This window comes from Enterobacter cloacae complex sp. R_G8, assembly GCF_024599795.1.
Lineage (GTDB): Bacteria > Pseudomonadota > Gammaproteobacteria > Enterobacterales > Enterobacteriaceae > Enterobacter > Enterobacter dissolvens.
The window spans coordinates 2750957-3207531 of the sequence record NZ_CP102246.1 but is presented as its reverse complement, the minus strand read 5'-3'; the positions used below and the strand labels follow the sequence as shown (position 1 = coordinate 3207531).

The window sequence follows — 456575 nt, the reverse complement described above, 5'->3', positions numbered from 1 at the left end:
ACCGCACGCCGCCGAAACCCCCATCGTCAGGGAATAGGCTCCGGTAAGTCGGGCAACCTGGCCGGGGAAATCACGTTTGATTAATCCAGGTAACAGCACATTCCCGAGCGCGATACCACAGCCGATCACCGCCGTGCCGGTAAACAGCATGGCTGCGGAGGGCAGGGAGCGCGCGACAATGCCGGCGCATATCAGCAGCAGGGCGATAAACAGGCTGCGCTCCATGCCGATACGCCGCGCTACGCCCGCGGCGAGCGGCGAGATAAGGGCAAACGCTAACAGCGGCAGGGTGGTTAATAGACCGGTCTGCGCAGTGGTTAATCCATATTCAAGGCGAATAGTGTCGAGCAGCGGCGCTGCTCCGGTAAAGGTGACGCGAAGCGTCGTGGCAATCATCAGGATGCCTGCGATCAGCAGCGCGCCGTTGCGAGTAGCAGTAGTCATTGTGTTCTCATACGTTCAGGCGAGCGCACACAATACCGATTTTCGTCGCGGTTGAAATCAGGCTAAAATGACAGTTTATCGCTAATATCGGACAACCTGATGAACGGTCTGGGACTGGACGGCTACGATCCCGATAGCCAATTCGATGCGGCGGTCGCCTTTCGCATCCGCGTGGTGGCGCAGGAACAACATATTCCGCGGCACCAGCACCGCAAAGGGCAGCTGATTCTGGCGCTGGGTGGCGCAATCACCTGTGAGGTAGAAAATGCCATGCTGATGGTACCGCCCCAGTATGCCGTGTGGATCCCTGGGCAGATGCCCCACAGCAACAAAGCGACGCCAGGTGCCCAGCTCTGTTTTTTGTTTATTGAACCTGGTGCCGTCAGTCTGCCAGACCGGTGCTGTACCCTGAAAATATCGCCGCTGGTGCGGGAGCTGATTCTGTCGCTGGCGGGGAAAACACGTGAGCAACTGCCGCTTGCCACTACCTCGCGTCTGGTTGATGTGCTGTTTGATGAACTGCCGCTCCAGCGTCAGGAGCATTTACAGCTGCCCGTTTCCCCTCATCCAAAAATTCGGTTGATGAGCGAAAAGATGGCGGAAGAGCCCGCCGCGTGGCAGACGCTGGCGCAATGGGCGCGCCACTTTGCCATGAGCGAGCGCAACCTGGCACGGCTGGTGGTCAAAGAGACGGGCTTAAGCTTTCGCCGCTGGCGTCATCAGCTGCAGTTGATTGTGGCGTTGCAGCTGCTGATTGGCGGGAAGTCAGTTCAGCAGGTGGCGCAGTCACTCGGTTATGACTCCACCACTGCCTTTATTACGATGTTTAAAAAGGGGCTGGGGCAAACGCCCGCACGCTATATTGCCAGTCTGACTACGACTTCCCAATAAACAGCGAAACCAGCCCGGCGGCAATCAACGGGCCCACCGGAACGCCGCGAAAGAGCGCCACGCCAAGCACCGTTCCCACCAGCAGACCAGCCACCAGCGAGGGCTGGCTGCTCATCAACGTGACGCCACGACCACCCAGCCATGACACGAAAATCCCCACCGCGATAGCCACCAGCGATTTCCAGTTCACAAACGAGTGCAGCAGCGTTGAAGCCGGAAGCGTGCCGCTGGCAATAGGGGCCATTACCCCAATGGTCAGAATGATTATCCCGATCGTGAGGCCTTGTTTTTCTATCCACGGGAAAAAAGTGTTTAACGGCGTTACGCGCACAATGATTAACACCAGAATCGAGATGGCGACGGTGGTGTTGTGGCTGATAAAGCCGAGTGCAGCGAGTGCCAGAAGAATGAGCAGAGTAGGATCAAACATGAGGAGTCCTTGCCAGAATAGTAAGCCTGCTTACTTTACGCGGAAAAACGGCTGACGACAGTGTTTTAAAAAAAATACGTGTCACTGTCATACCCGTGTCATTTGCAGGGGATAAAACGGCATCAGGCATCGCAAAGGGTTGCTAAGATGAACGATCACATGTTTGTTGAAACGCTGATTATCTCCTCATCGTTTTTCGCTATTGCCGTTATTCTGATCGCGTCGATTCTGTTTCTGGAAAAGAGAGGCTGACAGAGGCGTCAGCCATCACGCTCATGCCTTACGGAACGCCACCAGTTCGGGACGGGCAATGCGAAGGTAATCCTGGGTATCCATAATCACGGATTTTTCCAGCAGACCGGCGTTGAAGGCGATTTCGTCAAAACGCTCGAAGAGGAGCGGGTCGGCGACCAGGGTCAGATCGGGATGGAAGCTGAACGGCGGGATAGCGCCAAACACGCAGGCCGTCAGGTTATCGACTTCGGCCGGGCTGGCGAGAGAGGCTTTTAATCCGCCGAAATGGCTGGCAAGCTGGCTCAGGTCGGCCTGCTGGTCAGCGGCCAGGATCGCCAGAACGTGTTTTTTTACACCGTTTCCCTTCACTTTGCAGACCAGCGCTTTTGCGCCTTGCCCGAGATCGGTTCCACGGATTTCGCTCACCGCTTCACATTTCCCCACGGCCTCGTGCTCCATCACACGAAACCGCGCACCTTGCTGGGTTAACAGCGTAATGAGTTGCTGGTGGGTAGCCGTACCCTTAACATCATCAGACATAGTGAGTGTACCTGTTATCTGCCAATACGCAGTGTCCAACAGTAGCACAGATCCTTTCGCGAAGGGGATGAACGAAGGGGGAAGAAAACAGCCAGCGTGTCGCTGGCTGTGGGGTCAGGCGTTGCTGGTGGCCGATTGCTTGTGGAACAGTTCCCGGAACACCGGATAGATATCATCCTGGTCACGGATGTGCTGCATGGCGAAGTTATCGAACATCGATTGCAGATGTTCATATTCACGCCACAGCGTCTGGTGGGCACGACGCGTGATTTCGATATAGCTGTAGTAACGCACCACCGGCAGAATTTTTTTCGCCAGAATGTCGTGGCACAACGGCGAGTCATCCGCCCAGTTATCACCATCGGACGCCTGCGCGGCATAGATGTTCCACTGCGCCGGATCGTAACGCTCTTTCACTACCTCATCCATTAGCTTCAGGGCGCTCGACACGATGGTGCCACCGGTCTCCTGCGAGTAGAAGAACTCATGTTCATCCACCTCTTTCGCCTGGGTGTGGTGGCGAATGTAGACCACTTCCACGTTTTTGTATGTTCTGCTCAGGAACAGATAGAGCAGAATGTAAAAACGCTTCGCCATATCCTTAGTGGCCTGGTCCATTGAACCGGAGACGTCCATCAGACAGAACATGACAGCCTGGCTCGAAGGCTCCGGCCTTTTTTCGTAGTTTTTATAGCGCAGGTCGAAGGTATCGATAAACGGTACCCGCTCGATCTTCGCCCTCAGCTCAGCAATCTCTTTACGCAGGCGCTCCTCTTCCAGCAGTTGCGCCGGTTCGGTATTTTCCACGACCTTCAGGCTGCTCTCCAGCTCGCGCAGTTCACGCCGTTTACCTGCCGTCATGGCCGTGCGCCGCGCCAGCGAGTTTTGCAGCGAACGTACGACGCTGATATTGGCCGGTACGCCGTTCGCGGTATAGCCGGCGCGATGGGTTTTGTATTCGTTAAGCTGACGGTGCTGATTCTTTTTCAGATTAGGCAGCGCCAAATCTTCAAAGAGCAGGTCGAGATACTCATCTTTCGAGATCTGGAAGACGAACTCATCCTGACCTTCACCGTCCTGACTGGCCTGTCCCTGACCGCTTCCTGAACCGCCGCCACCCCCTTGTGGACGCTCGATTCTGTCGTTCTGAACGAAGTGGTCATTACCTGGGTGGACGCGATGGCGCAGCCCGCCACGCCCCTGATGAAACATCGGTTCGCTGATGTCATCGGTGGGGATGGAGACAGACTCGCCGCTGTCGACGTCGGTCACCGAGCGTTTGTTGATGGCCTCGGAGATCGACTGTTTAATTTGCGCTTTATAACGGCGCAAGAAGCGCTGGCGGTTCACCGTGCTCTTGTTTTTGCCGTTCAGACGCCGGTCAATAAACCAGGTCATATGCCCCCCGTACTGCATTTGCCAACTTGCATTTTGTTGGCCCGGTGAACGTTAAGCGACACCGGGCACTTGTTTTAAGACGATTTCCGTACGCGCAGATACCATTCGCACAGCAAACGAACCTGTTTGCGGGTATAGCCTTTTTCCATCATACGGTCGACAAAATCGTCGTGTTTCTTCTGCTCGTCAGTTGAGGTTTTGGTGTTAAACGAAATCACCGGTAACAGCTCTTCGGTATTGGAGAACATTTTCTTCTCGATGACAGTGCGCAGTTTCTCGTAGCTGGTCCAGTTCGGATTACGACCGTTGTTATGCGCTCTCGCACGCAGTACAAAGTTCACAATCTCATTACGGAAGTCTTTCGGGTTGCTGATCCCGGCAGGCTTCTCAATTTTTTCCAGCTCCGCATTCAGGGATTCACGGTCAAACAGCTGCCCGGTATCCGGGTCGCGGTACTCCTGATCCTGGATCCAGAAGTCAGCGTAGGTGACGTAACGGTCAAAGATGTTCTGGCCGTATTCTGAATAGGATTCCAGGTAGGCCGTCTGGATCTCTTTGCCAATGAACTCGGCATATTTCGGGATCAGATAACCTTTCAGGAACTCAAGATAACGTTCAGCCTGCTCCTGCGGGAACTGCTCGCGTTCGATCTGCTGCTCCAGCACGTAGAACAGATGAACCGGGTTGGCTGCCACTTCCGCATGGTCGAAGTTAAACACGCGGGAGAGGATCTTAAACGCGAAACGCGTGGACAGACCGTTCATGCCCTCGTCGACACCCGCGTAGTCACGGTACTCCTGATACGACTTCGCTTTCGGGTCGGTATCTTTGAGGCTCTCACCGTCATACACTCGCATTTTCGAGTAGATGCTGGAGTTTTCCGGCTCTTTCAGACGTGACAGAATGGAGAAGCGCGACAGCGTTTCCAGAGTGCCCGGCGCGCATGGCGCATGCACCAGCTCACTGTGGTTAAGCAGTTTTTCGTAAATTTTGATCTCTTCGGAGATCCGCAGGCAATAAGGCACTTTGACGATGTACACACGGTCAAGGAACGCCTCATTGTTTTTATTATTACGGAAGGAGACCCACTCGGATTCGTTTGAGTGCGCCAGGATGATGCCGTTGAACGGCAGGGCAGAGATGCCTTCCGTCCCGTTGTAGTTCCCTTCCTGGGTGGCCGTCAGCAGCGGATGCAGCACTTTAATAGGTGCTTTAAACATCTCGACGAACTCCATAATCCCCTGGTTTGCCCGGCACAGTGCACCGGAGTAGCCGTAGGCATCCGGGTCATTCTGGGCGTAGTTTTCCAGCTTACGGATATCGACTTTACCGACCAGTGCCGAGATGTCCTGGTTGTTCTCATCACCCGGTTCCGTTTTGGCAATAGCGATCTGTTCCAGTATGGATGGCCACACTTTCACAACACGGAATTTGGTAATGTCACCGCCAAACTCATGCAGGCGTTTCGCCGCCCATGGCGACATGATGGTGCCGAGATAACGACGCGGAATGCCATACTCTTTATCCAGAATTTGTGCATCTTCCTGCGGGTTAAACAGGCACAGCGGATGGTCGTTCACCGGGCTGCGTTCACCGTTGGCACTCAGTACATAGATAGGCACACGCTGCATCAGCGATTTCAGCCGTTCAGCCAGTGACGATTTACCGCCACCCACCGGGCCTAGTAAATAGAGGATCTGTTTCTTCTCTTCCAGACCCTGAGCAGCATGTTTCAGGTAGGAGACGATTTGCTCGATGGCATCTTCCATGCCATAGAACTCTTCAAACGCCGGGTATCGGGCGACCACCCGATTCGAAAAGAGACGGGAAAGCCGTGGTTCCTGGGCAGTATCAACCATGTTTGGCTCACCAATAGCCATCAATAGCCGTTCTGCCGCGTTGGCATAGGCACTGCGATCTTGCCGACAGATGGTAAGAAACTCCTGCAGTGTGAACTCTTCGTCCTTGGCAGCTTCATAGCGCTGGCGATAGTGATCGAATATATTCATGGCATGCCGTCCTTTCGTTTTTTAGCACAGGATAAGAGCCGTTCGTATGAGTAGTGGAGGCTCCCGGAAGAGAATCTCTCGCACCTCACTGCCAGAGCAGCAACCTGTGTGCCAGGTCAGACGCTAAGTACCGCGGGGCGTTCAGGAAAACTCTTCTTAAATTAAAGCGTAGATGGCATTTGCAAAACTTGCATGCTGATAAAATCTAATTTCAATGACATATCAATAACTCATCCAAAAATTTCCATTGTCGTTATAAGTCATAAGGGCATTTTTCACCCTGTGGTCACATAAATGAAAACGACCTGTCATCTGAAAAATGAAAAATAACGGGTTAATCAAACTGATTAGCAGGCAAAAAATTTGAGGAAGTACGGGTCTGGCGGTTACACTTCACCCGCTGATTATTTGACTACAGGAAAGAATGGATTGTGACCAAACTCAAACTTCTGGCATTGGGCGTACTCGCCGCGACCGCAGTTAGCACCGCACAGGCGGAAAGCCAGTGGACGGTTGGTGCGGGCGTGGGTGTCATTAACAGCCCGTACAAACAGTATGATCGTGATGTTTATCCCGTTCCGGTTGTCACCTATGAAGGCGATAACTTCTGGTTCCGCGGCCTGGGCGGCGGCTACTATCTGTGGAACGATACGGCAGATAAGCTCTCTATTATGGCTTACTACGATCCGACGCACTTCAAACCCGGTGATAGCGACAGCCACGCCCTGCGTCAGCTCGACAAGCGTAAGAGCACCATGATGGCGGGTCTCTCTTATGTGCATAACACCGAGTATGGTTTCCTGCGTACCGCGTTGGCGGGGGATACGCTGGATAACAGCAACGGCTTTATCTGGGATCTGGCCTGGCTCTATCGCTACACCAACGGTGCGTTAACGCTGACGCCAGGTATCGGTGTGCAATACAACAGTGAGAACTACAACGACTACTACTATGGCGTCTCTAAGAATGAGTCCCGTCGTAGCGGTCTGAAGAGCTACAGCGCCGATGATGGCTGGGATCCGTACCTGGAGCTGACCGCGAGCTACAACTTCCTCGGGGACTGGAACGTATACGGTACTGGCCGTTACGAGCGTCTGAGCGACGAAGTGAAAGACAGCCCGATGGTCGACAAGTCCTGGGCGGGCATTTTCTCTGTCGGTGTGACCTACAAGTTCTGATTGTGCATTAAATCAGTGCATTCTTTGCATTATAACGGGGCGCTTGCGCCCCGTTTGCATTGTTTTGGTGCAGTAAAACACAACACCGGGTCGAAGCCTTTAGCGCTTCACAATGCGAATAGTCTGCCCTAAGCGAGACGGTTTTTCTTCGCTGGCTTTTTGCGGTGTTGTTACACAGGCGGTCTCGACGCAGACAAACGTTTTGTAACCGTCGTCAGGCACGTCCGCCATGCTTACAGAGAGCGCCGGGCCAGGGTTCCAGCCCACCACGTTGCTGTGATGATGGTGAACCACTTCGATGCCACGGTTGAGGGCACTGTCGTGGATCACGTTGCACGCTTCCGGATGCAGGTATACGCGGTCGGTGCGGTCAGGGAAGGTCTGTACGCCGTCGCTGAGTTTCCCTTCTTTGGCGTTGTCCACTTTGTCGATATAGGTATCGCCAAGGCCGCTGACGTTAACGGCGCTGATGTCACCCACGTTGAAATAGGAGTGCAGGGCGGACGTGGTTTCAAACTCGCCGTGCGCTTCCAGCTCAATTTCGCAGGTTTTCCCCAGCTTAAAGCGGGCGTACAGAGTGAATTCGTGTGGCCACAGCGCTCGGGTCTCGTCATTGGCTTGCAGCTCAAAGGTCAGCACGGCACCGTTATCATCTTCGTTATGCGCTTTCAGGGTCCACTGCTGGTTGCGGGCAAAACCATGAGAAGGCAGACCCGGCTGCGCTGACGGGCCAAACCACGGCCAGCAGATCGGCACGCCGCCGCGGATCGCCGCCCCTTTTTTGAAAGAGGTCGCATCGCTCAGCCACAGCACTTCCGTTTCACCTTCCGGTTTCCAGGAGAGCAGGTGAGCGCCGTTCAGCGCAACGGAGGCCTTAACACGCGGGTGGTCAACGACGATAACATCAGCGCCATCAATCTGGCGACGGGAGAGCACAGGGGTAAGTTGTTCGACTACCGGAAGTGCAAAAATTTTATGAGTCATTAAGCAATCCTCTGTCTTAAAACAATAAAAAAGGCGACCGAAGTCGCCTTTTTGGATCAAGCACTCATTCCAGTTTATTTGGAGATGTGAGCGATCAGGTCCAGTACTTTGTTAGAGTAGCCGGTTTCGTTGTCGTACCAGGATACCAGTTTAACGAAGTTGTCGTTCAGTGCGATACCAGCTTTAGCATCGAACACGGAAGTGCATACTTCGCCGTTGAAATCGGTAGATACAACGTCGTCTTCGGTGTAACCCAGAACGCCTTTCATTGCGCCTTCGGAAGCAGCTTTGATTGCTTTCTTAATTTCTTCGTAAGAAGCAGCTTTTTCCAGACGAACGGTCAGGTCAACAACGGATACGTTAGGAGTTGGAACGCGGAACGCCATACCAGTCAGTTTGCCATTCAGTTCTGGCAGTACTTTACCTACAGCTTTAGCAGCACCGGTAGAGGATGGGATGATGTTCTGAGCCGCGCCACGGCCGCCACGCCAGTCTTTGTGAGACGGGCCGTCAACGGTTTTCTGAGTAGCGGTGGTCGCGTGAACGGTAGTCATCAGACCTTCGATGATGCCGAAGTTGTCGTTGATAACTTTAGCCAGCGGTGCCAGGCAGTTGGTGGTGCAGGATGCGTTAGAAACGATATCCTGGCCAGCGTAAGTTTCGAAGTTAGCACCACGAACGAACATTGGGGTGTTGTCTTTAGAAGGACCAGTCAGAACAACTTTTTTTGCACCCGCGGTGATGTGTTTACGCGCAGTTTCGTCGGTCAGGAAGATACCGGTTGCTTCAGCAACAACGTCAACACCGATTTCGTTCCATTTCAGGTTAGCTGGGTCTTTCTCAGCAGTAACGCGGATGGTTTTGCCATTAACAACCAGGTGGCCGTCTTTCACTTCAACGGTGCCGTCGAAACGACCGTGAGTTGAGTCGTACTTCAGCATGTACGCCATGTATTCAGCGTCCAGGAGATCGTTGATACCAACGATTTCGATGTCAGAACGTTTCTGAGCAGCACGGAAAACAATACGGCCGATACGGCCAAAACCGTTGATACCTACTTTGATAGTCATATATTCCACCAGCTATTTGTTAGTGAATAAAAGGTTGCCTGTAAAATTACAAAAACCTTACGCAGCGTCAAGCGGAATCGTGTCAATCATTGCGACAAATCAATCCTGTGACTAACGTTTGTGCGACTGACTCGCCTCACTTTCCCTTTGAGCTAGCAACCACATGGGGGCTGCGCCCGGAATTTTAAAGGCCTCGCAGGATAAATATGTGAACATGATCACAATTGCCTGACCGCCTTTTCGCGACACATAAGTTTAGAACAAAAGTGCACGCAAGGGTGTTAATGTTTTGTTAGAATCCGGGTTAAAAGATGTCTGTTTCTACAGCGAGATGTAAGCATATGTCGAACCAACGTAACCCTGACGATTTGAAAAAAAACCTCACAGAAATGCAATTTTACGTGACGCAGAATCACGGCACGGAGCCGCCATTCACCGGGCGTTTGCTGCATAACAAACGCGATGGCGTGTACCATTGCCTGGTCTGTGATGCCCCCCTGTTCAACTCACAAACGAAATACGATTCTGGCTGCGGCTGGCCGAGCTTTTACGAGCCGGTGAGCGATGACGCGATCCGCTACCTGACTGACTCCTCGCACGGGATGGTCCGTACCGAAATTCGCTGCGGCAACTGCGATGCGCACCTGGGGCATGTCTTCCCGGACGGCCCTCAGCCAACGGGCGAGCGTTTCTGCGTAAACTCAGCCTCTCTGAGCTTCAGCGACGATGAAAACGGCGACCAGATCAAAGGCTGAAAAAACGATTCAGCAAATTATTCCTTTGAAAGGGAGAGATCGTGAATATTGATGACATGATTAACGGTATGACGCCCGAGGTTTATCAGCGTCTGGTCACTGCCGTTGAGCTGGGGAAATGGCCTGATGGCGTTGCCTTAACTCCGGAGCAAAAAGAGAACAGCCTGCAGCTGGTGATGCTGTGGCAGGCGCGCAATAACACCGATGCGCAGCACATGACAATCGACACCAACGGCCAGATGGTGATGAAGAGCAAGCGTGAGCTGAAAGAAGAGTTTGGTATCACGCCCAAGCCGATTGCGACGATGAAAATGCAATAACGGTGCGGGTTGATGCCCGCACTCAACCCTCTCCCGGTGGGTTGAGGGATCCCCAGTAATTTTTTACCGAAAGCGACGAAAGTTGTTTCAGGAAAATGAATGATTTACAGCGACGCCCTGGTCCGGCTGTAAATCGCTGAGGCGTTTCCTGCAGGCCGGGGCGAGGCGCATGGATGCGCCGAGAGGGCGGCTTTACAGGGACGTTACCTCCGCCCGTCCCCGATAAGCCGGAAGGAATAAGCCGAAGGCACCGCGAAGCGGCGATTTACCGCCGGGAGCCTAGGTTGCCAGGGTGGTGGCGACTGAGCCACCCTGGCACGTTCACGGGTCATGTTGTTACAGAGCAGCAAGGAACGTAAAGTGAACGGAATGACCTCTACAGTCATATGTTCCCCCTCACCCCAGCCCTCTCCCTCAAGGGAGAGGGCGTCCTCCGTGCAGGCATGATTTTGTGGGGAACCCTCAGCCCGGTGGGAGAGGGTTTGATTGCCTCACTACTTGTGCGGGATCCCGAGCGACTCCGCCAGCTGCTTCGCTAACTGGTTGTTATCATCCGCCCCATACTCCCAGAACATTGCGCCTGCCAGACCTTTCTCTTTGATATAGTCCGCTTTGATTGCAACGGAACGCGGATTCTCATACGAGAGGGCAAACAGATCCTTCCCGTCGGCGCCCTTCACGGAAAGCCACGGCACTTTCGCCTGGTCGTCCCAGTGTTCGGTAAAGCGCTTTTGCGGGTCGTTAAGCAGCTTCTTCACAATATCGTTGTACTTCACGTAGGTATCTTTGGTCAGGTCATAACCGAGTGATTTGAACAAACCGATCTCCTGAGGGCCGAAGTAAGGCTGCGTAACCGGATTGTTTTGCGCATCGGGTTTGCTCCAGTCAATGCCCGGTTCCACAGCTCGTTTTGGCACGCGGCCATAGAAACCAATCCCGAGGTTCATCTGCTGTGGCTTCAGGCCAGCGGCCAGATAACTGTTCACCACAAAATCGACGCTGTATTTATCTGCGGCCGCCACGGTCGGCCAGGCGCTGGAGTCATGCAGGTTTGCGTTAAAATACTGAGTACCGTACGCCATGTCGTAGGTCATCAGGTTGATATAGTCGAGCAGGGGGGCGATGGCTTTCACATCGACCCAGCTTTTCGGACTTTCCGCATTGGCTCCAACCGCAATCGTGACCAGTTTTTTCTGCCCGAAAGCGGTGCGTAGCTCTTTCAACAGGGCAGTAAAATTATCCCGGTCAGCAGGTGTGCTTGCAACCAGTCCCCATGCGCCGTTTACCGGGTATTCCCAGTCAAGGTCGATCCCGTCCAGACCGTATTTCTCAACAATCTCCTGCGCCGAGCGGATAAACACCGCGCGGCTCTCTCTGGTGGCGGCTGCGCCTGAGAAGCCGCGGGCACCCCAGCCGCCGACGGAAAGCAGAACGTTTAAATTCGGGTTTTGTTTACGAAGCTGAGGGATAAGCGCCAGGTCGGACGCCACTTTCGGCGATAACCAGATCTGATGCCGCTTCGCCGGATCTTTCAGGGCGGCGTTGGTTTCGTCTTTTTCATCATTGTAGATAAGACCAAACGAATAGTTCAGGTGGGTGATCTGGCGGACATCAAGCGTATTGATATCGCCGCCGGGGCCGGCGGTCACATCTCCACCGCCGTTAAAGTAGCCCACGGACATCAGGGGGGCGGCATAAGCAACTGACGCGCAAAGCAGGGGTAATGCTGCCAGCAATGGCAAACGTTTCATACAAGTTCCTCTTTGACAGAATAAAAATAACCACGCCACAGAAAAAGCGTGGCGAAAAAAACAGCCTGAAAAGCATAGCATTGCCGCTTCGCTGGTGATGCGAGGGAGTTCACTTTATGGGGATCGGAGTGGAAATGCCGGGTGGCGGCTTCGCCTTACCCGGCATAAAAGACTATGCTTGCGTCTCCAGCCAGTCTGCCAGCGTATAGAGCGTTGCGCCTTCAGCGGCCATATCCATAAACGCCTGCGCGCTGTCCTGCGGTTGAATGTTCACCCCGCGACAGCCGTCGGTGATGACGCTGACCGTATAACCCAACTGGAGCGCGTCCAGCACGGTAAACTTCACGCAGTAGTCCGTTGCCAGACCAAGCACAATCAGCTCGGTGATTTCGTGGTGACGTAACCACGCGTCCAGCGCCGTTTTCTGGCGATGTCCGTTATCGAAAAAGGCGCTGTAGCTGTCAATAGCCGGGTTTTCGCCTTTATGAAACACCGCGTCGATGGCTTTCTGATTCAGCAGCGGATGCAGCGCGGCGCCTTCCGTTTGCTGCACGCAGTGATCGGGCCAGAAGGTTTGCGCCAGACCGTCGAGCTCACCCTGACTAAAGGGTTCAACGCCGTGCTGGCTGGCAAAACTGCCGTGATTCGCCGGGTGCCAGTCCTGGCTTGCGACAACCGCTTCACCGCGCGATTGACACCAGTCAATCAGGGTATTGGCCACGTCGACCGTGCTGTCACCTTCTGCGACGGCCAGTGCGCCGCCCGCGCAGAAATCATTTTGCAAATCGACCAGTAACAGGGCGCGTTGCTTCATGAGGCCTCCTTATTCGTCCGGGGTCAGTTCGCCGCGCAGGTTTTGCATCATGGCGCGGCGAATGGACTGGATGTCCAGATCCTGACTCAGTAAATAATGAAGTTTAGTCAGTGTGGCCTCGACGGTCATATCGAATCCGCTGATCACCCCCGCATGCGCCAGGGCATTACCGGTGGCATAGCCACCCATGTTGACCTTGCCGGACATACATTGCGTCAGGTTAACCACCACAATCCCGCGCTCGCTCGCTTCCTGCAGCTCTTTCAGGAATTCGCCGTTCTGCGGCGCGTTACCCACGCCGTAGGAGCGCAAAATCAGCGCTTTTACCGGCTGGCGCAGGAAGTTACGTACCACATCAGCAGAGATGCCCGGATAAATGGTTACCACACCGATCGGCTGCGGGGTGATCGGGTGAACGATCAGCTCGCCTGAGGTATTCGGCGCAGGCGGCGTGCCCAGACGACGAATATGAATACCCGCTTCCAGCAGTGGTTGCAGGTTTGGTGAGGCGAAGGCATCAAACCCATCGGCGTGCGCTTTGGTGGTACGGTTGCCACGATACAGACGGTTGTTGAAGAACAGCGAGACCTCGTTAATCGGATAGTTCGCCGCCACGTAGAGGGAGTTAAGCAGGTTAATCTGTCCATCCGAGCGCAGTTCCGCCAGCGGAATTTGCGAGCCGGTGACAATCACCGGTTTGCTCAGGTTTTCCAGCATGAAGGAGAGCGCCGAGGCGGTAAAGGCCATGGTGTCGGTACCATGCAGGATCACAAAGCCGTCGTACTGGTCGTAATGGGCTTTAATGTCATCCGCGATATGCTGCCAGTCTTCCGGCGTCATGTCGGAGGAGTCCATCAGCGGCTCGTACTCGTGGATGGTAAAGTCAGGCATTTCCGGGCGGTGGAATTCTGGCATCAGGGCAAGCTGACGTTGAAGATGGCCGGACACAGGAATATAGCCGTTTTCAGAGCGCTGCATCCCGATGGTACCGCCAGTGTAGGCTACATAAATCGATTTCTTCTGCATGGTAGTGATTTCTTGTTCTTCAAAAGAAAAAAATCCCCTCTTCAGCGGAAGAGGGGACGGGTTTTAACGTACGTTTGCGCAGGTCAGGCAAAACGCATAACGACTTTGTGGATCATTAAACGCCGCGAGCTTGTCGCCTTCCGCTTTCATCGCTTTCGCGGCCGTGGCGACAGGCGCTGGCAGATAAGCCTGCAGCGCGTCCGGCAGCATGGCGCGCACGGAGACGGACATGCTGTCCATGACCATATCGAAGAACGATGGCTCATCCTGATAGTATTCAACATGCCACTGTTTGAGCTTCGCCAGTTCGGCGGCTTTCTTCACCGCGTCATCAAAGTCACCCAGGCTGTCGACCAGGCCGTTGCTCTTCGCATCCTGCCCCGTCCAGACGTGGCCCTGAGCGATTTCGTCGATCTGCTGCGGCGTCTTCTTACGCGAGTCAGCGACCAGCGTGATAAAGCGCTTGTAGCCATTCTCAATGCTGAGCTGCATCATCTCGGACACTTCAGGTGGCAGGGATTTGGTTACCGACACATCCGCCAGCGGCGAAGTGGCAACGCCATCCGTATGCACCCCCAGATAGTCCAGGCTGTTCTCTACCGTGTTGATCACCCCGAAGATGCCAATTGACCCGGTCAGGGTGCTTGGGTTAGCGACGATGTAGTTAGCCGGGGTTGAGATCCAGTAACCGCCGGAAGCCGCCATGCCGCCCATGGAAACCACCACCGGTTTACCTGCTGCACGCGCTGCGGCCAGCTCGGCGCGGATCACTTCAGAGGCGCTGACGCTGCCCCCCGGGCTGTTCACGCGCAGCACAATCGCTTTCACTTTCGGGTCAAGACGCGCATCGCGGATCTGCGACGCGGTGGTATCACCGCCAACGTTCCCCGGCGTCTCCTGACCGTCCATGATTGCGCCATTGGCGAAGACGACGGCAACGCTGTCACCGCTCTCATCCGGTTTTTTCGCCGCGTAATCGTACATGCTGATCGCGCTGTAATTTTTATCCTCTTTGCTCCAGCCGAACTGTTTGCTCAGGGACTTTTCGATCTCCGCGCTGGTTCCCAGGGCATCGACCAGCTTGTTATCAAGCGCATATTTCGCGGTATCGCCGTCAACCTTGCGCAAGCCGTCCAGCACGCCCTGAGCACCAGGGAAGACCTGTGCAGGGGTAATCTGACGGTTACTGGCAACCGTGGTCAGGTAGTTCTGCCACAGTTCACCAATCCAGCGGCTGTCCGCTTCACGGGCGGCCGGGGACATGTCATCACGGATAAATGGCTCAACGGCAGATTTATACGTACCGACACGGAACACGTGGGTGGTGACCTTCAGCTTGTCGAGCAGAGATTTGTAGTAAAGCCCGTTCGTGGCAAAGCCGTGCAGGTCGACCGTACCCTGAGGTGAAAGCCAGATTTTATTGGCAAAGCTCGCCAGATAATATTGCCCCTGGCTGTAGCTGTCGCCTACCGCGATCACCGGTTTACCGCTGTCACGGAATTCGCGCAGCGCTTTGCCAATGTACTGCATGGAAGGCTGGTCGGCCCCGGCAAAATCTTTCAGATCCAGTACGATACCCGTAATGTTACGGTCATCTTTCGCCTGACGAATGGTATCGACGATATCGAACAGGGAGTTTTCCTGCAGACGGTCTGAGGTGGCGCCGAACAGCTGACGACCAATCACCCCCAGACGATTGCTGGTGGAGGGCTTATCGACAATCACGCCTGTGATATCGAGAAGCAGCGCCCCGCGCGTCGAATGTTGCGACTGGTTTGCGTTACTGATGTGCATCCAGATGCCCGCGCAAACCAGCACCAGGAGGATGAAAAAGAGGTTCATCACCAGGTTGCGGACGAAATTGAGCAGTCGCCACGTCCATTTAAAGAAACCGGCAAAGATTCGCCAAAGGGTTCGCATGTATTCTCCCTAACCAGAAAATGACTGTTTCCGTCGCCACTGGACGGTAATGTTGGGTTATCGTAATGACCCAACCGCCACTTGTCAGCAGGAATCGCCTGCCAGGCTGTAACAAAATCTGCCGTCGTGTTAATTTTGTGAGTAAATTTCAAGAAAGGAGTTAACCAATGGACGCACTTGAACTGCTTGTTAACCGCCGTAGCGCGTCACGTCTGGCGGATCCTGCGCCAGCGGGTGAGCAGCTGGAGAACATTCTGCGTGCCGGTATGCGTGCGCCGGATCATGGCACACTTCAGCCGTGGCACTTCTTTATTATTGAAGGTGAAGGCCGCGAGCGCTTCAGCCAGCTGCTGGAGCAGGGGGCGGTTGCCGCCGGTCAGGATGAGAAAGGGATCGATAAAGCCCGTAACGCGCCGTTCCGTGCACCGATGATCATCGCCGTCGTGGCGAAGTGTCAGGCGGAACATAAAGTGCCGGTATGGGAGCAGGAGATGTCGGCGGGATGCGCGGTGATGGCGATGCAGATGGCCGCTGTTGCACAAGGTTTCAACGGTATCTGGCGTACCGGGCCACTGACTGAAAGCCCAGCGGTGCGCGACGGACTCAACTGCGGCGAGCATGATAAAATCGTCGGTTTCCTCTATCTCGGCACCCCTCAGCTTAAAGCCTCCAGCACCATTAGCGTGCCGGACACTACGCCTTTCGTCAGCCGTTTCTGATAACGCGCGCTAAACTGTCTGGATTCTGAGCATCTGCCGCAGAATTCAGACAGTCATACTTACCTCTTTAAGGAATGAGCGCTACCATAGCGCGATTGCATTGACAGGAGATGTCCATGAGCGAGCAAACCATTCGTTTAACGCAATACAGCCACGGAGCCGGTTGCGGTTGTAAAATTTCCCCCAAAGTGCTGGAAACCATCCTGCACAGCGAGCAGGCGAAGTTTGTCGACCCGAACCTGCTTGTCGGCAACGAAACGCGTGACGATGCAGCGGTTTATGACTTGGGTAACGGCACCAGCATTATCAGTACCACTGACTTCTTTATGCCGATTGTCGATAACCCGTTCGATTTCGGGCGCATCGCGGCGACCAACGCCATCAGCGATATCTTCGCGATGGGCGGTAAACCGATTATGGCGATTGCGATTCTGGGCTGGCCGATCAACACCCTTGCGCCAGAAATAGCCCGCCAGGTGATTGAGGGCGGACGCTTTGCCTGCCAGCAGGCGGGGATCGCCCTGGCCGGTGGTCACTCTATTGATGCGCCGGAGCCGATCTTCGGTCTGGCGGTCACGGGCGTGGTGCCAACCGAGCGCGTCAAACGCAACAGCACTGCGCAGGCGGGTTGCAAGCTGTTCCTCACCAAGCCGCTGGGCATTGGCGTGCTGACCACCGCCGAGAAAAAATCCCTGCTGAAACCCGAGCATAAAGGTCTGGCAACGGAAGTGATGTGCCAGATGAACCTGGCCGGTGCCGCTTTCGCCAATATCGACGGCGTGAAGGCGATGACCGACGTCACCGGTTTTGGCCTGTTGGGGCATCTCTCTGAAGTGTGTCAGGGCGCGGGCGTGCAGGCGCAGGTCTGGTATCAGGACGTGCCGAAGCTGCCAGGCGTGGAAGCGTACATTGCCCAGGGCGCCGTGCCGGGCGGTACTCAGCGTAACTTTGCCAGCTATGGTCATCTGATGGGCGAAATGCCTGAAGAGTGGCGTAACCTGCTGTGCGATCCGCAAACCTCGGGTGGCCTGCTGCTGGCGGTCACGCCGGAGTCAGAAGCCGAGGTGCAGGCTACGGCCGCCGAGTTTGGTATTACCCTGACGGCGATCGGCGAGCTGGTGACCGCGCGCGGTGGCCGACCGATGATTGAGATCCGTTAATTCGATGCGGTTGTTTATTGCCGAAAAGCCGAGTCTGGCCCGTGCCATCGCCGATGTGCTGCCGAAGCCGCATCGCAAAGGCGACGGCTTTATTGAATGCGGTAACGGGCAGGTGGTCACCTGGTGCATTGGTCACCTGCTTGAGCAGGCACAGCCGGACGTCTACGACAGCCGCTATGCCCGCTGGAACCTCAACGATCTGCCGATTGTGCCGGAAAAATGGCGTCTGCAACCGCGCCCCTCCGTCACCAAACAGCTCAACGTCATTAAGCGCTTTTTGCATGAAGCGTCTGAAATTGTCCACGCCGGTGACCCGGACAGGGAAGGACAACTGCTGGTGGATGAAGTGCTGGACTATCTGGAGCTGGCGCCGGAAAAACGCCAGCAGGTGCAGCGCTGCCTGATTAACGACCTCAACCCGCAGGCGGTGGAGCGGGCGATTTCGCGCCTGCGCGCCAACAGCGAGTTTATCCCGCTGTGCGTGTCCGCGCTGGCCCGCGCGCGCGCAGACTGGCTGTACGGGATCAACATGACTCGCGCCTACACGATCCTTGGGCGGAATGCCGGCTATCAGGGGGTACTCTCCGTTGGCCGCGTGCAAACGCCGGTGCTGGGGCTGGTGGTGCGCCGCGATGAGGAAATTGAAAACTTCGTTGCCAAAGATTTCTTCGAAGTGAAAGCGCACATCGTTACCCCGAAAGAGGAGCGTTTTACCGCCGTCTGGCAGCCGAGTGATGCCTGCGAATCGTATCAGGATGAAGAAGGGCGTCTGCTGCACCGTCCGCTGGCGGAGCACGTGGTCAACCGGATCACCGGTCAACCTGCCATCGTCACCAGCTATAACGATAAACGGGAATCCGAACCCGCACCGCTGCCGTTTTCACTTTCTGCCCTGCAGATTGAGGCCGCGAAGCGCTTTGGCCTGAGCGCGCAGAACGTGCTGGATATCTGCCAGAAGCTCTACGAAACCCACAAGCTCATCACCTATCCGCGTTCAGACAGCCGCTACCTGCCTGAAGAACACTTTGCCGGACGTCACGCGGTGATGAACGCCATCAGCGTGCATGCGCCGGATCTGCTGCCGCAACCGGTCGTCAACCCGGATACCCATAACCGCTGCTGGGACGATAAAAAAGTCGATGCCCACCATGCGATCATCCCGACGGCGCGGGCCAGCAACGTCAACCTGACGGAGAACGAAGCGAAGGTTTATAACCTGATCGCGCGTCAGTATCTGATGCAGTTCTGCCCGGACGCGGTGTTCCGCAAGTGCGTCATTGAGCTGGAGATCGCCAAAGGCAAATTTATTGCCAAAGCACGTTTTCTGGCGGAAGCGGGCTGGCGCACGCTGCTTGGCAACAAAGAGCGTGACGAAGAGAACGACGGTACTCCGCTGCCGGTGGTGGCTAAAGACGACGAACTGCTGTGTGAGAAAGGGGAAGTGGTAGAGCGCCAGACGCAGCCACCACGTCATTTCACCGATGCGACGCTGCTCTCCGCCATGACCGGAATTGCCCGTTTTGTGCAGGACAAAGAGCTGAAAAAGATCCTGCGCGCCACTGACGGACTGGGAACCGAAGCAACCCGCGCGGGGATCATCGAGCTGCTGTTCAAACGCGGCTTCCTGGAGAAAAAAGGGCGCTATATTCACTCCACCGAGCCGGGCAGGGCATTAATCCACTCCCTGCCGGAGCTGGCTGCCAGGCCGGATATGACGGCGCACTGGGAATCGGTGCTGACGCAGATCAGCGAGAAACAGTGCCGCTATCAGGACTTTATGCAGCCGCTGGTGGGGACGCTGTATCAGCTGATCGATCAGGCGCGCAGCACGCCGGTGAAGCGGTTCAGAGGAATGGTGGCACCGGGTGGTGGTGCGAAGAAACCGTTTAAAAAGAAAAAGAGCGCGGCCTGACACCCCCTTTTTTTTCCCTCTCCCTGTGGGAGAGGGCCGGGGTGAGGGCACCCGGCCGCACGATAAACCTTAAATCACACCCTGCCCAATCATCGCGTCCGCCACCTTCACGAATCCGGCGATATTCGCACCACGCACGTAGTTGGTTTGCGAGGCCTCGCCGCCGTACTCTACACAGGCGTGGTGAATATCCAGCATGATGTGGTGCAGACGGGCATCCACTTTCTCTGCTTTCCAGCCCAGACGCGCGGCGTTTTGCGCCATCTCCAGACCGGACGTTGCCACGCCGCCGGCGTTGGCGGCTTTTCCCGGTGCAAACAGTACGCCCGCTTCCAGGAACAGATCGGTCGCCTCGATGGTAGTTGGCATATTCGCCCCTTCGGCTACCGCTTTTACGCCATTGCTGATTAAAGTACGGGCGGCTTCAACGTCCAGTTCGTTCTGGGTTGCACACGGCAGGGCGATATCCACCGGCACGCCCCACGGCTGTTTACCCTCAAGATAGGTCAGACCAAACTCGCGGGCATAATCGGCCACGCGGCCATCGCGGCTGGCTTTGATTTCACACAGACGCGCCAGTTTCTCAGCCGTGAAGCCGGCTTCATCCACGACGGTACCGCTGGAATCAGACGCGGTGACCACGCGGGCACCAAACTGCATTGCTTTTTCGATGGCATATTGCGCCACGTTACCGGAGCCGGAGACTGCAACGCGCATGCCTTCGAAGCCTAAGCCGTGGCGTTTCAGCATCGCTTCGGTGAAATAGACCAGACCGTAGCCGGTCGCTTCCGGGCGGATCAGGCTGCCGCCGAAGGAGAGTCCTTTGCCGGTAAAGACGCAGGCGCTGTTGTTTGAGAGCTTTTTCATCATTCCGGCCATAAAGCCCACTTCACGCCCGCCTACGCCGATATCACCGGCAGGGACGTCGGTATCCGGGCCAAGGTGGCGATAAAGCTCGGTGATCAGCGCCTGGCAGAAACGCATCACTTCGCCTTCGCTTTTGCCTTTCGGGTCAAAATCGCTGCCGCCTTTACCGCCGCCCATCGGCAGGGTAGTGAGCGCGTTTTTAAAGGTCTGCTCAAAGCCAAGGAATTTCAAAATCGACAGGTTCACTGAAGGATGGAAGCGCATCCCGCCCTTAAACGGCCCGATGGCCGAGTTAAACTGCACGCGCCACGCGCGGTTGACCTGCACCTGATTGCGGTCGTCCACCCACGCCACGCGGAACTGGATCACGCGCTCAGGCTCGACGAGGCGCTCAAGCAAAGACATCTGACGATAACGCGGGTTTTGTTCCAGGAAGGGCCACAGGGTGGTCATTACTTCACGTACGGCCTGCGCAAACTCGCTCTGATGCGGGTCGCGCTGCTGAACATGGGTGAGAAAACTTTCCAGAGTGCGTGTCTGATCCATAGATATAAGAACCTCTTATGATAATTTCCGTATGTGTCTTATACGATTTGTGTTGTTTTTTTGACTATACCACCCGTACCGCTTTGCGAAGCAAGCAGAAATTCATGTCGAAAGGGAAATTAATGACCTGTGCGGCGTCATAACCAAAAGCGATGACGAGATAAATTAAAGGTTCCGCGATGATTAACCGTTATAGTCATTATCAGGACACAACAGGAAGAGAAGTCTATGAACCGTTACGTGATGACCGCGTTATGTTTGATGCTGAGCGCAGGCGCGCAGGCTGACCGCATGCGTCCGGATGTGGAAGTGAACGTCCCGCCGGAGGTCTTTAGCTCCAGCGGCCAGAGAGCGCAGCCCTGTAACCAGTGCTGCATCTATCAGGATCAGAACTACTCAGAAGGGGCGGTAGTGAAAGCGGACGGCATCCTGCTGCAGTGCCAGCGCGATGAACGCACCATCAGCACGAACCCGCTGGTCTGGCGTCGCGTAAAAGAATAAAGGCTTCCAGCAGCGGAATATCCGCCGGGGCTAAGGGGTAGTCAAACGCCTCTTCAGGCGTACACCACACCAGGGCGCTGTGGTAGTGCGCCGTTAGCTCACCGCTGAAGTGGGGAACGTGCCAGGCGTGCAAATTGATAAGCCGCTGCGACACTTCCCGCTGGTGGCTTGCGACGTAGTGCGACGGATGCGCGTGGATCCCCAACTCCTCCTGCAACTCGCGGATCAGCGCCTCGGGCTGCGTTTCTCCGGCTTCCACCTTTCCACCGGCAAACTCCCACAGGCCCGGCTGATCGGCATGCATGGGGCGCTGCGCCAGTAAAATTTTATTGTCTTTTTCGATGATTGCCGCAACGACATCGAGTGTTTTCAGCATGGTCGTCAATACTTGTTAGCGAAAAACACCATATTATCGTGCCCTTTCCAGGAGTCCAGTCATCAGGAGAATCACGTGAAAGAGACATCGACCTGGGTTGCCCCGGTTGAATCCCTTCCCGCCAGCCTCAAACCGATTGCCGCCATGCAGAAAAAACACTTTGGCGCAGTGCTTAACCCCACGCGCTGGTGGGGACGCATGCCGCGCCTGTTCTGGCTGGTGGCGCTGTTTGTCGGGTTTCTGGAGCGACGCAACGCCCGCCTGACGCCGGTGCTGCGCTCGCTGCTGATGACGCGGGTATCGCAACTTTGTCACTGTGCGTTTTGTATTGATGCCAACAGTCTGCGTCTGGCCGAACGCGCGGGCGCGCTGGATAAAGTGCAGGCCGTGAGCCAGTGGCGTGACGCTGCGCTTTTTAATGAACAGGAGCGCGCGGCGCTGGCCTATGCGGAGGCCGTGACCGCCACGCCGCCGCAGGTGGATGAGGCGCTCAAATGCGAGCTCAAACGCCTTTTTACCGATGAGACGATTAGTGAAATGACGGCGCTGATTGCGTTTCAAAACCTTTCGGCCCGCTTTAATGCCGCCCTTGATATCCCGTCGCAGGGACTGTGCGACACGTTTAAAGGAAAGCCGCATGCTTGATCGACATATTCATCCCCGGGTAAAGCCCGCCCTTAACGGGCTGGCCTCCTGGCTGGATAAACCCGGCATCACGCCCGATGGCTTAACGTTGACCGGATTTGCCGCAGGCGTGCTGACGCTACCGTTTCTGGCGCTTGGCTGGTATCCGGCGGCCCTGGTCGCCATTGTGGTTAATCGCCTGCTCGATGGCCTGGACGGCGCACTGGCACGCCGCAGAGGGCTGACGGATGCGGGCGGGTTTCTGGATATCGCGCTCGATTTTTTGTTCTACGCGCTGGTGCCGTTTGGTTTTGCCCTCGCGGCTCCCGCTGAGAATGCGCTGGCCGCGGCCTGGCTACTGTTCGCCTTTATCGGAACCGGCAGCAGCTTTCTGGCCTTTGCTGCACTGGCGGCGAAACACAATATCGATAACCCCGGCTATGCGCACAAGTCGTTTTACTATATCGGCGGATTAACAGAAGGGACGGAGACCATCGTGTTGTTTGTGTTGTGCTGCCTGTTTCCGGCACACTTCACGCTTCTCGCGTGGGTATTTGGCGCGTTGTGCTGGCTGACCACCACAACGCGCATCTGGAGCGGGTATCTCACGCTACGCTCACTCACGCCCTAGCGCGAACTGTCGGGTCCGCGTTCGCCAGACGACACCGGGTTTTGCGGGTGGCTGCTCCATTCGTACCAGCCACCGTCATAGACGGCGACGTTTTTCCAGCCCATCGCCCGGGCATACATAAAGCCCTCAGAAGCTCGCCAGCCGGTACCGCAATAAAAGGCCACGTGCTGTTCCGGCAGGATGTTCCAGCTTTTCCACATGGCGGAGATGTCATCGGCGCTGCGCATAGTGCCGTCCGGGTTATGGAAATCTTCCATATGGGTGGCATCGCTTCCGGCATGACCCCAGCGGGCCCCGGCGATTTCACCTTTGGGTTTGATGTAACTGTAGCCGCTGGTTTCGCCAGTAAACTCCGGCCACGAGCGAATGCTGACCAGCGAGGCATCCTGGCGATGCAGCATCCCGCGCGCCTGCGCCATATCGACCATCAGCTGTGGCTGACCGGGGATCGGCGCGCCGAAATCGGGGGCGGGTTTGACATCAGCAGGCATCCCTCTTTCCACCGGCAGGTTGGCCTCTGACCACGCTTTCCAGCCACCATCAAGAATACGCACGTCCTTCACGCCCGCGTAGAGCATAATTTGTGCCACGCGGGCGGCGGCATAGACATCGCGACCATACAGAATGACGGTGGTATCGTGACGGATCCCGTGTTTTGCCAGCATCGCTTTCAGTTTGTCGTCAGAAACCTTATTCCACAGCGGCTCGCTTTCCACTTCATTGGTATCAATATAACCCGCGCCGGGAATGTGGTTCAGCAGATAGAACTTCGGCGCACCCCAGGCAGCTTCAATCACTTTCCAGTCACCGGCCGGGGCGGCTGCCACCGGTTTACCCTGCGAAAGCTGGTGGATCCACTGCGGATAAACGAGCTGTTCAAAGTGCGGCAGGCGCTGCAGACGATCGGGGGCCTGTAGGGCATCGCTGAGGAGTGAAATCCGGGTATAGCCGGATTTTCTGAGCCGGGCGCTCACCGCCTGGTTATCCGCGTCACTGCCGTAGAGGGCGAGGGGTGTTGTGGGGGTAAGCTGATGCTGTTTTGCCCAGCGGGCAATCTGGTCGTCGCTCATCGCGCTCAGCCAGGTGGCGGAGAGATTGATCGCGGCGGGCTCGTGCCCGGAGGGGCCGCTCAGCGTTTGCGGCCAGCCGTTATAAAACGCACTGGCACGGGTATCGATCGCCGCGCCGTGCTGTTCCTGGAGCTGAGCCAGTGTGAGCGAGTGTGGCATATCAGCGGCCATGCAAGAGAGTGAGGCGAGGCCGCAGAGCAGGGCCAGCGCGGTCAGTTGAGAAACACGTTTCATCGAATAACCTGACGTCAGTAAAAGAGGGGGGCATTGTCGTCTCTCCTGAAAGGTAAAACATTGCGTTAGCACATTATTGCCAGCGAGAAATCTCAATCACCTCACCACCCGGCGGAATATCTTCCTCGTCATGCGTGACCAGCACCACCGGGATATCACGTGCGCGCAGGGCATCAAACACCCATGTCCGAAAGGACGACCGCAGTAATTTATCCAGGCGGCTAAACGGTTCGTCCAGCAACAACGCCTGTGGTTCGGCAAGCAGAGCCCGCAGCAGGCTCACCCTGGCGCGCTCCCCGCCGGACAGCGTGGCCGGATCGCTGGCATAGTGGTGATTTAGCCCGGCTGAATCCAGGGCCTGTTGCACCCTTTCCCGGCGTGCGCGTCCGGTTATTCGCGCCGGTAACGCCAGCAGCAGATTTTGCCCGACGCTGTACTGGTCAAACAGCAGAGCGTCCTGAAAGAGAATCCCGATCCCGCGTTGCTCGACAGGCAGCCCGTCACAGCGGCGATCGTCAAGCCACAGCTCGCCCTGCGCCTGAAAGTCGTCAGACAGTGCCCCAACCATCCATGAGAACAGGGTCGATTTCCCGCTGCCGGACGGCCCCATCAGGGTGACGATTTCACCGCGAGGGACATAAAAGTTAACTTCACGGAACAGCGGTACAATGGTGAGATTGTTGACCTTCAGCATTAACGTAATCCTCGTCGGTAATGGCCTGCGAGCCGGGATAACAGTGCGGCAACGCCGAAGACGGCCCCTGTCACCAACAGCAGCCACAGCGCCCGGTTAGCCAGAATCGGGATGCTGCCGCCGCTGCTGAGCGCCACGGTTTCGGTGGTAAGGGTGCTGAAACGCCCCGCGCCGAGCCAGAGTGTTGGCATGTATTGCGCCATGCTGACCGAAAAGCCGGTTGCAAACGCCAGCAGCGCGGGGCGAAACAGCAGGGGACATTTGATCAGGCAGAAGACTTTTGTCCGCCGCCAGCCAAGCGTTCTGGCCGTGAGGAGAAGCCGCGGATCGATGCGCCGCCAGGCGGGTTGCAGTATCAGCAGCATCCACGGCAGCACCCACAGCAGATGGCTCCAGAGCACGGCGGCGTACTGCCCGTCGATATCCAGCCATAACGCCACCCTGTATTGCCCGGAAACCAGCGGCAGCGCAGGAAGGGCGAGCGGGAGCCAGACCCACAGCGCACCACGCCGCGGCCCCCATTCCAGCCAGAGCAGTATCATGATCAGGGCGATCAGGCTGGCGAGCAGGCCGAACGATAAACTGGCACGCACGGCGCTAACATCATCCCACTGGGCCAGCATCAGCAGCACTCCGGCGCAAAGGATGCCGCATGCGGGGAGGATTCCGCTGAGCATACGGGCGGGCGGCGCGAGGGGTAACGTGCGTCGCACCCCTGTCAGCGCAGGCAACGTGCGACGCCACGCTTTCCAGATACCGAACCCCAGCACCGAAAGCACGGCCAGCAGCGCGAGCATCAGCAGGCAGAGCAGCGTTCCTTTCGTTTGCTGCTGTACGTCGCCCTGCGTCAGCCACTGCCAGGCCAGTACCGCCAGGGTAGGAGGATTCCCTGGCCCCAGGATGATGGCGACATCCACAACAGCGAGGGACCAGGCGAGCACCGCCAGCATTGTGGCACCCAGCGCCGGGGCGATCTCCGGGATCACCAGCCAGCACAGCCGCTGGAGCCGCCCGTATCCCAGGGTCTGCAACACGACATTCTGGCGGGCCAGTCGGGTTTCAGGTAACACCGCGTATATCGCCCACAGCACGAAGGCGCTCTCCTTGACGGCGAGGGTCAGCCCTAACCCAATCCCGTAGCGATCCAACATCGGGGAGCAGCGCGTACAGAGCTGATAAAACAGACCGCCTTCGGCAAAGGTCAGCAACACGCTGGTGGCGAAGGCAACGTGGGGAACGGCCAGCAGCCACGGCAAACGGGTACACAGACGACGCCAGTGCTCGCCGGGCCAGAGCGTGGTGACGAAAATCAGGGCGATAAACAGGGCGCCGAGAGTGGCAATCAACGTGGATACCAGGGTGGCGGCAAGCGCCTGCGGGATCTGCGGATCATCAAACAGACGTTGCCAGTTTTCCGCCGACATGGCCGGGATCAGCAGCATGGCGCTGGCGGGAACAAGCGGCAGATACACTGCCACCATCGCCAGCCAGATGAGTGCGCTCAGCGGGTGCCGTAACGACGCAGCCATTCCTGCTCCAGCGCGTTAACCCAGGCAGCGTGCGGCTCCGCAAGCATCCGCGGAAGCCCTTGTGGCGTGTGGGCCTGAAGCTGTTTTGCTTCATCTGCGGGCAGCGTATTCGCCTGCAGTACGCTAGGATCGCCCCAGATAGCCGGGTCGGCTTTGCGGATCTGCGCCTGAGGTGAGAGCAGGAAATTGGCAACCACCTTCGCCCCCGCGCTGGCGCTGGCGTTCGCCGGGATGGCAACAAAATGAACGTTACCGATCATCCCGTTGCGAAAACCAAAGCTGTAGCTGTCGGATGGCAGTTCACCGCTGGCCACTTTTTGCAGTGCATGTGCCGGGTTAAAGGTTAGCGACAGGTCCAGGCTGCCGCGGGCAAGCAGGGTATCCATCCGCGCAGGAGAAGGCGGAAAATCTTTTCCTTCTCGCCACAGCAGCGGGTGGAGTCTGTCGAGATAGTTCCAGAGCGGCGCGGTAACCTGCGCAAAGGTGTCATCGGGCGCGCGTTTCAGCGCATCAGGCCGGGAAGTGAGCGTCAAAAGCAACTGCTCAAGAAACGCGGTGCCGGTGAAATCTGGCGGACGGGGATAGCTGATTTTACCCGGATGCTGCTGCGCCCAGGCCAGTAATGCCTGCGGATCTGACGGCGGAGTCGGCATGCTCGCTTTGCGGGCGATAAAGGTGAGCTGCGCGCCACCCCACGGAGATTCTGCGCCCTCGGTTGGCAGGGCGAAATCTTCCGTGACAGGTTTGTTTGTATCGACATAGCGCCAGTTAGGCAGCGTCTGCGCCCACCCGGTTTGCAGCAGGTTAGCCTCTTTCAGCGTGCGAAAATTTTCACCGTTAACCCACAATAGATCGACTGAACCGTGGGTCTTACGCCCTGCGGCGGCTTCTGTCTGGATCCGTTTTACCGCGTCCGCCGCATCGGCCAGATGGACAATGTTGAGGTTGATGGCGTAGTGCGTTTTCATCTCACCGCTGACCCAGTCGAGGTAGCGGTTCACCGCCTGATCGCCTCCCCAGGCGTTAAACCAGACGGTCTGGCCTTTGGCCTGTTGTTGGATAACGTGCCAGTTGTCGGCGGCACACAGAGGGGCGGTCAGCAGCAGACCGGTCAGAAACGCGCAAAAACGCACACGGCGCATAATGCCTCACTTTTTAAACGAAGAGGGGAGTCGGGAAAACAGCCATCGGCTCACCAGCGGTAATAACCCCAGTAGTGTAAAGGCTAACAGCATGCCCGGCGACAGAATATCGCGCAGCGAGGTGATTTTCCCCAGCTCGCGGCCGGCGTTGAGGAAGATAACCGTCGCGGGCAACATGGCGAGCTGGCTGACCCACCAGTACCGGCGCACCCCAATGCGGGTCAGCCCCATCAGCAGATTGACCAGAAAAAACGGGAACAACGGCATCATGCGCAGGGCGAAAAGATACCCTGCGCCGTCACGCGTCATCCCGGCGTTCACCGTTTTCATCTGTTGGGCAAACCGTCGCTGAACCCAGTCGCGCAGCAGATAACGGCTGGCGAGCATCGCGAGCGTGGCACCGAGCGTGGAGGCAAACGACACCAGCAGCGTCCCTTCCCACAGCGTAAACAGCGCGCCGCCCAGCAGGGTCAGTATCGCGGCACCGGGGATAGACAGGGCGGAAACCACCACATAGAGCGCAAAAAAGAACAGCGCACTTTGCAGGGGGGAGTCGTCGACAAAGGCGAGCAACGTCTGTTGATGCGTTTTGACGGTTTCAAGAGAGAGCGTGCCCGGAGGAAGAGTGAGCCACGTCAGCATAACGGCGCCCAGCAGGGCGCACAGTAAGACAATTTTTCGAATGTTCACACGGGGTTACAGCTTGAATTTCGCCCATACCGGCGCGTGGTCCGACGGTTTTTCCATGCTGCGGATATCGTAGTCGATCCCGGTTTCAATGCAGCGTTCTGCCAGCGGGGAGCTGGCCAGCAGCAGGTCTATGCGCAGCCCGCGGTTGTCGTCAAAGCCTTTTGAGCGGTAATCAAACCACGAGAAGCGATCCTGGGTGTCCGGGTTGGCCGTGCGGAAGGTATCCACCAGACCCCAGCTCAGCAGGCGATCCATCCACTCACGCTCTTCCGGCAGGAACGAACATTTACCGGTGCGCAACCAGCGTTTGCGGTTCTCTTCACCAATGCCGATATCCAGATCGGTCGGGCTAATATTCATGTCGCCCATGATCAGCACCGGATTCTCTTTTTTCAGTTCGGTGGTCAGGTAATCCTGCAGATCCTGATAAAACTTCGCTTTTGCCGGGAATTTGGTCTCATGGTCACGGCTCTCTCCCTGCGGGAAATAGCCGTTGATCACGGTAATGTTGCCGAGCGCTGAAGGAATTTCCGCCATGATGATCCGGCGCTGCGCTTCTTCGCCATCACCCGGGAAGCCGCGGCGGACGGAAACCGGCGTCTCTTTGGTCAGCAGGGCAACGCCGTAATGGCCTTTCTGCCCATGATAAAAAACGTTGTAACCGAGTTTCACCACCTCTTCGAGGGGGAACATATCGTCGTGAACTTTTGTCTCCTGCAGGCCGATCACATCAGGCTGATGTTGCTCAACAATCGCTTCAAGCTGGTGAGGGCGGGCACGCAGGCCGTTGATATTAAAAGAGACAAATTTCATAGTCGCTGCCAGTGCAAGGTGAATAGTGCATGGATGGTAGCAGAATTTGCGTCGCCTGTTATGGGGATTGACCAATAACTGCGACAGATAATGCCAACGGTGCAATATTTGCACCATTCTGACGCGCTTCGCCCCTTAAGAGGGCGTAAATGGACGATAAATTTCGCGAGGGATCACAATTCCAGAATTATATTTGGCCTCTGCATACTCTTTCTTATTTTCATGCGGCAAAGCGCCGCTTATCGTAAAAATATTCACTTTTTATGCAGTAATAGTGAATAACTCCATGTCGTAACCTATTGATATTCTGTTGCTCACTCCCGTTTATGCATTTTTATCGCTGGCTGGCACGAAGCGTGCAATCTACATTCACAGTGCAAACACCCAATTATTTAACATCTAAATAACTTTTTATTTACCGGATGAGGTCGCTATGTCTCTGTCAATTACGCGTGAAAATTTCGATGAATGGATGATGCCGGTTTACGCTCCGGCGGCTTTTATTCCGGTACGTGGGGAAGGCTCGCGCCTGTGGGATCAGCAGGGCAAAGAGTACATCGACTTTGCAGGGGGGATTGCGGTTAACGCGCTGGGCCATGCACACCCGGCGCTGCGCCAGGCGTTAAACGACCAGGCGGCAAAGTTCTGGCATACCGGTAATGGCTATACCAACGAACCGGCGCTGCGTCTGGCGAAAAAACTGATCGACGCGACCTTTGCGGAGAAAGTCTTTTTCTGTAACTCGGGCGCGGAGGCGAACGAAGCGGCGCTGAAGCTGGCACGCAAATATGCGCACGATAAATTCGGGGTGCATAAAAGCGGGATTGTGGCCTTTAAGAACGCGTTCCATGGCCGTACGCTCTTTACCGTCAGCGCAGGAGGCCAGCCGTCCTACTCGCAGGACTTTGCGCCGCTGCCGCCGGATATCCGCCACGGGATATATAACGATCTGCAGTCTGCCAGCGAGTTGATTAACGACACCACCTGCGCGGTGATCGTCGAGCCAATGCAGGGGGAAGGCGGTGTGCTGCCCGCCCAGAAAGCGTTCCTGCAGGGGCTGCGTGAACTGTGCGATCGTCATAACGCGGTACTGATTTTCGACGAAGTGCAGACCGGCGTAGGCCGTACCGGTGAGCTGTATGCGTATATGCACTACGGTGTGACGCCGGACGTTCTCTCAACGGCGAAAGCGCTGGGCGGCGGCTTCCCGATTGGCGCGATGCTGACCACCGATAAATTCGCCAGCGTTATGGTCGTGGGCACGCATGGCACCACCTATGGCGGTAATCCGCTGGCAACGGCCGTGGCCGGACAGGTTCTCGATATCATCAATACCCCGGAAGTGCTGAAGGGGGTTAAACAACGTCACGACTGGTTTGTGGAGCGTCTGAACGCCATTAACAGCAAGACCGGTCTGTTTAAAGAGATTCGCGGCCTGGGGCTGTTAATTGGCTGCGAACTGACGCCGGAGTTTGCCGGAAAAGCTAAACTTATTTCACAGGAAGCGGCGAAACAGGGCGTGATGGTGCTGATTGCCGGTGCCAACGTGGTGCGTTTTGCCCCTGCGCTGATTGTCAGCGAGGAAGAGGTGAGCACCGGTTTAGACCGTTTTGCGCTGGCCTGTGAACGTGTGAAATCCGGGGTGTCATCATGATGGTCATCCGTCCCGTTGAGCGCGGCGATCTCGCCGGGCTCATGCAGCTTGCCGGTAAGACGGGGGGCGGGCTGACCTCGCTTCCTGCCGATGAAAAAACGCTGTCGGCGCGCATTGAGCGCGCCCTGCAAACCTGGCAGGGGACGTTGCCAAAAAGCGAACAGGGCTATGTGTTCGTGCTGGAAGATACCGATACGGGGACCGTGGCCGGGATCTGCGCCATCGAAGTGGCCGTCGGCCTTAACGACCCATGGTACAACTACCGCGTGGGCACTATGGTTCATGCCTCGAAAGAGCTGAACGTCTACAACGCGCTGCCGACGCTGTTTCTCTGTAATGACCACACCGGTGCCAGCGAGCTTTGCACGCTGTTCCTTGACCCGGCGTGGCGTAAAGAGGGCAACGGGTATCTGCTCTCCAAATCGCGCTTTATGTTTATGGCCGCGTTCCGCGATCGTTTTAACGAAAAGGTGGTGGCCGAGATGCGCGGCGTGATCGACGACAAAGGTTACTCACCGTTCTGGGAGAGCCTGGGCGAACGCTTTTTCTCAATGGAGTTCAGCCGGGCAGACTATCTGTGCGGCACCGGGCAGAAAGCGTTTATCGCTGAGCTGATGCCGAAACACCCTATCTATACCCATTTCTTAACCCCGGAAGCACAGGCGGTGATTGGCGAAGTCCATCCGCAAACTGCGCCTGCCCGCGCGGTGCTGGAGAAAGAAGGCTTCCGCTACCGTAACTATGTCGACATCTTTGACGGCGGGCCGACGCTGGAGTGCGATATCGACCGCGTGCGCGCGATCCGTAAAAGCCGACTGGTTGACGTCTCTGAAGGTCAGCCCGCGCCGGGTGACTGGCCAGCGTGCCTGGTGGCGAACGAAAATTACACCAACTTCCGCGCCATGCTGGTGCGTACCAACCCGAAATGTGAACGTCTGGTGCTGACGGCGGCAGAACTGGATGCCCTGAAATGTAATGCCGGCGATACGGTTCGCCTGGTACGACTCTGCCCTGAGGAGAAAACAGCATGACTTTATGGATCAACGGTGACTGGGTAACGGGCGAAGGCGAACAGCGCGTGAAGACCAATCCGGTCGGCAACGAGGTGCTCTGGAAGGGTAATGATGCCAGCGCCGGGCAGGTCGAACAGGCGTGCAACGCCGCTCGCCGCGCGTTTCCGGCGTGGGCGAAACAGCCGTTCACCGTGCGCCAGGGAATTGTCGAAAAGTTTGCGTCTCTGCTGGAAGCGAACAAAACCGAGTTGACCCGCACGATCGCCCTGGAAACCAGCAAGCCACGCTGGGAAGCGGCGACCGAAGTGACGGCGATGATCAACAAAATCGCCATTTCGGTGAAGGCGTATCATACCCGTACCGGTGAGCAGCATACCGAAATGGCCGACGGCGCGGCCACGCTGCGCCATCGCCCCCACGGCGTGCTGGCGGTGTTTGGCCCCTACAACTTCCCGGGGCATCTGCCAAACGGGCATATTGTGCCCGCACTGCTGGCGGGAAATAGCGTCATTTTCAAACCGAGTGAATTAACGCCGCTGACCGGTGAGGTGGTGGTGAAGCTCTGGGAGCAGGCGGGTTTGCCGCCGGGCGTGCTGAACCTGGTGCAGGGCGGGCGTGAAACCGGCCAGGCGCTGAGCGCGCTGAGTGATATTGATGGCCTGCTGTTTACCGGCAGTGCCGGGACGGGCTATCAGCTGCATCGCCAGCTGGCCGGACAGCCGGAAAAAATTCTGGCGCTGGAGATGGGCGGAAACAACCCGCTTATTGTTGAAGATCCTGATGATATTGACGCGGCAGTCCACCTGACCATCCAGTCGGCTTTTATTACCGCCGGTCAGCGCTGCACCTGTGCGCGTCGTCTGCTGGTGAAGCGCGGGGCGCAGGGCGATGCGTTCCTCAGACGTCTGGTTGAGGTGAGCGCGCGTCTGGTGCCTGCGACGTGGGATGCCGACCCGCAGCCGTTTATCGGCGGGCTGATCTCCGAACAGGCGGCGCTAAACGTTCTGAAAGCCTGGCAGGACCATGTCTCACGCGGCGCGAAAACCTTGCTGGAGCCGAAGCAGGTTCAGCCGGGCACGTCGCTGCTGACGCCGGGCATTGTTGAGATGAGCGGGACGAGCAACGTGCCGGATGAAGAGGTCTTTGGGCCGCTGCTGTGCGTCTGGCGCTATGACGATTTTGACAGCGCCATTGCGATGGCCAACAACACCCGCTACGGCCTGTCGAGCGGTCTGATTTCGCCGCAGCGCGAGAAGTTTGATCAGCTGTTGCTCGAAGCGCGCGCCGGGATTGTTAACTGGAACAAACCGTTGACCGGAGCCGCGAGTACCGCCCCGTTTGGCGGCGTAGGCGCATCCGGCAACCATCGTGCCAGCGCCTGGTATGCAGCGGATTACTGTGCGTGGCCGATGGCGAGCCTGGAAACAGCTGCGCTGACGTTGCCGGACACGCTGAGTCCGGGTCTGGACTTTAGTCAGGGAGAACGCCATGAAAGCGCGTGAAGTGAATTTTGACGGACTGGTGGGGCTGACGCATCACTATGCCGGGCTCTCCTTTGGTAATGAAGCCTCGACGAAGCATCGTTTTCAGGTTTCCAACCCGAAACTGGCGGCAAAGCAGGGGCTGCTGAAAATGAAGGCGTTATCGGACGCGGGTTTTCCGCAGGCGGTGATCCCGCCGCAGGAGCGTCCAAACGTGGCGGTGTTACGCCAGCTTGGTTTTAGCGGTACGGATGAGCAGGTGGTCGAAAAAGCGGGAACGCAGACGCCACACCTGCTCTCGGCGGCGAGTTCTGCCTCCTCAATGTGGGTGGCCAACGCAGCGACCGTCGCACCCTCTGCCGATACGCTGGATGGCAAGGTCCATTTGACGGTGGCGAACCTGAATAACAAATTCCACCGCGCCACCGAAGCGGAGACCACGGAGCGCGTGCTGCGCGCCATATTCCATAATGACGCCCATTTTGCTGTCCATCCGGCTCTGCCGCAGGTGGCGATGTTTGGTGATGAAGGTGCTGCCAACCATAACCGCCTGGGCGGCGATTACGGCGAACCGGGGTTACAGCTGTTTATTTACGGGCGGGAAGAGGGCGGCCATTCTGCGCCCACCCGCTACCCGGCCCGACAGACGCTGGCGGCAAGCCAGGCCGTGGCGCGTCTGAATCAGGTCAATCCGTCACAGGTGATTTTTGCCCAGCAGAACCCGCATGTGATCGACCAGGGCGTGTTCCATAACGACGTGATTGCCGTCTCTAACCGGCAGGTTCTGTTCTGCCACGAGCAGGCGTTCGCCCATCAGGAGAAACTCCTCGCCACGCTGCATGAACGCGTGCCCGGCTTTATGCCGATTCAGGTACCGACCCAGGCGGTGAGCGTGCAGGATGCGGTTGAGACCTATCTCTTCAACAGCCAACTGTTGAGCCGGGACGATGGCAGCATGATGCTGGTGTTGCCGCAAGAGTCCAGGGATCACCAGGGCGTGTGGCGTTATCTGACGGAACTGGTGAAAGCCGATAACCCGATTGCGGAGCTGCGCGTCTTTGATCTGCGCGAGAGCATGGCGAACGGGGGCGGTCCGGCCTGTTTACGTCTGCGCGTGGTACTTACGCCCAATGAAATGCAGGCCGTTAACCCGGCAGTGATGATGAATGAGACGCTATTTAACACCCTGAACGACTGGGTGGACCGCTACTATCGCGACCGGTTAACGCAGGCCGATCTGGTTGACCCGCAGCTGCTGCGCGAAGGCCGCGAGGCGCTGGACGCGTTAACCTCAATCCTGCAGCTGGGCCCGGTTTACCCGTTCCAGCGCTAAAGGAGAGGCTATGGAGAATTTACTGGCGCTGACGCTGGCAGACGAAACGCCTGAGCAGAGTGAGGGGGACGGCCCCTCATTCCACTGGCAATGGCTGGGACGCGGCGTGCTTGAGCTGACGCCGACCACGAAGAGTGAACAGTCGCTTGTGCTTTCAACCGGCATTCACGGCAATGAAACGGCACCCGTGGAAATTGTCGACCTGCTGCTGCGCGCATTGTACCGCGGGGAGATTGCGCTGCACTGCCGCCTGCTGGTGGTCCTGGGAAACCCGCCTGCGCTGGCGCAAAACAAACGCTATCTGGTGAGCGATATTAACCGCATGTTCGGTGGCCGCTGGTCGCAATTCCCGCCGAGTGATGAAACGGCACGGGCTCAGTGGCTGGAGCAGATCGTCACTCACTTTTTCACCGACGCGGGACCATCGCGTTGGCATCTCGATCTGCATACGGCGATCCGTGCCTCGTATCACGTGCGCTTTGGCGTGCTGCCGCAGCGGAATCAGCCCTGGGATGAAGACTTTCTGCGCTGGCTGGGGGATGCGGGGCTGGAAGCGCTGGTCTTTCACCAGTCGCCGGGGGGCACCTTTACCCACTTCACCTGTGAACGCTTCGGTGCGCTGGCCTGCACGCTGGAGCTGGGAAAAGCGCTGCCGTTTGGGCAAAACGATCTCACGCGCTTTGCCCCGACGCATCTTGCGCTGCGGGCGCTGCTGGGCGGTACCGTGCCGGAGCATACCAGCCAGCCCGTCGAGCGTTATCGGGTAGTGCAGCAGATCACCCGCCGCAGCGAAGCTTTCCAGCTTCACATGGCGGCCCACACGCTCAATTTTACGCCGTTTCGCAAAGGGGTATTACTGGCGGAGGATGGTGACGAGCGCTATGAGGTGCAGAAAACAACCGAGTATGTGCTGTTCCCCAACCCGTCGGTGGCCTTTGGTCTGCGTGCCGGGCTGATGCTGGAAAAAGTATCCTGATCGTTTCCCCTCCTGTCTGCAGGAGGGGAAATTTAAAACTATTTTCTTAGCGATTAAGGCGATCGCATTTTCTTTGCGGAATATTCCTGGATTATTGCTTTATTATTAATCGGCAGTTAGTTATACTTCTGCACAATCTCTTGATAATCAGTCTATTGCATATTTTTGTTGCAACTCTCCACGCTTTATCCTTATTTCCTCCATATTTGGCGAAAATTTGTTTTTTACACTTTCATTGTTTTACCGTTGCTCTGACTAATTGACGATAAACCCCGTAAAGTTAATCTCGTCAACACGGCATAGCGCCGAAGAATAACTGAAAGTAAGGAAATAAATTATGCGTAAGTTTACTGCACTGTTTGTTGCTTCTACCCTGGCTCTGGGCGCTACCAGCATGGCGTTCGCCGCAGATACCGCAACCACGACTGCCGCGCCTGCTGAAGGCAAAATGATGATGCATCACAAAGGCAAGCCGGGTATGCACGAGATGATGATGTTCAAAGATCTGAACCTCACGGATGCACAGAAACAGCAGATCCGCGACATCATGAAAAGCCAGCGTGACCAGATGAAACGTCCTCCGCTGGAAGAGCGCCGCGCGATGCATGACATCATCGCCAGCGACAGCTTCGATAAGGCCAAAGCCGAAGCGCAGATCGACAAAATGGCTGAGCAGCATAAAGCACGCATGCTGGCTCATATGGAAACCCAGAACAAGATCTACAACATTCTGACGCCGGAACAGAAAAAACAATTTAATGCCAATTTTGAGAAGCGTCTGACAGAACGTCCGGCAATGGAAGGTAAAATGCCAGCACCAACCGAATAATCGGTTCACCCTCTTAAGACCGCCGGGATCCTGTCTACAAAAGCGCAAACGCTGTGGACAGGACCGGCGGTTTTTTCTTTCTTACCCTCTTGTCTGCCGCAACAGGCGCGGTATTCTCCTCACATCGCTTCAGAGAATTCATGACGTTAGATTTTTATCCACGTCCCGCTAAGGCCTGCCCACTCTGCTGCCGATAATACGTCTGTGACTATTCAACCATAACAAACAAGACAGCAACGATAGCGATATCCTTGCCCTGGCGCTCGTTGCGCCATTCAGGAGTGGTGATGGAGTTCTTTGATATCCGTAAGATGCCGGTCAGTCTCTGGCGTAATGGTGCTGGTGAGACGCGCGAAATTTGTTGTTTTCCTCCCGCGACGCGCGACTTTTTCTGGCGTGCCAGCATTGCGACCATCGCCAGTAATGGCGAGTTTTCCTCTTTTCCGGGTGTGGATCGGGTGATTACCTTGCTGGAAGGGGGAGAGGTGACGCTGGATGCCGGTCAGGCGTTTTGCCATACCCTGAAGCACCATCAGCCCTTTTGTTTTTCCGGCGATCAGCCCGTAAAAGCGCTGCTCACCGAAGGTCAGATGTCGATGGACTTCAACATCATGACCCGGCGGGATTGCTGCCAGGCGAAAGTGCGGGTGGCTGACCGTACCTTTACCACCTTTGGTTCACGCGGCGGTGTGGTATTCGTGTTAAGCGGTGCGTGGCAGTTGGGGGATAAATTGCTGACGGCCGATCAGGGCGCGAGCTGGGAGGAGGGAACCCATACCCTCCGTTTGCTGGAATCACAGGGCACGTTATTATTCAGCGAAATCAACTGGCTGCCTGGTCACTGAGCACAATAACGTCAAACTCGCCGGTCAGCACGGGCTTACAGAGAATTTTGTAGCCATCATGGTCGAAGCCGGCGGGTGTGCGTAACAGGGTGGCGGCCTCCTGCAGGTTATCGACCGCACCCAGCCAGAACCAGTTATGGACGATGTGGTACTGCGTCATCGTCTCTCCCACTTCTTTTAGCGCAACAGCGCCTTCCCATGGCCAGCAGTTCACGCTGATGGCCGCCAGCCCGCCAAGAAGCCGGGCGTGATGTTCCTCCAGGCTCTCTTTGCCGCAGCAGGCACCCGCACAGCGCTTGAGCGCAGAGCGGAAACAGGCGCGTCCACGGGTGGTGGCCTCCAGCCCCAGCAGGCTGTAGCAAAGCTGCTGCTCGTCCGCCAGCGTTTGCAGCGCCTGTAGCGCAGCACGTTTGTTGGCGAACAGGCCGTACAGATTCGGTGCATGGGAAAAATCGACGTCGCGCGCATAGACAACCTGCGGTTTGCCCGCGGTTATCTGCAGCGAGCAGAGCTGACGATTGCGGCGCAGACGCTTATTAAACAGCGGCTGTTGTTCTTTAATTAACCGGGCTTCCAGTAAGAGCGCCCCCATCTCTCCCGCGGTCGGATACCAGCTGATGCGTCGCGACTGACGGAGCATGGCGGCTTCGTCCGGCGTGCGCAGATGGGACAGCACCCGGCTGCGAATATTCACGCTCTTGCCGATATAGAGCGGCAGGGTGTCGCTTTCGCCATGAAAGATGTACACGCCTGGCTGTTTAGGCAATTCCTCAAGCCAGGGGCGGAGATGTTCGGGATATTCATAGATAGCCGCCGCTTCAAACTCAAGACGCGGGGCAGATTGACGCCTGCTCACATACCACTCCATATACTGTTCAGGTATACAGTGTAGCAGGTGTGGGGTGGTTAAAAAAGAGCCGGGTGGCCTGATGCCCTCACCCCAACCCTCTCCCACGGGAGAGGGCGCAAACATTAAAAACGGTAACCTGGGTTACCGTTTTACTTCTATTTCTTCCAGAAATCGTCAAACACGGTAATGGGTGGGCGGCGTTTGTGCTCGGTTTTCAGATACCAGCCTTCGATAATCTTCGCGATACTCTCGTCCAGTTTCTTGCCTTCCAGATAATCATCGATGTTGTCATAGGTCACACCGAGCGCCGCTTCATCCGGCAGGGAAGGGCGATCGTCTTCCAGATCCGCCGTTGGCGCTTTCTTGTATAAATGCTCCGGACAGCCCAGCGCAGCCAGCAGTTGTTTACCCTGACGCTTGTTCAAACGGAAGATAGGGTTAATGTCGGTGCCACCGTCGCCGTATTTGGTGAAGAAGCCGGTGATGGCTTCCGCCGCGTGATCGGTCCCGACAACCACGCCTTTGGTCATGCCGGCGATGCTGTACTGTGCTTTCATACGCTCGCGCGCTTTTTCATTGCCGCGCACAAAATCGCTCAGCTCAATGCCCGCTTCGCGCAGCGCCTGTTCGCTCGCCAGCACCGATCCTTTGATATTGACCGTCAGCACGCGGTCAGGCTGGATAAAGGCGATAGCATCCTGACAATCCTGTTCGTCCGCCTGCACGCCATACGGAAGACGTACGGCGATAAACTGCAGGGATTCATCCCCGGTCTCTTCGCGCAGCTCTGAGATTGCCATCTGGCAGAGTTTACCGGTCAGCGTTGAATCCTGGCCCCCGCTGATGCCCAGCACCAGAGATTTCAGGAAAGAGTTCGTTTTTAAGTACGATTTTAAAAAATCCACGCTGCGGCGGATCTCTTCATTAGCATCTACCGCAGGCTTCGCGCCCAGCGCCTGGATAATCTCGTGTTGCAGAGCCATCACGCCCTCCATATGCAGACCATAAACAGAATGTGTTAACTGTTAAAACTAACCCTTCAGGCGTAAAACGACAAGGATCACAGTTTCGAGTGCGCTATTTTGCGGCGTTTTAGCAGCTTATCGTTGTTTTATTAGAATTTTCCGAAATTCGTCTGGCGTAACTCGCAAAGTTGAACAATAGTACTTTTTATCCCATGCTTAGATAACACGCTGATAAACAAGAGGACGGAATATGAACAAGAACGTAGCAGGAATTCTTAGCGCAGCGGCGGTACTGACTATGCTGGCAGGGTGTACGGCGTACGATCGCACCAAAGATCAGTTTACACAGCCGGTAGTGAAAGATGTCAAAAAAGGCATGACGCGTTCGCAGGTGGCGGCGATTGCCGGTAAGCCTTCGTCAGAAGTGACGATGATCCACGCGCGTGGTACCTGCCAGACCTATATCCTGGGTCAACGTGATGGTAAGGCAGAAACCTACTTTGTTGCTCTGGATGACACCGGTCACGTGATCAATTCCGGTTACCAGACCTGTGCTGAATACGATACCGATCCGCAGGCACCTAAGGCGCAGTAACCCTGCTTGCCTGAGGATGTTAACAAGCCGGCCTTTAGGCCGGTTTTTTTATGCATACGTAAATCTTATTTCTTTGCGCGAATTATTTGCCTGAAATGTGAAGGTAGTCAACAAGCCAGGTCAATGAGAGACAATTTAGGCCTGTGCAGAATTATCCCCCCTCTGTACCATTACGTATACTCACTCCAACGATAAACAACAGTCAGCACATTACCTGTCAGCCAGGAGAGCGAGTCGAGTGATAGCGCGACGGCAGGTAGTCATACAAGAGGGAAATTATTATGGAAAAGAAACATATCTATCTGTTCTGCTCTGCGGGCATGTCAACGTCACTGCTGGTGTCAAAGATGCGTGCGCAGGCTGAAAAGTATGAAGTGCCTGTCGTGATAGAAGCGTTCCCGGAAACGCTGGCGGGCGAAAAAGGACAGACCGCGGATGTCGTTTTACTGGGACCGCAGATCGCGTACATGCTGCCAGAGATTCAACGTCTGTTACCGAATAAACCGGTCGAGGTTATCGACTCGGGACTGTATGGAAAGATTGATGGTTTAGGTGTACTGAAAGCTGCTGTGGCAGCCATTAAAAAAGCTGCTAATTAATTTTTATTTTTCCCGTCAAAGAGTTATTTCACACACAATACGCCGTGACCTGGGTTGCGGCATTTAAGGGTATTTTCCTATGAGTAAAGTCATCGCTTCACTTGAAAAGGTACTCCTTCCTTTTGCTGTTAAAATAGGAAAGCAGCCTCACGTTAATGCCATCAAAAACGGCTTTATTAAATTAATGCCGTTGACGCTGGCCGGGGCAATGTTCGTTTTAATTAACAACGTTTTTCTGAGCTTTGGTGAAGGTTCCTTTTTTTATTCATTAGGAATTCGGTTAGACGCTTCAACCATTGAAACCCTTAACGGTTTTAAAGCCATCGGCGGCAACGTATATAACGGTACGTTGGGTATTATGTCGCTGATGGCGCCTTTCTTTATTGGGATGGCATTAGCCGAAGAACGCAAGGTGGATCCGCTGGCCGCGGGGTTATTGTCCGTTGCCGCCTTTATGACCGTCACCCCTTACAGCGTGGGTGAAGCTTATGCGGTAGGCGCTAACTGGCTGGGTGGGGCAAACATTATTTCCGGTATTGTTATCGGTCTGGTGGTTGCCGAGATGTTCACCTTTATTATCCGTCGCAACTGGGTAATTCGCCTGCCGGATAGCGTACCGGCCTCCGTTTCCCGTTCATTTTCCGCGTTGATTCCAGGCTTCATTATTCTCTCCATCATGGGGATTATTGCCTGGGCGCTCTCTCACTGGGGCACAAACTTCCACCAGATCATCATGGACTCTATCTCTACGCCGCTGGCGTCGATGGGTGGCGTGGTCGGTTGGGCGTACGTGATTTTCACCTCCCTGCTGTGGTTCTTCGGCGTGCATGGTTCACTGGCACTGGCGGCGCTGGACAGCGGTATCATGACCCCATGGGCACTGGAAAACGTTGCACTTTATCAGCAGTACGGCTCCGTTGATGCGGCGCTGGCGGCAGGTAAAACCTTCCATGTGTGGGCGAAGCCGATGCTGGACTCTTATATCTTCCTGGGGGGTACCGGGGCGACGCTGGGTCTGATCATCGCGGTCTTTATTGTCTCTCGTCGCGCTGACCATCGTCAGGTTGCGAAGCTGGCGCTGCCGTCAGGCATCTTCCAGATTAACGAGCCGATTCTGTTTGGTCTGCCTATCATCATGAACCCGGTGATGTTCATTCCATTCGTCCTGATTCAGCCGCTGCTGGCGGGGATCACCCTGACGGCCTATTACCTGGGCATTATCCCGCCTGTGACCAACATTGCGCCGTGGACCATGCCGGCGGGTCTGGGAGCATTCTTCAATACCAACGGTAGCGTAGCCGCCTTCCTGCTGGCGATATTCAACCTCGGGATTGCAACACTGCTCTATATGCCATTCGTGGCGATAGCCAACAAAGCCGCGACCGTAATTGATGAAGAAGAGAGCGAAGAGGATATCGCCCTCGCACTGAAATTCTAAATATTGCCCGGCGCGGGGTCGCCCGCGCCAGCGAAAAGGAGCTTAAAGATGTTAGATTTGGATAGTATCGTAGCCGAAGACGCCGTAGAGAACGATCTGGAAGAAGTAGTGATGGGGCTTATCATCAACTCCGGGCAAGCACGTAGCCTGGCGTATGCCGCCCTGAAACAGGCCAAGCAGGGCGATTTCGCCGCCGCCAGGACCATGATGGATCAATCCCGCATCGCGCTGAATGAAGCGCACCTGGTGCAGACCAAGCTTATCGAAGGCGACCAGGGCGAAGGGAAGATGAAAGTCAGCCTGGTGCTGGTACATGCGCAGGATCACCTGATGACCTCGATGCTGGCGCGCGAACTGGTGGCAGAGTTAATTGAGCTTCACGAGAAGCTGCAGTAAGTCAGACTGAGTAGCAGGAGGTCAGCACGATGGAAATCAAAACCGCACTTGAACAGCAGCTGTTTAATGGCAAGAATTTTCACGTGGTTATTTACAACAAGACGGAGAGCGCCAGTGGTCTGCACCAGCATGACTACTACGAGTTCACGATTGTTCTGACCGGCCGCTATTACCAGGAGATTAACGGTAAGCGTGTCCTGCTGGAGCGCGGTGATTTTGTCTTCCTGCCGATGGGGTCTTACCACCAGAGTTTTTATGAATTTGGTGCCACCCGCATTCTTAACGTTGGCGTCAGCAGACGCTTCTTTGAGAAACACTATCTGCCGCTGGTGCCGTTCTGCTTTGTGGCATCACAGGTCTATCGCGTCAAAAACGAATTCATGACCTGGATAGAAACGGTGATTGCCTCGCTCAACTTCCGCGACAATGAGTTCGATGAGTTTATCGAAACCGTGACGTTCTACGTAATGAACCGTCTTCGCCATCACCGTGAAGAGCAGCAGGTGACCGATGATGTTCCGCAATGGCTTCGCAGTACCGTCGAGTTGATGCACGACAAAGGGCAGTTCAGCGAGAATGCTCTGGAAAATATGGTGTCACTGTCCGGAAAATCCCAGGAATACCTGACCCGGGCGACACAGCGTTATTATCGTAAAACGCCCGTGCAAATTATTAATGAAATCCGCATTAATTTTGCCAAAAAACAGCTGGAAATTACCAACTACTCTGTCACCGATATTGCTTATGAGTCCGGTTACAGTAGCCCCAGCCTGTTTATTAAAACCTTTAAGAAATTTACCTCATTCACACCAAACAGTTACCGGAAGAATTTGACGGTAATTAATTAGTGCCTGGCGAGTGTATTCGCCACGAATATTGACTTGATTGCTTGCCCAAATAGCGGGAAGAGTCCGCTATACCTTGCAGGCGATTAACCTGATACGCTAAGGGAGATGTTATGCAAAAGAAATTAAAAGTCGTGACCATTGGCGGCGGCAGCAGCTATACCCCGGAATTACTGGAAGGTTTCCTGAAACGTTATCATGAATTACCGGTCAGCGAATTATGGCTGGTGGATGTTGAGGAAGGTCAGGAAAAGCTGAATATTATTTTCGACCTGTGCCAGCGGATGGTAGAAAAAGCCGGTGTGCCATTAACCGTGCATAAGACGCTCGATCGCCGCCAGGCGTTGAAAGACGCTGACTTCGTCACCACCCAACTGCGCGTAGGCCAGCTCAAAGCGCGTGAACTGGACGAACGCATTCCGCTGAGCCACGGCTATCTGGGACAGGAAACCAACGGCGCGGGCGGCCTGTTTAAAGGTCTGCGCACCATCCCGGTCATTTTCGACATCATCAACGATGTGCAGGAGATCTGCCCGAACGCATGGGTGATTAACTTTACCAACCCGGCCGGGATGGTCACCGAGGCGGTCTATCGCCATACCAACTTCAAGCGTTTTATCGGCGTCTGCAATATTCCGATTGGCATGAAGATGTTTATCCGCGACGTGCTGGAGCTGACCGACAACGACGATCTCTCTATCGATCTGTTCGGTCTCAACCACATGGTGTTCATCAAAGATGTGATAGTCAACGGCCAGTCTCGCTTTGCTGAACTACTGGACGGCGTGGCCTCCGGTCGCCTGACCGCTGCATCGGTGAAAAATATCTTCGACCTGCCGTTCAGCGAAGGGCTCATCCGTTCCCTGAACCTGCTGCCATGCTCCTATCTGCTCTACTACTTCAAGCAGAAAGAGATGCTGGCTATCGAAATGGGTGAGTACTATAAAGGCGGCGCACGTGCACAGATAGTGCAGAAAGTTGAGAAGCAGCTGTTTGATTTGTATAAAGATCCGAATCTGAACGTGAAGCCGAAAGAGCTTGAACAGCGCGGTGGGGCGTACTATTCCGACGCGGCCTGCGAAGTGATTAACGCCATTTACAATGACAAGCAGGCTGAGCACTACGTCAATGTGCCGCACCACGGCCATATCGACAATATCCCGGCCGACTGGGCCGTAGAGATGACCTGTATCCTAGGCCGTGAGGGGGCAAAACCGCATCCGCGTATTACCCACTTTGATGACAACGTGATGGGGCTCATCCATACCATCAAAGGGTTTGAAGTGGCGGCCAGCAACGCTGCGCTGAGCGGTGAGTTGAATGACGTGCTGCTGGCGTTGAACCTCAGCCCGCTGGTCCATTCCGACCGCGATGCGGAAGTGTTGGCCAGCGAGATGATACTGGCGCATGAAAAATGGCTGCCAAACTTTGCTGCCACGATTGAGAAGCTCAAATTCCAACACCGTTAAGAGGATGTGCGATGGAAAACCTGCTGATCGTCAATGCTGATGATTTTGGCCTGTCAAAAGGGCAGAACTACGGCATTGTTGAAGCCTGTCGCCGGGGCGTGGTGACGTCGACCACTGCGCTGGTGAATGGAGAAGCGATAGAGCACGCGGCGCAGTTGAGCCGTGAAGCGCCTGAGCTGGGCGTGGGCATGCACTTTGTGCTGACGCTGGGGATGCCGCTTTCAGCGATGCCAGGCCTGACGCGCGACGGACAGCTGGGGAAATGGATTTGGGAACTGGCAGGACAGGACGCACTGCCGCTCGAAGAGATTGCCCGCGAGCTGGACTGTCAGTACAACCGTTTTGTTGACCTCTTTGGTCACGAACCTACGCATATCGACAGCCATCACCACGTGCATATGATCCCGGCGATTTTCCCTCTCGTCGCGGAATTTGCTCAGCGCAAAGGCGTGGCGATGCGCGTGGATCGCGACGTACGCGGATTGCCGGACGTTGCAGTGGCCACAACCGAGGGGTTCAGCAGTGCATTTTATGGTGATGAAATCGACGAAGCGCTGTTCCTGAAGGTGCTGGATGATTCCGCTGCCCGGGGAGAACGGTCACTGGAGGTGATGGCGCACCCGGCTTTCGTCGATAACATCGTGCGTAAGAGCGCCTACTGCTGGCCGCGCCTGGCGGAGCTGGAGGTGCTGACGTCGCCATCGCTGAAATACGCGATTGCCGAGCGCGGGTATCGGTTGGGGACATTCAGGGATCTGTGAAAAGTGCCGGGTGCGGCTTTGCCTTACCCGGCCTTTTTTTTACGCCGGTATCTGGTCAATTTTGCTGCTGCGCGACCAGACGCGGTGCGCGGCAAGCAGATCAAACAGCTTCGTCATAAACGCGTCGTCCACGTTATCGCCTTCCACAATCCCGTCTTCACCCTGGTCGGTCACATTCAGGCGTGCTTTAAACTGGCGCGCATCACCGGAAAGGGCGATCGGTTTCAGGTGCTTATAGGCTTCAAGCAGATAATAGACCGCGTCGCCGTTCGTCAGCAGGCTGGCAATATCGCCGCACGGCACAATCACCGCGTCCACGGTCAGGGATGGTGCGCCCGCAAAGGTGGCGGCGACCGGCAGCACCGACCCGTCATCGGCAGTCACTTCACCCATCCGGGAGTAGAGCAGTTTGGCGTGTACGCCTTTGGTTTTCAGCGCCTGCATGATCCCCAGTACGTCGCTGGCACGGGTTTTGTCGTTAAGCAGGATCGCCACCACCCGGCCTTTAATCGATCCTCCCGGCACCGCGTACAGGCTGAGCGACGGATCCTTCTTCACCCCGTTAACGTCTTTCGGCGGCGCAAGGTTGCGTTGCTCATCCGTCAGCGTAATGCCGAGGTTATCGGCCACGCTCTGGGCGAGCTGAATATCGATATGCGCCAGTTGATCGACCACGCGCTCGCGGATGTACGTCCGGACAACCTTGCTCAGTTCGAAGCTAAAGCCGCCGATAATATGCTGCTGCTCAATCGGTGTCTGGCTGTTCCAGAACAGGCGAGGGTGGGCATAATATTCACCAAACGATGGGCTGCGTTCGCGGATTTTATTGCCATCCACACGTTCCTGATACGACTCAAATCCGCCCCGTTTAGGGCCTGGAGGCGTTTCACGCGGCCAGTTATCGTTGATGGAGTTCGGCTCATAGTTGGCCGGGTTGGTATCGATATCCTGACGATGCATTCCGTCACGCTGGAAATTATGGTACGGGCAGGTAGGGCGGTTAATCGGGATTTCGTGGAAGTTCGGCCCGCCAAGTCGGCTAATCTGCGTATCGGTGTAGGAGAACAGTCGCCCCTGCAGCAGCGGATCGTTGGTGAAATCCAGGCCGGGGACGATATGACCGGGATGGAAAGCCGCCTGTTCGTTCTCGGCAAAGAAGTTGTCCGGGTTGCGGTTCAGCACCATTTTGCCCACCAGTTGAACCGGCACCAGCTCCTCAGGGATCAGTTTGGTCGGATCCAGCAGGTCAAAATCGAACTTAAATTCGTCCTCTTCCGGGATCAGCTGTAACCCCAGCTCATATTCCGGGAAGTCGCCCGCTTCAATGGATTCCCACAGCTCGCGGCGATGGAAGTCCGGATCGCGGCCGGTCAGCTTCTGGGCTTCATCCCACACCAGTGAGGCCTTTCCGGCGACCGGTTTCCAGTGGAAACGAACAAACGTCGCTTTGCCCTCGGCGTTGATCATCCGGAAGGTATGAATGCCAAACCCCTCCATGGTGCGATAGCTGCGTGGGATCCCGCGGTCAGACATCGCCCACATCACGTTGTGTAACGTCTCGGGTTGCAGGGAGACATAGTCCCAGAAGGTGTCATGCGCACTTTGTCCCTGCGGTATCGCCCAGTGGGGCTCCGGTTTTACCGCATGGACAAAGTCAGGAAATTTATGCGCATCCTGAATGAAAAAGACCGGCGTGTTATTACCCACGAGGTCGAAAATACCCTCTTCGGTATAAAACTTGGTGGCAAAGCCGCGGATATCTCGCACGGTATCCGCCGAGCCTGCGCCACCCTGCACGGTGGAGAAACGCACAAACACGGGGGTGATCTTGTCCGGGTCTGAAAGGAAGTCAGCTTTGGTGATTTCCTTCAGGCTCTTGTAGGGCTGGAAATAGCCGTGAGCGGCGGAACCGCGCGCGTGCACGATACGCTCCGGGATGCGCTCATGGTCAAAGTGGGTGATTTTTTCCCGCAGGATGAAATCTTCCAGCAGAGTCGGCCCGCGAGCACCCGCGCGCAGGGAGTTCTGATCGTCAGCGATGCGCACCCCCTGATTGGTGGTCAGCGCATAGCCTTCACCGCCTTTGCGGTGTGGCTCCAGTGATTTTAGCTTCTCATTGCCGGTGTCCGGCGATTTCATGCTACCGGGCGCGGTCGGCTGCTCGCCAGGGGCTGAGGGGCCCGGTGAAGGGCGATGAGAGCCATCTTCAGGCGCAAGGGAGTCCATACCCGGCTGTGATTCTTCAGTGCCATGAATGGGTGATTGATGTGTTTTATCTTTGTTCGACATTGCACGCTTCTCCTTTATTCATTCCTAAAAAACCCTGTTAACTATAGAACAATGTAAGGAAAGGGCAGGCGAACTCAGCTTTTTCAGACACCGCCTTAGCAAAAGGCGCTGTCAACCACACGCAAGGCGCGACGCATGGGGGCAGGATCGGCTATCATAGAAATTTCCTGCTTTAAGAATTTGCTTTAGTGAACCAGTCGCTTATGAAACCTCTTCGTCAACAAAACCGCCAGGTGATTAGCTACGTGCCCCGTGTCGAACCCGCTCCCCCCGATCATGCGCTGAAGGTGGAGGGGTATCGCGATGTCTGGCAGTTACGTGGAAAATACGTGGCTTTTGTGCTGATCGGCGAGCACTTCCGGCGTTCACCGGTATTTAATGTGCCGGAAGCGGCTCAGCGGTGGGCGGTACAAATTCGACAGGATGAAGAAGTTGAAGAATAACACGTATAAAAAAACCGCCTGATGGCGGTTTTTTTATTTGCTTAACGGTGCGCCAGCTCGGCGTCGTCTTCACTATCCAGAATGGCTTTGTCGGTCTGCTTCAGCCACTGGCTGGTCAGCGTACCGGCCGTCATAGAGCCGCTGACGTTCAGCGCGGTACGCCCCATGTCGATCAGCGGTTCAACGGAGATCAGCAGGGCAACCAGCGTCACTGGCAGACCCAGCGCAGGCAGAACAATCAGCGCGGCGAAGGTGGCACCACCGCCCACGCCCGCAACGCCTGCGGAGCTAATGGTGACAATACCGACCAGCGTAGCAATCCAGACCGGATCCAGCGGGTTGATCCCAACCGTTGGCGCAACCATCACGGCCAGCATCGCCGGGTAGAGACCCGCACACCCGTTCTGACCAATCGTGGCACCAAAGGAGGCCGAGAAGCTGGCGATAGATTCCGGTACACCCAGTCGACGGGTCTGCGCTTCGACGTTCAGCGGAATAGACGCGGCGCTGGAACGGCTGGTGAAGGCAAAGGTCAGCACCGGCCAGACTTTACGGAAGTATTTCAGCGGGCTTACGCCGTTCACACCGAGCAGGATGCCGTGTACGACAAACATAATGCCCAGACCCAGATAAGAGGCGACAACGAAGCTGCCCAGCTTAATGATGTCCTGCAGGTTAGAGCCAGCGACCACTTTGGTCATCAGTGCCAGAACACCGTAAGGGGTCAGCTGCATCACCAGACGAACCAGCTTCATCACCCAGCTTTGCAGGGTATCGATAGCGGTCAGCACGCGCTCGCCTTTTGGCGCATCGTCTTTCAGCAGCTTCAGTGCCGCCACGCCCAGGAAGGCAGCGAAAATCACCACGCTGATGATGGAAGTTGGGCTGGCGCCTGTCAGGTCAGCAAACGGGTTCTTCGGAATGAAGGAGAGCACCATCTGCGGCACCGTCAGGTCAGCGACTTTACCCACGTAGTTGGTCTGAATTGCGGTCAGACGCGCGGTTTCAGCAGTACCCTGAACCAGACCTTCGGCGGTCAGGCCGAACAGGTTGGTCACCAGCACACCCACCAGCGCAGCAATCAGGGTGGTAAACAGCAGCGTACCGATGGTCAGGAAGCTGATTTTACCCAACTGCGTAGCGTTATGCAGACGGGCAACAGCGCTCAGAATAGAGGCAAATACCAGCGGCATGACGATCATCTGCAGCAACTGGACATAGCCGTTACCGACAATATTGAACCACTGAATGGAGTCTTTCAGTATCGGGCTATCGGAGCCGTAGACGGCATGTAAGGCCAGGCCAAACACGACACCCATGACCAGACCCACCAGCACTTTCTTCGCCAGGCTCCACTGTTTGTGACGCGCCTGGGCGAGAAGCAATAGCAATATAACGAACACGACAATGTTCGCGATGAGTGGAAAATTCATCCCCGTTCTCCTGATTTATTATGTGGCCAGTTTTTACCGGTCCTGTTGGCGCAAGGTTAGCAGAAGTGTGATGTCGCGCTTATATCCAAATGGAATGGGTTATGACAAATGCGATAATTTTGCTGGTTTACTGTTCAATCTGGTGATGAATAAAGCGATTGAACTGAAATTGCAGCGAATTGATCATCTGAGATGACCAGCGCACTGCACTGTTTTCGGGCAAGGTCTGCGGCATCCAGACGGCATAGGCGAACAGAGCCATGCACAACACGCGCTCAAGCTGATTCCCTTTCTGGGGAACGAGAACAGGCAGGCGGAAACGCCAGCGGCAGGGCCACAGTAGCGGTACGCCAGCAGGCGTCAGCATATCGGCGAGAATATGGCTCAAATAGCCCAGCACCATGCCCTGTATGGCATCGGCGGGCACTATCCAGCTTTCTGGCACTTTTAAATAGAACAGCGTCAGCAGGGCAAACACGGCCAGCAGACTGTGGGTAAACCCGCGATGGCCAAAGGCACGGGCGATAGGTTTTGAGATCCACTTCAGGCGTTGCCCAAGAAAAGATTTTGGATGGTCGATGTCGGGCAACAGGCAGGTTAGCACGGCAGAAGGAACAATATGCCACCAGTCCCCCTGTGCAAGCACGGGGGTAAGCTCAGCGTTTTTGGCAAATACTGCGCACGCAATGGAAAAAAGCAGGTGGCCTTCCGCCGTCATGATAAAACCCAGGAAACTGTCAATTCATACAGTATAGGGTTTTTATACAGTAGGCGGAAGAGGTGACGGTGTAACTCTTTGTCACAAAGCGGGTCAACGCGCCAGCCAGCCTCCGTCGACGGCCAGAGTGTGGCCGTTTACGTAATCTGAGGCGGCAGAGGCCAGAAACACCACCGGGCCCTGCAGGTCTTTCGGCTCGCCCCAGCGCCCGGCAGGAATGCGGTCAAGGATTTCCTGGCTACGCTGCTCGTCATCACGCAGTTGCTGCGTATTGTTGGTCGCCATGTAACCCGGTGCGATAGCGTTGACGTTAATACCATGCGCCGCCCACTCGTTTGCCAGCAGACGGGTGATCCCCAGCACGCCACTTTTTGAGGCCGTATAAGAGGGCACGCGGATGCCGCCCTGGAAGGAGAGCATTGAGGCGATGTTGATAATTTTTCCACCCTGACCCTGAGCGATGAACTGCTTTGCCACGGCCTGTGAGAGGAAAAAGACGGATTTCAGATTGAGGTCGATCACCTCATCCCAGTCCTTTTCCGTGAACGCCAGCGCATCTTCCCGGCGAATCGTCCCGGCGTTATTCACCAGAATATCAACGCGCCCCATCTCAGCGACGGCACGCTCCACGACGCCCTGAAGGCTCTCCTGCTGGCCGAGGTCGGCCCGAATGGCCGTAAACCGTCTGCCGAGCGCCGTCACGCTGGTCGCCGTTTTCTCAGGCGCTTTACGATTTACACCCACGATATCGCATCCCGCCTGTGCCAGCGCGATGGCCATGCCTTGCCCCAGCCCCGTATCGCACCCGGTGACGATGGCCACTTTTCCAGAAAGAGTAAAGGTATCCAGTATCATACGCGCCTCAGAAGCAGAGTATTGTCGTTCTGACGCTAAGAATAGGAGGCGGCTGTGAGAAATGCAAATGAAATGAAACGATGTTTTATTTTATTTTCAGGCAGCATGAGCTGCCTGAAACGCAGTGCTTATTCGCCTCGCAAGTGCTCCACTGCCAGCTCAGCGAGTGAGTTCAGCTTGACGTCGGCAAGCGCAAAACGCGGATCGTGCCGGCCCTCTTCAGCAGGAACGACAATGGAACGCATCCGTGCAGCTTTCGAGGCCACCATGCCGTTGACAGAATCCTCCAGCGCAACGCAGGTCAGCGGATCGAGGCCGAGCTTAGCGGCACAGTCCATATACACCTGGGGATGGGGCTTGCTGTAAGGGAGCTTTTCCGCAGAGGCCAGCGCATCGAAGCTGTCACGCAGTTCGAACATGGTCAGCACTTTTTCCAGCATATGCAGCGGGGAGGCGGAGGCCAGACCTACTTTCAGCCCCTGTGCTTTACACAGAGCGACAGCTTCACGGACGCCCGGCAACAGCGGCCTGGACTCTTCCACCAGCGCAATGGCGCGGCTGATTATGCGGGCGGTGACTTCATCGCGATCCGGGCCAACCCATGGCTGGTGGGCATACCAAAGATCAACCACCATATCGATGCGCAAGCCCAGCGTATCCGGGAGCTCATGGCGGCGGCTGATATCGACGCCGAGGCTGGCCATGACGTCCAGCTCGGCGCGATCCCAGAGCGGTTCGGAATCGATCAGTAATCCATCCATGTCAAAAATAGCGGCAAGAATTTGGCGCGGTGTCGACATCACAACGTCTCCTTATCAAGGGTGTACGACAGACGATACGTGCTAAGTACAATCTGCAATTTAGCATATTGCTTTTAAAGATCGGGCGAAAATGATGGTCAGCAGGTAGACTTAGCGACAAATAACGCGTCTTTATGAAGGGGAACTGATGACGTATCAACAAGCTGGACGCATTGCTGTCTTAAAACGGGTTGCGGGCTGGGTGATTTTTATTCCAGCCGTCATTTCAACGCTGATTTCTGTGCTCAAATTTATGTACGATCACAGCGAAAAACAGCCGGGTATTAATGCGGTTATGCTTGATTTTGCGCATGTCATGATTGAGATGATGCGTTTTAACACGCCATTTTTGAATGTCTTCTGGTTCAACTCGCCCACGCCGGACTTTCACCAACAGCTCAATATCGGTTTCTGGATTATCTATGCGCTGATCTTTATCGCCATGGCGTTACAGGCCTCTGGGGCACGCATGAGCCGTCAGACGCGTTTTTTACGTGAAGGGGTGGAAGACCAGATGATTCTGGAACAGGCCAAAGGCCCGGAAGGGATGACCCGCGAACAGATCGAGTCCCGCATTGTGGTTCCGCGTCACTCCATTTTCTTGCAAATTTTCCCGCTCTATATCCTGCCTGTGATCATTATTGTGGCGGGCTACTTCTTCTTCTCACTGCTCGGTTTTTTGTAGTCTGAACAGGGTGGCCTGTGGCCACCCGTCCTGACTTCACGCGGCCAGCATGCGCTCAAGCGCCCGCTGCGCGTTCACCAGATGCTCGCCCCCAAACAGAATCGCGCGGTTCATCAGGGTATACAGCTGATACACCGGCTGACGGTCGAGGAAACCCTGCGGTAAGGGGGAAATGGACTGATAGCCATCATAAATTTGTGGCGGCTGCTCGGGGTGCAGGGGCAGCATGGCGAGATCGCACTCTCTGTCGCCCCAGTAGCAGGCCGGATCAAAGATATAGGGACCGTGAGGGCCCAGCGCGCAGTTATCGGACCACAAATCGCCGTGCAGCAGGGAAGGCTGAGGCTGATGAGAGGCCAGGCGCTGCTGGACATGTTCGACGATGGCATCGATGTTGCCAAATTCGAGGCCTTTCTCGGCGGCCAGTTCCAGTTGCCAGCCGATACGCTGCTCGGCAAAGAATGTCGACCATCGGCGTTGCCAGGCGTTCGGCTGCGGTGTGGTGGAAAGATCGTTATCAAAGTCGAGACCAAACTGCGGCTGGTCGCTCCATTGATGCAGGCGCGCTATCTGCTGCCCCAGAATGAAAGCATTGTGGGCGTCCAGAGGACGGGGAGGGAGATATTCCATCACCAGAAAGCTGTAGTCACGATCGCTGCCCACGGCCAGCACCTCAGGGACGGTGACCGTTTTGCTGCGTGACAACAGTTCCAGCTGATCGGCTTCGGCGGTAAAAATAGGGAGCAGTTCTCGCTCATCGCATTTTACGAAGAGATCGCGCCCTGAGTAGCGAATATGCCATGCGGCGTGGATCTCTCCGCCTGGCAGTTCGTTACGCAGTTCAATTTCACCTTCGCCCAGTTGTTCACGTAAAAGATGACTGATAGCCTGCCACATGATCTCTCTCCCATGTTGTCTGCCAGATCATAAAGTTAGCGCATAACTGCGGTAAAAAAATACGAACTAACGCACACCTGAGCGGTTTACCTTCATGCAGGGCACTTATTGTTCTTTTTTCTGCCAGGTTTCCCAGGTATCCACATCAATTTCGGCAGGCTTGTCGGTCACACTCTCAACCAGGCTTTCAGCCAGCGCGCGAACCTCCTCATCGCTGAGGGCGCTTATCAGGCCGAATGCCAGCGTGCCTAAATCATGAATATTGCCTTCTTCATCCGTCAGCGTGAGCAGGAAATTGGCCCGGGTAAAGGCGTTGTTAAGCTCGTTCAGCTCGGTCAGCGACGCTTCATGAAGGTTCACGGTAACGACGTAGCGGGTGATGTCACCACTGCTCATAATTCACCTCATTGTTATCATGAAAGTTTTCTTAGCATAGTCGATAGTGTGTGTTTGGCGACTTTGCACTGTATTTCCCCTTCAGCGCGAAGGGGAAACCGGGTTAATTTCGGGACAGGTAATCGACAATTTTTTGCGTATCGGCCAGCGAACACAGCCGCGTTCCCTGGTTGATGGTTGCCGCGCTACCTGCCGCCACGCCGTAGCGCGTCATCTCCAGCAGCGTCGCGCCCTGCGCCAGTTTCAGCGTCATTGCCCCAACCATGCTGTCGCCTGCGCCTACGGTGCTCTGGCTTTTCATCGGCGGCGGGACAACCTGCACTGACCCCGTTTCATCCACGGCCAGCGCCCCCTGTGGGCCAAGAGAGACCACCACGCGTCGGGCTTTACCCGTGCGCACCAGCTCCTGGGCCGCGCTGCGCACATCATCTGGCTGAGTAAGTTCGCGGTTAACCAGCGCGCTCAGCTCTTTCTGGTTTGGTTTGACCAGTTCAAGATTGCCGGGCTCTAACGCTGCCTGCAACGCCTCGCCGCTGCTGTCTACGATACAGCGGATGCCGCGCTGCTGTGCGGCGCGAATGAGTGCCGTCAGCTTCTCCGTACTGACACCGGGCGGCAGACTGCCGCTGATCACCAGCAGTGAACCGCTTTCAATGGTCAGCACTTTTTCTTCAAGCTGACGAAACTCATCGTCGCTCAGTCTGGCGCCTGGCATCACAAAGCGATATTGCTCCCCGCTGGACTCTACGTGCACGTGCAGGTTTTGTCGCGTCCAGTCTTTGGCCTCGACCGTCTCTACGGCGACCTGTTCATCGGCCAGCAGGGAAACCAGGTGCTCGCCGGTGGCACCCCCGGCGGGGAAAATCGCCGTGGCTTTTCCACCAAGATGAGTGATGGCGCGTGCCACGTTGATCCCACCGCCGCCCGGCTCAAACACCGGGGCACTGCAGCGGAGTTTACCTTCCGGGTAAATCTGCGGCGTCAGGGTGGCGGAATCGAGGGAAGGGGAGAGCGTCAGGGTGTAGATAGAAACCATCATTACCTCCTTTTAGCGTGGGTTCCTTTTAGTCTGGCACCATTTAGCAGGAAGGCAATGTAAATAACAGTATGATTTTCAATATGAATAATGACAAAGCGAAGGTTAGGCGATATATAAAATAAAACGCATTTTGGGATCGTTCTTATTCAAAAAATGAAATAAGAAAACATTGCTATGTTATTTGCGGCTTTTTATAATTTGTTACCTTTCTCTGGACGCCTTGTCATTGATCCTCAAGAAAGTTTCCGGGACCGTGTGGTCTCTTTTTTTGTTGTACGGACTCCTTAATAAAATGAAGCTTTTGAAGACAGTGCCCGCTGCACTGATGCTGGCGGGTGGCGTGTTTGCGGCTATGAACGCGACCGCCGATGATTCCGTTTTTACTGTCATGGACGATCCCACCGCGGCGAAAAAACCTTTCGAAGGTAACCTGAATGCTGGTTACCTGGCGCAATCCGGTAACACGAAAAGCTCCTCTCTGACGGCGGATAGCACGTTGACCTGGTACGGTAACACCACCGCCTGGTCTCTGTGGGGAAACGCCAGCAACACCTCCGCTAACGATGAACGCTCTTCCGAGAAATATGCGGTAGGCGGACGTAGCCGTTACAACATGACTGACTATGACTACTTGTTTGGCCAGGCAAGCTGGCTGACTGACCGTTACAACGGTTATCGTCAACGCGATGTCTTCACTGCCGGTTATGGTCGCCAGTTCCTGAATGGACCGGTTCACAGCTTCCGTTTTGAATTCGGTCCGGGTGTCCGTTATGACGAGTACACCGACGGCGATACCAAAACGCAACCGCTCGGCTACGCGTCTGGCACCTATGCCTGGCAGATGACCGACAACACCAAATTCACCCAGGGTGTTTCTGTGTTTGGTGCCGACGACACAACGCTGAACTCTGAGACAGCGCTGAACGTGGACATCAACGAACACTTTGGCCTGAAAGTGGCTTATAACGTGACCTGGAACTCGTCACCTCCAGAGACTGCGCCGGATCATACCGACCGCAGAACCACGGTTTCACTGGGCTATAAAATGTAATGCAGGCGGGCCGATTATTTCGGCCCGTTTTTTATTTTCAGAAACTGTGCTGTTTTATATTAAACGCCGTTTTAAAATAATTGGTCCTCTGAATTCTTCTTAATTTCTTCATAATTTATCCCGGCTACACCTCATTCGTTTATTTGACACAAATTGATCAATAACCGGGCGAGGCAAAAGTATGATCCAGAGTTATACTGAACACTCAGGCAGACATTTGCCTTGAGTCGTATTGCATGACTTCAGAAAGAGAATAATGGTTATGAAAAAAATCCAAAATGCTGCTGCAGCAATGGTGCTTTCCGCACTCTCCTTTGGTGTGTTTGCTGCGGATGACGTCAGCCAGGCCGGGATAACTCGCACCTCTGACGTTGAAGCCGGTTCAAACATCGCGCCAGGAGCACAGTCTACCGGCCAATCGATGAATGACGCGTTTGACGTGCATAAACTGGTTGCAGGTGAATGGTCCTGACAGGTTATTGTGTATGTCACTATTCCACCTGTATTTCGTATTGACGAAAAACAGGTGGAATATATTTATGTATAACGTGAAATTTCCGCTTAGCCCCAAATCATCGCCGCCCAACGCAATAGCAGCATTGCACCGCAGATGGCAATCAATACCAGCACCATTTTCCAGTGTTTTACGGCAAATCGTTTTGTTGGCATAACCTAATCCTTGTCTGTTGATTCCTTCAGTCTACCAAAATATGCGCTGCGCAGGACAGAAGGTTATGCCATATCACCGGTTGGGTCAGAACCAGTGAAATCTCTCGGCAAGAATCAACGCTAAACCGGCAGCAGAAAGTATATTCAATATCACAACGGTTCTACTGGATACGTTCATGTGATGCCTCATGGCTGTGTCAGGACCTGTTCAAGAATAGCTCAACAATCGGGTATTGCGAGCTCTGGCTGGCGAACACGCGTGAACGGATACATCAAACGTTCAAACTGGTCGCAGAGGGTGCATATGCCCTGTCATTAGTGTTACCATTAGAAAGCCTGCCGTAAACCGGCATTAGTCTGATTTTGGCAGGTGCAGGATGACGAGCCAATTTGACGATTGTTGGTCAGATGGTTTCGTAATCTATTGTTAAACAATGATTATTTTCTTTGTATATGCTCTTATGTGTGGGGCATCACTGCAAATAAGGATATAAAATGCCTGTAATTACTCTTCCTGATGGCAGCCAACGCCATTTCGACCATGCTGTTAGCCCAATGGATGTTGCCCTGGATATTGGTCCTGGACTCGCGAAAGCGACCATCGCTGGCCGTGTGAATGGTGAGCTGGTTGATGCATCCGATCTGATCGAAAACGATGCGCAACTCTCTATCATCACCGCGAAAGATGAAGAAGGTCTGGAGATCATTCGTCACTCCTGTGCGCACCTGTTAGGTCATGCCATCAAACAGCTGTGGCCAAACACCAAAATGGCGATCGGCCCGGTTATCGACAACGGTTTCTACTACGACGTTGACCTTGACCACACCCTGACCCAGGAAGATATCGACGCGCTCGAGAAACGTATGCATGAGCTCGCCGAAACCAACTATGACGTCATTAAGAAGAAAGTCAGCTGGCACGAAGCGCGTGAAACCTTCGTGAAGCGTGGCGAGAGCTATAAAGTCTCTATTCTTGATGAGAACATTTCTCATGATGACAAGCCTGGCTTGTACCATCACGAAGAATACATCGACATGTGCCGTGGACCGCACGTGCCGAACATGCGCTTCTGTCATCACTTCAAACTGATGAAAATTGCTGGCGCCTACTGGCGTGGCGATAGCAACAATAAGATGTTGCAGCGTATTTATGGTACCGCGTGGGCAGATAAAAAAGCCCTGAACGCCTACCTGCAGCGCCTGGAAGAGGCGGCTAAGCGTGACCACCGTAAAATCGGTAAACAGCTTGACCTGTACCACATGCAGGAAGAAGCGCCGGGTATGGTCTTCTGGCATAACGATGGCTGGACTATCTTCCGTGAGCTGGAAACGTTCGTGCGTTCCAAGCTGAAAGAGTACCAGTATCAGGAAGTGAAAGGCCCGTTCATGATGGACCGTGTGCTGTGGGAAAAAACCGGCCACTGGGACAACTACAAAGATGCGATGTTCACCACCTCGTCTGAGAACCGTGAATACTGCATCAAGCCAATGAACTGCCCGGGCCACGTTCAGATCTTCAACCAGGGTCTGAAATCCTACCGTGACCTGCCGCTGCGTATGGCGGAGTTCGGTAGCTGCCACCGTAACGAGCCATCAGGTGCGCTGCACGGTCTGATGCGTGTTCGTGGCTTTACGCAGGATGATGCGCATATCTTCTGTACAGAAGATCAGGTACGTGATGAAGTTAACGCCTGTATTCGTATGGTCTACGATATGTACAGCACTTTTGGCTTCGAGAAGATCGTGGTCAAACTCTCAACGCGTCCGGAAAAACGTATCGGTAGCGATGAGACCTGGGACCGTGCAGAAGCGGATCTCGCCGTGGCGCTGGAAGAGAACGGAATTCCGTTTGAATACCAGCTGGGTGAGGGCGCCTTCTACGGTCCGAAAATTGAATTTACCCTGTATGACTGCCTCGATCGCGCATGGCAGTGCGGCACAGTACAGCTGGACTTCTCCCTGCCTCAGCGTTTAAGCGCCTCTTATGTTGGCGAAGACAACGAGCGTCAGGTCCCTGTAATGATTCACCGTGCTATTCTCGGTTCTCTGGAACGCTTCATTGGCATCCTGACCGAAGAGTTCGCGGGCTTCTTCCCAACCTGGCTTGCGCCGGTGCAGGTGGTGGTCATGAACATTACCGATTCTCAGGCGGATTACGTTAAAGAATTGACGCAGAAACTACAAAATGCGGGCATTCGCGTAAAAGCAGACTTGAGAAATGAGAAGATTGGCTTTAAAATCCGCGAGCACACTTTACGTCGTGTCCCGTATATGTTGGTCTGTGGTGATAAAGAGGTGGAAGCAGGCAAAGTTGCCGTTCGCACCCGCCGTGGTAAAGACCTGGGCAGCCTGGACGTAAGTGAAGTGATTGAGAAGCTGCAACAAGAGATTCGCAGCCGCAGTCTTCAACAACTGGAGGAATAAGGTATTAAAGGCGGAAAACGAGTTCAAACGGCACGTCCGAATCGTATCAATGGCGAGATTCGCGCCCAGGAAGTTCGCTTAACAGGTCTGGAAGGCGAGCAGCTGGGGATTGTGAGTCTGAGAGAAGCAATCGAAAAAGCTGAAGAAGCTGGAGTAGATTTAGTTGAAATCAGCCCTAACGCCGAACCGCCAGTTTGTCGTATCATGGACTACGGCAAGTTCCTTTATGAAAAAAGTAAGTCTTCTAAGGAACAGAAGAAGAAGCAAAAAGTTATCCAGGTTAAGGAAATTAAATTCCGTCCTGGTACCGACGATGGCGATTATCAGGTAAAACTCCGCAGCCTGATTCGCTTTCTGGAAGATGGCGATAAGGCCAAGATCACACTGCGTTTCCGCGGTCGTGAAATGGCCCACCAACAGATTGGTATGGAAGTGCTTAACCGCGTCCGTGACGATCTGAGTGAACTGGCAGTAGTCGAATCCTTCCCTACGAAGATCGAAGGCCGCCAGATGATCATGGTGCTCGCTCCTAAGAAGAAACAGTAAGGCCTTCAAGCAGCAAAATCTGTGGAGCCTTCGGGCCTCATAGGTTTTGCTCGCCTATGTTTCGTTTATTTAACAATGCGAAGTGGAAGTTATTAAAATGCCAAAAATTAAGACCGTACGCGGTGCTGCTAAGCGCTTCAAAAAAACCGGTAAAGGTGGTTTTAAGCACAAGCACGCTAACCTGCGTCACATTCTGACTAAGAAAGCTACCAAGCGTAAACGTCACCTGCGTCCAAAAGCCATGGTTTCTAAAGGCGATCTGGGCCTGGTCATCGCGTGCCTGCCGTACGCATAAGTCGTTAACGTTTAACTTTTTTAACTTAGAATAGATACAGGAGAGCACACATGGCTCGCGTAAAACGTGGTGTAATTGCACGTGCACGTCACAAGAAAATTTTGAAACAAGCTAAAGGCTACTACGGTGCGCGTTCACGCGTATACCGCGTTGCCTTCCAGGCTGTTATCAAAGCAGGTCAGTACGCTTACCGTGACCGTCGTCAGCGTAAGCGTCAGTTCCGTCAACTGTGGATTGCGCGTATCAACGCAGCAGCACGTCAGAACGGTATTTCTTACAGCAAATTCATCAACGGCCTGAAAAAAGCCTCTGTTGAAATCGACCGTAAGATCCTGGCTGACATCGCAGTATTCGACAAAGTCGCGTTCACCGCGCTGGTCGAAAAAGCGAAAGCAGCACTGGCATAAGCCAGTTGAGAGAGGGGGCTTAGCTCCCTCTTTTCATATACCCGTCATACTTCAAGCTGTACCTGCGTTGGCTGCGTTCGTTCACCCCAGTCACTTACTGATGTAAGCTCCTGAGGATTCTCTCTCTTGCCGCCTTGTTACAACTCGAATTATTTAGGGTATAACCTTATCAGAAGATTGACTTTTATCCGTGCAGGCTTTTCAATAAGGTCTTAACGGTTTTTACCACACAAGGTAACGCAAGCATGAATGCTGCTATTTTCCGCTTCTTCTTTTACTTTAGCACCTGATTTCAGGAGGCTAGCGCGTGAAAGATGAAACGAAAAACAGCGCCAGATAAGCCTCCTGATGGAGGCTTTTTTTGTGCCTGAATTTAAGAGAATACGTCCACCAAATCGGTGTCTGCACCGACATAATGAGGAAAATCATGTCACATCTCGCAGAGCTGGTTGCCAGTGCAACAGCCGCCATTAATCAGGCCTCAGATGTTGCCGCGTTAGACAATGTCCGCGTCGAATATCTGGGTAAGAAAGGGCACCTGACCCTTCAAATGACTACCCTGCGTGAGTTGCCGCCGGAAGAGCGTCCGGCAGCGGGTGCGGTGATAAACGAAGCCAAAGAGCAGGTGCAACAGGCTCTGAACGCGCGTAAAGCGGCGCTGGAAAGTGCCGTGCTGAATGCGCGTCTGGCGGCAGAGACGATCGACGTGTCTTTGCCGGGGCGCCGTATCGAAAACGGTGGTCTGCATCCGGTGACCCGCACCATCGATCGCATTGAAAGTTTCTTCGGTGAGCTCGGCTTTACCGTGGCGACTGGCCCGGAAATCGAAGATGATTACCATAACTTCGACGCTCTGAACATTCCTGGCCATCATCCGGCACGTGCTGACCACGACACTTTCTGGTTCGACGCCACCCGTCTGCTGCGTACACAGACCTCCGGCGTACAGATCCGTACCATGAAGGAACAGGAACCCCCGATCCGTATCATTGCACCGGGCCGCGTGTACCGTAACGATTACGATCAGACCCACACCCCTATGTTCCACCAGATGGAAGGGCTGATCGTGGATAAAAACATCAGCTTCACCAACCTGAAGGGCACGCTGCACGACTTCCTGAACAACTTCTTTGAGGAAGATCTGCAGGTGCGTTTCCGTCCGTCCTATTTCCCGTTCACCGAACCGTCTGCAGAAGTGGATGTGATGGGCAAAAACGGCAAATGGCTGGAAGTGCTGGGCTGTGGCATGGTGCATCCTAACGTACTGCGCAACGTGGGTATCGACCCGGAAGTCTACTCCGGCTTTGCGTTCGGTATGGGCATGGAGCGTCTGACCATGCTGCGTTATGGCGTGACCGATTTGCGTGCATTCTTCGAAAACGATCTGCGTTTCCTCAAACAGTTTAAATAAGGGCAGGACAGAACAATGAAATTCAGTGAACTGTGGTTACGCGAATGGGTGAACACCACGCTGGACAGCGAAGCGCTTTCCAACCAGATCACCATGGCGGGTCTGGAAGTTGACGGTGTAGAGCCGGTTTCTGGTGCTTTCACTGGCGTGGTCGTGGGCGAAGTGGTGGAGTGCGGTCAGCACCCTAACGCTGACAAACTGCGCGTCACCAAAGTCAATGTGGGTGGCGATCGTCTGCTGGATATCGTCTGCGGCGCGCCAAACTGCCGTCAGGGCCTGAAAGTGGCTGTGGCGACTGTCGGCGCCGTGCTGCCGGGCGATTTCAAAATTAAAGCGGCCAAACTGCGCGGCGAGCCGTCTGAAGGCATGCTGTGCTCGTTCTCCGAGCTGGGTATTTCCGACGATCACAACGGCATTATTGAACTGCCGCTGGGTGCGCCAATCGGCACCGATATCCGCGAATACCTGAAGCTCGATGACAACACCATCGAAATCAGCGTGACGCCAAACCGTGCGGACTGCTTAGGCATTATCGGCGTGGCTCGCGATGTTGCGGTGCTGAACCAGACCGAACTGAACGCGCCGGAGATTGCGCCGGTTGCTGCCACCATCAGCGACGTGCTGCCTATTCAGGTAGATGCGCCTGAGGCCTGCCCACGCTACCTCGGTCGTGTGGTGAAAGGTATCAACGTCAAAGCGCCAACCCCGCTGTGGATGAAAGAAAAACTGCGTCGCTGCGGTATCCGTTCTATCGATGCGGTTGTTGACGTGACGAACTATGTTCTGCTGGAACTGGGCCAGCCAATGCACGCGTTCGATAAAGATCGTATCGACGGTGGGATCGTCGTGCGTATGGCGAAAGAGGGTGAAACCCTGGTTCTGCTGGACGGCAGCGAAGCAAAACTGAATGCCGACACGCTGGTGATTGCCGATCACGGTAAGGCGCTGGCGATGGGCGGTATCTTCGGTGGTGAGCACTCTGGCGTGAACGATGAAACGCAAAATGTTCTGCTGGAATGTGCCTTCTTCAGCCCGCTCTCTATTACCGGTCGCGCACGTCGTCATGGTCTGCACACCGATGCCTCTCACCGCTACGAGCGCGGCGTTGACCCGGCGCTGCAGTACAAAGCGATGGAACGTGCGACCCGTCTGCTGATCGACATCTGCGGCGGCGAAGCGGGCCCGGTTATTGATGTAACCAACGAAGACATGCTGCCGAAGCGCGCGACCATTAGCCTGCGTCGCAGCAAGCTGGATCGTCTGATTGGCCACCACGTTGCCGATGCACAGGTCACCGACATTCTGAAGCGTCTGGGTTGCGACGTGACGGAAGGGCAGGACGAGTGGAAAGCCGTTGCGCCGTCATGGCGTTTCGACATGGAGATTGAAGAAGATCTGGTGGAAGAAGTGGCCCGCGTCTACGGCTACAACAACATCCCTGACGAGCCGGTACAGGCCGGTCTGGTGATGGGCTCCCACCGTGAAGCCGATCTCTCCCTGAAGCGTGTGAAAACCATGCTGAACGATAAAGGCTACCAGGAAGTGATCACCTACAGCTTTGTCGATCCTAAGCTGCAGCAGCTGATCCATCCAGGCCAGGACGCGCTGATCCTGCCAAGTCCGATCTCCAGCGAAATGTCGGCAATGCGTCTGTCACTGTGGACGGGTCTGCTGGGTACCATCGTTTATAACCAGAATCGCCAGCAAAACCGTGTGCGAATTTTCGAAAGCGGTTTGCGCTTTGTGCCGGATAATCAGGCAAATTTAGGCATCCGTCAGGATCTCATGCTGGCTGGCGCCATCAGCGGTAATCGCTATGAAGAGCACTGGGACCTGGCAAAAGGCACGGTTGATTTCTACGATATGAAGGGCGATCTGGAAGCCATTCTCGATCTGACCGGTAAATTATCTGAAATTGAATTCCGTGCAGAAGCCATTCCGGCACTCCATCCGGGCCAAAGCGCGGCTATCTATTTAGCGGGCAAACGCATTGGTTTTATTGGCGTTGTTCATCCTGAGCTGGAACGTAAACTGGACCTGAACGGCCGTACCATCGTGTTCGAGCTGGAATGGAGCCCGGTTGCAGACCGCGTGATTCCACAGGCGCAGGACGTCTCTCGCTTCCCGGCAAACCGCCGTGATATCGCGGTTGTGGTCGCTGAAAACGTGCCTGCAGCAGATATTTTGGCCGAGTGTAAGAAAGTTGGCGTAAATCAGGTAGTTGGCGTAAACTTATTTGACGTGTACCGCGGCAAGGGCGTAGCAGAAGGTTTCAAGAGCCTCGCTATCAGCCTTATCCTTCAGGATACCAGCCGTACACTCGAAGAAGAGGAGATTGCCGCTACCGTCGCCAAATGTGTAGAGGCATTAAAAGAGCGATTCCAGGCATCATTGAGGGATTGAACCTATGGCGCTTACAAAAGCTGAAATGTCAGAATATCTGTTTGATAAGCTTGGGCTTAGCAAACGGGATGCCAAAGAGCTGGTAGAGCTGTTTTTCGAAGAGATCCGTCGTGCTCTGGAAAATGGTGAGCAGGTAAAACTCTCCGGCTTTGGCAATTTTGATTTGCGAGACAAAAACCAACGTCCGGGCCGTAACCCGAAGACGGGGGAAGATATTCCCATTACAGCCCGCCGCGTGGTGACCTTCAGACCCGGACAGAAGTTAAAAAGCCGTGTCGAAAACGCAACGCCCAAAACAGAGTAATATGAACTAACTAAAAAGGCCGCTCTCGCGGCCTTTTTTCTTTGCTCTCGCTGGCAAACCCGCCGTAAAATCAATTACATCTCACGCTAATAAAACCGTACTCATGCTTGATTTTGCCCATCGCCAACAGCGTTCCGATCGACGCCGCCTGCTTTTGCTGGTGCTGCTGCTTTTTGTTGCCGCCGGTTTCAGCCTCTGCGCCGGTGACCAGTGGCTGGGCCCGGAACGCTGGTTGGGTCCTGACGGACAGCTTTTCGTCTGGCAAATTCGTCTGCCGCGCACGCTGGCGGTGATCCTTGTCGGCGCCGCACTGGCGCTCTCGGGCACCATTATGCAGGCGTTATTTGAAAATCCCCTGGCGGAGCCTGGGCTGCTCGGCGTGTCAAATGGTGCCGGCGTGGGGCTGATTGCCGCGGTGATGCTCGGCGGTGGGGCGCTTTCGGCCTGGGGAGTCAGCCTTAGCGCCATCGTTGGCGCATTGCTGATCACCCTTATTCTCCTGCGCTTCGCTCGCCGCCATTTATCAACCAGCCGGCTGCTGCTGGCCGGTGTTGCGCTGGGGATCATCTGCAGTGCGTTGATGACCTGGGCGGTCTACTTCTCCACCTCGTTTGATCTGCGACAGCTGATGTACTGGATGATGGGCGGATTTGGTGGCGTAGACTGGCAACAGGGATGGCTGATGGTACTGCTGATCCCGGTCATTCTGTGGGCCAGCGTGCAGTCGCAGCCGCTGAATATCCTCGCGCTCGGTGAAACTTCAGCCCGCCAGCTCGGTATGCCAATTGGCGTCTGGCGTAATGCGCTGGTGATGGCCATCGGCTGGCTGGTCGGCGTAAGCGTGGCGCTGGCAGGGGCGATTGGCTTTATCGGGCTGATTATCCCGCACATGCTGCGTCTTTGTGGCATCACCGACCATCGGACCTTACTTCCCGCCTCGGCGGTGGCCGGGGCGGCAACGCTGCTGGTGGCGGATATCATCGCCAGGCTTGCCCTGACCGCCGCTGAGTTGCCCATCGGCGTGGTGACCGCCACGCTGGGCGCGCCGGTGTTTATCTGGCTACTATTAAAAGCTGGACGTTAAATCGACAACCTGAGGAAATGCTATGCAGTCTGATATTCTGAATACCGAAGTGACCACCATTGACGGGGACAAAACCACCCTGGAGCACTACAAAGGCAACGTGTTGCTCATCGTGAACGTGGCCTCCAAATGTGGTCTGACGCCGCAGTACGAGCAGCTGGAGAACATTCAGAAAGCCTGGGAAAAAGACGGCTTTACCGTGCTGGGCTTCCCGTGCAATCAGTTCCTGGGTCAGGAGCCGGGCAGCGAAGAGGAGATCAAAACGTTTTGCAGCACCACCTATGGTGTGACGTTCCCGATGTTCAGCAAAATTGATGTGAATGGCGAAAATCGTCATCCGCTGTATGCCAAACTGGTGGCCGCCGCGCCGACCGCCGTGGCACCGGAAGGCAGCGGCTTCTACGAGCGTATGGCCAGCAAAGGGCGCGCGCCGCTCTATCCGGACGACATTCTGTGGAATTTTGAAAAATTCCTGATTGGTCGTGACGGCCAGGTTGTTCAGCGTTTTTCTCCGGATATGACGCCTGAAGATCCTATCGTGATGGAGTCAATTAAGCTGGCGCTGGCGAAATAATGACATTGCTGATGCAGCTCACGGACGTTGCCGAGACGGGGCGTCTGGAGCCGGTGACGGCGGCCATCCGTGCAGGTGAAATCCTGCATCTGGTGGGGCCGAACGGGGCAGGGAAAAGTACGTTGCTGGCACGCATGGCGGGGCTGACCTTCGGGCCAGGCTCGATTACGTTGCTCGACAATCCTCTGAGCGACTGGTCGGCGGTCTCGCTGGCGCATCGGCGAAGCTACCTCGTTCAGCAGCAGCTCCCGCCGTTTGCGATGCCGGTCTGGCACTACCTGATGTTGCATCTGCACGATAAACAGCAGACGACGCTGCTCAGGGAGGTGGCGGCAGCGTTGGGGTTAGAGGACAAACTTTCCCGACATGCCAGCCAGCTTTCCGGTGGCGAGTGGCAGCGCGTCCGTCTGGCGGCGGTGATTCTTCAGATCCACCCGGCTGGCAATCCTCACGGGCGGCTGTTGCTGCTGGATGAGCCGATGAGCGGTCTGGACGTGGCGCAACAGGCCGCGCTGGACACGTTGCTCAGCGCGCTGTGTCGACAAGGCATTGCCGTGGTGATGAGCAGCCATGACCTGAACCATACGCTGCGCCATGCGCACAGCGTCTGGCTTCTGGCGCGCGGGAGGCTGATCGCCAGCGGCACGCGCGATAGCGTCCTTACGCCGCCAAATCTTGCTCGTGCCTACAATATGCCGTTCCGCAGACTGGATATCGAAGGACATAAGATGCTGATTTCTACCGCGCAGGAGTAACCGTTTCTTGCCTGTTAGCGCCATTGCACGCTAAATTACGAAAAGAATAAAAAAAGCAGAGGATTCGTCTGGACATGCGATTCTGGTTTCTCCTGGTGGCAGTGTTATTTCTTGCGGGATGCAGTAGCCATCGCGCACCGCCGCCTAACCCACGACTTTCAGATTCAATCACCGTGATTGCCAGCCTGAACGATCAGCTGAGCAACTGGCGCGGGACACCTTATCGCTACGGTGGCATGAGTCGCGGTGGGGTGGATTGCTCCGGCTTCGTGCTGATGACGTTTCGCGATAAGTTCGATTTACAGCTTCCTCGCGAAACGCGCAAACAGGCTGAAATCGGTACCGAAATTGATAAAGATGAGTTGTTACCTGGCGACCTGGTTTTTTTCAAAACCGGTTCGGGTGAAAGTGGTCTGCATGTAGGCATTTATGATACTGATAATCAGTTTATTCATGCGTCGACCAGTCGCGGGGTGATGCGTTCTTCCCTCGATAATGTTTACTGGCGTAAAAATTTCTGGCAGGCACGACGTATTTAGTCAGCCACCGACATCGCATTTCTGACGGCATGGCACTATTACACCATGCCGTTTTTTTGCAAATAAGATGATTAAAGTTAAATTTACGACAAATTACTTATGTCCTTATGTGTCTGTTTTATCTAAAACTGGCTATTACTCAGTAACCAGGATAAGATTATTTTAGATTCAGGGATAAATCTGAAAATTAATACGGATCTAATGAAATTAAACTTATTAAAATCAAGACAGTGGAATTGTGTCAGCAATTGCTCCAGGATGTCCTCTCTCATCTTTAATGCGGGGCGAGTGCAATGATTATTACGCTAGATAATGCCTACCAGTCTGAACTGTTGCTCCAGCCTGCCCGCAATAACGCAGGTGAGCTTAAAGGTTTAGAGGTAGTGGTTAACTTTACTGGCGTCGGCAGCGATGTACGGATCCCCACTGAACTCGTTATCCCGCGTCTGACAGCGGCAGAAGAGTTAGCGCTGTTTCACGAAAAACTGCAATTGCTTGATACCTGCAAACTGTTTTTTATTCAGCATCAGTTAATTGCATGGATCAATATTACACCTGTAATAGTTGAGTTTTTATTAACTAAAGGGAACGCTGTTTCAATACTTGAGCGTTATCCGTTTCTTGAGTTTACTGTTAATGAGAATTATCCAGGTTTAAATAACGGGAAAGACGATCTGGAACTGGCGAGAATGGCGATTCATTTTCCGTTGGTGCTGGCAAACTTTGGTGCCGGTGAAGCATCGCTTAAAGCCGTTTATGATGGTTTGTTTAAACGTGTCATTCTGGACAAAGGGTTTATCCAGCAGCACGCTTCTGCGCTTTCTTTTGAGCCATTTATGCGCGCAATCCTGTGGCAAATAACGCCTCACTGTCAGTCAGTGCTGGTCGCCGGTATCGACGATCATAGCCTGTTGCAACGCGTCTTATCCTTCAACTTTGGTGCCATGCAGGGGGCGCTGTGGCCTGCCGTCTCTGCCGGGCGCGTCACCACGCTGGTTCAGTGATAACCCTTTCTTTCGCCCGTGTTTAAGTCCGGGTAAACCCTCTACACTAAAAGCAGGAGGACTTATGACCCTGTCTTTTACTACGCACTGGCATGATGAGTTGCCGGGCTTTTATACCGCACTCAAACCAACACCATTACAACATTCCCGTCTTGTCTGGCATAACGATTCGCTGGCAGAAGACCTGGCTATCCCGCCGGAGATGTTCCAGCCCTCAGACGGCGCGGGCGTCTGGGGAGGGGAAACGCTTCTGGCCGGCATGCAGCCTCTCGCTCAGGTGTATAGCGGACACCAGTTTGGCGTCTGGGCAGGACAACTGGGGGACGGCCGCGGGATCCTGCTCGGGGAGCAACAACTCCCCGGCGGAGAGACGATGGACTGGCACCTGAAAGGGGCGGGCCTCACGCCCTATTCACGCATGGGCGACGGGCGTGCGGTGCTGCGTTCAACCATCCGCGAAAGTCTGGCGTCGGAAGCAATGCATGCGCTGGGGATCCCCACCACGCGCGCGCTGTCGATCGTGACCAGTGACACCCCGGTGGTCCGCGAAACCGTAGAGAAAGGGGCAATGCTGATGCGCATTGCACAAAGCCATCTGCGTTTCGGCCATTTTGAACACTTTTATTATCGTCGCGAGCCGGAGAAAGTGCGCCAGCTGGCGGATTACGCGATCCGACGGCACTGGCCACAATTACAGGACGAGGCCGATAAATATCACCTCTGGTTCCGGGATATTGTTGCCCGAACGGCCACAATGATTGCCCGCTGGCAAACCGTTGGGTTTGCCCATGGCGTGATGAACACCGATAACATGTCAATTCTGGGGCTGACCTTTGATTACGGTCCGTTTGGTTTTCTGGATGACTACCAGCCGGGGTATATCTGCAACCACTCGGACTATCAGGGACGCTACAGCTTTGACAATCAGCCGGCAGTGGGGCTGTGGAATCTGCAGCGTCTGGCGCAATCTCTGTCGCCGTTTATCGACGTTGATGCCCTGAATGATGCGCTCGACGGATACCAGGAGACATTGCTGCGCGAATACGGCGCGCTGATGCGCAACAAGTTGGGGCTGATGACGCAGGAGAAAGGCGATAACGCTATTCTGAATGGTTTGTTTGCGCTTATGGCGCGTGAGGGCAGCGATTATACCCGTACCTTCCGTATGCTCGGTCAGACGGAGCAGCACAGCGCCGCCTCGCCGTTGCGCGACGAATTTATCGACCGACAGGGGTTTGACGACTGGTTTGCCACCTACCGGGCGCGCCTGCAGCAAGAGCAGGTGGATGATGCGGCCCGGCAGACGCAGATGAACGCGGCGAACCCGGCGATGGTCTTGCGCAACTGGCTGGCGCAGCGGGCGATTGAACAGGCTGAACGAGGTGAGTATGACGAGTTGCACCGTCTGCACGTGGCATTGCGCACGCCGTTTGCCGACCGGGACGATGACTATGTCAGCCGTCCGCCAGACTGGGGCAAACGGCTGGAAGTCAGCTGCTCAAGCTAATGTTTTGGCCGGGAAGCACAGGCTTGCCCGGCCGATACGTCACTGGGCGACCCACCCGCCGTCCATATTCCACGCCGCGCCCCGCACGTGCACGGCGCTGTCGCTACATAAAAACAGCGCCAGTTCACCCAGCTGTTCCGGCGTCACAAATTCTCCTGAGGGCTGTTTCTCCGCAAGCAACTGCTCGCGCGCCCGATCCGCAGGCACACCTTCCGCGATACGTTTGTCGATCTGCTGCTGAACCAGCGGCGTAAGCACCCATCCCGGGCAGATGGCGTTAGCGGTAATACCGGTGCGGGCAGTCTCCAGCGCCAGGGATTTTGTAAAACCGACCACCCCATGCTTGGCGGCGACATAGGCAGACTTCTCTTTTGATGCCACCAGCCCATGCACGGAGGCGATATTAATGATGCGTCCCCAGTTTTTCTCCCGCATTGCAGGCAGCGCCAGTCGGCTGGTGTGAAACACCGACGAGAGGTTAATGGCAATAATGTCGTTCCATTTCTCCACCGGGAACGCCTCAACCGGGGCGACATGCTGTATCCCGGCATTATTGACAAGAATATCCACCCCGCCGAATTGCGTGTCGGCGTAGCGCATCATGGCTTCGATTTGCAGGACGTCACGCAGATCCGCATCGTGATAACCCGGCGTTTTCCCCAGCCGGGTAATCTCTTCTCTTGCCGCGTCACTGTCGCCAAAGCCGTTGAGGATCAGCTGCGCCCCGGCCTTCGCCAGTACGCGGGCGATGCCCAGACCAATACCGCTGGTCGAGCCGGTGACCAGCGCCGTTTTACCGTTCAGATTCATTTGATTCTCCTTACACAATGCCGGTGAGATAGAACACGGCAATGACAAAAAGCACCGCCAGACTTTTGATGATCGTGATGGCGAAAATACCGCCGTAGGCCTGACGATGGCTAAGACCGGTGATGGCCAGCAGGGTGATCACCGCGCCGTTATGGGGGAGCGTATCCATACCACCGCTGGCCATAGAAGCCACCCGGTGCAGGACCTCCAGCGGAATATTCGCGGCATGGGCGGCGGCGACAAAGCTGTCTGCCATGGCCGCCAGCGCAATGCTCATCCCACCTGAAGCCGAACCGGTGATCCCGGCGAGAACGGTCACGCTGATCGCTTCATTCAGTAACGGGTTCGGAATGGCCGCCAGCGCGTGGGATAAGACCAGAAAGCCGGGCAGGGCGGCGATAACGGCACCAAAACCATATTCCGAGGCGGTATTCATCGCCGCCAGGATCGCGCCGCTCACTGCCGTCCGGCTACCTTCCGCCAGACGCCCACGGATATTGCGAAAGCCAAAGATCAGCACCAGCACGATACCGGAAATCAGCGCGGCTTCCACGGCCCAGATGGCGGTGATCTTGCTGACCTCGGTCACAATCGGCTTTGCCAGCCCGGGCAGAGTCAGCTCGTGGCTGGTGCCATACCAGCCGGGGATCCAGCGGGTAAACAGCAGGTTGAGGATCCCCACCACCAGCAGAGGGGAGATCGCAATCAGCGGATGGGGAAGGTTAATGTTGTCCGGTGTTTCCGGTTCGTTTTTCAGATCCGTGCCGTAACCTTCGTTGTTATTCAGCGCTTTCCGCCGCTGACGCTCCAGCCAGAGCAGGCCAAAGCAGATAATAAACAGCGAACCAATCAGCCCCAGCCAGGGGGCAGCCCAGGCGTTTGTACCGAAGAAGCTGGTGGGGATAATATTCTGGATCTGCGGCGTGCCGGGCAGGGCATCCATGGTGAACGAGAACGCCCCCAGCGCCACGGTCGCCGGGATCAGCCGTTTGGGGATCCCGCTCTGGCGAAACAGTTCGGCGGCGAACGGATAAACGGCAAACGCCACCACGAAGAGCGACACGCCGCCGTAGGTTAACAGCGCGCAGACCAGCACAATCACCGGAATGGCGTGGCGGCGGCCAAGGATCTGAATCGCTGCGGCGACAATGGAGCGTGAGAAGCCGGAGAGTTCAATCAGCTTGCCAAACACGGCGCCCAGCAGGAACACCGGGAAGTAGAGCTTGACGAAGCCCACCATCTTTTCCATGAACAGGCCGGTAAACGTCGGGCCGACAGCGCCCGGGTCGGTCAACAGCACGGCACCCAGCGCCGCAATGGGCGCAAACAGAATAACGCTATATCCGCGATAGGCCGCCAGCATCAGCAGGGCCAGCGCCGCCAGGGCAATTAACACACTCATTGCGACTCCTTACTGTTGTTATATTCGGGTACTCACGAGAGGTTTAACGCTCGACGGTCAGCGCAATGCCTTGCCCGCCGCCTACGCACAGGGTGACGAGCCCTTTTTTGGCGTCACGGCGCTGCATCTCATGCAGCAGCGTCACAAGGATCCGACAGCCGGATGCACCAATCGGATGGCCCAGCGCGATAGCGCCACCGTTGACATTGACTTTGCGCGTATCCCAGCCGAGCAGTTTGCCGACCGCCAGCGCCTGCGCGGCAAAGGCTTCATTGGCTTCGATGAGATCCACCTCATCCAGCGTCCAGCCCGCCCGTGCCAGCGCAATCTGGCAGGCACTGACGGGACCGATGCCCATTACGGACGGGTCGACCCCGGTAACGGCGTAGCTCACGATCCGGCCCAGCACCGGTAGTCCGCTCGCCCGCGCTTTTTCTTCGCTCATCAGCAACACCGCGGCGGCGCCATCGTTCAGGGTGGAGGCATTCCCCGCGGTGACCGTGCCGTCCTCCTGGCGAAACGCGGGGCGCAGTTGCGCAAGCTGCTCTGCGGTGGTTCCTGGCCGGGGTTGTTCGTCATGACGAATCACCAATGGCGGCTTCTTGCCCTGTTTTACCGTTACCGGGGCAATCTCGGCCTCAAAGCGAGCAGATTCGATGGCAGACGCCGCCTTTTGCTGTGACCCGGCGGCGAAGGCATCCTGCTGCTCGCGTGAAATGCCGTACTGCCGGGCGACGTTTTCCGCGGTGATCCCCATGTGGTAATCGTTAAACGCATCCCACAGGCCGTCGACGATCATGCTGTCCTGCAGGCCCGTGTGGCCAAAACGCAGCCCGGAACGGGCGCCGTCCAGCAGGTAAGGGGCATTGCTCATGCTCTCCTGACCGCCCGCGATCACCACCTCTGCGTCGCCACAGCGGATAGCCTGTGCCGCAAGCTGTACCGCCTTCAGCCCCGCGCCGCAGACCAGATTGACCGTGGTGGCGGGGGTACTGACGGGCAGCCCGGCGGCGATAGCCGTCTGACGCGCCGGGTTTTGTCCGCAGCCTGCCGTCAGCACCTGCCCAAAAATCAGTTCGTCTGTGTCACCTGCCGAAAGCGAGCTCTCCTCAAGCAGGCGGCGCACCACGACCGCACCCAGCTCAACCGCGGAAAGGGTCGAGAGCGAGCCGCGAAAACTGCCAATCGGCGTTCGCGTTGCCCCGACTATCATGACGTTTTTCATGTTGAGTCCTCAGCTAAAGCGCATTTCGCGAACGTCGTCCGCCACAATGATTTTCCCGGCGGTTTTGTTGACGATGTCGTCAATGCTGACGCCGGGGGCGTATTCCCGCAGAATGAACGCACCGTCTTTAATTTCCAGCAGTGCCAGGTCGGTTAACACCCGGTGAATGCAGCCCACCCCGGTGAGCGGCAGCGTGCAGCGTGACAGCAGTTTTGACTCACCGCTTTTCGAAGCATGGGTCATCACGACGATGATGTTCTGCGCCCCGGCGACGAGATCCATGGCGCCGCCCATGCCTTTCACCATCTTTCCGGGGATCATCCACGAGGCGATGTTGCCTTCGACGTCCACCTCAAACGCCCCCAGCACCGTGAGGTCGACGTGACCGCCCCGGATCATGGCGAACGACTGGGCCGAGTCGAAAATGGCGGCACCGGTTCGCGCGGTAACGGTCTGCTTACCAGCGTTGATCATGTCGGCATCAAGACTCTGCGCATCGGGAAATTCCCCCATCCCCAGCAGTCCGTTTTCTGACTGGAGCATCACGTCCATGCCGTCCGGGATGTAGTTCGCCACCAGCGTCGGGATGCCGATCCCCAGGTTGACGTAGTAACCGTCGCGCAACTCGCGGGCGACGCGCATGGCCATCTGTTCGCGGGTTAACATGGTCAGACTCCCTCTGCGCGCAGCGTGCGCTGTTCAATGCGTTTCTCAAACTGGCCGACAATCAGCCTGTCGACGTAAATTCCCGGAGTGTGGATCGCGGACGGCGGCAGCTCACCCGGCGGGACAATCTCTTCCACCTCCACCACGGTTATCCGTCCTGCGGTGGCCATCAGCGGGTTGAAATTCTGCGCGGTATGGCGATAGATAACGTTGCCGTACCAGTCCGCTTTCCAGCCCTTGATAAGCGCAAAATCGCCGGTGATGGCCTCTTCAAGGATGTAGTGCTTACCGGCAAACTGACGTACCTCTTTCCCTGCGGCCACGGGCGTGCCATAGCCAGTAGCCGTGTAAAATGCCGGAATACCGGCCCCGCCCGCGCGCACCTTTTCGGCCAGCGTGCCCTGGGGCGTCAGCTCAATCTCCAGTTCTCCGCTCAGCACCTGCTGTTCGAACAGCGCGTTCTCGCCGACGTAAGACGCCACCACCTTCCGCACCTGGCGCGTCTCCAGCAGCAGCCCGAGCCCGAAACCATCCACGCCGCAGTTGTTCGAGACCACCGTCAGGCCCTGCACCTGACGGCGTTTGACTTCCGCAATCAGATTTTCAGGAATACCGCACAGGCCAAAGCCGCCCGCCAGCAATGTCATCCCGTCCGTCAGCCCCTCCAGCGCCTGCGCATAGCTGCCGACGCGCTTATCCAGTCCTGCCATAACCATCCCTCCTGTTGTCCGTGGCGGTATCATTGGGGGCGACGACTCTTTTGTTAATTTTGAATTTGTGACCCACTCATTTGGTTTTTTTATTAATTTCCTGTTAACTAAATTTTTTCAATTAGTTAACAGGATGAAAAATGAGAATGAGTGTCAAACAGTTACGCGCGTTTTTAGCGGTAGCTCACACTCTCAATTTTGCGCACGCCAGCGAACGGCTAAATCTTTCTCAGCCTGCCCTCAGCCTGACGATTAAAGGGCTGGAGGATGCGCTGGGAGGCCCGCTGCTGCAGCGAAGCACGCGTAAGGTCACCCTGACGCAGGAGGGCGAAACCTTTTTACCGATGGCGCGGCAGCTGCTGGCTGACTGGGATAACGTGGAAGAGGCAATGCACCAGTGCTTTACGCTGCAGCGCGGCAAAATCTCGGTCGCGGCCATGCCATCGTTTGCGGCCAACGTCCTGCCGGAGGTGCTGAAAGCGTTTCGCGATCGCCACGCCGGGATCAACGTCACCGTGCATGATGTCATCAACGAACAGGTGATTGAGATGGTGCGGGAAGGGCGGGTCGAGATGGGGATCGCCTTTGAACCGGCGCCGACGCATAACCTGCTGTTCACGCCGCTGGGCCTCGACCGGTTTGTCGCCATTGTGCCGAAAGCGTCCCCCCTTGCGGTGAAAAAACGCCTCTCCTGGAATGAACTGCTGACGCTGGATTTCATTACCCTGCAGCGCCCCTCGGCGGTGCGCCTGATGATGGAAGAGGAGCTGGCCCGTAGCGGCCGCAAGCTGGAGGTGGCGCTGGAGAGCCATCAGCTGGTGACGGTAGGGAGGATGGTCGCCAGCGGGCTGGGCGGCAGTGCCGTACCGGCGCTGTGCGAGGCGCAGATGACATCGCTGGGTGCGGTCTGCCTTCCGCTGGACAGCCCGCCGATAGAAAAGTGTATCGGGGTGATCCATCCGGGGCACACGCAGCTCTCAAAAGCGGCGCATGCCCTGCTGGAAACCCTGAAAGATTTTTATCAGCCCGATCAGGGGGCGAGAAATACCTGCGGCGCGGCTTGAGCCGGGTGTCGGCCAACGTGCACTTGCGCGCCGTACCAGCGCGTCAGCGTATCGGCCTGCAGAACCGCCTCCGGGGTCCCCTGAGCGACCATTTTGCCGTTATGTAACAGCAGGATCCGATCCGCCCACAGCGCCGCCAGATTGAGATCGTGCAGGACCACACAGACATGCAAATGCCCCCGACGGGTCAGGGAAGAGAGCAGGCGCAGCAGATGCTGCTGGTGGTAAAGATCCAGCGCGGACGTGGGTTCATCGAGAAACAGCCAGCCGCGCGGCGCACCGTCGCACCAGAGCTGTGCCAGCGCGCGGGCGAGCTGGACGCGTTGCTGCTCGCCGCCGGAGAGCGCCGCAAACTGCCTGCCCGCCAGCGGTAAACAGCCGGAGATGGCCATCACTTCCTCAATTACTGACGCCTCAGGGCGACGCGTCCACGGCGCACGCCCCATCCCGATCACCGCTTGCACCGGCCAGTCGAATCCGAGCTGCGTACTCTGGCGCATCACCGCCCGGTAGCGGGAGAGTCTGTCCGGCGGCCAGGCTGCAAGCGGCGTTCCCGCCAGACTGCACTGTCCACTTGCGGGTTTGAGATAGCCGGTAAGCAGGCGTAACAAGGTCGATTTCCCGGCACCGTTGGGGCCTATCAGCGCCACCAGTTCGCCCTGAGAGAGGGTCAGCGACACGTCGTCGATCAGCGTCCGTTGCCCGGCGTGAAAGACAATATTTTCCGCACAATAGCGTTCAGCCATGCGCACCTCCGCGACGAAAGATAAGCCACAGGAACCACGGCGCACCGAGAAGACTGGTCAATAAACCGACCGGCATTTCCGCCGGGGCGACCAGGGTACGCGCCAGCGTATCGGCCGCCAGCAACAGTAACGCACCGGCCAGCACCGAGCCGGGGATCACTGCCCGGTGGTCGGCCCCCAGCCACATGCGCACCAGGTGTGGCACCACAAGGCCAACAAAACTGATAACGCCGCTGACGGCCACCGCGGCGGCCACCAGCAGGGCGCTGCACAGCAGCAGGAGCCGCTGCACAACGGCCACCTCCACCCCGAGGTAGTGCGCCTCTTCTTCGCCAAGCTGCAGCAAATTAAGTGCGCCAGCCAGGCGCCAGATAACCAGCACGGTGGGAACCATCAGCGAGCAGACGGCCAGCAGCGTTGACCACTGGGCCTGGCCGAGGCTGCCCATGCCCCAGAGTGAGAGCTGGCGAAGCTGGGCATCATTGCTGAGCCATGACAGCACGCCGACGGCCGCCCCGCACAGGGCATTGATGGCAATCCCCACCAGCAGCAGGCGCGACAGGGAACTGTCACGCTGCCGGCTAAGCAGGAAAATGACGAAAGTCGCGGCCAGCGCGCCGAGAAACGCCGCCAGCATCGGGGCGTACAGCATCACCAGCGCGGGTAGGGAGAGCGGAATAACCACCCACAGCGCGACGGCGAGTGCTGCGCCGCTGCTGATCCCCAGCAGGCCCGGGTCGGCCAGCGGGTTACGAAACAGTCCCTGCATCACGCAGCCCGCCAGCGCCAGCGAACCGCCGATCGCCAGCGCCAGCAGCACGCGGGGCAGGCGGATCGTCAGCCAGATCTGACGCAGCGCGTCGTCGCTGCCGGTCCACAGCAGGCTGACCGGCAGGCGCAACGCGCCCACACCGCTGGCCGCCAGCGTCATGACGGCCAGCAGCGCGGCCAGCAAGCACAATGCCAGTACGGCGCGTCGGGACATCAGGGCAGTTGCTCCGCTTTACGGCGTAACTGCTGGATCGCCTGTGGCGTTCGCACGCTAAAGCCCAGCAGCGCCATATCGTCGATGGCCAGCATCTGCCGGTGACGTCCCGCCGGGGTTTGCGCCAGACCGGGCAGTTGCCATACCGCATCCGCCCCGCCCAGAGCGTTAACGCCGTCCTGCGAAATCACCACCAGGTCGGGCTGACTGGCGATAACCCCTTCCTGAGACAGCGGCTGATAGCGGGTGAAACCCTGCATCGCATTCTGCAGTCCCGCCGCACGGATCGCAGCATCCGCCGCGGTTTGTTGCCCGGCGGCCATCGCGGTCATCCCGCCGTGGTTGAGAATAAACAGCACCCGTTTATTGAGCGGTGACGCAGGAAGCGCCGACAGCGCCTGACGCAGCGTGTTGCGCAGGGTTTTCCCTTCGGCCTCGCGGTGTGTCGCTTCAGCGATAACCCGAACCTTTTCATCGATAACGCTCAGATCATTGCCTGCCGGAACGGTGATCACCCTGACGTGGCTCTGCGCTACCTGTTTTAACGCCAGAGACGGCTGTGCCTGCGCACTGGCCAGCACCAGCGTGGGGCGCATGGACAAAATGCCTTCGGCATTCAGCTGGCGCAAATAGCCCACGTCCGGCAGCGCGTTCGCCGCCTGTGGCCACTGGCTGGTGCTGTCGCGTGCCACCAGCGAAGACGCCGCGCCGAGTGCATAGACAATCTCGGTAACGTCGCCGCCGAGCGCGACGATTTTCGCCTGCGGCGCAGCAAATGCCAGCAGCGGCAGGGCGCTGATCAGGGCAAGCCATTTTTTCATGCGGCCAGCCCTTTTGCCGTTAAGGCGTCGATCTGGCTGCGCCACTGGCTCTGCTCGGGTTCGCCTTCGCTCCGCTGGCCGTACAGCTGGGCAATCTGCGTGCCGTCGGCGGCAAACAGCTCCAGGCTGGTGACATGTCCGTCAGCCGTCGGTTTGCGCGTGACCCAGGATTCGGCGATGGCGCCTTCCAGCAGATGCAGGGTGAAGGCCGGGTTGAAGATGTTCAGCCAGCCCTTCATGGGCATCAGCTTTTCCACCACGCCGGTGAAGATCTGCACGCAGCCGCGATTGCCGACGAAAATCATGATTTCGTTCCCGTCCTGGCGCGCCGTCTCCAGCAGTTGGGTCAGCGCGGTGTTGTCGACCCTGCAGGCCAGATCGTCACCCACCAGGCGAAACGCCTGCTGCCGGCTGAGGTTATGGCGCTTGAGCAGGCTGAAGAACTGATGCACGTCGGTCATGGCGCGCCACTCAGTGTCCACGAGCGAGGCGTCCGGGTTTTCAGCGTGAGCCGGGACATCGGCCGTTTTCAACGCCAGTGGCGGATTCCCGGCAAAGATAAAGCGGGTGAGCAGGTCGCCCCAGGCGGTGAGGTCGGTGTTATCCGTGGCGTAAACCTTCAGCAGGGCGTCGCCCTGGTGGTCGAAGAACTGAATGCTCTGTCGCTCGCCACGGGCGGTGGCCTCGCTGATGTGAAATACGCTCGCCCACTGGTTAAGGAACAGGCGCAGATCCAGCGCGCGCGGGTTGAGGATCAGCCCGGCGTGGCCGCTCAGGTGTTGATGGGTAAAGGCGCCGACCTGCTCGTGAACGGCGTAGTCGTTGCGGCAGATGCATTTGGTTTCGCCCACCGCTTCCAGCGCGGCCAGGATCTCGCGGACGTCACCGCGCAGGCGCCAGGCGTCATGACCCACACGGGCGAAGGTCAGCTCGGCTTCGCTGATGTTCATTAAACCTGCGATGTCGCGCGCGTACTTACCCGGATTGTCTTCTTTTAGCTCAAGCCAGCGTGTGTAGTGATTCATTGTCTTTTCCTCTCAAAGCATTGCCCCGGCCAGCCGGGGCGGGGATTACCACTGATAACTGACGAAAATCTTCCCGTTTCGGCCATCCTGCGGAATGCCCTGTGGCGACCAGTATTCTTTGTCGAAGGCGTTGCCCAGCACCAGCGTCGTGGTGACGCCTTTAAGCTGCGCCTGGCCGGTGTAGCTCACGTAGAAATCGTTGACCGCATAGCCGGGCTGCTCGCTGTAGCTGCTGCTGATGTGCGTTGAGCGATCGACAAAGGTGCCGATCCAGCCGACGGAGAAGCCGCTTTGTGCCAGCGGAACATCCAGCTTACTGGTGACGGTATCCGGGTTGATGCTGGAGATGTACTCGCCCGTGTCGGTATCTTTTCCGCGCGTGCGGTTATAGGCGAGGTCGAGGTTGAACAGGTCGGCGGAGTATTTTGCCATCACGTCCCAGCCCCAGATTTTGGCGTTCGGGACGTTATACGACATGGTGGTCGCCGCCGCAAAATTGACGGTGGTGGAGATGTAGTCTTTGGCGTTGGTATCGAAATAGCTGGCTTTAAACTCCAGCGCATCGTTGGCCAGCATCAGATCATCAAAGCGCAGACCAAAACCATACTCCTGCGTTTCGTTGGTTTCCGGGCGCAGATTCGGGTTTGGCACCCAGTAGTTGGTATAGAAGCGGCCGATGGAGAAGTGTTTGGCATCGTTGTACATTTCGCCCATGGTCGGTGCACGAAACGCCTGCGCGTAAGAGCCGAACAGCATCAGCCAGTCGGTCGGGCTGACGGTTAACCCGGCGCGGGAGGACCACTTATCGGCATCCACATCCTTGTAGCCGTCGCTGCTGCCGCGGTAGTTGTCATAGCGTGTGCCGCCCAGAAGGGTAACGGGCAGGTCACGCAGGGTGATTTCATCCTGCAGCCAGCCGGAGCTGAAATCGATTTGCGCCTGCGGGAAGCCCGTCGTTGCGCCGCCCGGGCGTTGCTCCTGACGATAATACTCACCGCCGTAGGTCAGCAGATGTGACGCAAAGGAATCGCTGAACAGACGGGTGCGGTTCTCCACTTTGCCACCTTTGGTGGTCTGTTTACGAAACTCACCGCTGCCGTCGATATTCTGGGCGTTGATGCGCGCTTCGGACCAGTAGATTTTCGCGTCGGCGTTCAGCCAGTCGTTACCCTGTGGAGCAAGGTGATAGCCGAGCTGTGCGTCACGCTGGATGGTGGAGCGGTCGGTCAGCGGGTTACTGCTGCTGTCTGCTGCACTGGTTTGCGGGTTTTTCGGCTCCTGTGCGGCGTTATTGTAATAGCGCAGGGAGCCGCTCAGGCTCTGGGCCGCGTCGATTTTCCAGCTGCCCTTCGCCAGCATGTTCTGAATGGATTCGTCGTTCGGGGCGGTTGTACCGTCACTCTGGCGCAGATCGCCGCGATCCCGGCTCGACCAGGAGACCAGCCCGTCCAGGGTATCGGTGCGGCCATAGGCGCTGGCCCCCATGCCGATGCTGTGATCGCCCGTCGCACCGGTAGCGAACACCCGGTAGCCGCTATTTTTACCCGGCTCCAGCAGATCTTTGGCATCGACGGTGTCATAGGCAATCACACCGCCCAGCGCGCCGCTGCCGTACAGCAGGGCCGACGGACCGCGCACCACTTCGATACGTTTAATCAGTGCTGGATCGAGGAAGGTGCTGTTCAGGTGGCCGGTGTCGGTGCCCTGGCGCACGCCGTCAACCAGTACCAGCACGCCGCGACGGTCATAACCGCGCAGGTTAACGTCCTGGCCGTTGGTACGTCCGGTGCCATCGAGCGTCAGGCCGGGGACGTTACGCAGCAGGTCCGCCGCCGAGCTGGCGGTCTGTTTATCCGGTGTGCTGGCGTCAATCACGCTTACCATCATGGGCGCTTCGAAGGCGCTACGGGCGTTACCCGTGGCGGTTACGGTCATTTCATCTGTGGTAGCAAACGCGACGCCCGGCAGGGTGCTGACAATCGCCAGCGCCAGCAGTGACGGACGTAAAGGCGCGGAAGGCAGATGTGGCATAGCAACTCTCCATTAAGAATTGAAAGCGCTGGCTGCCTGGGGGGTCACCTGGGTGGCTGGCGGAGTTTTTGTGTTGTTTATTTTGTGAGGATCAATTTTCCGGCATGGGTCTGACGCAACAGGTAGTACTGACCGTCATGCTCGATAATGACCCGTCCCTCGTCGCCCAGCAGGGTTTTGCTGTCAACGCGACGCCCGGCGGGGGCGGGTGCTGTGTCTGTTTTTGGCGGCGTTGCCGCAGTGTTATCCGTACGTGACATAATGTTTATAAATAACAATCAATGTAACAATGATAATCATTATCAATAAACTGCAAATTCGCGGCAAGCGTTTTTGTGAAAAAAGGGTGAGAGGATCAAATTTGTGCAATGAAACGCCCGGTGGCGGCTACGCCTTACCGGGCCTACAACGGCACGTATCGTAGGTCGGGTAAGCGCAGCGCCACCCGACAATAACATCAGAAGCGCGTATCTACCGCAGACGCCAGCTTTTCCAGCAACAGTTCGCTGTCTTCCCAGCTCAGGCACGGGTCGGTGATCGACTGGCCGTAAACCAGCGGCTGACCGGCCACGATCTTCTGCGTCCCTTCCTTGAGGAAACTTTCGGCCATAATGCCCGCAACGGCGCTTGAACCGCTGCGGATCTGCTGGCAGATCTCATCGCAGACATCCAGCTGGCGACGGTGCTGTTTCTGACAGTTACCGTGGCTGAAGTCCACCACCAGATGTTCCGGCAGATCGAACTCGGCCAGCGTTTCACAGGCCGCGGCAATATCCCCGGCGTGATAGTTCGGTTTCTTCCCGCCGCGCATAATGATATGCCCGTACGGGTTACCGCTGGTCTGGTAGATGGTCATCTGGCCGCTCTTATCCGGCGAGAGGAACATGTGGCTGGCACGCGCAGCGCGGATCGCATCGACCGCAATCCGGGTGTTGCCGTCGGTTCCGTTTTTAAACCCGACCGGGCAGGAGAGGGCAGAGGCCATTTCACGGTGGATCTGGCTTTCGGTGGTCCGTGCGCCAATCGCGCCCCAGCTGATCAGATCGGCGATAAACTGGCCGGTCACCATATCGAGGAACTCGGTTGCCGTGGGAACGCCCAGCTCGTTCACCTGCAGAAGCAGCTTACGCGCCAGCTCAATCCCGTGGTTAACGCGATAGCTGCCGTTGAGATCGGGGTCTGAAATTAATCCCTTCCAGCCCACCACGGTACGGGGTTTTTCAAAGTAGGTCCGCATCACGATCTCAAGGCGATGCTGGTGTTGTTCCCGCAGTCCCTGTAGCCGTTTTGCATAATCCATTGCCGCGTCCAGATCATGGATCGAGCACGGGCCAATCACCACCAGAAGACGTTTGTCTTCACCATTGAGGATTTTTTCTATACGTCGGCGCGAGGCCGTAACATGCTCCGCAACGCCTGCGGAAAGAGGATGCCGCTGTGCCAGTTCAGCCGGTGTGACCAGGCTGTCAATGCGCGCTGTGCGGAGTTCGTCGGTTTTATTCATGGAATGTCTCAGAAATTTTGTGCTTCATCGGCAGACTACCGGGAAGTGATGGGCATCACCTTAAACCAATCCCTGCTGATTTCAAGTTCGGGGCGGCTCCGCCCCGAGGATGTGGATGATGATACCCGAATCTGAGCTAATGTACTAGCATATTAGTACATGCGGCGATTGAGACCCATGATGTCGAGAATTTTGGTGGCGATCTCTTCGACCGAATAGTTGGTGCTGTTGAGCCATGGGATCTGGTTTTTGCGGTACAACGCTTCCACTTCGGAGACTTCCATTCGGCACTGGCGCATGGAGGCGTAGCGGCTGTTCTCGCGTCGCTCTTCGCGGATCGCCGCCAGCCGTTCCGGATTGATGGTCAGACCGAACAGCTTGTGCTGCAGCGGCTTCAGGGCAGCAGGCAGCACCAGATTATCCATATCATCGGCAATGAACGGGTAGTTAGCGGCACGAATACCAAACTGCATCGCCAGGTAGAGGCTGGTTGGGGTTTTACCGCAGCGCGAGACGCCCAGCAAAATGACCTGCGCCTGGTCGAGGTTACGCAGCGAGATCCCGTCGTCGTGCGCCAGGGTGTAGTCAATGGCGGCGATACGCGCATCGTATTTGGTCAGGTTGCCGGGGTTCAGCCCGTGGGTTCGGTGCGCGATGGGGGTCGGGTCGAGTTTCAGCTCGCTCTGCAGCGGGGCCACCAGCGCCTGAACGATATCCTGGCAAAACCCTTCACTCTGCAGAATGATGCTGCGAATTTCCGGGATCACAATGGAGTAGAAGACCAGCGGGCGCACGCCGGTCTGCTGGTAAATGGCGTCAATCTGATCCTTGACCGCCCGCGCGCGGCTCTCATTTTCCACAAACGGCAGCGTGATGCTGTTAATCGAAACGGGGAACTGCGACATCACCGCGTGCCCCAGCACCTCGGCGGTAATCGCCGTACCATCAGAAATATAAAAAACGTGGCGATCGACAGCATTATCCATTTTATCCACCCTGAATATCGGACCTAATTGTCTGAAAGCATAAATTAAAAAAGTTAATTGCACAGCAAAGAACTTGTCCTAATTATAAATGGAACGGTGTTTTTGATTTTCCTGAAAAGTGGATTTCATTTTTCAAATAGCGACTTCATTTTTGTGGTTTTTGGCTGAATATATAGGAATCATCGGGTTATCGGATGGTGGGAAAGTATCCGAAAAGTTGAAAATTTAAATTGCTTACACGATTCACCGTTTTTTTAGCGCTAATAATTATGCCAGTATAAATACGTAGTCAGGTGTTTCTTACTCCGATCAAATATCACAAAAGGATTGTTTCGATGTCCAACAATGGCTCGTCACCGCTGGTGCTTTGGTATAACCAACTCGGCATGAATGATGTAGACAGAGTTGGGGGCAAAAATGCCTCCCTGGGTGAAATGATTACAAATCTGTCCGGTATGGGTGTCTCCGTACCAAACGGGTTTGCCACAACCGCCGATGCGTTTAACCTGTTTTTAGACCAGAGCGGTGTAAACCAGCGCATTTACGACCTGCTGGATAAAACGGATATTGATGACGTTACCGAGCTTGCCAAAGCCGGGGCGCAGATCCGCCAGTGGATTATCGACACACCTTTCCAGCCGGAACTGGAAAAAGCCATTCACGACGCGTACAACCAGCTCTCCGCTGATGATGCGCAGGCCTCTTTCGCCGTGCGCTCCTCTGCAACCGCAGAAGACATGCCGGATGCTTCGTTCGCCGGGCAGCAGGAGACCTTCCTGAACGTCCAGGGGTACGATGCGGTGCTGGTGGCGGTGAAACACGTGTTCGCCTCCCTGTTTAACGATCGCGCCATCTCCTATCGCGTACACCAGGGCTATGACCATCGCGGCGTGGCGCTCTCCGCGGGCGTACAGCGTATGGTGCGTTCCGACGTGGGCTCTTCCGGCGTGATGTTCTCCATCGATACCGAATCCGGCTTCGACCAGGTGGTGTTCATCACCTCCGCGTGGGGTCTGGGTGAAATGGTGGTGCAGGGGGCCGTGAACCCTGACGAATTCTACGTCCACAAACCGACGCTTGCCGCTAACCGTCCGGCGGTGGTTCGCCGCACCATGGGCTCGAAAAAAATCCGCATGATCTATGCCCCGACCCAGGAGCATGGTAAGCAGGTGAAAATTGAAGATGTACCGCAGGAGCTGCGCGACCGCTTCTCCCTGACCGACGCCGAAGTGCAGGAGCTGGCGAAGCAGGCGGTGCAGATTGAAAAACACTACGGCCGTCCAATGGACATCGAGTGGGCCAAAGACGGGAACACCGGCAAGCTGTTCATCGTCCAGGCGCGTCCGGAAACCGTTCGCTCCCGTGGTCAGGTCATGGAGCGTTATACCCTTCACGCACAGGGCAAAGTCGTGGCGGAAGGCCGCGCGATTGGTCACCGCATTGGTGCCGGTCCGGTGAAAGTGATCCACGATATCAGCGAGATGAACCGCATTCAGCCGGGCGACGTGCTGGTAACCGACATGACCGACCCGGACTGGGAACCGATCATGAAGAAAGCCGCGGCTATCGTCACCAACCGTGGCGGCCGTACCTGTCACGCGGCGATCATCGCCCGCGAGCTGGGGATCCCGGCGGTTGTCGGCTGCGGTGACGCAACCGAACGCATGAAGGACGGGCAGAATGTGACCGTCTCCTGTGCCGAAGGGGATACCGGCTACGTGTATGCCGACATCCTCGACTTCAGCGTGAAAAGCTCCAGCGTCGATACCATGCCGGACCTGCCGCTGAAGATCATGATGAACGTCGGTAACCCGGACCGCGCGTTTGACTTCGCCTGCCTGCCGAACGAAGGCGTGGGCCTGGCGCGTCTGGAATTTATCATCAACCGTATGATTGGCGTTCACCCGCGCGCGCTGCTGGAGTTTGACGACCAGGACGCAAAGCTGCAGAACGAAATTCGCGAGATGATGAAAGGCTACGACTCGCCGAAAGAGTTCTACGTCGGCCGTCTGACCGAAGGGATCGCGACGCTCGGTGCGGCGTTTTATCCGAAGCGCGTGATTGTGCGTCTGTCGGACTTTAAGTCTAACGAATACGCCAACCTGGTGGGCGGTGAGCGTTACGAGCCGGAAGAAGAGAACCCGATGCTGGGCTTCCGTGGGGCCGGACGTTATGTCTCCGACAGCTTCCGCGACTGCTTCGCGCTGGAGTGTGAAGCGGTAAAACGCGTGCGCAACGACATGGGGCTGACCAACGTTGAGATCATGATCCCGTTTGTACGCACCGTGGATCAGGCGAAAGCGGTGGTGGATGAGCTGGCGCGCCAGGGTCTGAAGCGCGGCGAGAACGGGCTGAAGATCATCATGATGTGTGAGATCCCGTCCAACGCTCTGCTGGCAGAGCAATTCCTGGAGCACTTCGACGGCTTCTCTATCGGCTCTAACGACATGACGCAGCTGACGCTGGGTCTGGACCGTGACTCCGGCGTGGTCTCTGAGCTGTTCGATGAGCGCAACGAGGCGGTGAAAGCCCTGCTGTCGATGTCCATCCGTGCGGCGAAGAAACAGGGTAAATACGTCGGGATTTGTGGTCAGGGCCCATCTGACCATGAAGACTTCGCGGCCTGGCTGATGGAAGAGGGGATCGACAGTCTTTCCCTCAACCCGGATACCGTGGTGCAAACCTGGCTGAGTCTGGCTGAACTGAATAAGTAACGTCATCCGTATCTGAAAAGGCGAGGGAAATAATCCTCGCCTTTTTTATTTCCGCTTATATTTGCTCCCCATCACAAATAAAGTAAAAAACCAAATATCATAATTTGTCTGTTAGTTTAGACAATTGTTAGCGCGCAAAGCGTTGCTAATACTTGAGCCTTACCGCGCAAATCAACAGGATTTTGCGCAACTGGTTGAAATACGTTTTAACCTGATAAAAAGGCAAATAACAAATGACAATCTCCTCTGTACTGCGTACCAAAGATAAAATAGGTTATGGCTTAGGTGATATGGCCAGTGCGCTGGTCTGGCAAACAGCGACGTTATTTCTTGCTTATTTCTATACAGACGTTTTCGGTTTACCTGCGGCCATTATGGGCACCATGTTTTTAGTGGTGCGCGTGGTCGACGCCTTTATTGATCCCTGTATAGGCGCGCTGGTGGATCGCACCCAAACGCGTCACGGTCGTTTCCGTCCATGGCTGCTCTGGTTTGCCATTCCGTTTGGCGTAAGTTGCCTCATTACGTTCTACGTTCCCGACGTCGGGCCCACGGCGAAAATCGTGTATGCCTGCGTGACCTACGGGATTTTAAGCCTCATCTATTCCGCGATTAACGTCCCTTACTGCGCCATGCCGGGCGCACTGACGCTGGATCCGCGCGAGCGTCATTCGCTGCAGTCGTGGCGTTTTGGCCTGTCGTTTATCGGCGGGTTGATTGTGACGGTTATCGCGTTGCCGCTGGTCTCGCATCTAGGGCAGGGCAACGTACAGAAAGGCTATTTCTATGCCATGAGCCTGATGGGATTGCTGGGGATTATTTTATTCTTCTGCTGTTTCCTGATGACCCGCGAGCGCTATTCTCCGCGTAATGACACCTCTGGCTCCATGCTCACCGATTTAAAACTGCTGGCCGGGAACAGCCAGTGGCGAATTGTGTTCCTGTTTAATATTTTGCTGTTAACGGCCGTCGTGACGCGCGGTTCTGCCACGATGTATTACGTGAATTATGTGCTGTTGCGCCCGGAACTGGTCTTTGCCTTTATCGTCTCCGGGATGGTGGCCTCCTTAAGTGGCGCATTATTATCCGAACGGCTGCTGGGGAAATTTGACCGCGTGCGCGCCTATCAGTGGACCATTATTTCCTTCGTGATTTTCGGGGCGCTGATCTTCTTCCTGCCGCCTTCACAGGTCTGGCTGATTTTCGGCCTCAATATTGTCTTTAGCTTCATCCAGAACCTGACCACGCCGCTACAGTGGACCATGTTCTCCGATGTGGTCGACTACGAAGAGCACCGCAGCGGCCGTCGGCTTGATGGTCTGGTCTTCTCCACCGCGCTGTTTGCCATCAAGTTTGGTCTGGCGCTGGGCGGAGCGGTGGTGGGTTGGGTGCTCGGGATGGTGGATTACGCGCCAGGCCAGGCAACCCAGGCGCCGCACGTACTCACGACCATTAACGCACTGTTTACCCTTATTCCGTGCGTGCTGTTCCTCTGCATGGTCGCACTGCTTGCCATCTACAAACTCAACAGCCGGCTGGTGGATACCATCGCCCGCGAACTGGCCAGCAAGCGTGACGTGCGGCCAGAAGCAGGGCAACTCAGCCCGGCTGCCCCTTCCGCCCTACAGGAGTAAAACATGACTGCAATCTATAAGGACGCGGGACGTCCCGTGCACGAGCGCGTCGCCGACTTACTGGCACGCATGACCCCGGAAGAGAAATTTGCCCAGATGCACGCGTACTGGCTGATCCTCGATGAAAACGGCAACCACCGTGAACGCAGCGATTTGAGTGATGAATTCGCGGGGGTGAGTGAACAGGCCTCGCTCAGCGAACGACTGAAGCTGGGCGTCGGGCAGATCACCCGTCCGCTGGGCACCCATATCGTTGATGCGCAAACCGGCGTGCGCGCCGCCAACCGTCTGCAGCGCATGATGATGGAAGAGACGCGGCTTGGCATTCCGGCGCTGTTCCATGAGGAGTGTCTGGTGGGGTTGTTGTGCAAAGATGCGACGCTGTTCCCGTCCTCGCTGAACTACGGTTCAACCTGGGATCCGGCCCTGGTGCAGCAGGCAGCAGAGCAGATAGGTAAAGAAGCGCGCTCTGTGGGCTGTCAGCAGGGGCTGGCCCCGGTACTGGATGTCTCCCGCGATGTGCGCTGGGGGCGCACGGAAGAGACCTTTGGCGAAGATCCCTGGCTGGTGGGGGTGATGGCCACGGCCTACGTTAAAGGGCTGCAGGGCGATAAACGCGATCTGCTGGCCACGCTTAAGCACTATGTGGGCCACTCGTTCAGCGAGGGGGCGCGCAACCATGCCCCGGTTCATCTGGGCTTTAGCGAGCTGAATGATACCTTCCTGCTGCCATTTGAAATGGCAGTGAAGCTGGCCAATGCCGGGTCGGTGATGCCAGCCTACCACGATATCGACAATCAGCCGGGGCACAGCGACCACTTCCTGCTGACCACCGTCCTGCGCGAACAGTGGGGCTTTGACGGGATCGTTGTGGCGGACTATGGCGGCGTCAGCCTGCTGCATCAGCATCACGGGGTCTCGCATGATGCGACCGAATCCGCCGCACTGGCCTTTAACGCCGGGCTTGATGTTGAGCTGCCGAAAGATGACTGCGCCCGCCATCTGGCCGAGGCCGTCGGGCGTGGTCTGATCTCCATGGCAAAAGTGGACGAAATTGTAGGACGCGTGCTGACCGAAAAATTCCGTCTCGGCCTGTTTGAAAACCCGTATGCCGATGAACGCGGCATTGATTTGCAAAATGAGACCACCCGGCAGGTTGCACGTGAGGTGGCGACCCGCTCGCTGACGTTGCTGGAGAATAACGGCATTTTGCCTCTCGGCGGCAAACCCCGCGTGGCGGTGGTGGGACCCACGGCGGACGATCCGCTGGCGTTGCTCAGCGGCTACAGCTTCCCGGTGCATTTAATTATCAGCGATATGGTTGACGAAACCTCGCAGGTGACGACCCCGCGCGCGGCGCTGGAGCACTATCTGGGCGCGTCGAACGTGCGTTACGCCAAAGGGTGTCACATCATTGAAAAACGGATGGCGGGTGCGCCGGTCTTCCCGGGTGACAGCGGGGGCAAACCGATGCAGCAGTCGCCGGTGTCGCAAAGTACCGCGCTGATCCCCGAAGCCGTGAACGCCGCGCAGGAGAGCGACGTGGTGGTGGCCTGCGTCGGCGACCTCGCCGGTTTGTTCCAGAGCGGCACAGTAGGGGAAGGATCCGATACCGATTCCCTGAACCTGCCTGGCGTTCAGCAACAGTTGCTGGACGCCCTGGTCGCCACGGGCAAACCGGTGATTGTGGTGATGACCGGCGGGCGGCCGTACAACCTTCAGGGGCTGGAAGATAAGGTCGCGGCGCTGATGATGGCCTGGGCGCCTGGGCAGGAAGGGGGCTGGGCGATTGCCGATGTGTTAACCGGCCGCGCGGAGCCGCAGGGACGTCTGGTGGTGAGCGTGCCGAAAAGTGCGGGCGCCATGCCGTACTACTACAACCACAAGCTGAAAAGCGGCGGCACGCCATTCGCGTTCCACTTTGGCTCCCGCTATCCCTTTGGTTTTGGTCTTGGCTGGACGCAATTTAACTGGGGCGCAGCACGTCTCGCGCAAAACAGCGTACCGGTGGACGGCGAGGTGGTGCTGAGTATTGACGTCACCAACCGCGGTGAACGCAGCGGCAGCGAGGTGGTGCAGGTGTACGTCCGGGATCAGGTTGCCACGCAGGTGCGGCCGCTTCAGGAGCTGAAAGCGTTCCAGCGCGTGGCGCTCGCGCCGGGCGAAACGGCCACGCTCACCTTTACGCTGCCCGTGGAGATGTTCAACTTCACCCGTCGGGACGGCAAACGCATTGTTGAGCCGGGCGAGTTTGAGCTGCAGGTGGGGGCATCGTCGGCGGATATTCGCGACGTGGTGACGGTCAATGTGACGGGAGAGACGCGGGTGCTGCCTGCTGAATGGCGCATGCTAAGCACCTGTCAGGTTCAGCACGCGTAGTCAGGATAAAAAAAAGCCCATCGTGGGAGATGGGCAAAGACTACACACAGCAATTCGTTGTTTCACTCAGGGGATTTCCATGCTTATAAATCAAGGTGTTGATTTATAACCGTGAGCTAATAGTAGGCATGCCAGCCCTGAGCGTCGATCAGATTCGTCTCAATAGTTAAAGAGAAGTAAAGATTTCTTGAGGTGAATAGCGGACTTAGAGCAAAAAAGGCGGGTCGGACCAGTGTGTAGCGAATAAATAGTTTAGCAACGTTTAAGTATTGCAGGGGGGAATGTAGGCCGGGTAAGCGTCAGCGCCACCCGGCAACCCCTTTTACTGCGTGTTCTTCTCTTCCAGCTCTTCGAGTTCGCTCAAAATCACATCCGGGTCAGTTCCCGGCGGTGGTACTTCGTGTACCCAGGCGGAGAAGAGACGCCAGGTGACGGCAAGCAGCACCGGTCCAATAAACAGACCGATCATCCCAAAGGCGATTAACCCGCCAATGACGCCGGAGAGGATCAGGATCAGCGGCAGGTCCGCGCCCATGCGGATGAGGATGGGACGAATCACGTTATCCATGGTGCCGACCACACAGCTCCAGACCAGCAGAACAGTTCCCCACGTGGTATCCCCCGTCCAGTAAAGCCAGATGATGCTGGGGACCAGCACCAGCAACGGACCCAGTTGCGCAAGACAGGTCATCAGCATCACCACCGTAAAGACGGTGGCGTACGGCACGCCAGAAATGGCCAGGCCAATACCGCCCAGCACCGCCTGCACCAGCGCCGTGACGACCACGCCAAGCGCAACCGCCCGCACGGCCTGCGCCGCCAGCAGAACCGCAGCATCGCCGCGTTTGCCGGCCAGTCGGGTGGCGAAATGGCGAACGCCCAACGCTACCTGCTCACCGCGCCAGTAGAGCAGGGCGCTGAAGACCAGCATCAGCGCACAGTGCATCATAAAGCGGCCAATATGGGCCGCCTGACCCACAAACCAGGTGGTGGTGGTGCCAATATACGGACGTACTTTTGCCATCAGCGCGCTGCCGCCCATCTCCAGCAGGCTGTGCCAGCCGCTGTAAAGTTTGGCGCCTACCACCGGAATGCTGTTCAGCCAGGCGAGATCCGGTAGCGTTAAATCACCGCTGGTAACGGCGCGAATCACCGGGCCACTGGAATCGACAAGACTGTTCACCAGCAGCGCAATTGGAATAATAAACAGCAGGAACAGCAGCAGCGTCATGACCAGTACCGCCAGACCGCGGCGGCCAAACAGCAGTTTTTGCAAACGTAACAGCACCGGCCAGGTCGCCACGACCACCGTCGCGGCCCAGGCGAAGCCAAGTATGAAAGGTTGAACAATCCACAGACACGCAATAATCATGAGGGCCAGAAACAGCACCGACAGCATAATTTGCGCAACATCCCTGGGCTGGCGAAGATTGACCATAAATGAAACTTTCCTTAATAAACACCAGCGAGGCTGGCGGGAACGGATAACCGCGTCTCTCTAATCATTAATGATATCAGCGATTTTTGACAGGCGGATTTTGCCCGTAATTCAGCGAAGCACATAAGAAAAAAATGTGATAAAACTTTCCAGACACAACGCAAACGGTTTCATCCCACTCTAATTAGGGTCGACAGTCATGATCCCACAGATTTCTCAAGCACCTGGCGTCGTTCAGCTGGTGCTTAATTTTTTGCAGGCACTGGAGCAACAGGGTTTTACAGGTGATACCGCCACGAACTATGCCGACAGGCTGACGATGGCGACCGATAACAGTATTTACCAGCTTCTTCCCGATGCAGTCGTCTTTCCGCGCTCAACGGCCGATGTGGCGCTTATCGCCCGGCTGGCGACCCAGGAACGTTTTAGCGCTCTGGTGTTCACCCCGCGTGGCGGTGGCACCGGGACAAATGGCCAGGCGCTGAACCAGGGCATCATCATAGATATGTCGCGCTATATGAACCGCATCATCGAGATCAATCCTGAAGAGGGATGGGTGCGTGTCGAAGCGGGCGTCATCAAAGATCAGCTCAACCAGTATCTCAAACCTTACGGCTACTTCTTCGCGCCGGAGCTTTCCACCAGCAACCGGGCGACCATCGGCGGGATGATCAACACCGATGCCTCCGGGCAGGGCTCGCTGGTCTACGGAAAAACCTCCGATCACGTTCTGGGCGTACGCGCGGTGCTGCTGGGCGGCGATATCCTGGATACCCAGCCCATGCCGGTCGAGCTGGCGGAAACGCTGGGTAAAGAGAATACCGCAAGCGGGCGCATCTATCGCACCGTGCTGGAACGCTGTCGCGATAACCGCCAGCTGATCCTGGACAAATTCCCCAAACTGAACCGTTTCCTGACCGGTTACGACCTGCGGCATGTCTTTAACGACGAACTGACCCAGTTTGATTTGACCCGCGTGCTGACCGGCTCCGAAGGGACGCTGGCGTTTATTACCGAGGCGCGGCTGGATATCACCCGGTTGCCGAAGGTTCGCCGCCTGGTGAACGTCAAATATGACTCCTTTGATTCCGCGCTGCGTAATGCCCCGTTTATGGTTGAGGCGCAGGCGCTGTCGGTGGAGACCGTCGACTCGAAGGTGCTTAATCTGGCGCGGGAAGATATCGTCTGGCACTCCGTACGGGAGCTGATTACCGATGTGCCGGATAAAGAGATGCTCGGGCTTAACATTGTTGAATTTGCCGGAGACGATGCAGAGCTTATCGACAGCCAGGTGACCACGCTCTGTCAGCGGCTGGACGAACTGATTGCTCAGGGCGAAGGTGGCGTCATTGGCTGGCAGCTCTGTAACGATCTGGCCGGCATTGAGCGTATCTACGCGATGCGTAAAAAAGCGGTGGGGCTGCTCGGCAATGCCAAAGGTGCCGCTAAGCCGATTCCGTTTGCCGAAGATACCTGTGTCCCCCCTGAGCATCTGGCGGATTATATTGTTGAATTCCGTGCCCTGCTGGACAGTCATGGCCTGAGCTATGGCATGTTCGGCCATGTTGATGCCGGGGTGCTGCACGTGCGTCCGGCGCTGGACATGTGCGACCCGCAGCAGGAGATCCTGATGAAACAGATCTCCGATGAGGTGGTGGCGTTAACCGCGAAATATGGCGGCCTGCTGTGGGGTGAACACGGAAAAGGGTTCCGCGCCGAGTACAGTCCGGCGTTCTTCGGTGAACAGCTCTTCGGTGAGCTGCGCAAGGTCAAAGCGGCGTTTGACCCCAATAACCGTCTCAATCCGGGGAAAATTTGCCCCCCCGAAGGGATTGATGCGCCGATGCTGCAGGTGGATGCCGTCAAGCGCGGCACCTACGACAGACAAATCCCGATTGCCGTGCGCGCGTCCTGGCGCGGGGCGCTGGAGTGTAACGGCAACGGCCTGTGCTTTAACTTCGACGTGAAAAGCCCGATGTGCCCGTCGATGAAAATTACCAGCAACCGCATCCATTCGCCAAAAGGGCGGGCGACGCTGGTGCGGGAATGGCTGCGTCTGCTGGCCGACCGCGGGGTGGATCCCCTCAAGCTGGAGCAGGAGTTGCCGGAAAAACGGGCCAGCCTGCGATCCCTGATTGAGCGCACCCGCAACAGCTGGCATGCGAATAAGGGCGAGTATGATTTCTCCCATGAGGTGAAAGAGGCGATGTCCGGCTGCCTGGCCTGTAAAGCCTGTTCGACCCAGTGCCCGATTAAGATCGACGTGCCGGAGTTCCGTTCACGCTTCCTGCAGCTCTACCACACGCGCTATCTGCGCCCGATGCGCGACCATCTGGTGGCAACGGTGGAGAGCTATGCCCCGCTGATGGCGCGGGCGCCGAAGACCTTCAACTTCTTTATTAATCAGCCGCTGGTACGCAAGCTTTCCGAAAAACATATCGGGATGGTGGATCTGCCGCTGCTTTCGGTACCGTCGCTGCAGCGTCAGCTGGTGGGACACCGCTCGGCAAACATGACCCTGGAGCAGCTTGAGGCGCTAAGCCCTGAGCAAAAAGCGAAGGTGGTGCTGGTGGTGCAGGATCCCTTTACCAGCTACTACGATGCGCAGGTGGTGGCCGATTTCGTCCGCCTGGCGGAAAAGCTGGGATACCAGCCGGTAGTCCTGCCGTTCTCACCCAACGGTAAGGCGCAACACATTAAAGGCTTCCTCAACCGCTTCGCGAAAACGGCGCAAAAAACGTCTGATTTCCTCAACCGGGTCGCCGAGCTGGGGATGCCGATGGTGGGTGTCGATCCGGCACTGGTGCTCTGCTATCGCGATGAATACACGCAGACGCTGGGCGATAAACGCGGTGATTTCCACGTAATGCTGGTACATGAGTGGCTGCCGGCCGCCCTGGAGCAGACCACCGCCATGGAGGTCAGCGGTGAGTCGTGGTACCTGTTTGGCCACTGTACCGAGGTCACCGCGCTGCCAGGGGCACCTGCGCAATGGGCCTCTATCTTTGCCCGTTTCGGCGCGAAGCTTGAGAGCGTCAGCGTTGGCTGCTGCGGCATGGCGGGCACCTACGGGCATGAAGTCAAGAATCACGCCAACTCGCTCGGTATCTACGAGCTGTCGTGGCATCAGGCGATGCAGCGTTTGCCAAGAAACCGCTGCCTGGCAACAGGCTACTCCTGTCGAAGCCAGGTGAAACGGGTAGAGGGTAACGGCGTACGCCACCCATTACAGGCTTTACTGGAGATTATCGGATGATCTGGAAACGTGCCGTCACGCTACAGGCGTTAAACGCCATGGGCGAGGGGAATATGGTCGGGTTGCTGGATATCCGGTTCATCCGTATCGGCGAGGACGACCTGGAGGCCACCATGCCTGTCGATCATCGCACGCATCAGCCGTTTGGCCTGCTGCATGGCGGTGCGTCCGTGGTGCTGGCCGAAACGCTGGGCTCGGTGGCGGGCTATCTGTGTACCGAAGGGGAGCAAAAGGTGGTCGGTCTGGAGGTGAACGCCAACCATATTCGCTCGGTGCGTAGCGGACGCGTGCGCGGTATTTGCCGCGCGCTGCATGCCGGTAGCCGTCATCAGGTGTGGCAGATTGATATTCTTGATGAGCAGGATCGGCTGTGCTGCTCGTCGCGGCTGACGACAGCGGTGGTGTAAATTTTGTCGGTGTTTTTGCATTTGGTCAAAAACTAGCCAGGGCGTTGTGATATACTGGTCAGGATTTGTACATAAGCGAGGACATCATGGATACTGAAATAACCCCAACGCAACTGGCAATTGAATACTTACGTCGCGATAAGAGCAACCTTTCTCCGGCGCAGTACCTGAAAAAGCTGAAACAGCTTGAACTGGAGTTCACAGATTTGCTGGCGCTCTCTTCGAATGAACTGAAAGAAGAGATCTATTTTGCCTGGCGCTTGGGCGTTCACGTCCATTGAGAGAATAAAAAGGCCGCGAGTGCGGCCTTTTTTGTGTCTGCAATTCAGTAACGGGCGGGAAGTTTGTTGATTTTAATCAGCCTGCCGTCATCCATTTCGATAAACCCGCCGGTTTTTAAATCCGCCAGGATACGCATCACGCCGCTACGGGAAAGCTGGGTTTTGTCGCGAATGTAACGTTCAGCGGTGATCCCCTGGCGATAGGATTCATCTTCATTCATTAACAGCATCAGCTGCTGGCGGATCATCTCATAAGCCGTCGGCGCCCCCTTCGGCATGACGGTGTTATAGAGCCGGTTGTACATGAACATCAGATGGTTTGATAGCAGCCCCCACAACGCCTTCTCCTGGATAATGACGTTGAGCTGCTCTGTGGGCAGCGTACCGATCCTGCAGGGCGTCACTGTTTTCAGGTAGTCGTCAAAAAAGATGTTACTGATATTGGCCACGCCAAATAACGCCGGGCTTTTCGCCGTCGACAGCATCAGATTGTCGCTGCGTCGGTAAATGGCAACGGTCCCTTCCAGAATCAAATAACTCATTCCCCGGCCATTAACCACCAGATCCAGCTGCTCCCCGCGACCCGTGTTGCGAAGCGTAGAGTAGGGCTGTAAGTGCGTAATCAGCGCTTGCGCATAAGGAGAACCACGATGGGGTTTTTCTGTGGTGGACATAACCTGAACCTGAAAGAATCGTCTTTCTGATTATAGCCTTACTCGGCACCACCGACAGCACCAGGGTCAGTATTTCCGCGGCAAATGATGGACATCAAGCAGTACGCCGCGCTCCATCGTAATGTACTTTCCGGTGCGCAGTTCCGCCAGTATTCGCATAATTCCGCTGCGCGACAGCCAGGTGCGGCTTTGTATATACCCTGCCGCCGTCATGTTCAGCCGTATAGCTTCAGGCTCCTGCATCAGCTCAACCAGCTGAAAGCGAATAATGTCATAGGCTGACATCTGTGAGATCCGCGAGCAATGCTCGTAGACCCGAGAGGCGGTATAGATCAGCAGGTGCGCAAAGGGCTCCCATAAATTGTGTTGCGCAACCAGGCGATTAAACCGTTCCAGCGAAATACCCGCGACCTCGGAGGTTTCCAGCGCTCTGACGTACAGGTGCTCTGAGGAGAACTGGCTGCTCACGCCAAGAACAAACGGCGAGGATTCTGAATTTAATACGATGCCATCTCCCCGACGGTGCAACGCCACGCTGCCCTGCAGCAACAAAAAACATTGACGAATATCGTTATTGTAATAATGGATCACTTCCCCTCGCGACAGTATGCGTCTTTCTGCAGAGGGAAGAAGGTTATCGATTAATTTCTCGATGTGCTTATAGGGTTTAGCCGTAAGCACGGTGGCTTTTTCATTATCGAGACTGGGAGCCATTCGGGTGTTCATTAGATACCTCACTCACGGACGCGATCATTATTTGATCGATATAAAGAATTATCTTAAAAAACAGCGGGTCGTGGAATGTTTAACACGGGTCTAAAAATAGACCGCAGTAAATGACGAGCCTAATTATATGAATTGTAAGGGCGTAAATTACGGGTCTAAAAGTAGACCGGAAACATAATTGCTTAAGAAATTTCAAAACTGAAATGTATTTATTTTGTTAAAGAGAAGTCTACAGCTAGACCTCAAAATAGATTGTGTGTCGAAAAAGAGTTGTATAAATTTCGTTCATCGGCTGATGAGGCCTGAATTATGTAATCTGGATTTCAGTAATAAATAAAGTGATACAGGATTTAATGATGAACAATAAAATGATGATAACACTGCTGGCAGTCAGTTCTGCCCTGACAGCAACACACGCCTTCGCCGCTGCGGGTACCGTTAATTTTAACGGTAATATTCTGGATTCCGCCTGTGACGTTGATGTGGCTTCACAGAATCAGGTGGTGGTGTTGGGCGATTATTATAAGACCGAATTCCCGACCACCGGGGCCAGAACCGCAGCCACGCAATTTAATATCGTGTTGAAAAATTGCCCGGTGACGGTCACCAACGCGAAGGTTCGCTTTGATGGTACGCCGGATGCCACGAATTCCAGCCTGCTGGCGATTGATTCGTCTGCGGCGGGCGCGGCGACCGGTGTGGCGATTAACCTGATGAGTGCGGATAAGGCCGATCTGCCGCTCCATGGCAGCAACAGCTATAGCTATGCGCTGAGCAGCACCATGGATAATACGCTGAGTTTCTATGCGCAGTATATTTCCACCGCAGCGGCGGTCACCGCCGGTCCGGCGAATTCTGTCGCGAATTTCTCCGTGGTCTACAACTAATATTGTTGGCAGCAATCAGTAAGGGGCCAACCCGGCCCCGTTGTGGTATGAGGTTTTCATGCGTTTTATCAAAACAAAAGGACTGGCCCTGGCGCTGTCAGCATTGACGCTGACCACAGCTCACGCCGGGGTCATTATTGGCGGAACCCGAATCATTTTCGGTGGGGCTAAAAAAGAAGCGTCAATCAGCATAACTAATCCGGACAGTGCGCCTTATTTAATTCAGTCATGGATAGATATGCAGGAAGGGAACACAGCTAAAGCGCCTTTTATTATTACACCGCCATTATATCGGCTGGATGGAGGACAAAAAAATATTGAGCGGATCGTGATGACTGGTGCACTGCCTCAGGAGCAGGAAAGTTTATTTTGGCTGAATATCAAAGCGATCCCTTCGGCATCAAAGCAGACGAACGCCCTGCAAATAGCAGTAAAAACGCGCATCAAACTGATCTACCGGCCAGAAGGTTTGCGGGCGTCTACGCCAGAAGAACAGGCTAATAAATTAACCTGGCAACGAGCCGGGAATGAAATTCAGGTCAACAACCCCACGCAATATGTCGTCAATTTTAATGAAATTACGCTGGGGGGGAAAAAGCTGGACGATGTGACCTACGTGTTACCCGGTGCCTCAGCCCGGTTTGTATTACCCAACGAGGCAAGGGGAAATTCACTCACGTTTAAAATTATTAACGACTATGGCAGTCCCGGCGTATTACATCAAGCCAGTTTGTGAACCTTTCGCAAACGGCAACGCCTGCATTAACCCGGTAATTCGCAATGACGGTAAATAACACGATGAAACCCGCACGCCTGGCGATGTTTATCGCCTTAGCGTTTGGCGGATCCTCAACCTCGCTCTACGCCAGTGTTGCCTTTAACACCGAATTAATTGAGCTGGATAATCCAGGCATGGATAAAGCCGATTTGTCGGCCTTTGAATCAGGCTCGCAGGCACCGGGGATCTACCATGTCGATATTATTGTCGACGACGCGTTTCTGGAGACGGGGGATATTCAGTTTACCGCGAGCAAAGCCGACAACGGCGATGCGTCATTGCAACCTTGTCTGAGTCTTGCGCAATTAAAACGCTGGGGCGTGAAAACGGCACTATTTCCAGCGCTTGATGCAGAGAAGAGTGAATGCGTCAATCTTCAGGCTATTCCACAGGCCAGTGCGGATTTTCAGTTTGCTGCCCAGCGTCTGGTGTTGAGTATTCCGCAGGCCGCCATCGATCTGCCGGCAAGAGGCTATGTGCCGCCGGAGATGTGGGATGAAGGGATCACGGCAGCCATGCTCAATTACAGCCTGAGTGGGGCAAACAGCCGGGCGAGAGCGGGCGAGGGGGTCAGTAGCAACTCCCAGTATGCGAACCTGCGTCCAGGGGTCAATATCGGGCCGTGGCGTTTACGCAACTACACCACCTGGTCGCGGGATGCTGCCGGGAAAGATCAATGGGACACGGTCTACAGCTACCTGCAACGTGCCGTTATTCCCCTGAAAGCGCAGCTTACCCTCGGGGACAGCTCCGCCCCGGCGGATGTCTTTGACAGCGTGCCTTTTCGCGGGGTTCAGCTGGCGTCGGACGATGACATGCTGCCGGACTCCCTGAAAGGCTATGCTCCTGTGGTGCGAGGGATCGCGCGCACCAATGCGCAGGTCGTGATTCGCCAGAATGGCTATCAGATCTACCAAAGCTATGTGGCACCGGGCGCGTTTGAAATTACCGATATGTATCCCACCGGTGGCGCGGGCGATTTAGACGTGACCATCAAAGAGGCAGATGGCAGCGAGCAGCATTTCACGCTGCCGTATGCCTCGGTACCCGTGTTGCAGCGTGAAGGGCGACTGAAATATGCCCTCACCGGCGGACAGTATCGCGCCTATAACAGCAGCGTGGAGAAAACCCCGTTCGGGCACGTCAGCGGTATTTATGGGCTGCGGAATGGCATTACGCTATATGGCGGGGTGCAGGGTTCCGGCAAGTACCAGTCGTTCGCTGTCGGCACAGGTAAAAACATGGGGGATTTCGGGGCGCTCTCCGCCGATGTCACCCAGGCCTGGTCAACACTGGCCCATACCGCGAAAACGCAGGGGCAATCCTTGCGCGCACGCTACAGCAAGAACGTGCTGAATACCGGCACTGACTTTTCGATTGCAGGATACCGTTATTCAACACGCGGCTATTACGGGCTCCAGGACGTGCTGGACTCGTACGAAGACAGCAGTGCGCTTCAGAACAGACGACGTAACCGTGTGGAGCTGACGATGAGCCAGACGCTGGGTGATGAGCGGGGTGCGCTGACGCTCAGCGCCGCACGGGAAGATTACTGGAACACCGACAAATCAATGGCGTCATGGAGTGTCGGCTACAACAACGACTGGAACAACATCAGTTATGGCGTGACCTGGACATACAGCAAAAATGGCGGCCCGACCTCATCCGGCAGTGGAAGTACAAAGACCTATGACCACGACCAGTTGCTGGCGTTTACCGTCAGCGTGCCGCTGGATAAATTCCTGCCGCAGACGTGGGCCAACTATGGCCTGAATACCAGTAAGAACAATGGCACGACGCACAGTATCGGCATGAACGGGGTGGCTCTCAACAATAGCGCGCTGAACTGGAATATCCAGCAAGGTTACGGCACGGATGGCGTGGGATATACCGGCACGCTGAACGGTGACTACAAAGGCACGTATGGCGAGGTCACGGCGGGATATGGCTACGACAAAAATAGCGAACGCCTTAATTATGGTGTGCAGGGGGGGATCCTCGCCCATGCTGATGGCATAACGCTCTCTCAGCCGCTGGGAGAAACCAATGCGTTAATCAAAGCCCCTGGCGCTCATGGTGTGAATATTCGTAACCAGTCCGGCGTACGGACGGATTACCGGGGATATACGGTGGTGAATAACCTCTCCGTATACCGCAAAAACGATCTCGCTCTCGATCCTGAAAATATGCCTGATGATGTGGAGCTGGAGATCAACACGCGCACGGTCACACCTACACGTGGTGCGGTGGTGAAAGCCGATTACCTGTCCAAAGTCGGACGTCGGGTGCTGATGACGTTGACGACTCATGACCAGTTCGTGCCGTTTGGCGCGGTTGTTACCCTGGCGGATGATGACAAGAGCAGCTTTATCGTGGGCGATCGCGGCCAGGTCTATTTAACCGGCCTGCGCGACCAGGGCACGGTCCTGGCAACATGGGGACATCAACCTCATCAGCAGTGTCGGGCAGATTTTAGCCTGCCGGAAGGATCGCAATACGGCGGAATTACGGACATCAGCGTCTCGTGTCGCCAGGAGCATTAAGATGAAACGGATCAACATGTTATTACTGCTGTGCTGTCTTTGCGCATGGCATATCGCCCGGGCGGGAACCTGCACCACCATTACACCGCAGCTTTCGACATTATCGGTGGGGACAATCAATGTTCAGCGCGATGCGCCTGTTGGCACGGTGATTTTTTCTGGTGCGGGAACGTATACGGGATCCTATCTTAGCGGATGTACTAATCCGTTAATGCTGGGTTTTAGCATGCGATATAACAGTGCCACGCTGAGCAGCTACGGAAACCACGTTTACAACACTAATGTCAGCGGCGTAGGCATTCGATTCTCATCGAATGCCTACTTTGAAAACCCGAGCAATACGTTCTCATATAATGCGCAAACCTCATACGTGGACTGGTATGGTGGCCGGGTCGAACTGGTCGTCACCGGCCCGGTGTCGTCCGGTGCCTTAACGCCTGGTGCAATAGGTGTGGTAACGCTTCAGGGCAGCGACGGTATCTACCGCGACGGGCTGACCACGCAACTTACCGGCGGAACAATCAATGCGCTGGCATGCACGATCGCCACGCCACAGTTGACCTTCCCGATGGGGGATATTTCGGCCGCGGCATTTGGCAGCGTGGTGGGGACCACGCCAGCGGTTGCGCAGAATACGCAAAACCTGGGATTAAACTGCAGTGCCGGCACCAATATTACGGTTTCCCTGAGCGGAATACAGAATCCGGACAGTGCCAACACCAGCGTCATGGCATTAACCGGGCAGGGAAATAGCGGCACGGCAAAAGGCGTTGGCGTGCAATTTCTCTATAATGGCACGCCACTGGTCTTGAACAGTCGTCTTTTATTAAAACAGTCTGCAGGCGGGCAGGAGACGCTCCCGTTAACGGCACGCTATTACCAGATCTTAACGACCGTCGAATCCGGCTCGGCAAATGCCTCTGCCACGCTTAATTTGACCTACCAGTAACAGGTGACATGATGAAATTATCCTTAAGGAGAGGGATGCTCCTCCTTGCTATCAGCTGGAACGTCGTTGCGGCTGATAGCGTTAATCTGGGTGTGACGGGAAATATCATCGCCTCGCCCTGTGTATTTAATGGCGGGAGCGCAAACCTGGATATTAATCTTGGAAATATACAGGCGACTAATATGGCGACGCCGGGATCGACATCCGATCCGGTACCGTTTAATTTGCAATTTGCCCAGTGCCCGGCGGGGACCCGCAGCGTCACGGTCTCGTTTACCGGCACCCCCGATCCGGCGGCCGGTGCGGACTACTACCTGAACAGCGGCTCGGCGACAAACGTGGCGATAGCCATGCGTGAGGCCGCCACGGGTACGCTGAAGGGGACCGGGTCCAGCATAACGCAAAATATTACGCCGGACAGAACGGCGACCATGGCCATGCAGGCTTGGGTAAAATCTGTAACCGGTGGCGCGACGCCGGGCAGTGTCAGTGCAGTTGTTGTGATGACCATGCAATACAATTAAAAATCCCGCGCGTTAATAACGTTTATTGACTGACCCACATCGGTATTTGCTATGTTGAATATTCTGATTCAAGAGACAGACCAATTTTTTCACCATGGGCTGCAGTGTTTCTTTGTGGAATTCTTTTTACGTAATTTTAAGCAGGAGATTCATTTCGAGGCAGAGCTTAGCCGTGATAACGTCAGTGCCGCCGATATTATCGTTCTCTCATTTTGTATGGGGGAGGCGCTGGTCTGTTTTCCCGAATTACAGGCGCGCCAGAAAGGGATTGTGATCGGATTGGTGGAAGATGAATATCATTTTCCTGCCTTACCCTCCTGTTTTAACGATATTATTTTTATTTCGCGTCGCGCTTCGCTTGATCGGATAAACCAGGTGCTGTTCATCGCCTGGTACCGTGCAGAGCTCGCGGGGAACAGCTGGAAGCAAAAAAGCTGCGCAGAGTGTCAGCATAAAATATTATCACCCCAGCAAAAACGCATTATGGCCAATTTTTATCGGGGATTATCGGTAGTGCAGATCGCGCATGCGCTGAAGATCAGCGATAAAACCGTTTTTACGCAAAAGTATGTGATGATGCAGAAGTTTAATCTGAGAACTGATTTTGAACTGATTGCCCTTATTCGCCGAATGGTGCAGAGGAACAGTTATCCAAACCGGCTCGGTGACTATCTCGCATTCTCTTTGATACTCTAAATTACCTGAATTTGTGCGACGTTATGCACCTTTAGCATAACGCACGCGTCATGGTACTTTTTATGCTTTATATCATGACGCCTTGGCTATGCAAATTCATAAAACCATCAAACCGATTTTCGTCTGTAAGTTTCAGTGTGTTGGGCCAGAGTGCTTAATGTCATGCTGTCGTGGCTGGACAATCAATATTGACAAGAAAACTCACCAGAAATATGTCCTGTCCTCGCACGCAGACATTGCCGCCATTGCCAAAGAGAATCTTATCCTTCAGCGAAAGGGTAAAAATAACTATTCCAGAGTGAAGCTCAACGAAAAAGGGGACTGTCCTTTTGTCGATGAAAACAAGCTCTGCATGGTCCATCGCGATTTAGGTGAAGAGGCGCTTTCGCATACCTGTAGCACCTACCCCAGGGGTTCAACTCGCTACCAGGATGAGACCCGGCATACGATGACGCTCTCCTGCCCGGAAGTGGTCCGGCGGGTGTTGTTTGACCCGGATGCGATGCTGCTTCAGGAGCAGGATGAACTGGTGGCGGGCTATAAAACCAACCTGATTGGGCAGCGCCAGTCTGCCTCGCAGACGCAGCAGGTTATCCATCTTTTTGCCTGGAATTTAATCCAGTCACCATCGGGTAATATTGAAGAAAATTTGATGGCGCTGGCGCAGTTTATTCTTTGCCTCCAGCACGTTAACTTTGATCTACATAATAAATTTGCTGAAGTGGAAAATTTCTACGAAGCGCTTCTCAATGAACTGCAAAGCGGAACATCGCTGATGGATTCCGGTCATCTGGCGAAGTCAAACGCAATGAAATATCTGGCGTTGTCCGTCATGGGAACGTATGTTGCTAAAGATTCAGCTCGGGACAGTTTTATTCTTGAAGGGCATCAGCAAATTGCCGCATACCTGGATGTTGCCGGTATAAGCGACGCGGCGGAACTGGAGACAAAATTCGACGCGATTAATCAGCAGTGGCACAGATTGTGTGAGACTTCCTGTCTGTCAGAGCCTTACGTATTACGTAATTATCTGTTGTACAAACTGTACAGCAGCTATTTCCCCGGCAAAAATATGGCCACCATCATGCGTCAGTTTTATCGTATCGTGCTGGACTTTTTCTATATCAAATGCATCCTCAGCGTAAGATCGATGCAGGACGAAATCGACCAACAGGTGGTAATGAAAACCATCGCCAGCCTCTCCGAAAAGACCATGCACAATACCACCATTGATGCCCGCATGGACTTTGCGATTGATAAAATCAATGGCGGCGATGATTTATCCTGCCTGTTGTTGATCGGATAAATGCCCGGTATGTTGGCCGGGTAAGCGCAGCGCCACCCGGCATTTTCTCAGACGTTCACCGCACTGATCAGCCGAGACTTCATGGACTGGTACGCCGATGCCGCAAAATCCTCAGCCCAGCGCTGATCCTCAATGGCTTCCAACTGTACCGCGCAGTACTTCGTTTCCGGCGTTTTGGAGATGGGATCGAGGTTATCCTGCGTCAGTTCGTTGCAGGCACCAATCCACCACTGATAGGTCATATAAACGGCCCCGGCGTTGATGCGTTCGCTGAGGCTGGCGCGGGTGATCACTTTACCGCGACGCGAACGCACCCAGACCAGTTGCCCGTCTGTAATGCCGAGTTTGTCCGCATCCGCCGGGTTCACTTGTACCCGACCCGGCTCGTCGGCCAGGCTTTGCAGCGCGGCGCAGTTACCGGTCATGGAGCGGCAGGAGTAATGACCTACCTCGCGTACCGTGCACAGCACCAGAGGATAATCACCATCAGGTGTTTCGGCGGGCGCGCGCCAGGCGGCGGCAAACAGTTGACCCTTACCGGTGGGGGTGTCGAATTGGTTGCCTTTATAGAGGTACGGCGTGCCGGGGTGATCCAGCGTCGGACACGGCCACTGGACATGTCCCATTTCACCCATTTTTTCATACGTTACACCGTAGAACAGCGGGCATAGCTCGCGCATCTCATCCCAGATCTGCTGGTTGGTGTCGTAGTGCATTGGATAGCCCATTTCCGTCGCCAGCAGGCTGATGATCTCCCAGTCACGTTTCACGTTGCCGCTGGGCTCAATGGCTTTGCCAAAGCGCTGGAAGCCGCGATCGGCACAGGTAAAGACGCCGCCGTGCTCGCCCCAGGAGGTGGCGGGCAGCAGGACATCCGCCACTTCTGCCGTTTTGGTCATAAAGATGTCCTGAACCACCACAAAGTCGAGCGCTTCAAAGCCGCTGCGCACCAGACCGAGATCGGCCTCCGTCTGAAGCGGATCTTCCCCCATGATGTAATAAGCTTTGACCTTGCCTTCCAGGGCCAGATGCGGCACCTCGGTAATACGCGTGCCGACGCGATCGTCCATCGCCTTCACGTCAATTCCCCAGGCATCGGCAAACTTCTGCCTGACTGCCGGGTCCGTTACGTCCTGGTATCCCGGGAACATATTGGGCAGAACCCCCATGTCACAGGCACCCTGCACGTTATTCTGCCCGCGCACCGGCCCGACGCCGACGGCAGGGCGACCAAGGTTACCGGTCAGCAGCGCCAGGCTGGAAAGCCCTTTTACCACATCCACGGCCTGACCAAACTGCGTGACGCCCATTCCCCACATCACGGTGGCGGAGGGGGCCGCGGCGAAAGTGCGCATCGCCTGGCGGACATCGCGGGCGGGAATGCCGGTCAGATGTTCAACTTTCTCTGGCGCGTACGCTTTCACCGTCTGCCGGTAGGCCTCAAGCCCTTCCGTGAAGCGCGCGACGTAGTTTTTATCGTACAACTCCTCTTCCAGCAACACATAGCCAAAGGCGTTGACCAGCGCCATATTGCTGCCGTTTTTCAGCTGCAGGTGTTGATCGGCAATGCGTGCGGTTTCAATCCGACGCGGATCGCAGACGATAATTTTCGCGCCATTCTCGCGGGCTTTCAGCACCCGGCGGGCGACGATAGGGTGGGAGTCAGCGCAGTTGTAACCGAAAACCAGCAGGCATTTTGAGTTTTCAATATCGTTAATGGAATTGCTCATCGCGCCGTTGCCCAGTGTTTCCTGTAAGCCAGCAACAGAAGGGCCGTGACAGACGCGCGCGCAGCAGTCCACGTTGTTGGTATGGAGCACCGCGCGGGCAAATTTTTGCATCACATAGTTGGTTTCATTGCCTGTACCCCGGGATGAGCCGGTGGTCATGATCGACCGTGGGCCGAACTGCGCTTTAATGCTCTTAAGCTTGTTGGCGGTATAACGAATGGCCTCGTCCCAGGTGACAGGGGTGAAGGGTTCGCCTTTGTGATACCGGATCATCGGCTGCGTAAGGCGAGGGGTGAGCAAGCGAGTGTCGTTGAGGAAGTCCCAACCGTAAAACCCTTTCAGACATAATGTGCCCTGATTGGTCACGCCGTCTGCGGCTTCGGCACGGATGATACGGTTATTTTCAACAACGAGGTTTAATTTGCAGCCTGCACCACAGTAAGGGCAGACGCTGGCGATTTTTTTCATCAATAACAGACCTGTTAAGAAATGAAGCAAGATGACCGGATAGCCCGATCCCGTAAAGAGGGATAAGCAGGAAGCGTGCCATCTTTAGGAGGCGTGTATTACAGGGTGTTATCGGGGAGGAGGGGTGTCATCGTCAGGCTGTTCGACAGTTATGACGATGACACGTTAGCAGTCTTTAAAGATCGTCCATTGTGTAACCCACAACAATTTCAAGCGTTTTGCGTATGACGTCCGCCTGAACCACGTCGTTGGTCGCTTCCAGCGTTTGTATCAGCCAGAGAATGATCGCTTTGTTGGTAAGGTGACCTTCCGTGGCCAGGACACAACGTACTGCAGTAGAAAAAATCGCGGACTCTTCAGCAAAACGATCGCCAGCGTGGCGGAAATACTCCGACAGGGCGCTATCAAGAAAAGCCGAATGAAATTCGGGTTGCAGCTGAATATTCTGTCTCATTTGTTCTCACCGTAGCTGTTAAGTTGCAGTCAATGTATTTTTTTGGGGTCGGACGGTATTCCACTTCCAAATAACGGCACTACATTGTCTCTGTTATCATTGAGAGATCCCTCTCTGATTGGTCGTCCTTGCGCGGTTCTGCGACGTATAAAGGCGCTGCTTTTTGAGCCGATGTCGGCAATCACCCTCGCCAGTGTCTCCCGCCGCCGGGGATCCTTTTCACGAACTTGCATTTTACGCAGACGCTGTACCAGAGAATCGGTTGTTAACGGCCCCCGCTCTTTCAGAAGGGAAAGCACGGCTTCACCAATCAACTGGTCTGTCAGTCTTTCTGCGTCACTGCGATTCATCTCGTTACCGTTCGAAGAGCAGGCCAAGCAGCATGTGGTAATGCTGTTCCTCTTCCGGGCCTTCGGCCTTTTCGAGGCGGCTTAAGAGTTTGGTGCAGAGCGACTTGCGGTTAAGGTTTCGCCCGTCGCTAAGTATTTCCACAACCACCTCACCCAGCGTTTCCTGTTGCGTAGGGAGAGCAGCTTTTTCGAAGTATTGCGCAATGGCGGCGGCTGAATCGGCGACATAACCGTTCTGGTTCATGTTTCGCTCCTGTAAAATTTAGTAATCACTAACGTTACATTTAAGGTATACACAATTTCTAAATCTGTACATTAAAAATGTACAGATTTTTGATGTTTTTATGATATATCTTACAAAGTCTTTATATTTCAGTTCTTTGCGTATCGGTATTGTGACGGCATCGTGACAGGATATATTGTACAACTTATGATGTTGCGGTTAAGTTATACAACAGAAAAAAAACGGGGTCATACATTGCCTAAATCATTGAGATGTAAATTATTTGCCTGACAATTAATATGCTATAACAGAACTCTACCCACGTGTTTACGTGGCCAAACCCCTAACCCCCAGGAAAAGCATGCTGACAACCATCATATACCGCAGCCATATCTGCGATGACGTTCCGGTGAAAGCGCTGGAAAACATGGTCGCTGCTGCAAATAGTAAAAACCGACAATCCGATGTCACGGGGATCCTGCTGTTTAACGGCACGCATTTTTTCCAGTTACTCGAAGGGCCAGTAGACAACGTGACCGCCATTTATGAGCAGATCTGCCGCGACCCGCGTCATCACAATGTGGTGGAACTGATGCGCGATCACGGTCCTTCCCGACGGTTTGGCAACGTGGGTATGGAGCTCTTTGATTTACGTCAGTACGACAGGGACGATGTGCTCCAGCAGGTACTTGATAAGGGGACGACCCGGTACCAACTGACCTATAGCGATCGCCCTCTGCAATTCTTCCGCACGTTCGTCGAGGCGACAGAGAAAGCCAACTATTTTGAATTGCCGCCCGCCGATGCCTGGGATTTTATCCCCGAAGAGACGCCGTTATCCGCGCAACCGGCGGTGGTGGCAAAAGGGGCGGACTGCAGCTTTGCCTTTCAGCCGATCGTGGATCCGTTTATGCAGCAGGTGGTGTCCTGGGAGGCGTTGATCCGCACGCCATCGGGTGATTCACCACGGGCCTATTTTGCGGCGCTTCCGCGGGAAGCGGTGTACACGGCAGATTTGCAGAGCAAACAGGTTGCGCTGTCGATGGCCAGTGCACTGGGGTTACAGGACCAGACGCTGTCCATTAACCTGCTGCCCATGACGCTGGTCAATGTACCGGGTGCCGTCGATTTTCTGCTTACCGCCATTAATGCGAATGGCTTTGTGCCGGAGCAGATCGTGGTGGAGTTTACCGAGAGCGAAGCTATCTCCCGCTTCGATGAGTTTACCCATTCGGTACGACAGTTAAAAAGTGCAGGCATCAGCGTGACGATCGATCACTTTGGCGCCGGGTTTGCCGGGCTGCAGCTGCTGGCGCAGTTCCAGCCGGACAGAATTAAGATTAATCGCGATCTGGTTCTGGATGTGCATAAAAGCGGTCCGCGACAGGCCATCATTCAGGCGATCATCAAGTGCTGTTCCTCGCTGGAAATTCAGTTCTGCGCCGTGGGCGTGGAGAAGGCCGAGGAGTGGATGTGGCTGGAATCGGCAGGAATTTCCCAGTTTCAGGGGCATCTGTTTGCCAGCCCCCGACATGGCGGCATTCCGGCCATTGCGTGGCCCGAGAAAAATCCCGAATTGTGAGAAAGCTGTACATCGTGCGGCAGAGTTAACTGTACGTAAGGCAAAATTTAGACAACAATAGAGTAAACAGCGTGAGTGGTGAACAGGCCATTCACCTGTTGCAAACTGAGGTCTTCGTTATACAAATGGCTTGTACAATCTGATAAGGTTGCCGTGGTTAGGTATGGAAGTATTGAGCGTGAGGGAGTTAATGGCCTATTACAGTATCGGCGAAGTGGCCGAACGATGCGGTATCAACCCCGTTACGCTGCGTGCCTGGCAGCGCCGTTATGGTTTGTTGAAGCCGCAACGCAGCGAAGGGGGTCATCGTCAGTTCGACGATGAAGATATCCTGCGTATAGAAGAGATTAAGCGCCTGATGAAAACGGGCGTCTCGGTGGGTAAAGTCAAAGCCTTGCTGGAAAACAAGGAAGTGATGACCCAGGGTAACTGGGCCGCTTTCCAGGAAGAGATGATGACCGTTCTGCGTTATGCCAGCCCGGCAAAACTGCGCGCTAAAATAGGCGAGTTTCGCCGCGATCATGCGATGGATGCGCTGATTGATAACATCATTATCCCCGTACGACAGCGAATGAATCAGGATCAGAATACGGTGCGCCACATGGCGAGCCTGTTGGATGGCGTGCTGATTGAATTCGCCGTGGCAAGCCTGGCAGAATCGCGCAAAAAAGCCGGTAAAGATGCTTTGCTCGTTGGATGGGAATGTGACGACCGTACGCATCTGTGGCTTGAGGCCGCGCGCCTGACCAGCAAGGGCTGGCACATTGACGTGCTGGCGGAACCGATTGATTCACCGCGCCCGGAACTCTTCCCGGGGCAAAAAATCTTCGTCTGGACGGGGAAATCACTCACACCTCGTCAGCAGGAACAGCTCGATCACTGGCGTGAACAAGGTTTTGCTGTCTCATTTCATCTTTAATCATCAGAGGCCTTAAGGGCCTTTTTTTGTTTTTGTGGTTTTTCTGCGCAAAAGCTATCTCAAAAATAGGCATTTCCGATGCATATTTTATTTTTCCTCTCGCCCTCATAAGTCCCTCTAGGAAATGCATTATTAATCAATGCATTGAACAAATACATCCATCTCTACTGCATCCTTGTACAGGGTCTATGCTTAATAAAACCAGGCAAAAAGGGCTATTTAGCCGAAAGCCCCTGCTGACAGAGGGTTGAAGTGATAATCGTTATCACTAACATGGTGTTATGCACTGATGGCTTATCAGATGAGGTGGACCTATGGAACTGCATTCAGAAACCTTCAATCCTGCCGATTTCGCCTGGCGCGGCTTAACGCTGACGCCAGCGGCGGCGGCCCATATTCACGAGCTGGTGGCGAAAAAGCCCGAGATCCTCGGCGTGCGTTTAGGGGTCAAACAGACCGGCTGCGCTGGATTCGGTTACGTGCTCGACACTGTCACCGAACCTGAGAAGGATGACCTGGTATTTGAAACGGACGGCGCAAAATTGTATGTCGCGCTTCAGGCCATGCCGTTTATCGACGGCACCGAAGTGGACTACGTGCGTGAAGGCTTAAACCAGTTATTCAAATTTCATAACCCGAAAGCCCAGAACGAATGCGGCTGCGGCGAAAGCTTTGGGGTATAGGCGGTACTATGTCTCGTAATACTGAAGCAACGAGTGATGTAAATACCTGGAGCGGCGGGCACCTCAATTATAAAGAGGGCTTCTTCACGCAGCTGCAGACCGATGAACTGGCAAAGGGCATCAATGAAGATGTCGTGCGGGCGATTTCGGCCAAACGTAACGAGCCAGAGTGGATGCTGGCGTTCCGCCTGAGCGCTTATCGGGCCTGGCTGGAGATGGAAGAGCCGCACTGGCTGAAAGCGCACTACGACAAGCTGAATTATCAGGATTACAGCTACTACTCAGCCCCTTCCTGCGGCAGCTGTGACGACACCTGCGCCTCCCAGCCCGGTGCGGTACAGCAAACCGGGGCGGATAACAGCTTCCTGAGTAAAGAAGTGGAAGAGGCGTTTAACCAGCTTGGCGTGCCGGTTCGCGAGGGGAAAGAGGTGGCGGTGGATGCCATTTTTGACTCCGTCTCGGTGGCGACCACCTACCGTGAGAAGCTGGCGGAGCAGGGGATCATTTTCTGCTCCTTTGGCGAAGCAATTCATGAGCACCCGGAACTGGTGAAAAAGTACATTGGCACCGTGGTGCCGTCTAACGATAACTTCTTTGCGGCGCTCAACGCGGCGGTGGCCTCTGATGGCACCTTTATCTACGTGCCGAAAGGGGTACGTTGCCCGATGGAGTTGTCGACCTATTTCCGTATCAACGCGGAAAAAACCGGCCAGTTCGAACGCACCATTCTGGTGGCGGACGAAGGCAGTTACGTCAGCTACATCGAAGGGTGTTCCGCTCCGGTACGCGACAGCTACCAGCTCCATGCCGCGGTGGTGGAAGTCATCATCCACAAAGATGCTGAAGTGAAATACTCCACGGTGCAGAACTGGTTCCCGGGCGACGGTAACACTGGCGGTATCCTTAACTTCGTCACCAAGCGCGCGCTGTGCGAGGGTGAAAACAGCAAGATGTCCTGGACGCAGTCCGAGACCGGCTCTGCCATTACCTGGAAGTACCCGAGTTGCATCCTGCGCGGGGATAACTCCATCGGCGAGTTTTACTCTGTGGCCCTCACCAGCGGCCATCAGCAGGCGGATACCGGCACCAAAATGATCCACATTGGTAAAAACACCAAATCGACCATCATCTCAAAAGGTATTTCTGCCGGGCACAGCCAGAACAGCTACCGCGGGCTGGTGAAAATCATGCCGACGGCCACCAATGCGCGAAACTTTACCCAGTGCGATTCAATGCTGATTGGCGCGGACTGCGGCGCGCATACCTTCCCGTATGTGGAGTGTCGCAACAACAGCGCCCAGCTTGAACATGAGGCGACAACATCGCGTATTGGGGAAGATCAGCTCTTCTACTGCCTGCAGCGCGGGATCAGTGAAGAAGATGCCATCTCAATGATCGTAAACGGCTTCTGTAAGGATGTGTTCTCTGAACTGCCGCTGGAATTTGCCGTTGAAGCCCAGAAACTCCTCGCCATCAGTCTTGAACACAGCGTCGGTTAAGGAAAGCACATGTTAAGCATTAAAGATTTACAGGTTAGCGTGGAAGATAAAGCCATCCTGCGTGGCCTCAATTTTGACGTCAAGCCAGGAGAGGTTCACGCCATCATGGGGCCAAACGGCTCCGGGAAAAGTACGCTTTCAGCGACGCTGGCGGGACGCGAAGATTACGAAGTGACCCACGGCTCGGTGGAGTTTAACGGAAAAGATTTGCTGGAGATGTCGCCAGAAGATCGCGCCGGAGAGGGCATCTTTATGGCCTTCCAGTATCCGGTTGAAATTCCGGGCGTCAGTAATCAGTTCTTCCTGCAAACGGCGCTCAACGCGGTACGCAAATACCGTGGTCTGGAGGCGCTGGATCGCTTTGATTTCCAGGACCTGATGGAAGAGAAGATCAAACTGCTGAAAATGCCGGAAGACTTGCTCACCCGCTCGGTTAACGTCGGCTTCTCCGGCGGCGAGAAAAAGCGCAACGACATTCTGCAGATGGCAGTGCTTGAACCTGAGCTGTGCATTCTGGATGAGACCGATTCCGGTCTGGATATCGATGCCCTCAAGATTGTCGCCGACGGGGTAAATTCCCTGCGTGACGGCAAACGGTCATTCATTATCGTCACCCACTACCAGCGTATTCTTGACTACATCAAACCGGATTACGTCCACGTGCTTTACCAGGGGCGCATTGTGAAATCCGGTGATTTCACGCTGGTCAAACAACTGGAGGAGCAGGGTTATGGCTGGCTTACCGAACAGCAGTAATGCGCTCCAGCAGTGGCATCGCCTGTTTGAAGCTCAGGGGCAAACGCGTTCTGAGCAGGCACAACAGCACCTGCAACAGATGCTGCGCCTCGGTTTGCCCACGCGTAAACATGAGAACTGGAAATACACGCCGCTCGATGGCCTGATGAACGCTGAGTTCGTCTCGCGTCTGGCGGATATCAACCCGACGCAACGCGACGCACTGGCGCTGAATGTCGATGCCCTGCGCCTGGTGTTTGTCGACGGCCAGTTCCGTGCGGAGCTGAGCGACAGCACCGAAGATAGCGGTTATACGATAACCATTGATGATGAGCGTCAGAGTCTGACGGCGCCCGTGCAGCCAGAGGTCTTTCTGCATCTTACCGAGAGCCTGGCGCAGAGCGTGACGCAGATTCACGTGAAGCGAAACCAGCGCCCGGCAAAACCGCTGCTGCTGATGCACATCACCCAGGGCCTGGACGGCGACGAACTCAATACCGCGCATTATCGCCACCATCTGGCGCTGGCGGAGGGGGCGGAGGCCACGGTCATTGAACATTACGTCAGCCTCAACGACACCCGCCACTTTACCGGGGCGCGCCTGACGATGAACGTCGCCGCCAACGCTCAGTTGCACCATATCAAGCTGGCATTTGAGAATCCGCAGAGTCATCACTTTGCGCATAACGATATTCTGCTTGGGCAGGACGCAGCGGCATATAGCCACAGCTTCCTGCTGGGGGGCGCGGTACTGCGTCACAACACCAGCACGCAGCTCAACGGCGAGAACACCACGCTGCGCATCAACAGCCTGGCTATGCCGGTCAAATCGGAAGTGTGCGATACGCGTACCTGGCTTGAGCACAACAAAGGCTACTGCAACAGCCGCCAGCTGCACAAAACCATTGTCAGCGACAAAGGCCGCGCGGTGTTTAACGGTCTGATTAATGTGGCGCAACACGCCATTAAGACCGACGGGCAGATGACCAACAACAACCTGCTGCTGGGGCGTCTGGCGGAAGTGGACACCAAACCGCAGCTGGAGATCTATGCCGACGACGTCAAATGCAGCCACGGCGCCACGGTCGGGCGCATTGATGACGAACAGATGTTCTATCTGCGTTCACGCGGTATCGACCAGCAGGCGGCACAGAAGATGATTATCTACGCCTTTGCCGCAGAGCTGACGGAGGCGCTGGACGATGGCCTGTTAAAACAGCAGGTGCTGGCCCGTATTGGTCAGCGGCTGCCTGGAGGCGAAGCATGAGTTTTCCCGTAGAGAAAGTACGGGCCGATTTTCCGGTTCTGACCCGTGAAGTAAACGGACTGCCATTGGCCTATCTCGACAGCGCGGCCAGCGCGCAGAAGCCGAACCAGGTGGTGGATGCAGAGGCCGAATTCTACCGCCACGGTTACGCCGCCGTGCATCGCGGTATTCACACGCTGAGCGCAGAGGCGACCCAGCGAATGGAGAACGTCCGCACCCAGGTGGCCGCTTTTCTGAATGCGCGATCGCCGGAAGAGCTGGTGTTTGTGCGCGGCACGACGGAAGGGATCAACCTGGTTGCCAACAGCTGGGGCAATGCGCAGGTGCACGCGGGCGATAACATCATCATCACCGAGATGGAACACCACGCCAATATTGTGCCGTGGCAGATGCTCTGTGAGCGTGTTGGCGCCGAGCTACGGGTCATCCCGTTGCATCAGGACGGCACGCTTCAGCTTGAGCACCTTGATGCCCTGCTGGACGACCGCACGCGGCTGGTCGCGGTCACCCAGGTTTCTAACGTGCTGGGCACCGAAAACCCGGTGGCAGAGATCGTTGAAAAAGCGCACCAGGCGGGCGCGAAAGTCCTGATTGACGGCGCTCAGGCGGTTATGCACCACCCGGTGGATGTTCAGGCGCTGGACTGCGATTTTTACGTATTCTCCGGGCATAAGCTGTATGGGCCCACCGGGATCGGCGTGTTGTATGTGAAAGACGATATTCTGCAGGCCATGCCGCCGTGGGAAGGGGGCGGCTCGATGATCGCCACCGTCAGCCTGTCGGAAGGCACCACCTACGCGCGTGCGCCGTGGCGTTTTGAAGCCGGCACCCCAAACACCGGCGGGATTATCGGGCTGGGGGCGGCGGTTTCTTACGTCTCCGCGATTGGCCTTGACGCAATTCAGGAGTACGAACAGCTGCTGATGCATTATGCGCTGCAGGAGCTTGCCAGCGTACCGGATCTTACTCTGTACGGCCCGGCAGACCGGCAGGGCGTGATCGCGTTCAACCTGGGAAAACATCATGCCTATGACGTGGGGAGTTTCCTTGATAACTATGGCGTGGCAGTGCGCACCGGACACCACTGTGCCATGCCGCTGATGGCATTTTACCAGGTCCCGGCAATGTGCCGCGCGTCGCTGGTGATGTACAACACAACGGAAGAGGTCGACAGGCTGGTGGCGGGGCTAAAACGCATTCACCAGTTGCTGGGCTAACGGAGAGGCAAACGATGGCAGAATTGCCGGATAAAGATAAATTGCTGCGTAACTTCGGGCGTTGCGCGAACTGGGAAGAAAAGTATCTCTATATTATTGAGCTGGGGCAGCGTTTGCCGCCGCTCAGTGAAGAGGCGCATAACCCGGAGAATATTATTCAGGGCTGCCAGAGCCAGGTGTGGATCGTGATGGAGCAAAAGGGCGACGGTACGATTGAATTGCACGGCGACAGCGATGCCGCGATTGTGAAAGGGCTTATCGCCGTGGTCTTTATTCTGTACCACCAGATGTCTGCGCAGGATATTGTCGCCTTTGATGTGCGCCCGTGGTTTGAAAAAATGGCCCTGACCCAACACCTCACCCCGTCCCGCTCCCAGGGACTGGAAGCGATGATTCGCGCCATCCGCGCCAAAGCTGCAATCCTTAGCTAGACTTACAGGACAGCATTCATTCTGTTTCGCGAGGTGGTTCCCGCCTCGCTGGTTTTTCAGCTTTCTGGCGTTCTGTCAGTGAATAAGGAATCTCAGCATGAAGCGCGCGTCTCTAATAACACTCTTACTCCTTGGTTCGCTCGGCGCTCTTAATTCGGCCATGGCGATGGATTATCCGTTACCGCCCGCAGGCAGCCGTCTGATTGGGCAAAATCAAACTTACACAATACAGGAAGGGGACACTAAACTGCAGACCATCGCGCGTCGGTTTAATACTGCGGCGCAGTTGATCCTCGAGACCAATAATACCATTGCGCCGGTGAACCCCGCGCCGGGAACGGTTATTACCATCCCATCCCAGATGCTGCTTCCGGACACGCCACGCGAAGGTATTGTGGTGAACCTGGCCGAGCTACGGCTTTACTACTTCCCGCCGGGCGGCAATATTGTCCAGGTCTTCCCGCTGGGGATTGGACAGCTGGGGCTGGAAACGCCGGTCACGACCACCCGCGTGAGCCAGAAAATCCCTAATCCAACCTGGACCCCGACGCCGGGCATCCGGGCGCGTTCACTGGAGCAGGGCATTAAATTGCCGCCGGTAGTACCCGCCGGGCCAAATAACCCGCTGGGGCGCTTTGCACTGCGTTTAGGCGTGGGCAATGGGGAATATCTCATCCACGGCACCAGTGCGCCGGACAGCGTTGGCCTGCGGGTCAGCTCCGGCTGTATGCGCATGAATGCGCCGGATATTAAAGCCCTGTTCGAACAGGTGCGTGTCGGTACCCGGGTACAGATTATCAATGAGCCGGTGAAGTTCTCCGTTGAGCCGGACGGCAAACGCTACATTGAAGTGCATCGTCCGCTGGCACAGGTTGAGGGGGAAAACCCGCAGGTTACGCCGATTACCCATTCCGCTGATTTCGCCTCATTTGTTTCTCAGGCGGGGAGTGATAAAGCGCTTATTGATAAAGCCTTGTCGCGCCGGGCAGGGATCCCGGTTGCCGTGTCGGCCAGTAACGGCCCGTCAGCCAGCAACAGCGTGCAGTCCGTGCAGAACAGTCGGGTGTCTGCTGCGGTAATGGAAGATGACGGAGAGAAGGTGACGCAGTAGGGGTTTGACGCAGACAAAAAAAATGGCGCACAATGTGCGCCATTTTATTAACAGGTACTATTACTTACGGTATTTAGTAGCCTGGTTGTCCAGACGCTGGTTAGCGCGAGCTGCGTCGTCTTTAGCAGCCTGAACGTCGGAACGCATTGCGTTCACGTCGTTGCTCAGCTGGTCAACTTTAGCGTTCAGAGTCTGAACGTCAGAAGACAGCTGATCGATTTTAGCGTTGCTGGAGCAACCTGCCAGCAGAGTAGAACCCAGGATTACCGCGCCCAGTACCAGTTTAGTACGATTCATTATTAATACCCTCTAGATTGAGTTAATCTCCATGTAGCGTTACAAGTATTACACAAACTTTTTTGGGTTGAGAATATTTTTTTGATGGGAATACGCCTATTTTTGATCGTTCGCTCAAAGAAGCAACGAATTCGGCGTTTTTGTCGAAAAAGCTATGTTAAAAAAGGCATTTTTCATCGGATTCATCTTAGATAAATCGCGATTAAATAGAAAAACCCGATTTGCTTTTTGAATAGATTTGGCTAATACCACGAATAAAAAAAGCGCCCCGAAGGACGCTTTTTATCAAAAATTAATTTGTTTGTGCACTATTACAGCACGTGAACAGATGCGGTGTTGGTGGTGCCACTTGGTACCAGCGCACCCGATACCATTACCACAACGTCGCCTTTCTGTGCCAGGCCGCTTTCCAGAGCCAGCTCTTTACCCTGAATGTAGAAATCGTCGGTAGAGGCGATCTCTTTCACCAGGTGTGCTACAACACCTTTGCTCAGCACCAGCTGACGCGCAGTGGTTTCATTGGTGGTCAGCGCCAGGATAGTCGCATCCGGGAAGTATTTACGCACTGCACGAGCAGATTTACCGCCCTGGGTGGCAACCACGATCAGTGGCGCTTCCAGCTTCTCAGCCGTTTCTACCGCACCGCGGCATACCGCTTCAGTGATGCGCAGTTTGCGGCTGTCGTTGTTGAAGTCCAGACGGCTGGTCATCACGCGGTCAGTACGTTCGCAGATGGTGGCCATGATGGACACTGCTTCCAGCGGATATTTACCTTTCGCGGATTCGCCAGACAGCATGACAGCATCAGTACCGTCGAGGATGGCGTTCGCCACGTCGCCAGCTTCTGCGCGGGTTGGACGTGGGTTTTTGATCATGGAGTCCAGCATCTGGGTGGCAGTGATAACCACTTTACGCGCGCGAACACACTTCTCGATCATCATCTTCTGCGCGAAGATCACTTCTTCAACCGGGATTTCAACACCCAGGTCACCACGCGCAACCATGATGCCGTCAGACGCTTCGAGGATTTCGTCGAAGTTGTTCAGGCCTTCCTGGTTTTCGATTTTGGAGATGATCTGGATCTTCTCACCGCCGTGCGCTTTCAGGTGCTCACGGATTTCAACCACGTCGGAACGCTTACGGATGAAGGAGGCTGCAACGAAATCAACGCCTTGCTCGCAACCGAAGATCAGGTCTTGCTTGTCTTTTTCAGCCAGGGCTGGCAGCGCGATGGAAACGCCAGGCAGGTTAACGCCTTTGTTTTCACCCAGGTCGCCGTTGTTCAGCACTTTACAGATGACTTTGTTGCCTTCGATCGCGGTCACTTCCATCCCGATCAGACCATCGTCAACCAGCACGGTGTTACCCACGGACAGATCGCTGGTGAAGCCTTCATACGTCACCGCAACGATTTCGCTGTTACCGACCACAGACTTGTCAGTGGTGAAGGTGAAGGTCTGGCCCGCTTTCAGAGAGACGTCGTTACCGCCTTCCAGTTTGATGGTGCGGATTTCAGGACCTTTGGTATCCAGCAGGATGGCGGCTTTTTTACCAGTCTTGCTCATGACGTTGCGCAAGTTCTGGATACGCTGACCATGTTCAGCGTAGTCACCGTGAGAGAAGTTCAGACGCATAACGTTCATGCCGGCGTCCAGCATTTTGGTCAGCATCTCTTCAGATTCGGTTTTCGGGCCGATGGTACAAACAATTTTCGTCTTTTTCATGACAGTCTTAGTCTTTAAGTTGGGAAGGATATGGAAATCTCGCTCCGGGGGCGCACCGCCGCGGAGTCAAACCTGTGTTGCAAAAGAGTATATGACACGCACTAAGGATAGGAGACATCAAATGAGCGTGCAGAAGAAAGTGTGCCTGAGTGTCAGCCCAACGAAGGAGAGGAGAAGTTGTACGTTGTTTTTTGTATTCCAAGCGCTGAAACCATTCACCAGGGATTAGGCGCGCATTATACGCTGATTTTAGGATAAAAGGAAAATGAAAACAGCGTTTCAAAAATAATCTATGCAGTTTCACATAATATTGTTATCAAGGCGTTAAGGCATAATGACAACTTATGACGGCAGGCGAGTGACCTGCCGTATTTTGCTTAATTTTTCAGCGCCTGACTCAGGTCGGCAATCAGGTCTTTCGTATCTTCGATACCCACGGACAGGCGGATCAGTTGCGGCACAATGCCGTTGGCCAGACGCTGCTCAAGCGGGATCGAGGCGTGGGTCATGCTGTAAGGCTGACTCACCAGGCTTTCCACACCGCCGAGACTTTCTGCGAGGGTGAACAGCTTCAGCTTGCGGATCACCTCCGTCGCACGTTGCGCATCGCCTTTTACCACGACGGAAATCATCCCGCCCGGCAGCGCCATTTGCGTGCGGGCAAGCTGATATTGCGGGTGCGACTCCAGCCCCGGGTAGAACACGTTGTCAACCTGCGGCTGCTGCTCAAGCCATTGCGCAATCGCCAGCGCGTTGGTGCTGTGCTTTTCAACTCGCAGTGCCAGTGTCCGGATCCCGCGCAGCGTCAGGAAACTGCTGAACGGATCCAGGACGCCGCCGACGGCGTTTTGCAGATACCCCAACCGTTCCGCCAGCGCCGGGTTATCTCCCACGACCGCCAGACCAGCAACCACGTCGGAATGGCCGTTAAGGTATTTGGTGGCGGAATGCACCACGATATCGAAACCCGACTCCAGCGGACGGTGAATGACCGGTGAGGCGAAGGTGTTATCTGCCACGCTGATCACGTTATGACGGCGGGCAATGGCACCGATGGCCGCCAGATCGGCCAGTTTCAGCAGCGGGTTGGTCGGCGTCTCCACCCAGACCATGCGCGTTTCAGGTCGAATGGCGGCTTCCAGCGCGGCCAGATCGCCAGGCTTAACCCAGCTGACCTGCAGCCCGGTACTGCGCTTGCGTACGTTTTCAATCAGCCGGTATGTGCCGCCATACACATCATCTATGGCAACGATATGGCTGTCTTTGTCCAGCAGTTCCAGCACGGTGGAAATGGCGGCCAGGCCTGAGGCGAAAGCATAGCCGCGCGAGCCACCTTCCAGTTCGGCGATGGCGGTTTCCAGCGCATGGCGGGTGGGGTTGCCGCTGCGGGAATATTCGTAGCCGGTATGCTCCCCTGGTGACGGTTGCGCAAACGTCGAGGTGGCGTAAATGGGCGGCATGACCGCTCCGTGTTGATCGTTGAATTCACCGCTGTGTACGCTGAGCGTGGCCAGGTTTTTCATCATCTTTTCCTTTATTGTTGTAGACGGTTGCGCCAGGCGGTGAGGACATCGCTGCGCGTAATCAGACCCAGGAAACGGTCGTTGTCATTGATCACGGCCACCAGACCGCGATCAAAAATGGCGTTGAGGGCGCTTTCCGGTGCGTGCTTATCAAGAAACTCCACCTGTCGCGTCATCGCTGCCGTGACGGGAAGGGCAAAGCGATCCCCATCGCCGCCGATATGGCGCAGCAGATCCCACTCGTCGATAATCCCCACCACCTTGCCGTTATCCAGCACCGGCAGTTGCGAGATGTCATACAGACGCATTCGCGCCAGCACGGTGGAGAGCGTGTCATCCGGGGCGGCGGTGACGGTGGCCCCTTCATCATGGCGCAGCGCAATGTAGTCGGAGAGATCGCCTGCCTGCGGGCGGGACATCAGCCCCTGCTGGCGCATCCAGTCATCGTTGAACATCTTCGAGAGGTATTTGTTGCCACTGTCGCAGGCGAAGGTCACAACGCGTTTCGGCGTGGTCTGTGTCTGGCAATACTTCAGCGCGGCCGCCAGCAGGGTTCCGCTGGAGGAGCCTGCCAGGATACCTTCCGTTTTCAGCAGTTCACGCGCGGTGTTGAATGCTTCCTGGTCGGTAATGCGCCAGGCGCGCTCCACGCCTTCGATGTGAGCCAGCGGCGGAATAAAGTCTTCACCGATCCCTTCAACCAGCCATGAACCGGCATCGTGGTAGCGCCCGGTTTCGACCTGGTCTGCCAGTACGGAGCCGGCCGGGTCTGCCAGCACAAACTCCGTGTGCGGAGAGTGCTCGGCAAACCAGGCCTGAAGACCACCCAGCGTACCGCCGGAGCCCACGCCAACCACGATGGCGTCGATGTTGCCGTCGAGCTGTTCAAACAGTTCCGGCGCGGTGGTGGTGCGATGCGCCAGCGGGTTGGCTTCGTTATTGAACTGGTCGATATAAAACGCACCGGGCAGTTCATTAGCCAGACGCTGGGCGTAATCCTGATAATAGGCCGGATGACCTTTATTCACGTCCGAGCGCGTCAGTACCACCTGGGCACCCAGCGCACGCAGGTGGAAAATCTTCTCGCGGCTCATTTTGTCCGGCACCACCAGGATCAGCGAATAGCCTTTCTGGGCGGCAATCAGGGCCAGGCCGAGACCGGTATTGCCTGCCGTCGCCTCAATTATCGTGCCACCCGGCTGCAGCTTACCGGTACGCTCCGCTTCATTAATCATCGACAGCGCCACGCGGTCTTTAATGGATCCACCCGGATTCTGGTTCTCCAGTTTCAAAAACAGCGAGCAGGGACCGGTATCGAGTTTATGCAGCTGGATAAGCGGTGTACGGCCAATCAGTTCGGTGACGGAGTGATAAATCGTCATGGTTTTGTCCTTTCAGGAGAGCATGACGGGATGATAGGGCGATGAAATTTTCTCAAGAAAGAACGAATCTCTGCTTTTTAGAACAGAAAAGAATATAAATGATGTTTTTGGATGTCAGGACAGCAAGACGTAAAGTGCTCTGGATGTGAGGATGGCTATATCAACAGAAAATGCTGAAAAAATGACCGTTTTTCTCGTCTGGTGTCTGTCAGATATGCATCTGGCAGATAATCATTGCTGAAATTGGTCTAAACGGTTCCCACCCGCTCAATCTGCCGCTTATTTCTTCAGGTTATAACACATTCTTTTTTGTTCATTTAAAAGCTGATAACGGCTGTTTACTATCATTTTGGACATCCATACTGCTAAACCGCTATGCGCGGACGGATAATGAATAAGAATGATTGTTCTCAGTAATATTTCGAAGATTTTTGACAACGGAAAGGTGGCGCTCACGGCCGTTGATAACGTCAATTTGACGATCGAACAGGGGCAAATATACGGCATTATTGGTTACAGCGGCGCGGGGAAAAGTACCCTGATCCGCCTGTTGAATGGCCTGGAAAAACCGAGCAGCGGCAGCGTGACCATCAACGGGCAGGACATTTCTGCCGCAAAAGGGGAAGCACTGCGTCAGGCGCGGCTGAAGATCAGCATGGTGTTCCAGCATTTCAACTTGCTGTGGTCACGGACGGTAACGGAAAACATCGCCTTCTCAATGCAGATAGCCGGAGTGCCAAAAGCCAGGATTCAGGCTCGCGTGGCCGAGCTGGTGGAACTGGTCGGGCTGAAAGGCCGTGAAAATGCGTATCCGTCTCAGCTGAGCGGCGGGCAAAAGCAGCGTGTGGGCATTGCGCGTGCGCTGGCGAACAACCCGGACGTGCTGCTCTGTGACGAAGCCACCTCCGCACTCGATCCCCAGACGACCGATCAGATCCTCGATCTGCTGCTGGACATCAACCGTCGTTTCAAACTCACCATTGTGCTGATCACCCATGAAATGCACGTGGTGCGCAAAATCTGCGATCGCGTGGCGGTGATGGAGAGCGGCAAAGTGGTGGAAGAGGGCGATGTGCTGAGCGTCTTTACTCACCCTCAACAGCCGATCACCCGGCAGTTTGTCCGTCAGGTGAGCCAGTATGCCGAGGAAGAGACCTTCAATACCGAGCTGGCAGCCGACCTGGAAGGCACGGTCATCCGTCTGACCTTCACCGGACACAGCACGCACAAACCGATTGTGGGTGAACTGACGCTGCGCTACGGCCTGCCGTTTAACATTCTGCACGGAAAAATGACCCAGACGGCGCACGGCGTTTTTGGCCAGCTGTGGGTACACGTGGTGGCATCTGATGAACAACTGAACAATATCCTCGCAGACCTGAAGCACAGCGATATTGAAGGCGAGGTGATTAAACATGACTGATACCCTCTTTCCGCACCTGAAATGGGATCAACTCTGGGCGGCAACGCTCGAGACGCTGTACATGACTGCGCTTTCTGGCGTGGCAACCTTTGTACTGGGGATTGTGCTGGGTCTGGCGCTGTTTTTAACCGCGCGTGGCGGGTTGTTCCACAACCGTACGGTCTACAGCGTGATTTCGATTGTGGTGAACGTGTTTCGTTCTATCCCGTTCATCATTCTGATTGTCCTGCTGATCCCGTTCACCAAGACCATCGTCGGCACCATTCTGGGGGCCAACGCGGCACTGCCGGCGCTGATTGTGGGCGCGGCACCGTTCTACGCGCGTCTGGTAGAGATTGCCCTGCGTGAAGTGGACAAAGGGGTGATTGAAGCGACGCGCTCGATGGGCGCACGACTGAGCACCTTAGTTTTTCGGGTTTTACTGCCAGAATCATCACCTGCACTGGTGTCCGGTATTACGGTGACGCTGATTGCGCTGGTGAGCTACAGCGCAATGGCCGGGGTGATTGGCGCAGGCGGTTTGGGAAATCTGGCTTATCTGGAAGGATTCCAGCGCAACCATGGTGACGTCACGCTGGTGGCAACGGTGACCATTTTGATCATCGTTTTCATTATTCAATTCTGCGGCGACATCATCACTTCACTGTTAGATAAACGCTAATAAATACACACAGGAACCATCATCATGAAAAAGACACTGACACTGATCGCCGCTGCAACCCTGAGCGCCCTGAGCTTTGCCGCGTGGGCTGACACCCTGACCGTGGGCGCGTCCAATACGCCACACGCTGAAATTCTGGAGCAGGCGAAGCCGATTCTGGCAAAGCAAGGTATCGATCTGGAGATTAAACCTTTCCAGGACTACATTCTGCCCAACACCGCGCTGGCCGGTCATGACATTGACGCTAACTACTTCCAGCACATTCCTTACCTGAACAGCGTGCTGAAAGATCACGCGGGTGATAAGGATTATGATTTTGTCAGTGCCGGCGCGATCCATATTGAGCCAATTGGTATCTACTCTAAAAAATACAAGTCGCTGAAAGACCTGCCGGAAGGCGGCAAAATCATCATGCGTGATGCCGTGTCTGAAGAGGGGCGCATTCTCTCTATCTTCGAAAAAGAGGGGGTAATCAAGCTTAAGCCTGGCGTCGACAAAGTGACCGCGCGTATCAGCGACATCGTGGACAATCCGAAAAAGCTGCAGTTCACGCCTAACGTAGAAGCCTCTCTGCTGCCGCAGATGTACAACAACGATGAAGGGGCTGCGGTAGTGATCAACGCCAACTACGCGATTGATGCGGGTCTGGATCCGGTTCACGACCCGATTGCGGTTGAGAGCGGCGAAAACAACCCGTATGCCAACATCATTACTGTGCATCGTGGCGATGAGAAGAAAAAAGATATCGTCGCGCTGGTGAACGTGCTGCACTCGAAAGAGATTCAGGACTGGATCCGCACCAAGTATAAAGGCGCGGTGATCCCGGTAAATAACTAATCGGTTGATTTAACAGATGAAGCCCGGTGAGTCTCTCGCCGGGCTTCTTTTTTGTATCCGGGCGAGGGATCATTTAAGCTGACGCTTTTGGGCAATGGAGTGGATGACCGTGGGCAATGTGACCAAAGACGAAGCGCTGTACCAGGAGATGTGTCGGGTGGTAGGGAAGGTCGTTCTGGAGATGCGTGACTTAGGGCAGGAGCCGAAGCATATTGTGATTGCCGGGGTACTGCGTACGGCGCTGGCGAACCAGCGCGTAAAACGCAGCGAATTAACCACCCAGGCGATGGAAACGGTGGTTAAAGCGCTGGCCGGCTGATACGCCAGCGCTTTGCCAGCTGCTCAAGAGAACAGCAGAGCAGGTAATAAACGACACCGGTAAAGATAAAAATGGCCGCCGGGTAAATTTGCACCCGGTTGTTCACCTGTCCTGCCACCGTGGTCAGCTCAGGCACGTTCACAATAAAAGCCAGCGAGGTGTCCTTCAGCAGGCTGATAAAAATGCCCACCAGAGACGGCAGAATATTGCGCATTACCTGTGGCAACAGAATGTGCCACAGGGTTTGTTGCGTGCTGAACCCCTGCGTTAATGCCGCTTCGTACTGACCCGATGGCAGCGCATTAATGCCGGCCAGGACGGAGTGCATCACCGATGCGGCCGTAAACCACGCCAGCGCCAGCGTCACGGTGAGCGCGCCGGGGAGGTCGCCACCGGTGATAAGCGGCAACAGATACCACATCCAGAAAATCACAAAGATTAACGGGATCCCCCGGATAAGCTCAGCCCACAGAAACAGCGCCTTGCGTATCACCCCGGAATAGCGCCATGCCAGACAGGCAAGGGCCACCCCGCCCGGCAGCGCGAGGAGCGCCGCGCCTGCGGCCATCAATAAGGAGAGCAGGACCCCGCCGGGCTCACCGGCAGCGGCGCGTCCCCACAGCAGATAATCCAGGTTATCGGTAATGACATTAAGTCCGGCTATCATGTTTTTCACTCCCTGCGAGTATTGTCTGCTGGCGTTGATGTTTTGCGGCGGGACCGAGCCGCACCAGCACCACGCCCATCACCACTCCGGTGAACAGATAGAGCAGGGTGCCTACGGTAAACGCCTCCAGCGCGTGCGCGTTAAAGCTCTCAATCTGCCGGATCTGGCAGGTCAGTTCGGCAAAACCAATACCGCTGGCAAGCGAGGAGAGTTTCATCAGATTAAGGTACTGCCCCACAACGGGCTGCCAGGCGTTCGCCAGCCCCTGCGGCAGCAGGATGTAACGAAACAAACGCCACGCGGAGAATCCCTGGGAGAGCGCCGCCTCCCGTTGCCCGCCCGGAACTGAACGCAATCCGGACGCCACTTCTTCAATGAGAAAAGCCGAGGTAAACACGCCCAGCCCCCAGGCCGAGCATAAAAACTCGGGTGTGAACCACCAGACATCACCGGGAAGAATGGACCAGCGGTGATCTGCATTCACTGTATCCCGGAATGCCTGCGGCAGACCGTTCCAGGCGGCAAAATACCAGAACAGCAGCTGTACCAGCAGCGGGGTATTGCGAAAAAGCGACACCCAGCCATTGACCACCGCGTTGCCGGGGCGCCCACCGGAAAGACGCAGGAGCAGAAAAAGCAGCGCAAGCAGACTTGCCAGTATCGCCCCGGCGAGCGTCACCCACAGGGTGGTGAGATAACCGGAAATAATCCATTGCAGGGGCTGTCCGGTCAGCACCCCCTGCCAGTCGAGCGAGGGCATTACAACGGCTCCTGATGCAGCGGGTTCAACACCTTTTGCAGAAAACGCTGCGCACGCGGGTGCGACGGATGGCGGAAGAATTGTTCCGGCGGCGCGGTTTCCAGTATCTGTCCGCCATCGATAAAGACAATCCGGTCGGCAATGTCACGGGCAAACTGCATCTCGTGCGTGACCACAATCATGGTGATCCCGCTGTGAGCCAGCGATCTCATGACCAGTAACACTTCGCCAATCATTTCAGGGTCGAGCGCGGAGGTCGGCTCGTCGAAGAGAATAATTTGCGGCGATGAGGCCAGCGCACGGGCAATCGCCACCCGCTGCTGTTGGCCGCCGGAAAGTTCCGCAGGGAAATGGTGTGCCTTGTCCAGCATGCCTACGTTTTCCAGCAGCGTCAGGGCACGTTCTTGTGCGGGCAGGGGCTTCCAGCCGTGAACATGCTCCAGTGCCAGGGTGATATTCTGACTGGCGGTGAGATGGGCATAGAGATTAAATTGCTGGAACACAAACCCGACGCGGCTACGTAACTGGCGCAGCGCGGGGCCGGAAAGTCGCCCGGTGGGTTTGTTGTCGACCAGGATCTCACCGCCGCTTAACGTCTCAAGCTGGTTAATAAGGCGGATCAGCGTGGATTTACCCGAACCCGAAGGGCCGAGGATAGCCACCACTTCCCCAGGCGTAATGGTAAGGTTAATACCGTTTAAAACCGGATGGTTACCGTAATGTTTGTCGACGTTGCGAAACTCGACACTGGCCTGTTCCAGATGTGAAAAATCCGCGGAGCCTGCCGCGGAGTGTGAAAATAAACCTGAAAGCATCTTACTTAGCTTCTATTGTAAAGGCGCGCGGCTGTGGAGACGGGGTGTCTGGACCAAACCAGACATCGTAGATTTTTGCTGCCTGGCCGTTTTTCTCCAGGTTCACCAGTTCATCATTGACGGCTTTCAGCAGTGCCGCTTCACCTTTTTTGACCCCCACACCAATCTCTTCTTTGCTGAGCAGATCGGGCAGAATTTTGAAATTCGCTTTATCCGGGGCTTGCGCCAGCAGGCCGGCCAGAATGGTGCTGTCCTGGGTGATCGCCTGCACGTTGCCATTGCGAAGCGCCGTCAGCGCCAGCGGAATATCGTCGTAGGAGAGCACGCGGGATTGCGGGAACCGCTGGTGCAGGGCCTGTTCGCCCGTGGTGCCTTTTACCGCGCCAATGCGTGCATGGCTGTAGGCGTCCAGCTTATCGGCGGATTTAGCCGGGACCAGGAATTGCTGGCCGGTGACAAAATACGGTATAGAGAAATCAATCACCTGCGCCCGCTCCGGGGTGATGGTGATATCCGCCACAATTAAATCCGCTTTACCGGACTGGAGTAGGGGAATGCGGTTCGCCGGGTTAGTGGCCACCAGTTCCAGCTTCACGCCCAGCGATTTTGCCAACGCTCTGGCAAAGTCCACGTCGTAGCCCACGATGTCATGCGTTTTGGCATCGACGGAACCAAACGGTGGGTTGGCATCAAAGGTCGCCACTTTCACCACCCCTGCGGCTTTAATATCCGCCAGCTGATCTGCCTGAACCTGTGCAGAAAGCAGGCCACCTGTTGCCAGTAAACCCAGCGCAACGATCCGTTTTTTGAACCCTTTTCTGTTTGCTGCCATAGTCATACGTCATCCCGTCGTTTTTGTTTTGTCCCGTTACGCTCCCATAAGCGAAAGCTATCGCCAAATAAGAAATCGTTCTTTGCTATAAACAAAAAAGCATTAGTGAACAGTGTGTTACATGGTGGTGACACATTCTGGCGGCATTTGCAGATCCTGCATATCAACAGTGGATATTGGTATTTCACCTGTGCGGAGTTTGGGTGTTTAACTGAGGGCAGGTAAAGCGAGAGGAGTCTGACGATGAAAAAGTGGATAAGCACGTTACGGCGGTTTTTTGCGACCCGACCCGTGAATGCGGAGAACAGCGCGCAACGTGTTCTTGAGTCGATACTGCCTGTCGCCAGCCTGTATGGCGTGGACGTGGCCAACATTGACCCGGAGTGGTTCCATGATAAAACGTCACGCTGAACTGCGCCGCACGCGCGAAATGTACTGGAACGAGCTGTGCTAAATTTTGTTCTGACGCCGGTTAGCTGTTAAGGTCAACAGGATGTTGAGCCTGGTCAGTAAATGGAATGAAGAACCCTATTTTCAAACGTGGCATTGTTGTCTGGACGATAGTCTGCCTCATCAGCGGCGTGTTGCTCTACGCCGAACAGATTCGCCGTCAGTTCTGGGAACGAGACCGTGAGTTCTCGGCGTTGTTCTCCGAATTAAGCGCGGTCCTGACGCAAAATGAATCGGTTTTACCGCTCCTGAATGGCGATGAAGATATCGCCGCCCTGCGCAAAAAATTCCCCCATCTGCTCGCTCTGGAAAAAACGACGGGACGCCCACTGGATGCGGCGCGGGTGGAGCCTGCCCACGAGATGCAGTACTGGCTTTATAATCCCTGGCGTCAGATCCGCGTGCGGGTGGACCTCGGCCCGATTCTGAATGCACATCATCCCTTTACCCACCTTGGGATCCGCTTTATCCCGACCGGTGACGAACCGGCGTCTGAGGCATTCTGGCACTGGCAACGCACCTTCCCGCAGCATACTCAACCTTTTACGCTGGAAGCGGATTCTCGTCCGGACTGGTTCGGCGTCAACTGGTATTTTTATCCCATCCTGTTTATCGGCTGGGGGATAGTGATTGCGGTGGCGAGCGTGGTGCTCTGGCAGCGCAGGGCGCGTAAAGATGCTGAACAACGGGCGCGCTATTACCAGCACGCCAGACTCAACACCCTGGGGGAGATCACCGCCGGTATTGTGCATGAAATCAATCAGCCGCTAACCGCCGCGCAGACCTGGATCCAGGGGGCGCAGCGTCAGTTGCAGCCGGAAAATGGGCAGGCGGTGTCGCAGGCGCTGGCGGCTGCGCTGACGCAAATGCAGCGCATTAGCGCCTTGTTAACCCGATTTCGTGAACATGTCGTGCAGGAGAAAGTGACCCTGCGGGAAACCGACCTGGTGCAGTGCTGGCTGCAGGTGGTGAACTTACTTGAGCATGAGCGCAGGGCTGAACATATCTCGGTCAGCCATGCGTTTGCTCCCGGGGCCACCACCGTGCTGGCCGACCCTCTCTGGCTGGAGCAGGTGCTGCATAACCTGCTCAGCAATGCGATTCAGGCCCAACAGGCCAGTTCAGCTGGCTGGGTAAAGATAGAGAGTCAGAAAAACGAGAGGGGTATTCAGATAACCGTGACTGACGGCGGTCCTGGCTTTAGCCCGGAGGCGTTACAGAATGCCTTTATGCCATTTTACAGTGGCAGAGAGGTGGGCATTGGTCTGGGGATGACCCTAACGGAATCATTAATGACGCGTATGAATGGATCGATTACGCTGGATAATGCGCCGCAGGGCGGGGCACAGATCCGATTACAACTGGCGAACGGAAAGGAGGCGACGGTTGGATAACACAATCTGGCTGATAGACGATGATGAGTCTATAAGAGAGTCAATGGCGTTTTTGCTGTCGGGCATGGGCTGGCCGGTAAGAACGTTTGAAAGTGTTGATGCCTTTACCGCGGCCCATTCCCGGGAAACCGCGCTGGTAGGCTGTATGCTGCTGGATATGCGGATGCCAGGAAAAGGTGGGCTCACCTGGCTAGAGGAGGGCAAATGGCCCTGGCCTCTGTTGCCGGTGATTATCATGACCGGGCACGGTACCGTTGATGCCTGCCGTCGGGCATTTCGTAACGGCGTGTTTGAGTTTTTCACCAAGCCGCTGGATGCCGACAAGCTTATCGAAACGGTGGGTCTGGCCTTTGAGGAGAGTCAGCGTCGCTTTGCCGACTGGCAGGAAACCTCGCGGGCCAAAGCGCGTTTCGCGCAATTGACCGCGCGGGAACATGAAGTACTGGGGGAGTTGATGCAAGGGCTCAGTAACAAAGAGGTGGCTGCCCGGCTGAACCTCTCACCACGAACGGTTGAAGCGCACCGCGCGGCGGCATTTACCAAGCTTGGCGTCAGCAGCCTGGTCCAGGCAATACGCGAATACGATAAATTGCAATCCGTATAACTACCAGGTTGAGTGCGTATTCAACCGAATTATGTTTCATCGCACGTCGGGGTAATCTCTGCCATGTATCCCAACACGCGAGGAAGTGCGATGAAAAAATTAATGATGGTTGCGGCACTGGCCGCGGGTAGTGTAAGTCTGGCCGCTCAGGCTGATACGTTGAACCAAAAGAATCTCTCGCTGGCGCAGGCGAATGCGCTGGCAACGTCCGCTATTCAGGCGTGCACGGCAAAAAATTATCAGGTGACGGTCACCGTGGTTGACCGCGCGGGTGTGGTGAAAGCCGTACAACGGACCGACAATGCCGGTCCTCACACGGTAAAAGCCAGTGAAATGAAAGCCTGGACGGCGCTCAGCGCAAAAAATGCGTCAGGCAAAGTGATGGAAGCGGCGCAGAGCAATGCCGGCGCGCAAAACATGCGTGACATCCCTGGCTTCCTGCTGCTGGCGGGCGGCTTGCCGGTAAAAGAGGGCGATGAGGTGATCGGAGCGATTGGTATCGGCGGTGCGCCGGGCGGTCATCTTGATGAAGCCTGCGCGCAGGCAGCCATTGACGGGCTGAAAAAGTAACATAAAAAAAGCACCGGGTTAGCCGGTGCTTTTTCATCAGATTTTGCAGGCATCGCCGCAGTCGTCATCGGCGACAATCGCCTGGGCTTTTTTATCTGCGTCGTCCAGACGTTCCGCATTACGCTCTTCTGCTTCATCCAGTCCGTTAAAGACCAGGTTTTCGAGATCAATTTCCATGTGGCACCTGCTTTGTTCAGTTTTTTGATACTGGCACAGTATAGGGCAAAAAACGCCAGCAATGTACCTCGCAGCACATATGGATAATCCCTGCCATACTCTCTGCTTTATGGATGAGGAATGCCAATGATGACACTCTGCAAAACCTGCGGTACCGCGTATGACGCCGCGCCGCAAATATGCCCGATTTGCGAAGACGAGCGCCAGTATGTTCCACACAACGGCCAGGCGTGGACAGACTTTGCTACCGTGACATCCACGCACAGCAACAAATGGCAGCAGCTGGAGCCACAGCTGTTCAGTATCAAAACGGTGCCCGCCTTTGCGATCAACCAGCGCGCGCTGTTGTTGCGTACCCCGCACGGTAATATTCTCTGGGACTGTATTGCAAACCTCGACCTGGCAACCAAAACGCTTATCACCGCGCTCGGCGGCATCAGCGCGATTGCGATTTCGCACCCGCACTATTACACCACCATGCAGGTATGGGCTGCGGCATTTGATGCGCCGGTGTACCTGCACGCCAGCGACAGAGAGTGGGTCATGTGCAGCAGTCCGGCCCTTCGCTTCTGGGAAGGGGATGCGCTGGAACTTTTCCCGTCGGTCAGCTTGCTGCGTCTGGGCGGCCATTTTGCGGGCGGCACGGTGCTGCACTGGCAGGAGGGCGATGGTGTATTGCTGGTGGGGGATATTCTTCAGGTCACGCCCGGCAAGGACGCCGTGTCATTCATGTGGAGCTACCCGAATATGCTGCCGCTGCCTGCCCGTACCGTTGAGCGGGTCACCGGTCTGCTGGAGGGCAAAAAATTTGATCGCCTGTACGGCGCCTTTGAGGGACAAAACATCCCGGCGCACGCGGACGCGATTGTGCAGCGGTCGGGCCAGAAATATATTGCTTGTCTCAGGTAAAGCACGATGGGTAAACTTCACGAGTGTGATCCCGATCATACCTAAACGACAACAGATAAAAGAGAAATTGCTATGCAACATATCATTGAAGGTTTCCTCAACTTTCAAAAAGAGATTTTCCCGCAACGTAAAGAGCTCTTCCGTAGTTTAGCGTCCAGCCAGAATCCCAAAGCGCTGTTCATCTCATGCTCCGACAGCCGTCTGGTACCAGAACTGGTCACTCAGCAAGAGCCAGGACAGCTCTTTGTCATTCGAAATGCTGGCAACATTGTGCCACCGTTTGGACCAGAGCCGGGCGGTGTCTCCGCGACTATCGAATATGCCGTTGTGGCGCTGGGCGTGACGGATATCGTGATTTGCGGTCACTCCAACTGTGGGGCGATGAAGGCGATTGCGGATAACGCGAACCTCGAGCCGATGCCCGCTGTCTCCCACTGGCTGCGCTATTCTGATGCCGCTAAAGCCGTGGTTGAGAAGAAAAGCTGGGATAAGCCCATCGACAAAGTGAACGCGATGGTGCAGGAGAACGTGTTTGCGCAGCTGAGCAACATCAAGACACATCCTTCCGTTGCTGTGGGCCTGCGCAATAACTCTCTTCGCCTGCACGGCTGGGTATATGACATTGAAAGCGGTGAGATCCGTGCGCTGGATAAAGCGACGAAAACGTTCGTCTCCCTGTCTGAAAACCCGGAAGTATTCTTCGAATAATCACGCTTTGCAGGGCATGGAGGCCCTGTCAGTAATCGAAATACGGTAATCTCCGGCGTAGTTCCAACGCGGGTTTTTCCGCCGCTTTCGCCATCGCCTCCGCAATCTCCGCACACTCCGCCAGTCCCTGAACGAAGGGATGGTCGTGCATCAGCCACGGTATCGCGCCAAACGCGATCCTCCCGCACACCGATTCAGGCGCTTTCAGGGTGTAATCCTCGCTAATATCGGGGATCTCGTCACCTGTCGCCTGCAGTTGTTGGCGCAGGGTGGGAAAAGGCAGATCTTTTGTTCTGAGGGGCTTTTGCCCGCGGGCATCGATAAACACGTCGAAGTGATAAGTGTTGTCTTCAGTCGCGATCGCCGTCTGCGCGCTACCGATATCCAGCGTGTAATCATCTCCTAACGCGGCAACGCTGATGATCCCGGCCTCGCGCAGTGCCAGCAGCCGGCGGATGGACTGCGGCGGAATGGCGGCATAGTTGTCGATAAACACCCGCGCCAGCCCCTGTTTGAAACGTTCCCTGTCCAGCTCATTAAGATGCGGCACGATCTCCTGAACTACCTCGTGCAAACGAAGTACGGTGTAGCGCCAGGGCACCGTTCGCCGTTCACGTTTGTTGCGTTCGACTTCATTCAAATTGGCTTCCGCCCAGCTAAACGGGCCGTGCTGCTTACGATCTTCAAACCAGGCCTCGCGAAGGGTGTCCGCATCCAGCATGCGCAGCCCGATTTTCTCGCACCATGTTGGATCGGCGAGTTCCAGCTCTTTCACCATCAGGGCGAAGATACGATCGAGCAGCCCGTCCGGTCCTTTGGCGATTTCGCTTTCAACGACAAATTCAGTCAATACCGACAGCGGCTCGTAAGGAATAGGGCAGTAAAAATCGGCCTCAGGCAGAATACCCGTCCGGGACATCAGGACTATTTTTAACGCCTCGCTGCCTTTATCCAGCATAAATTTGTCGTCAACAAACGCGCCATGCTGCATAACAACCGCCATCGCGGCGTCCAGCCCGCTTAAGGACGTCCCCATAATCCCCACCCGACAGGCGGGGATGTCGGCGTCCATCAAACCGGACCAGGGGCTCGGAAAGAAGGTGCGCGTAGCCTCGTCCTCTTCAGGCCAGACGTGGCCGGTGGCGATGACGGCAAGATCGAAGCGTTCAGGAAAGAGGCTGTCATTTACCGAAAGCGTGACGCCGTCTTTGTCGGTGGCGATATCCGTTACTTCGGCTGACTCATGGATGTCGACCTGAAATCCCAGCCTGCGGGCCTCTTTTACCACCGTGAGAAAGCTGTCGCGAAAATACTCCCCCAGCAGAATACGGGGCAGAAATTGCCGGTCGTGCAGTGAGGCTTTTTCGACGTGAAAACGGGCCAGATGGCTTTCACTCTGCTCTTTTAACCAGTCGAGGTAGGTCATAAAAACGGGCGGGATTTCAATACTGGCAATATTCGCCAGCATCAGACGCGAGTTTTCATCAACACGGTAGGGCATACCCACGCCTGCCTCATCGGCTTTTTCAAAGACGGAAACAGCCAGTGGTGTTTTATTTTTCAGTAGCGCGTAAAAGGTGTAAATCCCTGTGGGGCCGGAGCCGATAATGGCGATTTTTTTCATCGACACTGTTCCTGCTTTTTTTGTCATATGAAAAGCGTAGCAGGAGAAAACGTAAAAAATCAGGCGATTGGGATTATTCAGACTACGAGAAGAGGATTTGCACCATTTCAGGACTGAAATGGTGCGTCCGAGTGGACTCGAACCACCGACCCCCACCATGTCAAGGTGGTGCTCTAACCAACTGAGCTACGGACGCAGAATGGTGCGTTCAATTGGACTCGAACCAACGACCCCCACCATGTCAAGGTGGTGCTCTAACCAACTGAGCTATGAACGCAACGTGTTGTCGGTGACAACGGGGACGAATATTAGCGGCACAGCACCGCAGTGGCAAGAGGCAAAATGCATTTTTCTCTCTGATTTCACGCGATTGCTTCATTACCGCGCAAAGTGAAGAGAAAGTAGCCGCCAGCAGGCGGCTACTGCGTATTTAACGTGCGGCGCGTTGCAAAATTATCGTTGATGGCTGGCGCTGCAGGAAGCGCATGCGCAGCATCATCATGATGGCCGCAGAGGTCAGACCGATGATAAAGCCCATCCAGAATCCGGCAGGACCCATGCGATCAACCACCAGATCGGTGAGGGCGAGAATGTAACCACACGGCAGACCCAACACCCAGTAGGCGATGAAGGTGATAAAGAAAATGGAGCGGGTATCTTTATAACCACGCAGTACGCCGCTGCCAATCACCTGGATGGAGTCGGAGATCTGGTATACCGCCGCCAGCAGCATCAGATGCGATGCCAGCATCACCACTTCCGGGTTGTCATTGTAGAGCAGGGCAATTTGCTCACGCAGTGCGACGGTGAAAAGCGCGGTACAGACCGCCATACAAACCCCCACACCCAGCCCGGTACGCGCAGCCGTTTGTGCATCCAGGGTTGAGCCTTGCCCGAGACGGAAGCCGACGCGGATGGTGACCGCCGCCGCCAGCGACATTGGCAGGACGAACATCAGTGAGCTGAAGTTCAGCGCAATCTGGTGTCCGGCCACGTTCACAATGCCCAACGGGGAGACCAGCAGGGCGACAACGGCAAACAGGGTCACTTCAAAGAACAGTGCCAGTGCAATAGGCAGTCCCAGCTGTACCAGACGCATCATGATGTTCCAGTCCGGCGTGCTGAATGAACGCTCGTTACGGATATCACGCATGGAGCGGGCGCGTTTAACAAAGGCGAGCATACTGAAGAACATCACCCAGTACACCGCCGCCGTCGCCACGCCGCAGCCAACGCCGCCAAGCTCGGGCATGCCGAAGTGACCGTAGATAAAGACATAGTTCACCGGAATGTTGACCAGTAAACCGATAAAGCCCATGACCATCCCCGGCTTGGTTTTTGCCAGGCCTTCGCACTGGTTACGCGCCACCTGGAAAAAGAGGTAGCCCGGTGCCCCCCAGAGCAGGGCGCGCAGATATCCCACGGCCTTGTCAGCCAGAGCCGGGTCAATATTATGCATGGCGCGAATGATATGACCGGCGTTCCACAGCACCACCATAATCAGCAGTGAGACAAAACCCGCCAGCCAGAACCCCTGACGCACCTGATGAGCGATGCGCTCACGTCGACCGGAGCCATTTAGCTGAGCGATAACCGGCGTGAGTGCCAGCAGCAGGCCGTGACCGAAGAGAATGGCCGGAAGCCAGATAGAGGTTCCGATTGCCACGGCGGCCATATCGGTGGCGCTGTAGCCACCTGCCATTACCGTATCCACAAATCCCATTGCGGTCTGGGCCACCTGCGCGATGATCACCGGGATAGCCAGTGCCAATAATTGCCGCGCTTCATTCATGTACTTCTGCACGTGAACACCTTTGTATTGTTGTTATTTGAGAGACTAAAAAAGCCGCCATAACAGGCAGCAAGAAGAAAAAGCAGAGGGGGTGCCAGCTATTGTAGCGGGCTTTAACTAATTATCTAGTGAAAAAATCGCCAGAAAATGCGCTCCTCTGGCAACCTGTATTTCCAACTGTTATTGTGGTGGGATTAAACGGTGTCACCACCGTCCGGAAAAAACAGGAGTTGTAAGCATGTTTACTGGTATTGTGCAGGGCACCGCCAAAGTGGTGTCCATTGATGAAAAACCTAATTTCCGTACCCACGTTGTTGAGCTGCCGGAATATATGCTGGATGGCATCGAAACCGGTGCCTCGATTGCGCATAACGGTTGCTGCCTGACGGTGACCGAAATTAACGGCAATCAGATTAGCTTTGATTTGATGAAAGAGACGCTGCGTATCACCAATCTGGGCGAACTGGTGGTGGGCGATACCTTAAACGTAGAGCGTGCGGCGAAGTTCAGCGATGAAATTGGTGGTCATCTGATGTCGGGCCATATCATGACCACCGCCGAAGTGGCGAAAATTGTCACCTCTGAAAATAATCGTCAAATCTGGTTTAAAGTGCAGGATCCGGCATTGATGAAATACATCCTGTATAAAGGGTTTATTGGTATTGATGGGATTAGCCTGACGGTCGGAGAAGTGACGCCGACGCGTTTTTGCGTGCATTTAATTCCGGAAACGCTGCAGCGTACGACGCTGGGCGCGAAAAAACTGGGGCAGCGTGTGAATATTGAGATCGATCCGCAAACCCAGGCAGTCGTGGATACCGTGGAGCGCGTGCTGGCGGCAAAAGAGGCGGCCATAATAAAGGCCACGGAAGAAGAATAAAAAAATAACCCCGGCAATCCGGGGTTATTTTTTATCGCGGTACACGCAAACCGTGTTCAATCCCGCGACTAAAGACCACCTGCCAGAGCTGAATATCACGCGCCCGGAACGCACCGGCGCAGGCATTCAGATAATAGCTGAACATGCGTTTAAATCGTTCAGAATAGTTGTCTGCAATCTCAGGCCACGCTTGCTGGAAACGCTCATGCCAGGCCATCAGGGTCGTGTCGTAATCCGCGCCGAAGTTATGCCAGTCTTCCATGATGAAATGGCCTTCACTGGCGTTGGCAATCTGGCGGACTGAAGGCAAACAGCCATTCGGAAAGATGTATTTATTGATCCACGGGTCAACGTTATTGTCCGTGCGCTTAGAGCCTATGGTGTGCAGCAGGAAGATGCCGTCCGGTTTTAAATTACGATCCACCACCTCAAAATAGGTGTCGTAATTTTTCGGCCCGACGTGCTCAAACATGCCCACGGAAACAATGCGATCAAACTGTTCGTTGAGGTCGCGATAGTCCTGAAGACGGATATCGACGTCCAGACCCTGACAGCGTTCCCGGGCCATTTTTTGCTGCTCGGCTGAAATGGTGACGCCGACCACGCTGACGCCATAATGCTTCGCCATAAAATACGCCAGACCGCCCCAGCCACAGCCAATATCCAGAACGCGCATACCGGGCTGTAACTGTAGCTTCTCGCTAATCAGCCGCAGCTTATCCTGCTGGGCCGCTTCAAGGGTGGTCGCCTCTTTCCAGTAGGCGCAGGAGTATTGCATGAAGGGATCCAGCATGCGGCTGAACAAATCGTTACCGAGATCGTAGTGCTCTTTACCCACTATCCACGCCCGTTTTTTACTTTGCAGATTGAACAAACGGGCGGAAGCGACGCGCAACGTATCTTTGATATTGCGGGGGAGCTGGTTCTCCAGACCGGCGCGCAACACGCTGGCAAAGAAAATATCCAGCCGCTCGCAATCCCACCAGCCATCCATATAGCTTTCGCCCAGCCCTAACGATCCCTCGCGCAGCACGCGTTTAAAAAAATCGGGATGTTTGACCTGCGGATCGGAGGGTGAAGATCCGTTGATAGTGATGCCTGCACGACCTAACAGTTCACTGACGATCCGGGACCAGTTATCGTCCGGAACGCTGACTTCTTCTATACACGATGAACTCATAGCTTCTCCATCACCTTACTGTGATCAGAACCTTCAAACAGCGTAGACGCTTTTTATGGTTTGTGAGAAATCTCACGGTAAATACCGCGAGGCTAGTATCCGACGTAGAACAGAGGAAGGGAGATATCCCTTGCCGAAATGCCTTCCATGGTAAAACGGGAGCACTCCGGCTCCCGTTAACACTTAATATTTATCGTATTTAATCGAACCAAATTTAGTATAGGCCTCAAAATTTGGTGATTCAATAGAAAATTCTTAGCAACCTAATCACTGAAATGTCACATATTTTCCGCAGTGACTACGCATGCGACGTTTCCGGCTGCGTGGGGCTATCAAGCTCACGTTGTGCGGCTGATTGCACGCGATATCCCATCACGGCCAGCACAACAGTCGCCAGCATCACGCTGGTGGTGGTCAACAGCGGCGTGGCAATCAGCGCTGAAACCACCAGGCTTGCCAGGAAGCACAGACCCAGCTGCAGGGTATTTTGCAGGGCAGCGGCACGACCTGTCGCCTGCGGGAAAGGACGTAACGCCTGTGCCACCACGATAGGGTAAATGGCGCCGTTAGCCACTGCCATCACGCAGAACGGAATCAATATCTCTACCAGGCCGACGCCCGGAATAAAACCGACAGCCCAGGTGGCGATCACACTCAGAGCAAAGAGCACCAGCAGCCATGGCAGCATCTGCTGGCCTTCCCATTTCTGCAGTGCCGCACGGCAGCCGTATCCGCCCAGCAGGAAGGCGATGGTCTGCGGGACATAGCTCAGGCCAATGGCGGCCGGGCTGTATCCCATATCGTGCAGAATAAACGGCGAGCCAGTGAGCCAGGCGAAGAAGCTCGCCGAGCAGGCGGCATAGACCAGGACATTACCACGATACGCTTTGGCGCTCAGCAGGGAGAGGAACGTGATCGGTTTGGCGTCGGCATGCGCCTCTTTTTTATGCGCGGGCTTGAGGGCAAACGCCGGCAGCATCAGTACCAGCGTGATGGCAAACAGCGTGGCGAAGATAGCCTGCCACTCGAAATGCACCAGGATCCAGCTGCCCAGCAGGGGAGCGAGGGCAGGTGAAAGCCCTACCAGGGGCATAATGGTGGCGAAAATGCGGTTGGTGCGGTTGGCCGGGTAGTAGTCGGTAACAAGGGCCTGCCAGGTCACCGCTGCCGCACAGACGCCGACGGCTTGCACAAAGCGCAGCACCAGCAGCCAGGTCGCATCGCGTACCCATAACATTCCCAGACAGCCGACGGCAAAAATGCCCAGGCCCAGTAACAGCACCGGTTTACGCCCAAAGCGATCGGAGAGCGGGCCCCAGAGCAACTGTGCAATGGCAAAGCCCGCGAGGAACAAACTCAGGCTGGCGCTGATGGCCGCAGCAGGGGTTTGTAAATCTGCCTGCATCGCCGCAAACGCGGGCAGGTACATATCGGTGGCCAAAAAGCCCAGCACGCTCAAACCGCCGAGCCAGACTAAAAATCCATTCCTGGGTTGCATTGTTTTATTCTCCTTGAGGAGGCAGGTAGACACTGGCGCAGAGTGTAGGGAGTGCAAAGCGGGTTGTGAAACGCTAATATTTGGCTAGTGCATTCAAATTTTTTGCAGGCAGAAAATGTGGTCAGATTATTCTCTTGAAGTTGTCGATGCTGTCGCACGAAACGGCAGTTTCAGCGGTGCCGCACAGGAGCTACACCGCGTTCCCTCCGCGATAAGCTACACGGTACGTCAGCTCGAAGAGTGGCTGGCTGTGCCGCTGTTTGAACGACGTCATCGCGATGTGGAATTAACGCCGGCAGGGGCGTGGTTTTTGAAAGAAGGGCGTTCTGTTATCAAAAAAATGCAGATCACCCGTGAACAGTGTCAGCAGATCGCCAACGGCTGGCGCGGGCATCTCTCCATTGCCGTGGATAACATCGTCAAACCCGAGCGCACCCGGCAGATGATTGTGGATTTCTATCGTCATTTTTCAGACGTTGAACTTCGCGTCTCGCAGGAGGTGTTCAACGGCGTCTGGGACGCGCTGGCGGACGGCAGGGCAGAGATGGCGATTGGGGCGACCCAGGCGATCCCCGTCGGGGGACGCTATGCGTTTCGTGATATGGGCATGTTGAGCTGGAAATGTGTGGTGGCAAGCGATCATCCCCTGGCTGCCATGGAGGGGCCGCTGAGTGACGACACGCTGCGCAACTGGCCGTCGCTGGTGCTGGAAGATACCTCGCGCTCGTTGCCAAAACGTATTACCTGGCTTCTGGATAATCAGCGGCGGGTGGTGGCGCCGGACTGGGAGTCCTCCGCGACCTGCCTCAGTGCCGGGCTGTGTGTCGCGATGGTGCCCGTGCATTTCGCTAAGCCGAGAATCGATACCGGTGAATGGGTCGAACTGACGCTGGAGAATCCGTTCCCGGATGCAGCCTGCTGCCTGACGTGGCAACAAAATGACGTGTCGCCCGCCATGGCGTGGTTACTGGATTACCTGGGAGACAGCGAAACGCTTAACCGGGAATGGTTACGGGAGCCAGCGTAACTGGCTCCGTACAGTGATTAACGACGGTAGTCGCGGAACGGACCATCCGCAACGGAACGGCGTTCGATAAGACGCGGGTGGACTTCAATCGACTGCGACTCTTCACGTTTGTTGACGATCCTGTCCATCAGCATATTGAAGGCCGTTTCACCCAGGGAGTCTTTCGGCTGGTGAATGGTGGTCAGCGCTGGGGTAAAGAAGCGCGCGTTGCGCACGTTGTCATAGCCGATCACGGAAATATCCTGCGGCACGCGCAGGCCCAGCTCATCGGCCGCACACAGGGCCCCCATCGCCATGATATCCCCGCCGCAGAACACCGCCGTTGGACGATGCGGCTGGGAAACGATCTGCTGCATGGCGCGGTAGCCCGATTCCGGCTCAAAGTCGCCCTGCACGATCCAGTTTTCCGGCACGGTGATCAGCGCTTCTTCCATCGCCTTCATAAATCCGGCCAGACGGCCAGCACCGGTGTTGCGCTCAAGCGGCCCCGGGATCACGCCAATTTCACGGTGACCGCGTTCAATCAGATAGCGGCCCGCCATATAACCGCCTTCAAAGGCGTTATCGATGACGGAGTCGGTAAAGTCGGCGCGCGCTTCGCCCCAGTCCATCACCACCATTGGGATATGACGATACTCTTCCAGCATGGAAAGCACGGACTCCGGATACTCGGAGCACATCACCAGCAGGCCATCCACGCGTTTTTGCGCCATCATCGACAGATAGGCGCGCTGTTTTTCAATGTTGTTCCACGCGTTGCCGAGGATCAGGGTATAGCCTTTCTGGAAGCAGTTTTTCTCAACCGCTTCGATGATTTCGGCAAAATAGGCCGCTTCACTGCTGGTCGCCAGCAAACCAATAGATTTGGTGTGATTAACTTTAAGACTGCGCGCAACGGCACTCGGCGAGTAGTGCAGCTCTTTGATTGCCGCCCAGACGGCGTTGCGCGTCTCTTCCGCCACGAAGCGGGTTTTGTTAATTACATGTGATACGGTTGTAGTGGAAACGTTTGCGCGTTTTGCTACGTCTTTAATTGTTGCCATTAAATGTCACTCCAGACCATATCCTAAACTCCTGAAAACCTTGAAGGTAAACGTTTGCCTTCTCTCACCCTTATCACGCAATCTTGAATTGCGGCACGCCAGGAAAACGACACGGGACGTCAGGAGGGGGTCAATGGCCGGTACGCTAATAAATTTAGCGTGGAATTTTGTCCTATCTTGATGAAAAGGGGAAGAGCTAAAGTGGTTATCCGTTTAAATCCGGGAAGATTTTTGACGTAAATTGTGTAAAAATGAGCAAGCTCACTTTTCGTGGGGGGATTAAAAGGAGAAAAATTGATGAGTTCCGATCTGAAGTTTTCGCTGTTCACCACCATTATTGTGCTGGCGCTGATTGTTGCCGCGGGTCTGACGGCTGCACTGCACTGATTTACGCGGAGGGGGCGTTCGCTCTCTCCCGCTTCCCCTGATTGTTACATCTCCGGCAAAAATCTTTTGCCAATTTGTTAACTTCTCATTTTTTGTGATTAATGTCATGCTTTCGCCTTCTTTGTTCTGTGTCACGACCTGACACGGCATCCGGAGTTGACGCATGAAAATCAATTTTCCCCTGCTGGCCCTGGCGATTGGCGCTTTTGGGATTGGCACTACTGAATTCTCCCCTATGGGGCTCTTACCGGTTATCGCCCGCGGTGTGGACGTCTCTATCCCTGCAGCCGGGATGTTAATCAGCGCCTATGCCATTGGCGTAATGGTTGGTGCTCCGCTGATGACGCTGTTGCTTTCCCACCGCGCTCGCCGTAACGCGCTGATTTTCCTGATGGCTATCTTTACCCTCGGCAATGTGCTCTCCGCCATTTCGCCGGATTACACCACACTGATGCTGTCCCGCATTCTGACCAGCCTTAACCACGGTGCCTTCTTTGGGCTGGGGTCGGTGGTTGCCGCAAGCGTGGTGCCCAAACACAAGCAGGCGAGTGCCGTGGCAACCATGTTTATGGGCCTGACCATCGCCAACATTGGCGGTGTTCCTGCGGCGACCTGGCTGGGAGAGGTCATTGGCTGGCGTATGTCGTTCCTGGCAACCGCCGTACTGGGCGTTGTCGCGATGGTGGCGTTGTTCTTCTCCCTGCCGAAAGGCAGCGCTGGTGAGCGGCCTGAGGTACGTAAAGAGCTGTCGGTACTGATGCGCCCGCAGGTGCTCTCGGCGCTGCTTACTACCGTGCTGGGTGCCGGGGCGATGTTTACCCTTTACACCTATATTTCGCCGGTGCTGCATGACATCACTCACGCGACGCCGATCTTTATCACCGCGATGCTGGTGCTGATTGGCGTGGGCTTCTCGATTGGTAACTATCTGGGCGGGAAATTTGCTGACCGCTCCGTGAGCGGAACGCTGAAGGGTTTTCTGACCCTGCTGATTGTCATCATGGTTGCCATCCCGTGGCTGGCGCGTAATGAAGTTGGCGCGGCCATTGCGATGGTCGTCTGGGGGGCGGCCACCTTTGCCGTGGTTCCGCCGCTGCAGATGCGCGTAATGCGCGTCGCGCATGAGGCGCCGGGCCTCTCCTCGTCAGTGAATATTGGTGCGTTCAATCTGGGCAATGCGCTCGGTGCCGCAGCGGGTGGTGCTGTGATTTCGGGTGGTCTGGGATACAGCTTTGTGCCGGTGATGGGGGCCATTATTGCCGCGCTTGGCCTGCTGCTAGTGATGATGTCGGGTCGTAAACAGCCTGAAGCGGCCTGTGCTGCCGAATAAAAAAACGCAGAAGGGGAAACCCTTCTGCGTCTCTCTTACGCGGCGAAGTTCTTCGCCACAAAGTCCCAGTTAACCAGTGCCCAGAAGTGCTCCAGGTAGTTAGGACGCGCGTTACGGTAATCAATGTAGTACGCGTGTTCCCAGACATCCACGGTCATCAGCGGAGTCGCGCTGGTGGTCAGTGGTGTACCCGCGTTAGACGTGGAGACGATAGCCAGTTTGCCATCGGCCTCTTTTACCAGCCATGTCCAGCCAGAACCGAAGTTTTTGATTGCGGCATCGGTAAATTTCGCTTTGAACTCCGCAAAGCTGCCAAAGGCGGCGTTAATCGCAGCAGCCAGTTCACCGGTCGGCTCGCCGCCCGCATTTGGCGCCAGGCAGTGCCAGTAGAAAGTGTGGTTCCACACCTGAGCAGCGTTGTTGAATACGCCACCGTCTGAACTGCGGACGATCTCTTCCAGCGTTTTGCCTTCAAAATCGGTGCCCTTGATCAGGTTGTTGAGGTTGGTGACATAGGTCTGGTGATGTTTGCCGTAATGATATTCCAGGGTTTCCGCAGAAATGTGCGGTGCCAGGGCGTCTTTTGCATACGGTAGTGCAGGTAATTCGAACGACATTGCTTCTCTCCTTATTGTATTTTGCGTTGCCAATAACCACACAGACAACAAGGACAGGATAGCAAATTGAAAGGGTATGCAAAAGAGGAACTTACCCTGCCGTGGTGACGGCAGGGCAGGGTTTAGCGGATGGTTTTCGGTGTCATGACGCGGCGTGCGCCGACGTAGTGACGCACCCAGTAGTCTTCGCTAAGCGAGGTGATCTGAATGTCCTGACCGCTTCGTGGCGACTGAATAAACTTCCCATTGCCCACATACACGCCGACGTGATCAGCCGTACCGCGACCCTGGGTGCGGAAGAAGACCAGATCGCCATTTTGCAGCTCGCCACGGTTAACGGGGGCGGCGTCGCGCAGGTGGTACATTTCATTGGCGGTGCGCGGAATGCGGAATTTCACCAGATCTTTATAGGCGAAATACACCAGCCCGCTGCAGTCAAAACCGGTGCGGGGAGAAGTGCCACCCCAGCGATACGGTTTGCCAATTTGCCCCATAAGCTTATTCATCGCCGTTTTTTGCGCTTTCTGTACCCGAACCTTATGCGCGTCGGCAATTTTCGTCACTTTCGTGCAGTTGGCTTTATGCCCTTTGCGCGTGGTGCATTTTTCCGTTACGAGGTTGGCAGCAGTTTGTGAGGCTTTACGTTTCGATGCGAGGGCAGTGCGGGAAGATGTTGATTTCGATTTGCTGGAGGCGGTCTTTTTCGTTTGAGCAGTTGTTTTTTTCTTTTCGTTCTTACTGGTGGTCTTTTTTTTACGTTCTGTGGTTTTTGCCAGATGCGTTTTTTGCACAGCAGAGTGCCGCGCCTGTTGAGAGGCGTTTGCCGCTGGCGTGAAAGAGAGTGATGTAAACAGTAAAGCACAGAGCGTGATCGAGATTTTATTTATCCGCGCCACTGGGCAGTCCCCTGATTAATGCAGGTCATCAATAATACCCGCGTATGATTTACAAAGCCCGTCGATTCTAATCCATAAAAACCCGAGAAGTTAATAGCATTTTTCAATCTAAAAACCTGTTTCGTTAGCAAGTGCAAAAAAATTCATCGATTTGTCGCACAATTGTTCACGCCCTAAGCAAAACCCTGCCTGCCGCAGGGTTAAGCACCATTTACAATGCAACTTTTCCCCACTCGCGATAAAATAGCTATACGTGACAAAAATGTTATTTTCCGATGCCAGTCTGAACCGCTACAATGTCAGACTAATGCCGTAACAGAAGTTAAAGGAAGCAAGACATGAGCACCACTATTGAAAAAATCCAGCGCCAGATCGCTGAAAACCCGATTCTGCTGTATATGAAAGGTTCTCCGAAGCTGCCAAGCTGTGGCTTCTCCGCGCAAGCGGTTCAGGCGCTGTCTGCCTGTGGTGAACGTTTTGCTTACGTTGATATCCTGCAGAACCCGGACATCCGCGCTGAGCTGCCAAAATACGCTAACTGGCCGACGTTCCCGCAGCTGTGGGTCGACGGTGAACTGGTTGGCGGTTGCGATATCCTGATTGAAATGTATCAGCGCGGCGAACTGCAGCAGCTGATCAAAGAGACGGCGGCGAAGTACAAAACGGAAGAGCCTGACGCGGAGTAATTTTCTGCGCAAATAAAAAAGCGACCTTAAGAGGTCGCTTTTTTTTATTCTTCGCTGTCGCCCATCGGCAGCGGCCAGCCGCCCAGACGCTTCCAGCGGTTGACGATCTCACAGAACAATTCTGCGGTGCGCTCCGTGTCATACAGAGCGGAATGGGCCTGCGTGCCGTCAAACTCAATCCCGGCGGTGATACAGGCTTTTGATAACACCGTTTGTCCGAGCGCCAGGCCGCTCAGTGCGGCGGTATCAAAGGTCACAAACGGGTGGAAAGGGTTACGCTTAAGAGAGGCTCGCTCGGCGGCAGCCATGGTAAAGCTGTGATCGAACGTGGCGTTATGCGCCACCATAATGGCGCGGCTGCAGTTACTCTCTTTCATGCCTTTACGCACCATTTTAAAAATGGCGTGCAGCGCGTCATATTCACTTACCGCACCGCGCAGTGGGTTATGTGGGTCGATGCCATTAAATGCCAGCGCCTCTGGCTGCAGGTTTGCGCCTTCAAAGGGTTCAACGTGGAAATGCAGCGTGGTGTCCGGTGTAAGCCAGCCCTGTTCATCCATCTTCAGCGTGATGGCGGCAATTTCAAGCAGCGCATCGGTTTTAGCGTTAAATCCGGCTGTTTCGACATCAATGACAACAGGATAAAAACCACGAAAACGGTCGCACAGACCGGTAAGTTGAGCGTTATCGGACATCAGGGTCTCTTACAAGGGGAAAAAAGCAGAGCGCATTATGGCAAATTTTGGCGGGGGATGCAGTAAAACAACGGGCGCATAGTGCGCCCTGAAGGATCAGTTGCCCAGACCGCGACCGGCGTCTTTGGCTTCAATCAGCTCGATTTTATAACCGTCTGGATCTTCAACAAACGCAATCACGGTGGTGCCGCCTTTTACCGGGCCCGCTTCACGCGTGACGTTACCGCCGTTGCTGCGAATACGTTCACAGGCTTCTGCCGCGTTGTCCACTTCCAGCGCGATGTGGCCGTAGGCCGTGCCCAGCTCATAGCTGTCGACGCCCCAGTTATAAGTCAGCTCGATAACCGCTTCATCCGTTTCCGGGCCGTAACCCACGAACGCCAGCGAGTATTTGTATTCCGGGTTTTCGCTGGTGCGCAGCAGCTTCATACCCAGTACGTTAGTGTAGAAATCGATAGAACGTTGCAGATCGCCAACGCGCAGCATGGTGTGAAGTAGGCGCATAATTTCCTCATTAACCAATGGAGTAGAGTATCTTTTTGAACAGAAACGATGTTTTAGTATAGCGGCGAAAGGCCGCCGCTATCAATGCACAACGGAGAGATTACAGCGTAGGGTAGTCGGTATAGCCTTCCGCGCCGCCGCCGTAGAAGCTTTCCGGGCGCTGTGGGTTCAGCGCTGCTTTTTGCTGCAGACGGGCAACCAGGTCCGGGTTGGCAATGTAATCACGACCAAACGCCACGGCGTCGATTAACCCTTTATTAATCAGATCTTCGGCTTTCTCAGGCGTATAGGCCCCCGCACCGATGATCACCCCGTGGAAACGCGCGCGCACTTTCTGGCGGAAGGCCTCAGAGTAAGGCTGACCACCGGCCCAGTCCGGCTCGGACATGTGCAGATACGCGATACCGCGTTTCGCCAGCTCTTCAATCAGATACAGCGCGTCCGCTTCTTCGTTCGGACCGTTGTCGACGTTCTGGAACGTACCGATTGGGGAGACGCGAATACCAATACGATCCGGGCTCCACTCCTGACAAACGGCATCAACCACTTCCAGCACCAGACGGGCGCGGTTTTCGACGCTGCCGCCGTACTGGTCGGTGCGGTGGTTGGACGACGGTGAAAGGAACTGATGCAGCAGATAGCCGTGCGCGGAGTGCAGTTCAACCAGATCAAAACCGGCTTCGCGGGCGTTGGCCACGGCCTGACGGAAATCGTTCACGATACCCGGGATCTCATCCAGCTCAAGGGCGCGTGGCGTGGAGGTGTCGACGCGGATCGCGTGACCGTTTTCATCGCGCAGGGAAGTGCGGGTATTCGCATTCAGGGCCGACGCGGAAACCGGTGCCTGACCGCCAGGCTGAATGCTGCTGTGAGAGATACGACCGGTGTGCCACAGCTGAACCGCAATGCGACCCTCTTCGGCGTGAACACCGGCGGTGATTTTCTTCCACGCGGCGATCTGCTCCGGGCTGTGCAGGCCTGGTGCGCCGGCATATCCCTTCGCCTGTGCGGAAATCTGCGTGGCTTCAGTGATGATGAGGCCAGAGCTGGCGCGCTGACGATAGTATTCACCCATCAGTGGGGTTGGGATATCACCCGGCTCAATGCTGCGCAGACGGGTGAGTGGGGCCATAAACACGCGGTTTGGTGCGGTGACGGCGCCCACTTTCAGTGGGGTGAAAAGTTTTTCAGCTGACATAACGACTCCTGAGTAGACCAGTCGACTAGTAATTAAGTAAATAAAAACGCCTGCTACACGCCAGGCGCAGTAATGCTGCTATTAACATGTGCCAGTGCGCTTTCCAGCGGCACGGCACTGCGGGAAATTTTGGCCTGCAGGTTCGCCCCTAACCAGAGCGAATATAAGACCTGCGCCTGGGTTAACGCCTCACCGGAGAAGGCCAGCGTTTTTTCACGGCGGCCATTCTCAAGCGCCTGCGCCAGCAGAGCGATCACGCCGCTGGCACCTTTATCCATGGCCGCGCGCATATCTTCCGAGAGGTCGCACACTTCGGCAGAAAGTTTTACCGTCAGGCATCCGCTGATAATGCCCTGCTGACAGAACTGGTTCAGGGTTTCCTGATAGTAATTCAGAACACGATCCCGATAGTTACCTTCGCCACTGGCGAAATGGGTCGCCAGGCGCTGATGGTAGCTGGCATAGTGCCGCTCCAGCATCGCCACGCCAAACGCCTCTTTGGATCGGAAGTAGTGATAAAACGACCCCTTCGGCACTTCGGCGGTTTTAAGTAACTCGCTTAACCCCATACCGGTGAACCCGCGATGCATGCAAAGCCGCTCGCCGGTCGCCAGTAAATGTTCGCGTGTATCGTGTTCAGTATTTCTGCTCATGGTCGAACTCTAATAGACCGTTCGGTCTATTGCAAGTGAGTTTATTGACGGCAGACCTTCAGAATATCCAGTTGCTGCTGATAAACCGTTGATTTCACGTCCATCATACCCAGTACGGTAGAGAACAGGTTGTCCTGCGAAACCGCATTTTTTGCTGCGTAGTCGCGCAGGCACTGCGCGTTGATTCCAAAGTTTTTCGCATAGTCCGGTGATAACCAGAACATAAACGGAATGTGCGTTTGTTGCTCCGGCGCCAGCATGTACGGCGTGCCGTGCAGATAAATTCCGCTTTCGCCCAGCGATTCGCCGTGGTCGGAAAGGTAAATCAGCGCGGTGTTCATGTTGGCCTGGCGTGCTTTCAGCGCATCGATGGTTTTACTGACCATACTGTCGGTATACAGGATGGTGTTGTCGTAGGTGTTCATCAGCGCCTGGTGATCGCAATCCTGAATTTCGTTGGTATCGCAGGTCGGCGTGAACCTGCGGAAATTGTCCGGATAACGGTGATAGTAGGCCGGACCGTGGCTGCCCATCAGGTGGATCACCAGTACGGTGTCCTGTTTCAGGCCGTCCAGCACGTTGTCGAGACGGTAGAAGTTCACATCATCAATACAGGACTTGTCTTTGCAGAACTGATCCAGGTTCCACTGGGTCATATCGGTATGGGGTACGCGGTCGCAGGCACCTTTACAGCCGCCGTCATTGTCGCGCCACAGCAGGTTGATTCCCGCATGTTTGAGCACATCGAGCAAGCCTTCCTGGTGATGCGCCAGGTCAGCATCGTATTTGCTGCGCGTCATGCCGGAGAACATGCAGGGAACGGAAACGGCCGTTTCGGTACCGCATGACGTGGCCTGCGGGAAGTTGATGACATCCTGCTTTTTCAGTTCCGGGTTCGTTTCACGGCCATAACCATTCAGCGAGTAGTTCGCGGCACGTGAGGCCTCACCTACAACCAGCACCAGAACCGTTTTCTTGTTCTGACCTGCAATCAGTGGGCCCTTATGGGCATCTTCACCAATACGCACCAGCGTCTGGTCGCCTGCAAACCAGCGCATCTTGCTGTATTTCACCATGGCACTGACGTAGTTCGCCGGCGTCACCATCTTGACGATGCTTTTATTATTGCGAAACAGTGACGCGTAATCTTTGTAAAACACGGCGGCGACAAGGATGACCACCAGCAGGGCGCCAAGCATGGCGGCAACGCGCATCAGCAGGGCATACCACCACTTTCCGGTATGAATGCGCGTCATCGTTAACACCACGGAAGGCACCAGTCCCGCAATGACAATCCACAGAATCATCTGTGGCGTGACCAGCGCAGTCGCCTCCTGGGAGTTCGTTTCGAACACGTTAACAATCATGTTCTGATCGATAACCGCACCATAGGTGTACATAAAATAGGTGGCCGCGGCGCATCCGATAGTTAAGACGATCAGCAGCGGCTTACGGATAAAGGGGATATTGAGCAGGCTGAAGACAATCACCCAGCCGCAGAACAGCACCAGCGGCACGGACGCGGCAAAGAGAATATCGTGAAACCGCACCGGGGCAATAATGGCCCAGCTACGTTGAATAAACAGTGCGTTTAAGAGCGTGAAGAAAAGCGCACAACCCAGAGTGAATTTTATATCGTTACACTGTAACTTTTTCGTTAACCACATCGAAAACAAACCTGTCATCATATTGATGAGGCGAGTATAGAGAGGGAAGATTAGTGAAACCTTAATGCCACAAAACTGTGGTAAAGCCCTTGCACGTGGGGCGTTTAACGTCTTCACTGTAGGTGAGTGTCGGTATTCGGAGGTGAGCGTGGCAGAGCAGCTGGAGTTTTTCCCCATCCAGAGCCCGTGCCGGGGGATTTGTCAGGTGGATGAACGCGGGTATTGCCGTGGGTGTATGCGTACCCGCGACGAGCGGTTTAACTGGCAACATTTCAGCGACACGCAAAAGCAGGAGGTGCTTCGCCTCTGCCGCCAGCGGTTTCTGCGCAAAATACGTGCAAACAAGCCGGGTGAAACCGAAGAACCCCAGCAACCTTCACTGTTTTAACACGGTAATTGCGTATACTCATGACATCACTTCCTTGAGGAAAATGTTATGGTTCAGCGTATTACCCTTGCCCCCCAGGGGCCAGAATTCTCCCGCTTTGTGATGGGTTACTGGCGCCTGATGGACTGGAATATGTCCCCCCTGCAGCTGGCGAGCTTCATTGAGGAGCACCTCGATTTAGGGATCACCACCGTCGATCATGCTGACATTTATGGCGGCTATGCGTGTGAAGCCGCGTTCGGAGAAGCCCTCAAGCTGGTTCCGGCGCTGCGTGAGCGGATGGAAATTGTCACCAAATGCGGTATTGCCACGACGGCAAAACCTGAACATGCCCTTGGTCATTACATTACCGACAGCGCACACATCATCAAAAGCGCCGAGCAGTCGCTGGTGAACCTGGCGACGGATCATATCGACCTGCTGCTGATCCACCGTCCCGACCCGCTCATGGATGCCGATGAGGTTGCTGAAGCTTTCCTGGCGCTGCATCAAAGCGGCAAAGTGCGTCATTTTGGCGTCTCAAACTTTACCCCGGCGCAGTTTGCGCTGCTGCAGTCTCGTCTGCCCTTCACCCTGGCCACCAACCAGGTGGAAATCTCCCCGGTGCATCAGCCATTGTTGCTGGATGGTACGCTCGATCAGCTGCAACAGCTGCGTATCCGTCCTATGGCGTGGTCCTGCCTCGGTGGCGGTCGTCTGTTCAATGACGATGAATTCCAGCCGCTGCGCAATGAGCTGGAAACCATTGCCCGTGAACTGAACGCTGAGAACATCGAACAGGTGGTTTACGCGTGGATCCTGCGTCTGCCGTCGAAACCGCTACCGATTATTGGTTCCGGTAAAATTGAACGCGTGCGTTCTGCCCTGGCAGCGGAAGAGTTGCAGATGAGCCGACAGCAGTGGTTCCGCATCCGCAAAGCTGCGCTCGGTTACGACGTACCGTAAACCGGTAAAAAGTGACTTTCCGGTGAAATCTTTGCCCCTGGTATACACTTAAGAGGCAAAAAATAACCAGCGGAGGTCATATGAAGCGTTTTGCTCTGGCACTGGTCACGCTGGTTGTTTGCGCAGGGGCGCAGGCAGCCAGCGATGAAGTAGAAATGAATCTCGTCACCTCGCAGGGCGTAGGTCAGTCCATCGGCACAGTGAAAATTACTGAAACCGACAAAGGACTGGAATTTGCGCCCGATCTCAAAGCCCTGCCTCCCGGCGAACATGGTTTTCATGTTCATGCTAAGGGCAGTTGTCAGCCGGCGTTAAAAGAGGGTAAAGCCTCGGCAGCAGAGGCGGCAGGCGGCCACCTTGACCCACAACGTTCCGGTAAGCATGAAGGCCCGAACGGAATGGGCCATCTGGGCGATCTACCCGTGCTGGTGGTGAATAACGACGGTAAAGCCACGGATCCCGTGGTTGCGCCTCGCCTTAAAAAGCTGGATGAGGTGAAAGGCAAGGCGTTAATGATCCACGTCGGCGGCGACAATATGTCCGATCAGCCGAAACCGCTTGGTGGTGGTGGAGCACGCTATGCCTGCGGAGTGATCTGATCCCCAATCGTTCCCGGCGGTGGCGCTTGTTCCAGCTGTGACAGGGAACAGTGCAGCCGCCAGATTATCGACGCTAAATCACGCGCGGCGGGCTGATGGTGGTGTGCAAGGCTATCGCAGATCCGCTGCAGCTCAGTCAGCGTCGCTTCCAGAGGGCGTTGCTGAACACCACGTTCACTCATCACATCGCGAAGCAGGGAAATGCACACGTCACGCACCTGCGACAGCGGATCGGACCGTGTCTCCCATGCGCGAAGTTGCCAGACCACATGGGAACAGTTCAGCAGGACCACTCCCCAGCGCAGCAGCCAGCGGCGCGAAAGCGAGTCCTGGCTGTTGTTGAGCTGGCTGACATGGTGGTACACCAGCGATTCATACTCACTCTCGCGCAGATGCGGTTTACGGCTGAGCTGATCGACAAACCCCCGACGAAGCTCGCGGATATGGCGTCGGCTTTTGCGTGCGTCTGAGCCGGGGCGTAATACGGCAAAAGCCAGCCACGCCAGACCCACGCCAAGGATTTTTGCCAGATTATCATTGAGAAAATCGGCGTAATCATAAACCGGCGGGTTCGTTACCGAGATGAACGAGCCCATAAAGACAATCAGCTGACCCCAGAGACCCGCCAGTTTGGGCATTTGCAGCTTCAGAAGCTGCATAGTGGTTAACAGCGGAAACAGAAACAGCAGGAACTGCCACAGGTCGCTTATCTGCACCATGAGGCCGAACTTGACCACAAAGCTGAACAGCGATAGCAACACCAGCGTGCGCAGCAGTAGCGTAAGCGAGTTGAAGGGTGAGGCGGCAACGGAGTAGAGCACGCAACTGATGGCGGCAAGCGTGAGCGCGGCGGAGCCCGATTCCCACTGGGTGGTAATGCTCCATGCCCCCACCAGTGTCAGTGCGCAAAAGGTCCGAAAACCGCTCCACAACGCTTCCAGATAGTCGGTGTGCCGCGCCAGGGCCGGGCTACTGGGAACGGCGAATTCCGTTATCGGCGTGGCATTTTCGACGGCCTTGATCCAGCGACTGCTGCGCAGGTACAACCGGCAAAAGTAGTTCAGACGCTGCCAGAAGGCGCGATGGCGATAATCATACTCATCTTTGGGCGCGAGCGGGGCGATAATACGGGCCACGGTGTAAATGTCGGCATCCGGGCGGGCGAGGGTCGCGAGCAGCGTTTCAATGATGGCGCGGGTGTTTTCCGGTGGCGTTGACCAGTTGAGCAACATCCGGCGCAGGCTGGAGATCGCACTGGTCATCCGTAACTGCTGGTGGAGCAGATAGTTCAGCAGAGTGTTCTGTCGGCGAAAACGGTAGTGGCTCCAGAAGGCCTGAATGCGTAGCAGATTCATGGTCAGGATCTGACCAATCACCTTTTCATGCGCCAGGCGAATCTCATCGTTAGTATCCGGCTGCCAGAGCAGGCTCGCATGTTCCAGCAAGCGGGTATGCATGGTCTTCAGCGCTGTGATAAGCGCGGTGCCGTCAGAGGTACTGGGGAGGATCATCATCATGAACCCGCCGCTCAGAATACCGACAATGACTTCGCAGACGCGCGCCTGGGCGATGTCCCATAACTCGGTGGTGTCGAGAACGTTAACCACCGGAAAGGCAATAATCGCGGCGGTATAGCCCGCCAGCTGAAAGGCGTAGGCGACGTTATTGGTAAAGTGGGCGCAGGCCCAGGTGCAGCACCCCAGCCATGCCGCCATGCTCAGTAAAAAGAGCCACGGATCGTTGAGCGTATGGCCTGCAATGATCAGCGCCGCCGTGGCACCCAGCAGGCTGCCCGCGATGCGCCCGAGACTTTTACTGATCACGCCGCCAACGGTCGGGAAGCTCACGACCGCCGCGGAGGTCATTGCCCAGTAAGGTTCGTCAAGGTTCAGATAATAGGCAATGCTCAGCGCAAGGCACATGGCAATGCCGTTGCGCAGGGCGTAGCGCCACTGAGGGCGCGTTGCTTTCATCCACGGCAGGTTTCGCCAGGAGAAGGCATTCATCAGGGTGTTCCGATGGAGACAGTACAGGTTGTGCCGGAAACCAGCGTTAAGCCCTGCGGTAAGTGGTCAAATTCCACCCTAACTGGCACGCGCTGGGCCAGACGTACCCAGGGGACATTCGGTTTGATGTCGGCAACCAGGCCCGAATCGGTTTCAACGCTCTGATCGTAAATAGCACGGCCAATGCTGGATACGTGACCCTGTAACCTTTGCGAGCCACTATAAAGCGTTATCGTGGCAGGGGCACCTTCCCGAATATGGCGAAGTTTGGTCTCTTCAAAATAGCCCACCACGTAGAACGAGTGGCTGTCGACCAGCGCGAAAATCGGTTGGCCGGTGGTGGCATAATTACCCACGCGGGCAGAGAGGTTCGTCACCCACCCATCGACAGGGGCCTGTACCACGGTTTGCGTCAGTTCCCACTGCGCCTGTTTGAGCGTTGCCTCAGCCACATTGACGCTGGCCTGCATCGCCTTGACGTTGATGTTGGCGGTATCCAGGTCTTCGGCGGAGATATAGTTTTGTGATAAATGCCGACGACGCGTGGCTTCGTTGTTCGCTTTTGCCAGCTCAGTCTGGGCCTTAGCCAACTGTGCCTGGGCGTTAAGGATCGCAATATGATAGGGGGTATCGTCAATGCGGAATAAAACATCTCCCTTTTTAACGAACTGGTTATCCTTAACCAGAAGCGCCGTAATACTGCCCGATACCTGCGGGGTGATACTGACCTGCTCAGCGCGGACTTTGCCGTCACGTGTCCAGGGGGACTGCATATAATAATTCCACAACCACCATCCGGCCACCAGGGCCAGAGCCAGGACAAAAAGGGTGGAAAAGTACTTCAGCGTTTTCAGGGGCATAGTCACCACACAATCAATACGGCAAGACCAAGACACACGGAGAGGGCGAACAAAGAGAGATCCATCAACATGGGGTGCCAGATCTCACCAGAATACATCCAGTCGCGAAGCAGACGATGGGCGACAAGCCAGATCAGAAAGCCCACCAGAACGGCTTTAAACAGGGGAGGAAAGTAGACTGATGCACCGAAGATCAGGTCCTGAAGGGGCAGCCCCTCTGAGCGATGAAAAAACGTCACGAGCAGAGATCCTTTGCAGTGAACAGAATGCCGGGATGGCTTGTCTTAATGAGATGAAACATCACTTTTCAGTGTAAGTCATAGTTTTAAGTTTGATGAATGTCGTAATGCATTTGTTTTGGCAATACAAATGCTGCACACTATTCTAAAATCAGTATAATAACTTAGCAAGCTAATTATAAGGAGATGAAATTGGAATCGCCATTAGGTTCTGATCTGGCAAGGTTGGTACGCGTCTGGCGTGCTCTGATTGACCATCGCCTGAAACCTCTGGAATTGACACAGACGCATTGGGTCACGCTGCACAACATTCATCAGCTGCCGCCCGACCAGTCACAAATTCAACTGGCAAAAGCGATCGGTATTGAGCAGCCGTCGCTGGTGCGAACGCTTGATCAACTGGAAGAGAAGGGACTGATCTCCCGACAAACCTGTGCCAGCGACCGTCGCGCCAAGCGGATTAAACTCACCGAGAAAGCGGCTCCCATTATCACTGAAATGGAAGCGGTGATTACCAAAACGCGCGGCGAGATCCTGTCCGGTGTTTCACCTGCGGAGCTTGAAATGCTCATCAGTCTGATTGGACGCCTTGAGCAGAACATTCACGAGCTGCAGGCACGCGACGCCTGACCATATCAGGCCTTGCATTCGCAAGGCCTTTTATCCTCTGAACACGATAACCCGGTTGCGACCTGTCTCTTTCGCCTCGTACATCGCTTTGTCAGCATTTCCAACGCACTCTTCAGCGGTCACGTCTACTGACGTTGCCGTAAAGACGCCCATACTGATGGTTATCGGTTCCGGTAGCTGACCCTCGCTGCTGGTCTTATCAAAACTGCTCAAATTCAGCCTGATGCGTTCTGCAACCCGGTACGCTGCTTCCGAAGAGGTGTTGGTTAACATCAATACGAACTCCTCGCCGCCTATACGAGCAGCAATGTCCTGCGGTCGCACAGAGTCCATCAGCAGGTTCGCCACAAACTGCAGCACTTTGTCCCCCTGCAGGTGGCCGTAGCAGTCATTGATGCGTTTGAAACGATCGAGATCGCTGACGATAACCGAAACAGGGCGGCTGGCTTTGCTGGTACTCAGTGCCTGATTGAGCGCATCGTAAAAATAGCTGCGATTGTAGAGACGGGTCAGGGGATCGCGAATTGAGTTCTGATAAGACTGCTGATATTTCAGATGCGAGTCGCGATACAGCTGAAAGACGTCGTACAGCAGGACAAATATAATCAGTAACGTCGCCACGGTTTCAAATAAGCGCGCACGATACCAGGAGATATCCTCGGCATGTCCGCCCGCTAATAACATCGCCAGTGTCACGATATAACAGACGCATAAGAAATTACCGCCCACCCAGAAAAGATTGCGGACGCGGGTTATAAGCATTAGCGTTGCTAATGTCACTACCCAAAGAATAATTAAGACGATGTTAATCGCATGGCTCCAGAGAACCATAAATTGGTGGGTTTCATTATCCACCAGGTCCAGTGACAGCCACGGCGAATGGCTGGAATAGATCCATGCCAGCATGACCATGATAACCGTAAACAGAAACGTGGCGACAACAATGGAAATATGCGCCATGCGTGGAAGCGGATTATCCCTGACGATATAAAGTAAGGCCGACACGATCATCAGCACCGCCATTAACAGATGGCGGAACATAAAGAAAATCATCGCATCGTTATAGTCCACGACGTTGAACTGATAGAGATCAAGCCATGCCGGGAAGCTGGTGAGCGTTCCCACCATCAGCAGGGCCGAGCCGCCAAAGGCGAAAGCGATGGCAATCAGATACAGTCGCCTTCTGTCACACCAGTATTTCATCGCCATAAAACAGGCAATAAACAGATGGAATACCAGTAAAAAAATGGTAAGTGTAGGGAATAAAAGTGGTGAGAATGACGGCACCCATTCGACCAGTTTTAAAAACAGAAATTGTAATATTCCAATAACGACAATGCAGCCTAAACAGAACGGAATATAAGGTTTTTTCACGTATCGGGTAATCGCAAGCATAGGGTTTTTAATAAAATATAATAAATTGCAAAAAGAGAATTGAGATTAGTCTAACGGCAATGCGGGGGGAATACTTTGCGCAGGAACAAGATACGAGGAAGTTAATTATTGATAGCGTGAATGGGGTTTGTAAATATATTTATTTTAATGATGCTTTTTGTAAAAGGATGTGGCCTGAAAGCCACATCCTTTATGAATTAACGCGGAGAAACGGTAACCTGGCTACCGTTGCTTGCCAGCACGACGCGCTGACCAGCAGAGAAGCGGGTGCTGCCTTGTTTCTGTACAACCATGATGGTGCTGCCGTCGTCTTTACGGATTTCCAGCTCCACACCCTGGGTTTTGTTCATCGCACCCTGAACGCCCTGGCCTGCTACGCCACCTGCCACGGCACCTGCCGCAGTTGCCAGAGAACGGCCGGTACCACCGCCTACGGTGTTACCCAGGAAGCCACCCAGAACCGCGCCGCCAATGGCGCCCATGACGTTGTTTTCGTCGCCACCCTGAATCTGAACAGGACGTGCGTTAACAATAGTACCGTAAGTCACGTTCTGAACCTGTTTCGCTTCAGAAGCGCTATAAACGTCGCCAGAAAGTGAACTGTCATTCACACAGCCAGCCAGGGTTAAACCAATCAGCGAAACGCCCAGTACACGTAAAATCATTTGAATCTCCTGTTCACCAAAAACGCCCGATCCGGGCATCCGTTATGGCTAAATTATATGGCATAAAGAGCCATAGTTCATATCTTTGCACTAACAATCGGAAAATTGTACTTGAATTTGACTTAACGAGAGATAAACAGAATTCCGCCCTGTTACGTCTCTGAGAGTGTTAAAAAATATTATCGCCGGATGGCAAAGCGGTGCTGTTTATGGTTGAGTGGTTATCCTTAGCCCACGTAACGTAAGGAAAGCGCATGAAATCGGGTCGCTATATTGGTGTGATGTCAGGCACCAGTCTGGATGGGGTAGATGTCGTCCTGGCTGCTATCGATGAAAACATGGTGGCACAACAGGCAAGCCTGACCTGGCCTATCCCCATTTCGCTGAAAGAGGAGATCCTGAGCATCTGTCAGGGGCAACAGTTGACGCTTTCGCAGCTTGGACAGCTTGATGTCAGGCTGGGTGCGCTGTTTGCCGATGCGGTACTGGCGCTGATGCGTAAAGAGAATCTCCGGCCGCAGGATGTGGTCGCGATTGGGTGTCACGGGCAAACTGTCTGGCACGAACCCACTGGTGACGCGCCACATACCATGCAAATCGGCGATAACAATCAGATTGTAGCCAAAACGGGTGTGACGGTCGTGGGCGATTTTCGTCGTCGTGATATCGCGCTGGGTGGGCAGGGGGCGCCGCTGGTACCGGCCTTTCATCAGGCGTTGCTGGGGCATCCGACGGAGCGCCGTATGGTGCTTAACATTGGCGGTATTGCCAACCTGTCGATGCTGATCCCGGGCCAACCGGTACGGGGATATGATACCGGCCCGGGTAACATGCTGATGGATGCCTGGATCTGGCGTCAGTGCGGTAAACCGTATGATAAAGACGCCCAGTGGGCAAGCGAAGGCAAAGTGATTCTCCCGCTGCTGCAATCCATGCTAAGCGATCCCTGGTTTGCGTTACCGGCACCGAAAAGCACCGGGCGAGAGTATTTCAACTATGGCTGGCTTGAACGTCAGCTGGCGCAGTTCCCGGCGCTGGCACCGCAGGATATCCAGGCGACGCTGGCCGAACTCACGGCGGTCTCCATATCAGAACAGGTGCTTCTCAGCGGCGGTTGCGAACGTCTGCTGGTCTGCGGAGGCGGAAGCCGCAACCCGCTGGTGATGGCCCGCCTTGCCGGGTTGTTGCCTGGCACCGAAGTGACGACCACCGATGATGCCGGCATCAGCGGAGACGACATGGAAGCGCTGGCCTTCGCCTGGCTTGCCTGGCGTACCGTTGCCGGGCTGCCGGGTAATTTACCGTCAGTGACCGGCGCACGCGAGGCCAGTGTGCTCGGTGCGATTTTCCCGGCCAATCCGCGTCATAATCAGAGTTAACTGAAATTCAGCGCTGCGTATCGCCGTTAAAATGGCATGCAAACAGGGGGGCGGACATGCCCTCCAGGACCAGGATAGTCTTCGGAATACGCTCATGAAAAAACTTCTCCTTCTTGCTGTACCTGTCTTGCTGTCTGGGTGCAGCGTCTATAACCAGCTCGTTGAGCGCATGCAGACCGATACGCTGAAGTATCGCTGTGATGAAAAACCGCTGACCGTGAAGCTGAATAATCCTCGCCAGGAAGCCAGCTTTGTTTATGACAACAAATTGCTGACCCTGAAGCAGGGTATTTCGGCTTCCGGGGCGCGTTATACCGATGGCATTTATGTCTTCTGGTCAAAAGGCGACAGCGCAACCATCTACAAACGCGACCGCATCGTGCTGAACAATTGCCAGCTCGAAAATCCGAAGCGTTGAGATTTTCACAGGGGCGGCGCACAATAGCGCCACCCAATCTCAACGTCACCTAACGCCATGTCTGATAACGACGAACTGCAGCAAATTGCGCATCTGCGCCGTGAATACACCAAAGGCGGCTTGCGTCGCCAGGATCTTCCCGCTGAACCCCTGGTGCTTTTTGAACGCTGGCTCAAACAGGCCTGCGAAGCAAAACTGGCCGATCCAACGGCCATGGTTGTCGCCACGGTAGATGAAAACGGTCAGCCGTATCAACGCATCGTGCTGCTTAAGCATTATGACGAGAAAGGGCTGGTGTTCTACACCAACCTGGGCAGCCGCAAAGCGCACCACTTAGAAAACAATCCCCGTATCAGCCTTCTGTTTCCGTGGCATATGCTGGAACGCCAGGTGATGGTCACAGGCAAAGCGGAGCGCCTTTCCACACTGGAAGTGGTGAAGTACTTCCACAGCCGCCCGCGTGACAGCCAGATTGGTGCCTGGGTCTCAAAACAGTCCAGCCGAATTTCTGCCCGCGGCGTGCTGGAAAGCAAATTCCTTGAACTCAAGCAGAAGTTCCAGCAGGGCGAAATTCCACTGCCCAGTTTTTGGGGCGGTTTCCGCATTCCGATCGAGCAGATTGAGTTCTGGCAGGGGGGCGAGCATCGCCTGCACGACCGCTTTTTATACCAGCGCGACAACGGCGGCTGGAAAATCGACAGGCTGGCACCGTAATCCCCGAAATTTGTTGATTTAAGCGCTAGCGCACACCGCGCTTGCGCTTTATTCTATGGTCCTTTCGCATCAGGCGAAAAGTCGTGTACCGGCAAAGGTGCAGTCGTTTATACATGGAGAATTTGATGGCAAGCAGTAACTTGATTAAACAATTGCAAGAGCGGGGCCTCGTGGCCCAGGTGACGGACGAGGAAGCGTTAGCAGAGCGACTGGCGCAAGGCCCGATCGCGCTCTATTGCGGCTTCGATCCCACCGCTGACAGCTTGCATTTGGGGCATCTTGTTCCATTGTTATGCCTGAAACGCTTCCAGATGGCTGGGCATAAGCCTGTGGCCCTGGTGGGCGGCGCGACCGGTCTGATCGGCGACCCAAGCTTTAAAGCCGCTGAGCGTAAACTGAACACCGAAGACACCGTGCAGGAGTGGGTGGATAAGATCCGCAAACAGGTTGCACCGTTCCTCGACTTCAACTGTGGTGATAACGCCGCGATTGCCGCCAACAACTACGACTGGTTTGGCAGCATGAACGTGCTGACCTTCCTGCGTGATATCGGTAAGCACTTCTCTGTTAACCAGATGATTAACAAAGAAGCGGTGAAACAGCGCCTGAACCGTGACGATCAAGGTATCTCCTTTACTGAATTCTCTTATAACCTGCTGCAGGGTTATGACTTCGCCTGTCTGAATAAACTGCACGGCGTCTGCCTGCAGATTGGCGGTTCTGACCAGTGGGGTAACATCACCTCCGGTATCGATCTGACCCGTCGCCTGCATCAGAATCAGGTGTTTGGTCTGACCGTTCCGCTGATCACCAAAGCCGACGGGACTAAATTCGGTAAAACCGAAGGCGGTGCGGTATGGCTCGATCCGAAGAAAACCAGCCCGTACAAATTCTATCAGTTCTGGATCAACACCGCGGACGCCGATGTTTACCGCTTCCTGAAGTTCTTCACCTTTATGGACATTGAAACCATCAATGCCCTGGAAGAAGAAGACAAAAACAGCGGTAAAGCACCACGTGCACAGTATGTGCTCGCGGATGAAGTGACCAAACTGGTTCACGGCGAAGAAGGTCTGGCCGCGGCGAAACGCATTACCGCAAGCCTGTTCAACGGTACGCTGAGCGATCTGAGCGAAGCCGATTTCGAACAGCTGGCGCAGGATGGCGTGCCGATGGTGGAGATGGAGAAAGGTGCCGACCTGATGCAGGCGCTGGTGGACTCTGAGTTGCAGCCGTCTCGTGGCCAGGCACGTAAAACCATTGCGTCTAACGCTATCACCATTAACGGTGAAAAACAGGCTGACCCGGAATACACCTTCGCTGACAGCGATCGCCTGTATGGCCGCTATACGCTGCTGCGTCGCGGTAAGAAAAACTACTGTCTGGTCTGCTGGAAGTAAGTAAAAATCTCCAGGGGCGTGGGAAACCACGCCCTTTTTGTTTTTTCAGGGTTTGGTAAGCATAAAATGAAGAACATCCTCGCCATTCAGTCCCACGTTGTTTTTGGACATGCTGGCAATAGCGCGGCGGAATTCCCGATGCGCCGCCTCGGTGCCAACGTCTGGCCCCTCAATACCGTACAATTCTCAAACCATACACAATACGGCAAATGGACCGGCTGCGTGATGCCGCCCTCGCATCTCACGGAGATCGTGCAGGGCATTGCCGATATCGACCAGCTCAAACGCTGTGATGCCGTTCTGAGCGGTTACCTGGGTTCCGCAGAGCAGGGGGAGCATATTCTCGGCATCGTTCGCCAGGTGAAAGCGGCAAATCCATCCACAAAGTACTTCTGCGACCCGGTTATGGGGCATCCGGAGAAAGGCTGTATTGTGGCGCCTGGGGTGGCTGAATTCCATGTTCGCCATGCGTTGCCCGCCAGCGATATCATCGCGCCAAACCTGATCGAACTGGAGATCCTCTGCGAGCATCCGGTAAACAGTGTAGAAGAAGCTGTAAGCGCTTCTCGTGAACTGATAGCCCAGGGGCCTGAGATTGTGTTGGTGAAACATCTCGCACGCGCAGGGCTGAGCAGAGACCGTTTTGAGATGCTGCTGGTCACCAAAGACGATGCCTGGCACATCAGCCGTCCGCTGGTGGATTTTGGCCTGCGTCAGCCAGTGGGAGTGGGGGATGTGACCAGCGGACTGTTGCTGGTGAAATTGCTGCAGGGCGCGACGCTTCGCGAAGCGCTTGAGCATGTGACTGCGGCGGTTTACGAGATTATGGTTGCGACGAAAGAGATGCAGGAATATGAACTGCAGGTGGTCGCGGCACAGGATCGTATTGCGCAGCCAGAACACTATTTTAGTGCAACACAGCTCTAAACTATGCCGGGTGGCGCTGCGCTTACCCGGCCTACAAATCCCGTAGGCCCGTGCAAGCGAAGCGCCGCCGGGCGATAACGACCCGGTTAATTCAATCCTTCCGCTTTCAGCGCCGCGGCCACCGCAGGGCGCTCCGCCACGCGCGCCATATACGCTGCGATATGGTCTAACCCGTCCAGATTCAGCTTAATCGCACGTGCCCAGCGCAGCACGGTAAACAGATACGCATCGGCAATGGTAAACCGTGTCCCGCAGATAAACTGGTCGTCTTTCAACGATTCGTTGATGAACTGCAGCTTTTTCTCCAGCAGGGCGCGCACGGTCGGTTTGTACTCTTCCGGTGTATCCGGACGGAACAGCGGCGTGAACCCTTTGTGCAGTTCGGTAGCGATGTAGTTCAGCCACTCAAGCGTTTTATAGCGTGAAATCGTCCCTACCGGGGCCAGCAACTGACGATCGGGCACGTTGTCCGCCAGGTACTGCATAATCGCGACGCCTTCTGTCAGCAGGGTACCGTCATCCAGCAGCAGTGCCGGAACTTGTCCCTTCGGGTTAATGGCAAAAAAATCGTCGCCGTTTTCCAGACGTTTTTTCATCAGGTCAACGCCGTCCAGCGTGAAATCTTTGCCGCTCTCGCGCAGGGTTATATGGGAAGCAAGAGAGCACGCGCCCGGTTTGTAGAACAGTTTCATCGGTAACTCCTTTTTGCTGAGGTTTCAGCTATGTTAGTGCGCGATCAAACAAAAAAAAAGCCGCTAATACATTAGCGGCTCGTCGTTTCTCAATAACATTACGCGGTAGCGGTTTCGGTCGCCTTCGTCGTTTTGTCGTCGTCCTGAGTCATGCGGTTCAGCTTCGGTGCAGTCAGCAGCATCAGAGCCGCGATAACCGCCGTTGCGATACCAATCTGCAGGAAGACGCTGCCGTAAACATTCAGGGAGACCAGCGGATCGGTTACGTTCTCCGGAACCGCCATCAGGTTTGCGATCTTACCGGCGATGATGGCCGCACCGGCAGTGGTCAGGAACCAGCTCCCCATGATGAAGCCCATCAGACGCTGTGGCACCAGCTGTGCAACCATCGCCAGGCCCAGACCGGAGATCATCAGTTCACCGATGGACTGCAGCGCATAGCTCAGGATCAGCCAGTTAACGGAGACGATACCGGCGTCAGTCGCAAATTTGGTACCCAGCGGCAGCACCAGGAATGCACCTGAGCACAGCACCATACCGATAGCGAACTTGTGCGGCATTGGCAGACGGTCACCCATCTTGTTATAGATAGCCGCCAGAATAGGGCTGCCAATCATGATCCAGAACGGGTTCAGTGCCTGATACTGCTCCGGCTCGAACGCGATACCCAGGATGGAGTGCTCAACGTTACGAATAGCGAAGAAGTTCAGAGACGTTGGCATCTGGCTGTACAGTACGAAGAAGATAATCGCTTCCAGCATCAGGATGAATGCCACAATCATCTTACGACGGGCCGCACCCTGCATCGCGAAGGCTTCTTTAGCAAAGATAATCACGATACCCAGCGCAACCACGCCCAGAACGGCACGTGCAACACCCTGGTTATGCAGCAGCCAGGTGGCGATTGACGCGAGGATCACAACACCCACGATGGTGGCCAGCAGTTTGCCCATATGTACTGGTTCGAAATCCGGTTTTGAACCGTAGTCTTTAACCCAGCTACGGCAGAACAGGAAGTTCACAACGGTAATCAGCATACCGACAAAGCTCAGCGCAAATGCCACGCTCCAGCCGAACTTAGCCGCGAGCCATGGGGTCGCCAGCATAGAGAAGAATGAACCAATGTTGATGGACATGTAGTACATGGTGAATGCACCGTCCAGACGCGGGTCATCTTTGCTGTAGCAGGTAGAGAGCAGGGAAGATGGGTTCGCTTTGAATAATCCGTTACCAACGGCGATGGTCGCCATCCCCATATAGACCACAGTTGCGTCATGGCCTGACCAGGCAACCAGTCCATAGCCGATCGCCAGCACAATGGCGCCCAGCATGATGACACGTTTAGTACCAAGAACTTTATCACCGAGCCAGCCGCCGATAGCGACCAGACCGTAAACGAGGGCACTGAATGAAGAGAACAGCGTGATGGAATCTGCTTCGGACATACCCAGTTGCTTAACCAGGTAAACCGCCATGATCCCTTGCAGGCCGTAATAACCAAAACGCTCCCATAACTCGATAGAGAAGATGAGATAGAACGCTTTTGGCTGTTTAAAAGCGTTCAGACTCACGCTTTCTTCTGTTGGTTTATTGTTTGCAGTTGACACATATACCTCTTTTTTTACATCCCATATTAACGGGGGTGTTCATAGCGTGATGGCCGTAGTCCATCCGCCTTATAGTTATATTGGGAGGAGAAACGGCGGGTAATGTTCACTATCCTGACCCGTCTGGCAATACGTTTGTAATAATCTGTTACATATAACTGAGCCGCTATAATCCTCGGTTTATGCAAATGTTATTCAGCGTTAAATTTTATACGATGAGTATTGTTAGGTTTTTTGACTGCCATATGCCCTCTGCTCCCGCTATCAGGCGATATGTTCTGCTATTTGCCGCTAATTGCAGTCATATAGCCCATATTCTGAAAAATGGGTGGTTTTATCTGTGGTCCTTGAGGGGTTATATCTTGTCTGGCAAAGGGTTTGGGTTGGTTTTGACAACAAAAAATCAACATGAAGTTATCAGAGTGATCCCGATCACAGATGTATAGAAATTTTCGGTAGTGAAAAAAGTATTAACCTGTTTGAGCGTTAAATGACCGAATAATTGACAGGGTGAAAGCGCACCCGTACGGACAATTTGCGGTCAAAAGGAAGGTTTTTAGTTAAGCCCTCCTTTAGTAAGGTCTTGATGAGGCGAAAGGAAAAGCAGGAGAGGGCAATCAGGGATACACTTTTTCTTTATATTCGCAGAGATCTTCGATGATACAGGAGCCGCAGCGAGGCTTTCGGGCAATGCAGGTATAACGGCCGTGCAGGATCAACCAGTGATGGCAGTCGACCTTAAATTCGGCGGGAACCACTTTTAGCAGTTTCTCCTCCACCTGTTCGACATTTTTACCCGGCGCAAAGTTGGTCCGGTTAGAGACGCGGAAAATATGGGTATCCACGGCGATGGTAGGCCAGCCAAACGCGGTGTTAAGTACCACATTCGCTGTTTTGCGGCCTACGCCCGGCAACGCTTCCAGCGCCTCACGATCTTCCGGCACTTCGCCACCGTGACGCTCCAGCAAAATACGGCAGGTCTTTATCACATTCTCCGCTTTGCTGTTAAACAGGCCAATGGTTTTGATATAGGACTTCACCCCTTCCACACCCAGCTCCAGCATGGCTTTCGGGGTGTTGGCCACCGGATAGAGCAGGGCGGTGGCTTTATTCACGCTCACGTCGGTGGCCTGGGCTGAAAGCAGCACTGCGATCAGCAGCTCAAACGGTGAGTTAAAATTCAGCTCTGTTGTCGGATGAGGATTCTCGTCCCGCAGACGTGTCAGGATCGCAATGCGCTTGTCTTTATTCATGAGGCTTTCTCGGGTATCCCTTCCTGCACGCTACGCTCAGCCGCGCGGCGCTTACGTTTTTCATCAATCAGGTATTTTATCGCCAGCATCATGCCAAGGCCAATAAACGCGCCCGGCGGCAGCATAGCCAGCAGGAACGGCGTATCCGTATGGAACACCTCAATGCGCAAGACTTTGGCCCAGCTTCCCAACAGCGCGTCTGCGCCGTCAAAGAGCGTACCGTTGCCCAGGATCTCACGCAGTGAGCCCAGAACGAACATGGCGCCGGTGGCGCCCATCCCGATGGCGAAACCATCCAGCGCTGACATTGCCGGGCTGTTCTTCACGGCAAAGGCTTCTGCACGACCAACCACGATACAGTTGGTGACGATCAGCGGAATAAAGATCCCCAGTGACTGATACAGACCGAACGCGTAGGCGTTAATCAGCATCTGAACGACACTTACCACCGACGCGATGATCATCACGTAAATCGGAATACGGATTTCCGACGGCGTCCAGCGGCGCAGGGCGGAAATGGAGAGGTTGGTCAGGGTCAGTACCAGCGTGGTTGCCAGACCCAGACCCAGCGCGTTGGTGGCGGTGGATGTCACCGCCAGCAGCGGACACATCCCCAGCAGCTGAACCAGGGCGGAGTTGTTCTTCCACAGCCCCTGGACAATGACCTCTTTAACCTGGCTCATGATGACTCCTCACAGGCCGGAAGATTGTTGATCTGCGCAGGCAGCGTTTCTGCATACAGCCCGGCTCGTTTTACGGCATTCACGACGGCACGCGGGGTAATGGTGGCCCCGGTGAACTGGTCAAACTCGCCGCCATCTTTCTTCACGGCAAACGCCGGATCCGCTTCGCCGTGGATCACTTTACCGGCGAAGTGCAAAATCCAGTCGCTCAGGCGGGTTTCAATTTTATCCCCAAGGCCTGGTGTTTCATGGTGCTGAGTCACGCGGGTACCCAGTACGGTACCGGAAAAATCGGTACCCACCAGAAGCTGAATGGCACCGGAGTAACCATCAGGGGCCGTGGCTTCCATAACCGCGCCTACCGCTTTATCTCCTTTACGGGCGATAAAGAGACGATGCGGGCCTTTGCCCAGCTGCGGTGCCTGCACCACGAAGCAGCTTTTCTGCAGGTCATTATCGTAGAAATCAGGCGGGATCACCTGATCGAACAGCGCCTTTTGCTGCTTGGCGGCCTGTTCATCAATGGTCGTTTTGGTCAGTTCGTTCACCAGCGCCGTCAGCCCGGTCAGGACTGCGGCGAAAACAGCCAGCGTGACGCCGTGTTTTTGCATTGTTTTCAGCATCGCGAAATCCTTAACGATGGCCGTACACGCGCGGGCGCGTGTAGTAGTCAATGAGCGGTACGGTGATGTTGGCAAGCAGGACAGCGAATGCCACCCCGTCCGGGTAACCACCAAAACTGCGGATCAGCCACACCAGCAGACCGGCCAGCGCGCCAAAGATCAGGCGGCCACGGTTGGTGGTCGAGGCGGTCACCGGGTCGGTCAGAATAAAGAAGGCGCCCAGCATGGTCGCGCCAGAGAGCAGATGCATTTGCGGGCTGGCCAGGGACTCAGGAGAGAACAACCAGCCCAGCGTGGAGCAGACTGCCAGCGTGACAAGGAAGCTGACCGGAATATGCCAGCGGATCGCTTTCTGCTGCAGCAGGAACAGGCCGCCCAGCAGATACGCCAGATTAACCCACTGCCAGCCCGCACCCGCCAGCACGCCGCTGTAGATAGCCGACTTCATGATCTGCTCAACGCTGTGCCCGGCATGCAGGGCGGTTTTAAACGTGTCGAGCGGTGTGGCCTGGCTGATACCATCCACGCCCATACGCAACGTGTTCATATCGCCACCGGACGCCGTATGACCGGTAAAGATCACATGCAGGGCATCCATAAAACCAGACACGTTGGCGGCGATCTCATGCGGCGGCAGCCAACTGGTCATTTGCACCGGGAAGGAGATCAGCAGTACCACATAGCCGATCATCGCCGGATTAAACGGGTTATGGCCCAGTCCACCGTATAACTGTTTGGCAATAATCACCGCAAACACGGTACCGAGCACGACCATCCACCACGGTGCAAACGGTGGGATACTGATGGCCAGCAGCAGACCCGTCAGCAGGGCCGAGTTATCGCTGAGGATACGGGAGACGTGCATCTTACGCAGCTTCAGCACCAGCGCTTCTGCCGCTACGGCGCTGGCACAGCCCAGCACTAACTGGAACAGGGTTCCCCAGCCGAAAAACCAACACTGGACGGCAATGCCAGGCAACGCGGCCAGGCAGACCAGCATCATAATGCGCGACGTCTGGCGCTGGTTATGGGTGTAAGGGGAACTTGCGATTCTGAAAACCATTTAATCCTCGTTAACTGCTTGCTGTGCGGCTTTCTTCGCCTGAACGCGTGCAATCGCGGCGGCGACTGCGGCTTTGCGTGGATCGTCGTTTGCGGCCGGCTGCTGTTCTTCCTGCTGCGCCGCTTTACGGGCTTTAGCGCGGGCGATAGCCGCTTCGACTGCGGCTTTACGCGGGTCGACCGGTGCCTCTTCTGCGGCCGGTTGCGGCTGCTGGGCCGCTTTACGCGCTTTGGCTCGGGCTATTGCGGCTTCCACCGCCGCTTTACGCGGATCTACGGCCTCCTGCTCAACGACTACCTGCTGCTCTCCCGCTTTACGGGCCTTCGCGCGGGCAATGGCGGCTTCAACGGCCGCTTTACGCGGATCGACGTTGGCTTCCGGTTGCGCGGTCTGCGCTTTTTCTGCCTGACGTGCGCGGGCCGCGGCCTTACGTGCTTCACGGGCGGCAATGGCTTCGCTGTTATCCGGTTTCTCGCCAGCCGGGATCACGACAGGCTGCGCCGCCGTTGCTTTTTTCTCGCGAACGCGAGCCAGCGCCGCGTTAATGGCATCCTGATCTTTCTCGCCGGGCTGAACGGCAGCCTGCTTATGACGCTCCTGACGGGCCAGTTTTTCGCGCTCCAGTCGAGCCTGGCGCGCTTCAAAGCGGGCTTTCGCTTCGGCGGCGCGTTTTTCTTCCATCGAGATGGCATAAATTTCAGCCTTCTCCTGACGGAAGTATTGCACCAGCGGAATGTTGCTTGGGCAGACCCAGGCACAGGCGCCGCATTCGATGCAGTCGGCCAGGTTATGCGCTTGCGCTTTATCGTGCAGCTGGCCTTTGCTGTACCAGTACAACTGCTGCGGAAGCAGATCCGCCGGGCAGGCATCGGCACAGGCGCTGCAGCGGATGCAGCCTTTTTCTTCCTGCTCTTCACCCATTTCGGTCGCAGAGGGGGCGAGCAGACAGTTAGTGATTTTTACGACCGGGACGTCCAGCCACGGCAGGGTAAAGCCCATCAATGGGCCGCCCATGATCACCATCTGATCGCTGCCGGGACAGAATCCGGCCTGCTCCAGAAGATGACGAACCGGTGTACCCAGACGCGCCCAGACGTTGCCCGGACGAGAAACGGACTCACCCGTCAGCGTCACCACGCGTTCGGTCAGGGGTTCACCGTCAATCACCGCGCGTTTCACGGCGTAGGCGGTGCCTACGTTTTGCATCAACACGCCAATATCAGAAGAGCGGCCGCCGTGGGGAACCTGTTTCCCGGTGAGTATTTGCGTCAGCTGTTTCGCCCCGCCAGAAGGGTATTTGGTCGGAATGACGCGCAGACCAATATCGTGGCTACCGGCGAGCACCGCACGCAGCATGGAGATGGCCTGCGGTTTGTTGTCCTCAATACCAATCAGCACTTCGCGCGGTTGCAGCACATGGGCAAGAATACGGATCCCTTCCACCACCTGCGCGGCACAGTCCTGCATCAGGCGGTCATCGGCGGTGATGTAGGGTTCGCATTCGGCGGCGTTGATGATCAGCGTCTGAATTTTATCGCCGCCACCGCGCAGTTTGACGCCGGTCGGGAACCCTGCGCCACCCAGCCCGGCAACGCCGAACTGATGGATACGCTCGATGAGCGCTTCCCGGCTGTGAGCGCGGTAGTCACTCCAGCCATCGCGTTCGAACCAGCGGTCTTCGCCGTCGGCTTCAATAATGACGCTCAGCTCGGAGAGGGCTGACGGATGTGCCACGGTGTGAGGGGTAATCGCCACCACTTGACCGGATGTCGGAGCGTGGATCGGCAGCATACGTCCGCGACCAAAGGTCAATGGCTGGCCGCGAAGGACGGTATCGCCTTCTTTTACACACAGTTCGCCCTCAGCACCAATGTGCTGCTTCAGCGGCATAACGAAACGGGTCGCCAGCGGAATTTGACGCAGCGGCGTGCCGCTGGACTGGGTTTTCATCTCCGGCGGATGGATGCCGCCGTCAAAGTCCCAAATCTTCTCTTTTCTGAAAGCAGAAAATAACTTAAGCATGTTGTTCCACAGGAATGTTGCGAACCGGAATGGTTTGAAGGTCCCACTTCCAGCTTTCGGTAGTCGTTTCAACCGGGCGCAACTCGATACATTGCGTCGGGCAGGGCGCCACGCAGAGGTTACAGCCGGTGCACAGATCCGCCACGACGGTGTGCATGGCGCGGGTTGCGCCAACAATGGCATCGACAGGGCACGCCTGAATACATTTGGTGCAGCCAATGCAGTTCGCTTCGTCGATTACGGCAAGGGCACGCACGGGCTCCTGCACATCCGCATCGCCATCAACCGGCTGCGGATCAACGTTAAGCAGGGCCGCAATTTTCAGCATTACCGCTTCACCACCGGGCGCACAGCGGTTAATTTTCTCACCCTGAACACCCACGGCTTCTGCATAGGGGCGACAGCCAGGGTAACCGCACTGCCCACACTGGCTTTGCGGCAAAAGCTCATCAATTTTTTCAACAACAGGATCGTCCTCTACCGCGAAACGGCGGGAGGCGTAACCCAGAATAAGGCCAAACACCAACCCCAGCACGCTGATGGAGGCGATGGCTATCCAGATGGTATTCATTACAACTTCACCAGACCACTAAAGCCCATAAAGGCCAGAGACATTAAACCTGCGGTCACCAGCGCAATCGCGTTACCGCGGAATGGCGCAGGGATATCCGCTGCGGCGAGGCGCTCACGAATAGAGGCAAACAGCACCATCACCAGCGAGAAACCGACGGCGGCGGAAAAACCGTACAGCGCCGACTGCATGAAATTGTGCCCGAGATTAATGTTCAGAAGCGCCACGCCGAGAACGGCACAGTTGGTGGTGATCAATGGCAGGAAGATACCCAGCAGGCGATAGAGTGCCGGGCTGGTTTTGCGCACCACCATTTCGGTAAATTGCACCACAACGGCAATGACCAGAATAAAGGCCAGCGTACGGAGATAGACTAAACCCAGCGGGATGAGGATCCAGGTATCAATCAACCATGCGCAGATGGACGCCAGCGTCATGACGAAGGTTGTCGCCAGCCCCATGCCCATTGCCGTTTCCAGCTTTTTGGACACGCCCATAAACGGACACAGGCCAAGGAACTTCACCAGAACGAAGTTGTTAACCAGCACAGTGCCGACAAAGAGCAGTAAGTAATCGGTCATTATTCAGCCTGAAATAAAAAAGCCGCCTATTATCGGATAAACCACAACAGGCGACAACAGGTTAACTGTAAGGTTATTACGGGTTCACGAAGGTGTTCTTCACCCGCGTCGAACGCTTGAAATACGGCACCAGAAGCGCTGCAGCCAGTAACGGGAAAAGCAGCTGACGAACGGCCAGGGCATCCGAAACCGGTGAAAAAGCAAAGGCTTTCACCGCCAGCAGCACGGAAACCAGCAGCCAGATTATGTAGTGCTTCGGCACACTCTTGCGACGTTTAAAGAACGCAATGGTCAGCCACAGCGTGTAGTACCACATTGCGATCGCGAAGACGAACGACACGAACCACAGGGTAATATTCAGCATACTTTGCGACATCAGGGTCTGGATTGCATGAGGGGTAACCAGCGCGGTGGTATAAAGCAGCAGCGCAAGTGAGGCGCTTAATAATGCAACCAGCAGCCATGCCAGTGGGGCGATTAACCAGCCTCCAATTCTTTCTCCAGGCGTTGCGGTCATGAACTCTCCCATAAATCTGCGCGAAATGTTGTACAGCCAGTTTGCAGGGCGGAGAGTATATAACATTTCGCGCGGATGGCTACTTTCTTATAAAACGTAACGCCATACGGATTTGGGCACTTCGCCGACGTTAAACAAACGCCCGCCGGAAACCAGCTCCGCACGGCGATGGTCCGCAGCACGATACATATTGATGATGTCCTGATTATCCGACAGCGTGTAGTTCAGGTGGTCAAACAGTTTTTCCAGGCTCTCAAGGGAATTGATCTTACGAAATTTTAATAAATAGTCCTGAACTGTCATATTAATAAGTTTCCATATAAAAGTGAGTCATACCCGTAAAGGTAATTCGTTTGAATAATAAACGGATTAATAAAGACGTAAACTGCCCACTCAGGTAACGCGACTAAATTAGGAGTTTTCTTTGCTGAAAGATTCAGGCATCAGATGATGCCTGGAAGAGAAGGTTAACCGTGTTCACCAGGACTGGCAATACGTAACTGACATATTGTGTCACTCTTTATTGCCGTAACCGGTTACTTAGGTTGCGCGACAGTGACAGGCTCCGGCGGTTGGTAGTTATCGATATGGCTGGCAACGCCGAGCAAAATGACCGATACCCCAAGAACAATCCATCCCGCTAATTCAATGATTCGATTAATAATTGACGTCATAATTCGTGCTTGTAATTTATCCATAAATACCGGTTGCAAATGTTACAGCGACAGTTGGTTGACAGCAAGTGGTTTGGGAACGGTTCCCTTAAACGCAATCAGAGGGTTAAACCCATGTAACAAAAACAACCGGTGCAGGATGCTATTTTAAGTCATATGGCACATGCTTAATGTGTTATGAAGCCAGGTTAGCCAGTGTGAAATAAGAACATCACAGGAGAGGGCAGTATTATGAGTGATAGCATCCGTGTCGGACTTATTGGTTTCGGCTATGCGAGCAAAACATTCCATGCGCCGTTAATTGCCGGCACGCCTGGAATGGCGCTGGCGGCCGTTTCAAGCAGTGATGCGACTAAAGTACATGCCGACTGGCCTGGCGTGCCGGTTGTCTCTGAGCCTAAGCACCTTTTCAATGATCCGAATATTGATTTAATTGTGATCCCCACGCCGAACGACACGCATTTCCCGCTGGCGAAGGCTGCGCTGGAAGCCGGTAAGCACGTGGTGGTGGATAAACCCTTTACCGTGACGTTGTCTCAGGCACGCGAGCTGGACGCGCTGGCGAAAAGCCTTGGCAGACTGCTGTCGGTGTTTCATAACCGCCGCTGGGACAGCGATTTTCTGACGGTAAAAGCGCTGCTCAGCGAGGGAACGCTCGGGGAAATAACCTTTTTTGAATCGCACTTTGACCGTTTCCGGCCGCAGGTGCGAAACCGCTGGCGTGAACAGGCCGGGCCAGGCAGCGGCATCTGGTACGATTTAGCCCCGCATCTGCTCGACCAGGCCGTGAATCTGTTTGGCCTGCCGGTAAGCATGACGGTTGACCTGGCTCAGCTCAGACCCGGCGCACAAACAACCGATTATTTTCATGCCGTTCTGAGCTACCCGCAGCGCCGGATAGTGCTGCACGGAACGATGGTCGCGGCTGCGGAATCGGCCCGTTATATCCTTCACGGCACGCGCGGCAGTTACGTGAAGTTTGGTCTCGATCCGCAGGAAGAGCGTCTGAAAAACGGCGAGCGTCTGCCACAGGAAGACTGGGGATATGATATGCGCGACGGGGTGGTGACCAAAGTGGAGGGGGAGACGCTGGTGGAAGAAACCTTGCTGACGATCCCGGGGAACTACCCGGCATATTATGCGGCCGTGCGTGATGCGCTGAACGGCACGGGTGAAAACCCGGTACCAGCCAGCCAGGCGATTCAGATCATGGAGCTGATCGAACTGGGCATTGAATCTGCCAAACATCGCGCCACGCTCTGTCTGGCATAAGTTTAGTAGGCCGGGTCGGGCGTAGCCGCCACCCGGCAAAGGGGTTACGCGTTTGCCACCTTATCCCGAAGCGCCTGCTTCTCTTCCGGCGTGAGGAACGCCATCTCCAGCCCATTCATCTGCGCCTGTCGGATCTGCTCGCGGCTCAGGCCCGCCTGTGGTGCAGCGACCGTATACTCGTGGATTATGTCCACGCCCTGTACCGCCGGATCGTCCGTGTTCAGCGAGGCCAGCACGCCGTGTTCGAGGAAGGTTTTCAGCGGATGCTTATCCAGTGCGGACACGGTGCTGGTCTGAATATTTGACGTCAGACAGGATTCAATGCCGATACGTTGCTCAGCGAGGAAATCCATCAGGGCGCGATCTTCCACCGCTTTCACACCGTGGCCGATACGCTCGGCACCCAGTTCACGGATGGCCTGCCAGATGCTTTCCGGACCCGCCGCTTCACCCGCATGAACGGTAACATGCCAGCCAGCATCACGTGCGCGGTTGAAATGAGAGAGGAACAGGCTGCCCGGGAAGCCCAGTTCATCCCCGGCCAGGTCGACTGCGGTGATTGCGTCACGATGCGCCAGCAGCGCTTCCAGCTCCTGCAGACAGGCCGCTTCGCCGAAGGTACGGCTCATGATGCCAATCAGACGGGCCTGCACATCGAAGGTTTTACACCCTTCACGGACACCTTCAATCACAGCTTCAACCACGCCTGCAACCGGCAGACTGTGGGTCATCGCCATATAGCCTGGCGAGAAGCGCAGTTCGACATAATGCAGGCCATTACGGGCGGCATCTTCGATGTTCTCAAAGGCGACACGGCGACAGGCATCCAGCGTGGCCAGCATCTTTACACCCCAGTCGAGTTTGCTCAAAAAACTGACCAGGTCCGGTTCATTAGAGGTGACCTGAACGTGCGGGATCAGGGTTTCAAGCGATTGAGCAGGAAGCGTTAAATTATACTGGCGGCCAAGATCGAGGATGGTTTGGGCACGAATGTTACCGTCAAGGTGACGATGAATATCTGTTAAAGGCAGGCGTGTATCAATCATGGTCGCACTCTTTTCTGGTTAAAGTGCGCCACATTATAAAAACAAAACGAGGTAAAAAGCTATTTGCGCAAGGGAATATTCCGTTGCGCAAACAAACTACAGGAGCGTGTTGATACCCGCAATCAGCCGCTGGACCCCTTGTTCCAGCTTGCTGTGCGGGCAGCCAGCATTCAGGCGGATGAAACCATTGCCTTCGTTTCCGTAGGTATATCCCGGCATAATGGCGACTTTCTGTTGCTCAATCAGCACCTTTTGCAGGGCGCGATCGTCAATGTTTAGCGGGCGCAGGTCAATCCAGGCGAGATAGGTCGCCTCGGGAGGCGTCCAGTTGAGTGTCGGAAAAGCGCTGTTCATTTCACGTGCGATAAATTTCAGGTTCTCTTCCAGATACTCGCGCAGCGCGGCAAGCCATGGCTCACCCTGCTGATAGGCGGCAATATGGGCCGTCAGTGCCAGCACGGAGGGGGAGGAAAGACCATCACGGCCTTTTAGCGCGCCCAGATACGCATTGCGGCTCTCTTCATCGCCTATCAACCCATATGAGCCGGTAAGCGCCGGGATGTTAAAGCTCTTCGAGCCCGAGGTCAGAAGCGCCCATTTGCCGCGAGCCACCGTATTCCATGGCGTGTGGCGATGATCTCCCCAGACCATGTCCATATGAATTTCATCGCTGATCACCGCCACGTTATAACGCGCGCACAGCTCGGCCATGTGCGTCAGCTCCTCCCGCGTCCAGACCTTACCGGTCGGGTTTTGCGGGCTGCACAGCAGCAGTATTTTGTTTTCCGGTTTCGCCAGGGCGGCCTCAAGCGCGGCCATATTTCCCTGCCATCCCGTCGCCTGTTTTTCCATGGCAACCGGCACCACGTGACGCGCATTGCCTTCAATGGCTTTATAAAACGCGTCGTAAGCCGGGGTATGCACCACCACACCGTCTCCCGGCATCGACCACAGGCGAATCAGTTCAGAGACCATGTAGATAACGGAAGGGCCATAAACGACGGTTTCAGTATCAATCCGGCTGTTAAAACGTTGCCGGAACCAGTGCGACACTGCGGCCAGGAACTCATCGTTTTTCCAGCGGCTGTAGCCAAACACGCCATGATCAATACGTTGATGTAGTGCCTCGATAATGCAGGGGGCGGTGGCGAAATCCATATCCGAGATCGTAAAGGGCAGCAGGTCGGCGGTACCAAAACGGTCAGCAACATAATCCCACTGTGTACACCAGGTGCCGTGGCGATCGACAACGGTCGAGAAATCAAACATGACGTACGTCCTTAAAGTAAAACCCCCTCAGCGTGAGGGGGGAGGCATCAGGCTTCGACTGTGCGCATCAGGGTGGCCAGTTCATCTTTGACCGACTGCACCTGCGGGCCGATAACCACCTGCAAATTGTGTTGATTCAACTGTACCACGCCGATTGCCCGGTTGGCTTTCAGGGCGTTGGTATCCACTTTCGACATATCCGCCACCGACAGGCGCAGACGGGTAATGCAGTTATCCAGAGAGGTAATATTATCCGCACCGCCCAGCGCCGCCAGAATTGCGGGGGTGTTATAGCCCGACTTGCCCACGGTACCGGCAACCGCCTGTTCAACGCTGGTGGCGGTTTCGGCATCGCGGCCTGGCGTTTTCAGGTTAAAACGGGTGATGGCGAAGCGGAAGATCCCGTAGTACACCACGAACCAGATTGCCGCCACGACCGGCACCAGATACCACTTGGTGGACAAACCGTGCAGGATGCCGAACACCACGAAATCAATCACGTTGCCGTCAGTGTTGCCGATGGTGACGCCCAGCACCGCCATCACGGTAAAGCCCAGACCGGTCAGCACAGCGTGGATGAGATACAGCACGGGCGCGACAAACAGGAACAGGAATTCGATGGGCTCAGTCGTACCGCCGACCACGCAGGCGATCACCCCGGAAATCAGCAGTCCTTTGATTTTATGACGGTTTTCCGGGCGGGCGCAGTGGTACATCGCCAGCGCCGCGCCGGGCAGACCGCCGAGGAAGGCTGGCATTTTGCCCTGTGACAGGAAGCGGGTCGCACTCTCAGAGAAGCCATGAGTGGTTGGGCAGCTCAGCTGCGCCTGGAAGATGGTCAGCGCGCCGCTCACATCATGGCCACACACTTCCATGGTACCGCCTGCTTCGGTGAAGCGAATCAGCGCCACCAGAATATGCTGCAGGCCAAACGGCAGCAGCAGACGTTCGCCAGTACCGAAGATCATCGGGCCAAAATCGCCCGCGCCGTTAATGATACGGCCAATGCCGTTGATACCGAGCGCAAAGACCGGCCAGATCAGCGGGATGATCAAACCAAACAGCCCCATGACCACGAGGGTGATAATCGGCACAAAGCGGGTGCCGCCGAAAAATGCCAGTGCATCGGGGAGGCGGATATTGTGGAAACGCTCGTGCAGCATCCAGATAATGACCCCCGCGATCACCGCGCCGAGGATCCCGGTGTCGATGGACTGAATGCCAATCACGCTCTGAATGTTATTGGCTTTCAGCACCGCAGCATCGGTCGTGGGCAGAATACCTTTGGCGGTCAGCCAGAAGTTCACCGCGAGGTTCATCACCGCGTAGCCTACAAAACCGGCGAACGCCGCCACGCCTTTGTTCTCACGCGCCAGGCCCAGCGGGATGGCGATACAGAACATCACGGGCAGGAAACTGAAGGCAAAGGAGCCGACCTTACTCATCCAGATAAAGATCGCCTGCAGCACAGGGGTCCCGAGGAACGGGATCAGCGTGATGACGTCCTTACTGCTGAGCGAGCTGCCGATCCCGAGCATGATCCCGCAGAACGAGAGAAGCGCCACGGGCAGCATAAAGGTTTTACCCAGTTGCTGGAAAAACTCCCACAGCGATATTTTTTGTGCTGTTTTCGCCGTCATAAAACGACTCCTTTATGGTTAAAATCAGTTTGTCTGCTTCAATGCTGCGAGAAGATAAAACGTTTTATCAAACTTTAGTGCGCGCTAAATCACATTCCCAGGCTTTCACTGGTAGTATAAAGATAACGTATTGATAAAACGTTTTACCGAACTCATTATCAGGGAGTCACGCCAAGACATGGCTGTAGCGAAAAAGATCACCATCAACGATGTTGCCCTTGCGGCTGGCGTTTCCGTCAGCACCGTTTCACTGGTCCTTAGCGGGAAAGGACGCATCTCTCCTGCGACCGGTCAGCGTGTCAACGAGGCGGTTGAACAACTGGGTTTTGTGCGTAACCGCCAGGCATCGGCCCTGCGCGGCGGGCAAAGCGGGGTGATTGGCTTGATTGTTCGTGACCTGACGTCCCCCTTTTACGCCGAACTGACCGCCGGGTTAACCGAAGCGCTGGAGGCGCAGGGACGCATGGTGTTTCTGCTCCACGGTGGGCGCGAGGCGGACCAGCTTCTTTCCCGGCTCGACATGCTGCTCACCCAGGGCGTCGATGGGGTGATTGTTGCCGGAGCGTCGGGCGTCAGCAGTGAATTGTGCGAACGTGCGGCCGCAAAAGGTGTGCCGCTGGTCTTTGCGTCGCGTGCCAGTTATCTGGATGAAGCCGATACCCTGAGACCAGACAACATGCAGGCGGCACAAATGTTGACCGAACATCTTATTCGTCGCGGTCATCAGCGGATTGCCTGGCTCGGCGGTAAAAGCTCGTCGTTGACCCGCGCCGAACGGGTGGGCGGTTATTGCGCGACGCTGATCAAGTACGGTTTACCGTTCCACAGCGAGTGGGTGGTGGAGTGTGAATCCAGTCAGAAAAAAGCCGCAGAAGCGATCGGTGCGCTGCTACGCAGCAGTCCGACGATAAGCGCCGTGATTTGCTATAACGATGTGATTGCGATGGGGGCCTGGTTTGGTCTGATCCGCGCCGGCCGTCAGAGCGGCGAGGGCGGGGTTGAAACTTTCTTCGACCATCAGGTGGCGTTAGGGGCATTTGCCGACGTTGGCGAGAACGCGCTGGACGATCTGCCCATTGTCTGGGCCACGACCCCTGCGCGGGAGATGGGTTACACGCTGGCGGACAGGATCATGCAGCGCATTGAGAACGCCGAGGTGCAGGCCGGGCACCAGATTGTGGCGGCGCGGTTAGTGACGGTGAAATAATTTCAGGTCTGTTGCGTAAGCGGATTACGCAGCAGCTCGGCCTCCAGGGCTTCCACAAACTTTCGTACTTTTGCCGGGATCAGGCGCGAGGTTGGGTAAACCGCCCAGACTGCCAGCGATTCCGGCTGGGCATCCTCCAGGACGATGCGTACAAGTTTACCCTCTCTGAACGCCGGTTCGACGTACCAGCGAGACAAATTAGCGATGCCCATCCCGCCGAGGCAGGCTTCGAAAATGGCCTCAACAGAGTTCGCGGAGAATCGGCCCGTTACCCTCTGTTTGTAGCGCTGTTCACCCTGTTCGAATGACCAGTGAACCGTGTCAGATGTGGTCAGACAACTGTGTGCCGCCAGATCGTTAAACGATTTGGGATAACCGTTTATAGCCAGATACTCCGCGCTGGCGCAGAGGTCGCGAGGGTTATGGCACAGGCGATGGGCAACCAGCCGGTTATCGCGCAGCGGCGCAATGCGTAACGCCACGTCAATGCCTTTGCCGACAATATCAACCTGTTCGTCGGTCGCGAGTAAATCGACCTGCAGGGCGGGATGTTGCTGCATGAACCGGGTCAGCATGGGAGCCACGATCTTTCGGCCAAATCCCGCTGAGGCGGTAATGCGCAGGCGTCCTGAAAGGTGCGTCCCGTCGGGAAACAGGTCGGCAAGCGCGTTGCTTTTATCTTCCAGTAGCGCCTGCGCGTGAGGGAGAAAAATCTCCCCGTCGCTGGTGGGCGAGAGAGAACGCGTGGTCCGATGTACCAGCCGAACCCCCAGCTCCGCTTCGAGATGCGTCAGGGCGCGTGAAGCTGCCATCGCGCTCATCGAGAGCCGACGCGCGGCGCCGGCGAGGCTACCCGCCTTGACGGCTTCTACAAACACTTCAATATCTTCCAGTTTCATTATCTCGTTTTTCGTTATGCTGTCTTATCAAATTACATATCTACATTGTTTGTCGTTACGCTGCCATAGTCTCTTCATATCCTGATAAACATGAATATGGAATGAAGATGAAAAAGTTGAAAGCGGTGCTGGCGTTAAGCAGCCTGTTCTTTGCAGGCACAACGTGGGCCGATGTACCCGCGCAGATAAAACAGCAGGTTCCCGGCTATTATCGCGTGGCCGTAGGGGAGTACGAGGTGACGGCGCTGTTCGACGGCTATAACGACCTTTCGCCTACGCTGTTACAAGGCCTTTCACCCGACGCGGTTCGCAAGCTGCTGGCACAACAAAAAATCGATGCCGAACGCATGCCTACCGCCTTCAACGCCTTTCTGGTGAATACCGGTAAACACCTGGTCATGATTGACAGCGGGGGTGGCCACTGCGTGGCGGAAACGGCCGGCCAGCTCATCGGCAATATGAACGCATCTGGATATCGCCCTGAGCAGGTCGATACGATTTTCCTGACTCACCTTCATCTGGATCATGTGTGTGGCCTCAGCGATGCAGACGGGAACGCGTTGTTCCCCAATGCCACCGTTTATGTGCCGCAGGGGGAGGCCGATTACTGGCTCGATCCGGCTAAAGAAGCGAGCGCGCCAGCGAATGCGAAAGCGTATTTCGCTATCGCCAGGCGTGCGCTGGCATCGTATAAAGCCAGAGGACATCTCAAAACCTTTGTTCCGCCCGCTTCGCCCATTCCTGAAGTCCAGACGGCCTATGCCATTGGCCATACGCCCGGCAGCACCGTTTACCGTTTTGCTTCACAGGGAACGGCCATTAACTTCATTGGGGACCTGATCCATGTGCCTGCCGTCCAGTTCCCGCATCCTGACGTGTCTATTCGTTTCGACGTCGATTCGAAAAAAGCCATCTCATCCCGCGCGAAGGAATTTAACGCGCTGGCAAAAGACGGCGAGTGGATGGCTGCGGCGCATCTGCCTTTTCCCGGTATTGGGCATATCACCGCCTGGCAGCAGGGCTATCGCTGGAACCCGGTTAATTACGGTCCTTATCAACGTGCGGCTAACGTGCCTCTGCTGAAATAAGTGAGGATATTTGCATGAAAAGTTACGCTGTAACGGCAAACGGTATCCGTCAGTTTGTGGTCGAAGAGGGTGAAGGCGCGCCGGTTATCCTTCTGCATGGTTTTCCAGAAACAAACTACGCCTGGCGCCACCAGATACCGGTTTTATCACGCCACTATCGCGTGATTGCGCCCGATCTCCGCGGGTATGGGGAAACGGATAAACCCGCATCCGGTTATGATAAACGGAACATGGCGCGTGACATCCGTGAACTGATGCGCGTGCTGGGTCTGGAGAAAGTGGTGCTGGTGGGGCACGATCGCGGGGCGCGGGTGACGACCCGCTTTGCGAAAGATTATCCCGAGTTACTCGACCGCCTGGTGGTGATGGATAACGTGCCCACGCGCATTGTGGCGCGCGATCTGAATGCTTCGATTGCGCGTGCATACTGGTTCTTCCTGTTTCATCTGGTGCCCGACCTGCCGGAAGCCCTGATTGCGGGGCGAGAAGGCATATGGCTGCGCCACTTTTTCTCGGACTGGACCTACGACCCGTCTACCATCAGCGGCGAGGCGTTTGACACCTATGTACGCGCGTATCAGGCGCCGGGTGCCGTACGGGGCGCTATGGCTGACTATCGCGCCAACGCAGAGGATGTGGCACAGGATCTGGCAGACGCTGACGTGAAAATTACCTGCCCGGTGATGTCGCTGTGGGGCAATGATTTTCACGCAGTGGGTAAGCTCTTCGATATGCAAAGCGTCTGGGCCGAAATGGCGGATAACCTGCGGGCATATGGTATTGATGAGTGCGGCCATCTGCCGCAGGAGGAGCAGCCAGAGAAAGTGAACGCGCTGCTGCTGGATTTCCTGGGGGGGTGGAAAGGTTAACGGGCAATAAAAAACCCCTCATGCGAGGGGTTTTGTCGTTTACTGCTGCGGCGCCGCAGGTTCGGCTGGCGCTGCCGGTTCAGCCGGTTCCGGCATGCCCAGGGCAGGCATACCAAACATGCCGACAAAGTCCTCCAGTGGCATTTTGTCACCGTTGAGCGTCACCTGGCCGTTGGCATACTGCAGGCTGGTGGAAATCGTATTGTCGTCCACCTTCGTGATACGGAACATCTGGCCCATCGCCGCCAGGCCTTTCACCTGCTGGTTTGCCAGCTTGCCGGCATCGTCATCGCCGTACCCTTCAAGCTTCGCAATCTGAGTCATAAACTCGGTCGCCATATCCATTGGGATCGTCAGCTTGCTGTCCAGAGACTTCACGCTGCGATCCACTTCCTGGGCCAGCGTTTGCGGTTCGCCCGTTGCCGTTGCCGGATCTTTCAGGAACAGCGACAGGTTAAAGCTGGTTTCGCCTTTACTGTTTTTCCAGCTCAGCGGAGCGACGGTGATCACCGGTTCACCTTTGAGCAGGATAGGCAGGTTGTTGAACAGCACGGCCATCGCCTGCTGCTGATACACTTCCGGGTTCTGCTGCAGGGCGGCATCGGTCAGCAGCGCCTGGCTCTCTTTGCTGTATTTCTGGCTGAATTCATGCCATGCCTGACCGTCAATATTGCCGATCTTCAGCGAAAGCTTGCCGGTACCCAAATCCTGATTCTGCACTTTCAGGCTCTTCAGGGTGTAATCCAGCTGAGTGTTGATACTCTTACCGTCTTTGGAGACATCCGATTTACCATCAACGTCCATGCCTTCCAGCACGGCCATCTCTTTACCTTCAATCGCAATGGCAATCTTATCAATCGAGAGTTTCTGATCGCCGATACGCTCTTTGAAGTCGGTCATGCGGCTGTTGCCGTCCGCTTTCAAATTGTTGAAGGTAATCTGTACCTTCTGATCGTATTCGTTAACGGCGTTGACCAGACCGCTTTGCGCTTCCCCTGTCAGGGAGAGCACGTTCCCTTCGCGGTCAGCATCTACGGTGAAGTTGCCACCGCTGAAGGTGACTTTCTCGTTCTCTTTCTCGTAGTTCAGCGCCTTCAGCGCGATATTCGAGCTGGTGTCACCGGCATAGCTGATGCGGGTATCCACCGCGAAAGGTGATTCATTTTTTGCCAGATCGAACAGCGGTTTAGTTAAGTCGTTATTCACCAGCACGGTGTGAACGGACGCCATTGATGGGATCAGGTTAAAGGACTTCAGCTGCGCCAGCGGGAACGGTCCGTGACTCACCACCTCATCCAGCACCACCGTCTGGCCCGGCTTCAGCCAGCCATTTTCATTTCCGGCAACGGGCTTCACCACAAGCTGCATATGGCTGGTGAATACCCCGCGCTCATAATTCTGATAGCTCAGCTCTACACCCGCTTCCGGTGCGCCACGCTTAATTTGGCTGTTAGCCTGTGCCACCATCTCAGCCAGACGGCTCTCCAGCTGCTTCCCAGTAAACCAGGATGCTCCCGTCCAGACTACGCCTAACGCTACAATCACGCCTACCGCTACGACCGATTTTTTCATTGCGACTATCCCTAAAATGAAACCAGGCGGTAGAAACCGCCCGGAGATATAAAGCCTGCCACTAGCTTAGCAAGAGTTGTTAAAAAATTCAGTAGTGTCTATAGCTTATTAAATACGCGCGCCAGGCGACCGGTACCGCTTACGCTGACCGGGGACTCATTAGCAGGAACGAATGCTGACTCCCCGGGCTTAAGCACCAGACGCTGTTCGCCTTTATGCAGCGTCGCTTCGCCCTCAACGCAGAACAGGATCGCCGCGCTCTCCTGCGCGATGGTCGTTTCGGTCTGGCTGAGGTCGTGCAGGGAGAAAGCAAAATCGTCAACCGGAATAGGGAAGTCCAGCTCTGCGCCATTTTTGACGGGCTGAGTAAGCAGCTCGGCAGCCGGTTTCGCCACGAACTTCACGTTAGCCACCAGTTCAGGAATGTCGATATATTTCGGCGTCAGACCCGCGCGCAGCACGTTGTCGGAGTTGGCCATTACCTCCAGCGCCACACCCTGCAGGTAGGCGTGCGGGGTTTCCGCGAACAGGAACATGGCTTCGCCAGGGTTGAGCTTCACCACGTTCAGCAGCAGCGGGGAGAACAGGCCGCTGTCGTCCGGGTAAAACGCAGAAATCAGTCGGATGGTGTCCCATGGTTCGCCCTGCTGGTCGTTCAGCGCCGCTTTCAGCACCGCCAGGGCGTGGGATTTCTCGTCGCCCTGCATGTTGAGCAGGCTGGCGAACAGCTGGCTCAGGCTTTCCGCGTTCGGGGTTGCCAGGAAATGCGCGATAGCGTTATGCGCTCCTGCGACCGGCTGCAACAGCGAGATGATCTCGGAGAACTCGCGGAACGCGTTCATCGCCAGGAAAGGGGTCAGCGCAAAGACCAGCTCCGGCTTGTGGTTCGGATCTTTATAGTTACGCTCGGCGGCATCTAACGGGATACCGGCCGCATTCTCTTTTGCAAAGCCAATTTCAGAGGCTTTCTTGTTCGGGTGAACCTGGATGGAGAGAGGTTGATCGGCACACAGCACCTTAAACAGGAACGGCAGCTCGCCAAAACGGCTGGCCACGCTGTTGCCCAGCAGCGTGGCTTTATCGGCATCAATGACGTCGCGCAGCGCGCGCACCTGGCCGCTGGCATCTTCAACTTTTGAGCTGCTCTTCGGGTGGGCGCCCATCCACAGTTCTGCCATTGGCAGGTTGTCCGGGTTCGCGATACCGTAGAGTTCCGTTAACGCAGTTTTACTTCCCCAGGCGTAGTTTTGCACTGAGTTGATGAGTTTTTGCATTATCAAGCCCTGATTCAAATGTGGAATAAACTCCGGGTATTAAAGCAATAAACCACATGGAAGTAACCTGCGGATGTAAAAAGTCGTACTAGTCTCAGTTTTTGTTAAAAAATTGTGTAGGATAAGCTGACTCGCTTTTAAGCGGGCAGCGGAACATCTGCCCAAATAATCAGACTGAAGCAGTAAGTGAGAGAACAATGTCGAACAAACCCTTTCATTACCAGGATCCTTTCCCGCTCGGTAAGGATCAGACCGAATATTACCTGTTAACCCGCGATCACGTCTCTGTCTCTGAGTTTGAAGGGCAGGAGATCCTCAAAGTCGATCCGCAGGCGCTGACCTTACTGGCGCAGCACGCCTTCCACGACGCCTCGTTTATGCTTCGTCCTGCGCATCAGCAGCAGGTGGCCGATATCCTGAGCGACCCGGAGGCCAGCGAAAACGATAAGTATGTCGCGCTGCAGTTCCTGCGTAACTCCGATATCGCGGCAAAAGGCATTCTGCCGACCTGCCAGGACACCGGTACGGCCATCATCGTGGGTAAAAAAGGCCAGCGTGTCTGGACCGGTGGCGGCGATGAGGCCGCGCTGGCGCACGGTGTCTATAACACTTACACCGAAGACAACCTGCGCTACTCGCAAAACGCGGCGCTGGATATGTATAAAGAGGTCAACACCGGCACCAACCTGCCTGCGCAGATTGACCTCTACAGCGTGGACGGTGACGAGTACAAATTCCTCTGCATCGCCAAAGGCGGTGGTTCAGCCAACAAAACCTACCTCTACCAGGAAACGAAAGCGCTGCTCACACCGGGCAAGCTGAAGAACTATCTGGTGGAAAAAATGCGTACCCTGGGGACCGCAGCCTGCCCGCCATACCATATCGCCTTTGTCATCGGCGGCACGTCGGCGGAAAGCACCCTGAAAACCGTGAAGCTGGCATCGACCAAATACTACGATGCCCTGCCAACCGAAGGTAACGAACACGGCCAGGCGTTCCGTGATGTTCAGCTTGAGCAGGAGCTGCTGGAAGAAGCGCGTAATCTGGGGCTCGGCGCACAGTTCGGCGGTAAATACTTTGCTCACGACGTCCGTGTGATCCGTCTGCCGCGCCACGGCGCGTCCTGCCCGGTGGGTATGGGCGTTTCATGTTCGGCGGATCGTAACATCAAAGCGAAGATCAACCGTGAAGGCGTGTGGATCGAAAAACTGGAGAACAACCCGGGTAAATACATTCCGGAAGCGCTGCGTAAAGCCGGTGAAGGTGAAGCGGTTCGCGTTGACCTGAATCGTCCGATGAAAGAGATTCTGGCGCAGCTGTCTCAGTATCCGGTCTCGACGCGTCTCTCCCTGAACGGCACGATCATCGTCGGCCGGGACATCGCCCATGCGAAGCTGAAAGAGCGCCTGGACAACGGCGAAGGGTTGCCGCAGTACATCAAAGATCATCCGATCTACTACGCGGGCCCGGCGAAAACGCCAGAGGGTTATGCCTCCGGCTCCCTTGGCCCAACCACTGCAGGTCGCATGGACTCCTATGTTGACCAGCTCCAGGCCAACGGCGGCAGCATGATCATGCTGGCGAAGGGCAACCGTAGCCAGCAGGTGACGGACGCATGCCACAAGCATGGCGGGTTCTACCTGGGCAGTATCGGTGGCCCGGCGGCGGTGCTGGCGCAGGGCAGCATCAAGAGCCTGGAGTGTGTGGAATACCCGGAACTGGGTATGGAAGCGATCTGGAAAATTGAAGTGGAAGATTTCCCGGCGTTTATCCTGGTGGATGACAAAGGCAATGACTTCTTCAAGCAGATCCAGTCCTCTCAATGTTCGGCATGTGTGAAGTAAGCTAAAAAGCCGGGTGGCGGCTACGCCACCCGACACCAAAAAGAGCGCACAAAGCGCCATAACGTTTCTCAGAAGTCATCAATACTTATCTCTTAAGCATGTGAGCAATCCCATCTTTAATTATCAAGGAGAAAGTAATGACAACGCATCGCCGTGAGAAAGACTCGATGGGCGCGATCGACGTTCCGGCCGACAAACTCTGGGGGGCGCAAACCCAGCGCTCGCTTGAGCATTTCCGCATTTCAACTGAAAAAATGCCCGTCTCGCTGATTCAGGCGCTGGCGCTGACCAAACGTGCCGCCGCCAAAGTAAACCTGGATCTGGGCCTGCTGGCGGCTGACAAAGCCAACGCCATCATCAATGCCGCCGACGAAGTGCTGGCGGGCAAGCACCCCGATGAATTCCCCCTGGCCATCTGGCAGACCGGGTCCGGCACGCAGAGCAACATGAACATGAATGAAGTGCTGGCCAACCGCGCAAGCGAGCTGCTGGGCGGCGTGCGCGGTATGGAGCGTAAGGTTCACCCGAACGATGACGTGAACAAGAGCCAGAGCTCCAACGATGTCTTCCCGACGGCAATGCACGTGGCGGCGGTGATCGCCATCCGTGAACAGCTGATCCCGCAGCTAAACGTGCTTAAAACCACCCTCAACGAGAAAGCCCAGGCCTTCAGTGATATCGTCAAAATCGGGCGTACCCACCTGCAGGATGCCACGCCCCTGACCCTTGGGCAGGAGATATCCGGCTGGGTGGCGATGCTGGAACACAATCTCAAACACATTGAGCACAGCCTGCCGCATCTCTCTGAGCTGGCGCTGGGCGGTACGGCGGTGGGGACGGGGCTAAATACCCATCCGGAGTACGCGGTGCGCGTGGCGGAAGAGCTGGCCGCGATCACCGGGCAACCGTTTGTTACCGCGCCCAATAAGTTTGAAGCGCTGGCAACCTGTGATGCGCTGGTTCACACGCATGGTGCGCTGAAAGGGCTGGCGGCATCCCTGATGAAAATCGCCAACGATGTGCGCTGGCTGGCCTCTGGCCCGCGCTGCGGCATTGGTGAAATCAGCATCCCGGAAAATGAACCGGGTAGCTCCATTATGCCGGGCAAAGTGAACCCGACGCAGTGTGAAGCCATGACCATGCTCTGCTGTCAGGTGCTGGGAAATGACGTGGCCGTCAACATGGGCGGTGCGTCAGGCAATTTCGAGCTGAACGTCTATCGTCCGATGATTATCCACAATGTGCTTCAGTCTGTACGTCTGCTGGCGGACGGCATGGAGAGTTTCAACGCGCATTGCGCCTCCGGCATTGAGCCGAACCGCGAGCGAATCAGCCAGTTGCTCAATGAGTCGCTGATGCTGGTGACCGCTCTCAATACTCACATCGGCTACGACAAAGCCGCTGAGATCGCCAAAAAGGCGCATAAAGAGGGGCTGACGCTGAAAGCCTCTGCGCTGGCGCTCGGCTACCTCACGGAAGCCGAGTTTGATGCCTGGGTTCGCCCTGAAGCGATGGTCGGCAGCCTGAAATAGTCACGTCGCCACATACAGGTGCAGCCGGGGAATAATCAGCTGCAGCGGCTGCGCCTGAGGCTTATAGCGATGCTGAACGTTTTCCGCATCGTAATTCAGCAGTTCGCCAATGTCCGGTACCACGGCGCCCTGATCGGCATCATAGAGCGCAATCAGCGGCGTTGGGCAGGCGTACTGGATCTGCTTTTGCTGGCCTGAATACCAGACGCGGGCGATAGGCTGCACCTTTACCGGGCGTTTAATCTTCAGGCGCGTTTCAGCGGGCAATGACGCGATGCTGTGATACTCCTGCTCCAGGCGCTCAATCCACTGCTCGCGCGACCATGGAGCCACGGTGCGCGGCGCTCTCAGGCTTTTTTCCAGCTGCGCCAGGATCTCGTCCCGGGTAAAGTTTTTGATAATGTGCTTGTTGGCCCAGCCGAAGCGAAGCGTGGCGGGCTGACGCAGTACCGTCAGCGTACGGTAGGCATTCAGGGTGATTAAACCCGGAAGCTGGCGGTGCACCCACTCAAAGCGGGCGGCTGGTGCCAGGCCTGACTCTTCGGTAATGATCTTTTCAAATGCCGCTTTCAGGGTATTGATGTGCGTAATCTGGGTTTCCAGCGCCTCACGGGTTCCGGCATCCGTTTGCAGGCAGATCACCCCCGGCAGGCGAACGGCCGCCTTGCTGCTGCGGTTTTCTGACTGCTGCTGAATAAACAGGCGACGATAGTGCTGTAGCGCCAGATCCCGCGCGGATTGACCGATATGCTGTTTGACGTCGATGGTTTGCAGCGGATCGTGCTCTGCGCCTTTCGCCACCTCCGGAAGGGTAAAGACCCGTGCGGCCAACAGGCGGCAGGCCTGCAGGCGCTCGGTCAGCGTTAACAGCTCATGCTCCATCTCCCGAAAGGTGCTGTTCAGCCTTTCGATAAGATCGTATGTCGCCATGTGAATCCCCATTAGTTACAACATACTCATGGTATAGCACAGCACGCCGGGTCAGGCCAGCGTGCGGTTAAGGTCAGGCAGGAACAGGAAGGGCGATGTTATGGTATACCGGCCAGCTAAAGCAGAAGCATGCGCCACCAAGTTCACTCTCCCCGCAATGCACCGTGCCACTCATCGCCTGCGCGATGGAGTGGACAATCGCCAGCCCCAGACCACACCCTCCCGTCGCACGGTCGCGGCTTGGATCGAGACGCACAAACGGTTCGAACACGGTCTCACGCGCGTCCGGGGCGATGCCGGGGCCATCGTCTTCCACCGTCAGACGGGCCTGGTTTCCCTGCAAGTCCAGGCCGATCCGCAGCGTGCTTTCGCTATAGCGCATGGCGTTGTTCATCAGATTATCCAGCACTCGCTCCATCAGACGCATGTCCAGCGCGCCGTAATCTCCCGGCGTGACGCGCGTTAACAGGGTGCGTTGCGGATTGACGCTCTGGACGTCATCAATATGCGTTCGTAACCACGCGGGCAGGTCCGGCGTACTGAGGTGCAGTTCATTCTGCGGACGGTCAAGGCGGGCGTAGGTCAGCAGCTCCTCAATGAGCGCTTCTAGCTGGCCGATGTCGCGGTTTAACGCCTGCGACTCTGCCGCCGTGAGGTTTTCGCTCATCTCCAGGCGATAGCGCAGCCGCACCAGCGGTGTACGCAGTTCATGAGCAATCCCGTCGATCAGCTGTTTTTTACTGGCAATCAGGGCATTGATATTATCGGCCATCTGGTTAAACGCCACGCCCAGACGTTCAAAGCTGGACCCGCTGTCAAAGTGAATACGCTCGGTAAGATGCCCCTCGCCAAAGCGCTGCGCGGCGGATTCCAGTTTCAGCATGTCCTGCCAGTGCGGGCGCATCCAGATAAAGACCGGGAAGGCGAGCGAAATGGCGATAAAGGCCATCAGGGCCATATCCAGCAGGCGCATCTGGTGCAGATAATAGAGATAGGGGACCGGCCCCACGGCCAGCACATAATGGCTGCGTGGAATGCGCTGGATAAAGGTGTATTTCTCATCCAGTGCCACGATATCCCCGTCACGCAGGCGCTGCATGGCGGGCGGATCTAAATCGAAATCCTTCAGCGGCTCGATGCGCAGATCGAACGACAGGTTCAAATCCAGCTCTTTTAAGGTTCTCGCCCAGTCATGTGGTGGAATTTCACGCAGTTCGCTGCGCATCAGATAAAGTGAGCTTTTCATCAGATCATCCAGCGACTGTCTGCCCGCACGTTCGGCAGTGAACTTATAGACCAGCCCGACCAGCATGGTCATCACCAGGAAGCAGACAAACAGCAAAAGATAAAACTGCACAAAAAGCTTTTTCATGAAATCCCACCGAAAAAACGATACATGCAGAATATACATGAAAAATCGCCCGGTGTTTTCACGTCTGCCGCAGGTGACAAACGTAATATCATGGCTGTGCAGAAGTACGTTACATAGCGTGTGTGCTTCTTTTGACCTTGGCGATAAACGTTTCTGTTACAGCCAGGCCTTCTGCTATGTGCACATCAATCACGGCGCTGCCGAATTCGTTAATTAAATCCAACAATATTTCGTAAGACTGAATCAGTTCCAGAAGATCAAAGAGGGCTTTTTGGTCGGCACACGAAGGGGAGGCTTGGTTAAGCGTTGCCTGATTCACAATCCATTCAAGATTGGTTTTGATGGCTTCTACGTCATGGTAGCTATACATATGTCATAGGCTTAAATCCTCATTTCAAGATTTTATGGGAGAGAGGTAGCGAAAGCGTCGCGATAAAAACGTTTATGTGGCGGGCCCGGTGCGAGCTCAAGAAGGAATGCAGGAAAAGTAATTATGGATTAGTTCGCTGGCTTAGCAAGTTAATTGTTGCGCAAACGGAGACATTAATGCGCGAAAGGAAAGGCATCGTCATGTCATGCCTTCATTTCGCGCAGGTTATGCTATTTTGCCAACACGATCAGGTTTCCCAGGCGTGCGGGGCGAACAGATAACCCTTGTTACGCACGGTTTTAATGCGGTACGGCTCGGTGGCGTTGTCCTGCAGTTTTTTACGCAGTCGCGAAATAGCCACGTCAACGCTGCGGTCCATTCCATCGTAACTTACGCCGCGCAGGTTTTTCAGCAGCGCGTCACGGTCCATAATCTGTCCGGCATGGGTGGCCAGCTCCCAGAGCAGGTCAAAATCGGCGGTGGAGAGGGCGATAAGCTCACCGGAAAGCAGGACCTGACGGTTAATGGGATCGATGGATAACGTGCCAAACCGCATCGCTTTATGCGGCGTCAGGGACTGCGCCGGCGCGTCGCGTTCACTGCTGGCGTGCTGACGCAAATGCAGGCGCAGACGGGCAAGCAAAACGGCAGGCGGCGTGGTTTTAAGAATGTAGTCATTAGCCCCCATCTCCAGCGACAGGATATGGTTCATATCGCTGTCCAGTGAGGTCAGCAGCACGATAGGGCCATCCCACTGAGCGCGCAGATCGCGGCACAGCGTCATCCCGTCTTTGCCGGGCAACATAATATCCAGCAGCACCAGATCCGGGTTTTCACGCACCACGACCTCTTCGGCGCGATCGCCGCGAGGCTCAACAATGACGTCCATATCATGTTTACCCAGATAAGCGGCGATCAATTGCCCCACTTCGGGCTCATCTTCAACATAAACAATCTTATTCATACAACGTCTGTTATCGCGAAAAATGCCAACATACACCGCGTAACCTTAACCTTCCATTAATCTTTCATAATTAACGTCAGTTCCGTTATTCTGGCTCTTATTGTTACTTGATTGTTATAGGAAAAAGCATGGGGCTGGTGATTAAAGCCACGCTGGGTGCGCTGGTGGTGTTACTGATTGGCGTACTGGCGAAAACCAAAAACTACTACATTGCCGGGCTGATTCCCCTGTTCCCGACGTTTGCGCTCATTGCACACTACGTTGTTGCCTCGGAACGCGGCATTGAGGCGCTGCGCACGACCATTGTGTTTGGCATGTGGTCAATCATCCCTTACTTTCTCTACCTGTTATCCTTGTGGTATTTCACGGGCTTTCTGCGGCTTCCCCTGGCGCTGGGCGGGGCGGTGGTCTGCTGGGGGCTCAGCGCCTGGGTGCTGATTTTCTTCTGGAGCCGCTTCCACTAGCGCAGCGGTCGGCCGCCATCCACGGCAAAGGTTCTGCCGGTGACGTAACAGCTGGTGAGCAGATAATCGATTAGGTCGATCACCTCTTTCTCACCAGGGGCGATTTTCATCAGCGATTTATTCAGCGCCTGCTGACGATACTCGGCATCATCGCCTTCGTTGAATAAAATCATCGCCGGGGCGATGGCGTTCACCTTGACCTCTGGTGCCAGCTTGCGGGCAAAGGAGCGCGTCATATTATCCAGTGCGGCTTTACTCGCCGCGTAGGCGATATGCTTGTCGCTCCCGCGCTCCACCACATAATCGGTGAAATGAATAATATCACCCGCGGCATGGCCGTGGCCGCGCAGCAGATCCTGCAGGGCATGGTTAAGCAGGTAGGGGGCATTAACGTGGATCTGCAGCATACAGGCGAGTGTCTCGCTGAGCGACGTACCGGGTTTTTCAGCAAGCCATGCGCTGGCGTTATGGATAATGGCCCGCAGACCATGGGTAGTCGACTTGACCGTATCCGCAAAGGCAAGAATGCCCTCGTCGGTGGAGAAATCTGCCTGAATGCAGGTCGCACCCGCTTTCCGTAGCCCGTCTATCGAGGGGTATTCCGTGCGATAGCTGACGATAACCGGATGGCGAAGGTTGAGAAAGTGATGGGCGAGGGCGAGGCCGATACGACGGCCTCCACCGGTAATCAGTATTGGGCGTTGCTGCGCAGTTCCCATCGTATTCTCCTTTTCAGTTCAACAATGGGAAAGGCAGGGCTATCCCATTAACATCCAGGTTGCCGGTACGGCAGCAACCAGTAACAGCCCGATGAGGGCCATTTCACGGCGTTTGAGTGCGTTCTCCAGCTGATGAGTCCGTCGGGCATAGATAAACACCAGCAGGCCCGGTGCATACAGCACCACCGACAGCAGCAGGTGCATAGGCCCGGAAGCATACAACAACCACAGGCCGTAAATACAGGCGCCGATCCCCACCGCATAATGCGCGGGTCGGGTGGCGATTTTTAACAGATACGCACCCACTAAGAAATAGGGTACCAGAATCATCTCCGAGGCGATGGTCAACAGGGTGTTATAGTCCGAACCTGTGAGCCAGATCAGCACCAGACAGACCTGAACGCTGATATTCGTCAACCAGAGCGATGCTGACGGCGCACTGTTTTTATTCTGACGGGCAAACAGACGCGGGAACGCTTTGTGCGTAGCTGCCAGGAACGGCACTTCCGCCGCCATGATGGTCCAGCTCAGGTAAGCCCCGCAGACGGAGATAATCAGCCCCGCAGCAATCACCACGTCGCCCCAGCTACCGAGCATTTTCACCATCAATCCGGCCATGGACGGGTTACGCATTCCCGCCAGTTCCGGGCGAGCTACCACACCCAGCGAGAGCAGCGTCACCAGCAGATAGACACCCAGCGCTGCCAGCACTGCCAGCAGCGTGGCGCGCCCCACGTCGCGCTTATTGCGCGCGCGGGCAGAGACCACCACCGCACCTTCAACACCAATGAATACCCACAGGGTGATCAGCATGGTGTTTTTCACCTGCTCCCAGACGGGGACGCCCAGCGCGAGGCCGGTGAAATCGAGTTTAAACACATCCAGACGGAATGCCATAAACGCCAGCACGATAAACAGCCCGAGCGGAACCAGTTTGGCCAGCGTCGCCACCAGGTTAATGCTCGCCGCCGTCTGGACGCCGCGCAAAATGAGCCAGTGTACGACCCATAGCAGCACCGACGCACCGACAATCGACTGCCAGGTGTTGCCGTCACCAAAGAGACGCAGCTCTGGCGTATCGGTAAAGAAACTGAGCGCCGAGAAGACAATAACCAGATAGGAGACGTTAGCGATCACCGCACACAGCCAGTAACCCCACGCGGAACAGAAGCCAATCAGTTCCCCAAAACCGGCCCGCGCGTAGGTGAAAATACCGCCATCGAGATCGGGACGAATACGGGTCAGCAGCAGCATGGCGAAGGCCAGCAGCAAAATGCCAACGCCGGTAATCCCCCAACCAATCAGCAGTGCGGCAGGGCTTGCAACGGCCGCCATATTCTGCGGTAAACTGAATACCCCCGCACCCAGCATTGAGCTTAAAACGAGTGCAGTTAAAGCACTCAGGCCAAGTTTCTTTTCCATTGGCTTCCTGTTATGAAAGGTCCAAATCCAGAATAATTATTTCGCACAGGCGCATAAAAATGGTGGATCACACTAAGGCGCGGGATTTTACGGAGTGTCACGAACGCATGCAATGATGTGTAGCAGAAATTCAAAAAAAGTAACAAAAAAAGGCGGCATTACGCCGCCTTTGAGGAAGGGTTTTGTTACTTGTACAGATCGGCGCTGATGGTCATGTTGTTACCACGTTCCTGCCATTGGCGGGTGATGTGGTAGAACTTCGCCCCTTTCTTCGCCGCACGCTTCGCGACCTGATAAGAGACTTCCGTACCGTTGCCGTAGTTGCCGGTAAACTTGATGCTGTCGAACGGCACCATCTGCGCAGCGGTGGCGTTGTTCAGCTCTTCAACTTTGGTGCCGTCTGGCAGGGTAACGGAGTAACGGCCACCTTTCGTGGATTGCGTCTCAAAGAAACGGCCCACTTCAGCGCTTGGCGCTGCGGAGGTTGCTACGCCTGGAATTTCGACTTTCTTCGCTTCTTCGCCGCCTTTCGCTAATGCCGCGCGACCGGCTTCTGAATCAGCCGGGATGGCATCCGGGCTTTGCAGAACGCGTTTTTTCGCATCTTCTTTATAGATGAACGCGGTAATACGCTGGTTGCCACCCTGGTTAGCATCCACCTGACGCACGATGTAGAACGAGTAAGCCCCTTTCTGTTTCGCGGCTTTGGTGATGGCATCGTTCACTTCAGGCTGGCTGCGGTAGAAGCCCTGAACGGTAACGGTGTCATACGGTTCCAGCTCAATCGCCTGATCTTTAGGCAGTTCAACGACGCCGTTGATCACGCGGTTTTTCGGCGCGTCAGCTTTTGGCGCATTCTCTTTGTACAGCGCAATGGTCACGCGCTGGTTGCCGCTATTGCCTTGATCGGACTGGTCAAGCACGTAAAACGACGCTGCGCCGTTTTTATCAGCGGCTTTTGATGCGGCGGTAACAGCATCGCCAATAGAGTTGTAACGACCCACAATGACCGTCTGGTCAAAAGGTTTTAACGCTGCCGCTTGCTCCGGCGTTAACTCTGTCGCGGCATTCGCAGACAGGGCGGTCGCGGAAAGAAGTGCGGACGCCAGGAGTGTGTTCTTAAGCTTCATAAAAATAATCCTTCGCCTTGCGCAAACCATGTACTGGTATTGTTGTTAATTTGAGACGGTCCCGATTATGGCATTTAAAACCTGTCGCTGTCTGCGCCATTTTTCACAGCCTGTGCTCACAGGATGATCTGATTCGATAACATTTAGTGATATGTTGAAAAAACAGGCGTTTGACAAGCAAAAGTGATAAAGCTTATGACTTTTACAAGTTAATTTAATGTTAATAAGTTGATCTCTTATGGCGCTATATCATGTTTTTACCGCTTCGCTTGCGCGAATTATCGGTCCTGACAATGAATTTAAGGTAAATATCTCTGTCAGCGACGCGGATCACTTATTTTTCACAGATAAAGTAAGAAATAGTGTTTTCGGGCGGTAGATCGCGGGCGCTATTTTCAGTAGGTTATAGAAAGTTTGTTACTGTTTTATTTTCCGGGGTTAATCATCTTCTGCCGCTCTCACAATGGCGAAAATTGATACAACCTCGGGCATTTATCGACAAACCATCATCAAAAACCGATGGAAGGGAAAACTATGCGTATTGGGGTACCAAAAGAACGGTTTGCCAATGAAACCCGCGTAGCGGCAACACCAAAAACGGTGGAGCAACTGCTTAAACTGGGTTTTACCGTCGCCATTGAAAGCGGCGCGGGCAAACTGGCGAGTTTCGATGACGAGGCCTTTATTCAGGCTGGCGCGGACGTGGTGGACGGTGCTGAAGTCTGGCAGTCACCTGTTATTTTGAAGGTGAATGCGCCGGAAGAGAGTGAGATTGAACTGCTCAACCCTGGCACCACACTGGTGAGCTTCATCTGGCCTGCGCAAAACCCAGAGCTGATGGAGAAGCTGGCAGCGCGTGGCGTGACGGTAATGGCGATGGACTCCGTGCCGCGTATTTCGCGTGCGCAGTCTCTGGATGCACTGAGTTCAATGGCGAATATCGCGGGTTACCGTGCAATCGTTGAAGCCGCCCATGAATTCGGTCGTTTCTTTACCGGTCAGATCACCGCGGCAGGTAAAGTGCCACCGGCGAAAGTGATGGTGATTGGTGCAGGCGTGGCCGGCCTTGCGGCGATCGGTGCGGCAAACAGCCTGGGCGCTATCGTGCGCGCGTTTGACACCCGTCCGGAAGTGAAGGAGCAGGTTCAAAGTATGGGCGCCGAGTTCCTTGAACTGGACTTCAAGGAAGAAGCGGGCAGCGGTGATGGTTATGCGAAGGTCATGTCCGAAGCCTTTATCAAAGCGGAAATGGCACTCTTTGCCGCTCAGGCTAAAGAGGTGGACATTATTGTTACTACCGCGCTGATCCCGGGTAAACCGGCACCGAAGCTGATCACCCGTGAGATGGTCGACTCCATGAAGCCGGGCAGCGTGATTGTCGATCTGGCGGCGCAAAACGGCGGCAACTGTGAATATACCGTGCCGAATCAGATTTCCACCACTGCCAACGGTGTGAAGGTGATCGGCTACACCGACCTGCCAGGTCGCCTGCCAACGCAGTCTTCTCAGCTGTACGGCACTAACCTCGTTAACCTGCTGAAACTGCTCTGCAAAGAGAAAGACGGCAATATCACCGTTGATTTTGACGATGTGGTTGTGCGCGGCGTTACCGTAGTCCGCGAAGGTGAAATCACCTGGCCTGCGCCGCCGATTCAGGTTTCCGCCCAGCCTCAGGCTGCACCGAAAGCAGCGCCAGAGCCAACAGAGCCTGCTAAACCGGCTTCCCCGTGGCGTAAATACGCGCTCATGGCGCTGGCGATTATTCTGTTTGGCTGGCTGGCCGATGTCGCGCCAAAAGAGTTCCTCGGCCACTTTACCGTCTTCGCGCTCTCCTGCGTGGTGGGTTACTACGTGGTATGGAACGTCTCCCATGCGCTGCATACGCCATTGATGTCGGTCACCAACGCCATCTCCGGGATTATCGTGGTCGGGGCGTTACTGCAGATTGGCCACGGCGGCTGGATTAGCTTCCTGAGCTTTGTCGCGGTACTGATCGCCAGTATCAATATTTTCGGTGGTTTCACCGTGACTCAGCGCATGCTGAAAATGTTTCGTAAAGGCTAAGGGGTAGCATATGTCTGGAGGATTAGTGACAGCCGCATACATTGTTGCTGCAATCCTGTTTATTTTCAGTCTGGCGGGACTTTCCAAACACGAAACGTCTCAGCAGGGTAATAACTTTGGTATCGCCGGGATGGCGATTGCGCTGATTGCCACCATCTTCGGACCCGATACCGGCAACGTTGCCTGGATCCTGGTGGCGATGATCATCGGCGGGGCGATTGGTATTCGTCTGGCAAAACGCGTTGAGATGACCGAGATGCCGGAGCTGGTGGCGATCCTGCACAGCTTCGTGGGTCTGGCGGCGGTGCTGGTGGGCTTCAACAGCTATCTGTACCACGAACCAGGTATGGAGCCCATTCTGGTCAACATTCACCTGACCGAAGTGTTCCTGGGTATCTTCATCGGTGCAGTGACCTTCACCGGCTCGATTGTGGCGTTCGGCAAGCTGCGCGGGAAGATCTCCTCCAAGCCGCTGATGCTGCCAAATCGTCATAAGCTGAATCTGGCGGCGCTGGTGGTGTCGTTTGTGCTGCTGGTGGTCTTCGTGCGTACCGAAAGCGTCGGTCTGCAGGTACTGGCGTTACTGGTGATGACCATCATTGCCCTGGCGTTCGGCTGGCACCTGGTGGCGTCCATCGGTGGGGCAGATATGCCTGTTGTTGTGTCAATGCTCAACTCCTACTCCGGTTGGGCAGCCGCGGCGGCTGGCTTTATGCTGAGCAACGACCTGTTGATCGTCACCGGTGCGCTGGTGGGCTCTTCCGGTGCGATCCTGTCCTACATCATGTGTAAGGCGATGAACCGTTCGTTCATCAGCGTTATCGCTGGCGGTTTTGGCTCTGACGGTTCCTCTACCGGCGCTGACGAAGAAGTGGGTGAGCACCGTGAGATCAGCGCGGAAGATACGGCTGAGATGCTGAAAAACTCGCACTCGGTCATCATCACCCCAGGCTATGGCATGGCGGTGGCGCAGGCGCAGTATCCCGTAGCTGAAATCACCGAGAAGCTGCGCGCGCGCGGCATCAAGGTGCGCTTTGGCATCCACCCGGTGGCGGGGCGTCTGCCAGGCCACATGAACGTGCTGCTGGCGGAAGCGAAAGTGCCTTACGACATCGTGCTGGAGATGGACGAGATCAACGATGATTTCGCCGACACCGACACCGTCCTGGTTATCGGGGCTAACGACACCGTTAACCCGGCGGCACAGGATGACCCACGTAGTCCAATCGCCGGGATGCCGGTTCTGGAAGTGTGGAAGGCGCAGAACGTCATTGTCTTCAAACGCTCCATGAACACCGGCTATGCCGGGGTTCAGAACCCGCTGTTCTTCAAAGAGAACACCCACATGCTGTTTGGCGATGCCAAAGCCAGCGTGGATGCGATTCTGAAATCACTCTGAGGGTGTAAAGCCCGGTGGCGCAAGCTTACCGGGCCTACCCAACCCGTAGGCCGGGCAAGGCGACGCCGCCATCCGGCAAAAAAAAACCGCCGGTTCCCCGACGGTTTTTTTTCATCTTACGGGTTAATCGTCTTCCGGGTCATCCAGCTCAACCGGTGTCTGATACTCATCCGGCTTGATGACCAGCAGGTCGCAGCGCAGATGATCGATCACCTGTTCGGCGGTATTGCCCAGGAACGCGGCAGAAATACCGGTCCGGCCGATGGTGCCCAGCACCACAATCCCTGCCTGCAGATGTTCTGCTAAATCCGGGATCACCTCTTCAGGTAACCCTTTCTCGACATGTGTCATGTTCTCATCGATGCTGAACTTCTGGCGCAGCGCTTTCATGGCCAGCAGGTGCTGACCGCGGATAGCGTCGTTGTACACGCTTGGGTCGAATTCTGGCAGTTCGATGGCAATATTGATGGGGGTAACCGGGTAAGCTCCGACCAGATGCACCTCAGTGTGGTTAACCTGCTCAGCAAGCAGCAGCGTCTCTTTGACCAGCTTTTCATTCAGCGAATTGTGATAATCCTCTTCGCTTGCGAGGTTTACTGCCACGACGGCTTTGCCGCCTTCAGGCCACGGCTGATCTTTCACCATCCAGACCGGACACGGGCATTTACGCAGCAGGTGCCAGTCTGTCGGCGTGAAGATCACCGATTCCAGCTTGTCGTGCTGGTGCGCCATTTTCAGCAGCAGATCGTGCCCACCGGCGACCACCTCCTGGATGATCGCTTCGAAGGGGCGGTTATGCCAGACCACTTTAATATCGATAGGAATACCCGCTTCCAGGTAGTACTTGGCCTGTTCGCGGATCCACGCGGTACGTTGGCTGATCACTCCCTGACGCATAGCGGTACGCTCGTCAGGCGACAGAAGGGTGGTCATCTCATACGAGAAGTCATAGATCGGCAAAAACGCTTTGATTTTGCCACCAATCCGTTGATGTAAATACACAGCACGTCGTAATGCCGGCTGATCGTCCTGATTAGGATCGATAGCTACCAGCATGTTTTGATACTTTGCCATACAGGTCTCCTTACTACTGTCACCACAGTCTGTAATTAAAAGAGTAACCTATATATCCTGAATGAAACAGAGGTGGGGTTTTGCCAGATCAATAATTCATGAAAATTTATCAGAAGAACAGCACCGTCGTGGTCACCGCGATAAACGCGATCAGCAGCAGCACCATCACCACGATGGCAAACGTGGTCGAGTCCTGTACGTAGGTTTTTTCCTCTCCCTTCATCGGGCCGACAAGCATGATCCAGATGAAAATGAAGGTCACGGAGGCAATAACAACTGAAACGAAAAATAAACTTTCTCTCAATTTAACCTCAACGAGAACCTTTCAGCAGCGGGGGATGTCTGTCGCAGGGGCGGGAAGTGGTGTGCTTACCTGCCAGACCAATAAATCATAAAAATTTATCGGCCTGGCATCAATCATTCGTGGGCTTTATGCCACGTTGCGGGCATGGCCGGCAAGAACAGCCAGCGCTTCACCGTTTTCGATGGTGATGTATTTACCTTTAACGGCCAGCATGCCGCTTTTCTGGAAACGCCCCAGCAGACGGCTGATGGTTTCCACGGTCAGGCCCAGGTAGTTACCAATATCGCCACGGGTCATGGTGAGACGGAACTCACGCGGAGAGAAACCACGCTCTGCGAAGCGGCGGGATAGGTTGTAGATAAACGCGGCCAGGCGCTCTTCGGCGTTCTTTTTGGACAGCAGCAGGATCATGTCCTGATCGCCTTTGATCTCACCGCTCATCAGACGCATCATCTGCTGACGCAGATTCGGCATTTTACCTGACAGATCGTCCAGCGTTTCAAACGGGATTTCGCAGACCATTGAGGTTTCCAGCGCCTGAGCAAAGCTCGGGTGATGGCCCGTCCCGATGGCGTCAAAGCCGACCAGGTCACCCGCCAGATGGAAGCCGGTGATCTGCTCATCACCCTGTTCGGTGATGGTGTAGCTTTTGATGGTGCCAGAACGGATAGCATAGAGCGATTTCAGTTCGTCTCCGGCTTTAAACAGCGTCTGCCCTTTCTGAATAGGCTTTTTGCGCTCGATGATATTATCAAGCTGATCAAGTTCATGCTCATTCAGGGTAAACGGGATACAGAGCTGGCTGATGCTGCAATCCTGGCAATGGATAGCACAACCGCCAGACTGAATGCGTCGTATAATTCGCTTTTCCGGGATCATAGGTTTGCTCAAGCCTTAATTGATATTGGTCAATTTTAACATCTTTTTGGTAAGTACGTAAGCCTGGCAAACCATCAATAAGGACAAGAGACGGCAACGTGTTGCCATCTTCTTGAAATTCCACAGCTTGATTATGGATTTTTAGCCTAACCGGAAGAAAATTAAGCACAAAAAGCCTGGGAATTACAGCAAGAGATACCCCTCATGACGCAGTAACCACTCCTTGCGCTGTACGCCACCAGCATAGCCGGTCATGGTGCCGTTGCGGCCGATCACACGATGGCAGGGCACCACGATACTGACAGGATTAGAACCGTTCGCGGCACCCACCGCTCGCGCCGCGCCCGCGCGGCCTAACTGCTCTGCGAGCTGACCGTAGTGCATGACCTGGCCACACGGAATATCGCGTAGCGCCTGCCAGACTTCGCGCTGGAATGGCGTACCGGCCGTGGCGGTCGGCAGGTCATTGATGATGCTGAGATCGCCCTCGAAGTACGCCGCCAGCTTGTCGCTCAGTCCACCCGGGTTGTTGGCGCTGATTCGCTCAAACCCCTGGGCGCGGTAATGGATGTTGAGCAGCTCTTCCATACGGTTGCTGTGCTCTTCCCATTCCACGGCGCGCAGTTGGAACTGCTCGTCCGCGATAACCCACAATGGCCCAAGCGGCGTTGCAATTTTATCTTCGAGTAATCTCAGCATCGTCGTTCCTTTAATTCAGCCTCGGGTAGATCCCCGGTCCAATCGGCAGGCCGACAAGATACCACGCCACCAACATCACCAGCCATACCCCTAAAAAGATAAGCGGATAGGGTAAAACCAGCGAATAGTAGGTACCCAGCTTCGCCTCCGGTTTATAGCGCTGCAGGAAGCCCAAAAACAGCGGCACAAACGGCGAAACCGGCGCCAGCGGGATCACCGAGGAGTCGGCGATACGGAACAGGATCTGCGCAAAGGCCGGATGGAAACCCAGCATCATAAACATCGGTACGAAGATGGGCGCCAGAATCGACCAGATGGCGGATCCGCTGGCGATAAACATACACAGCAGTGACGACAACAGCGCCAGACCGACAAATGCCGGGACGCCGCTTAACCCGGCGGCTTCCAGCGCATCGGTCAGGCCAACGGCCATAAATTTGCCCATGTTGCTCCAGTTAAACATGGCGACGAACTGGGCCAGCGGGAAGACCATCACGATAAAGCCCGCCATCTCCTTCATCGGCTCAATCATCAACTGCGGCAGATCGGCCTGGCGGCGGATTTTGCCGGTGGCGATGCCATACGCGAGTGACACGACAAAGAAAAACAGAATGATCAGCGGCACAATGCCCTGAATAAACGGCGAGGGCAGGACGGTATGTTTCACCGGGTCGCGCAGGATACCGTTCTCCGGCACCACCATCAGCGCCACCATCGCGATAAATACCAGCGAGACTATCCCGGCGACGCGCAGGCCAATGCGTTGCTCTTTGCTCAGCGTTTCCAGCTTTTCGTCACTACGGCCTTCCCATTTCCCTAACCGCGGCTCGATGATCTTATCGGTAATCAGCCCGCCAACAAGCGTCAGGACGATCACCGAACTGGCCATAAAGTACCAGTTGTCGATCACGCTGACGTGCATGGTCGCATCGATTGTTTTCGCCGCCTCAGTGCTGATCCCCGAAAGCAGGACATCGGTGGTGACAATCAGCAGATTGGCAGTGAAACCGCATCCTACACCGGCAATGGCCGACAGCAGACCCGCCACGGGGTGACGCCCGACGGCGAGGAAGATCAGTGCCCCCATCGGCGGCATGATCACCAGCGCGGCATCGGAAGAGATGTGGCTGAAAAACGCGATAAACAGCACCATATAGCTGGCGTAGCGTGCGCTGACGTGAGAGGCCATTTTCACCATCAGCGCGGGGAGCAGGCCAACACGCTCAGCCAGACCGGCCCCCAGCACCAGCGCCAGAATGGCGCCCAGCGGCGCAAAACCGCTGAAGTTTTTAATCACATTCGGTAAAAACCAGTGCAACCCTTCAATGCTCAGCAGGTTCTTTACGCTTACCATGCTGCCATCGGCCGGGCTGCGCACGCTCACCCCTAAGGCGGACAGCACGGCTGTCGCCACCATCAAAACCACGATTAACCAGATAAAAAGCAGGAAAGGATGTGGCACTTTATTACCGATCCTTTCAACCCAGCCATAGAGCTTACCGGATGGGGAATGCGAAGGTATGGATGACATACTCATGGGCGTTCCTCGGGAATGTTGTGTTGTTGTGTTGTGTTTTTTTATTTTAAAGGTGACGGTGTCACGCCCTGTGGGATCGGACACACGTACGGTTTTTCTTGTACTTGTTGTTCAAACTCTTCACGGCATTTTTTCAGCAGCGCTGCATCCTGCAGCAGATTCAGCGCGGTGGCGCCCATCACTTTTCCGGCCAGCAGCATGCCTTTATGGGCAATGGACGTTCGCCCCTGCGCCACCAGTTGCCAGGTGTGCAGCGGCGTGCCGACGGTAAAGCAGGGGCTGAAACACTGGGCGACGGGCATCTTCCAGCTCACATCACCCACGTCCGTTGAGCCTGCCAGCACGTTGTCGGTGATGGCGTAAGGCGCGACCTCGTCCACCAGCAGGGTCTCCTGGTGGCGGCGGGCAAAGGCTTTACCTTCATCACCCCCGGTTGCGGCAATATTCTTCAGGCTGTTTTGCAGATCGTTTGGCGTCAGGGTGGTGCGGATCTCCCGGGCAAAGGCGCGTTCTTCCTCCGTCCAGGCTGGCGTACCGTAATGCTGCAGGGCGCGATACATCGCTGCTTCCAGCGTGCGGTTTGGCAGGTAGCTGGAGCAGGCTTTATCAAAGCGACACTCAACGGAGGTCTCGGTCATCAACGCCGCACCCTGAGCAATCTTCTCAATCCGCGCGTAGATTTGCTGCGCGTCGGCCATCTCCGGGGCGCGGATCAGGTACAGCACTTCGGCCTGCGCCTGTACCACGTTGGGGGAGATGCCGCCGGTATCGGTAATGGCGTAATGGACGCGCGCTTTCTCAATAATATGTTCGTTGAGGAAGTTCGTGCCGGTGGTCATCAGCGTCACTGCATCCAGCGCGCTGCGCCCCAGATGCGGAGAATTAGCCGCGTGCGCCGCCACGCCCTTAAAGCGCCAGGCGGCCTGGATATTGGCCAGAGTACTGACGTTAAACATGCCGGCAAACGCTTCCGGATGCCAGGTGACCGCGGCGTCAACGTCGTCAAACAGGCCCTCACGAACCATAAACGTTTTACCGGAGCCGCCTTCTTCGCCGGGACAGCCGTAAAAACGCACGGTTCCACGCCCGCCGTGCTGCTCCAGCCAGCTTTTCACCGCAACGGCACCCGCCAACGCCGCGGTGCCGAGCAGGTTATGCCCGCAGCCGTGGCCGTTAGCACCGGGCGTGGTGGCGTGTGCCGTCGCGCAGTGTGCCTGCTGGCTTAATCCGGCCAGGGCGTCATATTCGCCGAGCAGGGCAATTACCGGTGTACCGCTGCCGAAGCTGGCGATAAAGGCATTCGGAATGCCGCCGGCCTCACGGGTCAGGGTGAAGCCTTCCGCTTCCAGTGCGCTGGCCAGCCGCTCTGCGGACCAGAACTCTTCAAAGCGGGTTTCCGGATGATCCCAGATTTCGTCGGCAATGTCGGTGAACGTCCGACATCGCGTGTCGATTGCATCGGCAATAAAAGCGTAGTTCTCCTGCATTACACACCTCGCGTCCAGGGGAAATTCAGCGCAGTGCGCGCCAGCGTTTCGATAGCGACGGTCATGACGCGCTCATCAAAGTCGAATTTTTCATTGTGATGTCCGGCGCTCAAATCGGTGCCAAACACCATGTAGGAGGCCATGCCGCCGTTTTCCTGCACGCGAGCCATCATCAGCGTGGCGTCTTCGGAGCCGGCCGGGGCTTTGACCTTATCAATGGCCTGTTCCACACCGGGCACCTGGCTTGCCTGCTGGCGCAGATAATCCACCCAGGCAGGTGTCGGAGCGCTGGCGGTGGCAGCCCCCATCAGACGCATCTCAGCCGTCACGCCGTACAGCGCGGCGGCACCGGTAATGACGGATTGTGCGCGTTCGAACACATACTGATTGATCGCCTCGCTCTCGCCGCGGGTTTCGACCTTAAGCAGGGCATGGGCGGGCACCACGTTGCGCCCGCTGCCGGCCTGCATCACCCCTACGTTCACCCGGGAAGCCCCTTCGCTGTGTGGCGCAATGCTGTGCAGCGCGAGCGCGGCCTGGGCGGCGGCGAGCAGGGCGTTACGGCCTTCTTCCGGTTTACCGCCCGCGTGTGCGGCGACGCCGGTGAACGTCACGTCAAACTTGGTTGTCGCCATAAAGTTATCGCTGCCGCAGATCACCGTCCCGGCAGGCACCCCGGTACCAATGTGAATGGCGGTGAAATAGTCCACCCCGTCCAGTGCCCCGGCGGCCACCATGGCGCGTGCGCCGCGTGTGCCTTCTTCCGCTGGCTGGAAGATCAGTTTGATGGTGCCGTTCAGCTGCGCTTTGCTGCGCATGAGCACGTGCGCCAGCCCAAGGCCAATCGTGGTGTGGCCGTCGTGCGCACAGGCGTGCATCATGCCCGGATTGCAGGAGGCAAAGCCGTCGCGGAACGGGCGATGGCTGTCGTCAAGCGCTTCACCCAGGTCGAGGGCGTCCATGTCCACGCGAAACGCCAGCGTCGGGCCAGGACGGCCGGTATTCAGTGTGGCAATCAGGCCGGTGAAGCCGCCTTCAAACGGTGCGAGCCATTTTTCGGGCGCGCCCTGCGCCCGGGCGCGGGCAAATTCTCGCGTCAGGGTGGCGTTATCCGGCAACCCCATACGGCTTTCGGCATCCACCACGTCGCGGCCCATCGCCAGGTCATACCCCAGGTGGTCCAGGATTTCCGCGACCTTCGCGGCAGTCCGAAATTCCACCCAGCCGGATTCGGCAAAATGGTGAAAATCGCGACGCCATGCGCTCAGTTGCGGGGCTAAGGTCTGGATGTACTGCGCCAGTGAGTCCATATCTGTTCCTGTCATCATTAAAATATGTGAACTGCTTCACGCTGTGATAGTTTTTACTTATCACTAACCGATTTTTCACAGTTTTAACCGTTCAGGAATTACCCTCGCACATCCCTTTCCATTAAAGTAGATGACAGTTTCTTTACTCTGATAAACAACGGTTATCGGTCGGGCTATGTCATTTCAGATTAAATTTCATCAAATTCGGGCGTTCGTTGAAGTGGCGCGTCAGGGCAGCATTCGCGGCGCCAGCAGGACGTTGAATCTGTCGCAACCGGCGTTGACCAAATCGATCAAAGAGCTGGAAGAGGGTATGGCGGCGCAGCTCTTTGTACGCCGCAGTAAAGGCGTGGCGTTAACCGAGTGTGGTGAAGGCTTCTATCAGCGCGCCAGGCTGATTCTGGAAGAGCTGCGCGCGGCGCAGGATGACATTCGTCAGCGGCAGGGCGAGCTGGCCGGGCAGATCAATATCGGTATGGGGGCGAGTATTTCACGAAGCCTGATGCCCGCGGTGATCACCCGCTTTCATGCTCAGCATCCGCAGGTCAAGGTGCGGATTATGGAAGGGCAACTGGTATCGATGATCAATGAATTACGCCAGGGCGAACTGGATTTCACCATCAATACCTATTATCAGGGGCCTTACGATCATGAATTTACGTTTGAAAAGCTATTAGAAAAACCGTTTGCTGTATTTTGTCGGGAGGGGCATCCGGCGACGGGAGCAACCTCCATTAACGATCTGCTGCATTATAACTGGACCATGCCCACCCCGCGGGGAAGTTATTATAAGCAGTTAGAGGATGTATTTAGCCACCGCTCGCAAATACCCCGTATCGGCGTGGTCTGCGAAACCTTTTCGTCGTGTATTAGCCTTGTCGCACAAAGCGATTTTTTAAGCATATTGCCGCAGGAGTTGGGCTGTGACCCACTGTTGGCGGGGCGTCTGGTCATGCTGCCGGTTGTCGAATCACTTCCAAAAGCGGCTTATTATTTAATTCAGCGCCGGGATTCCCGTCAGACTCCGCTTACCGAATCGTTAATTACGCAATTCAGACGAGAGGCGCGGAAAATAACCGCGGCATGAAAAATCATTTATAAAAAAACAGAGTCTGTCCGACATCAGACAGACCCTACAGTACACACAGCAGTGCGTCCTTTCGCAGATCCTGGATGTTATATCCATGGGGCAGGTTAATGTAGTTATAACAGCTTTCTCTCAAAATGAAAGGCGGATGAGTGATTGATTTCATGAAATTTTAACGCAAATCGATGGTTTTATTTTTGCTGAAACTTAAGTTAAGTGGCAATTAAATTTATGCGGACATTGTTATCGCTTTTCATCAGGTTAATATCAGGCCCACCCTCAGCGGGATAGCGGTTGTTGAGGCCTGTTCCCCGCGAAGGTATAGTACAGACTCAGATGTAGCCGGAGGATTTCCATGAACCCTGACGACAAATCACTGTTTCTTGACGCCATGGAGGATGTCCAGCCCCTGAAGCGCTGCGCAGATATTCACTGGCAGCCGAGCCGCAATACGCGGGCGCGCCAGGAGATTGATGCCGAGCAGCTGGATAACTTCCTGACCCTGGGTTTTCTGGAACTTCTGCCCCTGGATGAGCCGCTGGCGTTCCAGCGTGAAGGGGTACAACAGGGCGTAATGGATAAGCTGCGTTCCGGGAAATACTCCCGCCAGGCCAGCCTGAACCTGTTACGTCAGCCCGCCGAGCGTTGCCGCCAGATGCTGTACGCCTTTATTCGCCAGGCCGGACGCGACGGATTACGTAATTTAATTATCATTCATGGAAAAGGGCGCGAACAGAATGCTCATCCCAACGTGGTGCGTAGCTATCTGGCGCGCTGGTTAACCGAGTTTGAGGAAGTGCAGGCCTTCTGCGTGGCGCTGCCGCATCACGGCGGCAGCGGGGCCTGTTATGTTTCACTGCGAAAATCCGACGACGCAAAACAGGAGAACTGGGAACGGCACGCCAAGCGCAGCCGTTAACGGGCCGTGGCGGGCGATATTCTCGCCCGCACAGCACTCAGAACGTTTCCCAGTTGCTGTCGGTGGCGGTGCTTGCCGTGGCCGGGCGCAACAGCTGCGGTGTTTTCACATTTGTTGGGCGGGGGGCAGCGGCCTGTTGTTTGCCGCTCAGACGAAACGCCGCCACCGCCTGGCGCAGCTGTTCGGACTGATCTTCCAGCGCCGCTGCCGCCGTGGCGGACTGCTGTACCAGCGCGGCGTTTTGCTGGGTGACGCTGTCCATCTGCGAAACGGCCAGACTCACCTGTTCAATACCGCGGCTCTGCTCATCAGACGCAGACGAAATCTCGCCCATAATATCGGTCACACGGGTCACTGCCGCCACAATTTCTTTCATCGTTGCACCGGCTTCGCTAACCTGTTCAGAGCCGGTATTCACGCGGCTGACAGAGTTCTCGATAAGGCCCTTGATCTCTTTTGCCGCCTGCGCGCTGCGGCTCGCGAGAGTACGCACTTCCCCGGCAACTACCGCAAAGCCACGACCTTGTTCCCCGGCGCGTGCGGCTTCTACCGCGGCGTTCAGCGCCAGAATGTTGGTCTGGAAGGCAATGCTGTCAATCACGCCGGTGATGTGGGCGATTTGCTGCGAACTGTCGGCAATTTCCGTCATTGTGCGGACAACGTTATCCACCACATGACCGCCGCGCGCCGCTGTTTCAGACGCGTTCTTCGCCAGCAGGGTCGCCTGACGGGCGTTGTCGGAGTTCTGTTTCACCGTTGCGGTCAGCTCTTCCATGCTGGCAGCGGTCTCTTCCAGCGAGGCGGCCTGTTCTTCCGTACGGGCGGAAAGATCGTTACTTCCGGCAGCAATTTCGCCTGCGCCGGTGTAGATGGAGTCGGTACTACCGCGTACGGCGCTGACCGTGGTGACCAGAGATTGTTGCATCTCATGCAGACCGGCCGCCAGCTGGCCCATCTCATTGCGGCCAGAGAGGGTGATATCCTGCGTCAGATCGCCTGCCGCAATGGTGCGAATATGGTTCATAATGGTTTTCAGCGGTTTTAACAGCAGGTGCTGTAAACCCTGCCAGATCACCACCAGCACGGCGATAACGGCCAGGAAAATTGCCGCCAGCGTCCACTGCATCTGGGTAAAGCTGCTCTGGTTCTCTTCGGTAGCGGCTTTCAGCAGGGTATTGTTCTCGGCACGCCAGCGGTTATAGACCGCTTCCATAGCGTCCTGCGCCTGCTGCGCATCCAGATCGCCATAGGCCTGGTAGTTGTCGGCACGCAGATACTCAATCGACAGACGCATCACTTCATGCATCTGGTTCCAGGATTTCAGCATCTCGTCGGTTAGCGCCGCATTCTGGCCGTTAACCTGCGGCAGGGCCTGCCACTGTTTGTTATAGGCTTCAGCTTTAGCCAGAGAGTCGCCCGCGGTGCCAAGCAGTTTGTTGATCGCCTCCAGGGACGCCGGATCGCGCTGATTTTTCAGGTAGCGGATCGCCACTCGCGTCACGGTGACGCGCGTTTTGATAAGGGTGTTAACGCTGTCGCTCAGGCTCTCCTGCTGGGCATTAAGCACCCCGGAGTTCTGGAAGTTATGGCGATCGTTGCTGACGGCAGAGTAGAACAACCCTCCCGTGACAACTTGCAGCAGGCAGAATATGGTGAGAGCAAAGATAATTCCGGTAATCACGTGCAGATTTTTCAGCATAGCGGTCGTCCGTAAGAAAGTGCAGGGGTACACAAATACTATCGTCGTAGGGAATTTAAACTTTAATTTAACTCGCGCTTAACTAAGGGTTCCCGACAGGAACCTGTTGTAAATCCGGATCATTTAGATGAGGAAGGTGAACATGAGCAGCATTGATAAAAGCGGGACATTCGCGCTCGGGACGCGAACGGTAAAACGACTGGGTTACGGCGCGATGCAGCTGGCCGGGCCGGGCGTTTTTGGCCCACCGAAGGACAAAAATGCCGCGCTGGAGGTGCTCCGGGAAGCCGTGGCGGCGGGCGTGAATCATATCGATACCAGCGATTTTTATGGTCCGCATGTGACTAACCAGCTGATCCGTGAGGCGCTGCATCCGTACCGGGACGATCTGACCCTCGTCACCAAAATCGGTGCGCGTCGCGACGATAAAGGTGCCTGGCTGCCGGCCTTTTCCGCACAGGAGCTGACCCGGGCGGTGCATGACAACCTGCGTAATCTGCAGCTGGATGTGCTGGACGTGGTTAACCTGCGGATTATGTTTAGCACACACGGACCGGCGGAAGGCTCGATCGCTGAACCGCTGTCCACTCTGGCCGAGCTACAGCAGCAAGGGCTGGTGCGACATATTGGTCTGAGCAATGTCACGGCCACGCAGGTTGCCGAGGCGCAGAAGATGGTACCCGTGGTGTGTGTGCAAAACATGTACAACATCGTGAACCGGAGTGACGATGCGCTGGTGGATTCGCTTGCGCAGCAGGGGATTGCCTATGTGCCATTCTTCCCGCTGGGCGGTTTTACGCCGCTGCAATCTTCCGGGCTGCAGGCGGTGGCGGACGACCTGGGGGCGACACCGATGCAGGTTGCGCTGGCCTGGCTGCTGCAACGTTCTCCAAACATTCTGCTGATCCCGGGAACCTCTTCCGTGGCGCATCTGCGGCAAAACCTCGCGGCAGGGGATCTGGTGTTACCGCCTGACGCACTGGCTACGCTGAATGCGCTGGTGTAATCACGCATAAAAAAGCCCGGAGGGATCCGGGCTTTGTTATTTAACGACTGGCAAATCGGAATAGCGCGTGGTGTAGCAGGGCGACAGCATATCCCGCTTCATCGCCCAGGATTTCACCGCCCCCTGGCCCGCAAACCACACAGACCCCCGGCCTGAACGGTTAAGGTGGTCGATAACCTGCATCAGGGCTGTGCTGTCTGGCCGCGGTGGGTGTTCATCGAACAGGCTAAGCTGTGCCACGCCCTGACTGAAAAAGTCACTGAGCATGACGCCTGCTTTCATATAGCGATGCCCCTCTTTCCAGATTCGGTTCAATGACTCGATAGCTACCCTGATAATATCCCGCGTATCGTTGGTGGGGATCGTCAGCTTGCCGGAGGCCTGGTTACCATAAAAAACCTCATCCTCTGCATGCGGGCTGGTGCGAATAAACACGCTGATATAGCAGCAAAACTGTTTCTCTTCGCGCAGCTTCTCGGCGGCGCGTTCCGCATAGGCGCAGATCGCCTGGTGCATATCGTCATACCGGGTGATACGGCTGCCGAAGGAGCGGCTGCAGATGATTTGTTGCTTTGTTGGCGAAAACTCTTCCAGCGCCAGACACGGTTCACCGCGTAACTCGCGGGCAGTTCTTTCCAGCACGACATTGAAGTGTTTACGGATCACCCAGCTTGAACATTCCGCCAGATGCAGGGCAGACTCGATCCCCATCAGATTCAGTTTTTTGCTGATCCTGCGCCCGACGCCCCACACTTCGCTGACCGGTACCAGTGACAGCAGTTTACGCTGACGATCGATATTCGATAAATCCACCACGCCGTTGGTTTTCTTCCAGGTTTTGGCGGCATGGTTAGCCAGCTTGGCTAAGGTTTTGGTGGGCGCAATGCCCACCCCGACCAGCAGTCCGGTCTCTTTGTACAGGCGCTGGCGGATTTCCTGCCCGAACGCCTCCAGACTCATGCAGTGGCTGATGCCCGTCAGATCCAGAAAGGCTTCATCAATCGAGTAGATCTCCACTCTCGGGGCCATCTCTTCAAGGATGGTCATCACCCGGCGGCTCATATCCGCATACAGCGCATAATTGGAGCTAAAGACGTGTACCTTCTGGCGTCTCAGCTCATCCTTCAGCTTGAAGTAGGGACCGGCCATGCCGATCCCCAATGCTTTTGCTTCTGCTGAACGTGAAATGATACACCCGTCGTTATTTGAAACGACCACCACGGGTTTCCCCTTAAGGTCGGGCCGAAACGCCGTCTCGCAGGAGGTGTAAAAACTGTTTACGTCAACGAGCGCGAACATGGCGGTTAGCTTTCAGGGTAAACGTCACAACGCCGAAGATCTCCAGCTCGTCTTCCGCGGCAAAAACGACCGGCGCGTAGTCAGGATTATGGGGGATGAGCTGAAGACGCGGATGCGTTTGCAGCTCCTTCACGGTAAATTCGCCCGCGACCGCCGCAATCACAATATCGCCATGAACGGCGGTTAACGAACGGTCAACCACCAGCAGGTCGCCATGGCTGATCCCTGCGCCAATCATCGAATCACCGCTCACCCTGACAAAATAGGTCGCGCTGGGGTGTTTGATCACCAGCTTGTTCAGGTCAAGGCTGTCCTCGACATAATCCTGAGCAGGGCTGGGGAAGCCACAGGGCACCCGCTCCATAAACAACGGAAGCAATAGCGTGGCATCAGGCCCCAAAGGAGAGATCAACTGCATAATGGTTAACTCATATTACTGTGTTTATATACAGTATTCATGATTAACCAGAACGATCAAGAGACGGGAGGGGAATTTTCCGGAACTCGTTGAAAGTCGAAAAATTTTAGTTCAACAAGGCGCGCTGGCGAGTATGCATCCAGGAATGTTTAATTTTTCTTAATTATTTCAGGCAGTAGCTGTTCTATGACCCCGACAACGCTTCTGACCCTGTGTGGAATAAAGCGAGCGTCCGGGTAAACCGCATAGAGAAAGCGGTCGGGTAACCGCCACGCGGGGAGTACCGGCACCAGCGTACCGGTTTGCAACGCCCGTGCCGCGAGCGGTAGCTGCATACCGCCAATACCCATGCCTGCCTCCAGCGCCTGTAACAGGGCGTCGCTGGTATTGGCCCGGAAAACGGTATTCACTGCAATATCAATCGTTTCGTCATCAGAAACCAGGCGAAGAGGTGCGTCCAGCGGGATACCGCTGAATCGCACGTGGGGAAGCGCCGCCAGCGCGTACACGGACTCTACCGGCGGGAATGACGGGGCAGCAAAGAGTGGCGTTTCAATGCGTGCCAGTACGCGTGCCGCGTGGGTTTGCGGAGGCTCTGCGCTCAGTCGTAGCGCCACATCCACTCCTTCGGTGACCAGATCGGCGATACGGTCATCAAGCGAAACCTGCAGATGTAATTCAGGATTCATGCGCTGTAGTGTCAGCAGGCGCGGCAACACGATCTGGCCCAGGCCACTCGGCAACTGCACATGTACGGCCCCCTGATATTGATGCTCAACCGGGTTCAGGCGTCGCTCTGCTTCCTGCATGGCCTCCAGCACAAGCTGCATATCCCGCCGGTAACGCTCACCCTGCGCGGTGAGCTTCATCCTGCGCGTTGTACGATGCAGCAATACCACACCGAGCTCTTCCTCAAGGGCGGCGATCTGCTGGCTGACGGCGGACTGCTTGATCCCGGCCAGGCGGGCGGCAGCGGAAAAGGAGCCGGCTTCGGCGACGCGCAGAAAGGTGGAAATGGCGTTGAGCTTATTATTCATTTCGTGATTCTGCTTATAAATGCCATCGGATTCGGGGGATATATCAGGAAAAAATAATAGATCACACTGTGTCTGTCACCCCTTTCGGAGAAACACCATGAATAAGACGCAGCAACACAGGGTCGCACTGGTCGCTGGCGCCAGCGGGATTGTTGGCAATCAGCTGGTCAAAACGCTTTTGCGCCATCAGTGGGAGGTTATTGGCCTGAGCCGCCAGGCGGTATCTCACCCTGACGGCATTGCGATGGTTAATGTCGATTTACTGGATGCGCAGGACAGCGCGCGGGCACTGTCAGCGCTCAGCGGGATCACTCATGTGTTTTACAGCGCCTGGGTCAACGCCGCGAACTGGACAGAGATGGTTGAACCGAACGTCACCATGCTGCGCCATCTGGTCAGTAATCTCGAAAACACGGCCCCTCTTGAGACGGTCAGCCTGATGCAGGGCTACAAAGTCTACGGCGCGCATCTTGGCCCGTTTAAAACCCCGGCACGTGAAAGCGATCCCGGCGTACCGGGGGCAGAGTTTAATGCGGCCCAGCTCAGGTGGCTTAGCGATTTTCAACGCGGAAAACAGTGGCACTGGAGCGCCATCAGACCGGGTGTGGTGGGTAGCACGGTGCCAGGCAACACCATGAATCTTGCCCTGAGCATCGCGCTGTACGCCTCATTGTGTAAGGCGCTGGATTTACCGCTGCGTTTTCCCGGCTCTGAACAGACCTGGCACAGCATTGTTGATCATACCGACGGCGAATTGCTGGCAGAGGCGACCATGTGGGCCGCCACGTCGCCGGCAGCAGAGAACCAGGCATTCAACGTGAATAACGGGGATATCTGGCGCTGGAGCGAGCTGTGGCCACGCATTGCACGCTGGTTTGAACTGGAGTCTGCCCCCCCGGTCCGGCTCTCATTTCAGCAGCTGTTTACGGACTACCGTGCGGTATGGCGCGAACTTGCCGCAGCTCGCGGGCTGGTGGAAAGCGAGATTTTGCAGCTGAACGACGGACAGTTTGCCGACTTCGTGTTTGGCTGGCATTACGACATGTTTGGTGATGGCAGCAAGCTGCGACGGGCGGGATTCACCGCCATGCGGGCCACCGACGAGATGTTTTTCAGCCTGTTCGCACAGCTCAGGGCGGCACGCATTATTCCCTGACAGGGGGCATGTTGTTCTCAGGAACGAACCCGTTATACTCGCTCATGACGGTGATCAACGGGATTGGTGAATATGCGGGAAGCAATCAGCGTTTTATTAATGGCTCTGCCGGTTATTGGGTTATGTCTGGTGATAAGGAATGGAGTGAGGTCATTTCGCCAGCCAAAACGCATCGTTTCAGATGCCCATGGTAAGAAGAAAATATCCACTAACCCGTGGTTTTTTGATTGTTTTTCCCGCAAGGTTTATTTTTATGATGAGCGCTATTTTTATGAAATTCAGAAGGATAGAACCACTCAGATTGAACTGGCCAGGATAGTAAACATTAAGCCGGGATCGACGATGGTTAATAATCGTCGGATCTGGTCAGTAATCTATGTTGAAAACGGAAGGGAAAAACAGGTGCAGTTTTACCCGAACGTAACGATGTTTAATCATAATTTCTCTGCTTTTTTGATAGCGGTAAAAAACGCCAATCCACACGCCGATATTAAAAATCTTTCCGTTTTCAATTTCTGAATGCCACCATGCGGTATGCAGAGACGATCAAGCCAGTCAGTAACCATTAACGCATCGACGCTCTGAACGCGGTACCCGCCAGCTCGTGACAAATCGCGCCGATCTGTTCCACAGCGTTGAGCAACTGGGGCGTGGGTTCATTCGCGCAATTTAAGCGCAGGAAGTTCATCAGCTCCGCCCCCGGGGAAAACAGCGGGCCAGGGCTGACGCCAATGCCCAGCGCCAGCGCGCGACGATGCACCTCCAGCGCATTGACCTGGTGTGGAAGTTCAACCCACAGCAAGAAACCGGCGGCGGGGGCGGTAATACGCGTACCCGGCGGGAAGCACGCCTCCACCCGCGCGGTAACGGCCTGTATCCCTTCGGCGATGCGAACTTTCAACCGTCGAAGATGGCGATCGTAGTCACCACTGGCGAGTATTTCGCTCGTCGCGGCTTCAATTAACGGTGCGCCTGCCCACTCCCCGGCCATGCGGGCCTGTAAGACCTGCGTGTGGTAACGTCCGGCGGCAATCCACCCGATACGCCAGCCTGGCGCAAGGGTTTTGGACAATGAGCTACAGTAGAGCACATTCCCGCTCTGGTCGAAGGCCTTGCAGGCCGGAGGCCGTTGGCCTTCACCCACCAGGTCCCCATAAACATCGTCCTCAATAAGAGGGATGCCCGCCTCTTCAAGCAGGGCAACCAGCTCCTGTTTACCAGCGACGGACATGCTGGCGCCGAGCGGATTTTGCACCGTGGGCGAGGCCAGCACAGCCGCGGGACGGTGACAGCGAATGGCCTCAGCCAGCGGTGCCAGTAACAGGCCTTCGACGGGATCGGTTGGGATCTGCAACGCCTTCAGACCTAAATCCTCCAGCAGCAGTAGCGTGCCGAAGTAAGCGGGGGACTCAATCGCCACCACATCACCCGGCTGGCACACGGCCCGCAAAGCCAGACGCAGCGCCTGCGTTGCACCCGCGGTGATGACCAGATCGACTGCACCAAAATGGGCTCCCCACTGTGCCGCGCGTGCGGCGACCCTGTTGCGCAGATCCACTCGCCCCGGCGGCAGGCTGTAGCTCTGACCGTGTGCTTCCAGACGACGGCTGGCCGCATGAAGCGCGCGATGCAACGTATCTCCCGGTAGCCAGGTGGGGTCGGGCAGTGCGGCCCCCAGTGGCACCAGGCGCGCTTCTGCGCGACTGAAAAGCGAGCGGGCGATGGCTGACATGGTCACCGGTACCGGGCCGGGAGGCGTGTGGGATGATGGCTCGTTCTGTGGCACGCGGGGCTGGTGGACGTAATAGCCCGAACGCGGACGGGCAACAATCAGGCCTTCGGCCTCGAGGCAACGAAGGGCTTCGAGGGCCGTCGGGAGGCTAACGTGCTCGCGCTCTGCCAGTTTACGCGCGGAGATCATCCGGTCACCGGGTCGCAATGCACCTGAAGCCAGGGTAAGGCGCAGCATCTCTGCAATCCGGCGGTAATGGGGGGACGGGACGGACATGGGATCTGTACAGTCTGATTTTCGATAAAACTGACTATACAGCCAATGCGGAGCGCCATCTATAGTGTCCGGCATGTTCAGGACAAGGAGGCACTATGCACAGCGACAACTTTGATATTTCTACCTATTTCAAACGCATAAACTATACCGGGCCAGCGGCGGCCGATACCGCCACCCTGCATGCGCTGATGCGTCATCAGCTCTTTGCGGTCCCTTTTGAAAATCTGGACGTACAGGCAGGCAAAATGGTCTCGCTGGTACCCGAAGAGATTGTCGATAAGATCCTGCATCAGGGGCGCGGCGGCTATTGCTACGAGGTCAACGGGCTGTTTGCCATGGCGCTGGCGGCGTTAGGCATTTCCTGGCGTTTTGTGGCGGCGCGCCCCATGTTCTACCCGGCACGTCGCCCAAAAACCCATATGGCGGTGGTGGCGGAGGTGGAGGGCCGTCAGTGGCTCTGCGACCTCGGGTTTGGCAGCTATGGCATCCGTGCGCCGATGGCCCTCGACATGCTTGATGTCGATATCGGACAAGATTTCGACACCTTCCGCCTTACCCGTCACGCAAGGGGCGAGTACCTGCTCCAGGCGAAGGTGGAGGGGGCGTGGGCTAATCAATACGGTTTTGATCTCTCTGTTCAGGAATGGGTTGATTTCATTCCGGCCAACTACCTGAATTCAACCCATCCTGACGCCATCTTTGTGCAGAAGCGAGTGGTCGTGCAGCATCACCCCGAAGGACGCCAGATCCTGCTGGGCAATATGCTGAAGACCATCACCGCAAATGGCACAAAGACACAGCAACTGGCGGAAGAGGATATTGCTGAGGTCCTGAGAACCCGTTTTGCGCTGACGGCCGCGTAACGGACCGGGGGGATCTCTTGCGCACAGACCGGGTCTATACGTTGCGCCGGTTGCGTAAAGCGTCCCCCCACTGTAATAACAGACTGAACGACGCGGGCAGTACCGTGAGTGTGACCAGCGTCGCGACCAGCAACCCCCCGATAATGGCATACGCCATCGGTCCCCAGAATACCTGGTGCGAGATGGGGATCATGCCCAGAATGGCGGCACAGGCGGTCAGACAGATAGGTCTGGCCCGGTGCTCTGCGGCTGCAATAATGGCGGCATCGTTCGTCATCCCCTGAGCCAGATTGCTGTCAGCTTCGCCGATCAGGATCACCGCGTTACGAATGATCATGCCCGCCAGCGCGATCACGCCCAGCAGGGCGACGAACCCCATCGGTGTTCCGCCCGGCAGCATCGCCAGAACGATGCCCGGTAAGCCAAACGGGGCCATGAACAGCGCCAGAAACATCCGTGAATAGCGTCGTAGCTGAAGCATCAGCAATAACAACATAATGACCAGCGTCACCGGAAGAACGGTAAAGACAGACCGGTTTCCTTTATCGGACTCCGCAACCGCGCCGCCTTCCTCAATACGGTAGCCCGCAGGCAATCGGGCACGCAGTTTATCCACCACCGGGCGCAGCGCGGCGGAGACGACCTCGGCTCTGAGCCCCGGCGTAAGGTCAGTTTGCACGGTGATAAACGGCAGGCGCTGACGACGCCAGACAACCGGATCGTCCACACCCCAGACCGGCGTTGCGACAGCACTGAGCGGAATTTTTTTGCCATCGTTCCCCTCAACGGTCAGCGACGACAGTGTGGCCAGATTAAGACGTTCACTGTCTCTGGCGCGGAGCACCACATCCACCAGCCGGTCATTATCGCGTATCGAGGTCACGACGCTGCCGGACCAGACCGTATTCAGCGTCCGGGCCAGACTTTCTGACGACACGCCCGCAGCCCGGGCCGCCGTCTGATTCACCGCAAGGGTAATTACTCTCTCCGGTTCACCGGCGGTCTGGTTGACTTCACGTGTGAGCGGTGACCGGCCAATCACGTCCGTCAGGTGATTCGCCAGCGCCCGAACCTTCACATAGTCCGGCCCGCTAACCCGGTATTTGATGGGCCAGCCGACCGGGGGCCCGAGCTCCAGGGGCGATACGCGCGTGATAATGTCGCTAAATTGCGTCGCCAGTATCTTGTTCAGCTGTGCGTGCAGACGGTCGCGGGCGGTGAGGCTTTTCGCGACCACCACCAACTGGGCACTGTTTTCATTCTCCAGCAGCACATCCATTGGCAGATAAAAACGGATGGCGCCCGATCCCACGTATGTTGAGTAATGATCGATATTGCTATTACCTGCCAGCGCCTTTTCCAGCTTTTCGGCCTCTCTTTGCGTTTCCGGCTGTGAGGCGTTGGCCGGAAGCGTCAGGCTCACCAGCAGCTCTGGTCTGTCGGACGCGGGGAAAAACTCGCCCTGCATAAACGTCGTCCCGTACAGGGACAAACCCAGTGCGGCAAGGGCGCAAAGCACGGTGGCGAGTCGGTGGCGCAAAACCTTGCGCAGCAGCCAGTGATAGCCGCGTGCGAGCCGCCCCGGGCCGGAGGTATGATGCCTGATGTTCTCCGGCAGCAGCCATGTTCCGGTCAGCGGTGAAAACAGGATCGCGACCACCCATGAACACAGCAGGGCAATCAGCACGACCGCAAACAGAGAAAAGCAGTATTCACCCGCGCTGGATGCCGCAAAGCCGACCGGAATAAATCCGGCGATCATCACCAGGGTGCCGGTGAGCATCGGGAATGCCGTCGTGGTGAATGCCCGGGTTGCCGCCTGCCGACGGGAATCGCCAGCCTCCAGACGAGAAACCATGGTTTCCACGGTGATCATGGCGTCATCCACCAGCAGACCCAGCGCAATAATCAGTGCCCCGAGCGAGATGCGCTGCAGGCCAATCCCGGCCAGCATCATTCCGGCGAAGGTCATGGCCAGAACCAGCGGGATTGCCGCAGCCACAACCAGCCCCGCCCGTAGCCCCAGAGAGACAAATGAAACGGCCAGGACGATCACCACCGCTTCAGTAAGAACCCTGATAAAACCCCTCACCGCGTCGCTGACCACCGCGGATTGATCGGCGACTTTCACCATCTCGATACCGTGCGGCAGCCCGGCGCTGAGGGCGGCCACTCGTTGATTCAATGCGGCGCCAAAACGCAGCATATTGCCTGTCGGCGCCATTGAAATCGCCAGCCCGATAGCCGGTTTTCCGTTGACGCGGAACGCCGGCGAGGGCGGCTCGGCGTTTTCCCGGGTGAGGGTGGCAATGTCGGTCAGGGGAAGATAACGATTGTTAATATGCAGCGTGACCGCGCGTAAACTCTCCTCTGAGGTGAGCGCACCGCTGACGCGGAGTGCGATGTTCTCCTGCCCCGTGCGCATGATGCCCGCCGGGACGACGGCATTCTGCGCCCTGAGCGCCTCTGCAACCTGCTGAATATCCAGACCCATCCCCGCCAGACGGGCCGGGGAAAAGGCCAGAACCATCTGTTCCTGCTGTTCACCCAGCAGGGTGGTTTTGCCTATATCCGGCAGGGACATCAGCTCCCGACGCAGTGTCTCCACCCGATCCCGAACCTCCCGCAGGGAATAGCCTTCGGGGATAAAGCCATAAATCGTGCCGAACGTGTCGTCAAATTCATCGTTGACGGCAGGGCCCTGAACACCTTCTGGCAGGGACGGGGCGATATCCTGCATTTTCTTCCGCACCTGGTACCAGATATCCGGCACCGTTTGCGGCGGCGTGTCATCGCGCAGATTGACATGTATAACGGTACGTCCAGCCCGGGTTTCGCTTTCGATATAATCAAGCCAGGGGACCTCCTGTAATTTTTTCTCAAGCGTATCCGTCAGCAGACGGGTCGTGTCCGCTTCCGATGCCCCCGGCCACTGCGCGGAGACCACGGCCGTTTTGATGGTAAACGCCGGATCTTCGTTGCGCGGCAGGCGCTCGTAACAGAACACGCCCATCGCCATGACTAACAGCATAAAGAAACTGACCATCTGCTGATTTTTAAGCGCCCAGGCGGAGAGGTTAACTGTCTCTTTTGTTCTTCTCATGTTCATGGCTGCTCCTCTCCGGCAATCACCGGTTCGCCTGAGCGTAATTTGCTCACGCCAGCCGTAATCACTCTGTCACCGGGCGCAAGACCGGAGGCGATGATGACGGAGGAGGCTGTGTAACGTGCCGGCACAACCACGCGCAGTTGCGCCTGAGATTGCTGGTTGATCACAAACACAGCGGGCCTGTCTGCGTAACGACTCAGTGCCGAGGCCGGAAGGACGTAACCGCACGCGGCACTGGAGGGCAGGGTTACGGTGACGCTGGCGCCCAGAGCCATGGCGGCGGGCGGGTTGTTCAGAGTGGCGCGGACACGCCAGGTACGGGTCAGGGGATCGGCCTGAGGCGTGATATCGCGTAACACCGCTGAAGCATTGACTGTCGGGTCGCTCAGCAAGGCGATGCGGAATTGAGCTTTATCCGGTGAGGGGATCTCATCGGGCGCGGCAACATCAAACACCACATCGCGGGCTTCACCGGTCGCCAGCGTCAGCACCGACTGGCCTGCGCTGACAATCTGGCCCGCAGAGGCGCTGACCGCGGTAATGATGCCCTCCTTCGGCGAGAGAAGGCGGGTCCAGCCCAGGCTTTCCCGGGCGTTGCGCAGTGCCGCCTCGCTACTTTTCAGACGCGCGCTGGCGACAAGCCAGTCTGCACGGGCAGTGTCGAGTTGCGTGCGGGCTATCGCGCCGGTGGGCATCAGCGTTTGCATTCTGTTGACGTTGAGCGCGGCAACCTGCGCTGAGGCTTTGGCACCCTCATAGTCAGCGGTGGCGGCGTCGAGCTGATTTTGTCCGGTGGTATTGTCGAGGGTCGCCAGCAGTTGCCCGGCGGTAACCCGATCGCCAATATCGACAACGCGCGTGAGGATCCTGCCCCCGACACGGAAACTCAGCGTCGTCTCATCATGGGCATGGATCTCACCGGTTCTTTCCAGTGCCGGCAGCGTTTTCGCTGAACCCACCACACTGTAGCGTACCGCCCGCACGGGGGGCGGCGTGTTTTCGTGTTTATCGCCGCAGCCGGTTAGCGGGAAAATAACCAGAGCAAGTATCACCAGGGGAATAAAGTGCAGCCAGGAAAGGGTGCGCGCCACGCTGTATACATGATGCAGACTGTGGCGGAGGGAGAGAATGAATTCGTCTGACATAACGCCGCTCCAGAAAAGGGATGGCGTTATTTAATCGGCTGTTCATCGAGAAAGATTCGATGTTGTGTCAAGGGTTTATCAAGAACGGGAATTTTCCTCGTCATAAGCGCGCCAGGGCAACTGGATGCGCACCACAAGTCCTCCGGTATCCGGCAATGACGCGTGAATACTTCCCCCATGCGCCTGGCAAATCGCCTGGGCAATAGATAAACCGAGGCCGCTGCCGCCGGAGTGGCGGGCGCGAGACTGTTCCTCGCGGCTAAATCGCTTAAACATGTCCGGTAAAAAGTGCTTTGATACACCCGGACCGTCATCGGCGAATTCGAGGGTGTAATGCCCCCTGGCATAATGCAGGGACACCTCCAGATGGCCTCCCTCGCGTCCGTAGCGGAGTGAATTTTCCATGAGGATCGTAAACACTTGTCCCATACGGAACGCATCGCCTCTGAAAGGGCAGGCGCGCGGGTTACGCAACGTTATCGTAAAATTATGCGCATCGGCCTGCGGGGTGATCCAGTCTGCCCGCTCCTGAATCAGCTCATCCAGACGCAATGGCCGTTCTTCAAGTACAAGATTCCCCGCATCAGCCAAAGAGAGAAGATGCAATTCATCGGTCAGCCGGTTGAGGTGCTGGAGCTGTTTCATCACCATCCCCAGTTGCTCCGGGCTGGCGTCAAACACACCGTCCATCATACCCTGCAGACGTCCAATGGCTGCCGTCAGGGGAGAGCGCAGCTCATGTGCCATGGCAACGTGCGAGGCGCGCAGCTCCTTTTCATAGCGAGCCAGTTGTCCGGTCATGGTATTAAAGTCAGCTGCAAAGCTGATCATTTCTGCAGGCGCATCTTTCACCAGCTCGGCCTGTCGGCCAAACTGTCCATCGGCCACATCTTTGGCCGCATCCCGAAGACAGCTGAACTGCAGCGCCAGAGGACGTGCGTGCTTAAGCCCCATCACCACGATGAAGGGGATCATCACCAGCACCAGCAGAGCCACGGTGACCCAGTCAGCCGAGGCGATGGACGGAGTGGAGTAACTGAGCCCCCACCAGCTGTCTACAATATCGTGAAAGCGGGCCGGGTTTGACTGCGGATTCTGGCTGAGCGTGAGAAACTCCTGCCGGACCGCTGCGGGCATTTTGCCCATTATCCAGTAGTTCTGCACGGCGTAGCGCAGCCACATGCAGGCTGCAATAACGATCACGCTGCCAATCGCCAGCGCCAGGATGCGCGCGCAAATCCAGCGCCAGAGGGAGGAATGACGGGTCTTTATCATGGCTGTCTGAACCTGTAACCCACGCCGCGAACGTTAACCAGCACGCCGGAAATACCCGCGGCTTCGAGTTTTTTACGCAGGTTATAAATATGGGTATCCACCACCCGCTCCAGGGCCTCGCTTTCCGGCAAACAGTGCTCCAGTAAATATTGACGGGAAAAAGGACGCGAAGGTGAACGCATTAGCGTGGTCAGTAGCGAGAATTCCGTTGGGGTCAGATCCAGTACCCGTGGCGTGTTGTCATCGTTGACGATACTCGCCACGATGGCCGTGACATCCACCTCCAGCGTCTGCCAGCGAAGGATCTCTTCTTCGCGCGTGTTTTTGTTACTCCGGCGCAGCACCGCCTGCACCCGTGCCACGACTTCACCTGGATGATAGGGTTTAACGACATAGTCATCAGCCCCGTATCTCAACGCGCCGATGCGATCGGGCGTATCGCCCATAGCCGTCACCATGATAACGGGCACGTCGCTTTTGCGACGCAGGCTGGCCAGCACCTCCGTTCCGTTGAGTCCAGGAAGCATGACATCCAGCAAGACAAGATCGGGTTTCCAGCGTTGCGCCATCTCCAGTCCGGCCAGCCCGTCCCCCGTGACGGTCACATCGTAATTTTCACGGCGTAAATAGGCTTCAAGTACGCCAGCCGCATCGGCATCATCTTCAATAATCAGCACTCTTCTGGACAACATCTGTTCACCTTGACCGTTTCTTAACACTATCCCGACTATTCATTGATTTAGCCAAATCATACTGCGCACAACGTAGAAGTGGAGACCAGTATGATAGCGAGAAAAAAAGCCCTGTATATGACCGTTCCGTTTCTGATGACGGCAGCATCCGGCGTACACGCCGATGAGGCACAAACGTCTTCCGACTATTTGACGATTGGGGCAGGAGGACGCTATGCGCCTCGTTATTCAGGCTCTGACAAGCAGGTATGGCAAGGGGTTCCTGTTTTACAGGGGCGCAAAGGCGCATTCTTTATTGATGCGCAGAAAGGCATTGGATATGACCTGCAAAATGACAGCGGCGTGTACCTTGAACATACGCTGGGTTACGACCTGGGGAGGGCGGACGAAAACGCCAGCTGGCGCGAGGGAGCGAATAATCTGAAAGGGATGGGGGAGATCGATACCAGCCTGAATACCGGGCTGGCAGTCGGCTGGCAAATCACTTCCTGGCTCAGCGTGGAAGGCAAAGCGACCCTGCCTGTAACGGACAGTCAGGGGGTAAACTACCAGGCCTCTGTCACGCTGATCCCTCTGCAAAACAGTCAGGACACGATTGTTTTTCAGTCTGCATCCCTGTTTGGCGACAGCCGTTACATGAATACCTGGTATGGCGTCAGTCAGCAGCAGAGTCTGCGCGCCGGCTATAGCCGTTATTCAGCGCCCGGTGGATTCTACGGTATAGACAACAGCCTGACATGGAGCCATCAGCTCGATGCCCACTGGGGCACGCTGCTGAGCGCTGACTACACCTGGCTTGGGGAGCATGCGAATAACAGCCCAATCGTATCGCGACGTCAGGAAGGCGCTGTCACCGCCGCCATCACCTGGACATTCTAGCGTGGAGCTGAAAGATGCGGTCTTCCTCGGCGTCGCCGGGGCAATGATAACGGCCATCTATGTCATTACCTGGTACGTCTATGTATACGGGTGAACAGAGCTGGCCGGAGGGGGAGAAGCGGCGAGACAAGAAAAAACCAGGAAGATTATTTCTTCTTGTTCATCATCGCTTTCAAATCAGCAAACGGATTAAAGGTGGCGACACCCATATCTTTTTGCGCGTCTTCTCCCGCGACAACGGTGGTGCCGTACTGGTCTGCTTCGGTGTACTTCGAGTGTTCATGATCGTGGCAAAACAGGCATAACAGCTCCCAGTTACTGCCATCTTCCGGGTTGTTAGTATGGTCGTGATCGATATGGTGGACCGTGAGTTCACGGAGGTTGGAATAGACAAATTCCCGTGAGCAGCGCCCACAGACCCATGGGTAAATTTTTAACGCTTTTTCACGATAGCCGCTTTCCAGCCGCGCGTAGTTTTTAGGGATCAGAGCCATTGCCGGTTTTACCTGCGAGGAAAAGAGTGAGCGAAATTATATCCCATTATGGAACGTCATGGCGATCTGCGCAGTTCAGTCAATTTATTTGAAGCATTCCGTTAAATAAACGGCATTTATTGTTGCCCGGTAATGCGTAAAGTAGAGGAAACGCATCACATTCTCAGGATTACCTGTTATGAAAAAGATCGGATTTTTATCATTTGGTCACTGGACGCCGTCGCCGCAGTCCGGTACCCGAACCGCAGCGGACACGCTGCTGCAGTCCATCGATCTGGCCGTAGCGGCTGAAGAGCTGGGCGCAGATGGCGCGTATTTCCGCGTACACCACTTTGCTCGCCAGCTGAGCTCGCCGTTCCCCTTGCTGGCGGCGATAGGCGCAAAAACCAAAACCATCGAAATCGGTACCGGCGTGATTGACATGCGGTATGAAAACCCGATGTACATGGCGGAGGACGCCGGGGCGGCGGATCTGATCTCCGGTGGGCGTTTGCAGCTGGGCATTAGCCGCGGCTCGCCGGAGCAGGTGATTGATGGCTGGCGTCACTTTGGCTATGTCCCGCAGGAAGGGGAAAACGAAGCGGATATGGCGCGTCGTCATACCGAGGTGCTGCTTGAGGTGCTGCGCGGAGAAGGGTTTGCGAAACCAAATCCGCAACCGATGTTCCCGAACCCGCCGGGTCTGCTGCGCCTGGAGCCACATTCTGAAGGTTTACGCGACCGCATCTGGTGGGGGGCGGGTTCAAATGCAACGGCGGTCTGGGCCGCAAAACTGGGCATGAACCTGCAAAGCTCAACGCTGAAAGACGATGAAACCGGTGAGCCGTTCCATATTCAGCAGGCAAAACAGATCCGCGCGTATCGTCAGGCCTGGGCAGAGGCGGGCCATACCCGTCAGCCGCGCGTGTCGGTTAGCCGCAGTATCTTCGCCCTGATGGACGATCGTGACCGGATGTATTTCGGGGCCAGCCGCAACGACAGCGATAGCGTGGGTTATCTGGATGAAAAAACGCGGGCGATTTTCGGACGCAGCTATGCGGCGGAGCCCGATAAGCTGGTTGAACAGCTGAAGCAGGATGAAGCGATCGCCGAAGCGGATACCCTGTTACTGACCGTGCCGAATCAGCTTGGCGTGGACTACAACGCGCATGTGATTGAGTCGATCCTCAAACATGTAGCGCCAGCGATGGGCTGGCGCGAATAGTTTAAGTAACGGGTTGCTCAGCCTCTGTGGCTCATATCGCTCAGCAGTACGGCGATACTTTGTCCGCCCGCCGTCTGCTCAAGCGCAATCTTGACGATGATGGTCAGCGGAACGGAGAGCAGCATGCCGACGGGGCCGAGCAGCCAACCCCAGAATATCAGGGATAAAAACACCACCAGCGTGGAAAGCCCGAGCCCGCGCCCCATCATGCGCGGCTCAAGAATATTTCCGAAGACCAGGTTAATCACCAGATAACCGGCCAGCAGAACCAGTGCATCATACAAGCCACTGAAAACCAGCACCTGAAGAATAGGCGGGATGGCCGCCAGCACGGAACCGATGTTGGGAATATAGTTGAGCGCAAAGGCGAGCAGCCCCCAGACGAAGGCAAACCGTACATCCAGCGCAACCAGCATCCCCCAGACAACAAACCCGGTGACGAGGCTGATCGCCGTTTTCAGCACCAGATAGCGGGAGACGCTGTCCAGCGCGCGCTGAATGGCTCCCATTCCTTCCACCGGCCGAACCATGATCTGCTGCAGTTTGGCAGGCAGTTGCGGCACCTCCAGCAGCATAAACACCACGGTTAAAAACAGCAGGAAAATAGAGGTCATGGCGTTAGAGAGTTGCGCCAGCAGGCTGGTGACCAGGGTCATGGCCGCGTTGGGATCGATATACTTCAGCAACTCCTCAACGGAGACCTCAATGCCCGCGCGCTGCAGCCAGGGCTCAATCTGCAACAGCGGTATCACCAGCGACGAGCGGTATTTCGGCAACGTGCGTGCCAGCTCATTGAGGGACGTGCCCAGATAAGCGACCAGCAGCACCATGGCGATAATGATGATGCTGATAAGCAGGGTGATCGCCAGCACGCGCGGTATGCGTAGCCGTACCATGCGCTGAACCAGCGGGTTAAGGATCACCGCAATAAACAGCGCCAGAATAAAAGGCACGATAATATCGGCGGCAAAACGAACGCCCGTCAGGATGATCACCAGCATGCCAAGCATGATGACAATCTTAAGGCCGTTCAGGGTAATGATGGGTTTAGCCATGGCGGTTCCTGAATATTTTTTATTAATGATAAATGCGAATGGCATTTAAATAAACTAACCAAAATCAAACGAGCTCAGTAAAGAATTGAAAAGACTTTGAGTAAAATCCTGACTTATGGTACAAATTCAGCGTGTTCAACTACCGAGGACAATTTTGATCCGCAAAGACGAGAAGCAACACCGCGGATAATTGTAATTTTATGGACAATTTGTTCAGGACGTATTCTTCAAACCACACTGCTGTATTTTCCACCTCTTTCTGCCTTCTGTCTGCTGAGCAACACTGGCGCAACGCGCTATAGTCACGTCTTCTGCCTGAGCTGGCGCTACGCGCTTAGCTATCTGATTTAATTTCTTTTTTTCTGGTTTGCTGTTCGCAGCGAGCCGCGATGGATTATATTCTCAAGCAGGAGAAAAACATGTTTTACTGGATTTTATTAGCCCTGGCTATTCTCGCTGAAATTACCGGCACGCTGTCTATGAAATGGGCAAGCGTCAGCGATGGCAACACCGGTTTTATTTTAATGCTGGTGATGATTTCACTTTCCTATATTTTCCTCTCGTTTGCGGTGAAGAAAATCGCGCTGGGGGTAGCCTATGCCCTCTGGGAAGGTATCGGTATTTTGTTGATTACGCTGTTCAGCGTTTTGTTATTTGACGAAACATTATCAACAATGAAAATTGCCGGATTGACGACGCTGGTTGTCGGGATTGTGCTGATTAAATCGGGTACACGTAAACCGACAAAACAGCAGAAGGAGCAGACCCATGCAACAGTTTGAATGGATCCACGCGGCCTGGCTGGGGTTCGCCATTGTTCTGGAAATTCTGGCGAACGTCTTTCTGAAATTCTCTGATGGTTTCCGCCGTAAAATTTACGGCCTGATGTCGATTGCTGCCGTACTGGGTGCGTTTAGCGCCCTGTCGCAGGCGGTAAAAGGTATCGATCTGTCAGTGGCGTACGCATTATGGGGCGGTTTTGGTATAGCCGCGACCCTGGCAGCAGGTTGGATACTCTTCGGCCAACGATTAAATAATAAAGGCTGGATCGGTCTGGCACTGCTGCTGGCCGGCATGATTATGATAAAACTCGCCTGATAAAATAGAGCCATCATCTTCAGGCGGCGAAATTCGCCGCCTGTATTACGCTTAGAAAAGCAAAACATGAAGAGGATGGCTGATGTATCGCACATTAAGCTGGCGCAATATTCCCACCGCGAGAACGTTGTTTGCCATGATCTTCATGGCGGGGATCGGCTTAATCATCTCCATCGTCGCGCTGCTCTACCTTTCCCTGCATCTTATCAGCACCAAAACCAACGAGATTGATGAACACCGCTCGGCGCTATCCGTAAAGGGGGCTATTCAGACCTCAGTCAACCGGGTCTCCTCGCTGGTCATTGATAACGCGGTCTGGGACGACGCGGTTCGTGAGGCCTACCGCCCAACGCTCAATACCGAATGGTTGTATAACACCTGGGGCGCCGGCTTTAAGATCGACAACCTTTATGATGGCACCTTCGTGCTGGATGAACACTTCAACGTTATCTGGGGCTCGTTTCAGAGCCAGCCCTTCACCGAGACGACGCTCGACTTTTTTGGCCAGGGCCTGAAAGCGCTGATTGACCAGCACCGGCGTGCGTTATCCAGCGATAAAAATATCTACGCCGGGATCACTCAGACACGCCACGGTGTGGCGTTTATCGGCATTGGGCTGATTCGCCCGATGGTCGGGCGATTACAGGTTCACGATGGCACGCGCCGCTATCTGGTGATTACTCGCCACCTTAACGGCAAAATATTATCCGATCTGGGAACGACCTTTCAGATTGATAACCTTAACTATAGCCCTGACAAAATCAGCGCTCTGAGCCTGCCGCTGCGCAGTTCAGCAGGAGAGTTACTGGGGTATATCAACTGGCAGGCACGCCTGCCGGGCGCGGAGGCTGCCCGGGCGGCCTCATCCGATATCACGCAGATTGTGGTGTTAGCGTCGGGGTTGATCCTGCTGTTCATTCTGGTGAGCAGCATCGGCCTGTACAAACTGGCCCGGGGTGAGAGCCAGGCGCGACTGGTGGCGAGAACGGACTGGTTAAGCCATTTGCCGAACCGACGCGCGTTAATCGAGGCGCTGGAACAGGTGAGTTTACGCGGTGATATTGATGTAAAAAGCGTGGTGTTTGTCGATCTGGATGGTTTTAAGGATGTGAACGATATCTACGGTCACGACGTGGGGGACGATTTGATCGTGGCGATTGCGAAGGCGCTGAGTGCCCGCGTTCCGCCAGGGGGAATGCTGGCGCGAATGGGTGGCGATGAATTTGCCATGACCGTGGGGGGCGACCATGCGGAAACCCTTGCCACCGCGTTTGCCAATGCCGTGCTGGACTTCCTCAACGCCCCCATACGGCTGGGCGATCGCACCATTCATATTGGTGCGAGCATCGGTATTGCCAGCGGCACCCTGATTGAATGCAGCAGTTCTGAACTGTTTCGCCGTGCGGATATCGCCATGTATCACGCCAAAGTGACCGGAAAAGGGCGTATTACCCACTACGACGCGGAGCTGAACAGTGCCCGTGAACGTCAACTGGCGATTGAAAATGAGATCCGTAACGGGCTGGAGCAGGACGAGTTTGAGGTCTGGTATCAGCCGATCATCGACGCGCGTAGCCAGAAAATGAGCGGTGTTGAAGCGCTGGTGCGCTGGCCGCGTCGTCCGGGCGGCGAGATTGGCCCGGACACTTTTATCTCCATCGCCGAGACCAGCGGCCTGATTTACAAACTGGGTCAGTTTGTTTTGCATCGGGCCTGTCGGGACATGGCGCCTTTCAGCGAGTTAAAACTCTCCGTTAACATCTCGCCCGCGCAGTTTCGCGATCCTGAATTCGAAGACAAGGTTGCCCAGGTGCTGGAGACCACCCGTTTCCCGGCCAATCGACTGCAGCTTGAGGTCACGGAAACCTATGTGCTGGAAAATCCGGAGCGCGCCCGCATGGCCATCGCCAACCTGAAAGCACTGGGAACGGCGGTAGCGCTGGATGACTTTGGCACAGGCTATTCGAGCATTGGCTATTTGCGGCGTTTTAATTTTGACACCATCAAGATCGACAAATCTCTTGCCGGGCTGGTGGATGACGATGAACAGGCCGCCGCACTGGTGAGTGGAACAGTGCGCATCGCCAATGCCCTGGGCATGGCAGTGGTCGCGGAAGGGGTGGAAAACGAAAAACAGATGAAATTGCTGCGGCTGGCTGGCTGCGATCAGTTGCAGGGCTTCTGGTTTAGCCAGCCAATGCCGATTGAGTCAATTGTGGCGTTACGTCAGGTCAAACAGTGCTGATTTACTGTTGCGCCAGCGCATCCAGCTTGTCACGAAAACCGGTCACAGAGAGAGCACGGTTATCTGCGCGCCATCGATCTTTGGCCGCCGGGGCCGAGCTCTGCACGCCAATCAGCTGCCAGCCGTTTTCCGTTTTCAACATCAGCGGTGAGCCGCTGTCGCCCGGTAACGTATCACACTGGTGCGAGAGCACGCTGTTTTGCGCCCAGCCGGTCACAATGCAGTCGGTATGGGTGTAGAGCGTATCCAGATGATCAACCGGGTAACCGGATTGCGTCACCTTGCGATCGACGGCTTTCAGCGCGGCGGTCAGTGCGGCTTTATCCCCGTCAAAGAGCGGGAGCGGGGTAATACCTGAAGGCGGGTAGCGCAAAATGATGAGACCGAAATCCCAGGAGGCCGCAGCGGGCGGGACTATCCAGCCGTCGCCGTCCGGTTTCAGGCGCTTACCCAGCGAAGGGTCAACCCGGCCTTCAATACCGTGAATTTCATAGCGCCACATCCCTTTCTGAGACACAAATCGCAGTACCACGGCTTTGTCGGGTTTGCCGTCCGGCGGCGTCAACAGGCAATGGCCTGCGGTCAGGGCAAGCTCAGGGGTAATCAACGTGGCGGTGCATAAGTTACCGCTGGCGGTTTCCAGTTGCCCGATGGCATCCCACGGGGCCTGGGTAGGATCGGCGACACGCGTACGATCATCATGACCGAAAAACAGCGTTTTAAGCTCTTTCGCGCTAATGGTGTCATCATCGCCATCATCCGCATGCGCGAATCCAGAAAAAAGAGCAAACGTTCCCAGTAATAACACAACAGATTTACGCATATCACACTCTGGTGGGGGTAATTATGATTATTAAAAGTGAACCCTATGAAAATACTATAGACGGGACAGCGCTAAAGTGGGAGTAAAATCAGCGTGCTACGATCAGGAAAGATAAAACTGGCTTGCGATGAGCGCGCATAAAATAAGCAGGATAAGGATCAACTCAAACCGATAGCGTCGCAGCATACGCCCTCCGGATAAAAAAACGGCGCTGTATTGAAAGGTTCAGCGCCGGTTTACCAACGTGCCCCGAAGGGCACGGTTTAGCTTGTACTCTTACGCAGCTGGCTGAGCAGCTGGTTTAGCAGCTTCGTGTTTTACTGCTTTTTTGTGATGCTTTTTAGCAGCCTGAGCTTTCTGCTCTACAGCGGGTTTCGTCGCTTTTTTGTGGTGCTTTTTCGCGGCCTGTGCTTTCTGCTCAACAGCCGGTTTAGCGGCGTCTTGTTTTACGGCTTTTTTATGGTGCTTTTTAGCCGCCTGCGCTTTTTGCTCTGCAGCAGGTTTAGCGGCTTTGTGATGTTTCTTGTGGTGTACCGCTTTTGCCGGAGCAGCGGTGGTGGTTGCAGCTGGTGCAGCGGCAGCTGGAGCAGTTGCAGTAGTCTCAGCAGCGAACGCAGCAGAAGACAGACCCATAGCAGCGGCAACAACCAGAGCTAATACTTTATTCATGTTCATACCCTCGAATTTGGTTTTTCATTTAACCCCACTGCGGGGCCGTTGAAATAACTATATCCCTGTAAATTCGGGGTTTCCGTGAGTGATTGGTATCGGCGTGTAACCGTTTGTACAACGCCGGGGGCGTTCCCCGGCGTGGGTCATTACAGGTAACGCGAGGTCAGGTGTTCACGGAAGTAGCGGATATTCAGATCTTCTCCCGTCGCCTGGGTGATCAGCTGTGACGTGGTAAACCGGCTGCCGTGTTGCCAGACGTTCTGGCGCAGCCAGTCAAACAGGGCCGACAGATCTCCCTCCGCGATAGACGCCTGCAGACCCGGCAGCGCCGTTTTCGCAGCGTGGAACAGCTGCGCAGCGTACATCGCCCCCAGCGTATAAGACGGGAAGTAACCGAATCCGCCGTCGGTCCAGTGGATATCCTGCATACAGCCGTTGCGGTAGTTGTCTTTGGTGGATAACCCGAGCCAGGCCTGCATTTTCTCATCCCACAGGGCCGGAATGTCGTCGACCTCGATATCGCCATTGATCAGCGCCCGCTCAATCTCATAGCGCAGCACCACGTGTGCCGGGTAGCTCACTTCGTCTGCATCGACGCGGATATAGCCCGGCTTCACGCGCTGGTTCCAGGCGATAAAGTTCTCTTCGCTAAACGCCGCCTGGCTACCAAAACGGGCATGAACGGCAGGGAGGAGATGTTTCAGGAACGCCTCGCTGCGGCCAAGCTGCATCTCAAAGAACAGACTCTGGGATTCGTGGATTGCCGTTGAACGTGCCAGGGCAACGGGCTGACCGGCCCACGCGCGCGGCAGGTTCTGTTCGTAGCGCGCGTGTCCGGTTTCGTGGATCACACCAAACAGGGCGCTGAGGAGTTCATCTTCGTCATAACGTGTGGTAATGCGCACATCTTCCGGCACGCCGCCGCAGAACGGGTGTGCGCTCACGTCCAGACGACCACCGTTAAAATCGAAGCCGAGCATCTTCATGGCTTCCAGCCCCAGCTCACGCTGCGTTGCCGTCGGGAAAGGTCCCTGCGGCGGGACGAACGACTGCTTTGCCTGTTTTTCGACCACATTTACCAGCAGATCCGGCAGCCACGACTTCATATCAGCAAAGAGCACGTCCAGGCGCGCGCTGGTCATGTCCGGCTCAAAAATATCGAGCAGCGCGTCGTAAGGTGAGCAACCTTTGGCATCCGCGCGCAGACGCGCCTCTTCGCGGCTCAGTTTGACCACCTCTTTCAGGTTGGCGGAAAAACCCTGCCAGTCGTTGGCCGGACGCTGGGTACGCCAGGCGTGTTCACACTTGCTGCCCGCCAGCGATTTGGCTTCCACCAGCGATTCCGGCAGCAGCGAGGCCTGTTGATATTGACGCGTCATTTCGCGCAGGTTGGCCTGTTCGACATCGTTCAGATCTTCATCTGCCGCCGCAGCCAGCAGGTCGCCCACTTTTTTGTCGGTGAGGATCTGGTGCTGCAGGACGCTCATCTCCGCCAGCGCTTCACCGCGCGCGGCGCTGCCGCCGGGCGGCATCATGGTGAACATGTCCCAGCTGGCGATGGAGGAGAGGTGCGAGAAGCGGGAGAGACGCTGGAAGGTTTTCACAAGTGACTGATAGGCGGATATTTTTTGCAATTCTTATTTCCTCTTGCCAGGGATGTGTTTCAGGGAGCATACAATGAAACAGACCAAATTCCCCAACATTTCCCACCCGGAGGAAATCTGTGCCGATCTCCTGCGTTGAAACCGTCGCCGGCATGCCGGCAGACGGTTTTCGGTGGGCGCTTAGGCCTTATCACGCATAACCTGCTGCAGGATCCCCAGCGCCTGGGTGAACTGGGCATCCGGAATGGTCAGCGGATAAAGGAAGCGGATCACGTTGCCATACTGGCCGCAGATCAATAACAGCAGGCCCTGGGCAAGTGCCTTTTGCTGGATCGCCTGCGCGATGGCGGCCGACGGTTGACGGCTCTCGGGATCAAAAAACTCCGCCGCAATCATCGATCCTCTTCCCCTTATCGCCACGAGCGCAGGGAAGGTGCCCTGAATCTCTTCCAGGGTGGCTTTCAGTCGATCGCCCAGATGCCGGGCGCGGGCGCACAGTGACTCGTTGTCGATAATATTCAGCACCGCGTGCGCGGCGGCCACCGCCAGCGGGTTGCCTGCATAGGTCCCCCCCAGACCGCCGGGCGCCGGCGCGTCCATGATTTCGGCGCGGCCCACCACGCCGGACAGCGGCATCCCGCCTGCCAGGCTTTTCGCCATCGTCATCAGGTCGGGCTTGTCCGCGTAGTGTTCCATGGCAAACAGTTTACCCGTACGGGCGAAGCCGCTCTGCACTTCGTCGGCAATCATCACGATCCCGTGTTCATCACAGATACGGCGGATGGCGGCCACCAGCTCTGGCGGGGCGACGTTGAACCCGCCTTCACCCTGGATGGGTTCAAAAATAATCGCCGCCACCTGTGTCGCCTCAATATCTGCTTTGAACAGGCGTTCTATCGCCGTGATGGCATCCTGCGTCGTAATGCCGTGCAGCTCCGAGGGATACGGCACGTGATACACCGACCCCGGGAAGGGGCCAAATCCCAGCTTATAAGGCGCGACCTTGCCGGTTAACGCCATGGTCATATAGGTTCGGCCGTGAAAGCCTCCTCCGAAGGCAATCACGCCCGGTCTGCCGGTGTGGGCCCGGGCGATTTTAATGGCATTTTCCACCGCTTCCGCGCCCGTTGTGAAGAATGCCGTTTTGGCCGGACTCTGCACCGGAGCCAGCTCGTTAAGTTTTTCGGCTAATGAAACGTAGCTTTCATACGGCACAATCTGGTAGGCCGTGTGGGTGAACTGGTGAAGCTGTTTTTCCACTGCAGCCACCAGTTCAGGATGACGATGGCCGGTATTCAGTACCGCGATCCCGGCGGCGAAATCAATATAGTCGTTGCCTTCCACGTCGGTAAGCGTGGCATTCTCCGCCGTGCGGGCAAAGAAATTACACATTACGCCTACACCGCGCGGGGTAGCAGAAAGTCTGCGCTGATGAAATTCCTGGTTACTCATGTCAGATACCCTTTTGTCGAAACGCTCATACGCCAAGACGATCGCGCAGGCTGTAATACGCCGCGCCCATCGCCGTGAATGGAATCCGCAGGCTGCGACCGCCCGGGAAGGGGTAGTGCGGGAGGTTGGCAAACGCATCAAAGCGCTCAGCGTCACCGCGCAACAGTTCCGAGATCAGCCGTCCGGCCAGGTGGGTGCAGGTCACGCCGTGGCCGCTGTAGCCCTGCATGTAATAGATGTTTTTATCCAGACGACCAAATTGCGGCATGCGGGACAGGGTCAGCAGGAAGTTGCCCGTCCAGCGGTAGTCGATTTTGACGCCTGCCAGCTGAGGGAAGGTTTTCAGCAGCTTTGGCATCACCAGGCGCTCGACATCGTCCGGATCGCGCGCGCCATAGACGACGCCACCGCCGTACAGCAGACGGTTGTCGGCGGTAAGACGGTAGTAATCCAGCAGGTAGTTACAATCTTCCACGCAGTAGTTATTGGGGATCAGCGTGCGGACGACCGCTTCCGGCAGCGGGGCGGTGGTCACGACCTGGGTGCCGCAGGGCATGCTGCGCTTTGCCAGGTCCGGTTCTATCTTATCGCCCAGGTAGGCATTCCCGGCGACGATCACGTAGCGGGCCGTCACCTGGCCATGCTGCGTGCTCACCACGGCCGGGCTGGTGTGCTGAATGGCGGTCACCGGGGACTGTTCATACACCCGCCCGCCGTTCAGGCGAATCGCGTCCGCTTCGCCGATCGCCAGGTTCAGTGGATGAATATGCCCCCCGCTGCGGTCCAGCAGCGCGCCGGTATAGCGTTCGCTGTCGACTTCCCGGCGGATGGCACTGGCGTCCAGCAACTCCAGTTGTGTGTTGCCGTAGCGTTCCCAGTTGGCTTTTTGCTCCTCCAGCGTCTCGAGTTGCTTATGGTTTAGCGCCACAAACAGCCCGCCGGGACGATAGTCGCACTGGATCTGATAGCGCTGGATACGCTCCCGGATGATCTCCCCGCCTTCAAACATCATGCTCCCGAGGACTCTGGCGGCATCGGGTCCGTAGTTTTTCTCAATCACGTCGATATCGCGGCTGTAGGAGTTAACCAGCTGGCCGCCGTTGCGTCCGCTGGCGCCAAAGCCGATGCGCGCCCCTTCAAGGAGCACCACGTCGTAGCCCATTTCGGCGAGATGCAGCGCGGAGGAGAGGCCGGTATAGCCGCCGCCCACCACGCACACGTCACAGCTGATCGACTCGTTAAGCGTCGGGAAAGGTTCGTAAGCGTTCGCGCTGGCCGCGTAGTAGCTGGTGGTATGTTCGGTCATGATTGAGACTCCAGGGCAATCCAGATGGTTTTCAGTTCGGTAAATTTTTCCAGCGCGTGCAGGGACTTATCGCGACCGTTGCCGCTCTGCTTATAGCCGCCAAAGGGTACGGTCATATCGCCGTCGTTATAGTTATTGACGAAGACCGAGCCTGCTTTCAGGCGGCGGCTCATGCGGTGCGCGCGGGAAAGATCGCGGGTCCATACCGCCGCGCCAAGCCCATATTCACTGTCGTTGGCCAGCGTTAAGGCTTCTTCTTCAGTTTTAAAACGGGTGACGACCAGCACCGGCCCGAAAATCTCTTCCCGGCACAGCGGGGAGGCAGGGTCGATGTCGACAAAAATGGTGGGACCGACTGCGGAAGGCCATGCTTGTTCCCGCCCGTCCAGCAGCAGCGTACCTTTTCGGGTTCCCTCGCGAATAAACGTGTGGACGGTATCGGCATGCGCAGCGTCGATGAGCATGCCCATCGTGCTGTCAGGGTCGAGCGGATCGCCCGGCTGCCAGTGACGGGCCTGCGCTTTCAGCTTTGCCAGGACGTCATCGGCGATGCTGTCTTCGAGCAGCAGGCGGGTTCCGGCGATACAGACTTGCCCCTGGTTATAAAAAATCCCGGCGGCGGTCGCGCTCACGGCTTTGTCCAGGTCCGGACAGTCGGCAAAGATAATGTTGGCGCTCTTGCCGCCTGCCTCCAGCCAGACGCGCTTCATGTTGCTTTCTCCCGCGTCCTTCAACAGCTGCTTGCCGGTACGGGTAGAGCCGGTAAACGTCAGCACTTCGACTTCAGGATGCAGTGCCAGCGCCTGGCCCGCTTCGTGTCCGTAACCGCTTATCACATTCAGCACGCCGTCCGGCAGGCCCGCCTCTTTCGCCAGCCCGGCCAGCCGCAGGGCGGTGAGCGGCGATTTCTCCGACGGTTTCAATACCACGCTGTTGCCCGCGATCAGTGCCGGGCCCAGCTTCCAGCAGGCCAGCAGCAGCGGGAAGTTCCAGGGAACGATGGCCGCGACCACCCCGATCGGCTCGCGCACGATCATCGCCAGTTCGCCCGGCCCCGTAGGCGCCACTTCGCCGTAGACTTTATCCGCCGCTTCGGCGTACCAGCGAATGGCGCGCGCCGCGCCGGGAATATCGTCGCGCAGGCTGTGGCGGATGGGTTTACCGGTGTCCAGTGTTTCCAGTAAGGCCAGCTCTTCGCTGTGGCGTTCCATTAAATCGGCGAGCTTATTGAGCACGGCCTTTCGCCGCGCCGGAGACGCCTGCGACCAGTCACCGCGCTCAAATACCTCACGCGCCGCCTGAACTGCACGGTCCACGTCCGCCTGCTTGCCCCGGGCCACGTTCGCCAGCGTCTGTTGGGTCGCGGGATTGACGGTTTCAAACGTGGTATTATCGGCGGCGTCACAATAGGCACCGTTAATAAATAACCGGGTCTCAATGGCGCTGTTTTTTGCTTTATCCTGCCAGTAAGTCAGGTGCTGAAAATGCATATTCACTCCTTTCTTTCGCAATCAGATAAATAAGGTCATGGCCGTTTCAGGCAATACGAAGCCGTGAGGCATCCCGGGAATTAACCCGTTGAATGCCGACATTGATCGTTTTTATTTGTCCCGGCGTAAGCGCACTTACGCCGGGACTGAGTGGTAATTAGAACGTGGTGGGGGTGTGGGCACTGATAATGCGGCAGATGCCTGCCGAGGTGTTGCTGAAGCTGTGCGGTATGCCGGTATTAATGGCATAGCTTTGCCCCGCAACCAGGTGATATGGCTGGCCATTAATGGTCAGCACTATTTCACCTTCCAGTATCGTACCGATCTCCTCACCCTGGTGTTTGATCCTCTCTCCGGTCGTGGTTCCTGGCTGGTAAGTTTCAAAAATCATCGCCAGCGTACGGTTCGGATTTCCGTTATGAACCAGCTTCATCGAAACCCCCTGACTGCCTATTTCGATAAGGTCTTCCTGATTAATAACCACCTGCGGTTCATCAGGTTTTTCCGGTTCCGAAAAGAATTCCGAGAGCGACAGCCCATAAACTTTCAGCAGCTTTTGCAGCGTACTGATGGCAGGACTGACTTTGTCCTGCTCAATGGTGCTGATGGCACTGTGTGTTAACCCAGACAGTTCGGCGGCACGCCGCTGCGAGAGACCCAATTGCTGGCGGATCTCAGACAGACGTTTCCCTGGCGCCAGTCCGTCATCGCTCATAGTTGCATTTCCTTTACGGTAGTGGTCAAAGCCGTTGCTTCTCGGCAATGTGGCTTTGACAGGCGGTGATAAAACCTTCAAACAACATGCGTGACAGGGCGTACTCGCTGCTGTTCCATTCGGGGTGCCATTGCACACCGAGGGCAAAAGGGTGGTCATGAACGCTGACCGCTTCGACCAGCCCGTCCGTCGAGCGGGCCTCCACGCGGAGCCGTGGTCCTAACGTTCGTGCACCTTGCCCGTGTAACGAGTTTACCCAAAATGTGTTACAGCCTGGTATTAATTGAGACAGCAGTCCTCCCTCCTGAACCTGAACTTCATGAGACGGGGCGTATTGTAGCTCAACCGGCAGTTCAGGATCTTCCCGGTGCTCAAGCAGGTCGTTCTGCTCGAACAGGCGGCGATACAGCGTCCCTCCCGTGGCAACAACCATTTCCTGCAGCCCCCGGCAGATGGCGAAAATGGGGATGCGCCTTTCGAGCGCGGCAGCAATCAGCGCCATACTCAGAAGATCTCGCCCGGGATCGGCGTCAGGCTCATCGCCGTTTTCACCATAAAGGTGCGGCTGCACGTTACTTGGGCTGCCCGGCAGGTAAATTCCGTCCAGGGTTGGCAGCAGAGCGGTAATAAGCTCTGGCTCTGCCAGCGCATGCGGTAAGGCAACAGGTAAGCCCCCCGCGTTAATAATGGCATTCAGGTACTTTTCTTGCAGGGTCTGGGTCTCATGACCCTTAAGCCTGTTTCTGCACATCACCACGCCAATAACTGGCTTGTTCATTATATTTTCCATGATCGCCCTCACAAAGTGGACTAAATTTAGGCCATTCTCGCCTATGAAACGGCCTTTTCGTTCAATATTTTCTCAATCTAGCAACGGGATCTGCCTTTTGCAAACTTAATTTAACATTTGACAAACATTTTGTTTGCATACAGATTCGATAGGGTGGACATTATATTTGACAGTCCAGAGCAGCGAACACAAATCCCAAAAACGGTGGTAAATCATGGAAACCAATATCGTAGAAGTTGAGAACTTTGTGCAGCACACGGATGAGAGGCGGGGCAGCGCCTTTACGCAGGAAGTGAAGCGCTATTTAGAAAAGTATCCTGACACCCAGTTTATTGATGTCCTCCTGACCGACCTGAACGGCTGTTTTCGCGGCAAACGCATCCCGGTTGCCGGACTGAGCAAACTTGAAAAAGGCTGCTATTTCCCGGCATCGGTTTTCGCCATGGATATTTTGGGGAACGTTGTGGAAGAGGCAGGGCTGGGCCAGGAGCTTGGCGAGCCGGACTGTATCTGCGTGCCGGTGCCGGGCACCCTGACACCGTCCGCCGCCGACCCGGAATACATTGGTCAGGTGCAGCTCACCATGGTCGATGAAGATGGCGCTCCCTTTGACGTTGAGCCGCGGAACGTACTCAACCGACTCTGGCAGCAACTGCGCCAGCGCGGCCTGTTCCCCGTGGTAGCGGTAGAGCTGGAGTTCTATTTACTTGACCGTAAACGCGATGCCGACGGCTATCTGCAGCCACCCTGCGCGCCGGGCACCGACGTGCGTAACACGCAGAGTCAGGTCTACTCGGTTGATAATCTCAACCACTTTGCTGACGTGCTGAATGACATTGACGAACTGGCGCAGTTGCAGTTGATCCCCGCCGACGGGGCAGTGGCTGAAGCCTCCCCGGGCCAGTTTGAGATCAACCTGCACCATACGGAAAACGTGCTGGATGCCTGCGATGATGCGCTGGCGCTAAAACGTCTCGTCAGGCAGATGGCGGAAAAACACAAGATGCACGCCACGTTTATGGCAAAGCCGTATGAAGAACATGCGGGCAGTGGAATGCATATCCACATCAGCATGCAAAACAACAGAGGCGAAAACGTGTTCGCAGACGCCAGCGGTGAGGATTCCGCGCTGCTGAAACGTGCGCTGGCCGGGATGATCGATCTGATGCCAGCGTCCATGGCGCTGCTGGCGCCGAACGTCAACTCCTACCGCCGTTTCCAGCCGGGAATGTACGTGCCGACCCAGGCGTCATGGGGACACAATAATCGCACGGTTGCCCTGCGTATCCCCTGCGGCGATCGCCATAACCATCGGGTCGAATACCGGGTGGCGGGAGCAGACGCGAATCCGTATCTGGTGATGGCGGCGATTTTTGCCGGCATTTTACATGGGCTGGATAACGATTTACCCCTGCAGGAAGAAGTGGAAGGCAATGGCCTGGAGCAGGACGGACTGCCGTTCCCGATTCGTCAGAGCGATGCGCTGTGGGAGTTTATGCAAAACGATCACCTTCGCGAGCGACTGGGCGAACGTTTCTGCCACGTCTACCACGCCTGCAAACATGATGAATTGCTGCAGTTCGAACGCCTGATTACCGAAACTGAAATTGAGTGGATGCTGAAAAACGCCTGATGACGTGCCCCGGTTAGGGGCCGCTTTGTTTCATCGCATACGTATCACCAAACGGCCTGCGCGGAGCCTGGCCGAACTGTTCGCTGGCATGCCAGCTATCTCCCGGGAGTCGCGTTATGGAGCGCAGGCGGCACAGGGATTTTCTTAACGACACTGTGTGACGAGGTAGGAAATGATGCAGATGTTCAACTATCCGCAGGGCGAAGGGGGCCAGTCAGGCGCCTGCTGTGAGTGCGAGCGAGAGACGCTGCGCTGGTACGATCGCGTATATTCTTTACAACTTCCCCCTTTGCTAAGCAGGTTTGCGTTAAGGTCAACGCGATTGCAAACCACGGTAAGCATGGGGGGGATGGTTTATGGCGACTAACACGTCTCTTGATTCGCCGGGCATGGCCGGAAGAACCCGGCTGCGCAGTTCCCTCAAGCTCTGGCAGGTGGTGATGATGGGGCTGGCTTACCTCACCCCCATGACCGTGTTTGATACCTTCGGCATTGTGTCCGGTATCAGCAATGGCCACGTGCCCGCCTCGTATCTCCTGGCGCTGGCGGGCGTCATGTTTACCGCCATCAGCTACGGCAAACTGGTACGACAGTTCCCGGAAGCGGGCTCTGCGTACACCTACACGCAGAAATCGATCGGACCCCATCTGGGGTTTATGGTCGGCTGGTCATCGCTGCTGGACTATCTCTTCCTGCCGATGATCAACGTGCTGCTGGCGAAGATCTACCTTTCCGCGTTGTTCCCGGAAGTCCCGCCGTGGGTCTGGGTAGTGGGGTTTGTGACCATCCTGACGCTGGCGAACCTGAAGAGCGTCAATTTGGTCGCCAACTTTAACACCCTGTTTGTGCTGGTACAGATCGCCATCATGGTGGTGTTTGTCATACTCGTGGTGCATGGTTTGCACAAGGGGGAGGGCGTTGGCACCGTCTGGTCGCTGCAGCCGTTTATCAGCGAGAACGCACATCTGATCCCGATTATTACCGGCGCGACTATCGTCTGCTTCTCTTTCCTCGGCTTTGACGCGGTCACCACGCTGTCGGAAGAGACGCCAAACGCGGCGCGGGTGATTCCCAAAGCCATTTTCCTGACCGCACTGTATGGCGGGCTGATATTCATTGTTGCCTCGTTTTTCATGCAGCTCTTCTTCCCGACGATCGCGCGCTTCAAGAACCCGGACGCCGCACTGCCGGAAATTGCGCTGTACGTGGGCGGCAAGCTCTTCCAGTCGGTGTTTCTGTGTACCACGTTTGTGAATACGCTCGCTTCAGGCCTGGCCTCACATGCCAGCGTCTCACGCTTATTGTATGTGATGGGGCGTGACAACGTCTTTCCGGAGCGGGTGTTTGGCTACGTGCATCCGAAATGGCGTACTCCGGCCCTGAACGTCATTATGGTAGGGATAGTGGCGCTGTCGGCCCTGTACTTTGACCTCGTGACCGCGACGGCGCTGATCAACTTTGGCGCGCTGGTGGCGTTTACGTTTGTTAATCTCTCGGTGTACAACCATTTCTGGCGGCGTAAGGGGCTGAACAAAACGTGGAAAGATCGGTTCCACTATCTCCTGCTGCCACTCATTGGTGCCGTCACGGTCGGCGTGCTGTGGATAAACCTCGAAGCGACATCCCTGACGCTTGGCCTCATCTGGGCGGCACTGGGGGTCCTTTACCTGACATGGCTGACGCGCCGTTTCCGCAAACCGCCTCCGCAGTTTGAAGCCGCTAAGATAGAGCAGGCCTGGGATTCCTGAATGTAAAAACGGCACCAGTACGCTGGTGCCGTTTATCTGGAGCGCTCGTCTGACCGGACATCAGCCCGCAGGCTTGTTATCTCAGACGTTTATGAAGACTGGCTCCCACCAGCAGCGCCCCACACAGCATCAGCGCGATAAACCCGCCCACGCCGTTCCAGCCGTAGTTGTGCCAGAACACACCGCCCAGTGTCCCGGCGAAGCTGGAGCCAAGATAATAGCTAAACAGATACAAAGAGGATGCCTGGCCTTTGGCACGACGGGCGCGCGGGCCAATCCAGCTGCTGGCGACGGAATGCGCGGCGAAGAAACCGGCAGAGAAGAGCAGCATGCCGGTGAAAATCAGCCACAGGGACGAGAAGAGCGTCAGCAACAGGCCGAGCAACATCACGGCGGTTGAGACCAGCATCACCGGCCCACGGCCATAGCGGGCGGTCATCGCCCCGGCTTTTGGCGAACTCCAGGTCCCGGTCAGATACGCCACGGAGAGCAGGCCGACTACCGCCTGGCTCAGATGCCACGGTGAGAGCATCAGACGATAGCCAATATAGTTAAACAGCGTGACGAATGACCCCATCAGCAGGAAGCCGGTCAGGAACAGTCGCGGCAGCCCTTTATCCCGCCAGTGCAGGCGGAAGTTGATAAACAGCGTTTTGGGACGCAGGGAAGTGGGGCGGAAATGACGTGATTCCGGCAGAATTTTCCAGAACATCAACGCAGAGGCCAGTGCAAAGCAGCCAATCACCGCCAGCGCGATGCGCCAGTTAAAGAAATCCGTAAACACGCCGCTCAGCAGGCGTCCGCTCATGCCGCCGATGGAGTTCCCGCTGATGTACAGCCCCATGGAGAACGCGACAAAGCTCGGGTGGATCTCTTCGCTGAGATAGGTCATCCCGACCGCCGCCACGCCGCTCAGGGATAACCCGATGAGCGCGCGCATCATCAGGATCCCGTGCCAGCTGGTCATCATGGTGGAGAGCAGCGTACAAACCGACGCCAGCATCAGCGCGGTCACCATCACCTGTTTACGCCCAATGGCATCGGAGAGGGGGCCGGTAAAGAGCAGGCCGACAGCTAGCATCCCGGTTGAAATAGAGAGTGAAATACTGCTGCTGGCCGGTGAGACGCCAAACTCATGTGACAGTACGGGAAGGATAGGCTGAACGCAGTAGAGCAGGGCAAAGGTTGCCAGACCGGCTGAGAACAGCGCCAGCGTGACGCGCATAAATTGGGAGGTACCACGTTTAATAAACTGCGCCGGCTGAGAGGCTGCGGGTAAATCATCGATATCGCGTGCCGGTTCGATATCAACGGTAGATGTACGACTCACACATGTTCCTTGCTTAAACATCCCCGTGGTTTCTGGTGACGGGTATGACCACCTCTTCAGGGTAGGAAAATGTAAATATTCTGTCTAATATATTAATAATCTCAAATGATACTTATAAAATATGAATATCGAACTGCGTCATTTACGCTACTTTGTCGCGGTGGCAGAAGAACTCCATTTTGGCCGCGCCGCCGCGCGCCTGAACATTTCGCAGCCGCCGCTCAGCCAGCAAATTCAGATCCTGGAGCAGCAGATTGGCGCGCGTCTTCTCGCCCGCACCAACCGTAGCGTGAGCCTGACGGCGGCAGGCAGACAGTTTCTGGCTGACAGCCGGCAAATTCTGAGCATGGTTGACGACGCCGCCGCCCGCGCAGAGCGGCTCTATCTGGGGGAGACCGGTGAATTGCGCATCGGGTTTACCTCGTCTGCCCCGTTTATCAGCGCCGTCTCGCAAACCCTGTCGTCGTTTCGCCGTGACTTCCCGGACGTGCATATTCAGACGCGCGAAATTAATACCCGGGAACAAATTGCTCCGCTAAATGAAGGGGCGCTGGATTTAGGGCTAATGCGCAACACCCAACTGCCGGACTCGCTGGCGTGGCAGGTGATCCTGCGTGAGCCGCTGATGGCAATGATCCCCCACGATCATCCTTTAGCCTTACAGCCTGCCGTCACGCTGGCAGAGCTGGCGAAAGAGCCGTTTGTCTTTTTCGACCCGCAGGTGGGGACCGGTCTGTATGACGATATTCTTGGCCTGATGCGCCGCTACGATCTCGCCCCGGTGATTACCCAGGAAGTGGGAGAGGCGATGACGATCATTGGTCTGGTCGCCGCCGGGCTGGGGGTCTCTATTCTCCCGGCCTCCTTTAAACGGGTACAATTGCGTGAAATGCGCTGGGTGCCGCTCGCCGAAGACGACGCGGTATCGGAGATGTGGCTGGTGTGGTCCCGGCATCATGAGCAGAGCCACGCGGCACAGCGTTTTAAAAAGCAGCTGATCACCGCCTCTGCCGGGCGCTATTTATAGGGAAAAATGGGCAAAAATGTGCAGTAAATCACATGGCTAAGTAAATATTTGACGACGGCCATGCAAGTGCTTCACCATAGCCCAAAGTTTATTTCGAAGCTCGAAAATAAGGGAGTACGAGGTGGTTGCTGATAGTCAGCCAGGGCATATCGATCAGATTAAGCAGACCAACGCTGGCGCCGTGTATCGCCTGATTGATCAGCTTGGTCCGGTTTCGCGTATCGATTTGTCGCGCCTGGCCCAACTGGCTCCCGCCAGTATTACCAAGATTGTTCGCGAAATGCTGGAAGCCCACCTGGTTCAGGAGACGGAGATTCAGGAGCCGGGTAGCCGGGGCCGTCCGGCGGTCGGTCTGGTGGTGGAGACGGAAGCGTGGCATTATCTGTCGCTGCGCATCAGCCGGGGTGAGATCTTTCTTGCGCTGCGCGATCTCAGCAGCAAGCTGGTGGTGGAAGACCGCCTGGAGCTGCCGCTTAACGCCGAACAACCGCTTCTCGACGCGATTGTCACGCATATCGATCACTTCTTTATTCGTCACCAGCAGAAGCTTGAACGCTTAACGGCCATTGCCATCACCATGCCGGGTATTATTGATACCGAAAATGGCATTGTGCACCGCATGCCGTTTTATGAAGACGTCAAAGAGATGCCGCTGGGTGAGGTCCTGGAAAACCATACCGGCGTGCCGGTCTACATTCAGCATGACATCAGCGCCTGGACCATGGCGGAGGCGCTGTTTGGCGCGTCACGCGGGGCGCGGGATGTCATTCAGGTGGTGATCGACCATAACGTCGGGGCGGGCGTCATCACCGACGGACGCCTGCTGCATGCGGGCAGCAGTAGCCTGGTGGAGATCGGCCACACGCAGGTCGATCCCTACGGGAAACGCTGCTACTGTGGCAACCACGGCTGTCTGGAGACCATTGCCAGTGTGGAAAGCGTGCTGGAGCTGGCGCAGGTGAGGCTCAGCCAGTCCATGAGCTCCTCGCTGCACGGGCAACCCCTGACGGTGGATTCCCTGTGCGCTGCGGCGCGGCAGGGCGATCTGCTGGCTAAGGACATCATTACCGGCGTAGGGAATAACGTCGGGCGCATTCTCGCCATTATGGTGAATCTGTTTAACCCGCAAAAAATCCTGATTGGCTCGCCGCTCAGCCAGGCGGCGGACATTCTCTTTCCGGCGATCTCGGCCTGCATTAATCAGCAGGCGCTTCCCGCCTACAGCAAAAACATTGTGGTGGAAAGCACGCAGTTTTCGAACCAGGGCACCATGGCCGGCGCCGCGCTGGTCAAAGATGCGATGTATAACGGTTCCTTACTGATCCGCCTGCTGCAGGGCTAACTCTTTTCCACAGATGTAAGAAAAATTGCGCTATCTCAAGCCGGGTAGCGCACGCTTCCCGTAGACTTCCCCCACTGAATTATTTACCTGGTTTATATTTTCGAAGCATACCCAAGAGGTGGAATGAGTCATGCTTAAGCGTTTCTTTGTTACTGGTACAGATACCTCTGTCGGCAAGACTGTTGTATCGCGCGCGTTGCTACAGGCGCTGGCAGCAAGCGGTAAACGTGTTGCCGGGTACAAACCGGTTGCAAAAGGCAGTAAAGAGACGCCTGAGGGGCTGCGCAATAAAGATGCCCTGGTTTTACAAAGCGTCTCATCCCTGGAGCTGCCTTATGACGCGGTCAATCCTATTGCCCTGAGCGAAGAGGAGAGCAGCGTGGCGCACAGCGGGCTGATCAATTACACCCTACTGTCGGATGGGCTGGCGAACCTGAGCGAGAAGGTTGATCACGTTGTGGTTGAAGGCACGGGCGGCTGGCGCAGCCTGATGAACGATTTGCGTCCGCTTTCCGAGTGGGTGGTGCAGGAACAACTGCCGGTGGTGATGGTGGTGGGCATTCAGGAAGGGTGTATCAACCACGCGCTGCTCACGGCGCAGGCGATCGCCAATGACGGCCTGCCATTAGTGGGCTGGGTGGCAAACCGCATCAATCCGGGCCTTGCGCACTATGCAGAAATCATCGACGTGCTGAGCAAAAAACTGCCCGGTCCGCTGGTGGGCGAGCTGCCTTATCTGCCGCGCGCCGAGCAGCGCGAACTAGCGCAGTACATCGATCTCTCTGCTCTCGGCAGTGTGCTGGCCGTAGATCGAGTCGTGGCGTAACGTTCGCGAGAGCACGGACGCAACAACGCAGGCAATCAGCAGGCCGGGCAGCAGAAAATACTGCCCGGTCATTTCGCACACCATCAGCGCCGACATAATAGGCGCATGTGTCGTGGCAGCGAGCAACGTCGCCATCCCCGCCAGTCCCAGCAAAATCGCCGTTTCAGAACCCGGCAGCCACAGCGCAAAAAGCTGCGCAAACAGCATTCCTGTCGCCAGCCCGACAAACAGGGTTGGCGTGAAGACCCCGCCTGGCGCACCCGAACCGCTGCTTGCCAGGACCGCCAGCAGCTTACAGATAAACACGCCCGCAATAACGGACAGCAGCGGCGGTGAGAGCAGAAAGGCCTGCACCACGCTATAGCCGTTGCCCCACACTTTGGGCGTCAGAAGCGACAGCAGCCCGACGATCAGCCCCCCGAGCGCCAGCTGCCACGGCGGTGAGAGTTTGAGACGCAGAAACAGCGCATGGCTAACCGTCATCAGCCACATCAGTAGCGGACCGCAGACGCCCGCCAGCAGACCGATTCCGACCATCAACCCATAATCACCCACTGTGAGCGTTTCGCTGAGATGCACATCATACAGCGTGGTGGCACCCGGACTTAACAGACGCGTCGTCAGCAGCGCCACCACGGCCGCAATCACCACCGGGCCAAGCGAGGCCAGCATCAGCGTGCCAAACAGAATTTCGGCAATAAACAGGCTTCCGGCTAACGGTGCGTGGTAGGCGCTGGCCATTCCCGCCGCCGCCCCGCAGGCGATCCATAATTTCCATTCGGACTTTGGCGTAAAGCGCTGCGCAAAAAAGGAGGCGGCGAGGGCAGCGAGGAGGATCATCGCCCCTTCACGCCCGATGGCGCTTCCGCTGGAAACCACCAGCAGAGACGCGAGAGATTTGACCAGGCTGGCACCGTAATCGAACTGCCCGTCACCCGTTTCCAGCGCTTCCATATAATCCGTTGGCGCATGCGGGCGTTGCGCCGTCAGTCGCTGCCATCCCCACAGCAACAATCCGGCTGCCAGGCCGCCAAGAGCAGGTGTGAGCATGCGACGCCAGGGGGACAACGCCGCCGCGGCGTTCACCAGACTGCCGCTGTCGTTACTGAGAAACAGCCACTCCAGCAGATACATGCTGTGGCGAAACACGGCAACGGCCAGCGCGGCCAGTACGCCCGTGACGGTGGCAATCAGAAGCCGGCGAAACATCGCGCGGATATCGGGGTAAGTATGAAGACGTTGCATGGGTCGCGAGTAAACGGGGTCGATGCAATATTGTGGCGGGAACTCAACCAGTATGCAAATGAGCTTTTATATGGTTTCTAAATATTTAAATTATTTATTTATGTTGATGATTTATTTAACTGTTAAATATTAACCAAAAGTGCTGAATAAATCTGATTAACTCGTATTCATAGTAAAATTGCTTTTTTTATTAACGAAAAGGAAAAGGGAATTCTTTATGAGTAATCAATTCACTAATTACCGGAGCGTAACGCGTGGGTTACCGTACCGATAATTTTGGCCGGGGACAGGCGCTTGAGAATGATAAAACGACCACCGGTGCCAGGTGTATTGCGTCTATTACGGACAGCACCGAATTTGGACGCAGAATTCTCAGGGTAGGTGATAAAACCACTCCCTGTCCTAAATGTGGCAGGAAGGGCGTGATTGTATCAGGTGAGGAACGGGTGACATTTCACGGCGTACCGGTCGCCGTTCACGGTTCAAAAGTACATTGTGATTGCCCACCAGGTTCAAATCGGGTAATTGCTCCCGCAGGTCAGTGGCTGGGACGTGGCCGAGACCCGGTTGATGTTGCCAGGGAAGAACACGCCGCCAGGCTGGCAGCAGAAAAGCAGGCTGAAGAAAACCGCAGAGAGGAGGAAAGGGAGCGCAACCGTGTATTTGCAAAATCCTGCCTGCGGGGGGATGGCTGCAATGATGCCGGTGACCAGCGCGAACCCCACACTAATTTTGCCGATATGGCATTTTTCCTGGCCATGCCGACCAGCGACCCGGCAACCGATTCAGACACCCCGCAGCACGCACAGACCGCCAGAAAGAAAAAGCCAGAGGATATCCCCAAACCGAAAAAGCGCAGCGCCCTTTATCGCTGGTGGAACGGCAATCATGAGGAAATGGATTATCAGGCCGCCGTTGCGGCTGCTGCTGCAGCTGCGCGGGTGCAGACGGCCACCGCAGGCGCAAACTTGCTGGAACTCATAAGCGGCAGGGCGCTGACCTATGGCACATGGGCAGTGCGTGGTGCCGTCGGACTGGGTGAGATAGCCACCGCGGGAGCGGGTGCTCCTGTGGCCGGGCTGCTGGTGGGAATGATGCCCGGCAGGCTGAACGACGGCGAACAGGATTTTATCGACCGTATGCGCCTCGCGCAGATGCGTGAAGCCCCAAGCCGTGTTCGCTATACGTGGGAGAACGACAGCAGGGGGAACCCGGTGCCGCGTGGCTGGCACACGCCGCCTGGCCGGGATAATGTGCGCGTCAGAAAAATGGAGTACGACAGCAGGGTGCAGGCGTATACCTTTACTACGGAAGAAGGACCGCGCATCACCATCGTGTGGACGCCTGACCGGACAGACGATAAAAAGCCGTGGAATACTGGCAACCAGGCGCGGCCGGTGCTGCTGAACCCGGTTGTTGTTGACCCGCTGCCCGTTAACACCGGCATAACGGCGACCACCAGCCCGGCACAGGAAGAAAAGCGTTTCGCGGATTACATTCTGATCCTGCCGTTCCCTGACCTGCCGCCGATTTATATCTACCTGAGCAAACCGCCGGTGGAGTTTCTGGAAGTCGAGCTATACAGTGACTTTAAACGCCGTTCGCGGCAGGGGATGTATGAGGCGGATCACATGCCGTCCAGAGCTGCTGTTGATGCATATCTGAGAGCTAATTATCCGTTGCTAGATGATAACGAGATACTTGCGCTGACTGATAAAGTTGCTGCCATCGTGATCCCGAAAGATATGCATCACAAAATAAGCGAGACATATGGTGGACGTAATACGCCTACACAAATCGATCTTGACTCCAGGAACCTCAGGGCAGCAGTGGATCGCAATCTGGATGCCATAAAACCGGCATTGAAAGATCATGGCGCGACCGAAATTCAGATCGAAGCAGCAAGGGTTAAAATGCATAAAATAAATAGTGAAGCGGGGCTGTACAAATGACGGTAAACGTTGAAGCGTTGATAAATAGTCTTGGTAAGTCTTATCAATATATGCTTGATAAGGATTTAATTCCGTATAAGTCTGCCCCGAAGGGATCTTCTGGAACACCGACCATCAACCTTGAAATGGCTCAGGAAGGGATTTTTCTTTCTTTCTGGCGAGAGGGGCGGATTTTGAAATCTGTCACACTCCGAATTCAGCACGAACCTGCGACCAGTTGGACATTTCCCAATAAACTACCTGCACCCTTGCAGGGGTCTATGTCACGCAAATGGGTTAATGAAAATCTTGGAGAGCCGCTACGAAGTGCACCGCCTTACACTGTAATGAATAGGGATTATGGTTGGACAGACCTTTATGAGGAAAAGGATCACGATATTCCTACGAGCATGCAGATTAACTATGACATGGCGGATAGCGTGAGGTCTATAACCTATATGCTAACGTCAGAACTTCGCTGGTAATGCTCTATACAAGCCCCGAAAGGGGCTTTTGTTATGCCCACTTCACCGCCAAAACTACAGGCAGAACCCGGTACCGCACGGCTGGCACACGCCACTCGGCCGGGACACTGTACGCGTAAGAAAAATCGAGTACGACAGCAGGGCGCAGGCGTACACGTTCACCACGGAGGAAGAACCGCGTATCACCATTGTGTGGACGCCTGACAGGACAAACGATAAAAAGCCGTGAAATACCGGCAACCAGGCGCGCCGGTACTGCCGAACCCGGTAATTGTTAACCCGCTGCCGGATGATACCGCCATAACGGCGACCACCAGCCCGGCACCGGAAGAAAAGAGTTTCGCGGATTACATTCTGATCCTGCCGTTCCCTGACCTGCCGCCGATTTATATTTATTTGAGGCACAATTTTGGGCAAGTCACGGGCAAAGGCAAGAAAGTCAGCGGCATATGGCTGTTTGGTGCCAATGTTGGGAACGGATCGCCAGTCCCAAGCCAGATCGCTGACAGGCTGCGTGGTCGGACGTTTGCGAACTGTGACCAATTTCGTAAGGCATTTTGGTTAGAAGTTTCAAAAGACCCAGAGCTATCAAAACAGTTTAGAGGTAGTAACCAAGTCAGATACGCAAAGGAAACTCTCCTTTCACTCGAGATGCGGAGTGTGTTGGTGGAAGGGAGCGCTCTGAAATCCATCACATTGATCCTATAAGTCGAGGTGGGGATGTCTACAACGTTGATAATATGGGCCTAATCACGCCCAAGAGACATATCGAGATTCATTACACATGGAAGAGTTAATAACATGACTGTTCAAAAAACATTGTCAGATTATACAGAGAACGAATTTTTAGATTTAGTTCGTAAAATTTTTAATGCAGAAGGTCCAACTGAAGAAGACGACAATCGCAGGGTCAGAGAATTCAGACGCCTTACCGAGCATCCATCAGGCTCAGATTTGATCTTCTATCCAGAGGATGAGAGAGAGGATAGCCCGGAAGGCATTGTCAAAGAGGTCAAGGAGTGGCGTAAAGCTAATGGTAAACCAGGCTTTAAAGAATCTTGAGCATAAGCCCCGAAAGGGGCTTTTCTGGTATAATTCTCAGCTCTCACTGTGAATATTCAGCGCCCGGCGCGTACGCCCGGAACTGAGGTATTCCGCAATATAGTCCTGCGAAATCTCACCGTTATAGCGACCCTCTTCATCCACAATCGGCATCCAGCTGGTGTTGCTTTCATACAGGCGAGAGAGCACCACGCGCAGGTTATCTTCCGCTTTGCCGGTCATGCGGAACGGATGCAGGATATCGGCACAGGTGCCGCTGGCGTTGCGCGCTTCCCGGCGTTTCACAAAGCCCAGCGGTTTACCATGTTCGTCCACCACGGTGATGGCGCGGATATCGTGATCATCCATGGTGGCAAAGGCCTCAGGAAGCGGGGTAGAGCCACGTACCGTGATAGTAGGCTGCTGGTCGGTGACGTCGCCCGCCGATACCAGCAGCAGGCGCTTCAGGGTGCGGTCCTGACCCACAAACGAGCCGACAAACTCGTTCGCAGGCTTCGCCAGCAGCTCGTCCGGGCTGGCGCACTGGACAATTTTCCCCTGACGGAAAACGGCGATACGGTCGCCCAGCTTCAGGGCTTCATCGATATCGTGGCTGACCAGCATCACGGTTTTCTTCAGCTTGCGCTGCATCTCCAGAAACTGGTTCTGGATCACTTCACGGTTGATGGGGTCCACCGCGCCGAAGGGCTCATCCATCAGCAGCACCGGCGGATCAGCCGCCAGCGCGCGGATCACGCCGATACGCTGCTGCTGGCCGCCGGACATCTCGCGCGGATAGCGGTTGAGAAACTTACGCGGATCCAGCGCCACCATGTCCATCAGCTCTTCGGCACGGGTTTTACACCGGGCTTTATCCCACCCCAGCATGCGCGGCACCACGGTAATGTTCTCTTCGATGGTCATGTTCGGGAACAGGCCAATCTGCTGGATCACATAGCCGATGTTGCGGCGCAGCGTCACCGTATCCATCCCGCTGGTGTCTTCACCGTTAATCAGGATCGTGCCGCTGCTCGGTGTAATCAGGCGGTTGATCATCTTCAGGGTGGTGGTTTTCCCGCAGCCGGACGGGCCGAGCAGGACGCACATTTCCCCTTCGGGCACGTTCAGGTTGACGTTGTCCACGGCCTTAACGGTCTGGCCGTGCTTCTGTGAAAAGTGTTTGCTGAGGTTTTCCAGTTTTATCATTATCGAATCCCCTTCGGAGTCAGTACCACCTGCAGACGGTGCAGCAGCCAGTCGAGCACAATCGCTAAAAGACAAATCATCAGCGCCCCCGCAATCAGCATGCGGATATCGCTCCCGCCAATACCGTTAAGCAGCAGCAGGCCCAGGCCGCCCGCGCCAATCACGGCGGCAATCGCCATTACGCCGATATTCATTACCACGGCGGTACGGATGCCACCGAAAATCACCGGCAGCGCCATGGGGATTTCAACCCAGCGCAGCCGCTGCCAGAAAGTCATGCCGATGCCGCGTCCGGCCTCACGCAGACCCGGTGGCAGGCTGTCCAGCGCGGTATGGGTGTTGCGTACAATCGGCAGCAGCGAGTAGAGAAACACCGCGGTAATGGCGGGCAGGGCGCCAATGCCCTGACCGATCAGCGAAAACAGCGGGATCATCAGGCCAAACAGGGCGATGGACGGAATGGTCAGCACGATGGTCGCAATCCCCAGCACCGGTGTCGCCAGCCATTTGTGACGGACAATTAAAATGCCGAGCGGAACGCCGATAATGATGGCCAGGCCCACCGCCAGCGCCACCAGCCACAGATGCTGCAGCGTCAGGGTTAACAGGTAATCCCAGTTATCCAGAATGTAGTGAATCGTCTCCATAGCGCCTCCTACAACAGCTTTTTGCTACGCAGGAAATCACGGGCGACCTGCTGCGGTGACTGATGATCGATATCCACCTTCTTGTTCAGCTCGGTGATAACGTCGTTGTTGAGCTGGGCGGAGAGGGTGTTTAGCGCCTCTTCCAGCCCCGGGTTCGCCTCCAGCGTGTCTTTACGTACCACCGGGGTGACGGCATAGCTCGGGAAGAAACCTTTATCATCTTCCAGCACTTTGAGGTCGAAACCTTTCACGCGGCCGTCGGTGGTGTAGATCAGCCCGGCATCAACAAAACCGTCGCGCACCGCGTTATACACCAGACCGGGATCCATCTGGCGGATCTGCGGACGGTCCAGCGCCATGTTGTAGGCCTTCTGCAGCGGCTTCATCCCATCGCTGCGCCCGGCAAACTCAAGATCCAGTCCCAGGAGCCAGTTCTTGTCCGGGTTGGTTTTACGGACCTGCTCAATCTTCGCCACCATCTCAGACATGGTGTTGATATGTTCCGCTTCAGCGCGTTTACGCTGCATGGCGAAGGCATAGGTGTTGTTCATATCGGCCGGTTTGAGCCAGACCAGACCGTGCTTCGCGTCCAGACGCTTAACCGTCTCGTAAGATTCCTGCGGCGACATGCGCTTGTTGATGTGATTAAAGATGATTAACGACGTACCGGTGTACTCCCAGGTCATATCAATCTGTTTGTTGATCATCGCGTTACGGGAGATAACGGTCGCAATATTGGTTTGCGGCTGCACCTGGAACCCTTTCTTTTGCAGGTACTGCACGGTCAGGGCCGAGAGAATATGCTGCTCGGTAAAACTTTTGGTCGCCAGAATCAGCGGGGCGGCTATCGCCTGGCTGGTGAAGAGCGCCGCGGCACACATCGCCGTCAGGCTGGATATCAGTCTCATGAAAGCTCCTTGTTATTGTTATCGAGCGAGATGGGGACTCATCACGCGACCCAGCGCAGCCAGCAGGGTGTCGAGGATCAGGGCAAACAGCGCGGTGGCCGCCGCGCCCAGGATCAGCGTCGGGAAGTCGTTCAGGTAGATGCCGGGGAAAATCAGCTCGCCGTAGCTGCTGGCGCCAATCAGGAAGGCCAGCGGAGCTGTACCCACATTAATGGCAGTGGCGATGCGGATGCCCGAGAGCATCACCGGCCAGGCGTTAGGTAACTCCACCTGGCGCAGACGCTGCCATTTGGTCATTCCAATCCCGTTCGCCGCTTCCAGTAATGACGACGGCACCGAGCACAGCCCGGCGTAGGTATTGCGCACAATCGGCAGCAGCGAGGCAAGAAACAGGGCGATGATGGCTGGCGTATCGCCAATGCCAATCACCACCATCGCCAGCGCCAGAACGGCCAGCGGCGGCAGGGTGTTGCCGACGTTGAAGATTTGCATCACGTATTCGGCTACCCCACGCGCCGCCGGGCGGCTGAGCAGGATACCCGCCGGAATGCCAACCAGCAGTGCGAAGAACATCGAGGAAAATACGAGGATTAAATGCTGTTGCCCGAGGTAGATCAGGTCAACCTGACGCGCCTTGATCGTCTCCAGCCCAATGCCCCAGGTGAGGAGGGCCAGAACCACGATTATGGCGCCGACAAACAGCAGCGAGCGTTTGAGTAATGGATGCATTGCGGTGTGTCTCCCTGTGCGCATGCGTTATCGCAACCAGCGGTTGCCTGTTGTTATGCCATGTTTCGGCAGGGGTAGTTGACCTATAGCAAGCGTTTGGGAAGGGTTCCAGCGAAGGGGGGAAATCAGTAACCCTATGAAATTAGTGACAACCTTGATTAAGCCTTATGAGGTAAGGGCTGGCTGAGTGAGGGCAGAATAGTCCTAAAGCGACGTTATGAAAGTGACGGTGTCACAACTGTCGCGACATTCTGCCCTCTGCGTTTTGACTATCGGCCGAGGGCTGCGCGAAATTTGCGCACGCGCACCGCGATGGTAATCATGGAACAAACGGATACCAGCGCCAGTATTACACCCAGCGCCAGCATGGCATTAAAGCCTATCCACCGGAACAGGAGTAACCCCGCGATACCGCCGGTAATAAACGAGAACAGGGTGGTTAAGTGGGTTTTAAGCTGGCTTTTCTGCGCCGCCGTGTCTTTGGAGTAGTCCCGGCGCAGCATCGCCACCACCACCGAGGCCAGCGATATCCCCGCGTCCGTCAGCGTGCCGGTGATGTGTGTCGATCTCACCCGGCCGCTGGAGAGCTGGGTGGAGGTGGAATTATGGATCCCCATCAGACCACAGAGAAAGATAATAATTGTGCGGTTGCTGGTGAGGGCATGGAAATACATTTCGTATACCGAAATACCGGTCAGTAATAACCCCTCGACAAACAGGATCTGGCAAAAAACCAGCCGGATATTATGGATAATGCCCCAGATAACAATAATGCGCGCAAGAATGGCACCGGTGACAAACGCCAGAATAATGGAGCCAAAGAAAATAATATCGTTCAGATCGGTGGAAGAGACTTCGCTGGATAATTGTGAGGTATTGCCGGTCATGTGAGAGGGGAAAAAGCCAAATGCCCCAAGGGCGATGGCGTTGAGCAAGCCAGCGGATGTCGCCAGCCAGAGGGCTAACCGGCGATCCTCCTGATGCGTTCGTTCTTTTTTGAGTTTAATCAGCAAGAATACCTCCGGGGTGAGCTTTGCCTGAAACGTCAGGCTAGCAAAGCGATACAACGGACAGTCCAGGATATGGCTTAATTATTATTCCCTCTGACGATATGCAGGGTTTTGTAATTAAATAAAATATCCTTGCTGAATATAGGGCCGTGGGGAATTCAGACCATGCCGTTATTTCCGTGTCGCAAAAATGCCGGGCGCTGATTAAGACGTTCAAACCAGGCATCAATGGCAGGCACAGCGGGTTTGTCAAAAGGCGTCATCTTCCAGCGGTTCACCGACAGCCCCAGCACCACATCTGCAAGCGTAAACGTTTCGCCCGCAGTAAAGGCGCCGGTGCGCTGCAACTGCTGCTCCAGAATGCCGATACAGTGGTTCCACTCTTTTATCCCGGCGGCAATCCGCGCGGGATCGTTATAGTCCGGGTTATTGCGCCCCAGCGCCGGAAAGACATAGCGCCAGGCGTTGTTGAATTCGGTTGCCTGCCAGTCCATCCAGCGCTCGACGTTAGCGCAGGTCTGCGGCTGCGACGGCAGCAGGTCATCGCGTCCGGCTTTGCGCACCAGATAGCGGCAGATTGAATTCGATTCCCACAGCACAAAATCGCCGTCGATCAGCACCGGCACCATGGCGTTGGGGTTCAGGGCGCGGAAGGCGTCCGTTTCCGTCGGGGCAAATCCGCTGCCGTAATCTTCCTGCTGGTACGCAATTCCGGCTTCTTCGCAGGTCCAGAGGACTTTACGGACGTTGATGGAGGTGGTTTTGCCAAGGATGTTAATCATGCTGTCGCGCCTCTTCACAGTGATTGTGGGTTCAAAAACAATACACCAGCGCCACAGAAAAGCGGCAATTAATCCTCTGCGGCGTTATCTGTTCAGACGTGCGAGCCGCCATGTCACCCCAGCCGCACTGAGAAGCAGCAGGCCGCTCATGAGAAAGGTGCTCTGCCAGCCCAAATAGTCAAACATCATGCCTCCGGTAGTTGATCCCAGCGCAATGGCCAGCTGGATCACCGCAACCATTAACCCACCGCCAGCCTCTGCATCTTCCGGAAGCGTACGGGCGATCCACGTCCACCACCCGGCAGGTGCCGCCGTCGCCAGCATTCCCCAGAGCCCTAACAGCGCGGCAACGGCCCATACGATGTGCCCGGTCAGAATCAACCCGCCCGCAATGGTGGCCATCAGCAGGGGAATGGCCATTAACGTCAGGTAAAATGACGCGTTGAGCGCCATGGCAATCACGAGCGTACCAACAAAACCTGAAACGCCGATGGTTAACAATATCAACGACAACCCGGAGTCGCTAACGTGGGTAACGGTTTCAAGGAACGGACGCACATAGGTAAATAACGCAAACTGACCCATAAAGAACAGGCCGCAGGCAAGCATGCCTGCAACAACGGCCGTCTGACGAAACAATCGAAAGACCGTCCCATGCGACGTTGCCCGGTCATTCCCCTTCATATCAGGCAGGCTATAGCATTGCCAAATGAACGCGACTATTGCCACGGGCACCAGACACAGGAAGGCGCCACGCCAGCCAATGGTCGCGCCGAGATAACTGCCAAGTGGGGCGGCAACCACCGTCGCCAGCGCGTTGCCCCCGTTGAAAATAGCCAGTGCGCGCGACACCTGATGTTGTGGCACCAGGCGAATAGCCGTTGCCGCAGACATGGACCAGAATCCGCCGATGGCAATACCGATCAGGGCGCGGCCGGTTATATAGACCGGATAGTTCGGTGCAAAGGCAATAATCGTTCCCGACAAGGCCATCAGTAGCGTCATTCCCAGCAGGAGATATTTTCTGTTCATGCTGCCAGCCAGTTGAGAAAGCGTCAGGCTGGTCAGGACGGCCAGTGCGCCGGAGACAGCAATCCCCTGGCCCGCCAGCCCCTCGGTGACATCTAAATCTCGGGCGAGCGGGGTAAGCAGGCTAACGGGCATAAATTCAGAGGCGATCAAAACAAATACGCACAGGGTCAGGGCAAAAATGCCGCCCCAGTACGTATGTTCACGGTTCGACTGCGTGGTTTGGCTTAGTGCGGACATAGTCAGATTTCATCAAGGCAAAGAAGAGGGCCACCCGTTTGGATCGGGTGGCGTATGCTCGTCATGCTTCAGGCCAATGCGTATGCGGCCTGCATGATCCTGGGCAGAACGGCTTATTTCAGGCTGGTTTTGAAGAATCGCTCAAACTGTGCAAACGGGATCTTACCTGCGGCGTTGTCGTAAAGATCGACATGGTTTGCGCCCGGGACAATAACCAGCTCTTTCTGTTTGCTGCCAACGGTTTTAAACGCGTCCTCGGCAAAATAGCGGGAGTGCGCTTTTTCACCCGTCACGATAAGCGTCGGGATGCTGATCTCCCCTGCGTAGCTTAACAGCGGCATGTTCATAAAAGACAACGGCATGGTAGCCGTCCATGCGCCGGTGGAGTTGACGGAGCGTGCATGGAATCCGCGCGGCATCCGGTAGTAGTCATAAAACTCCTTCAGAACCGGATTCGGGTTGGCGGGTAATGCTTCTGGCAGAATACGCTCAGCCGCCGTTACGTTGCCGTTTTCATCAACATAGATATCATGGCCGCCGTGCGCGAAGGTGCCGTTTTCGGCATCTTTCCAGCGCTGCTCGTTCAGATACTGCAGTACGGCACGACGATCGGCCGTGGAATAGCGATCTTTCCCGTCGCCAACGCCGTGGCCCATGGCACGGCTCATGTCATACATCACGCTGGTGGCGACTGCTTTTACGCGGGTATCCATTGCTGCCGCGTTCAGTGCCATGCCGCCCCAGCCACAAATACCCAGAATGCCGATACGGTTTCGATCAACCTCTTGCTGCAGGCCCAGGAAATCGACCGCAGCGCTGAAGTCTTCGGTGTTGATGTCCGGCGAGGCCACGTTGCGTGGCTGGCCGCCGCTTTCGCCAGTGTAAGACGGGTCGAACGCCAGCGTGACAAACCCTTGCTCGGCCATCGTCTGCGCATAGAGCCCGCTGGATTGCTCCTTGACCGCGCCAAACGGTCCGCTAACGGCAATCGCCGCCAGCTTGCGGTCCCCACGGTTTTTAGGCAGATAAAGATCTCCCACCAGGGTAATGCCGTATCGGTTCTGGAACGTCACCTTACGATGGTCAACCTTATCACTTTTGGCGAAGGTTTTATCCCAGGTGGTCACCATCGAAATGGGCGCGTTTGGGTTAGTCGTTTCTGCATAACTCATTGTTGTCACTCCACTTAAAGATGCACACAGCAGCATCGCCACTGACAGTTTTTGGGTGAATGTTTTCATTAGAGATCCCGTGCGTTGTTGTGATAAGGGGAGTATAGGGAGCAGAAATCGTGCTGATTAGAGGGTGAAAATTGCTAAGATTAATACCAATTTGTTATGAATCAGAGAGCAGGCGCGATGGCGAAACGGGAAAACTACAACGAGCTGTACTTGTTTATGCAGGTGGTACGCGAGGGAAGCTTCACGGCAGCCGCGCAGCGACTCGGACTGGCACAATCCGGGATCAGCCGCTCGGTACGTGAGCTGGAGGCGCGGTTGGGCGTTCAGCTTCTGGTGCGTACCACACGAAAATTGTCACTTACCCACGCCGGGGAGCAGCTTTATCAAACCACGGAGTCAGCATTCGATACGCTTGATACCGGGCTGGCCACCCTGGCCCATTACCGCCAGACGCCGTCCGGTACGGTGCGCATCAATGCCAGCCAGCACGCTATCGATAAATGCCTGCTGCCAAAGCTCGCCATCTTCAAGCAGCGTTACCCGGATATCCGCCTTGAACTGATGAATGAAAGCCGCTTCGTTGACATCATTGCCGAGCGGTTTGATGCGGGCGTCAGGCTGGGGCCTGAGGTCGGGCAGGGGATGATTGCGGTACGCATCACGCCTGACATGGAAATGGGCGTGGTTGCGGCACCAGAGCACTTCCGCCGCTATGGTTTTCCGCAAACACCTGAGGATTTGGTGAGGCACCCCTGCATTGCGTATCAGTTTGCCGACGGTAATCTTTATCACTGGGAACTGGTTCAGGACGGCAAGAAAATCTTTCACCGGCCAGAAGGACAATGGGCGCTATCGGACAGTTACATGGAAGCGGAAGCTGCCCGGCTGGGCCTGGGGCTAGCCTATATTCCGGTGGAGCTCGTGGCGGACGATCTGGAACGCGGAACGCTTATCCGGGTCTTGCAACGCTACAGCCTGCGGATGGACGGGTTGTTTCTCTATTATCCGCATCGCAATGTGTCGCCAGCCCTGAGAGCAGTGATCGATACGCTGAAAATGTAGGCTGGAAGACCAGCTTTCTGGAAGGAGCCTCGCAAACCTAAAAGTAACCCGGTGAAAATGAGGGTTAATGCTTTTATTCCGGTTATCGGGGTCGTAAAGTGACGGCGTTGCGGCACATCCGCAATCGGGTGTAGGAACCCGTATTCCATATAGCGATATTTAGTATGTCGTGGCAGCGTTTATCCCGTTACAATCTCGGTGGCGCTGGCGGAGCAGCCGTAAGGCTGGCCGTTTTCTATGTGGGCGGTATTCCTACCTCCGTCAGTGCTACCCCCGAGCGTAGGAACTCACAAGGTAGTGAATAAAATTACATGTAGAGGATGCCCTAATATGGCGACTATCCAGACCCTGATTTTCCCGCAATCTGACGAAAACATTATTCAGCAGCTTATTACCCGACCCCTTCCGGTTGACGCCGACCTCTTTGACGTGGCGGACAACTGCGCCGCGCTGGTGACCGTGCTGGTCGAAAGCGATGATAGCGTCATTAGCTCTGCACTCTGCGAGCGCCTGCTGCAAGCGCTTCATCGACTGCGTGAACTCTGCGATGCCGATCTCCCGCCGAACCTTATTGAACAATTGATTGTGGGAGAGAAAATGACCTCCTGCGTGCCGGACTGCTGGCACGACACGGCTACCCAGATTGACTATGCGCTGGCACTTACCCAGGCCGTTAAAGGGGGGACATTGCCCGCGAACGTTGCGAAAGAGCTTACGGGGCTGCTGCACGATATGATCTGGCTGCTGGCAGAGTTTGTGAAGGAGCCGCGAATTGTGGCGCACTGAGTGCGGGCAGGCTGGTTAGCTGCTTAGAGGGTGGTGTGAGAAAGGGGCTATGGTGAGCCCCTTTGAGGTTTTTGAGGGTTGTGTTGAGGTTGCTTTTGCGATTGGGGCTGGGAAATGGCTGCTATGAGCGAGAAGCGGACATTTACATATTTGTTCCTGTGGCCAAATTTAGTGCACTACTACAGTATCGATTGACACCTATCCTTTAAACTTGGTCGGCCTATGCATAAACAATCGATTTTTTTGAAGTCAAGGTTAGGGCAGCTCTTCCCGCTTAACCAATGGAACGCTGTAATCAGGTCGAATACTCTTTGAACCCGGCATAGCTCGCATCTCTTGCGGGAAATGCCAGATATTAAAATCCTTATTCGGGAATGTATCGTAATGGAAAAAATCCCAGCCAAGCAGAGCAGCCATACGTTCAAAGGCAAGCTCCTTAGCCACTGATAGTTCTAGCCGAGGATTAAGGTACTTCAAGTACCCAGAGTTCACAGCTCCGGTCAGAATGTCGACAACCTGTAATCCAAGATGATGCTTAGAGTCGTGCATCGTTACAGACTTAACCAGCTTCTTCATCCCTGCCCTGGCCAGCATATTGTTAGCAACAATACCTGTCACTTCATCGTTCTTTTTGTATTTATCAATCTTCTGGTCGATGATCACCTCAACGTCGCTCTTAATCTGCTTAGCAACGTTCTTAACAAGCATTGTGTACGTCTGGTAAAAAGCCAACTCCCTGTCCGTCTGCCAGTTGTTGTAAATGTTCTTAACTACAACAATTGAGTGGAAGCAACACGAGTTCTTGAGCACCATAGCCAGCAGCTCAATGCAGATGTTTGCCTGCCCTGCACTATTCTTAATCTTGGACCACTTCAACTCACCGACAATCTCGTACTTATCTTTTAATTTCTGGACGCGCTCATTGAAGATGTGCAACGTATCTTTACGCACACACAGCAAACCAATGCCATAACAGCGGTCACTCCCTGTCGTACCACTCTCATCACCAAAAGCCACGTATTCCATACAAATACCCGCATAAAATTGAATGGGTATTTTATGCTCAACCCAAGCGACAGACAATGTTTGTCGGCCTACTCAAGAGCTTTTAGGTATCTAGTGTATCCATATGCTTGCATAATCTACTCACGGCACTTGACGGGCAGGGCGAAGGTCTTATATGAGCGAAGAACGGGCATTGAAAATCGTTCTGCAGTAGCTGAAAAAATTCTAACGTAGCCATGTGTTAGTCGTCAGGGAGCCGTTCAACCTTAATGGGTGCCTTTTTATTTAATGATTTAAACTCAAATAGGTCAGATATACTGCTATCAGGCTTGCGACTGCCGCAATTGTTGCAACAATCATACTAATAAGCGGAATATATAAAGCTGAATATCTTATAAATTTATTTTTGGGTTCTAGATATTGAATAAAGTACATCTTTGCTTTAAGCCATCTGACTACCCATCTATCTTTAAATGTCTTTCTATAAAGAACACCTGAGTACCTTTGGTAGTGGATGAAGTTTTTAACACTTTTCTCAATACGTTTACTTGTGATATTTTTTGCATCATAAGTTTGGTAAAGAATAAGATAACTATGAACTGCGACAGAGTCTTCAGTTTTAGGAGGTTCAACAAGAATATGAATATGACCAACAGCACTATATGTAATGGATAACACCCCACCAGATTGCATATGGTGATTAAAAGTTATTTTATCTGTTTCTATGACCTGCCGCATATTTCCAGTAAGTTTAGAATTAAATTGCAAACTCAACGAATCAAAACCAAATCCATCTGGTTCATCTTGCTGGTCATAAACACTTACCTCTATACCATTTTTATTCAATTTTTCAGCTATACCTATAAGGCTAGCTTTGATAGATGGTTTGAAGTGCTTCCAATTGACTTTTGAAATTAATATCCTTAAAGCATCCCTTTCAAACTCTTTACTATATTGTTTTATCCATTTCATTTTATAAACCCTACAAGATATTTCCATTATGATAACCTTTGGAGTTAACAAAGGAAATAGCCTCATAAACCAATATAGCTTAAAGTAGTGTTTGTACTCTTGATAGTGGTACAGAACGATACAGATAATCCTTGACTGGCTCCCCGTTGATTAATACACCGTGATGTTAGCCATGTCCGCTGTTGGCACAAAGCGGACAAGTGCTTGACATAGCTGGTCCGTCAGGAGCTAAGATCAACCTTCACGCATGATAAAGCCGACATTGAGCGCATATGGCTTCATCCTCTAACCAGATTCACTCGGGTAAAATCGGATTCTGACAAGGCTTTTACTATTGCCCCTGATCATCCCGCACGTAAAATAATCAGACATTTATGGAAAGGGATGCATTATGGATATTGCGCTGCTAAACAGGGGCTGGAACAGAACATGGTCAGATACGATGGTGAATCTGGAACCCCGAAAGCTGGTCGAAACAGCAAATCGGTTGCCTGCATTTTATTTGCAAGATGGTCTGACGCGTATCAAGTTTGACGAGGAGATAAAACAGGTCGCAGAAAAAGAACAAGACGGATACGATGAGCCGTCCAAAACTAACCATGAAAATTGTAGGTTATGGACTTAAGGCCAAAGTTATTTTTGATCTGCTTTCCACTGAAGCATCCAACCATTAACCTCTGTATTTTCTCCAGAACCGCCAGGATTTGTAAGACAGGACTGGCGGCTGAATAAATACAACGATGATGATAGCGATGAGTATTGATATTCCACCACCCACAACGGTTTCTTTCGCAGCAAACAACATAAGAAGGATAAAAACCATCAGGCAAGATGATGTTATCCATAAAACAACCCTGAATCGATTAGCCAGATCCTGAATCGCTCCCCCTAATGTTCCACCATAGCTTTCAATGTTGTTCTTAATCTTCTGCAAGTCAGATCGCGTAAAGCCAGCGCTCAACAAAGCCTCTTCAGTAACATCCATATTGTCCTCTCAGCAAATCTTAACTGGCGATGCTGCCCGCAATCATACTGATGAACTGTGGTGCATTCCAGCCAGTATGAACGGTTTCTGTGATTCTGAAGCAAACCACCGTTTTCCGAAACGCCTTGCAAATTTTGCTGTGGATATCATTAACGCCCTGATCATCAGCCCTGTTTTGTAACGGATGAAGGTATTTCCCTTAAGCACTTAAACATGTTTCGCCGATTTAGCATCGTTTCCGATGCATGTTATTGGTTACACTGCGCGATCGTGGTTGAGGAAACGGGGCAGGCCACCATCAACATGCTTTACCGCAAAAACAAATGTCACGGCAAAGCAACAGGCATAATGACAGTCTCAGATTTAGACGACCTCTTTATGTCGTCAGCGAACGCGGACTGCCGAGATAAAGCCGCTGCTGTTTCCAGTATTCGATACCGCCTAAAATACTGTCCGCCCTGATCCAGGCTCTGGCAATCAGGATGTGTAAATGCGGTGCATTCAAAGCGCTAACCATCTGTGAGCTGTCGTTTAACAGTTGCACGATATACGTCACCGCATAGTCTCCTGAATCAACATATCCATCCCTTCGCTGTCTTTCCTTAAATACACTTTCGCTGCCCTTAGGCCAACGACGCCGCAGAGCGGAAAGGAGGGTATTGACGTAATTAATATTCGCCAGCACCAGGTCGGCAATGCGATCTTCTTCACGCGCAGTGCTGCGTTCAATCAGATAAAAACCTGGGATTGCAGGGCCGTAAGGGGTAAAAAAACTCGGTGGACTGCTCTCGCGATAGAGTAAATTCCAGACATCGCCAAAGGAAAAAGCCTCTTCATCGTAAAACAGCGTGCCCAGACGAATGGACTGCATTTGCATCCTTCCATGCAGATACAGCGGCAATTTATTGTTCTCAAGCTTCATGAAATACCGACGGAATACGCTACATCCCTTTTCGCCCAGACGTCGAAGCGGTTTACTTTGCCAGAGTCGCCATTGTTGCCTCCGCTCGTGGATATCAAGCAGGCAGGCAAACGCGTCTATTTGCTCATCAAATGAGAGTCTGCGTGAGCTTTTTAACCACCGCGCAAGATAAAAGAGAAGCGCTTTTACAGGTTTTCCTTCAGCACGGATCAGGGCGGTGCCGTTCACTTTTCTGTTTTTTTCGTGCGATGATTTTAGATAGTTTTGTAACCATAACGCCCCGGCAATAAACCCACGGGAGTAGTAAATCTCTGCTTCGAAAGGCACCAACATATCGTCGTCTTCCAGTTGGCGTTTCAAATAACGGAGCTGTTCCTCGGCTAGTTGGCCAAGACCGATAGAGCTGGCCAGACGAGTGCCGGTAAGGTACTTTTCTTTCTTGGTAGGGGAGTAATAATCTGCCAGGGCCGTACGCCACCAGTCGCCATTCTCTTCGGTATCTTTAACCGTTTTTCGAGGGATCCCCAGCAGGGATGACAGTAATGCTAACGTGGGTCCGTGCTGAATCTTCATACCGCCGAAAGCGCCTTGCCAGTAGACTCTCGGCTCGCGATTTTCATGTTCTTTGAGTCGCCAGAACTCTTCTTCAACGCTGGGGCGATGGTCAATCCAGACTAATCGCGTCGAGCGCTTCCCATTCCAGCGATCGCGGATCCAGTGATTAATGTCGAAATGGTCGGTACCACTGTAGCCTGCGACAACCATTAAATCGGCCTGATTTGTTACCTGTTCGAGAAGTTTTTTGAAGGCTTCGGGTAGCCCGTGCTCCAGGTCGGCAAGTGTTGCGCCAAGTCCTGAACAGCCGTGTTCAATTGTGCCGTGCACTTTGATGATACCCCAGTCTTCACCGTATTCCCGGTGCAGGATGTCCAGTGTTTTGGTCTCGGGGTCAATCACATGCACAGGGATCTGATGACAACCAGCCTGCTCGATACAGTCATCAAAATTAGGGGTAATACACCATCCACGGTGCTTAATCAGGTAATCGGCAATCAGGTAATGATTCGCATTTGGGGGACGTTGGGAAAAGATACGCAGCAGTTCCCGGGCGGCACCGCTACGCTCGACGCCTTCAATGGTTGAAGGTTCAAACGCTTTATCAAGAACATGCTCCAGACGTGGCAGGCTTCGCCCCATCCACTGCTCACATTGACCAAATACCGTTTTAATTTCGTCAGCCGCGTTGCTGTCAAGCAAGTGGTCAAGCAGGGCTTCCGTGAGTTCGTATCCTCCCGGGAGTCGCGAAGGGGAATCAATGGAGATCCCCGCGCCAACCATCAACACAACTTTGCCAGGACAGGGGCGTTCGGGAGTGAAACCCTTCCAGCCAAACCACCAGTCGTCCATCTCCATCGTTTTTCCTTCGTCCACGCAGAAATATTATTAATGCATTAATTTCTCAGGCAATTCAAATCGTCAGTCCGCAATGTCTGCCCAGCGGGCTAAGCAGGCATGCCTGGAGATTCATGTTAAATCTGATTAGAAAGGAGAATTGACTGGTAAATTTATACTGTACCTGATGCCGGAGTACCCTGATGAAAGACCAGTTTCCATTCACCATCATCATTACACTCCCAGCACGAGGAGCGAAGAGCGATTCGACTGCCATCGGGATTAAATGTCCTGTAATACAAGAGTGCAAATCGCTCGCTTTGACGGAATATCTCGAAGTCGCAACTCAAAATAACGGTGACATTTAATTCGCTGGTGAGAGACTCAATAGTTTCAGCGCGTTCAATCACCACGCCAGAACGGGTGATTTCTTTGAAGTCGGGGTGAAGAATATGCTCGAGCCATGCACGATCACTTCGCCTTGTGCCATGAAGGGAACATTCGAGCGATTTGAGCTTTTCCAGGAGTTTCATCGTTGCTCTCGTCACGTTGTTTATTTCACACTCATGACAATACCCGCGTTATGGCAAAAAGTCTGCCTCTGCTCCTGGTCAGGCAATCTGCGAAGGAAATAAAGACCAGAAACCATGCCACTATTTTTAGCTATCCCCCAAAACGCCCCACCGCAGTGCACACCCCCCAAACCCGCTCCCCAAAACAGTGAAACCCAACCCATAGCAATCCCCAACCCCCTAAAAAACAAAGCAAAACCATCCTGGCACACCCCTTGCTTTATTAACCGTGAAAGGGCAGCACACCACAATTTGAACAATAGCTGGCTAGGGTTCCGGTTCACCACGGTGAATGGCTGGTCCAAGAGCTGGCGACCTCTGAGAGGTTACACGGCGGGACAAAAGCCCGGGAGACAGCAGCACCAGACGGTGTCGCGCTGCCCCCTAATTTTGTGCCACTCAGAGGTCAAGCATGAAAAAAACGCCATTACTCCGCTCTCTTGTACTGTCGCTGGCAATGCTGGTCAGTCTCCCCACGTTCGCTGCTGTGAAAAAAGAGTTCAACGTCTGCTGGACCATCTACGCCGGGTGGATGCCCTGGGGCACCATCAGCAGTAGCAAAATCATCGATAAATGGGCCAGCAAATACGGCATCAAAATCAATGTCGTGCAGCTCAACGACTATATCGAATCCATCAACCAGTACACCGCAGGGCAGTTTGACGGCTGCACCATGACCAACATGGATGCGCTGACCATACCGGCCGCGGGCGGGGTGGACACCACGGCGCTGATCCTCGGTAGCTACTCGGAAGGTAACGATGGAGTAGTGATGAAAGGTAAGGGCAAAACCCTGAAAGATCTGAAAGGGATGAAGGTCTACCTGCCTGAGCTCTCTGTCTCTCACTATCTGCTGGTGCGCGGTCTGGAAAAAGCCGGGCTGGCGGAGAAAGACGTCACCGTGGTGAATACCTCGGACGCAGATATCGTCTCTGCGTTCGGGACCGCCAGCGTGCAGGCTGCGGTGGCGTGGAACCCGCAGCTTTCCGTCATCAAAGGCACGCCAAACACCACCGAAGTGTTCAGCTCCTCGCAGGTACCGGGTGAGCTTATCGACATGATGGTGGTCAACACCGGGACCCTGAAAGATAACCCGGCGTTGGGCAAAGCGCTCACTGGCGCATGGTACGAGATGATGGGGCTGATGAAAGCGCAGGATGCCAGCGCCCTGAATTCGATGGCCGCCGCCTCCGGGACCGATCTCGCCGGGTATCAGGCGCAGCTCAAAACCACCCATCTGTTCTATACCCCGCAGGATAACATGGCGTTTGTCACGTCACCGGATCTGGCGAAAACCATGCAGCGCGTGGCGTCGTTCTCCTTCGACAAAGGGTTGCTGGGCGAGGGCGCGCAGAGCGCCGATTTTATCGGTATGCGCTTCCCGGGCAATGTCACGGTGGGCGATGCCAGCAACGTGAAACTGCGCTTTGACGACAGCTTCGTGAAAATGGCCGCTGCCGGCACGCTGTGATAACCGACGGAGTCTCCATGCGACACATTAATCGCCATCCCACTCCCGGCATGCGGCTGATGCTCGTGATGCTGCCTTTTGTCCTGCTGCTGGCCGCCTACTTTTTTGGCTCGGCGGTCAGGCTGGAGGCCAACCCGCAGGACAAGCTGCTGCCCGGCCTGCAGCAAATGCTGGACGCGCTATCCCGGATGGCGTTGACCCCGGATAAACGCAGCGGTGAATACCTGTTCTGGGTCGATACCCTGGTGAGCCTCGCGCGTCTGCTAGCGGGGCTGGCGATCGCCTCGCTGATCGGCCTGTGCATTGGCGTTACCTCGGGCGTGTTTCCGCTGTGGCGTGCGTCGCTCTCGCCGCTGATGACGGTGCTGTCGATGATCCCGCCGCTGGCGATCCTCCCGGTGCTGTTTATCGTTTTCGGGCTGGATGAGCTGTCGAAGGTGATGCTGATTGTCATCGGCATCACCCCGATGCTGGCGCGCGATCTGGAGCACCGCGCCTGTGAAATCCCGCCGGAGATCCTCATCAAAGCGCAGACGCTGGGGGCCAGTAGCTGGACGCTGGTGCTGCGCGTGGTGCTTCCGCAGCTGCTCTCCAGGCTGCTGACTTCGCTGCGCCTGCTGCTCGGGTCGGCATGGCTGTTTCTTATCTCGGCGGAGGCTATCTCCTCTACCGCAGGGCTGGGATACCGCATTTTCCTCGTACGGCGCTACATGGCGATGGATGTGATTATCCCGTACGTCCTGTGGATCACCCTGCTGGCGTGGCTGATGGATCTCGCTCTGCGTCAGCTGCATAAAACCTGTTTTCCCTGGGCGGAAGGAGGGAAGGCATGAGCTTTATCAACATCAACAATATCTGGCAGGAGTACGGCGACCATGTGGTGCTGGAACGCCTGAACCTGCAGGTGAAAGAGGGCGAGTTCTGCTCAATGGTGGGGGCGTCCGGCTGCGGAAAATCCACCTTCCTGCGCCTGCTGCTTGGTCAGGAAGCACCCAGCCGGGGAGTGATCACCCTCGATGGCAAACCGCTGCGCGCCGAGCCGGACAGCAGCCGCGGCGTGGTGTTTCAGCGCTACTCCGTTTTCCCGCACCTCAGCGTGCTGGATAACGTCGCCATTGGTCTTGAACTGCCGCAATCGCCGCTGTTCGGGCGGCTGTTTGGGGCCAAAAAACGCGCCGTGCGTGAACGGTCGGCGGAGATGCTGGAAAAAGTCGGCCTCGGGCACGCGCTGGATAAATATCCCGCCCAGCTCTCCGGCGGCATGCAGCAGCGCCTGGCCATTGCTCAGGCATTCATCATGCAGCCGCGCGTGCTGCTGCTCGATGAGCCGTTTGGCGCGCTGGATCCGGGGATCCGCAAAGACATGCACGCCCTGTTGCTGCAGCTGTGGGGCGAAACCCGCATGACCGTCTTTATGGTCACCCACGATCTGTCTGAAGGCTTCAACCTCGGCACCCGGCTGCTGGTGTTCGACAAAGTGCGCCTCGACCCGCAGGCACCGAATGCCTACGGCGCGCGCATCACCTACGACATTCCGCTCAACGAGACGCGGCTCTCCGCCCTGAGCGGAACCACGCCCGACAACGTTTATGCCTTAAGGGGGTAACAGTGAATACCATGACGATTTTACGTGAAGAGACGCTTCCCGGCGGGGGACACCTCTCGTTTGTCCTCAAGCGCGGGCAGATCCTGCGCATGACAGATACCGAAGGTGGTGCCAACGTCAGCCTGCTGATGCTCAACCCGCACGAGAAAAGCGAGCGGCTGAACCTGCCCGACACGCTGAAAGGCCAGCACACCGCGCGCCTGACCGCCGGACACTGCTTTTACTCCGACATGGGCCGCGTGCTGGCGGGCATTACCGCCGACACCTGCGGCTGGCACGACCCGTTTGGTGGCGTGCTGAATGCCGCCGAAGTGGCGGAAAAATACGGTCAGGGGCGTTATCAGGAGCTGCGCAACGGTTTCTACCGTAACGGTACGGACAACCTGCTGGTGGAGATGGGCAAGTGGGATCTCAACCTGGAAGATCTGCTGATGGTGGTCAATTTCTTCAGCAAGGTCACCGTGGAGGACAACGGCCAGTTCCGCTTCCACAGCGGACATTCGCAGCCGGGCAGCTACGTTGAGCTGTTCGCGCCGATGGACACGCTGATTGTCATGACCGCGCTACCGCACCCGATGGATCCCTCCCGGGAGTACGCCCCGCGCCCGGTACAGCTGAGCTGGCGGCAGGCGGAGGATGAAGAGGGGGCGATTAACGCCCTCCTGACGCGCCCGGAAAACGAACGCGCCATCACTAACACTCAACGTTTCGCCCTGTAAGGAGCCGTGTATGACCGTTGCCAGCGAAAAACATCCCCAGAACGCCAGCTTCCGCTACGTTATCCCGGCGGGGGAACCGTATCTGTTTGAAGTGAAAAAAGGCCAGACGCTCCGCCTGCTCGACCTGGAGGGCAACCAGGCGGTGGACACCCTGTTTTACAATGCGGACAACCCGCGTGAGCGCTACGACGCACAGCGCACCCTGCGCCGCCAGAACAACGCGTATCTCACCCACGGCAGCGTGCTGTACTCCAACCTCGGTAACCCGCTGCTGACCATCGTGGCTGATACCTGCGGGCGTCACGATACCCTCGGTGGCGCCTGCGCGCAGGAGAGCAACACCGTGCGTTATGCTCTCGATAAACGCCATATGCACAGCTGCCGGGATAACTTTCTCTGCGCCTGCCTGCACGATGGCCGCCTGCAAAAGCGCGATATTGCCGCCAATATTAACTTCTTCATGAACGTGCCGGTGACTCCGCAGGGCGGGCTGACCTTTGAGGACGGTATCTCCGCGCCGGGGAAATATGTCGAGCTGCGCGCCGAGTGCAACGTCATCGTGCTGATCTCCAACTGTCCGCAGCTTAACAACCCGTGCAACGGCTGGAACCCGACGCCGGCGGAGGTGCTGGTATGGAACTGACGCCCACCCGCTGGCAGCGCCTGCGCCAGGCCATTTATCGCCTGTTTGCAGTCCGCGCCGGACGCATTCTGCCGTAACCGCTTTTTCCCCATGGACGACCATGGGTGAGCCGATTTTCGGCGGGACGACCCGCCACGATTGAGTCTGACCTATGTTGACGACACTCCTGATTGCAAATCGCGGGGCGATTGCCTGCCGCATTCTGCGCACCCTGCGCGCCATGAACATCCGCGGCGTGGCGGTCTATTCCGAAGCCGATCTCAGCAGCCTGCATATCCGGGAAGCGGATGAGGCGCTGAGCCTGGGCGAGGGCCCGGCGGCGAACACCTATCTGGTGAGCGAAAAGATCATTGCGGCCGCCAGAGCCAGCGGTGCGCAGGCCATTCATCCGGGCTACGGTTTTCTGTCGGAAAACGCCGCGTTCGCCGAAGCCTGCGAAGCCGCAGGCATTGCGTTTGTCGGCCCCACGCCGGAACAACTGCGCCTGTTTGGCCTGAAACATACCGCCCGCGCGCTGGCGAAAGCGCACGGCGTGCCGATGCTCGAAGGCACCGGACTGCTGGCTAACGTCGATGAGGCCGTTCACGCTGCGGCGGAAGTGGGCTACCCGGTAATGCTGAAAAGCACCGCGGGCGGCGGCGGGATCGGCATGCGCGTTTGTTACCACCCGGAAGAGCTGCGCGATGCCTTCGATGCCGTGGTGCGCCTGGGCAAGAATAACTTTAGCGACGCAGGCGTGTTTATCGAGAAATACATTGAGCGGGCGCGTCACCTGGAAGTTCAGCTGTTTGGTGACGGCAAAGGCGAGGTGATTGCCCTCGGCGTGCGCGACTGCTCGGTACAGCGGCGTAACCAGAAGGTGCTGGAAGAGACGCCCGCGCCTAACCTGCCGGACGGCATGGAGACCGCGCTGTGCGAGGCGGCGATCAAACTCGGCCAGGCGGTCAACTACCGCAGCGCGGGTACCGTGGAGTTTGTCTACGACAGCGACGCGGCCCGCTTTTATTTCCTTGAAGTGAACACCCGTCTGCAGGTAGAGCACGGCGTCACCGAGCAGGTGTGGGGTGTTGATCTGGTTCGCTGGATGATTGACCTGGCGGCCGGAACGCTGCCGCCGCTGGCGGAGCTGCGTGCCAGCCTGCAACAACAAGGATACGCCATCCAGGCGCGGGTCTACGCCGAAGATCCGGGCCGTCAGTTCCAGCCGTCGCCAGGGCTACTCACCGATGTGGTGTTCCCGGAAAACGACCGTCGCACATTGCGCATCGACAGCTGGGTGGAGTCCGGCTGCGACGTACCGCCGTTTTTTGATCCGATGCTGGCCAAAATCATCGCCTGGCAGCCCACACGCGAGGCGGCGATCCGCGTCCTGCACACCGCGCTGGGCGAGACGCGTCTCTACGGCGTGGAAACCAACCGCAGCTATTTGCAGCAGATTTTAACTTTCCCGCCGTTCGCCCGTGGCGAGCCGTGGACCCGCTGTTTAGAGACGCTGGAGTATCAGGCTTTCACCCTTGAGGTGCTCAGCGCCGGGACGCAAACCACGGTGCAGGATTATCCGGGGCGGACGGGCTACTGGGCCGTCGGGGTGCCGCCCTCCGGGCCGATGGACAGCCTGGCGCTGCGTCTCGGCAACCGCCTGCTGGGCAATGAGGAGGGGGCCGCCGCGCTGGAGATCACGCTCAGCGGCCCGACGCTGAAATTCAACTGCGACGCGCAGCTGGCGGTGACCGGCGCAACCATTGCGCTGACGCTGGACGGCGAGCCGCTGGCAAACAACCGCGTTTTCCGCGTCCGGGCGGGAAGTACGCTGCGTATGGGCGATATTCAGGGTGACGGCGTGCGCAGCTATCTCTGCCTGCGCGGCGGGTTTGAGGTACCGGACTATCTGGGCAGCAAAAGCACCTTTACCCTCGGCCAGTTTGGCGGTCACGCCGGAAGGGCACTGCGCACGGGTGACGTGCTGCATCTGTCCCCATTGACCGAACCTGTCGCGGACGGCGAGCTGCCGCAGGCCCTGCACACCAGCCTGGATGCGGTGCGCGAGTTGCGGGTGATTTACGGTCCGCATGGCGCGCCGGAGTATTTTACGCCGGGCTATATGGCGACCTTTTTTGCCACCGAGTGGGAGGTACATTTTAACTCCAGCCGCACGGGCGTGCGCCTGATTGGCCCGAAACCGGAATGGGTACGCGACAGCGGCGGCGAAGCGGGGCTGCACCCGTCGAACATTCACGACAACCCGTACGCCATTGGCGCGGTGGATTTCACCGGCGATATGCCGGTGATCCTCGGCCCCGACGGCCCAAGCCTGGGGGGATTTGTCTGCCCGGTCACCGTCATCGAGGCGGATCTCCACGCGGTTGGCCAGCTGAAAGCGGGCGATAAGGTGCGCTTTATGCCGGTGGACGTTTCCACCGCCCGACGGTTGGCGCAGGGGCAGGCGGCGCAAATCGCCAGCCTGACGGCGCAGGTCATGCCGTGGCAACCTGTCGGGCTGAGCTCGCCGGTGGTGCTGGAGGTGGGGGAGGACGATAAACGGCTGGTGGCGAGGTTATCCGGCGATACCCATCTGCTGCTGGAGATTGGCGAGCCCGAACTGGATCTGGTGTTGCGTTTTCGCGCCCACGCGCTGATGCAGGCGCTGGAAACTCGCGCCCTGACGGGGATTATCGACCTCACGCCGGGGATCCGCTCCCTGCAGGTTCACTATCAGCCGGAAACGCTGAGTCTGGAAGCGCTGCTGGAGACGGTGGCCGGGCTGTGGCGGGACGTATGCGGGCAGGCGTCGCTGGACGTGCCGTCGCGGGTGGTCTGGCTGCCGTTGTCCTGGGACGATCCGGCGTGCCAGAAGGCCATCGACAAATACATGACCACCGTGCGCCGGGATGCGCCATGGTGTCCGAGCAACCTGGAGTTTATCCGTCGTATCAACGATCTGGCGAATATCGACGAGGTCTATAAAACGGTGTTCGACGCCCGCTATCTGGTGATGGGGCTGGGGGATGTCTACCTGGGTGCGCCGGTTGCGACACCGCTCGATCCGCGTCATCGTCTGGTGACCACCAAATACAACCCGGCTCGCACCTGGACGGCGGAAAACTCGGTGGGCATTGGTGGGGCCTACCTCTGCGTCTACGGCATGGAGGGGCCGGGTGGCTATCAGTTTGTCGGACGGACGCTGCAGATGTGGAATCGCTATCACGCCGTGGAGGACTTTGACGGTAAGCCGTGGCTGCTGCGCTTCTTCGACCAGATCCGCTTTTATCCGGTCTCGGCGGAAGAGTTGCTCACCATCCGCCGGGATTTTCCGCTGGGACGTTATCCGCTGCGCATCGAACACACCACGCTGAAGCTGGCGGAGTATCAGCAATTCCTGGCCGACGAGGCGCCGGAGATTGAGGCGTTCCGCGCGCATCAGCAGGCCGCGTTTGACGCCGAGCGTGAGCGCTGGGCCGCCAACGGTCAGGCCCATTTTGACAGCAGCGAGGTGCTGGTAACAGATGGCGAAGACGCGCCGCTGGTACCCGGACAGGCCGGGATTGACAGCCCGGTATCAGGCAACCTGTGGCAGGTGAACGTTGAAGTCGGCAACACCGTGCGCGAAGGCGATGTGCTGGTGGTGCTGGAGTCCATGAAGATGGAGATCCCGCTGGTCGCAACCCAGGATGGGGTGGTCAGCCAGGTGCGCGTGCAGCCGGGTTCATCGGTGCGCGCGGGTCAGTGTGTGGTGGTCCTGGAGAAAACAGCATGAAGCACCTTTTTGATTTACGCCTTGATGTTCTGGCGCAGGCATACCGTTCCGGTCAGCTTAATCCGCGCGCGGTGCTTCTCGCCCTGCGCGAGCGCGCGCTGGCGCTGAACCCGGAATTTAACGCCTTTATTTATCTTCTCACGCCCGACGAGCTGGAGCCGTATCTGGCCGCGCTGGACGGCGTGGATCCGGCATCGTTGCCGCTCTATGGCGTGCCGTTTGCCATTAAGGACAATATCGATCTGGCGGGTATCGAGACCACCGCCGCCTGTCCGGCCTTTGCGTACCGGGCAGAGCAGGATGCGACAATAGTGTCGCAGCTGATTGCGCTGGGGGCGATACCGCTGGGGAAAACCAATCTCGATCAGTTCGCGACCGGCTTAAACGGCACGCGCTCACCGTATGGGGCGTGTCGCAACAGCGTTCATCCGGAGTATCCGTCCGGTGGCTCAAGCGCGGGATCGTCGCTGGCCGTGGCGCTGGGGCTGGCGAGCTTTGCCCTGGGCACCGATACCGCCGGGAGCGGGCGCGTACCGGCCTCTCTCAATAATCTGGTCGGGCTGAAGGCGACAAAAGGGCTGATCTCGACAGCGGGCGTGGTGCCCGCCTGCCGCACGCTGGACTGCGTAACGTTCTTCACCAGCACGGCAGCGGAGGCCAGCCAGCTGCTGGCGCTGACGGCGACGAAAGACGCGCGCGATGACTACAGCCGTACTAACCCGTCCTGGAACGGAGCGCAGGCATTTGGCGTACCGGCAGCCGGTTTTCGCTTTGGCGTGCCAGACACGCTGGCGTTTCTCGGCTGCGCAGAGAGCGAGGCGCTGTATCACACCGCAAAGGAGAGGCTGATCGCCCTGGGCGGCGAGCCGGTGACCATCGACTTTTCGCCGTTCCTGGCGGCAGCAAAACTGCTCTATGACGGCCCGTGGGTGGCCGAGCGCTACCACGTGGCGGGCGCGTTGATTGAGCAAAAGCCGGACGCGGTGCTGCCGGTGATCCGCAATGTTCTGCAAAAAGCACCTGCCATGAGTGCGGTAGCGGCGTTTGAAGCGCAGTACCAGCTTCAGCGCTATAAAAGCGAGTGCGATGCCATACTGGCAGGGCTTGAGTGCGTGTTAACCCCCACGTATCCGCGCCCGGTGAGTCTGGCCGAGCTGGCGGAGGAACCGGTCAAACGCAACTCTGAGCTTGGGCTTTACACCAACTTTATGAACCTGCTTGATTACGCTGCCGTGGCGGTCCCTGCAGGGTTTATGACCAACGGCTTGCCCTCTGGCATAACGCTGTTTGGCCGCGCGTTTACTGACCAGTATCTGCTCAGTCTGGCTGATGCGTTACAACGTCACCAAAAGTTAACCCTGCCCGGCGGGCGCGAGATGCAAGAGGATGCACCTGTTTCAACCGCCACCGATGACCGCCTGCACCTGGTGGTGTGCGGGGCGCATCTGGACGGGCTGGCGCTGAATCATCAGCTGCGCCAGCGCGGGGCGACGTATGTAGAAGCCACCATCAGCGCCCCGCATTATCGGCTCTTTGCCCTGGCAGACGGCAAGCGACCGGGCATGGTGCGGGCGACGGAACAGGGGGCAGCGATAGCCGTCGAAGTTTGGGCACTTCCGCACGGCGAAGTGGGATCGTTTCTGGCCGGGATCCCCGCACCGCTGGGGCTGGGAAAAGTCGAACTCCAGGACGGGCGCTGGCTGACCGGGTTTATCTGCGAGGAGGCCGGATTAGAGGGGGCACAGGAGATAACGCGATTCGGTGGCTGGCGAGCCTGGCTTGCTCAGCATCCGTGAGCAAGCCAGCGCGGTTAACGGTAGAGCGGTTTTTCCGCGACCGGGATCAGTAAGGTAGATTGCCAGTCCGCAAGCGTCAGCTGCGCGAGTTTCCCCAGCGCGGTATAGAACGGGTGCCCGGCGTTTTCAACAAACACGGAGAGAAAGCGGGTGCTCCACGGCAGCAGGTGCCATGCCAGAAGCTGGTCGCGTTCCGTCTCGCGTCCGTTCTCAGTGAGCCACGCGGCCAGCAGCAGCAGCGTACCGAAATGATCTTCCGGTTCGTTCTGCTGCATCTCAAAGGCAATCTGGTTTTCCCGCATCCACTGGCGCAGTGCGAGGGTTGAATCCCCAAACAGCACGGATTCACGATCCAGCCATACGGAACCCCACGGCGGTGCGGGCAGCGCATAGGGGCCAATAAACAGCCGTTGCCAGGCGTCGGTGACGGGCTCATCGGCAGGTACCGTAAAGGTGTCGGCGATGGGCTGCAGCACCGCCTGCGGCAGCGGCCAGTCCGCAACCCACTCGCCAGCGGTCAGGGCGTTGACCAGCGGCGCAACGTGCTCGCTGTCGGGTGAATAATAAAACAATGCGCCCAGTACCCGGGCGCTGAACGCGAACGCTTCACGCTGTGAGACATCTTTCATTACAACCTTCCTTTCTCGCGCGGGCGAACCCGCGCGCCTGTGTTAACCGGCAATTGCCATACCTACCGTCATGTGCAGACCATAGAACAGACCGCGGCCGATCAGTTCCCCCACGACAACCAGCACCAGCCCTGCAAAGAGCGCGAGGGCTTTCGGCTCCTGGCGCCGGATGAGCGGGCACAGCCAGCAGCCTAATCCGGCGGCGACCAGTATGATACGGCCAACTTGCCATGCGCCGTAGTCCGGCAGCAGGGCGCTGGCCTGTTGTACGGAGCTGTGTAGCGTCGCCAGTTCGTTACTCTGCAGCACAATCACCGCCACGCTCAGCAGCAGCGCCAGTACGCTCACCGATGCGGCAAACGAGCCTTTGAACGCGGTGCCAGCGGTGCGAAGCAGCAGGGTGGCAAACAGCGGGCCGCCCAGCACCATCGTCAGGAAAAAGGCCAGCGTGGTGTAGCCGGTGTACCAGGTCGGAACCGTATCGATCTGATACACGCGAGTCATGGCCCAGACAAACCCAATCCCCAGGATCTGGCTCACCACCATCCATACTTTACCCAACGCGGGCGGCATTTTACCGATAACCGACACCAGCCACCAGAAGCCACCGACGGCAAAGAAGACCGAGCCTGCCGCGATCTCGTTGCTGAGCGCCGACGCGCCAACACGGTTCAGGGAGTTAAACGCCCTCAGCGGGGAGCCCAGGTGCATCACCGATGCGATAAAGCCAACGCCCATGACCAGCCATAAAAAGAACATGCTGCGCACGATGCGGGTTCGGACCGCCTCGTCACTCTCCCTCATCCATGCCAGACCGCTGACGAGCAACGCCCCGGCCACGCACTGCCCAAAAACGGTGAAGATCACCAGCGGCCATTCATGCCATCCACTTCCCATCTCACACCTCCTTCGGGTTTGCCAGATAGCCAGTGGTATCTCCCGTCGGGCGGCTGTTGGCGTTAGGTTTAATCACAATGCTCGGCTTCGTGAAGTGCGCGGACGGCAGCGGCGCGACGGCCGCAAGCTGGCCGTGTTTTTTACGCAGCTCGTCAATCGGACCGAAGTCCAGCGCGCGCAGCGGACAGGACTCCACGCAAATCGGCTTTTTGCCGTCGGCGACGCGGTCGTGGCAGCCGTCGCACTTGGTCATGTGGCCTTTGGCGGCGTTGTACTGCGGCGCACCGTACGGACAGGCCATATGGCAGTAGCGACAGCCGATGCAGACATCTTCATCCACCACCACAAACCCGTCGTCGCGCTTGTGCATCGCCCCGCTCGGGCACACTTTGGTGCAGGCCGGATCTTCACAGTGGTTACAGGCAATCGACAGGTAATAGGCAAAGACGTTCTGATGCCAGACGCCGTTATCCTCCTGCCAGTCGCCGCCCGCGTATTCGTAGATCCGGCGGAAGCTGACGTCCGGGGTCAGGTCTTTGTAATCCTTGCAGGCCAGCTCGCAGGTTTTGCACCCGGTGCAACGGCTGGAATCAATAAAAAATCCATACTGGGTTGTCATCGGTTACTCCTTACGCCTTCTCGATCTGCACCAGATTGGTGTGCTGCGGGTTGCCTTTCGCCAGCGGTGACGGGCGATGGGTGGTCAACGTGTTGATGCATGAGCCATGGTCGATCCGATCGCCGTTCATGTTGGCGTCGTGCCAGGCCCCCTGGCCCATCGCGCTGACGCCGGGCATGATACGCGGGGTGACTTTCGCGGCAATGCGCACTTCGCCGCGGTCGTTAAACACGCGCACCATATCGCCGTTTTGAATACCGCGTTGTGCCGCATCAACCGGATTGAGCCACACCTCCTGACGACAGGCGGCTTTAAGCACATCCACGTTGCCGTAGCTGGAGTGGGTGCGCGCCTTGAAGTGGAAGCCAAACAGCTGCAGCGGGTAGGTTTTACGTTCCGGGGCATCCCAGCCGTCAAACGTTGAGGCGTACACCGGCAGCGGGCTGATGGTTTCATCTTTTTCCAGCTCCCAGGTGGCGGCAATCTCTGCCAGCTTGCTGGAGTAAATTTCAATCTTGCCTGACGGGGTTTTGAGCGGATGGGCATCCGGATCATCGCGGAATTTTTTATACGCCACGAAGTGTCCATTGGGATCTTTGCGCTTATAAATACCCATTTTTTTCAGTTCGTCATAGGACGGAAGCTGCGGATCTTTCTCCCGCATTTTGGCGTACAGATACTGCAGCCACTGCGCCTGTGTCCGGCCTTCGGTGAATTTCTGATAGATATCCGGCCCAAGGCGTTTCGCCACTTCGCTCATGATCCAGTAGATGGGCTTCCGCTCAAACTTCGGCGCGGTGACGGGCTGCAGGAAAATCAGATAGCCCATGTTGCCCGCATAATCGTTCGGAATGATGTCTTCCTGCTCGACGGTCATAAGGTCCGGCAGCAGGATGTCGGCGTATTTGGCCGAAGAGGTCATAAAGTTGTCGATCACCACGATGGTTTCGCACTGGCTTTCGTCCTGCAGGATATCGTGGGTTTTGTTGATGTCGGAGTGCTGGTTGATGATGGTGTTACCGGCATAGTTCCAGATGAACTTGATCGGCACATCCAGCTTATCCTTGCCGCGCACGCCGTCGCGCAGGGCGGTCATTTCCGGGCCGCGGGCGATGGCATCCGTCCAGCTAAAGCAGGAGATCTGCGTTTTTACCGGGTTTTCCGGCAGAGGCATTCGTTCGATGGTGATGGTATAGGTCGATTCGCGCGCGCCGCTGTTACCGCCGTTGATACCCACGTTGCCGGTTAAGATCGGCAGCATGGCGATGGCACGTGACGTCAGCTCACCGTTGGCCTGGCGCTGCGGTCCCCAGCCCTGGCAGATATAGGCGGGTTTTGTCGAGCCAATCTCGCGCGCCAGCTTGATGATGCGATCCGCCGGAATACCGGTGATGCGCGAGGCCCACTCCGGGGTTTTCGCCGTGTTGTCGTCACCCTGGCCGAGAATATACGCTTTGTAGTGCCCGTTAGCAGGTGCGCCTTCCGGCAACGTTTTTTCGTCATAGCCCACGCAGTATTTATCGAGGAACGGCTGGTCGACCAGGTTCTCGTTGATTAATACCCATGCAATTCCGGCTACCAGCGCGGCATCGGTACCCGGACGAATCGGGATCCATTCATCTTCACGTCCGGCAGCGGTGTCGGTATAACGCGGGTCGATGACTATCATCCGCGCATTAGAGCGTTCGCGCGCCTGTTCGAGATAGTAGGTGATCCCGCCGCCGCTCATACGCGTTTCCGCCGGATTATTGCCGAACATCACCACCAGTTTGCTGTTTTCGATGTCGGAGGTGCTGTTGCCATCGTTGCTGCCGTAGGTGTACGGCATCGCGCAGGAAATTTGCGCGGTACTGTAAGTGCCATAGTGGCTCAGGAAGCCGCCGTAACAGTTCATCAGGCGCGCCACCAGCGAGGCGTAAGGGGAAGAGCGGGTGATATTGCCGCCGACAATGCCGGAGGAGTAGTTAATGTACACCGCTTCGTTGCCGTATTTTTCGACCACGTTTTTCAGGCTGCGGGTCAGGGTATCCAGCGCTTCATCCCAGGTGATGCGCTCAAATTTACCTTCACCGCGTTTGCCCACGCGCTTCATCGGGTAGTTAAGGCGGTCAGGATGATTAATGCGACGGCGGATGGAGCGTCCGCGAAGACAGGCGCGCACCTGGTGATTGCCGTAGATATCCTCCCCGGTATTATCCGTTTCCACCCAGTAAACTTCATCGTCACGGACATGCAGACGCAGCGCGCAGCGACTGCCGCAGTTCACCGAGCAGGCTCCCCAGACCACTTTATCTTCAGCAGGCTGTACGGCGTTTTGCACCGCAGCAGCGGCGCTTTTCAATCCAAACGGCAACGAGATGCCACCGGCGGCAAGCGCCAGAGAACCCATCGCGGCAGATTTAACGAGCGTTCGACGGCTTATACCGTCGTGATGTTCGACATCGGACATGACTCACCCCATCATTTTATTTGTGTATTATTTTCACCCGTGATTACAACCGGGCTAATGATGGGGTGAGTGTTACTTATTTGGAGGTATTAAATATTAATCCTCATCAATTCAAGGGGGATTGGCGTCAGGAAAGGGGATAAAAATCACTGCGGTTCGCCTTGCGGACTCTCCTGGGTGCCAGACGCAGCCCCGCTGCCTGTGCGCGTGTACAAAATTTTGAAGGTGTCATTGGCACAATGCCCAACGACCTGCGCATCCGGCTGATCGGCCTGATCGTTGGGTACGATGTTCAGCGTAAAGCCAGATTCCGGTACGCCGTTGTTGATGATTTTCTGCTGAATGTCGCTTTTTACACGTTCGCAGGAATCCGGTGCCGCCAGCGCGGCGGTAGAGGCACTCATTAACAGCAGGGCGGTAATCCAGGGTAACCGTTTCATCTGTAGCTCCTTTTCTCTGTGTGTAGATTAATGTTAGCAGAGTTTATGTAAGTAATTGTTTTTGGTTGCACATTCTGAATTTTCTTATGATTTGTTTAAATTTATGCCTTCATTCCGATGGAAGAAAATAATATTCGTGCAACAAAAAAGGCGGCATTATCACCGCCCAATAATTATATTCCCTTTTTTAAAGCCCACAGATATATCAACAGGGCGTTAAAGAAAAACGAGAGGATAAACAGTGTTAGCGTATAGTTTTCATTCCACGTCAGTTCGGTAACAAAACCGAAATGACTTGTGTAGAGATGGTAAAGTTCAATGTCTGGAAGGAAATAGCACAACGCGGAATATATGACAAACAACATCATGGTTTCGACTATCCAGGTGAATGCTCTTTTTTTTGCGCTCATTAATATACCTGTATTGTACCAAGGGCTTTTAATTCAGAGGTGATCATCATCGCTCCCGAGGCTAACAAAGCATGCATTAAGATTGTGTAGTGCGCATGGTTTGGCAGTGTGATGCATCCGTTACTGATCCCAGACTGCCCAGCGGGGTGCAAGCGGAAAGAACCACGCTCTACGTTATCAATAAATGTAATGTCATCAATATGTTCATCGGCACGATAAAGAGCAAACCAAAAGTCACGGTTGGAGCCACTTTCAAGCTCTTTGATGGTGTCTTTCCAGCGTGCTTTTAATCCCCCTCGCGGCCGGGTAACGATGTAATACAACCCCGGTGGTAATGGACCGACTTTCGGAATCGCAACTGCGTCGGGATTATTTCTATTCGGTCCAGCATTTCCGGAATATGCAGGAAAAAATCCCAGACCTGGACAGCTTAATGTTGACAATTGTCCTCCATTTAAATGAAAAGTACATCGAATCATCTGTCTTTCCACTCATCTGAGAAAATAATGTTACCGTCACAGTGTCTCCATGTTATTTTTTCATAACGCAATGAGATGCTTTCGAGATGATTATGCTTTTCAGTAGCCGGGTTTTTTATGTCATGCATAAGAGGGCATATTGCGACAACTCTGACGTTTTCCAGTAACATGTTGAAGTATTCGACTTCCTGGCCAGCGTCGTTAATCTTGTACCATTTGAACTCCGCACTTTTAAACGTCTGACCCTTTGCTACGGCTTTATAGAGGTAAGGGCTTGAGCTGTCGAATTCCTTCTCAAAAACCAGAGCGCTATGCACGCGCGTGCCTGTTATCTTTCCCGTTAAGCTGTCGGTGGGTAGATGCAGTCCATGACCGAAGCCTAAAATTTCGATACTTCCTTCACGATCCTGTACATCTACAGCGCCCTTAATATCTGCTCCGCCATCGTCCTTTAGCCAAAGGTATGCAGGAATTGCCATTTTGAAACCCCATTCTCGTTGTTAAAAAGAAGGGTCAGTTAATATCCTGAATTACAATTGTAGTAGGCAAAAAATGTTATAGAAATTAGATATATTTCAGATAGTTATACATTTCTGACGTGCTATTGGAATTTGCTATAAGTCACCTCGCCGTCTGGTGTGAAACGAAGAAAAACGAATCACTATTCGTTAACTCTCTGTATTTGCTAATATGATTGGGAATAATCTCCCTGAATCGGTAAATGATGTGAAGAAATACGCAGCGATAACGCTACTGGCCGCGACACTGGTGGGGTGCGACAACAATTCCGCGCCGCTGTCGTTCACGCCTGAGATGGCGAGTTTTTCGAATGAGTTTGATTTTGACCCGCTGCGCGGCCCGGTCAAAGACTTTACCCAGACGCTGTTTAACGACAAGGGCGAGGTCTCCAAACGGGTGACCGGGACGATGTCGACAGAAGGGTGCTTTGATACGCTTGAGCTACACGATCTTGAAGCGAATACCGGCGTCGCGCTGGTGCTGGATGCCAACTACTACATCGATGCAGAAACCCAGCAGCGAAAAGTGAAACTGCAGGGCAAATGCCAGCTGGCGGAACTGCCGTCTGCCGGTGTGACGTGGGATACCGATGACAACGGATTTGTGGTCGCGGCGCACGGTAAAGAGATGGAAGTGAAGTATCGCTATGACGCAGATGGTTATCCGCTCGGCAAAACCACCGTTTCCGGGGGTCAGCACTTATCCGTACAGTCGACACCCTCGAAGGATCTGCGCAAAAGAATGGATTACTCGGCAGTGAGTTTACTGAATGACAAACCGCTGGGGAACGTGAAGCAGAGCTGCGATTACGACCGGCACAATAACCCGGTGAGCTGCGACCTGACGATCACCGACGACAGCGTGAAACCCGCGGTTGAGCGCAAGTACAGCATAAAAAACACCATTGAATACTACTGAGAGTAAAGCCGCGCAGGTTACTGCGCGGTAGGTTTCAGCAGGCTGGCACCAGACGGTTTGTGTCCGGCCAGATGCTGGTGCTGGAAAATGCACATGCGAATGGTGTTGCGGTATTCCCCGTTGATAAAGAACTCGTGGATCAGCTCGCCTTCCACCATAAAGCCCAGCTTACGGTAGATATGGATCGCTTTTTCGTTCTCTTTATCGACGATGAGATAGAGCTTGTACAGATTCAGCACGTTGAATCCGTAGTCCATCGCCAGCTTCGCCGCCCGTGAGGCCAGGCCTTTACCCTGATGCTCCGGGGAGATAATGATCTGGAATTCAGCCCGGCGATGCACGTGGTTGATCTCCACCAGTTCAACCAGCCCGGCCTTTTCGCCTTCACACTCCACCACAAAACGCCGTTCACTCTGATCGTGAATGTGTTTATCGTACAGATCGGACAGCTCGACAAACGCCTCGTACGGCTCTTCAAACCAGTAGCGCATCACGCTGGCGTTGTTGTCGAGCTGGTGGACGAAGCGCAAATCTTCGCGCTCCAGCGGCCGCAGTTTAACCTCAAGACCCGGCATTACGGTGCTACCGTACGACCCGTGCGACGATCCAGGCAACGCAGGGTGTTCGGCTCCCAGTAGGCATTAACGTTTGCGCTTTGCTGACACTTATCACGTGCGTCAAAGGCGACATCTTCTTTGTCCCACTCTTTCTCAGCACGCTTGTTCACCTTCTGACGAAGGCTGCGGGTGTCATTCCATTGTTCTTTGTCCATCGCGGCGTTCTGGCGGCTCTGCGCGCTATCGCCAGACTCAATAATGAGTTTGCTGGTTTCGGCGGTAGCCGTTGCAGCGAAGGCGAGCGTTGACAGCGCCAGTGCGGCGGTCAGACAAAGGCGTTTGCTTAATGTACTCATAGCGTTTCCTTTTTGAATCGGTGCAGATAATCACGTTACCCTGTTCAGATTCTACACCAAACAGAAATGACGGCATACCCGCGGCGCAGGTATGGAAAAGTAAACGGTATCATCAGGTATGATGGTTAAATAAATCCTCACCCGAAATGAAATATGATCAAAACAACGCTGCTATTTTTTGCCACCGCGCTCTGTGAAATTATCGGCTGCTTCCTTCCCTGGCTCTGGCTGAAGAAAGGGGCAACTGTACTCCTGCTGATCCCGGCGGGCGTTGCGCTGGCGCTGTTTGTCTGGCTGTTAACGCTTCATCCGGCGGCCAGCGGCCGCGTCTATGCCGCCTACGGTGGGGTTTATGTCTGTACCGCGTTGCTGTGGTTACGCGTGGTCGATGGGGTAAAACTCAGCGCCTACGACTGGGCCGGGGCCCTGATTGCCCTGTGCGGCATGCTGATTATCGTTGCTGGCTGGGGGCGCGCCTGAGCGCCCTGATTTTGTGATCGTCCGCGTATATTTTGATCGTTATACTTGTATGGTAGTAGCTCAGTTGCGTAAATTTCCCCCATCACAACATGCGATGGAAGGAAAGGAATTATGAAGATTGTCGGGGCTGAAGTATTTGTCACCTGCCCGGGGCGTAACTTTGTCACCCTTAAAATTACGACCGATGAAGGCATCGTCGGTCTTGGCGATGCCACGCTGAACGGACGCGAACTCTCCGTCGCCTCTTACCTGAAAGACCACCTCTGCCCGCAGCTGATTGGCCGCGATGCGCACCGCATCGAGGATATCTGGCAGTTCTTCTATAAAGGCGCCTACTGGCGTCGCGGCCCGGTCACCATGTCGGCAATCTCCGCCGTGGATATGGCGTTGTGGGATATCAAAGCCAAAGCCGCAAACATGCCGCTTTACCAGCTGCTGGGCGGTGCCTCCCGCGAAGGCGTGATGGTCTATTGCCACACCACCGGGCACACCATTGACGACGTGCTGGAAGATTACGCCCGTCATAAAGAGATGGGCTTCAAGGCGATCCGCGTCCAGTGCGGCGTGCCGGGAATGAAAACCACCTACGGCATGTCGAAGGGGAAAGGGCTGGCATATGAGCCTGCTACCAAAGGGGACTGGCCTGAAGAGCAGCTGTGGTCTACCGAGAAATACCTCGACTTCACGCCGAAGCTGTTCGACGCGGTGCGCAGTCAATTTGGCTTCAACGAACATCTGCTGCATGACATGCACCACCGCCTGACGCCGATTGAAGCGGCGCGTTTCGGTAAGAGCATCGAAGAATTCCGCATGTTCTGGATGGAAGATCCTACGCCTGCTGAAAACCAGGCGTGCTTCCGCCTGATCCGCCAGCACACCGTCACGCCGATTGCCGTGGGTGAAGTCTTTAACAGCATCTGGGATTGCAAGCAGCTGATTGAAGAGCAGCTTATCGACTACATTCGCGCCACCATTACCCATGCAGGCGGGATCACCGGCATGCGTCGTATTGCAGACTTTGCCTCGCTCTACCAGGTGCGGACCGGGTCACACGGCCCGTCCGATCTGTCGCCGATTTGCCATGCTGCCGCGCTGCACTTCGACCTGTGGGTGCCAAATTTCGGCGTGCAGGAATATATGGGCTATTCCGAACAGATGCTTGAAGTCTTCCCGCACAACTGGCGCTTCGACAACGGCTATATGCACCCGGGCGACAAGCCGGGTCTGGGGATTGAGTTCGACGAAAAGCTGGCCGCGAAATACCCGTACGATCCGGCCTACCTGCCTGTGGCTCGTCTGGAAGACGGCACGCTGTGGAACTGGTAAACGAGGAGCGAACGATGAAAAGCGTAGTGATCCAACAGCCCAACCAGCTGGTGATTGAAGAGCGTCCACTCCCGCAACCGGGGGCAGGGGAAGTGCGTGTCACCATTAAACTTGCCGGGATCTGCGGCTCCGACAGCCATATCTACCGCGGGCATAACCCCTTCGCGAAATATCCGCGCGTTATCGGGCACGAATTTTTTGGTGTGATTGACGCCACGGGCGAGGGCGTTGACCCCGGACGCCTGGGGCAGCGGGTTTCCGTTGATCCGGTGATCAGCTGTGGGCACTGCTATCCGTGCTCGGTGGGTAAACCGAACGTGTGTACCTCCCTGGTCGTGCTCGGCGTGCATCGCGACGGCGGCTTTGCGGAATACGCCGTGGTACCGGCGAAAAATACGTGGCCCATCCCGGACGCCATTCCCGATAAACACGCCGTGATGGTCGAGCCATTCACCATTGCTGCCAACGTCACCGGGCAGGCAAAACCGACGGAACAGGATATCGCCCTGGTGTATGGCGCAGGCCCGATGGGGCTGGTTACCGTGCAGGCGCTGAAAGGCGTCTACAACGTCAGGCAGGTGATTGTCGTCGACCGCATTGATGAACGGCTGGCGATGGCGCAACGCAGCGGCGCGGACTGGGTCCTGAACAACGGTAATCTCGATTTACACAAGGCGCTGGAAGAAAAAGCCATCAAACCGACGTTAATTATTGATGCCGCCTGTCATCCGTCGATTTTGCAGGAAGCGATAGCTCTGGCTTCCCCGGCGGCACGTATCGTGCTGATGGGCTTTTCCAGCGATCCGAGCCAGATTGTTCAGCAGGGGATCACCGGCAAAGAGCTGTCGATATTCTCCTCGCGCCTGAATGCCAACAAATTCCCGGTTGTGATCGACTGGCTGGAAAAGGGGCTGATCAACCCCGAAAAACTGATTACCCACACCTTTGACTACCACCACGTGACAGACGCCATCGAACTGTTTGAGAAAGACCAGCGGCAGTGCTGCAAAGTCTTGCTCACTTTCGGCCAATAATAATTTACGCGGTTAAGAGCCTGCGCAGACAGGCTCTGAGTGGTACGCATCTTACCTTGCAGAGATAGCCATTATGACTCAAGCACAACCTCAAAGAACGACTTCAGACCTGGTGAAAGCTGCCGTATCCGGCTGGCTGGGCACTGCGCTGGAGTTTATGGATTTCCAGCTCTACTCGCTGGGAGCCGCACTGGTCTTCCATGAGATCTTCTTCCCGGAACAATCCGCCGCGATGGCGCTGATCCTGGCGATGGGAACCTACGGCGCAGGCTATATCGCGCGCATCGTCGGGGCCTTTATCTTCGGCAGAATGGGCGACAGGATTGGTCGCAAAAAAGTGCTGTTTATTACCATCACCATGATGGGGATCTGTACCACCCTGATTGGCGTGTTGCCGACCTACGGCCAGATTGGCATTTTTGCGCCGGTCCTGCTGGTGACGCTGCGCATTATTCAGGGGCTGGGTGCCGGGGCAGAAATCTCCGGTGCAGGAACCATGCTGGCCGAGTATGCGCCAAAGGGCAAACGCGGGATCATCTCCTCGCTGGTGGCGATGGGGACCAACTGCGGAACCCTGAGTGCCACGGCGATCTGGGCGGTGATGTTCTTTGCTCTCGATCGTGAAGAACTGGTGGCATGGGGCTGGCGTGTACCGTTCCTGGCCAGCGTCGTCGTGATGATCTTCGCCATCTGGCTGCGTATGAACCTGAAAGAGAGCCCGGTATTCGAAAAAGTGAACGACGCTGAAGCTGCCGTACCGGTGGCGAAGCCGGATACTTCCCTTGGGGCGATGGTGAAAAGCAAATCCTTCTGGCTGGCCACCGGGCTGCGTTTTGGTCAGGCGGGTAACTCCGGTCTGATCCAGACGTTCCTTGCCGGGTATCTGGTGCAGACGTTGCTGTTTGATAAAGCGATCCCCACCGATGCGCTGATGATAAGTTCAATCCTCGGGTTTATCTCTATCCCGCTGCTGGGGTGGCTGTCGGACAAAGTCGGGCGCCGTCTGCCGTATATCCTGCTCAACGTCTCCGCCATCATTCTGGCGTACCCGATGCTGTCGATTATCGTCGATAAAAGCTATGCGCCGGGCGTCATTATGCTCTCGATTATTGTCATTCATAACTTCGCGGTGCTGGGGCTGTTCGCGCTGGAAAACATCACGATGGCGGAGATGTTTGGCTCGCGTAATCGCTTTACCCGCATGGCCATCTCCAAAGAGGCGGGCGGTCTGGTGGCGGTGGGCTTTGGTCCGGTGCTGGCGGGGATCTTCTGCAACATGACCGGCTCCTGGTGGCCGATTGTCGCGATGCTGATTGCCTATTCCGTGATTGGTCTGGTTTCAGCCATTTTCATGCCGGAAGTGCGCGACCGTGATTTGAGCGCAGCACAAGACGCGGCTGAACCACAGGCGCTGAACAATGAGGCAGGTGAGTCACGGAAATATGGAGCGCTGCTATGAGTTTCATTAATGATAATTTTATGATTAGCAATGCCAGGGGCGTTGCGTTATATCGCGACGTCGCGAAAGAATTGCCGATAATTGACTATCACTGTCATCTGGTTGCGAAAGATATTTTCGAAAATAAACCGCTGGAGAACATTACCGAGCTTTGGCTTGCAGGCGATCACTACAAATGGCGTGCCATGCGCGCCAACGGTATAGATGAAAAATTCATTACGGGCAGCGCCACCGCGGAAGAAAAATTTGCGGCGTGGGCTGAAACGGTCGACGCCAGCTATGGCAATCCGCTCTATCACTGGACGCATTTAGAGCTGCATCACTATTTTTCCTGTGATGAACCGCTGGGCAGCCATAACTGGCGTGAAATAATGGAACGCTGTAATCGTTTATTACAACAGCCTGATTTTACGCCCCGCGAACTGATTAAACGCTCAAAAGTGGAGGTCATTTGTACCACAGACGCACCGCTGGATGACCTGCGTTACCATCAGTTATTGCGCGATGACGCGACGTTTAACGTCAAGGTCTTACCGACATTCCGCCCGGATGACGTTTTTACGCCGGATGCGCATCAGTTCGCCGACTTTACCGAACGATTAGCGGAGCTGACGGGGCGGTCCATTCACGCCTTCAGCGATTTTGCTGCTGCGCTCGGCGAGCGTATTGCCTGGTTCCACGCCATGGGGTGCCGTATTTCGGATCATGGCCCCGTGGAAATCCATTTTCAGGCTGCGGATGACAGTATCGTGGAATCGATATTTGTCCGTAAACGGCAGGGTGAACATCTCAACGCGCGGGATAGCGCGATTCTTGACAGTGCTATTTTTATCATGCTCGCGCGTTATTACCGGCAGCATGACTGGGCCATGCAGATACACTTCGGTGCGATACGCAATAATAATACCCGCATGTACCGTGCCCTGGGCATAAATACCGGGTTTGATTCACTGACGGATCAGGTCAATCTTGCTGCGAATATTAATCAACTGCTGGATGCCATGGCCCTTGCAGACGCGCTGCCGAAAACCATTCTGTATAACCTCAACCCCAGCTACAACGATATTGTCGCGACGACGATCGCCAATTTTCAGAGTGCAGAACGGGGAGTGAAATCACCGATGCAATTCGGCTCCGGCTGGTGGTTTAACGACACCCGTCGCGGGATGGAAAACCAGCTCAACAGCCTGGCAGATCAGGGGCTGTTAATGAATTTTGTCGGCATGCTGACCGACTCCCGCAGCCTGGTTTCCTATACCCGCCACGATTATTTTCGCCGCATTCTATGCAATATGATCGGCGGTTGGGTGGAGCGGGGAGAAGTCCCTGATAATAACGATATTCTCACGCGGATGATAAAAAATATTTGCCACGACAACGCTAATAATTATTTCAAATTTTAAATTCACTTCATCAAGTGGGGATGAAATATGTCTCGTGCGGCTAAAAAAATTACCATTCCGGTTAGTATCGGCTACGGACTAACGGATATTATGGGTGGCGGTGCATTTACCGTGATCGGCGCCTGGCTATTATTTTTCTATACGACATTCGTTGGGCTATCGCCGGTTGAAGCAGCCTCCATTGTCGCCATCGCGCGTATTGTCGATGCCATTGTCAGTCTGTTTATGGGAAGTTTTACCGATCATTTTTACAAAAATTATTTTGGTAAAAAATTTGGTCGTCGACGCTTCTTTTTGCTGATCGGCGCGCCGTTAATGCTGGTCTATGCGTTACTGTGGCTTGATGGCATGACCTACGGTTTTTATCTCGCAGTCTATCTGGCGTTTGAAATTATCGCCGCGATGGTATTGATCCCCTGGGAAACACTGCCATCGGAAATGACAAAAGACTTTAATCAGCGCACCAAGCTTTCGACCTGCCGCATGTTCCTTTCTGCGTCCGGCACCTTCCTGGCGACGTTCATTCCGGGGCTGCTGATTGGCTATTTTGGGGAAAACAGCGCCCATGCTTATCTGATTAACGGCGTTATTTTTGCCGTCCTGTTTATGGTGTGCGTCTTTATCTCGTGGAAGGTGACCTGGGAACGCGAGTTAACCCCGGAAATGCTGGCCGGGCTTGAAACCAGCACGGCGCCCCGAACGCTGACGCAAAAGCTGGCTGCCTTTGGTCGCCTCTTTAAAGAGTATGGTTCAACGCTGAAAATCCGGGCTTTCAGAAAACACCTTGCCATCTACCTGCTGTCGTTTACCGGGAAAGATGTCTACAACACCGTGTTTGTCTTCTTCTGTGTTTACTGCCTGAATGTCTCTTCGTCGCTCGCCGGCACACTGCTGTCGATGAGTATCGTCGGCCTGCCTGTCACGCTGATCGCGGGAGTGGGGATCATTAAATTCGGGCCGTCGAAGCTGTATGTGTTTGCCTACTCGCTGATGATGCTTTGCCTGGGCGGGTTTTTCGCCGTGTATCAAATTCCGGCACTCAATACCGTCGCGACGCTGGTGATTCTGGCCGGGTTATATCAGGTCGGTCGCTGTGTGCTGGAGTTTACGCCGTGGAACGTCTTCCCGTTCATCCCGGATATTGACGAGATGATTAGTCGCCAGCGTCGCGAGGGGCTGTTCGCGGCGGTGATGACCTTCTCCCGCAAAACGACCGTGGCCATCGCCACCTTTATTGTGGGGCTGCTGTTGCAGAATGGCGGCTTTGTGAAGGGCAGCCAGACACAGCCGGAGGAGGCCATCCATACCATCGCGATGCTGATGTTCATTGGGACTGCGGGCTTACTTATCCTGGCGTTGTGGCAGGCATTAACGTTCCATCTGAACAAGCGTACGCACAAGATCTTCGTGGATGAACTGGACCGTCTGAAAGCGAACGGTTCTCCCCAGCTGGTTTCCGCCGAAGCACGCCGCGTGGTGGAAGATTTGACGGGGTATTCCTACGACAGGCTGTGCCGTGAGCCCGCTGGCCGTTCTGGCGCAGAACCGGCGCGTAATCCTGTGTGATGGTGGTACATATCTTTTTGAAAGATGTCACACAACTTAATTTTGATATCACACCAGTTGGCGCAAAGTTAATGTAAATCAATGTTCCGCTGAACATAACCCGTATGGTGGTGGGCAAGGCACCAGGGGGTTACTGCCATTCTGGCTGGTGTAGTCAACATGCGCGACCGCGCGCCAAGGTGCGGTCGCAGAACTCAGCTTCCTTAATTAAACGAGTCTCAACCATGGAAAACCGATTATTACAGGCGAAAGCGACGCTGCCTCAGTACGATCGCGGCAGCCTCCAGGCACGCATTGTTCATTTAGGGTTTGGCGCGTTCCACCGTGCACACCAGGCGGTGTACGCCGATATTCTGGCCGCTGAACACGGCGGCGACTGGGGTTACACAGAGGTGAACCTGATTGGCGGTGAGCAGCAGATTGCCGATCTGAACGCGCAGGATAACCTCTATACAGTGGCCGAAATGTCGGCGGACGCGTGGACATCACGGGTCGTCGGCGTGGTCAAAAACGCGCTGCACGCGCAGGTTGACGGGCTGGATGCCGTACTGGCGGCGATGTGTGAGCCGCAGGTGGCGATTGTGTCGCTTACCATCACCGAAAAAGGCTACTGCCACTCACCGGCGACGGGCAAACTGATGCTCGATCACCCATTGATTGCGGCCGACCTGCAAAACCCGCATCAGCCCAAATCTGCGCCGGGTGTGGTGGTTGAAGCGCTGGCGCGACGCAAAGCGGCGGGGCTGCCTGCCTTTAGCGTGATGTCCTGTGACAACATGCCGGAGAACGGCCACGTTATGCGCAATGTCACCTGCGCCTATGCCCGCGCGGTCGACGCGGAGCTGGCCGCGTGGATTGAGGCCAACGTCACCTTCCCGTCAACCATGGTGGATCGTATTGTGCCTGCGGTGACGCCGGAAACGCTGGATAAAATCGAACAATTGACCGGCGTACGCGATCCGGCGGGCGTGGCCTGCGAGCCGTTCCGTCAGTGGGTCATTGAGGACAACTTCGTCGCCGGACGTCCGCAGTGGGAAAAGGCAGGGGCGGAGCTGGTGGTCGACGTTATTCCGTTTGAAGAGATGAAGCTGCGTATGCTCAACGGCAGCCATTCTTTCCTGGCGTACCTTGGCTATCTGGCGGGGTATCAGCACATCAACGACTGTATGGAAGATGAACATTACCGCCGTGCCGCCCACGCGCTGATGCTGAAAGAGCAGGCGCCGACGCTGAAAGTAAAAGGGGTTGATTTAGGCCACTATGCCGATCTGCTGATAGCCCGTTACAGCAACCCGGCCCTGCGCCACCGGACCTGGCAAATCGCGATGGACGGCAGCCAGAAGCTTCCGCAACGTATGCTGGATTCCGTGCGCTGGCATCTGGCGCATCAGAAACCTTTCCCGCTGCTGGCGCTGGGTGTAGCGGGCTGGATGCGCTATGTCGGCGGGGTGGATGAGCAGGGGAACGCCATCGAGGTGAGCGATCCTCAGCTGGCAGTGATTCAGGCGGCGGTCAACGGGAGCGCGGAAGGGGAAAGTCGGGTGAAAGCCCTGCTGGGCATTGAGGCCATCTTCGGCAAGGAACTGCCATACGAAACGTGCTTTGTTGAGGCGGTCATGACGGCGTATCAGACGTTACTGCAAAAAGGGGCGAAAGCCACGGTTGCGCAGTACGCGGCACAGCTGTAATTCATGTCATGCCGCCGTTCGCGGCGGCATGATGTCGCACCGGTTAGTGCATACCCAAACGAATCAGTTCAATCGGTTCGAACTTACCTTCGCATCCTTCCACTTCCACCGTTTTGCTACGACGCACCTGCGCGGCATCCAGCCCGTCGCTGTGGATCGCTTTAATTACGCCTGTGTGCCCGGTGCCGTTAATCATTACGCGGCTACCGGTGGTAATTGCATTACGGTTACGGTCGTAAGTCATCATGGTATTTTCTCCTCGCTAACACATCCGTTACGGCGCTATTTCAGGTTGTGCCGTCCACGGGGCACTATAAATACGCCTCTCTGGCGATCGTTTTTTTGTTTTTGATCAAACTCACACTTTTTTGTTGATTCCGGTACGGCGATGACGGTTCACGACACTGATTTACAAAGCGGACAGTTATTTTCTTTAATTGATAATTTCAGCCGGTGAGCGTTTAGGTCGGGTTTATATTTCTCATGGCACTCTGGGTGCAGTAAATAACGTCTTTTAACAATAAGGAGTCAGGCTTATGTATAAAAAGATTTTGATGCCTGTTGATGTGTTTGAAATGGATTTAAGCGATAAAGCGGTGCGGCATGCGGCCAACCTGGCGAAGGCTGAAGGCGCATCGATTACCCTGGTCAACATTCTGCCCAACAGCAGCCGCTCGTTACTGCGCGGGTTCAATGCAGATATCAGGAAGTTTGAAGAGTATATGACCGCGGAATCCAGCAAAAAGATGAAGGAGTTATCGCGTCTCTTCGATCTCACCCCGGAGGACATTCATTGTGAGGTACGTTTCGGCAACGTGCGCGACGAAATTATCAGGATGAGCAAAGAAGGGGAATATGACGTGATTGTTATCGGCTCAAAAAACCCGAGTATCACCACGCATCTGTTGGGTTCAAATGCCGAATCTATCCTGCGCTACGCCACTATTCCCGTCCTGGTCGTGCGCTGATATTCTCGCCGCGCCCGTTAAGGGGCGGCGAATTTTACTCTTCACTAAACCACTCGCTATTTTCCTGACGAATAAGCTGCACGGATTCGCTGATCTCCTGCAGATGGACAGTCATCGCTTTTTCCACACCGTCAGGATCGCGTTTTTCCAGTGCGCTAAAAATATCATGATGCTGTCGGAGCAACATTTCCGGCGGAGAGACGTGGTCGAGGCTCATATAACGCACACGGTCGATGGTGGCTTTTATATTTTCAATGGTGTCCCAGGCCAGCTGACAATCGGCAATTAGCGCCAGCTTCTGGTGAAACTCATCGTCCAGTTGAAAGAAATCGTTAAGCTGTTTACGGTCGATGGCAATACGCTGCTGATGCAGGTTCTGTTCCAGCAGATAACACTGGTTGTCATTAATCAGCGTGGCCGCACGACGCGCCACCGCGCACTCAATGGCCTGCCGGACAAAACAGCCGTTACGGACCTGAGAAAGCGATATTTTATTCACATAGCTGCCGCGCTGCGGGCGGATCTGAATCAGGCCGTTTTCGGCAAGCTTGATAAACGCCTCACGCACGGGCTGACGGGAAACGTCAAAACGCACAGATACCTCTTTTTCGGAGAGCGGCGTGCCAGGCGGGATCAGGCAATGCACAATATCACGTCGTAAAATGCGATAGATTTGCTGGTTAACGGGCTGGGTGGGATTGAGTTGCGATTCAGCGGCCATGAGTTGTCATTTCTCAGAGAGTTAGCCTGAACATACTACCATTCTTTTATACCCTGATACAGACCCGGCCCGCAGGCCGGGAAGGGCAGAGTCAGCCACGATGGACGCTCAGTCCGGCAAAGCTCTGGCTGACAGGCATCATCTCTACGGTGTTGATATTGACGTGTTTTGGCAGCGTCGCAACCCACCAGACCGCTTCGGTGACATCTTCCGGCGTCAGCGCGTTGGCATTCTCGTAGGTTTTATCCGCTTTCGCGTCATCGCCTTTGAAGCGTACGTTCGAGAATTCGGTACCGCCCACCAGGCCCGGCTCGATATCCGTGACGCGGATGGCGGTGCCGTGGAGATCGGTACGCAGGTTCAGGCTGAACTGGCGCACAAACGCCTTGGTCGCACCGTAAACGTTGCCGCCCGCATATGGCCAGCTTCCGGCGGTCGAGCCAATATTGATAATATGACCGCGATTGCGCTCAACCATGCCTGGCAGTACGGCGCGGGTCATGTACACCAGACCTTTGTTGTTGGTGTCGATCATGTTTTCCCAGTCATCAACGCTGGCTTTATGGGCGGGCTCCAGACCCAGCGCCAGACCGGCGTTGTTGACCAGCACGTCGATGGCACGCCACTGGGCAGGAAGATTGGCAATCATCTCTTCGATGGCGGCACGGTTACGCACGTCCAGCTGCGCGGTCAGGATGTTGTCACCCAGCTCCTCTTTCAGCTCCTGCAGACGCTCCTGACGACGACCGGTTGCAATCACCTTATGCCCGTTGGCGACGAAGCGACGCGTGATGCTTTCACCAAAACCTGCCGTTGCCCCGGTAACTAAAATAATCATCTCACTGTTCCTCAACGCTTTTTGTGTTGTACTAACATAGCACGCCCTGAGAGGGTGCGTTAAGGCAACATTTGTATGACCGCATTGCGGTCAACGGCGGCCTGGCCTACTCTGGGAAAGTTAACCGTTACCAGGAGTAAAAGATGTCAACCCGTAATCCTTTTTTTGACATTAGCCTGCTGCCTTATCAGGCCCCGCGTTTTGATGAAATCAACGACAGCCACTATCGCCCGGCGTTTGATGAAGCCCTGCGCCAGAAGCGGGCAGATATTGACGCTATCGTCGCGCAAACGGTAGCCCCCGATTTTGACAACACGGTACTGGCACTGGAAAAAAGCGGTGCCATGCTCGCGCGCGTCAGCAGTGTCTTCTTCGCCATGACGTCGGCGCACACCAATGCCCGCTTACAGGAGCTGGAGGAACAGTTCTCGACTGAATTAGCCGCGCTGGCAAATGATATCTGGCTCAACGATACGCTATTCTCCCGCGTCGAAAGCGTCTGGCAGGATCGTGCGGCGCTGGATGCAGAGTCCCGCCGACTGGTCGAAGTGACGTACCAACGCTTTGTGCTGGCCGGGGCGCGTCTGAATGATGACGAAAAAGCTGAACTGAAAGCCCTGAACACAGAAGCGGCATCACTTATCAGCCAGTTTAACCAGCGTCTTCTGGCCGCCGATAATGCGAGTGGGCTGGTGGTGGATTATGTTCATCAGCTTGAGGGTTTAAGCGCGGACGAGATCGCCACGGCTGCTCAGGCCGCCGCCGATAAAGGGCTGAAGGATCGCTGGCTAATCCCCCTCCTGAACACCACCCAACAACCTGCGCTTTCACTGCTTCGCAATCGACAGACCCGTGAAAACCTGTTCAACGCGGGCTGGCTGCGTACGCAGAAAGGCGATGAAAATGATACCCGCGAGCTGATCCTTCGTCTCACTGCCTTACGCGCGCGCCAGGCGCAGCTACTGGGGTTTGATGATTTTGCCAGCTGGAGTATCAGCGACCAGATGGCGAAAACGCCTGAGGCCGCGCTGACCTTTATGCGCGGAATTGTCCCCGCAGCGCGCGACAGGGCGGCACGTGAGCAGGCCGATATTCAGAAAGTGATCGATGACGAACAGGGTGGTTTCACCGTGCAGGCCTGGGACTGGTCATTTTACGCCGAGCGCGTCCGTCAGGCGAAATATGCGCTGGATGAGGCGCAAATCAAGCCGTACTTTGCACTCAATAACGTACTGAATGATGGGGTGTTCTGGACGGCCAGCCAGTTGTTTGGCATTCGCTTCGTTGAGCGTTTCGACATTCCGGTTTATCACCCGGACGTCCGCGTGTGGGAAATTTTCGACCATACCGGGGAAGGCATGGCGCTGTTCTACGGTGACTTCTTTGCCCGTGACTCAAAGCATGGCGGAGCGTGGATGGGGAATTTCGTTGAGCAATCTTATGAATTTGCCTCCCGACCGGTTATCTACAATGTCTGTAACTATCAAAAACCCAGTCACGGCGGTGCTGCGCTCCTCTCCTGGGATGACGTGATAACCCTGTTCCACGAGTTTGGTCACACGCTACACGGTCTGTTTGCCAGTCAGCGCTACGCCACGCTGTCCGGTACCAATACCCCGCGTGATTTTGTGGAGTTTCCGTCGCAAATTAATGAGCACTGGGCCCGCCATCCGCAGGTATTTACCCACTATGCCCGCCATTATGAGACCGGCGAACCCATGCCGGACGCGCTGCGCGAGAGCATGCTTAACGCGACGCATTTCAACAAAGGCTATGACATGACGGAAACGCTCAGCGCCGCGCTGCTGGACATGAACTGGCACGGCATTCGTGAGGCCGTTTCGAGCGTAGAGGAATTTGAAAAGGCAGCGTTGCAAAAAGAGGGGCTGGATCTGCCCGGCGTACCGCCACGTTATCGCAGCAGCTACTTTGCGCATATCTTCGGCGGCGGCTATGCGGCAGGCTATTACGCCTACCTGTGGACACAGATGCTGGCAGACGATGGCTATCAGTGGTTTGTCGAGCAGGGCGGCTTAACCCGTGAAAACGGGCAAACATTCCGCGAGGCGATTCTGTCGCGCGGGAACAGCACGGATTTAGCTGAACTGTACCGGAACTGGCGCGGGCACGATCCGAAGATTGAGCCAATGCTGGAGAATCGCGGGCTGAGCGAGTAGCGTCATTTTTGGCTTAAACAGGACCGGGCGGAAGCCCGGTTTTTTTGTCCAATTTCTCTTCTCGAAAACGTCTCTAATTTTGCTCCGCACTGGCGAAGCAGTTAAAGCTAAGGGTTTCGTCTGGTATGCAACAAATTTCCAATAACATGCACAAGTAGATTTTGTCGTATGGTCAAACTCTGGTAGGATTAATCTTAATTTTTTTACTGATGGAACAGGAACATGAAGAAAATTATTGGTGTGTTATTACTTTCTTGCTTACTCGTCGGGTGCGATAAACCCAAAATTGATTCTTCAACTGATGCTGCAATGAAATCCTCGATAGCCAAAGTCAGAGATTCACTTCCGGAAAATAAACGGGAGGAATTCGATAGCGCCTTAAAGGTTGTGGCATTCAGTAACATCGATATGGCTGACCTGATGCGTTCCACTTCAAATAATGATAACGAAGAGATAAGCAAAAAGATGCGCGAAAGCCTGTCTGGTAAGACGGGTGAAGAAATAATCTCTTACGCACAGCAAGTCACTGCTGAGAGAGAGATGAAGTTAAAAGAAAAGATGACTCAGGAAATCAAAGCGCTGGAACAGAAAAAAGCTGACGCCGACGTGGCTAAAAAAGAGTTGATGAAAATCCAGGTTTTATCATCCAGATTTACCATGGAGCCTGAGCAAGACGGTAAGCCACAACCCGTAATTAGACTGGTTGTTAAAAATAATACTGATACCGTTATCTCCAGAGCGTACCTGCACGGAGTGATGGCAAGCGAGGGATACTCAGTACCATGGCTGGTAAGTAATTTTTTCTATGATATTCCTGAGGGGCTTAAGCCAAATGAAGAAGCCACATGGGCTATTGCCCCCCCTAAGAATTCTGAATGGGGTGTACTTTATGCCCCAAAAGACGCTGTTTTGACTGTGACACTCGTAAGAGTGGACGGTACTGATAATCAGGCGTTGTATGATGCAACAATGTTCACTGAGGAAGATAACAGCAGGCTTGAAGAGTTGAAGAAAAAAAATCTCTGATCTTTAAAGACTAACCGACCCGCCAACCGGCGGGTTTTTTATGCGTTGAGGAAAGGTGGCGTTGCAAACGGCGCATCGGTGTGGGCATCGGCTTCGCTGATAACTATGACTTTATGTTTCCCCGGGGCATAAAATCGTTTTAAACAGCCTAATTAAAGATATCTATTTTTTTGACTTGAACACAAACACAATATTCATCAGTTTCGCTAACCCCTTATTAAACATTCTTATTATTGCAAAAACGAGTAAAATAAAGAATGACGCGCGGGATTTAACGGGTTATAAACTTTACCTCCCTTAACACTTTTGTAACGTCATTGAGGTAAACCCGTGAAGCAGGTTGGCATTGTTGGTTGGCGCGGCATGGTTGGTTCAGTATTGCTGCAACGCATGGTCGAAGAAAATGATTTTAATGATATTGCAGCCAGTTTTTTTAGTACGTCTTCTGTTGGGGCGCCTGGGCCTGTCATTAATGGTGTCCGTTCGGTACTTAAAGATGCTTATTCCCTGGATGCGCTGGTGGAAATGGATATCATCATTACCTGCCAGGGCGGTGAGTATACAAAATCAATTTATCAATCTTTAATTGATTATGGGTGGGAAGGTTACTGGATCGATGCCGCATCAGCGCTGCGAATGGACGAAAGAGCCTGTATCATCCTGGATCCTGTGAACCGTGAAAATATCGATGATTCCATCAAAAAGGGCGGTAAACTTTTTGTAGGCGGAAACTGTTCAATCACCTTAAGCCTGATGGGGCTCGCCGGTTTGATCAAGGCCGATCTCATTGAATGGATGAGCGTGATGACCTATCAGTCGGCGTCTGGGGCGGGTGCAAAGCATGTTCGCGAGTTGATCGCCCAAAGTGCATTTGTCAGTCGAAATTTGACCCGCGACGAACTGGAAAACACAGACTCGGTGCTTCCTCTGGTTAATAAAGTCAGTGAACTGATTAACAGCAGTGACTTGCCTGTTGAGAATTTTGGCGCGCCGCTGATGGGGAGCATCATTCCCTGGATTGATAGCGACCTGGGGGATGGCAATAGCCGCGAAGAGTGGAAGGGTGAAGCAGAAACAAATAAAATCCTTGGCCTGAAAAAAGGTACCATCCCGGTTAATGGTCTGTGCATTCGTGTTGGTGTTATCAGGTGCCATAGTGCGGCGATTACGATGAAGCTGAAACGTGAAGTGGATGAAGCTGAATTTGCCAAAATAGTAAGCGACGCTCATCCCTGGGTAAAATACGTTCCTAATAATAAAGAGGCCAGCGTCAGCCAGCTGACTCCCGCACATATTAGCGGCACGCTTGAGGTTGGCGTAGGGCGTTATAAAAAAATGGCGCTAAATAATGATCCTGTTTACTCGGTATTGACCGTTGGGGATCAACTATTATGGGGGGCCGCGGAACCGTTACGGCGTATGCTAAATATTCTGCTTAACAGAGTATAATTGGGTTATACCAGAGAATCATTATTGGCTGGAAACAGAGCCGGGCGGGCAGCCCGGTTTTTTATATAAATTAATGCGCAATAATTTGATCTGGCTTGTAAAATAAAGTTTGTTTCGCTTAAGGGGGCTTCGCTATAAAATTTTGTTTTTTTTTGCCGATAACTGAGGATGGCACAATAAAATGACGTAATCGCAGTTAAGAAGGCGAAGAATGACCATACCTCAGAAGACCCCTGGCTTTACGGATAGCGAGCATTCTAAAGGACTGATAAATAAAACATTTACCTATATTGTTACGCTGTTGATATGTATTTTCATCGCAGCGATAGTTTCGTTGCTAATCATAAAAAACAATGTGAATAAAATCGGCGACAAGCATGATGAATTCTTGTTAAGAAAGGCGTTAGACAGCCGTCAGGAAAACGTGCGTAGTCATTTGAAAGATTATGCTGAGTGGGGTGATGCCTACAATCACCTTCATCAAAAAATCGACATAAACTGGGCATGGGATAAACAGAACCTGGGTAAGTCCCTGTACGATAACTTTGGCTACGAAGGCGTGTTCGTGCTGTCCCCGGATGGCGCCTCCCTTTACAGCGTACTTGACGGACAACTGAAGCGTGAAGATCTGCAACGCTGGATAGATCACGCCACAAAAGAGCAGTTACTCAGTGAAATGCGTATGAATAATGGGTTGCCGGTGTCCACGCTAACGCTTATCGACTCCGTACCCGCCATTGTTTCTGCGGCCTGGATCACGACGGGTGATGATGCGAGTGTTCAACCCTTGCCCGGTAAGCCTTCAACCATGCTGTTTATAGACAAGTTAACGGCTAAGAAACTTCTCGCGATTGGACGCGATGCGGGTATCGAAAATGTTCGCGCTTTGCCCTTCAACACCGTTTCCCAGGCAAATAATCCGACTGAATTAACATTAAATACCCAAAAGGGTGCTGTACATATTATCTGGGAGAGTGAAAATCCCGGTCAGGCATTGATCATTTATTTTTTACCCTTGCTCATTCTTTCCGTTCTCCTGACGCTTGCGCTGACGGCTATTTTGATGCGCCATATTATGCACAAGGCGAAAATCCATGACGAAAATATCTTTCTCCTTGAGCAGGCACGGCTGAATCTGATTATTAGCGAAAAACGATTCAGGGATGTCAGTGAAACAACCAGCGATTGGTTCTGGGAAACCGATTTAGCGTTAACGATCACCTGGTTATCAGGGCGTTTTTCGACTGTAACGGGATATGATGAGAGTCAATGGATAGGGCGCAGCCTGGATGAACTTTTTCCTTCGACCAAAGATGTATTAAATCCGTGTGTCAGGCGCCGGGAATTATCAGGACGCTTCGAATTTAAGCATTGCCCTTATACCAACTATCAAAATGCCACTTCTTATTGCACGCTTCTGGCAAAATTTTCTTCTCAGCCTGATGGCACGGTGGTTTTACGGGGCGCTGCATCCGATGTCTCTCTGGAAGTTGAAGCCACCAAACGTGTTGAATTCCTGTCACGCCATGACGAGTTAACGGGCCTTCCCAACCGATATCATATTAAGGAATTCCTTACGGGGCAGCTGGCGAAAGAAGATCTTCACCATTCCCCCTTTGCCATGATTTGCATGGATTTAGATAAGTTTAAACCCGTGAATGATATTTTTGGCCATTCCACAGGTGATGCCCTGCTTGGTGAGGTTGCTTTACGTCTTAAAGCCTGTATTCGTAGCGGTGATTTTGTCGCCCGGCAGGGCGGGGATGAATTTATGCTGCTTCTCGACAACACCCGGCATCTGGACCACATAGAAGAGGTGTGTCATCGCATCGTGCAAGAACTCAACCGTCCGTTCACCATTGATGGTAATGATGTGACCATCGGCGTCAGCATGGGCATTGCTCTGGCTCCCCAGGACAGTACCAGTGCAAACGACCTTTTACGCTATGCTGATATTGCGCTTTATCAGGCTAAACAATCCGGTCGGAACCGATGGGTCTATTATCGTCAGGATATGTCGGAAAAGCTGACCGAGCGCAGAAAGCTGGAATTAGCGCTGAAGACCGCAATTCGGGAAGACCAGCTCTATCTGGTTTATCAGCCGCGTTATAACCTCAGACATTCACGCATCGACGCCGTAGAAGCCCTGGTTCGCTGGCAGCATCCTGAACGCGGAAACATGATGCCCGATCAGTTTATTCCACTCGCTGAAGAAACGGGGCTCATCATCAACCTCAGCAACTGGGTCATTCGTAAGGCCTGTACAGAGACGCATGAAAAACTGCCGGGGCTTTCGGTTTCAGTCAATATTTCAGCCATTGAATTCCAGGCAAGCGATCTCGCCGAAAGAATAAAAGCTATTCTTGATGAAACCGGGCTTGAGCCTACCCGGCTGGAAATAGAGGTGACTGAAAATGTCACGCTCTCTAATCCAGAGAAAACGTTGCAGACCATGAAGGCGCTCAAAAAAATGGGGGTACGCATTCTGATTGATGATTTCGGTACCGGCTATGCCTCTCTGAGCTATCTGCGGAAGTTCCAGTTTGACGGGTTAAAGCTCGATAAAAGCTTCATTTTTTCTTTAGGGGATTCGACACAGAACCAGTCGGTGGTCGAGAAGATCATCGATCTGGGTAAAGCCTATTCTATGGAGGTCACCGCTGAAGGGGTGGAAACCGTAGAACAATTGTCGTTCCTGAAGAAAAATAAGTGTGACGAAGTCCAGGGATATTTACTCGGCAAACCGGCGGCGATTGCAGATTTAAATCTAAAAACCAACCACGTAATTTATTAAGGGTATCCGTGCTGCTTGCCTGGGCCTGCTGATCCGGTAGGGCGGGTAAGCGCAGCGTCACCCGGCGTGCCTGTAATCAAATCGCGTAGTTTTCGCTCTGACGTCTGGCTGATAAACTTGGCTCAACGTTTTGATTTCCGGGCGAACTTGAGATTCAGGCCGCCGCTAACCGAGCCAGCCATCCCGACAAAAGGCAGGAAGTATGTCTCTTCGTTCACTGCGGGCGTTGTGCCTGACGAGTTTTTTTATCGCTGACGTCCGTGACGGTCTCGGCCCTTTTCTCGGTATCTTCCTGACGGAGCGACACTGGACGCCGGATGACATCGGCTTACTGATGACCGCCGGTGGTCTGGCGGGACTCCTGGCCACACTGCCAGCGGGATTCATCACCGACACCACCAAAAACAAACGTTCGGTTCTGGCGCTGCTCTGCCTGCTGATCACCCTGAGTACGCTGCTGCTCTGGTTCAGCCAGCAGAGTGGGGTCGTTGCGGTTTCGCAAATTGTCACCGGGATCTGCGCGGCGTTTGTGGGGCCGCTTATCACCGGGATCACCCTGGGGCTGACGGGGCAGAGCGGGTTTAGCACGCAGATGGGCAAAAATGAGGCCTTCAATCACGCCGGAAATTTCCTCACGGCACTGATTGCCGGAGGCATTGCCTGGTACTGGGGCATTGGCGGGATCTTCCTGCTGATGACCTGTACGACGCTGTTAACGCTCTGTTCGCTGCTGGCGATACGCAATAAGGATATCGACAACGATGCCGCGCGCGGGCTGAACACCTCAGAGCATCAGCCGGTGCCGGGTTTTGCGGTGTTGATAAAAAATCGGGCACTTTTCGTGACCGGGCTGACGCTGCTGCTGTTCCATCTGGCGAATGCGGCCCTGTTGCCGATGCTCAGCATGCGGGTCGCCGCCGCGCCGGCCAGCGTTAATCCCGGCGTGTTCGCTGCGGCGACGGTCATTATTTCGCAGGCGGTGATGATCCCGGTGGCTATCTGGGTTTCCAGGCGAATCGATCGCTACGGTTACTGGCGCTTTATCATGCTGGCGCTGTTAATCATGCCGGTACGCGCGGCGCTGGCGGCCTCCACCGATGCACCGTTTATGATGATCCCGGTACAAATTCTTGATGGTCTTGCCGCCGGGATCCTGGGCGTGGTGGTGCCGTCATTTATCGTGGTACTTTTGCGCGGAAGCGGGCACGTCAATGCCGGGCAGAGCGTGGTGATGCTGATGCAGGGTGTTGGCGCATCGATGAGCCCCGCGTTAACCGGGACGATCGCCGGACACTACTCTTTTGCGACGGCTTTTAGTGTGCTGAGCGCCATTGCGCTGGTGGCGGTGCTGCTCTGGTGGCGCTTTGCTCAACGGAGCTGGCAGACAGACAGCTCCCCGAACGGGGCGTAGCGTCAGTGCCGGGTAAGGCGTAACCGCCACCCGGCATGTCAGGCTTAGACTATCTCGTTAGGACACGCTTCGCCGTTTTCCAGCTGCTGTAAATTCCCCAGCGTGGTTTCGGAAATGCTGATCAGTGCTTCTGCGGTCAGGAACGCCTGGTGCCCGGTAAAGAGCACGTTATGGCAGGCGGACAGGCGACGGAATACGTCGTCCTGAATGACGTCGTTAGACTTGTCTTCAAAGAACAGATCGCGTTCGTTCTCATACACGTCCATCCCCAGCGCGCCAATTTTCTGGGTTTTCAGCGCTTCAATCGCCGCCTGAGAGTCAATCAAGCCGCCGCGGCTGGTATTGATGATCATCACGCCGTCTTTCATCTGCTCAAACGCGGTCTGATTCAGCAGGTGATAGTTTTCCGGCGTCAGCGGGCAGTGCAGGGAGATCACGTCAGACTGGGAGAACAGGGTCGGGAGATCGACATATTCCACGCCCAGCTCCAGCGCGGCGGCGCTTGGGTACGGGTCAAACGCCAGCAGGCGCATACCAAAGCCTTTCAGAATGCGCAGGGCGGCCACGCCGATTTTACCGGTACCGATCACGCCTGCGGTTTTACCGTACATGGTAAAGCCGGTCAGTCCTTCCAGCGAGAAGTTCGCATCTCGGGTACGCTGATAAGCGCGGTGAATACGACGGTTCAGCGACATCATCATGCCCACAGCATGTTCCGCGACCGCTTCCGGGGAGTAGGCCGGAACGCGAACCACCTTCAGCCCCAGCTCTTTCGCCGCATCCAGATCGACGTTATTGAAGCCCGCGCAGCGCAGGGCGATATACTTTACGCCGTGCTTTTTCAGCTCTTCCAGTACCGGACGACTACCGTCATCGTTCACGAAGATGCAGACGCCTTCACAGCCGTGCGCCGTTTTAGCGGTTTTTTCGGTCAGCAGAAAGTCGAAAAATTCAAGATCGAACCCGTAAGCCTCGTTAACATGTTGCAGATACTTTTTGTCGTACTGCTTTGTGCTATATACCGCGAGTTTCATAAGACTTTCTCCAGTGATTTTACATCCACGTTAGCATGATTAAAATAATCTTACAATTTCTAAAATTTTATTTAAATCAATAAGTTCTATCAATTATTTTAGAGCATCTATTCTTAAAACTGGCATTTACTTCAACTGATTGACTAAACATGCGACAATGATCGGCACTGTCGGCTTAATTCTCTCGCTAAATCAGGATATTAACTGCCCATGAAGGGTAAATACAAAGCCGCGATTGCGCTCTTATTGCTGTTGATTTTATTGCCGCTGACGCTGCTGATGACGCTCGCCCAGTGGGTACCGACCCTCGCCGGTATCTGGCTGCCTGTCGGAACACGTATCGCCTTTGAGGAAAGCCCTAAACTGACCCGGCATGCGCTGGTGATCCCCGATCTTCGCTATCTGGTTGAGGATTGTGAAATTGCCCGGGTTGAAAACGCCACGCTGTCGCATCCCAGCCGCTGGAATCTGGATATTGGTGCGCTTGAACTTAACACGGTGTGCCTCAGCAAAATTCCCCAGTCTGCACCGTCAACCGTTGCGCCAAAAACCCTGGCTCAGTGGCAGTCGGTACTGCCAAATACCTGGGTCATTATCCGCCGCCTTACACTTTCTCCCTGGCAACAGTGGGAAGGGGAACTGCATGCCTCACTGACGCCTGCGGTACAGGCGGTGACCTACAACGGCGAGCAGGTCAGTTTCAAAGGGCAGTTACGCGGCCAGACTCTCTCGGTCAGTCAGCTTGATGTACAACTCCCCGGCCAGGTGCCGCCCGTAAAACTGGTGGGTGAGTTCACCCTGCCGCTGGTGCCGGATGGCGTGCCGGTGAAAGGCCATGCGGTCGCCACTTTTAACGTGCCACAGCTCACCTCGCTGGTCGATGCCGACCTGGACTGGGAAGAAAATCAGGGGCAACTGCTGGTGATGGCGCGGGATAACCCCGATCCGCTTCTCGATTTACCATGGCAAATCACGGCCGAACAGCTGAATATCAGCGACGGGCGCTGGAACTGGAACCTGTCCGGCATGCCGATGAGCGGCCGCGTGGGTCTTCGGGTGGATAACTGGCAGCAGGGGCTGGAGAAAGCCACCTTTACCGGACGCCTCAATGTCCTGACTCAGGGGGATGCCGGAAAGGGTAACGCCGTGCTGAATCTCGGGCCGGGCAGGCTCAGCCTGGAAAACAGCGACATGCCGCTTCATCTGAGCGGGGAGGCCAAACAGGACGACCTGGTGCTTTACGCCAGACTTCCGGCCAGACTGACCGGCGGCCTGAACGATCCTCAGCTCACTTTTGAGCCTGGCGCGCTGCTGCGCTCGCGCGGTCGCATTATTGATTCGCTGGATATCGACGAAATCCGCTGGCCACTGGCGGGCGTGAAGCTCACGCAAAAGGGCGTGGATGGTCGTCTGCAGGCTATTCTGCGGGCCCATGAGAACGAGATGGGGGATTTTGAGCTGCATCTGGACGGTCAGGCCAACGACTTTTTACCCGATAACGGCCTGTGGCAGTGGCGTTACTGGGGCAAAGGCAGCTTTACGCCAATGAATGCGCGCTGGGATGTCGCCGGGAAAGGCGAATGGCGCGACAAACTTATTGAGCTGACCGCGCTCTCTACCGGCTTTGACAAACTGCAGTACGGCACCATGGACGTCAGTAAACCGCGACTGGTACTGGATAAACCGGTACGCTGGGTGCGTGACCCGGTCACACCGAAATTTAGCGGTGCGCTGTCGCTCAATGCCGGAGAAACCCATTTCGCCAGCGGCAGCGTGTTGCCACCGTCGGTGCTGACCTTCAGCGTTGAGGGAACTGACCCGACGATATTCCAGTACAAAGGCGATCTGCATGCCGAGGCCATCGGCCCGGTGCAGGTTAACGGTCGCTGGGACGGGGAACGCCTTCGCGGTCAGGCCTGGTGGCCAAAACAATCCCTCACCGTGTTCCAGCCATTGATCCCACCAGACTGGAAAATGACGCTGCGTGACGGTGAGCTCTATGCGCAGGTGGCGTTCTCTGCTGCTGCCGACCAGGGCTTTGAGGCGGGCGGTCACGGCGTGCTGAAATCCGGTAGCGCCTGGATGCCAGACAACCAGATCAATGGCGTGGATTTTGTGCTGCCGTTCCGGTTTAGCGAGGGCACCTGGTCGCTGGGCACGCGTGGCCCGGTCACATTGCGCATTGGCGAAGTGGAAAACCTGGTGACCGCGCGCAACATTACCGCAGACCTGCAGGGCAACTATCCGTGGAGTGAAGAAAACCCACTGCTGCTGACCAACGTCAAGGTGGAGACCCTCGGCGGGAAAATTACCATGCAGCAGCTCAGAATGCCGCAGCACGATCCGGCGCTGCTGCGCGTGGACAATATTTCGTCAAGCGAGCTGATCAGCGCCGTCAATCCGAAACAGTTCGCCATGTCAGGTCCGGTAAGCGGAGCGCTGCCGTTCTGGCTGGACAATGAAAAATGGATCATTAAAGATGGCTGGCTGACCAACCCGGGGCCGATGACGCTGCGTATTGATAAAGACACCGCTGACGCCATCGTCAGGGATAATATGGTTGCGGGGGCGGCGATTAACTGGCTCCGCTATATGGAAATTTCACGGTCGTGGACAAGAATCAATTTAGATAATCTGGGTGAATTAACCATGCAGGCGACCATTAAAGGTACCAGCCGGGTCGATGGCAAAAGCAGTTCCGTGAATCTCAACTACACCCATGACGAGAACGTCTTTACCCTCTGGCGCAGCCTGCGCTTTGGAGACAATCTACAAACCTGGTTTGAGCAACACGCGGCGCTACCCGGTATCCGCAGTTCGACTGGCAAGGAAAGTGAGGAACAACAATGAAAATGAGGGCTGGTGTACTCACCGTCGCCGTTGCCGTGCTCCTGACCGGCTGTACGCCGCGTATTGAAGTCGCTGCGCCGAAGGAGCCGATCACCATCAATATGAACGTCAAAATCGAACATGAGATCCACATTAAAGTCGATAAAGACGTTGAAACCCTGCTGAAATCGCGCAGCGATCTGTTCTGAGGACGCCATGAAACGATTAGCTCTGATGTTACTGGCGCTGGGCATGAACGTGCAGGCGGCAACCCTGACCTTAAACGAGGCCCGGGCGCAGGGGCGTGTCGGGGAGACCCTGAGCGGGTATCTTGCCCCGGTGAAACAAGACCCTGAAACGCTGGCGCTGGTGAGCCGCATCAACGCGGCGCGCACGGAAAGCTACCAGAAGCTGGCGGACAGCAATAACCTGCCGGTTGATGAAGTGGCGAAGATGGCCGGGCAAAAGCTGGTGGCCCGCGCACAGCCGGGAGAGTATGTGAAGGGCATTAACGGGAAATGGCTGAAGAAGTAATCAGCGAAAGCGCTTACGGTACTCGCCAGGCGAGACGCCAAAACGCTGCTTAAATGCCGTTGAAAAATGGCTATGGTCGGCAAATCCCCAGCTGTAGCCAATCCCCGCCAGCTTTTCCTCGTCGCTGGCGGATCTCAGTACCTGCGCGCACAGATCCAGCCGACGATTTTTGATGTACTGTGCCACCACCAGCCCTTTATCGGCAAACATGCGATACAGGCTTCGCACCGACATGCCGCTCTCTGCGGCAATCCATTCCGGGCGCAGGGATTCCGACTGAATATGGTCATCAATTAACGACAGAACGTTCCGGAACTGACGTTCCTTGCGTGGCTGTACCGCGTCGCGCTGTTGAAACGCCGGACGGAGCAGGCAGATCATCGCTTCCAGCGCGGCTTCGCTCTCTCTGTCACTCAGGTCAGCATTGCTCATGCTCTCCAGCAGCAGACGATGGCTGAGCTGTACGGTGGGCAGCGAGCGGGAAAGTGTCAGCGCGCAGCTCACCTCCTGAAAGCGACACTGCTGCTCAATAATCTGACGGGGAACCAGCAGCGAAATCTGGCGGGATTTTTGCTGCCAGTTGATGGAGCAGGGACGAGAGGCGTCGATAAGCGTAATGTCGCCGGCGTTCAGAATTGAACGGCGATCGTCCTGTTCAATCTCCGCGCTGCCGTCAAGCTGAAACACGGTATAAAACCAGGCATCATTGCTCTGTTTAATCTCCTGACGGGAGCGAAACAGGTTGACCCCGCCTGCGGTGACGGTGCTTAACTTCAGGCTTCGGGCGTAGCTCGTTTCCAGTTCACCAATGAACTCACCCTCTAAAGGACGCGCATTAAAGCGCCCGCAGACATGGTTAATTTGCGCCAGCCACTGCTGATACCGTTCCTGTTCGCTTACACCCGCCATCGTTTATCTCGCTGCGCCATCAATGTTTTCGCATTGTTGCATTTGTGTTGCGTTTTGTCAGAGCCATGAGGCTGACTATAGGAAAGAACACTCACCGGTAACAGCGTTATAAGGCGGAATTATCACGAATTGCGGCACCTGTCACAGGTGGCAAAGCGAATGTCACACAGACAAAAGCGGGAATGCAAAAGGCCTCTTAGACTGCAGTAACACCCTGCGAAGAATAACGAAGGAGTACTCTATGTCTGAATCACAGGTCGCCATCCAGCCTGGCGTACAGCAGTTTCTGGACCGACATCACGGGCTGTGGATCGAGGGGCGTCAGGCCGCGTCGGACAGCGAAAAACGGTTGAATGTGTATAACCCTGCTGCCGGTGAGGTTATCGCCTCTACGGCAGACGCCAGCGTCGATGATGTCGACCGCGCGGTCATGTCCGGCTGGCGTGCCTTTGTCGCCCGCAGCTGGGCCGGAAAATTACCGGCAGAGCGTGAGCGTATCCTGCTGCGTTTCGCCGACCTGGTGGAGCAGCACAGCGAGGAGCTGGCCCAGCTTGAAACGCTGGAGCAGGGGAAATCTATCAACATTTCCCGTCTCTTTGAAGTGGGCTGTACCCTGAACTGGATGCGCTATACCGCCGGGCTGACTACCAAAATAACCGGCAAAACCCTCGATCTCTCCATTCCCTTGCCGCAAGGCGCACGCTATCAGGCGTGGACGCGTAAAGAGCCGGTGGGCGTGGTGGCCGGGATTGTGCCGTGGAACTTCCCGCTGATGATCGGTATGTGGAAGGTGATGCCTGCGCTGGCCGCGGGTTGCTCTATCGTTATTAAGCCGTCAGAAACCACGCCGCTGACCATGCTGCGGGTGGCGGAACTGGCGAGCGAAGCAGGTGTCCCTGACGGTGTGTTTAACGTGGTGACCGGAAGCGGCGCGGTGTGCGGCGCAGCGCTGACCTCGCATCCGCATATTGCCAAAGTGAGCTTTACCGGCTCAACGGCGACGGGTAAACAGATTGCCCGCGCGGCGGCCGATACGCTGACCGGCGTGACGCTGGAGCTGGGCGGTAAAAACCCGGCCATCGTGCTGAAAGATGCCGACCCTGCGTGGGTGGTTGAAGGGCTGATGACCGGTAGCTTCCTCAATCAAGGCCAGGTCTGTGCGGCGAGCTCGCGGATTTATATCGAAGCGCCGCTGTTTGACACCCTGGTCAGCGGATTTGAACAGGCGGTGAAATCCCTGAGCGTCGGGCCGGGTATGTCCCCTGAGGCGTTTATCAACCCGCTGGTATCCCGGGCTCACTGCGACAAGGTGCAGACCTTCCTGGATGAAGCGAAATCGCGCAACGCGGAGCTGATCACCGGCAACCGTGGGCCGGAAGGAAAAGGCTATTACGTCTCGCCGACGCTGGTGGTCAACCCGGATCCCGGGCTGCGACTCACCCGCGAAGAGGTGTTCGGCCCGGTGGTTAACCTGGTACGTGTAGCCGATGGCGAAGAGGCGTTATCCCTTGCCAACGATACCGAATATGGCCTGACCGCCAGCGTCTGGACGCAGAATATCAGCAAGGCGCTGGAGTATACCGACAGATTGCAGGCGGGTACCGTCTGGATGAACAGCCATACGCTGATCGACGCCAACTTGCCGTTCGGCGGCATGAAGCAGTCCGGCACCGGACGCGACTTCGGCCCCGACTGGCTGGACGGCTGGTGTGAAACCAAATCGGTGTGTGTGCGGTATTAATAAAAGCAAAAGGCAACCGGGAGGTTGCCTTTTTAGTGTTTGTTCCCTCTCCCGTGGGAGAGGGTCAGGGTGAGGGAATCAGGCCGCACCGGGCTAGTTTCACAGCGACCACCGATCCCGTCCGGCCTCTTTCGCACGGTACAGCGCCGCATCGGCGCGGGCGATCAGTTCCGGCCCTGCCAGGCCTGGCGAAATCCCCGCAATCCCCATACTGACGGTCACATGCTCACTGACCCTGGACGCACCGTGCGGTATCGCCGCCGCGCGCAGGCCGTCCTGGATGCGGCGGGCAACCTGCTGTGCCACGTTCTCCGGGCAATTAAACAGGATCACCAGAAACTCCTCGCCGCCGTAGCGTGACACCACATCGTCCGGGGTTCGCACCGCCTGCTTCAACACCTGCGCCACGCGGGTCAGACAGTCGTCGCCGGCCTGATGGCCATAGGTGTCGTTGTAGAGCTTGAAATAATCGATATCCAGCATGATCAGCGAGAAGGCTTTGTTCTGCTCAACGGCGTTCTCCAGCACCACTTCCATCATCCGGCGATTGGCGGTTTTGGTGAGCGGATCCTGGTGCGCCAGCGCATCCAGCCTGGAGATTAACAGCTGATTTTGCTGATTACGCCGCCAGGCTTCGTCAAACCAGCTTAACAGGATAAACCGCCCGCAAATCATGATCAGCGTGAATACGCTCCAGATAGTCGCAAAGCGAAGGTTAAGGCCATCATTCAGCACCCAGCTGGCGACCGGCAGGGTGAGCCACAGCGGGAGCACAAACGAGAGTAAACCCTCCGGGTAAAAATAGAGCGCCGTCAAGCCGGAGAGCAATAAAATCACACACAGCGGCCAGACGTGGGGAAGGTGCAGGGCGGTAATGAACCAGTAACTGCACATCGACCAGAAGGCGCTGCAGATAAACAGCACTACGCTTATCCCGGCTATACGTCGCCAGGCCATCAGGATTAATGCGGCAGACAGTATAATGATGCCCAGCATCGAGGCATCGACAACCCGGGTCAGATGCTGTGAACCGGGATACAGGAAAACGCTGTTTTCCAGCAGGACGTGGCGCAGCAGGATCATCAGGGCAAAGCTGACGTTAACAAAGGCCAGCCAGGGCAGGTTCATCGCCAGCCCGTGGTGCACCATGGCCTGACGTGTTGGCCAGGTGGCGCGTTCGGGGGTGAGGTTTTTTCTTTTTTCCATAAAGGTTGTTTTCCCGTCCAGGGGCGTGAAGGTGAGATACCACTAACTATAAGCAGGCTGGATGAATCATCAAAATGAAAGGCAAAAAAAACCGGGCATCAGGCCCGGTTGGTGATTATTGCTGTTCGTCTTTCTTTCTGCCAAGCGTTGGCGTTTCGTCAAAGAAGTTCCACGGCTTAAGCAACGTATGCACCCATTCCGTTGGCATGATGGGCCACTCTTCCGCGCGGGCAACGTGCGTGGTTCCGGTGGTCATCCATACCACATCGTCCTGATTATTGAGTGACTCATTGTCTTTGCTGTACTGACCCAGCCCCGTATCGTGCGTGGAGCGGTTCGGGAATTTCCCTTCCGGGTACATTTCGTCAGGGTGGTAGCGCGTCACCCACAGCTGTTTATCCATAAAGCTCAGGCGATGGTAGATCCACTCGTCTGGCGCAAACTTCGCGCCGGTGGCCACCGGGTGCGTGCCGCCCGCGTAAGGGATGATCTGGTACGAGACCGGGTTCCCCATACGGTTCTCTTTGCGGGTATTGCTCAGCAGGCGAATGGTACCCGGATCGAATTTCTGCGCCGCCTGCTGTTCGGTATCGATATCGTACTGATTGACCTGCATGGTACTGGTACGCGGGCCGCCGGCCGTGTTCGGTTTCACCTGCGGATCCATCGCCACCAGTTTATTGTCGATGCCATCCACATCCATATCGAGACGGAAGTTATAGATGTGCTGGTGGGTGGTGCCCACGATGTTGTGATCGATTAAGGTGCCGTATCGGGTGTCGTCTTTGGCGGTGGCGTCATGCATCGTTTTAGCCTGCACGCCTTTCACGGCTTCAATCCCGGTGGCTCCGGCATCAATGCCGATGGTGCCGTTTTCGTGGAATACCCAGTCGAAGATGTAATCGTAGTTGCCAACGGTGCTCACCCAGCGCACCACCAGCTCGCGGCGTTCGGTGCTGACGTTGGGCTTGCCCATCTCCTGATGCTTATATTCAGGCCCGGCGTAGCGCTCGAAAATGGCGATGGCGCGCGGGATCTCCATCGGCGTACCGGTGTAATCCGGGATGGTTTCATTAAGCAACACGGCGTTGGACGGCACATCTTTGCCGCGGACCAGCGGGGAGGTCAGGGTGCCCATGCCGTAGTCGCCCGAATCGAGATAGGCTTTAAAGTACCAGCCCACATCCGGATCGCCGTAAGGGACGATCATCCCGCCCAGGGAGCCCTGATACATGACCTGGCGTTTTTTACCGTTATCGTTATACGTGACGGTCGAGATCATCGGCCCCACACGGGAGTCCAGGCTCAGGTGGAAATCCCAGTTCTGCCAGTGCACCATGTCGCCGGTAATGGTGTAGTTCTTGCCTTCCGGTTCGATGATCTCAAGCGGCTTTTTCGGCGTCTCGACGCGGTCACGTCCATCATACGGACGTGGGGTCATGGGCACCGGAACAACCGCACCTTCTTCAATTTTCTGGATCTTCTTCTGTTCGAGATCAACCACCGCCACCAGATTTTCAATCGGGTGCGCCCAGTAGTTGCCGTCGCCCACATCCAGATAGCTCACCACCTTCAGCAGACGGTCTTCCTGTTTCAGGCCGTCTTTACCGTCAAAATAGCCGACGGTCAGCGGGGTCGTGATCACGTTCTTCGTATCGTTAATGCCGCGTTTTTTCAGAACTTCAGCAAATTCCGGGCTCTCGTTGATGATCTGCTGTACGGCGGTGAAATCATCCAGCAACACCATACCGTGAGCATCTTTGACCGGCTCCCAGCGCAGGATTTTCTTCTCCTTCAGATCCACCCGGCTTTCGATGACGTGCTTGCCGTCCAGCAGGGTGATATTCGCCTGACGCGGGGCCTCCACCGGCGTGCCGTTCAGCACAAAGTCCCACACTTTGGCTTTCTCGGGCTCGGCCAGGGCAATCTGAGTGAAGCGGGTGTTTGGTTTAAAATCCTTTGAGGCTTTGACGATCGCCACGGCTTGCTTGATTTCATCAGCCGTTAATGCATTTAGCGGATGGGGGCTTTTCTCAACCTGGAACGTCTGGTCGAGGCCGGACTGGAAGACGTCGTTGATAAAGGTGTCCGAGATAAAGGCTGTGTTGTCTTTCATCACCACCGGCACCTGCAGCGCGAGGGGTTTGCCGTTAACGATGGCGGTTTTTGCGCCCGGCTTAACCTTCACGAACGCACCGTCTTTTGCAATGGTGAACATCTGTGCGTAATCATCCCACTGAACCTCTGCGCCAAAATCTGCCAGCGTTTTGTCCATTGGGACCATATGCGCCTCACTGCCGTGAGCGAAAACGGGAGATTGCCAGGCACAGCAGAGCGCAACGGCCAGAGCCAGTGCCGTTCTACGGGCAGAAAATGAAGAATTGCTTCTCATCGTAGACCTCATCTTGTTGTGTTTATTGTGTTGTGAGTCTTATCCTGACAGGCGCGTGAAAAAAGCGTTTGCCTGCATCTGCCAGGTTATTTGTCAGTCTTGCCAGGTTAGAAAAGGGTGGGGATAAATCACATGCCGAGCCTTTTCATCTATCTATGCGCACTGATGAGGCTCCACAAATCGATACGCGCATTGAACAATTCCCTCTCCCATCGGGAGAGGGTTAGGGTGAGGGGAACATAGGGCTGTGGTGGTCATTCCGTTCACTTTATGTTCCTTGCTACTCTGTTACGACATAACCTGTGAACGTGCCAGGGTGGCTCAGTCGCCACCACCCTGGCGACCCGGGCTCCCGGCGGTAAATCGCCGCTTCGCGGTGCCTTCGGCTTATTCCTTCCGGCTTATCGGGGACGGGCGGAGGTAACCTCCCTGTAAATCCGCCCTCTCGGCGCATCCCTGCGCCTCACCCCGGCCTGCAGGAAACGCCTCAGCGATTTACAGCCGGACCAGGGCATCGCTGAGAGCCCTCAGTCATGCTGAAAGCAGCGTTATTGCTTCTGCTTACAAATTCCCTCAGTCCTTGTCGAGAGGGTGAGGGGACGTTAGCTGAAATCACCCTGCTGGCGAGCCACCAGCGTCAGAATGGAGTAGAGCGCCACCGCCTGCTGGTGTTGATTGAAAATCTCAACCGCCCATTCGACCACGCCGGTGGGTTTTTCATCCGCCGTACGTTGTTTCTTCAGGGTTTTACGTTTGCAGGTCAGGCGCACCTGAATGGTATCGCCCGGTTTCACCGGCTCGATAAAGCGCAGGTTTTCCATGCCGTAGTTGGCGATCACCGGCCCCACGCCCGCATCAACAAACAGCCCGGCGGCGGCAGAGATCAGGAAGTAACCGTGTACCACCCGCTCGCCAAAGATCGACTCCGCTGCGCCAATCTTGTCCATGTGGGCATAGAAATGATCCCCGCTCAGGCAGGCAAAGTTAACGATATCGGCTTCCGTCAGGGTACGACGCGGCGTCAGAAGACTGTCGCCCGGCTGCAATTCTTCGAAGTATTTGCGGAACGGATGAACGCGATCTTCCTGCACCGTCGCGCCGCGTACCCACTGTTTGCCGATGGCGGCCAGCATGGTGGGGCTGCCCTGAATGGCGGTGCGCTGCATATAGTGTTTGACCGCACGCAGGCCACCCAGCTCCTCGCCGCCACCCGCACGTCCCGGACCACCGTGCACCAGTTGAGGAAGCGGAGAACCGTGCCCGGTAGACTCTTTTGCTGATTCCTCGTTGAGGATCTGAATGCGCCCGTGCGCCCGCGCTGCGCCAGAAATAAACTGGCGGGCAAGTGCGGGATCGGCGGTAACCAGCGTCCCGGCCAGGCTACCGCCGCCCGCACGGGCAAGTTGCATCGCGTGGTCTGTATGGCGATACGGCATCAGGGTGGCCACCGGGCCGAACGCTTCGGTGGCGTGCACCGCCGGGGTCTCATCCGGCTGAGGGCAAAAGAGCAGGGTTGGCGGGTAAAACGCCCCGGCGGCCTGCAGATCGGCTTTTCCGCCCAGGCGAACCTGGCAGCCTGCGGCCACAAGCTGATCCACTTTCTCCTGCACGTCCGCACGCTGTTCGCTGTTGACCAGCGAACCCATTTTTACGCCTTCCTGCGCCGGGTCGCCCATTACCACCTTTTCCAGCCGGGCGATCAGCGCCTGACTTACCGCGTCAATCTGGTGTTGCGGCACGATAATGCGGCGGATGGCGGTACATTTCTGTCCGGCCTTGGCGGTCATCTCACGTACCACTTCACGAATGAACAGGGCGAATTCGGGCTGTTCCGGCGTCACGTCTTCCCCCAGTACGCAGCAGTTCAGGGAGTCGGCTTCCATGGTGAAGGGAATGGCATTTGCCACAATATTCGGGTGAACGCGCAGCTGCTGACCGGTACTGGCGGAGCCGGTGAAGGTCACCACATCCTGGCTGTCGAGATGGTCCAGCAGATCGCCCGCGCCGCCGCAGATCAGGCTGATGGCACCGTCCGGCACCAGGCCGCTCTCCACAATCGCTTTCACCATCGCCTGCGTCACCTGTGCGGTGGCGGTGGCCGGTTTGATGATCGCCGGCATCCCGGCAAGCCATGTGGGGGCGAGTTTCTCCAGCATGCCCCAGCAGGGGAAGTTGAAGGCGTTAATATGTACCGCCACGCCCGATTTCGATGTCAGCACATGGCGTGCCGCAAAGCCGCCTTCTTTCGACAGTGGGATCAGTTCATCCTCGGGCCACAGCGTGTCATCCGGTAATTCACGGCTCCCCAGACTGGCATAGGTGAACAGCGTGCCAATCCCACCTTCAATATCGACCCAACTGTCGGCCTTTGTCGCTCCGGTCTGGGCTGAGAGAGCATAAAACGTCTCTTTCAGGCTGAGCAGGTGCTTCGCCACCGCTTTCAGCATCGCCGCGCGTTCGATAAAGGTCATGGCGTGGAGGGCTTCACCGCCATGTGTAATGGCATAGCGACGTGCCGCCGCCATGTCCAGCCCTTCGCTGGTCACGCTCCAGAGCGCTTCACCGCTGATGGCGTGATGAATAGTACGTTCGCGGCCCCGGCCAGATTGCCAGACACCGAACAAGAAACTGGCTAACTGCTGCATCTCTTATCTCCACATGTTTCGTTATTTCACTATCAATAGTTTGATCATGAATCATAAAAATCAAGCTGAGTTTTAATGAATTGTTAACAATGTGATCTCAAGGGAAGATGTGTGGCGGTTGTAGCCCTGATGTGGCGGCCTTTGCGCAAAAGCCCTGCGAGCGACATCACAAAATCAGGAAACATTTCTTGGGGGTGTATTTAACCTTTGTGTAACTTTTAAAAAAACAAAGTGATTCACAATTACGCTTTAAGTTGCAAACTAACGAATCATAAAGGTGATGACGTGACGCAAGAACAACGCTTTGAGCAGCGCATAGCGCAGGAGACGGCGATTGAGCCCCAGGACTGGATGCCGGAAGCCTATCGCAAGACGTTGATCCGCCAGATTGGTCAGCACGCCCACTCTGAAATTGTCGGCATGCTGCCGGAAGGGAACTGGATCACCCGCGCCCCGACGCTTCGCCGCAAAGCGATCCTGCTGGCGAAAGTGCAGGACGAAGCCGGGCACGGGCTGTATCTCTACAGCGCGGCTGAAACGCTGGGCTGCGCGCGGGAAGACATCTACCAGAAAATGCTCGACGGCAAGATGAAATACTCCTCCATCTTTAACTATCCGACGCTGAGCTGGGCCGATATCGGTGTGATCGGCTGGCTGGTGGACGGTGCCGCCATCGTCAATCAGGTGGCGCTGTGCCGGACCTCTTACGGGCCGTATGCCCGTGCGATGGTGAAAATCTGTAAAGAAGAGAGCTTCCACCAGCGTCAGGGGTTTGAAGCCTGCATGGCGCTGGCGCAGGGAAGCGACGCCCAGCGGCAGATGCTGCAGGACGCCATCAACCGTTTCTGGTGGCCCGCCCTGATGATGTTCGGGCCAAACGACGACAACTCGCCGAACAGCGCCCGTAGTCTCGCCTGGAAAATTAAACGCTTTGGCAATGATGAACTGCGTCAGCGCTTCGTCGACAACACCATCCCGCAGGTGGAGATGCTGGGGATGACGGTACCCGATCCAGACCTGCGCTTTGACGAAGAAACCGGCCACTACCGCTTCGGTGAGATTGACTGGCAGGAGTTTGACGAGGTGATCAACGGACGCGGGATCTGCAACCACGAACGCCTGGCCGCTAAGCGCAAAGCCTGGGAAGAGGGGGCGTGGGTGCGTGAAGCCGCACTGGCGCATGCAGAAAAACAACGCGCCCGTCAGGCCGCATAAGAGGAAATCACGATGAGCAATGTCTACTGGCCGCTGTACGAAGTGTTCGTACGCAGCAAACAAGGGTTATCCCACCGCCACGTTGGCAGTCTGCATGCCGCTGACGATCGCATGGCGCTGGAAAACGCGCGGGATGCCTATACCCGCCGCAGCGAAGGCTGCTCGATCTGGGTGGTGAAGGCGAGCGAGATCGTTGCCTCTCAGCCGGAAGAGAGCGGCGAGTTCTTCGACCCGGCGGAAAGCAAGGTCTATCGCCACCCCACGTTTTACACCATCCCTGATGGCATCGAGCATATGTGAGGTCAGGGATGAAAACAGTATCTGCATACGCCCTGCGTCTGGGCGACAACGGTCTGGTGCTCTCTCAGCGCCTCGGAGCCTGGTGCGGACACGCGCCGGAGCTGGAAATCGATCTTGCGCTCGCCAACATTGGTCTCGATCTGCTGGGGCAGGCGCGCAACTTCCTCGCCTGCGCGGCAGAGCGGGAAGGTCAGGGCGATGAAGACACCCTGGCCTTCGGCCGCGATGAGCGTCAGTTTCACAATTTACTGTTGGCAGAACAGCCGAACGGCAACTTCGCCGACACGATCGCCCGCCAGTACCTGATGGACGCGTGGAATGTTGCCCTCTACGAGCGGCTGATCCACAGCAGCGACAGCCAGCTTGCCGCCATCGCCGCCAAGGCGATTAAAGAGGCGCGTTACCACCTGCGCTTTAGCCGCGGCTGGCTGGTGCGCCTGGGAGACGGCAGTGAAACCTCGTCGCAAAAAATGCAGCAGGCCATCGACAACCTGTGGCGCTTTACGGCCGAGTTGTTCGAGGCGGATGACGTTGAGCTTGAGCTGATTGAGTCCGGCGTTGCGGTTGATCCGCGCACCCTGCGCCAGCCGTGGGAAAACGAAGTGTTTGCCGGACTGCGGGAAGCCACCCTGCGCGTACCCGATGAGACGGCCTATCGCACCGGCGGAAAACGCGGGCTGCATACCGAGCATCTGGGACCGATGCTGGCAGAGATGCAGTATCTCCAGCGCGCATATCCCGGTCAGCAGTGGTAAAGGAGAACGCCATGCAACGTCTTGTCGACATCGCCCCTCCGCAGGTTCCGCACATCTGGTCGTTGCTCAGCCAGATCCCGGACCCGGAAGTGCCGGTGCTCACCATCACCGATTTAGGTATGGTGCGCAGCGTCACCGCGCAGGGCGAAGGCTGGGTGATCGGCTTTACCCCAACCTATTCAGGCTGCCCGGCGACGGAACACCTGCTTGGCGCTATCCGCGACACCCTGACGGCACACGGGTATACGCCCGTGCACATCGTGCTGCAGCTGGAACCCGCCTGGACCACCGACTGGATGACCGACGATGCGCGTGAACGTCTGCGCGCGTATGGCATCAGCCCACCCGTGGGGCACAGCTGTCATGCCCATGTTCCCGCTGAGGTGAGCTGCCCGCGCTGCGCCAGTACCGACACCTCGCTTATCAGTGAATTTGGTTCAACGGCCTGTAAGGCGCTTTACCGCTGCAATACCTGCCGCGAGCCCTTCGACTATTTCAAATGTATTTGAGGTTGCCATGACAACGTTTCATTCATTAACAGTGGCAAAAGTAGAACCCGAAACCCGCGATGCGGTGACCATTACCTTCGCGGTGCCGCAGGCGTTGCAGGAGGCGTACCGCTTTCGTCCCGGCCAACACCTGACCCTGAAAACCAGACTGGGTGCAGACGAACTGCGCCGCTGTTACTCCATCTGCCGGAGTAGCGCGCCGGGGGAGATCAGCGTCGCGGTTAAAGCCATTGAAGGCGGGCGTTTCTCTCGTTACGCCCGGGATGAGATCAAACCGGGCATGACGCTGGAGGTGATGGTTCCCCAGGGGCATTTTGGCTATCAGCCACAGCCTGAGCGGGAAGGTCACTATCTGGCGATTGCCGCAGGCTCCGGCATCACCCCGATGCTGGCGATTTTATCCGCCACGCTGGCCGCCGAACCGAACAGCCACTTCACCCTGATCTACGGCAACCGCAGCAGCCAGAGCATGATGTTCCGTCAGGCGCTGGCAGACCTGAAGGATAAATACCCGCAGCGGCTGCAGCTGGTTGCCATTTTCAGCCAGGAGCGGCTGGACAGCGACCTGCTTTACGGCCGTATCGACGGTGAAAAGCTGCAGGCGCTGGCAAAAACGCTGATCAACTTCCGCCAGTACGACGAGGCCTTTATCTGCGGCCCGGCCGCGATGATGGACGAGGCTGAAGCGACCTTAAAAGCGCTGGGGATGGCCGAAAAATCCCTTCACCTTGAGCGGTTTAATACGCCGGGCACGGCCGTTAAACGCGCGGTGAGCGTGCAGGCGGAAGGCCAGAAGGTGATCGTGCGTCAGGACGGACGTGACCGCGAGATCGTCCTGACAGCGGATGACGACAGCATTCTGGATGCCGCCCTGCGCCAGGGGGCGGATCTGCCGTATGCCTGCAAGGGGGGCGTCTGCGCCACCTGTAAATGCAAAGTGCTGCGCGGCAAGGTGGACATGGCGACCAACTACAGCCTCGAGCCGGACGAACTGGCTGCCGGGTATGTGCTGAGCTGTCAGGCGCTGCCGCTAACCGCCGACGTGGTGGTCGACTTCGACGCAAAGGGGATGGCATGAGCGAACTCCTCGTTACCCGTCATGGCCGTGTGCTGCAGTTGACGCTCAACCGTCCGGCGGCACGCAACGCCCTCAACAATGCACTGCTGACGCAGCTTGCCGAACAACTGGAGGCCGCAGCCTGCGACAACAGTATTTCTGCCTGCGTGATTTACGGCAGCGAGCGCTGCTTTGCGGCCGGAGCCGATCTCAACGAAATGGCAGAGAAAGATCTGCCTGCCACCCTGAACGATAGTCGTCCTCAGCTGTGGAAGCGGATAGACGCCTTCAATAAACCGCTGATTGCCGCCGTGAACGGTTTTGCACTCGGGGCTGGCTGCGAGCTGGCCCTGCTGTGCGATGTAGTGATTGCCGGTGACAACGCCCGCTTCGGTCTGCCAGAAATTACGCTTGGGATCATGCCCGGTGCGGGCGGCACGCAGCGCCTGATCCGCTGCGTGGGTAAATCGCTCGCCAGCAGAATGGTGCTGACCGGGGAAAGCATTACGGCGCAGCAGGCTCAGCGAGCCGGTCTGGTCAGCGACGTTTTCCCGGCCTCACTGACGCTGGAATATGCCCTGAACCAGGCAGCACTGATGGCGCGCCACTCGCCGCTGGCGCTACAGGCGGCTAAACAGGCGCTGCGCCAGTCGCAGGAGGTGCCGCTGCAGGCGGGTCTGGCCCAGGAGCGTCAGCTGTTCGCGCTGCTCTCGGCCACGGAAGACAGGCGAGAAGGCATCGACGCCTTCTTACAGAAACGTACTCCCGACTTTAAAGGACGCTAATTGTGGAATTTATTCTCAGTCATGTAGAGCAAGGCGTAATGACCCTGACGCTGAACCGTCCGGAGCGTCTGAACAGCTTTAACGATGCGATGCACCAGCAGCTTGCAGAGTGCCTGAAGCAGGCTGAGCGCGATGACACTATCCGCTGTCTGCTGATCACCGGCGCAGGGCGCGGCTTCTGTGCCGGGCAGGATCTGAACGACCGTAACGTCGACCCGAACGGTCCGGCGCCGGATCTGGGGATGTCCGTCGAGACCTTTTATAACCCGCTGGTGCGTCGTCTGGCAGCGCTGCCAAAACCGGTGATTTGCGCGGTCAACGGCGTGGCGGCCGGAGCGGGGGCCACGCTGGCGCTGGGGTGCGACATGGTGATTGCCGCGCGCTCCGCCACCTTTGTAATGGCCTTCAGCAAGCTGGGGTTAGTCCCGGACTGCGGCGGGACCTGGTTCCTGCCGCGCGTGGCCGGACGTGCCCGCGCCATGGGGTTGGCGCTGCTTGGCGACAAACTGAGCGCCGAACAGGCGCACGCCTGGGGAATGATCTGGCAGGTGGTGGATGACGACCAGCTCTCCAGCACGGCGCAGCAGCTGGCGCTGCACTTTGCCTCGCAGCCCACCTTTGGGCTGGGGCTGATCAAACAGGCGATCAATGCCGCTGAAACCAACACCCTGGACGCACAGCTTGACCTGGAGCGCGATTATCAACGGCTGGCCGGACGCAGCGACGATTACCGCGAAGGCGTGAGCGCCTTCCTGGCGAAACGCACGCCCAATTTTACGGGGAAGTAAGATGCTGAACATTCGTACTGTCGCCGTCATTGGAAGCGGCACGATGGGCGCCGGAATAGCCGAAGTCGCGGCACGCCATGGGCATCAGGTGCTGATGTACGACATTGCCTCAGACGCCATTTCCCGCGCCATTGACGGCATTCGCCAGCGCCTTGCCTCCCGGGTGACGCGGGGCAAACTCACTGAGGAGGCCTGTGGGCAGATCCTCGCCCGGCTGACCCCGGTCACGGATATCAGTGCGCTCACCGCGGCGGACCTGGTGATAGAAGCCGCCTCCGAGCGCCTTGAGGTGAAAAAAGCGCTGTTTGCCGAACTGGCTGAGATCTGCCCACCGCAAACCCTGCTTACCAGCAACACGTCTTCTATCTCGATCACCGCGATTGCGGCGGATATCCGTCATCCCGAGCGGGTGGCAGGTCTGCATTTCTTTAACCCGGCCCCGGTGATGAAGCTGGTGGAGGTGGTCAGCGGGCTGGCGACCTCGCCGGAAGTGGCCGACGCGCTGTGTGAGCTGGCGCTGAACTGGGGGAAACAGCCGGTGCGCTGCCAGTCAACGCCGGGCTTCATCGTAAACCGCGTGGCGCGCCCGTTCTATTCCGAAGCCTGGCGCGCGCTGGAAGAACAGGTTGCAGCCCCTGAAGTGATTGATGCGGCCCTGCGCGAAGGCGGCGGTTTCCCGATGGGGCCGCTGGAACTGACCGATCTGATTGGGCAGGACGTGAACTTCGCCGTGACCTGTTCGGTGTTTAACGCATTCTGGCAGGAGCGGCGTTTTCTGCCTTCGCTGATGCAGCAGGAGCTGGTGCTGGCGGGGCGACTGGGCAAAAAAAGCGGGAAGGGCGTTTACGACTGGCGCGGCGAATCGCCACCGGTGCCATGGCTCGACGCGGTCAACGACAGCTTTAGCCCAATGCGGGTTGAACGAAAACGTGACGGCGTCACGGAAATCGATGAGGTGTTGCTGATTGAAACGCAGGGCGAAACCGCTCAGGCGCTGGCGCTGCGCCTCAACTGCCCGGTGGTGGTGGTTGATCGCATTGAGCGCGATGTGGCGGTGATTGCGTCGGCGGCCAGCAACCCGTATACCGCGACACAAAAAGTCATCCGCTACCTGCAACAGCAGGGAAAGCGGGTGGTGCAGATTGCCGATTACCCTGGCCTGCTGGTCTGGCGCACGGTGGCGATGATTGCCAACGAAGCGCTGGATGCGCTGCAGAAAGGGGTCGCCAGCGAAAAAGATATCGATACCGCCATGCGTCTGGGCGTGAACTACCCGTCCGGGCCGATTGCCTGGGGCGAGCGGCTGGGCTGGCAACGTCTGTTAACGCTGCTGGAAAACCTGCAGCGTCACTACGGCGAAGAACGTTATCGCCCCTGTTCACTGCTGCGCCAGCGTGCGCTTCTGGAGAGTAGCTATGAGTCATAACGCCTGGCATAACGCCCGCGCCATGTACGAACAGGATGCCTGCGCGCAGGCAATGGGGATGGACATTATCGACATGGACGAAGGTTACGCAGTGGTGACCATGACCATCACCCCGCAGATGCTTAACGGCCACAAAACCTGCCACGGTGGACAGCTCTTCTCGCTGGCCGACACCGCGTTTGCCTACGCCTGCAACAGCCAGGGGCTGGCGGCGGTGGCCTCTGGCTGCACAATCGATTTCCTTCGTCCGGGCTTTGTCGGAGACAAGCTGACCGCCACCGCGCGGGTAAAGCATCAGGGCAAACTGACCGGCGTGTATGACATCGAAATTCAGAACCAACAACAGAAAACCGTCGCTCTCTTTCGCGGAAAATCCCACCGCATCGGCGGCAATGTGACAGGAGAAGCCTGATGCGTGACGCATTTATTTGTGATGGGGTGCGAACCCCGGTGGGGCGGTACGGCGGGGCGTTATCCGCCGTACGCGCGGACGATCTGGGCGCCATACCGCTGCGTGCCTTGCTGGAGCGCTATCCGCAACTCGACCCGGAGCGGATTGATGATGTGATCTTCGGCTGCGCCAACCAGGCGGGGGAAGACAACCGCAACGTGGCGCGTATGGCGTCACTGCTGGCCGGGCTGCCGCACACCGTCTCCGGCACGACGATCAACCGCCTGTGCGGCTCGGGGCTGGATGCGATTGGCTTTGCTGCACGCGCCATAAAATCCGGTGATGGCGATCTGCTGATTGCCGGTGGCGTCGAGTCGATGTCCCGCGCGCCGTTTGTGATGGCGAAAGCCACCGCGGCGTTTCAGCGCCAGGCGGAGATCTTCGATACCACCCTTGGCTGGCGATTTGTGAATCCGCTCATGCATCAGACGTTCGGAACTGACAGCATGCCGGAAACGGCAGAGAATGTAGCTGAATTGTTAAATATCAGCCGTGCCGATCAGGATGCGTTCGCGCTGCGCAGCCAGCAACGTACCGCCCGGGCGCAGCAAAACGGCATTCTGGCGCAGGAGATCGTGCCGGTGCTGATTCCGGGAAAAAAAGGGACCGTTACGGAGGTCTCTGTTGATGAGCACCCGCGCGCCGACACCACGCTGGCGCAACTTGCCGCCCTGAAAGCGCCGTTTCGCAAAAATGGCGTCGTTACCGCAGGTAACGCCTCTGGGGTGAACGATGGCGCCGCTGCACTGATTATCGCCAGCGAGCAGATGGCGCTTTCACAGGGGCTTGTGCCGCGCACGCGGATTGTGGCCATGGCCACCGCAGGCGTGGAGCCACGTCTGATGGGGCTAGGGCCGGTGCCCGCCACCCGCAAAGTGCTGGAGCGAGCGGGGCTCAGCATCAACGAGATGGATGTGATTGAGCTGAACGAAGCCTTCGCCTCGCAGGCGCTGGGCGTGCTGCGTCAGCTGGGGGTGCCGGACGATGCCGCACACGTCAATCCGAACGGAGGGGCCATTGCGTTAGGCCATCCGCTGGGAATGAGCGGTGCCAGGCTGGCGCTGGCCGCGAGCAATGAATTGCATCGACGCCACGGGCGCTACGCGCTGTGTACGATGTGCATCGGTGTGGGTCAGGGCATTGCCATGATCCTTGAGCGTGTTTGAGCGAACAATAATGTGAGTACCCTGCGATGATAAATACAACAAAGCTTGATCGGATCGAAACCGCGTCCATTGACGAATTACAGGCGTTGCAGACCCAACGTCTGAAATGGACGCTGAACCACGCCTACAACAACGTGCCGATGTACAAACGTAAGTTTGACGCCGCGGGCGTTCACCCTGACGATTTCCGTGACCTGGCCGATATCCGCAAATTCCCGTGTACCACCAAGCAGGATCTGCGCGATAACTATCCGTTCGATACTTTTGCCGTTCCGATGGAGCAGGTGGTGCGTATTCATGCCTCCTCCGGCACAACCGGGAAACCGACCGTTGTCGGCTATACCCAGGGCGACATCGACAACTGGGCCAACCTGGTGGCCCGCTCCCTGCGTGCCGCCGGAGGCAGCGCGAAGGATAAAATTCATGTGGCCTATGGTTATGGCCTGTTTACCGGCGGGCTGGGCGCTCACTACGGTGCCGAGCGTTTAGGGGCCACGGTGATCCCGATGTCCGGCGGCCAGACCGAGAAGCAGGCGCAGCTGATCCGCGATTTTAAGCCGGATATGATCATGGTGACGCCCTCCTACTGCCTCAACCTGATTGAAGAGCTGGAGCGCCAGATGGGCGGCGATGCCAGCGCCTGCTCTCTGCGCGTGGGTGTGTTCGGTGCCGAGCCGTGGACCCAGGCGATGCGTCATGAGATCGAAAAACGGTTAGGCATTACCGCGCTGGATATCTACGGCCTCTCGGAAGTGATGGGGCCGGGCGTGGCGATGGAGTGTATCGAAACCGCCGACGGCCCGACCATCTGGGAAGATCATTTCTACCCGGAGATCGTCAACCCGAACGACGGCACCCCGCTTAATGACGGCGAGCAGGGCGAACTGCTGTTCACCACGCTGACCAAAGAGGCGCTGCCGGTGATCCGCTATCGCACCCGCGATCTGACCCGTCTGCTGCCGGGTACCGCCCGCACCATGCGCCGCATGGACAGGATCAGCGGTCGCAGCGACGACATGCTCATCATCCGCGGTGTGAACGTCTTCCCGTCACAGCTGGAAGAGGAGATTGTGAAGTTTGAGCATCTCTCTCCGCATTACCAGCTGGAGGTGAATCGTCGGGGGCATCTTGATTCACTTTCTGTAAAAGTAGAGCTGAAAGAGAGCAGTCTTTCGCTGACCCACGAGCAGCGCTGTCAGGTCTGCCATCAGCTGCGTCATCGCATTAAATCGATGGTCGGGATTTCAACGGACGTCATGATCGTTAACTGCGGCAGCATCCCGCGCTCGGAGGGGAAAGCCTGCCGGGTGTTTGACCTGCGTAAAGTGGCGGCCAACGGTTGAATTATCCTCATTCTGCGTTCCCTCTCCCTTTGGGCTGAGGGATCCCCAGTAATTTTTTACCGGAAGCGATGAATGTTGCTTCAGGAAAATGAATGACTTATAGCGACGCCCTGGCACGTTCACAAGTCATGCCGTTACAGAGTAGCAAGGAACATAAAGTGAACGGAATGACCTCTACAGCCATATGTTCCCCCTCACCCCAACCCTCTCCCTCAAGGGAGAGGGGGTCCTCCGTGCAGGCATTATTTTATGGGGATCCCTCAACCCTTTGGGAGAGAGTTAGTGTGAGAGTCTATCCAGGATTCGTATGCTATGATTCATCCAGGACAAAAACACCAACAGAATGAATCACATGAAACTCGACGCCTTTATCCAGCATGCGGTCAGTTCGGTTCCCATCAGCGGGACGTCGCTAATCTCCTCGTTATACGGTGATGCGCTTTCCCATCGCGGCGGCGAGATCTGGCTTGGCAGCCTGGCCGCGTTGCTCGAAGGGATGGGCTTTGGCGAGCGCTTCGTGCGAACCGCGCTGTTTCGCCTAAATAAAGAGGGCTGGCTGGATGTTTCCCGCATCGGGCGTCGCAGCTATTACCGCCTGAGCGACAAAGGGCTGCGTTTAACCCGCCGGGCGGAGAATAAGATCTACCGCGCGGAGCTGCCTGCCTGGGATGGCAAATGGCTGCTGCTGCTCTCTGAAGGTCTCGATAAAACCACGCTTGCCGACGTGAAAAAACAGCTTATCTGGCAAGGGTTTGGCACGCTGGCGCCCAGCCTGATGGCTTCGCCCTCGCAGCAGCTGGCGGATGTGCAGTCGCTTCTTCATGACGCGGGCGTGGCGGAAAATGTCATCTTCTTCGAAGCCCATTCACCGCTGGCACTTTCTCGCGCTGCGCTGCGTTCCCGCGTTGAGGAGTGCTGGCAGCTGACCGAACAGAACGCGATGTACGAGACGTTTATTCAGTCGTTCCGTCCGCTGCTGCCGCTGCTGAAAGAGGCTACGCCGGAAGAGCTTACGCCGGAGCGTTGCTTCCAGATCCAGCTGTTACTGATCCACTTTTATCGTCGCGTGGTACTGAAAGACCCGTTGCTGCCAGAGGAGTTACTGCCTGCACACTGGGCGGGGCAAAGCGCGCGACAGCTTTGCATCAACATCTATCAGCGTGTGGCGCCGGGGGCGCTGGCGTTTGTCAGCCAGAAAGGCGAAACCTCGGTGGGTGAACTGCCCGTGCCCGGCACGCTTTATTATCAACGCTTTGGTGGTCTTGCGACCGCATAAGGAGTGAGGATGCCTGTTTATCAAATTGACGGTCTGACGCCGGTGGTACCCGACGAGAGCTATGTCCACCCGACAGCGGTGCTCATTGGCGATGTGATCCTGGGGAAAGGTGTGTATGTCGGCCCCAATGCCAGCCTGCGTGGTGATTTTGGCCGTATTGTGGTGAAAGATGGCGCGAACATTCAGGATAACTGCGTCATGCACGGCTTCCCGGAGCAGGATACGGTGGTGGAAGAGGACGGCCATATTGGCCACAGCGCCATTCTGCACGGCTGTATTGTCCGCCGCAACGCCCTGATAGGGATGAACGCGGTGGTGATGGACGGGGCGGTGATTGGCGAAAACAGCATCGTCGGCGCGGCGGCGTTTGTGAAGGCGAAAGCCGAGATGCCCGCTAACCATTTGATTATCGGCAGTCCGGCGAAAGCGATTCGTGAGCTGAGCGAACAGGAACTGGCCTGGAAGCAGCAGGGCACGCGCGAGTATCAGGTGCTGGTGGAGCGCTGTAAGCTGACGATGCATCAGGTGGAGCCGCTGCGCGAAGAAGAGCCGGGACGCAAACGGCTGACGTTTGATGAAAATTTACGGCCGAAATCGGCGGTGTGAGTGGGGGGAATTCAGTTGGACTTAGAAACAGCGCGTTTAAAGCTTGAACCCTATCATGACGATCATTATGAAGGCTTGCGGGTGATGGATGGCGATCCCGGCGTGATGCGGTATATCAACCAGGGGATCGCTAAAACGCCGGAAGAGACCTGGGAAGGGATCCGACGCGTTCAGGCCCGTTGGGCAAAATACGGCTTTTCGTGGTGGGCGATTAAAGAGAAGGCGTCTGGCGAGGTCGTTGGCGCAGCATGTCTCCAGCATCTGGCTAACGTGGAGGGCGCCCCGCTGGAGATTGGCTGGCGACTTATTCCGGAACACAATGGCAAAGGTTACGCAACGGAAGCCGCAAAAGCGATTATTGCGTTCGCGGCAGAACGGGTGGGTGCCACTTATCTGGTTGCGGTTGCCGATCCGGACAATGTCCCCTCGCAGCGTGTGATGCAACGGTTAGGTATGACGTTCAAGGCGATAGAAGAGCATTATGATGTGCCTTGTGTGGTGTATGAACTCAACCTTTAACATCCTGTATGCAGATGATTGAAAGACTTTTTGGGGCTACTCTGTTTTTCGTAGCCACTCATTTTTGGTCAGCGAATAGAGTAGACTCGGCAGGGCATTCTCAACATCCAGAATCTCTTTGATATATTTTAATCCCGCTTTTTCAAGAACGTTTTGCGATGCGTGATGGTTCCTTCTCACGACCGCTGATATTTCCGTTAAGTCGATTACTTCAAAACCGTATTTGATCGCAGAGGTTGCAAATTCTGTCGCGAAACCTTTTCCCCATGCCTCAGTGCAAAATCGATAACCCAGATTATTAAGACGGTTATCTGCAAAGTCACGAATTCCCAGCCCGCCAAAACCGATGATGCTATCTATATTATTGTGAAGTGAGATAGCCCAGTTTCCAAAACCATGGGTATTCCAGTGACCGATCCAGCGATTCAGGACCGATTGCGCGTAGTCAATGTCCGGGTAAGGACCAGCAGGGTTAAAGGTATTAGTCGCTGGATCGCCATAAATTTTGAAAAGTGCAACGGCATCTGACTCTCTTACAGGGCGAAGATGTAAACGTTTCGTTTTAACTTTCATCGTTGTCCTCCTGATGAGCGATATCAGGTATTCTGTTTTCACATAACAGTTTTTACCTGGATGCAAGAAGTTATCTTATGACGTTACTTTTACGACAAGCAACATCAGCAGATTCAATATTACTCAGTGAACTGGGCTATCGCATCTATCCCGCGCACTTTAAACATCTGTGGAAGTCGGAATCAGAGCTGAGCGATTTTCTGGAATCCGAATATTCCGTTGCGGCGATAGAACAGAGTCTGAGAGACAGCGACACAAGCTGGTATGTGGCGGACCTTGATCAACCGATTGGTTTTATGAAACTGACATGGGAAGCCACAATCCCTGATACCGACATCAGCGGTGTGCTTCTTAACAAACTCTATCTTGATCCGACCAAGACGAGTAATCACTACGGTCAGAGCATGTTTAGCAGCGTCATCGAACTTACCCGCAGTCATGGCAAAAAATTTCTGTGGCTCGAGGTGCTTGAACAGAATGAACGTGCCCGGCGATTTTATGAAAAGCAGGGGATGCGGTTTATCAAGGATACGGTTTTCGAAACAGCGTCGCAGCGGAGTGTATTGAAGATCATGGGGATGGGGTTATAGCGCTCCGTTGGTTATAGAGGGCTTTTCGTCTTCGTCAGACAGGGATTATCGGTTTAAAAAGAGGGATGGTACGTGAAACCCTATTACGATGAGCGTCGGTCAGGTAGTCCGTTCTTCTGTCTGTACGGTGCCAGAAGCGGACGGCAGGTCCAATTAATATAATCAGCGCAATGCTTTTGAGAAACAGGCGGCTTCTGTCCTGCCTATGTAAGGGCCGTAATTCTCAATGCGGTGATAAGCATTTTTCTCGTAGAAATTTACAGCCCGATGATTGATGTGTCGGGTTTCAAGTCTGAGCTCGCTATACCCCATCTCTTTTGCCGATGTTTCCAGAAAAGTGAGTAAAGCATCTCCAGTCCCTGGCACACTTCTGTCTGAAAACATTCTTTTAAGCTCGGCTATTTCTGGCGTCAAGGGGCGTATAGCACCGCATCCTATCGCTTCGCCATGGGTATTCTTTGCCAAGACCCATAAGGCTTTGTCATCATTCATTGCTTCAAGGGTGAAATGACTTTTGCCACTATCACCAGTAATAGCGGCAAGTTCTGCTGACAGCATTTCGATTAAGCGACGGGATTCTGCAGAAAATGGATCTGATTTCTCTACTGTAATCATGGACATATCCTGTAATGAGAGTGTGACCAACATAACGTATCCTGCTAGTAAAAGCATCATCCCGAAACGGGTGATGCGACAACGCAGTTGCCAGACTGTCCCGAGGCTATTATGTACGCTTCCCGCTCATTGCGGAGCGGAGGACTTCAGGAGATCCGCTCCGTGCCAGAAGCGGACATCTAAGCTGTTTCAGAGAGTTAAGTGCCGGGGAAGCCTTCAAGTATTTGAATTATCAAATCGAGTGGGAAGATGATTTCATTGGTCTGTCTGAGCTGTTCTAAGCTCCACCAGTAGTGATCGCGAATGACTTTTTTTTCGTTATTACTCCAACCTGAACGGTCAATATCTGATTTATCTGCAGTAATAATAAAGAAACGTTCTTCTGCAAGAACGTTTTCACCACTTGGCAGCATCATAGGGAAGGTTCTGGAGGCTATTTGTGGTCCCGTAGTTCTTCTTGTCAGGCCCGTTTCTTCAAATAATTCACGTAACGCCGCCTGCTCAAAAGACTCGTTGTGCTCAAGTCCTCCTCTGGCGTTGCCCAGTATGTTTTTCCTTCCAGAGCATCATCTTTATGGCAGAACCTAAAGAGCAGAACGTGATTTTCAGGTGAAAGGACTATCAATCGAGAGGCTGGACGAGTACGCATATATTCCCTCTTGAATAAAATTTAAATCCTCACTTCGAATTTTCATATAAACATAAATTGCAGTCTGCAAGCGCACATTGAGAATACATTCTCTTGCCACGCATTTGCGTTCATCGTCTTCTTCTCGCTCAAAGCGGACACCCACCGACAGCGTAGATCCTCTGAAATGGTCTCGAATAAGCAGAGTGAAAACTGTTATTTCACGGATATCACACCATCGCAGACTTCCGTAAAACAATTCAATACACCTTTTCAGTGCATAAACCGCTCCGAAAGCCGATCCCCGAACAGCATAATGGCGAGCCCGATCAGCATAACCAGCATTCCGCTTAGCTTCAGTATCGAGACTGGCCGCCTCATTGCGCCCAGCAGACCAAAATGGTCAATCACCTGCGATGAGAGTAATTGCCCGACAATCGCCAACCCGAGCAGGGCTGAAAAGCCGATCTTCGGTGCAAGCACTACGTAGCTGAAGAGGGCACATGCCCCAATCAGGCCGCCCGTCAGACTCCACAGTGGTTGAGACGGAATGGCCGCAAGTGAGGTGAATAATCCCCCGCGCAGCAGCGAGTAAATTCCAAGACTGAATGCACCGGCAGCAAAAGAAAACAGCGCGGCCGTCACCGGATCACCGCCGAGTCCTCGTGCGAGCTGGCTATTCAGGGTCGTTTGCAGGGTGATCCCAAGACCGGCGGCAAACGCGATGAGGTAATAGATCATCTGTTTCATCCCTGTCAGTGTGCCTGCACCAGCGGCAGAAAGGTTTCGGCAAACATGTCAGGTTCATATCCGGCGGCGGCAAACAGGTGCTCTCGCGATTCATCAACCACTGCACGCAGGCGCGCGCTGTCTACGCCCAGGACTTTGCCGTTCTGCTTGACGATACGCCCACCGATCATGACGGTATCGATATTGCTGCGCTCTGTCGCATGTACCACCGTGCCAAAGGCATTCCCGGATGGGTAGAGATTGATGTCGCTGGTGTTAATCAGGATCAGGTCGGCCTGTTTGCCAGGCGTCAGGCTGCCAATTTTGTCCTGCAACCCTGCGCAGGCTGCACCATTGACCGTCGCCGCTTTAAGGAGTTGCGCTGCCGGGAGCGTTGTCAGCGAATGAGGGGTATCGCAGCACTGCTGCTGATGCATCCCTATCACCCGTTGCAGGTAAAAGGCCACACGCATTTCCATAAACATGTCTGTACTGTAAGACGTTTCGTTATCAACGCTAAGGCCAGGATTGATACCATGGCGCAGGGCTGACTGGATGGCAAACATTCCGTCTTCGATGCCATAGTGCGCATCAGAGCGTGGGCAGACGTTCACCCGCACACCGGCTTCACGCAGGATCTTCCATCCCTCGTCAGGCAGCGCCGTGCAGTGATTAAAAATATTGTCCGGGCCAAGCAGGCCCTGTTGATGCAGCGACGCAAGCTGTGAGGCCATCTCTGCACCAAAGAATTCCGTGACGATAGGCAGTCCCAGCCTGCGGGCTTCGGCCCACAGGGCGGGTTCCAGTTGGGCCATAACCCCCAGAGATACAAGACTGTCTGGGTTGTTCTGAAAATACTTCTCCTGCAGGCGCTGCCAGTTACCCGGCCAGTGGGCTCTGTCCCAGTCGCCTGATACTGGCGCACCGGAGGCATGGAGGGCACGAATACCTGAATCAAGCAGCGCCTCAACGGCGGCGTCGGAATGCGCAGCGGTGCGGCTGTTATGCGAGTTATCAATGATTGTCGTGATGCCCGCGTCAATCGCGCCCAGGGCTGTCAACAGGTTACCTGTGTAGATATCTGAAGGGCGATAATATCTGGCAAAAGAGAAGTGTGTGGCGTTGCTGTAGTCGTCCAGACAAGTGGCATTAGGGTTGATGCGACGCAGCTGTCCTTCCCACGCGTGACGGTGAGAATCCACCATCCCCGGTATCGCAATCATGTTTGTGGCATCTATGATACGGGCGCCCCGTGCGTCCAGGTTCTTCCCGACAGCGGTAATGGTTGAATCTGTAATAAGAATATCCCCGTGTTCAATATTCCCCACAGTCTCGTCCATGCTGAGGATTGTTGCACCATGGATCAGTGTTGCTGGCGGTGTGAACGTTGCATTACTAACAATATTTCTCATGTAATCGGTCATATTCGATATCTCTTTCCTGATAAACAGGAAAAAAGTACGTCACTCTATTAACGCGAAAAAGATGCTCAAACTGTTTTTATTATTCATAATCTGCGAATAATCAGGTGAGGAAAAAAGGGTATGGATCGTCTTCAGGCAATGCAGATTTTTACGCGGGTGGCGGAAGCCGGGAGCTTTGTGCGCGCGGCAGAAACGCTTTCGTTGCCTTCATCCACGGTAACCAGCACCATTAAAAACCTTGAGAAGTATCTGCAGGTGCGCCTGCTTAACCGCACGACAAGGCGGGTGAGTCTCACCCCTGAAGGGGTGCAGTATCTTGCGCAGTGCCGGGACATACTGTCACTGATTGAGCATGCGGAATCCAGCCTGACGGATTCCGTGAGACGGCCACAGGGCCGGTTGCGGGTAGATATGCCTGCCGGGATTGCCCACTTCATCGTCATGCCCAATCTGCAAGACTTTTATCGGCGTTACCCGGATATCTATCTGATGATCGGCGTAAGCGACCGGCAGGTTGACCTCGTTCAGGAGGGTGTCGATTGCGTGATCAGGACAGGGGAGTTGACCAACTCCACGCTGGTTGCGCGTCCGCTGGGCAGGTTTCGTTGGATCACCTGTGCCTCTCCGGACTATCTCAGGGAGTATGGTGTGCCACAGTCACCAGACGAGTTATCCCGACATCGGGCGATCCACTATTTTTCGGGTCAAACCCGGCGTGCAGACGAACTGCGTTTCCAGCAGGGTTCTGAGTTGCGGTATGTCTCTGTTAACGGCCAGACGGCCGTTAACGAAACGGGGCTCTATATCAAAATGTGCCTTGAGGGTTACGGGCTGGCGCAGCTTGCCGAGAATGTTATAGCTGAGCACCTTGCGCAGGGCACGCTGGTGGAGATCATGGCCGACTGGCAGCCACCGCCAGTCCCGGTCACGTTACTGTATCCTCACCAGCGCTTTCTTTCTCCCGCCGTACGCGCCTTTGCTGACTGGATAGATGAACTCATCTGAGAGAGTCGTGTGGTGAACGTCCTCTTTACACAATATTCTTTTTCAGAAACTCACGGATAACAGGAACGATTTCCCTGCTATGGGTTTCCAGCGCGAAGTGGCCAGTGTCATAGAAGCGAATGTCCGCATCAGGAAGGTCGCGTTTCCATGCCAGCGCGCCTGCTGGAAGGAAAAACGGATCGTTCTTACCCCAAACCGCCAGCAGAGGTGGCTGATACTCACGGAAGTATTTCTGGAATACAGGATACATGGCCACATTTGAGGCGTAATCCAGCACCAAATCGAGTTGAATATCCGCATTGCCCGGCCGCGAGATGTGTAGCCCTTCCAGGGTGTACCCATCGGGTGAAACTGAACTCGTGTCGGCAACGCCTTCAAGGTATTGCCATTTAATTGAAGCTGGTGTCGGGAAGTCATGCAGGGCAAGCCGGTTCTGCTCTGTGGGTTCGTGCCAGTATCGTTGAATAGGCGCCCAGCCTTCCCCCAGACCTTCCTCATAAGCGTTACCGTTCTGGGAAATAATTGCGGTCACACGCTCCGGATGCGAGACAGCGAGACGCCAGCCTACCGGGGCACCGTAGTCGTGCACCATAAGCGCATAAGTGCTGAGCTTGAGATGTTCGGTGAACTGCTCAATGGTTCTCGCCAGCTGATTGAAAGAATAGGAATACTCACCTCTTGCTGGTGCTTCAGTAAAACCGAACGCTGGCAGATCGGGCGCAATGACGTGGTAGCTCCCGGCAAGGGCAGGTATCAGGTCGCGGAACATGAATGATGAGGCTGCAAAACCGTGAAGCAGCAAGATCGTCGGCGCCTCTGGATGTCCCGCCTCGCGGTAGAAAATTTTGACGTTATCCACCTGTTCATGGCGGTAATAAACCGGACTGGCGACAGTGCCATCATACGCAGAGTCGGCAAGTGCCATGTTGGAGATTGATTGAGAAGTAGTCATGAAAACCTCGTGTAACCGTTATAATTTTAATTTGAAGGTTACATGATATTTTGGTAACCTGACAAATAAAATTTAGGGGTTACATATAATCATGAGTTCTGAAAACACAAATTCTGCTGCCCCGTTACTGGGTGATAACCTGGCCCTCGATTTCATCAACACTGAGTATGTCGTGGATGGAAAACGTCATGACTGTTTTATCGATGATCAACGTGTTGCTGGCTGGCTGATAAGAGTCGGGTTATTGCGTGACATTAAGGATCAGCAGATCCCTGATGGACTGCTTATTGAGGCTCGTGAACTTCGCGATACTGCAAGGAATGTTGTGAACTCAGCCATGAACAGCGTTCCGGTCGATCTGGCTGTAATCAACCGGGTACTGGAAGTGGGTCGCCCAATCAGCAAGCTTGAATGGGATGGCAACATGCAACAATACCGGGTTGCGGTTTATCAAAACACTGAAAGCCCATCAGGCCTGCTCTGGCCGATTGCCGATGCCCTGGTCAAACTGGTTACCAGCGATAAGTTTGAATACGTGCGTCAGTGTGAGGCTCATGACTGCATTCTGCTGTTCCACGATCTGAGTAAATCGCATCGCCGACGCTGGTGCAGCATGGCAACCTGCGGCAACCGCATGAAAGTCGCCGCATTCCGCTCCAGAAAAAAACCATAGTGAGGTAGATAACAGTGCTTATGATGCCGCAAAGAAGTCTAAAGCGGTGAAACGGCATCCACGACATGCTGGAATACGTAAGGATCAGAAAGCAACTCGAACTCTTCGTCGTCCGGGTAAGTGACTGCCACGTGATAGTTTTCTCCGGCAAATGCCTTTACTGCATCCAGGTCCAGCCAGTAGGTAGCCAGAAAGAAATGCTCCCAGTTACCCTGACTTTCCCTGCGCACGAATGCGCCTTTATTTCCCGGTATGCTCCTTGAGTGCTCCACACCGGTCTTTTCCAGGTGTTTGGCAAATCCTTCTGCATGTTTAAGCGGGACACATCCATGCCAGGTTCTTACAATCATTAGCTTTTTCTCTTTAGTGGCAAAAAGAGAACCATACCATAGTTCCTTATTCCTGACAGGCTCCGCCCCGTCATCTAACACGGGGCGGATGTTGGCATTCCATCCAACTAAATCAGAAACTGTATGTAACCTTCAAACTCCCGGTAGGCGAGGTTTTTCGTTGAACAATCGGGCTGTCGGCTGCATCCCCCATCAGCTGCGTAACGCCTGCGCCGGCAACGACGCTCCAGCGTTGGGTGAGCTTGTGTGTCCAGTCGAGATTCGTTGACCAGGCATAAATTCCCGCGCCAGCGTCATATCGGGTAAACCCGGATGCGGCGGACTGGGATGCATTCACCCCATAGTAAGTCTGCATGTACTTGCTGCTGCCCCAGCTACCGGTCAGCGACAGTGTCACCGTGTTGTTCGGTGAGGTGTAGAGCGGGCTGGAAACGCCGAAATGCAGCGCTTCGCCGTTGTCTCGCTCAGAAACTGGCACCTCAGCCTGCAATTGCAGATTCAGCCAGTCGGTCACTTTATACCCCAGCCCTGGCACCACCAGAGCCGAGCCTTTGATGTCGCCCATACCGCGCAAATAATCGCTGCCGCCGCTGATCGAATCACTGTCCACATCCCGATCCTTACGGCCCGCGCGATAGCTCAGCGCCGCACTGTAATCCAGGTTGCCGATGTTGTTGCCGTAACCGATCCCTCGCGTAGTACTGACGAAGAATCCGTTATACATGGCGTAATCCAGCACCACCGCCGTGGTGGCGCGGTTTTTATCCGAACCCGAATAGCGGGGCGCAACATCCACGCCTCCACCTAAGGTCAGCACGTTGCCCTGTTGTTCTGCGGCCAGTACCGGGGTGGCCAGTAACACCAGCAGCGCGCCTGGCACGATTTTCTTCAGACTGAGCCCCGGGAGCGAAAGGGGGAACGAGTGACGCAGTTCGATATGTCTCATTAAAGAAGTCCTTTTGGATTCAAATGATTACGTTACAAGCGGTGTTAATCGCCAGAGCGCCCAGTTTGAATGTCCACCCTAAGGTTCTTATGAGCTCAAAATGAAGAAAGACTGAAGCAGATGCTGATGCTGCAAAACTGTTAAATTACCTGTTACCGTCTCTTTCTTAAGACGTTCTTCATTCACGGTTGATAAAGTTGCCCTTGTGAAAATATTACTTATTGAAGACGACCTGGATCTCGGCAATGGCGTGCGTATAGCCCTTGCAGATCAAGGATTAGATGTCATATGGGTCCGCCGCAAAGAGGATGCGCTGCATCAACTTGCTGTCTGCGCGCCTGAACTTATTCTGCTCGACCTGGGGCTGCCGGATGGCGATGGCATGAGCCTGATGGCGTACGTACGTCAGCAGCTAAAAGGCATCCCCGTTATTATCCTGACGGCGCGAGGAACGCTGCAGGATCGCCTGAGCGGGCTGGATGCCGGGGCGGATGATTATCTCGTCAAACCGTTTGTTCTCGCTGAGCTGCTGGCGAGGGTGAGGGCGCTTGCGCGACGCAGTTATGGTTATCAGAACGAGGCGGTAGAAATCAGAGGATTATCCCTGCATGTGCCGACGCGTCGCGTCACGGTGAGTTCCCGCCATATTGAGCTGACGGCCAGCGAATACGCGCTGCTTGAAACCCTGATGTTGCGTGCTGACCGCGTGCTGACGCGCCGTTTTCTGGAAGAAAGGATCTTCGGTGCGAAAGAAAACATGAGTAATGCGCTTGATGTGCATATGGGGAACTTGCGGCGAAAAATTGGCGACGGCTATGTACGAACGGTGCGGGGCGTTGGGTATGTCATTGATACCGTCGCGATTCAGAAGGAAGCACACTGATGCGAAACCTGTGGCGTTTCCTGCGGGTGCCCACGCTGGTGCGGCGAATCATGGTCGCTCAGATGCTTCTGCTGACACTGCTGTGGTGTCTTTTTTTAACCTGGATGCTGTGGGATGACTTGCGTAGCCCCCCGATCCTGACCGGCGATAAGACATATAAAACCATATTTACCCTTGTTGAACACATGGAAGGGCGTACGCAGGAGCGAAGCGAAGTGCTGGAGCAGTTCAGCCAGGCGTTGCGGGAAGATTACGGCGGAGGGGACGATGTGGGACTCTCCATCACCATGATAATTCGCAAGCATAACGCAATACTGTATGCCTCTGCTGGCGCGCCGATGGGCGTAAAAAATACCCGGTTGGGAAAAATAGAGCGAATTCACAGCGACGGGCGTAGCTGGACCAGCCGTACGCTAAAATCCGCGAATTCCGACGTGGAGGTGACGCTGGTGACGCCTGCTGCGGGGTGGAATTTCTTTATCTACCTCAACTCGCGTGGCTACTACATCATGCCGCTGCTGGTGTGTATTCCTTTTCTGCTGTTTCCCGCGTGGCTGTCAATCCGCATTGCTATGCGCCCCTGGAACCGGGTTGTCAATGAAATTGCCGCACGCGCCCCAGAAGATCTCTCTCCGTTAAACGCCGTGCCAACGCACAGGGAGCTTAGTCAGATGGTGAACGCGATTAACCAGTTCCTTGCCAGGGTGCGAGAAAGCACGGAAAGGGAGCGGGTTTTTATTGCCGATGCCGCTCACGAGCTGCGCACGCCGCTGGCGGCGATGCGAATCAATGTGGAGGCGTTGCAGGCCTACGTCAGCAGTGATAACCAACAGGCGCTTCTAGCAGGGATTATTCGCAGCAATAGCCGGGCGGCGCGTCTGGTTAATCAGCTTTTGCTGATGATGCACAGCGAAGCGAGCGTGGACACGGCGATGGAGCCGGTGCCGCTTACGACGCTCATCCAGGAGCGCATGGCGGTGCTGGCACCGCTCGCCGCGGAACGCAATATTGAGCTTGAATTCTACGCTCTGGAAGAAAACTGGGTGAGCGGTGTCAGGGAGCGTCTGATGTCGCTTATCGATAATGTGATTGAAAATGCCATCAAATACAGCCCGGAAGGTGGGCGTGTGGAGGTCGATCTCTTTTCGGCGGAGATGTCCACGCAATTCAGCGTCTCCGATGCCGGGCCGGGTATTCCGGTTGCGTTGAGGGAACGGGTGTTTGACCGGTTTTTCCGCGATCCGAATCAGATGCAGAGCGGGAGCGGGCTGGGGCTGGCCATCGTTAAAGCGGTGGCGCAGCAGCACAACAGCAGCGTGAGCCTGAGTACCGCTGCTGACGGTGGGCTCAGGGTGACGGTGGATTTCCCCAATCCGGCGCTTGCCTGAAGAAAACGCGAGGGTGATCCCATTTCGTGTGCGATGGAAACTCTTTTTTACGGGGCGGGTCAAAGTAGATAGCTTCAAAATAATTACGGTATTTGTTATATTGTTGCTTATTGATTATTCACCTCTGCGGTGCCAAAAAGAATAAGATCCACCGCAACCCAGGATACGTAAATGTTAGATTACCGCTTCCCGACAGCTTTGCAGATGGTTCTCAGCGTAGCGATGGCGGAGCAATTGGGTGAACGTTCGACGAGTGCGATTCTGGCCTACGGCCTGGAAGCGAATCCGAGCTTCATCCGCAAACTGATGGTTCCCCTCACGCGTGACGGTATTATCGTCTCCACGCTTGGTCGCAACGGCTCGATTCATCTTGGCCGCCCGCCGGAACAGATCACCCTGCGTGATATCTACCTTTCTGTCATAGAAGACAAAAAGCTGTGGGCGTCGCGCCCCGACGTACCGGCGCGCTGCGTGGTGAGCGCGAATACGTGCTGGTACTTTAAATCCATCGCTGAAGAGGCCGAGCAGGCGTCACTCGCGGTCTTAGCCGGTCATACCGTGGCAAGCGCGCTGGAAGAGCTCAAGAAAGCCGATACCAGCGGGTGCGATCCGGTGCCCGAACTGATTGCCCAGTACAAGAAAGCCCATTAATGGCTGCATAAAAAAACCGCCTTCATCGTGAAGGCGGTTTTTTGTTATCTGCAGCGCATTACGCGGGCAAGACCTCTCTTTCCACTTTGCCGCGCGTGACAAATTTACGCAGCGTCACGTAAAACACCGGCGTCAGGAACAGACCAAACAGCGTTACGCCCAGCATACCGGAGAATACCGTGATCCCGGTGACGCCGCGCACTTCTGCACCCGCACCGTGGCCGAGGATGAGCGGGATGGTCCCGGCGATAAAGGCGATGGAGGTCATCACAATCGGGCGTAAACGCAGGCGGCATGCTTCGAGCGCCGCTTCCATAATACCTTTGCCCTGGATTTCCAGCTCGCGGGCAAACTCCACGATAAGAATCGCGTTTTTACACGCCAGCCCCATCAATACCACCAGACCCACCTGCACGAACACGTTGTTATCACCGCCGGTCAGCCAGACGCCAAACAGGGCGGAGAGCATCGTCATCGGCACGATAAGGATCACCGCCAGCGGCAGCGTCCAGCTTTCATACAGTGCCGCCAGGACCAGGAACGCCAGCAGAACCGCGACCGGGAAGACGATTAACGCCGTGTTCCCCTGAGTGGCCTGCTGGAAGCTCAGATCCGTCCACTCGATATTCATCCCGTTCGGCAGAATCTGCTTAGACATCCCCTCCAGTTGCGTCATTGCCTGGGTAGAGGAGAGGACGCGCGGATCGGCATCGCCAATCAGGTCCGCCGCCGGATAGCCGTTGTAGCGAATCACCGGATCGGGCCCGTAAGTGGTACTGATATTCACCATACTGCCAATCGGCACCATCTCGCCCTGGTTATTACGGGTGCGCAGATTCGCAATATCTTCCACGCTGTCGCGATACGGTCCGTCGGCCTGTGCCATCACGCGCCAGGTGCGGCCGAACTGGTTAAAGTCATTCACATAGGACGATCCCAGATAGGTCTGCAGCGTCCCGAACAGATCGGTCAGCGACACGCCCTGGGCTTTGGCCTTATCCCTGTCGACCTGCACATCCAGCTGCGGAACGTTCGCCTGGTAGGTGGAGATAGGGAAGTGCATTCCCGGCGTCTGCATAATTGCACCCGACATGGTGTTCACCGCGTTTTGCAACGCACCGTAGCCCAGACCCGCGCGATCCTGGATGTACAGCGAGTAACCCGATCCCTGACCCAGCCCCAGAATAGGCGGCGGCAGAATGGAGAAGCCAAAGCCCTGCTGGATTTGCGCGATTTTGGCGTTGATCTCGGCGTTAATTTCCGCCGCCGTGTGTTTACGCTGGTCAAACGGTTTCAGGCCAAAGAAGACCGTCCCGGTATTCGGCGTATTGGTGAACTGCAGCGCATTCAGCCCCGGGAAGGCGACCGCATAATCCACGCCCTCGGTGTTCATACCGATTTCGCTCATTTTGCGGATCACTGCATCGGTACGAGCCAGTGAGGAGCCTTCCGGCATTTTCACGCCGCCAATCAAATACAGCTTATCCTGGGTAGGAATAAACCCGCCCGGCACGGCTTTAAACATCACGCCGGCGGCACAGAGCAGCAGAACATAGACCACAAACACCGCACCGCGTCGTCCGAGCGTTTTGCCCACCAGCCCCTGATAACCGTTCGAGCTACGGTGGAAGAAGCGGTTGAACGGACGGAAAATCCAGCCGAACAGGCGATCGATAAGCCGGGTAGGGAGGTCCTTCGGCGCGCCGTGCGGTTTCAGTAGCAGCGCCGCCAGCGCCGGCGAAAGCGTCAGCGAGTTAATGGCGGAGATCACCGTTGATATCGCAATCGTCACCGCAAACTGTTTGTAGAACTGACCGGTAACCCCCGAGAGAAACGCCATCGGCACGAACACCGCACACAGCACCAGCGCAATCGCGATAATTGGCCCGGAGACCTCACGCATCGCCTGATGTGCCGCCGCCAGCGGAGCCAGTCCCTCCTCGATATTTCGCTCGACGTTTTCCACCACCACAATGGCGTCGTCCACGACGATACCGATTGCCAGTACCAGCCCGAACAAACTCAGTGTGTTGAGGGAAAAGCCCAGCAGATAGAGGATGCTGAACGTGCCCACCACCGAGACTGGCACCGCGATCAGCGGAATGATCGACGCACGCCAGGTTTGCAGGAACAGAATGACCACCAGCACAACCAGCACCACCGCTTCCAGCAGTGTCTGCACGACCGCGCGAATGGAGTCACGCACGAACACCGTCGGATCGTAAGGCGCCGCCCATTTCATGTCTTCCGGGAAACGGGTGGACAGTTCCGCCATTTTAGCGCGCACCGCGTTCGACAGATCGATGGCGTTTGCTCCCGGCGACTGGAAGATACCAATCCCGACCGCGTCTTTATTGTTGAGCTGGGAACGCAGCGCATAGCTGCCGGAGCCCATTTCAATACGCGCCACATCGCGCAGGCGCACCAGCGAGCCGTCCTGCGCCGTTTTCAGGATAATATTGCCAAACTCTTCTTCGGTATGCAGACGACCCTGCGCGTTAATGGAGATCAGGAAATCGCTCTCTTTCGGCAGCGGCTCGGCGCCCAACTGTCCGGCGGACACCTGCACGTTTTGCTCCTGCATCGCCGTCACCACGTCCGAGGCGGTCAGGCCGCGCGCTGCCACCTTATTTGGATCCAGCCAGACGCGCATCGCGTATTCGCCCGAGCCAAAAATCTGGATTTGGCCAACGCCGGGCAGACGCGCCAGTTCATCCTTCACTTTCAGCGTGGCGTAGTTACGCATATAGAGTGAATCGTACTTACCGCCGGGCGAAAACAGATGCACCACCAGCGTCAGCGTCGGCGACTGCTTCTGGGTGGTAATACCCAGACGGCGTACATCTTCCGGCAAACGCGCTTCGGCCTGTGACACGCGGTTTTGTACCTGAACCTGGGCCTGATCCGGGTCGGTTCCTGGGCGGAACGTGACGGTGGTCACCAGCACGCCGTCGGAGCCCGCGACGGACTTCATGTACATCATGTTTTCAACGCCGTTGATCGCTTCTTCCAGCGGTGTCGCCACGGTCTCTGCAATCACTTTCGGGTTGGCGCCGGGATACTCCGCACGCACCTGCACGCTTGGCGGCACGACGTCAGGGTATTCGCTCACCGGTAACAGCGGGATGGCGATCAATCCTGTGATAAAAATCAGTATCGACAGGACCGCGGCGAAGATCGGCCTGTCGATAAAAAAGCGGGAAAAGTCCATGGGTCGGATTCTCAGATAAGGGATCAGTTAAGGGCGGCGCGGGTGGTCATGGCAACGGTTTTCGCGTTAACCGGCATGCCCGGCATAAACACTTTTTGTAAACCGTCGACGATGACTTTATCGCCAGGCTTCAGCCCCTGCTGGACGATACGTAAACCGTCAGCCAGACGCCCTGGGGTAATATCACGACGCTGCGCTTTGCTCTCTTTATCAACGACATAAACATACTTGCGATCCTGATCGGTCAGCACCGCTTTGTCGTCGATAAGCGTGGCCTGGAACTCCGCGCTGCCCGGCAGGCGGACGCGGGCAAACAGCCCCGGCGTGAACTGACGCTGTGAATTATCCAGCAGCGCGCGCATGCGAATGGTGCCGGTACTTGGCGTTAACTGATTATCAAGAAAATCGACTTTGCCCTGATGGGGATAGCCATCCTCGCCAACCAGCCCAATCTCAACCGGCAGCGCCAGGTGATCGCTGGCCGCACCTTGCCCGCTGAGGGCGAGTTTTTGATAGTGAAGGTAGGTTGACTCATCCACGTCAAAGTAGACGTAGACCGTCTTCTGCGAGACCAGGGTGGTGAGCACGCTGGCGCTGTCACCGGCGGTAACGAGGTTCCCGCTGGTGATCAACGCCCGGCTGGCACGCCCGTCGATAGGGGCGGTCACTTTAGTGAAATCCAGGTTCAGCTGCGCGGCATCCACCGCCGCCTGTGCGGCGCGAATGTCGGCCTGGGCCTGGACGGCAGCAGCGCGGCGCTGCTCCCACTCTTCACGGGAAACCAGATGGGTATTGACCAGTTTATCGGTACGGTTTGCCTCGCTTTGCGCCAGGCTGGCCTGTGTTTTGGCTCTTGCCAGCGCTGCCTGCGCCTGTTCCAGCGTGGCGCGATAGGTTCTGTCATCGATCGTGAACAATACCTGACCTTTTTTGACCTCCTGACCGTCGGTGTAATTCACTTTATCAATGTAGCCGGAGACGCGAGGGCGGAGCTGTACGCTTTCCACCGCTTCAATCCGACCATTAAAGCTATCCCACTGGCTAATGGATTTGACGACCACGTCAGCGGCGCTGACGGTGGGCGCTTGTGGCGCGGCATTTTGCGCGACACCCTCGTCACACCCGACGAGCAGGGCGGAGAGTAACACCGCGCCCAACGCGTTCAGATGAAAATTACCCCAGGTTTTTTGCAGGCTCATTATTTTTATTCCGGTAGTTGTAGCCGCCGGGCAAGACGCAACGGGGGACGCCGCGCCACTTCCTTTGTCCGGGCTGGCTTAAGGCCATTTGTGTCGTTCATCGCCACAAAACTGTAACAATTGTGAATACACTATCGCGGCGATTGTAGGTAGGCGCTAAATTTAGTGCAAGAATAATTGTTGCACTTTATGTGCTATTTGAGGGCGGGGAAAAAGGCGCGTTTTCGGCAGGGATTTAAATGCAACAATAAAACTTGCATTTAGCATCAAAACGGGCCATCTTTAAATGCAACAAACAAAGGTGCTTTTTACTACGTGGCGTGTGGGGGAGAAGATGGACACTGGCGCATTTATTCACGATCTGCTCGACTGGATCGACAACAACCTGGATAGTCGTCTGGACATTGAGACCGTATCAAAGCGTGCAGGCTATTCAAAATGGCATCTTCAGCGGATCTTCAAAGAACACACGGGTTACCCTATTGCCGAGTATATCCGTGCGCAGAAACTTCAAAAATCGATGGAGCGGTTAACCCATAGCGATGAGCCGATCCTGAACGTGGCGATCGCGTTGGGCTTTGACTCCCAGCAGTCTTTCAACCGCAGCTTTAAGCGTCAGTATGGTCAGGCTCCGGGTGCATGGCGTCGCAGCATTGTCAGCCCGAAATCGCAACATTTAGGCCAGACATCACCCTGGCCAGGGCGGGAACCGTTTCGCTCCCGCCTGAGGGGATAAGGTGCGGGGTTAACTGTTTATAAAGGCGAGAAGATCGGCATTGACCTGATCGGCATGTGTCGTTGGGATACCGTGAGGCGCGCCTTTATACGTATGCAGGGTTCCGTTTTGGACCAGCTTGACTGACATCGCGCCGGAATCCGCATACGGCACCACCTGATCGTCATCCCCGTGGATGACCAGAACGGGGATGGATATTCCTTTGAGATCTTCCGTGAAGTCCGTCTGCGAGAAGGCCACAATCCCATCGTAATGCGCCTTGGCGCTTCCCATCATCCCCTGACGGTACCAGTTATAGATGACCGCTTCGGAAGGCTTCGCCCCCGGACGATTAAATCCATAGAACGGTCCCGCAGGCACGTCATAATAGAACTGAGGGCGATTCGCCGCCAGCTGGGCCTGAAAATCATCAAACACTGACTTTGGCGTACCCTGAGGATTACTCTCCGTCTTCACCATTAAAGGCGGTACGGCACTGATCAGCACGGCTTTGGAAACCTTGTCTTCACCGTGCCGGGCGATATAACGCACCACCTCACCACCGCCGGTTGAATGCCCGACATGCATCGCATCCTTTACGCCAAGATGTTCCACGACGGCGGCCACATCGTCAGCGTAGTGATCCATATCATGGCCGTCCCACACCTGATCTGAACGACCATGACCGCGACGGTCATGGGCCACAACGCGGAATCCTTTATTGACGAAGAACAGCATCTGGGCGTCCCAGTCATCACTGCTTAGCGGCCAGCCGTGATGGAAAAAGATCACCTTTCCGTCTTTTGGGCCCCAGTCCTTGTAGTAGATATTGACGCCATCGCGAGTTGTTACATAACCCATGTTTTTTCTCCACTCAGGTAGACAGATTGCATGACAGGCAGAAATGAAATGCGGTATACGGCCTGACTCCGCCGTGAACTAAGAAGTGTAGTTCATACGCTGACCGTCTGGGTTAAGGCTAAAGCGATGTACGGATGATGCGGTGGGTGGGGGTCAGGCGCCTGTGCCAGAACAGGCGCCCGGGTCAGCCTTATTTTGTGGTGTAACCCCCGTTAACCAGAATCGTCTGGCCTGTCATCCACCATCCTTCGCTCACCAGAAAGCGAACCCATGGCACGATATCGTCAATATCAGTCAGGCCGGTTTTGCTGAAGGGGGAGAGCGCTGCGGCGGTTTTGTGATACGCCACTGCATCTTCACCCTCGGCAGGATAAAAGAAGGGGGTATCCATTGGGCCCGGCCCGATTGCAGTCACGGAGATCCCTCTTTCGCCAAGTTCCTTTGACGCAGCGCGGGTGAAATGTTCCACGGGCGCCTTCATGCCAGCATAGGCGGCGTAAAACGGCGTGTAGGCGCCCAGCAGGGAGGTGACCAGGGTGCAAATCTTGCCGTTATCGTTAACGTGCCTGCCGGCTTCTTTCAGGAAGAAAAATGCCGCTTTCGCATTCACGTTGCTCATTTCATCAAACTCTTCCTCAGTGACCTCGGCCATAGGTTTTTTCAGTACCTTGCCGACGGTATTAATGACGATATCTGGCCTCCCGACAGCGGCCACCACATCGCTGAAGAGTTTTTCCATCGCGGCGGCTGAGGTCAGATCAGCCTGAAAGGCCTGCGCTTGTGCGCCCGCCGCCCGGATGGCCTGTACGGTCGCCTCAGCGTCCTGTTGCGTGGCGGCACTGTTGTAATGAATGGCGATGGCCCGCGCGCCATGCCGGGCGAAATCCCGGGCAATCAATCCCCCCAGATTTTTCGCACCGCCGGCAATCAGCACAGTTTTACCGGTCAGAGTATGGTCGGTCATAAGAAGGCTCCTTATCATGGATTAGCCGGGAAAACCCCGTACAGCCATCTTACTGTCTCGGTTTTGATTATTAATCCTGCTATTCTGAATGAACTATCCATGAAAAACGAATAATGAGGGCGCATGGACTCTGTCGATTTGTTCAGAATTTTTCTCAGGGTGGCGGATAACGGCAGCTTTGTCCGTGCGGCAGAATCACTCAATCGTCCTGCCTCCACCGTTTCTGCCGCCATTCAGGCGCTTGAATCGCGGTTAGGTGCGCGCTTGTTTCACCGCACGACCCGCAGCGTATCCCTGACCATTGACGGTCATGCGTTTTACCCGCGCTGTCAGGCTGCTGTTCAGAACATGGATGAGACAGAGAATCTGTTCAGGGAAAACGGCCGCGACGTCACGGGGTCTATCCGGGTTGACGTTCCCGGACGCGTCGGTAGCCATCTTATTATTCCCGCTATGCCCGCCTTTTATCAGCAGTATCCCGGCATCAGAATTGAACTTGGCGTAACCGATCGCAACGTTAACCTTGCTGAAGAAGGGGTGGACTGTGCCCTGCGGGTGGGGCCGCTGGACAACTCCGGCATGGTGGCGAAGTGTCTGGGATATCTCAGCATCATTAATGTCGCGTCAGCAGCTTACCTTGCCACTTACGGACAGCCGCAATCCCCTGAAAAACTGAACCAACATTATTTGATTGGCTATGCATCACCGACATCTGGCCGGAAAGAGCTGATGGAATGGGTGGACAAGGGGGAGGTGAAACGAACAGAAGTGAACAGCATGCTTACCGTCAACAGCGCAGAAGCCAGCATTGCTGCCTGCGTTGCCGGATTGGGTATCCTGCAGATCCCTGCGTATGATGTTCATACTTATCTGGCGAATGACGTTCTGTACGAAGTGATGCCGGAGTGTCGACCTCAGGCGTTGCCGGTGAATATTTTGTATCCTCACCGGCGACATCTTTCCCGGTCAATACGGGCGTTTACGGAGTGGCTGACGCCGCTGCTGCAGGAAAAAATGCAGCTTAGCCAGAAGGGAGGATGATCCCGATAACGCCCATCCTGGAGCACATGCCTAAATTGACCTTTTTGCCACAATCCGCATTTCCACAAGAGCATTTTCTGGAATAAATTCTGCTACGCCGATGGCAGACCATGCCGGATAGGGCGCCTTTATGTACTCATCTTTTACTTTAGAAAAAGCGGCGATGTGTTTTTTAAGATCGATATGAAAAGTGGTCATCTCCAGTATGTTTTCATAGCTTAAACCGGCGGCTTTTAAGTACACGCCAAGCTTATAAAACGCATCATGGAACTGTTCTTCAGGATCCTTACTTATCGGTTTGTCCTTGCGTGCGGCGGTAACGCCTGAAAGATACACTGTGCCATCTGCTTCGATGACCGGTGAGAAGTGCCAGTCATTAAAGTAGTGTTGAAATTCTGTAGGAACGATCGATTTTTTCATGATGTTTACTCAGGTTGATGACGTTATCCATGCCAGCACGTTTAAAACCGGGTTGCCAGAAAACTGGCCGCAAGACATGTAAGCATATTTTGGCTGCAATACAAATCCGGAACTGATATACTGTATGTAATTACAGTACGAGGGGCGCATCATGGCGGTTGAAACAAAATATGTTGTTGTAAGAAAAGGTGAAGAGAAAATGACATTTGCCAGTAAGAAAGAGGCTGACGCGCACGACAAACTGCTCGACATGGCAGACGCGTTCACCGACTGGCTGCTGCAAAGCGGACTGCAGATGGATGAAACACAGGCTGAAAATCTGGGGCTGTATCTCGCCGAGCAGAAAGAGACCGTGCAGCATATTCTGCGTACCAGCAAACTGCCCGATCTCAACGATGTAACCGATAAAACTGAATCTGATGAAGCGGGCAGTAAAAAAATCAGAGCCGTGAAAGCAGCCTGACAGGGACAATAACGGTGGAAAAAACAGTCGAGATACTGCAATACACCTTACGCAAAGGCACTGGCGTCGCCTTTCACACCCTCATGCAGGACATCAGCGTTCCCCTTCATCAACGCCACGGGATCGATGTTGTTTCGTCTGGAAACTCCCTGCATGACCCTGATTGCTACTATCTGATTCGCGCCTTTGACAGCGCTGAAAGCATGGTGACGGTTCTTGATGCTTTTTATGCCAGTGCTGACTGGCGAAGCGGCCCACGCGAAGAGATAGTGCGTTGTATCGAAACCAGCATTAAAACAGTGATGAATCTGCCATCGGTTAGCGTCGATGGGCTACGGAGGTAATCCTGACTCAATCCTGTTATGATTGAGTCAGGATTGTTCTGTAGAGCTGGCTCGGGCTATCTAATTTCTCTCATTTACAGCACCTCAACCACTTCAAATTCTTCTGCGATTAACTCCATATCTTCAGAAAAATGACCTTCTCGGGTGAAAAATCGCTGATGCTCTTTCTGCCAGTATTCAAGGCTTAAATTGCCTTCACCCTCTTTGCGGGCAAACGCCTCAGTCACATCACAAAAACGCACCAGTCGCATTGAAACCAGCCGGGTTACACAGACCGGAACATTCTGACCATCAAGAATAATGTTATAGCTCCCAATCTTCGGGGCCGGGTCTTCCTGCTGATAAGAGGCAAAAGATCCGCAGGAAGCGGTTTTGATCCCTTTTTTAATCAGGTCTGCAAGCTCGCTGGCCAGTTCCGGGCTGTCGCCCATTTGCCAGGCACCGGCGCCTGGGTACTTCACTTTTAATTTCTCAACCGCAAACATGACAAGCCCTTTTTATATGCAGGTCTGATGAATAATGATTACGATATAATAAAAACGTTTTTATTTCAGACTGTACAGAGTCTCTCCATACGTAAGGCGACACATATGAAATCCAGGAGTGCGTTAGTTTTAGACGAGCTCAGATCCAAATTACGTCCTGCATCGGTGGCACAAGTGGGCGGTTTTCGTCCCCCGGCAGACCCCCTTACATCCTGGTTTTTGAACGGTGTCGCTCTTCCCGGTGAAGGATTACCACTCTGGAAGGGGCAGCCGATGTTTCCGCTTCTTCAGATTCGTATAGATGAGCTTCCCGTTATCCCTGAGCAACTGAAGGACGTCGCACTCCTGGTGCTCTTTCACAATATTGAAAGCCATCCATTTGATAAACCTCATGGTGAAGGTTGGCTCATACGCGAATATGCCACCCTTGAAGGGCTTGAGTTATTGCCTGCAACAGACACGCCTTATCGCGCATTTCCGGTTCGATGGTTGGGCGTCAATGATGATGCGCCGGGATGGGAGGATGCCTGGGATATTATTGACCTTTCTGACGTCAACGATGATCAGGAGGCAAGCGACCGCTTCCATGATGATTTTAAACGCTACAGGGGAACCAAGGTCGGAGGATACCCGATGGAGATACAACATGGCGCGGGGATAGAAGACTTTGTCTTTCAGGTGGGATCAGAGGAAAAGGTCAACTGGATGTGGGCGGATAATGGTATCGGCTATTTTCATAAATCTCCGGAGGGACTTTGGACGTTTTCGTGTCAGTTTTACTGAGCATACGTCATCACAATTCCAGGAATGACCCATGCCCGACCATTTCTGCGACTCACTCTCTCGACTTATCCGCCTCAGCATTTACGCTGATGTTCAGCCTCTTTGCTTCCATAGTCAGCATCTTTTGGGCCAGCGCCATATCGCCACCGTGCACGTTATCTATCAGATGTTGTATAAGCGACATCATCAGGAAATGCTTATTCGCAGGAGAGAAATCTGTCATGTCGATGCCGTTATCCTTCAATTGAAGATGTGCTGTAGACTCGGTATCTTCAATGATTTCAGCAACTTTCTCATTCATTATGTTGATTTGCGCAAAGACAACACGGTTTATCATTTCAATCTGTTCAGGTGTGAAATTCTGTTCCATCCTAATCCCTCATTAGCGTACCGAACTCAGACAATTTACGATGCTGATTAATAATACTGAACAGCCCGACGATTAAACAGTTGCTTATCTTCCTCACCTGAACTTATCGCACACAGCCAACCTTCACCACCCACGCCCGTATCCGCAGCGTGTTACACTTCCTCACTTTCATCATCTACACGACAGGGAAGCGATGATAAATAAAATTCTGGTCAGTGCGTGCCTGATGGGGTTCAGGGTTCGTTATAACGGCAGCGAAAAAGCGAAGGCGATGGCGCAACTCTCCCGCTGGCAAGCGGAGCAGCGGTTAGTGATCCACTGCCCTGAACTGGCTGCCGGGTTGCCGGTACCCCGACCACCAGCAGAGATTTTGTCGGCCGACGGTCGGGATGTCATGCGCGGGCAGGCCAGAATCATTGAGAATACGGGCCAGGATGTCACAGAGCACTATCAGCTTGCCGCCTGGCTGGCGCTGCGTACCGCACAGGAGCATGGCTGTCGCGCTGCGCTGCTCACGGATGGCAGCCCAACCTGCGGGAGCCAGCATATCTATGATGGTTCTTTTAGCGGCGTGCGCAACACGGGGATGGGTGTCGCGGCAGCATTACTCGCTGAACATGGGATCGCGGTATTCTCAGAAACACAGCTTCCGGAATTGATGCGCTGGATTGACGAAAGAGAAAGGCCCGTATGCTGAACGCGAATGAACAAGCCTGACGTCTTAACCAGAGTAAGAGAGTCGATATCCACTTCCCACACGGAGAACGCGCGCAAACCCTTGTGGCCCGATATGCATTCCCGCAACGAGCAGATTCTCCCTGACCGCGCGTTCCAGCACCTCTTTACGCGTTGCTTCGGCCTGTGCAGGATCCGCGTCAAAGGCGATGCAAACCTCCGGCAGGGCAGACTGTATATGCGGGTAGTGGACAATATCTCCCCATATGAGTAAGTCCTTGTCATGCGAGTGAATGCGAAACCCGGTATGTCCGGGCGTGTGGCCGGGTAACCAGACCGGCAGGATCCCTTCGGCAACACTGTTCTCATCGAATAAACGCACCTGTTGACCACACGCCTGTAACGTCTGGCGCACGAGCCTGAAATTACGCGCTGTACGCGCATCGGCACTGTTTAGCGTGTTATCGTCCCACCAGTGTTCCGCTTCCAGAGGGTGAAGAAAAATATCTGCATGTTGATAGACAGGACGCTGTTCAGCATCCAGCAGACCACCAATATGGTCCGGATGACAGTGCGTTAATAAAACGGTATCCACCTCGTCAGGGTCCACGCCAACCGCGGCGAGATGGGTGATAAGGTCACCCCCCACGTTGTTCACCCCACCTGCGCCAGCGTCAACCAGAATAATTCTCCCCCGGCCCCGGATGAGGTAGCCATTGATGTGAATATCACCGGGTTCCGCGACACCTGCATGCTCCTGGATTTCGCTTGCCGCCGCGTTTTCAATTCCTGAGAGCAAATCGAGACGAGCTGACAGAACGCCGTCACTGAGCGCGGTAATCTCAAAATCGCCAATCTGGCGTACCGGGAAGGTGGACGGAATCATCGCGTACTCCGCTGTTCTGATTGCGTATTGATGCCTGAACGCTGCAACTGGGGTGTCAGTGGTTCGTAGAGATAGACCTCAGGAAGAGTCAAAGCATGGACGGCAGTTTCACGAGGCAACACCCACGCAACGCGACGTTCCGGTGAACAATCCAGCCCCACGGCCTGCATGTCGATGGCCCGGTGTCCGGCAGGACTAACAAGCTGAGTGCTTAACAGCAAAATTTGATCGCAGGAGAGAGCGGGCGCCGGATCTTCACAGGCATAGAGATTACGGTGCCAGTCAGTTATGCAGCTCTGCCAGCGAGAAAAATTACCGCCGCCTTTCAGACGGTACTCTTCGCTGTGCAAAACATCCGCGTTGGTAACGGTATGCAGGGCAAGATAAACCGGGCAGCCAGGCGTGATGGCCCGAAAACGCTGAGACGTCATAAATCCGGTCACGGAGAGAAGAGCGGGTAATTTCTCCTGACTATAAAACGTGTTCCACTCAGCTTCGCTTGGCGGATCGTTATACGAACATTCCACGATATAGAACATCACAACCTCTTCACTTAATGACTTTTCATCATGCTACAGGCTGTTTTTCGTGCGTTAAATCGATACTATGTCATGGTTCAGTGACATTAACTCATCGACTGCGCAGAATACGCGCGGCCTCAGGACCAGGCTTAATGCGCAAAAAGATACCCAGTAGCGCCTCTTTGCAGGCTTTTGATGCCGCTGCCAGGCACGGTAATTTTGCCCGGGCTGCAGAGGAGCTCTTTCTGACGGAAGGGGCGATTAGCCGCCAGATTGCACGTCTGGAATCGCTGTTAAACTGCAAACTGTTTGACCGTACCGGGAGCCGCGTAAAGCTGAATCCTGCTGGCGCGCGCTATGCTCATCATGTACGTGAAACTCTTGAGCGGCTCGAAAGGGAGACTCAGGACATCATGGGCATGCAGGAGGGGATTCAGAGTCTGGATATTGCCGTGCTGCCGACGTTTTGCAGCCGTTGGCTCATTCCCCGCCTGAGCCGCTTTACCTCGCAGTTCCCTGAGATCTCAGTCAATCTTGCGGCCAGAACGGATCCGTTTATTTTGCCCGGGAGCGGCTTTGATGCCGTCGTTCATTTTCAACATCCCGCCTGGGCCGGGATGCGACTGCAGCCGTTGTTTGAGGAAAAACTGGTGCCGGTGTGTCATCCTGCACTGTTAATGGATAAGGAACCCGGTGAGCAACTCAATGCACTTGCGCGGATCCATCGCCGGCAGAATCCGGATGCGTGGCATCGCTATGCCCTGGAAAGCGGGATCAGGCTTGATAACCCGTCTCAGGGCGTACGGTACGATCTTCATGAAATGGCGATCGCTGCTGTGCTGGCAGGTCACGGCGTCGCATTGATACCACGCATGTATATCGAAAACGAACTACGCAGCGGCATGCTGGTTTCGCCATGGCCTGCCTCAGAAAGGTTAATTAAGACATTCTGTTTCATTAAACCGGCGGAAACGGGAATCAATGACGCGGCGTTAGTGACGTTTGAACGCTGGCTGCTGGCTGAAATCACTACGCCTGCCAGTCACTCAAGGTGAACCTCTGGTTTCGGCCGCTATCCTGTAAAGGGGAATTATGTCCTTACCACCACTCTATGCCCTGCGCGCCTTTGAAGTCGCTGCGCGAGTAAACTCCTTCAGTAAAGCCGCTGAAGTGCTCAATATTACGCCGGGCGCGGTCAGCAGACATGTCCGCACCCTTGAAATGTGGTTCGACTGTGAGTTGTTCAAACGGCAGGGGCCGAGAGTGGAGATCAGTGAGGCGGGGCGTGTTCTGGCCGGGCAGCTTCACGAAGGGTTCAGGAGCATCGAGTGGGCCTGTCGGGCTTTCAGAAGTGAAAACCACCTGCTGCGGCTGAAGGCACCGAGTACGCTCACCATGAGATGGTTGCTTAACGTCCTGCGATCGTTTCGTGAACATCATGAAAAACCCAACGTAGAAATAGCCAGCGTCTGGATGGACATCGATACCGTTGATTTCACGCGAGAGCCCTATGATTGCGCGATCCTGCTGGGCAACGGGCATTTTGGCGAGTCAACGGAGAGCCGATTGCTTTTCAGTGAATGGCTTATTCCGGTCTGTACCCCCGCTTTACGGGAATCTGCCCGAGAGCAACTTTCGCAGTGCGATCTGATCCATCCTTCCCCGGACAGACGCGACTGGCGACGGTGGCTGAGAAGGACGGGGTTATTCCCCGGGCTTGATATGAGTCGCGGAGCGGTTTTCGACACCCTTGAGCAAGGGAGTAGTGCTGCGATGAACGGCCATGGCGTCGCGATTGCCGACCTGCTGCTTTCGCTTGACGCGCTGAATAGCGGCCTGCTTGCGCTGCCTTTCAAAGAAGCCATCGCCACCGGGGACGGTTATTACATTGTCTGGCCGAAAAATTCACTCAGGAAAAAGAGTATTGAATGTCTGCTGGACTGGCTTAACCTGCATGCCCCGGTGATTCCTTCTCTCGATATCATCTGTCTGGAATACGACGAGCACCGGCTGTAGTCATCAAAAGCAGGATATGCCGCGGGCGTATCCTGCTCTATAAACTTCAGGCGTATGGAATATTTGCCATTTTTTTATACCTTTCCGGCAATGCACCGTTCAGGTTGAGAAGTTTATCGAGAATAGCGATCGCAGGCCTATTGTTTGCACGCTCTGAATCTATTATTGCCGCACGTAATATAGTGGCAGCCGACGTGACGTTCTGAAAGTACGCCTCGGACTCGGGCGTTTGTAATTCACCTGAGAGGGCGTAACGCACCAGCGGCCATCCTGAAAAATCCAGCACGGGAAGGGGTTCCCCTTCTTTTGGCAGATTAGCGGCGAGCAGCGCCTCAGCTTGCATGGGGTCGCTGTGAGCGGCACACAGAATGTGAAGGCGATGTACAAAGGCCGCAAGGGTAACATCGTTCTCTTTTTCTGCTGACAGCGATTCCAGCAGTGCCGATAAATTGGCGCCGGATGAATATTCATCTAGTGAGACCAGCTTCATTAAATGAAATATAACGTCAAGCGTCATGTTTGCTCCCTGAACATTTATCAATTTTGAAGGATGATATTTCAGGGACGTCGCGTTTGAAAAACGACAAATAGTGAGAATCAATGTGAGTTTAACTCAACATCACAAAAAGGCCCCGTCAGGGGCCCGATCTTGATTAACCACAACAGGATCAGAAGCGGTATTGCAGACCCGCGGTAATGGTATAGTTGCGGTTTGAAATACCGGCAGCGTCTCCGCCAATAGAGCCCGATTCGCCAGTATTGGTATCAATAATCTGCGTACCGCCTTTACCTTCTTCGTAACTGCTATAGGTAAATTCTGCGAACACTTTGGCGTTCGGCGTGACGTAATAACCTGCGTCAACGGACGCACCGTAGTAGCGGGAATCCGAGGTCTTCTCACGGAAGGTCAGATCGCGCATATAGTGCTCATCGTTGTCGTGCGCGCGCACCCAGTCACTGAATTTAAACAGGGCATTGAATTCAAAATCATTGAAACGGTACTGACCCGCCAGGCCAATGTACGGCATGGAGAAGCGCTGGCTGTAACCAATACCGCGTTCACCCGCCGGGAAATTCCCCTGATAGGTGCCGTTGTCGTAATTGTAAGAGCCACCGGTCGCCGTCCAGCTGAAGCGCGTTTCCTGATAACCTGCGGTTACGCCAGCTTTATAGTTATCGCCCTGGAAGATCCAGCCTTTAACGTTGAGATCGTATTCATTGGCGTAATTGACGTTGGTCGAAGGATGGGATGAATGGTCTGTCCAGGAGGATTGTTTTGCATTCATCCAGTCATAGTCATCCATATGACCCGAGCCTGATGCCAGAGACGTCCAGCCGCGGGCGTTCAGTGTCAAAAACGAGTAAGCATCCCAGGAAATATCGCCTTTAAGGATGGCGACATTTTTTATTTTCCAGTCCAGCTGGCTTATTTTTCTTCCTGTGACTTCGTCATAAACCATTTCATGGGATTTTCCGCTCAGCATCCCGGCAGAGGCTGAAACCGATAAACTGTCTGGTGAAAAATCCGGTATGCCTTGTGCGGATCCTGCATATACTGCCCCTGAAAACGCGGCCATCATCATTCCCGCAACAATATTTCTTGTCATTTTTATTTCCCTAAATTAAATTTAATCAATGCCTTGCAGACAAATCTTAAAAGTCATACAAATAAGAATCAACTGCCAGTTTTGGTATTTTTTTATTATTTGACCTAGGGAGTGATATTTAACTTTGGGCCGCCTGAAGGAGGCGGCCATTGGTTTAAAAAAACACTCATTGACCGATGTAAATATCCGGTCGAAAACAGCGGGGATATATTTGGGGCGAATACGTATTGTCAGGTGCCCGTTACAGATACGCACACGCCAGAGCAGGTGCGACGGATAAGCCGGATACTCAATCCGGCGCCAGTCCCGAGGCATACCGCCATCGCCAGAAGCGCGACGATAAAGGCATGCGTGATAGTTGCGCCGCTTTTATCATTGTCCAGCATGCTGTAAAAAATGCCGCCGATGACGGCAACGCTCAGCGCGGTGCTGATTTGCAGGGTCGAACTGGTCACGCCGGCAATCATGCCTGAGAACGCTGGTGCAACGCGGCCGGTCACCATTCGTACCAGCGTTGGCATCGCCAGCCCCTGTCCAAGACCGGTAACAAACAGCAGCGCTGCGAGCGGCAGTATGGCCGGAGCGCTCCCCGTCAGCGTCCTGGCAACCAACCCTGCCAGGCCTGCTAACCCCAATGTTTCGCACCCCATCCCGATTGCACTCAGGTAGTTTCCAACAAAACGTCTCAGGTAGGGCGTCAGCAACGGCCCGATCAGAAAGCCGACGCCAAAGGGCAGAAAAAGCAGTCCCGCGCGCAGGGCGCTGATATGCAATGCATCCTGAAGATAAACAGAAAACAGCAGAAAGAAGGCGCCGATGGAATAAAACAGCAGAACGATGGCAAGCCCCTGGCCCAGTCCCGGTGCTCGTAAAACGGCTGGATCAAGCAGCGGCGAACCGCCGTTTGCGCTCAGGCGACGCTCATAACGCCATAATCTGAAGGCCAGCACCGGGACCGCAATAAATGACAGCCACGTCCACCACGGCCATCCTGACTCACGGCCTTCGATCAACGGCACAATCAACGCGCTCAGCGTAACGGTGGCCAGCAGCATGCCGATGGGGTCCAGTCGCTGTGCCGATTGCCCCCGCGTCTCTTTCAGCAGCGGCAGGCCAAACAGAATTACCAGCAGCGCAACCGGCAGGTTAACAAGAAAAATAGCCCGCCATCCAAGGTGGAACAGGTCTGCAGAAATCAGGATGCCGCCCAGAACCTGCCCGATAACGGAAGCCAGGCCAAACACGGCACCATAGATACTCAGCGCTAACGGTTTTTCTGCTTCCGGGAAAATGGCCTGAACGGAAGCCAGCGCCTGGGGGGCCATGATCGCCGCCGTCGCCCCTTGCAACACGCGTCCGGTAATCAATACCCATGGTGACCAGGCTAAGCCGCACAGCAGCGAGGCAGCAGCAAAACCGATAAGCCCAAGGAAAAACATCTTCCCGCGACCATAAATATCACCCAGTCGTCCGCCGGTGATTAAGGTTACCGCATACACGGCAGCGTAGGATGAAATGACCAGTTGCTCAGTGGAGGAGGAGGCGCTCAGCTCGCCCTGAATAGCAGGCAGCGCCACATTAACGATAAAAAAATCGAGCGGCGGCAAAAAAGCGCCAACCAGCAGGATGACAAACATTGCCCAGCGACGCGGCTCGGCTTGCGTGAGGGTATCTGTCGACATAGTACACTCCGTAAGGTGGAAATTAACGCATGCCGCCAGAGGCCAGAATCACCTCGCCGGTGACCCACGCTGCGTCGTCTGATGCGAGAAATGAGACAATCGGGGCCACATCCTGCACCTGGCCGATGCGGCCAAGTGGCGTCTGACTTTCATTCCAGGTCTGGAACGCCGAATTTATCGCGCCCGCACTGTGGCTTCCTTCCGTTTCGATAAGACCAGGGTTAACCGCGTTGACACGTATTCCCCGCGGGCCCAGTTCCCGTGAAAGAACGCCGGTGATGACATCAATCGCGCCTTTGGTGCCGCTGTAGATGGCGCTCTCGGGGATAAAGACACGAGTGACGAACGAGCTGATGTTGATAATGCTGCTGCCCTGAGCGAGATGCGGCACAGCGGCACCCGTCACCAACAGCAGGCCCAGAACATTGATGTCGAACTGCCTGCGATAGAGCGCTTCGGTACTCTCTTCAATGCTGGCGAACTGATAAATACCGGCATTGTTCACCACAATGTCCAGCCGCCCGAAATGGCTGATGGCCGCGTTGATCAGCGCGTCGACTTCGGCCTGGCGGGTAACATCTGCCGCGACTGCCATGGCTTGTCCTCCGGCGGCTTCAATATCGGCAACAACCTTGTTGGCGTTACTGTTGTTTGCGGCGTAATTGACGATGACTTTCGCGCCGTCTGCCGCCAGCTGACGGGCAATGCCTGCGCCGATACCGCTGGAGCCACCGGTCACAATGGCCACTTTGTCTTTTAATTTGTTCATGTCTTCAGCTTCCTCATCGTGCCGCCAGAGGCGGTCTGGTAGATGCGGCTATAGTGATATCGACAAAGTTGTTTGGGAACTGACACTTTTGTATATTCGATGTACATTTTTGAACGGCGAGGCGATGGCATGGAGTGGGGCGACGTCAGGGTATTTCTTGCAGTTATGCGTAAAGGCTCTTTCGGGGAGGCAGCCCGCAGCCTTGGTGTGAGCCATCCAACGGTTGGGCGGCGGATAAAGGCGCTTGAGGTTGAAGCCCAGCAAGCCCTGTTTCGCCGGACGAAGGAGGGCCTGGTGCTGACAGATGCCGGAGACAGGGTTCTGAAGCTGGCAGAAACGGTGGAAAATGCCGCGCTGGCGATGGAGCGGCGTCTGGCCGGGAATCATGAACGTCTTGAAGGGATATTACGGATTTCTTCTGCAGAGTGGTTTGCTAACTATGTACTGGCACCTGTCCTGAGCGAGCTGACGCGCCGCCATCCGGCGATTGTGCCGGAGGTCATCGCGAGCTACCGTTTGCTCAATCTGTCGCGCCGTGATGCCGACATCGCGTTTCGCATCGTGCCCTTTACCGAGCCGGACATTGTCCAGCGCCGCCTGATGACTATTCCCTATGCACTGTATGGAACGCCGGAAGTTGCCGGGCTCGCGCAACACAACCCGGCCGCAGTGGGGCTGATTCTGATGAATACGGCACAATCCCATTTTTCTGACGTCGCCTGGCTGCTGGACAGGTTCCCGCAATCACGTCGTATGTTCACCAGTACCAGCCGGGCCGTACAGGCGCAGATGTGCCAGCGGGGAATGGGCATCGCCGTGCTGCCGCGACCGCTTGGCGATGCCATTCCCGGATTGCAGCCCATTGGCATGCCGGAGCCACCACCGTCCAAAGATATCTGGGTAGGGTATCACTCTGATCTCCGGCATATGGATCGCCTGCGCGTGATGCTGGATATTGCCGATGCGTTGCTCGCTGACCCTGCGACAGCTGCCACATGAGCCTACGGTTTACGGATCCCCGTCATACTGCTGAACACGCCGTCACGTAGCACGAAAGCATGTAGCAGCGCCGCCGCAAGATGAAGCATCACTGTCGCGAACAGTGCAAGAGCAACCCAGGTGTGAAGCGGCCGCAGTACCGCATACCAGTTATTATTCACGCCCATGATGGGTGGCAGGACGATCCCGTTACCCAGAGTGACGGGATACCCTGCCGCTGAGAGCATTGCCCATCCAATAAGCGGTTGTGCCAGCATCATCAGATAGAGCGCCCAGTGCGAAAAATGGGCCATTCCGCGCTGCCAGGCAGGTATGGAGGCTGGCAAAGAGGGGGTAGTCGTGGTGACTCGCACCCATACGCGAACGATCACCAGAAGCAATATCATCACCCCCAAAGGCTTGTGGATCGACACCAGCATGCTGTGCAGGGAGGAGACGGTCGAGACCATCGCCACACCGATAAACAACATAATGAGGATCGCCGCGGCCATTAGCCAGTGCAGGACGCGCAGGAGTGGATGAAAATAATCGACCTTTTTCATAAATGTTCTCCTGCTTGTTGCGCCTGTTCATGGGTGCGCAGATTGTAGGATTTGGCGTAAGCCGACGATCGTGCGTTAAGTATCGGATCATCAGACGCGGCAATGCCGTCAGGCAAAATCAGGGGATCGTAGTTGATGTCATTACAGGGCCCCTGCTGTTGAGGGATCGCTTTGCTTAACACTAACGTTCCGGCATTCATCGTTTTCCGGTCGGCTGGCCACACTTTTGTGGCATCGTTACTTTTATCTCCCGCCTGCGCCAGCGTGAAGACTAAATCCCATTCCAGCGCACCCTCGTTCAGGCGACGAACGAGATCCTGTTGCAGAAAATCCTTATTCTGCTTATCGGCATCGCTTATGGGAGAAAACGCGGTATGCGGCACCATACTCCAGCGCACCAGATGTTCATTGCCTGCCTTATCAATCAGGCGAAAAGCATTCAGACTGTTGAAGCGATCGCTGGCCCAGCTAGAAGAGGGGACGTATTGCTTAGCCCATGCGAAAAACGCATTGATTTCAGGATGCTTCATGGCAAAGGCATTCAATTTTTCTGGATTCGGCTTTCCGGTGGCTGGATCTGGCAGGGTCGCTGTTTGCAGTTCATAGAAACCTTCAACGGAACTGACGGGAAAAAATGGCATGGCATTCATACCCGTGCGCCACTGCTCACCATTTGCCTGTTGAAAAGCCAGCGCCATACTCCGGACAGGCACGGCATAATCCGGCGCTGCGGGGTTACCGCCGGCAATGGCAAAACGTCCTGTGACAGGGGTTTCCCCTTTGCTGAACAGTAAGGCGCGTGACAGCGTGCTGGCATTGCCGTTTGAGATAAATGTGCCCAGTACGCACATGCCTTTTGCATGATTTCGACGATAGCCTTCATGAACGCCACCCGACTGTTGTAATACATTGACCAGCTTATCCGACGTCAGACGTTCAGGAGTAAGCCAGCCGCCAGCCCATAAAAATAATAATAAAAGAATCAGTGGAATAATTCCGACCAGCGCCAGACGCATCAGCGTCTGTCGGTTTACCTGTGTTTTGATATTCATAGCGTTAACTCATTTTGTTCACGATATTTGTATAGAGAAGTACCTTCAGCCTGGCTGTTTCGCTTCTCTTTTTTGCCGAACGGTTAGCGACACGGCTGAAATACAAAAATAGACGGCACCAAACGCAGCATAACCCGCAATATTATTTATAGACGGTGGCTCAGGCGTCCGGGCCTGAAAGATAAAAAATGCGCCTGCCAGTGCAGACTGAGCACCACTTAATATCATGCTCCATTGCGCTCCATACTTTTTCCAGCGCTGAACCGCAGCGCCCAGCTGCAGCAGGCCTGATAATATTGCCCAGCAACCGAATATACGAATCACATCATTTATACTGCTAATGTTGACGGTCACGGTAAGCGTTGTGATGGCGCTGACGATAATATTCACTGTCTGCATTCGGCTACGACTAAATCCACCGCTTTTCAGCGCATCAATATAATTAGCGAGTGCATCCCAGGCGGGGTACAGAATAAGCAAGGACGATGCCCAGAAATGGGAAGACTGACCTGCGGTAAACACGGCAATAACCCATAAAACGGAGAAAACCGTGCGGGCAAAATAATACTGTTTCAGCCAGTTCTGCTGATTCCCGTAATCAATACTGTCGGACATGTTAACCCTCTCAAGCTGGCATGTTGCACAAACGAAGCATCGGTATGAGCTTCTGCTTGCAACTAAACCTACTAGTAGGTAGGTAAAAGATCAACAGGTTTTATGTCGCCAGGTTATGTCACAGAAGGCGTGTTGAGATAGTGGAGGTAAGGGGGGATTTTGCAACCAGCGCTGCCCGGTACGTAAACCGGGCCGCCGTCAGGCTACTTTTACGACATTGTTGATCAACGGCCAGGCAATCTGATCAAACACCTGCGGATTGTTGAATGCCCGTGCAGCCAGCATGGCACCGTGTATGCCAGCCATCAGCGCCCTGGCTTCAGCCTCCGCAGAATCCTTAAGCTGGAAAACACCCTGGGCTTCACCCGCGCGCAGTAAGGAGGCCAGCCAGTCAGAAAGATCGCTGAAATGGCCGGTGACTTCAGCGGCAATGTCCGGAGGTAATGTTGGCAACTCAACGGCAAGCATTACGCAGATACAAAATGGCGAAGAGCCATCTTTGATACAAGTCGACCAGAAATCGGCATAACTTTTCACTTTCACGAGGGGATCGTTGATTTGCCGATCCATGGCCGCCATACCCGCCTGGGCTTCTGCGCGGTACTCCTGTACCACGGCCTTCACTAAATCTTCTTTAGCCGGAAAATGGTGATGGATACTGGCTTTTCGGATACCCACTCGCTCGGCAAGGTCGGCGTAGCTAAAACTCTTATACCCTCCGGTAGTGAGCAGTTGTCGGGTATTAGCCATAATTTCACGCGCTTTCTGCGAACGTTCGAACATTTCACTCTCCAGTCATCAGGCAGGGTAAAAAATAGTGAGATCGGTATGTTGTGCAGGCTTTAGCTGGACAACCTACTGGCAGGAAGAGACGTTGTCAAACCGCCAGAACGGCTACAGACGGGATCTGAGAGACATTGACACGCCACCATCCTACTACTAGGATGGTTTTTTTCAACGTGCAGAAATGGAGAGAATTTATGACGGTTATCCGTTTTCCTGACAGGCAACGGTCAGGGGATGCTGAAGGGCAAAACCGGTTCTTTTCCGGTTTTTGTGAAGCAGAAGAAGAATTGCAATTGAGGGAATCAGAGCCTGAAAGCCACCGACCTGCGCCTGGTAGTGATAACGAAGCGGTTCGCCATTTTGCATTGATGATTGCCGATAAACTTTTACGCGATCCGGAGTTCAACCAGGCCGCGCCCTTTATGGTGGACAAAATCATCAGGCTGTTGGTGAGTGAGTCAGGTTTCCGGGCAGGCCCTAATGCGAAGAAACAAACGCCGACGCTTGCTGCACCGGCGGAACAGCAAAGTTACGCTGCATGCGTTTTATCTCCTCTGCCGGCGGCAGACCAAACAGGCGTTTAAACTCGCGATTGAATTGCGACGGGCTTTCATAGCCGACGGCATAGCTCGCGGCAGCGGCGGTGATATGCTGACGCACCATCAACATTCGCGCCTGGTGCAGGCGTACCGATTTTACATACTGCATCGGCGGCATTCGGGTTATCGCTTTGAAATGGCTATGGAACGTCGGCACACTCATTCCAGCTTCCATTGCCAGTTGCGTCAACGTTAACGGCTCTGCGTAGGTGACGTGGATACGTTGTAGCACTTTGCCAATCTTACCGAACTGCCCCTGCAGGGCCAGTGCGGCGCGCATGGCGGTTCCCTGGGCGCCCGTTAACACCCGGAAATAGAGCTCACGTACCCGCCCGGGACCGAGGATCGCCGCCTCAAACGGATTGTTCAGGACTTCAAGCAGGCGCAGCACGGCCGTTTTGACCGCACTATCCATTGGGCTCGACATCATACTTTGCGGCGCGGCGGGCGGATGCGGGTTGTTATGCTGTTCAATCTGCAACATCAGCTCCGCAGCAAGTTGAAAATCCAGATGCATATAAATCGCCAGCAACGGATGTTCTGCCGAGGCATCAGTTTCCATCACAAACGGCACCGGTACCGAAACCGCCAGATAGTGTTGCTCATCATAGAGATAGGTCTGCTGACCGAAAAAGCCACGTTTGCTTCCCTGGCAGACAATCACAATACCCGGATCGTAAAGCACTGGTGTTCTGGAAAGTGGGCGATCGGCGCGCAAAATTCGCACATCAGGCAATGCCGTCAGGTTGTACCCCTCCTGCACCGCAAGGGATTTCATTAAGGTGAGCATTTTGGACATCATCGCCCCTCATAAAATCAGGCAAGAAAAAGAGAAAAAAGGGCCTAAAAATGCAGCAGGTCAGAGAATACCATGCAAACTCCACGCATAAAGGAGTTCTTTTTATGGCATTTGCAAAAAACCTGTTAATCACCGGCGTCAGCAGCGGTTTTGGTCGTGCGCTGGCCGAGGAAGCCCTCGCCGCGGGCCATCGGGTTGTCGGTACTGTGCGAAACCGTGAAGCACAGCAGGCGTTCGAAGCGCTTGATGCGCAACGGGCTTACGGTCGCCTGCTTGATGTCACTGACGTTGCACGTATTGATGAGGTGGTGGCGGAGATCGAATCCACCGTTGGACCGGTTGATATTCTTGTCAATAATGCGGGTTATGGCCATGAAGGGATACTGGAGGAATCCTCGCTCGACGCGATGTACCGGCAGTTTGAGGTGAATGTGTTCGGCGCAGTGGCGATGATCAAAGCCGTGCTACCTGGCATGCGCCAGCGACGTCGCGGCCATATCATCAATATCACCTCGATGGGCAGCTTCATCACGATGCCCGGCATCAGTTATTACTGCGGCAGTAAATTTGCCCTGGAAGGGATATCAGAAACGTTAAGCAAAGAGCTGGCACCGTTCAACATACATGTGACCGCAGTGGCGCCGGGGTCGTTTCGTACCGACTGGGCCGGACGATCAATGGTACGCAGCGCGCGCAGTATCCCGGATTACGACGCATTATTCGAACCTGTTCGTCAGGCACGCAAGGAAAAAAGCGGTAAGCAACCGGGCGATCCCGTGAAGGCTGCACGCGCCATGCTGGCAATAATGGAGAATCAGAACCCACCAACGCATTTATTGTTAGGCAGTGACGCATTGAACCTGGTGCGGGAAAAGCTCGCCGCATTAGGGAAAGAAATTGATCGGTGGGAAGAGGTCACGCGATCGACGGATGGGTAATCATTCAGCGTTTCGCTAAACAGTCCACCTGTTTTAACAACACAACTCACCTCCGGAAGAGTGTGAGTTGTGTTGCGCCAATATGTTACCTCGCAGGACGGATCCTGAACCAGATCGCATACATCGCCGGCAGGAACACCAGGGTGATGATCGTTCCGCCCAGCGTCCCGCCAATCAGTGTATAGGCCAGCGTCCCCCAGAATACGGAATGGGTCAGCGGTATGAATGCCAGCACGGCGGCCAGGGCTGTCAGTAACACTGGTCGTGCCCGCTGGACGGTTGCTTCGACCACCGCATCGAACGGGGCGAGACCTTCCTTCTGGTTATGCGTAATCTGGCCGATAAGGATCAACGTATTTCGCATAAGAATGCCCGAAAGCGCAATCAACCCGACAAGCGCATTGATACCAAAAGGCTGATTGAACAGCAGCAGCGTGGGAACCACGCCGACAAGGCCCAGCGGGGCAGTCAGAAAGACCATCACCATCGCCGAGAGAGATCGCACCTGCACAATGATGATCAGTAACGTCAGGGCAATCATTATCGGGAACAGCGGCACCATGGCCTGTGTGGCTTTACCCGATTCCTCAATCGATCCTGCCATCTCAATGCGGTATCCTGGCGGGAGCGTATCAATGATCGGTTTTAGCTGTTTCATGATCGCCACCGACACATCCGGTGGCTGAAGATTGTCGGCGATATCTCCGCGCACGGTAATGGTGGGCGTGCGGTCGCGACGACGCAGGAGCGGGTCTTCCATTTTGACCTCAATCTGACCGATTTGTGACAGCGGAACGCGCTGTCCCGTGCTGCCAACCAGGGTAAATCCTTCGATCTTCGCCGGATCCAGACGAATATCACCCGCAGCGCGCCCTGTAACCTGTACTGCACGAATATCTTCGCGCACGGTGGTAATCGGTACACCCGATAACAGAAACTGGAGCTGCTGAGCCACGCTATTTGAGGTCAAGCCGGTGGCCTGCAGACGGTTCTGATCGAGGGTAAAATGCAGTGTGGGAACCCGTGACCCCCAGTCGGTGTTGACGGTTCTCATCATCGGGCTGGCCTGCAGAACGCCTTTAACCTTATCGGCGATGTCGCGAAGCTGATCGACATCGGGCCCCATCACACGCCAGGCAACCGGGAAGGGGGAGTAGGGGCCAAACACCAGTTGCGTTACGCGCACGCGCGCTTCCGGCGCAAGTCCACTGGCGACCGCTTCCCGGAGCCGGAACTTGAGCGCCTCACGTGACGTCTGGTTGTCCGTCATCACCACGATTTTTGCAAAAGAGGGATCGGGTAATTCAGGTGCCATGGCCAGGTAAAAACGTGGTGAACCCTGCCCGATGTAGGCGGTCACGATGCTGGCCTCCGGCTGCTGTTTTAACCACGCTTCGATTTTCGCCGTTGCGGCGCTGGTCTGCTCAATGGAGGTGCCATAAGGCATCTGCACTTCCACCAGCACTTCCGGGCGGTCGGACGTAGGGAAAAACTGTTTTTTTACCAGTCCCATACCCAACACGGCCAGGGTAAAAATGAAGACCACGGAACCGGCCACGATCCACTTTCTGGCAATCACCCGGGCCAGCAGCTGGCGAAAACGGTTATAGCGCGGGGTATTATAGATGGCGGCATGACCGCCTTCGACTTTGGCGATATCTGGCAGGATCTTAACGCCAAGATAGGGCGTGAACACCACCGCAACCAGCCAGGAGGCAATCAGGGCGATGCCGACAATCCAGAACATATTGCTGGTGTATTCTCCGGCGGTCGACTGGGCGAACCCGTTTGGCATAAAGCCAATTGCCGTCACGAGGGTACCGGCCAGCATGGGGGCGGCGGTATGGCTCCAGGCGTAAGCGGAGGCCTTGATGCGATCGTAGCCTTCCTCCATTTTCACCACCATCATTTCAATGGCGATAATGGCATCGTCAACCAGCAAACCCAGAGCAAGGATCAGCGAGCCCAGCGTTACGCGGTCAAAGTTTATCCCCGCCGCCTCCATCACCACGAAGACGACTGCCAGCGTCAGGGGAACCGCCGCCGCGACCACCACGCCCACGCGCCAGCCCATGCTGACAAAGCACACCACCATCACCACAAGCAGGGCGACGAAGAATTTGATCATAAATTCATCCACCGACGAGCGGATATTCACGGACTGATCGGTGACTTTGGTCAGGGTCATTCCCAGCGGCAGATTTTCGTTGATCTTAACCGTTTCGGCATCCAGCGCTTTCCCCAGCGCCAGACCGTTCCAGCCCTCCCGCATCACAATACCTAACAGCAGCGCCGGTTCACGCTGGTTACGGATCTGCAGCGTCGGAGGATCTTCATAACCGCGTTCAACCGTTGCCACATCAGACAGCCTGAGCGTTTTACCCTGAGCGACCAGTGGCGTATCGCGGATTTTCTGCAACGTATCAAAAGCACCATCAAGGCGAATAAAGATCTGCGCACCCTGTGTTTCTATGGAGCCTGCTGGCGTGAGAACGTTCTGATTGTTCAGCGCGTTGAAAATATCCTGCGGCGCCAGCCCCATCGTCGCCAGACGGTCATGAGAAAGGGCGATGTAAATCCGCTCGGCCTGTTCGCCGATGATGTTCACTTTTTTGACGCCAGGCACATGCAGAAGCTGCTGGCGCAGGCTTTCAGCATCACGCACCAGCAGACGCTGTGGTTCGCCCTTTGCCTTCAGCGCAAAGAGGGCAAAGGTGACATCCGCAAACTCGTCATTGATCATCGGGCCCGTCACGCCTGCCGGGAGATTTTTGCTCTCATCGCCAAGCTTTTTGCGCGCCTGATAGAACTCTTCCTGCACCTCGGAGGGGGGCGTCATGTCCTGTAAGGAGAGGGTGATAAACGCCATGCCCGGGCGGGTATAGGTTTCAGTGCGGTCATACCACTTGAGTTCCTGGAGCCGTTTTTCCAGCGGTTCAGCAACCTGATCCTGCATTTCCTGTGCGGTTGCGCCGGGCCAGACGGTAATCACCGTCATTTGCTTTACCGTGAACGGGGGATCTTCCGCGCGTCCCAGTCCAAAGAAGGCGTAAATACCGGCAAGCGTCACCAGAATAATCAGAAACAACGTGACTGAGCGCTCGCGCACGGCAAGCGCTGAGAGGTTGAAGCGTCCGTCGCTCATGGCTGACTCCCCGCCAGAGCCGTACCGCGTTGTTCAGCCAGACGGACAGCTTCACCGTCATGCAGAAGATGCGCGCCCAACGCCACAATTTTCTCGCCCGGCTTGACGCCGCCCGTCACCTGCGCGGCATCATCGCTCACGCTCAGCACGTTGACGGGCTGCCACATCACTTTTGCGGGCTGCGCGGAGATCCGCCACACGCCGGGCCCTTTGCCTGCATCGTACAGAGATGCCAGCGGAACCTGCATTACCTGACGTTCAGCATTTTGTTCGATATGCAGGGTGACGGTCGCACCCAGCGGCGCGTTAGCCAGTGAACCTTCCAGCACATAGCGCGCTTCATAGGTGCGGGTGGTGGTATCGGCTGCATCAGAGAGCAGGCGCAGTGTCGCGGTAACAGGCTGTGCCTCACTGCCATAGCGGGTTGCCAGCGCCTCACTACCGACGGCAGGGCGCAATGTCTCTGGCAACTGGACGAGCGCCTCGCGTTGCCCTGCGCGGGCCAGTCTGATCACCGCCTGACCCGCACTGACCACCTGGCCGGGTTCAGCAAGCGTCTCCATGACCACGCCGTCGGAATCGGCCAGCAGCACGGCATAGCCGGTCGCATTTTGCGCGACGGTGGCCTGCGCGCGGGCGGCACTGAGCTCAGCTCTGGCGGCATCCGCCGCCGCTTTTATCTGGTCGTACTCCGAGGCAGAGACAGCACCTGTTGCCACCAGGCCGCGATAGCGCGCCTCATCGCTGGTGGCTTTTCTCGCCCGGGCCTGGGCGGCATCCACCGCCTGCTGCTGTGCTTGGGCCTGTAACTTCAGGTCAACAGGATCGAGGCGCATTAACGGCTGTCCCTGCTTAACGGTCTGCCCCGTATCAACAAGGCGTTCAAGGATTTTGCCCTGAACCCGGAAACCGAGATCGCTTTGCGTTCTGGCAACGACCACACCCGTAAACGCGCGGGACGCGTCGTTCGCCGGTTCAACGGAAGCGGATCTGACAAGCGGTGGCTGGGTGCGCGGATCGTCGGTGGCGGGGTTATCACCGCATGCCACCAGGGCGAAAGGGAGGAGACAAACAGCAAAACGGGCGGAATGAAGCCTGAGCATGGGGAAACCTTATCGTATCAAAGGACGGTTTCCGCATTCTCAGACTAGTGACCAATAAAGTCAATGGTCACAGATCAGGGGGCCAGGCTTCGTAAAATCAGGGAAGGGAGGAGGAGTGCTGCGGTCGGGGCGGTTTCGAGGTTATATTGCAACTGCACGGGGTTGATGAAAGGGCACATCACCATGTATATGGCGTAGGTCACCTCATCCAGGGGTGTTTTTCTTTCGAACTCCCCGCTTTGGCGGCCTTCAACAATGATGCTTTCAATCAGTTTCATCAGGCTCTCGGTATACCGCTCGGTAGACGGCCACTTATCCCGCGCGGCAACGGCGGCGATATCATAAAGTTTACGATCGTGGAAAAAGAGTTCGCTGCCAGCCTCAGTTAACGCCCGGAAAAGACGGCGCATTTTTTCACTGGCCGAGGGCGCGTCGGCGATGGCTGTTTCCACTGCCGTCATGATCAGCGCCAGGCGGTTAGCGCAGATAACCTCGCCAATCGCCTGTTTGGAATCAAAAAATTTATAGATATAGGCTTTTGAAAAACCGATGGATTTAGCCAGTTCTGCCACGGTGGTTTTTTCATAGCCATAATGGCCGAAGTGCTCAAACGCCGCTTCGACGATTTGCTCGCGGACAGAGTGATCAAGGGGACCACGCGTTGATGGGGTGTTCATATTTTTCGTCATTATTTCAGCTTAGCGCGACGGGCATCAGTTAACAACGAGTGACCATAATATTACTTGGTCACTCTTTTAATCATGTATCTTTGAATGCTGTGAGCCTGAGTGTATCACTCTTTACCCGGAGTTAGTGTACAAGCCCGGAGAGATGAAGGCTCCTATAACCCCAGATCGCTCAGAGACGGGTGATCGTCCGGGCGTCTGCCCAGCGGCCAGTGAAAGAGCCGTTCAGATTCCTTGATGGGCATATCGTTGATACAGGCAAAACGCCGCTTCATGAGGCCGTCCGGCTCGAACTCCCAGTTTTCATTGCCGTAAGAGCGGAACCAGTTGCCTGAATCATCATGCCATTCATAGGCATAGCGTACGGCGATGCGGTTGTCAGTAAACGCCCAAAGCTCTTTTATCAGGCGATAATCCAGCTCTTTCTTCCATTTCCGCTCAAGGAACGCCTGCGCCTCCGCGCGGTTCGTGGCGAACTCCGCACGGTTGCGCCACTGCGTGTCCAGTGAATAGGCCAGGGCGATTTTTGCCGGGTCGCGGCTGTTCCAGCCATCTTCTGCCAGCCTGACTTTTTCAATGGCGCTTTCACGGGTGAACGGCGGTAAAGGGGGACGTGTATTCATCTCGGCTACCTCGGGTTGATAGCATGTAGACAGGTCTGTCTACTTGCGTTAATCTATGCCTGTAAAAATCGTCTGTCAACACACAGTTTGAGGCCTGATAAACGTGAATACGCTCATCATGAATAACGATCAAAAAGTCAGCGTCAGAGATAAAATATTGCTTACCGCGCACGAGCTCTTTTATTCCACCGGCTTCAGAGCCACGGGCGTTGATACGCTTATCAAACAGGCGAAAGTGACCAAAGTGACGTTTTATCGTCATTTCCCGAGTAAGAGTTTGCTTATTCTTGCCTATCTGCACTATCGGCACGAGCTGTGGATTAACTGGTTTGAAACCACACTTCGACACTATCTCGATGAGGGGCGGGCTGCATCGGATGCATTAGCTGCCACGCTGAATGCGTGGTTTATTTCTCCGCTATTCCATGGCTGTGCGTTTATTAACGCCAGCGCAGAAGCGAAATCAGAAGACAATGAAAGTGAAATAAAAGCCATTTGCCGCAATCATAAATCTGAAACCCGGGAAAAAATTGCCACCCTCACCGGTATTGCCGATGAGGCTATTAACACGCAAATTCTGATGCTTATTGACGGCGCCATCATACATGCGCAAATGGGAATGGCGACAGAGGAGGTGGTCAGCCAGTTGAGAAGAGGGCTTGAGACGCTGATTCCGCGCTAATCCCGGTTTTACGTGGTGCGCAGCCAAACCCGCAGGAATGGCTGCGCCGGATGACTCAGACAAGCTTATTGAGGCTTTGCAGAAAATCGTCCACCTGCTGAGGGGAGGCAGAATCGGCCTCATAGAGGATATCGAGCGTCACGTTCTTCAGACCACAGAAGCCAAACACCCCTTCAACAATCTGGCTCTGAATGGCAGCTGAATAACCGTGTTTATCAAACCCGGCGATATCGCTGCCGGCCGTTGCGACCAGGCGCACGGGCACATCACGTAAATTACCCACAATGCGGCCCTCTTCTCCCACTTTATAGGCCCAGTTCACCGTCAGTACCCGATCAAACCAGCCTTTCAGGAGGGCGGGAACAGACCACCAGTAGAACGGGAAAACGAATATCAGCATATCAGCCCGTTCGACGCGCTGCTGCTCGCGCAGAACATCGTCGGGCAACGCGCTGGCATCACCGTGGTACAGATCAAGATCGGCTCGGATCATCGCGGGAGAGAAGCCTTCAGCATGAAGGTCGGCTATTTCAACCTGCGTACCCTGTTCCTGTAACTTCCCGGCAATTCGCTGTGCAAGGGTATGGGATAACGACGTTTCGATCGGGTGAGCCGTCACGATCAGGACAGTATTGATGACGTTTGATGCAGACATAGAGACCTCAACAAGGTGAGTGAAGAGGTCTCTATGTTACTATTGGTAACTTAGTTGTCAATCTGGCAGGGCACTCATTTTGTGCTGTCCATATAGGTATTCAGCACGCCTGTCATCGCGCCGCTGAGCATCTCTTCGGCGACGTTACGCGCGAGGATCCCATTGCCGGCGGACGTACTGAGCGCATCCGCAGCCCCAATAATGGCCGTCAGGGCCGCTTCACCTGTCACTCCTTGCAGCACAATAAAAGGGGACAACGCCATCCGCAGGCAGTCTGCGCAGTCGGCCACGCAGGCCTCGCGGAAAATCTGCAGCGCTCGCGAGCCGGACAGGGCCGCCGCAATGGGGCCCGTTTCGGGACCCGCAGAGATTGCGCAGTCGATGTACGCGGCGCTGAAAAAACGGATAGTCTGCGCCAGCGTTTTATTGTCTCTGCTCAACGTCTCGCGAAATTTCTTGAGCTGCCTGTCGCTGAAGTCCTGGTAGAGCGCCATCAGCAGCCCTTCACGATCGCCAAAATGATCGTAAGGAATGGGTTTGGTGACGTTGGCGCGCTCGGCCAGGAAACCCAGCGTAAGGGCCTCAGTGCCTTGCTGGCGCACAATTCCGCGCGCGACTTCCAGCAGCTGTGCGCGTCGTTCTTCTTTTCTTAAGCGCTTAACAACCATCTTTTCCTCAAATCAGTTAACTACTAAAGGTAGTTTACACGCCTTGCTGAACGGATGAGAAGCTCATTGCGCGGCGTTTTCCCGCTGAGCCATGTCGAGCACGCTGGCGCTTGCCGGATCGAACAGTGCAAGGCTCTCAATTTGGTTGAGCATAATCACCTTTCTGAAATCCATCGCACTTCTGGGCTCAGAGTCGAGGGTGATGTTATGTCCGTCATACCATTTGCTGTAGTTATTTTCGATGCGAAAATTCATCGTCTGGCGATCGCGATAGCCACTCAGCATGGGGATAAGCACGATATTGGCCGTTTTCTCGTATTCCAGCGTCGCCGTATGGATCATACCGACATAGATACGCCCCGAACGTAGCGTCACCTGTGCCAGCTCGCCTTGCTCCATGCACTGATAAAGCAGCTGTTCAATCCCGCTCGCCTGTGCCAGGCGCTTATAGAGCTTTTTCCTGCCTTCACCGTCCAGCCGGGCGCTGCCTGCCCAGTTTGAGCGGTAGAGACAAAACAGGATGGCGAAGGCCAGCATCACCACTACGGGCGCCTGAATGCCCAAAAAACTCCAGTTCATAAAGTCCATCTGCCAGTCGGCATAACGCTCTGACGTAAAATGGAAGGTATTGTCCGCCGCCGACAGTGCCAGCAGCAGCAGCCAGAGCAGCCCGGTGGCGATCACGCCTTGCAGAACGAAGATCGAGCCGTAAAGGGCAACCAGAAAATAGACATCCCAGCCGAAAGATCGCTTGATTTTGAAGCGGGTAGAGAGGTCGCGGCTGGTGTACCAGTATCCGCAGACCATCAACACCATAAATATCGCCGTTCCCATATCACGCCCTCTTTAACGCGTTGACGTGGCGCAGAAAATCCTGACGAACCTCGTTGCTTTTGTAGTTCACCGAGGCGTTGCCATCCTGGTCGATAATAATCCGGTCGCCATCCTCAACGGCTTCAATAATTTCCTGCTGACTCATCACCTGAAGTAACGATTCCGGGCTGGAGAAAAGGGAGAGAAAGAAACGTCTCATCGCATGGCATCCTTATGAATAAAAAGGATAAGCCTGGAAGAGAACGGGGGAATTTACCTTAAGGTTAACCTGAAAAAAAAGCCCGATGGCGGTCAGACCTTATTTCGCCTCAGATTCTTGCACGAAAGCGACTCACTAACATCATGATAATTAACTAAATAAAAATATATTTCTGTACAAACTTGGACAAATAACTCGAATTGTGTAAGTTTTAAATATGCGCTTACGCTACGTTGTTTACCGCCAGGATGTGACCCATGAACCTTTTGCCTGACGTCATCAGTCGGTTTGTTGATTACTACACCGCGCTGGATTCGCAGCCGCCCTCGGCGCTGGCGGGGCTTTACCATCCCGATGCCACGCTTATCGATCCGTTTGGCGAGCACAACGGCCTGTTCGCCCTGCAACGCTATTTCACCCATCTGCTGGCGAATGTCGAACACTGCCGTTTCACGCTTGATTCCCCTTTGATCGGCGAGCAACGCTTTGTTGTCACCTGGGTCATGCACTGGTCGCACCCGCGCATTGCCGGTGGCGAGCCCCTCGAACTGCCTGGCTGCTCTGTGGTGGACGTGGAACAGGCTCGGATTATTCGCCAGCGGGACTACTACGATGCCGGAGAGATGATCTACGAACATCTTCCCTTGCTCGGCTGGGCGGTCCGCGGCGTGAAGCGGAGGGTGAAATCATGATGACGGTCCTGATCACCGGCGCCAGTTCAGGCATTGGGGCGGGGCTGGCGCAATCTTTTGCCCGTGACGGTCACCATGTCATCGCCTGCGGGCGGGATCCGGCGCGTCTGGAAGCCCTGCATCAGCACAGCTCAAACATTACGGTACGCCTGTTCGATATGACAGACAGGGACGCCTGTCGCCAGGCGCTGACGGGCTGCGCGGCCGACCTGACGATCCTCTGCGCCGGAACCTGCGAATATCTTGAGCATGGCGTGGTAGACGCCGAGCTGGTAGAGCGGGTGATGACCACTAACTTTCAGGGGCCAGTCAATTGCCTCGCCGCGCTGCAGCCGCAACTTATGGCCGGTAACCGCGTGGTGCTGGTGAGCTCTATGGCGCACTGGCTGACGTTTCCACGCGCTGAAGCGTACGGCGCGTCGAAAGCCGCACTCACCTGGTTTGCTGACAGTCTGCGTCTCGACTGGGAGCCGAAAGGGGTTGCGGTCACGGTGGTGTCGCCCGGTTTTGTCGATACCCCGCTGACCCGCAAAAATGATTTCGCCATGCCGGGCAGGGTGAGCGTCGATGAGGCGGTAAAGGCCATTCGTCGCGGACTGGAAAAAGGGAAAAACCACATCGCGTTTCCAGCGGGATTCGGTCTGACACTGCGGCTGCTTTCCGGGATGCCTGCGTTTCTACAGCGCGCACTGCTGCGCAGGATGGTGCGCTCATGAAGATCGCCATTATCGGCAGCGGCATTGCCGGGCTGACCTGCGCCTGGCGGCTTGCCGGGCATCATGAGGTTACCCTGTTTGAAGCCGGTGCCACCCCCGGCGGCCATACCGCCACGGTTGACGTGCCGACGCCACAGGGTACCTACGCTATCGACACCGGTTTTATCGTCTACAACGACCGCACCTATCCGCGCTTTATGGGGCTGCTCAGTGAGCTGGGCATCAGCGGGCAAAAAACGCAGATGAGCTTCTCGGTACACAACCCGCAGAGCGGGCTCGAGTACAACGGCCACACCCTGACGACGCTCTTTGCACAGCGTCGTAACCTGGTGAACCCGGCGTTCTGGCGTCTGCTTGGGGAGATTGTCCGTTTTAACCGCCTGGCGAAGCAGGCGCTGAAAGAGGACGTGGAGCCCGGCGCGACGCTGCAAACGTTCCTGGAACAGCACCGCTTTACGCCGTTCTTTGCGCGTCATTACATTCTCCCGATGGGGGCGGCCATCTGGTCGTCGTCGCTACAGGAGATGAAACGTTTTCCGCTGCCGCTCTTTTTACGCTTCTTTGAGAATCACGGTCTGCTGGATATCACCCGACGCCCGCAATGGTACGTGGTGCCCGGCGGCTCGCGGGAGTACATCCGCGCCATTCTGCACCAGCTTGGCGACAGGTTAACGCTGCGCCTCAACGCACCGGTGCAGCGGGTAATCCGTGATGTACAGGGGGTCACCCTCCATCTTGAAGAATCGAGCCACCGTTTTGATCAGGTGATTTTTGCCTGTCACTCAGCCCAGGCGCTGGCCATCCTCGACGAACCCACCGCGGCTGAACAGCAGGTGCTGGGGGAGATTGGCTGGCAGCGTAACGAGGTGGTGCTGCACAGCGATCCGCGCTGGCTGCCGGTGCGTCAGCGTGTCTGGGCCAGTTGGAACTACCGCCTGAGCGACCAGGATCAGGCCAGCGCCTGCGTAACGTACAACATGAATATTTTGCAGGGGCTGCCCGCCGGTAGTCCGCTGTTCTGCGTGACCTTAAACCCGGAAACGCCGGTGGACGAACGCTTCGTGCTGCGGCGCTTTGTGTATGAACATCCACTGTTTAACCCGCAAAGCTGGCGGGCACAGGCGCGCCGCAGCGAAATCAACGGTCACCGGCGGAGCTGGTTCTGCGGCGCGTACTGGTACAACGGTTTTCATGAAGATGGCGTGCGCAGCGCGCTTGACGTCGTCAATGCGATAACAGCCGGGGAGGGAAACCGATGAACAGTTGCCTCTATCACGGCGTATTACGCCACCGCCGTCTCCAGCCGAAAACGCATGAGTTCAGCTACGGGGTCTTTATGGCCTGGCTCGATCTCGACGAACTGGAGAAGTTGCCCACCGTTGGCGTGCGGCGCAACCGGTTTGCCGCCGCATCGTTCCATGATGCGGATTATCCGCTGGGTTCGCCGCTTAAAGAGAACGTGCTGAATCGACTGGAAAGCCTCACCGGAGAACGTCCGCAGGGGCGGGTGATGCTCCTGACGCAGCTACGCTACTTCGGCTTTCATTTTAATCCCGTCAATTTTTATTACTGCTATGACCCGGCAGAGACGCTGCGCTGGGTGCTGGCCGAAGTGCGCAATACCCCCTGGAACGAACGTCATTATTACGCCGTCAATGGTCAGGATGCGCAGCCCACGGAGAAAGCCTTTCACGTTTCTCCGTTTAACCCCATGGACATGATTTACCACTGGCGCTTCAACAACCCGGATAACACGCTGCATATGCACATTGAAAATCATCAGGCGTCAAAGGTATTTGATGCCACGCTGGCGCTTCGCCGCGCGCCGCTGACCCGTCCGGCATTGCGTGGACTGCTGCTGCGTATTCCGCTGATGACGCTCAAAACCGTTTTCGCGATTTACTGGCAGGCGCTGCGGCTGTGGCTTAAGCGCGTGCCTCTGTATAACCATCCTGTCAGCAGGAGTGAACGCTCATGACCGATCCCGTCTTTGCGCTTGAACCCGATATCCCGCGCAACGTCCGCGTCGCGCGCTGGCTGCTCTTTCGCGTGCTGAGCGGCCTTCGTGGCGGCTCGCTCACGCTACGTGAAGGGGCGCAGACCTTTCATTTCGGTGAGCTGTCTGCCGCGCTGCATGCCGACGTGCAGATCCTCAGCCCGGGCGTCTACTGGCGTATTTTAACCGGGGGAAGCCTGGCCGCAGCAGAGGCCTGGATTGACGGCGAGTGGGAAACCACGCAGCTCACGCCCCTTCTGCAACTGCTTGCGCTAAACAGCCAGGTACTGGGGCGGCTTGAAAAAGGGTTCCGCCTCCTCGGCAGACCGCTGGAGCGGCTTCGTCACTGGACGCGGCGCAACTCCCGGGCGCAGGCGCGGGAAAACATTGCGGCGCATTATGATCTGGGTAATGCGTTTTATGCCCATTTTCTGGATAAGGAGTTGCTCTATTCCAGCGCGCTGTTTAGCGGGGAGGAGCAAGATCTTAGCGACGCGCAGCGGGCGAAAATGGCGCGTCTGTGCGAACAGCTGGCGCTGAACCCCAGCGATCATCTGTTGGAGATTGGCACCGGCTGGGGGGCGATGGCGGAATACGCGGCCCGTCACTACGGCTGCCGGGTGACCACTACCACGCTGTCGCAGGAGCAGTATCGCTGGGCGACAGAGCGGATCGCCCGTGCCGGTCTGCAGGATCGCGTTGAGGTGCTGCTCTGCGACTATCGCGATTTAACCGGCGAGTACGACAAGCTGGTGTCGATTGAGATGATTGAAGCCGTCGGGCAACGCTATCTGCCAACGTTCTTCCGCACCTGTCAGGCGCGACTGCGCCCGGGAGGGCGCATGGCGATGCAGGCCATCACTATTCAGGATCAGCGCTATGACGACTACAGCAAAAGCGTGGATTTTATTCAGCGTTATATCTTCCCCGGCGGCTTTTTACCGAGCATAACGGCGATGAATGCGCTGATGACGCGCCATACCGATTTTGTGGTGCGCAACCTGTTTGATATGGGGCCGGACTACGCGCGCACGCTGGCGCACTGGCGTCAGCGCTTTCTCCATGCCTGGCAGGAGATAGAAAAACTGGGGTTCGATGAACGCTTCCGCCGGATGTGGCTCTATTACTTTGGCTACTGCGAAGCCGGGTTTAACGCCCGCACTATCAGCGTGGTGCAGCTGACTGTCGAGCGCGTATGAAACGTTACGTGCAGGTTTTCGCCATGGCTATCGCGTTCGATCTCTACTGGACGCTGGTGGTGCTGTTTCGCGAACGTGGCCTGATTATCTGGTGCGCGCTGGCGATCTTCGCCTGCCTGATGTTGCCGCCTGCACACCGTGTTTATGCCATTCTGCTGGCCGCGGCGGGCAGTCTGCTGGATGCGCTCTGGGCGCTGACGGGGCTGATCGCCTTTACCGGCGAGTCGCTGATGCCCCTGTGGATGGTGGCGCTGTGGTTGATGTTTGCTACGGTCTGGACGCAGCTGACGCGCACCACAACGTTACCCGGCTGGCTGCTGATGCTGCTGGCCTCCGTGGGCGGTCCGGTGGCGTACCTGATAGGTGAGCGGCTGGGGGCGATCACGTTTCTGGTGCCGACCTTTATCGTCGTCAGCTGGATGGCGCCGGGCTGGCTGGTGCTCATGCTGTTTTACCACCTGCTGATGGGGAGAGAACAATGAGAGCCGCGCGACTGTTCCTCTTACTCCTTACCCTCACGCCTTTGGCCCAGGCAGCCGACTGGCTGAACTGGCGTAAGGTAGGGGATGCCACGCTCACCTGGGGTCCTTTCACCGTTTATACCTCCCAGTTGCGCACCCCTGAAGGGCGTTACACCGGCAAGATGCAGGATCAGGTGCTCATCATTACCTACGCGCGTGACATCGACAGTGACGATCTGGTCGAGGCAACCCGCGACCAGTGGCGAGCACAGGGGGTTTTGCAGCAGGAGCCGCAGAGCGAAGCCTGGCTGCGGATGCTTGCCTCGCTGTGGCCGGATGTCCGGCCGGGCGCGCAGCTGGCGTTCGTGCTCAACGACAAGCAGGGACAGTTCTGGTACCGCGCGCCTGCCGCATCGGGCACTTTCAGACCCCTGGGGCCGCCTCAGTCGCAAGCGTTCAGTACCCATTTTCTGGGCATCTGGCTGGATCCCCGCACGCAATACCCTGAGCTGCGTCAGCAGTTAATCGGAGGACAACAATGAAACGTTTTTTGATCATGGCGCTGGGTGTGACGATGTTGCTGGCAGGCTGCAGCACGGACGTGACGGAGTACCGCCAGCAGCAGCCGCGGCTTGATATCTTCCACTATTTCCAGGGCAAAACGGAAGCGTGGGGGATGGTGCAGGATCGCAGCGGGAAGCAGATCCGCCGCTTCCACGTGGAGATTGCCGGGGACGTGATTGGCGACACGCTGACGCTGAATGAACATTTTGTCTACGACGATGGCGAAAAACAGCAGCGGGTATGGCATATCCGCCGCGTGGCGACCGATCGTTATGAGGGCACGGCGGGCGACATTGACGGCGTGGCGACGGGGCAGGCGGCGGGTAATGCCTTCAACTGGCGGTACAGCATGAACGTGAAGGCCAACGGCAGCACCTGGCTGCTGCACTTTGACGACTGGATGTACCTGCAGGATGGCACACACCTGTTTAATAAAACCGAGATGAAGAAATTTGGCGTCACCGTCGCCACGGTGACGCTGTTCTTTACCCGCAAGACGTAACGTTACTCGCGGGTAGGGACGGTTCTACTGCCTGAGTAAATGAAAAACAGCGCAATACCCAGGCAGAGGACGGCGGCCAGTCGGCTCATCGAAAACGGAATGGCCGCATTGCCCAGCCAGCCAAAGTTATCAATCAGCATACTCATGGTGAGCTGACCAAAGATCACCGCGACCGTGGCGACGGCGGTGCCGATGCGCTGTACCGCCACGACCATGATCACAATGTACGGCACGCCAAACATCGCCCCGAGAAGCTGCCATTTCGGCACGTCCAGCAGGCTGACCGACTGTTTTGGTTCAAAGAAGAAGATCAGCAGGGCGGTGACCAGCGCGCCAACGGAGAACGTCAGGAACGCGCTTTTGAATACGCCCACGCGGCTGCCAAGTTGTCCGTTGATCGCCGCCTGAATGCTCAGCGTCGCGCCGCCGCACACGGCCAGAATAATCATTATCAGTGTCATCGTGTTACCCCTGTGCAACCAGAATCAGTGCCGCAATAATAAAACCCAGCGCGACGATCCGTTTCGCGTTGATCTTCCTGTGCGGTGTGCCCAGCAGACCGTAATGGTCGATCAGCAGGCTTTTAAAAACCTGCCCCGCCAGAATGCCAATCATCGTCAGGGCGATGCCGATGGCCGGGGTGGCGAGGGTCAGGATCACCACGTAAACCGGGCCAAGAACCCCGCCGAGCAACTGCCAGCCGGGCTGGGCAAAAAACGACGGGCTGTTGCGCGGGCTGAAGAACAGCATCAGCAGAAATGTCAGTGCGGCGCCGACACCAAAAATGCTGAAGGTGGCCCATAAATCGCCGACTTTTCCACCCAGCGGCCCCAGCAGGCCTGCCTCTACGGAAAGCCCCATACCCCCGGCAATCACCAGTAAAATCAAAACAAACTGCATTGTTATTCCTCCTTTTGCAGGCGGAGAAGATTACGTCGGTCTGGTGGTGAGAAAAATGCCATAATGCAGGAAACACCTTTGCAGGATATGCACGAATGTACGACGCCGGGAGCATGAACCTCCGTTCGCTGAAGATTTTTATCGCGGTTTTTGAAGCCGAAAATTTTTCCGTGGTCGCGCGCCGCGAGGGCCTTTCCGCCTCGCAGGTTTCGCGTATTATCCACCAGCTTGAGGACGCGCTCGGCCAGCAGCTTTTTTACCGTAATACCCGGGCGGTGATCCCCACCGAAAGTGGTCATCTGTTTATCCGCTATGCCAGGGAGATGATGACGAGTTTTGAGGATGCGCGTCGGGAGCTGGATGCACGTTCAACGGAGCCTTCCGGCACGATCCGCATTAATGCACCGGTCTTTTTCGGCCAGCGGCATATTGCGCCAGGGCTGCCTGGTCTGACGGCGCGCTATCCGCGGCTGAATATCGAGCTGACGCTGACCGATGATTTTATCGACCCGCACAAGAATGCCGCCGACGTGATCTTTCGCATCGGCGTGCTGACGGACTCCACCTTTCACGCGCGTATCTTTGGTCAGCAGCGCTACCATCTGGCCGCTTCGCCGGACTATCTGCGACAGCACGGCGCACCGCAAGGGCCGGACGATCTGGCTCATCATCAATGCCTGGTCTACCGGGGTTCGTCGGGTCCTAACCGCTGGCTGTTGCGCGGTGCGGGGGAGGCGTGGGTGCACTATCCGGTGGTGCCATTAATGACGTCAAATAATGCGGAATCGCTGCTTTCTGCCGCGCTGGGCGGGATGGGGATTGTGCTGTTTCCGGACTGGCTGATTGGGGACCGCGTGCAGCAGGGCGAACTGGTCGCACTCCTGCCACAGCTGGAGTGCGCCATTCATACGGAGCCCCTGAATATTGCGGCGATCTACCCGAACGCGCGTCATCCGCCCCTTAACGTCAGGGCGGTGATTGATCATTACGTCGGGTGTTTCGGTACGCCGCTCTACTGGCAAACGCAGGGCAGGTGATTACGCGCCAAGTTCGTTGCGGATAATCGCGGCTCCGGCGCTCAGCGCCTGCAGCTTACCGTTGGCAACCTGACGGGAAAGCGGCGCCATACCGCAGTTGGTTGACGGGTAAAGCTTGTCGGCATCGACAAACTGCAGCGCTTTACGCAGCGTGTCAGCCACTTCTTCCGCGGTTTCAATGGTGTTGGTTGCCACGTCGATGGCGCCTACCATCACTTTTTTGCCGCGGATCAGCTCCAGCAGATCCATCGGCACGCGGGAGTTGTGACACTCCAGCGAGATAATGTCGATATTCGATGTCTGAAGCTTAGGAAACGCCTCTTCATACTGACGCCATTCTGAGCCAAGGGTCTTTTTCCAGTCGGTATTGGCCTTGATGCCGTATCCGTAGCAGATGTGTACCGCCGTTTCGCATTTCAGCCCTTCAATGGCGCGTTCCAGCGCGGCGATACCCCAGTCATTGACCTCATCAAAAAAGACGTTAAACGCCGGTTCATCAAACTGGATGATGTCGACACCCGCGGCCTCTAACTCTCTCGCTTCCTGATTGAGGATTTTGGCGAACTCCCAGGCCAGCTTTTCGCGGCTTTTATAGTGCGCGTCGTAAAGGGTGTCGATCATGGTCATCGGCCCCGGCAGGGCCCACTTGATTGGCTTATCCGTGAGCTGGCGTAAGTATTTTGCGTCGTCCACGAATACCGGTTTTTGACGCGCCACGGCGCTAACCACCGTCGGCACGCTCGCGTCGTAGCGGTTACGAATGCGCACGGTCTGACGGTTTTCAAAATCCACGCCGCTGAGGTGTTCAATAAAGGTGGTCACAAAGTGCTGGCGCGTCTGTTCGCCATCGCTGACGATATCAATCCCCGCACGGATCTGCTCATCAAGCGATAAGCGCAGCGCATCCTGTTTGCCCGCCAGTAACTCCTGATCCTGTAATTTCCACGGTGACCACAGCGTTTCAGGTTGTGCAAGCCAGGTTGGCTTAGGCAGGCTGCCAGCCGTTGACGTCGGGAGCAATGTTTTCATATGTATAACCCTTTTAAATTCGATTAATTAACGCGCGTAGTTATCAGACCACTGCTCGAGTACGTGTTTGTAAGGCTTAATAAACTGTTCTTCCGTGAATTTACCCTGCTCAATGGCCAGCTGGCTGCGTTCGACACGGTCGTAAACAATTTTGGTTAATGAGTGATCCTGCTGATTCAGGTCGGGGCGATAGCAGTGTCCTGCCGCCGAGTTAGCGTTATAAATTTCCGGGCGATAGATCTTCTGGAACGTCTCCATCGTGCTGATGGTGGCGATCAGTTCAAGATTGGTGTAATCACTGAGCAAATCGCCGGTGAAGAAGAAGGCAAACGGCGCCACGCTGTTTTCAGGCATGAAATAGCGTACCTTCAGGCCCATTTTCGCGAAGTATTGCTCCGTCAATGACTCGCCATCCGGCGTGTACTCAATGCCCAGCACCGGGTGCTGGTTACCCGTGCGACGATAAGTGTCTTTGCTGGACACACTCAGGCAAATCACCGGTGCTTTTTTGAAATTCTCCCGGTATTCCGGAGAATTAACAAAATGGCGGAAGATATTGCCGTGCAAGACGCCAAACTTCTCCGGAATGGTGAATTGTGGCTGGTTTTTATTATGCTCCAGCAGCAGGACGCTGAAATCGTAATCGCGCACGTAAGAGGAGAAGTTATTGCCGACAATACCGTCGATGCGTTCGTTGGTTTTTTTATCGACGATTGTGGTTTGCAATATTTCAATGGCCGGGAAGGTTTTCTCGGCACCAATATTCAGATCCACAGAGACGATCTCAAGCTCGACTGCGTACCGATCGGCATTGGGGTTATCCCAGCGCGCCAGGGCGTTAAAGCGGTTATTGATCATCACCAGGGTATTACGCAGGTTCTCCTGACGCTTTTCCCCGCGGGCGAGGTTGGCAAAGTTGGTGGTCGTACGCGTATTCTCTGACGGGTTATAATTTTCATCGAAGCAACTGCGCTTAAGGGTAAATGTAAAAGCTTTACTCATCTTGGTTATGCATCCTAAGTTCATGTTGCCAGGAAGTTATCAATGCATAATTTATGCCTGACGCGGTGGCGCAGGGGAAGTGACTTAATTTCACAGCAACATGAGCGAACTTCATGAAGGCTCAAGGGGCACGCGCCCCTTGATGTCAGGCTGAAGGGCGTTCGTTCCAGGCGTCGCTGTGCATGATGTTCCCATCGACGATACGCCAGGTAATTTTTTCATACTGCAGGCTTACGCTTTCAACATGGTTCATTTTATCATTGGCCGCGATTTTCACGTTCGGCACGCTGCAGTTAACACCGGTGACCTTTACATTCTCCATTAATACGGTGTAATAACAGACCTCCTGTCCAGCATCATTAATATGATAGAACTTAATCTCAGCACTTTTTAGCGCTTGCCCGGTAGAAGCTGCTTTATAGAGATAGGGCGTGGAGCTATCAACTTCCTTTTCAATCCGCATGGATGAATGTTGACGCGTGCCGGTGATCTTACCGTTAGCACTATCTACCGGGAGATTTAGACCATGACTTAGCCCTATGATCTCAATGCTACCTTCACGGTCCTGAACGTCTACGGATCCTTTAATATGTGCTCCGCCATCGTCTTTTAGCCACATATAGGGGGGGATTGGCATTCTTTATTTCCTTATTTTATTGATTAGCAGCATTGTTAATTGGTAAATAACCGTAGCAAGGGTAAATACAGTTAAAATATCGATATACGTATATGTGTCATATAGTGTTTCAGCATTAACATCACCATAAATAAAATCACATATGGAAGAAGCCACGTCATGATTAAGATAGAATTCAGCAGGCTCCAGCGTGCGACCTACCATCAGGCTAATGAGTAGAAACCCGATCGTTTTGAATAGCCTGATGCACCATTTACGGGCAGGTATTGGTATAGCCACTTTCCATCACCTCAACCCAGCCGCGTGCCATAAGTGAACGCATACAGGGAACCTGAATAAGTTCGGTACTCATCAGAGCATTGCGGATCAATGCGTAATCAGAATTATGGGCAATCGTGATACATCCTTCTGATTGCGTACCCGGATGCAGACGAAATAATCCACGATGTACGTTATCAATCCAGGTTCCATCGTCGATACCCCAGTCATCCTTGTACAGAGCAAACCACTCATCACGGCCAAACTCTGCACCGGATCGGACTTTGTTCCACTGGTCCTGCAACTTAGCTTTTAACCCTGATATGAAGCCTCCGGTTCCTCTGTCAACTATCCAGTATTTTCCCGGAGGAATAGGTCCCGAGCCTTTAACAGCGCCACATAGTCCATTGTTTCGATAGATTCCCTGCCCGGAATGCGCCATAAACACGCCTACGCCGTGCAGGTTAAAAGGCGCATAGTCAGCACCGTTAAGCAGCATTGTTCCCTTTAAGGCCATATTTTCTCCGCACGCTTATAATAAGAGAAAGGCAGCCTACGCCTTTAGAGGATACAGATACTGAACTCACATCATATTTATGAGTTGCTCATTTTTTTTAAGAAAATGACCTGACAATTTTTAATCACTCTTTAGGCGTTAACGTTAATAAATGCTGGATGAATAATGAACCAGCCTCAGGCAACTAAACGCCTGCCTACTTCTCTAACACACGCTCCGCAATTCCCGCTATAATCCCCAAAATTTCCAACCGGTTTAAACACACTCATGACAAAACTCACCTTACAAGAGCAGATGCTGAAAGCGGGCTTAGTCTCCAGCAAGAAAATGGCCAAAGTTCAGCGCACGGCGAAGAAATCCCGCGTGCAGGCGCGTGCGGCCAGAGAGGCGGTAGAAGAGAACAAAAAAGCGCAGCTTGAGCGTGACAAACAGTTGAGCGAGCAGCAAAAACAGGCCGTGCTCGCCAAAGAGTTTAAGGCGCAGGTGAAGCAGCTGATTGAGATGAACCGCATCACGGTGGCAAAAGGCAACATCACCTTTAACTTCACCGACGGCAACTTGATCAAAAAAATCGAGGTGGATAAGGCAACCCAGACCCAGTTGATTAACGGTCGTCTGGCCATCGCACGTCTGGTGATTAACGCTAACGGCGACTGCGAATATGCCATTATCCCGGCGGTGGTGGCGGATAAAATTGCCCAGCGCGATGCCGACAGTATCGTGTTAAACAGCGCCCTGAGTCAGGAAGAGCAGGATGAAGACGATCCGTATGCTGATTTCAAAATCCCTGACGATTTGATGTGGTAAGACGGTTCAGAACGGTGCGGCGTGACGGGCGTTAACCGGCTCGCCGCTCACCGGATGAATAAAATTCAACTGACTGGCATGCAGCATCAGCCTCGGCGTTGTTCCGCTGCCAGGCCACGCCCGTCCCCCATATAAATCGCAGCCTAAAATCGGGTGGCCCAGCAGCTGACAGTGAATGCGCAACTGGTGGGTTCGCCCTGTTTCAGGCGTCAGTTCTACCCGCGTGAGCGGCATCGCCGCGTGTTGATGCAGGCGTTCCACCACCCGATAGCGAGAACGGGCGGGTTTGCCGTTAACGGCACAGATCGACATCAGCGGAAACAGCGCCGGGTCTTTGGCTATCGGCGCATCAATCACTCCTTCATCGTTTTCCACGTGGCCGCAAAGCAGGGCGCTGTAGACTTTCTCCACGCTGCGCTGGCTGAACTGCTGGCACAGCGCGGCGTTGATGGCCTTATTACGCGCAATCACCATCAGGCCGGACGTGCCAAAATCCAGGCGATGCACCAGGGTACAGCCAGGAAAGCTTTGAACCAGACGATAGTGCACCGAATCGAGATTTTGCGGATTTTTTCCCGAGAGGCTAAGCAGACCGGAAGGTTTATTAATCAGCAGCAGATGTTCATCCTGCCAGAGGATCTCAATGTCGTCGTGACACGGTGGGGCAATAAAAGAATCAATAATCGCAGACATCAGGCCGCCCGGCTGGAGAGTGGGAGCGGATGATAACGAAATGCGGGAGAAAAGAAAAACCCTCTCACCGGGCGGTGAGAGGGGGAAATCTTAGGCAGCCACCAGGCTGTCGATCGCGGCTTTTGCGTCGGTCTGTGCTTTGGTCGCCACTTCAGGACCGTAAGCGATACCTTCTGCGAACACGAAGTTCACGTCAGTGATACCGATGAAGCCAAGGAACAGGCTCAGGTACGGGGCAACCAGGTCGGTTGGGGTATCTTTATGGATCCCGCCGCGGCTGGTCAGCACGATAGCGCGTTTGCCTTTGACCAGACCTTCCGGACCGTTCTCGGTGTAACGGAAGGTGACGCCAGCGCGAGCGACCAGGTCGAAGTAGTTCTTCAGCTGGGTTGGGATGTTGAAGTTGTACATAGGGGCGTTGATCACGATAACGTCGTGCGCCTGCAGTTCAGCAATCAGCTCATCAGAGAGCGCCAGGGCTTCCTGCTGACGTGGGCTCAGCGGTGCATCGCCTGGACGCAGCGCGCCAACCAGCTCACCATCCAGCACAGGAATTGGGTTTGCAGCCAGGTCACGCACGGTGATTTGATCTGCGGAATGCTGTTCACGCCACTGTTCAACGAAGTAATCAGACAGCTGACCAGACTGAGAGTACCCTGCCAGAATACTGGATTTCAAAACTAATACTTTGCTCATGGGTGATTCCTGTTTTTGCATTTGATTGAAGGGGGTTGCCCCGTTGCTTGTTGACACTCTATTCACAATCCTGCCACAGAGATAGCGCAATATATCGAAGCCTATGTTCGAATTTTTTGAATAAGGCACTGAAAGCGCTGATGTGGTACTCTATAGCAATCATTACAAAGAGATTTTATCCGGCAGTGCACTGCCCGTTAATGCTATGACAGAACAACAAAAATTGACCTTCCCGATGCTCCTGCAACAGCTTGATTCACTGATGCTGCGCGATAAACAGCGCTTTGCTCGCCGCTTGCACGGGGTGAAGAAGGTTAAAAATCCTGATGCACAACAGGCCATTTTCCAGGAGATGGCGAAAGAGATTGAACAGGCGGCAGGGAAGGTTGTGCTGCGCGAAGCGGCACGCCCGGCCATCACCTATCCGGAAAACCTGCCCGTCAGTCAGAAAAAGCAGGAAATCCTCAACGCCGTGCGCGACCACCAGGTGGTGATCGTGGCAGGGGAAACCGGTTCGGGGAAAACCACACAGCTGCCGAAAATCTGTATGGAGCTGGGCCGCGGGGTGAAGGGCCTGATTGGCCACACCCAGCCGCGTCGTCTGGCGGCGCGTACCGTGGCGAACCGTATTGCCGAAGAGCTGCAAACGGAGCCGGGTGGCTGCATTGGTTATAAGGTGCGTTTCAGCGACCATGTGAGCGATAACACCATGGTCAAGCTGATGACCGACGGTATCCTGCTGGCGGAAATTCAGCAGGATCGTCTGCTGATGCAGTACGACACCATCATTATCGATGAGGCGCACGAGCGCAGTCTGAACATCGACTTCCTGCTCGGTTACCTGAAAGAGCTGCTGCCGCGTCGCCCGGATCTGAAAATTATCATCACCTCCGCGACCATAGACCCGGAACGCTTCTCAAAGCATTTCAATAACGCACCCATAATCGAAGTCTCCGGCCGTACGTACCCGGTAGAAGTGCGCTATCGCCCGATTGTCGAAGAGGCGGATGATACCGAGCGCGACCAGCTGCAGGCTATTTTCGATGCCGTTGACGAACTGGGCAATGAGAGCGCGGGCGACATTCTGATCTTTATGAGCGGCGAGCGTGAGATCCGCGATACCGCCGATGCGCTCAGCAAGCGCGATCTGCGCCACACAGAGATCCTGCCGCTTTATGCGCGCCTCTCCAACAGCGAACAGAACCGCGTGTTCCAGCCGCACAGCGGGCGACGCATCGTGCTGGCGACCAACGTGGCGGAAACCTCGCTGACCGTGCCGGGCATCAAGTATGTGATTGATCCGGGTACGGCGCGTATCAGCCGCTACAGCTACCGCACCAAGGTACAGCGTCTGCCGATTGAGCCGGTTACGCAGGCGTCGGCCAATCAGCGTAAAGGGCGCTGTGGACGTGTGTCGGAGGGGATCTGTATCCGTCTCTATTCGGAAGACGATTTCCTCTCCCGCCCGGAGTTTACCGACCCGGAGATCCTGCGGACCAACCTGGCCTCCGTCATCCTGCAGATGACCGCCCTGGGGCTGGGTGATATCGCCGCTTTCCCGTTTGTCGAAGCGCCGGATAAACGCAATATTCAGGACGGCGTGCGTCTGCTGGAAGAGCTGGGAGCGATCACCACCGACGAGCAGGCCACCGCGTATAAACTGACGCCGCTGGGGCGTCAGCTCAGCCAGTTACCGGTCGACCCGCGTCTGGCGCGCATGGTGCTGGAAGCGCAAAAACACGGCTGCGTGCGCGAGGCGATGATCATCACCTCGGCGCTCTCCATTCAGGATCCGCGTGAACGGCCAATGGACAAACAGCAGGCGTCGGATGAGAAACACCGTCGCTTCCACGACAAAGAGTCTGATTTCCTCGCCTTTGTGAACCTGTGGAACTACCTCGGCGAGCAGCAGAAGGCGCTCTCCTCGAACCAGTTCCGCCGTCAGTGCCGCGTGGATTTCCTCAACTACCTGCGCGTGCGCGAGTGGCAGGATATCTACACCCAACTGCGTCAGGTGGTGAAAGAGCTGGGTATTCCGGTGAACAGTGAACCGGCGGAGTACCGCGAAATTCACATCGCATTGCTGACCGGACTGCTGTCCCATATCGGCATGAAGGACGCCGAAAAGCAGGAGTATACCGGTGCGCGCAACGCCCGTTTCTCTATCTTCCCCGGTTCGGGCTTGTTCAAGAAGCCGCCGAAGTGGACCATGGTTGCGGAGCTGGTGGAAACCAGCCGCCTGTGGGGGCGTATTGCCGCACGTATCGATCCGGAATGGGTGGAGCCGGTGGCGCAACACCTGCTGAAGCGTTCGTACAGTGAACCGCACTGGGAGCGCGCGCAGGGGGCGGTGATGGCGACGGAAAAAGTGACCGTCTACGGTCTGCCGGTGGTGGCCGCGCGTAAGGTCAACTACAGCCAGATTGATCCGGCGCTGTGCCGCGAGCTGTTTATCCGCCATGCGCTGGTGGAGGGCGACTGGCAGACGCGTCACGCCTTCTTCCGTGAAAACCTCAAACTGCGTGCCGAAGTGGAAGAGCTGGAGCACAAATCCCGTCGTCGCGACATTCTGGTGGATGACGAGGCGCTGTTCGAGTTTTACGACCAGCGCATCAGCCACGATGTCATTTCCGCCCGTCACTTTGACAGCTGGTGGAAGAAGGCCAGCAAAGAGACGCCGGACCTGCTCAACTTTGAAAAGAGCATGCTGATTAAAGAAGGGGCGGAGTCGGTCAGTAAGCTCGACTACCCGAACTTCTGGCATCAGGGCAACCTCAAGCTACGGCTGACCTATCAGTTTGAGCCGGGAACGGACGCGGATGGTGTCACCGTTCATATCCCGCTGCCGCTACTAAACCAGGTGGATGAGAGCGGATTTGAGTGGCAAATTCCCGGCCTGCGCCGCGAGCTGGTGATTGCGCTGATCAAATCACTGCCAAAACCGGTACGTCGTAACTTTGTTCCGGCCCCTAACTACGCCGAAGCGTTTTTAGGCCGCGTCACGCCGCTGGAGATGCCGCTGCTGGATGCGCTGGAGCGTGAGTTCCGCCGCATGACCGGCACCACCATTGACCGCGAAGACTGGAACTGGGATCAGGTGCCCGATCACCTGAAAATCACTTTCCGCGTGGTGGACGATAAAAACAAGAAGCTGCAGGAAGGCCGTTCGCTCACCGCACTGAAAGAGGCGCTGAAAGGCAAAGTGCAGGAGACCTTATCCGCGGTGGCGGATGAGGGGATTGAGCAGAGCGGGCTGCACATCTGGAGCTTTGGTCAGCTCCCGGAAAGTTACGAGCAAAAACGCGGCAATTACAAAGTGAAGGCCTGGCCTGCGCTGGTGGATGAGCGCGACAGCGTGGCGATCAAGCTGTTTGATAACCCGCAGGAACAGCAGCAGATGATGTGGCGCGGGCTGCGCCGCCTCCTGCTTTTGAATATCCCGTCGCCGATTAAGTATCTGCACGAGAAGCTGCCGAACAAAGCCAAGCTCGGCCTCTACTTTAACCCGTACGGCAAAGTGCTGGATCTGATCGACGACTGCATCTCCTGCGGCGTGGACAAACTCATCCACGAGGCGGGCGGTCCGGTCTGGTCAGAAGAGGGCTTTGCTCAGCTACATGAAAAGGTACGCGCGGAGCTGAACGACACCGTGGTGGACATTGCCAAACAGGTCGAGCAGATCCTCACCACCGTGTTCAATATCAATAAACGCCTGAAAGGGCGTGTGGATATGACCATGGCGCTGGGATTGTCGGATGTCAAAGCGCAGATGGCGGGCCTGGTGTACCGGGGCTTTGTCACCAGCAATGGCTTCAACCGTCTCGGCGACACGCTGCGTTATCTGCAGGCGATTGAAAAACGGCTGGAGAAAATGGCCATCGATCCGCACCGTGACCGTGCGCAGATGCTGAAAGTGGAAAACGTGCAGCAGGCGTGGCAGCAGTGGTTGAACAAACTGCCACCGGCACGTCGTGACGATGAAGACGTTCAGGCGATCCGCTGGATGATCGAAGAGTTACGCGTCAGCTTCTTTGCCCAGCAGCTCGGTACGCCGTATCCGATTTCGGATAAACGTATTTTGCAGGCGATGGAGCAAGTTTCCGCTTAAAACCCTTGCCCGGTTTTCTCCCTCTCCCTGTGGGAGAGGGCCGGGGTGAGGGCACCAGGCCGCACAATTTTCACCCGTTCACAATTGCCAGCGTAAACCCATCCCACCCCTTAACCCCGACCGTTTGCAGCGCGGTGGCGGTTAAGCGTGGATTGTCCCCCATCATCTCGATAAACCGGCGAACACCCTGCACGCGCGCGTCGTCGCTTTGGCCGTTAATCACTTCACCCTCGCGCACCACGTTATCGCCAATAATCACCGTGCCGGGACGAGAATAGTGCAACGCCCATTCGAGATAGCCGGGATTATTCGGTTTATCAGCATCAATAAAGATCAGGTCAAATGGCGGAACATCGCCGAAATTTTCCAGAGACGCCAGCGCAGGGCCTTCGATGAGTGCAATGCGATCGTTGAGACCGGCAAGCTGAATATTCTGCCGCGCCACGTCGGCATGCGTGGAATCTGCCTCAAGTGTAATCAGCTCTCCGTCCGGCGGCAGGGCGCGCGCCATCCAGATTGAACTGTAGGCACCCAACGTGCCAATCTCAAGAACACGCCGCGCCTGGGTCATGCGGACGAACAGCGCCAGCAGTTGCCCCTGATTGGCCGCAACATCGTGTTCGGGGAGTCCGGCGCGCTTGTTGTTTTCAAGAACCTGCTGGAGTACGTCATCTTCGGGAATAAGCGATGAAATCATGAAATTATCAACTGCAGACCACGGTTGTTGCATAAATTGTCTCCTGAGGGGGAATTGCCGGGTGGCGGCTACGCCTTACCCGGCCTGCGTGACGAAATCCAGGCCCGTTAAGCGCCTTCAGACATTGACCCAACCGCCGCCCAGCGCTTTATACAAATCAATCTGCGCCAGCAGCAGGTTATTTTTCACCTGCACCACATTTGTTTGCACCGAGTAGAGGGTACGCTGTGCGTCGAGCACATCCAGATAAGACGAATAGCCGTTGCGATAGCGGTTCTGCGCAATGCGCAGGGTCTCCTGGGCCACATCCTGCTGGGCAAGCAACTCTGTCAGCTGTACCTGATAACGCGTGGTGGCGTCAAGGCTGTTGTTCACCTCCGCGAAGGCGTTGCGGACAGTTTTTTCATAGCTGTACAACGCCTGATTGCGCTGGGACTGGGAGATATCCACCTGCGCATTTAGCGCCTGGCGGTTCAGCAGCGGGGCGAGAATGCTGCCGCCCACATTCCAGAGCTGTAAAGGGTTGTCCAGCAGGCCAGAAAGGGTGCGATCCTGAATTGAACCGGTCGCTGTCAGGTTGATCGACGGCAGCAGGCTGGCGCGCGAGGCGGCCAGGCTGGCATCGGCCGCAATGAGCTGGCGCTCGGCCTGAACGATGTCAGGTCGTCGGTTAAGCAACGATGACGGCAGCTGTGAAGGCAGCCTGAGCGGGGTAAGCGTGCTGAAGCGCTCACTCCGGGTCACCTCGCCGGGGTTGCTTCCCAGCAGCAGACTCAGGGCGTTCTCTTGTTGCGCAATCTGATGCTGCAGCAGCGGCACCTGTGCCCGGGTGGCCCGCAGCTCGGAGTCGGACTGCATCAGCTCCAGGCGCGAACTGTAGCCCGTTTCAAACTGCCGTTTAGCAAGATTAAATGCCTCTTCGCGCGATTTCAGCGTGGATTCGGTGACGCGAAGCTGTTCGTCTAGCGAGAGCAGAGTGACATACCCGGAGGCCACCGACGATGCAACGGTTAAATCCGCGGCAGCGGCGGCGGCTTTTTGCGCTTCCAGCGAGGCCTGCGCGGCATTGGCCGTGCTGCGGTTGACGCCCCAGATATCCACATCATAGCTGGCAGTGAGGCTGCCTTTGTACAGCGTACTGTATACCGGTAAGCCGGTGGCGGCCGATTGCGTCCGGGCGCGGGTGCCGGTTACGCCCGCATCCAGCGACGGAAACAGGCTGCCGTCGGCGGCATACACCCTGGCCTGGTACTCATTGATCCGTTCGCGAGCGATCAGCACGTCGCTGTTATTTTTCAGCGCCTGATCCACGTAGCGGTTGAGGTTGTTGTCGTGAAAATTTCGCCACCAGAGCTGTTCAGGCGCGCTGGTGGGGCCAGCTGCCGCACGCCACTGCGCAGGAATGTGCAGTGACGGTTGGGCAGGTTTTACATCCACCGACTGGCATCCGGTAAGCAGAACGGCAACCAGCAGGCTGGCAATCGGACGAAGGGTCATTGCTTCGCCTCCCGCGTATCAATGGTCACCTGTACCGACATGCCAGGACGCAGCAGCGCCGACTCTTCAGGCTTACCCAGCACTTCGATACGCACCGGAATACGCTGGGCGATTTTAACAAAGTTCCCGGTGGCATTATCCGGCGTGATGGCACTGAATTCGACGCCGGTCGCCGGGGAGATGCTCTCCACGCGGCCCTGATAGGCTTTGTTGTCGAGCGCATCGACGGTAAATTTCACCGGCTGGCCAATGCGCAACTCCGCCAGCTGGGTCTCTTTGATGTTGGCGATCACCCAGTGCTGAGGCGGCACCAGGGTGGTGAGGTGTGTTCCGGCGGTCACATACGCGCCCAGACGCACCGCGATTTGTCCCAGCTGGCCGTCACGCGGCGCCACAATGCGGGTGTTTTGCAGGTCAATCTGCGCCAGTTCCAGCGCCGCTCTGGCATTTTCAACATCGGCCTCCAGCGCACCGCGGTTCACAATCACCGTTTGCAAATCCTGGCGCGACATCTCAAGCGTCGCTTTTGCCTGCTCAATATCGGCGCTGCCCTGGGCCGCGCTGGCCAGCGCCGCGTCGCGTTCGCGGATGGAGAGCGATCCGTCCGCCGTCAGATCTTTTACACGTTTTAAATCCGCCTGGGTTTTCAGACTTTGGGCGCGGGCGTTTTTCAGGGCCGCCTCGTTACGGGCAATCACCGCTTCCGCGCTTTTACGCTGCTGCAGATTGTTATTCAGGGCGGCAATTTTCATCGCCAGCTGCGCCTCGGCCTGATGCACGCGCTGGCGATAGATGCGGTCATCAATTTGCAGCAGCAGGTCGCCTTTTTTCACCTGCACAAAATCCTGCACCTTCACGTCGGTGATATAGCCATTGACCTGCGGACTGATGAACGTGGTCTGGCCGCGTACGTAAGCGTTGTCAGTAAACTGCGCGTGGCGGGTGAACGGGGGGAGCTGCCACGCGTAAAGGATCACCAGCACACCGACAATCCCGATGGCAGCGGCGGTGAAAATTGACACAATGCGTACATTTTTGCGGGTGTTGGCCTGCTCTTTGGCGGCATCCTGCTGACTCATAAACTCTCCAGAAATATTTCAATTATTTGTTGCCGGTGGCGTTCTTAAGCGCCATACGGGCAGTGATGCGCAGACGCAGTAAGCGCCATAAAATCCAGACTAGCGTGGCCGCGGCAATACTCGCGGTCAGCAAATAAGTATCGTTATAAGCCAGAATGTTTGCCTCAAGGGCAGTGACCGTCTGCAATTGGGTGATCGCCTGCGTGCCCAGCAGCGCGCTGTCGCCAATCAGGCTCTTGTACATCTGGGTATAAAGCTGAATTCGCTCGTTGACCAGGGGATTGAGCGTCGTGAGCTGGTCCGCCAGCAGGCTGGAGTGGTACTTCTCGCGCCAGGTCTGGAAGGTTCCCAGGATCGCCGAACCCAGCAGGCCGCCGAGGTTCTGGCTCATGCCGAACATCACCGAGAAACTCACCAGATTACGTGGATCGGCAATCACGCCACCAATGGCGGCCAGCATCGCAGGGGCGAGGAAGAAGGCGCTGCCAAAGCCCAGCAGGAACTGGCTGAGCATCAGCTGATCCGGACGGGTCAGGTTGTTGGACTGGCTGTCCAGCAACGAGGCGATAATCATCAGCACCAGGGAGGTAATAATCGGCCACGCCAGTTTCGTCGGCTTAATGGTCAGACAGCTGGTGACGATCCCGCAGACGATGCCGGCGAAAATGGACCACGCCAGATGTGTCATCTGCTCGTTCTGTAACCCCACATACTGCAGCCACCCGATGACGCCGGTGTTTTGCTCGGCCAGCACAATGCGGATCAGCAGCATGATCAGCCCCAGACGAACGATACTGCCGCTCGACAACCAGCGGGTATTCAGCAGCGGGTTAGTGCGGTTATGTTCAAACACGATGGCGGAAACAATCAGCACCAGCGATAGCGCCAGCGACCAGCCGATCCACGGCGCTTCGAACCACCAGTCCAGACGCCCCAGCGACAGCACCGCGCACAGCAACGCCATCCCCGGTGCCAGCAAAAAGAAGGTCACAAAGTCTTTCTTCTCAAAGACCTTACGCCGATCCCCCGGAGGCAGTTTCAGTGCGATCACACAGGCCAGCGAGATCAGCGCCAGCCCCAGTTCGAAGAAATAGAGTCCGCGCCACTCGTCCAACTGGAGAAGCTCAGTGGAAAACAGACGCGCCAGCGGAATGGCGAGTGACGAACCGGTGATGCCAATGGTCAGCGCCTTCAGACGGTGCTTCGCCGGCCAGGCCTGGATCTGATAATAAATGCCCAGCGAACTGAGCGCGGCGGCCACCATTCCGTGCGCGGCGCGCACCATCAGCGCCGAACTGAGATCGTTAACGAACAGGTGGAAGAAGGTGACCAGCACATACAGCACCAGAAAGCCTTCCGTAAAGGCGCGCAGACCATACTGCTGGCGGAATTTCACCAGTAGCAGGTTAATGGAGATATTGGTCATCACATAGACCGCCGGTAGCCAGGCGATCTCGGTTGACCAGGCGCCAAAGGTGCCCTGCAAATTTTGCAGGTTGGCGGTGACCACCGCATTCCCCAGGGCGCCCGTCAGGCAGACCAGCAGACCCACAACGCCATAGGCAATGCGCTTTGGCGTGCTGTGCTCCGGCGTAGAGGGTGAACCCAGCAGGGCGGGTTTCTCGTGTGGCTGCCACTCGCGAGGAGCATAAGGATCGCGTTCGGGCAGGCGCATAACGTCGTTTACCTTTGAAAAAATTAAATAATTAGCGGGCTGGCGATTCTACGTCTGCCGTAAAACATAATACAAGTGAATATGATTTACGCATGTTAATCAAATGTTGAACTAAAGGTTTTAGGAAAAAGAGCGGCCCGCAGGGCGGGCCGGGAAAGGTCAGAGACGTTCGGGCTGTACCTGGAGGTGTGCTGCACGCTTAACGCGGCTGGCGCAGAAGATCGCGATTAAGGAGATGACCACCGTGACGGCAAGATACCAGGCCACCGGAACCCAGTCGCCGTCATATTTTGCCAGCAGGCCGGTAGCAATCAGCGGGGCGGTACCGCCAGCCAGCGCGGCACCCAGTTGGTAGCCGAGCGTAATGCCGGTGTAGCGCACGTTTGCGCTAAAGATTTCAGAGCACAGCGTTCCGAGTACCGCCGTTACCGGTGCCCACAGCACGCCAAAGGCGATGACCGTCGCGATCACAATGCCCCAGGTTGTTCCGGTATTGAGCAACATAAACCATGGCACGATAAACAAACCCAGGATAAAGACGCTCGTGGCATACATACGCTGACGGCCAATTTTATCCGAGAGCAACCCCATTAACGGAATCATTATCGTGGCCACCAGGGCTCCCAGCGTCACGGCTTCCAGCGCCTGCGATTTTTGGTAGGCCAGCGTGCTGGTGGCATAGCTCACCACAAACGTAGAGAAAATATAGAACGGCGCGGTTTCCACGACTTTGAGACCGGCGGCAATCAGCACTTCACGCCAGTGATGTTTCAGCGTATCGCGCAGGGGAGCCTTAGCCACCTGACCGGACGCTTTTACTTTCTGAAAATCAGGCGTTTCATCGATATCTTTTCGGATCCACAGGCCGAGCAACACCAGAACCGAACTCAGCAGGAACGGGATACGCCAGCCCCAGGAGAGAAAATCCTCCTCGCTGAAGAGGGTCATCAGCGAAACGATAAAAGTTGCCATCAGCATGCCGATGGTCACGCCCGCCTGCGGAATGCTGCCGAAGAACCCCTTACGTTTTTCGGGCGCGTATTCATAGGCCAGCAACAGCGCGCCACCCCATTCACCGCCTATGCCCATCCCCTGAATGATACGCATCAGGATCAGCAGAGCAGGCGCCCACAGGCCAATCATCTCATACGTGGGCAGCAGGCCAATCATAACGGTTGCACCTCCCATCAAAGAGAGGGTCAGTACAAGGGTTTTTTTACGGCCAATGCGGTCGCCGATATGGGCGAAAAGTACCCCGCCAATAGGACGTATAAAAAAGGTTAATGAGAAAGAGAGATACGAGAGTATGAGCCCGATCACCGGATCGACCATCGGGAAAAAGATCTTATTAAAGACCAGCGCGGCAGCTGTACCGTAGAGAAAATAGTCAAACCATTCAATGGCACTCCCGGTAAGGCTGGCAATTAACACCTTCTTATTTTTTCGTAATACCGTCGTCGTACTTTCATGTTCTGTCATGACCTGCAACCCCGCCACGTTGGTGATGTATGAGGTGTCACCTGGCGCGCTTCAGGTGCAACCTGTGATGATGAAAAAGGTTATTAAATTGTTAAGCAACTTAGGGTTGGATGGTGTATTTGGCAAGCGCAGGGGGGAGAAAACTGGTCAGATCACGGTGAAATTAGCAGCGTTGGGTGCTTTTTCAAACGGAATCGGCAACAGGATGTTTTGTACGACAGAAACTGGAAAGCATAATATGCAGGTGCAACCTAATTGTTTTTGGATGTTTCTGGTTATTTCAGAATAATGACAAAATCGGCAATAAAATACCGTTTAGTTTTCGGTGCTCACGTCAGCGTTTATAGTCTGAAGCCGCTACCCTGAAGAGAAACCGAGGAGGAGTTCATCATGGTTAAGCCCCATTTTACTGTTCTGTCGGACGCAACCCTGGCGGCCATCAATACCGTTGGCAAATGGCTGGCGCAGGACGACCTGAGCGCAGCCCGTCAGGCTCCGGACGTGGATGTGGTGATTCTGGCTGGCAACGCGGTGATCCCGACTATCGATGCGGCCTGCCGTATTGCCGCCGCGCAGAACGTGCCGCTTCTCATTAGCGGCGGCATCGGCCATTCGACACCGTTTTTGTATGAAGCCGTTCGTCATCACCCGCAATATCACAGCGTACCGGTCGCCAGCCGGGCGGAAGCGAGCATTCTTGCCGACGTTGCGCGGGAGTTCTGGCAGATCCCCGAGGCGCACCTTTGGATTGAAGATCGCTCAACCAACTGCGGTGAAAACGCGCGTTTTAGCTGGAACATGCTGAAACAGCGTCAGCGGACAAGCGGGCAGATGCTGGTGGTGCAGGACCCGACGATGCAGCGCCGCACGATGGCGACTTTTACCCGCGTGTGCCGGGACGAGCCCGCGTCACCGCAGTGGGTCAGCTTTCCGGGGGTTACGCCGACGCTGCAAAACGGCACAGAGGGCGTGGAGTTTAGGGGGGATAATGCAGGGCTGTGGTCCGTTGAGCGCTACCTTTCGCTGGTTCTGGGGGAGCTGCCGCGGCTGTATGATGACGTTAACGGCTATGGCCCGGCCGGGCGGGATTTTATCGCTCACGTGCCCTTTCCGGAGGCGGTGACCGCCGCATGGAAACAGTTACAGCAGGATCCTGTCCTCAAGGGGGAACGTACAATAATCTAAGCACGGGACCATTCCCTCGCCCCGTTGGGGAGAGGGGTAGGGTGAGGGGAAAATTACAGCGCCGCAAACTTATCCAGCGTGCGCACCAGCTGCGTCACAAACCCATACTCGTTGTCATACCAGGCGACGGCTTTCACCAGCTGCAGATCGCCCGCCTCGGTCACTTCGGTCTGCGTGGCGTCAAACACCGAGCCAAAGTGCGAGCCAATCACATCGGACGACACAATCTCCTCATCCGTATACCCAAATGATTTATTCCCCTGCGTCGCTTTTTTCAGTGCGGCATTGATCTCCTCAACGGTGACCTTTTTACCCAGAATGGCGACCAGTTCGGTTACCGAACCGGTTTTCACCGGCACGCGCTGGGCGTGGCCTTTCAGTTTGCCGCTCAGGGCCGGGATCACCAGACCAATTGCTTTTGCGGCACCCGTGGTATGAGGAATAACATTTTCTGCCGCCGCGCGTGAGGCGCGCAGATCTTTGCCACGCGGACCATCCACCAGCGCCTGGGTACCGGTATAGGCGTGAATGGTGGTCATGGTGCCCACTTTAATTTCAAAGGCATCGTGCAGGGCTTTTGCCAGCGGGGCGAGACAGTTGGTGGTGCAGGAGGCGACGGAGATGATGGTATCACTGGCGTCAATGGTGTCGTCGTTAACGTTAAACACAATGGTTTTCATCTCACCGGCAGGTGCGGAGATCAGCACTTTTTTGGCACCTGCAGCCAGATGCGCTCTGGATTTCTCTTCCGACGTATAAAAACCGGTGCATTCCACAACGATATCCACCCCTGCGGCTTTCCACGGAATATGTTTGGCCTCTTTCTCGGCGTACACCGCGATCGTCTTGCCATCCACAATCAGTGCGTCTTCGGTGAAATCCACACTCCACGGGAAACCCCCGTAGTTTGAATCATGCCTGAGCAGATAAGCCAGCACTTTGGGAGAGGTGAGGTCGTTGATGGCGACGACGGTGTTGCTGTCCTGGGTTTCAAGAAGGCGACGAAGTACAAGGCGTCCAATGCGTCCAAATCCGTTAATGCCAATTTTACTCATGGTGTTCTCCTGTAAACGTGTCGATGCGACAGTTTGAACTTATCCAGGCTTAGACCATGAGCGCCGGGGCGGCAATTGAAGATGCTTCATGCGCGAGGAAGTAATTGAAAACCCATACAGAAAAGTTAATGAATTTTTAAGGAAAGGTCGTTATGTTGGCCCGGTAACTGTTTTTTATCGGGAAATCACATGCGCACTAAATATACAAGCCTGCAAATCGGCATCCACTGGCTGGTGTTTCTGTTAGTCATCGTCGCCTACTGCGCCATGGAGTTCAGAGGCTTCTTTCCGCGTACCGACCGACCGGTGATCAATATGATCCACGTTTCATGCGGTATCACGATCCTGGTATTGATGGTGACACGTCTGCTGGTGCGCCTGAAGTTCCGCGCGCCGCCGATTGAGCCGAAACCGAAAGCGATGATCACCGGGCTCTCCCATCTGGGGCATCTGGTGATTTATCTGCTGTTTATTGCTTTGCCGCTGATTGGCCTGGTGATGATGTATAACCGTGGAAACGACTGGTTTGCTTTTGGCATCGCCATGCCGCACGCGGCGGAATCCAACTTTGACCTGGCTGATGGGCTAAAAGAGTGGCACGAGACGCTGGCGAACCTCGGCTATTTTGTCATTGGCCTGCACGCGGCGGCGGCGCTGATGCATCACTATTTCTGGAAAGATAATACGCTGCTGCGCATGATGCCGAAAAAGCGGCAGTAGTCCTCAATACTTTTGCCGCCTTTCTCGCCGGGTGGCGTTGCGCTTACCCGGCCTACAAAACCCGTTTTTTATTGCAGCAGAGCACGCTCTTCAGCCGTTAATGCCAGCCCCTGGGTTGACCCGGCCTCTGACGATTTCACCGCCGCTTCCAGCACCGCCATCACCGCTAACGCCTCGACAGGATGAACCGGATTGGCAATCTTCCCGAGCAGAGCATCGCGCACATTCATGTAATACTGACGCTGATCGCCTTTCGGCGTGGCAATCGTCTGCGGCGCGCCGTCAGCCCCGAAGAACACCATACTGTCGCTGTCCTCACCCCAGGTTTTGCTGCCCGGAACGACGCCGGCCAGCAGCTGCGCTTCCTGTTGATCGATACGGGCTTTCACTACGCTGCCCTTGTCGCCATGAACGGTAAAGCGCGCGGTGCCACCTGCTACCAGCATGCTGGCGTGCAAGATGACCTTATGCTGAGGGTAATTTAAAACCACATGCGCCCAGTCGTTAACTTCGGCACCGTCGCGCAGCGTCGCGATATTCCCCTGTACCGACTGAGGCAGACCAAAGAGCTGCAGCGTCTGGTCGATCAGATGCGGACCGAGGTCAAACCACAGTCCGCTTCCCGGTACGTTTTGTTCTCTCCAGCGCACGCGCACCTCCGGGCGGAAGCGATCGATGTGCGACTCAAACAGTTTCACCTTGCCGAGGGTGCCCTGCGCAATAACGTCCTTAATGCCGAGGAAATCACTGTCCCAGCGGCGGTTATGGAACACGGAAAGCAGAAGCTGCTTTTCATCCGCCAGGGCGATCAGATCGCGCGCTTCCTGCATATCGAGCGTGAAAGGCTTATCCACCACCACATGTTTTCCTGCGTTCAGGGCCAGCGTGGCCAGCGGCGCATGGGTCGCGTTCGGGGAGGCGATCACCACCAGGTCGACGTCCGGATGCGTGATGGCCTCTTCCGGGGTGGCGACCACCTGCACGTCCGGCAGATCGCGCGTAACCTTTTCCGCGTCGCGAGAAGAAACCACCGCCAGTTTAAGCCCGTCCACAGCCTGGATCAGCGGGGCATGGAAGGTTTTACCCACAAATCCATACCCGATCAGCGCAATGTTAATTGTCTTCATTTTACTCATGACCTTCTCCACGTTGATGCGCGCAAACCGTGACATGCACTGCGCTCTGGTCCCCAAGCTCAGGCCAGGGACGATCTAAAAACAGTTGATGAATTTCTTCTAACCCGCATACCAGGTAAGGTTCACAGCGGTTGACTTTCAGATGGTCCGCGACGATCCAGTGCGCCTGGCTGGCGGCAAGCATCGCCCGTTTTACCTCGGCATCAGCCTCTGTACTGGCACTCAGACCGAGTGATGAATGAAGGGCGCAGGCGCCGAGAATGGCGATATCCGCCCGATACCGCGAAAGAAGGGAGAGGGTAGCACCGCCGGCAAACAGGCGTTGCTTCTGATCCCACTTCCCGCCGAGCAGGATCAGGTCGATATCCTCCCGGTCGCTAAAATAGTGGGCGATATCCAGCGAGGTGGTGATCACCGTCAGCGGCCCCTGAAGGAAAGTGGCCACCGCCATGACCGTGCTGCCCGCATCCAGAAACAGCGTTGAACCCGCCGGAACAGACTGTGCCACCTGTTTTCCCAGCCGCTGTTTGGTGTCCGGCAGGAGCGTGTTTCTGCCCTGGCGATTCATGGCCGAGAGATTCAGCGCGATAGCCCCCCCGTGGTTCTTCTGCGCCAGCCCTTGTTTTTCGAGGTCTGTCAGATCCCGGCGAATGGTATCGGCTGAAACCTGCAGCTTTTCCGCCAACTCGGTGATACTGGCCTGTCCCTGCTCGCTGATGATCTCGAGCACATATTTTTGACGGGCGGTTTTGTGCATAGGATGAATCCTGCAAAATGTCGCAATAGTTTGCATAATACAGCATTTTGTCGCAAAGGGAAGGGGAACGTCTTTTTAGTTCAAAGCAGTGATTATTGATTTTATATTGATTAAATATAAGTGTACGGTTGCGAGGGGTAATCAGTATGTTATGACGATGTTTATTCTGACCGTTTGGTTTATGTAACCAGTTAGCAATCGTTTACCGGTGTTTTATTTCATTAATAAATTAATTTAAGAGATAATGCGCCAAAATATTCAGCCCGTATAGCTTTTGATCCCAAAAGAGATGGGGCAGTTACTTAAATTGACAGTTCTTTGAAAATCTTTGTGTCTGACGCGCCATGAAATTAACGCAAAAATGTACATCCGACGAATTTCTAATTTCACTTAAATAACAAGGACTTTGTTTGTTTCACTTGAAAGGCCATTTTTAAGACTTTGTCCAGAAACCCCATGATTTTTCTTATTTGTAACACCACGATAACATTGTGGGTGTAGTTGCTTATACCACATTTTGTTATGCTGCCAACCAGTTTAAGAAGTAAGTAAATTCTTAATTTTATATAGGACACAGAACGGCTCTCATCTCCAATGGAAATGGGTATAGGGAGCTTTTACCCAAAATTTACGACGGGGGGTGAGTAATATTTGTCTGAATATCTATACCTCTTTTTGGGTAAATGGTTGAACAACACGTAAACTCAGGGAGATATAAATGACGATATGGCGAAATTATAAATCGTTACGAATATCCGCAACGCTGATATTAATTTCGATAGGCATCAATACAGCCAATGCCAATAGCGGTGTGGTGGGTATTGCCCCGATTCCAAAGACAACGTTAAAAGAAAGTATCCTGTTTGCCATCGATCGCGATCCGTCGGTCAGCCAACAGGCGGCACAATTAGGTATTGGTCAGGCGCAAATAGATGAAGCGCGTAGCGGATGGATGCCGCAAATATCGCTGAACGGCAGTACAGGCCATAGCCAGACTACCGATTCCAGCGGGTCGCTGAGAAATTCCGCGGCCTGGGGATTGAGCCTCACGCAGCTTATCTATGACTTTGGAAAGACGAATAACAGTATCAGCCAGTCTTCTGCGCGACGTGATAGCTATCGTTACCAGCTGATGGAGACGCTCTCAGCGGTGGCGGAAAAAACCGCGCTGAGCTATGTGGAAGTCAAACGCTACAGCGATCTGTTAGAGGCGGCTAAAGAGAATGTTCAGGCCCTCAAAAACGTGGAGCAACTGGCGAAACTGCGCGCGGATGCGGGCGTAAGTTCAACCTCCGATGAACTGCAGACTCGCACACGGATCGCCGGAATGCAGGCGACGGTTGAACAGTACAGCGCCGCGTTAAACAGTGCCCGCGCCAGACTGGCGGTATTGACGGGCATGCAGGCTGAATCCTATTCACCGGTGCCTGCGAAGCTCGCCGTTGAACAGGATGCCGTTAACCAGATTGATTATTCACTGATACCGGCGGTGATGGCCGCGCAGAATATGGAACGTTCGGCCCAGTATGGCGTGGAAACCGCAAAATCTCAGCACTGGCCAACCTTAAGCCTGAAAGGAGGACGCACGCGTTATGAGTCCGATAACCGTTCTTACTGGGATGACCAGATACAGCTCAATATCGATGCGCCCCTTTATCAGGGGGGAGCCGTGTCCGCTCGCGTCCGTCAGGCTGAAGGGGCCAGGGCGATGGCGTCGTCTCAGGTCGATCAGGCGCGATTCGATGTGCTGCAAAAAGCCTCCGTCGCGCAGGCAGACTGGACCGGCGCGCGCGGAAGAATGGCCGCCGGAGCGTTACAGCTGGAGAGTGCGTTACGTGCGCGCGAGGTCTACCGAAATGAATATACCCTGAGCAAGCGCAGCATTAATGATTTGCTCAGCGTTGAACAGGACGTCTGGCAGGCCACCTCCGCGAAAATAATCGCGGAATATGATGGCTGGAGTTCGGCAATTAATTACGCTGCCGCTGTTGATAATCTTATGCCGCTTATTGGAATTGAGAAAAACGCTGCCGCAAAATTACCCGATTTGAGTTGAAAAAATACGCGCATTGTTGCGCGAAATAAGTCTGAAAATAATGGGTGAATTTTCCCAGGGATAGCTACATCCATCTGGTGGACATATCCACAGGAATCCGTGCACCTGCAAGGAGAGAAATATGAGTAACACTAAAGTTGTTGATGTCATCATTCGCAAAACGGCGGAGAAAACGAAATTAACCGGCGAAGGTAATCTGTCGGTCTCCATTTCATCGCCGAGCGTGATTGAAATCCAGGGTTCTGCTCAGGACGTGGTGCGTTACGTCCGCCAGGGAAAAGACCTCCTCATTTATATGAAAGATGGCAGCGTTATTCGCTGCAATAACTATTTTGTTGAAGATCCTGAAACCCATAACCAGTCCGAACTGGTATTTAACGATAATCAGGAATTAACACATATTTCTTTTGCCGATGCCGGGGAAGCGTCAGGCGTAGCCGTTACCGAATTGACCGCACAGGCCACACCAATCAGCAGCATTGAACCCTTCCTTGAGCAGGGCAGTTTGCTGAGCGATGCACCGTGGGGCTGGATTGCGGGGGCGGCATTAGGCGGCGGTGCCATCGGTGCACTGCTTGCGCACGGGGGTGATGGCGAAACAAAAACCAAAGTCATTGATAATACGAAAGACGTTGAGAGTGCAACGCCGACCTTTTTGCTCACCGATAACGCGGGTGACAAGCAGGGTGTGTTGAGTGCAAAAGCGATCACTGACGATAACACGCCAACCTTTAGCGGTACCGGCCAGCCGGGTGCGACCATTCAGATCAAAGACAGCAGCGGCAGCACCATTGCCAGCGCCATGGTCAGTAAAGAGGGGACCTGGACAGTACAACTTCCCACCCAGGCTGACGGGGAGCATACCTGGTCAGTGGTGCAGATCGACGGCAGTAAAACCACCTCCGCAGGTAGCATCACCGTGACCGTTGACACTGCCGAGGCGAGCGTAACGCTGGCAACAACGGCGGGCGATAACGTCATCAACGCTAGCGAGCAATCTGCAGGCTTTACGCTCTCGGGTGCCAGCAAAAACCTGGCGCAGGGAACGGAACTGACCGTCACGCTGAACGGCAAAACCTATACCGCGAACGTGGGCACCCATGGCGCATGGAGCGTGAAGGTCCCTGCCGCAGACGCGCAGGCGCTGGGCGACGGCACCTGGACGGTCAACGTGAGCGGCAAAGACGCGGCGGGTAATATCGTGAGCGGCAGTCAGACGATTGGCGTCGATACCGTTGCGCCTGCGCTCTCCGTGAACGCGATCGCGCAGGACAATATCATTAACGCCGCTGAACATAATCAGCCGCTGACGATTAACGGTAAAACCGATGCGGAAGCGGGCCAGATTGTGACGGTCACGCTGAACGGTAAAAATCACACGGCGACCGTGGGCAGCGACGGCACCTGGTCCGTCACGCTTCCTGCCGGTGAAGTACAGGCGATGGCTAACGGCGGACACACCCTGACGGTCAACGTCAGCGACAAAGCGGGTAACGGTTCTTCCACCACTGCCGATTTCACGGTTGATACCGCCGCTCCCGTTGTGACGATCAACACCGTCGCGGGTGACGACATTCTGAACACCAGCGAGCAGGGCCAGGCGCAGATTGTTTCCGGGAAGGCGAGCGGCGCGGCGGCAGGCGACGTGGTGACCGTGACCGTTGGCGGCCAGAGCTTTACCGGCGTGGTGCTTGCCGACGGCAGCTGGAGCGTCGGCGTGCCTGCCTCCGTCATCGGCGCACTCGGTGAGGGCAGCCACACGATTTCTGTCTCCGTCACTGATGCTGCGGGCAACACCGGCAGCGCGACGCACGGCGTGACGCTGAGCGGAAACCCGCCGGAATTCACGATTGACGCCATCAGCCAGGATAACGTCCTGAACGCGCAGGAGGCGATGCAGCCCCTGAGCCTGAGCGGCACCAGCAACCTGCCAAACGGCAGCGCCATCACCGTCACGTTAAACAACGTTGACTATCAGGCCACGGTTGAAAACGGTATCTGGACGGTTCAGGTACCGGTTTCTGACGTGCTGAATCTGGCGAACACCCTTTACACCGTGAGCGTCAGCGGCACCGACAGCGTGGGTAACAGCGGCTCTGCCGAGGCGAATCTGCTGGTGGACACCGTGCAGCCGCAGGTCATTATCAATACGTTTGCGGGCGACAACCTGGTCAATAACGCCGAAGCGGGCGTCGATCAAACCCTCAGCGGACGCGTTACCGGCGCGGCGGCAGGCGATACCGTCTCTGTCACCGTCGGCGGCAAGAACTACACCGCAACGGTTGGCAGCGATCTGACCTGGAGCGTGAAAATCCCGTCAGCGGATCTTCAGGCGTTCGGCGACGGCGATTTGACCTTCAGCGCCTCCGTCACTAACGCGCACGGCAATACCGGCACCGGCGAGCGTGATATCAATATCAACGCGGAGCTGCCGGGCCTGCGTGTGAACACCATTTCCGGCGATGACGTGATCAACGCCATTGAACAGCAGCAGGATCTGAGCGTCACCGGCTCCAGTACCCATCTGGCCGCGGGGACGCAGATTGTCGTCACCATCAACAACGTTGAGTACGTTACCGCGGTTAACGCCAGCGGCAACTGGCAGATCGGCGTTCCGGCGGCGGACCTGCAGGCCTGGACGGCGGGCGGCATGACGGTTAGCGTCAGCGCGGTAGATGCCTGGGGCAATACCGTTGCGGCTGAACACCCGATTGAACTCGATCTGAACGCCGTGGCGGTCACCATTGATACCGTCTCCGGCGACGACCTGCTGAACGCGGCGGAAAAAGGCGCGGACTTAACTCTTTCCGGCCAGACGCAGGGCGTGGAAGCGGGGCAGACCGTGGTGGTGAAATTCGCCGACCAGACCTTTACCGTGCAGGTGCAGCAGGACGGCTCCTGGAGCCTGACCGTGCCGGCCAGCGCCATGGAGACGCTGATCGACGGACGCGCGCAGGTCAGCGTCAGCGTGACGAACGTCAGCGGCAACAGCGCCGACGCGTCGCGCGTGGTGACCGTGGATACCTTACCGCCTTCCATTACGATCGATAACCTGACCGACGACAACATCATTAATGCGGCCGAAGCGCAGCAGGATCTGACCTTAAGCGGCAGCAGCAATGCTGAGGCGGGACAGACGGTTACCGTTACGCTGAATGGCAAGCACTATCAGACCACCGTCCAGAGTGACGGGACCTGGACGGTGAACGTACCGGCTGCGGATGTCGGCGCTCTGACCGACGGCACCGTCACGGTGACGGCAACCGTGAGTGACGTGGCGGGCAACAGCAGCAGCGCAGACCGCGTTGGGCTGGTGGATGCGACCGTCCCGCAGGTAACCATTAACGACTTTGTCACCGACACCAATACCGTTAACCAGCTCGCGCATTCACAGGCGCAGATCCTGAGCGGCTCCGTCACCGGTGCGGCAGCGGGCGATCGGGTGACCGTCACCATTAACAGCGTCGATTACACCACGGTGGTGGATGCGGCGGGGAACTGGAGCCTTGGCCTGCCCGCGTCCGTCGTGCAGGGTCTGACGGACGGTACCTGGACCATCGATGTCTCCGTGACCGACCGATCCGGCAATACCGGAAGCAGTTCACTGGATGTGGTGGTGAATACCGTGACGCCTGTTATCGCCATCAGCACGCTGGCGGCGGACGACGTGATTAACGCGACCGAGAAGGGTGAAGATCTGCTGCTCTCCGGCACAAGTAACCAGCCAGAAGGGACCAGCATCACCGTTAACCTGAACGGCATCAATTACAACGCCACTACTGACGCCAGCGGTAACTGGAGCGTGACCGTACCGGCCTCAGCCGTTAGCGCGCTGGGAGAAGCCCATTACACCGTGACGGCGAGCGTCACGGATAGCGTAGGCAACAGCGCCTCAACCTCACACGATGTGCTGGTGGACAGCTCGCTGCCGGTGGTGATGATCGACACCCTGGCGGGCGACAATATCGTTAACGCAGCGGAAGTGGCGGCAGGACAAACCCTGACCGGTAAGGTGACGAACGCGGCGTCAGGTGACACTGTCACTATTATCCTTGGCGGCCAGACGTATACCGCTACCGTGCAGGACGATCTCACCTGGAGCCTGCCGTTAAGCGAGAGCCAGCTTACCGCGCTCGGCAACGGCGACCTCACCGTATCCGCCAGCGTGACCAACGCGCACGGCAATACCGGCTCCTCTTCTCTCGACTTCAACATCGACGCCCAGCTCCCGGGATTGCGGATTGATACCGTCGCAGGTGATGACGTGATTAACGTGATTGAACACGCGCAGAACCTGATTGTGTCTGGTACCAGTAGCGATCTGGCGGCGGGCAGCACCGTGACCGTGACCATCAACGGCAAAGATTATTCCGCAACGGTACTGGCGGACGGCACCTGGCAGGCGGCGGTGCCGGCGGCCGACGTGTCCCAGTGGGCGGACGGTTCGCTGGATATCAAGGCAAGCGCGCAGGATGCCTCCGGCAACCCGGTGGCTATCGGGACCATCGTGGACGTCGATCTCGCGCCTGTCGCCATCACCATCAGCAGCGTGACCGACGATAACGTGCTCAACGCGGCGGAAAAAGGCCAGGACCTGGTGCTTTCCGGCACCACGTCCAACGTTGAGGCGGGTCAGACCGTAACCATCACCTTCGCGGGTAAAACCTATACCACGACGGTGGATGCCAACGGCGACTGGACCTGGACCGTACCGTCAGCTGATTTGAGCAGCCTGAAAGACGGCGACGCCAGCGTGCAGGTCAGCGTCACCAACGTGAACGGCAACGCGGCGTCTTCGGCGCAGGAATTCAGCGTCGATACCACCGCGCCGACGGTGGCCATCAACACTATCAGCAATGACAATATGCTGAACGCGGCAGAGGCGGCGCAGGATCTGACCCTGAGCGGCACCTCTACTGCCGAAGCAGGCCAGACGGTCACCGTGACCTTCAACGGCAATCAGTACACCGCGCAGGTGCAGGCGGACGGCAGCTGGACGCTCGACGTTCCGGCGGCGGATATGGCAGGCATCACCGACGGCAGCGCGGCGGTAACGGCGAGCGTGTCCGATAAGGCAGGCAACCCGGCCAGCGCGGGCTCCTCGGTGCTGGTCGACACCACCGTACCGCAGATTTCATTCAACATCGTTGCGGGCGACGACGTCGTGAATATTGCCGAGCACGGCCAGGCGCTGATCGTCTCCGGCAAGGTGACGGGCGCGCAGGCGGGCGACGTGATTACCCTGAGCCTGAACGGCAAAGAGTACACCGCCATGCTGGATGCGTCCGGCAGCTGGAGCGTGGGCGTTCCGGCGACGGACGTGGGCGCGCTGGTTAACGGCGAGCAGACGATTTCCGCTACCCTCACCGATAAAGCCGGCAACAGCACTACGGCGACGCACGAGTTTGACGTCTCCCTGACCGCGCCGGTGGTTGCCATCAATACCCTGGCGGTTGACGACGTGATCAACGCGACCGAGAAAGGTCAGGATCTGCTGGTGTCCGGCACCAGCAACCAGCCGGACGGCACCACCATTACGGTGACCCTGAACGGCATCAACTATACCGCCACCACCGACGCCAGCGGCAACTGGAGCGTGACCGTTCCGGCTGCTCACGTGTCGGCTCTGGGGGAAGCGAACTACAGCGTGACGGCGAGCGTAACCGACACCGCAGGCAACAGTGCAAACACCAGCCATAACGTGCTGGTCGACAGCGCGCTGCCGCAGGTGTCCATCAACCCTGTTGCCACGGACGATGTCATTAACGCAGCGGAAGTGGCTGCCGGGCAGACCCTGAGCGGCAAAGTGAGCGGCGCGGCGAGCGGTGACACTGTCACTGTTTCAGTCGGCGGCAATACCTATACCGCGACGGTTCAGGACGATCTGAGCTGGTCGGTCAACGTGCCGTCCACGGTCTTAACCGCCATCGGTAACGGCGAACTGACGGTGTCAGCCAGCGTCACCAACGGCCACGGCAACACCGGAACTGGCGAGCGCGACATTACTATTGACGCCAACCTGCCGGGCCTGCGCGTCGATACTGTGGCGGGCGATGATGTGATCAACAGCATCGAACACGCGCAAAACCTGATTATTACCGGCTCCAGCGACGGGCTGGCGAGCGGGTCTGCGCTGACGGTCACCGTCAACGGTAAAACCTACGCGGCTACCGTGCTGGCGGATGGCACCTGGACGGCGGCCATTCCGGCGGCAGACGTCAGCGCGCTGAATGCGGGCACGGTCACCGTGACCGTGGAAGGCCAGAGCGCGGCGGGCAATCCGGTTTCCATCAGCCACGACGTGAAGGTGGATCTGGCGACCGTTGCCATCAGCATCAACGCCATCGCCACCGACGACGTGATTAACGCGGCAGAGAAAGGCGCGGACCTGGTGCTGTCCGGCTCGACCACCAATGTGGAAGAAAACCAGACCGTTACCATCACTTTCGGCGGCAAGTCGTACACCGCGACGGTCGATGCCAGCGGCAACTGGACGGCGACCGTACCGTCCGCCGATTTGGGCAGCCTGACGGACGGCGATGCCAGCGTGCAGGTGAGCGTCACCAACGTGAACGGCAACAGCGCGTCGGCAGGCCGCGAGTACAGCGTGGACGCCACCGCGCCGACGGTGTCTATTGAAATTGTCAGCGACAACAACATCATCAATGCGGCCGAAGCGCAGCAGGATCTGGTCGTTAACGGCGTGACCAACGCCGAAGCGGGCCAGACCGTCACCGTGACCCTGAACGGCGTGGACTACACCACCACCGTACAAACGAACGGCAGCTGGAGCGTGACCGTGCCGTCTGCAGACGTGGGCGCGATTACCGACGGCAACTACACCATCAGTGCCGCCGTCTCCGATAAAGCGGGTAACCCGGCCTCTGCGGATCGCGATGTGCTGGTGGATACCACAGTGCCACAGCTGACCATTAACACCGTGTCCGACGACGATGTGATCAACAGCGCCGAGCATGCGCAGGCGCTGATTGTCACGGGTTCCGTAACCGGCGCGGCGGCGGGCGACGTGGTCACCGTTACCCTCAACGGCAAATCCTACACCGCCACCCTGGATGCCTCAGGCAACTGGAGCGTGGGCGTGCCTGCGGCGGACGTCACCGCGTTGGCGGCCGGGGATTACACCATTACCGCGGCGCTGACCGATAAAGCGGGCAACAGCAACAGCGCCACGCACGGCGTGGAGGTGAACCTGACCGCGCCGGTACTGACCATTGACACCGTTTCCGGTGACGATGTGATCAACAACACCGAGAAAACCCAGGACCTGACGATCTCCGGTACGGCTTCCGGCCTGGCGACAGGCGCAGTGGTGACCGTGATGCTGAACGGCAAAGCGTACAGCGCGATGGTCGACAGCAACGGGAAATGGACGACTACCGTTCCTGCAGATCAGGTCGGCGCGTTGGGTGAAGCGTTGTACACCGTTACCGCATCGGCAACGGACAGCGTCGGCAACAGCAGCAGCACGTTGCACACCGTGAACGTGGAATCCGTTCTGCCGGGGGTGATCATCAATACCGTCGCGGGTGACGACGTCATTAACGCAGCGGAAGTGGCCTCAGGTCAGACCATCAGCGGTAAGGTGGTGAATGCCGAAGCAGGCAACACCGTGACCGTGACGATTGGCGGCAACACCTGGACCGCAACGGTGCAGAACGATCTGACCTGGTCCGTCGATGTGCCGGAATCGGTCCTGACGGCGCTGGGTAACGGCGAACTGACGGTGAGCGCCAGCGTGACCAACAATGTGGGCAACAGCGGCTCCGCTGAGCGCGATATTGCCATCGACGCCAGCCTGCCGGGTCTGCGCGTGGACACCGTTGCGGGCGATGATGTGATCAACACCATCGAACACGGTCAAAACCTGATTGTGACCGGATCCAGCGATGGCCTGACCGCAGGTACCACCTTGACCGTCACCGTAAACGGTAAAACGTATCCGGCGACCGTGCTGGCCGACGGCACCTGGAACGCGGCGATCCCGGCAGCGGATGTCGGCGCACTGGCTGCAGGAACGGTCACCGTGACCGTTGAAGGGCAAAGCAGCGCAGGTAACCCGGTGTCCATCAGTCACAACGTGACGGTGGATCTGGCAAATGTTGCCATCAGCATCGACGCCATTGCCACAGACGATGTGATTAACGCAGTTGAAAAGGGCGCGGATCTGGTGCTCTCCGGCAGCACCAGCAACGTGGAAGAAAACCAGACCGTCACGATCACCTTCGCTGGCAAGCTCTACACTGCAACCGTGGGTGCTGACGGTAAATGGACCGCCACGGTGCCAGCGGCCGATCTGACTGGCCTGAAGGACGGCGGTGCCAGCGTGCAGGTGAGCGTCACCAACGACAATGGCAACAGTGCCTCTGCGGGGCGCGAGTACAGCGTGGACACCACCGCGCCGTCCGTGACCATTAATACGATTGCCCTGGACGACATCCTCAACGCCACGGAGGCACAATCTGACCTGGCGATCTCCGGTACCAGCACCGCCGAAGCGGGACAGACGGTAACCGTATCGCTGAACGGCAAGGACTACACCGCAACGGTCGGTTCAGACGGTCACTGGATGCTGAACGTCCCGGCAGCGGATCTGGCGGCGCTCAGCGACGGCAGCGTGACCGTCACCGCATCGGTCAGCGACAAGGCGGGTAACCCGGCGTCGGTTGATCATAATCTGACGGTGGACATGACCGTTCCGGTGGTGACCATCAATACCATTGCCGGTGACGACGTGATTAACGTGGCCGAGCACGCGCAGGCGCAGATCGTCAGTGGCTCCGCCACCGGTGCGGCACCGGGTGATAAAGTCACCGTCACGATTGGCGGCCAGACTTACACCACCGTGCTGGACGCGGCGGGCAACTGGAGCGTGGGCGTACCGGCGAGCGTGATTTCCGGCCTCAGCGACGGCACAGTGACCGTCACGGCGTCAGTCACTGACACGGCGGGCAACACCGGTTCCGGCAGCCACAACGTGACCGTTGATACCGGCCTGCCTTCAGTCAATTTCAACGCTATCAGCGATGACAACGTCCTGAACGCGGTGGAGAAAGGTCAGGATCTGAACGTCAGCGGCACCAGCGCCAACCTGGCGGAAGGTACCGTGGTGACCGTGACCCTGAACGGTAAAAACTACACGGCCACCACGGCAGCGGACGGCACCTGGAGCCTGACGGTTCCGGCCGCCGATCTGGCGGGGCTGGGTCAGGCGAACTACACCCTGAATGCGACCGCCACCAACGGCGTGGGCAACAGCGTGAGCAACAGTGCGAACCTGCTGGTCGACACTGCGCTGCCGACCGTCACCATCAACACCGTGGCGGGCGATAACGTCATTAACGCAGCGGAAGTGGCGGCAGGCCAGACGATCAGCGGTACCGTGGCGAATGCCGAAGCGGGTAATACCGTAACCGTGACGATTGGCGGCAACAGCTACACCGCGACGGTGCAGAGCGATCTGAGCTGGTCCGTGAACGTGCCGTCCGACGTCCTGACCGCGCTGGGCAACGGCAGCCTGAGCGTCACCGCGACCGTTACCAACGGCCACGGCAATACCGGCTCTGGCGCACGCGACATCACTATCGACGCCAACCTGCCGGGCCTGCGTGTGGACACCGTGGGGGGCGATGATGTGATCAACACCATCGAGCACAACCAGAACCTGATTATCACCGGCTCCAGCGACGGGCTTACCCCTGGCACCGCGCTGACTGTGACCGTCAACGGGAAAGACTATTCCGCAACGGTGCTGGCGGACGGCACCTGGAGCGCGGCGGTCCCGGCGGCGGATGTGAGCACGTGGCCGGAAGGCACCGTGAAGATCAGCGTCACCGGCGACAGTACGGCGGGTAACCCGATTACCATCAGCCATGATGTCACCGTGGATCTGGCAACGGTGGCCATCAGCATCAACGCCATTGCCACCGACGACGTGATTAACGCGGCGGAGAAGGGCGCGGATCTGGTGCTGTCTGGCGCCACCACCAACGTAGAAGCCGGGCAGACCGTCACCCTGAGCATGGGCGGTAAAATCTATACCGCGCAGGTCGATGCCGACGGCAACTGGACCGCAACCGTGCCAGCGGCGGATCTGGCGGGCCTGAAGGATGGCGACGCCAGCGTGCAGGTGAGCGTCACCAACGTCAACGGCAACAGCGCCTCGGCGGGCCGTGAGTACAGCGTGGATGCCACCGCGCCGTCCGTGACCATCAACACCCTGGCGACGGACGACATCCTCAACGCCACGGAAGCACAGACTGACCTGACCGTCTCCGGTACCAGCACCGCAGAAGCGGGCCAGACGGTGACCGTGAGCCTGAACGGCAAGGACTACACCGCAACGGTCAGTTCAGACGGTCACTGGACGCTGAACATCCCGGCAGCGGATCTGGCGGCGCTCAGCGATGGCAGCGTGACCGTCACCGCATCGGTCAGCGACAAGGCGGGTAACCCGGCGTCGGTTGATCATAATCTGACGGTGGACATGACCGTTCCGGTGGTGACCATCAATACCATTGCCGGTGACGACGTGATTAACGTGGCCGAGCACGCGCAGGCGCAGATCGTCAGTGGCTCCGCCACCGGTGCGGCACCGGGTGATAAGGTCACCGTCACCATTGGCGGCCAGAGCTACACCACCGTGCTCGACGCGGCGGGCAACTGGAGCGTGGGCGTACCCGCCAACGTTATTTCTGGCCTCAGCGACGGCACAGTGACCGTCACGGCGTCCGTCACTGACGCGGCGGGCAATACCGGTTCCGGCACCCATAGCGTGACTGTGGACACCGGTCTGCCTTCAGTCAATTTCAACGCTATCAGCGATGACAACGTCCTGAACGCGGTGGAGAAAGGCCAGGATCTGAGCATCAGCGGCACCAGCGCCAACCTGGCGGAAGGTACCGTGGTGACCGTGACCCTTAACGGTAAAACCTACGCGGCCACGACGGCGGCGGACGGCACCTGGAGCCTGACGGTTCCGGCCGCCGATCTGGCGGGGCTGGGTCAGGCGAACTACACCCTGAATGCGACCGCCACCAACGGCGTGGGCAACAGCGTGAGCAACAGTGCGAACCTGCTGGTCGACACTGCGCTGCCGACCGTCACCATCAACACCGTGGCGGGCGACAACGTCATCAACGCGGCGGAAGTGGCGGCAGGCCAGACCATCAGCGGTATCGTGGCGAACGCCGAAGCGGGCAATACCGTAACGGTTTCCATCGGGGGCAATAATTACACCGCGACGGTGCAAAGCGATCTGAGCTGGTCTGTTAACGTCCCATCCGACGTCCTGACCGCGCTCGGCAACGGCGACCTGACGGTATCAGCGACCGTTACCAACGGCCACGGCAACACCGGTGCGGGCGAACGCGATATCACCATCGACGCCAACCTGCCGGGTCTGCGTGTGGACACCGTGGCGGGCGACGATGTCATCAACAGCATCGAGCATGGCCAGAACCTGATCGTCTCCGGCTCCAGCGACGGGCTGGCGGCGGGCACAACGCTCACCGTGACCCTGAATGGCAAAACCTATGCGGCTTCGGTGCTGGCCGACGGCACCTGGAGTGCGGCGATCCCGGCGGCAGACGTCGGGGCCCTGGCGGCCGGTACGGTCACCGTGACCGTGGCAGGCCAGAGTACCGCGGGTAACCCGGTCTCCATTAACCACGATGTGAACGTGGATCTGACAGCGGTTGCCATCAGCATCAACGCCATTGCCACCGACGACGTGATTAACGCGGCCGAGAAAGGTGCGGATCTGGTGCTCTCCGGTAGCACCAGCAACGTGGAAGAAAACCAGACCGTTACCATCACCTTTGGCGGCAAGTCTTACACCGCCACCGTCGATGCCGACGGCAACTGGACCGCCACCGTGCCGTCCGCGGATCTCGCGGGCCTGAAAGACGGCGATGCCAGCGTGCAGGTGAGCGTCACCAACGCGCACGGCAACAGCGCGTCCGCAGGGCGTGAGTACAGCGTGGATGCCACCGCGCCAGGCGTCACCATTGATACGGTTGCAGGCGATAACGTCATCAATGGTAGCGAAGCATCCTCTGGCGTGACGGTCTCCGGCACGACCACGGCGGAAGCCGGGCAGACGGTCACCGTGACGCTGGGTGGCAACAGCTATACCGCCCAGGTACAACCGGGCGGCACCTGGAGCGTCAACGTGCCATCCGCGGATCTGTCCGCACTGGCTGATAATGGCTATACGGTGCAGGTGAGCGTCAGCGATACGGCGGGTAACCCGGGCAGCGCGAGTAAAGCGATTACGCTGGATACCACGCCGCCGACCGTCAGCTTTAACGTCGTGGCGGGCGATGACGTGATCAACAGCGTTGAACATGCGCAGGCGCAGATCGTCAGCGGCACCGCAACCGGCGCGAATGTCGGCGATAAGGTGGTTATCACCATCGGTTCGAACCAGTACACCACCACCGTCGATGCCAGCGGTAACTGGAGCGTGGGCGTTCCGGCCAGCGTGATTTCCGCACTGACCGACGGCACCGTGACCCTCAGCGCAACCATTACCGACAGCGCGGGCAACAGTAGCACCCAGACCCACGACGTGGTGGTGAACACCGCCTCCGTGGCGCTGACGGTGAACACCGTTAGCGATGACGATGTCATCAACGCGGCGGAAGCCGGTTCGTCACTGGTGATTAACGGCTCCAGCGCCCAGTTCGCCAGCGGCACGCAGGTTACCGTGACGCTGAACGGCAAGAGCTATACGGCCAGCATCCAGAGCGACGGCAGCTGGAGCACCACTGTACCGGCGGCCGACGTGGGGGCACTGGCGGATGGCGCGCGCTATCAGGTTTCTGTTTCGGCGCAGGACAGCGCGGGCAACAGCGCGTCGGCAACGCACAGCATCAGCGTGGACACCACTGCGCCGGTGGTGAGCATTGCCACGCTGTCGGGCGACGACGTGCTGAACGCAGCGGAAGCGCAGCAGCCGCTGACCGTCCACGGCTCCTCCAGCGCGGAAGCGGGCCAGAGCGTCACCGTCACGCTGGGCGGCAAAACCTACACGGCCACGGTGGCCAACGACGGTACCTGGACGCTGGATGTTCCGGCCGCTGACCTGGCTGCACTCAACCAGGGCGCGCTGACGGTGACCGCGTCGGTCAATGATAAAGCGGGTAACAGCGGCCAGACCACGCACACCTTAACGGTGGACACCGTCGCGCCAACGGTAACTATCAGCACCGTTGCGGATGACGATATCGTCAACAACGCCGAGCAGCTGGCGGGGCAGACCATCCGTGGCACCACCACGGCGGAACAGGGCCAGATGGTGACGGTCTCCTTCAACGGTCACAGCTATCAGGCGACCGTCGCGGCAGACGGTTCGTGGTCGGTCTTCGTGCCGGGTCGTGATTTCCTCGGCCTGAGCGACGGGGATTACACCATCACCGCCACGGTAAGCGATAAGGCGGGCAACCCGGGCAGCGCCACGCATGATGTCACTCTGAACGGCGATGTCCCAACCATCACCATTAACACCTTTGCGCAGGACGATATCGTCAACGCCGCCGAGCACGGCACGCCGCTGACTGTCAGCGGCACCACCGACGCCCCGGCGGGCCAGACGGTGACCATTACGCTGAACGGTAAAACCTATACGGCGACTGTGCAGAATGACGGCAGCTGGCGCTATACGGTCGGCAGCGCAGACGTGAGCGCGCTGGCGGACGGTGGTTCGTACGTGATTAACGCGCAGGTCAGCAATACCATAGGCAACAGCGCCAGCGATAACCACACCGTGACCGTCGATCTGACCGCGCCGTCGATGGGAATTTCGATTGATTCCCTGCAAAACGACACCGGTTTGAGCGCGACTGATTTCATCACCAACGACAGCCACGTTGTGGTCAACGGCTCCCTGACCGCGCAGCTCGGCAACAACGAGAAGGCGCAGATCAGCCTGGACGGTGGGGCCACGTGGAGTGATCTGAGCGTGACCGGCACAACCTGGCGCTATACCGACGGCCGCACCCTGACCGACGGTACGTACCAGTACCAGGTACGTGTTGTCGATAACGCGGGCAACGTGGGGGCAACGGATAGCCAGGACGTGGTGATTGATCTGACCGCGCCTGCGGCCACGACGATCACGGTTGATTCCATCACCCAGGATACTGGTCTGTCCGGCAGCGACTTTATCACCAGCGACACGCAGATCAGCCTGAAAGGGACGCTGGGCGCGGCGCTGGGCAGCGGTGACCATGCACAGATTAGCCTCGACGGCGGCCTGACCTGGACCGACGTCAGCGTCAGCGGTTTGAGCTGGACCTATGTGGATGGCCGTACGCTGGTAGACGGGGATTACAACTACCAGCTGCGCGTCATTGACGATGCGGGGAACATCAGTGCCACCGCCAGCCAGGTGGTGACCATTGATACGGTTGCACCTGACGCCAGCAAAACGATCGCCATCGACAGCATCAGTGACGATACCGGTCTGAGCAGCAGCGACTTTATCACTAACGATACGTCCCTGACGCTGCACGGCTCGCTCGGCGCAACGCTGGCCGACGGGGAATACGCGCAGATCAGCATCGACGGCGGCGTGACCTGGCAGAACGTCATCGTGACCGGCAACAGCTGGTACTACGTGGACGGTCGCACGCTGGGTAACGCCACCTATGACTACTATGTTCGCGTGGTCGATGCCGCCGGTAACGTAGGCGCCAGCGCCCATCAGCAGGTCACCGTCGACACGGTGGCCCCGGATGCGGCAATTACGGTGAGCGTGGATAACATCACCGTCGATACCGGCTTCGACAACAACGACTTCCTGACCAGTTCGACCTCGTACACCCTGCACGGCACGCTCGGTGCGGAGCTGGGGGCGGGTGAGTACGTTCAGGTGAGCATGGATGGCGGCACTACCTGGGTCTACGCCACCGTGAGCGGCACGCAGTGGAGCTATAACGATACGCGTACCCTGACCGACGGTAGCTACAACTACCAGGTGCGGGTTGTTGACCAGGCGGGTAACGTCGGAGCAACCACCTCGCAGGCGGTGACGGTGGATACCCAGGCGCCGCAGTACGGCGTCACCATCGACAGCATCAGCGAGGATACCGGGCAGTCCGGCAGTGATTTCATCACCATGGACACCACGCTGACCATCAACGGTTCGCTGGGCAGCGCGCTGGCGAGCGACGAGCGGGTGCAGATCAGCCTCGACGGCGGCAATACGTGGATTGACACCACGGTGACGAACCAGCGCTGGAGCTACACCGATACCCGCGATCTGCCTGACGGGGATTACACCTACCAGGTACGAATTATCGACCAGGCAGGCAACGTTGGCTCCACCGCGTCGCAGGTGGTGACGGTGGATACTACGCCGCCAACCACCGTGGGTAGCGTGGTGAGCTACACCGACGGTGAAGGCGAGCGTCAGGGCACTTACGGCGCGTCGGTGGCGACGGATGATACCTCGCCGCTGATCAACGGTACGCTGAACCGCGCCCCGGACGACGGCGAAATCGTGCAGCTCTATCGCGACGGCATTCTGCTCGGTCAGGTGACCATGAACGGCAGCGCGAGCTGGTCCTTCCAGGACAACGGCCTGAGCGATGGCAACCACACCTACATTGTGCGCGTCACCGATAAAGCCGGTAACTACACGGAATCGGACGGGTTTGTGCTGAACGTCGATACCCGTGTGCCGACCACCACGGCGGCAATTACCGCCCAGACCACCTCCGATACCACGCCGATTGTCAGCGGTACGGTCTCCGCAGACCTGGTGAACGGGGAATATCTGGTGGTGATTGTGAACGGTAAAACCTACACCTCCCAGACGGGCGGTGCGGTCGTCGTCGACCCGGATCATAACACCTGGTATCTGCAGATCCCGGACAGCGATGCGCTGGGCGTGGCGAGCTATAGCGTCACAGCACAGGTGAAGAGCAGCGCGGGCAACGGTAACACCACCGGTATTGCCAATGGCAGCCTGGTGATTGATACCACCACCGTGAATACCGACTGGGCGACCACGGCGGGGAACAGCAACAACTCCACCATGACCGTCGGCACGAACAGCAGTGGCCTGTGGAATATCATTGCTAACGGCCAGTCTTACTCCAGCAGCGATAGCTCGACCTATGCTGGCAATACGCTGACCAACACCCGCGGCTATTACGTGGTGAGCCAGACCGCCGCTGACTTCGACCGTAACGGCACGCAGGATATCTTCGCGACGGAAAATACCTACGCGGGCTCTACGCAGGTGATGTGGACCTACGATGGCAGCACCTATAACGCCAGCCAGCTGGCGATGGGCACCACCATCTGGTACGGCGGCGTGATTGCGTACGACAAAACCGGGGATGGCTATCTGGATCTGGCGTATGGCGATGCCGGTATGGACTCATTGACCTATCTGGTGAACAACAACGGCGTCCTGTCGCCAGATGGCACCGGCGGTGAAGGCGGGTTCTACGGTCAGTTTGACTCCGGGCGTGAAATCTCGGGCGTTGACCTGAATAACGACGGTACGGTGGATATTGTTCAGCACACCAACCGCAGCGGCGCGTACTCGTTAACCGTGATCAACAACAACGGCAACGGCACGCTCTCCATTGGCCAGAACCTGACCAACGTATTTGTGGTGAACGGGGCAAATACCACCACGGCGGCGTCCATGACGTGGGCGGACTTCAACGGCGATGGCTACATGGATCTGTACCTGGGCAGCAGCTACAACAACACCGGTGGGGTGATTTACTACAACAATGGCGCAGGACAGCTGTCCACGACCAAGAGCGCGGTTGAAGCCTCTAACGCCACGGCGGGGTACCTGTCGGTGGCGGTGGACTGGAACGGTGACGGGCAGATGGACATCATCAAGCTCAGCACCTACGGCGGCTCGCAGACGGCGACTCTGTTCACCAACAACGGCTACGGCTCAAGCTGGACATCAGGCCAGCTGGCGTCCGGTATTGCTTACGCGACCGGCGTGGCCGCGGTGGATTACAACTGGGACGGCGCGCAGGATCTGCTGGTGTCGCAGCAGAATGGCAAGGTGGTGCTGGTACAAAACAGCAAAACCATTGCCGACGGCACCGCGATGCACCTGCACATTGTCGACAGCGAGGGCATCAACGCCTACTACGGCAACACGGTCAACCTGTACAACGCCGCGGGCGTACTGGTGGCGTCGCAGATCATCAATGCCCAGTCCGGTATCGGCTCGAACGATACCTCTGCCCTGGTGAGTTTCTACGGACTGGATCCGAACGAGACCTACTCGGCAGAGATCGTCAAGATCACCAACGGCGTGTCGGATAACGTCACCTGGAACGGTCTGGAAGCGGGTAACGGCAAAGAGGGCTATGTCCTGACGGCCGAAGCGGCGACCGGCGGCCACAGCGGGACGATCACCGGGACCGGGTATAACGACACCTTTATCGCAGAGGACGGCACCTATACCTATAACGGCTCCGGCGGCTGGAATACCCATTCCGACTACGACACCTGGAGCAATACCGGTGGGATGGATGTGGTGGATTATCGTAACGCGACGTCCGGCATTACCGTCGATTTACGCCTCTCCACGGCGCAGGACACCGGGTTTGGCACCACACGGTTGTTGAACATTGAAGGGATCAACGGCTCGGACTTCGACGACGTCATTACCGGCAACAGCGGTGATAACCAGTTCGAAGGCCGCGGCGGGAACGACACCTTCAACATCGGCAGCGGCGGTCACGATACGTTGCTCTACAAGCTGATCAACGCAACGGATGCGACGGGCGGTAACGGTCACGACGTGGTGAACGGCTTTACGGTCGGCACCTGGGAAGGGACGGCGGACACGGATCGTATTGACCTGCGCGACCTGCTCTCCGGCAGCGGCTATACCGGCACCGGCTCGGCGAGCTACGTGAACGGCGTGGCCACGCTGGACAGCAGCGCGGGCAATATCAGCGATTACATCCGCGTGGTGCAGAACGGCAGCAACACCGAGATCCAGGTGGACCTCGATGGGACGGGCGGCCAGTTCTCGCCAACCGCCCTGGTGACGCTGAACGGCGTGCAGACGGATCTGGCGACGCTGCTGGCGAACCATCAGCTGTTAATTGCGTAAAAACAACGCCGCGGGGAGCGATCCTCGCGGCTTTTTGCGTTTCTTTACATGAATAGCCATAACCCTATATTTCACAAGATTATTTTGCGGGCTCGTTTAGAAAGTGTTCGATTCTTAACCATCCCGTGAAGGTATCATTTCAGTGCGAAATTATCGCCCTGAACAGGACGTAGCATTATGAAGACACATCCACAGTACGAACCCTGGCTGCAGGGCATGCTCACCATCGCGAAGCACTATCGGCTGGACTTTTCGGCGGAGCACGTTCGGGTCACGATTAACCATGAAAGTCAGTCTCCGCGCCAGCTGGTGCTGGAGGAGATGGCGCGCCAGCTTGGGCTCGGGATGCGTGTGGTGGCGGCTGAAGCGGTATCCCTCGACCCGTGGCGTCTGCCGCTGCTGGCGGAGTTCACCGGTGGCCAAATCGCGGTCATTAACCGCATGGACAACGATGGCAACGTCAGCCTGCAATTCAGCGGCGACGGCGGGCTGGAGACAACGCTGACACGGGAAGCGCTCGGTTCGCGGTTGAAAACGCTGCTGGTGTTGCGCCCGCTGGGATCCACACCGGATGCCCGCGTGGATGACTACATCAAACCGTATGAGAAAAACTGGTTCTGGCAGCTGGCGCTGAAAGACTGGCGGCGCTACAGCGATATCATGCTGGTGGCGCTGGTCGCCAACGTGCTGGCGCTTTCTGGCATGATCTTTTCCATGCAGGTCTATGACAGAGTGGTCCCGTCGCAGTCTGAAGCCACCCTGTGGGTACTGTTTGGCGGCGTGATGATCGCCATTGTGTTCGAGTTCATTATGCGCATGCTGCGCGTACATATTTCGGATGTGGTGGGAAAACGCGCTGACCTGCGGATCTCCGAGCGGGTGTTTGCCCACGCGCTGCGGATCAAAAACGGGGCCCGCTCCAAATCGACCGGCTCGTTTATCGCCCAGATCCGCGAGCTGGAGTCGGTGCGCGAGCTGATTACCTCCACCACCATCGCGGCGATTTCCGATCTGCCGTTCTTCCTGCTGTTTGTCTTCATTCTGTGGATGATTGGCGGTCCGCTGGTGCTGGTGGTTCTGCTCGCCGTACCGCTGCTGCTGATCCCCGGCCTGCTGGTGCAGCGCCCGCTGGGAAAACTTTCCAGCGAAGGGATGCGTGAATCCGCCATTCGTAACGCCACCCTGGTGGAGGCGGTGCAGGGCATTGAGGACATCAAGCTGATGCGCGCCGAACAGCGTTTTCAGAATCAGTGGAACAACACCAACGATGTGGCGGCCAGCGTCGGGATGAAACAGCGCTGGCTGACAGGGCTGCTCCTGACCTGGACCCAGGAGGTGCAGTCGATTGTCTACGCGGTGGTATTGCTGGTGGGGTGTTATCTGGTCATCAGCGGCGACATGACCACCGGTGCGCTGGTAGGCACCTCGATTCTGGCCTCGCGCACCATCGCGCCGCTGTCCCAGATTTCGGGCGTGCTGTCCCGCTGGCAGTCGGCGAAGGTGGCGAGAAAGGGCCTGGACGACCTGATGCAGCGCCCGATTGACGATCCTCAGCAAGGCAAAAAGGTCCATAAAGCCCATCTGCGCGGGGACTATGCGCTTGAGGACGTGGGGTTCTGGTACGACGAAGAGGAAAAACTGACCGTGCTGAACATCAGCAAATTGCAGATCCGCGCCGGCGAACGGGTGGCGGTGCTGGGGCGCAACGGCTCCGGTAAAAGCACCTTGCTGCAGCTTCTGGCCGGGATGCAGGAACCGCAGCAGGGGAGCATTCTGCTGGACGATATCGCCTTAAACCATCTCGACACCGCCGACGTGCGCCGGGATATGCAGTTGCTCAGCCAGCAGGCGCGGCTGTTCTTTGGTTCCGTGCGCGACAATATTGTGATGGGCAATCCGCTTGCCACCGACGAGGAGATTCATCAGGCACTGGTCAACAGCGGTGCGCTGGAGTTTGTCCGCAAGCAGAAAATGGGGTTGAACTACATCATCAATGAAGGGGGGGCCGGGTTATCCGGTGGTCAGCGGCAGGCGTTGCTGCTGGCGCGCGCCCTGATTACGTCGCCCAACATTCTCCTGCTGGACGAGCCTACCGCCTGGCTGGATGAGATGAGCGAAAAACAGTTTATACAGCACTTACAGCAATGGCTGGGCAAGCGCCGGACGCTGGTGGTGGCAACACACCGGCTGCCGATTCTGGATCTGGTTGACCGTATCATCGTGCTGGAAAACGGGAAAGTGGTCATGGACGGTCCGCGCGACGCGATCCTGCGTCAGCATGGGATGGCACCGCAAAAGGCGCCTCTGCGTACCGCGACCCTGAAACCGGCCGCAGTGGTCAGGGAGGGAATGGCATGAATGATGTATCCCGCTACAACAGCCGCCTGAAAGAGCCGCGTCTGCCGCGCTCCACGTGGGTGGCATGGTCCCTGTTCGCACTGCTTGCGGTATTTATCGCCTGGGCGAGCCTGTTCCAGCTCGATGAAGTCACCACCGGCAACGGCAAAGTGATACCGTCTTCCCACGAGCAGGTCATCCAGTCGCTGGAAGGGGGCATTATCCATAGCCTGCTGGTGCGCGAAGGTGACATCGTCGAACGTAGGCAGCAGTTGGCTCAGCTTGACCGGACCAAAACAGAGTCCAGCGTGCTGGAGAGTGAGTCTCGTCTGAACGCCGCGCTGGCAACGGCTGCCCGCCTGAAGGCGGAAGTCAACGACACGGAACTCGCGTTTCCGCAAGAGCTGGATGACGACGTTGAGCTGGTCAAACAGGAAACGGCGCTCTACCAGTCCCGCCGGGAAAGTCTTGAAAAAGGGCTGGCGGGTTTACGTCAGGGGGCTGAACTTGTTCAGCGTGAGCTGTCGTTAACCCGTCCGCTGGTCACCCAGGGGGCGGCGAGCAAGGTGGAGGTGCTACGTCTTGAGCGGCAAAAAAATGAGCTTGAGAACAAAATCACCGAAATGAAAAACCAGTATTACGTGCGCGCCCGTGAAGAGCTGGCGAAAGCGAATGCGGAGATCGAAGCCCAGCGCTCGGTGATGAAAGGGCGTGAGGATTCGCTGACCCGGCTGACCTTCAATGCCCCGGTTCGTGGGATTGTGAAGGATATCGACGTCACGACCGTCGGCGGCGTCATCCCACCGAATGGTAAACTGATGAGTCTGGTGCCTCTTGACGATCAGATGGTAGTTGAAGCCAAAATTTCGCCGCGTGATGTGGCGTTTATCCATCCTGGACAAAAAGCGCTGGTAAAAATTACCGCCTATGACTACTCGATTTACGGCGGGCTGGCAGGTGAGGTGACCATGATTTCACCGGATACCCTTCAGGATGAGGTCAAGAGAGACGTTTACTACTATCGCGTCTATATCCGTACCGACAGTAACCATCTGACCAATAAGCAGGGCAAAGATTTCCCTGTATTTCCGGGGATGATTGCGACGGTCGATATTAAAACGGGCAGTAAATCGATCCTCGATTATCTGTTGAAACCGCTGAACAAGGCAAAAGAAGCGTTGCGGGAACGTTAATGAAAAGGGCGTTCGGGAAACCGAACGCCCAGTGGTTATACCGTGGATGTCACGTTGCCATTCGGGCGCCGCTCTTTGGGAACAACGTTAATGTAGTGCGTGACGTAGGCAAAATATAGCCCGGCATAATTTTCAACGAGTTGAATAAATGCAGGGTAAATGGTCATACGGCCATCGCCTCTGTCTTTAAGATATCCTGCTTCCTGTGCGGCTTTAATAATACGGGCAACATGGATCCGGGAGACAAAAAATTCTTTTGCCAGCGTGCCAGGTGAATAATCGATTATCGCGCCATGGGCAGTTTGATTTTTAACAGCCTGTAAGTAAATATAAAGCATAATCATTCGACCGCCATCCTTATCAATAAACAATCCCACCTCAGGCAAAACAGCCCTGAACGTTAAACCACGAAACAGATACTCTGCCGCCCGCCGGAAAAAATTATTTCGTAACACATCATTATCTAACAGGTTAATGTTGATATTAAATGTCGGGTAAAGAATGCTGACGGGGATAAATGCGCCAGTCATGTAACGCTTGAGTTCATCCAGTCCTTTTTGCGTGGGGGCGATGCGTGTCTTGCGGCGATCTTCCGTACAGCGCCAGGTCTTAATACGCCCGGTGGTTCTCAGTAGGGTAATGATGGCGATGACGCTGTTTGGGCTGGCGATTTTGTATCGCGAACATAATTCCTTTATCTCTGATACGGATTCAGCCTGATTACCGAAAATAAAACAACACATGGAAAGGATGATATTGAACCGTGATTCCTGAAGCATGGTTTTGTAGAACAAGGGTTGTTTTTTATAGATGCTGTCATTAATTTTGTAGTGTTCTGTTATTGCCTCGCTAAACCGCGGGTTGTTCTTAATGACGTCCCTTCGATGTAGCAAGGCCCTGGATGAGATATGATTATCCATAGCGTTTTTTCTCTTTTTTGAGCAAGCCGATGTAATGAAGTATCCAGACTTCTTTTTCGGAATTTTCATTATACCCTGCGAGGAAAATATTTTCCGTCGTTATTTGCAAAGATTGTTATATTTGCTTTGCATATGGATGTGGACGGTGATTAACGCAAAGATGTTGCAGGGGGAAAGGTTGATAACAGTGTATTAACGTTCAGCGGTAAGATAAAATTAACCTGTTACGCAGGTTATATTCAGGCTTGTGACTTTTTCGAACGTGTTTAGTGTCGATTTGCTGGTCGTTATTGACCAGGGTAACGGTGTTTTTGTACCCAGGAGCGCATTATGATTCAAAACCAATCTCACAAGAATACTGATTGTCATGCACAGGTATTTGTAATTTCAGCCTGCAGTTTTACGTTCCAGGGGTATCAGCTGTTACTTGAACAGCAGGGGATATCTGCGTCACATATACGTTTTGATGGCGACACCGCCAACCGGGAAGATGTCTATAATATTATCAGAAATCATGAAGCTACCATTTCGGTCTTTCCCGGTAAAGCGATCGTGGATCTTCTGGAGAGCCTGAAACGGCTTGCCGATATTCTCAATACGCTTCCCGTCATCCGTCAGGTCACCCTGTATGGCGATATTCCTGACAGCTGGCTGTACGGAACCCTGCGTAGCCTCTTGAATAATAATCACAAACTTTCTCAGATACGCATCGCCACTCTGACTGCTATTGGTGATCATCACCAGAACGCTACCGGCGCGCACAAGGAGCGTTCTCGCTTATTACGGAATAGTCATCTGGATGGCAGTGATAAAGGGCATCAAAAAGGACTGACACAAAGAGAATTAGATGTTTTATTAAACTTCTACCGGGGAATGTCCGTTAATCAGCAGTGCGAAAAGCTCGGGCTGACGAATAAAACGGTCTATACCCACCGTAAGGAAGGTTTAAGAAAACTGCAATTAATTCACCTGTGGCTTAACGATCCTAAAGGCTATTCTTCTGAAGGAGCGGTAGGCAGACAGACTGAAAGAGCGCCACTGTCCAGTACCGAGGTGGATGTTTTTAACGCGCTGCTTAAACGAGAAATATTCCCTGCCTATCAAATCATTACAGACAAATATAAAAAAGGTGTGGGTTTTGAAATTTTGTTACGCTGGAATAAAAACGGTAAAATCCTCAAGCCAGCCCATTTTTTGGCTGAGGTGAAAAATCGTGAATTATGGCTAAACATCACTGCGCTGGTGCTTCATGCTGCTATTTCTGGCATCAACAAATATAACGGGAAATACTATTTTTCGATCAATATTCCGCCACAACTTGCGGCCGGGAACGCCTTACCCGACATGGCCAAAAAGGCCATAAAGATGCTACTTAACCCCCAGTGGGCCGGGAACCTGGTCTTTGAATTCGCTGAAGATATTGATGTCACAAAGGATAAAACCATCCCGGAAACCATGCGTCGCCTGCGCAGTACGGGCTGTAGGTTGTTTTTAGATGATTGCTTCTCCAGCCATCAGACTATGTTCCCGATAAGACAGGTTCATTTTGATGGCTTAAAACTTGACCGGGATATTGTCGGGCAGTTTGTTGCTAATGACAATGATTATAATCTTATTAAAGCGATTCAGATTTACAGTGACATGACCGGCAGCGAATGTATTGCAGAGGGAGTTGATAGTGCGGAAAAATTTGAAAAGCTGGTGGCGTTAGGTGTGAAAAGTTTCCAGGGATATTATCTTTCTCGTGCTGTAAAAGAAGAGGAGTTAGATCGTATGGTACGGATGTTTAGTTAGTGAAAAATAAGGCCCCGTGGGGCCTGAAATTATTTACGGCCGAGTAACAGGCCAAGAACAATACCCACTGCCCCAGCCGCAATCAGGCCGGTAAGCGGGTTATTTCTGACCGCTTCAGTGACATCAGAAACGGCATCACTGGCCTGCGCAGCATATTTACGTGCTGCACCTTTCACCTGATGTTTGGGGGAGTCAACGAATTCACCAAACTGCTGCTGTGCAGAGCCTGTCAGTTCGTCGAGTTTATTTTTCGCTTTATCACCAGCGTACTGTGCATTTTTATCAGCGTCGAAATCAGACATTGTTACCTCCTTTTGTGGATAACTTAAAGGATAGCCGCTATTTGGCCATCTGAGAGGCACAATGCTGATTCAGGCGCGTTTTCGGATATGTCTCCCCTGGAATGCTGTCTTACTCGTCGGATTCCTCTTTGCCGTAAAACAGTTTGCCGATTTTGATGAGAGGGCGTCCCTGAGACTTGCGGTGTAGGTTGCTGTCCCGCAGTGAATACACGCACCCGCAGTACTCCTGCTGATAGAACTGTTCGCGCTTGCTGATCTCAATCATGCGCGATGAGCCGCCTTGTTTGCGCCAGTTATAATCCCAGTAGACCATGCCCGGATAGTGGGCTGCTGCACGATGACCGCAATCATTGATCTGCTGCATATTCTTCCAGCGCGAGATGCCAAGGGAGCTGCTGATCACGCTGAAACCATTTTCCGCCGCGTATAACGCCGTGCGTTCGAAACGCATGTCGAAGCACATGGTGCAGCGGATCCCACGCTCAGGCTCCCATTCCATCCCTTTTGCGCGTTCAAACCAGTTATCCGTATCGTAATCCGCATCGACAAAGGGCACGCCGTGTTTTTCAGCAAAACGAATATTCTCTTCCTTACGGATGAGGTACTCCTTTTGCGGGTGGATATTGGGGTTATAGAAGAAGATGGTGTAATCAATGCCCGAGGCCTGAATGGCCTCCATCACTTCGCCGGAGCAGGGCGCACAGCAGGAGTGCAGCAGCAGTTTATCAGCGCCGTCTGGCAGGGTAAGTTGAGGACGAATGAAAGGGGCTGTGCTCATGGTATTCAACAATATGTTAATGAAATTTATGGAATTGTAGCATACATCCCGCACAGCCGGGATCTATGCTGAGCGCGACGCGTTTATCCGGCGAATGTCCGCAGCGCTTCTCCATCCAGGCGATAGCGCACCCACTCGGACTGCGGCAGGGCGCCAATGCTCAGGTAGAAGTCGATTGCCGGCTGGTTCCAGTCCAGTACGCTCCATTCCAGACGACCACACTGACGTTTTACAGCGAGTTGCGCGATGTGTTTCAGCAAGGCTCTTCCCGCGCCTTTACCGCGATAATCCGGGGATACATACAGGTCTTCCATATAGATACCGTTGCGGCCAAGCCAGGTTGAATAGCTGGTGAAGAACACGGCATAGCCAGCGATCTTACCTTCAAACTCTGCGATCAGCGCTTCGGTTTTACTGTCTGCGGCAAAGAGGGTTTCGCGGATCTCGTCCGGCGTGGTGATCACTTCTTCCGGCGCTTTTTCATAGACCGCCAGCTCATAAATCATGGCGTAAATGGCCGCCGCATCCTCGGGGCGGGCCTGACGAATAGTAATGCTCATGGTTGTTCCTGCATGTTTTGCGATTGATGGCGCTAAGCATACGGAGTATTGTCCGAAGAATTAAGTGCAATGAAATCAACAAACGATGAATATTATGCATCCGGCTCTGAGACGTCTTGATTTAAACCTGCTGCCCGTTTTCGACGCCATTTACCGTCACCGTTCGGTTCGCCTGGCAGCCGATGAGTTAGCGATGAGCACATCGGCACTGAGCCATGCACTGTCACGTTTGCGAACGACGCTGAACGATCCGCTATTTTTTCGCGAAGGGCATCGCATATCACCCAGCGTCTATGCCACACAGCTCGCGCCGTCCATTGCTTCTGCTTTGTCGTTCCTTAATCATGAGCTTACCCCGCAGCCGGAGTTTGACGCGGCCAAAAGTAGCGAGAGCCTGCACATTGCGATTACGGATTTTACCGCGCTTTGTATATTCCCGGCCCTGATGCACACATTGCAGGATGCCGCGCCGGGTTTGCGTTTTGAGCTGCGCTATCTGCCACACAGCCCCGCGCTGACGGAGCTGCTGGCGGGCGAAGTGGATCTGGCGCTCGGTTTCAGTACGGCGGAGGAGATCCGCCATCCTGAACTGGAGGAGATAAGCTGGTTTGAAGATGAGTATGTGGTCATCAGCAACACAAGCCGGACGCGTCTGACGCTGGAGGATTATCTCGCGGCCCGCCATCTGGTAGTCACCCCCTGGAATGAGAAGCAGGGCGTGCTGGATTTACGCCTGGAGGAGCTCGGCTATACCCGGCACATTGCGATCAAAACCCCGTCGATGCTCAGCGCACCGTTTATCGTGGCGCAAAGCGATCTGCTGATGGCCATTCCCCGCTATGCGGCCGAAAAGCTGAAGGCGGCAGTGAATATCAACATTTTTACCTTACCGTTCTCTATTCAAAAATTTGACGTGAAAATTTACTCGCATAAACGCAGTGGTCAGCGGGGCGCAACCCGCTGGCTGAAAGAAGAGTTGCAAGCGCTGGCGCAACGGGGTGATAGATGATTAATAAAATATATTATCCGAGATATGACCGTGCGCCTGCCGCAAGTCATCGACAGGCGCACGGATGCCGTAACTGATAGGGTTTCAGTTGGTATCTCAGTATAATAAATGTTAAGCATGCGGTCCCTGTAACAGGGGGCAGCGGATCCAAAAGCTAACTTATTAAATGATTAGCTATCGCGAGGCACGCTTATTATCAAAGGGGTTGTCTCAAATCCGTGCGGGCATTTGCGCGCATTGCAATGCTCAGCGTATGAGCAGTCTTCAGAATCCAGATTTTTATTGAAAGGACAGGCCATTTTGTTTTTTATTTCGTACCACAGGTTCTCATTGTATGGCGAGACGTTATAAAGGGAGATTTGGTTAAACACGCCATTTACAAAAATTCCATTTTTCGTTGTATGTATTCTGTCTCCGGGCAAAAGATAGATGTCACTCTCGTACCAAATTATTAATCTTAATAATTTCAAACCAACAATATGCGAATAAACGATTCCTGTGTTAGGGCAAATGACAGAACTTAATACTCGCCACGACATCATACTCTTCTCCATAAGATATTGTTACCTGGATTTAGGTTTAGCACGTGATCAGACATCGATCAATGTTGTAACTCATTGATATTGATCGTTATTTTTAGTTATATCGCTTTTTATTCATATATAACAATGGCTTGCGTAATATGGTTTCGATAATTATTTAGAATTATTTATCTAATGAGTAAGTGGAGTGGTTTGATTTTGACCGTTTACAGGTTATGAATGCAAAAAAATAAGATTACGTAGAAGCCTTTATTATTAAGGAAAACTTAATCATGCCTGAAATCATTTCATTTCAACCTGTTACCAGGTTTAAGGTTTAGAAGGCTTTTTGAATTATTATCAATGCTGCTTATCTATTCCACCGAATAAGGGGTGCTACTGACGCTTTTTTTTGGCTTAGCCATAAAAAATGGCTGAATTCAAATGTTGAGGCCAGCATTTCAAAGAGAAATCATTCAGAATTACTTATGTATGATAATGCCCTTCCGGGGCCTGATAACCCTATGAAAGCTGTTGTTTACACAATGTTGCTTAAAAAGGTACCATACCCCCCTATAGTATCAGGAGGCCGTATGCCGCACTCACCCGAAGATAAAAAACGTATCCTCACTCGCGTCCGTCGCATTCGGGGCCAGGTTGATGCCCTTGAACGCGCGCTGGAGTCGGGCGACCCCTGTCTGGCTATCCTGCAGCAAATTGCCGCCGTGCGTGGCGCTGCCAATGGCCTGATGGGCGAAATGGTCGAAATTCACCTCAAAGATGAGCTGGTGACGGGGGAAACCACGCCAGATCAGCGAGCCGTGCGCATGGCAGAAGTCGGCCATTTGCTGCGCGCTTATCTAAAATAAACCCACACACCACACAATAAGGGAAGACACTATGAAATCTCGCGCAGCCGTCGCATTTGGCCCAGGCCAGCCGCTCAAAATCGTTGAAATCGACGTTGCACCGCCGAAGAAGGGCGAAGTGCTGATCAAAATTACCCACACTGGCGTATGCCATACCGATGCCTTTACGCTGTCGGGTGACGATCCGGAAGGCGTTTTCCCGGCGGTGCTCGGCCATGAAGGGGGCGGTGTGGTGGTGGAAGTCGGCGAAGGCGTGACCAGCCTGAAGCCGGGCGACCACGTGATCCCGCTGTACACCGCAGAATGCGGCGAGTGTAAGTTCTGTAAATCCGGTAAGACCAACCTCTGCCAGGCGGTTCGCGCCACTCAGGGCAAGGGCCTGATGCCGGACGGTACCACCCGTTTCTCTTATAACGGCGAGCCCGTCTTCCACTACATGGGCACCAGCACCTTCAGCGAATACACCGTTTGCGCGGAGATCTCACTGGCGAAGGTGAATCCGCAGGCGCCGCTGGATAAGGTCTGTCTGCTGGGCTGCGGCGTCACCACCGGGATTGGCGCGGTACACAACACGGCGAAAGTGAAAGAGGGCGACACCGTGGCGGTGTTCGGTCTTGGCGGGATTGGTCTGGCGGTGATTCAGGGTGCAGTTCAGGCGAAGGCCGGTCGCATCATTGCGGTGGATACCAACCCGGAAAAATTCAAACTGGCGGGTGAAATGGGTGCGACGGATTTCGTGAACCCGAAAGATCACGAAAAACCGATTCAGGAGGTCATTGTTGAGATGACTGACGGTGGCGTGGACTTCAGCTTCGAATGTATCGGCAACGTGAACGTGATGCGTTCCGCGCTTGAATGCTGCCACAAAGGCTGGGGCGAGAGCATCATCATCGGCGTGGCCGGTGCGGGTCAGGAGATCAAAACCCGTCCGTTCCAGCTGGTAACCGGGCGCGTATGGCGTGGCTCAGCGTTCGGCGGCGTGAAAGGGCGCACGCAGCTGCCGGGGATGGTGGAAGATGCGATGGCCGGGAAAATCCAGCTCGATCCGTTCATTACCCACCGTTTACCGCTGGAGCAGATCAACGACGCGTTCGATCTCATGCACGAAGGTAAATCCATCCGTACCGTCATTCATTTCGGCGACAAGTAACTCTTCTGCCAGCGGTTTTTGCCGCTGGCGTTTCTTTAATAATCTTCTCTAAAGTGTGACCAGTGCGGCGTTTTTAGCCGTAATCTAAATCTCAGCCGTGCCGATGACTATCTAACAGGCGTGTTTTTACGCATCTTACCTACAAGAGAGTCGACGGTCATGGACAACACTACTTCGATGCCAGCGCAGCGCAAGCTGGGCTTCTTGCATCACATCAGGCTGGTTCCGCTGTTTTCCTCCATTCTCGGTGGCATTATTCTGCTATTTGCCTTGAGCGCAGGTCTGGCGGGTTATTTCCTTTTACAGGCCGACACCGATCAGCAGGATGTCACGTCTGAAATTCAGGTGCGTATGGGGCTATCAAACAGCTCTAATCATTTGCGAACCGCGCGTATCAACATGATCCACGCCGGGGCGGCGAGCCGTATCGCAGAAATGGATGCGATGAAGCAAAACATCGCTGAGGCGGAAAAACGGATCAAGCAGTCTCAGGAAGGGTTTAACGCCTACATCACTCGCCCGGTTCGTACGCCTGAGGATGAAGCGCTGGATGCCGATCTGAAAACACGCTATGACGCCTATATCGCAGGCCTGCAGCCGATGCTTAAGTTTGCTAAAAACGGCATGTTTGAAGCCATCATTAACCATGAAAACGAAAGCGCCCGCCCGCTGGATGACGCATACAACGCCGTGCTGCTGAAGGCGATAAAGATCCGCACCGAGCGCGCGAACGCCCTGACGGTTAAGGCACACAGCCGCACACAGCTGGGCCTGATGTTTATGGTGGGCGCGTTTGCCCTGGCGCTGGTGCTGACGGCCATGACCTTTGTCGTGCTGCGTCGCACGGTGATCACCCCGCTGCAGCGCGCCGCGAAACGCATTGAAAATATCGCCAAAGGCGACCTGACCATGCCGGACGATGTGGCCGGACGCAGCGAAATTGGCCGCCTGACGCGCGACCTGCAAACCATGCAGCACTCGCTGGAGAATACCGTCGGTACCGTGCGTCAGGGGGCGGAAGAGATCTATCGTGGCACCAGCGAAATCTCCGCAGGCAACACCGATCTCTCTTCCCGTACCGAGCAGCAGGCCGCGGCCATTGAGCAGACGGCGGCCAGCATGGAGCAGCTCACCGCAACCGTGAAACAGAACGCCGATAACGCGCACCATGCCAGCAAGCTGGCAGAAGACGCTTCCGGTAAAGCCAGCCGGGGTGGCCAGATGGTCTCCGGGGTGGTGAAAACCATGGGCAATATCTCCACCAGTTCGAAGAAGATTTCCGAAATTACCGCCGTGATTAACAGTATCGCCTTCCAGACCAATATTCTGGCGCTCAACGCGGCGGTAGAAGCGGCGCGTGCGGGTGAGCAAGGGCGCGGGTTTGCCGTGGTGGCAAGCGAAGTTCGCACTCTGGCAAGCCGCAGTGCGAATGCCGCCAAAGAGATCGAAAGTCTGATCAACGAATCCGTTTCGCTGATTGATCAGGGCTCGGGTGAAGTTGTTGCCGCCGGTAACACCATGAATGAAATCGTCGAAGCAGTTAAACGCGTGACGGACATTATGCTGGAGATCGCCGCCGCGTCTGATGAACAGAGCCGTGGCATTGTACAGGTGAGCCAGGCGATTTCTGAGATGGATAAAGTGACCCAGCAGAACGCCTCGCTGGTGGAAGAGGCTTCCGCCGCGGCGGCGTCGCTGGAAGAACAGGGTGCACGTCTGACCGAGGCGGTGGGCGCATTTCGCCTGAGCGGCAAGACTCAGGGGCGTACTGAACAGCAGAGCTCTGCGGCAGTTAAACCTGCTGCACTACGTCCGGCGGTTGTGAATAACGGGGATAACTGGGAGACGTTCTGAGTCGCCACCGGGCATAAAAAAGGGACCTTTCGGTCCCTTTTTTCATCCCTTACTTTTTATCGGGTAACGCATACGCGATAACGTAATCACCGCGATCCGGTGACTGGCGGGCGCCGCCAGCGTTAATGACGATGTACTGTTTACCGGTTTTCGGTGAAACGTAGGTCATAGGCCCGGACTGGCTGCCGACCGGCAGACGGTCTTTCCAGATCTCTTTTCCGGTGGCGGTATCGAACGCGCGCAGGTAGAAATCCTGAGTGCCGGCAAAGAACAGCAGCCCAGACTGGGTGGAGAGTGACGCGCCAAGGGTCGGCATCCCGATCGGGATCGGCATATGCATGCGGATGCCCAGCGGGCCGGTATCTTCCACGGTGCCCACCGGAACCTGCCACACCAGCTTGCCGGATTTCAGGTCAACCGCGGACATCGTGCCAAACGGCGGTTTCTGGCACGGAATACCCAGCGGTGACAGGAAACGCTCGCGCATGGCGCCGAACGGCGTGCCGTCCATAGGCACAATACCCATCTCAATCCCGCTGGCGTCTTTCGCCACGCTGGCGCGCGGTACCATGTAGTTGGCCAGACCCAGACGCATATCGTTGACGAACATCAGGCCGTTGTTCGGATCGACCGAGACGCTGCCCCAGTTCATCCCGCCCAGTGAGCCAGGGAACTGCAGGGAACGATCGAGACCCGGCGGGGTAAAGACGCCCTGATGGCGCATCTCTTTAAACTGAATGCGGCACAGCAGCAGGTCGACAGGCGTCGCGCCCCACATGTCGGATTCGGTCAGGGTCTGGTTGCCAATCATCGGCATCCCAACGGAATACGGCTGCGTCGGGGAGTAGCGTTCGCCCTGCACGTTACCCACCGGGACCGGGCGTTCTTCCACTTTCGCCACCGGTTTGCCGGTTTCGCGGTTGAGCATAAAGATCATGCCCTGTTTACTGGTCTGCACCAGTACCGGCGTGGTTCCGCCTTTACCGTCTGGCAGATCGTACAGCAGCGGTTGAGAAGGCAGATCGAAATCCCACAGATCGTGGTGGGTGGTCTGGAAATGCCAGCGGACCTGGCCGGTGGTGGCGTCAACGGCCACGATGGAAGAGCTGTATTTATCATCCAGCGCGGTACGTTCCCCGGCCCAGAAATCTGGCGTGGCGTTACCGGTTGGCAGATAGATCAGGTTGAGTTTTGCGTCATACGACATCGCAGACCAGACGTTCGGCGTACCGCGCGTGTAGGTCTGGCCTTCCGGCGGCAGGCCAGTCAGGTTCGGATTACCCGGATCCCACGCCCAGGCCAGTTTACCGGTATGAACGTCATAGGCGCGCACCACGCCCGGCGGTTCACCGGTGGAGTAGTTATCCGCCACGCGTCCGCCGACCACCACCACATTTCCTGCCACCAGCGGCGTAGAGGTTTGCTGATAGTAGCCTGGTTTGATTTCACCCATGCCCACGCTCAGATCCACGGTGCCTTTGTCACCAAAGTCCTCGCAGGCTTTACCGTTATCCGCATTAATGGCAATCAGGCGCGCATCGGTGGTGGGCAGGAACAGACGACGCGGGCAGGCGGAAGGCTGTGTATTTGCCTGTGACGTTGTCACGTTTGCGTGATCGTCAAAATAGCCCAGCCCACGGCAGCGCTGCCAGTTCGGGGCCGTGGCTTTGGCGTCATAACGCCATTTCTCTTTACCGGAGTCCACGTCGAGTGCCAGCACTTTGCTGTAGGGCGTACAGACGTAGAGCGTGTCACCGATCTGCAGCGGCGTGTTCTGGTCTTCTGCACCGGAGCCATTGCTCTGCGGGATATCCCCGGTATGGGCGACCCAGGCGACTTTCAGCTCGTTGACGTTCTGCTTGTTGATCTGATCAAGGGCCGCAAAACGATCCCCGTGAGTGGTGTTACCCCAGTGTTCCCAGTTCTTCTGCTGTTCCCCAGCCGCGACCGGTTTCACTGGCACCGGCTCATTCGCTGCCACCAGGGTTTGAGGTTTGAACATCCAGCCGAGGCTAACCAGCATTGCCACGGCGAGCAGCGCCGCCACGCCAAAGGCAGGGCCTTTTTTCACCGGCGTCTCACGGTTTGCCGCACGCAGGTACGGCCAGACGAGGGCACACAGGAACGCCAGAACCGCAAAGGTAAAGAGGCGTGAGAAGAGCGGCCAGAAATCCCAGCCGGCATCGCTTACCGCCCAGAACAGCGACGCGACAAACGCGATGCCATATAGCACGATCCCGCTGCTGCGGTTGATGAAAATCAGGATCGCGGCAATCACCATCACCACGCCCATGATCAGGAAGTATCCACTTCCGCCTACGGTGACGAGTTTAAAACCCAACCCGCCAACGGCCAGACCGATAATCGCCATCAGTCCGGCAAGGAGCCACTGCAGGATACGGGGTATCCCACGTGGCGCGTTGCCAAATGCCATCTCTATCTCCTTTAGATCCCCCGCTGCACGGCACAACGGTGTGCCGAATGTGTACCAGGTGGGTAATAAATGCAGCGGGGATAATGATTAATACGATTGAATTCGGGTCAATCAAATGATTTACGAACCATTTGGTGAATTCGCCGCTATGATAGAACTGTTAAATTGTTTTACGCAATTGTTAATGAATGATTTCGCATTAATTGATTAGAACGCAGGAATGACCCTCGCCCCGGGGGGAGAGGGTTAGGGCAAGGGGAAAGGAATCAGGCAGGCATCGACTTACGTATCGCGCTCAGCAGCGTCTGTGCACCTGAGGAGAGCGGCGTATCAACGCGGGTTAGAATGCCAATAGGTTCACCGGCACCGGGCGAGGTCACCGGCAGTGCGGTGAGCGTGCCCTGGCGTAAATCATCTTTCACCGCGCCGGAAGGCACGAACCAGACGTAGTCATAATCCACGGTGAGCTGGCGTGAAAGGGAAGCTGACAGGGTTTCAATACAGCCCGTCGGCAGCGTACAGCCCTGCATCTGCAGTAAGGTTTCGGCATTTTGCCGTGGAACCGTACCTTTTGGTGACACCACCACCGGCCACTCCATCACCCGGCTTAAGGTGACCGTATCCTGTAAAAGAGGATGGTTAGGGCGTACCACCAGCTTCAGGGATTCCAGGAACAAGAGTTCGTAATTCAGACCCACCATCAGTTCAGGATCCGACATTCGTCCGATACCCAGATCCAGCTCGCCGGATTTTAGTCCCGCAAGCAGCATGGTGTTATTCATGGTGGCGACCTGCAGGGTCGTATGCTTTTGCTGTTTGTGAAACTGACCAATCACCGGCGGCAGAATGCCCAGCGCCGCCGTAGGCAGGGCACCCACGCGCACAATCTCGTGCGTCTGCTCCTCTTTACGGTTCAGCGCCTGTCCGGCGGTATTGAGGGCATCAAGCACTTTCACCGCGTGCGTCAGGAACTGCTCGCCGACGAGGGTGAGTTGAGCCCCCAGGCGACCGCGATCGAACAGACGGGCGCCGGTCAGTTGTTCCAGCTCGTTAAGCGTTTTTGAGAGAGCAGGCTGGCTCAGGTTAAGGGTTTCAGCCGCACGCCCCAGCGTTCCCTGTTGAGCGACGGCCACAAATGTATGCAAATGGCGCAAGCGTATGCGCTGACTGAACAGACCATTTTTTTCCATAGGCGATGTTAAAAACAGAGCGATGCGGGTGACAAGCTAAGTTGTTTAATTTTGATAACTTGATAGCAAAATATTTTTAACATTTGATCTGTTTGAGTTACAACATGTTTTTGGCGGGGGCTGAACGTCCTTGTTCATTTATTGCACATTCGGGCAGGGAAACGTTAAATCACGCCATCACCACCGTCGGAACACCATACCTGGCCGGTCGTAAAGGAACACTCATCAGACGCCAGCGTGACGTATAAAGGTGCAATCTCCACCGGCTGGCCCGGACGGCCCAGCGGTGTGTCACCACCAAACTGCTTCACTTTCTCCATCGGCTGGCCACCGCTGGATTGCAGCACCGTCCAGTATGGCCCGGGTGCCACGGCATTAACGCGGATGCCCTTCGGCCCAAGCTGCTTGGCAAGGGATTTGGTAAACACTGCCAGGCAGGCTTTGGTCTGGGCATAGTCCAGCAGGACAGGACTCGGTTTTACCGCCTGCACGGAGGAGGTGTTAATAATTGCCGCAGGGGCTTTCAGATGGCGAAGCGCCGCTTTGGTGATCCAGAACGGGGCATACACGTTGGTTTTAAACGTGGCGTCGAAATCTTCGGTGGTGAGCTCTTCCAGCGATTCCCGATACTGCTGGCGACCGGCGTTGTTCACCAGAATGTCCAGTCCGCCAAGTTTAGCCACCGCTTCCTCCACCAGGTTCTGGCAGAAGGTTTCATCCCGGACATCCCCCGGCAGCGCGACGGCGTTCCGTCCTTCGGCCTTGATCAGGTCGATGACTTCGGCGGCGTCTTTCTCTTCTTCAGGCAGATAGTTAATGGCCACATCCGCGCCTTCGCGGGCATAGGCAATCGCCACTGCGCGGCCAATACCGGAGTCACCGCCGGTGATCAGCGCTTTTTTGCCCGCCAGTCGACCGTGTCCTTTGTAACTCTTTTCCCCGTGATCGGGAACGGGTTGCATCTCAGAGGCCAGCCCCGGCGGCGTCTGCGGCTGTTCCGGGAAAGGGGGCTGCGGGTAAGCGTTCGTACGTTGTGTAATATCACTCATAGCTGACTCCTTACAGGTCAAGGGGTGAGATTTGATGGATAATTGCAGCGTTAACGCTTCGCTGAGTTATTTTTGCAGACGATCGACACGCACAACGGGAGGTGAGGATTTTTTATCCAGCGAACCGTTAATGCTGATCATCTGGTCAGGTTTGACCGTTCTGTCGTCAAAGACGGCTTGCGGAATAATAACGTCGATTTTTCCGGTTTTATCCTGAAATACATACTTATCGCCGCTACCGTCAATAAGGTTGCCGCGTAATGAAATGGTTGCACCATCGTGCATTTGTTTAGCCTGGTCGATGGTCATAATGCGGGCATCATCCGTGCCGCGATAACCGCTGTCCAGCGCATGCGGAGGTGGGGGTGCTTCGCCTTTTTGTAACCCACCGTTATTATCAGCCCAGGCGGTTGGCACCAGAAATATCAAAAAAGCGGAAATAAGTGATAATTTCATCTGATATCCTTCATTTTAGGTGTCTTGACTTATTAAGTATTGTTGCTATTCCTTTATGTGGCAAATGTGATAAGTCTTAAAAACATTCGCCATACAAAACAGAACGTTTGGTAAATAAGCGAAACGGTGATAGCTGCCATGAATGATAAAAATGAAAAGTTACCCGGGATAAATGAGAGTTATCGCTTGCTGAGGTTTGAATATGCATTTCGGCAGGTGGGATTTATTGTGTTGCTGAGTATTATCATCGCGGCGATTGCCGGTCTGTTTTCAAGCGGGATGGTGAGTGATACGGAGAAAGCAAATTCAGCGAAATCGCTCAACCTTAACTATGAGCGCTTCGGACGGCGGCAAACCGAATCACGACTGGAACTTACCTTTCCGGTAACGACTGAGGGCAAATACACGGTCAGTCTGACCAGCGAGTCCGGCGACGCTTACGAGCCTGGCAGCATCTGGCCACAGCCAGACAGCATGTATAGCCGCGGGAACACCCTCTACTTCGTCTATAATCACCTTGAAATTTCAGAACATTTTTCGGTCTGGTTATTTATAACCCCCTCAAAAGCCGGCAAATGGAACAACGTCATCCGCGTAAACACCCTGCCGGAAATTCATTTCTGGCAATTTATTTACCCCTAGGAGGCTGCCATGGATATGGTCTTTCGTGCGTTGGCGATTTACCTGTTTCTGGTCGTGGTCTTTAAAGTAGCCGGGCGGCGTGCGCTGCTGCAGATGACCAGTTTTGACCTTATTCTTCTCTTAATTATCAGTGAAGCGACCCAACAGGCGCTGCTGGGGGAGGATTTTTCGGTCACGGGCGCGATGATAACGATCACCACACTGGTGGTGGTGGATATTATCTTCGGATTGATGAAAAAGTATTTTTCTCCGGTAGAGAATATTCTCGATGGCACCCCCGTTATTCTGGTGGAGAACGGTGTGCCGTTAGCGGATAAACTCAAGAAAGTTGATGTCTCATGCGATGATATTCTGGTGTCGGCCCGACAGAATAATGGCATTACAGAACTCAGTGAAATTAAATATGCCATTCTGGAGCGTAATGGACATATCTCAATTATTCCTTATGAAAATTAAGAGGCACCTCTATGAGCAATCTTTACCACGACAACAATATTACCGTGGCGGAGTTGACGAAAAAGCTGGCGAGTAAATTAATCGATTCCGGGCTTCGCTTAACCACCGCCGAGTCCTGCACCGGTGGCAAGCTTTCGGTGGCACTCTGCGCGGAAGAAAACACCGCCGATTTTTATGACGTGGGGCTGGTCGTCTTCAGCGATAGCGCGAAGGAAAGGATCCTGGGCGTGAGCCCGGATACCCTCGCACGGTTTACCGCCGTCAGTGAACAGACCGTGACCGAGATGGCCGCCAGTATCCGCGACCTTGCCGAGGCCGATATCAGTATCGCCATCAGCGGGTATGCCGGACCAGAAGGGGGGGATGACGGCACGGCGGCGGGAACCGTGTGCTTTGCCTGGAATATCAACGGACAGACAGAAACGAGCAGGGTGCTCTTTTCCGGCGACTGCGAGGATGTGGTGGAAAAAGCGGTGCATTACTCGCTGGCTGAATTAGTAACGAAATTGTCGGGCTAAACTATCGCGGAGGTTTTATGGCTGTGATTGTCATTACTGGCGGGACGGCGGGTGTGGGAAAAGCCACGGCGCTGCACTTTGCAAAAGCAGGCTACGATGTGGGGCTTATCGCCCGGGATGAAGCCAGCCTGCACTCTACCCAGGAAGAGCTACGCCGTTTTGGCGTCAATGCGCTTGCCGTGCAGGCAGATGTGGCCGACAGCCAGGCGGTGGTGGATGCCGCCAACGAGATTGAGTATCGCCTCGGGGCCATCGATGTGTGGGTCAATAATGCCATGGGGGCGGTGCTGGCACCGTTTCGGACCCTCACGCCGGATGAATTTCGCCGCGTCACGGAGGTGACCTACCTCGGCTACGTGAACGGTACCCGTGCCGCCCTGGAGCTCATGGTGCCGCGCGATCGGGGCATTATTATTCAGGTTGGCTCCGCGCTGGCCTACCGTTCCATTCCATTGCAATCGGCCTACTGCGGTGCTAAAGCGGCGATCCGGGGATTTACCGATGCGGTGCGTACCGAGCTGATGCATGAGAACAGCCGGGTGCAGCTTTCCATGGTACAGATGCCGGGGCTCAATACGCCGCAGTTCGAATGGGCGCGGAATAAGTTTGCCTGGGCGATGCGCCCGGTGCCGCCAGTCTTTGAGCCAGAAGTCGCCGCCCGCGCGATTTATAACGTGGCGCAAAAACCCGTGCGCGAGTTGTGGGTGGGCAGCAGTACCATTCAGTCGATTGTGGGTCAGTTCCTCTTTCCCGGTTTCCTCGACCGTCTGATGGTGAAAAAAGCCTGGGAAGGGCAGATGACTGACACGCTGAACGCGGAAGACCGGCGGGATTATCTCGACCAGCCGGTCAACGACCTGCATAAAATCCACGGCCACTTCTCCAGTGAGGCGAAGGGGCGCGCCACGTCTGTGACCTCCGGTCTGCCAGGGAAAGTGCTGTTAGGCTCCCTGGCCGTTGCCGGGATCGTGGTAACGCGCCTGATGCGTAGCCGGAAAAAGTAGTCAGCGCAGCGCGCTACGGTTTGTCCAGAACCAGCGATAGCCGTAGCCGCCTATATTCAGCTCAACGGTTTTGCCGCAGACCAGCGCATCCTCGTAGCGTTTGTCTGCCAGACAGGCGGTCCAGGTGGCGTGGCGGATCCCTCTGGCGGTGAAGGTCACCGGTTTATCGCTAAAATTAACGAAGGTCAGAATACTGCGATCCTCAGCCTCGTAGTAAATCCCCAGCACCGCATCATCATCGATGTCGATAAGATGAAACGGCGCCACGGCAATCTCCGGGAATTCAGACCGCGTGTTGGCGATATCGATAATCCGGTGCAGCAGCGAGTTGCGGTGCAATAGCGAATCCGCCACGTTAATTTTCTGATAACGATAGGGCCCGTGGTCAATGAGGGGCGCGATAAAGCTCTGCGGGTCTGCGTCAGAGAAGCCACCGCCCTGCGAGGGGGCCCACTGCATGGGCGTGCGCACGGCATAACGCTCCTCCAGGTTCAGATCATCACCCATGCCGATCTCGTCCCCGTAGCGCATAACAGGCACCCCGGGCAGGGAGAACAGCACGGCGTGGCACAGGGCCAGCCGCTTCTGGTCGCCATTCAGCATCGGCGCCAGGCGACGGCGGATCCCACGCTGGTACACGTTCATCTCTTCGTCCGGGGCGAACGTATCGAGGACGAACTGTTTATCCTTTTTACCGATCCCTTCCAGATCCAGTTCGTCGTGGTTACGCAGCCAGTTGGCAAAGCAGCAGGAATCCGGCGGGACGATCATTTTCTTCACCGCGTTGCGCAGCGGGCGGGCGCTTTTTCTGGCCAGGCTGACGTAGAAATATTTGTTGAGCCAGAAATTGAGGACCAGATTCAGGCGGTCGTTGTTGCCGAAGTAGTCTTTGTAGGCCTCCACCTCAACATCCACTTCACCGAGCAGGATCGCCTGCGGGTTATGCTGCGTAATCAGGCGACGCAGATGTTCGAGGATCCACAGCCCCTTTTTCTCATCACCATCTCCGGCCTGGGTGGTAAGATGCGACGCTGCGTCCAGGCGAAACCCCGAAACGCCGAGCTTAAGCCAGAAAATAATGATGTTCTCAATCTCTTTGATCACCGCAGGTGAGGTGAGGTTGAGGTCCGGCTCATGACGATAAAACATGTGCCGGTAGTATTGGCCCGCCTCGTCATCCCAGGTCCAGATGCTCTTTTCCACCCCGGGGAACATTGGGGGCGTATCGTCATCGTCATTATCTGACCACAGATAATAGTCGCGAAAGGGGGATTTCGGGTTGCGCCGGGCTTCCTGAAACCAGGGGTGCGCGTCCGACGTATGCTGGATCAACAGCTCGATAATGACCTGCATCCCCAGCTCACGTGCCTGTTCGATAAAGGCGATGATATCGGCCAGATTTCCGAAGCGGGGATCGACCTGCAGATGATCGCTGACATCATACCCCTCGTCCAGAAAGGGGGTGAGGTAAAACGGGGTGATCCAGATAACCGTCGCCCCCATGCGGCGGATATAACGCAGCTTGGCCATGATCCCGGCGATGTCTCCGCAGCCATCGCCGTTGAGATCGTAAAACAGTGCGGTATCAATCTGATAAATAATGGCTCGTGTATGCCAGCCTGCCATCCTGCACCTCAGTGGTAACCTTCTGTATCAGAAACTTTTCCCCGGAAGACGTAGTAGCTCCAGGCGGTGTACACCAGAATCACCGGAATAATCAGTAACGTCCCCACCAGCATAAAGAGCTGGCTGGCGGGCGGGGCCGCGGCATCCCACAGGCTAATGCGCGGCGGAATTATGTTCGGCCACAGGCTGATGCCCAGTCCGCTAAAACCGAGGAAAATGAGCCCAAGCGTCAACAGAAACGGACGCGCGTGGCTGGCCGGGTTACGGGTCAGCCGCCAGATCCACAGGCTAAAGACGCCTACCAGCAGGGGCACCGGCAGGAACCAGAAGAAATTAGGCAGGGTAAACCAGCGCTCGGCCACGTACTGCCAGCCAAGCGGTGTCCAGATGCTCACCACCGCGATGACCACAATCAGCGCCAGCAGCACGTGGCGTGTCAGCTCGCGCATGCGGTTCTGCAACGCACCTTCACTTTTCATGATCAGCCACGTGGTGCCAAGCAACGTGTAGGCCACCACAAGACCAACGCCGCAGAACAGGTTAAACGGTGTCAGCCAGTCGAGGGCGGATCCCACAAAACGCCGTCCTTCCACGTTAAAGCCGTTAATCACTGCGCCGACGACAACACCCTGGCTGAAGGTGGCGAGTAACGAGCCCCCGGCGAAGGCGTAGTCCCAGAATTTGCGGTGGGAGGGCGTGGCTTTAAAGCGGAACTCAAAGGCGACGCCGCGAAAGATAAGGCCGATCAGCATAGCGGTAAGGGGAATGGTCAGCGCATCAATGATCACCGCATAGGCCAGCGGAAAGGCGCCAAACAGTCCTGCGCCGCCCAGTACCAGCCAGGTTTCGTTGCCGTCCCAGACGGGGGCCACGCTGTTAACCATTACGTCACGCTCTCTGGCATCGCCCACGAAGTTAAACAGCAGACCGATCCCCAAATCAAAACCATCCATGATGATGTACATCAGGGTGGCAAAGACGATGATGGCAAACCAGATAACAGAGATATCGACGCCCATCAGTTTCTCTCCTGTTCCGGAACAGACTCAGCGGCAGACAGCGGACGGGCAGGGGTGCCCGAGGTGTTGGAGGTGAGCGTCTCGACTGGCTGCGGTCCTTTTTTAATCAGACGCACAAGGTATACGTAGCCCACGCCAAACACCGAGCAATAGACCACGATGAAGGCCAGCAAGCTGATGCTCATCTGCAGCGTGCTGTGCAGGGAGACTGCGTCGATGGTGCGCAGATAGCCGTACACCACCCACGGCTGGCGACCCACTTCGGTGGTCACCCAGCCAGCAAGCAGTGCCAGCAGACCGGCAGGCCCCATACAGAGTGCAAACCAGTGGAACGGCCGGGAGTGATACAGCCGGTGGCGGTAGCGTAGCCACAGGCTCAGCACACCGAGGGCAATCATCAGCAGGCCCATGCCGACCATGATGCGGAATGACCAGAAGACGATGGTGGAGTTCGGGCGGTCTTCTTTCGGGAAATCTTTCAGCGCCGGAACCTGTTTATCCAGGCTGTGGGTCAGAATCAGGCTGCCGAGGGCAGGAATTTCAAGGCCGTATTTGGTGCGCTCCTCCTCCATATCCGGCAGGCCAAACAGCAGCAGCGGGGTGGCTTCGCCAGGCGGGTTCTCCCAGTGCCCCTCGATGGCGGCGATTTTGGCAGGCTGATGTTCAAGCGTATTCAGGCCATGCATATCCCCGACCACGGCCTGAACGGGGGCGACCAGCAGGGCCATCCACATGGCCATCGAGAACATTTTGCGAATGGCGGGGGTGTCGTTACCGCGCAGCAGATGCCAGGCACCTGACGCGCCCACAAACAGCGCGCTGCACAGGAACGCGGCAATGGACATGTGGATCAGCCGGTAAGGGAAAGAGGGGTTAAAGATCACCGCCAGCCAGTCTTCGGGGATCACCTGACCGTTCTGAATCGTGAAGCCTTGTGGGGTGTGCATCCAGCTGTTGGAGGCGAGGATCCAGAAGGTGGACATCAACGTCCCTAACGCCACCATGCAGGTTGCAAAGAAGTGCAGCCCCGGCCCCACCTTGTTCCAGCCGAACAGCATCACGCCGAGGAAGCCGGCCTCAAGGAAGAAGGCGGTTAACACCTCATAGGTCAGTAATGGCCCGGTAATGCTGCCTGCAAACTGAGAAAATCCGCTCCAGTTGGTGCCAAACTGATAAGCCATAACCAGCCCGGACACGACGCCCATACCGAAGTTGACGGCAAAAATTTTCAGCCAGAAGTGGTACAGCGAACGCCAGACGTCATTTTTGGTGCGCAGCCACATGCCCTCAAGCACCACCAGATAGCTGGCAAGCCCGATGGTGATCGCCGGGAAGAGGATATGAAACGAGACGGTAAAAGCGAACTGAATTCTCGCCAGATGAAACGCATCGAGTTCGAACATGGTCCGTACCTCTGGAACGTTGGGGCACGAGGATCACCAGGCAGCCGGGGCTGCCTGGCAAAACCGATTACGGTTTTTTCTTACCGGCGCCAAGCTCGGCACCTGTCAGCGGGTCGGAATGTGGATCGGATTTGGTGCGGGCTGACATCGCCTTCACCAGGGTTGCCTGTTCGGTCGTGAGCGTCACGCTGGCACTGCCATCTCCGCCATCAACCGCAGGCTGGGGGGACTCAACGTAATCGAAATGCTTATCGCTGTTCCAGCTTCCGCGCACCTCTCCACCTTCAGACATATTGTAGTACTTGTTGGTGAATTCTTCGATTGGCGGCAGTTTTCCCGGCGGGAAATTGTTGCGGATAGACTGAAGCGCCTTCTCGAAGGAGAGCTGATGCGCCGCTTCACGCGTCATCAGAAACGCCAGCGCATCCTTCACGCCCGGATCGTCCGTCACATTGATGAGCCGTTCATAGATGATTTTTGCCCGGGCCTCTGCGGCGACGTTCGAGCGCAAATCAGCCGTGGGTTCACCTATGGTGTCGACGTAGGCCGCCGTCCAGGGGACGCCCGCGGAGTTGGTGAGCGGGGTACCGCCGCCATAGAGAAGGGAAGTGATGTGACTGTCGTTGCCGTTTTCGGTCATGGACCGGTACAGCTCCGCTTCGTTTTCAACCCCTTCCGCCAGCGCGCCTTTGGCTCCTTTATTCAGCATGCCGACCAGCGTCCCGATAATTTCGAGGTGGCTTAGCTCTTCGGTCGCGATGTCCATCAGCATATCTTTACGGCCGGGATCGTCATCACTTAGCCCCTGCGTAAAGTAACGGCAGGCGGCAGCCAGTTCGCCCTGCGGTCCGCCAAATTGTTCCAGTAAAAGATTGGCGAGGCCGGGATTCGGTTCAGCAACGCGAACCGTATATTGCAGCTGTTTGACGTGTCGAAACATACACTCTCCTGTGGGTTATTTTTTCGCTTCAACACCTGAGGCATCAGAACGCAGCAGGAACTGTTCCGTCGTTTGCGGAATATGACGAATTAACCAGTCGGCCATCTCGCGCTCTTCAGCAAGAATGGTCTCAATGGCGGGTACAGAGGCGGTATCGCCCGCTTTTTTGGCCGCCGCCAGCAGGGAGGTGTAGCAGGCGATTTCAAACTGTTCGAAAACATAGCCGCTGATTGAGCCTTTCACGATCTCATCAGACGGGAACATGCCGCCAATGGACTGACCGAGCGCTGCCATTTTGCTCATTGAGTCTTTCAAAACCGAACGAGAAATATCATTACGATCGAGGATTTCCTCCAGCAATGTGATTTGCCGTTTTGTCTCATTTATATGCTGCTCAATACGGGCGCGAACATCAGGATAATTATCGATACGGCTGGCCATGGACTCCAGCATAGATTCGGCTTGCTTTTCCATTGCATGGGCATCGCGTAGCCAGTCATGATAGTGTTCTACGTGATTCATAATTTTTTCCTCTATAGGTTCGCTTATTTGTTCTCACTTTCAGCAGCCTGATCGGCACGTGCGGCACTGTAGCCAGATAAATGGCCGACAATATTGGCATAAATACTGATAATAATGACCCACAACACGCTGTTCTTCCACCATATAACGGAAGGGATAGCGAGAATGAACCATATAATGGCTGCCGTTAAATGGCACCGTTTAATTGTCCTGGGACTGATGCTCATTTTATTTAACCTGTGTTAAAGCGTTATTTTTGCGCTTTTTGGTTAATATTTCCAACGGCCAGATCGGTGAGTTTAAGATCGGTCTCTTTTTCTTCTTCCAGCGTTTCGGCAAGAAGTTTAACGGCTTTTTTATAGCCCAGTTGTTCTGCTAAAGTGGCAAGGGTACCGTAACTGGCAATTTCGTAATGCTCCACCTTTTGCGCGGCGGCAATTAACGCAGCATCACGGACTTCATTTTTTTCCGTGCTTTCGATGACCTCGTTGGCCTCTTCGATTAAGCCTTCCATTGCGACGCATTTCATGCGCTTAAGCTTGATACCGTCTTCCTGTTCGATGATCTGATCGATACGTTCGATCTGACCCTGCGTCTCCTCAAGGTGCGCGGTAAAGGCGGCGCTCAGCTTTTCACTGGAGGCGGCCCGTGCGAGTTTGCTCAGGGCGCGGGTTAGCTGCTTCTCAGCGCTGTAGGTATCGGACAGGAGATGAATAAAGACATCTTCGATACTTTTCATATTCATATATTATGCTCCGGTTAATACGTAAAAGGGGTACTGCGAGCCTGTCGGCTCGCAGCATGCTCTCTGGTATTATTAAGACTGTTAAATAAGATCAGGAGTTATCAGATTTACGGCCTCCGCCGTGACTGTTTTGACCCCCTTTCTTACCCGCTTCAGATGCGCGTTGCGGATCGTTTTTAAAATTACCACCGCTGTGCTGGCCGCCTTTACGTCCAGCTTCTGATGCTTTTTCACGGTCTTCAGCGAAATTACCGGAACCACCACGATGCTCTGCCATATTAAACCTCATATTCATATATTGGTTATGTCAGTACGATACAGAAATATTCCGTATCACTCGTCGTTCGATTAATAACTGTAGTCGCTGTGTGGCATGCGTCAAATGCCTTTCGCTATTAGCGGTTGCGTTATTTTGAAATATCGGAGGGTTTACGCTTCGCTTGACGCAAAAATATGGATGAGTGGGAGGTACTTGTAAGCAAGCGCTAAGATTAATCCTAACTTCGCCATAAAAACCTGAAAGCTCAGGATAAAAATAAGACACGTGGCGATTCGTTTATTTCTTAGTCAGGATGGCGCGGAAAATTACTCCTTTATAGCTAGAAAACAGTCTCATAAATAATTATAAGGAAAATCCTGATCAAATTGACGAGACGAAAAGGGCCTCCGCGACGGTCTGATCAGGGTCGGTAGCACACGGTTTGACCACTGTCGTTGTAAGATCACAAATCGTAAATTCTTCCCCCCGGAAGGAACGGGTTTCTCTACACTCCAGGTAATATTCACTGGAGGCATGACACCATGGCGAACACCATCACGGCTGATGATATTCGGGAACACTTTTCGCAGGCTATGTCGGCGATGTACCAGCAGGAAGTTCCGCAGTACGGCACCTTGCTTGAGCTGGTCGCGGACGTAAACCTGGCGGTTCTGGAAAATAATCCACTCTTACACGAACAACTGGCCAATGCAGATGAACTGGCGCGCCTGAATGTGGAGCGTCACGGAGCCATCCGCGTTGGCACCGCGCAAGAGCTTTCTACCTTGCGTCGCATGTTTGCCATCATGGGCATGTACCCGGTCAGCTACTACGATCTC

433 protein-coding genes, 2 tRNA genes, 1 other RNA gene, 2 pseudogenes, 1 riboswitch and 1 other annotated feature (2 of these 440 running past the window's edge) are annotated in these 456575 nt (G+C 55.7%); of the genes and pseudogenes, 208 read left to right on the top strand and 230 right to left on the bottom strand.

From position 1 onward, the window contains the following. Nucleotides 1–444: the beginning of a CynX/NimT family MFS transporter gene (locus NQ842_RS15220; protein ID WP_257256046.1), read on the bottom strand. Its footprint begins 732 nt before the window's first position; only the first 444 of its 1176 coding nucleotides appear in the window; its start codon is at nucleotides 442–444; its stop codon lies off the left edge, out of view. A gap of 99 nt (nucleotides 445–543) precedes the next feature. Between NQ842_RS15220 and NQ842_RS15215 the strand changes: the two genes are divergently transcribed. After that, entirely contained in the window at nucleotides 544–1335 is a 792-nt protein-coding gene (locus NQ842_RS15215) for a helix-turn-helix transcriptional regulator (protein WP_274621002.1), read from the top strand. Here the strand turns inward: NQ842_RS15215 and NQ842_RS15210 are convergent. Next, nucleotides 1319–1765 (bottom strand): DUF441 domain-containing protein, encoded by a 447-nt coding sequence (locus tag NQ842_RS15210; protein WP_008500737.1) that lies wholly within the window; start codon nucleotides 1763–1765, stop codon nucleotides 1319–1321. The two genes, NQ842_RS15215 and NQ842_RS15210, sit on opposite strands and share 17 nt — an antisense overlap. Nucleotides 1766–1912: 147 nt before the next feature. Between NQ842_RS15210 and yoaI the strand changes: the two genes are divergently transcribed. Continuing rightward, nucleotides 1913–2017, top strand: a complete 105-nt coding sequence (gene yoaI, locus NQ842_RS15205) for a small membrane protein YoaI (RefSeq protein ID WP_014831500.1) — start codon at nucleotides 1913–1915, stop codon at nucleotides 2015–2017. Nucleotides 2018–2038: 21 nt separating this feature from the next. Here yoaI and NQ842_RS15200 read toward each other — a convergent pair whose 3' ends face one another. The 3 genes from NQ842_RS15200 to yeaG form a co-directional block, all read right to left on the bottom strand. Then, entirely contained in the window at nucleotides 2039–2539 is a 501-nt protein-coding gene (locus NQ842_RS15200) for a YbaK/prolyl-tRNA synthetase associated domain-containing protein (protein WP_014831501.1), read from the bottom strand. A gap of 114 nt (nucleotides 2540–2653) precedes the next feature. Beyond that, complete coding sequence (locus NQ842_RS15195; RefSeq protein ID WP_046888550.1) at nucleotides 2654–3937, bottom strand: YeaH/YhbH family protein; 1284 nt, start codon at nucleotides 3935–3937, stop codon at nucleotides 2654–2656. 74 nt (nucleotides 3938–4011) lie between these two features. Continuing rightward, nucleotides 4012–5946, bottom strand: a complete 1935-nt coding sequence (gene yeaG, locus NQ842_RS15190; protein WP_014831503.1) for a protein kinase YeaG — start codon at nucleotides 5944–5946, stop codon at nucleotides 4012–4014. Between the two features lie 431 nt (nucleotides 5947–6377). Between yeaG and NQ842_RS15185 the strand changes: the two genes are divergently transcribed. Beyond that, on the top strand, nucleotides 6378–7124 hold the full coding sequence (locus tag NQ842_RS15185; RefSeq protein WP_014831504.1) for a MipA/OmpV family protein: 747 nt from the start codon (nucleotides 6378–6380) through the stop codon (nucleotides 7122–7124). Nucleotides 7125–7223: 99 nt separating this feature from the next. Here NQ842_RS15185 and NQ842_RS15180 read toward each other — a convergent pair whose 3' ends face one another. Further along, nucleotides 7224–8108 (bottom strand): D-hexose-6-phosphate mutarotase, encoded by an 885-nt coding sequence (locus tag NQ842_RS15180; RefSeq protein WP_014831505.1) that lies wholly within the window; start codon nucleotides 8106–8108, stop codon nucleotides 7224–7226. A gap of 74 nt (nucleotides 8109–8182) precedes the next feature. Beyond that, nucleotides 8183–9178 (bottom strand): glyceraldehyde-3-phosphate dehydrogenase, encoded by a 996-nt coding sequence (gene gapA, locus NQ842_RS15175; protein WP_014831506.1) that lies wholly within the window; start codon nucleotides 9176–9178, stop codon nucleotides 8183–8185. Between the two features lie 341 nt (nucleotides 9179–9519). On the opposite strand from gapA, the gene msrB reads away from it, so the two are divergent. Then, nucleotides 9520–9933 (top strand): peptide-methionine (R)-S-oxide reductase MsrB, encoded by a 414-nt coding sequence (gene msrB / locus NQ842_RS15170; RefSeq protein ID WP_013097052.1) that lies wholly within the window; start codon nucleotides 9520–9522, stop codon nucleotides 9931–9933. Nucleotides 9934–9974: 41 nt separating this feature from the next. Beyond that, complete coding sequence (locus NQ842_RS15165; RefSeq protein WP_020690335.1) at nucleotides 9975–10253, top strand: YeaC family protein; 279 nt, start codon at nucleotides 9975–9977, stop codon at nucleotides 10251–10253. A gap of 494 nt (nucleotides 10254–10747) precedes the next feature. On the opposite strand, the gene NQ842_RS15160 is transcribed toward NQ842_RS15165, so the two are convergent. The 4 genes from NQ842_RS15160 to sppA form a co-directional block, all read right to left on the bottom strand. After that, nucleotides 10748–12004 (bottom strand): glycoside hydrolase family 18 protein, encoded by a 1257-nt coding sequence (locus tag NQ842_RS15160; RefSeq protein ID WP_257256045.1) that lies wholly within the window; start codon nucleotides 12002–12004, stop codon nucleotides 10748–10750. A gap of 172 nt (nucleotides 12005–12176) precedes the next feature. Next, nucleotides 12177–12818, bottom strand: coding sequence for a bifunctional nicotinamidase/pyrazinamidase (gene pncA, locus NQ842_RS15155; protein ID WP_046887836.1), 642 nt, complete (start codon nucleotides 12816–12818; stop codon nucleotides 12177–12179). A gap of 9 nt (nucleotides 12819–12827) precedes the next feature. Further along, entirely contained in the window at nucleotides 12828–13844 is a 1017-nt protein-coding gene (ansA, locus tag NQ842_RS15150) for an asparaginase (protein WP_014831510.1), read from the bottom strand. 63 nt (nucleotides 13845–13907) lie between these two features. Beyond that, nucleotides 13908–15764: a signal peptide peptidase SppA gene (gene sppA / locus NQ842_RS15145; protein WP_046887837.1), complete on the bottom strand. Its 1857-nt coding sequence runs from the start codon at nucleotides 15762–15764 to the stop codon at nucleotides 13908–13910. 167 nt (nucleotides 15765–15931) lie between these two features. On the opposite strand from sppA, the gene NQ842_RS15140 reads away from it, so the two are divergent. The 3 genes from NQ842_RS15140 to NQ842_RS15130 all read left to right on the top strand — a co-directional run bounded on the left by NQ842_RS15140 (nucleotide 15932) and on the right by NQ842_RS15130 (nucleotide 19555). Beyond that, entirely contained in the window at nucleotides 15932–16483 is a 552-nt protein-coding gene (locus NQ842_RS15140; RefSeq protein ID WP_014831512.1) for an NAD(P)H nitroreductase, read from the top strand. 116 nt (nucleotides 16484–16599) lie between these two features. Continuing rightward, the gene (gene selD, locus NQ842_RS15135) at nucleotides 16600–17643 is read left to right on the top strand and encodes a selenide, water dikinase SelD (protein WP_014831513.1); all 1044 of its coding nucleotides are present in this window, start codon (nucleotides 16600–16602) and stop codon (nucleotides 17641–17643) included. Nucleotides 17644–17647: 4 nt separating this feature from the next. Continuing rightward, complete coding sequence (locus NQ842_RS15130; protein WP_257256044.1) at nucleotides 17648–19555, top strand: DNA topoisomerase III; 1908 nt, start codon at nucleotides 17648–17650, stop codon at nucleotides 19553–19555. 69 nt (nucleotides 19556–19624) lie between these two features. On the opposite strand, the gene gdhA is transcribed toward NQ842_RS15130, so the two are convergent. Beyond that, a complete protein-coding gene (gene gdhA / locus NQ842_RS15125; protein ID WP_020688396.1) occupies nucleotides 19625–20968 on the bottom strand; it encodes an NADP-specific glutamate dehydrogenase in 1344 nt (447 codons plus the stop codon). Between the two features lie 228 nt (nucleotides 20969–21196). On the opposite strand from gdhA, the gene NQ842_RS15120 reads away from it, so the two are divergent. Then, a complete protein-coding gene (locus tag NQ842_RS15120; RefSeq protein WP_047362183.1) occupies nucleotides 21197–21469 on the top strand; it encodes a YnjH family protein in 273 nt (90 codons plus the stop codon). On the opposite strand, the gene NQ842_RS15115 is transcribed toward NQ842_RS15120, so the two are convergent. Then, on the bottom strand, nucleotides 21429–21845 hold the full coding sequence (locus tag NQ842_RS15115) for a pyrimidine (deoxy)nucleoside triphosphate diphosphatase (RefSeq protein ID WP_306672634.1): 417 nt from the start codon (nucleotides 21843–21845) through the stop codon (nucleotides 21429–21431). The two genes, NQ842_RS15120 and NQ842_RS15115, sit on opposite strands and share 41 nt — an antisense overlap. Before the next feature lie 75 nt (nucleotides 21846–21920). Here NQ842_RS15115 and NQ842_RS15110 point away from each other — a divergent pair, with 75 nt between their 5' ends. Together NQ842_RS15110 and NQ842_RS15105 are read left to right on the top strand one after the other, a co-directional pair. After that, nucleotides 21921–22490, top strand: a complete 570-nt coding sequence (locus NQ842_RS15110) for a carboxymuconolactone decarboxylase family protein (protein WP_050859551.1) — start codon at nucleotides 21921–21923, stop codon at nucleotides 22488–22490. Further along, complete coding sequence (locus NQ842_RS15105; protein ID WP_083021732.1) at nucleotides 22483–23100, top strand: CDP-alcohol phosphatidyltransferase family protein; 618 nt, start codon at nucleotides 22483–22485, stop codon at nucleotides 23098–23100. Before NQ842_RS15110 ends, NQ842_RS15105 begins: the two co-directional genes overlap by 8 nt. On the opposite strand, the gene NQ842_RS15100 is transcribed toward NQ842_RS15105, so the two are convergent. The 6 genes from NQ842_RS15100 to xthA form a co-directional block, all read right to left on the bottom strand. Then, nucleotides 23097–24404 (bottom strand): sulfurtransferase, encoded by a 1308-nt coding sequence (locus NQ842_RS15100; protein ID WP_257256043.1) that lies wholly within the window; start codon nucleotides 24402–24404, stop codon nucleotides 23097–23099. The two genes, NQ842_RS15105 and NQ842_RS15100, sit on opposite strands and share 4 nt — an antisense overlap. A gap of 73 nt (nucleotides 24405–24477) precedes the next feature. Then, the gene (locus NQ842_RS15095) at nucleotides 24478–25098 is read right to left on the bottom strand and encodes an ATP-binding cassette domain-containing protein (protein ID WP_257256042.1); all 621 of its coding nucleotides are present in this window, start codon (nucleotides 25096–25098) and stop codon (nucleotides 24478–24480) included. After that, the gene (locus NQ842_RS15090; protein WP_257256041.1) at nucleotides 25098–26627 is read right to left on the bottom strand and encodes a thiamine ABC transporter permease; all 1530 of its coding nucleotides are present in this window, start codon (nucleotides 26625–26627) and stop codon (nucleotides 25098–25100) included. Before NQ842_RS15090 ends, NQ842_RS15095 begins: the two co-directional genes overlap by 1 nt. Beyond that, the gene (locus tag NQ842_RS15085; RefSeq protein ID WP_373371737.1) at nucleotides 26600–27760 is read right to left on the bottom strand and encodes an ABC transporter substrate-binding protein; all 1161 of its coding nucleotides are present in this window, start codon (nucleotides 27758–27760) and stop codon (nucleotides 26600–26602) included. Before NQ842_RS15085 ends, NQ842_RS15090 begins: the two co-directional genes overlap by 28 nt. Nucleotides 27761–27775: 15 nt before the next feature. Next, on the bottom strand, nucleotides 27776–28459 hold the full coding sequence (locus NQ842_RS15080; protein ID WP_257256039.1) for a TVP38/TMEM64 family protein: 684 nt from the start codon (nucleotides 28457–28459) through the stop codon (nucleotides 27776–27778). Nucleotides 28460–28465: 6 nt separating this feature from the next. Next, the gene (gene xthA, locus NQ842_RS15075) at nucleotides 28466–29272 is read right to left on the bottom strand and encodes an exodeoxyribonuclease III (protein WP_013097033.1); all 807 of its coding nucleotides are present in this window, start codon (nucleotides 29270–29272) and stop codon (nucleotides 28466–28468) included. A gap of 433 nt (nucleotides 29273–29705) precedes the next feature. Here xthA and NQ842_RS15070 point away from each other — a divergent pair, with 433 nt between their 5' ends. The 7 genes from NQ842_RS15070 to ves all read left to right on the top strand — a co-directional run bounded on the left by NQ842_RS15070 (nucleotide 29706) and on the right by ves (nucleotide 37403). Further along, on the top strand, nucleotides 29706–30926 hold the full coding sequence (locus NQ842_RS15070; RefSeq protein ID WP_046887844.1) for an aspartate aminotransferase family protein: 1221 nt from the start codon (nucleotides 29706–29708) through the stop codon (nucleotides 30924–30926). Beyond that, the gene (gene astA / locus NQ842_RS15065; protein ID WP_014831525.1) at nucleotides 30923–31957 is read left to right on the top strand and encodes an arginine N-succinyltransferase; all 1035 of its coding nucleotides are present in this window, start codon (nucleotides 30923–30925) and stop codon (nucleotides 31955–31957) included. Before NQ842_RS15070 ends, astA begins: the two co-directional genes overlap by 4 nt. Further along, nucleotides 31954–33441, top strand: a complete 1488-nt coding sequence (astD, locus tag NQ842_RS15060) for a succinylglutamate-semialdehyde dehydrogenase (protein WP_063427425.1) — start codon at nucleotides 31954–31956, stop codon at nucleotides 33439–33441. The genes astA and astD overlap by 4 nt, the downstream gene beginning before the upstream one ends. Next, nucleotides 33428–34753 (top strand): N-succinylarginine dihydrolase, encoded by a 1326-nt coding sequence (astB, locus tag NQ842_RS15055; RefSeq protein ID WP_014831527.1) that lies wholly within the window; start codon nucleotides 33428–33430, stop codon nucleotides 34751–34753. The genes astD and astB overlap by 14 nt, the downstream gene beginning before the upstream one ends. A gap of 10 nt (nucleotides 34754–34763) precedes the next feature. Further along, the gene (astE, locus tag NQ842_RS15050; protein ID WP_257256038.1) at nucleotides 34764–35729 is read left to right on the top strand and encodes a succinylglutamate desuccinylase; all 966 of its coding nucleotides are present in this window, start codon (nucleotides 34764–34766) and stop codon (nucleotides 35727–35729) included. A gap of 337 nt (nucleotides 35730–36066) precedes the next feature. Next, nucleotides 36067–36558 carry an ATP-independent periplasmic protein-refolding chaperone Spy gene (gene spy / locus NQ842_RS15045; RefSeq protein ID WP_014831529.1) on the top strand — a complete coding sequence of 164 codons (492 nt, stop codon included), beginning with the start codon at nucleotides 36067–36069 and terminating at the stop codon, nucleotides 36556–36558. A 287-nt stretch (nucleotides 36559–36845) separates the two neighbouring features. Further along, the gene (gene ves, locus NQ842_RS15040) at nucleotides 36846–37403 is read left to right on the top strand and encodes an environmental stress-induced protein Ves (protein WP_046887849.1); all 558 of its coding nucleotides are present in this window, start codon (nucleotides 36846–36848) and stop codon (nucleotides 37401–37403) included. Here the strand turns inward: ves and cho are convergent. Both cho and nadE read right to left on the bottom strand, forming a co-directional pair. Further along, the gene (gene cho, locus NQ842_RS15035; RefSeq protein ID WP_014831531.1) at nucleotides 37381–38259 is read right to left on the bottom strand and encodes an excinuclease Cho; all 879 of its coding nucleotides are present in this window, start codon (nucleotides 38257–38259) and stop codon (nucleotides 37381–37383) included. The two genes, ves and cho, sit on opposite strands and share 23 nt — an antisense overlap. A 149-nt stretch (nucleotides 38260–38408) precedes the next feature. Further along, on the bottom strand, nucleotides 38409–39236 hold the full coding sequence (nadE, locus tag NQ842_RS15030) for an ammonia-dependent NAD(+) synthetase (protein WP_014831532.1): 828 nt from the start codon (nucleotides 39234–39236) through the stop codon (nucleotides 38409–38411). Between the two features lie 232 nt (nucleotides 39237–39468). On the opposite strand from nadE, the gene osmE reads away from it, so the two are divergent. The 7 genes from osmE to chbG all read left to right on the top strand — a co-directional run bounded on the left by osmE (nucleotide 39469) and on the right by chbG (nucleotide 45321). After that, nucleotides 39469–39813, top strand: coding sequence for an osmotically-inducible lipoprotein OsmE (gene osmE, locus NQ842_RS15025; RefSeq protein WP_003857836.1), 345 nt, complete (start codon nucleotides 39469–39471; stop codon nucleotides 39811–39813). Nucleotides 39814–40094: 281 nt separating this feature from the next. Further along, the gene (gene chbB, locus NQ842_RS15020) at nucleotides 40095–40412 is read left to right on the top strand and encodes a PTS N,N'-diacetylchitobiose transporter subunit IIB (protein WP_008500676.1); all 318 of its coding nucleotides are present in this window, start codon (nucleotides 40095–40097) and stop codon (nucleotides 40410–40412) included. A 79-nt stretch (nucleotides 40413–40491) separates the two neighbouring features. Next, nucleotides 40492–41850, top strand: a complete 1359-nt coding sequence (gene chbC / locus NQ842_RS15015) for a PTS N,N'-diacetylchitobiose transporter subunit IIC (RefSeq protein ID WP_014831533.1) — start codon at nucleotides 40492–40494, stop codon at nucleotides 41848–41850. Between the two features lie 48 nt (nucleotides 41851–41898). Beyond that, nucleotides 41899–42246 (top strand): PTS N,N'-diacetylchitobiose transporter subunit IIA, encoded by a 348-nt coding sequence (gene chbA, locus NQ842_RS15010; RefSeq protein WP_014831534.1) that lies wholly within the window; start codon nucleotides 41899–41901, stop codon nucleotides 42244–42246. A gap of 29 nt (nucleotides 42247–42275) precedes the next feature. Then, nucleotides 42276–43094 carry a transcriptional regulator ChbR gene (chbR, locus tag NQ842_RS15005; RefSeq protein ID WP_014831535.1) on the top strand — a complete coding sequence of 273 codons (819 nt, stop codon included), beginning with the start codon at nucleotides 42276–42278 and terminating at the stop codon, nucleotides 43092–43094. A gap of 110 nt (nucleotides 43095–43204) precedes the next feature. Next, nucleotides 43205–44560, top strand: coding sequence for a 6-phospho-beta-glucosidase (locus NQ842_RS15000; RefSeq protein WP_257256037.1), 1356 nt, complete (start codon nucleotides 43205–43207; stop codon nucleotides 44558–44560). Nucleotides 44561–44571: 11 nt separating this feature from the next. Beyond that, the gene (gene chbG, locus NQ842_RS14995) at nucleotides 44572–45321 is read left to right on the top strand and encodes a chitin disaccharide deacetylase (RefSeq protein WP_046887851.1); all 750 of its coding nucleotides are present in this window, start codon (nucleotides 44572–44574) and stop codon (nucleotides 45319–45321) included. A 39-nt stretch (nucleotides 45322–45360) separates the two neighbouring features. Here chbG and katE read toward each other — a convergent pair whose 3' ends face one another. Further along, the gene (katE, locus tag NQ842_RS14990; protein ID WP_257256036.1) at nucleotides 45361–47610 is read right to left on the bottom strand and encodes a catalase HPII; all 2250 of its coding nucleotides are present in this window, start codon (nucleotides 47608–47610) and stop codon (nucleotides 45361–45363) included. Between the two features lie 203 nt (nucleotides 47611–47813). Between katE and cedA the strand changes: the two genes are divergently transcribed. Beyond that, the gene (gene cedA / locus NQ842_RS14985) at nucleotides 47814–48053 is read left to right on the top strand and encodes a cell division activator CedA (protein WP_014831539.1); all 240 of its coding nucleotides are present in this window, start codon (nucleotides 47814–47816) and stop codon (nucleotides 48051–48053) included. A 41-nt stretch (nucleotides 48054–48094) separates the two neighbouring features. Here the strand turns inward: cedA and tcyP are convergent, their stop codons facing one another. The 4 genes from tcyP to hxpB all read right to left on the bottom strand — a co-directional run bounded on the left by tcyP (nucleotide 48095) and on the right by hxpB (nucleotide 51859). Next, on the bottom strand, nucleotides 48095–49486 hold the full coding sequence (gene tcyP, locus NQ842_RS14980; protein ID WP_038419159.1) for a cystine/sulfocysteine:cation symporter: 1392 nt from the start codon (nucleotides 49484–49486) through the stop codon (nucleotides 48095–48097). Nucleotides 49487–49613: 127 nt separating this feature from the next. Next, the gene (locus NQ842_RS14975) at nucleotides 49614–50204 is read right to left on the bottom strand and encodes a metal-dependent hydrolase (RefSeq protein WP_013097014.1); all 591 of its coding nucleotides are present in this window, start codon (nucleotides 50202–50204) and stop codon (nucleotides 49614–49616) included. A 93-nt stretch (nucleotides 50205–50297) separates the two neighbouring features. After that, on the bottom strand, nucleotides 50298–51059 hold the full coding sequence (gene kduD / locus NQ842_RS14970; RefSeq protein ID WP_125364979.1) for a 2-dehydro-3-deoxy-D-gluconate 5-dehydrogenase KduD: 762 nt from the start codon (nucleotides 51057–51059) through the stop codon (nucleotides 50298–50300). Nucleotides 51060–51187: 128 nt separating this feature from the next. Next, the gene (hxpB, locus tag NQ842_RS14965) at nucleotides 51188–51859 is read right to left on the bottom strand and encodes a hexitol phosphatase HxpB (protein ID WP_257256035.1); all 672 of its coding nucleotides are present in this window, start codon (nucleotides 51857–51859) and stop codon (nucleotides 51188–51190) included. A 148-nt stretch (nucleotides 51860–52007) separates the two neighbouring features. Between hxpB and NQ842_RS14960 the strand changes: the two genes are divergently transcribed. After that, entirely contained in the window at nucleotides 52008–52544 is a 537-nt protein-coding gene (locus NQ842_RS14960; protein WP_014831543.1) for a YniB family protein, read from the top strand. 36 nt (nucleotides 52545–52580) lie between these two features. Here the strand turns inward: NQ842_RS14960 and NQ842_RS14955 are convergent, their stop codons facing one another. The 3 genes from NQ842_RS14955 to pfkB all read right to left on the bottom strand — a co-directional run bounded on the left by NQ842_RS14955 (nucleotide 52581) and on the right by pfkB (nucleotide 54873). Next, nucleotides 52581–53441, bottom strand: a complete 861-nt coding sequence (locus tag NQ842_RS14955; RefSeq protein WP_014831544.1) for a fructosamine kinase family protein — start codon at nucleotides 53439–53441, stop codon at nucleotides 52581–52583. A gap of 105 nt (nucleotides 53442–53546) precedes the next feature. Further along, entirely contained in the window at nucleotides 53547–53837 is a 291-nt protein-coding gene (gene ghoS / locus NQ842_RS14950) for a type V toxin-antitoxin system endoribonuclease antitoxin GhoS (RefSeq protein WP_014831545.1), read from the bottom strand. A gap of 103 nt (nucleotides 53838–53940) precedes the next feature. Further along, entirely contained in the window at nucleotides 53941–54873 is a 933-nt protein-coding gene (gene pfkB, locus NQ842_RS14945) for a 6-phosphofructokinase II (RefSeq protein ID WP_020688369.1), read from the bottom strand. 295 nt (nucleotides 54874–55168) lie between these two features. Here pfkB and NQ842_RS14940 point away from each other — a divergent pair, with 295 nt between their 5' ends. Both NQ842_RS14940 and NQ842_RS14935 read left to right on the top strand, forming a co-directional pair. Further along, on the top strand, nucleotides 55169–55927 hold the full coding sequence (locus NQ842_RS14940) for a YdiY family protein (protein WP_014831547.1): 759 nt from the start codon (nucleotides 55169–55171) through the stop codon (nucleotides 55925–55927). Between the two features lie 262 nt (nucleotides 55928–56189). Continuing rightward, nucleotides 56190–56399 (top strand): hypothetical protein, encoded by a 210-nt coding sequence (locus NQ842_RS14935; protein WP_096928325.1) that lies wholly within the window; start codon nucleotides 56190–56192, stop codon nucleotides 56397–56399. 89 nt (nucleotides 56400–56488) lie between these two features. Here the strand turns inward: NQ842_RS14935 and yniD are convergent, their stop codons facing one another. Both yniD and yncL read right to left on the bottom strand, forming a co-directional pair. Beyond that, a complete protein-coding gene (yniD, locus tag NQ842_RS14930) occupies nucleotides 56489–56596 on the bottom strand; it encodes a small membrane protein YniD (protein ID WP_008500658.1) in 108 nt (35 codons plus the stop codon). An 85-nt stretch (nucleotides 56597–56681) separates the two neighbouring features. Next, a complete protein-coding gene (yncL, locus tag NQ842_RS14925; RefSeq protein ID WP_023620707.1) occupies nucleotides 56682–56774 on the bottom strand; it encodes a stress response membrane protein YncL in 93 nt (30 codons plus the stop codon). Between the two features lie 317 nt (nucleotides 56775–57091). Between yncL and thrS the strand changes: the two genes are divergently transcribed. From thrS to selO, 14 genes are all read left to right on the top strand, one after another. Further along, nucleotides 57092–59020 carry a threonine--tRNA ligase gene (thrS, locus tag NQ842_RS14920; RefSeq protein ID WP_014831549.1) on the top strand — a complete coding sequence of 643 codons (1929 nt, stop codon included), beginning with the start codon at nucleotides 57092–57094 and terminating at the stop codon, nucleotides 59018–59020. A 3-nt stretch (nucleotides 59021–59023) separates the two neighbouring features. After that, complete coding sequence (infC, locus tag NQ842_RS14915) at nucleotides 59024–59566, top strand: translation initiation factor IF-3 (RefSeq protein WP_023616141.1); 543 nt, start codon at nucleotides 59024–59026, stop codon at nucleotides 59564–59566. A gap of 97 nt (nucleotides 59567–59663) precedes the next feature. Further along, nucleotides 59664–59861 carry a 50S ribosomal protein L35 gene (rpmI, locus tag NQ842_RS14910; protein WP_001124225.1) on the top strand — a complete coding sequence of 66 codons (198 nt, stop codon included), beginning with the start codon at nucleotides 59664–59666 and terminating at the stop codon, nucleotides 59859–59861. Nucleotides 59862–59911: 50 nt separating this feature from the next. Then, entirely contained in the window at nucleotides 59912–60268 is a 357-nt protein-coding gene (gene rplT / locus NQ842_RS14905) for a 50S ribosomal protein L20 (protein WP_000124850.1), read from the top strand. A 240-nt stretch (nucleotides 60269–60508) separates the two neighbouring features. Continuing rightward, nucleotides 60509–60633: a sequence feature (Phe leader region), on the top strand. Continuing rightward, nucleotides 60514–60558, top strand: coding sequence for a pheST operon leader peptide PheM (gene pheM, locus NQ842_RS14900; RefSeq protein ID WP_001386830.1), 45 nt, complete (start codon nucleotides 60514–60516; stop codon nucleotides 60556–60558). (Overlaps the previous feature by 45 nt.) 62 nt (nucleotides 60634–60695) lie before the next feature. Beyond that, a complete protein-coding gene (gene pheS, locus NQ842_RS14895; RefSeq protein ID WP_013097003.1) occupies nucleotides 60696–61679 on the top strand; it encodes a phenylalanine--tRNA ligase subunit alpha in 984 nt (327 codons plus the stop codon). A 15-nt stretch (nucleotides 61680–61694) separates the two neighbouring features. After that, a complete protein-coding gene (gene pheT / locus NQ842_RS14890) occupies nucleotides 61695–64082 on the top strand; it encodes a phenylalanine--tRNA ligase subunit beta (RefSeq protein ID WP_257256034.1) in 2388 nt (795 codons plus the stop codon). Nucleotides 64083–64086: 4 nt separating this feature from the next. Next, nucleotides 64087–64386 (top strand): integration host factor subunit alpha, encoded by a 300-nt coding sequence (ihfA, locus tag NQ842_RS14885; protein ID WP_013097001.1) that lies wholly within the window; start codon nucleotides 64087–64089, stop codon nucleotides 64384–64386. Nucleotides 64387–64489: 103 nt separating this feature from the next. Continuing rightward, complete coding sequence (gene btuC, locus NQ842_RS14880) at nucleotides 64490–65470, top strand: vitamin B12 ABC transporter permease BtuC (protein ID WP_046887856.1); 981 nt, start codon at nucleotides 64490–64492, stop codon at nucleotides 65468–65470. 22 nt (nucleotides 65471–65492) lie between these two features. Further along, nucleotides 65493–66044, top strand: a complete 552-nt coding sequence (locus NQ842_RS14875; RefSeq protein WP_050859562.1) for a glutathione peroxidase — start codon at nucleotides 65493–65495, stop codon at nucleotides 66042–66044. After that, nucleotides 66044–66799 carry a vitamin B12 ABC transporter ATP-binding protein BtuD gene (gene btuD / locus NQ842_RS14870; protein ID WP_063412802.1) on the top strand — a complete coding sequence of 252 codons (756 nt, stop codon included), beginning with the start codon at nucleotides 66044–66046 and terminating at the stop codon, nucleotides 66797–66799. The genes NQ842_RS14875 and btuD overlap by 1 nt, the downstream gene beginning before the upstream one ends. 74 nt (nucleotides 66800–66873) lie before the next feature. Then, complete coding sequence (locus tag NQ842_RS14865; protein WP_014831554.1) at nucleotides 66874–67338, top strand: C40 family peptidase; 465 nt, start codon at nucleotides 66874–66876, stop codon at nucleotides 67336–67338. Nucleotides 67339–67631: 293 nt separating this feature from the next. Then, entirely contained in the window at nucleotides 67632–68342 is a 711-nt protein-coding gene (locus NQ842_RS14860; RefSeq protein ID WP_014831555.1) for an EAL domain-containing protein, read from the top strand. Between the two features lie 64 nt (nucleotides 68343–68406). Further along, the gene (gene selO / locus NQ842_RS14855; protein ID WP_257256033.1) at nucleotides 68407–69849 is read left to right on the top strand and encodes a protein adenylyltransferase SelO; all 1443 of its coding nucleotides are present in this window, start codon (nucleotides 68407–68409) and stop codon (nucleotides 69847–69849) included. A 39-nt stretch (nucleotides 69850–69888) separates the two neighbouring features. Here the strand turns inward: selO and NQ842_RS14850 are convergent, their stop codons facing one another. The 5 genes from NQ842_RS14850 to NQ842_RS14830 are packed head-to-tail and all read right to left on the bottom strand — an operon-like array spanning nucleotide 69889 to nucleotide 74662. After that, nucleotides 69889–70659: a 3-hydroxybutyrate dehydrogenase gene (locus NQ842_RS14850; RefSeq protein ID WP_046887859.1), complete on the bottom strand. Its 771-nt coding sequence runs from the start codon at nucleotides 70657–70659 to the stop codon at nucleotides 69889–69891. 10 nt (nucleotides 70660–70669) lie between these two features. Continuing rightward, nucleotides 70670–72061 (bottom strand): GntP family permease, encoded by a 1392-nt coding sequence (locus NQ842_RS14845; protein ID WP_013096992.1) that lies wholly within the window; start codon nucleotides 72059–72061, stop codon nucleotides 70670–70672. A gap of 43 nt (nucleotides 72062–72104) precedes the next feature. Continuing rightward, nucleotides 72105–73286, bottom strand: a complete 1182-nt coding sequence (locus tag NQ842_RS14840) for an acetyl-CoA C-acetyltransferase (protein ID WP_257256032.1) — start codon at nucleotides 73284–73286, stop codon at nucleotides 72105–72107. 9 nt (nucleotides 73287–73295) lie between these two features. Then, nucleotides 73296–73952 (bottom strand): CoA transferase subunit B, encoded by a 657-nt coding sequence (locus tag NQ842_RS14835; protein ID WP_063426294.1) that lies wholly within the window; start codon nucleotides 73950–73952, stop codon nucleotides 73296–73298. 2 nt (nucleotides 73953–73954) lie between these two features. Further along, the gene (locus tag NQ842_RS14830; RefSeq protein ID WP_047023716.1) at nucleotides 73955–74662 is read right to left on the bottom strand and encodes a CoA transferase subunit A; all 708 of its coding nucleotides are present in this window, start codon (nucleotides 74660–74662) and stop codon (nucleotides 73955–73957) included. 140 nt (nucleotides 74663–74802) lie between these two features. Between NQ842_RS14830 and NQ842_RS14825 the strand changes: the two genes are divergently transcribed. Further along, on the top strand, nucleotides 74803–75726 hold the full coding sequence (locus NQ842_RS14825; protein WP_182381606.1) for a LysR family transcriptional regulator: 924 nt from the start codon (nucleotides 74803–74805) through the stop codon (nucleotides 75724–75726). On the opposite strand, the gene NQ842_RS14820 is transcribed toward NQ842_RS14825, so the two are convergent. The 8 genes from NQ842_RS14820 to ppsR form a co-directional block, all read right to left on the bottom strand. Then, nucleotides 75693–76472, bottom strand: coding sequence for a heme ABC transporter ATP-binding protein (locus NQ842_RS14820; protein WP_257256031.1), 780 nt, complete (start codon nucleotides 76470–76472; stop codon nucleotides 75693–75695). The genes NQ842_RS14825 and NQ842_RS14820 overlap by 34 nt on opposite strands. Next, entirely contained in the window at nucleotides 76465–77457 is a 993-nt protein-coding gene (locus NQ842_RS14815) for an iron ABC transporter permease (protein ID WP_257256030.1), read from the bottom strand. Before NQ842_RS14815 ends, NQ842_RS14820 begins: the two co-directional genes overlap by 8 nt. Beyond that, the gene (locus tag NQ842_RS14810) at nucleotides 77457–78278 is read right to left on the bottom strand and encodes a hemin ABC transporter substrate-binding protein (RefSeq protein WP_248061603.1); all 822 of its coding nucleotides are present in this window, start codon (nucleotides 78276–78278) and stop codon (nucleotides 77457–77459) included. Before NQ842_RS14810 ends, NQ842_RS14815 begins: the two co-directional genes overlap by 1 nt. Continuing rightward, nucleotides 78275–79303 (bottom strand): hematinate-forming heme oxygenase ChuS, encoded by a 1029-nt coding sequence (gene chuS / locus NQ842_RS14805; RefSeq protein ID WP_118283678.1) that lies wholly within the window; start codon nucleotides 79301–79303, stop codon nucleotides 78275–78277. Before chuS ends, NQ842_RS14810 begins: the two co-directional genes overlap by 4 nt. Nucleotides 79304–79348: 45 nt before the next feature. Then, nucleotides 79349–81334 (bottom strand): TonB-dependent hemoglobin/transferrin/lactoferrin family receptor, encoded by a 1986-nt coding sequence (locus NQ842_RS14800; RefSeq protein WP_063412810.1) that lies wholly within the window; start codon nucleotides 81332–81334, stop codon nucleotides 79349–79351. A gap of 77 nt (nucleotides 81335–81411) precedes the next feature. Next, nucleotides 81412–81594, bottom strand: a complete 183-nt coding sequence (gene hemP / locus NQ842_RS14795; protein WP_050859570.1) for a hemin uptake protein HemP — start codon at nucleotides 81592–81594, stop codon at nucleotides 81412–81414. A gap of 197 nt (nucleotides 81595–81791) precedes the next feature. Then, the gene (gene aroH / locus NQ842_RS14790) at nucleotides 81792–82838 is read right to left on the bottom strand and encodes a 3-deoxy-7-phosphoheptulonate synthase AroH (protein WP_046887868.1); all 1047 of its coding nucleotides are present in this window, start codon (nucleotides 82836–82838) and stop codon (nucleotides 81792–81794) included. 152 nt (nucleotides 82839–82990) lie between these two features. After that, on the bottom strand, nucleotides 82991–83824 hold the full coding sequence (gene ppsR, locus NQ842_RS14785) for a posphoenolpyruvate synthetase regulatory kinase/phosphorylase PpsR (protein WP_014831569.1): 834 nt from the start codon (nucleotides 83822–83824) through the stop codon (nucleotides 82991–82993). 335 nt (nucleotides 83825–84159) lie between these two features. On the opposite strand from ppsR, the gene ppsA reads away from it, so the two are divergent. From ppsA to NQ842_RS14770, 3 genes are all read left to right on the top strand, one after another. Then, a complete protein-coding gene (gene ppsA, locus NQ842_RS14780) occupies nucleotides 84160–86538 on the top strand; it encodes a phosphoenolpyruvate synthase (RefSeq protein WP_050859571.1) in 2379 nt (792 codons plus the stop codon). 233 nt (nucleotides 86539–86771) lie between these two features. Continuing rightward, nucleotides 86772–88172, top strand: coding sequence for an MFS transporter (locus NQ842_RS14775; RefSeq protein WP_046887870.1), 1401 nt, complete (start codon nucleotides 86772–86774; stop codon nucleotides 88170–88172). Between the two features lie 3 nt (nucleotides 88173–88175). After that, nucleotides 88176–90551, top strand: a complete 2376-nt coding sequence (locus NQ842_RS14770; protein ID WP_046887871.1) for a glycoside hydrolase family 3 N-terminal domain-containing protein — start codon at nucleotides 88176–88178, stop codon at nucleotides 90549–90551. Between the two features lie 5 nt (nucleotides 90552–90556). Here NQ842_RS14770 and rprA read toward each other — a convergent pair. Further along, an RNA gene (rprA, locus tag NQ842_RS14765) (antisense sRNA RprA) lies at nucleotides 90557–90664 on the bottom strand. Between the two features lie 209 nt (nucleotides 90665–90873). Further along, nucleotides 90874–91989, bottom strand: a complete 1116-nt coding sequence (ydiK, locus tag NQ842_RS14760) for an AI-2E family transporter YdiK (protein WP_014831573.1) — start codon at nucleotides 91987–91989, stop codon at nucleotides 90874–90876. Between the two features lie 199 nt (nucleotides 91990–92188). On the opposite strand from ydiK, the gene NQ842_RS14755 reads away from it, so the two are divergent. The 3 genes from NQ842_RS14755 (at nucleotide 92189) to NQ842_RS14745 (ending at nucleotide 95933) form a co-directional block, all read left to right on the top strand. After that, the gene (locus NQ842_RS14755) at nucleotides 92189–95245 is read left to right on the top strand and encodes an FAD-binding and (Fe-S)-binding domain-containing protein (protein ID WP_257256029.1); all 3057 of its coding nucleotides are present in this window, start codon (nucleotides 92189–92191) and stop codon (nucleotides 95243–95245) included. Continuing rightward, nucleotides 95242–95652: a 1,4-dihydroxy-2-naphthoyl-CoA hydrolase gene (gene menI, locus NQ842_RS14750; protein WP_046887873.1), complete on the top strand. Its 411-nt coding sequence runs from the start codon at nucleotides 95242–95244 to the stop codon at nucleotides 95650–95652. Before NQ842_RS14755 ends, menI begins: the two co-directional genes overlap by 4 nt. Nucleotides 95653–95738: 86 nt before the next feature. Further along, nucleotides 95739–95933: a YdiH family protein gene (locus NQ842_RS14745; RefSeq protein WP_003857766.1), complete on the top strand. Its 195-nt coding sequence runs from the start codon at nucleotides 95739–95741 to the stop codon at nucleotides 95931–95933. 44 nt (nucleotides 95934–95977) lie between these two features. Here the strand turns inward: NQ842_RS14745 and NQ842_RS14740 are convergent, their stop codons facing one another. Then, the gene (locus NQ842_RS14740) at nucleotides 95978–96607 is read right to left on the bottom strand and encodes a helix-turn-helix domain-containing protein (RefSeq protein WP_257256028.1); all 630 of its coding nucleotides are present in this window, start codon (nucleotides 96605–96607) and stop codon (nucleotides 95978–95980) included. 66 nt (nucleotides 96608–96673) lie between these two features. Beyond that, nucleotides 96674–97333 carry a helix-turn-helix domain-containing protein gene (locus NQ842_RS14735; protein WP_257256027.1) on the bottom strand — a complete coding sequence of 220 codons (660 nt, stop codon included), beginning with the start codon at nucleotides 97331–97333 and terminating at the stop codon, nucleotides 96674–96676. A 353-nt stretch (nucleotides 97334–97686) separates the two neighbouring features. Between NQ842_RS14735 and NQ842_RS14730 the strand changes: the two genes are divergently transcribed. The 7 genes from NQ842_RS14730 to fliB all read left to right on the top strand — a co-directional run bounded on the left by NQ842_RS14730 (nucleotide 97687) and on the right by fliB (nucleotide 105016). Further along, nucleotides 97687–98220, top strand: coding sequence for a fimbrial protein (locus NQ842_RS14730; RefSeq protein ID WP_373371726.1), 534 nt, complete (start codon nucleotides 97687–97689; stop codon nucleotides 98218–98220). 58 nt (nucleotides 98221–98278) lie between these two features. Continuing rightward, nucleotides 98279–98956 (top strand): molecular chaperone, encoded by a 678-nt coding sequence (locus tag NQ842_RS14725; protein ID WP_257256026.1) that lies wholly within the window; start codon nucleotides 98279–98281, stop codon nucleotides 98954–98956. Between the two features lie 44 nt (nucleotides 98957–99000). Beyond that, nucleotides 99001–101541, top strand: coding sequence for a fimbria/pilus outer membrane usher protein (locus NQ842_RS14720; protein WP_257256025.1), 2541 nt, complete (start codon nucleotides 99001–99003; stop codon nucleotides 101539–101541). A 1-nt stretch (nucleotide 101542) separates the two neighbouring features. Beyond that, the gene (locus NQ842_RS14715) at nucleotides 101543–102490 is read left to right on the top strand and encodes a fimbrial protein (protein WP_257256024.1); all 948 of its coding nucleotides are present in this window, start codon (nucleotides 101543–101545) and stop codon (nucleotides 102488–102490) included. 35 nt (nucleotides 102491–102525) lie between these two features. Next, nucleotides 102526–103014: a fimbrial protein gene (locus NQ842_RS14710; RefSeq protein WP_080345982.1), complete on the top strand. Its 489-nt coding sequence runs from the start codon at nucleotides 102526–102528 to the stop codon at nucleotides 103012–103014. Between the two features lie 51 nt (nucleotides 103015–103065). Then, the gene (locus NQ842_RS14705; RefSeq protein ID WP_257256023.1) at nucleotides 103066–103710 is read left to right on the top strand and encodes a LuxR C-terminal-related transcriptional regulator; all 645 of its coding nucleotides are present in this window, start codon (nucleotides 103066–103068) and stop codon (nucleotides 103708–103710) included. An 88-nt stretch (nucleotides 103711–103798) separates the two neighbouring features. After that, entirely contained in the window at nucleotides 103799–105016 is a 1218-nt protein-coding gene (fliB, locus tag NQ842_RS14700) for a flagellin lysine-N-methylase (protein ID WP_257256022.1), read from the top strand. A 47-nt stretch (nucleotides 105017–105063) separates the two neighbouring features. On the opposite strand, the gene fdhF is transcribed toward fliB, so the two are convergent. The 4 genes from fdhF to ycgZ form a co-directional block, all read right to left on the bottom strand. Further along, nucleotides 105064–107214 carry a formate dehydrogenase subunit alpha gene (gene fdhF, locus NQ842_RS14695; protein WP_257256021.1) on the bottom strand — a complete coding sequence of 717 codons (2151 nt, stop codon included), beginning with the start codon at nucleotides 107212–107214 and terminating at the stop codon, nucleotides 105064–105066. A gap of 175 nt (nucleotides 107215–107389) precedes the next feature. Then, the gene (locus NQ842_RS14690; RefSeq protein ID WP_014831586.1) at nucleotides 107390–107668 is read right to left on the bottom strand and encodes a biofilm development regulator YmgB/AriR family protein; all 279 of its coding nucleotides are present in this window, start codon (nucleotides 107666–107668) and stop codon (nucleotides 107390–107392) included. A 29-nt stretch (nucleotides 107669–107697) separates the two neighbouring features. Continuing rightward, nucleotides 107698–108018 (bottom strand): hypothetical protein, encoded by a 321-nt coding sequence (locus NQ842_RS14685; RefSeq protein WP_071841843.1) that lies wholly within the window; start codon nucleotides 108016–108018, stop codon nucleotides 107698–107700. 4 nt (nucleotides 108019–108022) lie between these two features. After that, nucleotides 108023–108262: a regulatory protein YcgZ gene (gene ycgZ, locus NQ842_RS14680; RefSeq protein WP_046887882.1), complete on the bottom strand. Its 240-nt coding sequence runs from the start codon at nucleotides 108260–108262 to the stop codon at nucleotides 108023–108025. Nucleotides 108263–108602: 340 nt separating this feature from the next. Here ycgZ and NQ842_RS14675 point away from each other — a divergent pair, with 340 nt between their 5' ends. The 9 genes from NQ842_RS14675 to NQ842_RS14635 all read left to right on the top strand — a co-directional run bounded on the left by NQ842_RS14675 (nucleotide 108603) and on the right by NQ842_RS14635 (nucleotide 117685). Continuing rightward, nucleotides 108603–109823, top strand: a complete 1221-nt coding sequence (locus tag NQ842_RS14675; protein ID WP_063426271.1) for a diguanylate phosphodiesterase — start codon at nucleotides 108603–108605, stop codon at nucleotides 109821–109823. 190 nt (nucleotides 109824–110013) lie between these two features. Continuing rightward, nucleotides 110014–110742 (top strand): MerR family transcriptional regulator, encoded by a 729-nt coding sequence (locus tag NQ842_RS14670; protein ID WP_014831589.1) that lies wholly within the window; start codon nucleotides 110014–110016, stop codon nucleotides 110740–110742. Nucleotides 110743–111056: 314 nt separating this feature from the next. Beyond that, on the top strand, nucleotides 111057–111425 hold the full coding sequence (gene sufA / locus NQ842_RS14665) for a Fe-S cluster assembly scaffold SufA (protein WP_008500631.1): 369 nt from the start codon (nucleotides 111057–111059) through the stop codon (nucleotides 111423–111425). 8 nt (nucleotides 111426–111433) lie between these two features. Then, nucleotides 111434–112924, top strand: coding sequence for a Fe-S cluster assembly protein SufB (sufB, locus tag NQ842_RS14660; protein ID WP_014831591.1), 1491 nt, complete (start codon nucleotides 111434–111436; stop codon nucleotides 112922–112924). 9 nt (nucleotides 112925–112933) lie between these two features. Further along, a complete protein-coding gene (gene sufC, locus NQ842_RS14655; protein WP_014831592.1) occupies nucleotides 112934–113680 on the top strand; it encodes a Fe-S cluster assembly ATPase SufC in 747 nt (248 codons plus the stop codon). Beyond that, nucleotides 113655–114926, top strand: a complete 1272-nt coding sequence (sufD, locus tag NQ842_RS14650; protein WP_096928281.1) for a Fe-S cluster assembly protein SufD — start codon at nucleotides 113655–113657, stop codon at nucleotides 114924–114926. Before sufC ends, sufD begins: the two co-directional genes overlap by 26 nt. After that, a complete protein-coding gene (gene sufS / locus NQ842_RS14645) occupies nucleotides 114923–116143 on the top strand; it encodes a cysteine desulfurase SufS (RefSeq protein WP_083021705.1) in 1221 nt (406 codons plus the stop codon). Before sufD ends, sufS begins: the two co-directional genes overlap by 4 nt. A 14-nt stretch (nucleotides 116144–116157) precedes the next feature. Next, nucleotides 116158–116574 carry a cysteine desulfuration protein SufE gene (gene sufE / locus NQ842_RS14640; protein WP_014831595.1) on the top strand — a complete coding sequence of 139 codons (417 nt, stop codon included), beginning with the start codon at nucleotides 116158–116160 and terminating at the stop codon, nucleotides 116572–116574. Nucleotides 116575–116671: 97 nt separating this feature from the next. Beyond that, nucleotides 116672–117685, top strand: a complete 1014-nt coding sequence (locus NQ842_RS14635) for a L,D-transpeptidase family protein (RefSeq protein ID WP_014831596.1) — start codon at nucleotides 116672–116674, stop codon at nucleotides 117683–117685. A gap of 60 nt (nucleotides 117686–117745) precedes the next feature. On the opposite strand, the gene lpp is transcribed toward NQ842_RS14635, so the two are convergent. From lpp to NQ842_RS14615, 4 genes are all read right to left on the bottom strand, one after another. Next, nucleotides 117746–117982 carry a murein lipoprotein Lpp gene (gene lpp, locus NQ842_RS14630; RefSeq protein WP_001082307.1) on the bottom strand — a complete coding sequence of 79 codons (237 nt, stop codon included), beginning with the start codon at nucleotides 117980–117982 and terminating at the stop codon, nucleotides 117746–117748. Between the two features lie 311 nt (nucleotides 117983–118293). Beyond that, complete coding sequence (gene pykF / locus NQ842_RS14625) at nucleotides 118294–119706, bottom strand: pyruvate kinase PykF (RefSeq protein ID WP_013096950.1); 1413 nt, start codon at nucleotides 119704–119706, stop codon at nucleotides 118294–118296. A 377-nt stretch (nucleotides 119707–120083) separates the two neighbouring features. Further along, complete coding sequence (locus NQ842_RS14620) at nucleotides 120084–121229, bottom strand: PLP-dependent aspartate aminotransferase family protein (RefSeq protein WP_014831597.1); 1146 nt, start codon at nucleotides 121227–121229, stop codon at nucleotides 120084–120086. Nucleotides 121230–121240: 11 nt separating this feature from the next. Then, nucleotides 121241–122611, bottom strand: coding sequence for a cystathionine beta-synthase (locus NQ842_RS14615; protein ID WP_125365000.1), 1371 nt, complete (start codon nucleotides 122609–122611; stop codon nucleotides 121241–121243). A 400-nt stretch (nucleotides 122612–123011) separates the two neighbouring features. Between NQ842_RS14615 and NQ842_RS14610 the strand changes: the two genes are divergently transcribed. From NQ842_RS14610 to fumD, 4 genes are all read left to right on the top strand, one after another. Continuing rightward, complete coding sequence (locus NQ842_RS14610; RefSeq protein ID WP_257256020.1) at nucleotides 123012–124034, top strand: methionine ABC transporter ATP-binding protein; 1023 nt, start codon at nucleotides 123012–123014, stop codon at nucleotides 124032–124034. Then, on the top strand, nucleotides 124027–124695 hold the full coding sequence (locus NQ842_RS14605; protein ID WP_118283692.1) for a methionine ABC transporter permease: 669 nt from the start codon (nucleotides 124027–124029) through the stop codon (nucleotides 124693–124695). Before NQ842_RS14610 ends, NQ842_RS14605 begins: the two co-directional genes overlap by 8 nt. 24 nt (nucleotides 124696–124719) lie before the next feature. Further along, entirely contained in the window at nucleotides 124720–125532 is an 813-nt protein-coding gene (locus NQ842_RS14600) for a MetQ/NlpA family ABC transporter substrate-binding protein (protein WP_014831601.1), read from the top strand. Between the two features lie 109 nt (nucleotides 125533–125641). Then, entirely contained in the window at nucleotides 125642–125851 is a 210-nt protein-coding gene (gene fumD / locus NQ842_RS14595) for a fumarate hydratase FumD (RefSeq protein ID WP_014831602.1), read from the top strand. Here the strand turns inward: fumD and NQ842_RS14590 are convergent. Genes NQ842_RS14590 through NQ842_RS14575 form a run of 4 tightly spaced genes read right to left on the bottom strand, consistent with a single transcriptional unit; the run spans nucleotide 125832 to nucleotide 128925 of the window. Next, a complete protein-coding gene (locus tag NQ842_RS14590; protein ID WP_047362131.1) occupies nucleotides 125832–126518 on the bottom strand; it encodes an amino acid ABC transporter permease in 687 nt (228 codons plus the stop codon). The two genes, fumD and NQ842_RS14590, sit on opposite strands and share 20 nt — an antisense overlap. Further along, nucleotides 126502–127278, bottom strand: coding sequence for an amino acid ABC transporter permease (locus NQ842_RS14585; protein WP_257256019.1), 777 nt, complete (start codon nucleotides 127276–127278; stop codon nucleotides 126502–126504). The genes NQ842_RS14590 and NQ842_RS14585 overlap by 17 nt, the downstream gene beginning before the upstream one ends. Next, nucleotides 127278–128093 (bottom strand): amino acid ABC transporter ATP-binding protein, encoded by an 816-nt coding sequence (locus tag NQ842_RS14580; RefSeq protein WP_014831605.1) that lies wholly within the window; start codon nucleotides 128091–128093, stop codon nucleotides 127278–127280. Before NQ842_RS14580 ends, NQ842_RS14585 begins: the two co-directional genes overlap by 1 nt. 1 nt (nucleotide 128094) lies before the next feature. After that, nucleotides 128095–128925, bottom strand: a complete 831-nt coding sequence (locus NQ842_RS14575; protein ID WP_257256937.1) for an ABC transporter substrate-binding protein — start codon at nucleotides 128923–128925, stop codon at nucleotides 128095–128097. 243 nt (nucleotides 128926–129168) lie between these two features. Here NQ842_RS14575 and NQ842_RS14570 point away from each other — a divergent pair, with 243 nt between their 5' ends. The 4 genes from NQ842_RS14570 to NQ842_RS14555 all read left to right on the top strand — a co-directional run bounded on the left by NQ842_RS14570 (nucleotide 129169) and on the right by NQ842_RS14555 (nucleotide 131943). Continuing rightward, the gene (locus NQ842_RS14570) at nucleotides 129169–129336 is read left to right on the top strand and encodes a hypothetical protein (RefSeq protein ID WP_014831607.1); all 168 of its coding nucleotides are present in this window, start codon (nucleotides 129169–129171) and stop codon (nucleotides 129334–129336) included. 107 nt (nucleotides 129337–129443) lie between these two features. After that, nucleotides 129444–130769, top strand: coding sequence for a sensor histidine kinase (locus NQ842_RS14565; RefSeq protein WP_196372179.1), 1326 nt, complete (start codon nucleotides 129444–129446; stop codon nucleotides 130767–130769). Further along, nucleotides 130762–131373 (top strand): response regulator transcription factor, encoded by a 612-nt coding sequence (locus NQ842_RS14560; protein WP_047362128.1) that lies wholly within the window; start codon nucleotides 130762–130764, stop codon nucleotides 131371–131373. Before NQ842_RS14565 ends, NQ842_RS14560 begins: the two co-directional genes overlap by 8 nt. Nucleotides 131374–131463: 90 nt before the next feature. Further along, nucleotides 131464–131943, top strand: a complete 480-nt coding sequence (locus NQ842_RS14555; RefSeq protein ID WP_046887893.1) for a heme-binding protein — start codon at nucleotides 131464–131466, stop codon at nucleotides 131941–131943. Nucleotides 131944–131979: 36 nt separating this feature from the next. Here the strand turns inward: NQ842_RS14555 and NQ842_RS14550 are convergent, their stop codons facing one another. After that, nucleotides 131980–132120 carry a hypothetical protein gene (locus NQ842_RS14550; RefSeq protein WP_013096938.1) on the bottom strand — a complete coding sequence of 47 codons (141 nt, stop codon included), beginning with the start codon at nucleotides 132118–132120 and terminating at the stop codon, nucleotides 131980–131982. A gap of 126 nt (nucleotides 132121–132246) precedes the next feature. Between NQ842_RS14550 and NQ842_RS14545 the strand changes: the two genes are divergently transcribed. Together NQ842_RS14545 and NQ842_RS14540 are read left to right on the top strand one after the other, a co-directional pair. Beyond that, nucleotides 132247–133029: an MBL fold metallo-hydrolase gene (locus NQ842_RS14545; RefSeq protein WP_257256018.1), complete on the top strand. Its 783-nt coding sequence runs from the start codon at nucleotides 132247–132249 to the stop codon at nucleotides 133027–133029. Between the two features lie 72 nt (nucleotides 133030–133101). Beyond that, the gene (locus NQ842_RS14540; RefSeq protein ID WP_014831612.1) at nucleotides 133102–133737 is read left to right on the top strand and encodes a carbonic anhydrase; all 636 of its coding nucleotides are present in this window, start codon (nucleotides 133102–133104) and stop codon (nucleotides 133735–133737) included. A gap of 28 nt (nucleotides 133738–133765) precedes the next feature. Here NQ842_RS14540 and NQ842_RS14535 read toward each other — a convergent pair whose 3' ends face one another. The 4 genes from NQ842_RS14535 to mdtK all read right to left on the bottom strand — a co-directional run bounded on the left by NQ842_RS14535 (nucleotide 133766) and on the right by mdtK (nucleotide 137165). Beyond that, nucleotides 133766–135361 carry an FAD-NAD(P)-binding protein gene (locus NQ842_RS14535; RefSeq protein ID WP_257256017.1) on the bottom strand — a complete coding sequence of 532 codons (1596 nt, stop codon included), beginning with the start codon at nucleotides 135359–135361 and terminating at the stop codon, nucleotides 133766–133768. Between the two features lie 119 nt (nucleotides 135362–135480). Continuing rightward, nucleotides 135481–135557: transfer RNA gene (locus NQ842_RS14530), tRNA-Val, on the bottom strand. A gap of 4 nt (nucleotides 135558–135561) precedes the next feature. Beyond that, nucleotides 135562–135638: transfer RNA gene (locus NQ842_RS14525), tRNA-Val, on the bottom strand. A 153-nt stretch (nucleotides 135639–135791) separates the two neighbouring features. Then, nucleotides 135792–137165, bottom strand: coding sequence for an MdtK family multidrug efflux MATE transporter (mdtK, locus tag NQ842_RS14520; RefSeq protein ID WP_014831613.1), 1374 nt, complete (start codon nucleotides 137163–137165; stop codon nucleotides 135792–135794). A gap of 226 nt (nucleotides 137166–137391) precedes the next feature. Here mdtK and NQ842_RS14515 point away from each other — a divergent pair, with 226 nt between their 5' ends. Then, complete coding sequence (locus tag NQ842_RS14515) at nucleotides 137392–138033, top strand: riboflavin synthase subunit alpha (protein WP_257256016.1); 642 nt, start codon at nucleotides 137392–137394, stop codon at nucleotides 138031–138033. A gap of 31 nt (nucleotides 138034–138064) precedes the next feature. Here the strand turns inward: NQ842_RS14515 and cfa are convergent, their stop codons facing one another. After that, nucleotides 138065–139213 (bottom strand): cyclopropane fatty acyl phospholipid synthase, encoded by a 1149-nt coding sequence (gene cfa / locus NQ842_RS14510; RefSeq protein ID WP_014831615.1) that lies wholly within the window; start codon nucleotides 139211–139213, stop codon nucleotides 138065–138067. A 298-nt stretch (nucleotides 139214–139511) separates the two neighbouring features. Beyond that, nucleotides 139512–140711 carry a purine nucleoside transporter PunC gene (gene punC, locus NQ842_RS14505; RefSeq protein WP_257256015.1) on the bottom strand — a complete coding sequence of 400 codons (1200 nt, stop codon included), beginning with the start codon at nucleotides 140709–140711 and terminating at the stop codon, nucleotides 139512–139514. 115 nt (nucleotides 140712–140826) lie between these two features. Here punC and punR point away from each other — a divergent pair, with 115 nt between their 5' ends. Then, nucleotides 140827–141738, top strand: coding sequence for a DNA-binding transcriptional activator PunR (gene punR, locus NQ842_RS14500; RefSeq protein WP_046887900.1), 912 nt, complete (start codon nucleotides 140827–140829; stop codon nucleotides 141736–141738). Nucleotides 141739–141755: 17 nt separating this feature from the next. Here the strand turns inward: punR and purR are convergent, their stop codons facing one another. After that, entirely contained in the window at nucleotides 141756–142781 is a 1026-nt protein-coding gene (purR, locus tag NQ842_RS14495) for an HTH-type transcriptional repressor PurR (RefSeq protein WP_013096929.1), read from the bottom strand. Nucleotides 142782–143078: 297 nt separating this feature from the next. Between purR and NQ842_RS14490 the strand changes: the two genes are divergently transcribed. Together NQ842_RS14490 and NQ842_RS14485 are read left to right on the top strand one after the other, a co-directional pair. After that, nucleotides 143079–143168, top strand: coding sequence for a YnhF family membrane protein (locus tag NQ842_RS14490; RefSeq protein ID WP_014831618.1), 90 nt, complete (start codon nucleotides 143079–143081; stop codon nucleotides 143166–143168). Between the two features lie 163 nt (nucleotides 143169–143331). Next, complete coding sequence (locus tag NQ842_RS14485; protein WP_046887902.1) at nucleotides 143332–144498, top strand: MFS transporter; 1167 nt, start codon at nucleotides 143332–143334, stop codon at nucleotides 144496–144498. 35 nt (nucleotides 144499–144533) lie between these two features. Here the strand turns inward: NQ842_RS14485 and sodB are convergent, their stop codons facing one another. After that, complete coding sequence (sodB, locus tag NQ842_RS14480; RefSeq protein ID WP_029882771.1) at nucleotides 144534–145115, bottom strand: superoxide dismutase [Fe]; 582 nt, start codon at nucleotides 145113–145115, stop codon at nucleotides 144534–144536. 122 nt (nucleotides 145116–145237) lie between these two features. Continuing rightward, nucleotides 145238–146011 carry a C40 family peptidase gene (locus NQ842_RS14475; protein WP_257256014.1) on the bottom strand — a complete coding sequence of 258 codons (774 nt, stop codon included), beginning with the start codon at nucleotides 146009–146011 and terminating at the stop codon, nucleotides 145238–145240. A gap of 338 nt (nucleotides 146012–146349) precedes the next feature. Between NQ842_RS14475 and grxD the strand changes: the two genes are divergently transcribed. Further along, entirely contained in the window at nucleotides 146350–146697 is a 348-nt protein-coding gene (gene grxD, locus NQ842_RS14470) for a monothiol glutaredoxin 4 (RefSeq protein WP_003832760.1), read from the top strand. A gap of 44 nt (nucleotides 146698–146741) precedes the next feature. Here grxD and rnt read toward each other — a convergent pair whose 3' ends face one another. From rnt to eptA, 5 genes are all read right to left on the bottom strand, one after another. Continuing rightward, a complete protein-coding gene (gene rnt / locus NQ842_RS14465; RefSeq protein WP_046887904.1) occupies nucleotides 146742–147392 on the bottom strand; it encodes a ribonuclease T in 651 nt (216 codons plus the stop codon). A gap of 96 nt (nucleotides 147393–147488) precedes the next feature. Then, entirely contained in the window at nucleotides 147489–147896 is a 408-nt protein-coding gene (gene gloA, locus NQ842_RS14460) for a lactoylglutathione lyase (protein ID WP_013096923.1), read from the bottom strand. A gap of 100 nt (nucleotides 147897–147996) precedes the next feature. Next, nucleotides 147997–149094, bottom strand: coding sequence for an alkene reductase (locus tag NQ842_RS14455; RefSeq protein ID WP_046887905.1), 1098 nt, complete (start codon nucleotides 149092–149094; stop codon nucleotides 147997–147999). A gap of 53 nt (nucleotides 149095–149147) precedes the next feature. Further along, on the bottom strand, nucleotides 149148–149747 hold the full coding sequence (locus NQ842_RS14450; RefSeq protein WP_014831624.1) for a TetR/AcrR family transcriptional regulator: 600 nt from the start codon (nucleotides 149745–149747) through the stop codon (nucleotides 149148–149150). A 41-nt stretch (nucleotides 149748–149788) separates the two neighbouring features. Then, a complete protein-coding gene (gene eptA / locus NQ842_RS14445; protein WP_257256013.1) occupies nucleotides 149789–151414 on the bottom strand; it encodes a phosphoethanolamine transferase EptA in 1626 nt (541 codons plus the stop codon). Nucleotides 151415–151562: 148 nt separating this feature from the next. Between eptA and NQ842_RS14440 the strand changes: the two genes are divergently transcribed. The 3 genes from NQ842_RS14440 to sodC all read left to right on the top strand — a co-directional run bounded on the left by NQ842_RS14440 (nucleotide 151563) and on the right by sodC (nucleotide 153346). Further along, nucleotides 151563–151802: a DUF1289 domain-containing protein gene (locus tag NQ842_RS14440; protein WP_046887985.1), complete on the top strand. Its 240-nt coding sequence runs from the start codon at nucleotides 151563–151565 to the stop codon at nucleotides 151800–151802. 48 nt (nucleotides 151803–151850) lie between these two features. Further along, entirely contained in the window at nucleotides 151851–152747 is an 897-nt protein-coding gene (locus NQ842_RS14435; protein WP_014831627.1) for an aldo/keto reductase family oxidoreductase, read from the top strand. An 80-nt stretch (nucleotides 152748–152827) separates the two neighbouring features. Then, entirely contained in the window at nucleotides 152828–153346 is a 519-nt protein-coding gene (sodC, locus tag NQ842_RS14430; protein WP_047362118.1) for a superoxide dismutase [Cu-Zn] SodC, read from the top strand. On the opposite strand, the gene NQ842_RS14425 is transcribed toward sodC, so the two are convergent. The 3 genes from NQ842_RS14425 to NQ842_RS14415 are packed head-to-tail and all read right to left on the bottom strand — an operon-like array spanning nucleotide 153325 to nucleotide 156451. Continuing rightward, nucleotides 153325–155352 carry an FUSC family protein gene (locus tag NQ842_RS14425; protein ID WP_063424421.1) on the bottom strand — a complete coding sequence of 676 codons (2028 nt, stop codon included), beginning with the start codon at nucleotides 155350–155352 and terminating at the stop codon, nucleotides 153325–153327. The two genes, sodC and NQ842_RS14425, sit on opposite strands and share 22 nt — an antisense overlap. Next, nucleotides 155352–156212 carry an HlyD family secretion protein gene (locus NQ842_RS14420; RefSeq protein WP_118283703.1) on the bottom strand — a complete coding sequence of 287 codons (861 nt, stop codon included), beginning with the start codon at nucleotides 156210–156212 and terminating at the stop codon, nucleotides 155352–155354. Before NQ842_RS14420 ends, NQ842_RS14425 begins: the two co-directional genes overlap by 1 nt. Nucleotides 156213–156214: 2 nt before the next feature. Continuing rightward, complete coding sequence (locus NQ842_RS14415; protein ID WP_014831631.1) at nucleotides 156215–156451, bottom strand: DUF1656 domain-containing protein; 237 nt, start codon at nucleotides 156449–156451, stop codon at nucleotides 156215–156217. A gap of 186 nt (nucleotides 156452–156637) precedes the next feature. On the opposite strand from NQ842_RS14415, the gene slyA reads away from it, so the two are divergent. Then, nucleotides 156638–157081: a transcriptional regulator SlyA gene (gene slyA / locus NQ842_RS14410; RefSeq protein ID WP_043951613.1), complete on the top strand. Its 444-nt coding sequence runs from the start codon at nucleotides 156638–156640 to the stop codon at nucleotides 157079–157081. A gap of 30 nt (nucleotides 157082–157111) precedes the next feature. Here slyA and NQ842_RS14405 read toward each other — a convergent pair whose 3' ends face one another. Both NQ842_RS14405 and slyB read right to left on the bottom strand, forming a co-directional pair. Then, on the bottom strand, nucleotides 157112–158476 hold the full coding sequence (locus NQ842_RS14405) for a GGDEF domain-containing protein (RefSeq protein WP_163280960.1): 1365 nt from the start codon (nucleotides 158474–158476) through the stop codon (nucleotides 157112–157114). 197 nt (nucleotides 158477–158673) lie between these two features. Continuing rightward, entirely contained in the window at nucleotides 158674–159141 is a 468-nt protein-coding gene (slyB, locus tag NQ842_RS14400) for an outer membrane lipoprotein SlyB (protein ID WP_013096912.1), read from the bottom strand. 254 nt (nucleotides 159142–159395) lie between these two features. Here slyB and anmK point away from each other — a divergent pair, with 254 nt between their 5' ends. From anmK to pdxY, 5 genes are all read left to right on the top strand, one after another. Continuing rightward, the gene (anmK, locus tag NQ842_RS14395) at nucleotides 159396–160520 is read left to right on the top strand and encodes an anhydro-N-acetylmuramic acid kinase (protein WP_014831634.1); all 1125 of its coding nucleotides are present in this window, start codon (nucleotides 159396–159398) and stop codon (nucleotides 160518–160520) included. Nucleotides 160521–160614: 94 nt separating this feature from the next. Further along, nucleotides 160615–160938 carry a C-type lysozyme inhibitor gene (gene mliC / locus NQ842_RS14390; protein ID WP_257256012.1) on the top strand — a complete coding sequence of 108 codons (324 nt, stop codon included), beginning with the start codon at nucleotides 160615–160617 and terminating at the stop codon, nucleotides 160936–160938. Between the two features lie 57 nt (nucleotides 160939–160995). Beyond that, nucleotides 160996–161652 (top strand): pyridoxamine 5'-phosphate oxidase, encoded by a 657-nt coding sequence (pdxH, locus tag NQ842_RS14385; protein WP_013096909.1) that lies wholly within the window; start codon nucleotides 160996–160998, stop codon nucleotides 161650–161652. Nucleotides 161653–161777: 125 nt separating this feature from the next. Next, the gene (tyrS, locus tag NQ842_RS14380) at nucleotides 161778–163052 is read left to right on the top strand and encodes a tyrosine--tRNA ligase (protein WP_014831636.1); all 1275 of its coding nucleotides are present in this window, start codon (nucleotides 161778–161780) and stop codon (nucleotides 163050–163052) included. Between the two features lie 66 nt (nucleotides 163053–163118). Then, nucleotides 163119–163979, top strand: coding sequence for a pyridoxal kinase PdxY (gene pdxY, locus NQ842_RS14375; protein WP_257256011.1), 861 nt, complete (start codon nucleotides 163119–163121; stop codon nucleotides 163977–163979). Between the two features lie 86 nt (nucleotides 163980–164065). On the opposite strand, the gene gstA is transcribed toward pdxY, so the two are convergent. From gstA to blr, 12 genes are all read right to left on the bottom strand, one after another. Further along, nucleotides 164066–164671, bottom strand: a complete 606-nt coding sequence (gstA, locus tag NQ842_RS14370; protein ID WP_014831638.1) for a glutathione transferase GstA — start codon at nucleotides 164669–164671, stop codon at nucleotides 164066–164068. A gap of 98 nt (nucleotides 164672–164769) precedes the next feature. Beyond that, nucleotides 164770–166278, bottom strand: a complete 1509-nt coding sequence (gene dtpA / locus NQ842_RS14365; RefSeq protein WP_257256010.1) for a dipeptide/tripeptide permease DtpA — start codon at nucleotides 166276–166278, stop codon at nucleotides 164770–164772. Between the two features lie 617 nt (nucleotides 166279–166895). After that, complete coding sequence (gene nth, locus NQ842_RS14360; protein WP_014831640.1) at nucleotides 166896–167531, bottom strand: endonuclease III; 636 nt, start codon at nucleotides 167529–167531, stop codon at nucleotides 166896–166898. Continuing rightward, nucleotides 167528–168214 (bottom strand): electron transport complex subunit E, encoded by a 687-nt coding sequence (locus NQ842_RS14355; protein ID WP_014831641.1) that lies wholly within the window; start codon nucleotides 168212–168214, stop codon nucleotides 167528–167530. The genes nth and NQ842_RS14355 overlap by 4 nt, the downstream gene beginning before the upstream one ends. Beyond that, nucleotides 168211–168837, bottom strand: a complete 627-nt coding sequence (rsxG, locus tag NQ842_RS14350) for an electron transport complex subunit RsxG (protein WP_014831642.1) — start codon at nucleotides 168835–168837, stop codon at nucleotides 168211–168213. The genes NQ842_RS14355 and rsxG overlap by 4 nt, the downstream gene beginning before the upstream one ends. A 10-nt stretch (nucleotides 168838–168847) precedes the next feature. Further along, a complete protein-coding gene (rsxD, locus tag NQ842_RS14345) occupies nucleotides 168848–169900 on the bottom strand; it encodes an electron transport complex subunit RsxD (protein ID WP_257256009.1) in 1053 nt (350 codons plus the stop codon). Next, nucleotides 169901–171922, bottom strand: coding sequence for an electron transport complex subunit RsxC (gene rsxC, locus NQ842_RS14340; RefSeq protein WP_257256008.1), 2022 nt, complete (start codon nucleotides 171920–171922; stop codon nucleotides 169901–169903). Next, nucleotides 171915–172493: an electron transport complex subunit RsxB gene (gene rsxB / locus NQ842_RS14335; protein WP_014831645.1), complete on the bottom strand. Its 579-nt coding sequence runs from the start codon at nucleotides 172491–172493 to the stop codon at nucleotides 171915–171917. Before rsxB ends, rsxC begins: the two co-directional genes overlap by 8 nt. Then, complete coding sequence (rsxA, locus tag NQ842_RS14330) at nucleotides 172493–173074, bottom strand: electron transport complex subunit RsxA (RefSeq protein ID WP_014831646.1); 582 nt, start codon at nucleotides 173072–173074, stop codon at nucleotides 172493–172495. Before rsxA ends, rsxB begins: the two co-directional genes overlap by 1 nt. A gap of 76 nt (nucleotides 173075–173150) precedes the next feature. Then, a complete protein-coding gene (locus tag NQ842_RS14325; protein WP_219279296.1) occupies nucleotides 173151–173591 on the bottom strand; it encodes a DUF2569 domain-containing protein in 441 nt (146 codons plus the stop codon). Between the two features lie 87 nt (nucleotides 173592–173678). Beyond that, complete coding sequence (gene ydgT / locus NQ842_RS14320; RefSeq protein ID WP_013096896.1) at nucleotides 173679–173894, bottom strand: transcription modulator YdgT; 216 nt, start codon at nucleotides 173892–173894, stop codon at nucleotides 173679–173681. Nucleotides 173895–174127: 233 nt separating this feature from the next. Further along, a complete protein-coding gene (gene blr, locus NQ842_RS14315) occupies nucleotides 174128–174253 on the bottom strand; it encodes a division septum protein Blr (RefSeq protein ID WP_168112406.1) in 126 nt (41 codons plus the stop codon). Nucleotides 174254–174496: 243 nt separating this feature from the next. Between blr and NQ842_RS14310 the strand changes: the two genes are divergently transcribed. Next, on the top strand, nucleotides 174497–175537 hold the full coding sequence (locus NQ842_RS14310) for an oxidoreductase (protein ID WP_014831648.1): 1041 nt from the start codon (nucleotides 174497–174499) through the stop codon (nucleotides 175535–175537). Nucleotides 175538–175581: 44 nt separating this feature from the next. On the opposite strand, the gene add is transcribed toward NQ842_RS14310, so the two are convergent. From add to malX, 3 genes are all read right to left on the bottom strand, one after another. Further along, the gene (gene add, locus NQ842_RS14305) at nucleotides 175582–176583 is read right to left on the bottom strand and encodes an adenosine deaminase (protein ID WP_014831649.1); all 1002 of its coding nucleotides are present in this window, start codon (nucleotides 176581–176583) and stop codon (nucleotides 175582–175584) included. A gap of 96 nt (nucleotides 176584–176679) precedes the next feature. Then, nucleotides 176680–177852, bottom strand: coding sequence for a MalY/PatB family protein (locus NQ842_RS14300; protein WP_257256007.1), 1173 nt, complete (start codon nucleotides 177850–177852; stop codon nucleotides 176680–176682). 47 nt (nucleotides 177853–177899) lie between these two features. Then, entirely contained in the window at nucleotides 177900–179492 is a 1593-nt protein-coding gene (gene malX, locus NQ842_RS14295) for a maltose/glucose-specific PTS transporter subunit IIBC (protein ID WP_014831651.1), read from the bottom strand. Nucleotides 179493–179670: 178 nt separating this feature from the next. Between malX and NQ842_RS14290 the strand changes: the two genes are divergently transcribed. Beyond that, complete coding sequence (locus NQ842_RS14290; RefSeq protein WP_014831652.1) at nucleotides 179671–180699, top strand: Mal regulon transcriptional regulator MalI; 1029 nt, start codon at nucleotides 179671–179673, stop codon at nucleotides 180697–180699. A gap of 2 nt (nucleotides 180700–180701) precedes the next feature. On the opposite strand, the gene NQ842_RS14285 is transcribed toward NQ842_RS14290, so the two are convergent. Continuing rightward, the gene (locus NQ842_RS14285) at nucleotides 180702–181598 is read right to left on the bottom strand and encodes a LysR family transcriptional regulator (RefSeq protein WP_257256006.1); all 897 of its coding nucleotides are present in this window, start codon (nucleotides 181596–181598) and stop codon (nucleotides 180702–180704) included. 107 nt (nucleotides 181599–181705) lie between these two features. Here NQ842_RS14285 and NQ842_RS14280 point away from each other — a divergent pair, with 107 nt between their 5' ends. Next, on the top strand, nucleotides 181706–182686 hold the full coding sequence (locus NQ842_RS14280) for an MBL fold metallo-hydrolase (RefSeq protein ID WP_257256005.1): 981 nt from the start codon (nucleotides 181706–181708) through the stop codon (nucleotides 182684–182686). A gap of 14 nt (nucleotides 182687–182700) precedes the next feature. Beyond that, nucleotides 182701–183555 carry an alpha/beta fold hydrolase gene (locus NQ842_RS14275; RefSeq protein WP_257256004.1) on the top strand — a complete coding sequence of 285 codons (855 nt, stop codon included), beginning with the start codon at nucleotides 182701–182703 and terminating at the stop codon, nucleotides 183553–183555. 39 nt (nucleotides 183556–183594) lie between these two features. Here the strand turns inward: NQ842_RS14275 and NQ842_RS14270 are convergent, their stop codons facing one another. Both NQ842_RS14270 and manA read right to left on the bottom strand, forming a co-directional pair. Continuing rightward, nucleotides 183595–185127 (bottom strand): YdgA family protein, encoded by a 1533-nt coding sequence (locus NQ842_RS14270; protein WP_047023674.1) that lies wholly within the window; start codon nucleotides 185125–185127, stop codon nucleotides 183595–183597. 98 nt (nucleotides 185128–185225) lie between these two features. After that, nucleotides 185226–186401: a mannose-6-phosphate isomerase gene (gene manA / locus NQ842_RS14265; protein ID WP_063424429.1), complete on the bottom strand. Its 1176-nt coding sequence runs from the start codon at nucleotides 186399–186401 to the stop codon at nucleotides 185226–185228. 197 nt (nucleotides 186402–186598) lie between these two features. Here manA and fumA point away from each other — a divergent pair, with 197 nt between their 5' ends. Together fumA and fumC are read left to right on the top strand one after the other, a co-directional pair. Beyond that, nucleotides 186599–188245 carry a class I fumarate hydratase FumA gene (fumA, locus tag NQ842_RS14260; protein ID WP_257256003.1) on the top strand — a complete coding sequence of 549 codons (1647 nt, stop codon included), beginning with the start codon at nucleotides 186599–186601 and terminating at the stop codon, nucleotides 188243–188245. A gap of 137 nt (nucleotides 188246–188382) precedes the next feature. Beyond that, nucleotides 188383–189777 carry a class II fumarate hydratase gene (gene fumC / locus NQ842_RS14255; protein ID WP_257256002.1) on the top strand — a complete coding sequence of 465 codons (1395 nt, stop codon included), beginning with the start codon at nucleotides 188383–188385 and terminating at the stop codon, nucleotides 189775–189777. Here fumC and tus read toward each other — a convergent pair whose 3' ends face one another. From tus to rstA, 4 genes are all read right to left on the bottom strand, one after another. Further along, nucleotides 189778–190707 carry a DNA replication terminus site-binding protein gene (tus, locus tag NQ842_RS14250; RefSeq protein WP_046887921.1) on the bottom strand — a complete coding sequence of 310 codons (930 nt, stop codon included), beginning with the start codon at nucleotides 190705–190707 and terminating at the stop codon, nucleotides 189778–189780. A 73-nt stretch (nucleotides 190708–190780) separates the two neighbouring features. Beyond that, nucleotides 190781–192079, bottom strand: coding sequence for a two-component system sensor histidine kinase RstB (gene rstB, locus NQ842_RS14245; protein ID WP_046887987.1), 1299 nt, complete (start codon nucleotides 192077–192079; stop codon nucleotides 190781–190783). 109 nt (nucleotides 192080–192188) lie between these two features. Continuing rightward, nucleotides 192189–192449 (bottom strand): hypothetical protein, encoded by a 261-nt coding sequence (locus NQ842_RS14240; protein ID WP_014831659.1) that lies wholly within the window; start codon nucleotides 192447–192449, stop codon nucleotides 192189–192191. A 247-nt stretch (nucleotides 192450–192696) separates the two neighbouring features. Further along, nucleotides 192697–193413, bottom strand: a complete 717-nt coding sequence (gene rstA, locus NQ842_RS14235) for a two-component system response regulator RstA (protein WP_046887922.1) — start codon at nucleotides 193411–193413, stop codon at nucleotides 192697–192699. Between the two features lie 128 nt (nucleotides 193414–193541). On the opposite strand from rstA, the gene NQ842_RS14230 reads away from it, so the two are divergent. Beyond that, on the top strand, nucleotides 193542–193877 hold the full coding sequence (locus NQ842_RS14230) for a GlpM family protein (RefSeq protein ID WP_046887923.1): 336 nt from the start codon (nucleotides 193542–193544) through the stop codon (nucleotides 193875–193877). Here NQ842_RS14230 and folM read toward each other — a convergent pair. The 3 genes from folM to ydgH all read right to left on the bottom strand — a co-directional run bounded on the left by folM (nucleotide 193874) and on the right by ydgH (nucleotide 197148). Beyond that, complete coding sequence (gene folM, locus NQ842_RS14225) at nucleotides 193874–194596, bottom strand: dihydromonapterin reductase (protein WP_014831662.1); 723 nt, start codon at nucleotides 194594–194596, stop codon at nucleotides 193874–193876. The genes NQ842_RS14230 and folM overlap by 4 nt on opposite strands. 39 nt (nucleotides 194597–194635) lie before the next feature. Then, nucleotides 194636–196018, bottom strand: a complete 1383-nt coding sequence (locus tag NQ842_RS14220; RefSeq protein WP_014831664.1) for an amino acid permease — start codon at nucleotides 196016–196018, stop codon at nucleotides 194636–194638. 185 nt (nucleotides 196019–196203) lie between these two features. Then, nucleotides 196204–197148: a DUF1471 family protein YdgH gene (gene ydgH, locus NQ842_RS14215; protein ID WP_046887924.1), complete on the bottom strand. Its 945-nt coding sequence runs from the start codon at nucleotides 197146–197148 to the stop codon at nucleotides 196204–196206. A 534-nt stretch (nucleotides 197149–197682) separates the two neighbouring features. Between ydgH and pntA the strand changes: the two genes are divergently transcribed. Further along, nucleotides 197683–199212: a Re/Si-specific NAD(P)(+) transhydrogenase subunit alpha gene (gene pntA, locus NQ842_RS14210; RefSeq protein ID WP_014831666.1), complete on the top strand. Its 1530-nt coding sequence runs from the start codon at nucleotides 197683–197685 to the stop codon at nucleotides 199210–199212. A gap of 10 nt (nucleotides 199213–199222) precedes the next feature. Next, nucleotides 199223–200611: a Re/Si-specific NAD(P)(+) transhydrogenase subunit beta gene (gene pntB, locus NQ842_RS14205; protein ID WP_046887925.1), complete on the top strand. Its 1389-nt coding sequence runs from the start codon at nucleotides 199223–199225 to the stop codon at nucleotides 200609–200611. A 123-nt stretch (nucleotides 200612–200734) separates the two neighbouring features. Here the strand turns inward: pntB and uspE are convergent, their stop codons facing one another. The 7 genes from uspE to NQ842_RS14170 all read right to left on the bottom strand — a co-directional run bounded on the left by uspE (nucleotide 200735) and on the right by NQ842_RS14170 (nucleotide 207901). After that, nucleotides 200735–201685, bottom strand: coding sequence for a universal stress protein UspE (uspE, locus tag NQ842_RS14200; protein WP_014831668.1), 951 nt, complete (start codon nucleotides 201683–201685; stop codon nucleotides 200735–200737). A gap of 109 nt (nucleotides 201686–201794) precedes the next feature. Continuing rightward, nucleotides 201795–201947, bottom strand: coding sequence for a hypothetical protein (locus NQ842_RS14195; protein WP_014831669.1), 153 nt, complete (start codon nucleotides 201945–201947; stop codon nucleotides 201795–201797). A 168-nt stretch (nucleotides 201948–202115) separates the two neighbouring features. Beyond that, nucleotides 202116–202868 carry a fumarate/nitrate reduction transcriptional regulator Fnr gene (fnr, locus tag NQ842_RS14190; protein WP_006174991.1) on the bottom strand — a complete coding sequence of 251 codons (753 nt, stop codon included), beginning with the start codon at nucleotides 202866–202868 and terminating at the stop codon, nucleotides 202116–202118. Between the two features lie 183 nt (nucleotides 202869–203051). Further along, a complete protein-coding gene (gene ogt / locus NQ842_RS14185) occupies nucleotides 203052–203567 on the bottom strand; it encodes a methylated-DNA--[protein]-cysteine S-methyltransferase (protein ID WP_014831670.1) in 516 nt (171 codons plus the stop codon). Between the two features lie 10 nt (nucleotides 203568–203577). Beyond that, nucleotides 203578–205104: a p-aminobenzoyl-glutamate transporter gene (gene abgT / locus NQ842_RS14180; RefSeq protein WP_046887926.1), complete on the bottom strand. Its 1527-nt coding sequence runs from the start codon at nucleotides 205102–205104 to the stop codon at nucleotides 203578–203580. Nucleotides 205105–205145: 41 nt separating this feature from the next. Next, nucleotides 205146–206591 carry a M20 family metallopeptidase gene (locus tag NQ842_RS14175; RefSeq protein WP_014831672.1) on the bottom strand — a complete coding sequence of 482 codons (1446 nt, stop codon included), beginning with the start codon at nucleotides 206589–206591 and terminating at the stop codon, nucleotides 205146–205148. Beyond that, nucleotides 206591–207901 carry a M20 family metallo-hydrolase gene (locus NQ842_RS14170; protein WP_046887927.1) on the bottom strand — a complete coding sequence of 437 codons (1311 nt, stop codon included), beginning with the start codon at nucleotides 207899–207901 and terminating at the stop codon, nucleotides 206591–206593. The genes NQ842_RS14175 and NQ842_RS14170 overlap by 1 nt, the downstream gene beginning before the upstream one ends. A gap of 175 nt (nucleotides 207902–208076) precedes the next feature. On the opposite strand from NQ842_RS14170, the gene NQ842_RS14165 reads away from it, so the two are divergent. Continuing rightward, nucleotides 208077–208988 carry a LysR family transcriptional regulator gene (locus tag NQ842_RS14165; protein WP_014831674.1) on the top strand — a complete coding sequence of 304 codons (912 nt, stop codon included), beginning with the start codon at nucleotides 208077–208079 and terminating at the stop codon, nucleotides 208986–208988. A 355-nt stretch (nucleotides 208989–209343) separates the two neighbouring features. After that, on the top strand, nucleotides 209344–209907 hold the full coding sequence (gene smrA / locus NQ842_RS14160) for a DNA endonuclease SmrA (protein ID WP_014831675.1): 564 nt from the start codon (nucleotides 209344–209346) through the stop codon (nucleotides 209905–209907). Between the two features lie 37 nt (nucleotides 209908–209944). Here the strand turns inward: smrA and NQ842_RS14155 are convergent, their stop codons facing one another. Continuing rightward, on the bottom strand, nucleotides 209945–211606 hold the full coding sequence (locus tag NQ842_RS14155; protein WP_014831676.1) for a methyl-accepting chemotaxis protein: 1662 nt from the start codon (nucleotides 211604–211606) through the stop codon (nucleotides 209945–209947). Between the two features lie 142 nt (nucleotides 211607–211748). Here NQ842_RS14155 and NQ842_RS14150 point away from each other — a divergent pair, with 142 nt between their 5' ends. Beyond that, the gene (locus NQ842_RS14150) at nucleotides 211749–212612 is read left to right on the top strand and encodes an aldo/keto reductase family oxidoreductase (protein WP_046887930.1); all 864 of its coding nucleotides are present in this window, start codon (nucleotides 211749–211751) and stop codon (nucleotides 212610–212612) included. A 36-nt stretch (nucleotides 212613–212648) separates the two neighbouring features. Here NQ842_RS14150 and umuC read toward each other — a convergent pair whose 3' ends face one another. From umuC to NQ842_RS14135, 3 genes are all read right to left on the bottom strand, one after another. After that, nucleotides 212649–213911, bottom strand: a complete 1263-nt coding sequence (umuC, locus tag NQ842_RS14145; protein WP_063424557.1) for a translesion error-prone DNA polymerase V subunit UmuC — start codon at nucleotides 213909–213911, stop codon at nucleotides 212649–212651. After that, nucleotides 213895–214329 (bottom strand): translesion error-prone DNA polymerase V autoproteolytic subunit, encoded by a 435-nt coding sequence (gene umuD, locus NQ842_RS14140; RefSeq protein WP_043951617.1) that lies wholly within the window; start codon nucleotides 214327–214329, stop codon nucleotides 213895–213897. The genes umuC and umuD overlap by 17 nt, the downstream gene beginning before the upstream one ends. A 149-nt stretch (nucleotides 214330–214478) precedes the next feature. After that, nucleotides 214479–215366, bottom strand: a complete 888-nt coding sequence (locus NQ842_RS14135) for a LysR family transcriptional regulator (RefSeq protein WP_257256001.1) — start codon at nucleotides 215364–215366, stop codon at nucleotides 214479–214481. Between the two features lie 97 nt (nucleotides 215367–215463). Between NQ842_RS14135 and NQ842_RS14130 the strand changes: the two genes are divergently transcribed. Beyond that, nucleotides 215464–216522, top strand: coding sequence for an SDR family oxidoreductase (locus NQ842_RS14130; protein ID WP_257256000.1), 1059 nt, complete (start codon nucleotides 215464–215466; stop codon nucleotides 216520–216522). A gap of 72 nt (nucleotides 216523–216594) precedes the next feature. Further along, nucleotides 216595–217041, top strand: a complete 447-nt coding sequence (locus tag NQ842_RS14125) for a hypothetical protein (protein ID WP_014831682.1) — start codon at nucleotides 216595–216597, stop codon at nucleotides 217039–217041. A gap of 46 nt (nucleotides 217042–217087) precedes the next feature. Here NQ842_RS14125 and NQ842_RS14120 read toward each other — a convergent pair whose 3' ends face one another. Then, on the bottom strand, nucleotides 217088–218491 hold the full coding sequence (locus tag NQ842_RS14120; protein ID WP_229764270.1) for a PLP-dependent aminotransferase family protein: 1404 nt from the start codon (nucleotides 218489–218491) through the stop codon (nucleotides 217088–217090). Between the two features lie 134 nt (nucleotides 218492–218625). Between NQ842_RS14120 and NQ842_RS14115 the strand changes: the two genes are divergently transcribed. After that, nucleotides 218626–219393 (top strand): arylamine N-acetyltransferase, encoded by a 768-nt coding sequence (locus NQ842_RS14115; RefSeq protein ID WP_257255999.1) that lies wholly within the window; start codon nucleotides 218626–218628, stop codon nucleotides 219391–219393. Nucleotides 219394–219427: 34 nt separating this feature from the next. Here the strand turns inward: NQ842_RS14115 and NQ842_RS14110 are convergent, their stop codons facing one another. From NQ842_RS14110 to NQ842_RS14095, 4 genes are all read right to left on the bottom strand, one after another. After that, complete coding sequence (locus tag NQ842_RS14110; RefSeq protein ID WP_257255998.1) at nucleotides 219428–222502, bottom strand: efflux RND transporter permease subunit; 3075 nt, start codon at nucleotides 222500–222502, stop codon at nucleotides 219428–219430. Further along, nucleotides 222499–223647 carry an efflux RND transporter periplasmic adaptor subunit gene (locus NQ842_RS14105; RefSeq protein ID WP_257255997.1) on the bottom strand — a complete coding sequence of 383 codons (1149 nt, stop codon included), beginning with the start codon at nucleotides 223645–223647 and terminating at the stop codon, nucleotides 222499–222501. Before NQ842_RS14105 ends, NQ842_RS14110 begins: the two co-directional genes overlap by 4 nt. Before the next feature lie 78 nt (nucleotides 223648–223725). Further along, nucleotides 223726–224922 (bottom strand): cell wall metabolism sensor histidine kinase WalK, encoded by a 1197-nt coding sequence (locus tag NQ842_RS14100; protein WP_014831687.1) that lies wholly within the window; start codon nucleotides 224920–224922, stop codon nucleotides 223726–223728. Next, nucleotides 224919–225614, bottom strand: coding sequence for a response regulator (locus tag NQ842_RS14095; protein ID WP_014831688.1), 696 nt, complete (start codon nucleotides 225612–225614; stop codon nucleotides 224919–224921). Before NQ842_RS14095 ends, NQ842_RS14100 begins: the two co-directional genes overlap by 4 nt. A 90-nt stretch (nucleotides 225615–225704) precedes the next feature. On the opposite strand from NQ842_RS14095, the gene NQ842_RS14090 reads away from it, so the two are divergent. Then, on the top strand, nucleotides 225705–226493 hold the full coding sequence (locus NQ842_RS14090) for a MipA/OmpV family protein (protein ID WP_257255996.1): 789 nt from the start codon (nucleotides 225705–225707) through the stop codon (nucleotides 226491–226493). Between the two features lie 146 nt (nucleotides 226494–226639). On the opposite strand, the gene yajD is transcribed toward NQ842_RS14090, so the two are convergent. Beyond that, the gene (yajD, locus tag NQ842_RS14085) at nucleotides 226640–226987 is read right to left on the bottom strand and encodes an HNH nuclease YajD (RefSeq protein WP_014169845.1); all 348 of its coding nucleotides are present in this window, start codon (nucleotides 226985–226987) and stop codon (nucleotides 226640–226642) included. Nucleotides 226988–227165: 178 nt separating this feature from the next. Here yajD and NQ842_RS14080 point away from each other — a divergent pair, with 178 nt between their 5' ends. Continuing rightward, complete coding sequence (locus NQ842_RS14080) at nucleotides 227166–228191, top strand: LLM class flavin-dependent oxidoreductase (RefSeq protein ID WP_014831690.1); 1026 nt, start codon at nucleotides 227166–227168, stop codon at nucleotides 228189–228191. A gap of 17 nt (nucleotides 228192–228208) precedes the next feature. Here NQ842_RS14080 and NQ842_RS14075 read toward each other — a convergent pair whose 3' ends face one another. Beyond that, nucleotides 228209–229246 (bottom strand): AI-2E family transporter, encoded by a 1038-nt coding sequence (locus tag NQ842_RS14075; RefSeq protein ID WP_014831691.1) that lies wholly within the window; start codon nucleotides 229244–229246, stop codon nucleotides 228209–228211. Nucleotides 229247–229665: 419 nt separating this feature from the next. Between NQ842_RS14075 and mdtJ the strand changes: the two genes are divergently transcribed. The 3 genes from mdtJ to NQ842_RS14060 all read left to right on the top strand — a co-directional run bounded on the left by mdtJ (nucleotide 229666) and on the right by NQ842_RS14060 (nucleotide 232589). Continuing rightward, a complete protein-coding gene (gene mdtJ / locus NQ842_RS14070; RefSeq protein WP_014831692.1) occupies nucleotides 229666–230028 on the top strand; it encodes a multidrug/spermidine efflux SMR transporter subunit MdtJ in 363 nt (120 codons plus the stop codon). Continuing rightward, nucleotides 230015–230344 carry a multidrug/spermidine efflux SMR transporter subunit MdtI gene (gene mdtI / locus NQ842_RS14065; protein WP_014831693.1) on the top strand — a complete coding sequence of 110 codons (330 nt, stop codon included), beginning with the start codon at nucleotides 230015–230017 and terminating at the stop codon, nucleotides 230342–230344. The genes mdtJ and mdtI overlap by 14 nt, the downstream gene beginning before the upstream one ends. Nucleotides 230345–230426: 82 nt before the next feature. Beyond that, a complete protein-coding gene (locus tag NQ842_RS14060) occupies nucleotides 230427–232589 on the top strand; it encodes a bifunctional diguanylate cyclase/phosphodiesterase (RefSeq protein ID WP_046887940.1) in 2163 nt (720 codons plus the stop codon). Nucleotide 232590: 1 nt separating this feature from the next. On the opposite strand, the gene NQ842_RS14055 is transcribed toward NQ842_RS14060, so the two are convergent. The 8 genes from NQ842_RS14055 to puuD form a co-directional block, all read right to left on the bottom strand. Further along, a complete protein-coding gene (locus NQ842_RS14055) occupies nucleotides 232591–233412 on the bottom strand; it encodes a serine protease (protein WP_047362089.1) in 822 nt (273 codons plus the stop codon). 276 nt (nucleotides 233413–233688) lie between these two features. Beyond that, nucleotides 233689–234081, bottom strand: a complete 393-nt coding sequence (gene asr / locus NQ842_RS14050) for an acid resistance repetitive basic protein Asr (RefSeq protein WP_047362088.1) — start codon at nucleotides 234079–234081, stop codon at nucleotides 233689–233691. 149 nt (nucleotides 234082–234230) lie between these two features. Then, nucleotides 234231–235718 (bottom strand): carboxypeptidase M32, encoded by a 1488-nt coding sequence (locus tag NQ842_RS14045; RefSeq protein ID WP_257255995.1) that lies wholly within the window; start codon nucleotides 235716–235718, stop codon nucleotides 234231–234233. Nucleotides 235719–235868: 150 nt separating this feature from the next. Then, nucleotides 235869–237140, bottom strand: coding sequence for a 4-aminobutyrate transaminase (puuE, locus tag NQ842_RS14040; protein WP_163280939.1), 1272 nt, complete (start codon nucleotides 237138–237140; stop codon nucleotides 235869–235871). 25 nt (nucleotides 237141–237165) lie between these two features. Next, on the bottom strand, nucleotides 237166–238446 hold the full coding sequence (locus NQ842_RS14035) for an FAD-binding oxidoreductase (RefSeq protein ID WP_046887944.1): 1281 nt from the start codon (nucleotides 238444–238446) through the stop codon (nucleotides 237166–237168). Continuing rightward, on the bottom strand, nucleotides 238443–239936 hold the full coding sequence (gene puuC, locus NQ842_RS14030; RefSeq protein ID WP_257255994.1) for an aldehyde dehydrogenase PuuC: 1494 nt from the start codon (nucleotides 239934–239936) through the stop codon (nucleotides 238443–238445). Before puuC ends, NQ842_RS14035 begins: the two co-directional genes overlap by 4 nt. Before the next feature lie 157 nt (nucleotides 239937–240093). Continuing rightward, complete coding sequence (gene puuR, locus NQ842_RS14025; RefSeq protein ID WP_013096835.1) at nucleotides 240094–240651, bottom strand: HTH-type transcriptional regulator PuuR; 558 nt, start codon at nucleotides 240649–240651, stop codon at nucleotides 240094–240096. Nucleotides 240652–240676: 25 nt separating this feature from the next. Continuing rightward, nucleotides 240677–241441, bottom strand: a complete 765-nt coding sequence (puuD, locus tag NQ842_RS14020) for a gamma-glutamyl-gamma-aminobutyrate hydrolase (RefSeq protein WP_014831700.1) — start codon at nucleotides 241439–241441, stop codon at nucleotides 240677–240679. Between the two features lie 214 nt (nucleotides 241442–241655). On the opposite strand from puuD, the gene NQ842_RS14015 reads away from it, so the two are divergent. After that, complete coding sequence (locus tag NQ842_RS14015; RefSeq protein WP_014831701.1) at nucleotides 241656–243074, top strand: glutamine synthetase family protein; 1419 nt, start codon at nucleotides 241656–241658, stop codon at nucleotides 243072–243074. 356 nt (nucleotides 243075–243430) lie between these two features. Continuing rightward, nucleotides 243431–244822: an APC family permease gene (locus tag NQ842_RS14010; RefSeq protein ID WP_013096830.1), complete on the top strand. Its 1392-nt coding sequence runs from the start codon at nucleotides 243431–243433 to the stop codon at nucleotides 244820–244822. Nucleotides 244823–244898: 76 nt separating this feature from the next. On the opposite strand, the gene NQ842_RS14005 is transcribed toward NQ842_RS14010, so the two are convergent. Next, entirely contained in the window at nucleotides 244899–246152 is a 1254-nt protein-coding gene (locus tag NQ842_RS14005) for an MFS transporter (protein WP_013096829.1), read from the bottom strand. Between the two features lie 121 nt (nucleotides 246153–246273). Here NQ842_RS14005 and NQ842_RS14000 point away from each other — a divergent pair, with 121 nt between their 5' ends. From NQ842_RS14000 to bioD, 3 genes are all read left to right on the top strand, one after another. After that, complete coding sequence (locus NQ842_RS14000) at nucleotides 246274–247179, top strand: LysR family transcriptional regulator (RefSeq protein WP_050859619.1); 906 nt, start codon at nucleotides 246274–246276, stop codon at nucleotides 247177–247179. 121 nt (nucleotides 247180–247300) lie between these two features. After that, nucleotides 247301–248521 (top strand): sugar metabolism global transcriptional regulator Mlc, encoded by a 1221-nt coding sequence (gene mlc, locus NQ842_RS13995; RefSeq protein ID WP_014831704.1) that lies wholly within the window; start codon nucleotides 247301–247303, stop codon nucleotides 248519–248521. 130 nt (nucleotides 248522–248651) lie between these two features. Further along, nucleotides 248652–249347, top strand: coding sequence for a dethiobiotin synthase (bioD, locus tag NQ842_RS13990; RefSeq protein WP_013096826.1), 696 nt, complete (start codon nucleotides 248652–248654; stop codon nucleotides 249345–249347). Here the strand turns inward: bioD and clcB are convergent. Then, the gene (clcB, locus tag NQ842_RS13985; RefSeq protein WP_203462196.1) at nucleotides 249282–250592 is read right to left on the bottom strand and encodes a voltage-gated ClC-type chloride channel ClcB; all 1311 of its coding nucleotides are present in this window, start codon (nucleotides 250590–250592) and stop codon (nucleotides 249282–249284) included. The genes bioD and clcB overlap by 66 nt on opposite strands. Before the next feature lie 254 nt (nucleotides 250593–250846). On the opposite strand from clcB, the gene NQ842_RS13980 reads away from it, so the two are divergent. The 5 genes and pseudogenes from NQ842_RS13980 (at nucleotide 250847) to NQ842_RS13960 (ending at nucleotide 254070) form a co-directional block, all read left to right on the top strand. After that, nucleotides 250847–252544 carry an S-type pyocin domain-containing protein gene (locus tag NQ842_RS13980; RefSeq protein ID WP_257255993.1) on the top strand — a complete coding sequence of 566 codons (1698 nt, stop codon included), beginning with the start codon at nucleotides 250847–250849 and terminating at the stop codon, nucleotides 252542–252544. Then, entirely contained in the window at nucleotides 252541–253008 is a 468-nt protein-coding gene (locus tag NQ842_RS13975) for a DUF6392 family protein (protein WP_257255992.1), read from the top strand. The genes NQ842_RS13980 and NQ842_RS13975 overlap by 4 nt, the downstream gene beginning before the upstream one ends. Nucleotides 253009–253036: 28 nt before the next feature. Further along, the gene (locus NQ842_RS13970; RefSeq protein ID WP_257255991.1) at nucleotides 253037–253237 is read left to right on the top strand and encodes an S-type pyocin domain-containing protein; all 201 of its coding nucleotides are present in this window, start codon (nucleotides 253037–253039) and stop codon (nucleotides 253235–253237) included. Continuing rightward, nucleotides 253234–253805: pseudogene (locus NQ842_RS13965) on the top strand (S-type pyocin domain-containing protein). The gene NQ842_RS13970 and the pseudogene NQ842_RS13965 overlap by 4 nt, the downstream one beginning before the upstream one ends. 4 nt (nucleotides 253806–253809) lie before the next feature. Further along, complete coding sequence (locus NQ842_RS13960) at nucleotides 253810–254070, top strand: bacteriocin immunity protein (protein WP_257255990.1); 261 nt, start codon at nucleotides 253810–253812, stop codon at nucleotides 254068–254070. 36 nt (nucleotides 254071–254106) lie between these two features. On the opposite strand, the gene osmV is transcribed toward NQ842_RS13960, so the two are convergent. From osmV to NQ842_RS13920, 8 genes are all read right to left on the bottom strand, one after another. Further along, on the bottom strand, nucleotides 254107–255255 hold the full coding sequence (gene osmV / locus NQ842_RS13955; protein WP_046887947.1) for an osmoprotectant ABC transporter ATP-binding protein OsmV: 1149 nt from the start codon (nucleotides 255253–255255) through the stop codon (nucleotides 254107–254109). After that, a complete protein-coding gene (gene osmW / locus NQ842_RS13950; protein ID WP_006808875.1) occupies nucleotides 255255–255902 on the bottom strand; it encodes an osmoprotectant ABC transporter permease OsmW in 648 nt (215 codons plus the stop codon). The genes osmV and osmW overlap by 1 nt, the downstream gene beginning before the upstream one ends. Before the next feature lie 8 nt (nucleotides 255903–255910). Beyond that, nucleotides 255911–256810, bottom strand: a complete 900-nt coding sequence (gene osmX, locus NQ842_RS13945) for an osmoprotectant ABC transporter substrate-binding protein OsmX (protein WP_182381660.1) — start codon at nucleotides 256808–256810, stop codon at nucleotides 255911–255913. A gap of 18 nt (nucleotides 256811–256828) precedes the next feature. After that, nucleotides 256829–257539, bottom strand: coding sequence for an osmoprotectant ABC transporter permease OsmY (gene osmY, locus NQ842_RS13940; protein WP_013096821.1), 711 nt, complete (start codon nucleotides 257537–257539; stop codon nucleotides 256829–256831). A 269-nt stretch (nucleotides 257540–257808) separates the two neighbouring features. Next, nucleotides 257809–258552 (bottom strand): YoaK family protein, encoded by a 744-nt coding sequence (locus tag NQ842_RS13935; protein ID WP_182381661.1) that lies wholly within the window; start codon nucleotides 258550–258552, stop codon nucleotides 257809–257811. A gap of 155 nt (nucleotides 258553–258707) precedes the next feature. Continuing rightward, the gene (locus NQ842_RS13930; protein ID WP_257255989.1) at nucleotides 258708–259331 is read right to left on the bottom strand and encodes a glutathione S-transferase family protein; all 624 of its coding nucleotides are present in this window, start codon (nucleotides 259329–259331) and stop codon (nucleotides 258708–258710) included. An 84-nt stretch (nucleotides 259332–259415) separates the two neighbouring features. Continuing rightward, on the bottom strand, nucleotides 259416–260600 hold the full coding sequence (locus NQ842_RS13925; protein ID WP_194516302.1) for an MFS transporter: 1185 nt from the start codon (nucleotides 260598–260600) through the stop codon (nucleotides 259416–259418). A gap of 113 nt (nucleotides 260601–260713) precedes the next feature. Then, nucleotides 260714–261841, bottom strand: a complete 1128-nt coding sequence (locus NQ842_RS13920) for an alpha/beta hydrolase (protein ID WP_072056930.1) — start codon at nucleotides 261839–261841, stop codon at nucleotides 260714–260716. Nucleotides 261842–261958: 117 nt separating this feature from the next. On the opposite strand from NQ842_RS13920, the gene NQ842_RS13915 reads away from it, so the two are divergent. Together NQ842_RS13915 and NQ842_RS13910 are read left to right on the top strand one after the other, a co-directional pair. Continuing rightward, the gene (locus tag NQ842_RS13915) at nucleotides 261959–262843 is read left to right on the top strand and encodes a LysR family transcriptional regulator (RefSeq protein WP_047024334.1); all 885 of its coding nucleotides are present in this window, start codon (nucleotides 261959–261961) and stop codon (nucleotides 262841–262843) included. A 330-nt stretch (nucleotides 262844–263173) separates the two neighbouring features. Then, the gene (locus NQ842_RS13910) at nucleotides 263174–263629 is read left to right on the top strand and encodes a hypothetical protein (RefSeq protein ID WP_045902916.1); all 456 of its coding nucleotides are present in this window, start codon (nucleotides 263174–263176) and stop codon (nucleotides 263627–263629) included. A gap of 255 nt (nucleotides 263630–263884) precedes the next feature. On the opposite strand, the gene NQ842_RS13905 is transcribed toward NQ842_RS13910, so the two are convergent. After that, on the bottom strand, nucleotides 263885–264655 hold the full coding sequence (locus NQ842_RS13905; protein WP_257255988.1) for a DUF3800 domain-containing protein: 771 nt from the start codon (nucleotides 264653–264655) through the stop codon (nucleotides 263885–263887). 264 nt (nucleotides 264656–264919) lie between these two features. Continuing rightward, entirely contained in the window at nucleotides 264920–265606 is a 687-nt protein-coding gene (locus NQ842_RS13900) for a hypothetical protein (protein WP_228485859.1), read from the bottom strand. Between the two features lie 391 nt (nucleotides 265607–265997). Here NQ842_RS13900 and NQ842_RS13895 point away from each other — a divergent pair, with 391 nt between their 5' ends. After that, nucleotides 265998–266231, top strand: coding sequence for a hypothetical protein (locus NQ842_RS13895; protein WP_194516459.1), 234 nt, complete (start codon nucleotides 265998–266000; stop codon nucleotides 266229–266231). A 45-nt stretch (nucleotides 266232–266276) separates the two neighbouring features. On the opposite strand, the gene NQ842_RS13890 is transcribed toward NQ842_RS13895, so the two are convergent. The 3 genes from NQ842_RS13890 to NQ842_RS13880 form a co-directional block, all read right to left on the bottom strand. Next, complete coding sequence (locus tag NQ842_RS13890; RefSeq protein WP_047024329.1) at nucleotides 266277–266591, bottom strand: hypothetical protein; 315 nt, start codon at nucleotides 266589–266591, stop codon at nucleotides 266277–266279. Nucleotides 266592–266967: 376 nt separating this feature from the next. Continuing rightward, nucleotides 266968–268926: an SIR2 family protein gene (locus tag NQ842_RS13885; protein WP_194516301.1), complete on the bottom strand. Its 1959-nt coding sequence runs from the start codon at nucleotides 268924–268926 to the stop codon at nucleotides 266968–266970. Nucleotides 268927–269078: 152 nt separating this feature from the next. Next, complete coding sequence (locus NQ842_RS13880; RefSeq protein WP_072056929.1) at nucleotides 269079–269438, bottom strand: DUF4440 domain-containing protein; 360 nt, start codon at nucleotides 269436–269438, stop codon at nucleotides 269079–269081. 295 nt (nucleotides 269439–269733) lie between these two features. After that, a riboswitch (guanidine-I (ykkC/yxkD leader) is annotated at nucleotides 269734–269832 on the top strand. A 57-nt stretch (nucleotides 269833–269889) separates the two neighbouring features. Between NQ842_RS13880 and NQ842_RS13875 the strand changes: the two genes are divergently transcribed. The 7 genes from NQ842_RS13875 to atzF all read left to right on the top strand — a co-directional run bounded on the left by NQ842_RS13875 (nucleotide 269890) and on the right by atzF (nucleotide 279466). Beyond that, entirely contained in the window at nucleotides 269890–270948 is a 1059-nt protein-coding gene (locus NQ842_RS13875; protein ID WP_063424590.1) for a putative urea ABC transporter substrate-binding protein, read from the top strand. A gap of 17 nt (nucleotides 270949–270965) precedes the next feature. After that, nucleotides 270966–271781 (top strand): ABC transporter permease, encoded by an 816-nt coding sequence (locus NQ842_RS13870; protein WP_020688223.1) that lies wholly within the window; start codon nucleotides 270966–270968, stop codon nucleotides 271779–271781. Continuing rightward, complete coding sequence (locus NQ842_RS13865; RefSeq protein ID WP_095454772.1) at nucleotides 271778–272554, top strand: ABC transporter ATP-binding protein; 777 nt, start codon at nucleotides 271778–271780, stop codon at nucleotides 272552–272554. Before NQ842_RS13870 ends, NQ842_RS13865 begins: the two co-directional genes overlap by 4 nt. A gap of 11 nt (nucleotides 272555–272565) precedes the next feature. Then, entirely contained in the window at nucleotides 272566–273273 is a 708-nt protein-coding gene (locus NQ842_RS13860) for an urea amidolyase associated protein UAAP1 (protein WP_045295945.1), read from the top strand. Nucleotides 273274–273283: 10 nt separating this feature from the next. Then, a complete protein-coding gene (locus tag NQ842_RS13855; RefSeq protein WP_118282493.1) occupies nucleotides 273284–273916 on the top strand; it encodes an urea amidolyase associated protein UAAP2 in 633 nt (210 codons plus the stop codon). A 151-nt stretch (nucleotides 273917–274067) separates the two neighbouring features. Then, nucleotides 274068–277670: an urea carboxylase gene (gene uca / locus NQ842_RS13850; RefSeq protein ID WP_257255987.1), complete on the top strand. Its 3603-nt coding sequence runs from the start codon at nucleotides 274068–274070 to the stop codon at nucleotides 277668–277670. Then, a complete protein-coding gene (gene atzF / locus NQ842_RS13845) occupies nucleotides 277667–279466 on the top strand; it encodes an allophanate hydrolase (protein ID WP_182381669.1) in 1800 nt (599 codons plus the stop codon). The genes uca and atzF overlap by 4 nt, the downstream gene beginning before the upstream one ends. Before the next feature lie 14 nt (nucleotides 279467–279480). Here the strand turns inward: atzF and dmsD are convergent, their stop codons facing one another. The 7 genes from dmsD to NQ842_RS13810 form a co-directional block, all read right to left on the bottom strand. Then, complete coding sequence (gene dmsD, locus NQ842_RS13840; protein WP_046887963.1) at nucleotides 279481–280095, bottom strand: Tat proofreading chaperone DmsD; 615 nt, start codon at nucleotides 280093–280095, stop codon at nucleotides 279481–279483. A gap of 42 nt (nucleotides 280096–280137) precedes the next feature. Further along, the gene (locus NQ842_RS13835; protein ID WP_194516295.1) at nucleotides 280138–280992 is read right to left on the bottom strand and encodes a dimethyl sulfoxide reductase anchor subunit family protein; all 855 of its coding nucleotides are present in this window, start codon (nucleotides 280990–280992) and stop codon (nucleotides 280138–280140) included. Between the two features lies 1 nt (nucleotide 280993). Then, a complete protein-coding gene (dmsB, locus tag NQ842_RS13830; protein WP_046888148.1) occupies nucleotides 280994–281611 on the bottom strand; it encodes a dimethylsulfoxide reductase iron-sulfur subunit DmsB in 618 nt (205 codons plus the stop codon). A 10-nt stretch (nucleotides 281612–281621) separates the two neighbouring features. Beyond that, nucleotides 281622–284060, bottom strand: coding sequence for a selenate/tellurate reductase subunit YnfE (gene ynfE / locus NQ842_RS13825; RefSeq protein ID WP_014831728.1), 2439 nt, complete (start codon nucleotides 284058–284060; stop codon nucleotides 281622–281624). A 146-nt stretch (nucleotides 284061–284206) separates the two neighbouring features. Further along, entirely contained in the window at nucleotides 284207–284500 is a 294-nt protein-coding gene (locus NQ842_RS13820) for a DUF1161 domain-containing protein (protein ID WP_014831729.1), read from the bottom strand. A 409-nt stretch (nucleotides 284501–284909) separates the two neighbouring features. Next, on the bottom strand, nucleotides 284910–285389 hold the full coding sequence (locus NQ842_RS13815; protein WP_071843268.1) for a DUF2778 domain-containing protein: 480 nt from the start codon (nucleotides 285387–285389) through the stop codon (nucleotides 284910–284912). Beyond that, nucleotides 285386–285868, bottom strand: coding sequence for an Hcp family type VI secretion system effector (locus tag NQ842_RS13810; RefSeq protein WP_063412903.1), 483 nt, complete (start codon nucleotides 285866–285868; stop codon nucleotides 285386–285388). Before NQ842_RS13810 ends, NQ842_RS13815 begins: the two co-directional genes overlap by 4 nt. Before the next feature lie 247 nt (nucleotides 285869–286115). On the opposite strand from NQ842_RS13810, the gene NQ842_RS13805 reads away from it, so the two are divergent. After that, a complete protein-coding gene (locus NQ842_RS13805) occupies nucleotides 286116–286826 on the top strand; it encodes a YnfC family lipoprotein (RefSeq protein WP_257255986.1) in 711 nt (236 codons plus the stop codon). Between the two features lie 17 nt (nucleotides 286827–286843). On the opposite strand, the gene speG is transcribed toward NQ842_RS13805, so the two are convergent. Together speG and NQ842_RS13795 are read right to left on the bottom strand one after the other, a co-directional pair. After that, on the bottom strand, nucleotides 286844–287401 hold the full coding sequence (speG, locus tag NQ842_RS13800) for a spermidine N1-acetyltransferase (RefSeq protein ID WP_013096794.1): 558 nt from the start codon (nucleotides 287399–287401) through the stop codon (nucleotides 286844–286846). Further along, nucleotides 287401–287739 carry a DUF1283 family protein gene (locus NQ842_RS13795; RefSeq protein WP_013096793.1) on the bottom strand — a complete coding sequence of 113 codons (339 nt, stop codon included), beginning with the start codon at nucleotides 287737–287739 and terminating at the stop codon, nucleotides 287401–287403. The genes speG and NQ842_RS13795 overlap by 1 nt, the downstream gene beginning before the upstream one ends. A 153-nt stretch (nucleotides 287740–287892) precedes the next feature. Between NQ842_RS13795 and NQ842_RS13790 the strand changes: the two genes are divergently transcribed. From NQ842_RS13790 to NQ842_RS13760, 7 genes are all read left to right on the top strand, one after another. Further along, nucleotides 287893–288219 (top strand): YnfA family protein, encoded by a 327-nt coding sequence (locus tag NQ842_RS13790; protein ID WP_014831731.1) that lies wholly within the window; start codon nucleotides 287893–287895, stop codon nucleotides 288217–288219. A 111-nt stretch (nucleotides 288220–288330) separates the two neighbouring features. Continuing rightward, nucleotides 288331–289545 (top strand): D-mannonate dehydratase ManD, encoded by a 1215-nt coding sequence (manD, locus tag NQ842_RS13785; protein WP_014831732.1) that lies wholly within the window; start codon nucleotides 288331–288333, stop codon nucleotides 289543–289545. Between the two features lie 14 nt (nucleotides 289546–289559). Further along, nucleotides 289560–290579 carry a Zn-dependent oxidoreductase gene (locus NQ842_RS13780; RefSeq protein ID WP_257255985.1) on the top strand — a complete coding sequence of 340 codons (1020 nt, stop codon included), beginning with the start codon at nucleotides 289560–289562 and terminating at the stop codon, nucleotides 290577–290579. A gap of 73 nt (nucleotides 290580–290652) precedes the next feature. Beyond that, nucleotides 290653–292038: an MFS transporter gene (locus NQ842_RS13775; RefSeq protein ID WP_043951621.1), complete on the top strand. Its 1386-nt coding sequence runs from the start codon at nucleotides 290653–290655 to the stop codon at nucleotides 292036–292038. Then, entirely contained in the window at nucleotides 292035–293441 is a 1407-nt protein-coding gene (uxaC, locus tag NQ842_RS13770) for a glucuronate isomerase (protein ID WP_203462211.1), read from the top strand. The genes NQ842_RS13775 and uxaC overlap by 4 nt, the downstream gene beginning before the upstream one ends. 27 nt (nucleotides 293442–293468) lie before the next feature. Further along, the gene (locus tag NQ842_RS13765) at nucleotides 293469–295007 is read left to right on the top strand and encodes an MFS transporter (protein ID WP_046887972.1); all 1539 of its coding nucleotides are present in this window, start codon (nucleotides 293469–293471) and stop codon (nucleotides 295005–295007) included. A gap of 224 nt (nucleotides 295008–295231) precedes the next feature. After that, a complete protein-coding gene (locus NQ842_RS13760) occupies nucleotides 295232–296695 on the top strand; it encodes a mannitol dehydrogenase family protein (RefSeq protein WP_257255984.1) in 1464 nt (487 codons plus the stop codon). Nucleotides 296696–296738: 43 nt separating this feature from the next. Here the strand turns inward: NQ842_RS13760 and ydfZ are convergent, their stop codons facing one another. Next, a complete protein-coding gene (gene ydfZ, locus NQ842_RS13755) occupies nucleotides 296739–296942 on the bottom strand; it encodes a putative selenium delivery protein YdfZ (RefSeq protein WP_014831738.1) in 204 nt (67 codons plus the stop codon). A gap of 289 nt (nucleotides 296943–297231) precedes the next feature. Here ydfZ and NQ842_RS13750 point away from each other — a divergent pair, with 289 nt between their 5' ends. Next, nucleotides 297232–297663: a universal stress protein gene (locus NQ842_RS13750; protein ID WP_046887974.1), complete on the top strand. Its 432-nt coding sequence runs from the start codon at nucleotides 297232–297234 to the stop codon at nucleotides 297661–297663. Nucleotides 297664–297697: 34 nt separating this feature from the next. On the opposite strand, the gene NQ842_RS13745 is transcribed toward NQ842_RS13750, so the two are convergent. Both NQ842_RS13745 and ydfG read right to left on the bottom strand, forming a co-directional pair. Beyond that, a complete protein-coding gene (locus tag NQ842_RS13745; protein ID WP_014831740.1) occupies nucleotides 297698–298384 on the bottom strand; it encodes a GntR family transcriptional regulator in 687 nt (228 codons plus the stop codon). A gap of 91 nt (nucleotides 298385–298475) precedes the next feature. Further along, complete coding sequence (gene ydfG, locus NQ842_RS13740; protein ID WP_063412527.1) at nucleotides 298476–299222, bottom strand: bifunctional NADP-dependent 3-hydroxy acid dehydrogenase/3-hydroxypropionate dehydrogenase YdfG; 747 nt, start codon at nucleotides 299220–299222, stop codon at nucleotides 298476–298478. Between the two features lie 143 nt (nucleotides 299223–299365). Here ydfG and dcp point away from each other — a divergent pair, with 143 nt between their 5' ends. The 5 genes from dcp (at nucleotide 299366) to NQ842_RS13715 (ending at nucleotide 308079) form a co-directional block, all read left to right on the top strand. Further along, entirely contained in the window at nucleotides 299366–301399 is a 2034-nt protein-coding gene (dcp, locus tag NQ842_RS13735; RefSeq protein WP_257255983.1) for a peptidyl-dipeptidase Dcp, read from the top strand. 222 nt (nucleotides 301400–301621) lie between these two features. After that, a complete protein-coding gene (locus NQ842_RS13730; protein ID WP_192544716.1) occupies nucleotides 301622–302425 on the top strand; it encodes a DUF6694 family lipoprotein in 804 nt (267 codons plus the stop codon). 330 nt (nucleotides 302426–302755) lie between these two features. Further along, complete coding sequence (asd, locus tag NQ842_RS13725; protein ID WP_257255982.1) at nucleotides 302756–303874, top strand: aspartate-semialdehyde dehydrogenase; 1119 nt, start codon at nucleotides 302756–302758, stop codon at nucleotides 303872–303874. A gap of 211 nt (nucleotides 303875–304085) precedes the next feature. After that, nucleotides 304086–306668, top strand: coding sequence for an EAL domain-containing protein (locus tag NQ842_RS13720; RefSeq protein WP_257255981.1), 2583 nt, complete (start codon nucleotides 304086–304088; stop codon nucleotides 306666–306668). Between the two features lie 202 nt (nucleotides 306669–306870). Further along, the gene (locus tag NQ842_RS13715; protein WP_014831746.1) at nucleotides 306871–308079 is read left to right on the top strand and encodes an MFS transporter; all 1209 of its coding nucleotides are present in this window, start codon (nucleotides 306871–306873) and stop codon (nucleotides 308077–308079) included. 44 nt (nucleotides 308080–308123) lie between these two features. On the opposite strand, the gene NQ842_RS13710 is transcribed toward NQ842_RS13715, so the two are convergent. Beyond that, nucleotides 308124–309113, bottom strand: a complete 990-nt coding sequence (locus tag NQ842_RS13710; protein ID WP_013096773.1) for a 2-hydroxyacid dehydrogenase — start codon at nucleotides 309111–309113, stop codon at nucleotides 308124–308126. A gap of 210 nt (nucleotides 309114–309323) precedes the next feature. On the opposite strand from NQ842_RS13710, the gene NQ842_RS13705 reads away from it, so the two are divergent. From NQ842_RS13705 to NQ842_RS13695, 3 genes are read left to right on the top strand one after another with little or no spacing between them, the layout of a single operon-like run. After that, nucleotides 309324–311963: a YdbH family protein gene (locus tag NQ842_RS13705; protein WP_257255980.1), complete on the top strand. Its 2640-nt coding sequence runs from the start codon at nucleotides 309324–309326 to the stop codon at nucleotides 311961–311963. Beyond that, entirely contained in the window at nucleotides 311960–312151 is a 192-nt protein-coding gene (locus tag NQ842_RS13700; RefSeq protein ID WP_014831748.1) for a YnbE family lipoprotein, read from the top strand. Before NQ842_RS13705 ends, NQ842_RS13700 begins: the two co-directional genes overlap by 4 nt. Before the next feature lie 7 nt (nucleotides 312152–312158). Beyond that, nucleotides 312159–312476 carry a YdbL family protein gene (locus tag NQ842_RS13695; RefSeq protein WP_028028066.1) on the top strand — a complete coding sequence of 106 codons (318 nt, stop codon included), beginning with the start codon at nucleotides 312159–312161 and terminating at the stop codon, nucleotides 312474–312476. On the opposite strand, the gene feaR is transcribed toward NQ842_RS13695, so the two are convergent. After that, nucleotides 312477–313385: a transcriptional regulator FeaR gene (gene feaR, locus NQ842_RS13690; RefSeq protein WP_083022110.1), complete on the bottom strand. Its 909-nt coding sequence runs from the start codon at nucleotides 313383–313385 to the stop codon at nucleotides 312477–312479. A 241-nt stretch (nucleotides 313386–313626) separates the two neighbouring features. Here feaR and NQ842_RS13685 point away from each other — a divergent pair, with 241 nt between their 5' ends. Beyond that, nucleotides 313627–315126 (top strand): aldehyde dehydrogenase family protein, encoded by a 1500-nt coding sequence (locus NQ842_RS13685; protein ID WP_257255979.1) that lies wholly within the window; start codon nucleotides 313627–313629, stop codon nucleotides 315124–315126. Nucleotides 315127–315225: 99 nt separating this feature from the next. Here NQ842_RS13685 and NQ842_RS13680 read toward each other — a convergent pair whose 3' ends face one another. The 3 genes from NQ842_RS13680 to paaZ form a co-directional block, all read right to left on the bottom strand. Beyond that, on the bottom strand, nucleotides 315226–316332 hold the full coding sequence (locus NQ842_RS13680; RefSeq protein WP_047362043.1) for a GGDEF domain-containing protein: 1107 nt from the start codon (nucleotides 316330–316332) through the stop codon (nucleotides 315226–315228). Nucleotides 316333–316447: 115 nt separating this feature from the next. After that, nucleotides 316448–318724, bottom strand: a complete 2277-nt coding sequence (tynA, locus tag NQ842_RS13675) for a primary-amine oxidase (protein ID WP_257255978.1) — start codon at nucleotides 318722–318724, stop codon at nucleotides 316448–316450. A gap of 602 nt (nucleotides 318725–319326) precedes the next feature. After that, the gene (gene paaZ / locus NQ842_RS13670) at nucleotides 319327–321369 is read right to left on the bottom strand and encodes a phenylacetic acid degradation bifunctional protein PaaZ (RefSeq protein ID WP_257255977.1); all 2043 of its coding nucleotides are present in this window, start codon (nucleotides 321367–321369) and stop codon (nucleotides 319327–319329) included. A 285-nt stretch (nucleotides 321370–321654) separates the two neighbouring features. Between paaZ and paaA the strand changes: the two genes are divergently transcribed. The 14 genes from paaA (at nucleotide 321655) to NQ842_RS13600 (ending at nucleotide 333565) form a co-directional block, all read left to right on the top strand. Beyond that, nucleotides 321655–322584 carry a 1,2-phenylacetyl-CoA epoxidase subunit PaaA gene (gene paaA, locus NQ842_RS13665; RefSeq protein ID WP_013096761.1) on the top strand — a complete coding sequence of 310 codons (930 nt, stop codon included), beginning with the start codon at nucleotides 321655–321657 and terminating at the stop codon, nucleotides 322582–322584. Nucleotides 322585–322596: 12 nt separating this feature from the next. Beyond that, the gene (paaB, locus tag NQ842_RS13660; protein ID WP_003857353.1) at nucleotides 322597–322884 is read left to right on the top strand and encodes a 1,2-phenylacetyl-CoA epoxidase subunit PaaB; all 288 of its coding nucleotides are present in this window, start codon (nucleotides 322597–322599) and stop codon (nucleotides 322882–322884) included. A gap of 8 nt (nucleotides 322885–322892) precedes the next feature. Then, the gene (gene paaC / locus NQ842_RS13655; protein WP_063412913.1) at nucleotides 322893–323639 is read left to right on the top strand and encodes a 1,2-phenylacetyl-CoA epoxidase subunit PaaC; all 747 of its coding nucleotides are present in this window, start codon (nucleotides 322893–322895) and stop codon (nucleotides 323637–323639) included. An 11-nt stretch (nucleotides 323640–323650) separates the two neighbouring features. Then, complete coding sequence (gene paaD / locus NQ842_RS13650) at nucleotides 323651–324148, top strand: 1,2-phenylacetyl-CoA epoxidase subunit PaaD (RefSeq protein ID WP_047362037.1); 498 nt, start codon at nucleotides 323651–323653, stop codon at nucleotides 324146–324148. 7 nt (nucleotides 324149–324155) lie between these two features. Continuing rightward, a complete protein-coding gene (gene paaE, locus NQ842_RS13645; RefSeq protein ID WP_248061697.1) occupies nucleotides 324156–325226 on the top strand; it encodes a 1,2-phenylacetyl-CoA epoxidase subunit PaaE in 1071 nt (356 codons plus the stop codon). Next, nucleotides 325223–325990: a 2,3-dehydroadipyl-CoA hydratase PaaF gene (gene paaF / locus NQ842_RS13640; protein WP_257255976.1), complete on the top strand. Its 768-nt coding sequence runs from the start codon at nucleotides 325223–325225 to the stop codon at nucleotides 325988–325990. The genes paaE and paaF overlap by 4 nt, the downstream gene beginning before the upstream one ends. Further along, complete coding sequence (paaG, locus tag NQ842_RS13635; RefSeq protein ID WP_196373389.1) at nucleotides 325990–326778, top strand: 2-(1,2-epoxy-1,2-dihydrophenyl)acetyl-CoA isomerase PaaG; 789 nt, start codon at nucleotides 325990–325992, stop codon at nucleotides 326776–326778. The genes paaF and paaG overlap by 1 nt, the downstream gene beginning before the upstream one ends. Nucleotide 326779: 1 nt before the next feature. After that, entirely contained in the window at nucleotides 326780–328204 is a 1425-nt protein-coding gene (gene paaH / locus NQ842_RS13630) for a 3-hydroxyacyl-CoA dehydrogenase PaaH (RefSeq protein WP_257255975.1), read from the top strand. Next, nucleotides 328194–328616, top strand: a complete 423-nt coding sequence (gene paaI / locus NQ842_RS13625) for a hydroxyphenylacetyl-CoA thioesterase PaaI (protein ID WP_014831764.1) — start codon at nucleotides 328194–328196, stop codon at nucleotides 328614–328616. Before paaH ends, paaI begins: the two co-directional genes overlap by 11 nt. Further along, complete coding sequence (gene pcaF / locus NQ842_RS13620) at nucleotides 328616–329821, top strand: 3-oxoadipyl-CoA thiolase (RefSeq protein ID WP_257255974.1); 1206 nt, start codon at nucleotides 328616–328618, stop codon at nucleotides 329819–329821. Before paaI ends, pcaF begins: the two co-directional genes overlap by 1 nt. Nucleotides 329822–329847: 26 nt before the next feature. Next, a complete protein-coding gene (gene paaK, locus NQ842_RS13615; protein WP_257255973.1) occupies nucleotides 329848–331164 on the top strand; it encodes a phenylacetate--CoA ligase PaaK in 1317 nt (438 codons plus the stop codon). 343 nt (nucleotides 331165–331507) lie between these two features. Further along, nucleotides 331508–332440, top strand: coding sequence for a phenylacetic acid degradation operon negative regulatory protein PaaX (gene paaX, locus NQ842_RS13610; RefSeq protein WP_257255972.1), 933 nt, complete (start codon nucleotides 331508–331510; stop codon nucleotides 332438–332440). Between the two features lie 9 nt (nucleotides 332441–332449). Continuing rightward, nucleotides 332450–333046, top strand: a complete 597-nt coding sequence (paaY, locus tag NQ842_RS13605; RefSeq protein ID WP_014831767.1) for a phenylacetic acid degradation protein PaaY — start codon at nucleotides 332450–332452, stop codon at nucleotides 333044–333046. A 15-nt stretch (nucleotides 333047–333061) separates the two neighbouring features. Beyond that, nucleotides 333062–333565, top strand: coding sequence for a GNAT family N-acetyltransferase (locus NQ842_RS13600; protein ID WP_063411784.1), 504 nt, complete (start codon nucleotides 333062–333064; stop codon nucleotides 333563–333565). Between the two features lie 36 nt (nucleotides 333566–333601). On the opposite strand, the gene NQ842_RS13595 is transcribed toward NQ842_RS13600, so the two are convergent. Further along, nucleotides 333602–334138 (bottom strand): GNAT family N-acetyltransferase, encoded by a 537-nt coding sequence (locus tag NQ842_RS13595; RefSeq protein WP_257255971.1) that lies wholly within the window; start codon nucleotides 334136–334138, stop codon nucleotides 333602–333604. Nucleotides 334139–334215: 77 nt separating this feature from the next. Here NQ842_RS13595 and NQ842_RS13590 point away from each other — a divergent pair, with 77 nt between their 5' ends. Next, nucleotides 334216–334728, top strand: a complete 513-nt coding sequence (locus NQ842_RS13590; protein WP_257255970.1) for a GNAT family N-acetyltransferase — start codon at nucleotides 334216–334218, stop codon at nucleotides 334726–334728. A gap of 162 nt (nucleotides 334729–334890) precedes the next feature. Here NQ842_RS13590 and NQ842_RS13585 read toward each other — a convergent pair whose 3' ends face one another. The 4 genes and pseudogenes from NQ842_RS13585 to NQ842_RS13570 form a co-directional block, all read right to left on the bottom strand. After that, nucleotides 334891–335343, bottom strand: coding sequence for a GNAT family N-acetyltransferase (locus tag NQ842_RS13585; RefSeq protein ID WP_257255969.1), 453 nt, complete (start codon nucleotides 335341–335343; stop codon nucleotides 334891–334893). Nucleotides 335344–335540: 197 nt separating this feature from the next. Beyond that, a pseudogene (locus tag NQ842_RS13580) lies at nucleotides 335541–335992 on the bottom strand (NUDIX hydrolase). Nucleotides 335993–336244: 252 nt separating this feature from the next. Then, nucleotides 336245–336712 (bottom strand): DMT family transporter, encoded by a 468-nt coding sequence (locus NQ842_RS13575; RefSeq protein WP_228485831.1) that lies wholly within the window; start codon nucleotides 336710–336712, stop codon nucleotides 336245–336247. 14 nt (nucleotides 336713–336726) lie between these two features. Further along, nucleotides 336727–338124, bottom strand: coding sequence for an amidohydrolase family protein (locus tag NQ842_RS13570; protein WP_257255968.1), 1398 nt, complete (start codon nucleotides 338122–338124; stop codon nucleotides 336727–336729). A 120-nt stretch (nucleotides 338125–338244) separates the two neighbouring features. On the opposite strand from NQ842_RS13570, the gene NQ842_RS13565 reads away from it, so the two are divergent. Then, nucleotides 338245–339129, top strand: coding sequence for a LysR family transcriptional regulator (locus NQ842_RS13565; RefSeq protein ID WP_257255967.1), 885 nt, complete (start codon nucleotides 338245–338247; stop codon nucleotides 339127–339129). 25 nt (nucleotides 339130–339154) lie between these two features. On the opposite strand, the gene NQ842_RS13560 is transcribed toward NQ842_RS13565, so the two are convergent. Next, the gene (locus NQ842_RS13560; RefSeq protein ID WP_373371736.1) at nucleotides 339155–340054 is read right to left on the bottom strand and encodes an alpha/beta fold hydrolase; all 900 of its coding nucleotides are present in this window, start codon (nucleotides 340052–340054) and stop codon (nucleotides 339155–339157) included. A gap of 118 nt (nucleotides 340055–340172) precedes the next feature. Between NQ842_RS13560 and NQ842_RS13555 the strand changes: the two genes are divergently transcribed. Next, entirely contained in the window at nucleotides 340173–340754 is a 582-nt protein-coding gene (locus tag NQ842_RS13555) for an ABATE domain-containing protein (protein ID WP_257255965.1), read from the top strand. A gap of 38 nt (nucleotides 340755–340792) precedes the next feature. Here the strand turns inward: NQ842_RS13555 and NQ842_RS13550 are convergent, their stop codons facing one another. Together NQ842_RS13550 and NQ842_RS13545 are read right to left on the bottom strand one after the other, a co-directional pair. Then, entirely contained in the window at nucleotides 340793–341104 is a 312-nt protein-coding gene (locus NQ842_RS13550; protein WP_118282999.1) for a hypothetical protein, read from the bottom strand. Nucleotides 341105–341216: 112 nt separating this feature from the next. Continuing rightward, nucleotides 341217–342050, bottom strand: a complete 834-nt coding sequence (locus NQ842_RS13545; RefSeq protein WP_063411792.1) for a MipA/OmpV family protein — start codon at nucleotides 342048–342050, stop codon at nucleotides 341217–341219. Nucleotides 342051–342255: 205 nt separating this feature from the next. Between NQ842_RS13545 and NQ842_RS13540 the strand changes: the two genes are divergently transcribed. The 3 genes from NQ842_RS13540 (at nucleotide 342256) to NQ842_RS13530 (ending at nucleotide 344972) form a co-directional block, all read left to right on the top strand. Further along, a complete protein-coding gene (locus tag NQ842_RS13540) occupies nucleotides 342256–342933 on the top strand; it encodes a response regulator (RefSeq protein ID WP_047362024.1) in 678 nt (225 codons plus the stop codon). Then, the gene (locus tag NQ842_RS13535) at nucleotides 342933–344321 is read left to right on the top strand and encodes a HAMP domain-containing sensor histidine kinase (protein WP_257255964.1); all 1389 of its coding nucleotides are present in this window, start codon (nucleotides 342933–342935) and stop codon (nucleotides 344319–344321) included. The genes NQ842_RS13540 and NQ842_RS13535 overlap by 1 nt, the downstream gene beginning before the upstream one ends. Before the next feature lie 171 nt (nucleotides 344322–344492). Further along, nucleotides 344493–344972: an Rrf2 family transcriptional regulator gene (locus NQ842_RS13530; RefSeq protein ID WP_013096741.1), complete on the top strand. Its 480-nt coding sequence runs from the start codon at nucleotides 344493–344495 to the stop codon at nucleotides 344970–344972. 58 nt (nucleotides 344973–345030) lie between these two features. Here the strand turns inward: NQ842_RS13530 and oqxB are convergent, their stop codons facing one another. Together oqxB and NQ842_RS13520 are read right to left on the bottom strand one after the other, a co-directional pair. Further along, the gene (gene oqxB / locus NQ842_RS13525) at nucleotides 345031–348183 is read right to left on the bottom strand and encodes a multidrug efflux RND transporter permease subunit OqxB (RefSeq protein ID WP_047362023.1); all 3153 of its coding nucleotides are present in this window, start codon (nucleotides 348181–348183) and stop codon (nucleotides 345031–345033) included. 23 nt (nucleotides 348184–348206) lie between these two features. Next, nucleotides 348207–349382 carry an efflux RND transporter periplasmic adaptor subunit gene (locus NQ842_RS13520; RefSeq protein WP_046887536.1) on the bottom strand — a complete coding sequence of 392 codons (1176 nt, stop codon included), beginning with the start codon at nucleotides 349380–349382 and terminating at the stop codon, nucleotides 348207–348209. Between the two features lie 334 nt (nucleotides 349383–349716). Here NQ842_RS13520 and NQ842_RS13515 point away from each other — a divergent pair, with 334 nt between their 5' ends. Continuing rightward, nucleotides 349717–350118, top strand: coding sequence for a helix-turn-helix domain-containing protein (locus NQ842_RS13515; RefSeq protein ID WP_046887535.1), 402 nt, complete (start codon nucleotides 349717–349719; stop codon nucleotides 350116–350118). 9 nt (nucleotides 350119–350127) lie between these two features. Here the strand turns inward: NQ842_RS13515 and NQ842_RS13510 are convergent, their stop codons facing one another. Both NQ842_RS13510 and NQ842_RS13505 read right to left on the bottom strand, forming a co-directional pair. Beyond that, nucleotides 350128–350958: an alpha/beta fold hydrolase gene (locus NQ842_RS13510; protein ID WP_014831784.1), complete on the bottom strand. Its 831-nt coding sequence runs from the start codon at nucleotides 350956–350958 to the stop codon at nucleotides 350128–350130. A 190-nt stretch (nucleotides 350959–351148) separates the two neighbouring features. Next, complete coding sequence (locus tag NQ842_RS13505; protein WP_257255963.1) at nucleotides 351149–351922, bottom strand: SDR family oxidoreductase; 774 nt, start codon at nucleotides 351920–351922, stop codon at nucleotides 351149–351151. 123 nt (nucleotides 351923–352045) lie between these two features. On the opposite strand from NQ842_RS13505, the gene NQ842_RS13500 reads away from it, so the two are divergent. Continuing rightward, nucleotides 352046–352963 carry a LysR family transcriptional regulator gene (locus NQ842_RS13500; RefSeq protein ID WP_257255962.1) on the top strand — a complete coding sequence of 306 codons (918 nt, stop codon included), beginning with the start codon at nucleotides 352046–352048 and terminating at the stop codon, nucleotides 352961–352963. A 30-nt stretch (nucleotides 352964–352993) separates the two neighbouring features. On the opposite strand, the gene NQ842_RS13495 is transcribed toward NQ842_RS13500, so the two are convergent. Next, nucleotides 352994–353383, bottom strand: coding sequence for a RidA family protein (locus NQ842_RS13495; protein ID WP_257255961.1), 390 nt, complete (start codon nucleotides 353381–353383; stop codon nucleotides 352994–352996). A gap of 151 nt (nucleotides 353384–353534) precedes the next feature. On the opposite strand from NQ842_RS13495, the gene NQ842_RS13490 reads away from it, so the two are divergent. Together NQ842_RS13490 and NQ842_RS13485 are read left to right on the top strand one after the other, a co-directional pair. Further along, nucleotides 353535–353846 carry a YebG family protein gene (locus NQ842_RS13490; protein ID WP_014831788.1) on the top strand — a complete coding sequence of 104 codons (312 nt, stop codon included), beginning with the start codon at nucleotides 353535–353537 and terminating at the stop codon, nucleotides 353844–353846. A 14-nt stretch (nucleotides 353847–353860) separates the two neighbouring features. Next, nucleotides 353861–354190 (top strand): NIPSNAP family protein, encoded by a 330-nt coding sequence (locus NQ842_RS13485; protein WP_014831789.1) that lies wholly within the window; start codon nucleotides 353861–353863, stop codon nucleotides 354188–354190. A 74-nt stretch (nucleotides 354191–354264) separates the two neighbouring features. Here the strand turns inward: NQ842_RS13485 and NQ842_RS13480 are convergent, their stop codons facing one another. Further along, entirely contained in the window at nucleotides 354265–354675 is a 411-nt protein-coding gene (locus NQ842_RS13480; RefSeq protein ID WP_050859473.1) for an ASCH domain-containing protein, read from the bottom strand. A gap of 105 nt (nucleotides 354676–354780) precedes the next feature. On the opposite strand from NQ842_RS13480, the gene NQ842_RS13475 reads away from it, so the two are divergent. Next, nucleotides 354781–355458 (top strand): DUF1963 domain-containing protein, encoded by a 678-nt coding sequence (locus tag NQ842_RS13475; protein ID WP_050859474.1) that lies wholly within the window; start codon nucleotides 354781–354783, stop codon nucleotides 355456–355458. A gap of 52 nt (nucleotides 355459–355510) precedes the next feature. On the opposite strand, the gene NQ842_RS13470 is transcribed toward NQ842_RS13475, so the two are convergent. Next, nucleotides 355511–355828: a hypothetical protein gene (locus tag NQ842_RS13470; RefSeq protein ID WP_063424669.1), complete on the bottom strand. Its 318-nt coding sequence runs from the start codon at nucleotides 355826–355828 to the stop codon at nucleotides 355511–355513. Nucleotides 355829–356021: 193 nt separating this feature from the next. On the opposite strand from NQ842_RS13470, the gene NQ842_RS13465 reads away from it, so the two are divergent. Further along, nucleotides 356022–356525 carry a DUF523 domain-containing protein gene (locus tag NQ842_RS13465; protein ID WP_161657494.1) on the top strand — a complete coding sequence of 168 codons (504 nt, stop codon included), beginning with the start codon at nucleotides 356022–356024 and terminating at the stop codon, nucleotides 356523–356525. A 24-nt stretch (nucleotides 356526–356549) separates the two neighbouring features. Here NQ842_RS13465 and NQ842_RS13460 read toward each other — a convergent pair whose 3' ends face one another. Both NQ842_RS13460 and NQ842_RS13455 read right to left on the bottom strand, forming a co-directional pair. Further along, nucleotides 356550–357386 carry an MBL fold metallo-hydrolase gene (locus NQ842_RS13460; protein ID WP_373371032.1) on the bottom strand — a complete coding sequence of 279 codons (837 nt, stop codon included), beginning with the start codon at nucleotides 357384–357386 and terminating at the stop codon, nucleotides 356550–356552. Then, nucleotides 357386–357928 carry a hypothetical protein gene (locus NQ842_RS13455; protein WP_063411802.1) on the bottom strand — a complete coding sequence of 181 codons (543 nt, stop codon included), beginning with the start codon at nucleotides 357926–357928 and terminating at the stop codon, nucleotides 357386–357388. The genes NQ842_RS13460 and NQ842_RS13455 overlap by 1 nt, the downstream gene beginning before the upstream one ends. 134 nt (nucleotides 357929–358062) lie before the next feature. Between NQ842_RS13455 and NQ842_RS13450 the strand changes: the two genes are divergently transcribed. Both NQ842_RS13450 and NQ842_RS13445 read left to right on the top strand, forming a co-directional pair. After that, nucleotides 358063–358965 carry a LysR substrate-binding domain-containing protein gene (locus tag NQ842_RS13450; RefSeq protein ID WP_050859477.1) on the top strand — a complete coding sequence of 301 codons (903 nt, stop codon included), beginning with the start codon at nucleotides 358063–358065 and terminating at the stop codon, nucleotides 358963–358965. Between the two features lie 37 nt (nucleotides 358966–359002). Beyond that, entirely contained in the window at nucleotides 359003–359926 is a 924-nt protein-coding gene (locus NQ842_RS13445; protein ID WP_063424677.1) for a LysR substrate-binding domain-containing protein, read from the top strand. Between the two features lie 46 nt (nucleotides 359927–359972). On the opposite strand, the gene NQ842_RS13440 is transcribed toward NQ842_RS13445, so the two are convergent. The 4 genes from NQ842_RS13440 to NQ842_RS13425 form a co-directional block, all read right to left on the bottom strand. Continuing rightward, complete coding sequence (locus NQ842_RS13440; RefSeq protein WP_014831797.1) at nucleotides 359973–360443, bottom strand: hypothetical protein; 471 nt, start codon at nucleotides 360441–360443, stop codon at nucleotides 359973–359975. 151 nt (nucleotides 360444–360594) lie between these two features. Beyond that, the gene (locus tag NQ842_RS13435; protein ID WP_257255959.1) at nucleotides 360595–361533 is read right to left on the bottom strand and encodes an omptin family outer membrane protease; all 939 of its coding nucleotides are present in this window, start codon (nucleotides 361531–361533) and stop codon (nucleotides 360595–360597) included. Between the two features lie 230 nt (nucleotides 361534–361763). Then, entirely contained in the window at nucleotides 361764–363215 is a 1452-nt protein-coding gene (locus tag NQ842_RS13430; protein ID WP_257255958.1) for an MFS transporter, read from the bottom strand. Nucleotides 363216–363237: 22 nt separating this feature from the next. Next, nucleotides 363238–363984 (bottom strand): glucose 1-dehydrogenase, encoded by a 747-nt coding sequence (locus NQ842_RS13425; RefSeq protein WP_257255957.1) that lies wholly within the window; start codon nucleotides 363982–363984, stop codon nucleotides 363238–363240. 129 nt (nucleotides 363985–364113) lie between these two features. On the opposite strand from NQ842_RS13425, the gene NQ842_RS13420 reads away from it, so the two are divergent. Continuing rightward, the gene (locus NQ842_RS13420) at nucleotides 364114–364983 is read left to right on the top strand and encodes a LysR family transcriptional regulator (protein ID WP_257255956.1); all 870 of its coding nucleotides are present in this window, start codon (nucleotides 364114–364116) and stop codon (nucleotides 364981–364983) included. A 2-nt stretch (nucleotides 364984–364985) separates the two neighbouring features. Here the strand turns inward: NQ842_RS13420 and NQ842_RS13415 are convergent, their stop codons facing one another. The 4 genes from NQ842_RS13415 to NQ842_RS13400 all read right to left on the bottom strand — a co-directional run bounded on the left by NQ842_RS13415 (nucleotide 364986) and on the right by NQ842_RS13400 (nucleotide 367975). Further along, nucleotides 364986–365525 carry a cytochrome b gene (locus NQ842_RS13415; protein WP_257255955.1) on the bottom strand — a complete coding sequence of 180 codons (540 nt, stop codon included), beginning with the start codon at nucleotides 365523–365525 and terminating at the stop codon, nucleotides 364986–364988. Next, nucleotides 365522–366577 carry a catalase family peroxidase gene (locus tag NQ842_RS13410; protein WP_257255954.1) on the bottom strand — a complete coding sequence of 352 codons (1056 nt, stop codon included), beginning with the start codon at nucleotides 366575–366577 and terminating at the stop codon, nucleotides 365522–365524. The genes NQ842_RS13415 and NQ842_RS13410 overlap by 4 nt, the downstream gene beginning before the upstream one ends. Nucleotides 366578–366622: 45 nt before the next feature. Then, nucleotides 366623–367192: a DUF308 domain-containing protein gene (locus tag NQ842_RS13405; protein ID WP_257255953.1), complete on the bottom strand. Its 570-nt coding sequence runs from the start codon at nucleotides 367190–367192 to the stop codon at nucleotides 366623–366625. A 198-nt stretch (nucleotides 367193–367390) separates the two neighbouring features. After that, nucleotides 367391–367975, bottom strand: coding sequence for a TetR/AcrR family transcriptional regulator (locus NQ842_RS13400; RefSeq protein ID WP_257255952.1), 585 nt, complete (start codon nucleotides 367973–367975; stop codon nucleotides 367391–367393). Nucleotides 367976–368172: 197 nt separating this feature from the next. Between NQ842_RS13400 and NQ842_RS13395 the strand changes: the two genes are divergently transcribed. After that, nucleotides 368173–368562 carry a hypothetical protein gene (locus NQ842_RS13395; RefSeq protein ID WP_194516084.1) on the top strand — a complete coding sequence of 130 codons (390 nt, stop codon included), beginning with the start codon at nucleotides 368173–368175 and terminating at the stop codon, nucleotides 368560–368562. On the opposite strand, the gene NQ842_RS13390 is transcribed toward NQ842_RS13395, so the two are convergent. Beyond that, the gene (locus NQ842_RS13390; RefSeq protein WP_153907011.1) at nucleotides 368456–369376 is read right to left on the bottom strand and encodes an AraC family transcriptional regulator; all 921 of its coding nucleotides are present in this window, start codon (nucleotides 369374–369376) and stop codon (nucleotides 368456–368458) included. The two genes, NQ842_RS13395 and NQ842_RS13390, sit on opposite strands and share 107 nt — an antisense overlap. A gap of 104 nt (nucleotides 369377–369480) precedes the next feature. Here NQ842_RS13390 and NQ842_RS13385 point away from each other — a divergent pair, with 104 nt between their 5' ends. Further along, nucleotides 369481–370314 (top strand): oxidoreductase, encoded by an 834-nt coding sequence (locus NQ842_RS13385; RefSeq protein WP_257255951.1) that lies wholly within the window; start codon nucleotides 369481–369483, stop codon nucleotides 370312–370314. 85 nt (nucleotides 370315–370399) lie between these two features. Here NQ842_RS13385 and NQ842_RS13380 read toward each other — a convergent pair whose 3' ends face one another. The 4 genes from NQ842_RS13380 to NQ842_RS13365 all read right to left on the bottom strand — a co-directional run bounded on the left by NQ842_RS13380 (nucleotide 370400) and on the right by NQ842_RS13365 (nucleotide 375871). Continuing rightward, complete coding sequence (locus NQ842_RS13380; RefSeq protein ID WP_257255950.1) at nucleotides 370400–373459, bottom strand: efflux RND transporter permease subunit; 3060 nt, start codon at nucleotides 373457–373459, stop codon at nucleotides 370400–370402. Next, nucleotides 373456–374562 (bottom strand): efflux RND transporter periplasmic adaptor subunit, encoded by a 1107-nt coding sequence (locus tag NQ842_RS13375; RefSeq protein ID WP_257255949.1) that lies wholly within the window; start codon nucleotides 374560–374562, stop codon nucleotides 373456–373458. Before NQ842_RS13375 ends, NQ842_RS13380 begins: the two co-directional genes overlap by 4 nt. A 74-nt stretch (nucleotides 374563–374636) precedes the next feature. Then, nucleotides 374637–375251, bottom strand: a complete 615-nt coding sequence (locus tag NQ842_RS13370) for a TetR/AcrR family transcriptional regulator (RefSeq protein WP_014831802.1) — start codon at nucleotides 375249–375251, stop codon at nucleotides 374637–374639. Between the two features lie 152 nt (nucleotides 375252–375403). Then, nucleotides 375404–375871, bottom strand: coding sequence for a nuclear transport factor 2 family protein (locus NQ842_RS13365; protein WP_013096727.1), 468 nt, complete (start codon nucleotides 375869–375871; stop codon nucleotides 375404–375406). 118 nt (nucleotides 375872–375989) lie between these two features. Here NQ842_RS13365 and NQ842_RS13360 point away from each other — a divergent pair, with 118 nt between their 5' ends. Further along, nucleotides 375990–376553 carry a TetR/AcrR family transcriptional regulator gene (locus NQ842_RS13360; protein ID WP_373371725.1) on the top strand — a complete coding sequence of 188 codons (564 nt, stop codon included), beginning with the start codon at nucleotides 375990–375992 and terminating at the stop codon, nucleotides 376551–376553. A 55-nt stretch (nucleotides 376554–376608) separates the two neighbouring features. Here NQ842_RS13360 and NQ842_RS13355 read toward each other — a convergent pair whose 3' ends face one another. The 4 genes from NQ842_RS13355 to NQ842_RS13340 all read right to left on the bottom strand — a co-directional run bounded on the left by NQ842_RS13355 (nucleotide 376609) and on the right by NQ842_RS13340 (nucleotide 378909). Further along, complete coding sequence (locus NQ842_RS13355; protein ID WP_257255947.1) at nucleotides 376609–377208, bottom strand: NAD(P)H-dependent oxidoreductase; 600 nt, start codon at nucleotides 377206–377208, stop codon at nucleotides 376609–376611. 74 nt (nucleotides 377209–377282) lie between these two features. Continuing rightward, nucleotides 377283–377876, bottom strand: coding sequence for a TetR/AcrR family transcriptional regulator (locus tag NQ842_RS13350; protein WP_014831808.1), 594 nt, complete (start codon nucleotides 377874–377876; stop codon nucleotides 377283–377285). 63 nt (nucleotides 377877–377939) lie between these two features. After that, complete coding sequence (locus NQ842_RS13345) at nucleotides 377940–378710, bottom strand: hypothetical protein (protein ID WP_203462244.1); 771 nt, start codon at nucleotides 378708–378710, stop codon at nucleotides 377940–377942. A gap of 1 nt (nucleotide 378711) precedes the next feature. Further along, entirely contained in the window at nucleotides 378712–378909 is a 198-nt protein-coding gene (locus NQ842_RS13340; RefSeq protein WP_013096722.1) for a hypothetical protein, read from the bottom strand. 257 nt (nucleotides 378910–379166) lie between these two features. Between NQ842_RS13340 and NQ842_RS13335 the strand changes: the two genes are divergently transcribed. The 8 genes from NQ842_RS13335 to NQ842_RS13300 are packed head-to-tail and all read left to right on the top strand — an operon-like array spanning nucleotide 379167 to nucleotide 385039. Then, complete coding sequence (locus tag NQ842_RS13335; RefSeq protein ID WP_014831810.1) at nucleotides 379167–379601, top strand: nuclear transport factor 2 family protein; 435 nt, start codon at nucleotides 379167–379169, stop codon at nucleotides 379599–379601. Next, on the top strand, nucleotides 379598–380317 hold the full coding sequence (locus NQ842_RS13330) for an SDR family NAD(P)-dependent oxidoreductase (RefSeq protein ID WP_257255946.1): 720 nt from the start codon (nucleotides 379598–379600) through the stop codon (nucleotides 380315–380317). The genes NQ842_RS13335 and NQ842_RS13330 overlap by 4 nt, the downstream gene beginning before the upstream one ends. Further along, nucleotides 380314–381576 carry an NAD(P)/FAD-dependent oxidoreductase gene (locus tag NQ842_RS13325; RefSeq protein ID WP_257255945.1) on the top strand — a complete coding sequence of 421 codons (1263 nt, stop codon included), beginning with the start codon at nucleotides 380314–380316 and terminating at the stop codon, nucleotides 381574–381576. The genes NQ842_RS13330 and NQ842_RS13325 overlap by 4 nt, the downstream gene beginning before the upstream one ends. After that, nucleotides 381573–382295 carry a DUF1365 domain-containing protein gene (locus NQ842_RS13320; protein WP_046887515.1) on the top strand — a complete coding sequence of 241 codons (723 nt, stop codon included), beginning with the start codon at nucleotides 381573–381575 and terminating at the stop codon, nucleotides 382293–382295. The genes NQ842_RS13325 and NQ842_RS13320 overlap by 4 nt, the downstream gene beginning before the upstream one ends. After that, nucleotides 382292–383512: a cyclopropane-fatty-acyl-phospholipid synthase family protein gene (locus NQ842_RS13315; protein WP_257255944.1), complete on the top strand. Its 1221-nt coding sequence runs from the start codon at nucleotides 382292–382294 to the stop codon at nucleotides 383510–383512. The genes NQ842_RS13320 and NQ842_RS13315 overlap by 4 nt, the downstream gene beginning before the upstream one ends. After that, a complete protein-coding gene (locus NQ842_RS13310) occupies nucleotides 383509–383994 on the top strand; it encodes a DUF2878 domain-containing protein (RefSeq protein WP_058680376.1) in 486 nt (161 codons plus the stop codon). Before NQ842_RS13315 ends, NQ842_RS13310 begins: the two co-directional genes overlap by 4 nt. Then, entirely contained in the window at nucleotides 383991–384515 is a 525-nt protein-coding gene (locus NQ842_RS13305) for a hypothetical protein (RefSeq protein ID WP_257255943.1), read from the top strand. The genes NQ842_RS13310 and NQ842_RS13305 overlap by 4 nt, the downstream gene beginning before the upstream one ends. Further along, nucleotides 384512–385039, top strand: coding sequence for a DUF3833 domain-containing protein (locus NQ842_RS13300; protein WP_014831817.1), 528 nt, complete (start codon nucleotides 384512–384514; stop codon nucleotides 385037–385039). Before NQ842_RS13305 ends, NQ842_RS13300 begins: the two co-directional genes overlap by 4 nt. Before the next feature lie 2 nt (nucleotides 385040–385041). On the opposite strand, the gene NQ842_RS13295 is transcribed toward NQ842_RS13300, so the two are convergent. Continuing rightward, nucleotides 385042–385500: a DMT family transporter gene (locus NQ842_RS13295; protein WP_014831818.1), complete on the bottom strand. Its 459-nt coding sequence runs from the start codon at nucleotides 385498–385500 to the stop codon at nucleotides 385042–385044. Nucleotides 385501–385504: 4 nt separating this feature from the next. Beyond that, on the bottom strand, nucleotides 385505–385939 hold the full coding sequence (locus NQ842_RS13290; RefSeq protein WP_046887511.1) for a DMT family transporter: 435 nt from the start codon (nucleotides 385937–385939) through the stop codon (nucleotides 385505–385507). A gap of 95 nt (nucleotides 385940–386034) precedes the next feature. Here NQ842_RS13290 and NQ842_RS13285 point away from each other — a divergent pair, with 95 nt between their 5' ends. Next, complete coding sequence (locus NQ842_RS13285) at nucleotides 386035–386976, top strand: LysR family transcriptional regulator (RefSeq protein WP_257255941.1); 942 nt, start codon at nucleotides 386035–386037, stop codon at nucleotides 386974–386976. On the opposite strand, the gene NQ842_RS13280 is transcribed toward NQ842_RS13285, so the two are convergent. The 4 genes from NQ842_RS13280 to NQ842_RS13265 all read right to left on the bottom strand — a co-directional run bounded on the left by NQ842_RS13280 (nucleotide 386977) and on the right by NQ842_RS13265 (nucleotide 390419). Then, nucleotides 386977–388005, bottom strand: a complete 1029-nt coding sequence (locus NQ842_RS13280; protein WP_014831821.1) for a methionine synthase — start codon at nucleotides 388003–388005, stop codon at nucleotides 386977–386979. It abuts the gene before it with no gap. Between the two features lie 27 nt (nucleotides 388006–388032). Further along, entirely contained in the window at nucleotides 388033–389007 is a 975-nt protein-coding gene (locus NQ842_RS13275) for a DUF1852 domain-containing protein (RefSeq protein ID WP_063411814.1), read from the bottom strand. A 145-nt stretch (nucleotides 389008–389152) separates the two neighbouring features. Then, a complete protein-coding gene (locus NQ842_RS13270) occupies nucleotides 389153–389644 on the bottom strand; it encodes a type VI secretion system tube protein TssD (protein ID WP_045295210.1) in 492 nt (163 codons plus the stop codon). 253 nt (nucleotides 389645–389897) lie between these two features. Next, nucleotides 389898–390419, bottom strand: a complete 522-nt coding sequence (locus tag NQ842_RS13265) for a DUF2778 domain-containing protein (RefSeq protein WP_046887508.1) — start codon at nucleotides 390417–390419, stop codon at nucleotides 389898–389900. 267 nt (nucleotides 390420–390686) lie between these two features. Here NQ842_RS13265 and NQ842_RS13260 point away from each other — a divergent pair, with 267 nt between their 5' ends. Continuing rightward, complete coding sequence (locus NQ842_RS13260) at nucleotides 390687–391226, top strand: DUF2058 domain-containing protein (RefSeq protein ID WP_257255940.1); 540 nt, start codon at nucleotides 390687–390689, stop codon at nucleotides 391224–391226. 6 nt (nucleotides 391227–391232) lie between these two features. On the opposite strand, the gene NQ842_RS13255 is transcribed toward NQ842_RS13260, so the two are convergent. Beyond that, nucleotides 391233–391919 carry an RluA family pseudouridine synthase gene (locus NQ842_RS13255; RefSeq protein ID WP_046887507.1) on the bottom strand — a complete coding sequence of 229 codons (687 nt, stop codon included), beginning with the start codon at nucleotides 391917–391919 and terminating at the stop codon, nucleotides 391233–391235. 90 nt (nucleotides 391920–392009) lie between these two features. Next, the gene (gene azoR, locus NQ842_RS13250; RefSeq protein WP_014831826.1) at nucleotides 392010–392615 is read right to left on the bottom strand and encodes an FMN-dependent NADH-azoreductase; all 606 of its coding nucleotides are present in this window, start codon (nucleotides 392613–392615) and stop codon (nucleotides 392010–392012) included. Between the two features lie 205 nt (nucleotides 392616–392820). Here azoR and hrpA point away from each other — a divergent pair, with 205 nt between their 5' ends. Next, nucleotides 392821–396723, top strand: a complete 3903-nt coding sequence (gene hrpA, locus NQ842_RS13245) for an ATP-dependent RNA helicase HrpA (protein ID WP_257255939.1) — start codon at nucleotides 392821–392823, stop codon at nucleotides 396721–396723. 70 nt (nucleotides 396724–396793) lie between these two features. Here hrpA and NQ842_RS13240 read toward each other — a convergent pair whose 3' ends face one another. The 5 genes from NQ842_RS13240 to NQ842_RS13220 all read right to left on the bottom strand — a co-directional run bounded on the left by NQ842_RS13240 (nucleotide 396794) and on the right by NQ842_RS13220 (nucleotide 403150). After that, nucleotides 396794–397453, bottom strand: coding sequence for an O-methyltransferase (locus NQ842_RS13240; protein WP_257255938.1), 660 nt, complete (start codon nucleotides 397451–397453; stop codon nucleotides 396794–396796). An 84-nt stretch (nucleotides 397454–397537) separates the two neighbouring features. After that, nucleotides 397538–398917 (bottom strand): efflux transporter outer membrane subunit, encoded by a 1380-nt coding sequence (locus tag NQ842_RS13235; protein ID WP_153907040.1) that lies wholly within the window; start codon nucleotides 398915–398917, stop codon nucleotides 397538–397540. Continuing rightward, the gene (locus tag NQ842_RS13230) at nucleotides 398914–399996 is read right to left on the bottom strand and encodes an HlyD family secretion protein (RefSeq protein ID WP_047361981.1); all 1083 of its coding nucleotides are present in this window, start codon (nucleotides 399994–399996) and stop codon (nucleotides 398914–398916) included. The genes NQ842_RS13235 and NQ842_RS13230 overlap by 4 nt, the downstream gene beginning before the upstream one ends. A gap of 22 nt (nucleotides 399997–400018) precedes the next feature. Further along, on the bottom strand, nucleotides 400019–401671 hold the full coding sequence (locus NQ842_RS13225; RefSeq protein WP_014831831.1) for an MFS transporter: 1653 nt from the start codon (nucleotides 401669–401671) through the stop codon (nucleotides 400019–400021). A gap of 159 nt (nucleotides 401672–401830) precedes the next feature. After that, complete coding sequence (locus NQ842_RS13220; RefSeq protein ID WP_014831832.1) at nucleotides 401831–403150, bottom strand: MFS transporter; 1320 nt, start codon at nucleotides 403148–403150, stop codon at nucleotides 401831–401833. Nucleotides 403151–403214: 64 nt separating this feature from the next. On the opposite strand from NQ842_RS13220, the gene NQ842_RS13215 reads away from it, so the two are divergent. Continuing rightward, the gene (locus NQ842_RS13215; RefSeq protein WP_125365129.1) at nucleotides 403215–403439 is read left to right on the top strand and encodes a hypothetical protein; all 225 of its coding nucleotides are present in this window, start codon (nucleotides 403215–403217) and stop codon (nucleotides 403437–403439) included. 101 nt (nucleotides 403440–403540) lie between these two features. Continuing rightward, nucleotides 403541–404335: a YdcF family protein gene (locus tag NQ842_RS13210; RefSeq protein WP_257255937.1), complete on the top strand. Its 795-nt coding sequence runs from the start codon at nucleotides 403541–403543 to the stop codon at nucleotides 404333–404335. A gap of 53 nt (nucleotides 404336–404388) precedes the next feature. On the opposite strand, the gene gap is transcribed toward NQ842_RS13210, so the two are convergent. Continuing rightward, nucleotides 404389–405390 carry a type I glyceraldehyde-3-phosphate dehydrogenase gene (gene gap, locus NQ842_RS13205; RefSeq protein ID WP_257255936.1) on the bottom strand — a complete coding sequence of 334 codons (1002 nt, stop codon included), beginning with the start codon at nucleotides 405388–405390 and terminating at the stop codon, nucleotides 404389–404391. A 189-nt stretch (nucleotides 405391–405579) separates the two neighbouring features. Here gap and cybB point away from each other — a divergent pair, with 189 nt between their 5' ends. Then, complete coding sequence (gene cybB, locus NQ842_RS13200; protein WP_047361975.1) at nucleotides 405580–406110, top strand: cytochrome b561; 531 nt, start codon at nucleotides 405580–405582, stop codon at nucleotides 406108–406110. Nucleotides 406111–406178: 68 nt separating this feature from the next. On the opposite strand, the gene NQ842_RS13195 is transcribed toward cybB, so the two are convergent. Next, entirely contained in the window at nucleotides 406179–407246 is a 1068-nt protein-coding gene (locus tag NQ842_RS13195; RefSeq protein ID WP_257255935.1) for an oxidoreductase, read from the bottom strand. Then, nucleotides 407239–408003 (bottom strand): DeoR/GlpR family DNA-binding transcription regulator, encoded by a 765-nt coding sequence (locus NQ842_RS13190; protein ID WP_014831838.1) that lies wholly within the window; start codon nucleotides 408001–408003, stop codon nucleotides 407239–407241. Before NQ842_RS13190 ends, NQ842_RS13195 begins: the two co-directional genes overlap by 8 nt. A gap of 718 nt (nucleotides 408004–408721) precedes the next feature. Between NQ842_RS13190 and NQ842_RS13185 the strand changes: the two genes are divergently transcribed. The 4 genes from NQ842_RS13185 (at nucleotide 408722) to NQ842_RS13170 (ending at nucleotide 431716) form a co-directional block, all read left to right on the top strand. Next, a complete protein-coding gene (locus NQ842_RS13185) occupies nucleotides 408722–410059 on the top strand; it encodes a TolC family outer membrane protein (RefSeq protein WP_043951626.1) in 1338 nt (445 codons plus the stop codon). A gap of 121 nt (nucleotides 410060–410180) precedes the next feature. Then, nucleotides 410181–428186, top strand: coding sequence for an Ig-like domain-containing protein (locus NQ842_RS13180; RefSeq protein WP_257255934.1), 18006 nt, complete (start codon nucleotides 410181–410183; stop codon nucleotides 428184–428186). A 177-nt stretch (nucleotides 428187–428363) separates the two neighbouring features. Further along, on the top strand, nucleotides 428364–430544 hold the full coding sequence (locus NQ842_RS13175) for a type I secretion system permease/ATPase (RefSeq protein WP_257255933.1): 2181 nt from the start codon (nucleotides 428364–428366) through the stop codon (nucleotides 430542–430544). Next, complete coding sequence (locus tag NQ842_RS13170; protein WP_257255932.1) at nucleotides 430541–431716, top strand: HlyD family type I secretion periplasmic adaptor subunit; 1176 nt, start codon at nucleotides 430541–430543, stop codon at nucleotides 431714–431716. Before NQ842_RS13175 ends, NQ842_RS13170 begins: the two co-directional genes overlap by 4 nt. A gap of 35 nt (nucleotides 431717–431751) precedes the next feature. Here the strand turns inward: NQ842_RS13170 and NQ842_RS13165 are convergent, their stop codons facing one another. Then, the gene (locus NQ842_RS13165; protein ID WP_257256936.1) at nucleotides 431752–432636 is read right to left on the bottom strand and encodes a MarR family transcriptional regulator; all 885 of its coding nucleotides are present in this window, start codon (nucleotides 432634–432636) and stop codon (nucleotides 431752–431754) included. Between the two features lie 330 nt (nucleotides 432637–432966). Here NQ842_RS13165 and NQ842_RS13160 point away from each other — a divergent pair, with 330 nt between their 5' ends. Next, the gene (locus NQ842_RS13160) at nucleotides 432967–434430 is read left to right on the top strand and encodes an EAL domain-containing protein (protein WP_257255931.1); all 1464 of its coding nucleotides are present in this window, start codon (nucleotides 432967–432969) and stop codon (nucleotides 434428–434430) included. Between the two features lie 29 nt (nucleotides 434431–434459). Here NQ842_RS13160 and NQ842_RS13155 read toward each other — a convergent pair whose 3' ends face one another. From NQ842_RS13155 to NQ842_RS13145, 3 genes are all read right to left on the bottom strand, one after another. Continuing rightward, the gene (locus NQ842_RS13155; RefSeq protein ID WP_013096686.1) at nucleotides 434460–434732 is read right to left on the bottom strand and encodes a YqjD family protein; all 273 of its coding nucleotides are present in this window, start codon (nucleotides 434730–434732) and stop codon (nucleotides 434460–434462) included. Nucleotides 434733–434841: 109 nt separating this feature from the next. Then, on the bottom strand, nucleotides 434842–435510 hold the full coding sequence (locus NQ842_RS13150; RefSeq protein WP_047361968.1) for an epoxyqueuosine reductase QueH: 669 nt from the start codon (nucleotides 435508–435510) through the stop codon (nucleotides 434842–434844). Between the two features lie 83 nt (nucleotides 435511–435593). Beyond that, nucleotides 435594–436070 (bottom strand): GNAT family N-acetyltransferase, encoded by a 477-nt coding sequence (locus tag NQ842_RS13145; RefSeq protein WP_050859503.1) that lies wholly within the window; start codon nucleotides 436068–436070, stop codon nucleotides 435594–435596. A gap of 85 nt (nucleotides 436071–436155) precedes the next feature. Between NQ842_RS13145 and NQ842_RS13140 the strand changes: the two genes are divergently transcribed. Beyond that, nucleotides 436156–437079 carry a LysR family transcriptional regulator gene (locus NQ842_RS13140; RefSeq protein ID WP_257255930.1) on the top strand — a complete coding sequence of 308 codons (924 nt, stop codon included), beginning with the start codon at nucleotides 436156–436158 and terminating at the stop codon, nucleotides 437077–437079. A gap of 170 nt (nucleotides 437080–437249) precedes the next feature. On the opposite strand, the gene iraM is transcribed toward NQ842_RS13140, so the two are convergent. Continuing rightward, a complete protein-coding gene (iraM, locus tag NQ842_RS23420; protein ID WP_014831849.1) occupies nucleotides 437250–437618 on the bottom strand; it encodes an anti-adapter protein IraM in 369 nt (122 codons plus the stop codon). A 575-nt stretch (nucleotides 437619–438193) separates the two neighbouring features. Between iraM and NQ842_RS13135 the strand changes: the two genes are divergently transcribed. The 3 genes from NQ842_RS13135 (at nucleotide 438194) to NQ842_RS13125 (ending at nucleotide 441473) form a co-directional block, all read left to right on the top strand. Further along, nucleotides 438194–438469, top strand: coding sequence for a metal/formaldehyde-sensitive transcriptional repressor (locus tag NQ842_RS13135; protein WP_013096678.1), 276 nt, complete (start codon nucleotides 438194–438196; stop codon nucleotides 438467–438469). A 31-nt stretch (nucleotides 438470–438500) separates the two neighbouring features. Further along, nucleotides 438501–439619, top strand: a complete 1119-nt coding sequence (locus NQ842_RS13130) for an S-(hydroxymethyl)glutathione dehydrogenase/class III alcohol dehydrogenase (RefSeq protein WP_257255929.1) — start codon at nucleotides 438501–438503, stop codon at nucleotides 439617–439619. A gap of 159 nt (nucleotides 439620–439778) precedes the next feature. Then, nucleotides 439779–441473: a methyl-accepting chemotaxis protein gene (locus NQ842_RS13125; protein WP_096928029.1), complete on the top strand. Its 1695-nt coding sequence runs from the start codon at nucleotides 439779–439781 to the stop codon at nucleotides 441471–441473. A 49-nt stretch (nucleotides 441474–441522) separates the two neighbouring features. Here NQ842_RS13125 and NQ842_RS13120 read toward each other — a convergent pair whose 3' ends face one another. From NQ842_RS13120 to NQ842_RS13105, 4 genes are all read right to left on the bottom strand, one after another. Next, nucleotides 441523–443907, bottom strand: coding sequence for a glucose/quinate/shikimate family membrane-bound PQQ-dependent dehydrogenase (locus tag NQ842_RS13120; RefSeq protein WP_014831859.1), 2385 nt, complete (start codon nucleotides 443905–443907; stop codon nucleotides 441523–441525). A 266-nt stretch (nucleotides 443908–444173) separates the two neighbouring features. Further along, nucleotides 444174–445097: a LysR substrate-binding domain-containing protein gene (locus NQ842_RS13115; RefSeq protein ID WP_014831860.1), complete on the bottom strand. Its 924-nt coding sequence runs from the start codon at nucleotides 445095–445097 to the stop codon at nucleotides 444174–444176. 164 nt (nucleotides 445098–445261) lie between these two features. After that, nucleotides 445262–446146, bottom strand: a complete 885-nt coding sequence (locus NQ842_RS13110; RefSeq protein WP_014831861.1) for an SDR family oxidoreductase — start codon at nucleotides 446144–446146, stop codon at nucleotides 445262–445264. A gap of 66 nt (nucleotides 446147–446212) precedes the next feature. After that, nucleotides 446213–446602 (bottom strand): YdeI family stress tolerance OB fold protein, encoded by a 390-nt coding sequence (locus NQ842_RS13105; RefSeq protein WP_014831862.1) that lies wholly within the window; start codon nucleotides 446600–446602, stop codon nucleotides 446213–446215. A 138-nt stretch (nucleotides 446603–446740) separates the two neighbouring features. On the opposite strand from NQ842_RS13105, the gene NQ842_RS13100 reads away from it, so the two are divergent. The 4 genes from NQ842_RS13100 to NQ842_RS13085 are packed head-to-tail and all read left to right on the top strand — an operon-like array spanning nucleotide 446741 to nucleotide 449222. Next, a complete protein-coding gene (locus NQ842_RS13100) occupies nucleotides 446741–447244 on the top strand; it encodes a hypothetical protein (protein ID WP_046887491.1) in 504 nt (167 codons plus the stop codon). 9 nt (nucleotides 447245–447253) lie between these two features. Then, nucleotides 447254–447700 carry a DUF421 domain-containing protein gene (locus tag NQ842_RS13095; protein ID WP_014831864.1) on the top strand — a complete coding sequence of 149 codons (447 nt, stop codon included), beginning with the start codon at nucleotides 447254–447256 and terminating at the stop codon, nucleotides 447698–447700. A gap of 11 nt (nucleotides 447701–447711) precedes the next feature. Beyond that, nucleotides 447712–448218 (top strand): 2-oxo-tetronate isomerase, encoded by a 507-nt coding sequence (locus tag NQ842_RS13090; RefSeq protein ID WP_046887490.1) that lies wholly within the window; start codon nucleotides 447712–447714, stop codon nucleotides 448216–448218. Nucleotides 448219–448235: 17 nt separating this feature from the next. After that, nucleotides 448236–449222 carry an SDR family oxidoreductase gene (locus NQ842_RS13085; RefSeq protein WP_014831866.1) on the top strand — a complete coding sequence of 329 codons (987 nt, stop codon included), beginning with the start codon at nucleotides 448236–448238 and terminating at the stop codon, nucleotides 449220–449222. Here the strand turns inward: NQ842_RS13085 and NQ842_RS13080 are convergent, their stop codons facing one another. From NQ842_RS13080 to NQ842_RS13045, 8 genes are all read right to left on the bottom strand, one after another. After that, a complete protein-coding gene (locus tag NQ842_RS13080; RefSeq protein WP_257255928.1) occupies nucleotides 449223–450848 on the bottom strand; it encodes an alpha-amylase family protein in 1626 nt (541 codons plus the stop codon). Nucleotides 450849–450856: 8 nt separating this feature from the next. Further along, nucleotides 450857–451867 (bottom strand): cytochrome d ubiquinol oxidase subunit II, encoded by a 1011-nt coding sequence (cydB, locus tag NQ842_RS13075; protein ID WP_014831868.1) that lies wholly within the window; start codon nucleotides 451865–451867, stop codon nucleotides 450857–450859. Then, nucleotides 451867–453270, bottom strand: coding sequence for a cytochrome ubiquinol oxidase subunit I (locus tag NQ842_RS13070; protein WP_014831869.1), 1404 nt, complete (start codon nucleotides 453268–453270; stop codon nucleotides 451867–451869). The genes cydB and NQ842_RS13070 overlap by 1 nt, the downstream gene beginning before the upstream one ends. A gap of 67 nt (nucleotides 453271–453337) precedes the next feature. Continuing rightward, nucleotides 453338–454210 (bottom strand): manganese catalase family protein, encoded by an 873-nt coding sequence (locus tag NQ842_RS13065; protein WP_014831870.1) that lies wholly within the window; start codon nucleotides 454208–454210, stop codon nucleotides 453338–453340. A 15-nt stretch (nucleotides 454211–454225) separates the two neighbouring features. Beyond that, complete coding sequence (locus NQ842_RS13060) at nucleotides 454226–454732, bottom strand: ferritin-like domain-containing protein (protein WP_014831871.1); 507 nt, start codon at nucleotides 454730–454732, stop codon at nucleotides 454226–454228. Nucleotides 454733–454755: 23 nt separating this feature from the next. Then, nucleotides 454756–454959 carry a hypothetical protein gene (locus NQ842_RS13055; RefSeq protein ID WP_043951627.1) on the bottom strand — a complete coding sequence of 68 codons (204 nt, stop codon included), beginning with the start codon at nucleotides 454957–454959 and terminating at the stop codon, nucleotides 454756–454758. A 23-nt stretch (nucleotides 454960–454982) separates the two neighbouring features. Next, nucleotides 454983–455477, bottom strand: a complete 495-nt coding sequence (locus NQ842_RS13050; RefSeq protein ID WP_014831873.1) for a ferritin-like domain-containing protein — start codon at nucleotides 455475–455477, stop codon at nucleotides 454983–454985. A 91-nt stretch (nucleotides 455478–455568) separates the two neighbouring features. Continuing rightward, nucleotides 455569–455754, bottom strand: coding sequence for a general stress protein (locus tag NQ842_RS13045; protein WP_004150795.1), 186 nt, complete (start codon nucleotides 455752–455754; stop codon nucleotides 455569–455571). Between the two features lie 524 nt (nucleotides 455755–456278). Here NQ842_RS13045 and NQ842_RS13040 point away from each other — a divergent pair. Further along, nucleotides 456279–456575: the 5' portion of a VOC family protein gene (locus tag NQ842_RS13040; protein WP_063411930.1), read on the top strand. Its footprint extends 1047 nt past the window's final position; only the first 297 of its 1344 coding nucleotides appear in the window; it begins with the start codon at nucleotides 456279–456281; its stop codon lies off the right edge, out of view.

Bases quoted from the DNA above. Each gene is read 5' to 3' on its own strand.
- NQ842_RS14850 (WP_046887859.1), bottom strand. From the start codon at position 70,659: ATGAATCTGAACGGTAAAACGGCGCTGGTCACCGGCTCGACCAGCGGT.
- NQ842_RS13715 (WP_014831746.1), top strand. From the start codon at position 306,871: ATGTCTCTTCGTTCACTGCGGGCGTTGTGCCTGACGAGTTTTTTTATC.
- NQ842_RS15070 (WP_046887844.1), top strand. From the start codon at position 29,706: ATGTCTCTGTCAATTACGCGTGAAAATTTCGATGAATGGATGATGCCG.
- xthA (WP_013097033.1), bottom strand. From the start codon at position 29,272: ATGAAATTTGTCTCTTTTAATATCAACGGCCTGCGTGCCCGCCCTCAC.
- NQ842_RS14130 (WP_257256000.1), top strand. From the start codon at position 215,464: ATGAATAAGACGCAGCAACACAGGGTCGCACTGGTCGCTGGCGCCAGC.
- NQ842_RS13050 (WP_014831873.1), bottom strand. From the start codon at position 455,477: ATGAATATGAAAAGTATCGAAGATGTCTTTATTCATCTCCTGTCCGAT.
- NQ842_RS14135 (WP_257256001.1), bottom strand. From the start codon at position 215,366: ATGAATAATAAGCTCAACGCCATTTCCACCTTTCTGCGCGTCGCCGAA.
- yajD (WP_014169845.1), bottom strand. From the start codon at position 226,987: ATGGCTCTGATCCCTAAAAACTACGCGCGGCTGGAAAGCGGCTATCGT.
- add (WP_014831649.1), bottom strand. From the start codon at position 176,583: ATGATTGATACACGCCTGCCTTTAACAGATATTCATCGTCACCTTGAC.
- NQ842_RS13550 (WP_118282999.1), bottom strand. From the start codon at position 341,104: ATGATTGTAAGAACCTGGCATGGATGTGTCCCGCTTAAACATGCAGAA.
- btuD (WP_063412802.1), top strand. From the start codon at position 66,044: ATGACATTGCTGATGCAGCTCACGGACGTTGCCGAGACGGGGCGTCTG.
- NQ842_RS14325 (WP_219279296.1), bottom strand. From the start codon at position 173,591: ATGACCGCAACGCCTGGAGAAAGAATTGGAGGCTGGTTAATCGCCCCA.
- hemP (WP_050859570.1), bottom strand. From the start codon at position 81,594: ATGTCACGTACGGATAACACTGCGGCAACGCCGCCAAAAACAGACACA.
- NQ842_RS13515 (WP_046887535.1), top strand. From the start codon at position 349,717: ATGGACACTGGCGCATTTATTCACGATCTGCTCGACTGGATCGACAAC.
- astA (WP_014831525.1), top strand. From the start codon at position 30,923: ATGATGGTCATCCGTCCCGTTGAGCGCGGCGATCTCGCCGGGCTCATG.
- umuD (WP_043951617.1), bottom strand. From the start codon at position 214,329: ATGCAGTTGATCTCTCCTTTGGGGCCTGATGCCACGCTATTGCTTCCG.
- NQ842_RS14590 (WP_047362131.1), bottom strand. From the start codon at position 126,518: ATGATAGCCGGACTTAATGTCATTACCGATAACCTGGATTATCTGCTG.
- slyA (WP_043951613.1), top strand. From the start codon at position 156,638: ATGAAATTGGAATCGCCATTAGGTTCTGATCTGGCAAGGTTGGTACGC.
- hrpA (WP_257255939.1), top strand. From the start codon at position 392,821: ATGACAGAACAACAAAAATTGACCTTCCCGATGCTCCTGCAACAGCTT.
- NQ842_RS13775 (WP_043951621.1), top strand. From the start codon at position 290,653: ATGACTCAAGCACAACCTCAAAGAACGACTTCAGACCTGGTGAAAGCT.
- NQ842_RS15195 (WP_046888550.1), bottom strand. From the start codon at position 3,937: ATGACCTGGTTTATTGACCGGCGTCTGAACGGCAAAAACAAGAGCACG.
- NQ842_RS14940 (WP_014831547.1), top strand. From the start codon at position 55,169: ATGAAGCTTTTGAAGACAGTGCCCGCTGCACTGATGCTGGCGGGTGGC.
- NQ842_RS14010 (WP_013096830.1), top strand. From the start codon at position 243,431: ATGGCGACTAACACGTCTCTTGATTCGCCGGGCATGGCCGGAAGAACC.
- NQ842_RS13315 (WP_257255944.1), top strand. From the start codon at position 382,292: ATGACCGATCCCGTCTTTGCGCTTGAACCCGATATCCCGCGCAACGTC.
- NQ842_RS13490 (WP_014831788.1), top strand. From the start codon at position 353,535: ATGGCGGTTGAAACAAAATATGTTGTTGTAAGAAAAGGTGAAGAGAAA.
- NQ842_RS14840 (WP_257256032.1), bottom strand. From the start codon at position 73,286: ATGAAAAACGTCATGATAGTCGGGGCAACGCGAACGCCGATTGGCAGT.
- NQ842_RS14275 (WP_257256004.1), top strand. From the start codon at position 182,701: ATGAAAAGTTACGCTGTAACGGCAAACGGTATCCGTCAGTTTGTGGTC.
- NQ842_RS13895 (WP_194516459.1), top strand. From the start codon at position 265,998: ATGGATATTGCGCTGCTAAACAGGGGCTGGAACAGAACATGGTCAGAT.
- paaY (WP_014831767.1), top strand. From the start codon at position 332,450: ATGCCTGTTTATCAAATTGACGGTCTGACGCCGGTGGTACCCGACGAG.
- NQ842_RS13360 (WP_373371725.1), top strand. From the start codon at position 375,990: ATGAATAACGATCAAAAAGTCAGCGTCAGAGATAAAATATTGCTTACC.
- NQ842_RS13750 (WP_046887974.1), top strand. From the start codon at position 297,232: ATGTATAAAAAGATTTTGATGCCTGTTGATGTGTTTGAAATGGATTTA.
- NQ842_RS14105 (WP_257255997.1), bottom strand. From the start codon at position 223,647: ATGTCAGACGAATTCATTCTCTCCCTCCGCCACAGTCTGCATCATGTA.
- NQ842_RS13435 (WP_257255959.1), bottom strand. From the start codon at position 361,533: ATGACAAGAAATATTGTTGCGGGAATGATGATGGCCGCGTTTTCAGGG.
- NQ842_RS14290 (WP_014831652.1), top strand. From the start codon at position 179,671: ATGGCTGTAGCGAAAAAGATCACCATCAACGATGTTGCCCTTGCGGCT.
- NQ842_RS13680 (WP_047362043.1), bottom strand. From the start codon at position 316,332: ATGGAAAAAAGAAAAAACCTCACCCCCGAACGCGCCACCTGGCCAACA.
- NQ842_RS15100 (WP_257256043.1), bottom strand. From the start codon at position 24,404: ATGAAACGTGTTTCTCAACTGACCGCGCTGGCCCTGCTCTGCGGCCTC.
- pdxY (WP_257256011.1), top strand. From the start codon at position 163,119: ATGAAGAACATCCTCGCCATTCAGTCCCACGTTGTTTTTGGACATGCT.
- NQ842_RS14100 (WP_014831687.1), bottom strand. From the start codon at position 224,922: ATGATAAAGACCCGTCATTCCTCCCTCTGGCGCTGGATTTGCGCGCGC.
- speG (WP_013096794.1), bottom strand. From the start codon at position 287,401: ATGCCGGGTCTTGAGGTTAAACTGCGGCCGCTGGAGCGCGAAGATTTG.
- rsxD (WP_257256009.1), bottom strand. From the start codon at position 169,900: ATGGTTTTCAGAATCGCAAGTTCCCCTTACACCCATAACCAGCGCCAG.
- NQ842_RS14095 (WP_014831688.1), bottom strand. From the start codon at position 225,614: ATGTTGTCCAGAAGAGTGCTGATTATTGAAGATGATGCCGATGCGGCT.
- NQ842_RS14735 (WP_257256027.1), bottom strand. From the start codon at position 97,333: ATGAACACCCGAATGGCTCCCAGTCTCGATAATGAAAAAGCCACCGTG.
- NQ842_RS13760 (WP_257255984.1), top strand. From the start codon at position 295,232: ATGGAAAACCGATTATTACAGGCGAAAGCGACGCTGCCTCAGTACGAT.
- NQ842_RS13545 (WP_063411792.1), bottom strand. From the start codon at position 342,050: ATGAGACATATCGAACTGCGTCACTCGTTCCCCCTTTCGCTCCCGGGG.
- asr (WP_047362088.1), bottom strand. From the start codon at position 234,081: ATGAATAAAGTATTAGCTCTGGTTGTTGCCGCTGCTATGGGTCTGTCT.
- clcB (WP_203462196.1), bottom strand. From the start codon at position 250,592: ATGCAACGTCTTCATACTTACCCCGATATCCGCGCGATGTTTCGCCGG.
- NQ842_RS14605 (WP_118283692.1), top strand. From the start codon at position 124,027: ATGACTGATACCCTCTTTCCGCACCTGAAATGGGATCAACTCTGGGCG.
- NQ842_RS13730 (WP_192544716.1), top strand. From the start codon at position 301,622: ATGAAGAAAATTATTGGTGTGTTATTACTTTCTTGCTTACTCGTCGGG.
- NQ842_RS14035 (WP_046887944.1), bottom strand. From the start codon at position 238,446: ATGACCGAACATACCACCAGCTACTACGCGGCCAGCGCGAACGCTTAC.
- NQ842_RS14730 (WP_373371726.1), top strand. From the start codon at position 97,687: ATGATGAACAATAAAATGATGATAACACTGCTGGCAGTCAGTTCTGCC.
- NQ842_RS13910 (WP_045902916.1), top strand. From the start codon at position 263,174: ATGGCGACTATCCAGACCCTGATTTTCCCGCAATCTGACGAAAACATT.
- NQ842_RS13280 (WP_014831821.1), bottom strand. From the start codon at position 388,005: ATGAAAACATTGCTCCCGACGTCAACGGCTGGCAGCCTGCCTAAGCCA.
- chbB (WP_008500676.1), top strand. From the start codon at position 40,095: ATGGAAAAGAAACATATCTATCTGTTCTGCTCTGCGGGCATGTCAACG.
- NQ842_RS14705 (WP_257256023.1), top strand. From the start codon at position 103,066: ATGTTGAATATTCTGATTCAAGAGACAGACCAATTTTTTCACCATGGG.
- puuR (WP_013096835.1), bottom strand. From the start codon at position 240,651: ATGAGCGATGACGGACTGGCGCCAGGGAAACGTCTGTCTGAGATCCGC.
- NQ842_RS13700 (WP_014831748.1), top strand. From the start codon at position 311,960: ATGAAAATGAGGGCTGGTGTACTCACCGTCGCCGTTGCCGTGCTCCTG.
- sufD (WP_096928281.1), top strand. From the start codon at position 113,655: ATGGCTGGCTTACCGAACAGCAGTAATGCGCTCCAGCAGTGGCATCGC.
- NQ842_RS14270 (WP_047023674.1), bottom strand. From the start codon at position 185,127: ATGAAAAAATCGGTCGTAGCGGTAGGCGTGATTGTAGCGTTAGGCGTA.
- NQ842_RS14535 (WP_257256017.1), bottom strand. From the start codon at position 135,361: ATGAAAAAAATCGCCATTATCGGCTCCGGCCCCACAGGGATTTACACC.
- NQ842_RS13210 (WP_257255937.1), top strand. From the start codon at position 403,541: ATGGTTAAGCCCCATTTTACTGTTCTGTCGGACGCAACCCTGGCGGCC.
- paaC (WP_063412913.1), top strand. From the start codon at position 322,893: ATGAAAACAGTATCTGCATACGCCCTGCGTCTGGGCGACAACGGTCTG.
- NQ842_RS14725 (WP_257256026.1), top strand. From the start codon at position 98,279: ATGCGTTTTATCAAAACAAAAGGACTGGCCCTGGCGCTGTCAGCATTG.
- ycgZ (WP_046887882.1), bottom strand. From the start codon at position 108,262: ATGAACCAGAACGGTTATGTCGCCGATTCAGCCGCCGCCATTGCGCAA.
- NQ842_RS14580 (WP_014831605.1), bottom strand. From the start codon at position 128,093: ATGCTTTCAGGTTTATTTTCACACTCCGCGGCAGGCTCCGCGGATTTT.
- NQ842_RS13820 (WP_014831729.1), bottom strand. From the start codon at position 284,500: ATGAAACGGTTACCCTGGATTACCGCCCTGCTGTTAATGAGTGCCTCT.
- NQ842_RS13405 (WP_257255953.1), bottom strand. From the start codon at position 367,192: ATGTCCGACAGTATTGATTACGGGAATCAGCAGAACTGGCTGAAACAG.
- NQ842_RS14425 (WP_063424421.1), bottom strand. From the start codon at position 155,352: ATGAATGCCTTCTCCTGGCGAAACCTGCCGTGGATGAAAGCAACGCGC.
- manA (WP_063424429.1), bottom strand. From the start codon at position 186,401: ATGCAAAAACTCATCAACTCAGTGCAAAACTACGCCTGGGGAAGTAAA.
- fumA (WP_257256003.1), top strand. From the start codon at position 186,599: ATGTCGAACAAACCCTTTCATTACCAGGATCCTTTCCCGCTCGGTAAG.
- rsxB (WP_014831645.1), bottom strand. From the start codon at position 172,493: ATGAATACCATCTGGATAGCCATCGCCTCCATCAGCGTGCTGGGGTTG.
- pntA (WP_014831666.1), top strand. From the start codon at position 197,683: ATGCGTATTGGGGTACCAAAAGAACGGTTTGCCAATGAAACCCGCGTA.
- NQ842_RS13195 (WP_257255935.1), bottom strand. From the start codon at position 407,246: ATGAGTAAAATGAAGACAATTAACATTGCGCTGATCGGGTATGGATTT.
- bioD (WP_013096826.1), top strand. From the start codon at position 248,652: ATGCTTAAGCGTTTCTTTGTTACTGGTACAGATACCTCTGTCGGCAAG.
- cfa (WP_014831615.1), bottom strand. From the start codon at position 139,213: ATGAGTTCATCGTGTATAGAAGAAGTCAGCGTTCCGGACGATAACTGG.
- NQ842_RS13345 (WP_203462244.1), bottom strand. From the start codon at position 378,710: ATGGGAACGGCGATATTTATGGTGTTGATGGTCTGCGGATACTGGTAC.
- NQ842_RS13145 (WP_050859503.1), bottom strand. From the start codon at position 436,070: ATGAGCATTACTATTCGTCAGGCCCGCCCCGAGGATGCGGCGGCCATT.
- NQ842_RS13325 (WP_257255945.1), top strand. From the start codon at position 380,314: ATGAAGATCGCCATTATCGGCAGCGGCATTGCCGGGCTGACCTGCGCC.
- mdtJ (WP_014831692.1), top strand. From the start codon at position 229,666: ATGTTTTACTGGATTTTATTAGCCCTGGCTATTCTCGCTGAAATTACC.
- NQ842_RS14090 (WP_257255996.1), top strand. From the start codon at position 225,705: ATGATAGCGAGAAAAAAAGCCCTGTATATGACCGTTCCGTTTCTGATG.
- NQ842_RS14000 (WP_050859619.1), top strand. From the start codon at position 246,274: ATGAATATCGAACTGCGTCATTTACGCTACTTTGTCGCGGTGGCAGAA.
- NQ842_RS14715 (WP_257256024.1), top strand. From the start codon at position 101,543: ATGAAACGGATCAACATGTTATTACTGCTGTGCTGTCTTTGCGCATGG.
- slyB (WP_013096912.1), bottom strand. From the start codon at position 159,141: ATGATTTTACGTGTACTGGGCGTTTCGCTGATTGGTTTAACCCTGGCT.
- sufA (WP_008500631.1), top strand. From the start codon at position 111,057: ATGGAACTGCATTCAGAAACCTTCAATCCTGCCGATTTCGCCTGGCGC.
- feaR (WP_083022110.1), bottom strand. From the start codon at position 313,385: ATGGCGGGTGTAAGCGAACAGGAACGGTATCAGCAGTGGCTGGCGCAA.
- NQ842_RS13095 (WP_014831864.1), top strand. From the start codon at position 447,254: ATGGATATGGTCTTTCGTGCGTTGGCGATTTACCTGTTTCTGGTCGTG.
- NQ842_RS14955 (WP_014831544.1), bottom strand. From the start codon at position 53,441: ATGTGGCAGGCTATCAGTCATCTTTTACGTGAACAACTGGGCGAAGGT.
- NQ842_RS13290 (WP_046887511.1), bottom strand. From the start codon at position 385,939: ATGCAGTTTGTTTTGATTTTACTGGTGATTGCCGGGGGTATGGGGCTT.
- NQ842_RS14055 (WP_047362089.1), bottom strand. From the start codon at position 233,412: ATGCGTAAATCTGTTGTGTTATTACTGGGAACGTTTGCTCTTTTTTCT.
- NQ842_RS13915 (WP_047024334.1), top strand. From the start codon at position 261,959: ATGGCGAAACGGGAAAACTACAACGAGCTGTACTTGTTTATGCAGGTG.
- NQ842_RS14120 (WP_229764270.1), bottom strand. From the start codon at position 218,491: ATGCTGCGCCTTACCCTGGCTTCAGGTGCATTGCGACCCGGTGACCGG.
- NQ842_RS14800 (WP_063412810.1), bottom strand. From the start codon at position 81,334: ATGCCACATCTGCCTTCCGCGCCTTTACGTCCGTCACTGCTGGCGCTG.
- NQ842_RS14775 (WP_046887870.1), top strand. From the start codon at position 86,772: ATGACAATCTCCTCTGTACTGCGTACCAAAGATAAAATAGGTTATGGC.
- sufE (WP_014831595.1), top strand. From the start codon at position 116,158: ATGGCAGAATTGCCGGATAAAGATAAATTGCTGCGTAACTTCGGGCGT.
- NQ842_RS13695 (WP_028028066.1), top strand. From the start codon at position 312,159: ATGAAACGATTAGCTCTGATGTTACTGGCGCTGGGCATGAACGTGCAG.
- NQ842_RS13085 (WP_014831866.1), top strand. From the start codon at position 448,236: ATGGCTGTGATTGTCATTACTGGCGGGACGGCGGGTGTGGGAAAAGCC.
- pcaF (WP_257255974.1), top strand. From the start codon at position 328,616: ATGCGTGACGCATTTATTTGTGATGGGGTGCGAACCCCGGTGGGGCGG.
- dmsB (WP_046888148.1), bottom strand. From the start codon at position 281,611: ATGACAACCCAGTATGGATTTTTTATTGATTCCAGCCGTTGCACCGGG.
- NQ842_RS14745 (WP_003857766.1), top strand. From the start codon at position 95,739: ATGGATACTGAAATAACCCCAACGCAACTGGCAATTGAATACTTACGT.
- NQ842_RS14125 (WP_014831682.1), top strand. From the start codon at position 216,595: ATGCGGGAAGCAATCAGCGTTTTATTAATGGCTCTGCCGGTTATTGGG.
- NQ842_RS13860 (WP_045295945.1), top strand. From the start codon at position 272,566: ATGACGATTTTACGTGAAGAGACGCTTCCCGGCGGGGGACACCTCTCG.
- uca (WP_257255987.1), top strand. From the start codon at position 274,068: ATGTTGACGACACTCCTGATTGCAAATCGCGGGGCGATTGCCTGCCGC.
- NQ842_RS14620 (WP_014831597.1), bottom strand. From the start codon at position 121,229: ATGAAAAACCTGGCCACGCTCAGCGTACACAGCGGTGAATTCAACGAT.
- fliB (WP_257256022.1), top strand. From the start codon at position 103,799: ATGCAAATTCATAAAACCATCAAACCGATTTTCGTCTGTAAGTTTCAG.
- NQ842_RS13885 (WP_194516301.1), bottom strand. From the start codon at position 268,926: ATGGAGATGGACGACTGGTGGTTTGGCTGGAAGGGTTTCACTCCCGAA.
- NQ842_RS14635 (WP_014831596.1), top strand. From the start codon at position 116,672: ATGAAGCGCGCGTCTCTAATAACACTCTTACTCCTTGGTTCGCTCGGC.
- NQ842_RS13320 (WP_046887515.1), top strand. From the start codon at position 381,573: ATGAACAGTTGCCTCTATCACGGCGTATTACGCCACCGCCGTCTCCAG.
- NQ842_RS15200 (WP_014831501.1), bottom strand. From the start codon at position 2,539: ATGTCTGATGATGTTAAGGGTACGGCTACCCACCAGCAACTCATTACG.
- pfkB (WP_020688369.1), bottom strand. From the start codon at position 54,873: ATGGTTTCTATCTACACCCTGACGCTCTCCCCTTCCCTCGATTCCGCC.
- atzF (WP_182381669.1), top strand. From the start codon at position 277,667: ATGAAGCACCTTTTTGATTTACGCCTTGATGTTCTGGCGCAGGCATAC.
- NQ842_RS13125 (WP_096928029.1), top strand. From the start codon at position 439,779: ATGGACAACACTACTTCGATGCCAGCGCAGCGCAAGCTGGGCTTCTTG.
- ppsA (WP_050859571.1), top strand. From the start codon at position 84,160: ATGTCCAACAATGGCTCGTCACCGCTGGTGCTTTGGTATAACCAACTC.
- NQ842_RS13745 (WP_014831740.1), bottom strand. From the start codon at position 298,384: ATGGCCGCTGAATCGCAACTCAATCCCACCCAGCCCGTTAACCAGCAA.
- NQ842_RS14435 (WP_014831627.1), top strand. From the start codon at position 151,851: ATGGTTCAGCGTATTACCCTTGCCCCCCAGGGGCCAGAATTCTCCCGC.
- cybB (WP_047361975.1), top strand. From the start codon at position 405,580: ATGCGCACTAAATATACAAGCCTGCAAATCGGCATCCACTGGCTGGTG.
- rsxC (WP_257256008.1), bottom strand. From the start codon at position 171,922: ATGCTTAAGTTATTTTCTGCTTTCAGAAAAGAGAAGATTTGGGACTTT.
- NQ842_RS14830 (WP_047023716.1), bottom strand. From the start codon at position 74,662: ATGGCAGGACTGGATAAGCGCGTCGGCAGCTATGCGCAGGCGCTGGAG.
- NQ842_RS15160 (WP_257256045.1), bottom strand. From the start codon at position 12,004: ATGAAACGTTTGCCATTGCTGGCAGCATTACCCCTGCTTTGCGCGTCA.
- folM (WP_014831662.1), bottom strand. From the start codon at position 194,596: ATGGGAACTGCGCAGCAACGCCCAATACTGATTACCGGTGGAGGCCGT.
- gloA (WP_013096923.1), bottom strand. From the start codon at position 147,896: ATGCGCCTACTTCACACCATGCTGCGCGTTGGCGATCTGCAACGTTCT.
- NQ842_RS13415 (WP_257255955.1), bottom strand. From the start codon at position 365,525: ATGAAAAAGGTCGATTATTTTCATCCACTCCTGCGCGTCCTGCACTGG.
- NQ842_RS13225 (WP_014831831.1), bottom strand. From the start codon at position 401,671: ATGCGCCTGCCCGAACGCGATCCTTATGCTCCTCGCGAGTGGCAGCCA.
- NQ842_RS15180 (WP_014831505.1), bottom strand. From the start codon at position 8,108: ATGACTCATAAAATTTTTGCACTTCCGGTAGTCGAACAACTTACCCCT.
- NQ842_RS13780 (WP_257255985.1), top strand. From the start codon at position 289,560: ATGAAAAGCGTAGTGATCCAACAGCCCAACCAGCTGGTGATTGAAGAG.
- NQ842_RS14285 (WP_257256006.1), bottom strand. From the start codon at position 181,598: ATGAAACTGGAAGATATTGAAGTGTTTGTAGAAGCCGTCAAGGCGGGT.
- NQ842_RS13310 (WP_058680376.1), top strand. From the start codon at position 383,509: ATGAAACGTTACGTGCAGGTTTTCGCCATGGCTATCGCGTTCGATCTC.
- NQ842_RS13090 (WP_046887490.1), top strand. From the start codon at position 447,712: ATGAGCAATCTTTACCACGACAACAATATTACCGTGGCGGAGTTGACG.
- NQ842_RS13900 (WP_228485859.1), bottom strand. From the start codon at position 265,606: ATGAAATGGATAAAACAATATAGTAAAGAGTTTGAAAGGGATGCTTTA.
- NQ842_RS13230 (WP_047361981.1), bottom strand. From the start codon at position 399,996: ATGAGTCAGCAGGATGCCGCCAAAGAGCAGGCCAACACCCGCAAAAAT.
- NQ842_RS14355 (WP_014831641.1), bottom strand. From the start codon at position 168,214: ATGAGCCAGGTTAAAGAGGTCATTGTCCAGGGGCTGTGGAAGAACAAC.
- ydfG (WP_063412527.1), bottom strand. From the start codon at position 299,222: ATGATTATTTTAGTTACCGGGGCAACGGCAGGTTTTGGTGAAAGCATC.
- NQ842_RS14515 (WP_257256016.1), top strand. From the start codon at position 137,392: ATGTTTACTGGTATTGTGCAGGGCACCGCCAAAGTGGTGTCCATTGAT.
- NQ842_RS13370 (WP_014831802.1), bottom strand. From the start codon at position 375,251: ATGACGAAAAATATGAACACCCCATCAACGCGTGGTCCCCTTGATCAC.
- NQ842_RS13295 (WP_014831818.1), bottom strand. From the start codon at position 385,500: ATGACACTGATAATGATTATTCTGGCCGTGTGCGGCGGCGCGACGCTG.
- osmX (WP_182381660.1), bottom strand. From the start codon at position 256,810: ATGAGACTGATATCCAGCCTGACGGCGATGTGTGCCGCGGCGCTCTTC.
- eptA (WP_257256013.1), bottom strand. From the start codon at position 151,414: ATGTGGTTAACGAAAAAGTTACAGTGTAACGATATAAAATTCACTCTG.
- NQ842_RS13975 (WP_257255992.1), top strand. From the start codon at position 252,541: ATGACGGTAAACGTTGAAGCGTTGATAAATAGTCTTGGTAAGTCTTAT.
- rstA (WP_046887922.1), bottom strand. From the start codon at position 193,413: ATGAATAAGATTGTTTATGTTGAAGATGAGCCCGAAGTGGGGCAATTG.
- sufC (WP_014831592.1), top strand. From the start codon at position 112,934: ATGTTAAGCATTAAAGATTTACAGGTTAGCGTGGAAGATAAAGCCATC.
- rnt (WP_046887904.1), bottom strand. From the start codon at position 147,392: ATGTCCGATAACGCTCAACTTACCGGTCTGTGCGACCGTTTTCGTGGT.
- paaE (WP_248061697.1), top strand. From the start codon at position 324,156: ATGACAACGTTTCATTCATTAACAGTGGCAAAAGTAGAACCCGAAACC.
- NQ842_RS15090 (WP_257256041.1), bottom strand. From the start codon at position 26,627: ATGGCTGCGTCGTTACGGCACCCGCTGAGCGCACTCATCTGGCTGGCG.
- NQ842_RS13425 (WP_257255957.1), bottom strand. From the start codon at position 363,984: ATGAACAAATTAAAAGACAAAGTGGCCATTGTGACCGGTGGCTCCAGC.
- tyrS (WP_014831636.1), top strand. From the start codon at position 161,778: ATGGCAAGCAGTAACTTGATTAAACAATTGCAAGAGCGGGGCCTCGTG.
- thrS (WP_014831549.1), top strand. From the start codon at position 57,092: ATGCCTGTAATTACTCTTCCTGATGGCAGCCAACGCCATTTCGACCAT.
- NQ842_RS13570 (WP_257255968.1), bottom strand. From the start codon at position 338,124: ATGACCGATTACATGAGAAATATTGTTAGTAATGCAACGTTCACACCG.
- NQ842_RS13555 (WP_257255965.1), top strand. From the start codon at position 340,173: ATGAGTTCTGAAAACACAAATTCTGCTGCCCCGTTACTGGGTGATAAC.
- NQ842_RS13905 (WP_257255988.1), bottom strand. From the start codon at position 264,655: ATGGAATACGTGGCTTTTGGTGATGAGAGTGGTACGACAGGGAGTGAC.
- NQ842_RS13070 (WP_014831869.1), bottom strand. From the start codon at position 453,270: ATGTTCGAACTCGATGCGTTTCATCTGGCGAGAATTCAGTTCGCTTTT.
- NQ842_RS13045 (WP_004150795.1), bottom strand. From the start codon at position 455,754: ATGGCAGAGCATCGTGGTGGTTCCGGTAATTTCGCTGAAGACCGTGAA.
- hxpB (WP_257256035.1), bottom strand. From the start codon at position 51,859: ATGTCGACACCGCGCCAAATTCTTGCCGCTATTTTTGACATGGATGGA.
- smrA (WP_014831675.1), top strand. From the start codon at position 209,344: ATGAACCCTGACGACAAATCACTGTTTCTTGACGCCATGGAGGATGTC.
- msrB (WP_013097052.1), top strand. From the start codon at position 9,520: ATGTCGAACCAACGTAACCCTGACGATTTGAAAAAAAACCTCACAGAA.
- NQ842_RS13790 (WP_014831731.1), top strand. From the start codon at position 287,893: ATGATCAAAACAACGCTGCTATTTTTTGCCACCGCGCTCTGTGAAATT.
- NQ842_RS15105 (WP_083021732.1), top strand. From the start codon at position 22,483: ATGCTTGATCGACATATTCATCCCCGGGTAAAGCCCGCCCTTAACGGG.
- gdhA (WP_020688396.1), bottom strand. From the start codon at position 20,968: ATGGATCAGACACGCACTCTGGAAAGTTTTCTCACCCATGTTCAGCAG.
- yeaG (WP_014831503.1), bottom strand. From the start codon at position 5,946: ATGAATATATTCGATCACTATCGCCAGCGCTATGAAGCTGCCAAGGAC.
- osmY (WP_013096821.1), bottom strand. From the start codon at position 257,539: ATGCATCCATTACTCAAACGCTCGCTGCTGTTTGTCGGCGCCATAATC.
- NQ842_RS13920 (WP_072056930.1), bottom strand. From the start codon at position 261,841: ATGAAAACATTCACCCAAAAACTGTCAGTGGCGATGCTGCTGTGTGCA.
- NQ842_RS13300 (WP_014831817.1), top strand. From the start codon at position 384,512: ATGAAACGTTTTTTGATCATGGCGCTGGGTGTGACGATGTTGCTGGCA.
- gap (WP_257255936.1), bottom strand. From the start codon at position 405,390: ATGAGTAAAATTGGCATTAACGGATTTGGACGCATTGGACGCCTTGTA.
- NQ842_RS13220 (WP_014831832.1), bottom strand. From the start codon at position 403,150: ATGACAGAACATGAAAGTACGACGACGGTATTACGAAAAAATAAGAAG.
- NQ842_RS14835 (WP_063426294.1), bottom strand. From the start codon at position 73,952: ATGTTAACCCGCGAACAGATGGCCATGCGCGTCGCCCGCGAGTTGCGC.
- NQ842_RS13150 (WP_047361968.1), bottom strand. From the start codon at position 435,510: ATGAGCACAGCCCCTTTCATTCGTCCTCAACTTACCCTGCCAGACGGC.
- NQ842_RS13235 (WP_153907040.1), bottom strand. From the start codon at position 398,917: ATGACCCTTCGTCCGATTGCCAGCCTGCTGGTTGCCGTTCTGCTTACC.
- NQ842_RS14080 (WP_014831690.1), top strand. From the start codon at position 227,166: ATGAAAAAGATCGGATTTTTATCATTTGGTCACTGGACGCCGTCGCCG.
- paaB (WP_003857353.1), top strand. From the start codon at position 322,597: ATGAGCAATGTCTACTGGCCGCTGTACGAAGTGTTCGTACGCAGCAAA.
- NQ842_RS13870 (WP_020688223.1), top strand. From the start codon at position 270,966: ATGCGACACATTAATCGCCATCCCACTCCCGGCATGCGGCTGATGCTC.
- gapA (WP_014831506.1), bottom strand. From the start codon at position 9,178: ATGACTATCAAAGTAGGTATCAACGGTTTTGGCCGTATCGGCCGTATT.
- ydgH (WP_046887924.1), bottom strand. From the start codon at position 197,148: ATGAAGCTTAAGAACACACTCCTGGCGTCCGCACTTCTTTCCGCGACC.
- NQ842_RS13430 (WP_257255958.1), bottom strand. From the start codon at position 363,215: ATGTCGACAGATACCCTCACGCAAGCCGAGCCGCGTCGCTGGGCAATG.
- NQ842_RS14230 (WP_046887923.1), top strand. From the start codon at position 193,542: ATGGGGCTGGTGATTAAAGCCACGCTGGGTGCGCTGGTGGTGTTACTG.
- NQ842_RS14975 (WP_013097014.1), bottom strand. From the start codon at position 50,204: ATGACGGCGGAAGGCCACCTGCTTTTTTCCATTGCGTGCGCAGTATTT.
- NQ842_RS14240 (WP_014831659.1), bottom strand. From the start codon at position 192,449: ATGTATAGCTACCATGACGTAGAAGCCATCAAAACCAATCTTGAATGG.
- NQ842_RS15115 (WP_306672634.1), bottom strand. From the start codon at position 21,845: ATGCTGAAAACACTCGATGTCGTTGCGGCAATCATCGAAAAAGACAAT.
- NQ842_RS13710 (WP_013096773.1), bottom strand. From the start codon at position 309,113: ATGAAACTCGCGGTATATAGCACAAAGCAGTACGACAAAAAGTATCTG.
- NQ842_RS14860 (WP_014831555.1), top strand. From the start codon at position 67,632: ATGATTATTACGCTAGATAATGCCTACCAGTCTGAACTGTTGCTCCAG.
- fdhF (WP_257256021.1), bottom strand. From the start codon at position 107,214: ATGAAAAAAATCGCCAGCGTCTGCCCTTACTGTGGTGCAGGCTGCAAA.
- NQ842_RS14165 (WP_014831674.1), top strand. From the start codon at position 208,077: ATGTCATTTCAGATTAAATTTCATCAAATTCGGGCGTTCGTTGAAGTG.
- ogt (WP_014831670.1), bottom strand. From the start codon at position 203,567: ATGCTGAGATTACTCGAAGATAAAATTGCAACGCCGCTTGGGCCATTG.
- yniD (WP_008500658.1), bottom strand. From the start codon at position 56,596: ATGCCAACAAAACGATTTGCCGTAAAACACTGGAAAATGGTGCTGGTA.
- NQ842_RS14755 (WP_257256029.1), top strand. From the start codon at position 92,189: ATGATCCCACAGATTTCTCAAGCACCTGGCGTCGTTCAGCTGGTGCTT.
- pntB (WP_046887925.1), top strand. From the start codon at position 199,223: ATGTCTGGAGGATTAGTGACAGCCGCATACATTGTTGCTGCAATCCTG.
- osmW (WP_006808875.1), bottom strand. From the start codon at position 255,902: ATGGAGACGATTCACTACATTCTGGATAACTGGGATTACCTGTTAACC.
- NQ842_RS14875 (WP_050859562.1), top strand. From the start codon at position 65,493: ATGCAGTCTGATATTCTGAATACCGAAGTGACCACCATTGACGGGGAC.
- gstA (WP_014831638.1), bottom strand. From the start codon at position 164,671: ATGAAACTGTTCTACAAACCGGGCGCGTGCTCTCTTGCTTCCCATATA.
- paaI (WP_014831764.1), top strand. From the start codon at position 328,194: ATGAGTCATAACGCCTGGCATAACGCCCGCGCCATGTACGAACAGGAT.
- NQ842_RS13350 (WP_014831808.1), bottom strand. From the start codon at position 377,876: ATGGTTGTTAAGCGCTTAAGAAAAGAAGAACGACGCGCACAGCTGCTG.
- NQ842_RS13595 (WP_257255971.1), bottom strand. From the start codon at position 334,138: ATGAAAGTTAAAACGAAACGTTTACATCTTCGCCCTGTAAGAGAGTCA.
- ihfA (WP_013097001.1), top strand. From the start codon at position 64,087: ATGGCGCTTACAAAAGCTGAAATGTCAGAATATCTGTTTGATAAGCTT.
- paaH (WP_257255975.1), top strand. From the start codon at position 326,780: ATGCTGAACATTCGTACTGTCGCCGTCATTGGAAGCGGCACGATGGGC.
- NQ842_RS13065 (WP_014831870.1), bottom strand. From the start codon at position 454,210: ATGTTTCGACACGTCAAACAGCTGCAATATACGGTTCGCGTTGCTGAA.
- NQ842_RS13340 (WP_013096722.1), bottom strand. From the start codon at position 378,909: ATGAGACGTTTCTTTCTCTCCCTTTTCTCCAGCCCGGAATCGTTACTT.
- NQ842_RS14820 (WP_257256031.1), bottom strand. From the start codon at position 76,472: ATGGCTGAACGCTATTGTGCGGAAAATATTGTCTTTCACGCCGGGCAA.
- NQ842_RS13470 (WP_063424669.1), bottom strand. From the start codon at position 355,828: ATGGAACAGAATTTCACACCTGAACAGATTGAAATGATAAACCGTGTT.
- NQ842_RS14585 (WP_257256019.1), bottom strand. From the start codon at position 127,278: ATGCCCTCGCTCGACTGGCAGGGGGTGCTGACCGGACAGCCCCTGCAA.
- NQ842_RS14770 (WP_046887871.1), top strand. From the start codon at position 88,176: ATGACTGCAATCTATAAGGACGCGGGACGTCCCGTGCACGAGCGCGTC.
- NQ842_RS13475 (WP_050859474.1), top strand. From the start codon at position 354,781: ATGAAATCCAGGAGTGCGTTAGTTTTAGACGAGCTCAGATCCAAATTA.
- NQ842_RS13815 (WP_071843268.1), bottom strand. From the start codon at position 285,389: ATGATTCGATGTACTTTTCATTTAAATGGAGGACAATTGTCAACATTA.
- puuE (WP_163280939.1), bottom strand. From the start codon at position 237,140: ATGAGTAACCAGGAATTTCATCAGCGCAGACTTTCTGCTACCCCGCGC.
- cedA (WP_014831539.1), top strand. From the start codon at position 47,814: ATGAAACCTCTTCGTCAACAAAACCGCCAGGTGATTAGCTACGTGCCC.
- rsxA (WP_014831646.1), bottom strand. From the start codon at position 173,074: ATGACCGATTACTTACTGCTCTTTGTCGGCACTGTGCTGGTTAACAAC.
- NQ842_RS13240 (WP_257255938.1), bottom strand. From the start codon at position 397,453: ATGCAACAACCGTGGTCTGCAGTTGATAATTTCATGATTTCATCGCTT.
- lpp (WP_001082307.1), bottom strand. From the start codon at position 117,982: ATGAATCGTACTAAACTGGTACTGGGCGCGGTAATCCTGGGTTCTACT.
- NQ842_RS14405 (WP_163280960.1), bottom strand. From the start codon at position 158,476: ATGCTTGCGATTACCCGATACGTGAAAAAACCTTATATTCCGTTCTGT.
- NQ842_RS13140 (WP_257255930.1), top strand. From the start codon at position 436,156: ATGAATATTATGCATCCGGCTCTGAGACGTCTTGATTTAAACCTGCTG.
- ynfE (WP_014831728.1), bottom strand. From the start codon at position 284,060: ATGTCCGATGTCGAACATCACGACGGTATAAGCCGTCGAACGCTCGTT.
- NQ842_RS14490 (WP_014831618.1), top strand. From the start codon at position 143,079: ATGAGTTCCGATCTGAAGTTTTCGCTGTTCACCACCATTATTGTGCTG.
- punR (WP_046887900.1), top strand. From the start codon at position 140,827: ATGTGGTCAGATTATTCTCTTGAAGTTGTCGATGCTGTCGCACGAAAC.
- sufS (WP_083021705.1), top strand. From the start codon at position 114,923: ATGAGTTTTCCCGTAGAGAAAGTACGGGCCGATTTTCCGGTTCTGACC.
- NQ842_RS13260 (WP_257255940.1), top strand. From the start codon at position 390,687: ATGACAAAACTCACCTTACAAGAGCAGATGCTGAAAGCGGGCTTAGTC.
- NQ842_RS14960 (WP_014831543.1), top strand. From the start codon at position 52,008: ATGACGTATCAACAAGCTGGACGCATTGCTGTCTTAAAACGGGTTGCG.
- NQ842_RS14720 (WP_257256025.1), top strand. From the start codon at position 99,001: ATGACGGTAAATAACACGATGAAACCCGCACGCCTGGCGATGTTTATC.
- NQ842_RS14570 (WP_014831607.1), top strand. From the start codon at position 129,169: ATGAAAAAGTGGATAAGCACGTTACGGCGGTTTTTTGCGACCCGACCC.
- fumC (WP_257256002.1), top strand. From the start codon at position 188,383: ATGACAACGCATCGCCGTGAGAAAGACTCGATGGGCGCGATCGACGTT.
- NQ842_RS13390 (WP_153907011.1), bottom strand. From the start codon at position 369,376: ATGTCCAAAATGCTCACCTTAATGAAATCCCTTGCGGTGCAGGAGGGG.
- NQ842_RS14865 (WP_014831554.1), top strand. From the start codon at position 66,874: ATGCGATTCTGGTTTCTCCTGGTGGCAGTGTTATTTCTTGCGGGATGC.
- NQ842_RS13880 (WP_072056929.1), bottom strand. From the start codon at position 269,438: ATGAAACTCCTGGAAAAGCTCAAATCGCTCGAATGTTCCCTTCATGGC.
- NQ842_RS13410 (WP_257255954.1), bottom strand. From the start codon at position 366,577: ATGAATATCAAAACACAGGTAAACCGACAGACGCTGATGCGTCTGGCG.
- uspE (WP_014831668.1), bottom strand. From the start codon at position 201,685: ATGGCAAAGTATCAAAACATGCTGGTAGCTATCGATCCTAATCAGGAC.
- NQ842_RS13060 (WP_014831871.1), bottom strand. From the start codon at position 454,732: ATGAATCACGTAGAACACTATCATGACTGGCTACGCGATGCCCATGCA.
- chbC (WP_014831533.1), top strand. From the start codon at position 40,492: ATGAGTAAAGTCATCGCTTCACTTGAAAAGGTACTCCTTCCTTTTGCT.
- NQ842_RS14740 (WP_257256028.1), bottom strand. From the start codon at position 96,607: ATGTCCACCACAGAAAAACCCCATCGTGGTTCTCCTTATGCGCAAGCG.
- NQ842_RS14220 (WP_014831664.1), bottom strand. From the start codon at position 196,018: ATGGAAAAGAAACTTGGCCTGAGTGCTTTAACTGCACTCGTTTTAAGC.
- dmsD (WP_046887963.1), bottom strand. From the start codon at position 280,095: ATGAAAGATGTCTCACAGCGTGAAGCGTTCGCGTTCAGCGCCCGGGTA.
- NQ842_RS13685 (WP_257255979.1), top strand. From the start codon at position 313,627: ATGTCTGAATCACAGGTCGCCATCCAGCCTGGCGTACAGCAGTTTCTG.
- NQ842_RS13495 (WP_257255961.1), bottom strand. From the start codon at position 353,383: ATGAAAAAATCGATCGTTCCTACAGAATTTCAACACTACTTTAATGAC.
- manD (WP_014831732.1), top strand. From the start codon at position 288,331: ATGAAGATTGTCGGGGCTGAAGTATTTGTCACCTGCCCGGGGCGTAAC.
- NQ842_RS13120 (WP_014831859.1), bottom strand. From the start codon at position 443,907: ATGGCATTTGGCAACGCGCCACGTGGGATACCCCGTATCCTGCAGTGG.
- NQ842_RS13165 (WP_257256936.1), bottom strand. From the start codon at position 432,636: ATGGATAATCATATCTCATCCAGGGCCTTGCTACATCGAAGGGACGTC.
- astE (WP_257256038.1), top strand. From the start codon at position 34,764: ATGGAGAATTTACTGGCGCTGACGCTGGCAGACGAAACGCCTGAGCAG.
- uxaC (WP_203462211.1), top strand. From the start codon at position 292,035: ATGAGTTTCATTAATGATAATTTTATGATTAGCAATGCCAGGGGCGTT.
- NQ842_RS13505 (WP_257255963.1), bottom strand. From the start codon at position 351,922: ATGACCGACCATACTCTGACCGGTAAAACTGTGCTGATTGCCGGCGGT.
- NQ842_RS13465 (WP_161657494.1), top strand. From the start codon at position 356,022: ATGATAAATAAAATTCTGGTCAGTGCGTGCCTGATGGGGTTCAGGGTT.
- NQ842_RS13720 (WP_257255981.1), top strand. From the start codon at position 304,086: ATGACCATACCTCAGAAGACCCCTGGCTTTACGGATAGCGAGCATTCT.
- NQ842_RS13190 (WP_014831838.1), bottom strand. From the start codon at position 408,003: ATGCACAAAACCGCCCGTCAAAAATATGTGCTCGAGATCATCAGCGAG.
- tynA (WP_257255978.1), bottom strand. From the start codon at position 318,724: ATGAGAAGCAATTCTTCATTTTCTGCCCGTAGAACGGCACTGGCTCTG.
- ydiK (WP_014831573.1), bottom strand. From the start codon at position 91,989: ATGGTCAATCTTCGCCAGCCCAGGGATGTTGCGCAAATTATGCTGTCG.
- menI (WP_046887873.1), top strand. From the start codon at position 95,242: ATGATCTGGAAACGTGCCGTCACGCTACAGGCGTTAAACGCCATGGGC.
- dcp (WP_257255983.1), top strand. From the start codon at position 299,366: ATGTCAACCCGTAATCCTTTTTTTGACATTAGCCTGCTGCCTTATCAG.
- NQ842_RS13335 (WP_014831810.1), top strand. From the start codon at position 379,167: ATGAACCTTTTGCCTGACGTCATCAGTCGGTTTGTTGATTACTACACC.
- NQ842_RS13080 (WP_257255928.1), bottom strand. From the start codon at position 450,848: ATGGCAGGCTGGCATACACGAGCCATTATTTATCAGATTGATACCGCA.
- NQ842_RS14810 (WP_248061603.1), bottom strand. From the start codon at position 78,278: ATGAAAAAATGGCTTGCCCTGATCAGCGCCCTGCCGCTGCTGGCATTT.
- NQ842_RS13565 (WP_257255967.1), top strand. From the start codon at position 338,245: ATGGATCGTCTTCAGGCAATGCAGATTTTTACGCGGGTGGCGGAAGCC.
- NQ842_RS14565 (WP_196372179.1), top strand. From the start codon at position 129,444: ATGAAGAACCCTATTTTCAAACGTGGCATTGTTGTCTGGACGATAGTC.
- NQ842_RS14825 (WP_182381606.1), top strand. From the start codon at position 74,803: ATGAGAATGAGTGTCAAACAGTTACGCGCGTTTTTAGCGGTAGCTCAC.
- NQ842_RS14115 (WP_257255999.1), top strand. From the start codon at position 218,626: ATGCACAGCGACAACTTTGATATTTCTACCTATTTCAAACGCATAAAC.
- pheS (WP_013097003.1), top strand. From the start codon at position 60,696: ATGTCACATCTCGCAGAGCTGGTTGCCAGTGCAACAGCCGCCATTAAT.
- NQ842_RS13450 (WP_050859477.1), top strand. From the start codon at position 358,063: ATGCGCAAAAAGATACCCAGTAGCGCCTCTTTGCAGGCTTTTGATGCC.
- NQ842_RS13175 (WP_257255933.1), top strand. From the start codon at position 428,364: ATGAAGACACATCCACAGTACGAACCCTGGCTGCAGGGCATGCTCACC.
- ves (WP_046887849.1), top strand. From the start codon at position 36,846: ATGGAGTTCTTTGATATCCGTAAGATGCCGGTCAGTCTCTGGCGTAAT.
- NQ842_RS13765 (WP_046887972.1), top strand. From the start codon at position 293,469: ATGTCTCGTGCGGCTAAAAAAATTACCATTCCGGTTAGTATCGGCTAC.
- paaF (WP_257255976.1), top strand. From the start codon at position 325,223: ATGAGCGAACTCCTCGTTACCCGTCATGGCCGTGTGCTGCAGTTGACG.
- NQ842_RS13925 (WP_194516302.1), bottom strand. From the start codon at position 260,600: ATGTCCGCACTAAGCCAAACCACGCAGTCGAACCGTGAACATACGTAC.
- NQ842_RS13330 (WP_257255946.1), top strand. From the start codon at position 379,598: ATGATGACGGTCCTGATCACCGGCGCCAGTTCAGGCATTGGGGCGGGG.
- NQ842_RS14280 (WP_257256005.1), top strand. From the start codon at position 181,706: ATGAAAAAGTTGAAAGCGGTGCTGGCGTTAAGCAGCCTGTTCTTTGCA.
- iraM (WP_014831849.1), bottom strand. From the start codon at position 437,618: ATGTCGTGGCGAGTATTAAGTTCTGTCATTTGCCCTAACACAGGAATC.
- astD (WP_063427425.1), top strand. From the start codon at position 31,954: ATGACTTTATGGATCAACGGTGACTGGGTAACGGGCGAAGGCGAACAG.
- NQ842_RS14815 (WP_257256030.1), bottom strand. From the start codon at position 77,457: ATGTCCCGACGCGCCGTACTGGCATTGTGCTTGCTGGCCGCGCTGCTG.
- NQ842_RS13105 (WP_014831862.1), bottom strand. From the start codon at position 446,602: ATGAAATTATCACTTATTTCCGCTTTTTTGATATTTCTGGTGCCAACC.
- NQ842_RS13560 (WP_373371736.1), bottom strand. From the start codon at position 340,054: ATGGCACTTGCCGACTCTGCGTATGATGGCACTGTCGCCAGTCCGGTT.
- NQ842_RS14455 (WP_046887905.1), bottom strand. From the start codon at position 149,094: ATGTCAGCTGAAAAACTTTTCACCCCACTGAAAGTGGGCGCCGTCACC.
- NQ842_RS13960 (WP_257255990.1), top strand. From the start codon at position 253,810: ATGACTGTTCAAAAAACATTGTCAGATTATACAGAGAACGAATTTTTA.
- NQ842_RS14420 (WP_118283703.1), bottom strand. From the start codon at position 156,212: ATGCCCCTGAAAACGCTGAAGTACTTTTCCACCCTTTTTGTCCTGGCT.
- NQ842_RS14845 (WP_013096992.1), bottom strand. From the start codon at position 72,061: ATGAGTGTGTTAATTGCCCTGGCGGCGCTGGCCCTGCTGATGCTGGCG.
- NQ842_RS14670 (WP_014831589.1), top strand. From the start codon at position 110,014: ATGGCCTATTACAGTATCGGCGAAGTGGCCGAACGATGCGGTATCAAC.
- NQ842_RS14575 (WP_257256937.1), bottom strand. From the start codon at position 128,925: ATGGCAGCAAACAGAAAAGGGTTCAAAAAACGGATCGTTGCGCTGGGT.
- NQ842_RS13510 (WP_014831784.1), bottom strand. From the start codon at position 350,958: ATGGGTTATGTAACAACTCGCGATGGCGTCAATATCTACTACAAGGAC.
- nth (WP_014831640.1), bottom strand. From the start codon at position 167,531: ATGAATAAAGACAAGCGCATTGCGATCCTGACACGTCTGCGGGACGAG.
- katE (WP_257256036.1), bottom strand. From the start codon at position 47,610: ATGTCGAACAAAGATAAAACACATCAATCACCCATTCATGGCACTGAA.
- paaX (WP_257255972.1), top strand. From the start codon at position 331,508: ATGAATCACATGAAACTCGACGCCTTTATCCAGCATGCGGTCAGTTCG.
- NQ842_RS14170 (WP_046887927.1), bottom strand. From the start codon at position 207,901: ATGGACTCACTGGCGCAGTACATCCAGACCTTAGCCCCGCAACTGAGC.
- NQ842_RS13590 (WP_257255970.1), top strand. From the start codon at position 334,216: ATGACGTTACTTTTACGACAAGCAACATCAGCAGATTCAATATTACTC.
- NQ842_RS15095 (WP_257256042.1), bottom strand. From the start codon at position 25,098: ATGCTGAAGGTCAACAATCTCACCATTGTACCGCTGTTCCGTGAAGTT.
- grxD (WP_003832760.1), top strand. From the start codon at position 146,350: ATGAGCACCACTATTGAAAAAATCCAGCGCCAGATCGCTGAAAACCCG.
- NQ842_RS13530 (WP_013096741.1), top strand. From the start codon at position 344,493: ATGTTAGATTACCGCTTCCCGACAGCTTTGCAGATGGTTCTCAGCGTA.
- NQ842_RS13395 (WP_194516084.1), top strand. From the start codon at position 368,173: ATGACGGTTATCCGTTTTCCTGACAGGCAACGGTCAGGGGATGCTGAA.
- NQ842_RS14110 (WP_257255998.1), bottom strand. From the start codon at position 222,502: ATGAACATGAGAAGAACAAAAGAGACAGTTAACCTCTCCGCCTGGGCG.
- paaD (WP_047362037.1), top strand. From the start codon at position 323,651: ATGCAACGTCTTGTCGACATCGCCCCTCCGCAGGTTCCGCACATCTGG.
- NQ842_RS14690 (WP_014831586.1), bottom strand. From the start codon at position 107,668: ATGAGACAGAATATTCAGCTGCAACCCGAATTTCATTCGGCTTTTCTT.
- NQ842_RS14450 (WP_014831624.1), bottom strand. From the start codon at position 149,747: ATGAGCAGAAATACTGAACACGATACACGCGAACATTTACTGGCGACC.
- NQ842_RS14075 (WP_014831691.1), bottom strand. From the start codon at position 229,246: ATGGCTAAACCCATCATTACCCTGAACGGCCTTAAGATTGTCATCATG.
- NQ842_RS13455 (WP_063411802.1), bottom strand. From the start codon at position 357,928: ATGTTCTATATCGTGGAATGTTCGTATAACGATCCGCCAAGCGAAGCT.
- NQ842_RS14155 (WP_014831676.1), bottom strand. From the start codon at position 211,606: ATGCTGAAAAATCTGCACGTGATTACCGGAATTATCTTTGCTCTCACC.
- NQ842_RS13365 (WP_013096727.1), bottom strand. From the start codon at position 375,871: ATGAATACACGTCCCCCTTTACCGCCGTTCACCCGTGAAAGCGCCATT.
- rpmI (WP_001124225.1), top strand. From the start codon at position 59,664: ATGCCAAAAATTAAGACCGTACGCGGTGCTGCTAAGCGCTTCAAAAAA.
- NQ842_RS13055 (WP_043951627.1), bottom strand. From the start codon at position 454,959: ATGAGCATCAGTCCCAGGACAATTAAACGGTGCCATTTAACGGCAGCC.
- NQ842_RS13855 (WP_118282493.1), top strand. From the start codon at position 273,284: ATGACCGTTGCCAGCGAAAAACATCCCCAGAACGCCAGCTTCCGCTAC.
- NQ842_RS14610 (WP_257256020.1), top strand. From the start codon at position 123,012: ATGATTGTTCTCAGTAATATTTCGAAGATTTTTGACAACGGAAAGGTG.
- NQ842_RS13185 (WP_043951626.1), top strand. From the start codon at position 408,722: ATGACGATATGGCGAAATTATAAATCGTTACGAATATCCGCAACGCTG.
- NQ842_RS13385 (WP_257255951.1), top strand. From the start codon at position 369,481: ATGGCATTTGCAAAAAACCTGTTAATCACCGGCGTCAGCAGCGGTTTT.
- chbG (WP_046887851.1), top strand. From the start codon at position 44,572: ATGGAAAACCTGCTGATCGTCAATGCTGATGATTTTGGCCTGTCAAAA.
- NQ842_RS14175 (WP_014831672.1), bottom strand. From the start codon at position 206,591: ATGCAGGAGAACTACGCTTTTATTGCCGATGCAATCGACACGCGATGT.
- NQ842_RS13170 (WP_257255932.1), top strand. From the start codon at position 430,541: ATGAATGATGTATCCCGCTACAACAGCCGCCTGAAAGAGCCGCGTCTG.
- NQ842_RS15000 (WP_257256037.1), top strand. From the start codon at position 43,205: ATGCAAAAGAAATTAAAAGTCGTGACCATTGGCGGCGGCAGCAGCTAT.
- NQ842_RS15120 (WP_047362183.1), top strand. From the start codon at position 21,197: ATGAACCGTTACGTGATGACCGCGTTATGTTTGATGCTGAGCGCAGGC.
- malX (WP_014831651.1), bottom strand. From the start codon at position 179,492: ATGACGGCGAAAACAGCACAAAAAATATCGCTGTGGGAGTTTTTCCAG.
- cydB (WP_014831868.1), bottom strand. From the start codon at position 451,867: ATGGGCGTCGATATCTCTGTTATCTGGTTTGCCATCATCGTCTTTGCC.
- paaK (WP_257255973.1), top strand. From the start codon at position 329,848: ATGATAAATACAACAAAGCTTGATCGGATCGAAACCGCGTCCATTGAC.
- NQ842_RS13265 (WP_046887508.1), bottom strand. From the start codon at position 390,419: ATGGCCTTAAAGGGAACAATGCTGCTTAACGGTGCTGACTATGCGCCT.
- punC (WP_257256015.1), bottom strand. From the start codon at position 140,711: ATGCAACCCAGGAATGGATTTTTAGTCTGGCTCGGCGGTTTGAGCGTG.
- NQ842_RS13285 (WP_257255941.1), top strand. From the start codon at position 386,035: ATGTACGACGCCGGGAGCATGAACCTCCGTTCGCTGAAGATTTTTATC.
- NQ842_RS13100 (WP_046887491.1), top strand. From the start codon at position 446,741: ATGAATGATAAAAATGAAAAGTTACCCGGGATAAATGAGAGTTATCGC.
- NQ842_RS13835 (WP_194516295.1), bottom strand. From the start codon at position 280,992: ATGGGAAGTGGATGGCATGAATGGCCGCTGGTGATCTTCACCGTTTTT.
- NQ842_RS13585 (WP_257255969.1), bottom strand. From the start codon at position 335,343: ATGATTACAGTAGAGAAATCAGATCCATTTTCTGCAGAATCCCGTCGC.
- NQ842_RS13180 (WP_257255934.1), top strand. From the start codon at position 410,181: ATGAGTAACACTAAAGTTGTTGATGTCATCATTCGCAAAACGGCGGAG.
- ydfZ (WP_014831738.1), bottom strand. From the start codon at position 296,942: ATGATGACTTACGACCGTAACCGTAATGCAATTACCACCGGTAGCCGC.
- NQ842_RS13355 (WP_257255947.1), bottom strand. From the start codon at position 377,208: ATGTCTGCATCAAACGTCATCAATACTGTCCTGATCGTGACGGCTCAC.
- NQ842_RS13160 (WP_257255931.1), top strand. From the start codon at position 432,967: ATGATTCAAAACCAATCTCACAAGAATACTGATTGTCATGCACAGGTA.
- mdtI (WP_014831693.1), top strand. From the start codon at position 230,015: ATGCAACAGTTTGAATGGATCCACGCGGCCTGGCTGGGGTTCGCCATT.
- NQ842_RS14555 (WP_046887893.1), top strand. From the start codon at position 131,464: ATGAAAAAATTAATGATGGTTGCGGCACTGGCCGCGGGTAGTGTAAGT.
- NQ842_RS13440 (WP_014831797.1), bottom strand. From the start codon at position 360,443: ATGACGCTTGACGTTATATTTCATTTAATGAAGCTGGTCTCACTAGAT.
- NQ842_RS13305 (WP_257255943.1), top strand. From the start codon at position 383,991: ATGAGAGCCGCGCGACTGTTCCTCTTACTCCTTACCCTCACGCCTTTG.
- NQ842_RS14060 (WP_046887940.1), top strand. From the start codon at position 230,427: ATGTATCGCACATTAAGCTGGCGCAATATTCCCACCGCGAGAACGTTG.
- NQ842_RS13275 (WP_063411814.1), bottom strand. From the start codon at position 389,007: ATGAGTAAAGCTTTTACATTTACCCTTAAGCGCAGTTGCTTCGATGAA.
- azoR (WP_014831826.1), bottom strand. From the start codon at position 392,615: ATGAGCAAAGTATTAGTTTTGAAATCCAGTATTCTGGCAGGGTACTCT.
- NQ842_RS14300 (WP_257256007.1), bottom strand. From the start codon at position 177,852: ATGTTTGATTTCTCGACCGTTGTCGATCGCCACGGCACCTGGTGTACA.
- paaZ (WP_257255977.1), bottom strand. From the start codon at position 321,369: ATGCAGCAGTTAGCCAGTTTCTTGTTCGGTGTCTGGCAATCTGGCCGG.
- NQ842_RS14675 (WP_063426271.1), top strand. From the start codon at position 108,603: ATGCTGACAACCATCATATACCGCAGCCATATCTGCGATGACGTTCCG.
- rplT (WP_000124850.1), top strand. From the start codon at position 59,912: ATGGCTCGCGTAAAACGTGGTGTAATTGCACGTGCACGTCACAAGAAA.
- tus (WP_046887921.1), bottom strand. From the start codon at position 190,707: ATGGCGACATACGATCTTATCGAAAGGCTGAACAGCACCTTTCGGGAG.
- selD (WP_014831513.1), top strand. From the start codon at position 16,600: ATGAGCGAGCAAACCATTCGTTTAACGCAATACAGCCACGGAGCCGGT.
- NQ842_RS14310 (WP_014831648.1), top strand. From the start codon at position 174,497: ATGAGTGATAGCATCCGTGTCGGACTTATTGGTTTCGGCTATGCGAGC.
- ghoS (WP_014831545.1), bottom strand. From the start codon at position 53,837: ATGAGCAGTGGTGACATCACCCGCTACGTCGTTACCGTGAACCTTCAT.
- pheT (WP_257256034.1), top strand. From the start codon at position 61,695: ATGAAATTCAGTGAACTGTGGTTACGCGAATGGGTGAACACCACGCTG.
- NQ842_RS14685 (WP_071841843.1), bottom strand. From the start codon at position 108,018: ATGAATCGCAGTGACGCAGAAAGACTGACAGACCAGTTGATTGGTGAA.
- abgT (WP_046887926.1), bottom strand. From the start codon at position 205,104: ATGAGTATGTCATCCATACCTTCGCATTCCCCATCCGGTAAGCTCTAT.
- mliC (WP_257256012.1), top strand. From the start codon at position 160,615: ATGAAAAAACTTCTCCTTCTTGCTGTACCTGTCTTGCTGTCTGGGTGC.
- NQ842_RS13110 (WP_014831861.1), bottom strand. From the start codon at position 446,146: ATGAGTGATATTACACAACGTACGAACGCTTACCCGCAGCCCCCTTTC.
- NQ842_RS13480 (WP_050859473.1), bottom strand. From the start codon at position 354,675: ATGTTTGCGGTTGAGAAATTAAAAGTGAAGTACCCAGGCGCCGGTGCC.
- NQ842_RS14935 (WP_096928325.1), top strand. From the start codon at position 56,190: ATGAAAAAAATCCAAAATGCTGCTGCAGCAATGGTGCTTTCCGCACTC.
- NQ842_RS14545 (WP_257256018.1), top strand. From the start codon at position 132,247: ATGATGACACTCTGCAAAACCTGCGGTACCGCGTATGACGCCGCGCCG.
- NQ842_RS13795 (WP_013096793.1), bottom strand. From the start codon at position 287,739: ATGAGTACATTAAGCAAACGCCTTTGTCTGACCGCCGCACTGGCGCTG.
- pykF (WP_013096950.1), bottom strand. From the start codon at position 119,706: ATGAAAAAGACGAAAATTGTTTGTACCATCGGCCCGAAAACCGAATCT.
- fnr (WP_006174991.1), bottom strand. From the start codon at position 202,868: ATGATCCCGGAAAAGCGAATTATACGACGCATTCAGTCTGGCGGTTGT.
- NQ842_RS15210 (WP_008500737.1), bottom strand. From the start codon at position 1,765: ATGTTTGATCCTACTCTGCTCATTCTTCTGGCACTCGCTGCACTCGGC.
- rsxG (WP_014831642.1), bottom strand. From the start codon at position 168,837: ATGCTGAAAACAATGCAAAAACACGGCGTCACGCTGGCTGTTTTCGCC.
- nadE (WP_014831532.1), bottom strand. From the start codon at position 39,236: ATGGCTCTGCAACACGAGATTATCCAGGCGCTGGGCGCGAAGCCTGCG.
- chbA (WP_014831534.1), top strand. From the start codon at position 41,899: ATGTTAGATTTGGATAGTATCGTAGCCGAAGACGCCGTAGAGAACGAT.
- NQ842_RS13400 (WP_257255952.1), bottom strand. From the start codon at position 367,975: ATGTTCGAACGTTCGCAGAAAGCGCGTGAAATTATGGCTAATACCCGA.
- NQ842_RS13135 (WP_013096678.1), top strand. From the start codon at position 438,194: ATGCCGCACTCACCCGAAGATAAAAAACGTATCCTCACTCGCGTCCGT.
- puuD (WP_014831700.1), bottom strand. From the start codon at position 241,441: ATGGAAAATATAATGAACAAGCCAGTTATTGGCGTGGTGATGTGCAGA.
- ppsR (WP_014831569.1), bottom strand. From the start codon at position 83,824: ATGGATAATGCTGTCGATCGCCACGTTTTTTATATTTCTGATGGTACG.
- NQ842_RS13130 (WP_257255929.1), top strand. From the start codon at position 438,501: ATGAAATCTCGCGCAGCCGTCGCATTTGGCCCAGGCCAGCCGCTCAAA.
- puuC (WP_257255994.1), bottom strand. From the start codon at position 239,936: ATGCATTTTCAGCACCTGACTTACTGGCAGGATAAAGCAAAAAACAGC.
- rstB (WP_046887987.1), bottom strand. From the start codon at position 192,079: ATGAAAAAGCTTTTTGTGCAGTTTTATCTTTTGCTGTTTGTCTGCTTC.
- sodC (WP_047362118.1), top strand. From the start codon at position 152,828: ATGAAGCGTTTTGCTCTGGCACTGGTCACGCTGGTTGTTTGCGCAGGG.
- NQ842_RS13115 (WP_014831860.1), bottom strand. From the start codon at position 445,097: ATGGAAAAAAATGGTCTGTTCAGTCAGCGCATACGCTTGCGCCATTTG.
- NQ842_RS13575 (WP_228485831.1), bottom strand. From the start codon at position 336,712: ATGATCTATTACCTCATCGCGTTTGCCGCCGGTCTTGGGATCACCCTG.
- osmE (WP_003857836.1), top strand. From the start codon at position 39,469: ATGAACAAGAACGTAGCAGGAATTCTTAGCGCAGCGGCGGTACTGACT.
- NQ842_RS13255 (WP_046887507.1), bottom strand. From the start codon at position 391,919: ATGTCTGCGATTATTGATTCTTTTATTGCCCCACCGTGTCACGACGAC.
- NQ842_RS13500 (WP_257255962.1), top strand. From the start codon at position 352,046: ATGGACTCTGTCGATTTGTTCAGAATTTTTCTCAGGGTGGCGGATAAC.
- NQ842_RS13810 (WP_063412903.1), bottom strand. From the start codon at position 285,868: ATGGCAATTCCTGCATACCTTTGGCTAAAGGACGATGGCGGAGCAGAT.
- NQ842_RS14615 (WP_125365000.1), bottom strand. From the start codon at position 122,611: ATGACGATTTATCACTCCGTCACCGAACTGATTGGCCGTACACCGCTT.
- tcyP (WP_038419159.1), bottom strand. From the start codon at position 49,486: ATGAATTTTCCACTCATCGCGAACATTGTCGTGTTCGTTATATTGCTA.
- osmV (WP_046887947.1), bottom strand. From the start codon at position 255,255: ATGATAAAACTGGAAAACCTCAGCAAACACTTTTCACAGAAGCACGGC.
- NQ842_RS15140 (WP_014831512.1), top strand. From the start codon at position 15,932: ATGGACGCACTTGAACTGCTTGTTAACCGCCGTAGCGCGTCACGTCTG.
- chbR (WP_014831535.1), top strand. From the start codon at position 42,276: ATGGAAATCAAAACCGCACTTGAACAGCAGCTGTTTAATGGCAAGAAT.
- NQ842_RS14485 (WP_046887902.1), top strand. From the start codon at position 143,332: ATGAAAATCAATTTTCCCCTGCTGGCCCTGGCGATTGGCGCTTTTGGG.
- NQ842_RS13270 (WP_045295210.1), bottom strand. From the start codon at position 389,644: ATGCCAATCCCCCCCTATATGTGGCTAAAAGACGATGGCGGAGCACAT.
- NQ842_RS13875 (WP_063424590.1), top strand. From the start codon at position 269,890: ATGAAAAAAACGCCATTACTCCGCTCTCTTGTACTGTCGCTGGCAATG.
- NQ842_RS13930 (WP_257255989.1), bottom strand. From the start codon at position 259,331: ATGATTAACATCCTTGGCAAAACCACCTCCATCAACGTCCGTAAAGTC.
- NQ842_RS13375 (WP_257255949.1), bottom strand. From the start codon at position 374,562: ATGCTCAGGCTTCATTCCGCCCGTTTTGCTGTTTGTCTCCTCCCTTTC.
- NQ842_RS13535 (WP_257255964.1), top strand. From the start codon at position 342,933: ATGCGAAACCTGTGGCGTTTCCTGCGGGTGCCCACGCTGGTGCGGCGA.
- NQ842_RS15215 (WP_274621002.1), top strand. From the start codon at position 544: ATGAACGGTCTGGGACTGGACGGCTACGATCCCGATAGCCAATTCGAT.
- pncA (WP_046887836.1), bottom strand. From the start codon at position 12,818: ATGAAGCAACGCGCCCTGTTACTGGTCGATTTGCAAAATGATTTCTGC.
- NQ842_RS13420 (WP_257255956.1), top strand. From the start codon at position 364,114: ATGGAGTGGGGCGACGTCAGGGTATTTCTTGCAGTTATGCGTAAAGGC.
- sufB (WP_014831591.1), top strand. From the start codon at position 111,434: ATGTCTCGTAATACTGAAGCAACGAGTGATGTAAATACCTGGAGCGGC.
- NQ842_RS14015 (WP_014831701.1), top strand. From the start codon at position 241,656: ATGGAAACCAATATCGTAGAAGTTGAGAACTTTGTGCAGCACACGGAT.
- btuC (WP_046887856.1), top strand. From the start codon at position 64,490: ATGCTTGATTTTGCCCATCGCCAACAGCGTTCCGATCGACGCCGCCTG.
- NQ842_RS13445 (WP_063424677.1), top strand. From the start codon at position 359,003: ATGTCCTTACCACCACTCTATGCCCTGCGCGCCTTTGAAGTCGCTGCG.
- chuS (WP_118283678.1), bottom strand. From the start codon at position 79,303: ATGAATCACTACACACGCTGGCTTGAGCTAAAAGAAGACAATCCGGGT.
- kduD (WP_125364979.1), bottom strand. From the start codon at position 51,059: ATGATACTGGATACCTTTACTCTTTCTGGAAAAGTGGCCATCGTCACC.
- ydgT (WP_013096896.1), bottom strand. From the start codon at position 173,894: ATGACAGTTCAGGACTATTTATTAAAATTTCGTAAGATCAATTCCCTT.
- pdxH (WP_013096909.1), top strand. From the start codon at position 160,996: ATGTCTGATAACGACGAACTGCAGCAAATTGCGCATCTGCGCCGTGAA.
- NQ842_RS14150 (WP_046887930.1), top strand. From the start codon at position 211,749: ATGAGCAGCATTGATAAAAGCGGGACATTCGCGCTCGGGACGCGAACG.
- ansA (WP_014831510.1), bottom strand. From the start codon at position 13,844: ATGCAGAAGAAATCGATTTATGTAGCCTACACTGGCGGTACCATCGGG.
- NQ842_RS14710 (WP_080345982.1), top strand. From the start codon at position 102,526: ATGCTCCTCCTTGCTATCAGCTGGAACGTCGTTGCGGCTGATAGCGTT.
- yoaI (WP_014831500.1), top strand. From the start codon at position 1,913: ATGAACGATCACATGTTTGTTGAAACGCTGATTATCTCCTCATCGTTT.
- NQ842_RS13155 (WP_013096686.1), bottom strand. From the start codon at position 434,732: ATGTCTGATTTCGACGCTGATAAAAATGCACAGTACGCTGGTGATAAA.
- umuC (WP_063424557.1), bottom strand. From the start codon at position 213,911: ATGTTCGCGCTCGTTGACGTAAACAGTTTTTACACCTCCTGCGAGACG.
- purR (WP_013096929.1), bottom strand. From the start codon at position 142,781: ATGGCAACAATTAAAGACGTAGCAAAACGCGCAAACGTTTCCACTACA.
- NQ842_RS13520 (WP_046887536.1), bottom strand. From the start codon at position 349,382: ATGAGCCTGCAAAAAACCTGGGGTAATTTTCATCTGAACGCGTTGGGC.
- NQ842_RS13705 (WP_257255980.1), top strand. From the start codon at position 309,324: ATGAAGGGTAAATACAAAGCCGCGATTGCGCTCTTATTGCTGTTGATT.
- aroH (WP_046887868.1), bottom strand. From the start codon at position 82,838: ATGAATAAAACCGACGAACTCCGCACAGCGCGCATTGACAGCCTGGTC.
- yncL (WP_023620707.1), bottom strand. From the start codon at position 56,774: ATGAACGTATCCAGTAGAACCGTTGTGATATTGAATATACTTTCTGCT.
- NQ842_RS14550 (WP_013096938.1), bottom strand. From the start codon at position 132,120: ATGGAAATTGATCTCGAAAACCTGGTCTTTAACGGACTGGATGAAGCA.
- sodB (WP_029882771.1), bottom strand. From the start codon at position 145,115: ATGTCGTTCGAATTACCTGCACTACCGTATGCAAAAGACGCCCTGGCA.
- NQ842_RS13865 (WP_095454772.1), top strand. From the start codon at position 271,778: ATGAGCTTTATCAACATCAACAATATCTGGCAGGAGTACGGCGACCAT.
- NQ842_RS15130 (WP_257256044.1), top strand. From the start codon at position 17,648: ATGCGGTTGTTTATTGCCGAAAAGCCGAGTCTGGCCCGTGCCATCGCC.
- selO (WP_257256033.1), top strand. From the start codon at position 68,407: ATGACCCTGTCTTTTACTACGCACTGGCATGATGAGTTGCCGGGCTTT.
- NQ842_RS13380 (WP_257255950.1), bottom strand. From the start codon at position 373,459: ATGAGCGACGGACGCTTCAACCTCTCAGCGCTTGCCGTGCGCGAGCGC.
- sppA (WP_046887837.1), bottom strand. From the start codon at position 15,764: ATGCGAACCCTTTGGCGAATCTTTGCCGGTTTCTTTAAATGGACGTGG.
- oqxB (WP_047362023.1), bottom strand. From the start codon at position 348,183: ATGGACTTTTCCCGCTTTTTTATCGACAGGCCGATCTTCGCCGCGGTC.
- astB (WP_014831527.1), top strand. From the start codon at position 33,428: ATGAAAGCGCGTGAAGTGAATTTTGACGGACTGGTGGGGCTGACGCAT.
- NQ842_RS14600 (WP_014831601.1), top strand. From the start codon at position 124,720: ATGAAAAAGACACTGACACTGATCGCCGCTGCAACCCTGAGCGCCCTG.
- NQ842_RS14540 (WP_014831612.1), top strand. From the start codon at position 133,102: ATGCAACATATCATTGAAGGTTTCCTCAACTTTCAAAAAGAGATTTTC.
- NQ842_RS13890 (WP_047024329.1), bottom strand. From the start codon at position 266,591: ATGGATGTTACTGAAGAGGCTTTGTTGAGCGCTGGCTTTACGCGATCT.
- spy (WP_014831529.1), top strand. From the start codon at position 36,067: ATGCGTAAGTTTACTGCACTGTTTGTTGCTTCTACCCTGGCTCTGGGC.
- anmK (WP_014831634.1), top strand. From the start codon at position 159,396: ATGAAATCGGGTCGCTATATTGGTGTGATGTCAGGCACCAGTCTGGAT.